This window comes from Staphylococcus casei, from assembly GCF_030294405.1.
GTDB classification, from domain to species: domain Bacteria; phylum Bacillota; class Bacilli; order Staphylococcales; family Staphylococcaceae; genus Staphylococcus; species Staphylococcus succinus.
Genome location: NZ_CP125718.1, coordinates 1,787,814 through 2,249,186, shown reverse-complemented (window position 1 = coordinate 2,249,186; position 461,373 = coordinate 1,787,814). Strand labels below are relative to the sequence as shown.

Below are 461,373 nucleotides of genomic sequence, written 5' to 3'. Positions count from 1 at the left end.
GTTGGTTTAGGTAATGTATTCTTTGTATCTTCAGCCGCCATTTTCATAGGAATGATATTAATATATTTCACAAAAGATCAAAAATTTACTGAAGAAAGTATGGTGTAGTCCAAATGGCAGCTATATTATGGTTATTAATTATAGTAGCTTTTATTTTAGCCTTTGTCGGTTTAATTAAACCGATTATTCCATCTGTACTCGTATTATGGGTTGGTTTTCTAATTTATCAATTCGGTTTTCATAATGGTCATTTATCATGGATTTTCTATGTTTCTATGATTTTGTTCACAATATTTATTTTAGTAGCAGATTTCTTAATGAATAAATATTTCGTGAATAAATTTGGTGGTTCTAAAATGAGTGAATATGCTGCACTTGTTGGTGTGATCATTGGTTGCTTTGTTTTTCCGCCATTTGGTATTATCATTATTCCTTTTGTAGCAGTACTAATTGTAGAAATGATTCAAGAGCCAAATTTGGCAAAAGCATTGAAAGCAAGTTTTGGCTCGGTTGTCGCTTTCTTAGCGAGTTCCGCTGCACAAGCATTTATCATGTTTATTATGGTTGTTTGGTTCTTCATAGATGCGTTATTGATCAATTAAAATTCAATTTATAGAGTTAGTTATAATCTTTCGAAATTTAGGTGCAATGAGACGTGACACTTATTCATTTCGTTAGATGATAGCTGACTCTTTTTTTGTTACAAAATGTATTTCAGTGTGTAAATAGATAGCAAATAATTTTAAAAAAGGCAAATTGATGAATGTCAAATGAAATGTAAGCGTATTTATGATATAAATTGATGAAAATTGAGCAACACCCTTGTTTTCACTTACTTAATTTTAGTATAATCACAACCATGTTTGAAAAAATCGGAAATTGGAGGGAGCCAAAATGAAATATCCAGTTGCTATATGGATGCTTGCGATTGGAGCGTTTGCGATAGGGATGTCGGAATTTGTTATTATGGGACTATTACCGAACATTGCGCGAGATTTTGACGTTTCAGTAAGCCAAGCGGGACAACTTATTACTGGCTATGCATTGGGTGTAGCTATTGGTGGTCCAATTTTAGTTATGTTAACAATTAAATGGAATCGTAAATATTTGTTACTTGCATTAATGGGGATTTTTATACTAGGAAACTTAGCAGTTTCATTTAGCCCCAGTTATGGATTAATGATGACAAGTCGTATTATTACTTCATTAGCGCATGGTTCATTCTTTGGTATTGGTTCAATTTTAGCAGCTAGTATGGTCAGACCTGAAAAACGTGCAAGTGCTATGGCTTTAATGTTTATGGGACTTAGTTTAAGTAATATTCTTGGCGTACCATTTGGAACATTAGTTGGCCAAAATTTTGGATGGCCTATGACATTTATAATTATCTCAATTATAGGCGCTTTAGCATTAATTGGTATTATTGTGTTTGTACCAATGCAACGTGACACTGTGAAGTCTTCAGTACTTAATGAATTGAAGATTTTAAAAGAAAAACGCTTGTGGTTGACTTTAGCAGTTACATTATTTGGATTTAGCAGTGTGTTTGCATATTTCACATATATTTCTTCAGTATTGACTGAAGTGTCACACGTGCAAGAACATTTAATTTCTTTCCTATTAATTATTTTTGGAGTCGGTGTGACTTTAGGCAATATTGTTGGAGGTAAACTTGCAGACAAAAATATAAATAAGGCATTGCAAGTTATATTTGTAGTCTTTATTCTTTATTTCATCTTATTATACTTTATACAAATGAACGGTTTCCTAATGGTTGCGGGGATTTTCTTCTTTGGTTTGATAGGATTTAGTATGAGTCCTTCATTACAATTTAAAAGTACGCTTATTTCAAAAGATGCTCCAACGCTTGCTAGTACATTGAATCAATCCGCTTTTAATTTAGGTAATGCTTTAGGTGCTTTTATAGGTGGCGTAGTTGTGACTAACTTACCTTTGGCATCATTAAGCCTTATTGCACCAATTTTGACAGCGATAGGTCTTGTATTTTTATCCATCAGTATTGTTGTAGAGAGAAAAGAAGGTATGGCACCATCATAGAGATAGTGTGATTTAGATTTAATCATGTATAATTTTACGCGTTATCAGTCATTTGAGTGATCAATGCTAATATTCAAAATTAAAAGCACCCATCTATTTTTTATAGATGGGTGCTTTTAAGCATATAAATGGAGACAAGTCTATTTTATATGCACTATGAATTGAAACATAACGCTTTAGCTTTCTAGTTATAGAGAAGTATTTGCATTTTTATTTACATAGTGATGATCCACATATAGTGCTATAGGCAATATAATTAAAGAGAAAATGATAAAGGTCCAATTGCTAATCATAAGATAAGGGCCAAAAGCTAAAATAGATTGTGGTATGAAAAACACATAGAATATTGCAGATAAAAGCAATAATATGACGATATAGGTTAAAACCCAAGTCCAATGTGATTTAGTGAAACATTGCATTTGAACGGTTCTAAACAGCATCCATATAAATAAAAATATAATTCCAATTCCCACTATAACCATGATTGGAAACGTGTATAAATATAGGCGATTCGCACCAATAAAGAAGCCGATAAATCCTTTTAAAAAACAAAAAATACCTATAAATAATATGAAATGTTGCATAATATATTTGAAAATGTTTACTAATGTCTCATTTGGAAGCTTTTTTAATTCTGACTTCGCATGTGCTTTAGGATTATGATCAAAGAAATCCATTGCGAGTTGACCTTCTTTTTCAGCTCTAAATAATTGATGTAAGATGCGATTTAACATCTTTTCTGAATCATGTGGATTTACGCTTAAATCTGCACGAACGAAAGTTATATATTTTTCAAAAATAGCTCTATCGGTGTTATTCAATCGCAAAGATTTTACATTATTTTCACGCGTTAATCTTTCAGTAGATTTCATTTGAATTTTGCAGTCCTTTTTATAAAATATAATAATAAGGACAATTATGACGAATATAACAGTATAAATCAACATTACTTTTCAAAGGAGTAAATATGAAGAAAGTTTCTTATCAACAAAAAGACGCTATATATGAAATTGCTAAAATACATGAACGAGAACTTGAACGTCAATATGAACATTATCATATGACGTCAATATCTATTGCACTACGTGAAGAAATGATTGAACGTGGTTTATACTATAAGCGTGATATCATATTAGCAGATTTCGAAAAGAACCAATTAAAAGGATTTATTTGGGCGCGATACGACAAAAATCTTGATAAAGTCGTGATTGAAATGCTTTATGTAGATGAACAATATCGTCAACAAGGACTTGCTTCACGATTTAAAGATGCAATCGAAGACTGGGCAATTTTACTAGGTGTACAACAAATTGAAAGTACCGTTGCTTATGACAATATACAGATGAAAAATATAAATCTGCAACGTGATTATCATATTAGTAAGGTAATTATGACAAAAAACTTAAAGACAATTAATGAAGATAACAAAAAATAATGATAAAATTAATATATTATAATGAAATATGAAGGAGTTCCTACATGAAAAAATGTTTAACACTCATATTGGCAGCAACGATTACATTGTCTGCATGTGGTAAAAGTGATGAAAAAGCTGCATTGGAAAAAGACGTGGATAAATTAGAAAAGCAAAATAAAGATTTGAAGAAACAACAAGAAAAATTGAAAAAAGAACACGATAAATTAAAAGAAAAGTCAAAAAGTCTAGAAAAAGATATTAGTGCGGATACATAGTACCATAATCCTACTTGTTATAACGTTACATTTACAATTAATGAACGATGACCATATTACTTTTTTACTTTATATGTATAATCTAACTCGATGATGTTCGATAGAATTATCAAATTGTAGTACAGTATGTCTTCGAAAATTATTGTACTATGGTTTTAGGAATTGCTATAATGGGTATCATTAATCATAATGTAGTTTAGTGTAAAACATATAAGAGTAAAAATATAAATAATAATAATCGCATAAAGGTTAATTATTATTCAAAAATATTACTTCATAGGGTTGCTTGTTTTATAGGATGAAGTAAATAATTATGCTACATAGGGAGAGAGGTAATCATTATGCATGAAAAAGATTTTAACTTATTAGAAGGTCGCACGATTACTTTACCAGAATTAGGTAGAGAAATTGAAAATATTACGGGTAGACAAATTAAAGACTCAACAGGCGAAATCAAACGTGTGATTGCACACTTACCAAATTTCGAGTCCGATACAGACACATTTGTTGCTACCTATAGATTAAATCATAAAAATGATTTTATTGATGCAACATTCACTGCGCCAAAAAGTGAACGTAATCGTTTAAAAGAAGTAGCAGTAAATGTTGAATTAATTAGTTATATTTCAAAAGCATAATCACTTTTGAAAATTTAGAGGGTGGCGCGGTATGACAAGTCTCATAACGCGTTACTTTTCTATAGAAATTTATTTTACCAGTTTAGAGGTGTAACGCTATGACAGTTTATATTGAAACTGAACGTTTAAGGTTACGAGACTGGCAAGAGGAAGATTTAATATTATTCCAACAAATGAATGCCAATCCACAAGTTAGGAGATACTTTCCAAGCTTATTAAGTTATCGACGTTCAGAACACGATATGAATAAAATGAATGAAAATATAAAAGCTCACGGTATTGGTTTGTTTGCTGTTGAATTGAAAGAAACCAATGGTTGGTTAGGCTTCATTGGTTTGAATTATGTGAGTAAAGAAAGTAAATATTCATTTGAAGAACTACCTTTTAATGAAATTGGCTGGCGTTTAATCCCTGAAGTTTGGGGCAATGGATTTGCTACAGAAGGGGCTGAAGCAGTCTTGAATTATGCTAGAGAAAAAGGTGTGAATGAAGTATATGCCTTTACATCAGAAAACAATGAACCTTCACGTAAAGTCATGGAAAAGATTGGCATGACTGTTTACGATTATTTTGATTATCCTGACCTTAATAAACAGCATCCCCTAAAAAAATGTGTAAGGTATTATAAAGATTTAACTAGAGTTATAAAATAGCAATAGGCTGTACTAGGATACAAAGATCCATAAAGTCATGGATCTTTGTATCCTAGTTTTTGTTTCAGCAGCTAACAAGAATTTAGAGATAATTGTGATTTTATAAGTTTACTTAGTGTATATAAAGCATGATCTATGTCCTCTATATTAATGTAAGCATATGAAAAACGGATATAGTTTGATGATTGTGTATCATATATCTCTCCGGGATTGATAAGTATATGATGTTTTATTGCTTCATCAAATAACGATTTCATATCAATGGCAACATTGAGTTTGCACCAAATATAGAATGAACCTTGTGGTATTTGCCATGTGCCGATTTGATTAAAGTAAGTCGTGAGCGATGTCAAAAAAGCATCTCGCTTAGTTATGAGCGCTTGCTTTAAGGTCTGAATATGATGATCGTGGTACTTTGGGTTGTTTAGCCACTCAGTAGCAACGAATTGCGATAGAGAACTTGCACCATAGTCATTTTGCATTTTTAAATCGGCTAAATGCGAGACAACCGAAGCTTTACCAATAATCCAACCTATTCTTAACCCAGGGCTTACGGTTTTGGATAGACTATTTAAATATAAAATATTATCGTTATCCTCTAAAGATTTCAGTGGTGTAGGGCGAAAACCTTCAAAATATAAATCACCATATACATCATCTTCTACAATTGGGATACCAGTTTGTTTACATTGAGCGATTAGCTTTTGCTTTTGCTCTAATGTGTATGTATGTTGAGTGGGGTTATGTAAATTAGGGATACAGTAAAAAATACTATTGTGATATTCGGATTGAGCTTTAAATATATTGTTAATGTTTTTCTTTATTTCAGTTATGGGCAGGTATTTGATATCTGCTCTATTGTTATGCCAAGTGTGTATAGAGTTAATATAAGATGGGGTTTCGACAATAATTTTAGATTGAGGGATTAATAACCCATCCGCAATTAATTTTAAGCCTTGTAATGCGCCAGAGGTAATACAAACGTTGTCTGTTGTGCATATAATGCCAAGTTTCTTAACATGATTAACTATCGCTGATCTAAGGTTTAAATTCCCTAATGGAGGTTCATAATTAGTGTTGAGCAAATTTGTAGCTTGGTTGGAAGAAAGGATATCCTGAAACTTGCCATTAGGTATTAGATTTGGCGCTAACTCCCCAGTACCTAGGCGGATTATATTTGGATTAAATTCTAATTCATTTATTCTTTGTATGAAATACTGATTATTTTTAGAGGTGCTATTACTCATATACTTATGCCAATTTATATTATTACTGATATATGTATTGAGTTTATTGTCAGAAAGAAACAAACCGCTTCGTGCTTTAGCCTCTAAAACACCATAGCTTTGAAGAATATCTAATGCCTGTATAACAGTTGAACGGTTAACGTTATAATGTTGTACCATTTGTCTTTGTGAAGGTAATTTCATACCTGGTTCCAACGTGCCCTCGTTTATTTGTTTCATGATATCATCGATAATTTGCTTGTATTTTGGTTTAAACATACATATTCTCCTATGCTATCTGGTTGGTATTTTTATTGTGTACTGGTTGGTCCATTTTCTGTGGATTTATTATAGCATAGTCATTGCAGATAATGTATTAAGCAGAGTTTTGAAGTATGACTATGAAATGAACTGGTACAGTTTTCTGTGAAATTGATTAGGAAGGGGAATAGGCGTATGCTACAGCCGTTAATTCATGGTTTCTTATTAGCATTGGGATTAATATTACCTTTAGGAGCGCAAAATGTTTTGGTATTTAATCAGGGTGCAAATTATAAAAGTATTTTCAAAGTATTACCTGTAATTATTACAGCAGGGGTATGTGATTCATTATTAATTATCTTAGCAATCTTAGGGGTTTCAGTGATTTTATTGTCATTTCCTATACTGCAGATAACGATTTATTGTATTGGATTAGTATTTTTATTATATATGGCATGGAGCATGTGGATGGCAAAGCCAGAAAAATTAGGCACTACGCGTCCCATGACCACAAAGCAACAAATCACGTTTGCTCTGTCTGTTTCGTTACTCAACCCTCATGCAATTATGGATACAATCGGGGTGATAGGCACAAATGGTGCGATTTATGAGGGTGTATCTAAAGGAATATTTATGATAGCAACACTGAGTGTCTCGTGGGTGTGGTTTTTTCTTTTAGCCATTTTAGGAAAAGCGATGGGCCATATGGATACATCAGGAAAATACATTATAATGATTAATAAAATATCTGTGGTTATTATTTTGGTAGTTTTCGGAATAATATTCAAACAATTAATGATGATTGTTTGTTAAAAGAAAAAGAAAGAGGTTGGACATGAATAATGTATGCTGAAAGCTGATATATAGCATCCAAGATATATTATTGCATCCGACCTCTTTTTAGTTTAAATGTTAATCATAAGTTCTTACACCTAGTGGTTTGTAGTTATGAATCGTTTCGAAAAGTTGTTCTTTAGTATCGCATAAAGGCGCTAGACGACTATACTTAGCGTCAATAAATCCTTCACTAATCATATGGTTAAGCAGTGTTTGCAAAGGTCCAAAGAAATTATTAATATTAAAAACAGCAATGGGTTTTTCATGAATTCCAATTTGAGCCCAACTATACATTTCAAAAAATTCTTCTAAAGAACCAGCACCACCCGGAGCCATTACAAAGGCGTCTGCAAGTTCGGCCATTTTATTTTTTCGTTCGTGCATAGAGTCCACAAGTATGAGTTCGCTTAATTTATTACTTGTGATTTCTCGTTCATTTAGCATATTAGGCATAACGCCAATTGCTTGGCCCCCATGATCTAATACACCATCTTGAATTGCGCCCATAATACCAACGGAGCCAGCACCAAATACTAATTCGTATTCTTGTTGGGCCATGTATTTTCCTAATTGGTATGCTTCATTCATGTATGATTCGTCTTTGCCTTTACTGGCACCACAATATACGGCAATTCTTTTCATAGTTATTCCTCCTTTTCAGATATTTGTGCTTTAATAATAGATGAAAATATAGATTCAAAAACTGAAACATCTTGTTCAGTAAATGCAGAAGGGCCTTTTGTGCGACCGCCACTTTTCCTAAATTGAGCACTTGCATGTCGCTGTTCAAGCAGCGTGTCAATATTTTGATGAGTAAAAGTGAATCCCTTGTGGTGCATAACTATTTTTACTTTATTTAATAGTAAGCTTGCTAACCCATAGTCTTGAGTTATTACAATATCATTGGGTTGTGCAAGCTTAACAATTCTGTAGTCTACAGCATCCGGACCGTCGTCTACATAAATGACTTTCACGTGGTTTGGTTGAACAACGGTGGAAAAATGACTAAAGCTACGTACAATTGTAACAAAAATGCCTGTCCCTAGAGTCAATTCAATTACTGAATTGGTTACAGGACAAGCATCTCCATCTATAATGACTTGGGTCATAAGTTTATTTACCTTTGTCTTCGTTGTTTTGTTTTACAACACTCTTGGCCACGTAGTCTTTATATTTTTTGAACTCAGATAAGCGATTTTTTTTGTTTTTCTCTTGAGCTTTGTCTTCTTCTTTATGACGTTTGTCGATATTTTTTTGCAATAATTTATCTAACTTTTTAATGTCTTTACGATTTTCTTTTTCTAACCTTTCGCCTTTTTTCTCAATATAAGCAGGGTCGTATGCTTTAGCAATACGTTTAAGTTCGCGTTTTTGATCTACATTGTGCTTTTTGTCTGCAACGTAGTCTTTTGCATGTGATGATTTTTCTACAACACTATCCTTGAATTGGACTGATTTATTCGCAACGGTTTTAGATGCACTAACTGTTGCATCAGTTGCTTTTTTCACATCAGGATGATCTTTAATACGTTTGCGCTCAACGATGAGCGGTACTAAGAACACAGGTAATACTGTGATGATTGTTTTAATTAATTGCTTTTTGTCCATACTCGTTGCCTCCATTTAATTTATACTATCTACTTATTACCCTATGATACAGGAAAATAAACTGTAATTACAGCTTATTACAACGTATTTGCTAAAAAATAATTGTGATAAAACTGCTAAATATAGTATCTGAATTTATATAGTTCAAGTTTGCCGATAAAGAAAAATCTCTACTTCTTAGTTAACAACTAAAAGTAGAGATGTGTCGGTTTATTCTCCTGAAATACCTTGACCAATACCGAAACCGAAATAAAGAATAGCTATGATGATGACTAATACAATTCTGTATATTGCAAAAGGTATTAATTTAACTTTACTAATGAGAAAGAGGAAGGTTTTAATTGCAATTAAACCTACAATAAATGCTGCTAAGAAACCTAAAATATAGAAACCAATGTGGTTTAAATGTATATATTCAAAGTTTTTAACTAATGATAGTGCACTTGCTGCTAACATTACAGGAACAGCCATGATGAAGGTGAAATCAGAAGCTGACTTATGATTCATCTTCATCAATACACCAGTAGAGATTGTAGACCCAGATCTACTAAAACCTGGCCACATGGCTACAGCTTGAGACAACCCAATAATAAAAGCTTGTAAGTAATTGATTTGATCAACTGTCTTTGGATTTGTAACTTTTTTACTATAAATATCTGCAATAATCATATATATTGCGCCAATGAATAGTCCTATCATTACTGTTGGTACACTAAATAGGTATTTTTCAATGACATCATCAAATAATACGCCCAGTATACCAGCTGGTATCATACCTACTAATATATGTAGTAGGTTTAAACGTTTTGGTTTTTGACCAATACCATCAATTGGTTCTGATCTATATTTACCGATATGTAACATTTCAAAATAGCGTTCACGGAATACCCAGGCACCAGCGAAAACAGAACCAAGTTGAATTACAATCTTAAAGGTAAATGCTGATTGAGATCCTAAAAATTCACTTGATTTTAACCACATGTCATCGATAAGGATCATATGACCTGTAGAAGACACAGGTGCAAACTCTGTTAAACCTTCGACGATACCTAGAATGATACCTTTTATCAATTCAAGTATTAACATATTTTACCTACTTTCATATCACTTATTAAATTTTATACATTTTCATTTTATCATGATAGCATAATAAAAATGTGATTTACCACATATAACTGAGATTTCAGTCTCAAGACTTAAAATAATTTTACAAAATAAATTGTTCTAATAAAGCCATTTAAAAAATAATAGTAAATATTATTAAATAGTGTAATTTGAATTTATGACAAAAATATGAATTAAGCATAAAAAAGTGCTTAAAATTATGAGCGAATTCATTTAATTTTTACGTAATGAGTCTATAATGTGAAGCAGGTGATATTTGTGAAAAGATTAACAAGTTTAGCAATTAAATATAAAATATATCCAGCGTGTATGTTTGTAATCAGTATATTATTAGCGATTACAGTGGTTGTTCAGAACATTTCAATAGCAGAAGTGTTAAATGCAGTATTGTTGGATACTAAAAAAGATTTATTGGGATTACTATTATTTATATTAGTTGTGTTATTAGCGAGAGCAACATTTAATACGCTTAATCAAATGATAGGTAATCGTATGTCGACAAAAGTTAAACAACATTTACGACGTCAGCTTATTTTAAAGCAGTCTAAAGAACCTATAGGTGTTCAAATGAATACCTTGACTGAAAATATGGATGGCATTGTACCTTTTTTTAATAGTTATCTTCCGCAAGTATTTAAATCTATGATGATTCCAATTTTTATTATTATAGCAATGTGTTTTATACACTTAAATACCGCTTTAATTATGATGGTGACTGCACCCTTTATTCCACTTTTTTATATTATTTTCGGACTGAAAACAAGAGATGAATCTAAAGACAAAATGACGTACTTAAACGAGTTTAGTCAACAATTTTTAAATAAAGTGAAAGGGCTTATAACGCTAAAACTTTTCAATCGAACAGAACAAACTGAAAAAGCACTATATGAAGAGAGTACAACGTTTAGAGATTTAACCATGCGTATCTTAAAAAGTGCTTTTTTATCAGGATTGATGTTGGAATTTATTAGCATGTTGGGAATTGGTCTTGTAGCCTTAGAAGCAGGATTAGGATTGATATTATTTGATAGTATTGATTTTAAAACAGCAGCAATTGCTATTATATTAGCGCCAGAGTTTTATAATGCAATAAAGGATCTAGGTCAGTCATTCCATACAGGAAAGCAAAGTGAAGGATCGAGTGATGTTGTCTTTGAGTTATTAGATAACCAAGAGGAAGTAGATAATAGAGTGCCTAATTTTAATGCACAACAAAATGCACTTATTAAAGTGGACAAGGTATCATATAAATATGATTCTGCGCCACATAATGCATTGAGTGAGATAAATTTGGATATTCATAAAGGCGAACAAATTGCGCTTATAGGAGAAAGTGGCGCTGGTAAATCTACATTGGCGCAATTGATTGTACAGCGATATATACCTAATTCAGGAACTATAACATACAATCAACCCAATTTAAGCATTGGATTTTTAAGTCAGTCTCCTTATATTTTTAATGCTTCAATACGCGATAACATTACGATGTTTCAATCTATTGAGGACGCTGAAGTTTTAAAAGTGTTAGAAGCGGTTGGCATGAAAGATAAAGTCCTATCTTTGAAGCATGGTTTGGATACGTGGATAGGAGAAGGTGGAGAAATGCTCTCAGGCGGGCAAATGAGGCGAATAGAGCTATCGCGCGTGTTAGTAGCACAACCAGACGTTTTAGTCTTTGATGAGCCTGCAACAGGCTTAGATGTGCAAACAGAAAATATTATACAAAATGTAATCTCACAACAATTTAATAGTACAACAATAATTATAATTGCACATAGAGCACATACAATCAAAAATGCGAATAGACGCGTATATTTAGAAAATGGGCAATTGAAATCATTAGATCAATTGGTAATCAATGAAAACATTAAAGGTGGTGAAGTAACATGAAGCCACATATTCATTTCAAAATAGATAAAGATTTACTACTTTCTATTCTTGTTGGTGTAGTTGGAAGTATAATCGCTTTGGGGATGTTCTTTCTAAGTGGTTACATGGTGACACAAAGCGCCTTGGGTGCGCCACTATTTGCACTAATGGTTTTAATCGTTACAGTGAAGATGTTTGGATTCTTAAGAGCAATTGCAAGATATATCGAAAGATTATTATCTCACAGGACTACTTTCACAATGCTTAGAAACGTGAGAGTTCAATTCTTTAAAAATTTAACTCCTGTGGTCCCAGATGTATATAGAAAATTCAATTCAAGTGAACTGATTGCACGAATGATAGGGAGGGTAGAATCTCTACAAAATATATACTTACGTGTTTATTATCCTCCGGTTGTCATCGGTATCACAGCACTTATTTCTACATTAGTTATGCTATATTTTTCTTATGTCCATGCATTAATCATATGCTTAAGTATGATAGTATCTTTAATTTTAATTCCCTTGTTAAGCGCTAAAAGAGCACGCGCTTTAAAAAAACAGGTAAATGAAGTTCAAGGACAATTTTTAAATCAATTTTATGATTATAAAGAAGGATATGAAGAATTAGAACGTTTTAACCAAACAGTATATTATCAAAATGAAGTACTAGGGCAGTTAGATGCTTATGAAAAAGCACAAGCGAAAGAACAACGATTTTTATCATTATATGAATACAGTTTGAATATCGTTTCGATGTTAGCGCTATTTGCTACTTTATATTTAGGTGTAGTACAAATCCAACACCATCAATTGGACGCAGTATACTTAACAAGTATCGTGTTAATGATGTTAACATTATTTGAACAAGCAATTCCTATGAGTAATGTAGCTTATTATAAAGCAGATACAGATGAAGCTTTAAGTGATATCAATGAGGTCATTGCACACCCTATGCATCAAGGAACTGAATCTATCCACGCGAATGTCAAAGAAACTTCTAATTTATTAGAGGTACGTGACATTAAATTTAAGTATTGGAATCAATCGAGTTATGTACTTGATGATATCCAGTTATCCATTGCTAAAGGAGAGCATATAGCAATCATTGGACCATCAGGATCAGGAAAAAGTTCATTATTACAATTAATGTTAGGTCTATATCAAAGTGATGAAGGAAAAATTCTGTTGAATCATCAGGATATGACTAGGATTTTAGATGAAGAAAAATATAGTCAATTTAATGCTTTGTTACAATCACAACAATTATTTGATGGATCAGTGAAAGAGAATTTATTTACCGAAGCATCGGATGAAGTGATTCGTGATGTATTGGATGGTTTAGGTTTACCACATATTGATTTAGATAGAGTGATTACAATATCCGGCAATACATTATCTGGTGGAGAAATACAAAGACTAGGTATTGCGAGATTACTTTTAAAAGATGCACCAATATGGATGCTCGATGAACCAACTACAGCATTAGATATATATCATACAGATAAAGTGATGAATATGATTCACAATAAAGCACAAACATTAATTGTAGCGACACACGATTTAAGGTTATTGCCAAGTTTTGATAAAATAGTAGTAATGAATGAAGGGAAAATTGTGGAGTGTGGAAGTTATGAAATGTTGCTCGCTCAACAAGGTTATTTATATCAAATGACAGAAATGAATACCATATAATTATACAAGTTGTTTTTTAGTTATTAATAAATCAAGAGCTCAAACACAATTGTGTTTGAGCTCTTAATATAAATAAAGTATATTTAATTAATGTATTTTGATATGTTTCTTACTGAGATTTTACAATAGGTATTTATTTAATTTTTTCTTCTGTAAATGAAGAAATTACTTTGCTAAGTAATCGGTTTAATTCTTTAGTCTCATCTGGGCTTAATGAAGAAGCTACTGCAACATCTTGACAAGCAGTATCTAATTCTGGGCGAATTGCTTCACTCTTATCAGTCAAATGAATAAATACTTCGCGTTGATCTACTTCAGAACGTTCGCGTTTGATTAAATCAACCTGTTCCATTCTTTTAAGTAGCGGGGATACAGTACCTGTATCAAGAGCAAGTTCGGTAACGACTTTTTTCACGTTGACAGGTGACTGTGACCATAAAATTGTTAAAACTAAAAACTGTGGGTAAGTCAATTTGTATTGCTTAAAGACATTATTAGAGTAGTAGCGATTTACTTGTCTCTGAGCATTGTACAAACTAAAACAAAGTTGATCCTTTAAATTAAGTTCTTCAGACATAAAGTTCTCCTCCAGACATTCTATCCGTTTTTTTATTCTTTGTGTATCGGACTGAATCCGTCTAATGTTGTGTGTGACACTTCCTTAGACATACTTTGGCACTTTGCCGTGCTAAAATAAATTGTGTTTAAATTTCAGAAGAAATCTAAAATTATCAAGTAAAGGGTTAATTATATGAATAATTTACCTTTAATGCAAACATTTTTTGAGAAATGAGTGATTAGTATGACAAATAAAGAAGACTCAAGAATATCTATAACAGTAATAACTGGATTTTTAGGTAGTGGTAAAACCACATTTTTAAGTAATTATGTAAAATATTTACTTAGTAACAACGAAAAACCTAGCATTATCGTAAATGAATACGGCAATTTAAATATAGACAGCAGTACATTAAGCGATGATGTAAAGGTTGCATCGATATTAAATGGCTGCGTATGTTGTGACTTGCAACTAGATTTAATAAAACAATTAAAACATTTTCTAAAGGAAAGTGCAATGCAACATATTATAATTGAAGCCACAGGTATCGCTCATCCAATTGAAATCATAGCTGCGTGCCAAGACCCAGAAATCGTAGAAAACGTTAATCCTCCAGTCATCATAGGTCTTGTGGATGCGCCAAGATTTTTAGCTAGAAACAATTATTCAAATAATACAAAACTTTTAATGGAAGAGCAATTATCTGTAAGTGATACAATCATTATAAATAAAATGGATTTAATTGATGCGTCGGAACGAGAAGCATTAAATAGCATTTCTGACATTAATGCATATGCGCCAAAAGTGTATACAACCTATGCAGAAGTAGATATGAATAAATTGTTGTCTGTAACGCCCAAAGCTTCTAAAGATATGAGTAATCATGTACATCATCATGGTATGAATAGTATGCAGTATCGTTTTACGGGACCTATAGATAGACAATTATTTTATCAATTTATTTTACGGTTGCCGGATAATGTTCTAAGATTAAAGGGGTATGTAAAGTTTCGAGATATGCCAAATGATATTTACGAATTTCAATATGCACATGGGTTGCCAGATTATCAAATTATCGAGGAAACACTGCCATTAAATATAGTGCTTATCGGGGAAGAAATGGACGTTAACCGATTGCGTAACGAGTTAGAGATGCTGCAATTTACTTGAAATTTCAAATAAAAGTATAAGGGGTGTTGGTAATTATGGATAAAGTAAAGATTAATCAATATGTTTCGTTCTCAAAAGTGATACAAGGATTTTGGAGAGCACAAGATTGGCAATGGACACCGCAACAATTAAATCGCTATTTAAATGAATTAGTGGAACGCGGCATTACAACAATGGATCATGCAGATATTTATGGTGATTATTCATGTGAAGGTGTATTTGGAGAGGCACTGAAATTATCTCCACAATTACGTGAAGAAATGGAAATAGTATCTAAATGTGGTATTGTCTTGCCCTCACACCGTATACAAGGTGCGGATGGACATCGTTATAATCACAGTAAGAAGCATATTCAACAGTCAGTAGAGCGCTCTTTAAAGGAATTACAAGTTGACCACCTTGATACGCTATTAATCCATAGACCTTCACCATTAATGGACCCACAAGAAGTTACAGAAGCGTTAAAAATATTGGTGACTGAAGGTAAAGTGAAATCATTTGGTGTCTCTAATTTCAATAAATCACAATATGATTTACTTAATCAATGTCTCGTTTGTGATAAGTTACATATCACTTTAAATCAACTTGAAGTTTCGCCATACACATTAGATATTATTGAAGATGGCACGATGAATCACATGTTAAAAGATGATGTGAAAATAATGTCTTGGAGCCCAATGGCAGGTGGGAAATTATTCGATTTAGAAGACGAGAAAGCAGCGCGTATTATGACAGTGATTTCACCTTTAACTCAGAAATACAATGTAACAGCAAATGGTATTGTTATGGCTTGGTTTAATAAACATCCAGCAGCTATCATGCCAGTGTTAGGAACACATCAAATTGACCGTATTGATGAAGCCATAGCAGGATTGAAAATTACAATTACGGATCAAGAATGGTTTGATATCTATACGGCCTCTTTAGGTCATGATATCCCATAAAGTGAAATTTTGGAGGAGAGTAAAAAATGAGTAATCAGAACGAAGCACAACGTAGAAGTCAACTTAAGTTTGAACGAAACTTTATAAGCTTTCCATTTTTAGTATTTGCACTAATCGTAGCAATACTCAATATAGCTTATCCAGATATTAATATAATGATGACATTATTTGGGCTGTTTTTCTTATATAATGGCGGCCTATTGTTTGTATCATTTATAAAACATTATAAACGTACGACGATTTTAGCGTTAATACTTACTGTGATGTCTCTTGTTTTATTTGGTTTATCACTTTATTTATACGCAAAGACAAATAATTTATTTTAATCATTAGAATACAATGGTCAATGTTATATGACTTTATACTTTAGGGGGATTAAATGGAAGTCTGGATTACACAATTTATGGAGAAGTTTGGCTACTGGGGGATAGCATTTTTAATCTTTTTAGAAAATGTTTTTCCGCCCATCCCATCTGAAATAATTTTAACTTTTGGAGGATTTATGACAACAAAATCTGAATTAGGTTTTGTTGGTGTAACAATTACTTCGACAATTGGTTCAGTGCTTGGAGCAATTGTCTTATATGGTATTGGCGCATGGATTGGTGAGCGTAATTTGTATCGACTCATTAACCGTTACGGTAAAATTTTACGAGTGAAGACAAAGGATTTAGATAAGACCATTGGATGGTTTGAAAAATATGGTTATTGGACAATCTTCTTCTGTCGTTTTGTACCATTACTGAGAAGTTTGATTTCAATCCCAGCTGGGTTAACACGCATGAACTTGCCTTTATTTATAGTATTTACAACGATTGGAACACTTATATGGAACGTGGTGCTAATTTATTTAGGCCAAGCTGTTGGTGGTAATTGGCATACTATTGTTAATTATATGGACGTTTATTCACGTATTATTTATATTGTTTTAGCAATTTTAATCATATTCTTGATATGGAAATGGCTAAAACGTCAAAAATAGAATAAGTAAATGTGATAGTGTTAGTTAATTAAATTGAATTGCACTTTCAAGCCATACATAACTCTTTATTAAAAACGAGATGTTATAATAAATATATTAAAGACGTTAGAGGGGATATTATGGCAAAGAAAAAAGTTTCAATCATAGGTGCTGGAAACACGGGAGCTACATTAGCATTTATAATTGCTCAACAAGAGTTGGCAGATGTCGTGCTTATTGATCGCCCACATAATGAGGGACAGGTTAAAGGAAAAGCCCTAGATATATTAGAAAGTAGTCCGGTATATGGATTTGATGTCAATGTAACTGGATCCATCGATTATCAGGATACAGCTCATTCTGATATTGTTGTTATAACTGCTGGTGTACCACGTAAACCGGGTATGAGTAGAGACGACTTAGTACAAGTTAATGAAGCAGTAATGTATGATGTTACACAAGAAATTGTTACGCACTCCCCAAACTGTAAAATTATTGTTTTAACGAATCCAGTAGATGCGATGACATATGCTGTAATCAATGCTTCTGGTTTCCCTAAAGAAAGAGTGATTGGTCAGTCTGGAATTTTAGATACAGCGAGATACCAAACCTTTATAGCAGAAGCATTAAATGTATCTGTTAAAGATATTAGAGGGTTAGTTTTGGGAGGTCACGGTGATACTATGGTGCCTTTGATTCACTCTACAAATGTTAACGGCGTACCTTTGAATAAAATGCTAGACACAGCGCAAATAGAACATATTGTAGAGCGCACGAGAAAAGGTGGTGCTGAAATTGTAGAACTACTTGGAAATGGTTCTGCTTATTATGCGCCAGCTTCTGCCATATATAGTATGTTAGAAGCAATCTTAAAGGACCAGAAACGTTTATTACCAAGTATTGCATTATTAGAAGGCGAATATGGTTTTTCTAATATTTGCTTAGGTGTACCTACAGTATTAGGGGAACAAGGCATTGAACGTATAGTTGAATTAGAATTATCGGAAGAAGAACAAGCACAATTAAAAATCTCTGCTGATTCTGTAGTAGAAGTAAAACAATCATTAAAACAATAATAATATTATCGATAATATTAAATAAGAGAGCTATCAGCTTTTAAACGCTGATAGCTCTCTTTGTGTATAATTACATCTTGAAAATACAGATGTATAGTGCAACATATTCGAAAAAGGTCAAAATATACATGTATTTTAATCTTAATTTTACTTTTATAGGCACATTCCATTTAGGAAATTGACGTTCGTAATAAAATAATTGGAGATAAAATAATCCAATGCCTAAGGGAAGGCACATCAATATGATGCTATGAGTGTAAGAAAATCCAATATCATGCAAAAGGTGTCCGATAATCAATTGGGATACGATAAGCACAATAAGCAATATTATGATATTTAATGTCATTTTGCACTTCGTACTCCTTTCGCAAAAGAAAATAATAATATTTGTAAAGCAACTAACAATAGTACAAAGCATAAAGCAGTCAAACTTAGACTTGACCATACTTCGTGAAAAATACGAAGCGGTTCATTAATTAAATAAACAGAATGTAATCGTAAAAAACGACCAATATAAATGCCTAGACCATTGAGAAACATCATAGCCCCAATAATACTTCTATTTAGCCATATATGATGCGTAAATTGTTCCATTTCTAAAAACATTAAAATCAACAGGTAAAGTGCAAGTAATACGGCTGCGACAAGAAAAGTAAAATATGCCCATTCTATTAATAGCAAGCCTCTATAAAAATTAAATGTAAATTGATTTAAATGAATCAAATCAGTAACCATATAAAGCGTGTTAGGCACCATAAATAAGAAAATAAGAGAGAAGATTATAAACAGTGGCCATTCAAATTTAAATTTCGGTTTAAACAAATGTAATAGTAAGCATAATTCAAATGGTACATATGCTAGAAATAAATTTAAAGTCATAAATTTATAATAACTATTAAAGAAAATTGAAATAATGATTAGAATAAGAAAGGCTGATCTAGCTATATAACGAGCATTCATAAGTACACCTACTTTCCTTCAAAAATAAAGCATTTAAAACTATATTGAAAATCACTAGCTAAAAGATAGTAATGAATTTGATAAATTAAAAGGTCAACAAAATTTTCCCTTATCCTATGGAAATCAAGGGAACATAAAACCGTAATTTTGCAATATGAGACTACATGATACAAGCTTCAGATATAAATTTCAATGATAAAAAATAAAATGTTGTAAAAAATAAAACTTGATGTAGCGTGATTACAGTCGTTAATATACGATTGACTTAATTAAAAAAGATGAAAAGAAAATGTTGAAATGAATGATTGATATTAATAAGTAGGGTTATTTTAAAATAATGAGATAGTTATAAATGTGAAAAATACAAAGACTGTGACCTTATATATTTATAAATGCATCAGTCTTTGTATGATAGATCAATTCATTTTGAGAGTAGTGAATACAGTTATAGGTCTAGTAGGTTAAGTCCTATAGTTTCATTATGTTTACGATTTATATCTAAGTTAGTCATATGGATAACGATTTCGGCCGTAGCAGATACGATTGCTTTTGTAAGATGTCCACTTACTGTTTCATATTGGTTTGTACCAAAAGTCGCATGAAGATGTGCAAAAGGTTTGTCGTCGATGTGCGAGATATTACCTAACAAGCTAATTAATTCTAAAGGTTCTTGTATTCTTTTTTTCTCATAGGTTTTGGACTCTATGTTATAGAAGTTAAGTTCAACATCATCACAAGCACCAATACCACTAACTGTGCCAAACTTACCGTTTTGTTCTTTTGCTAAGTCTGTAACCGCTTCTATGATGTCTTCGCCTTGTTCTAATACGAGTACAATTGTTTTTCCGTCTACTTGATATATCATAAATGAACCCCCATCCAAAATTTTAAATTACACCTTTATTATACAAGTAATTTTCTGGTGATTGTATAATTGTGTTTTAATAAGATTTTTTTATTGTGTTTTGTAAGAAAAATAGTATAAACTGTTCTAATATTGTGCTTTCGTCAGTTATACTAAAACCATATGAGTGAAGCATTTTATAAGTATTCTTACGAATGGAGGGAGAAACGTGAATAAGCAATTTGTAATTTTGTATTTTAATATTTTTCTAGTCTTTTTAGGTATAGGTTTAATCGTCCCAGTTCTTCCAGTTTATTTGAAAGATTTAGGATTGAATGGTAGCGATTTAGGTGTGCTTGTTGCAGCATTTGCCTTGGCGCAAATGATTATTTCACCATTTGGAGGTACACTTGCTGACAAGTTAGGCAAAAAATTAATTATTTGTATAGGTTTAGCACTTTTTGCAATTTCAGAATTTTTATTTGCGGTCAGCCATACTTTCTCGCTCCTAATTGTATCAAGAATTCTTGGTGGTTTTAGTGCAGGAATGGTCATGCCAGGTGTTACAGGTATGATTGCAGATCTTTCAAAAGGTAAAGACAAAGCGAAAAATTTTGGTTATATGTCAGCAATTATTAATTCCGGCTTTATTTTAGGTCCTGGTTTAGGTGGTTTCTTAGCTGAATTTTCTCATAGACTACCGTTCTTTGTAGCTGGTTTCAGTGGATGTTTAGCATTAGTACTTTCAGTCGTATTAATTAAAAATCCTAAAAACGAAACACAAGATGGTTTTACAAAATATCAACCAGAATTACTAACTAAAATGAATTGGAAGGTGTTTTTAACACCAATTATCTTAACGCTTGTATTGGCATTTGGTTTATCAGCATTTGAGACATTGTTCCCACTATATACAGCGGATAAGGCACATTATTCACCATTGGATATTTCGATTGCAATTACAGGTGGTGGTATATTCGGTGCAGTATTCCAAGTGTTTTTCTTTGATAAGTTTATGAAATATTTTAAAGAACTTACATTTATCACTTATGCGTTAATATATTCTGCATTAATTTTACTTGGATTAACCTTAGTACACAGTTATTGGTCTATTATGTTAATCAGCTTTGTTGTATTTATCGGTTTTGATATGATACGTCCAGCGATTACAAATTACTTTTCTAACATTGCTGGAGATCGACAAGGATTCGCTGGTGGATTAAATTCAACTTTTACGAGTATGGGAAACTTTATAGGGCCTTTAGTAGCAGGAACATTGTATGATGTTAACTTTGAATTTCCATTATACATGTCAGTCGTTGTTATGTTACTAGGCATACTTGTTATCTACGTAGAAAAAGCAATCAGAGCCAAGTGGCAAAAAACTTAATTAAAATCAAAAAGAAGCGTGTTTATTGATACGCTCCACCTGAAAGTAGACACTTAAAAGTGAGAACGTACAGGTGGAGCTTTTTTTGATAAGATAAGGAAATATTTTCTTTATCTTAATCAAATATGTCATAAACATTAAGAAAAAAGGTTTTGCGTAATATTTGTGTAACAGAGATTACATTTGTTTTAAATTGTAGCCTATATAACTTTTTTGTTAAAATAATGTGCTAATATATAAAGAAATGTTAACAGAAATGTGGGTAAGGAGAACGATTTGAAGAATTTAACTTTGGGAACTATGGCGCTCTTTCTTGCTTGTTGTTTAGCGTTTCTTTTATTTCTTGCTACGAATCAGCAGGCACTTGCTAAAGTGCATGAGTCAATTTCTAGTTTTTCAGATTCGCATAAAGTGGTGAAAGCTAAGGAACAAGCCAATCATAAAGCAAATCATTCAATCAGTGCAGCAATGAAAGATACTGAAAAGAATGAGGACAGAAAAGAGCCATATTATGCTGAAAATTATGTACCTATAGCCAAACTGACAACACACAATTTAAAAAATAATGAGGTTGGGAAATCTAACTTGCCACAATTTTCCGCTGCATTAAAAGAAGCACAAACCACGGTTAATCGTGATAATGATACTTCTAATACATATAATGATTATGGTATCGATAGCACCTGTCAAGGGACTTATTATTATATTTTCACCTTTAAAAATAATGATAAACCGCATATGTATTATAGAGTTACTGTAAATGAAGATAATCAGGCACATATATTTGATCGATCCTATCGTGTAACAGATCACCATGGACCCAATAAACCATGTTTATCACCACAGGAGTCTGAAGTCATTGCGCAAAAATATGCCGTGGATAAACTAGGCACTAATGCAACCTTGAAAAAAGTTAAAGAGTCTAAAGAAGGCATGTTTTATACGTTTTGGAATTCGGAAACGAAACAAGAATATAAAGTTATAGTAAATAAAGCTGGCGACGTTATACGTCAACCAGCGCTCAATTAATTATTATGAAGATGATTCCCCTTGATTGAATCATATGTTAAAACTAACAATATCTATAGTGTGAAAAATGAACTGTATTGTTATTCAAAATAAATTTTGAGAATTAAATAGGATTTAAAATATTAAAATCAATAAAAATGCTACCCCGGTAATATATAATGGGTAGCATTTTATTTTAAAGAATAAATTATTTTTTAATACAAAACGTGGTATGAATAAGTATTAAGAGTTATTTATCAATGTTATGATTATAACATCAATTAAATGTGTTACTTCTATATAGGAAATATTTCATTATTAATAGAAGTTGACAATGTAAATAGAAAGGGTGGGTACTTTGAAACAAATAAAAAAAGCAATCATACCTGCAGCTGGGTTAGGTACAAGGTTTTTACCGGCGACAAAGGCGATGCCTAAGGAAATGTTACCAATCTTAGATAAACCTACAATTCAATACATAGTTGAAGAAGCTGCTAACGCTGGTATCGAAGATATTATAATAGTAACAGGCAAACATAAACGAGCTATAGAAGATCATTTTGATAACCAAAAAGAATTAGAAATGATTCTTGAAACGAAAGGCAAAACAGATTTACTTGAAAGAGTAAAATTTTCTACAGAGTTAGCAAATATTTTTTACGTTAGACAAAAAGAACAAAAAGGATTAGGCCATGCAATTTATTCTGCACGTCAATTTATAGGAGATGAGCCTTTTGCAGTATTGCTTGGTGATGATATTGTTGAATCTGATACTCCTGCCATTAAACAATTGATTAATGCTTATGAAGATACAGGCAAATCCGTGATTGGAGTACAAGAAGTTGAAGCAGATCAAACCCATCGTTACGGTATTATTGATCCTTTAACTAAAGTTGACAGAAAATATGAAGTGCGACAATTTGTTGAAAAGCCTAAACCAGGCACAGCCCCGTCAAATTTAGCGATTATGGGTCGTTATGTACTGTCATCGGATATATTTGATTACTTAAAAACTCAAGGCACCGGCGCAGGAGGAGAAATTCAACTTACGGATGCTATTGAAAGACTGAATAAAGATGACCAAGTTTTTGCATATGACTTTGAAGGTGATCGATATGATGTTGGAGAAAAATTAGGTTTTGTAAAAACAACAATAGAATTCGCATTAAAAGATGATGCAATGCGCGAAGATTTGAAAGCATTTATCAAAACTTTAGATTTAGATAGTCACTAACAACGCGTAAAATGAATTGTCATGTACATGTATAACATCATTAACCAGCAGTGAATTGATATGAGGTGTTGAAAAAATGAAGCAAAAGAAAACAAACGCTATGCGTATATTAGATCGCCAACATATTCAATACGGAGTGAATCGTTACAAAGTTTCAGACGAGCATATGTCGGGTGAGGCTGTAGCTGCAAGCGTGGGTGTTGATATTGAATTAATTTATAAAACATTAGTGTTAGAAAATACTAATCATGATCACTTTGTATTTATTATTCCAGTGAATGATTCATTAGATATGAAATCCGCTGCACAAGTTATAAATGAAAAGAAACTTCATCTAATGCCTTTAGATGATTTAAAGAAAGTAACTGGATATGTTCGGGGCGGTTGTTCACCCATTGGAATGAAGCGGTTATTTCCAACAATCATTGATCAACAAGCAGTAAATTTAAATGAAATATATGTTAGTGGTGGAGAAAGAGGCATGCAAATTAACATAGCAGTAAAAGACTTAATTGAAGCTACACAAGCAAAAGTTGCACCTGTAGTACATGCTTAGGAAAATATATTTAAATTAATAACGCAAAGGCATAACTCGTTTATGTCTTTGCGTTTTTTTATGATTTATAAAGAATTTAAAGATAGAAAATTGACAGAAATTTGAATATTAAGGTTAAAAAAGTGATTGGTTTTGATTGTTTTTGGGAAAAAGTGATTGAAAAAAGAAAGCGGAAACATTATAATAACATGGAGATGAGGTGAAGTAATGATTACGGAAAAACGCCATGAAGTAATATTGACTGAACTGTCAGAAAAAGACTTTTTAACATTACAAGAGCTTATTGATCGAACTGGATGTAGTGCATCAACTATACGCCGTGATTTATCTAAGCTACAACAAATGGGAAAATTAAAAAGAGTGCATGGTGGTGCAACACTCAATCAATCATCTGTATTAGAACCTAATTTAGCAGATAAGAGAAGTACCAACCTCAGAGAAAAGCAAGAAATCGGACGACTAGCAGCGTGTCAAATTGAAGATAATGATTGTATTTACTTAGATGCTGGTTCAACAACTTTGGAAATTATTCCCTACATTAAAGCTAAAGATATCATTGTAGTGACCAATGGTCTTACCCACGTAGAAGAATTATTAAAACAAGGTATAAGAACACTTATACTTGGCGGAGAAGTTAAATCAACGACCTTTGCCACAGTAGGATCGAGTGCAATAAAAACATTAAATCGCTATCGTTTTGATAAAGTTTTTGTCGGGATGAATGGCATTGATTTAAAATATGGCTTAACAACACCAGATGAACATGAAGCAGTTATCAAAAATCAAGCCATGGAGTTAGGCGCACAGAATTTTGTAGTTGTTGATCATTCTAAATTTAACAAAGTATATTTTGCTCATGTTCTGTTAAACGAAGAAATTACTTTAATAACTTCAAAAAAGGCCATAGAAAGTACAACATTTAAATGCTTTGCTGAAAAATACAATTTTATTGGAGGAACATTATGATTTATACAGTAACTTTCAACCCTTCTATTGACTATATAATGTTTGCTAAAGATTTTGAACTTAGTGGACTAAATCGAGCGACTGAAACCTACAAATTTGCTGGAGGAAAAGGGATCAATGTATCCAGAGTTTTAAAAACATTAGGTATTCAATCTACAGCGTTAGGATTTGCTGGAGGATTTCCAGGTCAATTCATTGAAGACACATTACAAAAAGCAGATATTAATACGAATTTTGTAAAAACGACTGAAGACACACGTATTAATGTCAAATTAAAAACAGATAATGAAACGGAAATTAACGCTCCGGGTCCTACAATAACGACTGAACAATTCGAAACACTGTTAACACAAATCAAGCATACTTCAGCCCAAGATACAGTTATTGTTGCTGGAAGTATTCCAAAAAGTGTACCAAATGATGCATATGAACAAATTGCAAAAATTACTCAAGAAACTGGGGCAAGATTAGTTGTAGATGCTGAAAAAGATTTAGTTGAAACAGTTTTAAAATACAAGCCACTGTTTATCAAACCCAATAAAGACGAATTAGAAGTAATGTTTAATACATCGATTCAATCTGATAAAGAAGTTATGAACTATGCACGTGAAATATTAGGCATGGGCGCAACATCAGTGATTATTTCTCTTGGAGGTGATGGTGCAATCTATGTAGATGATAAACATAGTTATAAGGCTATTGTACCTAATGGACATGTAGTCAATACGGTTGGTTCAGGAGATAGTACTGTCGCGGGTATGGTTGCAGGACTTGAAACGGGACTTACAATCAAAGATGCATTTAAACAGGCAGTATCAGCGGGAACAGCGACAGCATTTAATGATGATTTAGCTACAGAACATGCTATTGAAGAAATTAAAGCACAAGTGAAGATTAAGACACTAGATGGGAGTGTATAACTATGAGAATTACCGAATTATTAACAAAAGATACAATTGCGATGGACCTTACTTCAAATGATAAAAACGGTGTCATTGACGAATTAGTCAATCAGTTAGACAAAGCTGGGAAACTTAATGATCTAACAAGTTTTAAAGAAGCTATTCATAATAGAGAATCTCAAAGTACTACAGGAATCGGAGAAGGTATTGCGATACCACATGCAAAAGTAGCAGCTGTAGAGACACCTGCCATTGCCTTTGGGAAATCAAAAGCAGGTGTTGACTACCAAAGTTTAGATATGCAACCTGCACATCTCTTCTTCATGATTGCAGCGCCAGAAGGTGGAGCGCAAACACATTTGGATGCTTTAGCGAAATTGTCCGGTGTTTTAATGGACGAAAATGTTCGTAAAGATTTACTTAATGCTGCTTCCCCCCAAGAAGTATTGCAAATTATTGATAAAGCTGATGATGAAGCAACTGAAGAGGAAGAAGCGGAAACAGAAGCTGTGACTACATCGGCAGCAACAGATGAAAATGAACCCTACGTATTAGCAGTTACAGCGTGTCCAACCGGTATTGCCCATACTTATATGGCCCGCGATGCATTGAAGAAACAAGCTGAAAAAATGAACGTTAAAATTAAGGTCGAAACGAATGGATCTGGAGGGGTTAAAAATCACCTTACTGAGGAGGATATTAATCGAGCTTCAGGCGTAATTGTAGCAGCCGATGTACATGTAGAAACGGATCGTTTTGACGGTAAAAATGTTGTAGAAGTACCTGTAGCAGACGGCATAAAACGACCGGAAGAACTTATTAATATGGCTCAAGATACGTCACGTAAACCTTTTGTGGCACGTGGTAATAAAAATCATAGTCAAGCAGAAAGTAATGAGAAACAAGGTGTAGGTAAAACGATTTATAAACACTTAATGAATGGTGTTTCAAATATGTTACCGCTTGTTATTGCCGGTGGTATTTTAATGGCGATTGTGTTCTTATTTGGTGCAAACTCATTTGATCCAAAAAGCTCTGAACATAATCCATTCGCTGAACAACTTTGGAATATTGGGAACAAGAGTGCCTTTGCATTAATTATTCCTATCCTTGCTGGTTATATAGCACGTAGTATTGCTGATAAACCAGGTTTTGCAGCTGGTTTAGTCGGAGGTATGTTGGCAGTTTCAGGTGATTCAGGATTTATTGGTGGTATTCTTGCTGGTTTCTTAGCAGGTTACCTCACACAAGGTATTAAGAAAGCCGTTAGTGGTTTACCACAAGCATTAGAAGGGTTAAAACCTACGTTAATTTTCCCTGTGTTCTCAGTAGCTATTACAGGTTTATTGATGATTTATGTGTTAAACCCACCAGCATCATGGTTAAATAATTTATTGCTTAATGGATTAGAAAGTCTTTCAGGAACAAATATCATGTTATTAGGGTTAGTTATCGGTGCTATGATGGCAATCGATATGGGTGGACCTTTTAATAAAGCAGCGTACGTATTTGCGACAGCAGCGTTAACAGAAGGTAATGCAGCACCAATCACTGCAGCAATGATTGGTGGTATGGTTCCACCGATTGCGATTGCAACAGCAATGTTAATTTTTAGAAAGAAATTTACAAAAGAACAAAGAGGTTCTGTCGTACCAAACTATGTGATGGGGCTATCCTTTATAACTGAAGGCGCGATTCCATATGCTGCAGCAGATCCATTAAGAGTAATTCCGTCAATGATGGTAGGGTCCGGTATTGCAGGTGCGATTGCATTAGGATTAGGCTCATCGATTCAAGCACCACATGGTGGTATTTTCGTAATTATCGGTACTGATTTTAGTCATGTCTTACAATCGTTAATCGCAATTATTGTAGGCGCAATTGTTTCAGCGATTATGTATGGCTTACTAAAACCGAAGTTAAGTGAAGATGAAATTCGTGCTTCACAAGCTATGAACGAATAATAAATAAGATTTTACAAGCACACGATAAAGACCAGAAGGAACTCATGGGTAAATGAGTGTTCTTCTGGTTTTTTGAGTCTTAAATCATTCAGGAGACACTTTTGAATATAATAAGCTAACGAAGTTTGGTAAAATAAGGTTAAAGTATGAAATCGACTGTATTGAAGTAAATCAATGTAAAGAAGGTATGGAAATGACTGAATATGTTATTGAAAATGGACGTATTTATACGGAATACGAAACGATAGAACGCGGTTATATCATTGTCAAAGATGGGAAAATCGCTGGTGTAGGTAAAGGTATATACGAAGGTAAATTGACTAAGTACGATGCTAAAGGGCAACATATTTTACCAGGATTTATAGACATTCATATTCATGGCGGGTATGGCGAAGATGCAATGGATGCCTCATTTGATGGTATAAATCATCTTGCTAAGTCTTTATTATCTGAAGGGACAACAAGCTTCTTGGCTACGACAATGACTCAGTCAGATGAGAATATTACTAAGGCCTTAGAAAATATCGTCAATTATCAGCAACAACAAGATAAATTAAATACAGCGGACATCGTCGGTATACATTTAGAAGGTCCATTTATTTCTGAACATAAAGTAGGGGCACAAAATCCTGAATATGTTCAGAGACCTACTATAGAAAAGATACGACAATTTCAGGCTACTGCTAATCATCAAATAAAAGTCATCACGTTTGCTCCAGAAGTTGAAGGTGCAGAAGAAATATTGAAGGCTTTACATGATAAGATTCGCTTTTCTATGGGACATACAGTAGCTACATTTGAAGAAGCAAATAAGGCCGTTAACAATGGTGCAAAGCATGTGACACATTTATATAATGCAGGTACGCCTTTTGAACATCGAAACCCAGGACTGTTTGGAGCAGCATGGACCAATGATGGATTAAGTACAGAACTTATCGTTGATGGCATACATGCACATCCAGCAGCCATTCAAATCGCTTATAAACAAAAAGGAAATAAACGATTTTTCTTAATTACTGATGCAATGAGAGCAAAAGGGATGCCCGATGGAGAATACGATTTGGGTGGTCAAAACGTGATTGTAAAAGGTTCAGAAGCACGGTTAGAAACGGGTGCTTTAGCCGGCAGTATTTTGAAAATGAACGAAGGTTTGAAGAATTTAATCCAATATACAGGAGATACATTAGAGCATCTTTGGCGTGTAACTAGTTTGAATCAAGCAATTGCTTTAGATATTAATCATCAAAAAGGTAGTTTGCAAGTCGGAAAAGATGCGGATATCGTTATTGTTGATGATGAAATCAATGTTCAAACAACAATTAAAGAGGGACAAATTCATAATTTTGAAAAATAATAAAACAGTGTGACAACAATCATTCAATTTACTTATTAAAAAATATTTAATTCAAAAAGTTGACTCAAATTAAAATTTACGTTTAAATGTCTAGTTGAACAAATGAAATTTTAATAAGTATAAAATAGATTGCAAGGTAACAGTGTGATAAGATAAAGGAAATGCGCATTTTTAGGGAGGTGTTACAATGGGAAGGATTTAGTATATAACATTATAGTGAAGAAGCACGAAAAATTTTATGAAACGTCACCTATTGTGACACAATATTTGGAGGTGAATCCCTAGAAATAGGGAACTAATTGGAAACAGTGACCATAATGAACTTAGTAATATTTTTTCTTTTAATAGCATTAACAACTGTATTCGTAGGATCGGAATTCGCATTAGTGAAAGTCAGAACTACAAGAATTGAGCAACTCGCTGCAGAAGGCAACGGTAGCGCACGTGTAGTCAAAAAAATGGTGAAAAATTTAGACTATTACTTATCCGCATGTCAATTAGGTATTACAGTGACATCTTTAGGATTAGGGTGGTTAGGTGAACCAACATTTAATAAATTACTTCATCCATTATTTGAAGCCATTCATTTACCCGCTGCATTAACAACAACGATTTCATTTATCGTTGCATTTATTATTGTAACGTATCTACATGTTGTACTTGGCGAGTTAGCTCCGAAAACGTTAGCAATTCAACATACTGAAAAATTAGCGTTACTTTATTCTAGGCCGTTGTATTACTTTGGTATCGTTATGAAACCATTAATATGGTTAATGAATGGTTCAGCGCGTATGATTATACGTATGTTTGGGGTAGATCCAGATGCTAATAATGATGCAATGTCAGAAGAAGAAATAAAAATTATAATCAACAATAGTTATAACGGTGGAGAAATTAATCAGACTGAATTAGCTTATATGCAAAATATCTTTTCATTTGATGAACGTCATGCCAAAGATATCATGGTTCCACGTACACAAATGATTACGTTAAATGAACCGTTTAATGTAGACGAACTTTTAGATACAATTAAAGAACATCAATTCACACGTTACCCTATTACAGAAGATGGGGATAAGGACCACGTGAAAGGCTTTTTAAATGTGAAAGAGTTTTTAACAGAATATGCTTCAGGTAAGCAAATTAAAGTAAGTAACTATATTCATGACTTACCTATGATTTCAGAAACTACACGTATTAGCGATGCTTTAATCCGTATGCAACGTGAACACGTGCACATCAGTCTTATTATCGATGAGTACGGTGGTACAGCTGGTATTTTAACTATGGAAGATATTTTAGAAGAAATCGTCGGTGAAATTCGCGATGAGTTTGATGATGATGAAGTTAATGATGTTGTCAAATTAAGTGACGATAAATATCAAATTAATGGTCGTGTGTTGCTTGATGATTTAAATGATCAGTTTGGTATTGAATTTGTTGATTCTGATGATATTGATACAATTGGTGGTTGGTTACAAGCACATAATACAAATTTACAACAAAATGATTTTGTAGATACAGAATATGATCGTTGGGTCATTTCAGAAATAGATAATCATCAAATCATCAATGTAATATTAAAATTTGAATATAATGATACGCGTCCAACACTTGAAGAAGACGAAGATGAAGAAGATAACGATAAATAATTAAATGATATTTACACCCTACGAACTGTTGATACTAATGGTTTGATAGGGTGTTTTGTTATGTATAAGGTACAAATGCTGCGCTCTAGAATATGAATTAATACCAATATTAGAGGAGAGGCGGAATGCGTTTATCGGTATAAGACGAAATATAATTGTGTGACTATGATTGATTCAATTTAATGTATAACAAGGCAGTATAGTATATTTTTCATGAAAAGCGTATTAGAATATTATATAATACCTTAGAAATAAAATTAAATGTGTTGAAAGGGGCATCACCATGATCAATGATACATATTATTTAAATAATAGTTACCCTATGCCAAAAGTTGGACTTGGAGTATATAAAATTTCAGAAGAAGAAATGGATATTGCTGTAGCAACTGCTTTGGAGGCAGGATATCGTGCATTCGATACTGCATATTTTTATAAAAACGAAATTGCTTTAGGAAATGCTTTGAAAAAGGCTGATATAGAACGTGAAGATTTATTTATAACATCTAAATTATGGAATGATTACCAAGGATATGATCAAACTATTGAATTTTTTACAAAATCATTAGAGAACTTAGGCACAGATTATTTAGATTTATTCCTAATTCATTGGCCATGTGAAGCTGATGGTTTATTTATTGAAAGCTATAAAGCAATGGAAAAATTATATGAAGATGGCAAGATTCGTGCCATTGGTGTATGTAATTTTAATAAACATCATTTAGAGAAATTAATGGAAGAAACGGATGTAGTGCCGGCCGTTAATCAAATTGAAGTACACCCATATTTTAACCAACAAGAACTGCAAGACTTTTGTGATAAACATGATATTGCTGTAACAGCATGGATGCCATTAATGAGAAACAAAGGACTGTTAGAGCATAATCTTATAACCGACATGGCTAGTCGATATGACAAAACACCTGCGCAAATTGTATTGCGTTGGCATTTAGCACATAATCGCCTCATTATCCCTAAATCTAAAACACCAGAACGTATTAGAGAAAATTATGATATTTTTGACTTTAATTTAGAATTAACGGATATCGCAGAAATTGATAGTTTAGATAGGGGCGACCGCCAAGGTAATGATCCAGAAAATGTAAGCATAGGTACTTTAAAATAACTTAATTTATATATAACAAGGGCTGTCTATTCATAAAATATGAAGTAGACAGTCTTTTTAGTTGCTGAAATAATGGTTTTTATTTTGAAATGACAGTGAAAATTGATAAGCTTAAGTTACATTTTATAATTTTATAGTGAATTAGTTATAATCCGTTATAAAATTTTGACAAAAGAGTTTATATACTATTAGATTTTGTAATACTAAAAAGAAAAGTTCCAGCATTTTAATACCAAATAGCATGCGTGAAATATTATGCTGTATTTTAAAAAGTTTATGTAGAGATTAAGTTTTATTCATGAATATTAAGGCAATATAAAGATTGAGTAAATATAATTGATTACAATAGCATAATAACGGTGAAAATTGGTAAAGTGAATTTGAAGTAACTGAAATGAAGGTGTTTAGGTATGCAAATAAGAGTAGTAGTGCCTTGCTATAATGAAGGTGAAGTAGTATTAAAGACTTATCAACGGTTAAAAGAAATATTGTCCAAAGATAGTCAAAAACATCAATATAATTATGACTTATTGTTTGTAGATGATGGTAGTAAAGATAAGACGATAAATTATATTCAAGATATAGCTACGAAGGATCAACATGTAAAATTTATTTCGTTTAGCCGTAATTTTGGTAAGGAATCAGCAATGATTGCAGGATATCAACATAGTAAAACGTGTGATGCTGTAATTATGATTGATGCCGATTTACAACATCCCCCTGAATTGATTCCTCAGATGATAGAGGGCTATATGGATGGCTATGATCAAGTGGTTGCAAAACGAGATAGAAAAGGCGAAAAACAATCTAGAAAATTATTGACTCGAATGTATTACAAAGCCATCAATCATTTTGTTGAGGATATAAAATTAGAAGACGGTATTGGTGATTTTAGATTATTAAGTCGCAGAGCCGTGAGTTCGTTAACTGAACTCAATGAATATAATCGTTTCTCAAAAGGTCTATTTGAATGGATAGGATATAATACAAAAGTATTTACTTATGAAAATGTAGAAAGAGAAGATGGAGAATCAAAATGGTCATTTGGCAAATTATTAAATTATGGTATAGATGGATTAATTTCTTTTAATAATAAACCATTACGTGCAATGATTTATCTTGGCTTGATTGTCTTTTTCATAAGTCTGCTCTATATAGGTTTTATATTTGCTAGCATAGTGATTAATGGTATTCAAACACCAGGCTATTTCTCTACAATTGCAGCAGTCTTATTGTTGGGCGGAATACAATTGATTTCAATTGGTATCGTTGGAGAGTATATAGGACGTATTTATTACGAAGTGAAACAACGACCGAAGTATATTGTACAGGCATCCAATTTAAATTGCCCAAGTAAAGTAGCAAAACAAGATATTAATAATGATATTGAGACTAGCATAGATGATGAGGTAGAACGTAATCATTATCGTTATGATGACACAGACACAGCGAAAGCACGTGAAAAGGAACTAGTAAATCATAGATAATTAAAAATTAGCAAAGTCTTTAACGGCTTTGTTGATTTTTTGTTTTAAAAGATAAAAAAGAGGATGACACTATCAAGGAGTCATCCTCTTTTCAAAGCCTTATTTTTTTTTGCGTAATTTACCTACAATAAAGGAAACTACTGCAACTAGTATAATCGTACCGATAAGTGCTGGGAATATAGCAATGCCACCTAGGTGCCAACCCCAATCACCAAGTAACCATGAACCAAGTGCTGAACCAACGATACCTGCAATAATATTCCCTAAAATACCACCAGGAATATCTTTTCCGACAATACCGCCGGCAATCCAACCGATTAAACCACCGATAATTAACATAAGTATAAAGCCCATATGATTTTGCCTCCTTTATAATTGTTTTAACTGTTAATATATACCACAAAATATATTATCTTAATCATTTAGATTAGAAAATATATTTTGCCATAATATGAACAAAATAAAAATTAAATTTATTAGTAGGAAGGCATACCAATAAGGTGTTAAAAGTGTCATAACGATACAGGAGATGACAATAAGTAAATGGCCTGTAAGAACTGGGCGTTTAATACGAGTTAATATTTTAATCTTTTCTTTTTCCTGCGGTTTGAAGGTACTATAGAATAGTATAATTGCACCAATCATAAAGATGGCTGGCGCCAAATATGGTATAGACATATAGTAAGAGTCATGACTCGTGTTATACGTAAGTATCAAAGAAGTACTTAATATAATAGTAAGAATCATAGCAATAAATTTTTGTTGTGTGATGACATGGGTTTGAATTTTATAGTTTATATATAATTGTAATATTGTCCAAAGAATGAATTGAAAACATGTATATAAGGCAATGTAATCAAATTTTCCTATTAGAAATAAATTGATAATGGCATTGATAGTCAATGCAATGAGTATAGAGCTAAACTTAAGTTGTTTGTAATTCTGACGATATAAATCAATTCCGAGAATGATTAATACCGCAGCTATATTTATGATTATATTAATTAGCATGTTGCTCTCCTAACCTAGATACTTCACTGCAATATTATAGCAATTAAGATAAAGTTATTCATTTGATAACATTTAATTATTTAAAGTTTTGTTAAATATTCAATCAAATTCTTTAATTTCAAATTATTTATATACATATTAAGTGTCGCAGCGATGTTAGTCCGAATGGCTGAATATAAAGGCTTTTACTATAAATGAATATTATATGTATAGTGCTAAATTCCACTAAATAAAAAAGTGACGCATTGTATGGACAAAGAGCATTATACAACGCATCACATGAAATACTCAATTTAAACACCTTTTTTATTACTCCATAAGAGGGTGTGTAATTGAGGTAAAACATAAACATTATTCATTTCACTGCTTTCCATCACGCGATCCACAAGCGATTCATATAAAGATAATAATTTTTCTGTGTGTGATTCCACGTGTTCACCATCTAAGTATGGGTTACCCACTTGTAAATAAAAAGGAATCGTAGGATAACGATGGTGTATCATTTTAGCAAAATGATAGTCTGCATCATCAAAAATAACAACTTTTAAGTTTAATGACTCGGGTATACATTGTGCAATTACTTCATCTAAAATAAGTAGATTAGGTTTCATCATTGAACTTGGCGGCTTAGGACTTATCGTCAGATCATCAATTTGTGTCATCCACGGTTGAAATTTGCTCCCTTGCGTTTCTAAGGCACTTTGAATGTGTTTTGAATCAAAGAGATCTACTAGGTCTTGTATACCTTTAATCAACGCAGGATTGCCTCCTGAGATGGTTACGTGATTAAATGAGTCTCCAGCAATTTCATAAAGGGAAGTATAGATTTCTTCTGCAGTCATCATCCGTATATCATCTTTGGCGCTGCCGTCCCACGTAAAACTTGAATCACACCAGCTACAACGATAATCACAACCTGCTGTCCGAACAAACATTGTCTTACGTCCAATAACACGGCCTTCCCCTTGTATAGTTGGACCAAATATTTCTAATACTGGTATCTTACTCATGTGATGACCCCTTTGGTCTATAAACAACATAGCTCGTTGGAGTCTCTCGAACATAGACTTGAAGGCATTTGGGTTGATTGTCTCGCTCATCTAATGATTTTTGGACCATTTCATAAATCGTTTGTGCGACGATTTCTGTTGAAGGACTTTTACCTTTGAATTGAGGTAAATCATTCAGTAAGTAATGATCAAATTGACCATGTATGAGTTTTTTTAAATCACTAAAATTCACTAAAAATCCATTATGATCTAATGTATCACCAGCTATCGTTAAGTTAACAAAGTACGTGTGACCATGTGTACGCATGCATTTTCCAGCGTCTTCATTTGGAATATAGTGCGCAGCTGAAAAGTTAAAATCTTTATTTAATTCAAAACAATAAGGATGTTGAACACTAGGATAATTTTGTTGGAACATACTATTCCGCTCCTTTTTCTTCTAAATAGGTATTTAAACCACGTGCTCTCAAATGACAGGCTGGACATTCTCCGCAACCTTCGCCAACAATTCCATTGTAGCAAGTTAAAGTATTATATCTAATATAATCTAGGACGCCAAGGTCATCACTTAATGACCATGTCGCTTTTTTATCTAACCACATTAGCGGTGTATGAATCACGAAATCTTTGTCCATCGATAGGGATAATGTAACATTCATTGATTTAATAAAACTATCACGACAATCTGGATATCCAGAAAAATCTGTTTCACACACACCAGTAATGATATGTTTTGCATTTGTTTGATACGCTAATGCGCCAGCAAAAGAAAGGAATAGGAGATTTCTGGCAGGTACGAATGTATTAGGCACACCGTCTTCATTCGTTTCAATTTCTAAATCGTGTTGTGTCAAAGCATTAGGTGTGAGTTGAGAAAGTAAGGACATGTCTAAAACATGGTGCTTAAGATTTTGCTCTTGAGCAATTTGTTTAGCAACTTCGATTTCGGTATTATGTCTTTGACCATACTCAAATGTAACTAATTCGGCTTCATCAAAATGTTTTTTTGCCCAAAATAGACATGTGGTACTGTCTTGTCCTCCACTGAAAACTACAATTGCCTTATTATTATTTAATGTGTGTTGCGTCATAAATACTTGCACTCCTTAATATTGTCTTACTAGCTTCTCTTTTCTATCCATCATGACGCCAAAAAAACGTCTATCTCCATAAAAAGATAGACGTTTTTCAAGTGTCTAGTTTTTTATAGAGGGTATCAGCTAGGAACCTCTTTATATTCAATTTATACCGTGACTAGAATAATATATTTACGTTGTAAAAGCAAGTTGATATTTGGGATAATGAGTATAATGGATTGATAAAAGTAACTCAAAGAGGTGATACGATGATCATAATGATTGATAATAAAGATTCATTTACCTATAACATTGTAGATTATATTGAGCAAGAATACAGCGGAGAAGTAAAAGTGATAGATGTTGAACGTCTATCAATTGAAAAGGTAAGGTTATGTTCACCGGAGGCGATTGTGATATCACCAGGTCCAGGTACACCAGATGATTATCCCATTTTAAATGAGCTATTGAAAATATTTTCACCATCTATACCGGTGTTAGGTGTGTGCTTAGGATTTCAACAGATTATTACTTACTATGATGGAGATATAATCAAGAGTGGTAAACCGATTCATGGTCATACTACGCGCATCCATCATAATGGCAAAGGTATGTTTAAAGGATTACCAGAGTCGTTTAATGTGATGCGATACCATTCTTTGTGTGCAAATGCGGAAACTTTTCCCGCTGTTCTAGAAATAACAGCATCGAATTGTGACGGTATCATTATGGCGTTTGCACATCAAACATTACCGATATATGGCTTACAATATCATCCGGAATCCATATTAAGTGAGTTCGGGATGGCTCAAATCGCATTATTCATAGAAATTGTGGAGGACTATCATGCAAATCCAATATAATTATCGATATTTATTAGATGAAGACAATTACGAACAACATCAGTATACTTTCACGCACTGTATCGGTCAAAAAATAGCGGAATCGTTGGATCAAGTAGGAGAAGTGATTCGCTATGCTGAAACTAAGCAAAAAGAAGGTTATTACGTAGCGCTATACTTGCCTTATGAAGCAGCACCGTTTTTTAATAGTCAAATGGAAACTGCGCCTATTGAAGGGGTTTATATTTATGGGGCAGCATATGTTTTTGCTGAACAATCAGGTACGTCAATAACACGTGAGAGGTCATACATAGCGAAATGTAATTTTCAATTCCGTTTAGGAAAGGAGACACTTATAGATCATATTAAGGCAGTGCAAGATGCAATCATAGAAGGTAACACATACCAAGTGAATTACACGACACGTTTGATAGATGATATTCACTATCCTATTTATATGTTGTATGAAGTATTACAACGTGAAAATAATGGCTTTTATTCAGCACTTATAGACACAGAAGAGATACAAGTCGCTTCATTATCCCCAGAATTATTCTTCCAACGTGGGCCTTTTGGAGAACAGGAAGATGTCTTATTGAGCAAACCTATGAAAGGGACTATAGCTAGAGGTGAAACAGCACTACAAGACCAAGAAAATCTACAAACATTAGCCCACTCTGCAAAGGATAGAGCGGAGAATGTGATGATTGTTGACTTATTACGTAATGATATTGGCCGTATTGCTAACACAGGGACGGTTAAAGTGTACAAGCCTTTTCATATCGAAGCGTATAATACCGTATTTCAAATGACGACAACGGTTACAGGGGTATTACGTCATGAAACACAACTCATGCAAGTGCTTGAATCACTATTTCCTTGTGGCTCTATAACAGGTGCACCTAAAATAAATACGATGAAATATATCAAATTATTAGAACAAGTGCCAAGACATATATATTGTGGAACAATCGGCTTACTGTTACCCAATGGTAAATCTATCTTTAATGTGCCGATACGTAGTATTCAATATTTGAATAATCAAGCAATCTATGGCGTTGGTGCAGGTATAACGATTGATTCTATACCTGAATTAGAGGTTCAAGAATTTAAAGATAAAACTAAAATATTGGAGAGGTTATAATGCAATTATTTGAAACTATGCGATTAGAAGCAGGTGTATTTCCGCGCCTATCTTATCATAAAAATAGAATGAAAGCGTCGTGTAAGCAACTCGACTTTGATTTTAATGAAATAAATTGGGATGCTTTGATTTACAAATTAGTTGAAACGTATTCTGTAGGCGCATTCCGTGTGAAAATTTTAGTGGATGCCAATGGAACATTTGATTATGTCGTAGCAGAACTCTCAACCAAAATGAACTTTACGGCCAAGCTCAGTCAAATGAGCAATAATATAAGCGAAAGTGTCATTGTAAATAAGACAACAGATAGAACACATTTAGATCATAATCATGAAACAGATATTATATTATTATATGATTTAAAGGGGAAGATATTAGAATTTGATATCGGTAATATTATGATTAAGGAAGAAAACCATTATTATACGCCCAAATATAATCATGATTTTTTGCGAGGGTGTATGAGACAATCGCTCATAGAAAAAGGCGTTTTACAGCAAAAAGACTATGATGTGGAAGAGTTTAAACAAAAATTACAATTAGAAAAGATTCAGGTTTTTCTAATAAATAGTTTGCGAGAGGTTGCCGAGGTAGAGATTTATCTATAGAATATAGAAAGCGTAAACAATGGTATAAGCTCTATGACAGAGATATAGCCAAAATGCGAAAAAGTTATATCAAAATGAATAGCTTAAACAATGAACCGCGTATAGATGATTGAATACAGTATCATTTTATAATCGTTACCAAGCACAACGACAATATATTTTAATAAAAATTTGAAATAGATATAAGATTAACTGACGAAGAAGTCAAATAATAACAGAGCATATTATAGACAGTGAGTGAGGCAAGAGAATGATATTGATATGGTTACTGACAATTATGATGTTAACTGTGCTTACGAAATGGATTACTAATCATTTGCTAAAAAAACAATGGGTTTTCATTGCACAAATTGTTGTCACAATTTTTTGTATCATTCAGTTTATTTTTGTCTATTTTTTAGTGAAAGCGCTGATGAATTATATAGTTCAGGGACTCAATGTATTTTATCATTAGTAACAATTTATGAGGTGAATCTATGAAGATATATAGCCAAGGTGACCAAGCTATAGTGGTTTCTATAGAAAAAGAGGTCTCTAAGGATTTAACAGAAGACTTGTTAGCTTTAAAAAATTATTTAGTTGAAAAAAACTATCCATTTATTACAGAAATTGTACCAACAGAATCAGATATGATGATTTGTTATGATGCCCGAGACATGATCAAGCATCACCATATTATCTCTCCCTTTTTATATATGAAAGCATTGATGCAATCGGTGCAATTAGAAATAAAACATGAGGATAAAAGTACAACAGTTGTGGAGATCCCTGTTATATATGGTGGAACATTTGGACCTGATTTAGATACCTTACTTGCTCATTATAAGATGGATATGGATAAATTTATAAAGTTACATACAAAATCGACTTATTTTGTCTCCATGATGGGTTATTCACCTGGCTTTCCGTATTTAACTGGAATGACAAAGCGTTTATTTGTAAATCATACTGGTGGTAAAAAAAGTTTTATACCTGCTGGATCAGTTATTATCGAAGGCAAAAAGACGGGGATTACTACAACTGATACATACGGAGATTGGTTAGTTATTGGATATACACCAGTTCGTTTGTTTAATCCTGATCAAACAGAATTTACTAAATTAAAATTAGGCGATAATGTCACATTTAATCCTACGACAAAAGAAGCGTTGGATTTAGGAGGCTTTAAACCATGTCAATTATAATAGAAGATGAAGGCTTATTTTCAAGCTTTCAGGACTTTGGTCGCCAAGGATATGAACATGATGGTGTGATTCCTGGTGGCGCATTGGACCCATTATCACATGAAATAGCTAATAGACTTGTGGCGAACGATAAACGAGAAGCAACGTTAGAAATGACAAATAGAATGGCACGTATACGTTTTACCGAACCTACATTAATTGCACTTAGTGGTGGTAATTTTAAAGCTAAAACAGAAAATCTGAAAATCATCCCTAACAAACTATATTTAATGGAAAAAGGTGATGTTCTCGTCTTTACTGAGACAAGTCGTACATCTAGAGTATATCTAGCTGTGGGCGGTGGTTTTGAATTAGATGAGTGGTTAGGATCTACTTCAACCGACTTCAAATCACAAATTGGTGGATTTCATGGGCGTCAGTTGCAAAAAGGTGACGAAGTTAATATGAAGCGTAATTATACAGAACGCCATCATAAACTCTTCGAAAACTTAGAAGATAAACATGAAACAGATTGGGGTATTGATGGCTATGCACTTTCTTTCAATTATATGTCCGATGTATTCCATGTAATCAAAAATAAAGGGACAGAAGATTTCAAAAAAGATGTACTGAATCGCTTTGTTCTTGATGAATATAAAGTGACTAGCAAAGCAAATAGAGCAGGTATGTTAGTTGAAGGTGCTCCCGTAAAAGCATTTTATGAAGATATGCCGGCACATCAATCTGTGCAAAGAGGTACGATACAAGTAAAAAGAGATGGAACGCCAATTATTTTATTAAATGATCATTATACATTAGGCAGTTATCCTCAAATAGGAACAATTGCAAGTTATCATTTAACTAAAATAGGACAAAAACCACAGGGTGCAAAATTGAAATTTCAATTTATCGATATTGAAAATGCTGAAAAGAATTTAATTAAATATACAAATTGGTTAAATCAACTTTTCCATGGTATTGAATATAGAATGCAATTAGAAATGTTGAAATAATAAGGATTTAGACAAAGGTAATGAGTTAAATATAAAAATACTAAGCTAAGAGACAATTGCTAGAGTAAAGCGTGTAGGTTTTATCGCTTACGCTAGCTTTTTCTATAAACTTACAATATACATAAGAACTAGTAGCGCGATGCTATGATTTAGAAAAAGGAAAACACTGTGTAATCTAGTTATAATCAATATGCTATTTTGTCTGCGACTATAGTCCGATTAATATCATTTCTAATCAGAGTATAATTAAAAAGCATATTATTTCTTAATAATGTATTAACAAGGCGTTAATAAGTCATTCATAAAGCCGAACAAATCGCTTTATTTCTCGTAAAAAGTGTGTTTTTACTTGATATTTGGCTACTATTGCTTTATATTAATTAATTGAACTGTATACGTTTTGTTACAGTAAGATTACAAAACGATAAAAAATGTAAAAAGAACATTAAAGGTTAATATATGATGTTTATATGCATGCGTTTTACTACTTTGAAATAAACAACAATAATCTTAAGAATACATGAAAATTAATATTATTAATAATGACAATTGAACTTTTAAAGCAGTGAAATTTTGATGTCTATATCATAATGTAAGATTTTATGAGAAGGCGTATGAATTTCCAACCTAAAGAATGTAACTTTCGCCAATAACGACCTGTCTCTAGTTATATTGGATACATAACTGAATAGGGCATCATTAACAGAAACTTTGCCAAGTATTTACTAGGCGCGGATATTTTTCCAGCCTATATTAATCTAAATCGGGGGAAACAAACATGAGTTTACACAAAAAGAAACTGACTCTTTTTGCGTTTTTTATTTTGATGGTGATAACAGTCACCTTGAAAACGTACTTTTCATATTATGTCGATTTTTCTTTAGGTGTTAAAGGATTAGTACAAAACTTAATCTTATTAATGAATCCATATAGTTTAATCGCTTTAGTATTAAGTATTTTCTTATTCTTCAAAGGGAAGAAAGCTTTTTGGTTCATCTTTATTGGTGGATTCTTATTAAGTTTTTTATTATATGCTAACGTTGTATACTTTAGATTTTTCTCTGACTTTTTAACATTTAGTACACTGAACCAAGTGGGAAATGTAGAGTCAATGGGTGGTGCAGTTACTGCCTCGTTTAAATGGTATGATTTTATATACTTTACGGATACAATCGTTTACCTGTTTATGTTGATATTCAAACAAAAATGGTTTGATAAACGCGTATTCAGTAAGAAATTTGTACCAGTGATTATGGCAGCTTCAGTAGCATTGTTCTTCTTGAACTTAGCTTTTGCTGAATCAGATCGTCCAGAGTTATTAACACGTACGTTTGACCATAAATATTTAGTGAAATATTTAGGTCCATATAACTTCACAGTTTATGATGGTGTTAAAACGATTGAAAATAATCAACAAAAAGCTTTAGCAAATGAAGATGATTTAACTAAAGTATTAAATTATACAAAACAAAAACAAACAGAGCCTAATCCAGAATATTATGGAGCGGCTAAGAAGAAAAATATCATCAAAATTCACCTAGAAAGTTTCCAAACTTTCTTGATTAATAAAAAAGTAAATGGCCAAGAAGTTACACCGTTCTTGAATAAACTTTCTACAGGTAAAGAAGGATATAGATATTATCCGAATTTCTTCCATCAAACAGGACAAGGTAAGACGTCAGATTCTGAGTTTACGATGGATAATAGTTTGTTCGGTTTGCCACAAGGTTCAGCATTTTCATTGAAAGGTGACAATACGTTCCAATCATTACCGGCAATTCTCGATCAAAAGCAAGGTTACACTTCTAGTGTTATGCACGGGGACTACAAAACATTCTGGAACCGTGATCAAGTATACAAACACTTTGGTGTAGATAAGTTTTATGATGCAACATATTATGATATGTCACAAGATAACCTTGAAAACTTAGGGTTAAAAGATAAAGAATTATTTAAAGAATCGACTGACTACTTAGCAAAAGAAAAACAACCATTCTATAGTCATTTAATTACATTAACTAATCACTATCCATTTACAGTGTCTCCAGAAGATGCATCAATTGAGAAACCCAATACAGGCGACTCAACAGTAGATGGTTATGTACAAACAGCAAGATATTTAGATGAATCATTAGAACAATTTGTAAGTGAATTGAAGAAAAAAGGTCTTTATGACGACTCAGTTATTATGATTTATGGTGACCACTATGGTATCTCTGAAAACCATAATAAAGCGATGGAAAAATTATTAGGTGAAGATATTACACCGGCGAAATTTACTGACTTAAATCGTACTGGTTTCTGGCTGAAAATTCCTGGTAAAGAAGGTACTGTAGATAAAACATATGCTGGTCAAGCAGATGTTATGCCTACAATATTACATTTAATGGGTATCGATACGAAGAATTACTTAATGATGGGCACAGACTTATTATCTAAAGATCATGATGATACAGTTCCTTTCAGAAATGGAGATTTCGTAACGAAAGATTATAAATATGTGAATGGTAGAATTTACGATAATAAGAATAATGAACCGGTAACAGAAAAACCTAAAGATTTTGAAAAACGTAAACAACAATCTGAAAAAGATCTAGAAATGAGCGATAATGTACTTAATGGTGACTTGTTCAGATTCTACGACAATCCAGATTTCAAAAAAATAAAACCATCAAATTATGAATATAAAGCTGGTCCTAAAGGACAAGAGAAAAAATAATAATATTTAAGAACTAATACACCTAGTGAAGGTGTGTTAGTTCTTTTTTTTAAAGAATATAATTGTTGAATGTGTTGGAGCATAAAAATACGATTAAAGCTTATAAGCTTTAATCGTATTTTTAATAAAGTAATAGATATTAATATATTTCCTCACCCAAGTGCAACATCGAGAATCATCATAATGGTGAAACCTAGCATTAAACTTAATGTTGCCAGGTCTGTATTATTACTTGCTTGTGAATCAGGGATGAGTTCTTCAACGACTACAAATATCATTGCGCCTGCAGCAAAAGCTAAAGCGTATGGTAACATAGGTGTAATAACTAATACAGCTGCTGCACCAATCGTAGCGAATATAGGTTCTACAATTGCAGATGCTTGACCATAGTTGAATGCTTTCCATCTCGTAGCACCTGCAGCACGAATAGGCATAGATAATGCGGCGCCTTCAGGAATATTTTGAATTCCTATACCTATAGCTAATCCTAATGCGCCTAAAAACGTAGCTTGACCATTCCCAGCAACAATACCACCGAAAGCAACGCCAATAGATAGTCCTTCTGGTATGTTGTGAAGCGTAATGGCTAAAACAAGTAACGTATTTTTATTGAGTTTTTTAGTACCTACACCCTCATGGAACTGATTTGTATCTTTGGTGTTGGGATGTATATGTGGAATAACTAAATCTAAAGCACGAATAAATAATCCACCCAACAAAAAACCGATTGCAGCTGGTAACCACGGAAGCGGTGCATCTTTACCATAATCAATGGCTGGCTGTAATAGAGACCAGAAACTCGCAGCAATCATGATGCCGGCAGCAAACCCTTGCATAGAATTTAGAATCTTATCATTCACGCGTTTAAAAACAAATACTGCCGCTGCTCCTAACGCAGTTAGTAGCCAAGTAATAATGCCAGCTATTAATGCTTGGATATAAGGAGGTAAGTCTTGGAAAAATTCCGACATAAGCTTGTCTCCTTTGTATCATTTGTAATCAAAAAGGTGTATAATATATGGAACTGAAATTAATTTTAACAGAATTAACTGTAATAATCGATATTAAAAAGGATGTTGGACGATGGAAGCTTACAAAATAGAACATTTACACAAATCATATGCCGACAAAGTAATTTTTGATGATTTACACCTATCGATTTCAGAAGGTGAAAAGATAGGTCTCGTTGGCATTAATGGCACAGGAAAAAGTACGCTGTTACAAGTTATCGCCGGACAAGATGAAGATTATGAAGCTGAAATTTCTCATCCCAACTCCTATCGCATACGTTATTCATCTCAAAAGCAAGACTTTGATAAAGGGATGTCCGTATTTGAAGCGGTATTAACCTCAGAGACAAAGACGTTAGAAATTATCAGAACTTATGAAGCTGCCATGAAACAATATAACGACACGCAGAGTGAGTCAGATTTCCAAAGGATGATGCAAGCACAAGAAGCAATGGATACGCATCAAGCTTGGGATTATAGTTCTGAAATTAAAACAATTCTTTCTAAATTAGGTATCAATGATACGACTAAGGAAGTAAGCGAACTATCTGGAGGTCAACAAAAAAGAGTGGGCTTAGCTAAGACTTTAATTGAGCAACCTGATTTATTATTATTAGATGAACCTACGAACCATCTAGACTTTGAATCTATCAATTGGCTCATTAATTATGTAAAACAGTACCCACATACTGTGCTATTTGTTACCCATGACCGTTACTTTTTAAATGAAGTATCTTCTCGGATTATTGAATTAGATAGAGGTAAGTTAGCTACATATGAGGGGAATTATGAAGCATATATTGAAAAGCGTGCTGAAAATGAAATAATAGAACAAAAGCAACAAGCTAAACAACAATCGTTATATAAACAAGAACTTGCATGGATGCGCGCAGGCGTTAAGGCACGTTCTACGAAACAACAAGCACGTAAAAATAGATTTAATGATTTAGAACAAGATGTAAAAAATCAACATCAACAAGATAAAGCTTCTTTAAATCTTGCCTATTCTAGGCTAGGAAAGCAAGTCTTTGAAATGGAAAACCTGAGTAAGCATATTAACAATGTCACACTTTTCGAAGATATTACTCAAATCATTCAAAGTGGGCAACAAATTGGTATCGTTGGACCTAATGGAGCAGGAAAAACGACGTTATTAAATATTTTAAGTGGCGAAGATCAAGATTTTGATGGAAATTTAAAAATTGGTCAAACCGTGAAAGTTGCCTATTTTAAACAAACTGAAGAACGTTTAGAACGGGATGTAAGAATGATTGATTATTTGAGAGAAGAAAGTGAAGTTGCTAAAGAAAAAGATGGCACGTCAGTTTCAATTACGCAACTACTTGAACGTTTTTTATTCCCAAGTGCGACGCACGGCAAAAAAATATATAAATTATCTGGTGGAGAACAAAAAAGGTTATACTTGTTAAAATTGTTAGTGCATCAACCGAATGTGCTCTTATTAGATGAACCAACTAATGACTTAGATACTGAAACATTAACGATACTTGAAGATTATATTAGTACGTTCGGTGGATCAGTAATTACAGTAAGTCATGACAGATACTTTTTAAATAAAGTAGCTCAAGAATATTGGTATATTCATGATGGTAAAATGGACCGTATCATTGGTACTTTTGAAGATTATGAAGCATATAAAAAAGACCAAGATAAGGTTCAAGATCAACAAAAACAGCAAAGTAAAGTTAAGCAACCTACCGAAAGAAAGAAGAAAAAAGGTCTATCTTATAAAGAGAAGCAAGAGTATGAAACAATTATTGAACGTATTGACACTACAGAACAGAGATTAGAAACAATAGACGAAGAAATGGCAAATGCAAGTTCAGACTACGCAAAAATCAAAGAATTAAGCGAAGAGCAGCAACGTCTTAATCAAACGTATGAAGAAGATATTGCAAGATGGAGTGAACTTGAAGAACTAAAAGAACAATGAGGGATCTTATAACATGGAATCAACTTTATCGCATTATTTTGGTTATGACACATTTCGTCCAGGCCAAAAGGAAATTATATCAAGAGTAATGGATCATCATAATGTGTTAGGTGTTTTACCTACTGGCGGGGGAAAATCAATTTGTTATCAAGTACCAGGATTAATGCTAGGCGGAACAACAATTGTAATCAGCCCATTAATCTCATTGATGAAAGACCAAGTTGATCAATTAAAGGCCATGGGTATACGAGCGGCATATTTGAATAGTAGCTTAACTCAAAAGCAACAGAAAGCGATTGAGACGCAATTGAGGAATGGCGAAATTCAGTTTTTATATGTAGCACCGGAACGCTTTGATAATGGTTATTTTATTAGTTTATTACAACAGTTAAAAATACATTTAGTTGCGTTTGATGAAGCCCACTGTATTTCAAAGTGGGGACATGATTTCAGACCGAGCTATCAAGATGTTATTCATAAGGTGTTTGCTTTACCTCAAGATTTTGCTATTGTGGCGCTCACAGCAACAGCAACGATTGAAGTTCAAAAAGATATCATGGAACGCCTTAACATTAGTAAAAATGATGAGGTTAAAACAAGTACCAAACGGCGTAATTTAGTCTTTCAGGTTAACCCTACTTATCAGAGACAAAAATTTGTGATGGAATATGTTACGTCTCATAAAAATGAAGCGGGGATTATTTATTGTTCCACACGTAAGCAGGTTGAAGAATTACAAGAAGCATTAGAAGATAAAGGCATTAATAGCACAAGCTACCATGCTGGCTTATCAAATAAAGAACGTGAAGCAGCACAAAATGATTTTGTGTATGATCGCGTGCGAGTAGTGGTTGCTACAAATGCGTTTGGTATGGGGATTGATAAATCCAATGTGCGTTTTGTTATTCATTATAATATGCCTGGCGATTTAGAGTCTTATTATCAAGAAGCTGGCCGTGCGGGGCGTGATGGATTGAATAGTAATTGTATTTTACTGTTTAGTGAACGCGACATCGGTTTACATCAATATTTTATATCATCATCACGTGCAGATGATGATTATAAAGATAAAATGGGTGAAAAGCTCACAAAAATGATTCTCTACACAAAAACCAAAAAGTGTTTAGAAGCGACACTTGTACATTATTTTGAACCAAATGAAAAATTGGAAGAATGTAAGCAATGTAGCAATTGTACAAGAGAAAATAAAACATATGATATGACAGATGAAGCAAAAATGATTGTTAGTTGTATCGCCCGTATGAAACAGAAAGAAAGTTATAGTGTTATTATCCAAGTGTTACGTGGTGAAGATTCCGATTATATTCGTTATTGTGATTATAATGAGTTATCTACACATGGTATTATGAAGCAGTATACAACATCAGATTTAAGTCATCTTATTGATGAATTAAGATTTAAGGGATTTTTAAATGAGCACGATGAAATCCTTACATGTGATAAATCTGTAAAAGCGTTGTTAAGTGGCGAAATTACTATATTTACTACACCATTTAAACGTAAGACTAGAGAGAAAGTTAATATCAATACGGTAGAAGGTGTTGATCGAGCGTTATTTGATGAATTGATTGCAGTGCGTAAACAATTAAGTGAGAATTTAGGCATCGCGCCAGTGAGTATATTTTCTGACTATACACTTGAGGAATTTGCCAAAAGAAAACCAGAATCAAAACAGGATATGATTTCCATTGATGGTGTGGGAAGTTATAAATTAAAGCATTATTGCCCTATGTTTTTAGAAACAATCCAATCCTATAAAGCTCAAATATAAGTTACCTTAATAATTGTAATTTGAACATATTTCAGTAACAAAATTTTAAAAGTAAATTAAATGTTTTCTTATTTTTTAATAAATCTACTTAAAATAGCAAAGTTAATTTCGATATTCATAATATATTAAGGCACGTTATGTGCTTCTTATATGTTTTGTATTTATTTAACTTTGCTATTTTTATTTATACAACAAATTGTGCGTAATATGCTTTTGAAGAGCATTTATTTCAAAAAATTCTTCTTAGAATACATAAAAAAATTGTAATTAGGGAATAAAGAATTCAAATGGGAATGAATGAACGCTAAAGAGTAAATTAAAGTGAAGGTGACAAAGTGATAGAATTTAAAAATGTAGTGAAAAAATATGGGACTAAAACAGCAGTAGATGATATAAGTTTTAACATTGAAGAAGGAGAATTCTTTGTATTAATCGGACCCTCAGGGTGTGGAAAGACAACAACATTAAAAATGATAAATCGTTTAATTACATTATCTAATGGTTACATATATTTTAAAAATAAACCTATCAGTGAATATCCCGTTTATGAAATGAGATGGGATATTGGCTATGTTTTACAACAAATTGCATTATTCCCACATATGACTATTAAAGAGAATATTGCACAAGTGCCTCAAATGAAGAAGTGGAAAGCACAAGATATCGATGATCGGATCGATGAATTATTGGACATGGTAGGCCTAGAACCAGAGTTATACAAAGCACGAAAGCCAGACGAATTATCTGGTGGACAACGTCAACGTGTGGGGGTCGTAAGAGCGCTAGCAGCTGATCCTCCAGTCATATTAATGGATGAACCTTTTAGTGCTTTGGATCCTATTAGTCGAGAAAAGTTGCAAGATGATTTAATAGAATTACAAAGAAAAATTAAAAAGACAATCGTTTTTGTAACTCATGATATTGAAGAAGCAATGAAGTTAGGTGATCGTATTTGTTTATTAAATGAAGGTCATGTTGAACAAATCGATACCCCTAAAGGATTTATTACTCAGCCTCATAATGATTTTGTAAAACAATTTATAGGTGATAAAGGTAAATTCTCGATTAATGATATAAAGTTATCGGAAGTTACTGGAAATCTAAGCATTGAGGAACAAGTAATAACCAAAGGGTATCCTATATTTAGTAGTAATCAGTTAGTTAAAGAAGTTTACGCTGATTTAGCAGAACATGAGGCGATTATTATTGAAGATAATACAACGTCAACACAACGTGTGCTTAAACGAGAAGATATGTTTAAGTTTTTGTCAGATTTTCGTAAAGGAGGTCAAAATTGATGAATGAATTCATTCGTACACTTTCTGAACGTAAAGGACAATTAATAACGACTATTTTTGAGCACATCCAAATTTCATTTCTCGCATTATTAATTGCTGCGTTCATCGGTGTACCGCTCGGTATATTATTAACGAAAACTAGGAAAGTATCAGAAATCGTTATGAATATAGCAGCTATATTGCAAACAATTCCATCATTAGCTTTACTTGGTCTAATGATTCCATTATTTGGTATTGGTAAAGTGCCTGCAGTTATTGCCTTAGTTGTTTATGCCTTATTGCCTATTTTGAGAAATACATATACAGGGATCAGTGAGGTGGATCCCTCTTTAGTTGAGGCGGCTAAAGGCATAGGAATGAAACCAGGACGCAGATTAGCAAAAGTAGAATTGCCAATTGCCATGCCTGTAATCATGGCAGGGTTGCGTACAGCAATGGTCTTAATTATTGGGACTGCTACGTTAGCAGCGTTAATCGGAGCAGGGGGATTGGGCGATCTCATATTACTTGGTATTGATAGAAATGATAGCGCCTTAATTCTTATTGGAGCAATACCAGCAGCGTTATTGGCTATAGTATTTGATTTAGTATTGCGTTACATGCAAAAGCTATCATATAAAAAATTAGTCATCTCTTTGGGCTGTATTATCCTTTTATTACTTCTTGTCATTATTGCGCCGATATTAGCTCAGAAAGGTGATAAAGTAACATTGGCAGGTAAATTAGGTTCAGAGCCATCGGTGATTACTAATATGTATAAGATTTTAATTGAAGAAGAAACAGACGACACGGTCGAAGTGAAAGATGGTATGGGTAAAACCTCATTTCTTTTTAATGCCCTAAAATCAGACGATATTGATGGCTATCTTGAGTTTACGGGGACTGTGCTAGGTGAATTAACGAAAGAAGATTTGAAGTCTAAGCAAGAAGACAAAGTATATCATCAAGCTAAATCTAGTTTAGAAGATAAAAAAGATATGACCATGTTGAAACCAATGAAGTATAATAACACTTATGCTTTAGCAGTGAAAAAAGATTTCGCTAAGAAGCATAAGCTTAAGACAATTGGGGATTTAAATAAAGTGAGTAGTGAGATTAAACCCGGTTTCACGATGGAATTTAATGACCGAGAAGATGGTTATCCAGCAGTGCAAAAAGCTTATCATCTGCATGTTGATAATATTAAAACGATGGAGCCTAAATTACGTTACCAAGCCGTTAAAAGTGGGGATATTAATTTAATAGATGCGTATTCAACAGATGCTGAATTAAAACAGTATAATATGGTTGTGTTAAGAGATGATAAACATGTATTCCCACCATATCAAGGTGCACCAATGTTTAAAACATCATATTTAAAAGCCCATCCTGAAATTAAAGCACCACTTAATAAATTAGCTGGTAAAATTTCAAATGAAGATATGCAACAAATGAATTATGATGTAACAGTTAAGAAAAAAGACCCTTATCAAGTTGCTCGAAATTATTTAGAAAAACATCATTTAATAAATTAAACGATTATCTTATTGAAAGCGTCCAATCATCAAACACATTTTTAAATATGTTTGATGATTGGACGCTTATTTTATTACTAACAAAGTAAAAATGGAGTCAGAGGGAGCATTGTTTTCAACACTATAAAGGTTTATAATGGTTAATAAGTTTTGAAATTTCTGTAAATTTAAGGAGGGCCGTAGCAACGATGAAAAAACAAATTGAGCAATTATCAGCATATCAACCAGGGTTATCACCTAGAGCGTTAAAAGAGGCATATGGAATTGAAGGTGAATTATATAAGTTAGCTTCTAATGAGAATTTATATGGTCCATCACCAAAGGTAAAAGAAGCAATTCAATCTCACTTAGATGAATTACATTTTTATCCGGAAACAGGTTCTCCATTAATCAAGGAAGCAATTAGTAAACATTTAGATGTCGATGCATCTCGTATTTTATTTGGTGCAGGTTTAGATGAAGTAATTTTAATGATTTCGCGTGCAGTGTTAACAGTAGGAGATAAGATTGTAACGAGTGAAATGACATTTGGTCAGTATTATCATAATGCGATTGTTGAGTCAGCGAATGTCACTCAAGTTCCATTAAATAAAGGTTATTTTGATTTGGAAGGTATATTGGCAGAGATAGATGATGATACAAAGCTTGTATGGTTGTGTAATCCAAATAATCCAACGGGCACTTATGTCCCACACGATGAATTAGAACAATTTTTACAACGCGTACCTAGCCACATTCCTGTCATTATAGATGAAGCATATGTAGAATTTGTCACTGCTGATGATTTTCCTAATACACTGGCATTACAACAACAATTTTCAAATGCCTTTTTATTACGTACATTTTCTAAAGCATATGGCTTAGCTGGCATGCGTATTGGCTATGTAGTGGCAGCAAAAGAAGCCATTGAAAAATGGAACATTATTCGTCCGCCATTTAACGTAGGACGTTTATCTGAATATGCCGCATTAGCAGCTTTAGAAGATCAAGCGTATTTGACATCTATCCGTGAACGTAATGCGCAAGAAAGAGCGAAATTCTTTGAACTTGAAAATAGTAATGCCTTTTATCCAAGCCAAACGAATTTTGTTTATATTAATACAAATAAACCTCATGAATTGTACGAAGCCTTTTTGAATGTAGGTTGTATTACTAGAGAATTTCCAAATGGTGTTCGTATTACGATAGGATTCCCAGAACATAATGATAAAATGATTGAAGTATTGAAACATTTTGATTTATAAATAAAGACATTTAGGCATTTACAAGCGTTCGCCAAACTAAATGATGTATTACAAAGTATTGTAATGAAGTGCGTGTTAGACTCATGCTTGAAACGGTTAAGAAAGCATATAACAAAAATGAATGATATGAAACAGTGCGTGTAATTTGGCTTTCTATGAGCATTCTTTGCTATAATGATATGCGGTAACATTAAGTTGAATTCGATCATTATGATGCTTTATTGTGACATTTAAGTATGTTGAATAAAGATATTTAAAAGGAAGTAGGAGTAGTAAATGACAAGAAAATCAATTGCTATCGATATGGATGAAGTTTTAGCTGATACAGTAGGTGCGCTTATTAACGATGTAAATAAACGTACAGATTTGGATATCTCTTATGATATGTTAGATGGGAAGAAATTAAGACATGCGATGCCTGAACATGACGGTTTATTAACAGAAATCTTACGTGAACCTGGCTTTTTCAAAAAACTTGAAATTATGGAAGATGCCCAAGATGTTGTTAAAAAATTAACTGCGCATTATGATGTTTATATTGCGACTGCAGCGATGGATGTGCCAACATCATTTCATGATAAATACGCTTGGTTGAGAGAGCATTTTTCATTTTTAGACCCACAGCAATTTGTTTTTTGCGGACGTAAAAATATTGTGAAGGCTGATTATTTAATTGATGATAATCCAAGACAGTTGAGTATATTTACTGGTACACCAATTATGTACACAGCTTCGCATAACATTCATGATGATAGGTTTGCACGAGTGAATAACTGGAAAGACGTAGAAAATTATTTCTTAGGGGATATTGAATATAATATTTAATATTTTTCTATTATTGTGATAAATGCACGTGGTTGATGTCTATTGCAGCATATTTTAATTTTAAAAAGGTGATACCCGTATAGCGGGTATCACCTTTTATTTCATGTGAAACAATAATATAAGGTTCAATTGTTTTATGTTGTTTGATTGTTTTGATCGTCATCAATTAATGTCAAAATTTGTACTGCCTCAGGGATGACTTCAATCTGAAGCGGCGTTTCTAAGGCGATTTCGCCATCGATATCTACTTTTGCCTGTGGCTCTGTTTCCACAGTGATTGCCTTGCCTAAGACATGCTGGATACCATCAGTCATATTGTTCCAATTCATACTATCACGTTGTTTAAATACGTCGTTTAATACACTAGAACCTTGTTCTTTAAATATAAACATATTGAGATAGCCATCACTCGGTGATAAATCAGTTAATGGAATACGACTACCACCTATGAAGGGACCATTGGCTACTACAAGCATAGATGTGTTTCCATCAATTGCCTTGCCATCAACAGTCACTTTATAATCAAAATGCTCTGGGTTAAGTAATGTTTTTACAGTAGAGCCTACATAACTCAATTTACCAAATACATCTTTGTTACCATTTTGAACGTTTTCGGCGTTTTGTACAATCAGCCCAAGACCAACAAAATTCAATGCGTATTGTCCATTTACTTTCATTACATCATAAGATTTCAATTCAGCTTCTATTAATTGTTGACTCGCAACCTTATGTCTTGGATTTAGGTTTAATGTTTTTACAAAGTCGTTAAATGTACCGCCTGGAATAATACCGATAGGAATCTCTAATTCACTTTGCATGACACCGTTGATAAGTTCATTAACGGTCACATCTCCGCCTAAAATGAAAATAATATCGACATCATCACTATAACTTCCATCTTTTATTTTTTGACAGTACTTGATAATGTCGCCTTCATTTTCACTTAATTGAATAGAGAGGTGTTTACAAAAAGTAGTTAGTGAAGATGCGACGTCCCCCAGACCTCTATAAATATCTTTGATACCGGAATGTTCATGATAAAATATTACACCGTGATTATATTTTGTATTACTCAATCGCTTCACCATATTTCTTTTAGTTTTTATTACTTCCTAATTTTACCCTATTTTCCTAAAAAATAAAAAAAACTACTAAAGATATATCTTTAGTAGTTAGAATATAAGCGTTATTTAATACCACGCATGCCTTTAATGATTTTAGGTACAAATGCAAGGATAATGAGACTGACAATAATAGCAATCGCACCTAAGAATAAGAAATAGTTCTTATTCTTAGGTGCGATTAATTTTACTAATGTTCCATTAATTGCTTGGGCACACGCATTGGTTAATAACCATAAACTCATCATTTGTGCATTGAATGCTTTTGGAGCAAGTTTGACTGCTGCGCTGTTACCCGTAGGTGATAAACATAATTCGCCAATCACACAAATAATATACGATAGAATCACCCAATTGACGCTCACAGTTGCATTGCCTGCTGAATGACCAATTAACGCAATCATGATATAGGAAGCACCAGCTAAAAGTGTCCCTAATACAAATTTAGTTGCTAAACTTGGTTGGCGTTTAGCCATTTTTGCCCAAATGATAGAAACTATTGGTGCGAGCAATACGATAAACAATGGGTTAATAGATTGGAATAATGCAGGACCGAAACCTGTTGTCCATCCAAAAATATTTAACGTCATATCGGAACTTTCAAAGGCATAAATATTGAGTACATTAGCACCTTGTTCTTGGATAGACCAGAAGAGTACACCTAAGATAAATAGTGGGATAAACGCGATTACTCGTGAACGCTCATCAGGTGTTACATCTTTACTACGTATCATAATTGTAAAGTAAATAATTGGTAAAAGTACGCCGATTACAAGCACTGTTGTACTGACTAAATTAAATGATAGCGTTCCAGTTAACCCTGTAACAAGTAAAACGACTACAATCAGTATAATTGCTGCTGTAAATAAAATTGTAAATTTCTTTTTTTCACTTTGATTTAATGGGTTGGAAGCTGTCATCCCAATGGAACCTAAATTTTTTCTGTTAAATATAATGTACCAAATTAAACCAAGTGCCATTCCGACTGCAGCTATTAAGAAACCTGCGTGAAAGTCACCAGAATCAACAAATTGATTTAATATTAAAGGTGACAGCAGACCCCCTAAGTTTACAGCCATATAGAAAATAACGAAACCAGCATCTAAACGTAAATCATTTTGAGGGTATAATCTTCCGACAATATTTGAAATATTTGGTTTCATTAAACCAGAACCAACAATAATAAAGAACATAGATACAAATAGTCCGACTGCTGCGAAAGGTAAACTTAAGCATATATGACCTATAATAATTAAGACACCACCTATTAAGGTAGCTGTACGTGTTCCTGTAATTCTATCTGCAATCCATCCTCCAAGTACCGAGGTCATATAAATAAGTGCGCCATAGACAGCCATAACAGATTGAGCAGTTGCTTTGTCCATACCTAGGCCGCCATCTTTTATAGCAAAATACATATAGAAAATAAGCAATGCGCGCATACCGTAATAGCTGAATCTTTCCCAAAATTCAACAAAGAATAAAACACCTAGTCCTTTAGGGTGTCCGAAGAAGCCTCTTTGAGGAATTGATTGGACAGCTTGATCCTGGGCTGTATCTTGATTTTGCATAAAACATTCCCGTCCTTTCTTGCTCCCTGTAAAAATATATAAAAAACATTTTACGCCTTATATAATTGAATTTCAATAATATTCTCAAAATAGCAATATTCTAAATATTCAGTTAATTTTTGTAATGAATTGCGTTAAATTTATTTGGGCGGTAGTATTCATTGTTTTACAAAAAATAAAACAGTAGGGTACGGTTAGGTACCACTACTGTTTTGGAAAAGTACATATTATATTTTTAATATACGCCTTTCATTGCGCGTTTTACTTTTGGTGAAATAATCAATAGTAATATACCAATGACTACTGCAACGAGTCCTGAGTACATAAAGTAGTCGCTTTGATTCATTTTTGTATACACGACGACAAGTTGTGCGTTAAGCCCTTGAGCTGTTGCATTACTAAGCATCCATAGACTCATCATACGAGCTGTAAATGTGATAGGTGCGAGTTTAGTTGTAGTAGATAGACCTACAGGCGATATGAATAGTTCTCCAATCGTTATTAACAAGAAACTTAAAACAAGCCACAATGGATTAATTAAGTCATTACCAGTAGCTAAAGGAATAATCATTACCAAGTAAGATAAACCAGCGATAATGGCACCGTATGCAAATTTATGTACAGTAGGTGGGTTACGTTTACCTAGTTTAATCCAAATCGTTGCAAAGATAGGTGCTAATAAAACGATGAAAATAGGGTTTAATGATTGTACCCATGAAGCGGGAATTGAAAAATCAATTAATCCACCTGTTAATTTAGACATTTCTAATTGCGTCTTTTTATCAGCAAAATTTGCTAGTATGGTTGAACCTTGCTCTTGAATCATCCAAAATGCTACGGATGTAATATATAAAGGTATGTAGCTATATATTCGTGAGCGTTCGTCCTTTGTTACGTCTTTACTTACAATCATGTTGATAAAGATATAAATAGGTAATACGATACCTAATATTGTAATTAATAAACTAAAGTTTTCTAGTGAAAGTGCATTGTTTAATTGTAGTATTAATAAATAGATTAAGAATAAAACAATTACACCGCCAGAGATAAATGTGAATTTCTTTAATTCTGGCTTAGTTAATGGATTTGGTACGTTACGGCCTGCCAAGCCTAAGTTTTTCTTACGCTTAAAAGCATAAACGACTAATCCAAAGAACATTCCGATTGCTGCTGCTAAAAAACCAGCATGGAAACTTACTCTAGTTTGTAAGAAGCCAGTAATGAGTGGTGCAAGTAAACTACCTAAGTTAATACCCATGTAAAATAGTGTGAACGCAGAGTCTCTTCTGACGTCATTACGATCATACAATTCCCCAACTGTAGTCGAAATATTTGGCTTCAATAGTCCAGTACCTGCAATAATTACTGCTAAAGCTACCATAACTAAGGTAAGGTTATTTGGTAATGATAGTAATATATGTCCAATCATGATGAGGAATCCACCGTAGAATACAGCGTTTTGTGTACCGGTTATTCGGTCAGCAATCCATCCACCAATAACACCTGACATATAAATCAATGTGCCATAAATTGCCACAATTTGCATGGCGACAGCTTCATCTAACCCGAAACCACCTTCAGCAACACTATAGTATAGATAATAAATCAAAATTGCTTTCATACCATAGTAGCTGAATCTCTCCCAGAATTCAGTGAAAAACAGTGTGCTTAGTCCTTTTGGATGTCCTAAGAAGCCTTTACGTGGTGTACTTTCCATAATCTCTTCGTGTGTGTAACTAACTTTTCTCATAATTTCCCTCCCCTTAAACGGTTGGATTTATTCTATACTGTTTTTGTAAAAATAACAAGTGTATGTTTAGTTTGTACAAAACGAAATAACAATACAATTTTTAAGGTAATTGAATTTAAATTTTAAAAATAAAAAGACATAATAAACATTTTTTGTTTATTATGTCTTCAGACTGTCGACAAAATTTCTAACTTTAATAGCTATTTTATGCAGTTTTGCTATATTCAAAATTTAGATTTAATAACTAACAGGCAAACCACTCACTATTTTGAATGCTAGGTTTGTCTAAGTTTTAATGTTAGGGTATTAACGATTATCTATTTTTTCTGGATAAAGATCATGATTCATTAAACGATGTTCAGCCATTTTTTCATATTTAGAATCAGGACGACCATAGTTTGTATAAGGGTCGATTGAAATGCCACCACGAGGTGTGAATTTGCCCCAAACTTCAATATAGTGTGGATCCATCAAATCAATAAGGTCATTCATAATAATATTCATGCAGTCTTCGTGAAAATCACCGTGATTTCTAAAGCTGAATAAATAGAGCTTTAAAGATTTCGATTCTACCATTTTAATATTAGGGATGTAAGAAATATAAATTGTAGCGAAATCAGGCTGACCAGTAATAGGACATAAAGAAGTAAATTCTGGACAGTTAAATTTCACGAAATAATCGCGACCTTGATGTTTATTATCGAATGATTCTAAAACATTAGGCGTATAATCAAATTCATATTTATTATTTTGATTACCTAATAAAGTAATATCTTCTAATTGCGTTTTATTGCGTCCTTCAGACATAATTTATCGCTCCTTTAGTGTTTTGGTTTATGTGTCTTTTTTTGAATGGTGAGTGGCTGGCGGCGTGCCTTCTCAAACATATAATAGCTTGCGCCTATAATAATAATATAGCCTAGAATTGCATATAAATCAGGTGATTCACCAAATAAGATCAATCCGAATAATGCTGTAAATATAATTGATGCATAAGTAAAGATGGATATGTCTTTAGCTGGTGCATAACTATAAGCAAGGGTAATACCTATTTGTCCTGCAGCAGCAGCGATACCTGCACCAATGAGATAGACGATTTGCATCATTGACATAGGTTCGAACGTAAATATAGTAAATGGTATTAATACTATAATAGAAAAGAATGAAAAATAAAAAACAATAGTATATGGTGCTTCACGAGTACTCAATGCCCTTACACATGTATAAGCACTAGCAGCAAAGATACCGGAGAATAATCCTCCAACTGCTGGAAGCATGGAAGAAGAGAACTCAGGCTTCACAACAAATAGCATACCCAAAATGGCTACAATCATAGCAATGAATTGGTAATTGCGCACTTTTTCATTTAAGAAGAGTAAACTTAATAAAATTGTCCAAAATGGGTTGAGTTTCATCAATGTATCAGCATCACTTAAAATCATATGGTCTATCGCATAAATATTTAACAACACACCGATTAAACCTAAAGTAGATCTAGTGATTAATAGAGGTTGGCTGCTCAATTTGCCAAACAATGGTTGTTTATATTTGAAAATAAAATATAACGGAATGAACATAGCTACTAAATTTCGAGCAAGAGACTTTTGAAAAACTGGTAAGTCCCCAGCTAATCTAAAGAATACAGACATAAAGCTAAATCCAACTGCCGAAATTAAGATAGCAATGATACCCTTAACTTTAGGATTCACATATATCGCCTCAATTTTTAATTTTTAACGTATTCATATTAGCATAAAAGAGATCAGCGTGTATATATGCTTGAAAATAGGGAATTTATATATTAAGATACATATACGAACAAATGTTCTATAAACATTTATAATAATAACAAAGTAAGTAGATTGAAAATATAAAATTTTTAATTTATTTAGAGCACTAGGAAGGTAGGTTTTGACCTAAATGACGGTGCATCAAGCCTTACATGCTTTTTGAAAAAAGCAAATAAAATAACCTTAATTTCAGCAAAAAAATTTTTTCAATAAGTAAAATATCTGTTTAGGGTTGAATTGGTGCCATTTCCGTTCATCATTCACCATTTTGTTGAAAATTAAAGCCTTTTAATCGGCTCCTGACTTATGTATAATGAAACACATAATATAGTATTTGTTACCAAGACGAAACACAATATATAGTGTTTTGGTACGTGTCCAATTTATTTATAATAAACCAAATTTTAAGTAAAATAACACTGTTTTGGGCTTTTAATCATGACAAAAATAGTATTAATACCTTAAAAATGACTTTTTACATGACTACATATAGATATTGCAATCACTATATATTGTGGTCATCTCAATAAGTTAATACTAACGCGTCATTTAAGACCCCAGTACCATAACTTTAAATATAAAAAGGTGAATTTTTCATATTTGTTAAATTATTAATAGAAAGAAGGTGGTCCGATGAAGGTGGTATACTTTTCTTTTTCAGGTAATGTGCGTAGATTTATAAAGCGTGCGGAAGTAAGTAATACTTTAGAAATTACGCAAAATAATTGCACTGAGCGAATAGATGAACCATTCATATTGGTCACTGGAACGATAGGGTTTGGTGAAGTACCACAACCTGTCCAATCATTTTTAGATATGAACTATGACTTAATAAGAGCCGTTGCAGCGAGCGGAAACCGTAACTGGGGACAAAATTTTGCAAAGGCTGGACGCTCCATTTCGGAACGTTACAACGTTCCTTTATTAATGAAGTTTGAAGTACAAGGCACATTGGACGATATTAGCGAATTTAAAGATAAGGTGGGACATTTCAATGAAGATAATAGACGAGAAGAAATACAATCATATTGAGTTAAACAATGAAGTTACCAAACGAAAAGAGAATGGTTTTTTCAATTTGGAAAAAGATCAAGAAGCATTAGAAGTATATTTACAGGAGATTCAAGATAAGACCATTTATTTTGATACTGAAATTGAACGTCTCCGTTATCTCGTTGATAATGACTTCTATTTCGATGTGTTTAAAAAATATTCAGAAGATGATTTAATAGAAATCACTGAATTTGCTAAAGATATCGAATTTAATTTTGCTAGTTATATGTCAGCAAGTAAATTTTTTAAAGACTATGCTTTAAAAACAAATGATAAAAGTCAATATTTAGAAGATTATAAACAACATGTTGTGATAGTTTCGTTATATTTAGCAAACGGTCATAAAGAGACTGCGAGACAGTTTGCTTCTGCGATGATTGAACAACGTTACCAACCTGCGACTCCGACATTTTTAAATGCTGGTCGTGCGCGTCGTGGGGAACTTGTTTCATGTTTCTTATTAGAAGTGGATGATAGTTTGAATTCCATCAACTTTATTGATGCGACTGCAAAACAATTAAGTAAAATTGGTGGCGGCGTAGCAATTAATTTATCAAAATTACGTGCACGTGGTGAAGCAATCAAAGGCATCAAAGGCGTAGCAAAAGGTGTGCTACCAGTTGCGAAATCATTAGAAGGCGGTTTTAGTTATGCTGACCAACTAGGTCAACGCCCAGGCGCAGGTGCAGTATATTTAAACATCTTCCATTATGATGTTGAAGAATTCTTAGATACGAAAAAAGTAAATGCCGACGAAGATTTACGTTTGTCTACAATTTCAACAGGTTTAATTGTACCGTCTAAATTCTTTGATTTAGCAAAAGAAGGTAAAGATTTCCATATGTTTGCACCGCATACAGTTTACAACGAATACGGTGTAACTTTAGATGATATTAATCTTGATGAATACTATGACGATTTAGTTGCAAATCCTAATGTAGACAAAAAGAAAAAAGATGCACGTGAAATGTTAAATATGATTGCACAAACACAATTACAATCGGGTTATCCTTATTTAATGTTCAAAGATAATGCGAATAAAGTACATGCCAACTCAGATATTGGTCAAATTAAAATGAGTAACTTATGTACTGAAATTTTCCAACTCCAAGAAACATCAATTATCAATGACTATGGTATTGAAGATGAAATTAAACGTGACATCTCTTGTAACCTTGGTTCATTAAATATCGTTAATGTTATGGAGTCTGGTAAGTTCAAAGACTCAGTACACACAGGTATGGATGCGTTGACTGTAGTAAGTGATGAAGCAGATATTCAAAATGCACCAGGTGTGAGAAAAGCGAATAGTGAGTTACATTCTGTAGGTTTGGGTGTAATGAACTTACATGGTTACTTGGCTAAAAACAAAATTGGTTATGAGTCAGAAGAAGCGAAAGACTTTGCTAATATCTTCTTTATGATGATGAACTATTACTCTATTGAACGTTCAATGGGTATTGCCAAAGAACGTCAAGAAGTATATAGCGGATTTGAACAATCTGATTATGCCAATGGTAAATATTTTGAATTTTATACATCACAAACATTTGCACCTAAATATGAAAAAGTACGTAAATTGTTTGATGGTTTAGAAATTCCAACTCCTGAAGATTGGAAAGCATTACAAAAAGAAGTGGAAAAACATGGTTTATTCCATGCGTATCGTTTAGCGATTGCACCAACACAAAGTATTTCTTATGTACAAAACGCAACAAGCTCTGTTATGCCGATTGTAGATCAAATTGAACGTCGTACTTACGGCAATGCTGAAACATTTTATCCTATGCCTTTCCTATCACCAGAAACAATGTGGTATTACAAGTCTGCATTTAACACAGACCAAATGAAACTTATTGACTTAATCTCAACGATTCAAACACATGTTGACCAAGGAATTTCTACAATTCTTTATGTTAATTCTGAAATATCTACGCGTGAGTTATCTAGATTATACGTTTATGCACACCATAAAGGGTTAAAATCTTTATACTACACTAGAAATAAATTATTAAGCGTTGAAGAATGTACAAGTTGCTCAATATAAGATCAAAATAAAAACAGTGGTATCTAGAAGCAGCCTAATTTTCATAAAAGATTAGGCTGTAAATCACTGTTCAATTAAATTTATAATGGATAGGAGATATTACCTAAATGAAAGCAGTCAATTGGAATACGCAAGAGGACATGACAAATATGTTTTGGCGCCAAAATATTTCACAAATGTGGGTAGAAACTGAATTTAAAGTATCAAAAGATATCGCAAGTTGGAAGACGTTATCTGATGCAGAGAAAGACGCCTTCAAAAAAGCTTTAGCAGGATTAACAGGGTTAGATACGCATCAAGCAGATGATGGTATGCCACTAATCATGTTACATACGACTGATTTACGTAAGAAAGCAGTCTATTCATTTATGGCTATGATGGAACAAATTCATGCAAAAAGTTATTCTCATATTTTCACGACTTTATTACCATCTAGTGAAACGAACTACTTATTAGATAAATGGATTATTGAAGAACCTCATTTGAAATACAAATCAGATAAAATCATCAATAATTATCATAAATTATGGGGTAAAGAAGCTTCTGTTTATGATCAATATATGGCTCGTGTATCAAGTGTGTTCTTGGAAACATTTTTATTCTATTCTGGTTTTTATTATCCGCTTTATCTTGCTGGGCAAGGTAAAATGACAACTTCTGGAGAAATCATCCGTAAAATATTACTAGATGAATCTATTCATGGTGTGTTTACAGGTATGGATGCGCAAAGCTTACGAAATGAATTATCAGAGAGTGAAAAGCAACAAGCAGATCAAGATATGTACAAATTGCTAGATGACTTGTATCAAAACGAAGTATCGTATACACATTCACTTTATGATGAAGTTGGTTTATCAGAAGATGTATTAAACTATGTAAGATATAATGGTAATAAAGCATTATCTAACTTAGGATTTGATCCATACTTTGAAGAAAGAGAATTTAATCCAATTATTGAAAATGCTTTGGATACAACTACGAAAAATCACGACTTTTTCTCTGTTAAAGGTGATGGTTATACATTAGCGTTAAACGTTGAAGCATTAACGGATGATGATTTCGTCTTTGAAGATTAATACGCATATGTATTGAATTTAAAAATGGATTGGTAAGGTTATATACAAAAATATCCCAACTTACAATGCAACAAGTTGAGGACCAAACATGCTACATTCTAAAGGCGTGCTATCAGATTACAATTATCTGATAGCACGCCTTTTTTATTAAAAATTTACAGTACGCATTCATTGGAGTCTCTCAAAAACGAATAACTATTCAAAACAATAAACTGAGATTCACGCTGTAAATTACATTTATTCATAAAATACATAGAATTTAGTAAGTTTTAGTACTATATTCATCTCAATATTTAACATTAAATATTTTATACCATCATTATTAGATATATATCCATATAATTTAACGATATTTTAACAAAATTTGTGATAACTATTGAATTTATAAAGGAAAATGGTAGAATTTTAGTATAGATATTGATAATGATTATCATAACCAGTATGATTGTTGATTCAATATTACATAGAAAGGATTAAGGTCTATATTATGAAATTTTTACTTAATGGTATTGTTTTATTTATTATTCTACTATTATTAACTATCCTTTCTTTATTTATAGGTGTAAGTAAAGTTTCTGTTACAGATATTTTTCATTTATCTAAAGAGCAGATGAATATTATTGTTTCTAGTAGAATCCCTAGAACAGTAAGTATATTAATATCTGGGAGCACCTTGGCACTTGCAGGATTAATCATGCAACAGATGATGCAAAATAAGTTTGTAAGTCCAACTACAGCAGGAACTATGGAATGGGCTAAGTTAGGTATATTAATCTCTCTTATATTCTTTCCAGAAGAAAACATCATGATTAAGTTAGCATTTGCAGTTACTTTGAGCATTGCTGGAACATTTTTATTTGTAAAACTGATTCAGCTTATTCGTTTCAAAGATGTCATTTTTGTACCGTTATTAGGCATCATGCTAGGTGGTATTATCTCTAGTTTTGCTACTTTTATGGCATTAAGAACAAATACAGTTCAAAGTGTTGGCAATTGGTTGAATGGGAACTTTGCAATTATCACGAGTGGAAGATATGAAATATTATATTTAAGTATTCCATTATTAGTACTTACATACATATTCGCAAATCATTTTACGATAGCAGGGATGGGAAAAGATTTTAGTAACAATTTAGGTGTGAATTATGAAAAAATAATAAACATCGGATTATTTATTACAGCTACGATTACTGCATTGGTAGTGGTGACAGTGGGGACATTACCATTTTTAGGATTAATTGTTCCTAATATTGTCTCTATTTTTAGAGGAGATCACTTGAAGAATGCATTGCCTCATACAGCGATGTTAGGAGCTATATTTGTTATGTTTTCAGATATTATAGGGAGAATTGTCGTTTATCCTTATGAAATTAATATCGGATTAACAATTGGCGTCTTTGGCACTATTATCTTCATAATCTTGCTGATGAAAGGACGACATCATTATGCAAATTAGTGCGAAACATAAGCTATTTATATTAATTGCTTTAACCATATTAGCTGGGGCGCTTTACCTTGTATTAGGTATTGATTTTGATATTTTTCAATATCAATTCTCAAGTCGTCTAAGAAAACTGATATTAATGTTGTTAGTTGGTGCTGCGATAGCTGCCTCAGTAGTCATTTTTCAAGCTATAACAACTAATAGATTGTTAACACCATCAATCATGGGTTTGGATTCAGTCTACATGTTTGTAAAAGTACTACTAGTCTTCGGCTTTGGCGTCCAATCCGTTTTCGTAACGAATCTATACCTTAACTTTATAATTACTTTAGTGGTTATGATTGTTTTTTCACTCATTTTATTCCAAGGTATATTTAGGATTGGCGATGTGTCAGTTTATTTTATACTACTTGTAGGGGTTATACTTGGAACATTTTTCAAAAGTATTACTGGCTTTTTAGAATTAATCATTAATCCTGAAGATTTCTTGGCAGTACAAAGTGCGATGTTTGCAAACTTTGACGCCTCGAACAGTAAGCTCGTTACGCTTTGTGGTATTATACTTATCATTTTAGTGATTATAACTGCGATTGCTGTTCCGTATTTAGATGTACTGTTATTAGGAAAAGATCAAGCTATCAACTTAGGCGTTTCGTATAAAACAGTGACGCGAGTAATGATGATATTAGTTGCGATGCTTGTTTCTATATCAACTGCACTTGTTGGCCCAATAACATTTTTAGGATTACTTACTGTTAACTTAGCACATGAATTGATGAAAACGTATGAGCATAAGTATATATTACCAGCAACGATTTGTATGAGTTGGTTAAGTTTATTTATAGCACAAGCGGTAGTGGAGAATTTATTTGAAGCAACGACGCAAGTAAGTATAATTATTGATTTGGTAGGTGGAAGTTACTTCATTTACTTGTTAATAAAAAGGAGAAATGCGAATTGATACGAGTACAAGGTCTTAACAAAACAATTCAGGATAAAGCCATTTTAAAAGATATAAACGTTGAGATAAAAAAGGGGCGTTTAACATCTATGATAGGACCAAACGGTGCTGGTAAAAGCACGCTATTATCAGCAATTACACGTTTAATAGATTTTGAAGATGGATCTATAGATATAGAAGGCAAATCTATTAATCAATATAAGAGTAACGATTTGGCTAAAAAACTATCGATTTTAAAGCAATCCAATCATACGGAGCTTAATATTACAGTTGAGCAATTAGTGAACTTTGGACGCTTTCCACATTCTAAAGGCCATTTAAAAGAAGATGACAAAGCACAGGTTGAATATGCTTTAGAACTGTTACAACTTAATGAAATTAGGCACCGTTATTTAAAAACCTTATCTGGTGGTCAGCGTCAACGTGCATATGTTGCTATGACCATTGCACAAGATACAGATTATATATTGTTAGATGAACCATTAAATAATTTAGATATGAAACATTCTGTGCAAATTATGCAAACTTTAAGACAACTTGCTCAAGACTTAAATAAAACGATTGTTGTAGTGATTCATGATATTAATTTTGCGTCATGTTATTCGGATGACATCGTCGCCTTAAAAGATGGCGCTGTGATTAAAGCAAGTGAGAAAAATGATGTCATTCAAACAGACACATTACGAACGCTTTATGATATGGAAGTGAGAATCGAAGAAATACGAGGTCAGCGTATTTGTGTGTACTTTGATGAAATGATGGCAGAACAACAGGATTTGGCACTTGTACATTCGTTATAAGCGTAGTTTGTAAGCTTTTTGAAAGGAGTGATGTAAACGTAACGTTATAAAGTTTTACAGGCACATAAAAGGTAGACAAACGATATAAAACACAGGAGGAATTTAACAACATGAAAAAATATGCTTTATTATTAGTTGTAGGTTTAATGTTTTTATTAGTAGCATGTAGTAATGGCGGAGCAGATGAGAAAAAATCATCAGACTCTAAATCAAGTAATGAAGAATCAAATAAGACAGTGAAAATCGAAAATAACTACCAAGCGAGTGGGGAAAAACGTGATGGTAGCGATGCTAAAGAGGTAAAAGAAACTGTTGAAGTGCCTAAGAATCCTGAAAAAGCAGTTGTATTTGATTATGGTACATTGGATACGATGAAAGAAATGGGACTTGAAGATAAAGTTAAAGCAGTTCCTAAAGGTGAAGATGGTAAATCATTACCAGATTTCTTAAGTGATTTTAAAGATGAAAAATATTTAAATACAGGTAGCCTTAAAGAAGTGAATTTCGATAAAGTAGCTGAAGCGAAACCAGACGTTATATACATATCTGGGCGTACAGCTAATCAAAAAAATCTAGACGAATTTAAGAAAGCAGCGCCAAAAGCAAAAGTAGTGTATGTTGGTGCAGATGAAAAAGATCAAGTCAATTCAATGAAGAAAAATGCTGAAAACATAGGTAAAATTTACGACAAAGAAGATAAAGCAAAATCAATAAACAAAAAATTAGATGATAAAATTGCCGGCATCAAAGATAAAACAAAAGATATGAAAGATAAAAAAGCACTATTCTTATTAGTTAATGAGGGAGAATTATCTACATTTGGAGCTGGAGAACGTTTTGGTTCAATGATTTTTGATACAATGGGCTTCACATCTGCAGATGAAAATATTAAAAATAGTACGCATGGACAAAATATAACAAACGAGTATATTGCAGAAAAAAATCCAAGTATTATTTTTGCTATGGACCGTGGACAAGCAATTGGTGGAAAATCTACTGCAAAACAAGCATTAGGTAATGATGTAATAAAAGATGTGGACGCTATTAAAGACAATAAAGTTTTAGAGTTAGATCCAAAACTTTGGTATTTTGCTAGCGGTTCTACAACTACAGCAATCAAACAAATTGATGAAGTAGAAAAATTATTAGATAAATAAAAAGCATGCCGTGTGGGCCATGTCATTAGCTAAATAGAGAAGCCATTCATTATAATGAGTGGCTTCTTTTTATATACTATTTAAAACTTTGAAGAATTGTTTATTATTTATATAATGCTATGATAAAGAGGTAATGAGCAATTCAGTCAAAAATTTTACTGAAAAATTGTATAATAATTTAAAATGATGAAAAAAGGGGAAGATACACGTGATATTAGATAATGTGAATCCAAATGATTTATATCCAACCGAGAAAAAAGGACCTGCCGTTTTAGGTACCATTGAATATTCTGTTCAAGGTTCTTCAGAATTTGAAGGTGCTTTTATTGCTACAAATGAACGCATTATTTTAAATGTCGATATGAATGGAGAATTTTATTATAGAAGTATTGCTTACAATGAAGTAGAAAGCATCGAATATGATAGTGGAAGCATTAATTTCAAATTCAACATTGGTCCAATGCCAATGAAAGATATTCAAAAAGGTGATGCAGAAGCCTTTGTGAAGTATGTGGAAAATCACATTAAATAAATGTTGCTTGGTCTTTTGATTCGAATTTGAGTAATATGAAAGTATGATAAGTAAACAAAAATAGCTGATAGTATAACTCGCATAGGGGATGGCCAAACGAGTTAAGCTAACAGCTATTTTTTAGTTGGTTTTTACGCTTAATTGGGTTGTGATAAAGGATGAAAGCAAACTTATATGGAAAAGTAATGATGATAATGATATTTACAACGATTGTTAAAGTGAGCATCACAATTAGGGCATGCTTCTATCATCATATATTCGTTTATTGTCATTTCATGTTTACATACACCACATAATATTGCTTTTTCATTAAATTCACTTGAATCCCATCGTTGTATAGTATGAGAAGCAGCTTCGTTATGACATTTATAACATGGGTAATATTTATTGCAACACTTGAATTTGATTGCAATTATATCTAATGGCGTTTGGTAATGGATGCAGCGACTTTCATTATCAACTGTTGGACCGTATATATTAACCATTGTATCAATCTCCTATTAATCTTGAGGATATTCTCCTATGATTCTTACTTCTGGATGTAATTCAACATCAAATTTTTCCTTTACTACTTTTTGAACGTAATGAATTAAGTTTTCATAGTCTGTAGCAGTACCTTTGTCTACATTTACCATAAATCCAGCATGTTTCAATGAAACTTCGACACCGCCGATTCGATGACCTTGTAAGTCAGAATCTTGAATAAGCTTACCTGCGAAATGGCCTGGTGGGCGTTGGAAGACGCTACCACATGAAGGATATTCTAAGGGCTGTTTAGATGATCTACGTTCTGTTAAATCGTCCATTTTTTCCTGGATCTCTTGTTTGTCTCCGGGTTCTAAAGTAAACGCGGCTTCTAGAACGACTAAATGTTCTTTTTGCACGATACTATTACGATAATCTAATTCTAAATCTTTATTCGTAAAGGTTTGTAACTCACCTTTGTCATTTACGCACAGGGCATAATCGATACAATCTTTAACTTCTCCACCATAAGCACCAGCGTTCATAAAGACAGCGCCACCTATTGAACCGGGAATACCGCATGCAAACTCTAGTCCAGTGAGGGCATGATCTCTAGCAGCACGTGATACATCGATAATAGCAGCACCACTTCCAGAAATAATTGCGTCATCTGATACTTCAATGTAATTTAGAGATAGTAAACTAAGGACAATACCTCTAATACCACCCTCACGAATAATGATATTTGAACCATTCCCTAGATATGTAACAGGAATATCATTTGAGTAGGCAAAGTGTACGATGGCCTGAACTTGTTCATTAGTAGTAGGTGATAAGTAATAATCGGCCTTCCCACCAGTTTCTGTATATGTATAACGTTTTAAAGGTTCGTCTATTTTAATAATGTCTTTGGGTACAATTGCTTCTAATTCTTTTAAGATGTTATCTTTATGCAAATTTAGAACATCCCTTCCTCTTGAATTCATTTGTTTATTATACCAAGGATTGTATGTATTTGCTAAAAAGTATGGCAAATTATCATAGAAATTTATATTTTGTTTACAATTTATAGTCATCTATATGAATGAATTGTTAAAAAGGCCCATAAACTATTTAAATGTTACATCATCATGTTTAAGGTCTTTGGCTAATTTTGAAAATAGTTTTTGCTTTTGGTTTTCATATGCACGAATCGTCGGTACGTTGTGCGCTAATTGTGCTTTGTTTTCGCCATATACTTTTGCAATATGATTATCTGTAGACAATGCACAATTCGTTTGTAAATATTCATTGTAGAGTAATGAATCTTTTTGAATAATGTGCAAACGAGCGATTTGTTTTAAATCAATCATGTTATTAAATTGTGCCATGACAACTTTCTTTTTATAAGTATGATGTAAACGATAGAATCCTGTGTAGTTTAAACGTTTTTCATCTAAAGATGTGATGTCATGTAAACTCTCAACGCCAACTAAGATATCCAATATAGGCTCAGTGGGATAGTTGAAATGTTGCGTACCGCCAATGTGGTGTGTTGATTGAATAGGCGTATCTAATAAATTGAAAAGTATGTTACGATACGTTTCATATAATTTAGTAAAATGATGGTTTGTATCTTCATTGATAAATGGTTGAATCTTTGTATACATATCTGTTGAGCACTCCTTTAAATCTAGTGATAGAACTGTTAAACTGTAAATTCTGAAATAATATATCACATATCATTTTCAAGTTAAATAAGTTTCTGTATAATACGGAATAATAAGGAGTGCAGAAATGAAAAAAATACTTTGTATTGTTTTAGTAATTTGTTTTTCTGTGTCACTGAGTGCATGCGGAAATAAAGCATCTTCAGAATTTAAAGATTTTGATACATCACTCAACGATGTTAAGAATAAAGGTAATGAAGTTGAAAAAGTAATAGATGATATCCATTTGAAGCGGTTAGATGATTTAAGTAAAACCGATATGACTGATGAAAATAAGAAAGAATTTAATAATTTGCAAAATCGATTGAATAGTCAATTAGTGCCTAAGATGGATGAATATGAAAAAGCAGCTAAACAATTGCCAGCCGAATCGAAGGAAACAAAAGAACTAAAATCATCCTATTTAGATGTTGTGAAGCAGAAAAAATCAGCAATCAATGAGTTAACATCATTTGTTGATTTATATAATCAATCTATTAAAGCGAATGAAGATATTTTAGATTATACGAAGTTATTCGAAAAAAACAGATCACAAGTAGAAAAGAATATGCAAAAGGCTAACAATGCTGGAGAAACAGCAGATGTAAATAACTTTAAGCATAAACTTGAACAGAACAATAAAGATTTAAGACAAACTGCAGAAAATGCATTAGAATCATCAGATTCTAATAAAGTAAAACATGCGATTAATGAAGAAATCATGCCATTGATTACTACAGAAATTAAAGATTTAAATAAAGCTGAGATTAAAGATGGTTACGTTAATGACGCACGTAAAAATGCGATTGAAATGTACTATAGTCTACAAAATTATTATGAAACAAGAGAAGAAACAATAGAAAATAGTGAGAAATTAAAACGTATAGACTACGATAAATTGCCACAAGAAGGTAAAGATATAGAGCAGTTTGACAAGACTTTCGACAAACGATACAGTGAACTTAAGCATAGCTATAACTAAAGTATGTAGTGAGTGAAGTTATTAGATTTATAATAAACGGTTAACAACAAAAAGGTAATTGTGTATAATTGGAAGCAATGATATGTATATATCGTGGGACTTTCACACTTGTAGAAACTTATTGTGTGTTAAATATTTTTAGAGGTGAATAGAATGGCTATGAAGCTGAGTTCGATTGACCAGTTTGAGCAAATTATTGAAGAAAATAATTATGCGTTTGTATTGAAACATAGCGAAACGTGTCCGATTTCAGCAAATGCATTTGACCAATTCAACAAATTTTTATATGAAAGAGATATGGATGGTTATTATTTGGTTGTACAACAAGAAAGAGAATTATCTAACTATATAGAAGAGAAAACGCATGTAAAGCATGAATCGCCACAAGCGTTTTACTTTGTAAAGGGACAGGCGATTTGGCATGCAAATTATGGCGATATTAATGTTACTTCATTAGCTAACGCTGAAGAGTAATCAACAAATGAATAGAAGTACTATCCAACGCTTGTTACACTTTTTTATTTAGAAAGAGTATAACAAGCGTTTCTTATAATGTGAAAAATTTACTAATGACATGTATAATGTAGAAATGTATGAGAATTAATGACTACTATATGATAGTCCACAAATCTATAGTGCTAAATTATGTAGTCTAAGAATTAAATGTTGATATAATAAACTGAGTATGATCAAACCGTAGCAATATACACATGGATGTAGTGATATCATAGCAGAATAATTCACGCAGTTGATTCGTGATTAATTGTGAAATCAAAAAGAACATGATCGGGATATCATGGATTCACAATCAGCATACAATAACAGTTATTAATATAAATATTTGAGGTGACAAGATGAAAGTTTTAGTGGCGATGGATGAGTTTAATGGTATTATTTCTAGTTATCAAGCCAATCGTTATGTTGAAGAAGCAGTTGCGAGCCAAATAGAAAGCGCAGATATTGTCCAAGTTCCTTTATTTAATGGGAGACATGAACTGATGGACTCAGTTTTTCTATGGCAGTCAGGAACGAAATATAAAGTATATGCTCATGATGCAGATATGAATGAAGTCGAAGCGGTTTATGGTATTACAGATAATCAAGTGACAGTCATTGAAGGTAATCTATTTTTAACAGGGAACAAACCTATTCATCAACGTACAAGCTATGGTTTAGGCGAGTTAATCGTAGATGCTCTAGATAATGATTCTGAGCATATTATCATATCACTGGGTGGTATTGGTAGCTTCGATGGCGGCGCAGGCATGCTACAAGCCTTAGGAGCTAAGTTCTATGACGATGAAGCTCAGGAAGTAGATTTAAGACAAGGTAGTAGTGTATTGAAATATATACGCAAAATAGATACTTCTGAGTTGCATCCAAGATTAAAAGATATTCGATTACAACTCATGACAGATTTTGATAGTAAGTTGTATGGGAAAAATAGTGAGATTATGCAAACATATGAATCACTTGGGCTTACACGCGAGAGTGCCGCAGAGATAGACAATTTAATTTGGTATTTAAGTGAAATTTTCAAAAGTGAGCTAAGACTTGCATTAGGACCGATTCAAAATGGTGGTGCAGGCGGAGGTATTGCCGCAGTATTAAATGGACTTTATGGTGCTGAAATTATGACAAGTCACGAGCTTGTAGATCAAATTACACATTTGGAAACACTTATTGAACAAGCAGATTTAATCATTTTTGGCGAAGGCGTCAATGAAGAAGATCAATTACTAGAGACAACAACTATACGTATTGCAGAATTAGCTACCAAATATAATAAACCGTCAATTGCAATATGTGCTACGGATGATAAGTTTGATTTGTTTGAATCGATGGGCGTCACTTCGATGTTTAATACTTTCATTGAAATGCCTGAAAGTTTTACTGATTTTAAAATGGGCATTCAAATTAGACATTATACAGTGCAAGCGATTAAGCTATTGAAAACAGAATTCGATGCTTATAAATAAGTTGCTACAATAGAATAAGATAGGATGTAATATCGAACTCAAAAAGTGTCCTAGCAGATGTTCAACATCTGCTAGGACACTTTTTAGTTTGGGCGCATTGGTGCCCATATTGCAGCGTAACTACTGCATAAGGTAAGATATTAACTATTTGTTATAAGTACGCACAACTTCTTGAGCGATGCCTATAACTACTTCTACAGCTTTAGACATTACATCGATAGAAGCATATTCAAATGGACCATGGAAATTGTCGCAACCTGTGAAAATATTTGGTGTTGGTAATCCCATATAAGAAAGTTGAGAACCATCAGTACCACCACGAATAGGTGCTGTATTCGCGGGTATATCTAAATCAGCAAATACACGCTTAGCGATATCTATGACAAGTGGATTAGGTTCAATTTTCTCTCTCATATTGTAATACTGATCATTAATTTCAATTTCTATAGGATCATCTTCATAATGAGTATTAATATCATTTTTAATTTCGATTAAATTTTTCTTGCGTAGTTCGAACTTATTTCTATCGTGATCTCGAATGATATATTGTAATGTAGATTTCTCAACATCACCATTAAATTTCATTAAATGATAGAAACCTTCGTATCCTTCAGTTCTTTCAGGTACTTCATTTTGTGGTAATAACGCGTTAAATTGTTGACCCAAAAGAATTGCATTAATCATGGCGTTTTTAGCAGAACCAGGGTGTACATTCACACCATGACAGGTTACGACTGCCTCAGCAGCATTGAAACTTTCAAATTGTAACTCACCATATTCACTGCCGTCCATCGTATAAGCAAAATCGGCATTAAATCGTTCAACATCGAAAGCATGAGGGCCTCTGCCTATTTCTTCATCTGGTGTGAAGGCGATACGAATACGGCCATGTTTAATTTCTGGATGTTCCGTTAAATATTTCATTGCTTCCATAATTTCAACGACGCCGGCTTTATCATCTGCACCCAACAGTGATGTACCATCTGTCACCATTAACGTGTGACCTTCAACATTCTTTAGAGCAGGAAATACATCTTGGTTTAGAACACGATTGGTTTTACCTAATTGAATAGGAGCGCCATCGTAGTCATCTATAATTTGTGGATTTACATGAGTTGCATTGAAATCCGGTGATGTATCTACATGCGCTAGAAATCCTACAGTCGGTAATGCAACGTCGACATTACTTTCTAAAGTTGCAAATAAATAACCATTATCATCCATGTCAGTGACCAATCCTAAATCTGTTAATTCTTGATGTAACAAATTGAGTAAATTCCATTGCTTCTCTGTAGATGGCGTAGTGTTAGATTCTGGGTCAGACTGTGTATCAATCATGACATATCTTGTTAAACGATCAATTATATTATTTTTCATAAAAACACCCCTTAAGCTCTGTTGTTCATATTATATGATTTTCTATATATCTTACCATTCATTTTACCAAAATATTGTTTAATACGCGTATAGATATAATAAATAATCTCTGCACATAAAATGCCGAATGCAATAGCACCAGAAATTAATGTAACTTCAAGAAAAGCATTTACAGCATGCGTGTAGGCGTTGCTGACTAAAAGGCGAGTAGCCTCATACGCTAACCCTCCTGGAACTAATGGTATGATGCCAGGGACTATAAAGATGATAACAGGTCTTTTATAACGACGACTCATCACATGGCTCATAAGCGCTAATATAAAACTACCGAGAAATGCAGCCATAACTTTACCGAAATCCAAATCCACGGAAAGTTTATAAATAATCCATCCCATCGCTCCGACAAAGCCACAGGCTAAAAGGAGACGTCTTGGAGCGTTAAAAATAATTGAAAAAAGCATTGTAGCTAAGTAACTCACTATAAACTGTAGTACATAATAACCTATAATCATGAAAACGCTCCTTTTTAAAATAGTAGTAAAACGATAGCAACACCGGCTCCAATAGCAAATGAAGTCAGTGCGGCTTCTACACCACGAGACATGCCAGCGATGAGTTCGCCAGCCATTAAATCACGAATAGCGTTTGTAATTAATATACCAGGTACTAAAGGCATTACACCCGCGATGGTTATAATATCTTGGTTATGAGTCAAACCTAATTGTGTAAATGTTGCAGCAACAGATATCACTACTGCAGCACTAATAAATTCTGAAAAGAATTTGATTTGAATAAAACGTTGAACAAAGTCAAACGTTAAAAATGCTGCAGCCCCTGCGATAATTGCGATAATAAAGTCTTGTTTTACGCCGCCAAACATAAATAAGAAAAATCCACATGCAATGGCTGCTGCGAAGAATTTCGTAATGGATGAAAATTGTAAGGAAGCGTGGTGCAAATGAATCAGTTCAGACTTTGCTTCATCTATATCGAGTTGTTTGCTTGAAATCTTACGTGATATACCATTAGTCAAAGCAATTTTTTCTAAATCGGTAGTTCTTTCACGAATGCGTATCAGCCTTGTATTCGTACGATTGTTGAGGGAAAATATAATTGCTGTAGATGTCACAAAGCTATATGTATCATCTAAACCGTAACTCGCAGCGATACGTGTCATCGTATCTTCTACACGGTAAGTTTCTGCGCCGCTTTCTAATAATATTCTTCCTGCAATTAGTACGACATCAATGACTTTATCTTCATCAATAATTGTAATTGATTCTGACATAGATGACTCACCTCCTAATATAGATAATAGAACACTTGAAAGTTTACAACCTACAATTATAACTTTCAATTACTTTTAGCACTCCGTCATCTTTTTTAATATTATATATATATTGTAGCAAACTCAATTATTTTTCAATGCCTTAATTTCTATACGAAAACTGACAACATACGCGAATGCATGTTGTCAGTAAACATAAATATTAAAATTTGCTTTATCACTGTAATTATAACTTAACGATAGGATTAAACATAACTTGATTTCGTCCTTCGTTTTTAGCCATGTGTAGCATATCGTCGGCAACCTTGAACACTTTACGCTGAGATTTATGATCATCTTGAGTGAGGTAGCCTACACCGATGGAGACAGAGAGTTTGATAACTTCTTTATTTGGTAGGTGGAATGTTGATTGTTCTACACCTAAACGAATACTTTCACCTAATTTAACACATTGATCTAGCGTATAATTATTTAATACAATAGAAAATTCTTCGCCGCCATTTCGGTAAATATTAAATTGCTGAGGTACGTAATTTTTTAATAACTGTGCAACTTGTCTTAAGACTGCATCACCAGATTTATGTGAATACATATCATTCACGTCTTTAAATCCATCGATATCGATGAGTAGTAAACCTAAGCTTTCATTATTTTCTTCAGCGAGAGCTGTGGTTTCATTTAAATGTCTATCAAACTCTTTAACGTTGCCTAGACCAGTAAGGTAGTCTAATTTATCTTCATTCTCATAGCGATTGACTAATGAGAAGAAATGCCAAATATCTACAAAAGTAACTGAAGATGTAATCGTTAGAATAAATGATAATGGGATTAAGAATAATACTTCAGTAAGCTCATAATAAGGACTAATTAGTGCTAAAATGAGATAAATAACTAAAGTGATGGCATTGAGTATTTGTAATGAAATATTATCACTTTGTTTTAAAAATGGGCCAATAGCTCCGACAATGACTGCGATTACAATCAGTATGACAGCAGCAATAATCGTATAGTCACCTATCAGTACATTAACGATAGATACTATGATTGCTGAGAGTACAGTATAAAAGACATTTGTGTATCTACCTAAAAATAATATGGGTACAAATGTTAAGTAGAGTGAGTATTCATGAAATAACGGCACAGGATAAACAGATAGTAAAAGTGCCACTATCGTCATTAATACAGTGACGTATTCTTTTGAAAATACCATATTTTTATTCTCTGAGTACTGTAAACGGTGGAATAAATATATCCCAGCCACAATAACAGACATATTATAGATAATAGCTTCAAACATTTTACTTTACGCTCCTTTGAATTAACACCTAGTTATTGTAAATGAAAACTTACCATTTGTCATCAATATGTAAATAGAAATATATAACATTCACCTAAATTTCATGTTAAAATATCCCTCTGAGTGATAATATAAAAAATAATTCACTTATTTTATAATAAATTTAACTATATTGATGTATGATTACTAATTATCTCATTACTATTTGTATATGTAAAAGCGAATCATGTATTATATACTTAAGTTATTGATATGACTAATAAATTTATATAGCTTATCATGAATTAAGAAAAATAAGAATTTAATGTCTTTGCTATTTAATGGAAACATTGAAAGAAGACTTTTAAACTTAAAATTTTAAAATCAAAATAATTAAGAATTATTTTATTGAAGGTGAACTGATGTATACGTTATTATTAATCATTTTTTCAATGATTGTCAGTTTAATACTAACACCAATTATCATAAAGGTTTCACATAAACTTGGTATCGTGGATAAACCTAACTTTAGAAAGGTGCACACGAAACCTGTTTCTGTACTTGGTGGAACGGTTATACTTTTATCTTTTTTAGTGGGCATATGGTTAGGCCATCCCATAGAGACAGAAGTTAAACCACTTGTTATTGGATCAGTATTAATCTATTTGGTAGGGCTCATAGATGATATCTATGAACTGAAGCCAATTGTAAAGTTATTAGGACAAATCATTGCTGCGTTAGTAGTTGTATACTATGGCGTTACAATTGATTTTATTTCATTGCCTATAGGACCAACATTACATTTTGGTGTGTTTGCCATCCCAATTACCGTAATATGGATTGTTGCAATTACGAATGCCATCAATTTAATCGATGGTCTAGATGGTTTGGCTTCGGGTGTGTCGATGATTGCGTTAATGACAATTGGATTTATAGCAATTTTACAAGCAAATATTTTTATCATCATGATATGTAGTGTGTTAATCGGTGCATTACTAGGATTCTTATGTTTCAATTTCCATCCAGCTAAAATTTTCTTAGGAGATAGTGGGGCATTGTTGATTGGTTTTATAGTAGGATTCCTATCTTTATTAGGGTTTAAGAATATTACATTTGTTTCACTATTCTTCCCAATCGTTATTCTAGCAGTACCATTTATTGATACTTTATTTGCAATGATACGTCGTGTGAAGAAAGGCCAGCATATTATGCAGGCCGATAAATCACATTTACATCATAAATTATTAGAACTTGGTTACTCTCATCGTCAAACAGTATTACTTATTTATTCTATTGCTTTATTATTTAGTCTCTCTAGCATTATATTATACTTGTCTCAACCATGGGGCGTGCTTATGATGTTGATACTTATTTTAATAACAATCGAATTAATTGTAGAATTTACCGGGCTTATCGATGATGACTATCGCCCGTTAATGAAATTAATAGAAAACAAAGAAAAGCATAATGACAATTAATCATAAGTGACGATGATTGATAATTAATTTGTTTGCTATTGGTAAAAGTACAGTTAACCAATTAAGAAAGAACTATGGGTATTAAGCAAAATAATACGGAAAGGCTCAGCAGATTTCAAAAATCTGCTGAGCCTTTTATTATATATTTCTACGTATGCTATTAAACGTGGAATATATCAATTTGGAGAGGTGATGCGCCATCACATACACGAGATTTTAATTTATAAGGATTATGTAGCTTTATTGAATGTAATAAGAAAGGTAGAGCTGGGATTGTCATTATCTTCAACATTTTTTAAGTAGTTGGTATGTCGAAAGGTAAACGAACAATATCATTTTCGATTAAATCATAGTTTCCAGCTGTTATACGATTTAGAAAATCAATAAATTGTGGATATTCCGTTTCGACCACGTCAATTTGATAACTGACTTTATCTGTGTATTGCGTATCACGTAATAAGAAAGTCGTTGTTTCCAGCTCGTATTCAAATTTTCCAGTTAAGTCATAAGCAATTGTAACCATCGTCGGTATAGCAGGGCGTAGTGATACACGACCGCTGTCATAAATTACATCTCTGACAGCGCCACTATACGCTCGAATTAAGCCACCGCCACCTAATTTGATACCGCCAAAATAACGTGTGACTACCACACAAACATTATGTACCTCTAGTTTTTTTAAAATATCAAGCATAGGCACTCCAGCAGTACCACTAGGTTCTCCATCATCATTGGCTTTCTGGATATTCATTTGATCGCCAACTGTATAGGCTGAACAGTTATGGGTAGCCTCACTATGTTCAGTTTTCACCTCGTTTATAAATGCTTTAGCTTCTGCTTCAGATGAAATGGGCTTTATATGTGCTATAAAACGCGATTTACTAATCACATTCTCTATCGTATGTTCTTGTTTTATCGTAATAACAGATGATTCCATTTTAACGACACCTCAGTTTTTAATTTATTATGAGTATTGTTATCGATGATAGCTTTAAAATACTTTAATTACATATATTATACACTGAATTGAATAATGTATTAAATACAAAAATAAATTTTCTTTTAACAGAAAATAAGGTATTATAGTTGTGAGTATCATTGAGGAGGATTATGATGAAAATCGCTGTTTTGACAGATTCAACGAGTTATCTATCTCAAACTTTAATCGATAAATATAACATTAAAATCGCACCGTTAAGTGTTACGTTCGATAACGGTGAAAATTATATTGAGAATGAAACAATATCAACGCCAGACTTTTATGAGAGAATGAAAACCTCAAAGACCATACCGACAACAAGCCAGCCTGCCATTGGTGAATTTATAGAGAATTATGAAAAATTACATGACGAAGGATACACTGATATTGTAGGTGTATTTCTATCATCTGGAATTAGTGGCTGTTATCAAACAGCTACCCAAGCAGGCGAAATGGTTAAAGGTATTCGAGTACACACCTTCGATTCTAAGTTAGCAGCTATGATTGAGGGCGGATACGTGTTACGTGCGGTTGAAATGATCGAAGAAGGATATAAACCTGAAGCGATTATCGAAGACTTAGAATCAATGCGTGAAGTGACAGGTGCTATTTTAATGGTAGATGATCTTAAAAACTTACAAAAGAGTGGGCGCATAACAGGTGCTCAAGCTTGGATTGGTACTATGCTTAAAATGAAGCCGGTCTTAAAATTTGAAGATGGATTGATTTTGCCTGAGGAAAAAGTACGTACTAAAAAACGCGCTTTAAAAGAGATTATCAATAAAGTGATAAATCATGTGAAAACATATGATGAAGTGACTTTATATATTGTTGCAGGCGATATAGAGGCAGATGCGCAGTGGATGTATAAAGAATTAATAGAAAATTATCCGCAATATAAAGTTTATAGTTCTCAATTAGGACCGGTCGTTGCAGCACACCTTGGTTCTGGAGGCATGGGCTTAGGTTATACAGGTAGAAATATACGCACAGATTAATCGGAATTTGATGAAGACATGGTATGCCAGTTGAGGCAAACATGTCTTTTTTTATGGAGGTCATCGTCAATCAAACATTATGGAAAGTTAATCACCGATCAAACAAAATTATCCGATGAAGTAATAAAGTTTCATTCAAAAGGAGTTATAAAAAAGGCAGGCAAGTGGCGATGCTGTCAATGCGACACTGTAGAGCCAAAGCATTTTTATGAATATTTTTCAAAAGTATTAGGTCAAACCATTGTCTACTGCAGAAATTGTATTACCCTAGGTAGAATGGATAATATCAGAGACATTTATGTTACTGAATCAAGACAACAAAGTTCTGGAGGAAGATATAACTTATCGTTTGAACTCTCTGAGCAACAATTATTCGCGTCCTCAAAGATTGTCAATGCATTCCAAGCGTACCGTTCATTAATATTATATGCAGTAACAGGTGCAGGTAAGACAGAGATGACATTTGAAGGTATAAAATTTGCGAGACAACGAGGGGATAATATTGCAATCGTATCACCTCGCGTAGACGTAGTATTAGAAGTGAGTTTACGCATGAAAGAGGCCTTTCAAGAAGAACATATAGATATACTTTATCAAGGGCAACGGCAAATGTATAATGGACATTTTGTAATTGCTACCATACATCAATTATATCGATTTAAGCATCACTTTGATGTCATCATAGTCGATGAAGTTGATGCTTTTCCGCTTTCAATGGATCCATCGTTAATGCATGCTATAACAGCAGCTTCAAAAAAACGTTATAGTCATATTTACATGACAGCAACACCACCCCGAAAACTATTACGACAAATGCGTGATGATACACTTGTCACGTTACCTGCGCGATTCCACAGACACGCTTTACCTCTTCCTAAATTTAAATATTATAAAATTCAGCCCTATAAAATACAATACATGCTGTTAAATATATTGATGCATCAAATTCAATCAAAACGATATACCCTCGTATTTTTCAATCATATTCAATTAATGAAACAAATGTACGCACATTATAAAAAGAAAATTGCTTCGCTAACATATGTGCATAGCGAAGATAGTTTGCGATTTGAAAAAATACGAAATTTGAGACGTGGAAAATATCATATTATTTTTACGACTACAATTCTAGAAAGAGGCTTTACCATGGCAAACTTGGATGTCATTGTCATGCATAGTCATACGTTTGACAGTAGTGCTTTAATTCAAATTGCCGGTAGGGTAGGAAGAAAGGCACAAGCACCAACTGGACTTGTGTTGTTTTTTCATGAAGGCATTACTTTGAATATGCTTAAAGCCAGACACAATATAAGAAAAATGAACACTTTAGCTCGACGCAAGGGGTGGATAGATGACTAAATGCCTACAATGTCACGAAAATATATTCGAATCCCTCAATGCCCAAAATTTTTATAAAAAACCAGCGCTATGGTGTGCGCATTGTATAGAACAATGGAAAGCAGTGGGCATGACTAGGTACCAACGTTGTCCAAGGTGTCTGAAGTTGTTAGATATCAACGAAGAAAAGTGTAGGGACTGTCTATTTTTATCTATGCATTATGTATTAATGGATCGACTGCATTGTCAATTTCAATATAAGGGGATTATGAAATCAACTATCCATAAATATAAGTTTATGAAGGATGTAGCTTTATGTAAAATACTAGCAGAACAAATAAAGCTACCTAAAGTAAACTATGATTATATTGTGCCAATACCCTCTCCAATAGAAAGAGATAAGGCACGTACGTTTAACCCCGTTACTACCGTATTAGATTATAAGCAAATTCAATATGAAACACTGCTATCCACTCAATTACGACCAAGACAGTCTGCAATGGGAAAACGAATGCGGTCACAGGTCGATCATCTATTTGAAATACCCAGTTCTATCGACTTAGAAAATAAATTTATTTTACTTGTAGATGATATATACACTACGGGCATAACGGTTCACAATGCAGCAAAAAGTCTTTTTGTGAGAAAAATCAGAAAATTCGATGTGTTTACGTTTGCACGATAGTAGAAAAGTGGTATTATAAAGATAAGCAATATTACCAATATAGAGGTTTTTAAAGGAGTCGATTACTATGATCAGATTTGAAATTCACGGGGAGAACCTCACTATTACTGATGCGATTCGCAACTATATTGAGGAGAAAATTGGTAAACTAGAACGTTACTTTAATGATGTGCCAAATGCAACTGCGCACGTTAAGGTCAAAACCTATCAAAATTCAGCTTCAAAAATTGAAGTAACTATTCCACTGAAAAATGTTACCTTAAGAGCTGAAGAACGCCATGATGATTTATACGCAGGCATTGATTTAATCAATGGTAAACTTGAAAGACAAGTAAGAAAATACAAAACGCGTGTCAATCGTAAGAAACGTAATCGTGGCGATCAAGAAGTATTCGCGTCATTACCAGAAGAAAATGAAGCAGCTGAACTTCAAAGTGATGATAGTGACAATGATATTGAAATCATTCGTGCCAAAAATTTCAGTTTAAAACCAATGGATTCAGAAGAAGCAGTGCTACAAATGGATTTGCTGGGACATGATTTCTTTATTTTCACAGATCGTGAAACAGATGGCACTAGTATTGTGTATAAAAGAAAAGATGGAAAATATGGTTTAATCGAAACAACTGAATAATTTATGTTAAATCATACTAAATAATAATTAGCCGTAGCGTCCATGATTGTGTTAAATCATGGACGCTCATTTTTTGCTATGTTAGTATGTAATAATTTGAAAGTTAACTAGCAATATGTGTATATTTTAAGTGTATAATATAAATATATAGAAATATGAAAATTTCTGATGAGTAATGATGGATGATTACAAGTTAAACAAGCGAAACGAGAGTTTAAAGAGTAAAGTGAATAAATGTAAATTTCAGCTTATAAATGATATCATAAGATGTTGTAAGCTAAGAGTTATTAAGCTAAAGGAGCGAACAGAATGGGTTTTTTATCAAAAATTGCAGATGGCAATAAAAAAGAAATAAAGCGCCTTGGTAAATTAGCCGACAAAGTCCTAGCGTTAGAAGAGGATATGTCGATATTAACTGATGAAGAGATTAGAGAAAAAACAAAAGCATTTCAAGCTAAATTACGTGAAGAAGAAGATGTGAAAAAGCAAAATAAAATGCTTGATGATATTTTACCAGAAGCGTTTGCTATAGTGAGAGAAGGTTCAAAACGTGTATTTAATATGATCCCTTATAAAGTACAAGTTATGGGTGGTATTGCAATCCATAATGGCGATATCTCTGAAATGAGAACGGGTGAAGGTAAAACATTGACTGCGACGATGCCAACTTATTTAAATGCATTAACAGGTCGTGGCGTTCATGTAATCACAGTAAATGAGTACTTAGCAAGTAGCCAAAGTGAAGAAATGGCAGAACTCTATGAATTCCTTGGGTTATCTGTGGGACTAAACTTAAACAGCAAGAGTACCAACGAAAAAAGAGAAGCTTATGCAAGCGATATTACGTATAGTACAAACAATGAGTTAGGTTTTGATTACTTGCGTGATAACATGGTTAACTATGCGGAAGAACGTGTAATGAGACCACTTCACTACGCTATTATTGATGAGGTCGATTCTATTTTAATCGATGAAGCCCGTACCCCATTAATCATTTCAGGTGAAGCAGAAAAATCAACGTCTCTATACACTCAAGCAAACGTTTTTGCTAAAATGTTAAAAAATGAAGACGACTATAATTTTGATGAAAAAACGAAAGCCGTACAATTAACAGAACAAGGTACGGACAAAGCAGAGCGCATGTTTAAAATTGACAATTTATATGATGTTAAAAATGTTGATATTATTAGTCATATTAATACCGCTTTGCGTGCACACGTAACACTTCAAAAAGATGTTGATTATATGGTGAATGCCGGCGAAGTGTTAATTGTAGACCAATTTACCGGACGTACTATGCCTGGTCGTCGTTTTTCTGAAGGTTTACACCAAGCTATTGAAGCTAAAGAAGGTGTGAAGATTCAAAATGAATCTAAAACAATGGCTTCAATTACATTCCAAAACTATTTCAGAATGTACAATAAATTATCAGGGATGACAGGAACAGCCAAGACGGAAGAGGAAGAGTTTAGAAATATATATAATATGACGGTAACTCAAATACCTACGAACAAACCTGTTCAACGTATTGATAAACCAGATTTGATATATATTAGCCAAAAAGGTAAGTTTGATGCGGTTGTAGCAGACGTCATTGAGAAACATAAGTTAGGTCAGCCAGTGTTATTAGGAACAGTGGCAGTTGAAACGAGTGAATATATTTCAAATTTATTGAAGAAAAATGGTGTTCGTCATGATGTGTTAAATGCTAAAAATCATGAGCGTGAAGCGGAAATAGTAGCCGGCGCGGGCCAACGTGGGGCAGTTACGATTGCTACGAACATGGCAGGTCGTGGTACTGATATTAAACTTGGCGAGGGCGTAGAAGAAATTGGTGGTCTAGCTGTTATTGGTACAGAGCGGCACGAGTCTCGTCGTATTGATGACCAATTACGTGGTCGTTCAGGTCGTCAAGGTGATAGAGGGGATAGTCGTTTCTATTTATCATTACAAGATGAATTGATGGTTCGTTTTGGTTCTGAACGCTTACAAAGTATGATGAACCGTTTAGGTATGGATGACTCTACACCAATAGAATCCAAAATGGTTTCCCGCGCCGTTGAATCTGCGCAAAAACGTGTTGAAGGTAATAACTTTGATGCACGTAAACGTGTTCTAGAATATGATGATGTATTACGTAAACAACGTGAAATTATATATACTGAACGTAATAGAATTATTGATAGTGATGCAAGTGGTGAATTGGTGAATGCAATGCTCCGTTCAACGCTTGAAAGAAGTGTACACTATCACGTGAATGATGAAGATGATGAGCCAGATTATGAACCATTTATTAATTATGTTGATGACGTGTTCTTAAACGAAGGCGATTTAAAAGAAGAAGAAATTAAAGGTAAAGACAAAGAAGATATCTTTGATGTGGTTTGGTCTAAAGTTGAAGTAGGCTTAAAAGATCAAAAAGAAAAAATCGGCAGCCAATTTGATGAGTTTGAGCGTATGATTTTACTGCGTTCAATAGATAATCATTGGACTGATCACATTGATACAATGGACCAGTTACGTCAAGGTATACACCTACGTTCATACGGTCAACAAAATCCACTGCGTGATTATCAAAATGAAGGACATCAACTTTTTGATACGATGATGGAGAATATCGAAGAAGATGTCAGTAAGTTTATCTTGAAATCTGTCGTTTCTGTGGAAGATGATTTAGAAAGAGATAAAACAACAAACTTTGGTAACGCAGAACATGTATCTGCAGATGGCGACGATTCTAAAGAGCATACAAAATCAGAGCCTTTTGTTAAAGATGAACATATAGGTAGAAATGATCCTTGTCCATGTGGTAGTGGGAAAAAATATAAAAATTGTCACGGTGCATAATGGATCAGTGATGCTTATTTAAAACTGGAAGACTTGATGGTAATGCTATCAACTTCCAGTTTTATTTGATTTGAAGTGAAATTAACTTATATGTAACTTCAAAACGTTGTGAGACGAATAAAGTTGGAATTAATATAAAACTTTTGTAGAATAGTTATATTGAATAAAATGATTTTGGAGTTTAATAAAATTTATCATTCGTACAATAACAGGAGAGATGTGTAATGGAATTATCAGAAATTAAACGTAATATAGATACCTATAAAGAAAAATTAGAACAGCTTAGGGGGTCTCTTTGACTTAGAAGAAAAAGAGACAAATATCCAAGAATATGAAGAAAAGATGACCGATCCTACTTTTTGGGATGATCAAAATGAGGCTCAAGCAGTCATCGATAAAAATAATGCATTAAAATCCATAGTAAATGCTTATCGTGGTTTAGAATCTGAAATTGATGATATGGACACGACAAGAGAGCTATTACTTGAAGAAGATGATGCGCGCATGAAGCATGATTTAGAGCAAAACGTCATGGATTTCAAAACAAGTATAGATCAATTTGAATTACAATTATTACTTGATGGTCCTTATGATGCAAATGGTGCAATTATGGAGCTTCACCCAGGCGCTGGTGGTACAGAGTCTCAAGATTGGACGAACATGTTGTTAAGAATGTACCAACGTTACTGTGAACAAAAAGGCTTCAAAGTAGAAATTGCCGATTATTTACCTGGAGATGAAGCAGGCGTTAAGAGTGTTACTTTAGTGATAAAGGGACATAATGCTTATGGTTACTTAAAAGCAGAAAAAGGCGTTCATCGCCTAGTACGTATATCACCATTTGATTCGTCTGGCAGAAGACATACATCATTTGCATCGTGTGATGTTATACCAGAATTTAATAATACGGAAATTGAAATTGACATCAACCCTGATGATATTACTGTTGATACGTTTAGAGCATCAGGTGCAGGTGGACAACATATTAACAAAACAGAATCCGCAATTCGAATTACTCACCATCCTTCTGGTATAGTAGTCAATAACCAAAATGAACGGTCTCAAATCAAAAATAGAGAAGCTGCTATGAAAACATTGAAATCCAAATTGTACCAATTGAAAATTGAGGAACAAGAGCAGGAAATGGCAGAAATTCGTGGTGAACAAAAAGAAATTGGTTGGGGAAGTCAGATTAGATCATATGTTTTTCACCCTTATGCTATGGTCAAAGATCACAGAACAAATGAAGAAACAGGTAAAGTTGATGCCGTTATGGATGGAGACATAGGGCCCTTTATAGAATCTTATTTGCGTAGCCAAATGGATCACTCTGAAAATTAAAGAAAACTAACAAACTGAGTATACATACAAACGTGTGGTGCTCAGTTTGTTTGTTGAATAAAGAGAAATTTAAATAAATGTAATTTTCAAATAATTTTATTACATACCTTAAACTGAGTAATGGTAAATAGTAAGGTTAAATATTGTCATATCAATGCTTATGCCGCTTTGTTAATGTTATAAAATAAAAAGTTTAACATATAAAATAACAGTTATATTACATCAAGGTAACATGAGAAAAAGGTATAATGTTTTGTGCTATATTAATGGTGGATGAAATTAATATAGCAAAGGATTGAGACATCATGAAGAAGGGAATAGCATTTTCTGTAACTTCGACAGCATTATTTTTGGGAATTAATGGTATCGCATCAGCGGATCAAGTACATATAGTAAAAGAAGATACTAATTTATCTGATATAGCACAAACTTTCGCGACAACGACAAGCGAAATTAAAGCATTAAATCAATTATCAGACAAATATGATGTGAGCGTAGGTGAGCAGTTAATCTTACCAGATAGTGATATAGTAGAAGTGAAACATGGGGATACAATACAAAGTATAGCGTTAAAGTACAATATCACCATGGATCAGTTGTATCAACTAAATCCGAACTTAGGAGAAATGATATATCCAGGGGAACTATTAGCAGTGTCAGAAAAAGGATCGGCACATTTAAATAATCAACAACAAACATATTTTAATGAAATACATCAAACATATACTCAAGATACAAGTGGTAGTAGCCGTGTGGATAATTTATCGCTTAATTCAAATACATCTGTGACTTCAAACCGCGCAATACCGGTAGCACAAAATGAATGGACGCATACCCCAGATTTAAAAGTAACGAAACAAAGCGTAACTTCACACGCAGATTATTTAACAGCAAAGCCAAATAATAACGAAGTATCAGTGGCTTCAAATGGACGTAATTATTATGATCGTGGACAATGTACGTTCTATGCGTTCGATCGTCGTCAACAACTAGGTAAATCAGTTGGGAATTTATGGGGCAACGCAAATAATTGGGCAGCTGCCGCAAGTCAAAATGGCTATCGTGTAAACCATACACCGGAAGTAGGGGCCATTATTCAAAGTAATGCAGGTCAATACGGCCATGTAGGTGTTGTAGAACGTAAAAATGCAGACGGCTCTATTTTAGTATCAGAAATGAATTGGCAAGGCCTAGGACAAAAGTCATATAGAACAATTCATAATACGTATCAATATAATTACATTCACTAATGATTGATTATAATCAATTGTAATGATTACAGTAACGTGGCAATACGAGGCGCTACAAGTCTTGCCATGATGTGTATTTATACATCAATAGACATTCAATAATACAACAACCACTCCAATAACATATAGGAGTGGTTGTTGTATTATTAGGAAACAAAAGTAATCGACACATTAAGTTATCTCTATCATAAAAATAATTATCTATCTTCAGTTATATTGATAAGACATTTTGATTGTTGAATGATATTATAAAAACAAGTATAATCAATCATTAAATAAACTAGGAGGCGATGTCATGGGAGTACATCAATATTTTAAACGCTTATCTGATTTAGAAAAATTAATTAGATTACCGGGACAATTTAAATACTTTGAACATAATGTCGCTGCGCATTCATTTAAAGTTGCCAAAATCGCACAATATTTGGGAACAGTAGAGGAATACCATGGCAATGAAGTTGATTGGAAGAGTTTGTATGAAAAAGCTTTGAACCATGATTTTGCAGAAATTTTTACTGGAGATATTAAAACGCCAGTGAAGTATGCAAGTGGTGAATTAAAAAAATTATTCTCGCAAGTTGAAGAAGAAATGGTAGATCACTTTATAAATGAAGAAATTCCAGAACCTTATCAAGATATTTATCGTAAAAGGCTTCAAGAAGGCAAAGACGATTCACTAGAAGGCCAGATACTATCGGTCGCTGATAAAATAGATTTATTATATGAAACATTTGGAGAAATACAAAAACGTAATCCAGAACCGTTATTTTTTGAAATATATGAAATGTCTTTAGAGACAATCATGCAATTTGATCATCTTAGTTCAGTACAAGATTTTATCGACAATATTATTCCAGAAATGTTAACAGAGAAATTTATACCAAGAAAAGAATTACGAGAAACGACGATGGCCATTCTAAACAATAGAAATGGGTGAAGTGAATGATTTGGTTTATGCTCGCAGCATTTTTTCCATGCATTCTCGTTGTATTATTCAGCGTATTAACTAGAAGCAAATGGGTAGGGTCAATTTTGGCATTTGTCATTGTTGGCGCCTCAATTGAAAAAGGATTTTTTCATAACGAATGGATCATTTTTATCGATGTTGTCTCATTATTAGCTGGTTACATTATCATTGACCAATTAAAATTACATAAAAAAGAAGATGACTGAACAATATATATTGAGCAACTCAATTGCTATAGTGAAGTGAAAATATTATAATAATATAGCTTAAATAATAAAAAAATAAAATTGACATAAGCAATTAAGGCAAACATGGTAACGTCACTATGTTTGTTTTTTCTTTATAGTAAGCTATGCTATGAATGCGAACAAATGTTTGCTTTTATAACTTAAAATCTGTTAAAATATATAACAAGATTAAGCATATGCAGATATTAAACATACAATTTTTCACATAGGGAATAGGCATATAAAGTATGTTCATAATAACTAGAAAATATATAGGAGGCGTGTGTCACTATGGAGCACTATCCATTTAAACTACAATCTGACTTTGAACCACAAGGTGATCAACCAGGAGCGATAAAAGAAATTGTTAAGGGTGTAAATGAAGGCAAGAGACACCAAACATTACTTGGGGCTACGGGTACAGGTAAAACATTTACAATGAGTAATGTCATTCAACAGGTAGGCAAACCTACGTTGATTATCGCACATAATAAAACATTAGCAGGACAATTATATAGTGAATTTAAAGAGTTTTTTCCGGAAAATAGAGTAGAATACTTTGTCAGTTATTATGATTATTATCAACCAGAAGCGTATGTACCATCTACAGATACATTTATAGAAAAAGATGCTTCAATTAATGATGAAATTGATCAATTACGCCACTCAGCTACAAGCGCACTTTTTGAACGGGATGATGTCATTATCATCGCAAGTGTTAGTTGCATCTATGGTTTAGGTAATCCGGAAGAATATCGCGATTTAGTTGTTAGTGTTCGAGTGGGTATGGAAATGGATAGAAGTGAGCTTTTAAGAAAACTTGTTGATGTTCAATACACAAGAAACGATATTGATTTTAGACGTGGGACGTTCCGCGTTAGAGGAGATGTAGTAGAAATCTTCCCAGCCTCTCGTGAAGAAATGTGTATTAGGGTAGAGTTTTTTGGTGATGAAATTGATCGCATACGAGAAGTCAATTATCTAACTGGAGAAGTATTAAGAGAACGTGACCACTTCGCTATCTTCCCAGCATCCCATTTCGTAACACGTGAAGAAAAAATGAAATCTGCCATTCAAAGAATTGAAACTGAATTAGAAGAGCGATTAACTGAATTACGCTCGGAGAATAAATTACTAGAAGCACAACGTTTAGAACAACGTACGAATTATGACTTGGAAATGATGAGAGAGATGGGTTTTTGTTCTGGTATTGAAAATTATTCAGTACATTTAACATTAAGACCTATGGGTTCTACACCGTATACACTCTTAGATTATTTTGGAGATGATTGGCTAGTGATGATTGATGAATCACATGTGACATTACCACAAATAAGGGGTATGTATAATGGTGACCGTGCACGTAAACAGGTGCTTGTCGATCATGGGTTCCGTCTACCAAGTGCTTTGGACAACAGACCCTTGCAATTTTCTGAGTTTGAAGATAAAACCAATCAACTTGTTTATGTATCTGCAACACCAGGACCGTATGAGTTAGAACATACAGATGAAATGGTTCAACAAATTATTCGCCCAACTGGATTATTAGATCCTAAGATTGATTTACGTCCAACTGAAAATCAAATTGATGATTTAATCAGTGAAATTTATGAACGCATAGAACGTAATGAACGTGTGTTAGTTACCACGTTGACTAAAAAAATGAGTGAAGATTTAACGACGTATTTAAAAGAAGCAGGAATTAAAGTAAACTACTTACACTCTGAAATTAAAACGTTAGAACGTATTGAAATCATTCGGGATTTGCGTATGGGTACATACGATGTCATCGTAGGGATTAATTTATTGCGAGAAGGTATTGATATTCCTGAAGTTTCGCTTGTAGTTATTCTCGACGCAGATAAAGAAGGTTTCTTACGTTCAGAACGGTCACTCGTGCAAACTATAGGACGCGCAGCACGTAATAGTGGTGGAGAAGTTATTATGTATGGAGATAAGGTTACTGACTCTATGCGCTTCGCTATGGACGAAACAGAACGACGCCGTTCGATTCAACAAGCATATAATGAAAAACATAACATTACGCCAACTACAATCAATAAAAAAATACACGATGTCATTAGTGCTACAGTTGATAATGATGAAACGAACGAACAACAACAAACTGAAGTACCTAAGAAAATGACGAAAAAAGAACGACAAAAAACAATTGCCAATATAGAAAAAGAAATGAAGCAAGCAGCTAAAGACTTAGATTTTGAAAAAGCTACAGAACTTAGAGATATGTTATTTGAATTAAAAGCAGAAGGGTGACAAATATGAAACAACCATCCATTGTAGTAAAAGGGGCACGTGCCCACAATTTAAAAGATGTAGATATAGAAATACCAAAAGATAAACTCATTGTTATGACAGGTCTATCGGGGTCGGGTAAATCCTCACTTGCCTTCGATACGATATATGCAGAGGGGCAACGCAGATACGTAGAATCTTTGAGTGCTTATGCACGACAGTTTTTAGGACAAATGGATAAACCTGATGTGGATACTATAGAAGGTTTATCTCCAGCAATATCTATTGATCAAAAGACGACGAGTAAGAATCCAAGATCAACCGTAGCGACAGTTACTGAAATATATGACTATATTCGTTTGCTTTATGCTCGTGTTGGAAAGCCATTCTGTCCCAATCATGGTATAGAAATAGAATCCCAAACCGTTCAGCAAATGGTAGATCGCGTCATGCAGCTTGAAGAACGTTCTAAGATTCAACTATTAGCGCCGGTGGTTTCACATAGAAAAGGATCACAAGAAAAACTTATAGATGATATTAGCAAAAAAGGTTATGTACGCGTACGTGTCGATGGTGAGATTACAGATGTAAATGAAGTGCCTGAATTAGATAAGAATAAAAATCATACAATTGAAGTTGTTATTGATAGACTTGTAGTCAAAGCAGGTATAGAAGCGCGTCTTGCTGATTCTATAGAGACTGGTTTGAATCTTTCAGAAGGCAGTTTAATTGTAGATATCATTGATGGCGATGAATTAAAGTTCTCTGAGAATCATGCATGTCCAATATGTGGATTTTCAATTGGAGAATTAGAGCCACGTATGTTCAGTTTTAACAGTCCATTTGGAGCATGTCCAACTTGTGATGGTTTAGGACAAAAATTAAAAGTAGACTTAGATTTAATTGTACCTGATAAAGACAAAACATTAAACGAAGGTGCTATTGTAGCATGGGAACCAACGAGTTCTGATTTTTATCCAACACTGTTAAATCGTGTATGTGAAGTATACAAAATTAACATGGATAAACCATTTAAAACATTAACAGATAGACAAAAAGACATTATCCTTAATGGTTCAAACGGCAAAGAAATTGAATTTGTCTTTAAACAGCGAAACGGTACAACACGTAAACGTACTATGGAGTTTGAAGGCGTTATCAACAACATTAATCGACGTTACCATGAATCTCCCTCAGAACTCGTGAGAGAAATGATGAGCAAGTACATGACGGAATTACCTTGTGAGACATGTCACGGTAAACGTTTGAGTCCTGAGGCATTATCTGTTTATGTCGCTGGAAAAAATATAGGTGAAATTGTTGAAAATTCAATCAAAACAGCGTTATATCACTATCAACATATTGAATTGTCAAACCAAGATCAAAAAATTGCCGATCAAATATTAAAAGAAATCATTTCACGTCTTGAATTTTTATATAATGTTGGATTAGAATACTTAACGCTCAATCGTGCGTCAGGTTCTTTATCTGGTGGAGAAGCGCAACGTATTCGTTTGGCTACTCAAATTGGATCAAGACTTTCAGGTGTACTCTATGTCTTAGATGAACCATCTATTGGGTTACATCAACGTGATAATGACCGACTTATCGATACTTTGAAAGAAATGCGTGATCTTGGAAATACACTTATAGTTGTTGAACATGATGATGATACTATGCGTGCGGCAGATTACTTAGTAGATGTCGGGCCAGGCGCAGGAGAGCATGGCGGAGAAATTGTTGCTAGTGGCACGCCAAAGCAGGTAATGAATAGTAAAAAATCCTTAACAGGTCAATATTTAAGTGGTAAAAAACGTATAGAAGTGCCTGAAGTACGTCGTGAAATTACGGATAGAAAGATAAGTGTTAAAGGCGCACGCAGTAATAATCTAAAAGCAATAGACGTTGATTTCCCGTTATCCACAATGACTGTTGTCACAGGTGTTTCAGGATCTGGTAAGAGTACGCTGGTAAATGAAGTGTTATATAAATCATTGGCAAAAGAGATTAATAAATCTAAAGTTAAACCCGGAGACTATGATGAGATACAAGGTATTGATCAATTGGAGCGTATTATAGATATTGATCAGTCACCAATCGGACGTACGCCAAGATCGAACCCAGCGACGTATACAGGTGTCTTTGATAACATCAGAGATATTTTTGCTCAAACTAATGAAGCTAAGGTGAGAGGCTATTCGAAAGGCCGTTTCAGTTTTAATGTTAAAGGCGGCCGATGTGAAGCGTGTAAAGGTGACGGCATTATTAAAATTGAAATGCATTTCTTACCTGATGTATATGTACCTTGTGAAGTTTGTGGTGGTTCAAGATATAATCGTGAGACACTTGAAGTCACTTATAAAGGAAAGAACATTTCTGATATATTAGCAATGACTGCTGAAGAAGCAACCTTCTTCTTTGAAAAAGTACCGAAGATTCATCGTAAATTACAAACACTTGTGGATGTTGGATTAGGCTATGTAACTTTAGGTCAACCTGCAACAACTTTATCTGGTGGTGAGGCGCAACGTGTGAAACTTGCTTCTGAATTACACAAACGTTCTACTGGGCGTTCCATTTATATTTTAGATGAGCCAACGACGGGGCTCCATGTTGATGATATTAGCCGCTTGCTAAAAGTACTTAATAAACTTGTGGAAAATGGAGAAACTGTGGTCATCATCGAGCATAACTTAGATGTTATCAAGATGGCAGATTATATTGTTGATCTAGGACCAGAAGGTGGAGACGGTGGCGGTACCGTTGTAGCTACAGGCACGCCAGAAGATATTGCTGAAGTAAAAGAAAGTTACACCGGTCAATATTTAAAAACTGTCTTAGAAAGAGATACGGTAAAACGATAATACTATAAACAACAGAGGGTGCTCATTTGAGCACCCTCTGTTTGTTGAAACTAAGTGAAATAACGTATTTTATTGTTATAATAAAGCTTAGTTAGAAAAAGAAGTGTTTTCCAATCGTGTATAACGTGTATCGTAGAATATTAATATACGGTATGATATTTATATTAAGGATTAAATTATTGCTCTGCTACACTTTTTAATATGGATTATCCTGTCTTTTTGATATGATAATAATATATCGCACATGTAGGAGAAATATTGATAGAGGTGAACCTATGTTAACTACAAAAAGCTTAGTAGAACGGTTTGAACTTGATTTAATTGCTGGAGAAACAGGTTTAAACAAACAAATTAAAAATACAGATATTTCAAGACCCGGATTAGAAATGGCAGGTTATTTTTCTCACTATGCTTCAGATCGCATTCAATTGCTAGGTACAACAGAATTATCTTTCTATAATTTATTACCAGATGAAGAGCGTAAAGGACGTATGAGAAAATTATGTAGACCTGAAACACCAGCTATTATTGTGACGAGAGATTTAGAGCCACCCGAAGAACTTATAGAGGCGGCTAAAGAGCTTGAAACCCCATTAATTACTTCTAAAATTGCTACTACGCAACTCATGGGACGTCTAACGACATTTTTAGAGCATGAGCTAGCTAGAACAACATCGCTACATGGTGTGCTTGTCGATGTATATGGTGTGGGTGTATTGATTACTGGTGATTCCGGTATAGGTAAAAGTGAGACAGCGCTTGAGTTAGTGAAACGTGGTCATAGGCTTGTAGCTGATGACAATGTCGAAATTAGAGAAATTAGTAAAGATGAATTAATTGGTAAAGCACCAAAACTTATCGAACATCTATTAGAAATAAGAGGTCTAGGCATTATAAATGTTATGACGTTATTCGGTGCAGGGTCTATATTAACGGAAAAACGCTTACGTCTAAATATACATTTAGAAAATTGGCATAAAGAAAAGTTATATGACCGTGTAGGTTTAAACGAAGAAAAATTAAAAATATTAGATAACGAAATTACGAAAAAAACAATTCCAGTTCGACCAGGTCGTAACGTTGCAGTCATTATAGAAGTTGCAGCAATGAACTATCGTCTGAATATTATGGGCATCAATACTGCTGAAGAATTCAATGATCGTCTAAATGCTGAAATAATGCGTAATGGCAATAACAATGAGGAGAACTAACAAATGATGACGTTAAATTACATCGATCCAATTGCTATACAATTGGGTCCCATTTCAGTACGTTGGTACGGGATTATTATTGCCACAGGTATACTTTTAGGCTATTTTATTGCCCAAGCGAGCGTAAAACGTATCGGCCATGATAAAGATACATTGGTCGATATCATTTTTTGGAGTGCTATATTTGGCTTTATTGTTGCAAGACTCTACTTTGTGATCTTTCAATGGCCGTATTATGCCCAAAATCCAATTGAAATACCTATGATTTGGCATGGCGGTATTGCAATACATGGTGGCTTGATTGGTGGATTTATTACGGGGATATTTGTATGTAAGAAGAAAAATCTCAATCCATTTCAAATCGGTGATGTTATTGCACCTAGTATGTTATTAGGTCAAGGGATTGGTAGATGGGGCAACTTTATGAACCACGAGGCTCATGGAGGTCCTGTGTCAAAATCTTTCTTAGAACACATACATATTCCAGATTTTATTATTAATAATATGTATGTTAATGGCAAATATTATCAACCTACATTTTTATATGAATCTGTATGGGATCTTGCTGGATTTGTCATACTATTAATCATAAGAAAGCACTTAAAAGTTGGAGATACACTTTGTTTGTATTTAATTTGGTATTCGATTGGCAGATTTTTCGTAGAAGGTTTGCGTACGGATAGTTTAATGTTGACGAGTCATATTCGCGTTGCACAACTCATGTCTATTATTTTAATTATTGTAGGTATTGCCATAATGATTATTAGAAGATTAAAATATAAAGCACCACGTTACAAAGATGTCGGGCCTTTAACTTGGCCGAATCAAAAAGTGAAGTGATAAGGCGAAAATGCGCAAATTAAACACTAAAAAAACACAAGATAAGAACCCACTTTGGTACATGTATCGTTACGTTAAGATATTTAAAATAGTTAAACAGACTATTATTATTGAAATTTGTAGGTATTTACCTCAAGTAAAAATCAAGCATTGGCTATATCGTAACGTTTTAAAAATGAATATAGGGGCACATACTGCATTCGCTTATAAAGTTGTGCCAGATTTACTCTATCCAGAATACATTTCGATAGGAGAAAACTGTGTAATTGGTTATAATACGACCATATTAACGCATGAGTTTCTAGTCGATGAATTTAGAACTGGCCAAGTAAATATTGGAAATCATACTTTAATTGGCGCTAATGTGACTATCTTACCAGGAGTGAGCATTGGAAATTACGTTAAAGTGGGTGCAGGTACTGTAGTCTCGAAAGATATACCCGATCATACATTAGCTTATGGTAATCCTATGCTAATGAAAAATAATTAAGTAACTAGGAGGTGATTATAGATGGCGCATAACGATAAAGTGATACAAATGAAACTAGATAGCCCGTTTTATAAAAGGCTTGGAGAGCAGAAGTTTCTTCAACATGATTATAAAAAGGCCGCAGATTATTTTGGAAAAGTGCTTGATATGTCACCTCAAGAATTTGATATTAAAGTAAAATATGCTGAAAGTCTTGTTCAACTTGGTTTAGGTAGCAAGGCTGAGCATATTTTTTATGAGAACATCGCTCGTTCTGAAGAAGTTCCAGATAGTTTTTATCAACTTAGTCAATTAAATATTACGTTAAATGACCCAAATAAATCCTTTTTATTTGGGATGAATTACGTTTTGGCTTCTAATGATGAAGACTATCAAGAAGAATTAGAAGAGATGTTCGAAGTGTCCTATCATTCCGCAGAGAAAATAGAAGTTGAAAGTCAATTATTTGCAATACAATTAATCTTTCAATATTTATTTTCGCAAGGGAGATTGTCTGAAGCAAGGACATATATATTAGATCAAGATGAGACTATTCAAGAACATCGCGTGGTACGTAATTTACTTGCGATGTGCTATTTATATTTAAACGAGTATGATATCGCTAGAGAAATGTTTGAGCGCTTACTCTCGGAAGATAATACGGATGTACACGCATTATGTCACTATACACTATTGCTTTATAATACAAAAGATAACGACAAGTATGAACGCTACTTAAAAATTTTAAACACAGTCATGCCAATGAATGATGATGAATCGTTTAAGTTAGGTATTGTATTATGCTATTTGAAACAATACCAAGCTTCTCAAAACATTCTGCAACCGTTATATAGGAAAGGGAAGTTTCTTTCTATTCAAATGTACAACGCCTTGAGTTATAATCACTACCACTTAGGTAATCTAGAAGAAAGTAAGTATTTTTGGTCTAAATTACAGGAAATTTCACAAGTTGATGTAGGTTATGCCCCATGGATTGTTGCAGATAGTAAGGTTTACTTTGATCATCATATATTACCATTATTATTGAATGACGATAGCCACCATAGACTTTATGGTGTATTCTTATTGAATCAATTAAGAGGTAAAGAAGTTTTTATGACTGAAGAAATCTGGGCCGTACTAGAGACGATGAATGATTACGAAAAATTATATCTAACGTATTTAATTCAAGATTTAAAATTAAATAAGTTAGATTTTATTCACAAGGGCATGTTAATGATGTACAATGTGGAATCATTGAAAAATAACGAAACATTGTTTATCGTATGGATTGATCAAGCGGAAGCTATTATTTCTGAAAATGTAGATCTCACGCCAGTTGATGACTACGTAGCAGCGTTTGTGTATATGTACTATCGCAATACGGAGACAAAAGTGACCAAACAACAAGTATTAGAATGGTTCCATATTTCTCAATATCGCTTAAATAAAATGATAGATTATTTATTGAGCATATAAGTTTATAAAATGCAAGAAATCATATATAATGCGCATAATGAATTAATAAATAGGAGGCAATATAAATGGCTGAACAAGTGGATTTTGATGTTGCAATTATTGGTGCTGGACCAGCAGGTATGACAGCTGCTGTTTATGCATCACGTGCAAACTTAAGTACTGTAATGATTGAACGTGGTATGCCAGGCGGTCAAATGGCAAATACAGAAGAAGTTGAAAACTTCCCTGGTTTTGAAATGGTCACAGGACCAGATTTATCAACAAAAATGTTTGAACACGCGAAAAAATTTGGTGCTCAATACCAATATGGCGATATTAAATCAATTGAAGATAAAGGTGACTACAAAGTCATCAACCTTGGAAATAAAGAAATAACAGCACGTGCAGTGATTATTTCAACAGGTGCTGAATATAAAAAAATTGGTGTACCAGGCGAACAAGACCTTGGTGGCCGTGGTGTAAGTTATTGTGCTGTATGTGATGGTGCATTTTTTAAAGGGAAAAAATTATTCGTTATCGGCGGCGGAGATTCTGCAGTTGAAGAAGGAACATTTTTAACAAAATTTGCTGATAGTGTAACTATTGTTCACCGTAGAGACGAATTACGTGCACAGAAAATCCTACAAGACCGTGCATTTAAAAATGATAAAATCGACTTTATTTGGAGCCACACATTAAAAACAATTAATGATAAAGATGGCAAAGTAGGATCAGTAACGTTAGAATCAACAAAAGATGGTTCTGAACAAACATTAGATGCAGATGGCGTGTTCATCTATATCGGTATGAAACCATTAACAACACCATTCTTAGACTTAGGTATTACAAACGACGTAGGTTATATCGAAACAAATGAAGATATGAGCACAAAAGTACCTGGTATCTATGCAGCTGGTGATGTGCGTGATAAAGGCTTACGTCAAATCGTAACAGCTACGGGTGATGGTAGTATTGCTGCACAAAGTGCTATTGCTTATATTGAACACTTAAACGATACAGTTGAAGTATAATGACATTGATGAATGCCGCTTGCGTATTGCTTGAAAAGTAGGCAGCCTGTGTATTGAAATAAAATTCAGTCATAACTAGAATGTTCGACTTTCATTTTATATGTGAGTCAGGGCATTCTAGTTTTTTTATGAACAAAGTCAGGTTAGGAGATACTCCATGTTGCGTGTGAATTGTCTTCGAATTTATGAGAAATAAGTGAAAATGATTCTATGTGGTTCAAACATGCTGTCGTATAGCATATAATATTTTGATTAATAATGATGGTAAATATAAGCAATGATACTACTACCTTAGTCGTTTTTAATGTAAAATATAATATGATAGCATAGCATTTAGCAGATGCGTTTTTGAAAGAAGGTTAATGGTATGTAAAGAAGTGCCATTTTCAATGAATGAGGCCGAATAGTGCTTATACACGTGTCACAGTGCTTGCAATGCGTTTTAAATACTAATGAAATTTTAAAACAACTTAGATATAAATTTTGCGTTATAAAATGAGCGATGGATGGTGTAAATAGATGCAGCGAGAAGAAAATGAACTAGTAAAAAGTGAATTGTTGGTTGTAACAGGTTTATCAGGTGCAGGGAAATCCGTAGTAATCCAAAGTTTAGAAGATATTGGTTACTTTTGCGTAGACAATTTACCTCCAATCCTCTTGCCTAAATTTGTAGAGTTGATGGAGCAAGGCAACCCGTCTTTACAAAAAGTAGCGATTGCAATTGATTTAAGAGGGAAAGAATTATTTAAATCATTAATTCAAGAAATTGATAAAATTAAAAGCAATGACAGTGTAATGGTTGATATGATATTCTTGGAAGCTTCAAACGAAAGACTTATTTCGCGTTATAAAGAAACGCGTCGTGCACATCCATTAAATGAAAATGGACAGCGCTCATTAATCGAATCTATTGATGAAGAACGAGAACTATTGAGTGAGATAAAGGGTATAGCTAACTATACGATTGATACATCACATATGAAGCCCAAAGCATTACGTAAGCGCATAGGCGATTACTTTAACCGTAGTGATTTCCCAACCTTTAATATCAATGTGACGAGTTTTGGATTTAAACATGGTATCCAAATGGATGCTGATTTAGTCTTTGATGTTAGGTTCTTACCTAATCCACACTATGTTGATGAATTAAGGCCTTTAACGGGTGAAGATGAAGTAGTTTATAACTACGTTATGAAATGGAAAGAAACAAATATGTTTTATGAAAAGTTAATTGATTTATTAACTTTTATGGTTCCTAGGTATCAAAAAGAAGGTAAATCTCAATTGGTGATTGCTATTGGTTGTACAGGTGGACAACATCGCTCTGTAGCACTAGCGAAACGTATTGGGACAGAATTAAAAGAAAAGTTTGACTATAATGTGTATGTGCATCATAGAGATGCATATGTCGAAAGTGGCGTGAAACAAAAAGATGAAGAGAATTAAGCTTGTACTCATAGGTGGAGGAACAGGTTTATCCGTTTTGGCGCGTGGTTTAAAAGATTACCCAATTGATATTACTACAATAGTTACTGTAGCCGATGACGGTGGGAGTACAGGTAAAATCAGAAGTGAAATGGATATACCTGCGCCTGGAGACATACGAAATGTAATTTCAGCATTAAGTGAGACAGAATCTACATTAGAACAATTATTTCAATATCGTTTTAAAGAAAATCAAGTTGAAGGACATTCACTTGGAAACTTACTGATTGCAGCATTAACGAATATCACTGATGATTTTGGACATGCAGTGAAGGAATTAAGTAAAATACTAAATATCAGAGGGCGCGTCATTCCATCAACAAACACAAGTGTGCGTTTGAATGCAGTAATGGAAGATGGGGAAATTGTATATGGCGAATCTAAAATTCCGAAAAAAAACAAAAAAATTCAACGTGTATTTTTAGAGCCAGAAGATGTAGAACCGATGCAAGAAGCAGTAGAAGCGCTAGAAGAAGCGGATTTAATCGTATTAGGACCAGGATCATTATATACAAGTGTGATATCTAACCTCTGTGTGAAGGGGATTTCAGACGCTTTATTAAGCGGTGATGCACCGAAATTATATGTTTCTAATGTTATGACACAACCTGGTGAAACAAATGGGTATTCTGTACTTGATCACGTTAATGCGATTCATGACCATATTGGACAAAGATGTATCAATTATGCAATTTGTGGAACTCAGACATATAATAAAGATGTTTTAGAGCGATATAGACAAGACAACGCAGAGCCTGTTCAATGTCATACTGATGTAATGGAAGCACAAGATATCGAAGTTTTTACGCATCCTGAATTAATAGAAATTTCTTCAGAAAATTATGTACGCCATAATACAGAAGTATTAGCTAAGATGATTTATGAAATCGCAATGAGAGAAACAGAAACAATTGAGTTTAACAGAAGTAAAGATAGCAATGAATAAAATTAAGCCGATGTCTTAGTTTAAGAAAGGACTGATTAAATAATGAGCTTTGCATCCGAAATGAAAAATGAACTAACAAGAATAGAAGTAGATGAATCAAATGCCAAAGCAGAGCTCAGTGCACTTATACGGATGAATGGTGCACTCAGTCTAGCTAATCAACAATTTGTAATTAACGTACAGACAGAAAATGCTACTACGGCAAGACGTATCTATTCGTTAATTAAAAAAGTTTTTAATGTTGAGATTGAGCTACTTGTAAGAAAGAAAATGAAGTTAAAAAAGAACAATATATATATATGCCGTATTAAAGCACGCTCGAGAGAAATATTAGACGAGTTAGGTATTTTAAAAAATGGCGTATTTACGCATGAAATTGACGAAGCGATGATACAAGACGATGAGATGAGACGGAGTTACTTGCGTGGTGCATTTCTAGCGGGTGGTTCTGTGAATAATCCAGAGACGTCATCATATCATCTTGAAGTCTTTTCATTATATGAAGATCATTCAGAAGGTCTAACACAGCTGATGAATAATTATGAGCTAAATGCCAAACACTTAGAAAGAAAAAAGGGGAGCATAGCTTATCTAAAAGAAGCAGAAAAAATCTCAGACTTTTTAAGTTTGATTGGTGGGTACCAAGCTTTATTAAAATTTGAAGATGTACGTATTGTTAGAGATATGAGAAATTCTGTGAATCGATTAGTAAATTGTGAAACTGCAAATTTAAATAAAACCGTTAGTGCAGCAATGAAGCAAGTGGAAAGTATTCAATTGATTGATCAAGAAATTGGATTAGATAACTTACCAGAACGACTACGGGAAATTGCCAGATTAAGAGTTGAACATCAAGAAGTGTCTCTAAAAGAGCTTGGAGAGATGATGTCTACGGGCAGTATATCTAAATCAGGTGTTAACCATCGCCTAAGAAAGTTAAACGAAATGGCTGATAAACTAAGAACCGGCGAGCCATTAGAATTATAAGGAAATACAAATAATATAAAACGAATGTATAAATTTCAAAAAAAGTAGCTTCCATAATTATGGAAACTATTTTTTTTGAGTTTATAATAAACAATTATTTAGATGGAAAACAGCTATGCTACAAAATATAGCAAATGAAATCATAATAAATGCCTTTCATTAATAAGTTTATTTAAATTAAGCATCGTCATCATCACAATATTTAATGTCGTCATAAGCATGCGTCCAATGATATGGTTGAAGTTCTTTTAGATGTTTGTATAATAATTGATTATTACGTACAGTAACGCCTACTTTTACTTTACCACCCCAATAAGCTAGTCTTTCTTGGCAAGTCCCGCAAGGTGTTAAAATTTTAAAATGACTTTGTGTATCATCTCTAACTACGCAAATAGAATGAGTAATAGCATCTTGATTTTTATGTGCTTCTAAAATGGCACCGGTTTCAATACAAAGCGCTGAGGAAGCATTAATAATTTCTGGTGCTACAGATATGTAGATGTTACCTTTCTTTGAATACATGGCTGCTGCGCCTCCCCAACCTTCAGGGTACCTAGATTTTATAAATTGTTGTGCTGTGTTAAAAAGTTTTTCTTCAATAGTCATATATGCACCTCAATAAAAAGAATTTTCAGTCAATTAAAGTAATGATACCATTATTTCTAAGCATTATTGTCTTGAATTGCTCCAAAATATATAATTTTTAAGGAGAGGTACTTTGGCTAATAACTTAAGAAGCGAAAAATTAGAAATAGAAAGAATCATTTTTATAGGACGCACATATAAAGAGTATTTGAACATGTTTGATTTATCATTAACTGAGTTAGAGAGAAAAAAGATTTTGGACTGTCCTGCTGGAGCTTGTTCATTTTCTGCAATAGGAAGACAAAAAGGATTAAATATAGAAGCGTGTGATATAGCATATTATTTTAATAGAGCTGATTTGTATGCGAAAGGTAAAGAAGACATTCAACATACGATAGAAAAAATGAAAAAATCCAAGAATAATTATAATTGGAATTACTTTAAAAATATAGCGGACTTGAAATATCAGCGTCAACAGGCATTAGAAGATTGCGTCGTAGATATGAAGCGTCACAATAATCGGTACACAGCTGTATCATTACCAGAATTACCGTACTGCGATGAAGCCTTTGATATCGTATTATCTGCGCATTTTTTATTTATGTATGCTGATAGATTAGACTATGCATTTCATATCAAATGTTTGGAAGAACTGTTAAGAGTGAGCAAAAAAGAGCTTAGAATCTTCCCATTGGTTGATTTAGAAGGTCATCGCTATGCATATTTAGATCATATCATTAAAAATTTAACTGAATTAGGGTATAGCATCAATGAATGCAAAGTAGATTATGAATTTCAAACACATGCTCATACGATGTTAAAAATAGTGAAGTGATTATTATCACTTTTGTTTATATAAAGATTTCAAATGGTTAATAGTGTTGATTAGACACCTATTATCACCTTTAACTACAAATATACGCTTGTACCTAAGATAAGCATTAAACTGTTATAAAAAAACATTATTCAGCATCTGCTTAATAATGTCCTTCACAAATAAATATGATATTATAATCCCCTCGAAGGGAGTCGAACCCCTATTCTAAGAACCGGAATCTTATGTGTTATCCATTACACTACGAGGGGGGAATTTAACAATACTTTAAGTGTACAAATCTTAATAGCAATGGTCAATAACAACTGAAGAAATTTCGTAAAAATTTCAAGCGTTATTTTTTGACCATGTTTGACTTTTGGGTTAAAATATATTTATCAGTTAGAAATAAGGAGGCAATATTAATGAATTTAATACCTACAGTAATTGAAACAACAAATCGTGGGGAACGTGCATATGACATTTACTCACGCTTATTAAAAGATCGTATTATCATGTTAGGTTCACAAATCGATGATAATGTAGCAAACTCTATTGTTTCTCAATTATTATTCTTACAAGCACAAGATGCTGAAAAAGATATCTACCTTTATATCAACTCGCCGGGTGGTAGTGTAACAGCTGGTTTTGCAATCTATGACACAATCCAACATATTAAACCAGATGTTCAAACAATTTGTATTGGTATGGCTGCGTCAATGGGTTCATTCTTACTTGCAGCTGGTGCAAAAGGTAAACGTTTTGCATTGCCAAATGCTGAAGTAATGATTCACCAACCATTAGGTGGTGCACAAGGTCAAGCAACAGAAATTGAAATTGCTGCGAACCACATTCTTAAAACACGTTCTAAATTAAATCAAATTTTAGCAGACCGTACAGGTCAATCTATTGAAAAAATCGAAAAAGATACAGATCGTGATAATTTCTTATCAGCTGAAGAAGCTAAAGCATATGGTCTGGTTGACCAAGTTATGGTTCCAGAATCATAAGTTGAAATTAAAGTTTTAATAAAAAAGACAAGTCGTTATAACGACTTGTCTTTTTTTGACATCAATTTCTGTTTGACTTTATTATTATAGAAAAGTTTTGCTGATACAACGGATAGCATTAATCCTACAATGATAAAAATAGAAGATACTATCGTCATAGCCAGCGACTTATCAAAAGCAAAACAGCCATTTAATAAAAGTAATAAACCAACAATGAGTAATAATATATGTGTTAGACCATCTGCTTTCATTTTATCCCTCGCATAAAAAGTTAATGAACTAAATCTTCCAAAGCAATTTTTAAATCTGGATATTTAAATTTAAAATCAATAGCCTGTAATTTATTTGGAATTACTTTTTGAGTATCGAGTACGACTGTTGACATTTGTCCTAATACTAATCTGAGCGCGAAAGAAGGTACCCAAGTATAGTGTGGACGATGTGTAACGCGAGCGAGTGTATAGCCAAATAAATTTTGATGTTCCACGATTGGGGCAGTGAAGTTAAACACGCCTTGAGCTTTTTCGGTATTAATTGTATGAAGAATAGCTCTTGTTAAATCATCTAGGTGAATCCATGAATACCATTGTCTTCCAGTACCAAGTTTACCACCAAGATAAAGTTCGTAAGGCAGTTTCATTAAAGGTAGAGCACCGCCTGATTGAGATAGCACCATTCCAAATCTACCAATTACGACGCGTGTACCTAATGATTCAAATTGACGAGCACGTCTTTCCCATTGATAAACGACTTCTGAAAGAAAATCGAAGGGTAAAGTTTTGTATAACTCTGTATAGGTTCTATTTAAATCTGGTTTATAGTAACCTATAGCACTTGCATTGAAGAATACAGAAGGTCTTTGTTCGCGATTTTTAAATAAATCAAATAATGCTTGGGTAGATTGTAAGCGACTTAACATAATGGATTGCTTGTGAGCTTTTGTCCATCGTTGATTTAAGCTAGCACCTGCAAGATTGATGACAATATCAATATGAGGAATTTTAGATTCCCAATCGGGTTCTGACCAATTCACATAAGTGATCTTCGGATGTGAACTTGATTTGTTTTGTCTTGTCAAAATAGTTATGTGTGCATCACTTTGGATGATGGCTTCCACAAGTTGTGTACCTATCATGCCAGTGCCGCCTGTAATTAAATAGTTTTTCATCTTATCACCTCTTAAATAATAGTGCCTAATGATGCAATGATTAAAGGTAGGATAATCTAATCGCATTTGAAGGACATAATTTTTTCAAAATTTGTTCATTAATATGTCATTAACTTCTTGCTAGAAGTATTTAAATTAAAATAGTATAGGTTATAATAAAGGTACCTTCGATATTAATTAATCATCTCTTAATTATTTCGAGTATACCCCATAATATACTAGCGAAGGTAAAATTTTGACTCCCTTTAGTAACGGCCTATGCGAGTATCGTATAGGCCTATATTTATATGTTAACGCAATTAATGACTAGGAACTATCTTTTTAACTTTTGATTACTTTAATAATAAAACTTATACTAGAAGTAGTATTATAAAATAAAAATGCCAACGATGCCAAAAGCAATGAGTATTAAAAAGATTACAAAAACAAAGAGCAGAAAACGTGTTTTTGAATATTTGCGCGCTTCATAGTTGTCGTTTTCAACCATCATTTGACGAAGCCCTTTGTTACTTTTTTCATGCTTAAGGTCAATTTGCTCGTAGTCGTGTAATGGATCATGTTTTTTCATATTGACGACACATCCTGTTATGATAGTAGTATAATTGTAATAAAGTAAGGTTAAAATTCAATGAATATATTGAAAGTAAGATAGCCTATAGATTAATGTAAAGTTGAAACGTGAAGAGAATAGTTAAAGTAGTGATACGTCTATTCTACTATAGATATGACACGACGATAACAGCTGTATTAAAAAATAGTTAATAAGTTTAATTCGTACATGAAATAGTGTAAAATATACTTTTACTATTGGATTATATATGAGAAAAACATAAATGTTATGATATAAATTGAAGTGAGGGGAGCATATGCCAAAGCATAAGCAGGATAATGATTTTGATAATCAAGATAACAAAAAAATGAGTCGTTTTGCAAAAATTGTAAGTGGGATCATTGTATTATTACTTGTAGGTGGATTGATATTTGCCATTTTCGCATTTGTAGATCATTCAAATAAAGCTAATGAACGCTTAAACAATCAAAGCCAAGAAAAGAAAGAGAATAAAAAAGATAAGACTAAAGAAGAGAAAAAGAAAAAAGAAAAATCTACTGAAGAGTCTCAACAAACGCAACAGCAGACACAACAACAAACTCAACAAACACAGCAAACGCAACAACAAACGCAACAACAAACACAGCAACAGACTCAACAACCTGCCACTGCTGAGCGTACTACTGAGGAAAAAACAACAGAAGAGCGTTCAACTGAAGAACCATCGACAGAAGAAAAAACAACAGAAGAACCTTCAACAGAAGAGAAAACGACAGAAGAGCCTTCCACAGAAGAAAAAACAACTGAAGAACCTTCCACAGAAGAGAAAACGACGGAAGAGCCTTCCACAGAAGAAAAAACAACCGAAGAACCTTCCACAGAGGAAAAAAAAACTGAAGAACCAACATCTGAGCCTGCAACAACACAAGAAAAACCAAGCGCTACTAGTGAACCGGCCACATCAGCAAAAAGTAGTCAAAGTAGCGGACAAGGACAATCTTCTCAAGATAGCAACGCTAACTCAAAAGCAACAGACAACGACTAATAATCGTAAATATTGCACTCAAAATATAGTAAAAGTTAAAAATAAAAGGCAGTACTCATGGAATATGATGAGTATTGCCTTTTTTTGTGTATCGTGTAATTGAAATTACATGAACTTTATTCTAAGTTATTTTCAAAAATGATTATGGAATCTCAATCAAGCAATTATATAATGTGATATGAAACATATAAGAAGAAACGGCTATGGTTAATTTGATAGTGCATTGCCTTGATACGTCGAGAAATCAAGGGGGCTTAATATCATAAGCAACTTTTACATAAAAATTCTAGTTAATGCTAGAATTTATTCATAGCTTAATCTCTTTTTGAAGCAATCTTGGCTTTAAAATAGAAGATTAATTAAATAAGTAAGGAAAAGCGATAATAGAATGAGCGTAAAGCAACCACTACCACATCCTAATGGTCCACATCCACAACCAGTATTTCGCGTATATTTGTAAGTTTTAAAATTACGATCGTTAGGTCGTGCATCGCCTTTCTTAAAATAGTCTGAGTCTTTATATCGTTCGTCATCAGGATCAATCACTTTTGGTTGGTCATTTTGAGCCATAGCACTTCCTCCTAATATATTGATATAAACTTAGTTTAATGGTATTTACATGGTTGTTCAATCATAGTCACTTACAAGCAAAAGGCTGCGATAGAACGAAATGAGTTCAATTGTAAAATAAAAAATAAATATGATTAAGTAATAGGTCTAAAGGGTAAAAAGTAAATGAAAAGGATGTTGTAAATGTGATTTTTTAGGCATGCTTTTTATTTAAATATTAGATTAGTATTTTTCTTGCAATTTAGAATATATAGTAGTAGTATTGCAGATATAAAAGGTTATATTTTTTTGTCCCACCAGGGACGCAAAAAGTCAACCTATGGTTAGAACTTGGCCCTTAATTTTGATAAGGAGGAGGATAGTAGTGAAAGACTTGATAAAAATTCAACAGAAGTTAGTTCCTGAAATTGTTGAAAAGATGTATCGTCGTTTTTCAATTCTCACTACTATTTCTAAGTATCAACCTGTAGGTAGGCGTAGCTTAAGTGAATATATGGATTTAACTGAACGCGTGTTGCGATCTGAAACGGATGCATTGAAGAAACAAGAACTTGTAAAGGTAAAGCCCACAGGTATGGAAATAACTGAAGAAGGTGAAGCAACGGTTCGCCAATTGAATAGTTATTTTAATAGTTATTCTGACGACCATCATCTTGCTCAAATTATAAAAGAGCAGTACAACATCAAAGACGTTTATGTTATTCCGGGCGATTCTGATTCTGATAAGACAGTTAAGATTGAATTAGCACGTCAGGCGGGTCAACTTGTTGAAGATGTACTATACGAAAAATCTATTGTTGCTGTGACAGGCGGTTCCACAATGGCATATGTCAGTGAAGCGATGCATCATCAGCCATACAATGTATTTTTTGTACCAGCACGCGGTGGTCTTGGAGAGAATGTTGTTTATCAAGCTAATACGATTGCAGCGAGTATGGCACAGCAAACGGGTGGCGATTATACAACATTGTATGTACCAGATAATGTGAGTGAGACAACATATAATACACTCATGTTAGAACCATCAGTGATTCACACACTTGAGAAAATAAAACAATCCAATATTACGATCCACGGCATTGGTGATGCGCTGAAGATGGCGCGAAGACGTCAATCACCTAGTGAAGTTATAGATAAACTTCAACATCACAATGCCTCAGGCGAAGCATTTGGATATTATTTCGATGATCAAGGTGAAATCGTTCATAAAGTGAAAACGATTGGACTTCAATTAGAAGACCTTGAATCGAAAAAGTTTATCTTTGCAGTAGCTGGGGGTAAATCAAAAGGGGAAGCAATTAAAGCTTACCTATCAATAGCGCCTAATAACACTGTTTTAATAACAGATGAAGGCGCGGCAAGAGTTGTCGCAAACAATAGTAATAAAAAGTGATTTCACTTTTTAAATATCATTATTAAAGGAGGCCATTTTAATGGCAGTAAAAGTAGCAATTAATGGTTTTGGTAGAATTGGTCGTTTAGCATTTAGAAGAATTCAAAACGTTGACGGTATTGACGTAGTAGCAGTAAATGACTTAACAGATGACGAAATGTTAGCTCACTTATTAAAATATGATACAATGCAAGGTCGCTTCACAGGAGAAGTTGAAGTTGAAAATGACGGATTCCGTGTTAACGGTTTAGAAGTTAAATCATTCTCTGAACCAGATCCAAGTAAATTACCTTGGAAAGACTTAGACATCGATGTTGTATTAGAATGTACTGGTTTCTTCGCTGACAAAGAAAAAGCAGAAGCTCACATCAATGCAGGTGCTAAAAAAGTATTAATTTCTGCTCCAGCAACTGGTGATCTTAAAACAATCGTTTACAATACGAACCACACTGAATTAGATGGTACAGAAACTGTAGTTTCAGGTGCTTCATGTACTACTAACTCATTAGCTCCAGTAGCTAAAGTATTAAACGATGACTTCGGTTTAGTTGAAGGTTTAATGACTACTATTCACGCATACACTGGTGATCAAAGTACTCAAGATGCTCCACATCCAAAAGGCGACAAACGTCGTGCACGTGCAGCTGCTGAAAACATTATCCCTAACTCAACTGGTGCTGCTAAAGCAATTGGCTTAGTTATCCCTGAAATCGCTGGCAAATTAGACGGTGGCGCTCAACGTGTTCCAGTTGCAACTGGTTCATTAACTGAAATCACTGTTGTATTAGAAAAAGACGTAAGTGTTGAAGACGTTAACAAAGCAATGAAAAATGCTTCTAACGAATCATTTGGTTACACTGAAGATGAAATCGTTTCTTCTGACGTAGTTGGAATGACTTATGGTTCATTATTCGATGCAACTCAAACTCGTGTAATGACTGTTGGCGATCGTCAATTAGTTAAAGTAGCTGCTTGGTACGATAACGAAATGTCTTACACTTCACAATTAGTTCGTACATTAGAACACTTAGCAACTCAAGCTAAATAATTTGAAGCATAAATTAATTTAGCAAGCCTAATGTGCTTTGTTAAATTTAACGATAAGCTTAGGAGTAAGCGGGGAGCACAAACGCTTCTCCGCTTATTTTACTTTATTGTTCCATTAAGAGGAGGAAGTTTAGATGGCTAAAAAAATTGTATCTGACATAGAATTAAAAGGTAAAACTGTACTTGTCCGTGCTGATTTCAACGTCCCAATGAAAGATGGAGAAATCACAAACGATAACCGTATCGTTCAAGCATTAACGACTATCAATTATATTATTGATGAAGGTGGTAAAGTCGTATTATTCTCTCACTTAGGTAAAGTTAAAGAAGAAAGTGATAAAGCAGAATTGACTTTAAAACCTGTTGCAGAAGCTTTATCAGAAAAATTAGGTAAAGATGTTAAATTCATACCTGAGACTCGTGGCGAACAACTTGAACAAGCCGTTAAAGACCTAAATGACGGAGATGTTCTTTTAGTCGAAAATACTCGTTTTGAAGATATTGACGGTAAAAAAGAATCTAAAAATGATCCTGAATTAGGTAAATACTGGGCTTCACTTGGTGACGTATTTGTAAATGATGCGTTTGGTACAGCTCACCGTGAACATGCTTCTAATGTAGGTATTGCATCTAACTTAGAAACTGTTGCAGGATTCTTAATGGAAAAAGAAATCAAATATATCGGTGGTGTAGTTGAGAACCCTGAGAAACCTGTAGTTGCAATTATTGGTGGAGCTAAAGTTTCAGATAAAATTGGTGTGATCACTAACTTATTGAATATTGCTGATAAAGTAATCATCGGTGGCGGAATGTCTTATACATTCTTTAAAGCACAAGGTAAAGAAATTGGTTTATCATTATTAGAAGAAGATAAAGTAGATTTCGCTAAAGAATTATTAGAACGTGCTGGTGACCAAATTGTATTACCAGTTGATTGTAAAGTTTCAAAAGAATTCTCAAATGATGCAGTAATTACTGAGGTTTCTATAGATGATATTCCAGCTGATCAAGAAGCAATGGACGTTGGACCAAAAACTGTAGAATTATTCAAAGAGCAATTACAAGGTGCGCATACAGTAATCTGGAATGGACCTATGGGTGTATTTGAATTAAGCAACTTTGCTAAAGGTACAATTGGAGTTTGTGAAGCAATTGCTGGCTTAAAAGATGCAAATACAATTATTGGTGGCGGCGATTCAGCTGCAGCGGCAATTTCATTAGGATATGCAGATGATTTCAGTCACATTTCAACAGGTGGCGGTGCATCATTAGAGTACCTAGAGGGTAAAGAATTACCAGGCGTTGTTGCAATCGCTAATAAATAAACGCACAACTAGTAAAATGATAGACATTGATGAAACGCTTTAAAACGTTTCATCATAATTAACTAATAGGAGTGTAATATAATGAGAAAACCAATTATCGCAGGTAACTGGAAAATGAACAAAACTGTTCAAGAAGCTAAAGATTTTGTTAACGCATTACCAGCTTTACCAGATACAAAAGAAGTAGAATCTGTTATTTGTGCACCAACAATTCAATTAGATGCTTTAGTTACATTAGTTAACGATGGTAAAGCACAAGGCTTACAAATCGGTGCGCAAAATGCATATTTCGAAGATAACGGTGCATTTACTGGTGAAACTTCTCCAGTTGCATTATCAGACTTAGGTGTTAATTTTGTTGTTATTGGACATTCAGAACGTCGTGAAATTTTCCACGAAACTGATGAAGAAATTAACAAGAAAGCACATGCTGTATTCAACCATGGCATGACACCAATCATCTGTGTAGGTGAAACAGATGAAGAACGTGAAAGTGGTAAAGCAAACGAAGTTGTTGGCAACCAAGTTAAAAAAGCTGTAGAAGGTTTATCTGAAGAACAATTGAAACAAGTTGTTATCGCATATGAACCAATCTGGGCTATTGGTACTGGTAAATCATCAACTGCTAAAGATGCAAACGAAATGTGTGCATTCGTAAGAGAAACAGTTGCAGAATTATCTAGCCAAACAGTTGCAGATGCAACTCGTATTCAATATGGTGGCAGTGTTAAACCTAACAACATCAAAGAATACATGGCTGAATCAGATATTGATGGTGCATTAGTAGGTGGCGCATCACTTAAAGTTGAAGATTTCGTCCAATTGTTGGAAGGTGCAAAGTAATATGGCTAAACAACCAACTGCATTAATTATTTTAGATGGTTTTGCAAACAGAGAGAGCGAACACGGTAATGCTGTGAAACTAGCTAACAAACCCAATTTTGATCGTTACTACAGTAACTACCCAACAACTCAAATCGAAGCAAGTGGTTTAGATGTAGGTCTTCCAGAAGGCCAAATGGGTAATTCAGAAGTTGGACATATGAATATTGGTGCCGGACGTGTTGTTTATCAAAGTTTGACTCGTATCAATAAATCAATTGAAGACGGGGATTTCTTTGACAATGACGTATTAAACAATGCAATTCAACACGTAAAAGATAATCATTCAGCGCTTCATCTTTTTGGTTTATTATCAGACGGTGGCGTGCATAGTCATTACAAACATTTATTTGCTTTATTAGAACTAGCTAAAAAGCAAGGTGTTGAAAATGTTTATGTACATGCATTCTTAGATGGACGTGATGTAGACCAAAAATCTGCATTAAAATATATCGAAGAAACTGAAGCTAAATTTAAAGATTTAGGCATTGGCCAATTCGCATCTATCTCAGGACGTTATTATGCAATGGATCGTGATAAACGCTGGGATAGAGAAGAAAAAGCTTATAATGCTATCCGTAATTTCGATGGAGAAACATTTGAGTCAGCAAAAGCTGGTGTCGAAGCAAATTATGCTAAAGATTTAACAGATGAATTTGTTGAACCGTTTATCGTTACTGATCAAAATAACGGTATTAATGATGGCGATTCAGTAATATTTTATAACTTCCGTCCGGATAGAGCAGGACAACTTTCTGAAGTATTTACTGACAAAGCATTTGAAGGCTTTAAAGTAGAGCGAATTAATGACTTATTCTATGCAACATTTACGAAATACAATGATAATGTTGATGCAGAAATTGTTTTTGAAAAAGTTGACTTAACTAACACAATTGGTGAAGTTGCTCAAGACAACGGTTTAAAACAATTGCGTATTGCCGAAACAGAAAAATTCCCACATGTAACTTATTTCATGAGTGGTGGACGTAATGATGAATTTGAAGGTGAACGTCGTCGTTTAATTGATTCACCTAAAGTTGCAACTTACGATTTAAAACCAGAAATGAGTGCATACGAAGTTAAAGATGCTTTAATAGAAGAATTAGACAAAGGTGATTTAGATTTAATCTTATTAAACTTTGCTAATCCGGATATGGTTGGTCATAGTGGTATGCTTGAACCAACTGTTAAAGCAATAGAAGCTGTAGACGAGTGTTTAGGTGAAGTCGTTGATAAAATTATCGATATGGGTGGTCATGCAATCATTACAGCCGATCATGGTAACTCAGACATGGTATTGACTGATGATGACCAACCAATGACGACACATACGACAAATCCAGTTCCTGTAATTGTTACTAAAGAAGGCGTAACATTACGTGAAACAGGTCGTTTAGGTGACTTAGCACCAACATTATTAGATTTACTTAATGTTAACCAACCAGAGGATATGACTGGTGAATCATTAATTAATCATTAATCATTTTTAAATTAAAGATGAGAAAGCAACAATGTTTTAAATACATGAATTTTTTTAAAATTAGTGTTGTTTTAAAGCATGGACAAACAAATTAAAAACAATTAAATTACTTTGTATTTATAGCTTTAGAGGCTATAATGAAGAGGAAATTTAATATTTCTAAACTACTTATTTATAAAGGAGATTATAAACATGCCAATTATTACAGATGTTTACGCTCGCGAAGTCTTAGACTCACGTGGTAACCCAACAGTTGAAGTAGAAGTATTAACTGAAAGTGGCGCTTTTGGTCGCGCATTAGTACCATCAGGTGCCTCTACTGGTGAACATGAAGCAGTAGAATTACGTGACGGTGATAAATCACGTTATTTAGGTAAAGGTGTTATTAAAGCAGTTGAAAATGTTAATGACATTATCGCACCAGAAATTATTGAAGGTGAATTTTCAGTTTTAGAACAAGTATCTATCGACAAAATGATGATTCAATTAGATGGTACTGAAAATAAAGGTAAATTAGGTGCTAATGCTATTCTTGGTGTTTCAATCGCCGTAGCTCGTGCAGCAGCTGATTTATTAGGCCAACCACTTTACAAATATTTAGGCGGATTCAATGGTAAACAATTACCAGTTCCAATGATGAATATTGTAAATGGTGGATCTCACTCAGATGCTCCAATTGCATTCCAAGAGTTCATGGTATTACCAGTTGGTGCAGAAACATTTAAAGAATCATTACGTTGGGGAGCAGAAATCTTCCACAACCTTAAATCAATCCTTAAAAAACGTGGTTTAGAAACAGCAGTAGGCGATGAAGGTGGCTTCGCTCCTAAATTCGAAGGTACTGAAGATGCTGTAGAAACAATTTTAGAAGCTATTAAAGCAGTTGGTTTAGAACCAGGTAAAGATGTATTCTTAGGTTTTGACTGTGCTTCTTCAGAATTCTTCGAAGACGGCGTTTATAACTACGCTAAATTCGAAGGAGAAAATGGTGCTAAACGTACAGCAGAACAACAAGTTGACTACTTAGAAGAATTAGTTAACAAATATCCAATCATCACAATTGAAGATGGCATGGACGAAAACGACTGGGACGGTTGGAAAGTATTAACTGACCGTATCGGCGATCGTGTTCAATTAGTTGGTGACGATTTATTCGTTACAAACACTGTTAAATTATCTGAAGGTATTGAAAAAGGTATTGGTAACTCTATCTTAATCAAAGTTAACCAAATTGGTACTTTAACTGAAACATTTGACGCTATTGAAATGGCTCAAAAAGCTGGTTACACAGCAGTTGTATCTCACCGTTCAGGTGAAACAGAAGATACTACAATTTCTGACATCGCTGTTGCAACAAATGCAGGACAAATCAAAACAGGTTCATTATCAAGAACTGACCGTATTGCAAAATACAACCAATTATTACGTATTGAAGATGAATTATACGAAACAGGTAAGTTTGACGGACTTAAATCTTTCTATAATTTAGCTAAATAATACACAGTTAAAAAAAGAGTTCACGCGCTAACACGCAAGTCATTGACTTGCGTGTTTTTTATAGCCCTGCTTTCTCAATGAAATTGAGAAAGTAGGACTAAGAAATTGAGATTAGTAGGACTATAAAATGAGGTTTGGCATTGCAGTATCTTAACGTTATATATACCAGATAGGAACATTTCAATACATTTATTTCTAATTACTTTCTATTTAAATAGTAGGAGTTGTTTAAATTGTTCATATTTCACTTTGAAACTGATATAATTAAAGATGTAAATTATAGAAGGAGCCCTAACTTATTATGGATTTAAAACCGAGTTCAAGAGAAACGAAAACGGCTCATCTGATTGCATATAGTTCATTAATCATCGCCATTCTTTATGCTATACATTTATTTGTTATTTTAGATGATAGTGTCGTTAAGCAAATGCTACTCAATAGTGGACAGAAACCGTCAGATAACGCTATTGGAACGATTAAAAATAGCTTTCAGTTTACCGGTGTGATGTACATACTTGCAAACTTAGCAGGTATCATTTCAATTTGGAATAGACACACGTATTTATGGTGGTTTATGTTTGCTGTATTCACTTCACAAATTTTATATAACCTCATTAATATTGGCGCTGTTTATGGGGCGATATTAGATAGTAAATCTATGATTAATGTTCTTCCGTTAACGATTGTAATGGTGATGTCATTCATATTAGCAATTTATATGTTTATCGTTTCAATTAAACGCAAAAGTACTTTCAACAGATAGAAGTTTGCTAAAAAAGACGAACGTGTGATATAATGCGATTCGTATATAATGAATGGAGGACAATTTTCATGCATACATTAATCACGATCCTTTTAATTTTAGATTGTATTGCATTAGTAACTGTTGTGTTACTCCAAGAAGGTAAAAGTAATGGACTATCAGGTGCGATAAGTGGTGGCGCCGAACAGTTATTTGGTAAACAAAAGCAACGTGGCATCGATTTATTCTTGCATAGATTAACAATTATATTGTCTATCATTTTCTTCTTATTAATGTTAGGCATAAGTTATTTTGGTTTATAAGGTCCGACAATGTTAAAGTCGGGCTTTTTTATTTATAATGGATATATAAGATATTGAAATTATAGTGAATGATAATATAAATGATATAAATAGATTATTAAAGTAGTTAAAAGCATAAGCGAAAGGGTTGGATCACGATGCAAATCAAACTTCCAGAACCATTCTTTTTTGAAGAAGGTAATCGTGCAGTACTATTGTTACATGGTTTTACTGGAAATTCATCAGATGTTAGACAATTAGGTCGATTTTTACAGAAAAAAGGGTATACATGTTATGCACCACAATATGAAGGACATGCAGCACCACCTGAAGAGATATTAGAATCAAGTCCTTACGTATGGTATAAAGATGCATTAGATGGCTATGACTTTTTAGTAGAAAAAGGTTATGATGAAATTGTAGTTGCTGGGCTATCCCTTGGTGGCTGTTATGCATTAAAATTAAGCTTAAACAGAGATGTTAAGGGTATTGTAACCATGTGTTCACCTATGTACATTAAGACTGAAGGAGCTATGTTTGAAGGCGTCCTATCATATGCTCGTAACTTCAAGAAGTATGAAGGTAAAGATGAAGCTACAATTGAAAAAGAAATGGACGCATTTAAACCTACTGAGACCTTGAAAGAACTTCAAGGCCAAATTCAAGATGTGAGAGATCATATAGATGAAGTGATGGACCCATTATTGGTCATTCAAGCAGAACAAGACCAAATGATTAACACGGATTCTGCAAACATTATATACAATGAAAGCGAATCTGATGATAAAGATATTAAATGGTATGCGAATTCAGGGCATGTCATTACAATAGACAAAGAAAAAGAAGCTGTATTTGAAGATTTATACCTCTTTTTAGAATCATTAGATTGGTCTGAATAGAAATTAGAATTATTTATTAATAGAAAGGAGGGGCATAATGAATTTAAAACAATCCATTGAAGCGATTATTAAACAACCAGATTATGAACCAATGTCAGTATCTGATTTTCAAGATGCCTTAGGCTTAAATAGTGCCGACTCATTTAGAGATTTAATTAAGGTGCTTGTAGAATTAGAACAAACTGGTTTAATTGAACGTACCAAAACAGATAGATACCAACGCAGGGAATCTAATAAAGGAAAACAATCCAAGTTGGTAAAAGGTAAATTAAGCCAAAATAAAAAAGGATTTGCATTCTTACGTCCAGAAGAAGGTGACACGGATGACATCTTCATTCCACCGAATAAGATCAATAGAGCGATGGATGGAGATACTGTCCTAGTTGAGGTGCAAAATTCTAAGGGAGACCATAAAGGAAAAACAGAAGGTGAAGTTAAATCTATAGAGACCCATTCAGTCACACAAGTGGTAGGGACATATAGTGAAGCGCGTCACTTTGGTTTTGTAATCCCTGATGATAAGCGTATTATGCAAGATATCTTTATACCAAAAGGTCAGAACCTGGGTGCTATTGATGGTCATAAAGTATTAGTTCAAATTACTAAATACGCAGATGGCACAGATAACCCAGAAGGCCATGTATCAGCTATTTTAGGTCATAAGAATGACCCAGGTGTAGACATCTTATCTATTATCTACCAACATGGCATAGAAATTGAGTTTCCAGATAATGTATTATCTGAAGCAGAAGCAGTGCCAGATCAAATTGAGCCTTCAGAAATTGAAGGACGTCATGATTTACGTGACGAATTAACAATTACTATTGATGGGGCAGATGCGAAGGATTTAGATGATGCAATCAGTGTTAAAAAATTAAGCAATGGCCATACGCAGTTAACTGTAAGTATTGCCGATGTAAGTTATTATGTGACAGAAGGTTCTGCTTTAAATGCAGAAGCATACGAACGTGCAACAAGTGTTTACTTAGTTGATCGAGTCATTCCTATGATCCCACACCGTTTAAGCAATGGTATTTGTTCATTGAACCCTAATGTAGACAGACTTACATTAAGTTGTCGCATGGAGTTGAACGAACGTGGCGAGGTAGTTAAACACGAAATATTTGATAGTGTAATTCATTCAAATTATCGTATGACATATGATGAAGTAAATGAAATTATTACTGATCAAAATGCAGAAACACGTGAAAAATATAGCGAAGTCACACCAATGCTTGATTTAGCACAAGATTTATCTGAACGTTTGATTCATATGAGAAAACGTCGTGGAGAAATTGACTTTGATATTAGTGAAGCAAAAGTACTCGTGAACAGTGAAGGTATTCCAACAGACGTAGAATTGAGAAAACGTGGTGAAGGTGAGCGTCTGATTGAATCATTTATGCTAGCTGCAAATGAAACGATAGCTGAACATTTTGATCGTTTAGAAGTTCCATTTATCTATCGTGTACATGAACAACCTAAGTCAGAGCGTTTACGTCAGTTCTTTGATTTTATTACTAATTTTGGCCTTATGATTAAAGGTACGGGGGAAGAAATTGATCCTTCTACACTTCAAAAGATCCAACAAGAAGTTGAAGGTCAACCTGAACAAATGGTTATTTCAACGATGATGTTACGTTCTATGCAACAAGCACGTTATGATGATGTGAATTTAGGACACTTTGGTCTTTCAGCAGAGTACTATACGCACTTCACATCACCTATTCGTAGATATCCGGATTTAATTGTTCATAGACTTATCCGTAAGTATATTGTAGAAAAATCTATGGATAAGAAAGCAATGAATAAATGGGAAGATGCTTTACCAGAAATTGCTGAACATACTTCTCAAAGAGAACGTAGAGCAATTGAAGCTGAACGTGATACGGATGAGCTTAAGAAATCTGAATATATGGTACAACATATAGGTGAAGAGTTCGAAGGTATTATTAGTTCAGTTGCAAACTTTGGTATGTTTATCGAATTGCCGAATACTATTGAAGGTATGGTGCACGTATCTAATCTAACAGATGACTATTATCATTTTGATGAACGTCAAATGGCTATGATTGGTGAACGCCAAGCTAAAGTATTCCGTATCGGAGATCCTGTAACAATTAAAGTGATTAACGTTGACGTCGATGAACGTATGATTGATTTCCAAATCGTTGGTATGCCTTTACCCAAAAATGATCGTGGCAGCCAAAGACCGGCACGCGGTAAGACGATTCAAGCTAAGACACGTGGTAAATCATTAGATAAGTCTAAAGATGATAAGCAAAGTCAAAACAAGCGCAAACCACGCAAAGGAAAAAATCAACGTAATAAAGCTGACAAAGGTAGCGGCAATACGAAACACAAACCATTTTATAAAGATAAAAATGTTAAAAACAAAGCACGTAAGAAGAAAAAATAACTCAACAAAGAGGTGAAACTCAATGCCAAAGAAAAAATCACCAGGTACGTTAGCTGAAAATCGTAAAGCGAGACATGATTATAATATTGAAGATACGATTGAAGCGGGCATTGTGTTACAAGGGACAGAAATTAAATCGATTCGTCGTGGTAGTGCCAACTTAAAAGATAGTTACGCACAAGTCAATCGGGGTGAAATGTATTTGAATAACATGCATATTGCTCCTTATGAAGAAGGCAATCGTTTTAATCATGATCCACGTCGTTCACGGAAGCTATTATTACACAAGAGAGAAATAGAGAAGCTTGGTGAGCGCACACGTGAAGTTGGCTATTCAATTGTTCCTTTGAAACTTTATCTTAAACATGGACATTGTAAAGTCTTGCTAGGCATTGCGCGTGGTAAGAAAAAATACGATAAACGACAAGCTTTAAAAGAAAAAGCAGTCAAACGTGATGTAGCTAGAGAGATGAAGGCCCGTTATTAAGCGAAAATATTGCCAAAGACCCTAATCTTTGGTAATATTGAATGTGCTTTCTAAAAGCTCTATAACAATGATAGAGTGAACAGAAAGTACATTTAATTATTATTCTGGGGGCGTTTTTGGATTCGACAGGGGTTCCATGAGCTAGTTAAGCGTGTCGGAGGGTTGTCTTCGTCACTAACACACTCAGTTATAATAACTGGCAAAGAAAACAATAATTTCGCAGTAGCTGCGTAATAGCACTCTGCATCGCCTAACAGCATCTCCTATGTGCTGTTAACCGCGATTCAACCTATAGTAGGATACGCTAGGCACTGCCGTTTGAAGTCTGCCTAGAAGAGATCAATCAAACTAGCGTAATGATGGATGTCTATCACCTCCCATTATGCGAAACCTAATGATAGACTACGCACGTAGAAGTGCTAGTATCAGAACCTCTGGACGCGGGTTCGAATCCCGCCGTCTCCATACATAAACCTTTATACACAAGGGTTTCAAGCTAGCAAGTGTCAAATATGTGTCAAGAGAATAATTCTCTGACACGTTGGCCTTGCTCTTTTTTATGTTCATCTAGAAGATGTGAATACGTGACGAGTGTAATCGATATACTAGAATGTCCTAAACGTTTACTAATATATTCGATAGGCAACCCTTTAGAAAGCAAATAAGAAGTGTGGGTGTGTCTTAAAGCATAAGGTGTTATAGAATCATCATTTAGCTCTATTTGTTTTTAGCAAAATTAAAAGATTTTTTTACAGCGTTATGACTTAATTTGAATAATTTTCCATCAACTCGTTGTGGAAGGTTAGCGAGTTTAGATTTAATCAATAAAACATCTTTTGTTGTAACTTCCACAAATCGATCAGCGTTACTTGTTTTTGTACCTCTCAAATGAATAATACCTTCTTTAGAATTCAAATCAATGCTTGTCATATTAATAGCATCACTATACCTTGCACCAGTTATACCTAATACATAAAGGAAAATATAACTTTGTTCTTCTCTGGATTTAAAATACTCAATTAATTTAAGATAGTTTTCTATAGTTATATACTTTGTAGCTTCTTCTTTTGCTTTTTTAGTGCCTTTGATATCAACTTGATATGTCGTGTCTTTTTTATATAACCGTCATACACCGCATCTCTGAGACAAGGGGATTATACAACCGTTTACTTTCCATACAGTTTCATCAGTACGTCCTTTACCAAACTCATTTAAAAATTTCTGATACTCTGAACGCTTAATATTTTTAATTAAGTAATTTTCCCCAAACCATTCATCGAATAACTTTAGAGAGCGTTCGTACCAATAATATTATTGCGATGCTACATGTTTTTTATTTTTAATTTCCATCCAATCTTTGTAGTAATCCTCGAAAATTTTATTATCATCTCCTAAATCTCTGATTAATTGTTGCGCTGCATAAGTAGCTTCTCCCTTAGTATTAAATCCAGACTTTCGCTTTTTACCAGATTTAAAAGTAGGGTCTTTCACATCGTATTGCCAAGAAGTTGATGTTTTATTTTTTCGTTTTGTCACTGTAAATGTTGCCATATTAACCATTCCTCCTAAAAAAGATAAAAATATATAGGGCAGTAGTGACTGCCCATGGAATTATAGATTTAATAATTCTTTTTTCTTAGTGTCGAATTCTTCTTGTGTCAAAGCTCCCATATCTAATAGCTCTTTTAACTGTTTCAATTCTTCGTACGGTATTTTGTTTTGCTGTATACTTTCTACGTTTTTTTCTGAAGGCTCTTCCTCATATTTGACATTATCATCATAAATACTTCCGTGTTCGTTTTCAAAAGCTATTCTCAAACGTTCAAATGTTTCTTGAAACTGATCAAAGAAAAGTTTTCTATCCCTTTCGTCGGTGAAATTAATTTTTATATCTATTTTTTCTTTCCAGCTATGGAGAATTACTCCTTTTTCTAAAAATTTATCGTGAAATTTAAAATCGTCTAATTCAGATATCTTAAATTCAAATATGCCTTTACGTGTGATAATCAAAACGGGAATCTAATGTTATTAATACTCCACCTGACATAAATACTTTGCTACCTACAGTAGGTACACAGTCAGATTCAAAATCTATTACTTCATTTGCATACTTTGATGCATTAAATTTATCCCAAAATTTTTGTTTCATTTGATTTTCTCCTTTGTTTATACGTTTTTTATATTAAAGGACACACGTTTGAAAAGATAAAAATATATAGGGCAGTAGTGACTGCCCTTATTTATTCATTCTATTAATTAACATTAGCGCTAAGTTACCAGTAGCTCTACAATCATCCAGTGCATTATGGGACAATCCACCATCTAAGCCAAAATGATTTTTTAGAGTTTCTAATTTGTGATTTGGAGTTTCATCTATCAATCTTCTTGCATAGGTTAAAGTATCGAATACTCTAAATTTTTTATGTTCTATATTGAAATCATAAAGATTTTTCAAAAGGAATTTTAAATCAAAAGGAGCATTATGAGCTACAATAGTTTTTCCTTCAAGTAAATTTTTCAGTTCTTCCATATAAGCTTCAGATAATTTAGGTTTATCTTCTAAAAATTCATTAGTTATGCCTGTTTTACGCATAACAGTTTTGCCAACTGGTTTATTTGGTTTGAAGTATTTTGAATGTTCATTAATTACTTTTCCTTCTTGATATTCAACGACACCATATTGGATAATTTCATTTTCTTGGTATTTCAAACCTGTAGTTTCAAAATCTAAAACTACAAAGTTTGGTGCTAATTTCTTAGCTTTTGTATAAGTTAAATCTAAAGGACCCGCATATTTTTCCTCACTTATATGTTCACTGTTTTCAATATGTTGAACATCATAGGGGTGATCGTTTGAATGACTTATATTTGTTTTTTTAGTTTCTATTTCCTTTATATATTTTTCTTTTAAGTCCAGTTTCATTTTCAACAATTCGTTTTGTCTTTTTAAATCTTTAGCTTCATTGTTGTCATCATTCTTAATGTCACTGTCTTCACTGCTCTTACTTTCGTTTTCGACGGAAATGCTTTCTGTCTGCGTTAGTGTATCTTCTTTATTTTTTCTATAATCACTTGTATTTTTTTGCTTATTTGCACTTTTGTTTTCCTTGTTATTTTGCCTACGTCGATTAATTTTCAATATTTTTGTTATGCTTAAAATAGTAAGGCACACAAAAGCAAACAACATTATAATGCTAACGATGTCTACTCCAGTTTCTGACATAACGCTGATACCTCCAATCACCATTAAGATTGAAAATATTAAAAGCAAGTAATATAACACCTTTTTCATTTTACGTTCTCCCTTAAAATTATTTGAACATTACATATTTCATTATATATAATATTGTGCGAAAAGTTTAGGAGTTTTTTAGTTTATCAAAACAAAGTTGTTATAAACATTTTATACAATAGGGAACATAAGTTCTGTTTAGGCTTAAAAAAATATAATTACACTTTTTCGATGTCTAATGGCATAAAATTTATTATATATCCATTGTATTCGACAAAAGGGCCGTACCTTACCTTATAATCTTCTATCACTTGTTTGAAATACGATCTGTCTATTCCCATTGACAGACACATATCATAGACGTTTCCCCATACGCCTTGTACATAACAATCTATTAATTTTTGTAAAGGTAAAGCCAAATCATAACCATATCTCCGCGCTTTTAATTCTTGTCTTAAATCATTTATGTGATTTTGGTTATCGGTAGTGTATGCACCCAAAATTTTACCGCCGTCTCCATACTTAAGCCTTTAACCATAGTGGTTAAGGGCTTTTTTGTTATCTTAGCGTTACTCTAATGTCATTCACTTTTAGATTTTAAAATAAAAGTCATCCTACTTGTATGACTTTTTTGTTCTGAAATTTATAGTTATGAAGAAAGATACAAATATTAACATTATAAAAAATAGTGAAAATTAAATATATCTAAACTCTGAGATTTGAAAAAGGTAGTGTAGCGACTGTGAATAAAAAACCGATTGGAGAAATTAGTTATATGGATAATCGACTAAAAAGATGAATTGAATCGTTTTAAAATTAATAGTATCAAGAAGCTAAATTTATTGAAGAAACTTACTAGTAGTTACACGCCTAAGGAACAAAAAGAAGTGATGAGATACTTCAAATCTAATGGCAGTAACAATACGTACAAGACCATTGATAAGTTACAGGAAGATTTATACAAGATACATCATCATAAGCGTATAGAATGCAATGAACAGCGTGAAAAAGAGAATGAAGTTATATATCAAAACTTTGTATTAGAATCGAAAGAAAGCTTAAATAATGAGTGTGAGGTGTTGGTTGTGTGAGGTATGATAAAGCAACTGTAAAAAAGTTCATATTGAATTATCACAAGATACAAGATAATAATGTTTCATATGATGAAGATGTCGGTATTGATGACTTCTTTAATGTGAATGATCAAGCAGAAACGCATAAGATAGATAATAGCAACGTTGAAGATGTGATATTCTTTAATGAATTAGAAGCTGTTATAGAAAGAGTAGCAACTGAAAAAGAACATAATTTATTCTTATTACTTAGTAATGGTGTTAGTTTTGAGAAGGCTGGGAGTATATTTGGTGTGCAGGCGTAAAGAGTTAGACAATAGTTTAGGAATTTTATTAAATTATATATATTAAGTATTGAGAGAACAATATAGTTGTGCTAATATTTAAAATGAAATAATTATGTAATCAATTTATTAAATTAATTAATTATACCTTAGGGGGCGCTTTGGCCCCTTTTTTATTTGTAAAAATACATAGTTGATTAAAGTTTTAGAGGGATAATAATAAGGAGAGGGAGAAATGGAATTAGGTCTTATTTTTGGTACGCTTTTATTACTTCTAATTGGGGTTGTTTTAACTATTGTATTTTGGGTAGTTATTATTAGAATTTTAGCATGGGCATTAGGAGAAACTGGTTGTATTATTGTTGTAGTCATAATAGGAGCGCCAATTGTTGGGTTCGCTGCTTATATATTATACAAATATTTAGGTTATTAGAGAGATATAATTAAGTACATATTACACTAAAGGGCAGGCACCATCATGTGCTTGCCCTATTTTTTTATAATTAGCTTATAACTTAATGTGAGAGTTGATTGAATGAATCTAGGCGATAAATTAAAACATCTGAGAAATAGAAAGAGAATGAGTTTACAAGAACTAACAGATGATTTAAACAAGCATTATACAAATGAAGATGGGAAAAACTTTTTTGCGAAAGGAAAATTAAGTAAATGGGAAACTGGTAACGTAGATCCAGCAACATCTGCATTAGTCAAAGTAGCTAAATATTATAATGTATCGTTAGACTACTTAACAGGCTTAGAAGATACAAACGACAGATACCCAGTTGTCGAAGTTCCAGTTTTTTCTAATGTGAACAAACAAAGCACTTTGGAGAGTGAAGAACATTTAAGATTTTATAATTACATAGCAGAAAGTGATAAATATTCAAAAGATGAACTTTTTTATTTGGAATTAAAAGATACACTATATCTCGTAAATAAAGATATTGAAATTAAAAATGGGGAACTCGGGTTATATTTTGTACCTGATAGTCATATTGCAAAATTGGGAAGAATATATCGCTATGGAAAACAAAGTGTTTTTGTATCAGAGAATGAACACCCACACATATATGGAAACGATGGCGTAAAAGAAATCGGAATTATAATCTCAAAAGTGGTATCTATTCTATGAAGAAATTATAGCGTTAGCAACCTTTATTGATTGGCTATTTTTTTATTTACATTTACGAACGTAAATTCTGTTATATATTCAATAGGTTATTATATGAAAGTTATAAATCCTAACGCACCAGATGAATATAAATATGAAACTGACTATCGTAAAATACCTAGTGAATACTTGAATCCACGCATACCGAAAGGCAGAGGAAAAGTTAAGTGGGCGCCCTTTGCCACGATTCCCGAACAACACGAGAGACTAAAACAATATATATGCACAAAGTTTACATTTAATTATCAATAAATTGGTTTAATTAAGAGAAAATTAAGTAAAATAACTGAAATAAAATAACCCACCTAAATTAATGGATGGGTTCCGAGGCTCAACGTCAATATAGCAATTAAATTTTATAGTTTTTTTCGTCATAGATTTGTATTCCATTTTTTATTAGTAAAGCTGAAAAGATACCTACTCCTTGCTTTTTATTTCCGTTAAATTGACCAGAGTAAATATTTTGAGAACTACAAGTTGGGCTATCAGATTTTAAAATTAAGATACTACAATTCATTTTTTGACAGATATCTAATGCTTTAATTGCTCCATTTATATATTCTTCTGTTACATCATTTCCTTGATTATCAATGATTTTAGCTTTATTCCCTAATACATCAAAACCATCGCCTCCTATGATTTCCACAGGGTTTCTTGGAGTTGTTAAACCTCCTAGAATTTCAGGACAAATTGGTTGCGCTAAACCTTGATCTACAAGACTTTTTAAGTTGTTATTGAGTTTATTCCCACCATCATATCGAACATTTTGACCAACTAAACATGCACTGATAAGAATCATATTTTATCCTCCTACTTTTGCTTTCTAGAAACGGGTGTCTTCTTGTCTATTTAAATAATTATATGAAAAATTATTTAAATAGACAACCATCCTAAATAGATAAAAATTTTTATGCGCATTTATGTTAGAATATTCTGTGAATTATAAATTGGTAAATTTAATGAAAATAGTGGGGGACTGTAATGAATGGAGCTATACATCATTTAGAAATATATGTAGAAGATATAAATAAAACAAGAAATTTTTATGAATGGTTATTACCTAAGCTAGGTTATAGGCTTTACCAAGATTGGAAAAATGGTTTTAGTTTCAAATTAGATAAAACTTATATTGTTCTTGTAGAAGTCGAAGAAGGGTATAAAAAATATGGTTACCATAGAAAAAGAATTGGATTAAATCACTTAGCTTTCAGTGTTTCAAATAGAAATAGAGTAGATTACATAAGTAATATTTTATTAGATAACGGCATAAATATTTTGTACGAAGATAAACACCCATATGCTGGTGGTGAAAATCATTATGCTGTTTACTTTGAAGATCCAAATAGAATAAAATTAGAAATTGTAAGCGAGGAGTGACTATCTCATGATTCAATCTATAAATCATCTTACTTATTCAGTATCGAATATTAAACAATCCATAACTTTCTATAAAGATATTCTGAAAGCTAATATTCTGGTAGAGAGTGATGAAACAGCATATTTCATATTAGGTGGTCTGTGGTTAGCTTTAAATGAAGAAAAGGATATACCTAGAAATGAAATTCAATACTCGTATACACATATGGCATTTACAATTGATGAAAGTGAATTTGAAGAATGGTATCAGTGGTTAAATGATAATGGTGTGAATATATTAGAGGGACGTAATAGAGACATAAGAGATAAAAAATCAATATATTTCACTGATCCAGACGGGCATAAATTAGAATTACATACAGGAACATTGCAGTCTAGGTTAGACTATTATAAAGAAGAAAAACCACATATGAAATTCTATATATAAGTAGGTTATATTATGACTATAGAAGTAAGGTTATTTGAAAAACACGATTTAAACAAAATAAATGAATTGTTAGTTTTATATGAAGATTTAGGCTATCCAACAATAGCAAAGGATTTATCAATTCGCTTGAACAATATATTTAATCATCAAGATTATTATTTGTTACTTTTAATTAAAGATGATGTGATAATTGGTTTGAGCGGGATGTGCAAAATGATGTTCTATGAAAAGAAAGGTGAATATATGCGTTTACTAGCATTTGTTATTAATTCTAATTACAGAGAAAAAGGCTATGGGACAATTTTATTAAAAGAATCAGAAATGTTAGCAATTCAATTAGGATGTAAAATAATCACTTTAAATAGTGGTGATAGAGTAGATAGGGATGGCGCACATATTTTTTATAAACGTAATGGATTTGTGAACAAGTCATCGGGTTTTTCGAAAAATCTATATTGGTAAAAGGTTATTTAGTTAATACCATATATAATGTGGAGCTTTTTTATGGGAAGGGTTATTAAAATATGAATAAAATAATAGTTATCGGATCATCGGGTTCTGGTAAATCAACATTATCAAGACAATTATCGAATATTTTAGATATTCCTGTTTATCATTTAGATGCACTATTTTGGAAACCTAATTGGGTAATGACCACAAAAGATGAACAAATTGATATTCAAAAATCACTACTAGAAAAAAGTAAATGGATTATTGATGGAAATTATACTGGGATATTGGAAGATAGGTTACAGTTAGCTGATACTATAATATTTTTGAATTTATCAAGAAGAATTTGTTATTACAGAGTTTTCAAAAGACTATTCAAAAACATGGGTAAGACTAGACCTGATATGGGAAAGGACTGTAAAGAAAGAATAACTTTCACTTTTTTAAAATATATTTGGAATTATCCTAAATATCGAAAACCATTTTTATTGGATAGATTTAAAGAGGTAGAAAAGCATAAAAATATATTTGTTTTAAATAGCATTAAAGAAATTAATGAGTTCAAAATAAAAATAAGACAGTAGAAAACAACAAACAACTATATGTTTATTCATTTCTCGATGCAACACAGAGTGAATGTCAGAGTGGAATTAATTTTGATTTTCGCAATAAGCTTTAAATTTTTTGCAATATTTTTCACTCTCTAAATAGTTTTTTTTGAATTTTTCTTTATTTGCATTTTCTTCTTCATGTTTATTATTATCATATTCTCCAGTATTACTTCCTAAAAAGTCTAGTCGAATATGTTCAACATTAGAATTGTTTTTATGATTGTTCCATATAACAGCTTCTAATTGATGCAAAGATACACATAGTTTTTTCAATAAAATAGATGCTTTTTTATTTGAGAAACTATTAGGTTGAGTATTTGAATAGTAGGTATTTGAAAATATATCTAAAAAATCAATATCTGTAACATTTATACATTGACTATTAGCTTTTATATTAAATAATATACGTTCAATTTTTTTAACATCATTTTGCATTTTATGATATGCTTTTTTATCACTTTTATTAAATGTAAAAAAGTAATTCCACCAAATTATAATGAGAAAAACGAAAATGACTACAAAAACAATTATACTTTTGATGGTCAAAGTCATAGATGTCTCGTTTATAATAAAAGTAATTAGCGCAATCAATATAGTTATTAATGATGTTTTCAATTTATCAATGAATTTTCTATTAGAATTCAATTATTCCACCTCGTATGTATTTATAAGCATATTATATCCTATTTTTATGTATTGATGGCAGATTATTTTAATGTAAAGTAATGATGAAGAAAATGGTAAGAAGACTAAGTTAGTAATCGCTTTGATTTTTTGGAACTAAATGACGAGATGAAATTCAAAATGTAGAAAAAAATAGTTCTGATTATATATGGTTTATTGAATAAAGAGAATTCATAAACTTTATGTTGTTTTGTAATTTTAATATTATATATCTAATGTATTTCACATTTGAAAAATATAGGTATCTCACGCATACGGGATTGAATACGTATATGTTGCCACAAATTTATGTTGTTTTTGCAATTTTAATATTTTACACTGAATGAGTAAGGTAACGTAAACATTGATATAGCAATACTTATAGCGATTTTTAAATGTATACATAATTGCTTTAATCAACTCCCGCAGTCTTCATACTTAAGCCTTTACCCCTAGTGGTTAAAGGTTTTTTATTTTGATTGATTCAGTTTAGCCTCAACTACATAAAAATTAAATTTAGCACATATGAGTATTTTGCAATTAAAAAAGATAAATGATATTGTTTCAATACTATTCTGTTTACAGTTCAGTCAATAAGTATTTTAAGTGAGGGATTACAAATGATTAAAGAACAATTTCAAGCTTCATATAATTTATTAAAAAAGCATATTAAGGATATTGATGAAGAGAAAGCTACACTTCAACCAGCTATCGCTAATAATAATATCAAATGGCAATTAGGTCATTTAATATTGCTAAATGATTTTCTAGTATTTGAAACGATTAATGGGCAAAAAGTCTTAGAGCAAAGTGCTGCAAAATATTTTCTATGGGGGACATCACCAATAAATTTTGATGGAAATGAACCCTCTTTTGATGAATTAAAAGTATTGTTAAATGAACAACTTGATAGAATCTTTAATAGTCTAGAAAAACAATTAGAGAAAGATAGAAATGAACCAATTGTGCTTAAAGATGTAGACATCGTTATGAACAATTTTAATGAATCTATCCATTTTGCTATTATTCATACTAATCGACACTTCGGTCAAATTGTATTATTAAAATCGATGATAAGTAAATTAGATTAAAATAATAATATTTTATTATTTCTTTTTGGATAGTAAGATAAATGGCCATAATGTGATATGACTTCTCCAATTGGTGTATGTTTTAATCATTAAGCAACAATGATTAGACTAGCATTTATGCGTGAAAATGGTTCATATTTAGGCAATGCGTCATTCAATGCTTTAAGAATATTATTCAACCTCCTATCAATAAGTCCTTTACTAAAAGTATTAACAAATGTTCTGAATAGTACATCATTATTCTGCTAAATATTATTTTCTTTATACCAATTCAAATATTTTTGTAAGTCATCTGTCACATGAGTAAGTATATATCATGTGTAGCGGCTTTCATTTTTCGGGCTATCACTACTATACTGTGATAGCCGTTTTTTATATGAGTACAATTTATGGTCAAAATTAATATCTTTCCATGTGAACATTTTAATTTTTCATTGTTTCCATTCATTTTATTGAAGAAATTTATCAGTAACTATACACCTAAGGAACAAAAGGAAGTGATGAGATATTAGATATTTCAAATCTAACGGGAGTAACAAGACTTATAAGACTATTGATAAGTTACAACAGGAAGACTTATACAAGATACTTCACAATAAGCGTATAGAACGCAATAAACAGCATGTAAAAGAGAAAGGAGGAAGTATATTGGATGTGAAATTACAAAGAGCAAGACAGATGTTGAATCATGTTATTAGATAAATTTCATAATGAACAAAATATAAGAACCGTCATTTCGTCATTTACTTGCCTATTTTTAATTTGCTATACATATATCTAAGTGGTAAAATTTGTATAAATTACTAATTAGAGAGGGTGATTTCGTGGAATATATGCACAAATATCACTATAAAGAACCAAAAACAGTTGAAGCAGAATACCAAAGAAGAATAGCCTCTGTAAACACTCAAATACTAGATTTAACAATCAAACCTCATAAGTCTAGTAAGCAATTTAATTTGTATTTTGTACCTACATTAACTATCTTGAGTTTAGTAAGTAAAATAGAAAGATATAATTCTTTACTAAAAGAGCTGAGTTTTCCACTTCCCGATGGAGCTAAAGAATCACTTCACGACGATATAATAGCAAATGAACTTTTTTCTACGAATCAAATTGAAGGCGTAAAAAGTACTAAAAAGGAAATAGTACAAAGTATGCGAGAAATCAAAGAAAAGCATACTAAAAAACCAAGATTCCATAGCATGCTTAAATCATATTTGAGAATATTATACGCAGATAACAAATTGCCACGTATTACGAAAGATGTAAGAGAAATTTATGATAATATAGCTGCAAGTGAAATTGAAGAAAATAATAAAATAGAAAGGCCGCTTTTTAGAAAAGAATCTGTTAGTGTTGTTTCTGCTACTGATAGAGTTATTCATGAGGGCGTAAATCCCCACTATCTAATTGAAGAAAAAATGCAAGAGTTAATAAATTTTTTAAACGAAAAGGACGAAATAGAAAAGGTAATTAAGATCGCGATATCACATTATTATTTTGGTTACATTCATCCTTTTTATGATGGTAATGGAAGAACCTCACGCTTTATAAATAGTTTATATTTAAATGAAGAATATGATAAATTGACAGCTATATCACTGTCTCGTTCTATAGATAACGATAAAAAAACCTACTATGATATTTTTGATAAAACAAATAGTGTGATAAATAGAGGGGAATTAAATTATTTTATAGAAAAATTTTTAGGATTTATTATAGAAGGTCAAAAAATGCTGATAGCCGAATTAAAAATTAAAAAGTCTCAATTAGATTACGTTGAAGAAAAATTAAATAATGATGATAAATTAAGCGTATTAAGTGATGCACATAAAGATATTTTATTTGAAATGGCACAAACATTTTATTTTTCTTCAGAAGAATTCATGACTGTACAAGATTTGAAAAAGCGCATAAAATTATCAGATAAAACTATTAGAAAGCTTTTGAATGAATTGTGTGAGATAGGATATATAGATAAAGCGGGGACACGACCAGCCTTTTATAAAATATCTGAGCACTTCATTATTTAACACTCACCAACTGGTGAGTGTTTTAAATGAACGCGATCAATGAAGTGTCTGATACAATTCAAAAATTGCTAGAATCAGACAAAACAGCTTATCAAATTGAAAAAGAAACTGGCGTTAGTAGGGCGAAGATAGGTAGATTACAAAACGGTAAAAATAATATAGATAATTTAAGTTTAGCAAGTTTATAAAGCGTGTTGAAAAAATCCTTCAATGAGTGGTTGTCCAAATAGTAATCGATATGGCTAAATGTATAGAAGCGTATGCAAAAGCCCACCTAAATAACTAGGTGGGCTTTTATTATTTTATTTCGATAATATTTAAACCTTCTGAAAATTTAGGAGGTTCAAAGAAACTAGAAACATACTCGAAAGTTTCTTCAGTATCGAATTGTTCTCTTGCTGGTTCTTCATTACGTCTTTTATTAATTCGTTTCAAACATTGATCATCGTTTATATTAAGAAAAATCAATTGATGATTTGCATTGATTTCTGAAGCTATGCGCAACAACCATTTTCTTTGAGTTGTAGTATTACCTGGAAAATCTAATACTACATTGCTACCGACTTTTAAAATACGCTGAATGTGTTCTTTCAATAATGGTTTTACCAGCTTTGAGTAATTTAAGTAATCATCAAAATTATTTATTTGGTTTGGATATAATTTTTCTAACCATTCATCTTCAGATAACAACACTGCATTTTCAGTTTGTTCTATCTCTTTAGATTTGGTTGATTTCCCTGATCCCATTTTCCCAGAGAAAAAGTATAAAGTTCCAATAGTACTCATTTTAAAGCCTCCATTTTAAAAATCAGGATACTAACATAATGATTATAACTAAATAGCCAACTTAAATAAATAGGGGGGATATTGATACTATTTTAAAATCTTACTTACAATAAGAAGAACAAAAAAATTTACAGTAATGTCTAACGATTATCAAGCAGCTTCACAACTTGATATGAGAATGATTGGTATCAGATAACGATATTTTATTTTGTAAATTTTTTAATGAAAATGCTAGTTTCAAAACAATAACTAATATTAAAGCCATTGCTATATAAGAAATTCTTATTCCCAATAATAGATTAGAAGTCGTTGAATGATATACAGATAGATGACTGATAAAATTGATAATTTTAGAAAATAAAGTTACGCCTAGTATTAGGCCGAATTGTCTAAAGGTATTGATTAATGCAGATCCTTGAAAAAGGTAAGCTGCATCTAAATTTATATATGCAATACTAGTTAGCGGTGTAATAGTACAGCCAATGCCGAACATGAATAGACAAAATACAATTATTGTTGTAAACATATATGAATGCATATCGATAAAAATAAATAATACTAAGGATATAGCAGTCGTTATTACTCCTATAATAATGATATTGCTGTTTTGGTTTTTATCAAATAACTTACTCGATATAAATGTAGCGATTATTAATATTAAAGTCCCTGGGGTCATAATAAAACCTGATTCAATAGGTGTATAATTTAAAATTGATTGAGTAAAAATTGGTAATATACTCTCAACAGAAAGCAACAACATCATCACTAGAAATAAGGCAATTGTAGGCAATTTTATTATTTTAGAATGCATCAAGTTAAAATTAATCAATGAGACTTTACTATGCTTATCTAAAAAAATAAAAATAGAAAAAACAAGTAAGCTAATAAAACCACTCAATAAGCTAAATATTATATTTAAATCCAAAAACAAAAGCATTAGAGATAGAAATACACAACCCATTGCATAAAGCGTAACAATCTTTTTATTTAATTTAGTTTTTTTATTTTCAAAAGTGTTACTTAAATAGATTATTGAGATAATTACAACTAAAATTTCGAACGGTAGTAATAGCCAATACATAATTTTCCAATTTAAAAACGCTAAAAATATGCCAGTAATCGGCGGAGCTATGGCTGGAGCAATATTTATTACGGAGTTAAGTAATCCTAAAACAAAAGATTGATGCTTATTAGGAGCAATTTTTAAAAGTACTGATTGAGAGATTGGCAGAATAATTGCGTAACCTGCGCCTTGTATGATCCTAGAAATTAACAACATATAAAAATTGAAACTCTGACATCCTAAAAAAGTACCAAGTATTAATAAAAATAAAGCAGCTATTATTAGGTGATTAGATTTAAACGTATCCGACAAATAATTTGTAAAAGGAATTAAAATCATTGTGGTAAATAGAAATAATGAAGTGAGTAATTGAATTTGACTATTATTTACGTTAAATTCTCTCATTATAGTAGGATAGGCATTAATTAATAAGAATTGTGTGAAAGCAAATAGGAATGTTGCAAATAAAATTATAAATATAGAAACTTTATTATATTTTTCCACTGAATACACTGCACCTTTCTATGTAAAAATAACTCATATATGTTATATTATTATCAAGTAAAATAGTTGCAAATGCAATAAAAATGAAAGGTGGAAGATAATGAAAGCTATATTAAGAGCTATAAGTATGAATTCTATAGCGATAGATGCTAGAAGTAATGCAACTGTTAAAGAAATTAGTATGGCAAAAGGTCTGTTCATATATTGAGGCAAAATGTGTGGAAACCCAGTTATTATACAAGAAATTTAGCGACACTAAAGTATTAAGCATAATAAAGCATATTGGAAAAACGATATGATGATCAAAAAAATTAAAAAATAAAATATTAAAGTAAGGTGGCAAAAGAATGATAAGAAAATGTGTCATGGAAGATTTAGAAGAATTACGAAATATAGCGTATCAAACATTTGATGAAACAATTAGAGCACAAAATAAAAAAGAAAATATTGATAATTATTTACTGCGCACTTTCACTAAAGAGAAAGTATTAAAAGAATTTCAAAATCCAAATTCATTTTTTTATTTTATATTCCATAAAGAATCATTGGCAGGATACTTGAAATTAAATATTCAAGATGCACAAACAGAATGTTATGAAGGAAATAATTTAGAAATTGAACGTATTTATATTTTAAATCAATTTCAAAAACTTGGCTTAGGTAAGCAACTATATGATAAATCAATAGAGGTAGCTAAAGCATTATCATGCGATCATATTTGGTTAGGTGTTTGGGAAAAGAACTATAATGCTATTGCATTTTATAAAAAATTAGGATTTGAAAAAATTGATGCGCATTCATTTTATATGGGGGACGAAAAACAAATTGACTATATTATGATGAAACATTTATAAGTTGTTCATATAGCTAGCAAAGCATAGGATACTTATTTGAACAAACAACAAGCAAATTAAGACAAATATTAAGTTTAAAATAAACGTAGATGAATGAGAGACTGCTTACAAGCTAATTTGAACTCGAAGCCAATGAAAAAAGAATATATAGCAATACAACGTAAATACATCAATGATTATCAAGCGTTACTAAAACTACATTTTCGCTTTGCAGTATCGAGGTGCTTTTAATTTGTAAAGGTGTAATTTGTAATATTTTTTAAAGAGAATTATAATAAAGAACGAGAGGTGCTTATTATGGCAATAAATTTAAAATCAAAAGTTTCTGTTTTTAATAAATCAACGCAAGAACTAGCTGATATTTTCTATATTCCTAATGATGATAAAATCACAGAAGTGATTGAAATTATGAGGACTCAAAACTTTGCAGATAGTGATTCAAGCTTTCTTAAAATTTATGATTTCTATTTTTGTAAATAACTTTCCACAAAACCATATCGAAAGCGTTATTCATTTCAGATGAAATATTTAATCATACAAATAAAGGAGTATTTATTATGATAACTAATATAAATGACATTAAGGTACCTGATAGTAAAATTATACAAAATGCTCAAGAAATTGTTAAAGAATATGGGAACGAATTAATTTGGAATCATTCAAATCGAGTTTATTTATTTGGAGAAATCAAAGGTCAACAAGATAAGTTGAATTATGATAAAGAACTACTTTATATAACTGCATTATTCCATGATTTAGGTTTAACAGAGCAGTATAGTAGTGATGATTTAAGATTTGAAGTAGATGGCGCCAATGCTGTAAGACAATTTTTGGAGACTTACAATTACAATAATCAAGATTTACAGTTAGCTTGGGATTCTATAGCATTGCATACGACATTAGGAGTAGCGGAGCATAAAGAAAGCAATGTAGCATTGCTATATCATGGCGTAGGAATGGACGTTATGGGGGATAATTGGGATCAATATGCTGATGACATCAGAAAAGCAATTATCACTAAATTCCCAAGAGGCAATTTTAAAAATGATATAATTCAATCTTTTTACGATGGATTTAAACATAAGCCTGAAACAACCTTTGGAAATATAAAATCCGACGTAATTAAATATTTCGAACCAGAGTACCCACAAAATAATTTTTGTTCATGTATTTTACGTTCAAAATGGGACAGTTAATCATTAGTATTTGAACATAATGGTATTAATAAGAGGCAAGATGGACTTAGAATTGAGCCCATTTTGCTTTTAGTATGTTTATTCAAACTCAATTTCGTACAGTGACTCATTGATTTGTTCATACATTTCATGTTTTTCTAAATAGTCTATCCATACGTGAGAGGGTTTCTTTTCTCTTTCTTCAACTAAAGATTTAACTTTTTCATATATACCTTTCATTAAATCTTTAGACATATTATTGGCTGCTCTTTCTATTTTTGCTTCTGACCAACGTTTCTTGGGTGGTCTTCTACTGTCTTTTTCTAATTGGAAGTTAATCGCTCTATCGTAAAAGCTATCTAAAGCTGGTAATTTATCTTCTATGTGTGCTTGAAATTCTGTTAAATTCATAAACATTCTCCTATTTTTAGAACGTACGTTCTTTTTTATTTTAAAAAAATAATAATCATTTTTTCTAGCTCATGGTGAGAAGGCTCCAAACTCCAATAAATGTTTTGAAATATATCTCCTAGAAAATGCTATTTTGTACATATGAGTTACTCCTTTTATAGTAAGGGTGTAGTTTAGTACTTAACACAACACGCTCTAATCGGATTTAAAACATATATCAACGGCTATATGTAAACAAAAGAAGCCCAAATGCGTAAGCATCACAATCAAGATAAACTTAGCATTTATCTTAGATAGACTTCACATTCGAGCGATAATTTAAGTGGGATATTTACTCCCTTATCATTACTAATACTATAGTATTAGTAGCAGCAATACAATGAAAATACACTTAAGTGTTTATAAAGCAAACGTGTGGCAACATAATGTATGGAAGTTGTTTTAATCATAGTGACAAGTGTGCTACTATATTACATCGCTAGTCGATATTTTTGGCGTGATTAGTAGTGATGGTCACTCCGATTAAAGTAACGATGCCGCCAATCATTGCTACCATGCTAGGCAATTCACCAACCATAATAAAAGAAAGTACTAGCGCACAGGCTGGTGTTAAGTATAGAGACATTGTTGCATCAGCAACACCTACTTTACAAAGAGAAAATTTTATTTAATCCTGGATTTATTTATGGCAGTGAAGAAAATACTATTAGATTGTCATATGCTTATGAGAGTACTGAAAATATGCGTTACGGCTTAAATGTATTACTAAAATATATAAAAAAAGAAATCAATGCGCTTGCGTGATTTTAGGGTGATCAACACAAGCAAAGCCTACAATCATTTTGATTGTAGGCTTTGATCATTGTTCATTAACTATGTAATGATGAGTGGAAACACTAAAAATGCAATCGCCAAGATGAATAATACAAGTGAAAATATAAGTATTTTTCTGGTTTGTGTTTTTATTCCATTCTTTTCATGTGATTCCAAAAACTTTGTGTATAACATTTTTCTCTCGTGTTTATATTCATATATGCTAAAGAGGCTCAGAGCAATTAATATTAAAGCAATAACAATACATATAATTAAAAATATGTTCAATATATATCACCTCGTTTAAATTTTTGAAAAGACATATAATCATGCGGCGTACAGGAAGGATGCTTCAATAATTAGAGGTAAAGATTTAAAAATATCTTTCCTTAGTGGTTTAAGCCAAATATATGAAATTTCTACATCATATCATATATGTTTAAGTACAGTATAGCGTGATTCATGTCCATCTTTGGCTTAATATTATAAGCTATTATAGCACATTTCTTGTAGTGTGCTATTTTTAATTTAAAAAATGTTTATGTATTAATATTAAGTGGTACTTTATTTAAAGGTCTTTAATTTAGGTCTTTAATTTTTGTAATATGGAGGTAATATAAATGGGATTCATAATAATGTTAATTGTAGGTGGCTTAATCGGTTGGTTAGCCGGTGCAATTTTAGGTAAAGACATTCCAGGTGGTATCATTGGTAATATCATTGCTGGATTAATTGGTTCACTCATTGGTAGTAAGTTGTTAGGTATGTGGGGCCCTGTATTAGGCGGCGTACCGGTTATACCAGCATTAATTGGTGCAATCGTGTTAATTCTGATTGTTTCAATTATTTTAAAAGCTGTTCGAAAAAAATAGCAGTAAACACTTACGTTATATGTGAGTATCAGAACGTCAAAAAGCCAAACGCTAAACATAGTGTTTGGCTTTTTTAATGATTAACTTTAAATTTTAAATAAATAGAGAGCTTTCACGATATGTTACCAGACAAATCATTAATTTTTAAGTCATATGACATCAATTGAGAGCAACGCGTCTGTGTAAATTTGACTAACCGAAGTCTAAGATCCACGACTGTATAAGAGAGAGTATGAATAAAAATTGCCAAAAGGTCTAACTACCATTTAAAAGTGAAATTCTTTTTGAATATCAAATATTTAATAATTAAATTTATAACAAATGTAATATACATTACAAATAAAATTTAAAAATTAAAATAAATTTCATATTAGTGTAATCAACTAGCAAAATCAGTATGATATATTATTGTCGTAATAAAAAATTCATTTACACTTAAAAATTCAGGCATCACAATATAAGCGTGACTTGTATATTTTATGTGAAATTCTGTTTCGAAAGGGAGAATTATGACACAATATATTGTTCGAATCTTTACATATTTGCTTATCGCTACCACTTGCTTATGGCTGAGTAGCCAGGTGAATACTGCTTCAGCCGCAATAAACGTAACGCATGAGGAATCAATGGACCATACTAAATCTCTTGAAGGTAAGGGTTGGGATTATGATAATGAATACGGTTGGCAGTGTTTTGATTTAGTGAATGAGCAATGGGACTACTTATATGGTCATGGTTTAAAAGGAGACTATGCCAAAGAAATACCCACTAAAAATAATTTTGATGGAGAAGCTACTGTTTATAAGAATTCAGCAACATTTGAAGCAAAAGCTGGTGACATTGTTGTTTTTAATGAGGAATTTGGTAACGGCGCAGGACATACAGCTATCGTAACAGATGGAAATTATGATGGGAATCATTACAAATTTGAATCATTAGATCAGAATTGGAACGGTGGCGGCGCAGAAAAGACAGAAGTAGCACATAGAGTAGTACATGATTATGAATCAGAAATGTGGTTTATACGACCAAATTATAATCAATAAATAAAAACAAGGCACATATAAATGTGTGCCTTGTTTTTTAATAGAATTCAATAAATTTTTTCCATTGATATGATACTGTCACAGCAATACTCATTACTAATAAAATGATAACAAGTTCTGAGGACATATATCCTTGTGCCAAATGAACTGTAAATAAAGCACCTAACATCGTAATAATAAAACCTAAAGCGATATAGTTAGAGAGAATACCTAGTATCATTAAAATGCCTCCAACGAATTCGAATAGCCCTAATACGACACCTAAAAAGGCGGGAAGACCTAAGCCTTGCATCATTTGTATTGGTGCTTCAAAGCCACCAAACACTTTTTGACTACCATGTATAAGAAATGTCAAACCTAACATTAATCTGATTAACAGCATGCCTTTTTTCAACTCGCTGAACCTCCTTAAAAATATATAATAAAACTTTTGCATAGATAGGTATTTATAACATAAACCACTAAAATCATATGCATAACCCACAAATCTAATAAATTATTTAGATGTAAGTATTTATATAATATACTATTTTTATTGTGATTAAATATCAGTTTCATGAATTTTGTATTAAAAAACGATCTATATTCAATATAGATCGCCACTTTCATGCATCGTCTTCATAAAATATAATGGGAAATGATGCCTTATGACCAACCAATGAGTTGTGCAATCACTAACGAAATGATAGAGATGATGGCCCATATGATAAACAATGGAAAGAAGAAACGTATCCATTTGGTATAAGAAACGCCACCGATAGCTAAAGCAGCCATAAAGTAACCACTCGTTGGATAGAAAATGTGAGTGAAGCCATCACCGAGTTGGAAGGCGAGTACAGCTGTTTGTCTTGTAACACCCAGCATATCTGCGAGAGGAGCCATGATAGGCATTGTTACCAATGCTTGACCACTGCCTGAAGATATAATGAAGTTAATGGCAACTTGGACTGCATACATACCTACTACAGCCACTGTCGGAGTTGTTCCATCTATGACTGATCCTAAACCATGTACAATTGTATCCATGATTTTTCCATTTTCTAACACGACTACTATAGAACGGGCGAGTCCTACAATAATTGCGCCCATCAGTACATCTTTAAAGCCATCATTAAAAGCTTCACATATCTCTTTTGTATTTAGTCCGGCAACAAGTCCAACAATAATGCCCATAAATATAAATAAACCAGACATTTCTACCATAAACCATCCTTGTGTTGTGACACCGTATACAAGGATAATGAAGAAGAGTAAGACTACCGCAATACCTATCTTTTGGCGTTTTGTTGCAATTATAGGATTTTGGTTTGTAATATTTTTATATAATTGCCTTTTTTCAGTATCTTCTTGATAGACTGAACTAAGTGTAGGATTACTTTGTACTTTTTTAGCGTAGCGCATAATAAAAATAATGGTTACAAATAATACAACAATAAAAATGATGATACGTAAGCCAATGCCAGAAAATACAGGAAGCCCGGATAGTTTTTGCGCTAAACCTGTATTAATAGGATTTAACACACCCACTGTAAACCCAACTACTGTACCACAAAGCGCTATCGCTGTAGCTGTAATGGAATCGTAACCTAAAGCAATAATGAGTGGTATAATTACTGGAATATATACGAGTGAAAGTTCGGCAGTACCTATGAGTGTCGCTATAATTGCAAATACTGCAGTTAATACAGGAATAATAAAAATGCTGTGATTTAGAAAACGGCGTGCAAGTTTATCTACACCAATTTCAATGATGCCAGTGCGTCTCAACACCATAAACATACCGCCAATAATTAAAGTGAAAAAGACAATTTCACCAGCTTCAATTAATCCTTTAGGTATGATTGAAATAAAGTCTACAATACCGACTGGCGTGGAAGTTATGTAATGAAATGAATCTGCATCTACCATTTCTCTACCTTCCGGCCCCTTGATACGTTTAAATTCTCCAGCAGGTATTAAATATGTAGATATTGTTGCAATAACCCCAAAAATAAATAAAATAACGTAAATATGCGGCATTTTACTAGTGTTTTTAGGTTGTTGTTTCCCTTTTTTACTATTAGATTTGCCCAAATGATTCATCCCCTTTGTATAATACTAAAATAAATTAATCTTAGCATATAAATGACAGGGAATTGTTGTAATAATCTGAAAAATTAAAATATTTATTTGTGAGATATTACAATGATTTTTTGAAATATATTTAGTATGAAGGGGTTAGGTCAAAGCGGGCAATACTAACTATAGAAATGAAGTAAGAACGCACACGCTTATAAAAGTAAATAAGCTGTGTACCTCAACATTGAGAAGGGATTACTGGTCAAGTAAGTGTTGCATTTCAATAGATTTCTGTTCATTTAACGTCCCTAGTGGATCTTGAGCTATTTCAAAAATCAAAAAATCGTCATTCGAATTAAAAGAACCTTTAATTTTTTCACAAATTGTACTTTGGTCTAAACTGCTATTTAAAATCCATAAACCTCTGTATATATACAATGCATTACCCAATGCGTTTAGTTGTGTGGGTAATTTTTCATAACCATAAGCTATTGAATTTAAATTGTAAGACAGTATATATTTTGTCATTTGAATCACACTCCTATATAAGCATAGCATTATATGTTAAGTAAAAGTTGGACGAAGATTGTCTTTACTAAAAAAATACAATTAGCATAGTTTTAAAGGAAAGGGTTATTTCTATATATACGTTTAAATGTCTTACTTTGATAGATGATAAATATAGTGATTTTTAAGCAGTGTATTAGAGCTCATTTTAGGGTAGTTATTTATTATAATAGATAGTTTTATTAACAATGAGATTTTAAAATATGATTATTATTTTGGGGTGGATGTAATGAATTATATTAAATATTTAACTTCTAAAGATGGAACAAGGTTATATACTAAGATAAATGAAGTTAAAGACGCAAAGGCGAATATCATTATTGTACATGGATTAGCTGAACATTTAGACCGTTATGATGAAATTACTGAATATTTAAATGCTAACCAGTTTAATGTTATACGATACGATCAACGAGGACATGGACGTTCTGATGGACAACAGACATACTTTAGTCATGTTGAAGAAATTGTTGAAGACTTATCAACAATCATTGATGAAGTAAAAGTAAATGATGGAGGTAAAGTATATCTCATTGGGCATAGTATGGGGGGATATACTGTGACGTTATATGGAACTCAACACCCGAATGTTATTGATGGGATAATCACTTCTGGCGCGTTAACACGATATAATTATGAATTATTTGGTGAATTAGATCGTAGTATGTCTTCGCAGGCGTATATCGATAACGCTCTAGGTGAGGGTGTCTGCTCTGATAAATCAGTAATCACTAAATATAAATTAGATGATTTGAATGCAAAACAAATATCAATGGGATTAATATACACGCTAATGGATGGTGTGCAATATTTAAAAGATCATGCAGATGCATTTAAAGCGCATATATTAATACTACATGGTAAAGATGACGGGTTAGTAAGTTATAAAGATTCAATACAGTTATATGAAGAAATTGCATCTAAGCATAAATCACTGCATATTTATGATGGGTTACAACATGAAATATTTAATGAGAGCTCCTATAATCAAAGTATATTTCGTGAAATTATCGATTGGTTAGAAAATGAAATATTGCAGAGTAACAAAGCGATTCAATAACAAGCAGCTGTTCCTTAAAAGTATGCTTTAGTAATCACTGTATATAGGATAAGGGGGTAAGACTGATATGAGAATTAAAACACTGCATATGAAATATGAAGAAGATTTTGAAGCTTTTGATGATCGGGTAAACAAATACTTACAACAATTGACTGACGCACAACATTATGAAATTATAAGTGTGACACCAGCAGTGACTAATAGTGTAGAAGGTGTAGATTATTTTATTACGATAGTTTATAAAAAATGATTATTTTGTTTAACTAAGAAAATATAATATGTACGTTTTCTGCATGCTTAGATTATCGACAGTGACTACAACTTTGACGATAGTCGTTTTGCTTGTATACGGTATTTATGAGATTAAATTAATGCTATTTTTACAGTAAAATAGTTACCTGAATCATTTTCTACAGTTTAATACTAATATAGAATTCATGTGAAGCAATATATTAGATCTATGAGGATAGAAAACACTTATAAGGGAATATAACTAATAGTTTATGCATTTAGGAATACTGAAGCTGTCATATTTTAAAATAAAGGATAGGGTGAAAAAAATTGAAAATTATTGCTATGAGTATTTTTGTTGATGATCAAGAAAAAGCTAAAACTTTTTATACTGAAAAATTAGGTTTTGACCTCGTACATGATAAAGCTATGGGGGGCGGATTTAAATGGTTAACGGTCAAAGAAGCACACTCTAACAATCCTGTGGAAATTGTTTTAGAACCGAATGAAAGTCCAATAGCTAAAAATTATCAAGAAAGTTTATACAAAGCAGGCATACCTATAACGATGTTTGGTGTTGAAAATTTAGATCATGTACATCGTGCATTAGTTGAAGCGAATGTGACTTTTCATACTGAACCCAAAGAAGTAGAAAATATTAAATTAGCAGTCATAGATGATACATGTGGTAATTTAATTCAGCTAATTGAACAATGACGTTGTTGAAATTAATTTGAGGATGGATAAAAAAGTGAGTATGATGCGTTATATAATCATTGTATAAACAATATTTTTATAGTGCTAACTTTATTCCTAATAGTCATATTTAGTTTGACGATAGGGTGAAGCGAGTACTATTTTTAAAATTAGGTGGGATAATATGGATTTAGTTGTTAAACATACAAAGGAACTCACTAATCAGGAATTGCTACATATTCTTCAATCGCGGGTGAAGGTCTTTGTGGTAGAACAGAATTGTGCTTATCAAGAAGTGGATGGAGCAGATTTTAATGCAATACATGTCATGCTTAAAGATGGGAATGACATTGTTGCATACACACGCATCATCGATCATCAATCATATGTAAGCTTCGGTAGAGTTTTAGTAACGCAAAATTACAGAAAAAAGCATTATGGTCGTGAAATTGTACAAAAGACGATTGATGTAATAAAGGCACAATACAATCAAACTACGATAAAAATATCTGGTCAAGCACACCTAAAATCTTTTTATAGTTCTTTTGGTTTTATTTGTGTTTCAGAGATTTATCTCGAAGACAATATTCCTCATATTGATATGACTTTAGAAGTGAAATGATTTTATGCTTTACTTAAAAAAACACCTCTGTAAGCGGTATACCGTTTACAGAGGTGTTTTTATATATAATTTTAAAAATACAATACATTCGCTGTTTCATCTGTTCGAAATAATTATTAAGACTTGTTTAACAGAAAAGATAGCAAACTATATTTGGAAGTAATGACTTGTCGAGGATACATTCATGTATAAGTACTAGGCAAGAAGTGATAGTATTATCTAGAAAGTATCAAGTTTAAATAAAAAAGTGAGTTTATATTTTCTTTTTGAAATATTAAGATTATATTGATACTGCCCCTTAACTGCTATACGATTATTGTTCTTAGAATATAAACTTAATATATCTTATCTCAAGCATAATTTACTTTTTCATTTTGTCTATATCCTGAGAAACTAACGTTAACAGTTCTTGTGTTTCTGTTTCTGTTAATTCATCGGAGCCTTTAATTCTAACAACAGAGCCTTTGTCAGTTTTGACATGGTAAACGGGCTCATCATCTTTATAAACTTTACGTAAGATTTCCATTCCATCATCCCTTTTTCTATAACACTTCTATGTGAATATATTTAATTAAACTAAAATAACAAAGAAATTCACTTTGAATATAACAGCGTTAATATTACTATTTAATAAGCGAAGTTATAAACACCTTATCTATAGGATAACTTTTTGTTTAGTTGTTTTCCAACAGTATGGTTGATTTTAATTAAATTTTTACAAAAGTAACTTGTAGAATTATAAGTTATAAGTAGTAATGAATGAAAATCAAAATTTATTATTGAAAGCGCTTAATTTTTTTGAGTATTTCAGTTTTTAATTATTTAAAAGGGGTATAGATAGAGTAAGCACAAGAAGTCCTCCAAACTCTAGTGTGAAATTATATTTTCTAGTAGGCACGCCACTTTATGATGTGGCGTGTTTTGATTTGATTGAAACATCTCATAGAAATATAAAGGGAATAGGGGGATGTTAAAGTCTTTGTAACGTATTATTCAATATTACTTTTTAATTTCTCATCCATATCATTAGATATATTGATGAGTGTTTGCTCAACTTCTTCGTTACTTAAATTCGCGTGTGTTTTAACTTTAATAATTAATCCTAAATTTGTTTTTATATGATAAATGAGCATTTCATCTTCATAAACTTTTCTTAAAATTTGCATCTTTATCACCTCATTAAACGGATTACGAGTGTGCAAAGGTTTAACCGTATGTCACTAGTAGTTAGAGAATGAATAATGTATAAGTGTAAAATTACATCTCGTTAACAGTTTATACCACTTTACATGAAAATAAAACTATTTGAATCGTAAAAATCGACAATAAAGGGATGAATAGTGTGAAATAATGAATTAAAAATAGCAACAGCACAATTTAACATGAATGTGCTGTTGCTATTAAAATGTTCGACAATGATTCAGTTCCAACCATAGGATGGATTAAAACTGTGTATTTGTTCTGTCTTCATCTACCATGTTATCAATCTCGGTACTATCATCTTCTGTAAGAAAACTAAAAATAGATTTTCCTAAATATAGTAATGTAGCAGCCCCTAATAAAAATAATGGAAGTTTCTTCAAAACATCAAGCCCCTTTGTTTTAAATTACTTAAATTAACCTACGCATAGAAAAATAACAGCATAATTAAGAAAAGTATTACTATTATTTTATATCATTATCGTATATTTTTCGAATGTAAACTTTTAAATGAAATATATAATATGGAGTCATATAATTTACATTTATAAAAATAGTTCACGTTATAAGCATGGATATTACTTTTATATTAGTATGAAATAGATAAGCACTATTTTATAAATTTAGGTATTAATTTGATGTAAACTAACTCACCGAATAATTCAGTAAGTGTTTGTGTCACGATGACTGTCGTAGCCACTGTGACCCATTGGTTTGGTAAGGAGAGCGCTAAGGGTAAAACAACGAGTGCATTTCTTGTACCGTTGCTGAAAGCTAAGGTGCGTAATGTAGGTACATCTAATCGAAAAAGCTTACCACATAATATACCTAAACAAGGTGCGCTCATCATGAAACATAAATAAATAGGGATAACGGTTAATACAATAGATAAGTCTTGAAGTATTGTATTGATTTGTGAGCCTACTACTATAAAAAGCACAAGGGCCATAAACAATTCTGGAAGCCAACTAACCATAACTTGTAATTGTTGCACAGGTTTAAATTTCTCACTAAATAGTTGCATGAGTATTGCAAATACTAGTGGAAGAACTATAAGCGTTACAAAGGCTTCTACAAATGGTTGTCTATCTATTTGTGTGAGTACATGACTATTTAAAAATAAAGCACAGTAAAAGGGTAACAATAGTATTTGTAGTATAAATAAAATAGGTGTTGAAATTAACATGTATTGAGCATTTCCTTTTCCTAAAGCTGTGAACACAATGACATAATCAATACAAGGGGTCAATAATACGAGATATAAACCTATTAAAATTGGGAAAGACGTTATATTGAATAAATGAATTAATCCATATACTAACATAGGAATAAGAATAAAGTTTGATAGGATCAATGCAATGATATATTTAACCGGTAAAAAATGGTTTTTAAGAGTTGAAAATGGTATTTGTGAGAACATGCTCAACATTAATATAGCTATAAAAAGCGTGACAAAATAATCTAAAATACTAGACAAAGTAACTGAAGCTATTCCAGCAATAGTACCTAAGATTAATGCTACAAAGTAGATATAAATTTGATGATGTTCTATGTGTGTTTTTAAGTTTGACATAATTACCTCGATTTAAAATGTATGCTTTACATTATTTAACTAGAATACGCTAGAAATAAAGTGGTTTAAGCCGATAAAATTAGAAAAAACACAATTAACAATTCCATAAGGAAATGTAATTGTGTTGTAACAAAACTATCATTTTTGTTTATCTTGTACACTTACTTTGTTCTCAATTTTTTCCTCATTTGAATTATCTACACTCAATAGCAATGCACGTATGACTAATACACCTGTTACAAGAAGAAGTATATTTTTGAATAATTTCATATTCATCACTCACCATTCATTAGTAGAATTATATTGAATATTATTTCAATATTTTTGATAAATGCAAGAATCTAGCGTGGTATATATTATGAGATATAAACGAATTTAGACTTTAATTAAAGATCTAAAATTTTAATTTGTGACTGCGCTTCATTGACTTCAACTTTAAGTGCTTTGCTATTGTTCTCGACTTTTGTAGCAGTGACTTCACCGTTATTGAGAGTGAAAAAGACTTGGCTCAATATTCCCATAGCATAGTCGTTTATAGGACTTACTAGAGACAGGGAATTTGAATCTTCCTGAATAACAAATTGTTTTTGACTCTGATTAATGACTTCCCATTGAGGTAAATAAGTTAATTTCAAAGTGATCCCTCCTAATTCATTTTTATAGGTTTATCTCGCGTTCATATGGTTACTTACATTATAAACCATAAATACAAAGAATTACTAATTTATAATAGTGTACTAAAATAATGTAAGTAACATAGTCATTAAATTTAGAACAATAGGGAATAAGGTCAGTGAAAATGAAGTGAAATTGAGGTGATGATATGAATATATTACTAGCTATTATTTTAGCACTAGTATTTGCCTTTTTAGCAACCATGCCCTTTTTATTTATCAATACTCGATTGCATGAAAATGTAAATCACTCACCTGAGAAAATTAAAGAAGAGAAGTATAGAGCATACAAACGATTTATATATTACTTTATTTTAATATTAATCATGTTAACGATTTACAGTTTTTTAACTGATTAAGATTTGAAGGGAAAACAACTAAAAAATAAAGTTCTGAAACACATTCAATAGCATAATGACGATAGCATTACATTTAACATGGTTTCAGAACTTTATAAAATTTAAAATTTAACTAAATATAAGGGAGAATAGTATCCCAACAACTCCAAAAAGCATTAATATTACAGTTAATCCAAGTAGAGATTCTTTAGCTTCATGTGAACCTTTGATCTTGTAGGCAATGAGAGATACGATGCCAGCAACTAGAAAAACAAATGATAACCAGAAGACAATCATGAAATGTAGACTCAAAACGCTACACCTCCTTCAATATATAAGAACTTTTAAATGATGAAAAAAATTGTTTGATCAATGCTGTGATGTACAAAGATGAAATTGCAATTTATTATTATAGCATTATTATCTTATCACTATTTAAGTACTAGCAATAGTAAAATGTGAAAATTAGATATGTTGTGCGCTAATATATCTATAAATATTTAGAAATTTAGAAATGTAGGTTTTAGAAAGTATAAATAAGGTAACATAAAGACTATATTATTTTAATAAATAACATTAGAAAAGGGGCCTATTAAAATGGGGGAAAATAATGTGAATTTAGATGAAATAAAGGGATTATTACAAGAGTTAAAAGAAAATGATGGGAATCAACTGAAATATGAGGAAGTTGAAGCGAAAATTGTTGAACAAAAAAATACGATACGTAGTTATTTAATGCCAGATAATCAACAAGAAGATGAAAGATTAAAGCAAATTGCCAGTAAGATTAAAGCACATATACAAACAGGATTTGAAGCATTTAATCAAGTTGAGGAAATTATTAATTATTTAGAACCTGTTTTTCAACGTGGAAAAATAGATAAAGTCTATGGCAGGGCAGTAGTGCTTATTGAAGAAAATACATTAATTGAGCAAGTAAAAAAACATTTTAATAATCCTGCAACAGATTATCAATTACTTGATTATGTTTTATCACGAGCAATTGAACTCAGTAATGAAATTATGCCAAACGAATATACAGAAATTTTGAAACTTGAAAAAGCATTTTTTGAAGAAGTGTATAATCAGTCATAAAAAATAAAGTGATAATTAATTTAAATAATATATAGGAAATGACTATAAAGCGCAGTGTTAAGGAGATGAAAGCATGAATGAAGTAAATAAAGTCATTTATATTGTCCTCGCAATTTTCTTAGGTGGATTCGGTATCCATAAATTTTATGCTAGAAAGACCGGAATGGGATTACTCTATTTAGTATTTTGTTGGACAGGTATTCCCCAAATATTAGCTGTGGTAGGAGCGGTTATTACGTTATTTAAACCTGCTGATCAGAATGGAAATGTGTTAGTATAAATACAAAAGCGGCGCCTTTCAAAATTATGGAAAGGCGTCGCTTTTGTACATTAACTAAAATGACATAAATTTTTTACATTTTTTACATATTTGAATTAAATATTGCTATGAAAAGAATGTGGGAACAATTTTGATATAAATTTAAATATACCGTGATAGACAAATTTTAAATATTTGATATGATTAAGCAAAGATATAAATACAACAAAACATGTAACGATTAAAATATATATAATCGAGGTAATGCTTATGACATTTTATGATTTTGTAATAGGTTTTGAAGCAGACGATACACCACTTGGTCAGTTAGCTCATAACATAAGAAGAGACAAGTTTTTCCCAAAACAAGCAACATGTTATAAAGAATTACACTCATATTTTTATAGTAATTATATGGATCATGAAGTTTTGGCTTCTGCTAATAGAGCGCTTAGTTTATACCGTACTAATTTAAATTTAGCTTAATAAGCAAAGTTTTATGTCTCATAATACCAATTTTGTTTTGCTAGTGCTTCTCTAATATCTTTGGTTTTAAAATTTAATTCGTTATTTCTAATAGAGAAGGGTTCAATTATATTTTGTGCCATCCAAGCATTGATTAGTTCTTTTGGCAATCCATCCAATTCCATGTCAGTTTTACTAAGAACAAAACATTCCCAATCTAGTGAAACTTTTGAAGGATTAATATAATTACATTCACTAAGCCGATTCATAAAAAACACTCCTTAATAATGTAAATTCTACGTTAACTTTTACCCGATAGGCATTAATTAAAACGATAATTAGTAAAAGATTTATGTTGAATCATATTTCCTAGTTATGTAATAACGTTGTGGTAGATTGTTATGTTTCTTATCTATACCCAAGTTACGAACTAAACTAATCAAAATATTTTTAAATATTTATTAATTGTTGTTCAAAGTAGCTATATTGATATTATGTATAAATATAAATGTATGGCATGAATCATATAAAAACCTGGAAGCACTCGATAATGTGCTTCCAGGTTTAATTTTATATTAAAATGATTTTGTAGTTATTACCAAGGTATGATACCAAGGATACAAGCGACTAATATCATAAATAAACTTGAGCCGACTGCCCACTTAATAACAATACGTTGATTTTGTCCATATTCAATATCTAGCATACCAACGAGTAAATAACCTGCAGCATATAAAGGACTCAATACATGTAATGGTTGTCCTAAAACGGATGCTCTTGCCATGTCTACTTTAGAGATGCCAAACTGTTGTGCCGATTCTGCAAGTATTGGTAATACTCCATAATAAAAAGGGTCATTAGCCATAAAGTATGTAAATGGACCACTAAGAATGGCAGTAATTAATGCAAAATGATTACCCATTGCATCAGGAATGATATGTACTAAAGCATTAGCCATTTCATTAACCATTTTCGTTCCGTTCATAACACCTGTGAAAATACCAGAAGCAAACACTAGACTGATTACAGCTAGCACATCACCGGCGTGTTTTTTTACTACGGAATTTTGAATACTCAGGTTAGGGTAGTTGATTAATAACGCTACACCAAACCAAAGCATAAACATAACTGGAATAGGCAATAAACCAATAACAAGACAGACAATTAAAGAAATTGTCAATATTGCATTGGGTATAATCATTTTTGGACGTTTTAATAAAGATTCTTCTTTTGTATTATTTACTTTAACATCGTTTAAATCAATATTTGTACTAGATGTGATATATTTTCGTGCACGCTGTCCTAAGATGTACGCGACACCAAATGCAAATACAATACCTGCAATCATAGCAGGAATGATAGGCACAAATACTTCTTCAGTAGTGACCTGTAACGATGAAATCGCTCGTGCTGTAGGTCCACCCCAAGGTAACATATTCATAACACCTATAGATAAAAGTGCTAATGTTGAAAGTGTGTATAAACTCATACCAATCTTTTTATAAAGTGGCATCATTGCTGTCACAGTTATAATGAAAGTAGTGGTACCATCGCCATCTAAGGCAACCATTGATGCCAAAATAACTGTACCAATTGCAATTTTAACTGGATCCCCTTTAACCACTTTAATAATTTGATTGATGACAGGCTCAAACAAACCCGCATCTATCATAACCCCAAAATATAAGATAGCGAATGTAAGCATGATACCAGTTGGTGCTACAGTCTCTATGCCTTCGAGCATGTATTTACCAAGGCCCGCATAGAAACCCCCTATTAATGCGAAAATTGTCGGAATGACAATCAAGGCAATTAATGCTGACATTTTTCGTGTCATAATTAATATCATAAAAATGACAATCATGACAAAACCTAATATAGCTAAATTCATATTTCTTATTCCCCCCTTATTTTTTCATTATAGCGCTTTCAGAATATTTGTAAAATTAAAATGTGAAAAATGCCAATAAATAATTTAAAGTAATAAATAGGAATAGAAAAAACGCTTTATACTAAATTCGAAGTTAGTATAAAGCGTATAGGATAAGACGAAACATGCAATAGTCATTCTATATTTGAAGTTTTAAGCTACAAAAGCTGTTAGATATGTATACCATAAAGGATAACTTAATAAGATAAATGAAAATATCGATACAGCCATTGCGAATATATTAGCGATGCGATCGCCACGTAAAAGAGCATATAAATTTAACAATAAAACACCTAAAATAAACAAACCTCCAGCCAATATAGGAAGGTTCCCATCTAATACTTTATTAATTGATAATAAAGGTGTGGCGAGTGTAATTAATGATAAAAATAATGATAATAACGTCGTAGCATATTTCAAAATGTTCAGTCCTCTCTAAATATGAAAGATGATTTCTAAAGTCACAAATAGAAACTGAATAGTTGTGACGAAGGATAACTTAATAAAATGATATTGGCTTATTAAAGTAATTGCAAGTTATTTTAATAAATTATACGTCGAATTAGAAGCGTCTATAGCTTAAACTGTGCAATGGCATAACAGATACACAGTTTTGTTTATTTTTTAATCAAATATCTCCAAGTCATTGCCGTTAAAGTAGTAAATCAACCAATGTTCATCGACATAATAATTGTCATATTTTCTAGCGTGATGTTCTAAACCAAGTGTTTCAAAGTTAAGGTTGCTGAAAAATACTTTGCCACTAATATTATTTGAAACAAGGGAAGTCATTAAAATTTCAATTTCTTTTTCATGACAAATTTGAAAGATATAGCGCATTAATAATTTAGCGATACGTTCTTTTGAACTATGATCATTTCCTTTAACACACATATTTTCCATAACTGCTTTGTGTGAGATGTCGTAAGTATTATCATGAATGAGTGTCACTGCACCAATTAATTCATTTTGTTCAAAAATCCCAATGACTGTGTAATTGTCATTGTGTTCTGACAGCAAGCCTTTTATATTAGCCTTGGTTAAGCATTTTTCATTTTGTAATTTCCAAGCATAAACTTCATGCTCTTTATGGATGCCTTGCAATAAAAATGTATAATAAATAGATAAATCATCAATTGTTAAATAACGAATATGAGTCATTGAAGGCCTCCTGAACTTTCCGAAGTATTTATTATAAAACTATAATATATGTTTTGTTAATTAATTCTAATACTAAAGGAAAAAAATTATTTGAGCAATACTATCTTTGGTTTTTAACAAAAAATATGTAAGCGCTTATAATTCAAAATATAAAAAAGTATTATTTTATAGAGTGTATAACTTTATTGATATTATTTTTAAGTAATGGTCTAGTATAGAATAAAAAGAGAATAAAATTGCTGGAATTAAGAAAGGTTTTTCATATAGGTATATAATAAGAAGATTTTCGTAATATATGATAAATAGATAAGTGCGCAATATCCATTTAAATATGGTTTGATAATCATAGAAAATGATAGGGAACTGAATATAGTGAAATTTTGGTGTATAAGAGTTAACTGATTTTTTTACGATATGCTAATACATAGGATAAGACAATGATTAAGCAAGTATATAATCTTAAATAATTGTGCAACTACAAAAAAGTACACCTTCACTAAAAATGAAGGTGTACTTTTATTTTAAACATGGGCCTTTGTGTCTCGAATGTTTTGTATGAAATATATTAGTCTACTACTTCTACATTTAAATCCACATCGATATTACCGCGTGTGGCTTTTGAATATGGACAAAAATCATGTGCATCTTGTAAGTATTTTTCTGCATCTTCTTGAGATAATACATTTTTTACTTTAGCGTCAATAGATACACCTAATTTAGGACTTTCTGCATCTGGATCATCCTCTAAACGTACAGTTAAAGTAACTTCTGGTTCTGCACCTCTTACTTTATTCTGTTTTAAAATTAAATCAAATGCACCGTTAAAGCATGAAGCATAGCCAGCTGCAAATAGTTGCTCAGGATTTGTACCCTTTTCTGCATCAGCTTGAGCTGGTGGGATAACTGCTACATCAATTGCTTTATCATCAGTTTGAACGTGGCCATTTCTGCCACCTGTATTTGTCGCTTTCGTTTCATAGTTTACTGCCATTCTATTACCTCCTAAAAGACTTAATAATAATCTTTACCCTTAGAAACAGTTTTAAATCATATAAATAAGTATTAATGTATAATAAATTCAATGAAGCGCATAGGCTATTTAATGATTGTGTTATTTTCGAAAATTGTTATACAATCATTTTAATCATTAAAATAAAGGACGTAATCATTATGACTAAAGTAGATATAGCAGTAACGATAGCACCAACAGAAGAACTCTCGCAGTCTACCATTGATGACTTAGTACAATATCAAGATGCAATACAAATTATTGAATTAAGAATAGATCAATGGCATAACTTTGATAAAACACATTTAGCAGGGGTATTAGATCATCTCTATCGATTACATTTAGGGAAAAAAGTTTTAGTTACCTATCGCACAGCGTCACAAGGTGGGGAAGGTAGTCTCTCATACGAACAGTATCTACACACGTTGAGTGAAATAGCTACTATGAAATATATCGATATGTTAGATATTGAATTTGATCAGATGAAAGACACACAACCATTGCAAGATTTGATTAATCAAGCGCACAATAATCAAATAGAAGTGGTATTGTCACATCACAATTTCAAAAAAACGCCGACTTTAGAAGGTTTAAAACATCTTTATTTTAAAATGCATCAGCTAGAGCCAGATTATTTAAAGGTTGCGGTCATGCCACACGATAAACAAGATGTCCTTAAGTTATTAGAAGCAATGGCAGAAACAGCTGACGCTGTACCTCAAAAAGTGGTAGGTATTGCAATGTCTAAGCTGGGGATTGTGTCTAGAACTGCACAAGGTTTATTTGGGGGTTCAATTTCATACGGTTGTTTGGATAGTCCTAAAGCACCTGGGCAAATACACGTGCGCAAGTTACAACAACAATTGGACATATATGAGTAATTTGAAAATAATCGTATCCTGATTTATAATTGAAAATAGTTATCATTAACGAAAGGACGATACTATTATGGAATTACAAGATGCGATAGCGCAACGGAGAAGTGTAAAAAACTTCAAACGAGATATGACCATAGATGACAATGCTTTATACAAAGCAATTGCACAAGCAACTGATGCACCCAATCATGGTCATAGAGAGCCATGGAGAGTAGTCCACATCGCTAAAGATAGACTAGGGGATATGAGCAAATTACTTACCAAAATAGCATTCGCAGAGCAACCGAAAAAGCAAGCAGACCATTATCAGGTCGTTACAAATCTTGGTGGCATGTTGGCTTTGATTTTAAAAGAAGATACTAAACAACTAGATAGTTTAGAAAACAATATGGCGTTTGGTGCTTTTACTCAAAATCTTATGTTGTTATTGCATGAAGTGAATATCGGTAGTTGTTGGAAAACACCACCATATATTTTTGATCCGAACATTGAGGCGTTATTTGATGTGAAAGAAGATGAACGTTTAGTAGGGTTTCTATATTTAACGGACTTAGAAGATGAAATGCCTTATAAAAAACGCCACACAGAAAATATCATTCAAAAATTTTGACAGTATATAATCAGCTAATATTAATCATATAACATATAAAAAAGGTAGGTGCTCAGTTAATGAGGCACCTACCTTTTTAAGGAAAAATAGTTATGACTTACTATTTAAATGTTTCTTCTAAAAATGACTCAACTTGTTCTGGAGATTTTGCATTAGCTGAATGTAAATGAGCAAGTTTTTCACCATTTTTAAATACTAATAAACTAGGGATACCCATAACGTCATTGTCAGCTGCTACATCTTCTAGTTCGTCTCTATCGACGGTAAACCATTGGTAATTATTATATTTTTCAGTAATTGGATCAATCCACATATCCATTGCTTTACAGTCTGGGCACCAGCCTGCTTCGAATTTAATGATGACTGGTTTATCGCTTTGTACGGTCTCTTTAAAATAATCAGTTGTATTAATTGATTGCATCGTAATAACTCCTTTATTTACTTATTATGAACTATATTATAGACGACTTTTAACTATTATAAAAAAAATCAGCTTGATATTTAGAGCGTTTTACTAATAAATTTGATATATTAGTGTTAACTAGACATAGGAGGTACAGAATCATGATAAAATTTTACCAGTATCCTAATTGTACAACTTGTAAAAAGGCCGCTAAATTTTTACAAGCATATGGTGTGAGCTTTGAACCAATTGATATTGTACAACATACACCTACTAAAAGTGAGTTTAAAGATATTATAGAAGCAACAGATATTGAAATTAATAAGCTTTTTAATACACATGGGGCGAAATACCGTGAACTAGGGTTGAAAGACAAACTTAAAGATTTAACAGATGATGAAAAATTAGATTTATTGTCGCAAAATGGTATGTTGATTAAACGACCATTAGCAGTTTCTGGAGAAAAAGTGACTGTTGGTTTTAAAGAAGATGAATACAAAGAAACTTGGTTGTAAAAGTCACGCTAAAGATGGTAAAAACTTGTCGAAGTAACTGAGTATTTAACCAACTTAAGAAAACGCTTTATCCTTTGGTATTAAATCCTTTGAAATTATCATTATATTCAAGGAAATAGTTGCTTGAAGGCTATTCATGTGGCATCATTAAACATGTAAAATCATTTAGGAGGGGATTCTCGTGGCAGTACCGAGTGAATTAAAATATTCTAAAGAGCATGAATGGGTTAAAATTGAAGGTAACACAGTAACAATTGGAATAACTGAATATGCGCAAGGTGAATTAGGCGATATCGTATTCGTTGAGTTACCAGAAGTTGACGATGAAATTAATGAAGGAGACACTTTTGGTAGTGTTGAATCCGTAAAAACAGTTTCAGAATTATATGCACCAGTATCTGGCAAAGTTATCGAAGCTAATGAAGGATTAGAAGATAGCCCAGAATTCGTAAATGAATCACCATTTGATAAAGCTTGGATGGTTAAAGTTGAATTAAGTGACCAAAGCCAATTAGATGAATTATTATCAGCTGAGCAATACTCTGAAATGATTGGCGAATAAAATATTTAAACTCCACGATATAACATATCTTGGAGTTTTTCTTTTATATAAGTAAATGATGTTAAGATACGCATGTCTAATATAAATAGTTTGTAAAGTAGACTTGTTAATATACGAATTCAAGGTGCTTTGAAAGCCTTTAGATGACAAAACGTTGTATCGATAATAAGATGAAATTAGGAATATGTAAATTATGTTTATAACCTTAAACGATCGTGAAAAACTAAATAGAAAGCATTAACTATCAACTTTTAGAGGGTGGATGTCATGACGTTACTAAACCAAGTGATTGTTGTCGAAGGAAAATCAGACAAAAAGCGGGTAAAGCAAGTGATTGATCAGCCAATAGATATCATATGTACAAACGGTACTATGGGCGTCGGAAAACTAGACGAAATGATAGAATCTTTGTATGATAAACAAGTATTTATTCTCGTTGATTCAGATCGCGAAGGCGAGAAAATACGTAAATGGTTCAAACGATATTTAAGTGAAAGTAGACATATAAGAATAGATAAACAATATTGCGAAGTTGCACGATGTCCAAAACCATATTTATCTAGAGTGTTAAGTAAACATGGTTTTGCTGTAAAAGATGAAGAAAAAGTAGCAAAAGCAAAATTGGATTATATAGCTGAAAGGGTAAGTTTATTGACATGAATGTAACAAGGGAAGAACATGTAGATATACATGAACACGATGAAAAAGAAAAACATCTTATATTTGGTTACACACCGACGTGTGGGACATGTAAGATATCCGAACGTATGTTAGGTATCGCCAATGAAATTTTGAAATTACCAGTAACAAAAATAGATTTGAATTTTCATCCAAATTTTAGCCAAATAAATGAAATACAATCTGTGCCAGTACTTATGGTCATGTCGAAAGGGAAAGAACAAAAAAGAATCTATGCCTTTCAATCAGTACCATATTTGTTAGAAAATTTGAAATAGTTATTGACGAAACATTAGTGCGATGGTAGGATTAAAAATAATTAAATAATGAAACTCTTATCACGAGAGGTGGAGGGATGTGCCCTTTGAAGCCCGGCAACCGTCTGTAACAGAAATGGTGCCAAGTCACATAAAGTTACTTTAACTTTAGAGATGAGAGAAGCGATTAATGCTTTCTCTATTCTTAAGTGAACAAAGGGAAAGCATTTTTTAATTGATAGAGCAATAATTTAGGAGGCAACTGTGATGATTGAGTTAAATCAAATAGTCAAAAGGTACAAGACGAAAAAACAGGACGTACTAGCAGTAGATCATGTTGATTTAAGTATTCAATCAGGCTCAATTTTTGGTGTAGTTGGATTTTCTGGAGCAGGAAAAAGTACGTTAATTAGACTTTTAAATAACCTAGAACAACCGACTTCAGGTGACGTTATCATTGATGGAGATACAATTGGTAAGTTATCTAAATCAGAGTTAAGACAAAAACGTCAAAAAGTGAGTATGATTTTTCAACATTTTAATTTACTATGGTCACGAACTGTATTAAATAATATTACTTTTCCTTTAGAGATAGCTGGTGTATCGCGTCGTGAAGCGAAACAAAGAGCGTTAGACTTAGTGGAACTCGTAGGATTAAAAGGTAGAGAACATGCGTATCCATCAGAACTATCAGGTGGTCAGAAACAACGTGTAGGTATTGCACGCGCATTAGCAAATGAACCAACTGTGTTACTTTGCGATGAAGCAACGAGTGCACTAGATCCTCAGACAACAGATGAAATATTAGAACTGTTATTGAAGATTAAAGAAGAAAGAAATTTAACAATTGTGATTATTACACATGAAATGCATGTCATCAGACGTATATGTGATGAGGTCGCAGTAATGGAAAATGGTCGTGTTATAGAGCAAGGTCAAGTTTCAAGCGTATTTGAGAATCCGCAACATGCTGTTACAAAACGTTTTGTTAAAGATGATTTGGATGATGAGTATGATGAATCTATTACAGATCTTGTACCATTAAATGCAAATGATTATATCGTGCGTTTGAATTTTACAGGTAAAAATACTACGGAGCCACTAGTATCCTACATCACAAAGACACATAACATTGACGTTAACATTTTGGAAGCGAATATCAAGCACACCAAAGATGGATCAATTGGGTTCTTGGCAGTACATATTCCGAATGTAAATTCAGAAAAGTTCGAAAAATTCATAAATGATTTAGAAGCGCAACATGTTTCAGTGGAGGTGTTAAAGCATGGGTAATTCATTTAGTGACATTCTCCAAGAGATGATTACAATGCCAAATGTGAGTTGGAGTGAAGTTTGGTTAGCCACTTATGAAACATTATATATGACTGTGATTGCGACTATATTTTCATGTATATTTGGTCTTATACTTGGTGTGCTACTTTTCTTATCAGCGAAAAGTAAATCATCGGTAGCAAGAGTATTTTATAGTATCATTTCATTTGTAGTCAATTTATTTAGAGCTATTCCATTTATTATTTTAATCCTTTTATTAATACCATTTACAAGTTTAATATTAGGCACAATAAGCGGTCCGACTGGTGCACTACCAGCATTAATTATTGGTGCAGCACCATTCTATGCGAGACTTGTAGAAATTGCATTTAAAGAAATTGATAAAGGTGTAATTGAGGCAGCTTGGTCAATGGGGGCGAATACCTGGACGATTGTGAAGAAAGTACTTTTACCAGAAGCTATGCCAGCATTAATCTCTGGAATCACTGTTACAGCAATTGCTTTAGTTGGTTCTACAGCAATTGCAGGTGTAATTGGTGCAGGGGGCTTAGGTAACCTGGCTTACTTAACTGGATTTACACGAAATCAAAATGACGTTATTTTAGTATCTACAATTTTAATATTAATCATTGTGTTCATCATTCAATTTATTGGTGACTGGGCTACAAATAAAGTTGATAAACGATAAACTTTAAAGGAGGACTTTAATATAATGAAAAAATTATTTAGTTTAGCTTCAGTATTAGTTTTAGCATTAGTTTTAGCAGCCTGTGGTAATGGCGGTGGTGGAAAAGATAAGACCATTACAGTTGGAGCTTCTCCTGCACCACATGCTGAAATATTAGAAAAGGCTAAACCATTATTGAAAGATAAAGGTTATGATTTGAAAATAAAAACCATTAACGATTATACAACGCCTAATAAGTTATTAAATAAAGGTGAACTTGACGCAAACTTCTTCCAACACACACCTTATTTGAAAACAGATAAAAAAGATAAAGGCTATAAAATTGAATCTGCAGGTAATGTTCATTTAGAACCAATGGCTGTTTATTCAAAAAAATATAAAAATCTAAAAGATTTACCAAAAGGTGCGACAGTTTATGTTTCAAACAATCCAGCTGAAGAAGGCCGTTTCTTAAAATTCTTTGAAGATGCAGGATTAATTAAACTTAAAAAAGGTGTAAAACCTGAAAATGCAACATTTAAAGATATTGCTGAAAACAAAAAAGATATTAAATTTAATAATAAGCAATCTGCAGAATACTTACCTAAGATTTATCAAAATGAAAAAGCAGATGCCGTAATTATTAACTCTAACTTTGCTATCGACCAAAAATTAAGTCCTAAGAAAGATTCAATTGTAGTGGAGAAAGCGAAAGATAATCCTTATGCAAACTTAATTGCAGTAAAAGATGGACAAAAAGATGACAAAAAAATTAAAGCATTAATGGATGTTCTACAATCTAAAGAGATTAAAGACTACATTAATGATAAATATGATGGTGCCGTTGTACCAGCAAAATAATAGCGAATGAATAACACACACCTCTTAACCATATCGGTTGAGAGGTGTTTTATTGTAAAAATGTTTAAAATGTATATTGAAAACGGCATAATAATAGATAACTCAATAATCACTTGTGATGTGTTGTATATGATAAATACAGCGTTACACTTACAAAGCTTGAAAGTACATGACTTTAATTATAGCTATAAATTTAACTTAAAAAGAGGTGGATTTTTATGATAGAAAAAATTGCCAGCATCAAAGAAGCGCCGTTCAGTCTTTTATTATTAGCAGATCCTTCAAAAGAATTCATTTTAGAGCATCTTAGAAACGGAGAATGTTTTGTATTTAAGGAAAATATGGAAGTGATAGGATGCTACATATTAAGAGAAGTGAGCACGGAATCTGTGGAAATCGTTAATATCGCAGTTGCTGAAAGTAAGCAAAACTTAGGCATTGGTAAGAAACTATTAGCCAATGCTTTTGATTATGCGAAAGAACAAGGTTATATAGACATCTGTGTAGGAACGGGAAATTCAAGTGTGCAACCACTTTTATTTTATCAAAAATCAGGTTTTAGAATTACTGGTATAGATTTTGGCTTCTTTGAAAGGAATTATGAAGATCCAATATATGAACATGGTATTTTATGTCGGGATATGATTTATTTATCAAAGCGGTTATAAGTAGTGCAGAGCATTGAATATTAGCAGAGGGGGAAATCTATTTACGATTCAAGTCGTATTTATCTTTTGCTAGCTTAATATAAATACTGGCAAGTATAGGGATAAATGAAGTATATATTTTAAAAATAGAAGATGAGGAGTGACTTTAAATTAAAATCAAACACGCTTCTAAGATTAAGTTATTTTAAATTAATGAAAAAAGCCACCTCAATTAAAAGGTGGGCATTTATGAATGCATTGTTGTTTAATTCAAGCGCTGATTAAAGGATATACTTTTGTGTTATTTGAATTTGTGGTGATGGTAGTAATTCATTTTAAAATGCTTCGAGAACTATAATATCGTCTTGCTGTATAAAACAACTATAAAGTATAAGACACACTATTAAGTTAGAAATGATTTTAAATATAATAGCTTGTGTATATCAATAGATTATTTTAGAAAATTAATTGAATGAATAGAAGAACATTTGAAATAAAGGTCTTGAATGTCACTGATTTTAAAGAAATCACATTCAGCAAAAATACCTAGTATTACTTTTTCAAAGTCTGAGGTGTCTAAATCACTTATGGATGATATGTGGTTATTTAAAGTATTAGAAAACACAACTTGGCTGTTAAAACGATCTATATTTGAACTGTTTTTTACAGCGTGGATATAAGTATCTTTATATAAGTCAATACGATTGTCATTAATAAAAGTTATTGTAGCTAATTTTACCATATGTCACACCACCTAAATGTTATTAATGATAATTATAACATTTAGGTGGTGTGATTTTGTAATTGAAGCTATCGGGATATATAATCAAGCTATTTAAGCGGTATTATGATGTGTCCTATGAAAATCTGATAGAGTTTATTTAAATATTTACAAGTGGATTTGGCCCTTGGCGTAATAATATCTGCGATTTTTAGGGTTTACAAAAATAGGAGCTAGCGTTAATAGGCCAATCTTCCCGCTCAGCATTACTATAATAATTATAATTTTAGTTAGATTACCGTATTCCGTTGTAAAGTCCATACTTAATCCAACCGTTCCAAATGCTGAAATAACTTCAAATAACACTTTTACAAATAGTGTGTCAGCATTTAAAAGACTCAAGATGAAAGTTGTAGTCAGTACATAAATAAATGATAATAAAAATATTGTTAATGCGTTACGTATTGTTTTTTCTGAAATAGTTCTATGGAATAGTGAAGGACGCTCGATATTTCGTAAGTTACTGAATAAAAATACAAGTATTACAGCGAAAGTAGTTACTTTTATACCACCAGCAGCACTTAATGGCGCGCCACCTATGAACATTAGCCCCATCATTAGAAGTGCTGTTGAGGTGTGAATATCACCCATATCAACACTATTGAATCCAGCAGTACGCGTAGTTACAGATTGGAAAAATGAAGTGCCTAATTGTTCAATCAATGTCATATCATTTAAAGTATTATATTGTTCTAGAATAAAGAAAAATAGAGTACCAATAGTGATTAAACCAAGCGTGGTTGCTAGGACTACTTTTGAATGTAAAGATAGCTTTCCTAATTTTTTAGAATGAATTAAATCAATTAATACAAAATTACCAATTCCTCCCATTATTATTAATAGGGGGAGCACTGTCACCGTAATAGGATCTTTTGTGAAGTCCATTAGATTGTTTTTGAAAAGTGCAAAACCAGCATTGTTAAATGCTGATACGGATGTGAACAGACTTACGAAAATACCTTTGCCAACACCGAATTTTGGTATATACGATAAACATAGTAATAAGGCTCCAATAAATTCGGTAGATAAACTATAAATTAATAAATGAATAATTAATTTTACTACTCCGCCAGGTTCATCAATATTCCAAGTCACCATGAGCAGGTGCCTATTTTTAATAGTTATTTTTTTATTTAAAAATATTAAGGTAAGTAAAGTAACGGTTACAATACCTAATCCACCGATTTGAATCAGTAAGAGGATGATAGATTCACCAAGCATATTAAATTGTGATGAAATGTCTATCGTAGACAAACCAGTTACTGTAAAAGCACTGGACGCAATAAATAAAGCATCTATAAAATCTAATGGTTTTTCCCCTGTATAGGGAAGATATAATAAAGCAGCACCAACTAATGTAGTTGATAAAAATAACAAAAGATAAAAATATATGGGTTTATTTATTTTATTCACGTATACAATCTCCTTATGGAACAATTATATTTTAGATTTTCATTACTTAATAACTAATAAACTGGATTATAGCGTATGCCTTCACTTTAATCTTTTAGAGATATGTTAATAGATAATTATAATACGCTTTATTAAAACTTTTTCAATCTTTTTATAGTAATAAAATCAATAAATTTAACTGTCATTTACATCAATGAGAACAATTGGAATTATATTATATCGTTTAGTCAAAATAATAATAAAGGATATACAAGATATTTTGTTTGCATCAGACTGGTAGCATAAAATAATTAAAGGCGATGATTATGTAGGTGATGCAATAGAAAAAGCTCATATCACTTATTACCTGTAAAAAGTATTTCTAAAAGCGAAATCAGTATAAAAATGAGGCAAGATATATGACGTTGTACTAAGCTCATTTAATGATAGACTAGTAAAAAATAGTTAAAGGGGAAGAGGAATGGAAAATATTGAATATGAATGGCTGAAACAAACACGCAATTTGTTATTAGAACAATGTAGTAATTTAGAGGAAGAAGAACTGTCAAAAGAGTTTGACTTTGGTCTTAAAAGTATAAAAAATACGCTTGTACATATGGCTGGATGTTATCACGCTTGGTTAGGTGCTTTTGTCCTTGGTAAAACGGACACACCTCTATTTGATCAAGTGGAAATTGACAATATGGGTATCAACGAAATAAAACAATATTTTTTACAAGCGGATTTATATGTAGAAGCGGTGTTAAATCAATCTAAAGATGAGCTTAATGCAATCATTGAAAATAAGCTGGTATGGAAGGTGAATCATGGGGTTGTAAAGAAAACAGCACACCAATTATTATTTCACTCTATCACACATGAGTTTCATCATAAGGGTCAAATTGGAACCATGTTCCGAAAGCTGGGGCATTCGCCTAATCAAACAGATATATTAGCTTTAGATATTTAAAGTTATCATTGCATGTTGTGGCATGAATTTTTTACAGTAGCTAAATTAAATTATAACCAAATGATACGCAATCATAAAAGAGACGATATGAAAATTGTAAAGCTATACTAGTCATGATAGATTGATCGATTCATATAAAAAAGTACACCTCCGTGTTTAAGTGGAAGTGTACTTTTTTGAATAAAGCTATGCATAGTTTTACGATTTTAAGGATGAATCAAGATGTCATTATATATCATTGCTTAGCGTTGATCATGTTCGTCTTTGATATCGCCGACAATGTTTTCGAGTATATTTTCCATAGTAATAATACCTAGGGGTTGTCTATTTTCATCTTCTATAAGTGCGATATGAATTTGGTTGCTCTTCATTTGCTCGAGTACTTGATGATATTTAGTATTGAGACGTATTTTAAGGATGTCATGGGTAATGCTTTCTATTGAAGTGACACTGTCGTTTAGCAAATCTTTGGCGTGGATATAACCAATGATGTTTGCGCTACTTTCCTTATATACAGGAAATCGAGTATAATGCGCATGACTGATATAAGATTTTGTCTCGCTAATTGTGTTGTCTATATTAATTAGTGAAGCATGCTCGATAGGTATATAGCCATCTTGGATAGTCATTTCATCAAAGGCAAACGCACGATTGATATGCGTCAATTCATTCTCAGAAATTTCGCCGCCTTCATGGCTTTCTTTAATTAGTAACTTTAGTTCTTCTTCGGAATGATAAAGTTCACTTTCCTTGGAAGGTTGCATGCCGAACAATTTTAAAATTAAGCGTGCTGAACCGTTGAGTATAAATATAAATGGATAAAATAATTTAGAAAACATAATAATAGGTTTAGCAATTAATAAAGTAAGTTGTTCAGCTTTTTGAATGGCAATCGTCTTAGGCGCCATTTCACCGATTACAACATGCAAGTAAGTGGCAATGATAAAGGCACTAATAAGTGTGAAAATATGAATCATAGTTTCAGATAAGCCTAAGCTACTGAAAAGAGGGTGCAATAGGAACTCAAAGGTTGATTCTCCAACCATACCTATACCTAAAGCAGTAATTGTAATACCTAATTGACAAGCAGCCAAATACTCATCTAAATGCGTGACAACTTTTTGAGCTGCAAGCGCATTTTTATTATTTCCATTGGCCAGTGTATTAATTCTCGATGTTCGTACTTTGACTATTGCGAATTCTGTGGCAACAAAGAAAGCGGTAAGTACTAATAAAATGATAAACGTAATTAGACTAATAAAGGTTCCCAAAAATTAATTAATTCCTCCGATATAATAAATCTTCAATCTTTTAGAGATTGAAGATTTATTATATAAAAATATATGAATGATTGCTACTGTAACGAATTACACTTTAACTCATTGAAAATGAAAATCGACAATAATATATGTTGAAAATAAAGATGAGGCAAGAGAAATTAACTGACATACATTGTAAAATACATTATTGATTTATATAAATATTAATGACCATTTTCGGTAATATGACCTAACTTATAACTAATGAAAAATCCGACAATTAATGTTATGACTGAAACAAACCACATGAATATAGAAGTAGGTAATCCAGGAAATACTGCATAGAGTGAGCCTACGACAAATCCAATAATCAAGGCATAGGTTAAGTATGTGTGATAGTTTAATAAATATTGTATTGCTTTACTAGATAATAAGAAGCCAGCGATAATACCAAGTCCAACGGTTAATAATATGGGCACGGCATTGAAATTGAATGATAATAATTCTGAAATTGCATACATAATTGTGCCATAAGCTCCAAATACTAGTAGCATAAAGGAACCTGAAATACCTGGTAATAACATTGCACTTGAGGCGCAAACGCCAGCGATAAAATATTTAATAAAAAGACTTGTAGAGAATGTTAGCGTTGCACCTGCATGTTTATTACCATTATTTAATAAAGTGATCACTACAATAATAGCAATACCCAATGCTACTAGCATATAATGTTTAGCTGTAAAAGTTTGTTTAAAGCGTGAAGTTTTTAATAAATAAGGAATAATACCTAAAATAAGTCCAACAAAAAAGAATAACGTTGGAACAGGGTGTGTAATTAATAAAAAGTTAATCAACTGACTTAATGAGCCAATAGCAATTAACATCCCAAGTACAATGGGAATTAAAAACTTTAAACTTTCTCAAAAACGTTTAGAGAAAATACCACTGATAGAACGTATGAAATCATCATATATGCCTAGCAAAAGGGCAATCGTACCACCACTTACACCAGGAACTAAATCTGAGGTCCCCATAGCGAATCCACGCCATAAATTAGACCATTTCATCTTCGACATATTTATCTCCTTTCTATATAAATTGTATAAATGATATTATCATAAAATTTAAGTATTACAATATTAAAGTGAGTTATTAAATATAATAGATGACTTTAACATACATTCTATTGTAACAATGACTATACATAGCGAATATTATTGAGAACATCATATCTTAAATTATCAGTTACGAAAATCTTAGTATTGTTATCGAAAATGATTATGTTTTAATAACTATTTTAATTTAGCGCTTGAAAAGGTTTATATTCAAATATAACTACGTTATAATTAGAGGATGTAATTTAGTTTTAGTCTTTTGACTGTAGATTAAAATTATTATAAACTAGTAAAGAAAAACATATCATATATTACGGAGGGAATATGTATGCCATCAACATTAGAAATTAAAGACCTACATGTGTCTATTGAAGATAAAGAGATTCTAAAAGGTGTTAATTTAACAGTTAACACTGATGAAATTCATGCAATAATGGGGCCAAACGGTACAGGTAAATCAACATTATCATCTGCGATTATGGGGCACCCTAGCTATGAAGTAACACAAGGTGAAGTATTATTAGACGGCGTTAACATTTTAGAATTAGAAGTTGACGAACGTGCAAAAGCTGGATTGTTCTTAGCAATGCAATACCCATCAGAAATTACAGGCGTTACAAATGCAGAATTCATGCGTTCAGCAATAAATGCGAAACGTGAAGAAGGCGAAGAAATAAATTTAATGCAATTCATCAAAAAATTAGATAAAGAGATGGGTTATTTAGATATAGATGAAAATATGGCGCAACGTTATTTAAATGAAGGTTTCTCAGGTGGAGAGAAAAAACGTAATGAAATCTTACAATTAATGATGTTAGAACCAAAATTTGCTATTTTAGATGAAATTGACTCTGGTCTAGATATCGATGCTTTAAAAGTAGTTTCTAAAGGTATCAATAAAATGCGTGGAGAAGCGTTTGGTGCATTAATCATTACGCACTATCAACGTTTATTAGACTATATTACACCAGATCACGTACATGTAATGTTCGGTGGTAAAGTAGTAACTTCAGGAGGACCTGAATTAGCTAAACGTCTTGAAGAAGAAGGTTATGAATGGGTTAAAGAAGAGTTCGGTGCTACAGAATAAGTCTCAACTCATATGTAAACATTAATTTAGATGAAGATTTAAGGTTTGATTTAGATACCATAAACGAATCATACAATCATCAAATGGGAGGAAAAAAGTATGACGACTGAAACTTTGAACATTTCTGAAGCGCAACTAGTTGAATATTCACAAGCCCATAATGAGCCTGCTTGGATGACAGAATTACGTAAAGAAGCGTTAAAATTAACTGAAACTTTAGAAATGCCAAAACCAGATAAAACAAAAATAAATAAATGGGATTTTGACTCATTTAAACAACATGAAACAACAGGAGAAGTGTTTCATGCATTAGATGAATTACCTGAAGCGGTAAAAGAAATCATTGACATTAAAAATTCTGAAAATTTAATTATACAACATAATAATACACTTGCATTCACTAAGGTTTCAGAATCAGCAAGCAATGATGGTGTTATTGTTGAAGGTTTATCAGAGGCACTAGTGAATCATCCAGATTTAGTAAAACAACATTTAATGAATGAAACAGTGACTGTAGATGAACATCGCTTAACAGCATTGCACACAGCACTTATCAATGGTGGTGTTTTTGTATATGTTCCTAAAAATGTAGTTGTAGAACATCCAATTCAATATGTTGTATTACACGACGATGCTGATGCTAGTTTTTATAATCATGTGATTATTACTACTGAAGAAAGTGCAGAAGTCACATATGTAGAGAACTACTTATCAAATGCTGCTAGTGAAGCTGGACAACTTAATATTATTTCAGAAGTGAGTGCGGGTGCAAACTCAAAAATCACTTACGGTTCAGTAGATTACTTAGATAAAGGATTTACTGGTCATATTATTCGCCGTGGTGTCACAGCAGAAGATGCAACGATTAATTGGGCTTTAGGTCTAATGAATGAAGGTAGTCAAATTATTGATAATACTACGAATTTAATTGGCGACCGCTCTGAGAGTGCATTGAAATCTGTAGTAGTTGGTACTGGAGATCAAAAAATTAATTTAACTTCTAAGATTGTACAATATGGTAAAGAAACTAATGGTTATATTTTAAAACATGGTGTAATGCGTGAACATGCATCTACTGTCTTTAATGGAATTGGCTATATTAAGCACGGTGGCACGAAATCTGTTGCTAACCAAGAGTCTCGCGTATTAATGCTTTCAGAGCACGCACGTGGAGATGCTAACCCAATATTATTAATTGATGAAGATGATGTAGAAGCAGGACATGCAGCATCAGTTGGTCGTGTAGATCCTGAACAATTATACTACCTTATGAGTCGTGGTATCTCTCAACAAGAGGCAGAGCGTTTAGTAATTCATGGTTTCTTAGATCCAGTAGTACGTGAATTACCAATTGAAGATGTAAAACGTCAATTAAGTGAAGTTATTGAACTTAAAGTTAATAAATAAGCAGTAATCAACCATAGAAGTTAAACTCAAGACAATAGTACTAAAATGCTAGGAACAGCCGAAGCGACGATTTATAGTGCTTATTATAGATGGTGCTACAGTATGTTCCTATCATATGCTAAGGTCTGATTATAGATTCTTAATTTAGAAAGGTCTGTGGATAATTTGACCGAATTATTAAATGTTAATGAAATTATAAAAGACTTTCCAATTCTTAATCAACAAGTTAATGGTAACAGACTGGCATATTTAGATTCTACAGCGACGAGTCAAACGCCAGTACAAGTGATTGATGCGATTGATGATTACTATAAACGTTATAATTCTAATGTTCATCGTGGTGTCCATACACTTGGCTCTTTAGCTACTGATGGTTACGAAAGCGCCCGTGAAACAGTTAGACGTTTTATTAATGCAAAATATTTTGAAGAAATTATATTTACGCGTGGTACAACGGCAAGTATTAATATTGTTGCGCATAGTTATGGTGATGCTCACATTTCTGAAGGCGATGAAATTGTCGTTACTGAAATGGAACATCATGCGAATATTGTGCCTTGGCAACAACTAGCCAAACGAAAAAATGCAGAATTGAAATTTATTCCTATGACTGAAGATGGAGAATTAAATATCGAGGATGTAAAAGCAACGATAAATGATAACACTAAAATTGTTGCAATCGCCCATGTATCTAATGTGCTTGGAACAATAAATGATATCAAGGCTATTACTGAAGTAGCACACGCACATGGTGCGATTATAAGTGTAGATGGTGCACAAGCTGCCCCTCATATGGACTTAGATATGCAAGACCTAGACGTGGATTTCTATAGTTTTAGTGGTCATAAAATGCTTGGTCCAACAGGTATTGGTGTGTTATATGGTAAACGTCGTTTGCTGAAAAACATGGAGCCTATAGAATTTGGCGGTGACATGATTGATTTTGTAGGTAAATATGATGCTTCTTGGGCTGACTTACCTACAAAATTTGAAGCCGGCACACCTTTAATCGCACAAGCAATCGGTTTAGCAGAAGCAATAAAATATCTTGAAAGTTTAGGCTTTGATGCCATTCATCAACATGAAACGATGTTGACACAATATGCTTATGATAAAATGTCGGAAATAGAAGGTATTGAAATATATGGACCTTCTAAAGAACGTCGTGCTGGCGTGATTACGTTTAACATGACAGATGTTCATGCGCACGACGTTGCGACTGCAGTGGACACAGAAGGTGTAGCCGTCAGAGCAGGTCATCATTGTGCACAGCCTCTTATGAAATGGTTAAATCAATCTTCAACAGCACGTGCGAGTTTCTATATATACAACACTAAAGAAGATATTGACCAAATGGTTGAAGCCTTGAAACAAACGAAGGAGTTTTTCTCATATGAATTTTAATAATTTAAATCAGTTGTATCGTTCAGTTATTATGGATCATTATAAGAGCCCGAGAAACAAAGGCACTTTAGATAATGGTTCCATGACTGTAGACATGAACAATCCAACATGTGGGGATCGTATTCATCTTACGTTTGATATAGAGGATGGTTTCATTAAAGATGCAAAATTTGATGGAGAAGGTTGCTCAATATCAATGTCTAGTGCTTCTATGATGACTGAAGCTGTTAAGGGTCACTCATTAGCTGAAGCTATGAAAATGAGCCAAGAGTTTACAAAAATGATGCTTGGTGAAGATTTCGAAATGACTGAAGAGATGGGCGACATAGAAGCACTTCAAGGTGTATCTCAATTCCCAGCGAGAATCAAGTGTGCCACTTTAGCTTGGAAGGCTTTGGAAAAGGGTACAGTTGAAAAAGAGGGTAATACAGAAGATTAAGTGGAACTGATGCATTGACATTGTGTAATATTCCATTCAAACTAGAAGATACAACATGGCACTAAATTTAAGAATAATTCAATATAAACAGACTTTCATTAACAGTCATTGAAGGTAAGAATACAGCAAATGATCTTGCACACAAGTCGTTTTTAATATATAAAAGGAGTGATTGAAATGGCTAAAAAAGCACCTGATGTTGGGGATTATCAATATGGTTTCCACGATGAAGATGTTTCCATTTTTAGATCAGAACGTGGTTTGACGGAGAATATTGTTCGTGAAATCTCAAACATGAAAGAAGAACCTGAATGGATGCTTAACTATAGATTGAAATCATTAAAACAGTTCTATAAAATGCCGATGCCACAATGGGGCGGAGACTTATCAGAATTAGACTTTGATGATATCACTTATTATGTTAAACCTTCAGAAAATACAGAGCGTTCATGGGATGAAGTGCCTGAAGAAATTAAACTTACGTTTGAAAAATTAGGTATACCGGAAGCGGAACAAAAGTATCTTGCTGGAGTTTCAGCGCAATATGAATCAGAAGTTGTTTACCATAACATGGAAAAAGAACTGGAAGATAAAGGTATTATTTTTAAAGATACAGACAGTGCGTTAAGAGAAAATGAAGAATTATTTAGAAAGTATTTCTCAACTGTAGTACCTGCTGCAGATAACAAATTCTCAGCATTAAACTCTGCTGTATGGTCTGGTGGTTCATTCATTTATATTCCTAAGAATATTAAATTAGACACACCATTACAAGCTTACTTCCGTATTAACTCTGAAAACATGGGTCAATTTGAGCGTACATTAATCATTGCTGACGAAGGTGCTTCAGTAAACTATGTAGAAGGTTGTACTGCACCAGTTTACACAACAAGCTCGTTACATTCAGCTGTTGTTGAAATTATCGTACACAAAGACGCACACGTGCGTTATACAACAATTCAAAACTGGGCGAACAACGTTTATAACTTAGTTACTAAACGTACACTAGTATATGAAAATGGTAATATGGAATGGGTTGATGGTAACCTTGGTTCTAAATTAACTATGAAATATCCTAACTGTGTACTTATGGGTGAAGGTGCTAAAGGTAGTACATTATCTATCGCGTTCGCTGGTAAAGGCCAAGTACAAGATGCCGGTGCGAAAATGATTCACAAAGCGCCAAACACATCATCAACAATTGTGTCGAAATCTATTTCTAAAGATGGCGGTAAAGTTGTTTACCGTGGTATCGTGCACTTTGGACGTAAAGCGAAAGGCGCACGTTCAAATATTGAATGTGATACGTTAATCTTAGATAACGAATCTACTTCAGATACGATTCCTTATAATGAGGTATTTAATGATAATATTTCATTAGAACATGAAGCGAAAGTATCTAAAGTTTCAGAAGAACAATTATTCTATCTAATGAGCCGTGGTATTTCTGAAGAAGAAGCTACTGAAATGATTGTAATGGGCTTCATTGAACCATTCACAAAAGAGCTTCCTATGGAATATGCTGTTGAAATGAACCGTTTGATTAAGTTCGAAATGGAAGGTTCAATCGGATAGGGTTAAGCCCCGTCCTTGTAGAGTTTTGATATAAAGGAAAGCACGATTGATACCAATTTGATACCATTTTTCTAAATGTTGTCGAATATGCGTATTGCATCGTGCTTTTTTTGTGTATATAAATGACTATAGGTGTTCATTGTTTCACTGATTTGAGAGTGTCTCATTAAAGATTGCAAAACAAATATATCTACACCATTGTTTGCAAGATATGAAGCAGGTATTGCTCATTACTATATCGATAGAAATACAGTTTGGCGTGCGATTGATACCTACAGTGTTGGTTGGCATGTAGCCAACGCATACGGTAACAACGGATTTATCGGTTATGAAGTTGAAGAGTCAATGAGTGCAATTAATAAGGACTTCATGGCAAATGAACAGGCTACATTTAAGAAAGCTGCAGCAGACTTACTTTATTATGGATTACCACTAGAAAGAGAAACAGTGAAATTACATTGTGAGTTCGTCCCTACAGCTTGTCCACATCGTAGTATGGCATTGCATACAGGTTTTGACCCAATCAAACAAGGGGCAGCACCAACTTCTATTGTAAATCAATTAAAAGATTACTTTATTCAAGAGATTAAAAAATATTATAATAACCCAGCATTGAAAGCAGGTGCACCAGCAAGTAATGATGTGCCAGATAGAAACACTATACCTACTGAACAAGATAAGAATGACTTTAATAAAGAAAGTGGAAATAAAGTAGGTAATGGATGGAGAAAGAATAAACATAATATTCTGTGGAAACCAGAAAAAGCAACGTTTACTTGTAAGGCGTTAGATTCGGAAGGAAACAGAAGCTTTATATATACGAGATATCATGGACCATGGACAGGTTGGGAAATTGCAGGTCAGTTACAATACGGTCAATCTGTTAATTATGATGAAGTGTACGACTATGACGGATATATTTGGATTGCATGGACAGTGAATAGTGGCGCACGCGTTTATATGCCAATTGGTAATTCAAATGGAAATGGCAGTAGAGTAGGCGATGCGTGGGGAGATTTTAGTTAACAAATGGTATAATTTAATTGTATTCATACTACAAGGGGAGGCACCGTCATGTGCTTGCCCTATTTTTATTTTATTTTATTTCATTTCATTGGAATAAGCGTTACAAAACTTGAATTATAATATATAATGTTTATATAAATATTTGGAGGGGATGTATTTTGAGTCTTATTGCAACCGTCATAATGTTAATATGTGCATTTTACATATATAAAAACGTAGCTTTTATTTTAGCACCTCATGTTGGCAATTTTTTTCATTCTAATAGTTTTTCTAGAGATGAAGGTATGAATGATTTTTTAGCAATGGTAACAACGATATTAGCTACTTTTGTAATTACGGTATTTATACTAGTTATTAGTTATCAAATATTTAAATGGTTTTGTATAGTTATACTGATTGGAATATGCCTTTATTTTAGATATGGTACAAATGCTGGATCGTCAGAATAGCTTTAAGTATTACTCCTTTTTAGGAGTTATTTTTTTGTTTACATATAAGAACATATGTTCTATTATATTCATAGAGGTGATGATATGAAAATTATAAATCCTAATGCACCAGATTAATATAAGTATGAAACTGACTATCGTAAAATACCTAGTGAATACTTGAATCCACGTATACCGAAAGGCAGAGGAAAAGTTAAGTGGGCGCCTTTTGCCACAATACCCGAACAACACGAGAGACTAAAACAATACACGGAAGACCAGAATAAGATAGATAAGCCACAGTTAAGTGACTGCCAATTGAGCGAGCTAAATGACAAGTTAGTTTTTAAAATGTTCCATGATCCACAAATTGAAGTGGGTTATTTTGAAAGTGGGTATATAAGAAAGATAAGTGGTTACATACACAAAGTAGATACTCATGAACAGTGTTTACATTTATATGAAGAAACTGGATTAATTAAATTAAAATAAAATTAAGCGAAATAACTGAAATAAAATAAATGTTGTTAAACCATAAAAAGTATATTAAAGTTAATTTAAAAAAGTAGGCTGAATTATGGTGAAACTAGTAGCAATTTGCGAAGTGTGTGACAAAGTTTTTCAATCATCTTTTGAATTAAAGGATTCATATAAAATTTTCATGAAGAATAACAAAGAAACATGTCCGTATTGTGGTGGTTTAGCTTTTATTCCTGATGGGGTTTATAATGTTAAAGATGAAATAATAAACATATTTTCAATCGATGATGGCAAAGATTTATACAAATTAGAAAAAGTATTAAATAGCGTTAAAAAAGGTGATTCGATAAAAAATGTTGAGAATAAAATCAATAGTGAAACACCACAGTATCATGGTATAATGGATGTAATAAGAAAATTTTGTGATAAAAATAAAAGTGTATTTGCAGCTGCAGGAGTTGTTTCACAAATACTTTTTTCATCTTACAGTATTTATGCAGAAAACCATGAAGATACATTACATAATGAAGTTCAACAAAAGAATGAAAACATAAAACAACAACAATATATTATAGATGAACAAAAAGAGATAATTAAATACAAATCGGAGTGATAAGCATGGATAATCTTGCATGGGTATTACCTATATTATCAGCAATATTCTTTGGATTAGCATTTTATGGACAATCAGTAAAGGTAGATCGTTTAGAAAAAGATTTGGAAAAACTTAAAGAATTAAGATATAACCATCCACATTAATAGCAGGGTGGTTTTTTATATATAAAATAACCCACCTATTCATTTAGGTGGGTTAGATTAACGCAAAGAATGGAATGATTAAATGTCAGAAGTGGTCAGTTGGGTTTTATCATCAAGTGTTATAGTTGCTTGTATTACTTATATCGCTAATACAAAAATAAAAAACAAAGAATTACTAGTTAAAATTAAATTAGAAGAACAAAACAAATGGATAAGGAATGTAGATGAAAGTTTAAAAAAATTTGTGGAGTTAGATTCAGAGTATCTTAAGGGTCTAATAGATTATTCGTTGAATAAAATTGATGAAGATGAAATTTCTAAACAAATTATGGAGTTAAATAAGGCGCAACACTCGCTAGTTTTTTATATACATCAACTCGAATATAACAAAAGTTCAGTAGAAGAAGTAATGGATATTATACAGAATATAGTAGAGAAAATAGACTCGCAAACAACTGCAGCTCAAGAATTTAGAAGTGTGAACTATTACCAAAGTGAAAAAGCTATTAAAAAAATTAGTAACATAACAAGTGAAAATGAAAAGGAAATAGGAGATAGCAACATAGAATTAGCTATGAAAATAGGAGAACTAGCAAAAGAAGAGAAAAAGGCTTTAGCTAATGAAGTAATTGAAAGTAAGTTCACAAAAGTATTAATAGGAATATTTAAATAAACCCACCTGAATTAATAGGTGGGTTTATTTGGTATCAGTGATACCACTTTTGATACCATTTTTCGATGAAACGTGTTTTTTGTATTTTTAAGTGGCATCTAAAATGTTGATTTAACAAGGTTTGTGAATACACGTTTTGTTATTTTTCTTTATAATCAATTGAAATGTAAGGCGGTATCGGTTAGTTTTATAGATTGAAATATAAAGCTTTCGAATAAATAAAAGCACATGCAATACGATTTTGATAACACTTATGATTGAATGTTATCGGAAACGGTATTGTATTGTGCTTTTTTTATGTTATTCAATTAACTTTTATTACGTTCATCCACTTTATTAGCTATGACTTTCAAACATTTTCTAACCTGTATAGATGAAGTGTCCTTAGGTAACTTGTGAGAAAAAATAATGCCATCTTCTGTTTTGACTGTGTAATTAATATTTCTAATGCCTACTTCGTAATCTAAAATTTGCATGTGTTTTATCGCTCCAACTTAATTTAATATTATGGTGAAAATTCAAGGTGTAAATACATATGACATTATCAATACCCTTGATATATTAAGGTAAACTTAATGGAATTTATTTTTAATACGATACAATCCAAAAAACTTTACATCATTGAGTATCATATAAGGCGTAGGTAACATAATTTTAAAATTAAATGTATAAGTATTTAGATATAGCCAATACTATTAGAACCACTATTATTTGATACACATTCGTGTGTGCAGTCTTTGTGTTTGAACCTGAAAAATATTGAAAGTAAGTTAAACATCATAAAAGTGATAATGTGTATAACTTTATATACTAAGGCGTTTATATAAATTAAAAGACGGGAATCATTTAGTAATCTATTATTTTTTAAATACAGATAATATTAAGGAGTTATGTATTTATGATTATTATAATAATCATACTTTTATTTGCTTCTTTTTTCTTTTCTGGTAGTGAAACTGCGCTAACGACCGTGAATAGAATAAAGATACAAACAGAAGCTGATCATGGAAATAAAAAGTCAGGGCAAGTTAATCAATTATTAACTAAATCGAGTACTGTGTTAACGACTATGCTGATTGGGAAGAATATATCAAAAATTATTCTAGCAGCGCTGGTAACGATTATAGCGGTAAGGTCGGGAGTAAAGGTCGGAATACTTGCTGCCCTCATCACAGTAGTCGTCATTGCGATATTAGAAGTAATTGCTAAATCATTTGCCGCGGCAAATCCCTATAAAACTTCACATTTAGTCTATGCGCCTGTTTCTTTTTTTGTTGTTGTTTTTATGCCTGTGACTAAAGTACTTAACGTTATTGCAGGCATAGTTAATAATATTATTATAGATGGTAGACAAGAGAATCAGGATTTTTCAAAAGATGCACTTAAACACATGCTTGCGATTGCAGGTAGAGAAGGTGCATTAAATGAAATGGAACGAGAGCGCATTCAAGGCGTTATGAATTTTGAAAAGCTAAAAATTAAAGATATTAGTACAACGCCAAGAATTAATGTAACTGCATTTTCCTCTAATATTTCATATGAAGAGGCATATGATGTGATTATCTCTAAACCTTATACGCGCTATCCTGTGTATGGAAACGATATGGATCATATTATTGGGGTTTTTCATTCGAAATATTTATTAGCATGGAGTAGAGAGACTTCGAACGATATTTTACAATACACGTCGGAGCCTTTGTTTGTGAATGAACATAACAAGGCAGAATGGGTGTTAAGGAAAATGACAGTAGCACGTAAGCATTTAGCTATCGTATTAGATGAGTATGGAGGCACAGATGCAATAGTGTCACACGAAGACTTAATAGAAGAAATGTTAGGTATGGAAATAGAAGATGAAATGGATGAAGAGGAAAAAGAAAAGCTTAAACATCAAATAGAAGCATACAATAATAAATGATGAATATATTATGTTGTGAATGAGCGATATGTTTTAAAAGGAGTGTATGACATGAAATTATCAACACGAATCACTGATTTGTTTGGCATTGAGTACCCAATAATACAAGCAGGGATGGCTGGTAGTACAACACCAGAATTAGTTGCAACAGTGAGTAACTCTGGCAGTTTAGGAACATTAGGTGCAGGCTACTTCAATCCTGAAAAACTTGAACAAGAAATCACACGTATTCAAGCGTTAACAGATTTACCGTTTGCAGTAAATTTATTTGTACCAAGTGAAAAATTATATATTCCTGAAAAAATTGAACACATGAACGTTTGGTTGAGACCGTATCGACGCGCTTTTAATTTAGAAGAACCTGTATTAAATATCAGTGAGGAACAGGTATTTAATAAGGCAATCGATATTGTGATTGACAAAGGTGTAAAGATTGTTTCTTTTACATTCGGAATTCCTAATCAAGCAGTTATAAAAAAATTGAAAGCGCACAATATGATTATAGTAGGCACTGCGACTTCAGTTGAAGAAGCGATTGCGAATGAAAATGCTGGTATGGATGTAGTCATTGCACAAGGCAGTGAGGCAGGTGGGCATCGAGGTTCATTTACCATAGCATCCAATAACCAAATGCCTTTAGTTGGTACGATGTCACTCGTTCCACAAATTGTCGATAATGTAAATATTCCGGTGATTGCTGCTGGTGGAATTATGGATGGACGGGGTTTAGTAGCAGGCTTAGTATTAGGTGCACAAGCCGTACAAATGGGCACTGGTTTCCTCACAACGGAAGAGAGTGCAGCTACTGAATTATATAAAAATGCTATCAAGCAAAGTGTAGAAACAGATACAGTCGTAACTAACGCCTTTAGTGGTAAACCAGCACGTGGTATTGATAATGAATTTATTCATAATATGGAAGGTTATAATGATGATATTCCAGATTATCCAATTCAAAATCAATTGACAAATGCTATTCGCAAAGCAGCATCTAAAGAAGGTAATGCACAGTGGACGCATTTATGGAGTGGACAAAGTCCAAGATTAGCACAACGCCTTTCGGCAGCATTATTGATTGAAAAAGTTGTAAAAGAAGCTGAAAGTATACTTCAGCAATAGCATATTTATAATGTCTTAAATGAAGCAAATTAAAACGAATAACGCTTTAAATATAAAAAATGGCTGCTAATACATGGTGTAATTAGCGCCATTTTTTATTAATATTCAATTATACATAATGAGAAATCAGTATTGATTTATAGAAAGTTATGAAAGCATAGGTCTATTTTTTAAGTTACAGTAAATTGAATTTAATCTAGTGAATCCGACAAAACATCTGTGGTATCATTAATTTGGTGATAATATGATAAATATTGGATTAACAGGTTGGGGAGATCACGATACATTATATGAAGATTTGCAACGTAAAACAGATAAGTTAATTACATATGCAAGTCATTTTCCTATAGTGGAATTAGATGCTACTTATTACGCAATTCAGCCTGAAAGAAATATAAAAAAATGGATAAGAGAAACACCCAAACGTTTTGAATTTATAGTTAAAATTCATCAAGCTTTAACATTACATGCAGACTATCATGATTATGCGGAAACACGCCAAGAATTATTTGATCAGTTTAAAGCTATGCTTCAACCGCTTCAAGAAGAAAGTAAACTCGCAATGGTATTAGTACAATTTCCACCTTGGTTTGATTGCTCAGTGCAAAATATTACATATATCCGTTACATCCGAGAACAATTAAAATCATTTCCTATCTGTGTAGAATTTAGACATCAATCATGGTTCAATGAAACCTATAAAGAGGAAACATTAGCATTTTTAACACAGCAACAAATTATACATGCTGTGTGTGATGAACCACAGGCGGGTCAAGGCTCAATACCGCTAGTTAATAGAATTACACACGATACTGCTTTTGTACGTTATCACGGGCGTAATGTGCACGGATGGACGAAGAAAGATATGACTGATGAGGCGTGGAGAGATGTTAGATATCTTTATGACTATAATCAGCAAGAATTGGAAGCTTTAGTAAACAAAGTAAAAGTGTTAGAGCATAAAGCAAAAAAGATTTACGTTATATTTAATAATAATTCTGGTGGTCATGCAGCACAAAATGCCAAAACATATCAAAAGATATTAGGAATTGATTATAAAGGACTAGCACCACAGCAATTAAAATTATTTTAGGAGCGATAAAATGTTAACTATAGTATTATTGATCATAATTGGTGGCTTATCAGCAATTATTGGGTCATTAGTAGGTATTGGTGGCGGAATCATCATCGTGCCTACCCTCGTTTATCTTGGTGTAGATAATGATTTACTTCAAGGTATTACACCACAAATAGCAATAGGAACGTCATCTGTGATATTAATTGTAACAGGTCTATCATCTACATTAGGCTATTTGAAAACAAAGCAAGTCGATGTGAAAAATGGATCTATATTTTTATTTGGTTTGTTACCAGGATCGCTCATTGGTTCAATGCTAAGTCGTTATTTAACATTAGAGTCATTTAATCTATATTTTGGTATATTTTTAATATTTGTAGCTATATTACTAATGATAAGAAACAAAATTAAACCATTGAAAGTTTTTGATAAACCAAAGTATCAACGTACATATGTCGATGGTAATGGGACGACCTATCACTATAGTGTGCCGCCTGGTATCGCATTTATAGCAACACTATTCATTGGTATTTTAACAGGATTGTTCGGAATTGGTGGGGGTGCATTAATGACCCCATTAATGCTCATCGTATTTAGATTTCCACCTCATGTTGCAGTTGGAACAAGTATGATGATGATATTCTTTTCAAGTGTGATGAGTTCAGTAGGGCATATAGCACTTGGACATGTGGCGTGGATTTATTCTATCGTCCTAATCATAGCTAGTTATTTTGGTGCTAAAATAGGTGTGAAAGTTAACCGTTCTATTCAATCATCTACAGTTGTAAATCTATTGCGTACAGTCATGTTATTAATGGGTATATATTTAATAATAAAAGCATTTTTATAAGTATTAGAGGAGGGAATTAGAGATGGAGTTAACGATTTATCATACTAATGATATACACAGTCATCTACATGAATACGCACGTATTTCAGCTTACTTAGCTGAGGCAAGACCGAAGTTGGATCATCCCTCTCTTTATTTAGATATCGGCGACCATGTTGATTTATCTGCACCAGTCACAGAGGCTACAATGGGTATTAAAAATGTAGCGTTGTTAAACCAAGCACAATGTAATCTTGCAACAATTGGTAACAATGAAGGCATGACGATTTCACATGATGCGCTCAATACGCTATACGATAAAGCAAATTTTCATGTAACATGTTCAAATGTTTTTGATGAACAGGGACGTTTACCCCATAACATGTCATCTTCTTACATTAAAGAAATTGAAGGTGTGCGAATTTTATTTATTGCTGCTACAGCTCCATTTACACCCTTTTACCGTGCTTTAGATTGGGTAGTAACCAATCCACTAGAAGCAATTAAGGATGAAGTGCGTGCCAATGAAGGCGCATATGATCTACTTATAGTCATGAGTCATGTTGGTGTATTCTTTGATGAAAAATTATGTCAAGAGATTCCAGAGATTGACTTGATTTTAGGGAGTCACACACATCATTATTTTGAGCAGGGTGAAATAAATAATGGCGTATTAATGGCTGCAGCGGGTAAATATGGTTACTTTTTAGGTGAAGTGACATTAGAAATTGAAAATAAAAGCGTTGTGAACAAAGTAGCTAAGCTGCATCCGGTTGAAACATTACCAGACTTTCAAACAAATTTTGAAGCTGAGGGCAAGGCACTTTTAAGTGAGGCAATTATCAATCGTCCCGTGAATTTACCTAGAAAGACGAATATCATTTCACAAACGACTTATATGTTAGCTGAAAGTATATTTGAGTTTACTAATGCGGATTGTACAATTATTAACGCTGGCCTTATTGTTAAAGATGTTATTGCAGATGAAGTGACAGAATATGACATTCATCAAATGTTACCACATCCTATTAATGTCGTACGTATTAAACTGAACGGGCAAGAATTAAAAAATGTAATATTAAAAAGCCAAAAACAAGAATATATTACTGAACATGCGCAAGGATTAGGATTTAGAGGTGACATTTTTGGAGGATATATTCTGTATAATTTAGGTTTTATTGAATCAGAATCAAAGTATTTTATAAATGGTGAAGAGATTGATGACGAAACTACATATGTATTGGGAACTATAGATATGTATACCTTTGGTCGTTACTTTCCAACACTTAAAGACCAACCGACAGATTATTTAATGCCCGAGTTTTTAAGAGATATATTTAAAGAGAAATTACTAGAATATTAAATTATAACCGATTTACGTTTTAATTTAGTGAAAATTTCGTTATAATGAGTAGAGATTTCAAATCAGGAGGATTGTGCGGTTATGGCTACTAAAAATGAAGAAATTTTACGTAAACCAGATTGGCTGAAAATAAAGCTGAACACAAACGAAAACTACACTGGTCTTAAGAAAATGATGCGTGAAAAGAATTTACACACAGTTTGCGAAGAAGCAAAATGTCCAAATATACATGAATGTTGGGGAGAACGACGTACTGCTACTTTTATGATTTTAGGTGCAGTGTGTACACGTGCTTGTCGCTTTTGTGCAGTAAAGACTGGCTTGCCGAACGAATTAGATTTAGACGAACCAGAACGTGTAGCTGAATCTGTTGAATTAATGAACTTGAAACACGTTGTAATTACAGCAGTAGCACGTGATGATTTAAGAGATGCTGGTTCTAACGTATATGCAGAAACAGTACGTAAAGTACGTGAACGTAATCCGTTTACTTCAATTGAAATTTTACCTTCTGATATGGGTGGAGATTTTGAAGCATTAGAAACGTTAATGGCTTCGAAACCAGATATACTTAACCACAATATCGAAACCGTACGCCGCTTAACGCCAAGAGTTCGTGCGCGAGCGACTTACGATCGTACATTAGAATTCTTAAGACGTTCAAAAGAATTACAACCAGATATTCCAACGAAATCTAGCTTGATGGTTGGATTAGGTGAGACACACGAAGAAATTTATGAAACGATGGATGACTTACGTGCAAATGATGTAGATATATTAACAATTGGACAATATTTGCAACCTTCACGCAAACATTTAAAAGTTGAAAAATACTACACACCACTAGAATTTGGTAAATTAAGAAAAATAGCAATGGACAAAGGTTTTAAACATTGCCAAGCTGGACCTCTTGTACGTAGTTCATATCATGCTGATGAGCAAGTTAATGAAGCGGCAAAAGAGAGACAACGTTTAGGTGAAGAACAGTTGAATCAAGAGACAAATTTATAATAATTTAAGATAGACATCAAAGACTTAGTTCAATGAAGAATGATGCTTCAATACAGCATATTCTTGTGAGCTAAGTCTTTATTAAAAATATAATTCATATATGTCGTGAAATGGAATAGCACTTCTTAATACTGCATTGATATGTGACATATTTAGATTAGGTGAATGAAATGATAAAAGTGAATGAACAATACTTTGAAATAATTGAAGATTATAGAGCATCATTTGACGAAGAAACATTTGCAAATCGTTATTCTGATATATTAGATAAATATGATTTTATAGTCGGCGATTTTGGGTATGATCAATTAAGATTAAAAGGGTTTTATAATGATACTAATAAAAAAGCAGAATTAAGTAAACGATTTTCCACAATACAAGATTATCTGTTAGAGTATTGTAACTTTGGTTGCCCTTATTTTATTTTAAGACGTGTTCCTGAAAAGGAAGCGAAGCGTCATATAGATGATACACGCATAGCTGATGCTGAATTCGAAGAGAATAAGCTCCATGATGTGAAGATTCAGCCAAGTATACAACGAACAGACAAATAAAGAACCAAGTGTCATACATAGACGCTTGGTTCTTTATTTATATATTTGATATAGATGATTATTGTTTTATTGAATGATTTCGTTAAGGTATTCAGTAATTTCATTGCCTTCTTCTTCATTTACGCCAAGTATATGGGCAATATAACCTTCTTCTTCTAAATCATCAGTCCCAATAATGCCAAACTTATTCGTTTGCATATTGAGGACAATGGATTTACCATAATGGCGGTTTGTTTGTACTAGCATTAAATCATAGCGACTGTGTTCACCAACAAAACCAACAAATTGGACTTGTGCAGATTCATCATCGTCATATAGATACATATCAATCATTTTAAAACGCTCCTAATAATAGATTGTGATTTATAAAAATAATTCTTCAAACATTGAATTTTACTAACCCAATAAAGTCTTAATATTTAGTATAACCATAAATGAATTCGACTGCAAAGGTATGGTATGATGAGATTAATAGGGGTGAAAATAATGTATTTCGTGAATAAGACTCAATTAAATACAAAGTTAAATTACTTACAACAATTAATAACAGATTATCCTCAAAATAAAGATAATCATTATGCATTTGAACGTATTTCACAGATGTTTATAGAATCAGCTGTCGACATTGGTAATATGATTATTGATGCTTTTATACTAAGAGATCCTGGAAATTATAAGGATGTTATTGATATTCTAGAGTTAGAAAATGTAATTTCTAAAGACACACAGATGAAGATCAATCAAACGGTCGAAGTTAGAAAGCACTTTGTCCATTATTATGATGAATTAGACGTAAACAAATTAGTGCCACTCTTCGATGAATCTTTGGCATATTATCAGCAATACATTGAAGAAGTAACACAATTTTTAAAAAATGAAGATGTACCGATTACAGCATTTGGTAAAAAGGGAGAGTAAACAAAAATGAAAAATTATAAAGCTTATCTTATAGATTTAGATGGCACATTATATAAAGGTAATGAAATTATCGATGGGGCAGCGCAATTTATAGAATATTTAAATCAACAACAAATACCACATTTATATGTGACGAACAATTCAAGTAAAGAACCTGAAGATGTAGCTTCCAAATTACATACAATGGGCATAGATGCAAAACCTAATGAAGTCGTTACCTCAGCGCTTGCTACTGCAGAATATATAGCTGAGGAAGCGCCAGGGGCTTCAGTTTATATGTTAGGCGGCAGTGGCTTAGAAACAGCCTTAAAAGCCTATGGTTTAGAAATTAAAGATGATGAATTTGTAGACTATGTAGTCATTGGTTTAGATGAAGCGGTAACTTATGAAAAATTAGCAACTGCGACACTTGGTGTACGTAATGGTGCTAAATTTATTTCAACGAATCAAGACTTATCTATTCCTAAAGAACGTGGATTTTTACCTGGTAATGGTGCGATAACAAGTGTTGTATCAGTGTCAACGGGTGTTCAACCTACATTTATAGGGAAACCACAGCCTATTATTATGAATAAGGCTCTAGAGACATTAGATATCGATCCATCTGAAGTAGCAATGGTTGGTGATTTGTATGATACTGACATTTTATCTGGTATTAATATTAATATAGATACAATTCATGTCCAAACTGGCGTGACTACGAAAGAAGAAATTGAAGTGAAAGATGTACCTCCGACATACACGTTTAAAGATTTAAATGAAGTTATCAACGAACTCAAAGGGTAGGAGTGATTGAATGGAAAAAGTCATCGTAACAAGAAAGATACCACAACCATTTATAGAACAACTAGAAGCATTTGCAGAAGTTGAAGTATGGAATGAGTCATACACACCAATGCCAAGAGACAAGTTTTTAGATTCATTAAAAGATGCTACAGCATGCTTTATTACGTTAAGTGAGAAAATTGATGAAACTGTTATAGAGTCGGCGCCACACCTCAAAGTAATTGCTAATATGGCAGTTGGATTTGATAATATTGATGTGCCATTAGTGCATAGTAAAGGTATTATCGCTACAAATACGCCTGAAGTACTTACAGAAACAACAGCTGAATTAGGTATCACATTATTGTTAAGTGTAGCGCGACGCATTGTTGAAGCAGAACAATATGTACAAAGAGGCGAATGGCAAAGCTGGGGACCTTATTTACTAGCTGGTAAAGATTTATACAATGCTAAAGTCGGGATATTCGGCATGGGCGACATAGGTAAAGCTTTTGCACGTCGACTTAAGGGTTTTAACACGAATATTATGTATCATAATAGAACGAGATATAAAGATGCTGAAGAAAAATTAGGTGCATTATATGTGTCATTTGATACATTATTAGAAAATAGTGATTTTATTGTTTGTACAGCACCGCTTACAGAAGATACACGTGATAAATTTAATGAAGCTGCATTTAAGAAAATGAAAAATGATGCCATTTTTATTAATATTGGTCGTGGCGCAGTTGTAGATGAACAAGCGCTAGTCAAAGCACTGCAAGAAGGAGAAATAGCAGCTTGTGGTCTTGATGTTTTGCGTCAAGAACCGATAGATATGTCTCATCCACTACTCTCTATGAGCAACGCAGTGATTGTGCCTCATATTGGCAGTGCATCAATGATTACTAGAAATCGCATGATTCAACTTTGTGTTGATAATATTCGCTTAGTTTTAAACGATAAACAACCCAAAACGCCTATAAAAGCGATTTAAACAATGTATGTCAAGTTATTAAAGTGAATAGATTATAGCATGATTTATAATAATAAAAGCTGATAGCGTTCCTTTTTAGGAGTTCTATCGGTTTTTATTTTTTTTATTTAAAAAATAACAAATATGCTTAAAATTTTGAAACGCATTCAATATAACATATTTGTTATATAGGAAATTGTTTATTAAATTGTAATATCGTTGAAAAGAATGTATAATAAATTGGGAAATTTGTAAAAAAGCCGTAATACGTATTTTTGATAGATAGATTTAAATACATACATTTAATAATTGTGAAAGAGGTGAATTATGAATAACGATAAAGGTAATACTAAATATCTCACAGTGAAACCATACTTACTAACGCTGTTATATCTTGTAATATTTATAGCACTATATTTAATTTATGGTAGCGGTGATACACATAATAACTTTATTTATAATGAATTCTAATGAAGGAGACAATCATGAAAGACATCATTCAATCATTAAGTGAAAGTGAAAAAAATTGCCCGCACCACATAGCTGTACAACATAATCATGAGCGATTAACGTATAAAGAATTAAATCAATATTCGAATATACTTGCTCGTATGATACAAGAGACGGATAGACCTATTATAGCGTATGGTCACATGTCACCGTTTATGATTGTAGCAATGATTGCTAGTATAAAAGCAGGGTGTGGCTATGTACCTTTGGATACATCTTTGCCTCAAGACCGTTTGCACACAATTATAAGAAAAATGAACCCTCAATATTTAATCAATACAACCGATGAAAACGTTGAGCAATTTGAACTCAATGTGATTGATATCAATACAATCAAAAACAATCATTGCGATATTACATTTGAGTCTAAAATTAAAGCAGATGATATTGCTTATACAATATTTACATCTGGTTCTACAGGGGAACCTAAAGGCGTACAAATTAGTTATAAAAGTCTAAATGACTTTACACAATGGATGGTCCATCTGAATCAATTAGGTGAACATCAACAATGGTTAAATCAGGCGCCATTTTCTTTTGATTTATCAGTGATGGCTATATATCCTTGTTTAGCAACGTCGGGGACTTTAAATTTAGTAGATAAGATGATGATTAATAAACCTAAACGACTCAGTGAGATGTTGGATGCAGCAAAAATTAATGTATGGGTTTCAACACCATCATTTATGGAAATGTGCTTGATGTTACCACAGTTAACAGAAATGAAATACGCTAGTTTAAAAGAGTTTTTCTTCTGTGGTGAAATATTTGCCCATAGAACTGCCCAAATGCTTTTACAACGTTTTCCTTCTGCATGGGTCTATAATACTTATGGCCCAACTGAAGCCACTGTGGCTGTTACGAGTCTTTTAATAACAGAAGACATATTACGTGAGTATAATCCTTTGCCAGTGGGGGCGCCAAGACCAGGAACTTCCTTGAGCTTAGCACATAATGATGAACTCATTATAACTGGCGATTGTGTCAGCATGGGTTATGTATACGACGAGATTAAAACGAATAAGGTAATTAAAAAAGACAATAACCAACGCGTTTATCACACCGGTGATAAAGCTGAACAACGAGACAATCAGTGGTTTATTAACGGTCGTATAGATTTCCAAATTAAATTGAACGGCTACCGTATGGAATTAGAAGAAATTGAATTTCAATTGAGACAGATAGACTGTGTTAAAGAAGCGGTCGTCGTACCTATGTACAAAGACAATAAAGTTACACAAATACATGCTGTGGTTGTATCCAATAGACCAAGTCATATTGATTTAACTGAACAAGAAATGACACATGAGATTAAAGTAGCATTAAAACAACATATTCCCGAGTATATGATTCCTAAAAAAATACACTTTACGGATAAATTGCCATTAACAGTCAACGGTAAATTAGATCGTAAAAAGATTGCTGAGGGTGTAAATTAATGATTCCTTATGGCACATTTACTTTCTTTTTAATTGCATTTGTAATATTAATACCAGTTATTATATTAGGCCTGCAAGGTAAAAGAAGTCGTATTTATAACGGGCTCAGCACACTCGTAATGATTGAACTCATATTCTCTTCGGATAAACATAATTTATTTGGACAAACATGGTTAAGCGTACAATTTATTAACTTTATACTTTATATACTGTGGCAAGTCGCAATTATATTATATTATTGGAAATCACGTGCAAAAAATAATACGTTTAGTAAATTTTTTATAGTGATTGTATTATCTATTTTACCGCTAGTCATTGTTAAAATAGCTCAAAGTTCCTTGATAGGCGCTTCGAGCATACATTTCCATGAAAGTAAGGTTATTGAATTGATTGGATTTTTAGGTATTTCTTATATTACCTTTAAAAGTGTCCAATTATTAATGGAAATACGTGATGGTTCAATTAAAGCGGTGAACTTCTGGAAAATCATCCAATTTATATCGTTCTTCCCTACAATATCATCAGGTCCTATAGATCGTTATAAAAGATTTGTTAAAGACGAGCAAAAAATACCAAATGGTGTGCAATATCACCAGATGTTATTGAAGGCTGTTCACTTTATTATGATTGGATTTTTATACAAATATATTATTGCATACTTAATTCAAGTCTATGCCATTAATCCATTGATGTTAGATTTTAATGGATTCACTGCAAAATGGCTTTATATGTATGCCTACAGTTTGTATTTATTCTTTGATTTTGCTGGTTACTCACTATTTGCAATTGCTTTTAGTTATCTATATGGCATACAAACACCACCAAACTTTAAACAACCATTTAAAGCTAAAAATATTAAAGATTTTTGGAATAGATGGCATATGACACTTTCATTTTGGTTTAGAGATTGTATTTATATGAGAACTTTATTTTTCTTATCTAAGAAAAAGTTATTAAAAAGCCAATTTGCAATGTCTAATATTGCCTTTTCACTCAATTTTATAATCATGGGGATATGGCATGGCATTGAAATTTACTATATTGCTTATGGCTTATATCATGCATTACTATTTATAGGTTATGGATATTATGAAAGATGGAGAAAAACTCATCCACCTAGATGGAAAAATCAAATAACTACAATAATAAGCATCATCATAACATTTCATTTTGTAGCTTTTGGTTTTCTAATCTTTTCAGGGAAATTGTTTTAAAAAATTGGAGGAAAAATTATTATGGAATTTAGAAATCAAGTATTAGATGTATTGGAAGACGTTAGTGAAAGTAGTGTGGTTAAAGAAAACCCAGACGTGGAGTTATTTGAAGAGGGCATTATAGATTCATTCCAAACGGTAGGGCTTTTGCTAGAAATTCAAAATAAATTAGATATTGAAGTATCTATTATGGATTTTGATAGAGATGAATGGGCGACACCTAATAAGATCGTAGCGGTATTAGAAGAATTACGATGAAATTGAAACCATTTATACCAATTATTGTAAGTCTATTATTGTTTGGAATTTTCTTAATTATGCCTGCCAGTTGGTTTACAGGTATCATTAATAGTAAAACATTAGAATCACAACGCATAGCTTTAACGGATCAAGTACTTAAAGGTACATTGATTCAAGATAAGATGTATCAATCTAATGATTATTATCCCATCTATGGTTCAAGTGAACTTGAAAAAGATGACCCATTTAATCCAGCTATAGTATTAAATGGAAAAAAAGAGATATCTCAAAAACCGTTTCTAATTGGTACGGGGGGTTCGACTGATTTAGTGAACGCTGTGGAACTAGCATCACAATGTGACAATTTAAAAGGTAAGAAAATGGCCTTTATCATTTCACCACAGTGGTTTACAAATCACGGTTTGACCAATTCCAACTTTAAAGCACGTATATCTCAAGCGCAGTTAAATCAGTTGTTCAACCAAGACAATTTAAGCCCAAAACTAAAGCAACGTTATGCGCGAAGATTATTGCAATTTAAAAAGGTCGAAAATAGAAGTTATCTAAAGCAAGTCGCTCGTCACCCTAATGCAGTAAAGGGAAATTATATTTCTAGTTTCAAAGATAATCAATTAAAAAAAATTGAAGCAATTAAGTCTATTTTTCCAGTACGTAGTTCACCACTTTCGCATGTAGAACCCATAGTAAATAAATCAGACTCATGGAAGACAATTCGAAATCGTGCTGAAGCATATGGTTCCAATCAAACGAAGTCAAATGAATTTGGTATTAGAGATAAATATTGGGATTTAATACAACAACACAAACGTAAAATTAAGCGAGATTATGAATTTAATATTAACTCCCCAGAATTTAAAGATCTAGCATTACTGGTAGACACATTACATGAAGCGGGTGCAGATGTAACATACATTAACTTACCATCTAATGGTAAATGGTACGATCACATTGGTATTGATAAAGATAGACGACAAAAGGTTTATAAAAAAATTAATCAAACGATAGAACAAAGGGACGGTCAGGTCTATGATATGACAGACAAAGATTATGAACCTTATGTTGTAAGTGATGCTGTACACATTGGTTGGAAAGGCTGGAGTTATATAGGTGAACACATTGAGAAACATATGAGTAACTTTTAAAGTGAACACCATTTTCTCTAGCTCAAGTCTGATATATAAATTATAAAAAGGTAGCCTTATTTTAAGGCTACCTTTTTATTTCATAACATACATAGATGCTTATCCAATCCAATCATGTTTGATATACCCTATGTAGCCTATAAACATTAATATGACGCTGATCACACTTACTATAAAAAAAGCCTATCCAAAAGTATGGATAGGCTAGAAATGTTCGATAGAAATTATATCTTAAGATGTTCTTTATTTATATATGATGATTGTATCAATTAGAATACTTGTTCTACTTCTATTACTCCTGGTACTTCTTCATGTAAAGCACGTTCGATACCGGCTTTTAAAGTGATTGTTGAACTAGGACATGTACCGCACGCCCCATGTAATTGTAATTTAACAATACCATCTTCTACATCGACGAGTGAACAGTCGCCACCATCACGTAGTAAGAAAGGACGTAATCTTTCAATAACTTCTGCTACTTGATCAAACATTGTTACGTTTTCAGTTGGCATGGATATGCCTCCTTTCAAGTAAATTATTTCATTTTCTACTTATCTTTTTATTATAATAGAAATGTACTGAAAAATCTATAAATCAAGACAAAAGGGGATAAGTCTAAATGAATAAAGTGAGCGTAGTTGTCTATGGTGCGGATGTTGTATGTGCAAGTTGTGTGAATGCACCAACTGCACGTAATACTTATGATTGGTTGCAGCCATTATTAAAAAGGAAATATCCGGAAACGCATTTTGAATTTACTTACATTGATATTGAAAAGGATACAGAAAATTTAACTGATCACGATGAACAATATATAGAACGTATACAAGAAGATGAATTGTTTTATCCTCTAATTACAATGAATGATGAGTATGTCACAGATGGCTATGTACAATTAAAAGATATTACTCAATTTATGGATAAACAATAAAGTGTTAGTTCATGATATTTAACAGATCATGTTGGAATATTATAAACTGAATGATAAGTACACATAAAAAAAGATGATTTCTATGTCATATGACATAGAAATCATCTTTTTAGTTATTAGTTATCTGTATGCATTAACTTACAGAATCACTATTTGTCTAACCATTATGGTATTTATATAACCAAAGTACGCCTGATTTCAGGATTGAAGCTAGGCGACCTGTTACGGTACGATCCATAATATAAGCGAATCCTTTTTTATCTCCAAGAGAACCTAAGAAACCTTGAATTTTAATTTCAGGCATTTGGTCAGGTAATTTTTTACCTTGCCACTGTAGTTTCATGACATCTGCGATTTGATCACCTTGGGCTTCAGCTAATTGGGCACTTGGTGCATGCGGTAATTCAGCACAATCTCCAACAACATATACATTTGTATATGTTGGTACTTGGTGATATTGATTTAAAATCACACGACCACCTTTACTGATATCAATCGGTAAATTTCTAACGACTTCTACGGGTTGAATACCTGCAGTCCAGACGATTAAGTCTACATCTTCTGGGACATCGTTATTATAAATACGACCAGGTTCAACACGGTTGATATCTGAATTTGGTACGACAGTAACGTTATTTTTACTGAACCACTTTTCGATATAAGTACTTAATTTTTCAGGGAAACGACTTAAAATTCGTTCACCTCTGTCATATAGGAAGATTTGTAAATCTTCACGGCTTTCACGTAATTCACTTGCTAACTCTATACCACTTAAACCAGCACCAACAATTCCTACTTTAGCACCATTGGGTAATTCACTAAGATGGTGGAATGTTTCACGAGATTTAGATAATGTTTGGATACTATGCGTATATTCTTCAGCGCCAGGCACATTATGATATTTATCTTCACAGCCTAAACCGATGACTAATTCGTCATAGTCTACTTTAGTATTACCAACCGATACAATTTGATCATCTAAATTAATATCGTTGATTTCTCCATAAACATTATTAATACGATCAGAGTCAGGGAAACTCATACGAATATCCTTATCGGATTTAGTACCAGCAGCCAATTCGTAAAACTCTGGTTTTAAACCATGATACGGCATACGGTCGATTAATGTAATAGAATAATTTTCTGGTAGAGCATTAGGTAAAATATGTGACATAATGCGCATATTACCATAGCCGCCACCTAACAGTACTAAATTTTTCATTTTGTAATACCCCTCTAGTAAATATTGTATTGAGCATTTATAGAAAACTCATAAAACACAATAACTTTAATCATATGAGATAGTAAATCTTCCTTAAATGCTACAATGTAAGTTATTAAATTTAATATGGTTTAATCATACCTTACCTTGCATCGATATACCAATTTTCTATAATCAGCTTACTTATACATATTATATGCTTTTTTATAAACTACTACAAATAAGTGACGATACTAAAATTTGTAATTGTAATCGTTTTAAATAAGAAAGTATCTTTTGTTTAAAACGGCCAATGGCACTAGATATAGGCTTTCGTAAGTTTAAACGATAGGTTGTCAATTTACACAAAAAAATTTTTGTAAGTAGCTTCGTAGTATTTTAAATTTTTTAAGAAGCAATGATTGTAAGCTAGAATGTAGTCATTATCATCTGATTTTTGTTATAATTGTATAACTGATAATTAATGAGAGGGTGTAATATGAATCCAATAGTTGAGTTCTGCATTTCGAATTTAGCGAAAGGTGGGGACTTTGTATATAATCAGCTTGAAAATGACCCAGGTGTCGACGTATTAGAATATGGTTGTTTACAAAATTGTGGACTATGTTCAAGTGGGTTGTATGCATTGGTTAATGGTGATATCGTTGAAGGTGAATCGCCAGACGACTTACTACAAAATATTTATGCACATATAGAAGAAACATGGATTTTCTAGGGAGGTATTTACGATGGCAGTAATAGAAGTAACAGAAGCAGCAGTGTATGAAGTAAAAGACATGTTACAACAAAATGATATGGCAGACGGCTATTTAAAAGTTAAAGTAAATGGTGGCGGTTGTACTGGACTCACTTATGGCATGTCAGCAGAAGCTGAACCAGGTGAAAATGATGAAGTTATTGAATTTCATGGTTTGAAAGTACTTATCGATAAAATTGACAAGCCAGTATTAGAAGGTACTACAATTGATTTCAAACAATCTCTCATGGGTGGAGGCTTCCAAATTGATAACCCAAACGCAATTGCATCATGTGGTTGTGGAAGCTCGTTTAGAACTGCAAAAGTTGCGGGTTCGCCAGAAGATTGTTAGTAGCATGATATAAAAATGAAGGCTATAGTACGCATTAAATAAAGTGTGAGCTATAGTCTTTTATAAGTTTATGTGAAAAAATAAACAATATGTGCGTTAGCGCTTGAAAATGAAGAATAAAAGCTATAAAATTGGTATTGGATAAAAAATGTCTTTTTTGTGACTTACATATGTATCATTTAGGGTATAGAAAAAGACTGACGCAACAAAAAAATTATGAAAGCTTAGGTGAATGAAATGGCTCAAGATCGTAAAAAAGTATTAGTTCTAGGTGCTGGTTACGCTGGATTACAAACTATTACAAAATTACAAAAGCAAATTTCAGCAGATGAAGCTGAAATTACGTTAATTAATAAAAATGATTACCACTATGAAGCTACTTGGTTACATGAAGCTTCAGCAGGTACACTTAGCTATGAAGATTTACTATATCCAGTTGAAAGTGTAGTAAATAAAGACAAAGTTAACTTTGTTAAAGCAGAAGTTACAAAAATTGATCGTAATGCTAAAAAAGTTGAAACTGATGCCGGTATTTTTGACTTTGATATCTTAGTAGTATCATTAGGTTTTGAAAGTGAAACATTTGGTATTAAAGGTATGAAAGAGCATGCTTTCCAAATTGAAAATGTATTAACTGCACGTAAATTATCTCGTCATATCGAAGATAAATTTGCTAACTATGCATCTTCAAAACAAAAAGATGATAAAGATTTAGCGATCTTAGTCGGTGGTGCTGGATTCACTGGTATCGAGTTTATCGGTGAATTAACAGATCGTATTCCTGAGTTATGTAATAAATATGGCGTAGAACAAGGTAAAGTAAAAGTGACTTGTGTTGAAGCTGCTCCAAAAATGTTACCACAATTCTCTGATGAATTAGTTAATCACGCTGTAAGTTACTTAGAAAGTAAAGGCGTAGAATTCAAGATTGCTACACCAATCGTTGCTGCTAACGAAAAAGGTTTCGTAGTTAAAGTTAATGATGTTGAACAACAATTAGAAGCAAATACAGTTGTATGGGCTGCTGGTGTTCGTGGTAGTAAATTAATGGAAGAATCATTTGAAGGCGTTAAACGTGGTCGTATCGTTACAAAACAAGATTTAACAATCGAAGGTTATGACGATATCTTTGTAATTGGTGACTGTTCTGCATTCATCCCTGCTGGGGAAGAACGTCCATTACCAACAACTGCACAAATCGCTATGCAAGAAGGTGAACACACTGCGAAAAATATTAAAAATATTTTAGAAGGTCAACCTACACAAGAATTCTCTTATGTTGACCGTGGTACTGTATGTTCATTAGGTTCTGGCGATGGTGTTGGTGTCGTATATGGTAAAGATATCCAAGGTAAAAAAGCTGCGTTTATGAAAAAAGTTATCGATACACGTGCTGTATTCAAACTTGGCGGTATCGGCTTAGCATTCAAAAAAGGTAAATTTTAATAAATAAATAGATTTCATACAGCAACACATACACGTGTACTGTACTGTAAAAAGACCTATCTTATTACTAGATAGGTCTTTTTATTAACACATGGTAATTTATTTCCAGAACGATAAGATTTATTGTTATAATTTGAAGAAAATAAATGTGAAAAAGAGGGATTCCATATGCAAGCAACAATAAAACCCAATGCAGAAATCAAGCATACTACTTTAATTGTTGGTGTACCTGAACATATAAACCAATTAAGCCAGATTGTAGTAGAAGACGAAGATATAAATGAATTATTAAAAACATTAAAACATAATCAAATCATAAGTAGTAATGTAGGACATGTATCGAGCACACAAGTTTTATTAAATGGTAACTATGCTAAGTTGATTGCAGTAGGTTTAGGTAACTTAAAAACATCTGACTCCAGTGATTTTTTAATTGTATTTGGCAAGTTATTCCAGCATTTAAAAAATGATAGAATTTTCAAAGGTGCATTACTATTTGATACTTTTGCATCTAAAATACTGAGTAAACTTGAGCTTGCTGAATTATTAGGAAGACAAAGTGAGCAATCTATTTATCAATTTGATAGTTATAAAACGGATAAAACTGCGCCATATCAAATTGATTTAGACATACATACAAATGACGAAGATGTTAAGCATGCGCTTGCAGATGGCGTAGCTTTGGCTTCTGCTATAAATCTTGCGAGAGATTATAGTAATATGCCCCCTAATATTTTGACACCTACTTATTATGCAGAACTAATATCTAAGCATTTTAAAAATACAGAAGTTACTGTAGATGTAAAAGATGGAGCTACTTTACAACGTGAAGGCTTTGGTTTGATACATGCAGTAGGTAAAGGTTCAAAAAATGATCCGAGATTAATTACTTTGACGTATAACGGGGGACAAGAAGGAGAACAACCTATAGCGCTTGTAGGAAAAGGAATTACATATGATTCAGGCGGTTATTCAATTAAATCAAAAGTCGGCATGCAAACTATGAAATATGATATGTGTGGTTCTGCCAATGTCGTTGCCATGATAGAATCAGCTCAACGCTTAAACCTTAAAATAAATATCGTCGGTGTAATCGTTGCAGCTGAAAATATGGTTAATGAAGTAGCAATGAAACCGGACGATGTGTTCACAGCATTAAGTGGAGAATCTGTAGAAGTACTTAATACTGATGCTGAAGGGCGCCTAGTGTTAGCAGATGCAGTTTTCTATGCAAATCAATTTCAACCTAAAGTAATATTAGACTTTGCTACGCTGACTGGCGCTGCTGTTGCAGCACTTGGTGAAGATAAGGCTGCAGTTTTTAATAAAAAGGCAAAAGTGCAGCTGGATGAGATATTGGTAGAAGCACAGAAAATGGATGAATTTGTATTTGAATTACCAATGACATCTACAGAACAAGCTTTAATTCGTAATAGTGATGTTGCAGATTTAGTAAACCATACAAATGGTCATGGTAAAGCACTCTTTGCTGCTACATTTATTAATCACTTTGCTGGTGAAACACCACATCTTCACTTTGATATTGCTGGTCCTGCTACAATAAATAAAAATACACACAAAGGACCTAAAGGACCAACGGGGTACTTAATTTCTACAATAGTTCAATGGTTGAGAAAACAATAGCATACGCCATGCTTAATTTATAATATAATTGAAAGGAAAAACTCGCTAATCGTTAAATGAGTTTTTCCTTTTTTTATAATAAACAAAGTACAAAAGGTCCATTGAAAACAAATTGTTTAAATATTTATGAACCTGAAAAGATAAGATTGACAATTTAATTGGTTATTGATAGTATAAATCTCGTGATACTTTAGTTCGATAACGTAATAAAGGAGTTATGCTTTGTGATAAATGCAGTTGTAATAGCAGTTGTATTGATGATTATCTTATGTTTATGTAGATTAAATGTAGTGATTAGTTTGTTCGTCAGTGCATTAGTTGGTGGATTAGTTGCAGGTATGAGTATACCTGAAATTGTTTCCGTATTTGGTAAAAATATAGTTGATGGCGCCGAGGTAGCATTAAGTTATGCACTATTAGGTGGTTTCGCAGCGCTTATTTCATATAGTGGAATTACTGATTATTTAGTAAATAAAATTATAAATGGCATTCACGCTGAAAACAGTAAAATGTCTCGGGTGAAGGTAAAGGTTATCATTATTGTGGCACTATTAATACTTAGTATTATGAGTCAAAATATCATACCTGTACATATTGCATTTATACCAATTGTAGTACCTCCATTAATAAGTTTATTTAACGAACTTAACGTAGATAGAAGACAAATCTCTATCATTATAGGTTTTGGATTATGCTGGCCATATATACTTTTACCGTTTGGTTTTGGTCAAATATTCCACCAAATTATACAAAATGGTTTTACCAAAGCACATCACCCAATTGAAATGGGGATGATTTGGAAAGCGATGATTATCCCATCATTAGGATATATTGTTGGATTGATTGCCGGTATTTTCTATTATCGAAAACCAAGAAAATATAAAGCATATAAAGATGTTAAAGATATAAGTCATGTAGAACTGAAGCCCTATGTACTAGTAGTAACAATTATTTCTATATTGGCGACATTTATTGTACAAACACTTACTGATTCCATGATTTTTGGTGCATTAGCTGGGGTGTTAATATTCTTTGTGTCTAGAGTTTATAAATGGACAGAATTAGATAAACAATTTGTAGATGGCATTCAAATCATGTCATTTATTGGGGTCGTGATATTATCTGCAAATGGTTTTGCAGGTGTAATGAATGAAACAGGTGACATTACTAAATTAGTGCATAGTTTAAGTGGCATTACTGGCGATAATAAACTCATTAGCATTATTGTAATGTACATCATTGGTCTAATTGTCACATTAGGTATAGGCTCATCATTTGCTACGATCCCGATTATCGCTACATTATTTGTTCCATTAGGTGAGTCTCTTGGCTTAAGTACGATGGCATTAATTGCGCTTATCGGTACAGCAAGTGCATTAGGTGACTCGGGTTCACCAGCAAGTGATTCTACGCTTGGACCAACTGCAGGATTAGATGTAGACGGACAACATGATCATATTAGAGATACATGTATACCTAACTTCATCTTTTACAATATTCCATTAATTATTTTTGGTACTATTGCGGCTATGATATTATAAAGTTAATAATGAATAGACGGGGTGTCAAAATGACTAATATGTTAGAAACATTAGGCATGAAATTAGAAAAAAAAGGACATGGATTAATTGTAATGTCGATGCCTGTGACAGATCGTGTAAAACAACCTTTTGGGTATTTACATGGTGGAGCAAGTTTAGCTCTTGGTGAAACGGCATGCTCATTAGGTGCGGCGAATATGATTGATACGAATCAGTATATTCCTTTAGGTTTAGAGATGAATGCTAACCATATAAGTAGTACTACTGAAGGTACAGTATATGCGACAGCAACGATTATCCATGAAGGAAAGACTACACAGGTATGGAATATAGAAATTAAAGATGACAATAATCGTTTAATTAGTATCATGCGTGGGACAATTGCGATTAAAGCGAGAAAATGAAATATGAATATTAACAAAGTGCTATAAAGTATTATACTGTGCACAAAGTGGAGAAAGCCGCTCACACTTTGTGCAAACAATCAGTATAGGGAACTTTATAGTGCTTTTTTTGTTATTGCTTCGTTTTCTATCTTATTGAAAGCTTGTGATATTCGCATAGCAGCTTCTCGGCCGCCCATAATATTTCTAGCAAAGGGTCCAAGTTCTAAGTCTGCTAAGCCACCTGAAACAAAAAGATGAGGTAACCACTCTAAATTATTACTGATAGACGGCAAGCCACAGTCAGCCACTGGGGCCTGGTACTTATTTATGAGTTGTTTGATAATAGGTTGTGCCATGATAGCGTCTTGAAAACCAGTTGCTAATAATATTTGATCATAGTATAAGCAATAGTGATGCGTACAGATATGATGATGTTGAACTTCAACAAGTTCATTCGTATGAATGACTAATCTTTTTTGCTCTACATACTTTTTAATCCTTAATTCAATTTCTTTAGGTATTGAGCCTTTATGACGTTCTTGCTTAATAATATTTAAACGTTCTTTAGATGAGTGAATTTTATGGAATTTATTCATATTTTTAGGACCTAACCAACCAGGATCAGCATCAAAATCATGCACCTCAAGTGGTTTATTAGTCCATAAATGAATGATCTTCTCAGGATTTGTTTTGAGCAATCTTAAAGTCAAGTGTGCAGCTGTAATGCCACTACCGACTATGTGAGAAGTATGCTCATAGTTCTTGTCGTCATCATCAAAAATATGGGATACATCTGCTTGATTCTTAAATAGCGCTGGCGTATATGTATTATGGTTACAACCAAATGCAATAATTAAATGCGTCGTTGAAATCCAAGATTGATCTGCTAATTGTATATGCCAAAGTTGGTTGAGTTGTTTAATATTGCATACAGAACTTTGAATATGACTATGGTTTAAATGGTACTGATGAATAAGTTGGTGTGTGTGATTCATAAACATCTCAAGATTTGGGCGTTGGTATGGCCCATATGATGCGTGGGTATATTGGCATTTTTTAGCAAATTGCTTTAAATGAAATGGGTTAGGATGCGTATGATGTACACCAGGTGATCGAAGATAAGGCATATCGATACGTTGGGTAAATTGATTGAATTGCTGACATAGATCAGGGTTAGGGTCTATGATACGCAATTGATGTGGACTTAAACCTTGTGATCTTAATTTGATAGCGATCGTTACTGCTTGAATACCGCCACCGATGATAGTCCATGTAGTCATGATGACATAACCTCCTATTAAATCGTAATAATTACGATTTAATATAACATTGATTGCAGTATATGACAAATATTTATTTCTGATAAATATGTAAATTAAAAAGCACCTATCTTTTTAAGATAGGTGCTTTTTAATTTACATATTAAGAGATTATAATTTTGTGTTTTTTAAATCATCTTTGATATCATCGAGCTTTGTTCTCTTAGAAGAAGGCGTGTCTAAATTATAAGCTGCTTTTATAATAAGATGGCTTGCTAAAGGACCAGTAATCAAGATGAATAAGATACCGACTAGCAATTGCATATTTACGTAACCTTCTTTGCCTATAAAGAACAAAAATACGCCACTAATTAACAACATTGAACCGAGTGTAGCTGCTTTTCCAGCTGCATGTGCTCTGGAATAGACATCGTCTAGGCGTAATAGGCCAATTGCTGCAAGCGCACTGATGATTGATCCAAGAATAACGAGTATAAGTGAGATGCTAATGACGATCTGAGTTATCATGTTCAATCACCTTACCTTTATCCATATATCTTGCGAAGACTGCAGTGCCTAAAAAAGCTAAAATGCCAATCATTAAGATGACAACAAGGATATATTTAGTGCCTAAGAAAATACTAAATAGAGCAACGATGGCCATTAACTGTATTCCCATTGCATCTAAGGCAACGACGCGGTCAGCAAGAGAAGGACCAATGATGACACGTATGAGCATACCTAACATAGATAACGCTACGACAACCAATGCAATGATTAAAATAATATTATAGTTCATTAATTTTCGCCAACCTCTCTAACCACTTTTTCAAGGGAGGATTTGATACTTTCAACTTCTTCTTCCTTGGTGCTAAAATCAATGGCGTGTATATAAATTTTAGTACGATCATCACTGACTCCTAATACAACAGTACCTGGTGTAAGCGTAATTAGATTAGATAATAAGACGATTTGCCAATCTGTTTTCAAATCAGTATGATAAGTAAAAAATGCTGGTGCATTATCGATAGTTGGTTTAATAATAATTCGTATGACATCGATATTGGCTTTGACTAATTCAACTAAAAATACGAAGAAGAGTTTTATTATCTTATAAATCGTTATAAGATAAAATCTTCCAGGTAAAATACCGTGCATGATATATACTAATAATAAACCAAATAAGTAACCTAATATAAAGTTATTAATAGTGTAGCTACCTGTTAAGAATAGCCAAAAAATAGTAAGTATTAAATTTACTAATATTTGAACTGCCATATTATTTTCCCCCCAATACGCTTTCAATATAGACACTAGGGTTATAGAAGGTCTCGGCCGCTTCTTTGATTATTGGTTGTAAATAGTCCGCAGATAATCCGAACATCACTGAAAGTATAACGGAAATAATCGCTACTGCAAGTAATCCTTTATAATGTAAATGATGATTCACATGATACCCTTTAGATTCACCAAAGAATCCTGTTAAGAAAATACGAATAACGGAATAAAGTACCACTAAGCTTGATAATAGTACAACGATACCACTGATATAGAACCCTTTCTCAAAAGTGGCTTGAACAATGTAGTATTTCCCATAAAAGCCGCTTAATGGAGGGATACCTGCTAAGCTGAGTGATGCGATAAAGAATGTCCAGCCTAGTACTGGATAATCTTTAATCAGACCACCATATTTGCGTAAGTCGTGTGTCTTCGTGATTTTATACATGATACCAATTAAGAAAAATAAAGCTGCTTTAATCAACATATCATGTAAAGTGTAGTAAATCGCGCCCATCATACCTGATTGATTCATCATAGCGACGCCCACTAAAATAACACCAACAGCAATCATAATGTTATAAATGATAATTTTTTTTGTATCATAGTAACTTATAGCTCCTACAGAACCAAAGATAATGGTCAATAGTGCTAAGAAAAGTATTGTGTAGAAGGAAAAACTTGTTGTATCTCTGAAAAAGAGACTTGCTGTTCTAGCAATAGCGTATACGCCTACTTTTGTGAGTAGGGCGCCAAAGAATGCAATGATTGCTACAGGTGGTGCGTAATATGCCCCAGGTAACCAAATATACATTGGGAACACGCCTGCTTTTGTTGCAAAGACGAAAATAAACATTATAAATATAATGCTCACAATCCCACTATCTTGAGAGGGCAGTTGACTCAGTTTTTGGCTGATATCCGCTAAGTTTAATGTACCGACTACTGAATATAACATCGCTACTGCGATTACAAAAAATGCAGATGAAGTTACATTAACAAGGACATATTTGATGGTTTCACTTAATTGTACCTTTGTACCTCCAATGACCAATAAGATATATGAAGCCATTAGGAATACTTCAAAGAATACGAATAAGTTGAAAATATCACCCGTGATAAATGAACCTATTACTCCAGTAACCATGAACATGATTGCAAAGTAATAATAATATGTTTCACGTTCAATACCAACAGATTGATAAGAATATAAAATGATGAGCATAGTTACGATTAGACTGGTTATTACCAGTAATGCACTGAATATATCAAGTACAAATACGATACTATATGGTGCAGACCAAGAACCAAGTTCTAATTTAATAGGACCATCTTTTAATACATTACTTAAATTTATAAATGCAAAAATCAATGTGATACCAGTACCAGTCAATGCAACATAACGCTTGATAATAGGGCGCTTACCAATAAATATTAATAGAATAATAGTTAACAGGGGTATGACAAGCAGTGAAATAATGAGATTATTCTCGATCATCATCAAGTACTCCTTTCATACTTTCGACGTTGTCTGTACCCAGCTCTTTATAACTTCTAAAAGCTAATACTAAGAAAAAAGCTGTGACAGAAAATGATATTACTATGGCTGTTAAAATTAATGCTTGGGGTATTGGATCGACATATGAAGTAATCCCTTTTTCATAAATCGGAACGTCACCCTTCTTTAATCCACCCATAGTCATTAAAAATAAATTTGATGCATGCGTTAGTATGGTAGTCCCAATAATGATACGTATCAAACTCTTAGAAAGAATGAGATAGACGCTCATTGCTGTGAGAATACCACAAACAAAAATCATAACTATTTCCATTACTCATTCTCTCCAATCGATAAGATTATAGTCATTATTGTTCCGATAACTGCGCACATTACACCTAAATCAAAGAATACTGCAGTATGCATTTCCATCGGTTTTAAGAAACCAAGTGGTATTTCAAAAGGTGTGTGCGTAAAGAAATTTTTAGTATAAAACCAGCTTGCCATAGGAGTTGCTACACAAAAGAGTAGCCCGATACCAATTAATATTTTAAAGTCCCAGGGGAATATTTTTCTCATCGTTTTAATATCAAAAGCTACCGTAATTATGACAAGCGCACTTGATAGCAAAAGGCCACCTACGAATCCGCCACCAGGTGTGTAATGTCCTGCTAAAAATAATGATAAACCAAACATAACTATTAGAAAGAAGATAATCACAGCTGAATATTGAAAAATTAAATTATTCTTCTGTCTGTTCAACGTTTTTACCTCCTTCTTCTGTAGCTTTATTTTTTGTACGTAGTTTTATCATAGTGTAGACACCTAGACCTGCAATACCTAATACTGAAGATTCAAATAAAGTATCGGTACCACGGAAATCTACTAAAATTACGTTAACCATATTTGTACCATGGGCTAAGTCATATACATGGGCTTTATAAAATGCGCCAATAGATTCAAAGTGCCTATTACCATAAGCAATTAAGCCAAGGACAATCACTACAGCACCAGCGCCTATAGAAATTAATACATTTACGAGTTTGAATGAACGAGATTCTTGATGACGATTTAAGTTTGGTAAATGATAGAAACATAGTAAAAACAAAGCTGTAGAAATAGATTCAACAACAAATTGTGTAAGTGCTAAATCGGGAGCCCCAAAGAAAATAAAGAATATTGCGACTGAATAACCCACAGCACTAGCCATGATAATACTGAACAACCTAGAGTTTGCCAATACAATCATAGATGTTGCAGTGATAATCAGTACTACGATAATCAACTCAAAAGGTCTTATCTCACTCACATTGTTAAGATCAATACTGAAAGGCGTTACTAACAATGTAACCAACGTGATAACGATTAAAGAAGTAAAGATAATAACTAAATTATTACGTGTAAAGCCTGTCACATAAGTATTAGTGAAAGTGCTTGAGTAATTTGGTGCATAATCCCCAAATTTATCGTACCAGTAATTGAGTGTAAGCTTACGTGGTTGTGCTTTGAGTAAACGCACCCAATAGCCAATACTTAAAATCAATAAAATCCCTATAATATATATGATTATTGTGGAAATAAAAGCTGGTGTAAAACCATGGAACATATGGAATTCTGCTGTATTACCAGTATGTAAACTAATTGAGTTAACAGCAGGTTCAATAATTGATTTTGTTAAAAGCGATGGGAAGAATCCAAACACAATGACTAATACCGATAAAATGATTGGTGATATTAATAATAAGAATGAAGCTTCATGCGCTTTTTTTGGTAAAGCATTTACATCACCTTGACCTAAAAAGATTTGAGTAATAAATCTTATAGAATATACAAAGGTAAATATACTACCAATAATAGCTATGATTGGTATCAATAAGCCAATGGTATTTAAGTTGTATATGTCTGCGTGGCTTACATCAATCATACTTTCTAAAAATTTCTCTTTTGATAAGAAACCATTAAAGGGAGGTATGCCCGCCATACTTAAAGCAGTAATGATGGTAATCGTAAATGAGATAGGCATAACTGTTAATAGCCCACCTAATTTTTTAACATCACGCGTGCCTGTCGAATGATCAATAGCTCCAGTAATCATAAATAGTGCGCCTTTAAAAGTCGCGTGATTGATTAAATGGAAAATAGCTGCAGTAAATGCTGCAACATAGAGTTGGCTTTGAGCACCTTCAAAATGATAACTCACTGCACCAATACCTAACATGGACATAATCATTCCTAGTTGTGAAACTGTAGAAAATGCCAAAATACCTTTTAAGTCTTGCTGTTTACTTGCATTTAACGATGCCCAGAGTAGCGTAATTAACCCTACGGCAGTTACTGTCCATATCCATCCTTGTGAGACTGCATAAATAGGTGTCATTCGCGCTACGAGATAGAGGCCAGCTTTTACCATTGTTGCAGAGTGTAAATAAGCACTAACTGGAGTTGGTGCTTCCATTGCATCTGGTAGCCAAACGTAAAATGGAAATTGAGCAGACTTTGTCATTGCACCAATTAATACAAATATCATTGATAAAATGAAGACTGGACTCATTTGTATTTCTGAAGCATTACCAATTAATTCTTGTAAACTTGTTGTACCACCTGCCATGGAGAGTAAGATAAGCCCACCTAATAGCGACAGGCCACCAAATACAGTGACGAGCATTGACTTTTGAGCACCATAAATGGAAGCTTGTTTGTCACGCCAAAAGGAAATGAGCAGAAAACTAGAAAAAGAAGTTAACTCCCAAAACAGGTATAAAATAATAATATTATCTGATAATACGACTCCTAACATTGCACCCATAAAGAGCAAAAGATAACAGTAAAAATTCCCCAACTGCTCTTGTCGACTTAAATAACTTATAGAATACAGTACGATTAAACTACCAATACCAGTAATGAGTAAACTAAAAAGTAACCCCAAGCCATCAACATACAAATTAAAATTCATGCCAAAATGGGGCATCCAATTTGCGTTTTGCATGACGGTTTGACCGGACATGGTTGTAGAAATGTATGATAGAAAATATATAAATAAGACGACAGGGATGGGTAACACAAACCATCCTATGTGTATTCGTTTTTGAAGACGATATACAAACGGAATAATGAGTGCAAATATTAACGGTAAGAGTGCCGCTATATGTAACAAACTCATTATTTTATCCTCCTTTGAAAATATAGTATAAAATGTATTATACATGATTTAGACTATTCTGAAAAACGTGATGACCCCTTGAAACAGTTGAGATACATGTTTAGTTAAATAAGAAGAAACGCGGTATTTTTATTCAAAATTTTGTTTATATTGGATTGCATAGTCTTTTTTTAATTGCTGTAAATTTTCTAAGGATTTTGCTGCGTGTAATGTAGCTTGCGCTTTTAATTTTTGTTCTAAATTTGTGATTGCTTGTTGTAAAGAATCTACATAGGACATTGCTTCTACATTAAAAGTTTTAAGGTGTGATTGTGTTGTATAACGTTTCTCGTATTGGCTGAGCGCTTTACGTTCATGAAAAAAAACATTTTCAATTTCATTAGGGTTATGTAAATCGCCTTGTTTGGGGTGTTTGATTACTTGTTCAACTTGTACTAATACTTGGTTTTCATCATTTTTTACTATTGAGACACCATAACTTCCAGTTTTATGTGCAAATCGATATAACATCGTTCATTCCTTCCCTTCATTTATGTTAGAATACATATATCATCTTAACATGAAATGGAGAATGAAAATGACGAACTATCCTCAGTTAAATTCAGAAATAAATGGTAATGAAATTAAATTAGTAATGCATACAAATAAAGGCGATATGACTTTTAAATTATTGCCTGATGTGGCACCTAAAACAGTAGAAAATTTTGTGACACATGCTAAAAATGGATACTATGATGGTATAACATTCCACCGCGTTATTAATGACTTTATGGTACAAGGTGGAGATCCTACAGCTACAGGTATGGGTGGCGAAAGTATTTATGGTGGACCATTTGAAGATGAGTTTTCACTTGAAGCATTTAATTTATATGGTGCTTTATCAATGGCGAACTCTGGTCCAAATACAAATGGATCACAATTCTTTATTGTTCAAATGAACAATGTGCCTGAATCAATGTTAGGTCAATTATCTGATGGTGGTTGGCCAGAACCAATCGTTAAAGCTTATGGTGAAAAAGGTGGCACACCATGGTTAGACCAAAAACATACAGTTTTTGGACAATTAATTGAAGGTGAAACAACTTTAGAAGATATTGCGAGTACCAAAGTTGGCCCTCAAGATAAACCATTACATGATATTACAATTGATTCTATTGATATCGAAGAAAAATAATAATAAAGGATGATGAAATGGCCAACCATTATATAAATTGTTGGCCGGTTGGAATCCTATGCAGTTTTCAGATGCCACAATGGGAAATATTGAAATCTATGATCTGATGGATACAGTACTTCAATTTGGGGAAGCTGAAAAATAGCCCAATCATTTCAAACAATTTAGGAATTTTCATTTCGATGAATTTCTAAATTATGAAGTGTGTCTTCAAATGGCAAATCAAGCATTGCAATTAGAGGCAGAATATAAATGATAGATAGAATGAAGCAGGTTTAAAGTATGCACATTGCAGTAGTAGAGGTGTGTATACATTTAAGCCTTTTTTTGTGCGATTTAACTTAGTAATGCTGTCATAACAGTCATATTTGCTCGTTTGAGTTTTTATTGTTAGAACTATAATCTAACAAATCGTGAAATTTTTCTATATTAATGTTAGTGACTTCCTATAATTTATGCTATTATAATAGTGTTAAGTATTACGAAATAAGGGGTTATCACGTTGAATAATCACTATAAGGTAGGTCAACATATTAAAGTTCGTGTGACTGGTATTCAACCGTATGGCGCTTTTGTAGAAACCCCTGACAATGCTGAAGGATTAATCCATATTTCTGAAATCATGGATGATTACGTCCATAACTTGAAGAAGTTTTTATCAGAAGGACAAATTGTAAGAGCGAAAGTAATTTCAATTGATGAAGAAGGAAAGTTGAACTTTTCCTTAAAAGATAATGACTATTTTAAAAATTATGAACGTAAGAAAGAAAAGCAATCAGTATTAGATGAAATTAAAGAAACCGAAAAATATGGGTTTCAAACAATTAAAGAACGCTTACCGGTTTGGATTAAACAGTCCAAAAACGCGATCAAAGAAGAAAAATAATCTTTCGAAAAAACCACTAACATTTTATGAGATGTTGAGTGGTTTTTCGTTTATAAAGAAGAATTTATATTTTAGTGATGGGTATATAGTCCATATAAGGTAATAGGAATGAAAATAAAAAATACATGCATGAGCATATTGTTTTATATTTTATAGCAAAGTAGTTAGAATTAATGAGCACTGAACGAGTATTAAAATTTAGGAGGCAATATCGAAATGAATAAAAAATTCCAACCGTTATTTGAAAAACTAACTTTACCTAATAATGTAGTGTTAGAAAATAGATTTGTATTAGCACCATTGACACATGTATCATCAAACGATGATGGTACCATCTCAGATGAAGAAGTTGTGTATATGGAGCAACGCTCAAAAGATGTAGGTTTAGCTATATCTGCAGCAAGTAATGTTACTGATATTGGTAAAGCTTTTCCAGGTCAACCTTCAGTAGCACACGATTCAGATTTAGAAGGTTTAAAACGATTAGCTAAAGCCATGAAGAAAAATGGTGCAAAAGCAGTGGTACAAATTCATCATGGTGGTGCACAAGCATTACCAAACTTAACGCCAAATGGGGATGTAGCAGCACCAAGTCCTATCTCAATGAAAAGTTTTGGTGAACAAGAAGAACATCATGCACGTGAAATCACAGTTGAAGAAATTGAAAATACAATTAAAGACTTTGGTGAAGCTACACGTCGAGTGATAGAAGCCGGATTTGACGGTGTAGAAATTCATGGTGCAAACCATTATTTAATCCATCAATTCGTATCACCTTATTATAATCGTAGAAATGACGAATGGGGCGAAGATCGTTTGAAATTTGCTTCTCTAGTTGTTGATGAAGTAACTGAAACAGTTAAAAAATATGGTAATAAAGATTTTATCGTAGGATATAGATTTTCACCAGAAGAAGCAGAGTCACCAGGAATAAGTATGGAAATAACTGAAACATTAATTAAACATCTGATTGAAAAACCGTTAGATTATTTACATGTGTCATTATTTGATATACATTCTAAAACACGTGAAGGTAAATATGAAGGTCAAGAGCGCATTGATTTATTACATCAGTGGATTGATGGTCGTATGCCACTTATAGGTATAGGTTCAATCTTCACAGCCGAACAAGCTTTAGATGCTATTGAATCAACAAATGCAGAACTAATTGCATTAGGTAGAGGCATTTTATTAGATCATAATTTTGTGAGCAAAATTAAAGAAGGTAACGAAGACCAAATTATTTCCGAATTTGATCCTGATGATGAAAACAAACATCATTTACCAGAAAAACTATGGACACAATTTAATCAAAGATTTTATCCACTTCCTAGAAAAGATGAAAAATAGAATTTAGTATATAACCATGGAGTATAGACGGCCTGATATCAGTGCAGCTATACTCCATTTGTTATTTAAGACTAAAGGTCGATGTATTTATGAATCAAACTTATTAACCTTAGTATATGAAAATTTATATATGAAGGTGGTTAAAAACGTGGCCAGACAATATTTAATTAATGAATTTAAGACATGGATTCATGTTCAAGTAAATAATATGATACATATAAATGCACTTTTGGCAGATTACCAGCAACTTATTTATGATTGGAAAGAAAGTTATTAAATTAAAATAGTTTTTTGTTTTTCTTTTTAAAGTAATGAATATTAATGAATATTGAAAGCTTATATAAGTGTTATAGCAAGGTTTGATATGACTAATCATACAATTTATTGTAATTTTAATTAAAAATAAATTAATTATATAAAATAATAAAATTGCCTTGTATAAGTGTGGGGATATATGTCATTATATATGTAAGGGCTTACATAAAAGAAATGAGGTTAAAGTGATATTTTTTTAATTGTATTTTGTGGTGCTTTTCGATTCATAACCCTTGAGAACTGGGCATTTTAAGAAAATAGTTTCAGTTGTCTTGCAAATACGTTATGCTATGAATGAGTATCATTTAAAGAGTTTAAAGGCTCTTAAATTTAAACTAAGGGGAGATATCATGTCAAGATCAGAAGAAATCATTGAATTAACAAATCATTATGGAGCGTCAAACTACGTACCGCTTCCGATTGTCATTTCGGATGCTGAAGGTGTTTGGGTGAAAGATCCAGAAGGTAACAAGTATATGGATATGTTATCAGCTTATTCAGCTGTAAACCAAGGCCATAGACATCCAAAGATTATTCAAGCATTAAAAGATCAAGCGGATAAAGTTACATTAGTTTCTCGTGCTTTCCATAGTGAAAATCTAGGGGAATGGTATGAAAAAATTTGTAAGCTCTCAGGTAAAGAAAAAGCTTTACCAATGAATACAGGTGCAGAAGCGGTTGAAACTGCTTTAAAAGCAGCACGTCGTTGGGCTTATGATGTTAAAAATATCGAGCCGGATAAAGCAGAAATTCTTGCGTTCAATGGTAACTTCCATGGTCGTACAATGGCGCCAGTATCATTATCATCAGAGGCTGAATATCAACGTGGATACGGTCCATTGTTAGAAGGATTCCGTAAAGTTGATTTTGGAGATATCGAAGCTGTTAAAGCGGGTATCAATGAAAATACTGCTGCAATTCTAATTGAACCTATCCAAGGTGAAGCTGGAATTAATGTACCGCCAGAAGGTTACTTAAAAGCAATTAGAGAATTATGTGATGAACATAATATTTTATTTATTGCCGATGAAATTCAAGCTGGATTAGGTCGTTCTGGTAAATTATTTGCAACAGACTGGGATGATGTTAAGCCAGATGTATATATCTTAGGTAAAGCTTTAGGTGGTGGGGTATTACCTATCTCTGTAGTATTAGCGGATGAAGAAGTATTAGGCGTATTTACACCAGGATCACATGGTTCTACATTTGGTGGTAACCCACTTGCTTGTGCAGTATCCAATGCAGCATTAGATGTGATTGTAGACGAAGATTTACCTGGACGATCATTAGAATTAGGTAACTACTTCAAATCAGAATTAGAAAAGATAGACCATCCTTCAATTAAAGAAGTGCGTGGCCGTGGATTGTTTATTGGTATTGAATTAAATGAGAATGCTAGACCGTATTGTGAAGCGCTAAAAGAGCAAGGGTTATTATGTAAAGAAACACATGATACCGTGATTAGATTTGCGCCACCACTCATTATTTCTAAAGAAGAATTAGACTTTGCATTAGACAAAGTAAGAAGCGTTTTTGCGTAAATATACAGTTCCATAACATAAGTTTTGAAAAGACTTTAAAAAGAAAAATCTTATGTTACAATTAGCATGAAAGCGAAATCATTAGTGACGAAAAAGAGGCGAAATGGATCATGACTGAGAATAATAATTTAGTTACTTCTACGCAACAAATTATTAAAGAAGCATTGCATAAACTGGGATTTGACGACGGTATGTACGATTTAGTGAAGGAACCTTTAAGATTTTTACAGGTTAGAATTCCTGTACGTATGGATGATGGTACTGTTAAAACATTTACTGGGTACCGTGCGCAGCATAATGATGCTGTTGGGCCAACTAAAGGTGGGGTAAGATTCCATCCTGACGTGGACGAAGAGGAAGTTAAAGCATTATCAATGTGGATGACATTGAAATGTGGCATTGTGGATTTACCATATGGCGGTGGTAAAGGTGGAATTATTTGTGACCCACGACAAATGAGTATACATGAAGTGGAACGTTTATCGCGTGGATATGTTCGCTCAATTTCTCAATTCGTTGGACCGACTAAAGATATTCCAGCACCAGACGTATTTACAAACTCTCAAATTATGGCATGGATGATGGATGAATATAGTTCATTAGACAAATTCAATTCACCAGGATTTATTACTGGTAAACCTATTGTCTTAGGGGGATCACAAGGTCGTGATCGTTCAACAGCACTAGGTGTAGTCATTGCAATTGAACAAGCTGCTAAAAGAAGAGGTCTTGAAATCAAAGGCGCACGCGTCGTAATTCAAGGTTTTGGTAATGCAGGTAGCTTCTTGGCTAAGTTCTTATATGACATGGGAGCAAAAATTGTAGGTATTTCAGATGCCTACGGTGCATTACACGATCCAGAAGGTTTAGATATCGATTATTTACTAGATAGAAGAGATAGCTTCGGCACTGTAACTAACTTATTTGAAGAAACGATTTCAAATAAAGAGTTATTTGAAATCGACTGTGATGTGTTAGTACCAGCAGCAATTTCAAATCAAATTACAGCTGAAAATGCTAATGATATTAAAGCTGATGTTGTGGTTGAAGCAGCAAATGGTCCAACTACGCCTGAAGGTACACGTATTTTAACTGAGCGTGGAATATTATTAGTACCGGATGTATTAGCGAGTGCTGGTGGCGTGACAGTTTCTTACTTTGAATGGGTGCAAAATAACCAAGGTTATTATTGGACTGAAGAAGAAGTAAATACAAAATTACGTGAAAAATTAATAACGGCATTTAATACGATCTATGAATTATCACAAAATCGTAAAATTGATATGCGCTTAGCAGCTTATATTGTAGGTATTAAACGTACAGCAGAAGCTGCACGCTACCGTGGTTGGGCATAAGTGAGCGTAGAACTTTAATCTATTACAGATGAAACAGTATCTGGGATATGAAATTCTCAGAATTTAAAAAGGTGATTTCTATTGAAATAAAAATAGAAATCACCTTTTTTATATTTATTTATAAGTCAGCATAAATGACTACAGGTTAATTATTAGATTTAGTGTTTTTGTATTGATTCAAAACGTTAACGCAGTCATGTGATAATATTTATATTTAATCGCTAAGCTCTATGAAGTGTGACATTGTAAGACATACTATATGAGAAAGGCTGCGAGATTTAATGAATTAGCGATTAGGCTGAATACTTATAAAATCATTCGATAATGATAGAAAAAGACCCGATTCGTTAAGTCATGAATCAGGTCTTTTAAATTTAAAGCGGGGTACGCATACTCTAAATGTATTCTAGATTAATGTATTTTAAAGTGTTTAGATGTTTATTTACTATCTTCTACAACTTGTTTATAAATGTCAGCGTAATTAGTGAATACGCCATCGACACCATAACTATTTAAACGTTCCATATCTGCTTTGGTATTAACAGTATAAGGGTGTACTAAGAAGCCGAGTTCTTTTAAATTTTTTACATTCTCTTTAGTTAAATCAGTATAATGTGGACCTACACCAATCGCAAACTTTTTGATATATTCTAAATCTTGTTCGGACAGATTAGGCAATTCACCCTTATTTAAGAGTCTTACTAAAGGAACATCTGGGTTTAAGTTGTTCATTTTTTCAATACTATCTTGTGAAAAAGATTGTACAATGACATGTCCGTTATTTAAAGCATCGTTGGTAAGTAAATTATGTTTATCTAAGGTATCAAGTAACTTTTCTTCCATGCCTGGGTAAACATCAGGTGATTTCGTTTCGATATAATAATTAGCATTTGCACCATATCGCTCAATAATTTCATCTAATGTAGGCACTTTCGCACCTTTATATGCTTCATCAGCATAGTCAGGATTTTGTTCATTAAATTTACTACCAGCATCTAGTTTTTTAAGTTCTTTTAATGTATATGAATCAACTCTACCTGTACCGTTAGTAGTTCTATCTACAGTTTCATCATGCATAGCTACGAGTTTGCCATCTTTAGTCATTTGTAAATCGATTTCAATGTATGACGCACCTATTTCATTGTGGCTCTTATCATAAGCAGGAAATGTATGCTCTGGTGCATAGCCACTTGCACCTCTATGAGCAATTGTTGCATATTTCTCTCCATTTAAGTTATGTATTTCCTTAGTATCTGCACGTTTATCGTCAGCCTCGTTAACTGTTTCTGCTGACGAAGTCGTATTTTCATTGTTTGTATGTTCAGTTTGTTGAGTTTGATTTTTAGTAGTATCTTGAGGTTGTGTTTGTGAAGCATTTGGTTCCAGTTCTTGAGTAGTATCATCTTGGGATACTGCAGATGATTGTTCATTCGTAGAAGCCTGTGATTGAGATGAGTCTTGTGCTTGTTCTTTTGTCTCTGTAGTCTTTTGAGTTTGTTCTTGAGTGTTGACTTGATTTTGCTTTTGGGTATCTTGCTGTTGTGCTACTGGTTTTGTTTGAACTTGAGATGCATCATTGTTTTCATCAGCCTTAGCCATAGAGGTAGAGGCTAGTAATGATAAAGATAAAACCGTCATACTTGATACCATAATTCTTTTCACATTTTTCATAGTGCTTCACTCCTTAATTTGAACTGTACATTCATATTACCTTTGAATATAATATTTCAAACACTATTTACGTATTCTTAATTAAAAGTATAAAAAATTAATTATAGTTTCATATATTAATTGAAAGTTAATTAGTTGTTTTTTTACTGTAAAATATTAAAGGTATGTAAAAGAAATGTGAAATGAAAAAGAAGTAAAGGACAAAAAAGGATTGGAACAACAATCTATGTTTGTTCCAATCCTTAATCATTTGGTTTAAAGTTATTTTTGTGCTTTGATTACTTTTAATTGTTGTTTAACTGCTTCTTGTCCGGTTGAACCATAACTGATTCTACGACTTACGCAATTTTCTGGTTTTAAATAATCATAAATGTCAGATTCGATACTTGTATGTGCATTCTGGTATTCTTCTAAAGGCACATCTAATAAATAAACATTGTTTTGAATAGACCAAAGTACAATTTTACCAACTATTTCGTGAGCGTTTCTAAATGGTACGCCTTTATTCACTAAATAGTCTGCCAGTTCTGTTGCGTTAGAGAAGTCATTGTAGACCGTTTGTTGTAAGTGATCTACGTTGACTGTCATTGTATCTATCATGCCGTCAAAGATACGTAACGAGCCTTTGAGCGTATGAATCGCATCAAATAATCCTTCTTTATCTTCTTGCATATCCTTATTGTATGCTAGCGGCAAGCCTTTTAATGTCATTAACATACTCATTAAATGACCAGTCGTTCTACCAACCTTACCTCTAATTAATTCCGCCATGTCTGGATTTTTCTTTTGCGGCATAATAGATGATCCTGTAGAAAATGCATCAGATAATGTAACAAAGTTTGCTTCGGCAGAAGACCAGAAAATAATTTCTTCAGCAAAACGAGATAGGTGAACCATGGTCAAAGATATATTGTGTAATGTTTCGACAATATAATCTCTATCACTCACTGCATCCATACTATTTTCATATATAGCACTAAAGTTTAATAGAGATTGCGTTTCATGACGGTCAATTGGATACGTTGTACCACTTAATGCAGCAGCACCAAGTGGTGATATATCAATACGTTTCATGCTATCTTGAAAACGAGATTTATCTCTTTCTAGCATCCAGTAATACGTTAATATATGGTGTGCAAACGATATTGGCTGTGCTCTTTGTAAATGCGTGTAACCAGGCATAATGGTATCAATATGCGCCTCAGCAACTTTAACAATTGTCTGTTGAAAAGAAGTGATGAGTTCAATCAAATGAGATACTTCCTCTTTTGTATATAAATGCATATCTGTAGCGACTTGATCATTACGGCTACGACCAGTATGCAATCTTCCACCAGCATCTCCAATACGTTTAATTAATTCATGCTCTATATTCAAATGAATATCTTCTAAAGAAACATCTAAAGATAAGTGACCTTGTTCATAATCAGTTAAAATAGCGTTTAAACCTTTAATGATTTGATCGCAGTCTGAATCAGAAATGATACCTTGTTTGGCCAACATGGTTGCATGCGCAATACTACCTTGGACATCATATTGAATTAATGTTTTATCAAAGTGTATAGAAGCATTAAATTCATCAACCCAATCCTCAGGCTGTTCGCTAAATCTGCCGCCCCAAGCTTTAGTGCTCATCGTGATAACCACCATGTAACATTGAATTCACTTGAGTAGGTAGGCCAAAGATATCTATGAAACCAACTGCTGATTCTTGATTAAATGCATCTTCTTTAGTATAAGTTGCTAATTTTTCATTATATAATGTATGAGGAGATTTTCTACCATTAACTATGGCATTTCCTTTATACAATTTAATACGTACATCCCCAGAAACATATTGTTGCGTACTATCTACAAATACTTTTAAGTTGTCAGTTAATGGTGAGAACCATAAACCATTATAAACTTGTTCTGAAAATTGTTTTTCAATGACAGGTTTGAAATGAGCGACATCTTTTGTAAGTGTAATCGTTTCGAGCGCTTTATGAGCTTTTACAATTACTTCCGCACCAGGTGTTTCATATACTTCTCTTGATTTAATACCAACTAATCTATTTTCAACATGGTCGATTCTACCAATACCATGTTTACCAGCAAGTTGATTGAGTTCTAAAATAAGTTCACTTAACTTGTAGGGTTGACCATTTAACTCAGTAGGAAGACCTTGTTCGAATGATAGAACGATTTCTTCTGCTTCATCTGGCGTATTTTCTAATGGTTGCGTTAAATCGTATGCATCTTCTGGTGGAGCTGCATAAGGATCTTCTAATATACCGCACTCATTACTTCTACCCCATAAGTTTTGGTCAATTGAGTAAGGTGAATCATGTTGAATTGGAACAGGAATGTTATGTTTGATTGCATAATCAATTTCTTCTTCACGGCTCCAAGCCCATTCTCTAACAGGTGCGAATACTTTTAAGTTTGGATCTAATGCTTTAATTGCTACTTCAAAACGCACTTGGTCGTTACCTTTACCTGTACAACCATGAGCAATACCTACAGCATCTGTTTTATCAGCAATTTCAACTAATTTTTTAGAAATTAAAGGTCTTGATAATGCAGAGACTAAAGGATATGTACCTTCATACATTAAGTTACCTTTGATAGCATAAGATACAAATTGTTCACTAAATTCTTCAGTAGCATCAATAATATGACACTCAATTGCCCCCATATCTAATGCTTTTTGATGTACTAAATCTAAATCTTTACCTTCCCCAACATCTAAGCAACAAGCTACAACATCGTAACCTTTATCTAATAACCATTTTACTGCAACACTTGTGTCTAATCCGCCTGAATATGCTAATACAATTTTCTCTTTCATAACTTCCACCTCTATTTATAATTTTAATAATTTGTTTTGTTAATTTGATATTGATTAGTATAGCAGATAATAAATGAAAATAAAACCATTTTTATACATAAATATACAAAAATGTTTCGATAGTGAATTTTGATTTATGATTACCAAGGAATGTGTATGTAAGTTTAAGGGCATTTAAAGGATGTATTATAAATGCATATAAATATGAATATGATGCAAGTCGTTTAAATAGTAAAATTTGACGAAATTGTCATAATTTACAATTATCTATAGGCTAGTTGTTTGAATAGTGAAAATAAAATTAGTAAAATGATTTTGAAATTAAAAACACTGGAGGCAAATCAAATGACTCATATTCAATTAGATTATGGTAAAACTTTAGAATTTTTTGGCGAACATGAACTACAACAACAAAAAGATATAGTGAAATCGATTCATAAAACGATTCATGAAGGTACAGGTGCTGGCAGTGATTTCTTAGGTTGGATAGACCTTCCTGTTGATTATGATAAAGAAGAATTCTCACGCATATTAGAAGCTTCTAAACGTGTGAAAGAGCATTCTGACGTATTTGTAGTAATCGGTATTGGTGGTTCATATTTAGGCGCGCGTGCGGCGATTGAAATGTTAACGTCTTCATTTAGAAATAGTGATGAATATCCAGAAATCGTTTTTGTAGGTAATCATTTATCTTCTTCTTATACACAAGAATTAATTGATTATTTAGATGGTAAAGATTATTCAGTTAACGTTATTTCTAAATCTGGTACGACAACAGAACCAGCAGTGGCATTTAGATTGTTCAAACAGTTATTAGAAAGTAAGTATGGCAAAGAAGAAGCGAAAAAACGTATCTTCGCTACTACAGACAAAGAAAAAGGGGCACTTAAACAATTAGCTACAAACGAAGGTTATGAAACATTTGTAGTACCTGATGATGTTGGTGGCCGCTACTCTGTATTAACTGCAGTAGGTTTATTACCAATCGCAGTAGCTGGTATAGACATTGAAGCAATGATGCAAGGTGCTGCTAAAGCCCGTGAAGAATTGTCATCAGAAAATTTAGAAGATAACATTGCATATCAATATGCAACAATTCGTAACGTATTATATGCAAAAGGTTATGACACTGAGATGTTAATTAACTATGAACCATCTATGCAGTATTTTAATGAGTGGTGGAAACAATTATTTGGTGAGTCAGAAGGTAAAGATTTCAAAGGTATCTATCCTTCAAGTGCAAACTATACAACTGATTTACACTCACTTGGACAATATGTTCAAGAAGGCCGCCGTTTCTTATTTGAAACAGTAGTCAAAGTGAATAATCCAAAACATAATATTACTATTGAAGAAGATAGTGATAATTTAGATGGCTTAAATTATTTAGCTGGAAAAACAATAGATGAAGTTAATACGAAAGCATTCGAAGGAACGCTTTTAGCACATACCGATGGTGGTGTACCTAACCTAGTTGTGAATATTCCTCGTTTAGATGAAGAAACATTTGGTTACGTGGTTTACTTCTTCGAACTTGCTTGTGCTATGAGTGGATATCAATTAGGTGTTAATCCATTTAATCAACCTGGTGTAGAAGCATATAAACAAAATATGTTCGCTTTATTAGGTAAATCAGGATTTGAAGACAAAAAACAAGAATTAGAAAAACGCTTATAATTTAAATCATATTTCATTGATGACTTCACAATAAAATATGTGCGTGTATATATGAAATTTAAATTGGTTCGTTTTCTATCTATTAAATTGAATGATTAAAAAGGTGGCTCATCCTAAATTCAGGTTTAGATGAGTCACTTTTTTTATTTATGTGTATGAATGATCATAGGCAATATTCTATGATCTAAATACATTATTCAGGTTAAAAATCTATGAGCCCATGACAAGCATGCTTATTCGTTCTTAAGACTGATTTATGAGCAAATTAACACTTTATAGTTTGAAAAGTTTGAGGTTACAATTATAATTACGAAGAATAGTAATATTATGAGGAATGATTTGATGACGGAAGAACAAGTTCAGCATTGGTTTGATTTATTTGGAAGTCTAGGCTATATTGTAGGTTTTTTATTGCCATTTATTGAAGCGTTTCTTCCTATTTTACCAATCATTGTATTTGTAATTGTGAACGTCAATGCCTATGGTTTGGTGATTGGTACGTTGTTAGCTTGGCTCGGAACAGTGATTGGTAGTTATATTGTGTTTCTTATTTTCAGGAGACTCACACATACAAAATATATGAAGAAATTGCAACAACGCACATCGGTTCAAAGATTAATACATTTTATTGATAGACGTGGCATTATACCTATATTTATTTTACTGTGCTTTCCATTTACGCCTAGTGCATTTGTAAATATTGTGGCTAGTTTATCTCATATTAGAGCACATGTATATTTAACAGTACTTTTTGCATCGAAGTTAGTTATGATTGGTCTTATTGGGTGGCTCGGTAATGATATAACGACATTATTTACAAATCCTATAAGATTTATTTTAATTATGATTGTGTTTGTTATTGTATGGTTTATTGGACGCAAAATCGAGAAGTACTTTATGCATTCTTCAGGAGAGTGACATTATGCGAAGCATATTAAAACATTTGATTTCCATCATGATTGCGATTATTATTGTACTATTGATTCAGGCTTTTATTGTCACTGGTACAGTCATAAAGAATGACGCTATGGAACCGAGTTTGAAACTAGGGGATAGAGTGATAATAAATAAAGTTAAAACAACTTTTAATTTACTAGATAATAATGACATTATAATGTATCGTGAAGGTAATGATATTAAAGTAAGTAGAATTATTGGAAAGCCGGGACAGTCTATTGCGTATAAAAATGGGGCACTATATAGAGATGATAGACAAGTAGATGAACCCTATGTTAATAATGAAAGTATAACCAATTTATCACTTAGGAATCTTAAACATTCTGAAGAAGATATTATCCCACCCAATGCCTATTTCGTTCTTAATGACCAACGGAAGCATGAGGATGATTCAAGGACATTTGGTTTTATACAAAGAAACGATATCATAGGCGATGTGAGTTTGAGATATTATCCTTTTAAAAAATTCACAATGAACTTTAATTAAATAGATGAGGTGTACAAATTGAAAAAAGAGATATTGGAATGGTTTGTGTCGATAGTTGTTGCAGTTGCATTAGTATTACTTATCGTAAACTTTGTGGCGCAGTCATATACAGTTAAAGGGGATTCTATGGACCCTACTTTAAAAGATGGCGAACGCGTAGTCGTAAATTTATTTGGTTATAAATTTGGAGACATTAAAAAAGGTAATGTGATTGTGTTCCATGCAACGAAAGACAGTGATTATGTTAAGCGTGTTATTGGTACGTCTGGTGATAATATAGAGTACAAGAAAGATAAACTATATGTAAATGGTAAAAAAGTAGATGAGCCATATTTAGATTATAATGAGAAACATAAACAGTATAATTACATTACTGGTAGTTTTGAAACCAAAGATATTAATCAGATAGATCAGAAAAATAAAATTCCAAAAGATAAATTACTAGTACTCGGCGACAATCGTGAGGTAAGTAAAGATAGTCGTTCATTTGGTTTGATTGATGAAGATCAAGTCGTCGGTAAAGTATCATTTAGTTTCTGGCCACTAAATGAAATGAAATTTGGGTTTGATCCTGATACAAAAGATGATAAATAATATTTATTTTAAAGTACTAACAAAGTCTAAACCTTTGTTAGTACTTTTTTTGTTATGTCGAATGCGTGTAAATCATATTAAGTATTAATAAATCGATTTTTATAATCTTTAAAACATTAAAAAAGTAATGGTAATAAGCGTTGATGATTAAAATATGAATATAGCTTAATGCGTATTTAGATTAACGATGCACAACCTTTTATATGTTAAAATATAAGTCAAAGGAGTGGAAGATGTCATGGAATTAAATGCTTATATTGGAAGAGCAGGTACGGGAAAATCACATGCAATGATAGAAGAAATAAAAAATAAAATGAAACAAGATCCGTTAGGCGACCCGATTGTCTTAATTGCTCCAACACAAAATACTTTTCAACTTGAGCAAGCATTCGTAAATGACTCTGAACTGAACGGTAGTCTGAGAACAGAAGTATTACACTTTGAACGACTAAGTTATCGTGTTTTTCAAGAAGTTGGCGGTTTGATGGAACAACAATTGTCGAAAGCAGGCACGGAAATGATGATTTATGACATCATTCAACAGCACCAATCAGATTTAAAGCTTTATCGTTCTCAAGTTAAATATTACGGTTTTAGTGAGAAACTCTATGAGCAGATACAAGATTTTAAGAAATATGCAGTATCCCCTGAACAGTTAACATCATACATAGAGACAAATACACTACAAACTAGAACCAAACATAAGCTTCAAGATATAGCACTTATTTACAAACATTTAGAAGATAGAATAAATGGAGAATATGTATCTGCTGAAGATAGTTTGCAACGTTTTATAACGGTGATGGACAAATCTGAATGGCTCAAACGTACTGAAATTTATATCGATGGATTTCATAACTTTTCAACATTAGAGTATCAAATCATTCAAAGCTTAGTGAAGTATGCTAAAAAGGTAACGATCCTATTAACAACAGATGGGGATAAAGATACGTTCAGTTTATTTAGAAAGCCATCGGAATCACTTACGCATATAGAAGATATAGCACAGCAGTTAAACTTACAATTAAATGTTAAACGTTTTAATCAAGCATATAGGTTTAAAAATAATGATTTATCTCAATTAGAGCAGAGCTTTAACGCGTTACAATTTGAGCCTATAGTAACACAAGGTAATATAGAAATCTTAGAGTCTTCTATAATGAGAGAAGAAATCAATGAAATTGCACGACGTATCTTAAGAGAAACACGTGAACAAGGACGTCGTTATCAAGATATAGCCATATTGTATAGAGACGAATCTTATGCGTATCTGATGGAGTCTATCCTGCCACAGTATGATATTCCGTATAACATTGATGTAAAAGAGTCTATGACACATCATCCAATCATGGAAATGTTGCGTTCACTTATTGAAGTAATTCAAACCAATTGGAAGTTTGACCCACTGATGCGTTTATTTAAAACAAATGTTCTAACTAAGAAATTTAAAGATAGTCATCTACTTATTGATATCTTAGAAAATTTTGTGTTGGAACGTGGCATTTATGGCAAACGTTGGATAGACGAAAAATATTTCCATGTAGAACAGTTCAGAAAAATGGGATTAAAACGTCAGCCACTGACAGATGATGAAAGAGAAACTTTTGAACGTGTAATTCAATTGAAAGCTGATGTCATTGACAAAGTGATGCACTTTGAAACAAAAATGAGTGAAGCGAATACAGCGGTTGAATTTGCAACTGCCTTTTATGAAGCATTGGAAGCTTTTGATTTACCAAGTTTATTGATGACGGAAAGGGATACGCTAGATGTAGAAGGTGAACATAAAAAAGCAGAGGAAATTGACCAAATATGGAACGGCTTGATTCAAACTTTAGACGATCTTGTTACAGTCTTCGGAGATAAAAGCATGTCCCAAACTAGATTTTTAGAGTTATTTGATATTGGTTTAGATCAATTGGAATTTGTCATGATTCCACAAACATTAGATCAAGTGAGTGTTGGTACAATGGACTTGGCTAAAGTTGATAATAAAGCACATGTATACATTGTAGGAGCCAATGATGGTGTTATTCCACAAACTGTTTCATCTTCAAGTTTGATCACGGATGATGAGAAGAAATATTTTCAAGAACAAGCAGCTATAGAATTAAGTCCTACTGCAGATATACTACAAATGGATGAAGCATTTGTCTGTTATATTGCAATGACGAGAAGTCGTGTGGCTGTGACGTTCTCTTATTCACTTATGGGAACAAATGGTGATGAAAAAGAGCCAAGTCCATTTTTAAATCAAATTCAACAGTTATTTACAAATCTAGAAGTCCAAAATATACATCATCAACATCAAGCTAATCCACTTACTTTAATGGAACATCCACACCAAACAAAAATTGTGTTATTTGAATCATTAAAGGCATGGTTAGATGATGAAATCGTTGCAGATACTTGGTTAGATACTTATCAAGTTATGAGAGATGATGAGCGTCTAAATAGAGGATTGAATTACTTGTTATCTGCACTCACATATGATAATAAAACGGTGCAATTAAGTGAATCACTATCTAAAGATTTATATGGAAGTACGATAAATGCCAGTGTTTCACGTTTTGAAGGATATCAAGCATGCCCATTTAAGCACTTTGCATCACATGGTTTGAGGCTGAATGAACGAACAAAATATAAACTAGAGCATTTTGATTTAGGTGATATCTTTCACCAAGTGTTAAAATTCATTTCAGAAAAAGTGAATGGCGATTTTAAAAACTTGAATACAAAGCAAATTCATAAATTGACGGTTGAAGCCTTATCGGAAATATTGCCCGAGGTGCAATTTAATTTATTGAATTCAACTGCATATTATCGTTATTTATCACAGCGAATTGGCGCAATAGTTGAAACAACATTGACGGCATTGAAATATCAAGGTAATTATACTAAATTTACACCACAACGCTTTGAAGCTGGCTTTAGAAGAAAACCACGAGATCATAATGAACTTTTTGCAGAGGCATTGCAAACAACGCAAGGTATTCCAATCAATATTCGCGGACAAATAGATCGTATTGATACTTACAATGAAGGTCAACAAAGCTTTGTGAATATTATCGATTATAAATCGTCTAAGTATAGTGGTACTTTAGATTTAACGAAAGTATATTATGGTATGCAAATGCAGATGATGACTTATATGGATATTGTTCTTCAAAATAAATCACGACTTGGTTTAACTGAAATGACTAAACCTGGGGGCTTACTCTATTTTCACGTTCATGAACCACGTATTAAACTAGCGTGGAATCAATTAAGTGAAGAAAAAAGAGACGAAGCATTTATTAATTCATTTAAATTGAGTGGATTATTGAATAGTGATGAATCTGTGTTAGATGCATTTGATACGAGAATTGAACCGAGTTATACATCTGATATTGTACCACTCGGATTGAAAAAAGATGGCGGTATTAAAAGCAATAGTAAAGTTGCAGATGAACAAACCATTTATAAACTCATTAAACACAATAAACAAAACTTTATTGAGACGGCATCAGATATTATGGATGGCCATACAGAAGTTGCTCCATTGAAATATAATCAAACTTTACCGTGTGATTTCTGTAATTATAAATCGGTGTGTCATGTAGACGGAATGATTGATAGTAAACGATATCGTACAGTAGATGAATCGATTGATCCATTAGAAGAAGTTCAAAAAGTGGCATTAGAAGAGGATGATCAAATATGAGCCAAATTCCAGTGAAACCCGCTGATGTTAGATGGACGGATAATCAGTGGAAAAGCATTTATGCAAAGGGGCAAGATGTACTTGTAGCAGCGGCTGCAGGTTCTGGGAAAACCGCTGTATTAGTTGAACGTATTATACAGCGCATTTTAAATGATAAAATTGATGTAGATCGATTACTTGTCGTGACATTTACGAATGCAAGTGCACGTGAAATGAAACAGCGTGTGGATCAACGAATACAAGAAGCTTCACAAGAGGCGCCTGACAATGAACATTTAAAAAACCAACGAATTAAAATACATCAAGCTCAAATTTCTACACTACATAGTTTCTGTTTGAAATTAATACAACAACACTATGATGTATTAGATATAGATCCAAATTTTAGAACAAGTGGTGAAGCGGAAAATATACTGTTATTAGAGCAAACGATTGATGAAGTTTTAGAGCAACATTATGATATCCTTGACCCTAGTTTTGTTGACTTAACCGAACAATTATCATCCGATCGAAACGATGACCAACTGCGTAATACAATTAAACAAATGTATTATTTTAGTATAGCAAATCCAGATCCTTATGGATGGCTTCGCAATTTGGCAAGTCCTTATTATGATGAAGCACAGCAAAATGAATTACTCCAATTATTGAATGAATTGGCTATGATTTTTATGGAGTCAGCGTTAGAAGCACTAGATAAAAGTTATAATTTATTTATGCTGTTGGAAGAAGTAGATAAGCAAGTAGCAGTGTTAGAAAAGGAAAGCGCATTTTTAAATCAAGCTATGGAAGATGGACAGTTAAATTCCGAAGTGATTGCACAACATCAATTTGAAGCTCGTTTTCCAGCAAAGAATAAAAAGATAAAGGAAGCAAATGAAATGATGATTGATGCTTATGATGATGGTAAAAAGCATTATGATCATTATAAAGCATTAGTATCGAAAGTGCAGGAAGATTATTTCTCCCGCGATGCGCAAGATTTGAAACAAGACATGCAGAAATTAGCCCCAAGGGTTTCTTATTTATCTAAAGTCACTGCGGATGTTATTGAACAGTTTGATCAAAAGAAACGGAGCAGAAATCTCTTGGATTTTTCTGATTATGAACACTTTGCTTTACGCATATTGATGAATGAAGATGGCTCACCTTCAGAAGTTGCGGATGTATATCGACAACAATTCGAGGAAATCTTGGTCGATGAATACCAAGATACAAACCGAGTCCAAGAAAAGATATTGTCATGTTTTAAGCGTGGAACTGAAGCTGATGGTAATTTATTTATGGTAGGTGATGTTAAGCAATCTATCTATAAATTTAGACAAGCTGATCCAAGTTTATTTATCGATAAATATAATCGATTTACATTAGATGGTTCTGACAATGGCATGCGTATTGATTTATCTCAAAACTTCCGCTCTCGAGAAGAAGTATTAACGACGACAAACTATTTATTTAAACATATGATGGATGAATCCGTAGGAGAAATTATATATGATGATGCAGCACAACTATACTATGGTGCCGCATTCGATGATAAACCACATGATGTACAAATGAATATGTTGGTGGAAGATCCTTCATCAGATTTAAATGGATCCGAACAAGAAGCAGAATATATAGTGCGACAAGTAGAGAAGATTATGGATGAGCACGAAATATATGATATGAAAACCAATCAATACCGTAAGCCGAGCTATAAAGATATTGTCATATTAGAAAGATCGTATGGCCAGGCTAGAAAGATTCAACAAGCTTTTAAAGATCATAATATTCCATTCCATGTTAAGAGTAAGGAAGGGTATTTTGAACAAACTGAAGTCCAATTAGTCTTATCATTTTTAAGAACAATAGATAATCCTTTACAAGATATCTATTTAGTAGGATTGATGCGTTCAGTCATTTATCAATTTACGGAGGATGAATTATCAAATATTCGTGTCCTCAGTCCGAACGATGATTATTTCTACCAATCTATCCAAAACTACATAGCTCATGAAGCAGCCAATAAAAATTTAGTGGAAAAATTACAAGCATTTTTACAAGATATAGCAATGTATCAAACATATAGTCAAAGTCATCCCGTTTATCAATTGATTGATAAATTTTATAATGACCATTATGTTATCCAATATTTCAGTGGTATTATAGGTGGCAAAGGGCGTCGTGCTAATTTATATGGCTTGTTTAATAAAGCTGTGGAATTTGAAAATTCAAGTTTCCGTGGCTTATATCAATTTATACGTTTTATAGATGAATTAATGGAACGAGGAAAAGATTTTGGCGAAGAAAATATTATCGGTCCCAATGATGATGTTGTGAGAATGATGACAGTGCATAGTAGTAAAGGGCTTGAATTTCCTTTTGTAATTTATTCAGGATTATCTCGTAAATTTAGAAGAGATGATTTGTATAAATCTGTAATTCTCAATCAAACCTATGGTCTTGGCATGAATTACTATGATGTAGAAAGTAATATTTCTTATCCGTCATTGTCTTCAGTAACTTATAAAGCTATTACAGAAAAAGAAATGATTTCAGAAGAAATGCGTTTAATTTATGTAGCATTAACGCGCGCAAAAGAGCAATTGTTTTTAATTGGTCGTGTCAAAGACGAGAAAGAGCTACAGCAATTAGAGCAAGCACCAGTGTCAGATACACATTTACCCGTTAGTTACCGTATAACTGCACAAAGGCCTATTGATATGATTTATCCAATATTGGCCAAATATCAATCTACATCGTTACCTAACGAATTACGCTTTGAAAATTCAATTCACGATTTAGAAGCATCTATGATACCTTATGTCCATCTAACCACAGACTTTTATCAAGATATTGCTTCAGAAACAGTATTTGAAGAAAGTGAGCAGCGGACAATCCAAGATATTCATGCATTAAATACTGGTAATGATGCCATAAAAAAACAAATACAAACGCAGTTAACACATGAATATGCATTTCAGGTGGCAATTGATAAGCCATCAAAACAGTCTGTATCTGAACTTAAGAGACAATTAGAGACCGAACAAACTGATACCAACTATGATCGTGTCCGTCAATATCGTATTGGTTCAACAGCCTACGATAGACCGGGGTTTTTAAGTCACAGTTCAAAACGTAAAGCGAATGAAATAGGCACATTGATGCATACTGTCATGCAGCATTTACCGTTCCGAAGTGGTGGTCTGAACCAATCAGAAATAGAACAATATATTGGACGACTCATTGAGCAACATATCATTCCTGAAGATGCGAAAACGGATATACGTTATGACGATATAACGTATTTTGTTCAAAGTGAATTATATGAAACCATCGCACAAAGTGACGCAATATACCGAGAGTTACCATTTGTTGTCAATCAGTCTAAAGTAGAATCGATGAGAGAAGTAGAAGAAGATGCTTCAATAATTCAAGGTATGATTGATTTGATTTTTGTAAAAGAAGGGCAATATTATTTCGTTGATTATAAAACAGACGCTTTTAACAGAAGGAGAAATATGACAGATGAAGAAATAGGTGAACAGTTAAGGTCACGGTATAAAGTACAAATGGATTATTACCGTAATACATTAGAAACACTATTAAATGCTGACGTTAAAGGTTATTTATATTTCTTTAAATTTGGTCAACTATCTATTGATTCATAGAAGCTAAAGGGGGAGGTTGTTTTGTGCCATCACAAAAGCGGTTATTCGAATTAGATGCATTACGGGGATTGAGTTTATTTGGTATCGTGCTTATGAATATTTTAGTTTTTAGTATGCCATATGAGGAAGCATACTTACCGGATATAGTACACGGCATCAACGAAGGACTTTTACGAACGGTTACGCTTGTCGTTATCAGTTCATTTTATCCAATCTTTTCATTTTTATTTGGGTATGGATTAGCAATTATGTATGAAAACATCCAATATAGAGGCCTTCATTATTATCCGATTATATATCGAAGGTTAGCGTGCTTAATGGTTATCGGTTTAATACATGGATGTTTTATATTTTCAGGGGATATTTTATTTGGGTATGCATTTACAGGGATGGTCGCAGTGTTGTTAATTAAAAAGAAAACGAAAACATTGATTAAAACAGCGACAATATTATTTGTATTAAAAATTATCCTCATTGTCATACCATTTTCAGTATTCGCATGGAATACAGGAAGACATGATAGAAATAACTTTTCAGGTATGTCTTTGGGACAACTCATAGACGTTAAGCAAAATGGTAATTATTTTGATTTGTTAAAAATAAATGTCAATGAAACAGCGATGAGTGTCTTAGATGTTATGACAACATCGGCATACTTAGAGTTTTTACCATATATTCTGTGCGGTGTAATAGCGCAAAAATTAAATTTAATCACTGTTCTACGTAACAATACCTATCAAAAACGCGCGACTTTCTGGGGAGTGCTATGTATAGTGATGGGGTATATGTTGAAAGTGCCATTCGCGATAGATTATAGTAATCATGCCTTTCAATATATAAGTGCTATGATTGGAGGTCCGATTGTAGCAGCAGGCTATATTTTAATATTTTTACGTTTATGCCAAGTGTCAAAAGTTAGAAAAGTTGTCCACCTGTTTGAATATCCTGGAAAGTTAAGTTTAACAGTGTATTTATCACAAAGTATTATTTTTACTTTGATTTATATGGGGCTAGGTTTATATAACAAGCTAGAGCTTTATCAGTCCTATCTCATTGTACTTATTGTATATAGTTTACAAGTTTGCGTTAGTTATTATTATTTAAAAAAATTCAAACAAGGTCCGGTTGAATGGGCGTGGAGAAAAATAACGTATTTAAAGTAATTGTACGATATATGTAAAATAATTGAATTTTTAGAAAATACCATGTATTTGTTTGTTATTTGGTAGTAAATATAGTTATAATATGTATTAAGATATAGATGAGGAGCTGATATTGAATGAAATTCCTATCATTCAGACATGAAGGACAGACATCTTATGGTGTAAAAGTAAAGCGTGAAGAAGCAGCGTGGGATTTGAAAAAAGTCTTTGCTGATTTTGCTGAAGGAGAGTTTCATCCTAAAACATTATTACACGGCCTTCAACAGAATCAAGTCGTCGATTTCCAAGAACAAGTGCGTAAAGCAGTTGTTGCTGCAGAAGATAGTGGCAAAGGTGAGGATTATAAAGTACAATTTGCTGACGTTGAATTTTTACCTCCAGTTACACCAACAAATAATGTAATTGCTTTTGGACGTAATTATCAAGAACATGCAAGTGAATTAAATCATGAAGTTCAACGTTTATATGTATTTACAAAAGCGGCATCGTCATTAACTGGTGATAATAGCACGATCCCAAATCACCAAGATATTACTGATCAATTAGATTATGAAGGTGAATTAGGTATCGTCATTGGAAAATCTGGTGAAAAAATACCTAAGGGCTTGGCGTTAGATTATGTATATGGTTACACTATTATTAATGACATTACTGATCGTAAAGCGCAAAAGGCACAAGACCAAGCATTCTTATCTAAAAGTTTAACTGGTGGATGTCCAGTCGGTCCATATATTGTAACTAAAGATGAACTGCCTACACCTGAAGATGTTAATATTGTAACAAAAGTTAACAATGAAATTCGTCAAGATGGTAATACAGGTCAAATGATTCTTAAAATAGATGAATTAATAGAAGAAATATCTAAATATGTTGCGTTACATCCAGGTGATATTATTGCGACAGGTACCCCAGCAGGTGTCGGTGCAGGTATGAATCCACCTAAATTCTTACAACCTGGTGATGAAGTTAAAGTAACGATTGATAACATCGGGACTTTAACGAACTTTATTGCTGAAAAATAAATATACTTAAACGGACTAACATTTGAGATTGTTGGTCCGTTTTTGAGTGATTTAACTATGGAAATTAGGGATTTTGTATAAATGATTAATCGTAAGAAAATAGATTTTGAATTTCTTTTTGAAAAATAGCATAGTATTGAGTATGATAAAGATAGAAGCATATTATTTTTGCAATTCAAAGACTACAAAAATTTCATTTATATATGATTTATTGTAGTTAACAGTTGTATGAAGTGATAAAAAATATGTGTGGGGGTTATTTAATGTTACATATTCATATTACATCATGGGTGCTTGCAATTATTTTGTTCTTTGCTGCGTATTTTAACTTTTCAGTAAAACAAGGCGCAACACCTCACTTTAAACCAATTCATATGGTATTAAGACTTTTTATGGTATTAGTTTTAATTTCAGGATTTTGGTTATGGATTCAAGCTTTTTCTTCTGATAATGCTGGAGGGCATATGTTACTAACATTGAAAATGTTAGGTGGCGTAGCAGCTGTTGCACTTATGGAAGTTACCATTGCGAAAAGGAAGAAAAGTCAACCAAGCCATGGATTAATGTGGACAACGATTATCATCATTATTATTACGATGTGTTTGGGTATTATCTTGCCACAAGGACCCATTACAAAAATGTTTGGTTTATAAAGAAAAAGCAGTCATTCATTATGTGATTGCTTCAAGCTGTCGACAGAGTTTTTGATGTTGTTGACAGCTTTTTTGTGTATATTTTTTATAGAAATGATTCAATATGTGGTGCTAATAAACGCCATAGTTCATTACTTAATTCATCGATTGAGCATGGTTTAGATTTTTCAATCCACCAAACAATAACGCCTACTGTTGCTGAACCTAAAAACTGTGTCATTATTTCATTGTCTTTTTGCTTAATAGATTTCATGAATTTCTCTGAAAGTGTCTGTTTTAATATATTTAAATCTGATTTTTGTATCAATTTCTTCAGGAGATCATATTGCTTATCGATGGCGACAAGTATGTCCCGTATCCCCTCTTTACCGTCTTCTATTTGATACTTATAATGCTCACATTTCTCAATTGCCTCTGCCATAATAAAATCTATGGCGTGATTGAGAATGTCATATTTATCGATAAAGTTTAAATAAATCGTTCCTCTATTAATATTGGCAAATTCAGCTATATCTTTCATAGATATTTTAGTAATGTCTTTTTCCTGCATAAGTTGTATAAAGCTTTCGATAATGAGTTGGCGCGATTTTTCTTGTCTTTTATCCATAATTACTCCTTATTTCTCGACAATTTTTGGTATTTGTACATTAAACATCAAAATGTACATTTTGTTTATTGAGTTTAACGTTTTATAATGATAACTTCAAGTTAATGAACAATTGTTTATTAAAAAGAAAGGAGTATGCCAATGAATATACTTATTTATGGTGCTGGTGTGCAAGGCCAATTTTTAGCACATGCGCTAAATAAACCTGGGAATAATATAACGATATTAGCAAGAGGACAGACCTACAACAATTTAAACGATAGGGGAGTCGTATTAAACCACTATTTCCAGAAGCGAAATACAAAAGAACATTTTAGCTATATCAGTGAATTAAATGAGACTGATCATTATGATGTTATATTTGTAACAATGAAATATTCAGACGTCTATTCAGTTGCGCCTATAATAGCGAGAAATATTACCCAAAATATCATTTTTGTTGGGAATAACACCCATCCCCACAAGCTTCGTGAAACTGTTCTTAAGCAATCCAAGACATCTAAAAATGTATCTTTTGGTTTTTTGATGACTGGAGGAAATAGAAGTAACAGCACCACAACGGTTATCCGATTTAATGCTGGAGAACTAAAAGTCAGTCACCTTGAGGAACAAATACCATTTCAAAATAAGCTTTATAAAATATTCAAAGATTTACCTATAAAATTAACTTATGAACCCAATTTTGAAGATTGGCTAATGTCACATGCAGCGATGATTATACCTTTAAATACAGGCATAGCAGTAAAAAATCAGTATAAAGGAAAACAGCAACAACTGATTAACAACATCATAAAATCATATAATGAACTACACTTATTAATAGAACGAAGTAATTATAAAATTATTCCTAAAATACAAGCTATATTCTTTAAGAAATTTAAAATCATTGCATATCCAATGTTAAAATGTTTATTAAACATTAAAGTGATGAATCAAATTCAAGGATCTAATAGGGAAGTTACATCATTATATCAAGATGTTAAATTACTAAATGAACAAACAGCAGTAACAACACATCATTTAGATAAGATGGTTAAAAAAGTAGAAGAAGTAAATTGATTTAGAATCAATACTTTTATAGATAAATTAATAAAATCTTTTTCGAATTTTAAAACACAATTTGTAGATTGAAATATAATAGATGGAGAAACCATATTTATAGATGTGACTAAATTTAGAAGCAAATGTTAATCATGATACATTTGAATAGGAGCAGTATGGAACGATGTAGTATAAATATATGCTGCGTTGAGATAAGTATGTAAAACTGAAATTGCACTGGAACGTAAGAGGCGAACAATGAATTTACGAATTAAAATCGCTGATTTCTACTCAGTTTCATACTTAATAGAAATCAGCGATTGTTTTGTTGTCTTAGACATTATTTTTTATTTATTTCGAGCTTTATAACCAATCATGTTAATAATATCTTTGGGTCTACTATATGGTGGTGCATAGGCAACTTCAAATTCAGTGAGTTCATCAATCGTTAATCGATGCATCATTGCCATTGATAATACATCGATACGTTTATCGGCGCCTTTTTTTCCAACTGCTGCTGCACGTATAATACGGCGGTTGCTTTTATCGAAATAGACACGTAAATGCAAGGGAGCGTTACCCGGATAATATCCAGCGTGTTCACCTTGTTTTGTTTCAACGACTTCATAATCAAAATGCATTAATTCTTGTGGGCTGACACCAACACTTGCAAACGTATAGTCGAAAAATTTAACAATGTTTGCACCTAAATAGCCTTTGAATTTTATGGTATGATCCCCAGCAAGTTGTTCAGCGATAATGCTTGCGCCACGATGTGCACCCCATGCTAGTGGTACATGTGCTTCAAGGTCAACGTGCCGATAGTGTGCATTTATAATATCACCTAAAGCATATATATTTGGGATGTTTGTTTCGAAGCAATCATTGACAGGTATATAACCACGTGTGTCTAGTTTGATGTTAGACGTTTTGATGAAATCAGAATTCGGTTTTACACCGATACCTTCAATAATAAGATCAAAATGTTCAACTGCACCTGATTTAAAATGCACCTCATTTCCAATGACTTTCACAACTTCTTCGTTGAGTCTAAATGGAATTTGACGCTTTTGCATCTCTTCTATAATAGGCTGATTCATATCGGAATCCATCAATTTGTTGATATGAGTTGAGCGATGAATTAATGTTGGAGTAATGCCTCTTTCATATAAATTATCAAGTATCTCTAACCCAATATAGCCAGCACCAATAATAAGTGCATTACTGACTTTATGATGCTCAATAAATGATTCTATGGCATCCGTATCTTCCATATTTCTTAACGTAAATGTGATATCGCTATCCAAATTTAACGAGTTTGCACTACAACCCGGACTTAGAATTAAGGTATCATAAGTTTCTTCAAATGATTCTTTACTTTGTCTATCATATACAGTAATAGATTTACGAGTATCATTAATTGCCGTGACTTCATGATAAGGTTTGACTGTGATTTGTTTTTTGTCATGGAACATTTCAGGTGTAGCTTCTAGGATTTTATCTCGAGAATCAACAACATTACCAAGATAATAGGGGAGTGCACAATTTGCAAAACTCATATCTCTGTCTTTTTCGAAGACAATGATTTCACTTTCTTGATCTAATCTTCGTATCTGACTAGCGACGGTCGCTCCACCAGCAACAGCGCCAACGACTATGATTTTATTCATAATAAATGACCTCCTAGTAAGTGATTATCTGACTATATCCGAGATGTAATAGATGCTTCATAAGGCATACCAAGTTGGAAATAATTGTTAAGATAACGACCAATGCCGTCATCATTATTTGAATATGTAGTTTCATTAGCTACGTGTTTTAACTCATCTAATCCATTATCCATTGCGATACCGTATTTAGCATATTTAATCATTTCTAAGTCATTATCTTCATCTCCAAATGCAATAATTTGGTTATGATCAATGCCGAGGTGTGATTTAACATAATCAATGCCTCTAGCCTTGCTAATACCTTCTTTTACAATTTCAATAACTGGAAATGGTGATCCCCATCTGCGGTGCTCAATATTTTCAGCATAAAAGTGCGTGAGCATTTTTTTAACTCTAGGAATCATCACTTCTTCAGCTTCTACTAAAATGGAAGTCGGTGAAGCTGTTAATGAAGTCAATAAATCACCAGTTTCTATTTTAGGCGTTCCCATTGAAAAGCCATCGAATAATTTTTGGTCAAAGTTATTAAGAAAGACGTGATCTTTGATTTCTGCAATAATATTTGAGACACCATAATCATTTAATGACTGAATAATTTCTTTAGATAATTCTAAATCTAAAACATCATGCTTTGTTTTAAAGCTATTATCTTTAGGATGGTGAACATAGGCACCATTAAAGTTAACTACAGGCGTGTCCATATGAAGTTCATGGTAATAGATTTGACTCGCTCTATAAGGGCGTCCGGTTGCTATCATGAGCTTATGACCTTGTGATTGTAAAGTTTTTAATACTTGTTTGGTATAAGTAGGAATTACTTTTTCATCGTTTAAAAGTGTACCATCTAAATCTAAGCAAATTAAATAAGGTTTCATGCAAATCTCCTTAATGTTTAATAATTGATGTATCAATATCATAGCATTTTATTGGCGTTTTGTAAGATATTTGATATATTGTTAATATGATTAATAACGAAGAGGTGAGACAAATGGACGAAGGATTAAAAGATAGTATTTTAAATGCGCTTGAAATGGTTATAGACCCTGAGTTAGGAATTGATATTGTTAACTTAGGTTTAGTATATAATGTAGACGTTGATGATGAAGGTATTTGTAAAGTAGATATGACTTTAACTTCTATGGGTTGTCCAATGGGGCCACAAATTATGAACCAAGTTAAAATGGTCTTGGCAGAAATACCTGAGATTTCAGATACAGAAATAAATATCGTTTGGAGCCCGCCATGGGACAAAGATATGATGTCTCGCTATGCTAAAATTGCGTTAGGTATCGGTTAAACGATAAATAGAAATGATTAAGAGAACTAGCCACATGAGGACCGTATCAAAATGCGGAACTCATGAGGTTAGTTCTTTTTTAATTTTAAAACTCAAGAACTTCCTTTAATAAATAATATAAGTCCGAACCATTAAAAAAGTAAAAATTTGTATCGTACAAATCATTAAAATAATTGCATTTATATTACAAAAGTATTACAATCGGCTAGTAAAATGAAAGTAGATTTACGCTGTAGATAAAGCGTTATTTTAAAATTTTTGGATGGAAGTATGATAAAAATGAGTAATGATTCAAGTAAGCGTTGCGATAAAACACGTGATACACGCTATATGCCTGGCTTGGATGGATTAAGAGCAATTGCTGTTATAGGCATCATTATCTATCATTTAAATAGGCAGTGGCTTACGGGTGGCTTCTTAGGTGTAGATACATTTTTTGTTATTTCAGGCTATTTAATTACCAGCTTATTATTAAAAGAGTATGAAGAAACAGGCATCATTAATTTGAAAAACTTTTGGTTACGGCGTGTTAAGCGACTCATACCTGCAGTTATCGTCTTAGTTTGTATGGTGGTGTTAGCTACGCTCATTTTAAAACCAGATCAAATTGTAGGTATCAAACATGATGCATTCGCTGCAGTGCTTTACGCATCTAATTGGTGGTATATTGCTTCAGATGTAAATTATTTTGAACAGTTTGCGTTTATGCCACTTAAACACTTATGGTCATTAGCAATTGAAGAACAGTTCTACATATGCTTTCCAATTGTATTAATCACATTATTACTAACTGTTCGGAAATATCGTAATGTGACATTAATTTTTTGGATCATTTCATTAGTATCTTTGTTTGTAATGATTATGATTTCGCAACCGCATACGGGTCATTCACGTGTTTATTTTGGAACCGATACAAGACTGCAAACAATGCTCTTAGGTGTAATGTTTGCATTCTTATGGCCTCCATTTAAATTAAAGAAAAACCCAAATATTGCTATAAGACATGTCGTTGATACGGTTGGGGTATTAAGTATTATTTGTCTATTAAGCCTATTTATTTTGGTCGATGATAATAGTGATTGGATATATAATGGCGGATTTTATTTGATTTCAGCAATGACACTGTTTGTAATTAGTAGTGCAGTACATCCAACAGGATACTTTGCTCGGATACTTGGTAATCCAGTATTCGTATATATTGGCAAACGGTCATATAGTTTATATTTATGGCATTTTCCGGTGATAAGTTTTTTACATAGTTACTTTGTAGACGGGCAAATCCCTATTTATGTGTATATTATTGATGTGGGAGTAACCATCATTTTTGCAGAATTATCTTATCGCTATATCGAAACGCCGTTTAGAAAATATAGTTTCCGTGTTTTCACATTAAACCGTTTTAGAAAAATCCCATTCTTACGAACAGTGGCTTTAATCATTATTCTAATTCCATCATTGCTTATTTTTGCGGGGGCATTTGATCATTTAGGTAAAGATACTACAGCTAATAAGAAAATGTCTTATCATACTACAGGCAATCATAAGTTCAAAGAAAAGTCTAAAACTGTTTCTCTCAAAGAAAAATCAAAAGAAAAGCAAGCCAAAGTACATAAAAATAGTAAAGTATATTCAGACTTGAAACCTTTACTTATTGGGGATTCTGTAATGGTAGATATTGGAGAAGCTTTTACTAAACATGTGCCTAATGCCATTATTGATGGTCAAGTTGGACGTAATTTGTATGAAGCTACGCCACTCGTTGAACAAAATTATAAAAAATATGCTAATAAAAATGAGCAAGTAGTTCTAGAGCTAGGGACAAATGGTGATTTTTCAAAAGAGCAATTGAACGAACTGATAAGTAAATTTGGAGATGCCAAAATTTATTTAGTAAACACGCGCGTTCCGAGAAATTATGAAACGCATGTAAATAGTTTGATGGCTGATGCTGCTAAAAACCACTCAAATGTAACGTTAGTAGATTGGCATAAACGTTCAGAAGGCCATTCTGAATATTTCGCGCCGGATGGTATTCATTTAGAATATTCAGGCGTTCAAGCTTTAACTGACGAAATATTAAAACAGATGGTTCCTAAGAAAAGTAAATAATAAATTTTATTTATCGTGCCTAAACGAAATGAAAAATAATATGATAGAAAGCCCATTTCAACATAACGTTGGAGTGGGCTTTTATTCATTTTTTACAATAATTAAAATATCGGAAATATGTAATGAAATATAAGTGTAAATTGATGGTTTAAACACGTTAATAAAGGGGCAAAACATTGATGTATACTGCTTGAAATTTTAGTGTTTTATTTGAAAAAAATACAAGCTTTTGTGTTGATTATCTAAATAAAAAGGACTATAATAAACTTAAGGTCAAAGAAAGTCAAAGTCAAACTTGCTTTCCATTGATCAAACACTAAATGGTGAGGTGAATCATTTTGGATATTAATCAAATGACCTATGCAGTTCAAGGCGCTATACAAAAAGCTGTTGAATTAGCAAAAGAAAATGAAAATCAAAACATTGAAATTGAAGCTGTACTTATGGCAGCACTTGAAGAAAATGATAGTTTATTTAAAAGTGTTCTAGAACGTGCCAATATTGAAACAGAAGCACTGATAAATGCATATAAAGAAAAATTAAAACAATACCCATCTGTGCAAGGCGATAACGTACAGTACGGACAGTATATTAGTCAAAAAACGAATGAACTGTTTAATAAAGCTGAAAGTTATATGAAATCTTATGAAGATGAATATGTTTCTATGGAGCATATTATTCTTGCTGCAATGGACATAGACGAAACGACACAACAATTTGTCGCCAATAAAAAAGAAGTGATAACTGAGATTATAAAAAAAATAAGAGGGGGAAATCACGTGACATCACAAAATCCAGAAGCAAATTACGAAGCATTAGAAAAATATGGACGTGACTTAGTTGAAGAAGTACGTCAAGGCAATATGGATCCGGTTATAGGACGAGACGAAGAAATACGTAATGCTATTAGAATTTTAAGTAGAAAAACGAAAAACAATCCTGTACTTATAGGTGAACCTGGTGTAGGTAAGACTGCTATCGTTGAAGGATTAGCGCAACGTATTGTACGTAAAGACGTACCAGACGCTCTATTAGATAAGACGATTTTTGAATTAGATTTAAGTGCTTTAGTTGCCGGAGCAAAATACCGTGGTGAATTTGAAGAACGCTTAAAAGCAGTGCTTAAAGAAGTTAAAGATTCAGAAGGTAGAATTCTTCTATTTATTGATGAGATTCACATGCTTGTAGGTGCAGGTAAAACAGAAGGTGCCATGGATGCAGGTAACATGTTGAAACCAATGCTTGCACGCGGTGAATTGCATTGTATTGGTGCTACAACATTAAATGAATATAGAGAATATATTGAAAAGGATTCAGCGTTAGAACGTCGTTTCCAAAAAGTAAACGTTGCTGAGCCAGATGTAGAAAATACAATTTCTATATTACGTGGATTAAAAGAACGTTATGAAGTTTATCATGGTGTACGTATTCAAGACAGAGCTATAGTAGCAGCCGCAGAATTATCAGATCGTTATATTACTGATCGCTTCTTACCAGATAAAGCAATCGATTTAGTCGATCAAGCTTGCGCAACGATACGTACAGAAATGGGATCTAACCCAACAGAACTAGACCAAGTTAATAGACGTGTCATGCAATTAGAAATTGAAGAATCTGCATTGAAAAATGAATCTGATAACGCAAGTAAACAACGATTGCAAGAACTACAAGAAGAATTATCTAATGAAAAAGAAAAACAAAATGCAATACAATCACGCGTAGAAGAAGAAAAAGGAAAAATTGCTAAATTACAAGAAAAACGTTCAGAATTAGATGAAAGTAGAAAAGCTTTAGAAGAAGCTGAAACGAATTATAATTTAGAAAGAGCAGCTGAGTTACAACATGGTAAAATTCCAGCATTGGAGAAAGAATTACGTGAATTGGAAGAAGCATTCCAAGATGAGCAAAGTGGAGACACTGACCGTATTATTCGAGAAATTGTAACTGATGAAGAAATTGGAGATATCGTAAGCTCATGGACAGGTATTCCAGTATCCAAATTAGTTGAAACGGAAAGAGAAAAACTATTAAATCTGGCAGATATTTTACACAAACGTGTTGTTGGCCAAGATAAGGCTGTTGATTTAGTCTCAGATGCGGTTGTAAGAGCGCGTGCAGGGATTAAAGATCCTAACAGACCAATTGGTAGCTTCTTATTCTTAGGACCTACAGGTGTCGGTAAGACAGAATTGGCTAAATCCTTAGCATCTACGTTATTTGATTCAGAAAAACACATGATTCGTATTGATATGAGTGAGTACATGGAAAAACACTCTGTCTCTCGTTTAATTGGCGCACCTCCAGGTTATGTAGGTCATGATGAAGGTGGACAATTAACAGAAGCAGTTCGTCGTAACCCATATTCAGTTATATTGTTAGATGAAATTGAAAAAGCACATTCAGATGTATTTAACGTACTCTTACAAATACTTGAAGAAGGTCGTCTCACAGATTCTAAAGGACGAGAAGTCGATTTTAAAAATACAATTATTATTATGACTAGTAATATTGGTTCACAAATTTTATTAGAAAATGTTAAAGATACAGGTGTTATCACAGAATCTACTGAAAAATCTGTAATGACAAGTTTGAATCAATATTTCAAACCAGAAATTATTAACCGTATGGACGATATTGTGCTCTTTAAACCATTAACAATCAACGATATGAGTTTAATCGTTGATAAAATATTGACACAATTAAATATTAGACTTATGGAACAGCGTATTTCTATAGAAGTTTCTGATGAGGCAAAAGCATGGCTAGGAAAAGAAGCATACGAACCTCAATTTGGTGCACGTCCTTTAAAACGTTTTGTACAGAGACAAATTGAAACACCATTAGCGCGTAAAATGATTAGAGAGAATTTACCAGAAGGTACATCCATTCATATAGATTTATCAGATGACGGCTTGACGTTTAAAGATATCAAACCCGAAACGTTATAAAGATAATTAATATATATAAATTACAAAGTAGAACAGCCCCCGTATCAGTAGTCATACTTTTTACGGGGGCTGTTTTATAATAATGTGTTAAATAAAAAACTGCCACAAAGTAATGAAACTTTGTCGACAGTTTAAAATATGTCTAATGTTGTTTAGAATCATTGGACGTTGGCTTAATAACCATATCAAATAACACTACAATAATTGTAAATATAACTGCTACAACAAGAGGTGTGATTAGGTTAAGTGGCCCGCCACCCTCTAAACTATTTAATACAAAATTAATCATTTCTAATAAGACAATAGACCAAAATAGAACTATGAGGTATTTCATTATGTAATGCCTCCAATATAATAAATATATCTCTATTATAAATAAGAAAACGCTATTTGTATAGTAAGAAAAGTATTAAAGCATATTTTTGCGTTATAGCTAAATATGCTTTAAATTATAATAAAATATGCAATTATACACACATATTAGAGGTAGTTCTTGTATTTGAAATGTGTATTATGTTAAATTAATACCTGGTAATAAAAATTAAATTAAGAAGGTGTTCGACCATGGACGTGGGTATTAAAGGTTTTGGTGCATATGCACCTGAAAATATAGTAGACAATGCCTATTTTGAAACATTTTTAGAAACAACAGATGAATGGATTTCTCAAATGACTGGTATTAAAGAAAGAAGATGGGCTAGTGAAGAGCAAGAAACATCTGATTTAGCATATGAAGCAAGCATAAGAGCAATAGCAGATGCTGGAATTGAAGCCTCTGATATTGATATGATATTAGTTGCGACTTCTACAGGTGATTTTCCTTTTCCAACAGTAGCTAATATCCTTCAAGATAGATTAGGCGTTGGTAAAGTTGCATCTTTAGATCAACTCGCTGCGTGTAGTGGTTTTATGTATTCGATGATTAATGCTAAACAATTTGTACAATCTGGTGATTATAAGAATGTACTTGTTGTAGGTGTAGATAAATTATCTAAAATTACTGATTTTACCGATCGTTCCACTGCAATTTTATTCGGTGATGGTGCAGGCGCTGCTGTTATCGGAGAAGTATCAGAAGGACGTGGTATTCTGAGCTATGAATTAGGTTCTGATGGCTCAGGTGGTAAACATTTATATTTAAATCCAGAAAATGGCAAAATATTTATGAACGGTCGTGAAGTATTTAAATTTGCAGTTAGGATTATGGGCGAAGCATCGAATAATGCAGTAGCTAAAGCAAATTTAAAACCAGAAGATGTTGATATGTTTGTGCCTCATCAAGCAAATATTAGAATTATGGAATCGGCGAGAGAACGCTTAGGTATACCGAGAGAAAAGATGAGTGTTTCAGTTGATAAATATGGTAATACCTCTGCTGCTTCAATTCCATTAAGTATTGCGCAAGAACTGGAAAATGGCAAAATTAAAGACGATGACGTTTTAGTGTTAGTAGGTTTTGGCGGCGGTCTGACTTGGGGCGCTGTTACATTGAGATGGGGAAAATAGGAGGATAAACTATGAGCAAAGAACAACGTGTTGTAATAACAGGCGTCGGCGCATTATCACCTCTAGGTAACGATGCAAAGACGACGTGGGATAATGCATTAAAGGGCGTAAATGGTATTGATGAAATTACTCGTTTAGATGTATCAGATTTCAATATTAATTTGGCTGGAGAGTTAAAAGATTTTAATATTGAAGATCATATCGAGAAAAAAGAAGCACGTCGTATGGATAGATTTACACAATACGCAGTTGTTGCGGCTAGAGAAGCAGTGAGTGATGCTAAATTAGATATTAATGAAAACACTGCAAATAGAATTGGCGTATGGATTGGTTCTGGAATTGGCGGTATGGAAACTTTTGAAATTGCACATTCACAATTATTAGAACGTGGACCTAGACGTGTAAGTCCATTTTTCGTACCAATGTTAATTCCAGATATGGCTACGGGACAAGTATCTATCGATTTAGGTGCGAAAGGCCCTAATGGATCTACAGTCACTGCTTGTGCTACTGGTACAAATTCTATAGGTGAAGCTTTTAAAATCATTCAACGTGGTGATGCAGATGCCATGATTACTGGTGGTACGGAAGCACCAATTACTCAAATGGCAATTGCAGGATTCAGTGCAAGTCGTGCATTATCTACAAATGATGACAAAGAAACTGCTTGTCGACCATTCCAAGAAGGCCGTGATGGCTTTGTTATGGGTGAAGGCGCAGGTATTGTTATACTTGAATCCCTTGAATCAGCGAAAGCAAGAGGCGCAGAAATTTATGCGGAAATCGTTGGTTACGGTACAACAGGAGATGCTTATCACATTACTGCACCTGCACCTCAAGGAGAAGGTGGCTCACGTGCTATGCAAGCTGCTTTAGATGATGCAAACATTGAGGCTAAAGAAATACAATACCTTAATGCTCACGGTACAAGTACACCAGTTGGAGACTTAACAGAAGTGCAAGCAATCAAAAATACATTTGGCGAAGCTGCTAAAACATTGAAAGTAAGTTCAACTAAATCAATGACAGGTCATTTACTTGGAGCGACAGGGGGCATTGAGGCGATATTCTCTGCACTTTCAATTAGAGATAGTCGTATTGCACCAACGATTCACGCTGTCACACCAGACCCTGAATGTGATATCGATATTGTGCCTAATAAAGCAGAAGATTTAGATATTACTTATGCAATGAGTAATAGTTTAGGTTTTGGTGGACACAATGCGGTAATTATATTGAAAAAATTTGCTGATTAAAAAATAATATTTAATCACTAATATAATAAATAAAAAGTGGATGTAATCAGTTGTTAGATGATTATATCCACTTTTTGTATACCAATTTTTATAAATTTAGGTCTATTTAAAAATTATTTTTTAGCAATTAGTTAATGTGAAAATAAACTTTTCATAATATCTACTTCATGTATAATTGAGCGTAAAGTTGTGAAGGAGGGATTATGTTGAAAAAGTTTTTTACATTATCCGCCACTTTGAAGTCAAGACTAATTGCAGATTTTATTTTGATTATTGCAAGCCAAGCTGTGCTCCCTTTTATGGCGCTCTATTTAACAAGTAAAATTAATGCTATATTTGCAGGTGTGTTTTTAATAATTAATATTATCGTTAACTTTGGCATGTCTTTTTTAGGCGGTTATTTAGGAGACAATTATAATAGGAAAACAGTAGTGAATTATGTTCATTTTTTATATGCTATTTGTCTTATTGTTTTAAGTATTACAGTAACGATGGATGGTATTGGTTTAATTATTTTTTGTGCAAGCATTTTTATTTTTCAAATGCTCTTTGCAGTAAGTTCACCTATATTTGAAGCTGCTATCATGGATGCAATTTATGACGACGTACGTGAGTACGTATACCGATTAAATTATTGGATGTTTAATGTTGGTACAGCAATAGCGATGGTACTTGGAGCTGTGCTTTATTTAGGTCATAAGCGCATGCTTTTTATATTGTTTTTCTGTGCAATGTTGATTAGTTGGTACTTATTTAAGAAGTATTATGATGTACAACAATTTTATAGTGAAAAAAATGAACTAACCTCACGTTTTAAACATTTTATAAATAGTTATCAAGTTGTTATTCAAGATAAATATTATATGCTATTTAATTTAGGCTATATGATGGTTATCATGGCTGAACTAAGTTTGAATTCATATGTAGTAGTGAGGTTGAAATCTAATTTTGAATCATTACATTTCTTAGGATTTTATATTGATGGTGTACGCATGTTTTCTGTGATTATGATTATCAATACGATAGTTGTTGCGACGCTTACCTTTGCAGTCAACCAACTCATATCTTATACTTCTAAAAAAGTATTCTTTTTGTATGGAGTTGTGTTGTATACAGGAGGTTATATCATTTTAACTTCAGCAAATTCCTTTTGGGTGTTGTGTTGTTTTGCTATCGTTGCTACATTGGGCGAACTGATATATTCTCCGATTCAAAATGAGCAACGCTTTAGAATGATTCCGAAAAATCAACGTAGTACCTATGCGACTTTTAATATGATTTCATTTTATGGTGCTAATGTATTATCACGATTGGGATTGATTATGGGTGTGGTGCTGTTACCATGGATGATGTCGGTATATGTAGGCGTTATCGTATTACTTGGATTTGTGCTACTATATTATGCTTTGTTTTATAATCCGCATTTAGATACAAAATAAAAGACTGTATGAAATATTGTTAAATAGATGACAATATTTCATACAGTCTTTTTTAATTTAAGTAACATTTAGAGCATAAAAGAAATCGAAATAGAGCATAATAAATATATAATATTACAAACAAATCCAGTGATGACCCAGGGGGTAATAGAATAATGCTCTTTTTTCACTTGTCCTGGTTTAAAAAACGCGTCTTTTTCTAAAGCATCTCTATGTTTTTGACTAGAGAGTTGATATTTTAATCTTCTAAAACCATAACTTGTAGGATCTAATACACCTTCTTGAACGATGATAATAATGAAAAATATAATCGTTAAGATGATAGATATGTAAAACAGTAAATTCATAAAATGAACTAAAGTATGGACGGTAAAGAGCCAAAAAGCTAAAGATAACAGAGGTGTGAAAAGTCCCCATATGAGTATATTGTGATTGCTTCTCATTTTTATGCCTCCTCTTTTCAATAAATTTATTGTAACTTAATATAACTAAAAAAAGAATAATAATATCTATAAATTCTTTTGTATCAATGTTTTTGTTAGTTAATAAATTATTTTGTTAAAATATTCTTTATTAATGTAAAGCAAAACAATATTGCTTAATAGATGAACTGAATATATAATTGTTATTAAATATTTCTGAATATTTCGAAAGGGAATGTTTATTTTGAAAATAAAGGGGGATAAATTATGCTTAAATATGTTTTGAAACGTTTAGGGTATATGATTTTATCATTATTCATTATCGTAACGATTACATTTTTCTTAATGAAATTAATGCCAGGATCACCATTTAATGATGAAAAGTTAAGTGAAGATCAAAAGCAAATTTTAAATGAAAAATATGGATTGAATGATCCTGTACCAGTACAATATGCAAGCTATTTGAAAAATGTAGCGACAGGTGACTTCGGTAATTCATTCCAGTACGATAATCAACCCGTGTGGGAATTAATACAGCCACGATTATTACCATCACTTGAAATGGGACTTATAGCAATGGTAATTGGGGTTATATTAGGATTAATTTTGGGGATTATAGCAGCGGTACGGCAAAACAGTTGGGTTGATTACACAGCCACAGTGATTTCAGTTATAGCAGTGTCTGTACCTTCATTTGTACTAGCGGTACTTTTACAATATGTATTTTCTGTAAGATTACATTGGTTTCCTGTCGCCGGATGGGAAGGTATATCAACAGCAGTTTTACCTTCATTAGCACTTTCAGCAGCAGTGCTAGCAACTGTGACTAGATACATAAGAGCAGAAATGATAGAGGTATTAAGTTCAGATTATATTTTATTAGCGCGTGCAAAAGGTAATTCTACGATGAGAGTGTTATTTGGACATGCATTGAGAAATGCTTTGATTCCAGTAATTACGATTATTGTACCGATGTTAGCTAGTATTTTAACTGGTACTTTGACAATTGAAAATATTTTCGGTGTGCCTGGTTTAGGGGACCAATTTGTTAGATCTATTACTACAAATGATTTTCCTGTGATTATGGCAACAACAATTTTATTCAGTACACTATTTATTGTTTCTATCTTCGTTGTAGATATTCTTTATGGTGTTATTGATCCACGTATTCGTGTACAAGGAGGTAAAAAATAATGGCTGATAAAAGAAATGAAAAATTAACAGATGACCATTCAAATGCAGTGATGTCACATACCTCTGAAGCAATTCCGGCAACTGATTTTATTAGAAGTAACAATGACATTTCAAAAGAACCAGAAATGCAAAGAGAAAGTAAAAACTTTTGGCAAGATGCATGGGCCCAATTGAAGCGTAACAAGTTAGCAGTCGTTGGTATGATTGGACTTATTATTATTGTATTACTTGCATTGATAGGGCCACTGGTAAGTGCACATGATTATGCTGATCAAGATGTTGACAGACGTAACTTGCCAGCAAAAATTCCAGTGTTAGATCAGATACCATTCTTACCCTTTGACGGTGAAGGCGCAAAAGGCGTTGATGCTTATAAGGAAGCAGGTGTTAAAGAGCATTTCTGGTTTGGGACTGACCAATTAGGTAGAGATTTATGGTCAAGAACATGGCAAGGCGCTCAAGTTTCTTTGTTTATTGGTGTTGTAGCTGCTTTATTAGATATATTTATTGGTGTTGTCTATGGTGCCATATCCGGGTTCTTTGGGGGACGGATAGATAACGTCATGCAACGTATCATTGAAGTCGTAGCATCTATTCCAACGCTTATCGTCGTTATATTGTTCGTGCTGATATTTGAACCCTCTATTTGGACAATTATATTAGCGATGGCTATTACAGGATGGATAGGTATGAGTCGTGTTGTGCGTGGAGAATTTTTAAAATTAAAATCACAAGAATTTGTGTTGGCATCTAAAACATTAGGTGCTTCAAAATTAAAATTGATTTTCAAACATATTTTACCTAATACATTAGGGGCAGTAGTAGTAACATCTATGTTCACGGTACCCAATGCGATATTCTTCGAAGCATTCTTGAGCTTTATCGGTATTGGTGTACCTGCGCCTAAAACATCATTAGGTTCACTTGTTAATGATGGTAGAGCGATGTTATTAATACATCCACATGAGTTGTTTATACCAGCAATTATATTAAGTTTATTAATCTTATTTTTCTACTTGTTTAGTGATGGATTACGAGATGCATTTGACCCTAAAATGCGTAGATAATAAAGGAGGCAACAGATATGTCAGAACGAATATTAGAAGTTAACAACTTGCATGTTTCCTTTGATATCGATGCAGGGGAAGTGCAAGCAGTCAGAGGCGTCGATTTCTTTCTAGATAAAGGAGAAACATTGGCGATTGTTGGTGAGTCAGGATCTGGGAAATCCGTGACGACTAAAGCAATCACGAAGTTATTCCAACGTGAATCAGGTCGAATTAAAAAAGGAGAAATCAATTTTTTAGGTGATGATTTATCAAAAAAATCAGAACAGGAATTGATTAAGTTACGAGGCAAAGACATTTCAATGATCTTCCAAGATCCTATGACTTCGTTGAATCCAACGATGAAAATTGGTAAACAAGTTATGGAACCTTTGATGAAACATAAAAATTATAACAAGATTGATGCGAAAAAAAGGGCGCTAGAGATTTTGAATATGGTTGGTTTACCAAATGCAGAGAAACGGTTTAATGCTTATCCCCATCAATTTTCAGGAGGGCAAAGACAGAGAATTGTTATTGCAACTGCATTAGCGTGCGAGCCTAAAGTATTAATCGCTGATGAGCCAACCACAGCACTTGATGTAACGATGCAAGCACAAATATTAGAATTAATGAAAGAATTACAAGATAAGATAAGCACGTCTATTATCTTTATTACACATGATCTAGGCGTTGTTGCTAACATTGCAGATCGTGTTGCGGTGATGTACGGTGGTCAAATGATAGAAACTGGAGAGGTAGATGAGATATTTTACGATCCAAAGCATCCTTATACATGGGGACTGTTATCATCTATGCCCGATTTAACGACAGGGTCAGAAACTGAGTTATTAGCTATACCGGGCACGCCACCAGATTTATTACATCCACCCTAAGGAGATGCATTTGCAGAACGAAGTCAATATGCATTAGATATTGACTTTAAGTCGCCACCACCTTGGTATCAAGTATCGCCAACACATTTTGTGAAATCATGGTTGTTAGATGAACGCGCACCTCATGTTGATCCACCAGAAATGGTACAAAAACGTTTACGTAACATGCCGAATAATTACGATAAACCTCAACAAGTAGAAAGGGTGTCGTTTGATGGACAATAATAAAGAAGTATTACTACAAGTGAAAGATTTAAAACAATATTTTAATAAAGGTAAACATAATGAAGTAAGAGCCATTGAAAACATTTCTTTTGATGTATTTAAAGGAGAAACATTTGGATTAGTAGGGGAATCGGGATGTGGTAAATCTACAACTGGTAAAGCAATTATTAAATTAAATGATATTACAGATGGTGAAATCTTGTATGAAGGTATAGATATACAAAAGATTAAAAATCGTAAAGACTCATTAAAATTTAATAAAAAAATACAAATGATTTTCCAAGATCCATACGCTTCTCTAAACCCAAGGTTGAAAGTTATGGATATTGTGGCAGAAGGCATTGATATTCATAAACTTGCTACTGGTGTGAAAGATCGTAAAAGACGTGTATATGATTTATTAGAAACAGTAGGGTTGAGTAAAGAGCATGCAAACCGCTACCCACATGAGTTTTCAGGGGGGCAAAGACAACGTATAGGTATTGCTAGAGCTTTAGCAGTGGAACCTGAATTTATTATTGCGGATGAACCTATCTCAGCATTAGATGTGTCAATTCAAGCGCAAGTTGTCAACTTGTTGTTAAAATTACAAAGAGAACGAGGAATTACATTCCTATTTATCGCCCATGACCTTTCTATGGTTAAATATATTTCTGACAGAATTGCAGTCATGCACTTTGGTAAAATCGTCGAATTAGGTAGTGCAGATGAAATTTATAATCACCCATTACATCCATATACACAATCACTTCTTTCTGCTGTACCACAGCCAGATCCAGAGAGTGAAAGAATACGTAAAAGAACGATTTTTAAAGAAGATACATCTAAAAATAACCAAAGAGTATTGCATGAAGTACGTCCAAGTCATTATGTATTTACAACAGATGAAGAAGCTGAAACGTTAAAATCACAAATACAAAAAGCATCTGTATAACAGGGGAAAGGGGGATTTCGATGAAAAAATTCAAAATATTTACCATACTTATAGCGTTATCTGTTGTGTTAGCAGGTTGTAGTAGTGCAGAAGGTGTATATTCAGATAAAGGCCAAGTATTTAGAAAAGTACTACCACAGGATATATCATCATTGGATACAGCACTTGTAACAGACACAGTATCATTTGATGTGTTTAACCAAATATATGAAGGTTTATATACATTAGATAAAAATGATAAAGCACAGCCAGGTGTAGCGAAAGAAATGCCTAAAAAGAGTAATGGCGGTAAGACGTTAACAATCAAGCTGCGTAAAGATGCCAAATGGTCAAACGGTGATCCAGTAACAGCACAAAACTTTGAATATGCTTGGAAACGTGTCGTCAATCCTAAAACAGCATCAGAGTATGCATATATAATGTATGATTTGAAAAATGCGGAAGCAATTAATACAGGTAAAAAAAATATAGATGAATTAGGCGTCAAAGCTGTGAACGACCATACACTAAAAGTAGAATTAAATAAACCCATTCCTTATATCAGTGAATTGTTAGCATTTGCGACATTTATGCCGCAAAATGAAAAAGTAGTGAACAAATACGGAGAACAATATGGGACAACCGCTGAAAAGTCAATCTATAATGGCCCATTCAAAGTAGAGGACTGGAAAGTTGAAGATAAAATTCAACTTGTGAAAAACAAAGACTATTGGGATAAGAAAAAAGTACATTTAGATCGAGTAAACTATAAAGTGTTGAAAGATCAACAAGCGGGTGCTTCATTATATGATACAGGATCAGTTGATGATACGCTTATTACTGCTGATCAAGTTGATAAGTATGAAGGCAATCCTGGTCTGAAAAAACGACTGTTAGCAAGTACATTTTATGTCAAATTAAACAGAGACAATGTTCCTGAATTTAAGAATAAAGACTTAAGACTTGCGATTTCTCAAGCCATTGATAAAGAAGGCTATGTGAATGCGGTTAAAAATAATGGTTCGTCAGCAACTGATGGTTTTACATCTAAGTACACTGCAAAATCGCCTGACGGTAAGGATTTTACAGAATCGATTCAATCGCCATTATCATATAATCCTAAAGCAGCGAAAAAGCATTATGACAAAGCGAAAAAAGAATTAGGTATTAACAACCTAACATTCACGATGAACACAGAAGATACAGCTGATGCAAAAATTTCGGCAGAGTATATCAAGGCCCAAGTTGAGAAAAATTTACCTGGCGTTACAATGAAGATTAAGCAACTACCATTTAAGCAAAGAATAAACCAAGAACACTCAGAAACATTTGAGGCTTCGCTTTCTGGATGGGGTCCAGATTATCCAGATCCATTAACATTCTTAAGTATTATGACGACAGGTAATGCGTCTAATAACACAGGATGGGGAAACAAAGAGTACGATAAACTCATCAAAGATGCGAATGGCAAATTATTACAAAAGCCAGATGAACGTCAAGCGGCAATGAAAAAAGCCGAAGAAATTATGTTACAAGAAGCACCGGTTGCGCCGATTTATCAAAAAGGGGAAGCACATTTAACCAATCCTCAAGTTAAAGGTTTATATTATCATCAAATCGGTGGCGATACTTCGTTGAAAGAGGTACGCATCAACAAAGATATTGATAGAGACACAGGTAGCAATAAAAAATAATATAACAAGCAATATTATGATAAAAAAAGGCCATCTCATTTATAGTTGAGGTGGCCTTTTATGTTTTATCAATATATATAAACACAGCCTAATCATATTAGACTGTGTTGGGAGTTTTATCATTTACGACCTAAGCCCATCGCTTTTTCCATTTTTTTCAAGGTTTTGAATGAAACCTTTTGAGCTTTATCTCTACCTTCATCTAAAATGGTATCCAATTCCGCTGAATTATAGTAATGATTGTACTTTTCTTGGAATTCAGTTAAGAATGTTTTTACTATGTCAGCTAAATCTGTTTTAAAGACACCATAATTTAAATCTTGGTATTTGAGTTCAAGTGCAGCTAATGATTCATCGGTAAGACTTGAATAAATAGATAATAAGTTAGAAATACCTGGTTTGTGTTCTCTATCAAATTTAATTATGCCATCCGAATCTGTAACTGCACTTTTAATTTTTTTGGCAGCAGCATTTGGATCGTCTAATAAAGAGATGAAGTTTTTTTGATTGTCATCACTTTTACTCATCTTTTTAGTTGGGTCTTGTAAACTCATGACACGCCCACCTACTTTTGGCATGCGAATTTCAGGTTTAACCAAAATATCATTGTAGCGACTATTAAATCGGTCTACTAAGTTTCGTGTTAATTCCATATGTTGTTTTTGATCATCGCCTACAGGTACGATATTAGTATTGTAGATGACAATATCCGCAGCCATTAATGGTGGATAAGTTAAGAGGCCAGCAGGTACACCTTCAGTTTGTTTTAAAGATTTATCTTTAAATTGTGTCATGCGCTCTAATTCACCAATAGAAGATATGGTTGTCAGCATCCAACTTGCTTGAATATGTGCTGGTACTTCTGATTGGATAAATAGTGTAGATTTTTCTGGATCAATACCAGAAGCTAAATAAATAGCAGCAAGTTGTCTCGTTTGTTTTCTTAATTTCAAACGATCTTGTGGAACCGTAATTGCATGTTGGTCCACGATGCAGAAGAAACAATTGTAATCATCTTGGACTTCTCCAAATTGTTTTAATGCACCAATATAATTACCGAGCGTGGGTATACCACTAGGCTGGATACCTGAAAATAATGTTTCCATTTTTTGGATGCCTACTTTCTAAAATTTAAATTTTTACATATTACCTACATTATAACAGTATTTCATTCATTTGTAAGTTATGTTAAACTAATAGGCATACCTAAGATTTCAGTCAATAATTATTGAGAAAATCTATTATTTTAAACATTTTGAAAAAAGTTAAGAAATTCTCATTTAATTTTAATGTTGAAAGGGTATACTATGATTGTAAGGTTAGGAAGCGGAATATTACTATAATATTTCTTAATCATATAAATAATGAAATCTAATGAATTATATTCATGAAAAATAGGAGAGTGAGATGTATGGTAACACTATTTACTTCACCAAGTTGCACATCTTGCCGTAAAGCGAAAGCATGGTTACAAGAACATGACATTCCGTATACGGAGCGTAACATTTTTTCAGAACACTTAACAATTGACGAAATCAAACAAATTTTAAAAATGACTGAAGACGGAACAGATGAGATCATCTCTACACGTTCTAAAACTTATCAAAAGTTAAATGTAGACATCGATGCATTACCACTTCAAGATTTATATTCAATTATTCAAGATAATCCTGGTTTGTTACGTCGTCCAATCATTTTAGACGACAAGCGTTTGCAAGTAGGCTACAATGAAGATGAAATTAGACGTTTCTTACCAAGAAAAGTGCGTACATTCCAATTACAAGAAGCGCAACGTATGGTTGATTAAAATAAATAATAAATACTAGCCATAAAGTGACATTTATTCATGTTGCTTTGTGGTTTTGTTATTTTAAACAAAGATGCAGCATCCTCCGCATATTTCAAAAAAGCGAGGGCTTAAATTATTCAAGTATACATTAGACTAGCTGCATTTGATGTGAACAAAAATGACAAAATCGCAACAGCACTCAAATATAAAGTGCTGTTTTTTTGGTTTATGCGAGGGGATATGTTAATATAAGAGACCGAATAGGAAATGGTAAAATTTAATCAAACAAATGAATTGTAATTTTTACTATATTCTAATACAATTATGATTACTATTCATCGACTGTAAGGAGTGAGATGATATGAGAATAGAGCGTGTTGACGATACTACTGTTAAATTATTTATAACATATAGTGATATTGAGGCTAGAGGATTTAAACGTGAAGATTTGTGGACAAATCGTAAACGTGGGGAAGAATTCTTTTGGAATATGATGGAAGAAATCAACGAAGAAGAAGATTTTGTTGTTGAAGGACCGCTTTGGATTCAAGTGCATGCATTTGAAAAAGGCGTGGAAGTAACGATATCTAAATCTAAGAATGAAGATCTTATTAATATGTCAGATGATGATAATGAGCAACTTGATTATCAAGTCAATGATTTGTTGTCACAAACTTTTGATCAAGAAGATAGCTTGGAAGATTTATTTGAACAACGCCAACAGCAAAAAGAGAATGCACAACAACAAGAGCATAACGAACGTAAGCAACAAAATACGCGCACAGTTATTGTTAAATTCAACGATTTAGAAGAAGTTATTGATTATGCACATCATAATAATCAAAAAACTGATGAGTTTGAAGATTTATTATATAGTCTTAATAATATTTATTATTACGCTATTCACTTTGATGAATCCGTAGATCAAGAAGCAATTAATGATAGCTATAGTCAATTACTTGAGTTCGCATATCCTACTGACAAATCAGAAGTATATTTAAACGACTATGCTAAAATTATTATGAGCCATAATGTAGCATCACAAGTACGTCGTTATTTTCCAAGTACCACAGAAGAATAATTAAATTGAGTCAATGATTGAAGATAAATATAAGTGATGAAGCGTTCGGGTTATAAAGCGATACTTTCATAGAGACCAATTAGATTTCAAAAATCTAATTGGTCTTTTTTGTATACAATCAATTAGCAAAAATTGTGGAAATATAATGAAATCATGAGTTGAAACCTATTTAAATTGAAACATATGCATATATAAAAGTAATCATGCGGGCTTAAACGTGTAATATTATGAGGTGATGTATCAATGTTACGTGCTAGAAGCGAAACCAACTCAATTGTTCTCGCTAACCAAGCGGTAAAAGGGGTGAACTATATGTGCCCTCATTGTAATAGAAGTGTTATCTTCAAAAATGGTGGTATGAAGAGAGCACATTTTGCACATAAAAATAAAAGTGATTATTACTGTCATAAAGGGGAAACCCTGGAACATTATCAACTTAAATATTTACTTGCACAATGGTTCGAGTATCATGCTATTGATGTCGCACTTGAACCTTATGTACCTCAAAGTTATCAATATCCAGATTTAATTATTAATCATACCACTGTAATAGAAATTCAATTTTCTCAAATACCGATTTTACAAATTCAAAAAAGAACTAAATCATTATTAGCTTTAGGTTATAGTGTAATTTGGATTATCAAAAACCCTAATTACAATGAAACAATGCAAACATTAAAGCTGAGTAATTATGAGCGAACATTTATTAATAATGATGAGCGTAGATTATTTGCCTGGGATGAGGAAACGCAGCAACTGTATCAATATAGCGCATTACAATTTTTAGGTGGTCAACTCTATTGTGCTAAAAGAAACAAAGTGTCGATAGGTGCTGTCATACGTAAACCAGCAGATGAAGATAATAAGCTATTATTCAAACTTAAAGCAGCAGCCATCCGCCGTTATATGAAACAGTGCCGACTTAAACGCACTGTATTGGAACCATCCTTAAGTGTTATGTATAATTTACGTATAACGGAAACATGGGTATGTAATCATTTGGGGCTGATTTTTCCTGAACAATTATATATCAAATCTCATCCTATCTATTGGCAATTACAATTGCTTTTCATGTTACACAACAAGGACTATAAAGAGTGTCTCTTTTTGGATTTAATTGAGTTTAATCCATTTTATATGAACAATATAGACAAAGTAAAAATCGTTCGAAAAGTTGTGAGACAATTTCAACAATTGTATATTGTTAATGAAGTGAATAGCGTGCAAAATTTACTGTGACGTGAGAAAATTATCTTAAGGAATTTATTAGGAGGTTTACTAATTATTATGAGTCAACAATTAACAAGAGAAGAACAAGAACGTAAATATCCAGAATATACATGGGATCTAACTACTATATTTGAAAATGATGAAGCTTTTGAAGCTGCTTTTAAAGAAGTAGAAAACGAATTAGGACAAGAGCAACAGTTTCAAGGTCATTTAGGTGATAATGCACAAACATTATATAATGCATTAGCTTTAGAAGATGAATTAGGTTCAAAATTAGAAAAAGTCTATGTGTATGCACACTTAAAACAAGATCAAGATACAGCTAATGATAAATATACGGGCTATGAATCACGTGCACATCAACTCATCATTAAATTTAGTTCAGGTTGGAGCTTTTTAGTACCAGAAATTTTACAAATTGAAGAAAGTACCATCCAACAATTTATTGAAACGAACGATGATTTGAAACGTTATGCCTTTGATTTAAAATTAATTAATGAGAAGCGTCCACATGTACTAAGTGCGGATAAAGAAAAATTATTAACTGAAGCACAAGATGCATTATCTACAGCAGATAATGTATATGGCATGTTTAGTAATGCAGACTTAGAATTCGAAGACGCGATAGATAAAGATGGCAACCATCATGCGCTGACACAAGGTACGTTTATTAAATGTTTAGAATCTGACGATCGTATTTTAAGAAAATCAGCTTTTGAAAATTTATATAAAGCTTATGGTGCGTATAATAATACATTAAGTGCTACTTTAGCAGGAGAAGTTAAAAAGAATGTATTTAATGCAAAATCCCATAATTATAATACTGCGAGAGAAGCTGCATTAAGTAGAAATCATATTCCAGAAGCAGTATATGATAATTTAGTGAAAACAGTTCATGACTATTTACCTTTATTACATCGTTATACTGAATTACGTAAAGAATTGTTAGGCTTAGATGATATGAAGATGTATGACTTGTATACACCTTTAGTTAAAGATGTGAAATTTGAAATGCCATATGAAGAAGCCAAAGATTGGATGGTCAAAGCACTACAACCAATGGGAGAAGAATACATGAAGGTTGTTGATGAAGGACTGAATAATCGCTGGGTTGATGTTTATGAAAATAAAGGTAAACGCTCTGGAGGATATTCTTCAGGTGCACATTTAACAAATCCATTTATATTATTGAACTGGTCGAATACAGTATCAGATTTATATACATTAGTACATGAATTTGGTCATTCAGCGCATAGCTATTTTAGTCGTCAAAACCAGCCGCCAAACTCAAGCGACTATACAATCTTTGTAGCAGAAGTAGCTTCTACGTGTAATGAAGCGTTATTAAGTGATTACATGGATAAACACTTGGACGATGATCGTAGATTATTATTACTTAACCAAGAGCTAGAACGTTTCCGTGCAACATTATTTAGACAAACAATGTTTGCAGAATTTGAACACAAGATTCATCAAATTGAGGAAGCAGGGGAGCCACTTACTGCCAACCGCATGAATGAAGAATATGCTGAATTAAATAGAAAGTATTTTGGTGATTCAGTAGAAACAGATGAAGATATTAGTAAAGAGTGGTCAAGAATCCCTCATTTCTATATGAATTATTATGTGTATCAATATGCAACTGGATATAGTGCGGCACAAAGTTTAAGTCAACAAATTTTAACAGAGGGACAACCTGCTGTGGAAAGATATATTAATGAATTCTTGAAAAAAGGTAGCTCAAATTATCCAATAGAAATACTTAAAAATGCGGGCGTGGATATGACGACACCCGAACCAATTGAACAAGCTTGTCAGGTATTCGAGCAAAAATTAGACGCTTTTGAAAAACTTATGAAAGCTTAGTGTTGATGTATTCGTTTACAATATGACAAGTTTGTGACAAAGCATATTTATTTGAACTTAAAGGTTGAAAGGGGCATATGAGCGTGTTATATTATAAACATGAAATTAATCACATAACAAACATACCCCTTTGTTTGAAGTGAAAAAATTTCTCCCATCCCCTTTGTTTAGCGCCGTGTAATCAGACACGGCGTTTTTTTTATGCCTTTTTTTAGTTGTATCACACCAATCACCAACAATGAATATCTATTCAGTTGACTTTAGGTAAAGAAAGTTGTAAACTCAACTTGTATCTAAAATAAATACAAGGAAGAGGTTATTTATTATGAAAATTGCAGTTGTAGCAGCGAATGGTAAAGCAGGAAGCTTAATCACTAAAGAAGCAGTAGAAAGAAATCTAGATGTAACAGCAATTGTGAGAGGTAAAAACAAAACTATTGCCTCACAAGTAGTTCAAAAAGATATATTCGATTTAACTAAAGCAGATTTAGCACCTTTCGATGTGATTGTGGATGCGTATGGACAAGCCGACGTAAATAAACTAGATGAGCATAGTAAGACATTGAAACACTTAAGTGATTTAGTCAGTGGAACGAATCAACGATTACTAATTATTGGTGGTGCTGGCAGTTTATTTGTAGATGATGCACACACAATAAAATTAGTAGATACACCAGATTTCCCTGAACAATTTAAACCTACGGCACAAGCTCAAACGAAAACACTTGAAGAAATAAAACAGCGTGATGATGTCAATTGGACATTTGTAAGTCCGGCTCCAGACTTCCAATTTGAAGGCGAGAAAACCGGTGATTATAAAGTGAGTGATGATAAAGTTATTGGAACTAGCGTAAGCTATGCAGACTTTGCAAAGGCTGTGGTAGATGAAGCGATTAATGGAACATATATTCAAAAACGTTTTGCTGTATTTGCAAAATAAGCAGTGATAAAAGTATTAAGAGCATCTATCATATAGTGAGAAATGATATAAGTCATTGATTCATAATGAAAAACAAAAAGCTGTTAAGAAATCATTAGTCCTAATGATTTCTTAACAGCTTTTGTTTAGTGAAATACCTACAATAGTAAATCTCCAAGTATTCAAATTTTAGATTTCCAAAATTTACCGTCTGGAGATTGAAGCTTTTCAATTTTTTGTTGTAATGCTAATTTTTTAAGTTCTTTATTCATAACTTTTTCAGGCCATTCATAAATAGTTAGCAACTCTTCTTTAGTAACAAGCTGTTGTTGTTGAATATAGCTCTCTAAACTAGGCGGTAATTCTTTTTCAATAGACGTGCCTATAAGTTCATTTATGATATACGTATATATATGGTATGGGTATAAGCCTTCAACTTTTAATCCTTCTTCATGAACATCTTCATTAAAGAATACAAGTGTGGGTGCTTCTTCAATATCCATCTCTCGCGCAATGTGCAAATCAACTTGTAAACTATCTTTCAAACAATTATTATGCAAGTCTTCTTTAAACACTTCATAATCTAGACCCGCATTACTGATACAATTATTAACCATAGATTCCGTAATAATGTCCCGTTTAGGTATAATTTCATTTTGCACAAGGTGGATAAAGCGCTCTGCACGTAAACGGCCTTGAAGTTCTGCTGCCTTATAGGATAAAGCAATATTATCTAAATCAGATGTACTTTGAGCTTGGCATTTCGTCAAGACTCGTAATGATGGGTTGAGTATATGCCTTATACTGATATATTGTTTGTATTCAATACGTAATTTAGAAAGAATTGCTGATAATTTAAAGCATTCTTTACTAAAAGGATCGAAAAATGAATAAATTTCAATCTTACTCACAGGTGAAAGATTTGCATCTTCACGACTATTAGTATTTATTAATTTTAGTTCTTCAGTCATGTTTATTTCACCTACAATTAATTTTCGGAATTAACCATGTGATTCGCTGTTAAACGTAATCTTTCGTATAAATAATCACCGACACCTAAAGGAAAATTTGCATGTTGAATTGCAATATACATATTTTCTAGCCATGCATCGCGTTCAAAACTTGTAATTATAAAACTTAAGTGACGTTTTTTTAACATTGGATGGCCATGCTCTTCTGAATAAAGATTTGGACCACCTAAAAATTGAGTCAAAAATTGCTTTTGTTTTCTACTTGTTTCTTGAAAATCTCCAGGAAACAAATGATTGATTCTATCATCGTTTTTAACTAATTCGTAAAAATGATCTATCATTTCATTTAAGGCATCTTGTCCAATGATTTCGTAAGGTGTTTGCGTCATAATATCACCATATTCTTGTTAATGTATTACTAATATAACATGAATATTTACATATGGAAGTAATTCGACTTCTCGTACTTGCGCGCAATTAGTTTTTATTTAAATTTGATTTACGTTTGAAAAATCTTTGTACTTTGTTGTCAGGAGTCACATGAGTAATATCAAATTTTTTTAAGATAGATTTAAAGTTGATTAGCCCTTCATTATAATCAGTAACTTCATATTCTAGTTCATAATCTTGATAATCTAAGTACTTGCTTTTGTCTAAGACAAGTAAATTACCTTGAACTTCTGTTTCTAATCGGTCGGTTGTTAAAGCCCCTAATATAACGAGGTTATTCATATCGATATCCATTTTAGAAAGTTCCGCGATGATGTCTGTAGGTAAATCTTGTTCTGAAATCGTTTTGTCTAACGCTGGTATGATGTGAGTTTCAAAATTGTATTCCATTAGACCAATTTTTGATGGAACTTTTAAGGTCATTTCATAACTTTCGTTTTTTACACGAATTCTCAAAGCAGACTTATGATTACGTAAATCAAACTGAGGTGTATCTATATAGTAGTTAGTTTGAGTGAAAGGATGGTTGCCTTGGAAATATGCACTATAAATTGCTTGATATTGTACTTCAGATAATAATTGTTTGAACTCTATTTCGTTGTTAGTTGCCAAAACAAACACTCCTTTGGAAATATATAATAGTTAATTTTAAAGCACTTTCTACATAATTCAAATTGAATTGCTTTTATTTTGAAAATTAATTGAAAATTAGAGTATTGATGACATTTCATTAGTCTTGTAACGTGTTATGTACGCTGGAATTATGTTAAAATAATGAGGAATAAGGAGGAACAAGCATGCGTATATATGTAAATGAAATTAAAATAACAGATGATAGTATAAAATGTTATACAGAAGAATCAACAGAAGGTTTACAAGAAGCAGGACAAATGCTTGTTGATAGTGATAATTATAGTTTTGCATATATCTTAGATAATGGACAATCATATTCATATTTAATATTTGTTCAAGAAACATGGTCTATGCTACATGAAAACAAAGGTAAAAAAATTATAATTAATGATAATTTAGAACTAGAACAATTCGAAAGTGAATTTAATTACATACTGGATAACATTCAGGGTAATTTAAACTATGGTAAAGAGTTCGTTTCCGTTGTAGAAGATACTTTCGAATTAGAGTGAAGCGGAGTGAGGCACAATGAATCAATGGGATCAGTTTTTATCTCCCTATAAGCAAGCTGTGGATGAGCTAAAAGTTAAGTTAAAGGGACTTAGAAAACAATATGAGGTAGACGATAATGCATCTCCAATAGAATTTGTTACTGGTAGGGTTAAACCTATGACTAGTATTATTGATAAGGCGAATAAACGCGAAATTTCTTTTGATAGACTCCACGAAGAAATGTATGATATTGCCGGATTGCGTTTAATGTGCCAGTTTGTTGATGATATTGATATTGTGGTTAACCTTCTCAGACAACGTCAGGATTTTAAAGTAGTAGAAGAACGAGATTATATTAGCAATACGAAACAGAGTGGTTATCGTTCATTTCACGTTATTATTGAATATCCAATAGAGACGCTTGATGGGGAAAAGAAAATATTAGCGGAAATTCAAATTAGAACGCTAGCGATGAATTTTTGGGCAACTATAGAACATACACTGCGTTATAAATATGATGGCGATTATCCACCAGAGATTCAACACCGTCTAGAAAGAGCGGCTGAAGCGGCATTTTTGCTAGATGAAGAAATGTCTGAAATAAAAGAAGAAATTCAAGAAGCACAAAAATATTATTCTAAAAAGCGTGCGAAGAAGCATGACAGCGACTAGGGAGGTGTCATCTTGCGATATACGATATTATCTAAAGGCGATTCAAAGTCAAATGCATTAAAGCATAAAATGATCAATCACATGAAAGATTTTCAAATGATTGAGGATGCAGATAATCCAGAAATAGTCATTTCAGTGGGTGGTGATGGTACATTATTACAAGCTTTCCATCAATATAGTCATATGTTATCGCGTTGTGCGTTTGTAGGGGTTCATACTGGCCATCTAGGCTTTTATGCAGACTGGTTGCCACATGAAGTCGAAAAGTTAATTATAGAAATTAATAATTCGGAGTTCCAGGTTATTGAATATCCATTGCTCGAAATCATTATTCGCTATAATGATAATGGTTATGAAACGCGTTATTTAGCTTTGAATGAGGCCACTATGAAAACTGAAAATGGATCTACGTTAGTGGTTGATGTCAATATTCGAGGCAATCAATTTGAGCGTTTCAGAGGTGATGGTTTATGTGTATCTACACCATCTGGATCTACGGCATATAATAAAGCGTTGGGCGGTGCATTAATACATCCTTCTTTAGAAGCTATGCAAATTGCAGAAATTGCATCTATTAATAATAGAGTCTTTAGAACAGTGGGTTCACCATTGGTGTTACCGAAACATCATACGTGTTTGATTACACCAGTTAATCACGATACGATTTTAACCACGATTGACCACGTCAGTATTAAGCATAAGAATGTAAACGCGATACAATTTAGAGTTGCTAATGAAAGAGTGAGATTTGCAAGATTCAGACCATTTCCTTTTTGGAAAAGGGTACACGACTCATTTATTTCTAGTGGAGACGATGAATAATGAAATTTAAGTACCATATTACTTCTCCTGAAATGCTAAGAACATTTTTACAAAAAAAAGATTATTCAAAGAAGACTATAAGCGCCATTAAAGATAATGGCGCTTTATTAGTTAATGGACAAGCCGTTACAGTGAGACGGCAGCTTGTAGTGAATGATGTATTAGAGGTACACCTTAGTCAAGAGGTTCCGAGTTCAAATTTAATTCCATTTATACAGCCATTAAATATATTATATGAGGATGAATATTTACTTGTTGTATCGAAAAGCGCTTTTCAAAATTGTGCACCATCTAAAGACCATAAACATGGTAGTTTAGTTGAACAAGTGTTAGGTTATTTTAATGATATGGACCTTCCAATAACACCACATGTGATTACACGTTTAGATCGTAATACATCAGGTATTGTAATTTTTGCTAAACATGGATTTATACATCATTTGATGTCTCAGACGACGCTAGCTAAATATTATTACTGTATTTGTTATGGTGCTGTAGAAGACGCAGCATTGATTGATGCTCCAATTGGAAGAGAGCCATCAAGTATTATTCAAAGACGTGTAGATAGTAATGGTAGACAAGCGCAAACCCAATACAAATGTCTTCAACGATTGCCAAACTATAGTTTGTGTAAAGTACAATTACTGACTGGTAGAACGCATCAAATCAGAGTACATTTTCAGCATATCGGTCATCCTTTAGTTGGGGATGATTTATATGGCGGTGCACATCCTATTTATAAACATCAATTATTGCGTTGCGTCCAAGTTTCTTTTGTACATCCTATAACACATAAAACAATTGAAATTCATGATAAATATGACGCGATAGAATCTATATTTAATATGATATAATTTAATCATTCATGGAGGTGGGAAAAGTGGCCAATGAAAAAGATTCAATCGGTTTAGAGGATGAACAAGTATATGATCAAGCGTTACTAGATCGTTTACTATTCCAAAGTAATATTGATGAATTTAGAGACGAATTTTTATCAATGCACACATACGAACAAAGTGAATACTTTGAAGATAGTAATGAGGAAGTGCGTCAAAGGATATATGAAGTGTTATCACCAGAAGAAGTCGCTGATTTCTTTGAACAATTAGAAATTGACGAAGAAGATTATGAGGCGCTTTTTGATACCATGGATGCTACATATGCAAGTAAAGTACTAGAAGAGATGTCTTATGATAATGCTGTAGATATCATGAATCAACTTTCTAAACAAAAAATTGTTAGCTTACTTACATTAATGAACAAAGAAGATGCTAAGGAAATTAAAGCATTATTACATTATGAAGAAGATACTGCCGGCGGTATTATGACGACGGAATATATTTCTTTAAAAGCAACGATGCCTGTGAAAGAAGCGCTCATGCACGTTAAAGAGCAGGCGCCAAATGCTGAAACGATATATGTCATATTTACGGTCAATGATCATAAGCAATTAGCTGGTGTACTTTCATTAAGAGATTTAATTGTGGCAGAAAATGATGCTTATATTGAAGATATCATGAGTGAACGTGTGATCAGTGCGAATGCAGCAGATGATCAAGAAGATGTTGCACAAAAAATGCGAGATTATGACTTTATTGCTATGCCAGTTGTAGATTATCAAGATCACTTACTTGGTATTATAACAATCGATGATATATTAGATGTCATGGATGAAGAAGCTAGTGAAGATTACTCACGCTTAGCGGGTGTGTCAGATGTTGATGCTACGAATGATTCAATATTAAAAACAGCAACAAAACGTTTACCCTGGTTAATCATCTTAACATTTTTAGGTATGATCACCGCGACAATATTAGGTTCTTTTGAGGATACATTATCTAAAGTAGCTCTATTGGCGGCATTTATTCCGATTATTAGTGGAATGTCTGGTAATTCAGGCACTCAATCACTTGCCGTATCCGTAAGAAATATATCCACCGGTGAGATAGATGAACAAAGTAAATTTAAAGTGGCTTTAAGAGAAACAGGAAGCGGATTTTTTAGTGGATTAGTTTGTTCTATTTTACTATTTATTATAATTATTATACTATACGGTCAACCTATCTTAGCAGTTATTGTAGGCGCTAGTTTAACTATTGCCATGACAGTTGGGACGTTAGTCGGTTCCATGATTCCATTAGTGATGAATAAACTGAAAATCGATCCTGCAGTTGCTAGCGGGCCATTTATTACAACGATTAATGATATTGTAAGTATGTTAATTTATTTTGGATTAGCAACATCATTTATGTCTTATTTAACATAAGGGGGGTTATATGGAATTTGTATCACTCGTTGTTGTCGTATTAGCGGCATTTTTAACACCAATACTAGTTAATCGGCTTAGAATCACATTTTTACCTGTTGTTGTAGCTGAAATACTGATGGGTATTGTGATTGGTCATTCATTCTTAAATTTAGTAGAGCGCGACTCTATGTTAAATATTTTATCAACTTTAGGATTTATCTTTTTAATGTTTTTAAGTGGTTTAGAGATTGATTTTAAAGCATTTAAGAAAAATAAAACGCCGCAAGATCAAGAAGACCAAAAGAAAGAACCGGGTCATTTGCAATTAGCTGTGGTTGTATTTATGTTTATCATGATTATTTCAATTATTTTCGCTTATATGTTTAAATGGTTCGGTTTGGTAGATGATGTATTACTTATGGTAATTATTATTTCTACGATTTCATTAGGTGTTGTTGTACCAACATTAAAAGAAATGAACATCATGCGTACTACAATAGGCCAATTTATCTTGCTCGTTGCAGTGTTGGCTGATTTAGTAACGATGATATTATTAACAGCCTATGGCGCGCTGCATGCTTCTGGAAATACATCACTATGGCTCATTGGCATATTAGTCGTATTTACGCTTGTTTTTTACTTTTTGGGTGGTATTTTCAAAAAAGCCCAATTTTTACAAAAGTTAATGGATGGGACGACACAAATAGGTATCAGAGCGGTATTTGCATTGATTTTATTATTAGTTGCTTTAGCAGAAGGCGTCGGTGCAGAAAATATACTAGGTGCCTTTTTAGCTGGAGTAGTAGTTTCTTTACTTAGTCCAGATGAAGACATGGTCGAGAAATTAGATTCATTTGGATATGGTTTTTTTATTCCAATATTTTTTATAATGGTGGGCGTAGATTTAAATATTCCTAGTTTGATTAAAGAACCTTCATTGTTGTTAATCATTCCTTTTTTAATACTAGCCTTTTTAGTTTCTAAACTCATTCCAGTATTTTATATAAGTAGATGGTTTGATAAGCAAACAACAATTTCATCCGCATTTTTACTGACGTCAACGCTGTCATTAGTGATAGCATCAGCAAAAATCGCAGAAGAACTCGGTACGATTTCACCTGAAATATCTGGTATTTTAATTTTAAGTGCAGTTATAACTTGTGTCTTTGTTCCTATTATATTTAAAAAAATGTTCCCTATGCCAGATGAAGTTACAAGACAAATTGAAGTGAGTCTAATTGGTAAGAACCAACTAACGATACCTATTGCTCAAAATTTATCTTCACAACTTTATCAAGTTTCATTGTATTATAGAAATGATTTAAGTGATAAACGTAAGTTATCTGACGCAATTTCTATGATTGAAATTGCAGATTATGAAGAAGACTTATTAGAGCGTTTAGGTTTGTTTTCTAGGAATATCGTAGTTTGTTCTACCAACGATGATGATATTAATAGAAAAGTCGCTGTGATGGCTAAAAATCATGGCGTTAAGCGTGTAATATGTAGGCTTGAATCTAGTTCTGAAGATGAAGATTTACAAAGACAAGGCATCGAAATCTTCAGTAGTTATATGAGTAATAAGATCTTATTGAAAGGTTTAATAGAGACGCCAAACATGCTTAATTTACTAAGTAACGTAGAAACGTCATTATATGAAATTGCGATGCTAAATCATCAATATGATCAAATTCAACTGCGTAATTTCCCATTTGATGGGGATATCATCTTTGTACGAATCATTAGAAATAATGAGTCAATTGTGCCACATGGTGACACGCAATTACGTTACAGAGACCGTTTGATTGTTACTGGATCTAAAGAGTATGTTGATGAGTTGAAACGTGAATTAGAACTTTATTATTAAATAAACAATACAACGATAGGTTAGAGTGAGATTGATCTTCTGTGGCTTTATATCGTTGTATTGTTTTATTTATGAAAATATAACGAGAAAAAAGTATTTAAATATGATAATGATAGCAAAATAAATTGTTTAAACAATCAAACCAATGTTAAAATAAAGGATATTGGAATTGGGATTGAGCAAAATGAAGCGACAGCACATCAGAATAACTCGCCCAGTTGAAATGAAAATTAATTAAAGGAGTTATTATTTCATGTTGAATTTAGAAAATAAAACATTTGTCATTATGGGTATTGCTAATAAACGTAGTATTGGTTTTGGAGTAGCTAAAGTATTAGACGAACTAGGTGCTAAATTAGTCTTTACATATCGAAAAGAACGTAGTAAAAATGAATTAGAAAAATTACTAGCGCAATTAAATCAGAAAGACCATCATGTCTTCCAAATTGATGTACAGAAAGACGAAGATGTTATTGATGGATTTGCTAAAATTGGTGATGAAGTTGGTACAATCGATGGTGTTTATCACTCAATCGCTTTTGCAAATATGGAAGATTTACGTGGCCGATTTATTGATACATCAAGAGACGGTTTCTTATTAGCTCAAGATATCAGTTCATATTCATTAACTATTGTAGCTCGTGAGGCTAAAAAACTTATGCCTAATGGTGGTAGTATTGTTGCTACAACATATTTAGGTGGGGAATTTGCTGTTCAAAACTATAATGTGATGGGTGTGGCGAAAGCCAGTTTAGAAGCAAACGTACGCTACTTGGCGCTTGACTTAGGTGAAGATAACATTCGTGTGAATGCAATTTCTGCTGGACCTATTCGTACATTGAGTGCCAAAGGTGTAGGCGGTTTTAATACAATCTTAAAAGAAATTGAAGAACGTTCACCATTAAAACGTAATGTAGATCAAGAAGAAGTGGGCAAAACTGCGGCTTATCTATTAAGTGATTTTTCAAGTGGTGTAACTGGTGAAAATATCCATGTAGATGGTGGTTACCATATCGTTAAATAATCCATTTATTTTGTTTAATCTATGATTGATTAATGAAATATGGGTAAATGAACGACATAGATAGTGCTAAGGTATGTTTAAATTGAATTGCTTTTCTTTAATATAAAACAGGTCACATCATTGAAATATGATGTGACCTGTTTTTTTGCATTTTATGCTTTATACACAAAGCATTGTATTATTCTTTAACATCGCTATTGGCTTTTTCCATAATTTGCTCTCTGTAGCTGAATACATTACCAATAATCGTCTTGATAACTGCATAAAGTGGTACAGCTATAAGAATTAGCCCAAAGCCACCAATATTACCAGCTGCTAATATCACTACAATAATTGTAAGTGGGTGAATATTTAATGATTTACCCATAACATTTGGTGTAATGACATTACCTTCAAGTTGCTGTGCAATTAAAGTAATGATACAGACCCAAATGAATATTGTTGGACTTTGTATGATTGCTATGATGGCAGCAGGTGCAAAAGCCATCCATGGCCCTAAGAATGGAATCATGTTAGCTACACAGGCAAACATCACAAGCAATAATGTATAGTTTAATCCAACGATGGAATAACCAATATATAAGATAACTCCGAGTATGATACTTACAGTTACTTGTCCTTGAATATATGATTTAACAGTGTGATCCAAGTCCTCTAATAATTCTACTACAAATACTTTTCTATCCCCTTTAAATAATTTTGCAATAAAAGGAATGAAGCGTTCATGATCTTTCAACATGTAAATTAAGAAGAACGGCACCATTATGAGTAAGAACAAAGTAGAGATAATTGAAGTAATATAACTAAACGAATTCGATAATATATCAGCAGTACTATCGCTCATTGACTGTACCATTTTGTTAATACGGTTTGTTACATCAGGTGGTAATCTTTCCATTTGATCTAATGAGTAATTGATAATGTGCTGTACTTCATGTTGTAGTGTAGGAATTTGATTAACTAAATTCTCGATTTGCTCTGCAATCAGCGGACCCACAAAGCCAACAATAATACCTACAATGATTATTAACCCAATAAAGATAATTGTAATACTACCCCAACGCGGTACTTTGTTTTTTTCAAGTATCTTTTGAAAAGGCAAACAAATATAGAATAAGAAGCCGCTGAGTAATAAAGGTATTAACACAGATTGTAGAATAATGATGAACGGTGTGAATACACTATGGACCTCCATTATTAATTTGATTAGTAAAAACAGGATGAGTAAGGCAACACCTGTTCTAAACCAAACTTTGTTTAGCATCGAATATTTCCTCCTAAAAAATTGTCATTTATTGAATTACTTTTCAGTATATATCATATATAGATAGAACAAAAGATAAATTTAAAGTTACATATAACGTGTGAAGCGCCTACCTGTAACGTCAGAAATTTATAAATTTTAGAAAAAATAAACTGAATATCATAAAACTATTTATCTATAAAAGTAAATATAGATTATCAATTTAGACCTTTAATATATAAAAGTTTAAAAATATAAATTATTAAATACGTTGCGCGGAATATTTTGAGTGTGTATAATGAATAAAAATATATCATTTTACATAATGGTACAACAAGGGGGATACATTATGTTAGAAAGTTTACTTACTTGGTTTTATGATATTGTTTGGAGCAAGCCTTTGGTCTATGGCTTATTAATTACGGGGATTATTTTTTCATTGATGATGCGTTTGTTCCAAGTTAGGCATTTTAAAGAGATGATTCGACTCATGTTTCAAGGCGAGAAATCACCTACAGGTATTTCGAGTTTTCAGGCCATTGCGTTATCGCTTGCTGGTCGTGTAGGAACAGGGAATATCGTCGGTGTATCAACTGCGATATTTATAGGGGGACCCGGCGCAGTATTTTGGATGTGGGCAACAGCGTTTTTAGGCGCAAGTAGTGCATTTATAGAATCTACACTGGGACAAATCTATAAAAGAGAAGAAAAAGGACAGTACCGAGGTGGACCAGCATTTTATATTGAATATGGTATAAAGGGGAAAATGGGCAAGATTTATGGGTTAATATTTGCCGTTGTCACAGTTATTTCAGTCGGTTTGTTATTGCCAGGTGTTCAATCTAATGCCATATCAAGTTCAATGAAAAATGCATTTAGTATTGAACCATGGATTATCGCACTATGTTTAGCTGTATTATTAGCTTTAATTATCTTCGGAGGTGTCAAATGGATTGCGACTGCTGCAACAGCAATTGTGCCATTTATGGCAATTGTTTATATATTAATGGCGGTTGTAATTATTTTCTTGAATATTGAACAAGTACCAGCACTTTTTGCTTTGATTTTTAAATCGGCATTTGGTATGCAAGCAGCGTTTGGTGGTATATTAGGTGCTATGATAGAAATCGGAGTTAAAAGAGGGCTTTATTCTAATGAAGCTGGACAAGGAACTGGGCCACATGCAGCATCTGCTGCAGAGGTATCTCATCCTGCAAAGCAAGGTTTAGTACAATCATTTTCAGTTTATGTAGATACATTATTTATTTGTACAGCAACAGCACTTATTATTTTATTATCAGGAACATATAATGTTACTGACGGAGGATCAGATTCAGGTGGTAAGCCTAGCATGATTAAAGATAATGGTATATTTGTAGAAATGTCCAACGGTGATAAAGATTACTCAGGGACAGCGATGTATGCACAAGCAGGTATAGATAAAGCATTTCAAGGTGGAAGTTACCATTTTGATCCAGCATTTTCAGGCATTGGGTCATATTTTATAGCTATTGCATTATTCTTCTTCGCATTTACGACGATATTAGCATATTACTATATTGCTGAAACCAATATTACCTATTTAACAAGAAAACGTAAAAATCGAACCACTACTTTATGGATTAATGTAACTCGACTTGTGTTGATTGCTGCTACAATATATGGTGCAGTAAAAACAGCGGAAATCGCATGGTTGATGGGTGATTTAGGTGTAGGTATGATGGCGTGGTTAAATATCATTGCCATATGGATTTTGCATAAACCAGCCATGCATGCTTTAAAGGATTACGAACAACAGAAGAAACGTTTGGGTTCAGGGAAATATGCTATCTATAAACCAGACCCTAAATCAGTACCGAATGCGGTCTTTTGGTTGAAAGATTATCCTCAACGTTTAAAAGATGAAAAGTATAACAAATAGTTAATTGTCACGATATTTATTGAAATATAGCACTGAATATTTTAAAATTATGCGTCTCTTGGTACAATGTCATTAAGACTACTAGGAGGCGCGTTATTTATGTGTGATTTTCATCCAGGTACCATTAATAAAATTAATTTTCCGAGTGAAATATTAGATAGAGATGTAACTTTATCTATTTACTTACCGAAAGACTTCACAAGATTATTTAAATATAAAGTTGTTTTCTGTTTTGATGGTTTAGATTTTTTTAGTTTTGGAAGAATTCATAGGACTTATGAGCGATTACGTGAAGAAAATAAGGTAGAAAGAGCAATCTTTGTAGGTTTTCATTATGAAGATGTAGATAAGCGGCGTGCAGAATTTCATCCACAAGGTGCAAGAACACATTTAACGGTTAAAGCGATGGCAAATGAGATTCTACCTTATATTGATCGTACGTTCCCAACATTTAAAGTAGGGAATGCACGTATTGTATTAGGTGATAGTCTCGCAGGCAGTGTAGCATTGATGACTGCCTTGTCTTATCCAAGGGTGTTCAGTCAAGTGGGCTTGTTAAGCCCGCAACATGATGAAGTTATACAGACCTTATTAGAAAGGTGTCAATTTAAAGAACAATTATCGATTTGGCATACTGTAGGTTTAGAGGAAGGTGACTTTGAATTACCAACAAATGGTAGGAGAGCAGATTTTCTCACGCCAAATCGAGAACTCAAAAAAATCATCGAAGCGCATGGTATTTCGCATTATTATTTTGAATTCGAGGGTAGTCATAGATGGAAGTCATGGAAAGAATTACTTGATGAGTTATTAATTTATTTTTTATCAGATAATATTTCTTTTTAATAATGTGAACTAAATTTAGTTTAAAGTAACGAATTTTTCGAAAATTTGATATAATGAAGTTATGTTAAACAAAGGAGGAATTTAAATGATTTTAGGATTAGCATTAATTCCGTCAAAAGCATTTCAAGATGAAGTAAATGCATATCGTAAGCGTTATGATGATCACTATGCGACAATTATGCCGCATATTACGATTAAGGGGCAATTTAAAATAAATGACAGTGAGTTGGAATCAGTCAAAGAGGATATTAAATCAAGAATTGAAGGTATCCCGACTGTTGAAGTGCATGCTACTAAAGCATCAAATTTCGCGCCAATCACAAATGTGATTTATTTTAAAGTTGAAAAAACAGAAGCATTAGAAAAACTATTTAACCAATTTAACAGCAATGATTTTTATGGTGTGGCTGATCATCCGTTCGTGCCTCATTTTACAATTGCTCAAGGACTAACAAGTCAAGAATTCGAAGATATATATGGCCAATTAAGACTGGCGGGAATTGATTATAAAGAAACGATTGAGCAACTTTCATTAGTGTATCTTGATGAAGAAGAAGAGAAATGGAAAGTGTTAGATACTTTTAATTTAGCTTAATTATTGCCCGATTTAAACAAATGTTTATCATTGTTTACGATAATCAAAAGGAATTAAAAAGAGGAGTCCCGCACCATTTAAGACAACTGTCTCAAATGGTGCGGGACTCCTTGTTTGGTTGTAAATCAAATTCATTTAGCGTTTACGAGTTTTGGTGCTTTTCCTTTTTCATAAAGTATACACCATAGAATATTGCTAAAAATAAGAATAGCAGTGCAGAGAAATAAAATGTATTGTTCACAGATTTAGTAAATTCTGTTATGAGGCCACCAACCAACGGCCCAATCATAGAGCCGAAGCCTTGAACACTATTAAATACACCCCATGTCTCTTCTTGCGCATCACTATGAATATGACCTGCCATAAATGTGTTCCAAGCAGGTAATAATAAGCCATACATAAGTCCAATGAAGACGGCCAATACCCAAACGATTGCTATATTAGAAATCAATGATAATGCGAAGATCATTAACGTATAAAGTATAAAACCACCGAAAATAACACTATACATAAAAGTTGTACCATTTTTATCAATGATTTTTGATAAAAATAACATTGATAGGGCGCAACCAATACCACCAAATACGATAGCCATTGTATATTCTACTGTAGAAACACCAACCACTTTTGTTGCATATGTAGGTAAAATTGGAACCAATGCTGTTATAGATGCCCCCTGTAATAAAATACCTGGGAATAGCACCATATGACGTTTAGTAACATCAACAATTTGGCCTAATTGTTGTTTAACTGGACGCGTATTGTAATTCGTCAGTCTTATTTTTACAAAATAATATAGTAGCCATGCAATTAGTACAACGAGTGACATCATAAATGCGAATTGCGTAGGGTGGAATTTAAAGATAATATTCATGCCAACCATACCAACAAGTAAGCCTAATAACCATGAAAAGTAAACATATCCCATTTGTTTGCCGCGGCTTCTCTCATCTACACTTGCAAGCATAATTACCCATATTGGACTGACCGCAATGCCTAATAGTACAGCGCTCGTAATTAATACTAGCGGAGAAGTTGGAAACCAAATCACTAAAAATAGACTTCCGAAAGCAAGAAGAAAGCCTAAAGTTAATACAAGTTTGGTACCCAGTCTCTTTAATAAGAAGCCAATGACAAAATTTGTGGCGGCATCAGCGATAAAATGAATGGAAATTGCGGTAGAAGTAATACCTACCGCAATTGAAGTTGCTGTTGGCAGCAATGATAAATAACTTAATACATACATACCACGAGCAAATTCCATTAAGAATAGGATGACTAACATGATTATGAAATTTTTACTTATACCTTGATTATTTAACGAAGAGCTTTGCATATAAAGGAACCTTTCCGTAAACATCCTCGTAATGAGTTGAATGATTTAATAAATCTAATAAGTCTTTACATAATTTATATGTTGAATAGGGAATGCGAGAAGCGTTCATTGATTGTGTCATTGCTGATAATGATTCTAATGAATTCGTTAAAGTCACCACTTGTTGTATCGCTGCTTCAGGCGTATGAGCAATGTAACCATAACCTTGTTCTTCAAAATAATTTGCATTTTCAAGCTCTTGACCTGGTGCAGGATCTAAGAAAATCATCGGTATTTGTCGCGTCAAAGCCTCTGATATTGTAATACCACCTGGTTTTGTGAGCATTAGTTGACTTGAAGCCATCCACTCGTTCATATGTTTGGTATAACCGAGTATAAGCACGTTATCATAATGTTTAAATTGTGCAGATAATGAACGTTTTAATTCTTTATTCTTGCCACATATCATTACGACTTGTGAGTGTGGACTATGAGTTAATATGGCTTTAATCATTTGATCAAAGCCTTTAGATACACCAAATGCCCCAGCCGACATTAAAATTGTGGGTTTATCTGGGTTAAGGTGATTTTGACGTAACCACGCAACTTTATCGATTTCTTCCTCGAATTTATCAGCGATAGGGATGCCAGTAACTTTTATTTTTTCTTTAGGTATACCGATACTAGCGAATTCTTCTTTTAAATCTTCTGTCGCTAAATAATATCTTTGAGAATGTGGTGTAATCCAATTTTTTTGTAATTTATAGTCTGTCATCACAGTAGCGATAGGTATATTCATATCAAATTGTTCTGTTAATACAGACATCACCGGTGTAGGAAATGTAAGTAAGATTAAATCTGGTTTTTCCTTTAACAATAAGTTTATTAATTTATTGAGTCCGTAATATTTATAGAAACATTTATCTAATTGGTCAGGGCGACTATAGTAAAATGCTTTGTACATATTTCTAAAGTATTTAAAACTATTAATGTACCATTTTTTACATATAGAAGTCAGAATCGGGTGTGCTTCTAAAAATAAATCATGTTCAATAACTGTTAAATTGTCTAGATTCATTTCGTTAAACTGGTTGACTACACTTTGAGTAACCTGTAGGTGACCATTACCAAAGGAACCAGTAATAATCAGTATTTTTTTATTTTGAGTAACCATTAAAGCCACCCTCCAATAGTATAATTTATCTCATGCTAAGTTTAACGCATTTTTATAGCTTGCGAAAGAAAAAACACAATTATTAAAGATTATATCATTTTACATAACGATATGAAATCATTCATACTGAACCAAAGATTTTAATCTGTTAAAATAATATTGTTTTATATCTTTACATTACCACGAAATTGCAATAATACTCCTATTTCAATAGAGTTTTGCAAATATATAAAGAAACTTAATAGTGCAATAACACTAAGTTAATATTTCTTATATATATAGAAATAAGTATAAAATTACAAGTGGTTTTAAACAGTCATAACAACCTATGTTTATAGGAAGACATAATAAAATACCAAATAATAGATTCTATAAAATTAATTGAAAATATGTATAAATGTGTATAATGGAAGTAATGGAAAAAAAGGAGCGATAAATGTTGGATGCAAATGTTTTGTTTGAGAAAATAAGAGTTAAACAAGTAATGGGAACGTTAGATAGAAAGATAAACGATATTACTACAGATTCTCGTACTGCTAAACAAGGAAGTGTATTTATAGCTTCAAAAGGTTATACAGTAGATAGCCACAAATTCTGTCAGGATGTCGTAGATAAAGGATGCCAAGTTGTCGTAGTTAGCGAGAAACAAGCATTAAATGGTGACGTAACGCAAGTTATTGTTCCAGATACGTTACGTGTGGCTAGCTTATTAGCCAATGTGTTATTTGACTATCCGAGCAAACAACTTGTTACTTATGGTGTAACTGGTACCAATGGAAAAACGTCTATCGCGACAATGATACATCATATCTATAGAAAGTTAGATAAATCTAGTGCATATTTAGGTACAAATGGTTTTCAAATCAATGAAAATAAATCCAAAGGTGCGAATACAACACCTGAAACAGTCTCATTGACTAAAAAAATAAATGAAGCAGTAGAAAACAAAGCTGAAGCTATGACATTGGAAGTTTCGAGTCATGGACTATCTTTAGGGCGCTTACGAGGTGTCGATTTTGATGTGGCTATTTTCTCAAATTTAACACAAGACCATTTAGATTTTCACGGTACCATGGAAGCTTATGGCCATGCTAAATCATTATTATTTAGCCAACTTGGCCAAGATGTTTCTAAGGAAAAATATGCAGTTTTAAATAATGATGATACTTTTTCAGAGTATTTGGCGACGGTGACACCGTTTGAAACATTTACTTACGGTATTCATCATAAAGCGCAATTTATGGCAGAACAAATTAATGAATCATTACAAGGTGTGCATTTCACATTCGTCACACCGTCAGGCAGATTTGAGGTTAAATCACCGTATGTGGGTATGTTTAATGTTTCAAATATTATGGCAGCAATGATAGCAGTTTGGAGTAAAGGCATTGCAATGGAAGATATTATTAAAGCTGTTGAAAATTTGGAACCAGTTGAAGGTAGATTAGAGGTATTAGATCCTTCGTTGCCTATTGATTTAATTATTGATTATGCACATACTGCTGATGGTATGGACAAATTAATTGATGCAGTCAAACCATTTGCCGAACAGAAATTGATATTCTTATGTGGCATGGCTGGTGAACGTGATATGGGTAAAACGCCTGAAATGGGGCGTGTAGCTTGTCGTGCGGATTATGTGATTTTTACGCCAGATAACCCAGCGAATGATGATCCTAAAAAACTTACTGCTGAATTAGCGAAAGGTGCAACACATCATAACTATATTGAATTTGAAGATCGAGCTGAAGGTATTCGTCATGCTATTGATGTTGCTGAGCCTGGAGATACAGTAGTGTTAGCTTCGAAGGGACGCGAACCATACCAAATTATGCCAGGCTATGTCAAAGTACCTCATCGAGATGATTTAATAGGTTTAGAGGCCGCTTATGAAAAATTTGGTGGTGGCCCGAATGAAAATTAGAAATATAGATTTTAATAATGTACGTTCACGTGTATATATTTATGAAAATAGTGAGGATGCACTTTATTTAATTGCCATTCCTGAATTAAATTGGTCACTAGAGGTAGATATAACATTAAATGAAGATGATTTAAAGGAAGAAATTGTGATACACTTATTTACGTTAATTGATGAATCTTCAGCGAACACTATCGCTGAAGATATTATCGGACGGATATTTGAGAATTAAAGGAGATTATCAATGAGTATAAAGGAAGAAGTAAAATCAAGAAAAACCTTTGCAATTATTTCTCATCCTGATGCTGGTAAGACTACATTAACTGAAAAATTATTGTTATTCGGTGGTGCAATCAGAGAAGCAGGTACAGTTAAAGGTAAAAAAAGTGGGAAATTTGCTACTAGTGACTGGATGAAAGTAGAACAAGAACGTGGTATTTCTGTTACAAGTTCAGTGATGCAGTTTGATTATGATCACTATAAAATAAATATTTTAGACACTCCAGGACATGAAGACTTTTCAGAAGATACGTATAGAACACTTATGGCAGTTGATAGCGCTGTGATGGTTATTGATTGTGCCAAAGGGATTGAACCTCAAACATTAAAACTCTTTAAGGTTTGTAAAATGCGAGGTATTCCAATTTTCACATTCATCAATAAGCTTGACCGTGTAGGTAAAGAGCCATTTGAATTATTAGATGAAATCGAATCCACATTAGATATTGAAACATATCCTATGAATTGGCCAGTAGGTATGGGACAAAGCTTCTTTGGTATTATAGATCGCGATTCACGTACCATTGAACCGTTTAGAGATGAAGAAAATATATTACATTTGAATGATGAATATGAATTAGAAGAAGAACATAAAATTACAAACGACAGTGCCTTTGAGCAAGCAATTGAAGAATTTATGTTAGTAGAAGAAGCTGGAGAAACATTTGATAATGACGCCTTATTAAATGGTGAGTTAACACCTGTATTCTTCGGTTCAGCTTTAGCAAACTTTGGTGTACAAAATTTCTTGAATGCATACGTAGATCATGCTCCAATGCCAAATGCACGCCAAACAAATGAAGATGTAGAAGTGAGTCCGTACGATACTGACTTTTCTGGATTTATTTTCAAGATTCAAGCTAATATGGATCCTAAACACCGTGACCGAATTGCGTTTATGCGTGTCGTAAGTGGTGCCTTTGAGCGTGGTATGGATGTCACATTACAACGTACAAATAAAAAACAAAAAATTACGCGATCCACCTCTTTTATGGCTGACGATAAAGAAACTGTAAATCATGCCGTGGCCGGTGACATTATTGGTTTATATGACACAGGAAATTATCAAATAGGTGATACTTTAGTTGGTGGTAACCAAAAATTTAGTTTCCAAGATTTACCACAATTTACGCCAGAATTATTTATGAAAGTTTCAGCTAAAAATGTAATGAAACAAAAACACTTCCATAAAGGTATTGAACAGTTGGTTCAAGAGGGCGCAATTCAATACTATAAAGCACTTCATACAAATCAAATCATTATCGGTGCTGTTGGCCAGCTACAATTTGAAGTCTTTGAACATCGTTTAAAAAATGAATATAACGTAGATGTTGTTATGGAACCCGTCGGTCAAAAAATTGCACGTTGGATTGAAAATGAAGATGATATTAAAGATAAGATGAGTACATCTCGTTCAATTTTAGTTAAAGATATTTATGATAATTCTGTATTTTTATTTGAAAACGAATTTGCAACTAGATGGTTTGAAGAGAAGTTCCCAGAAATCAAATTATATAGTTTGTTATAACTCTATAATTTGTGTATAATAACTTTATTAATAGAATACCTATGACTTTGTAGTCAGAGGGGAGTAACTCAACTATTATTAGATTGATATTTAAAGTGCTTAATGCTTAATTGATATTTTTTTAACGTAGTCATTTTATCGTCATTACGAAGTTTTATGCTTCCGGTGAAATGGGCAGATGCTATTGTCGAGTGAGACCTTTGCTAAAAGTGAAAATCGAGTAATATATTGTAATTTAGTTTGTTTAAAGCTAAAGCGACAATAAAAGACAAGAGATTACACTTACTTAGCTTAGGTCTCTATTTTTATGTAAAAAACTAAAGGAGTTGTCCTAAATGGATCCGAGTTTGATATTACCTTATTTATGGGTACTTATAGTACTTGTATTTTTAGAAGGGTTATTAGCTGCAGATAACGCAGTAGTTATGGCGGTTATGGTTAAACATTTACCACCGGAACAACGTAAAAAAGCTTTATTCTATGGTTTATTAGGTGCATTGATATTTCGTTTCATCTCTTTATTCTTAATTAGCATTATTGCGCATTTCTGGTGGATTCAAGCACTCGGCGCACTTTATTTACTGTATATGTCAATTAAGAACTTGATATCCTTCTTTAAATCAAAAGACCAACAAGAGCAAGAAGTTGGGGATACACATCATTTTGATGAATCAGGAGAAGAAATCAAAGCGAGCCCTAAAGCATTCTGGGGTACAGTGTTAAAAGTTGAGTTTGCTGATATTGCCTTTGCAATTGATTCAATGCTAGCAGCACTTGCAATCGCAGTGACTTTACCAGCAGTAGGTATTCATTTCGGAGGATTAGACTTAGGACAATTTGCCGTAATGTTCATAGGTGGTATGCTAGGTGTTGTTATTATGCGTTTTGCAGCAACATGGTTTGTAGGTCTACTAAATAAATATCCAGGTTTGGAAGGCGCTGCCTTTGCTATCGTAGGCTGGGTTGGTATTAAATTAGTGATTATGGTACTTTCACATCCTGATATTTTAATTTTACCAGAAGAATTCCCACACTCTACGTTATGGCAGTCTATTTTCTGGAGTGTGATGATATTATTAGTCATCATTGGTTGGTTATCATCAATGCGTAATAACAAAAAACATCAAAATAAATAACAATGTTTACTTCATGTGAGTTTTATATGAATGTATAATTCAAAGACCCAGAAAACATATTATGTTTTCTGGGTTTGTTGCATGATAAAAGTAGATGTATAGAATATTGCATGCATTATATGTCAATATTTGACTATGATAAACACGTTTTTTTATAATCATTAATTATAATTAGAAATTTAAGATAAAAGTGATTATAATCAAAATATATCTACTTTTATAAAACAAAATAACTAAGCAATCTTTATTATGATATGTCATAATAGATGTTGAAGTAACATGTAGTATTAGGGGGAATTATAGTGACTAATAATAAAAAACATGTAATCCCAAAAGCGAAATATGGAAGAAAACGACGAGAATATTTTCATAACGAAGAACGGGAACAACGTGTACAACTTGAGCAAAAAGCTGAGGAAGAACGAGCAGAAAAAGCTGAAAAGTTAGCAAAAAATAATGAAGAGCGTGTAAAAGATAATTTGAGGAAAGCACGTATTGAAAAGCTCACTCAAGAAGAAATTCAACAACAACAAGTTTTAGCGACTAATCGAAAACATAGTCCATCTGACAAAAACTTGGATTCTAGTCCATCAAACGAGACGTATAAACTTGACGATAACAAGGAAAGTCAAGATGCTCATAGTGAACAGCATAACTTAGATAAACAGGATGCAGAACAATCTACTATAGAGAAAAGTAATAAGGATAAAGACAACGAAGAGCCAAACAGAAAAGAGACGTCACATGTAAACAGTAATGAAATCATTGATGAAAACGAGCAAGATGATCACTTTTATTCAGAAGAAGCACAACAGTCTCGCGTCAAACAATATATTGATGAGGAAAGTGCTGACAACAGTAAAGAGAACGTTGAAAATACACACAAAAATAACCATATTCAAACGCATCATAAACAAAGCTATATTGATAAAATAAGACAGTTTTTCTTGGCACACTGGGCAAAAATACTTATCGTGATTGGCGTGATATTACTCCTAGTATTAATCAATGCAATATTTAATAACGTCGATCACAATGGTAGTAGTAGAGAAAGTGTATTTAAAGGTCATCAAGACAAAGCCTATACAACAACAATGAAAAGTGCAAACAGTGCTATACATTCAATCGTAACTGTTGATAATAATACAGGTAAGGAAAATTCATCTGCAGATAAAGAGACACAAGAAGCGGGGAAAGAAAATGAATTAGGTTCAGGTGTCGTCTACAAAAAAGTGGGCGACTCTATTTTTATTATGACGAATGCACATGTTGTCGGTGATAAAAAAGAACAAAAGATTACATATGGTAATGATGATTATTCAATAGGAAAAGTTATAGGTACAGATAAGTTCTCTGATATCGCTATCGTCAAAGCGAAGGTGAAATCTGATAGTGATGTTAAACCAATCAAAATGGGTGATTCAAGTACACTTGTACTAGGAGAACCTATTATAGTGATTGGTAATCCGTTGGGTGTTGATTTTAAAGGTAGCGTATCAGAGGGAATCATATCTGGTCTTAACCGTCATGTGCCGGTAGACATAGATAAAGATAATCAATATGATGTACTGATGAGTGCATTCCAGGTGGATGCACCAGTAAACCCTGGTAATTCAGGTGGTGGCGTCATTGATAGAGATGGTAAGTTAGTTGGTATTGCCTCATTAAAAATTGATATGGAAAATGTAGAAGGTATGGCATTTGCAATCCCTGTTAATGATGCTCAATCTATAGCAAAGCAACTTGAAGCCAAAGGACAAGTGAAATATCCTAATACAGGTGTTAAAATAACAAATGTTGCAGGGATAGATGATGCGACGCGTCAGGCAATTAGCTTACCGAATGATGTTAACAAAGGGATTTTGATTGGTGATGTTAAAGAAAATTCGCTAGGTGAAAAATCTGGGTTGCAAAAAAATGATGTCATAGTAGAATTAGATGGTAAAGAAATTGAAGATAATCTGAGATATAGACAAGTTATCTTTAGTCACAAAGATGATTTGCAGACATTACCAGCTAAAATATATAGAGATGGTAAACTTAAGGATATCAAGATTAAATTGAAGTAACGTTGAGGTGATAAGCGTTGTCCATTTTCAATCAATTGTTAAAGAAATCCAGCCCTCAACAAGGTATAGTAATGTATTATCTCGTTGCTATTGTAGTAGCATTCTTATTACTTAATTTACCATTTGTACATAAATCAGGTGTACATGTTGACCCAGTAGATACGCTATTTGTTGCTGTTTCTGGAGTTAGTGTAACTGGTTTATCGCCAGTAAATATTGCGGAAACCTATTCAACGTTTGGCCAAATCATTATTATGATTATTCTAAACATTGGTGGTATTGGTGTAATGGCGATTGGTACAATGCTATGGGTTGTTTTAGGTAAACATATCGGTATGCGTGAACGTCAATTAATCATGCTAGATAATAATAAAGACACAATGAGTGGCACAGTAAAACTTATTTTAGATATTGTACGTACAATTTTAATAATTGAATTTGTAGGTGCAGCGTTACTTGCGTTTTACTTTTATAGAGATACGCCAGATTTACAGTATGCTATCATGCAAGGCATTTTTGTTTCTGTCTCAGCTACGACAAATGGTGGTCTAGATATCACTGGACAATCATTAATTCCGTATGCAAATGATTATTTTGTACAGACAATTGTTATGTTTTTGATTATTTTAGGTTCTATTGGTTTTCCAGTTTTGATTGAGCTGAAAGCTTATATTAAAAATCGAATCCCTAATTTTAGATTTTCATTGTTTGCCAAGATTACTACTGTAACTTATTTAGTGTTATTTGTCTTAGGTGTAGTAATGATTTTATTATTAGAGCATAATCATGCGTTTCAAAATATGACTTGGCATAAGTCATTGTTTTATGCATTATTCCAATCAGCTACGACAAGAAGTGCAGGTCTGCAAACTATAGATGTTAGTCACTTTGGTGATGGGACGAATGTCATCATGAGTATATTAATGTTTATAGGGTCTTCCCCAAGTTCTGTTGGTGGCGGTATTAGAACGACCACGTTTGCAATATTAATATTATTTTTATTGAATTTTAATAATAATAATGAAAAAATTTCAATCAAAGCATTTAATCGTGAAATTCACGCTACAGATATTCAACGTTCGTTTGCCGTATTTACGATGGCTTCTATACTTACATTCGCAAGCATGATATGTATACTTGTTGCTGAAAATGGTAAGTTATCATTTTTACAAGTCTTCTTTGAAGTCATGTCAGCTTTCGGTACATGTGGTTTATCATTAGGGATTACTGGAGATCTTAATGATACAACTAAGGTTGTGTTGATGTTGCTGATGTTCATAGGACGCGTAGGTCTAATCAGTTTTATTATCATGATAGGTGGCCGTCGCGAGCCAGACAAGTTTCATTATCCAAAAGAACGCGTACAAATTGGCTAGTAGTAGGTTGAAAATAAAAGGCAAGGTGTTTCTTGACATGATATTACAAGAAACACCTTGCCTATTTTTATATAGTATTATACAGGTATGGAAGTTATTGAAGATGTATCGTATTCAAAATCATTTTTTAGTACCATCGATATTTATATACATGTTAAACTGTCATTAATGAGGAGAGAGGCGTATGAAACTAAGTGAAAAAGTTGCAATAGATGTTATCACAACTTCAGATATGCATAGTTATTTTCTAAATGGAGATAATGGTTCGAATATTTATAGAGCTGGCACATACGTAAAACAAAAAAGAGAAGAAAACGAGCATGTCATTTTGTTGGATAGTGGTGGGAGTTTAGCTGGATCATTGGCGGCATTTTATTATGCCATTATTGCGCCAAATAAACGACATCCAATGATTAAACTTATGAATGCCATGCAATACGATGCAAGCGGTATAAGCCCTAATGAATTTAAATTTGGATTATCCTTTTTTTCGAGATCCATTTCATTATCTAGATTTCCGTGGCTGTCAGCGAATATTGAATATAAACGTACCCGTGAACCCTATTTTTCTACTCCATATACAATTAAAGAAATTGAGGGTGTTAAAATTGCAATCGTTGGCTTAACATCAGATGGTTTGATGGAACGTGAGCATTTCGAAATGGAAAAAGATGTACGTATTGAGAAAACGTTATTATCTTCTAAAAGATGGATTCGGTTTATCCATGAAACAGAGATGCCTGATTTTCTTATAGTGATTTATCATGGAGGATTGAACCAATTGAATACATCTGCAAATGAGCGTGAGCAAAATGTAAATGAAGCAGAAAAAATCATGCAGACATTAGGTGTTATTGATTTACTGATTACTGGACATCAGCATCAAACGTTTATCGGTAGAGATGATCAAACGCTATATGTACAAGCCGGTCAAAATGCAGAACAATTAATTCATGTGAAGATTAATTTTAAGAAGAGAACAAATTCTTACGAGTTAGAAGATGTAGACTCACACATTGTAGATTTAAACGAATATAAAGAAGATGAAGCATTATTAAACCTAACGCATTATGATAGAAAGACGGTTGAACATTGGGGACAAGATGTGTTAACTCAATCTGATATCCAAGCACAAGTAAATGGACTCGCAGATGTGATTAAGCAACCACATCCATTTATTCAATTATTACATGATAGTATTCGCTTATCTTTTGATTATGATATTTCATGCGTACATTTGCCTACAAATGGTGAAGAAGGTTTGATAGGCACAGTGACGAATAAAGACTTGTATGAAGCTTATCCACATCCTGATGTGCCTGTAGACTTAACACTGAAAGGACAACATATTAAAGATATATTGGAGTATGGATATTCACATATAGAATTTAGCGAAGGCGAACTGAGTTTAACGATTATTGATGAAACATTATGTACATTCTGGCAAGGTGTAGATTATACGATTGATATGAATGCCGAACCATTCAATCGTGTGGTATTAAATAATATTAGATTGGATCACATGTATCGTGTGAGTATGACCGACTATTGTTATAGAAACTACCGACAATATTTAGACAATGCTGTAATACATGATACTGATGATATTACTATGGTTGAACTCATTTCTAGAAATTTAAAAAATAACACATATCAATTACGTCAAAAACAAACTTTTAACGTTATAACTTAAAGCAAGTAATAAGATAGGTCATTAACCCTTTGTGATGTTGGTGGATGTTTTGATAATTATAAAAAAGTGTAATAAAAAACTGGAAGATACCTTGTCTTAAGACGAGTATCTTCCAGTTTTTTTGATAATTGGAATGTTTCAAATATTCCTAAACAATAAATTAAATAAACTATACGTGGAAAATTAAAAGAATAACAACGGCAACAATTTGGGCTATTACGGTTGTTGCAATTCTGCGCGTATATAAATAACTTAGGGAAAGAACGATTTGTACAATAAAAATAAAGAAAACAATCCATAGATTGTCTAAATAGTAAAATAACGAAGCTGAGCAAAGTGCTGTAATCACAATGGCTAACCAACTAGGTATTTTTAATTTCAACAGTTCTTTTTGTAATACAGTTCTCATATAAAGTTCATGGCATGGAATAACGAAAACGAGCGTTACTAACATTTGCCATTTAAAATATACGCCAGTTCTTGTTAATTCTTTAATTAATTCAGAGTATTTTAAATCTGAAACAATAGCCGCGATGATAAGCTGAACTAGGATTAACACGATACCAACAATTATCCCTACACCAAGAGATGTTAACAATCGTTTAGATTCTATATCTCTTTGGTAAAAGGTGTAACTAATACCTGCTATCAACATAATACCAGTATATAGATACCAATATTCTTGTTTTTCACCCCACATCATATATAGGATTACGTGAAATACAAGAAAGCTTACTACAAACCATATTAAAGCCTTTGAAATTCTATCCATTTTAACTATCCTTCTTGGTCAACGATGGTATATCGTTTATGATTAATGACAGTTTTTTCAGGCAAGTCTAGTTCATTGAAGTTCTCCATAATTGTTAAGTCTACAATTACTGAATTATCATTAATTTTTTCTACACGGCCTTTTAAACCGTCATAAAATTCTACTATATTTCCAACTTCTGCAACAGTCATGCTTAGTCCTCCCTAGAAATGCTAACTAGATAGTATTATACAAAAAATTCATGCACAAATAAACAAATAACTATCAAATCGCATTAGATAAAACAATATTAAAAATATTGAGTGAAATTGAACTTAATAATTGGCATTTTTCGGCAAAATATAGCATAAATAAGATAAGGGCATATATATTAGGAAAAAGGAGTGTAGTTAATGAAATTTATTAGTAATAATGATATTACAGATCCAACCTTGAATTTAGCTATGGAAGAGTATGTTTTAAAAAACATGCCCAAAGATGATAGTTATTTTCTTTTTTATGTTAACAGACCATCTATAATAATTGGGAAGAACCAAAATACTGTAGAAGAAGTTAACCAGCCATACATTGATAAACATGGTATTGATGTAGTAAGACGTATTTCTGGTGGTGGAGCTGTGTATCATGATACAGGAAATCTGAATTTTAGTTTTATTACAGATGATGATGGCAATAGTTTCCATAACTTTAAAAAGTTTACTGAGCCTATTGTTGAAGCGTTAAAATCATTGGGTGTAAATGCTGAATTGAGCGGACGAAATGATATCCAAGTTGGGAATGCTAAAATATCTGGTAATGCAATGGTGAAAGTGAAAGATCGTATGTTTAGCCACGGCACATTGATATTAAATAGTGAATTGGATGAAGTTCAAAACGCTTTAAGGGTTAATCCAGCTAAAATTAAATCCAAAGGAATTAAATCTGTAAGAAGTAGAGTCGCGAACATTGTAGAATTCTTAGATGAGCCTATTGATATTGATACTTTTAAAGATATTATTTTAAAAACAATCTTTGGAGAGGCTAAACAAGTAGAAGAGTATAAACTTACGGATGAAGATTGGCAAAATATAGAACAATTAAGTAATGAAAAATATCGAACATGGGATTGGAATTATGGTAAAAATCCAAAATATAACTTTGAAAGAGAAGAAAAATTTGAAAAAGGCTTTGTTCAAATCAAATTAGATGTGAAAAAGGGTCAAATTGCGCATGCTAGAATTTTTGGCGACTTTTTTGGTGAGGGGGATATCACCGAACTTGAAAATGCACTCGTAGGGACATTGCATGAATTTGCTAGTATTGAAGAAGCTTTATCAAACTATGACATCCATCATTATTTTGGCGCTATAGATAGAAATGAATTAATCAGATTAATGTCATAATAGTTTTACTTAAGATTTATAAAATTCAAAAAGGTCTATTCTCTAACTTCGATAGTGTAAGTAGGGAATAGACCTTATTTTAAATAACATGCTATTAAATTAACCAACGAGGAATTCCTCCAAGTTTCTGTATTCTTCAGTAAATCGTTTGAAATCATTCTCGTTTTTATTCTTTAATGCATCGTCAATAAGATATTCTAATTGCTGCTTACGAACATTCCTAAGTGATTCATCAATAATTAATTCAATGCCCAAATCATTGATAGTAGATACAAAAGATTCCAATGTATTGTATTTAACATGAGTATTGTGTTTCATTTCCAGCACAGCCCTTCTATATATATTTATATTTAGTATACCGTCTTTTATTTTTGAAATCAACGAATATTCTGACTTTTCCGAAAAAATAAGTGTAAAATGCAACTTTCTCAAAAAACAAGAAATTACAAAAGGATTTTTACCGAATTTTAATTGCAGGAAATTTATGAAATATTTTATTGTATAAGTTGAATTTAATATGTTTTTGGTATATTATTTGAGTATCACCATAAATTGTAAGGGGGCAACAGCTATGATTCAACAATACATTATTAAAAAAGGTGATATGGCGCTTCAACCATGTAATTTGTCAATTGGACAGTATGAAGGTACATCTATCTACAAGTACAAAGAAGAAAGTAATGTCATAAAAGATCGAATACATAAAATTATCGACCGTTCATGCAAGTTCTACGGTAGTAGTTATGTATTTAAAAAAGAAGATACTATGAGAATCACTGGTATTTGCAGTAAACCACCTATTTTATTCACCCCGTTATTTCCTACTTATTTCTTTCCAACCCATTCAGACCGTAAAGAAGAAAACACTTGGATCAACATTCATTATGTTCAGAGTATTAGAACGTTAAAAGATAAAAAATCTAAAGTGACTTTCGTAGATAATCAGTCTATTATTGTTAATATTTCAGCACATAGTATGCAACATCAATACTTAAACGGTATATACTATTATTATATGATGGATAGAGCAGCTAGAGTTGCTACATTTGATCCCGAATCTCCTATTGATTATACGAAATCACAATTAAATATTTACGAAGCTTTGGCCAAATACTCTTTATTTGAAAGTAAGTAGCTAACTTTATTTATAAAAAAATGGAAAAAATTAATATATGTGGAACATCATATTAATATAGTGTAAATGTTCCACATATTTTTTTAACATTCCTCTTGAAAAATATTTTGTAGTTGCTATAATAGTATTTGTGCTTGATGAGAAGCACTGATTGATCCACAGTAGCTCAGTGGTAGAGCTATCGGCTGTTAACCGATCGGTCGTAGGTTCGAGTCCTACCTGTGGAGCCATTGGAAACGTACTCAAGTTGGCTGAAGAGGCGCCCCTGCTAAGGGTGTAGGTCGTGAAAGCGGCGCGAGGGTTCGAATCCCTCCGTTTCCGTAATATAGACGTTATGAAAAATACCGAAATCCTTACTATAGGGTTTCGGTATTTTTTGATACATGCATTTAACAAATTATGATGATGGTAAGTGATATTATATTGAATTTGTTGATTTAATCATTTGAAGTGGCATTAAAGTGTTTCGTTTCGCCATATTTAATGATTGATTGCTATTCTATTTATGGTTGATATAAATAGTGCGCTGTTGACATTTAAGAACGTATGTTCTATTATGTTGGCGAGGTGAATGAATGTGGAGCCAAATTTAGATTGGGCTAAAGACTTTCAAGAGTTTCAAGAGATATTAAATTCTGGAATTCATCCTGAGTGGTTATACAGTGCTAAAGCGAATATGATACTCAATCCAGCATATACTGGAGAAGGGAAACAATTTTTTTATACAAAAGATATTGTCACTGCTAGCAAGAGCATTCCGTTTTTTTGAATACAATGTAATTTAAAGTTAAACAATATAAACGTGGTTGTTGTATTTGTGATACGCAATGATATATAGGTGAACATTATGGTTCTCTTTTTTATTATTTGAAAGTTTAATGGTATAACTTGAAGTGTGTGCATTGATAATCTATTTATTCTAAAAAAGAGATTAGGACATCAGCTATTTATGCTTTTGTTCTAATCTCTTTTTGTAGTGAAACTATTTTTTCTTGCTTATTAAATTTTTAATTGCTTTCACTATATAGCCCACAACCAGTGATCTAAATATACGTTTTATAATATTTCCCATTGTAAAACCTCCTAAACTACAGTTCAAAATGACTCAATCTACTTTATTATAATTGTTTACCCATTTTAAGATGATTTATTGGGATATTTTAAAAATAGTTCAATAAAGGATGGCATATATTATTTTTCGAAACTAATCATGCCATTTTCATCAGCTTTTTTAAAGAAAATAGTAATTATGCCATTTATTATCGCAATGATGTAAGGGATACCTGTCCAGAAGAAGATTAAATGCACAATACCTTGTGCTAATTGATTTGAATAAAATTTATGGATGCCACTCCATCCAAGGAGAAAGGCAAGTAATACATAAATAACTTTGTTTATTTTCATTTGTTTATGTCCTTTCATTATATTAATACTTTAATTATCTCTTATAATAAGACATACAACAATTGAAAACAATTAAGTCGTGAGGAATTTAGCTGTTATTTCGAAAATATCTTGTGTTTCATATATAATAGAATCAATAAGTAATGATGAGTTGAGGAGAATTTAAATGATAAGAAAAGCTAAAAAGGAAGATAAACATGAAGTTGCGCAATTATGCTATATCATATGGCATGAGTTGGATATAGATATGGTTAAAAGTATTGAAAAGGAACGATTACTTAAAGTGATGGAACAGAGTATAGTAGATGTCAATTACAGAGGTCACTATAGTAATGTATGGGTATATGAAATGGATGGTAAAGTTGCGGGATGCTTAATTGCTTATCCTGGAGAACAAGAGGAAATGCTTGAAAAGGCGTGGTTAGACATGATACTTGAGGGAGATATTAAAGCTTTTGGTACACCTATGCCTATGAAAGAAGCAAACGATGATGAGTATTATATTGAAACAGTTGCAACTTTTCCTGAATACCGTGGTAAAGGAGTGGCAACACAGCTTATTAAGCATGTATTAACAACATACCCTGAAGAAAAATGGAGTTTAAATTGTGATGTAACAAATGCTGGCGCATTACACGTTTATAAAAAATTAGGATTCCAAGTAGCGAGTGAATTTGATTTATATGGTCATATGCATTATCACATGACGTATACAACAAAATCATTGGATTAATAATAAAAGCGACTTTCTTATTATAGAAAGTCGCTCCATGATATAGGTTTAATATTATATTAATGGGCTATATGAAGATTATAGTATCGATTAAATGCCACCCAGTAATGCACTAATATAAATTCCTAAGGCAAATAATACACCGAAGAATGTGTTTGTTTTTCCAGTTGCAGCCATCGCAGGCATCATTGTTTGAGGTGTATCATTTCTTTTGAATCTGCGTACAGCTTTAATAGCCATTGGCGCTGATAATAGAGCAAGTAAGTAGAAAATTGAACCACCTGGTTGGAAAAAGGCAATGTAAATGACTAAAAGATACGCTACGATATACATAAATCCTAAAAAGCGTACAGAGTTATTTTTACCTATTAAGATTGGCAATGTTTTACGACCGCTTTCTTTATCTTTTACTCGATCACGAATATTATTACCCATATTAATAAGTGCAATTGTGATAACGATTGGAAGACTTACCCAAAATGCTAAACTTTGTAAGTTATTTGTTTGGATAAAGAAGGCAATCATAATAATAAACATTCCCATGAATACACCGGAGAATAATTCGCCAAAAGGTGTCCAAGATATAGGGAAAGGTCCACCTGTGTATAAGTAACCGACAGCCATACATACAAGTCCAATAGGGAGTAACCAAAAGGAACTTTGGCTTGCTATAAAAATTCCAAGTATTGCTGCAATAATATAAAATGCAATTGCCAAATTCATGACAAGTTTAGGACTCATACCGTTGCGAACGATAGCACTGCCGATTCCTACAGAAGTGTGATCATCTAATCCTTTTTTGAAATCATAGTATTCATTAAACATGTTTGTTGCTGCTTGAATTAATAAGCATGCGATTAACATTGCTAAGAATAACGGGAGGTTAAGGTGATCTTCACTGCCTAATAGAAAAAGCTTTGAAGTCGCAGTACCTACAAGCACTGGAACTACTGCAGCAGTCAATGTATGTGGTCTCATTAAGTGCCAGTACTTTCTGACAGTAGAGTATTGTTGATATTGAGAAGCCATAATGTTTTACCTCTTATCTGTGTATAATTTTTTATCAAATCAATTTTAATGGAAGAAGTTGTAAAGGTCAAATAGCTTATAGATTGTATAAATGAATTAAGCTAGATTCCGTACACATATTGTGAAAAGTGGTACAATATTGTAATGAGTGTAATCTGATAAATGAAAGAAGTGAAATAGATGACTTTAGACGTCAAGGAAAGTGAAATTGTCGAAGCGGTATACGAAAGTAAACATACTTGGGTTTCTGTAGAAACAAAATTAAATTATGAATTAGATCCTTCTGTATTATTTCATATTACAGAAGATTTTGCAGGCGACCGTTTTTATTTCAAAAAAAATGACAACGAAACTTCATTCTTTGGCTATCATGCTATTAAAAGATTTAAAAATGATTTTGAAAATAAACAATCTATTTTCAGAGAATGGCAAAAATATAAAAGTGATATTGATTTAATTCATCCAAACTCAGAACGTCATCACTTAAAGGTATGTGGTGGTTTTCAATTTTCTACGCACAAATCTGGCGATGAGTGGCGCGAATTTGGTATTAATCACTTTATTTTACCAGAAGTATTAGTAACTATGGAGCATGGGAACACATATATTACTTATACTGTAAAATCAGACGAATTTGAAATCGAAGCATTTTTAGCGATTATAGATAAGTTAACCCAAGAAGGTGTCCAACCGGATATTCAAATGGGAGAGATAAAACGAATCGAAGATATTTATAAAGATGAATGGCGTGATTTAGTTAAAGATACAATTGAAATTTTAGATGAAAATAAAAAAATTGTACTTGCTAGAAAAAGAATGATTCAATTTGATAAAAACATCAATATTCCATATATCCTTAAACAAGCAACGCAAGGTGAACATAACAGTTATTTATTTGTATTAGAATCGCAAGATAGTGTGTTCTTTTCACAAACACCTGAACAGCTTATGGAAGTGAATAATGAAGTTTTATCTACGAAAGCAGTGGCTGGGACAATTAAACGAACGCATCAAGAAGATATTGATCGTGAAAACATCAATGCCTTTTTAAATGATGAAAAGAATTTAAATGAGCACCGTTTTGTTGTGGATAGTATTTTGAATGATATTGAACCCTATGTTGAAAATGTTACTTTCAATAAGGAACCTCAAATTTTAACAAACGATCATTTATACCATTTGTATACAAAAATCAAAGGCCAGTTAACTGATGAATATTATATTGGCTTATTAGATAATCTTCATCCAACGCCTGCACTAGGTGGCTATCCTAAAGAAGAAGCAATTGAGTATATTGAACAAAATGAGTTCGGAACACGCGGGCTTTACGGTGCACCTGTTGGATATATAGATATGTATGATAATTGTGAGTTTATCGTTGCAATCAGATCCATGCTTATTAAGAAAAATCAAGCAACATTATTTGCTGGTTGTGGTATTGTTAGCGATTCTGATGCAGATAGTGAAGTTGAAGAGACAGCAGTTAAATTTAGACCTATGATGAAGGCTTTAGGAGTCGAGAAATATGAGTAACCATATACATGCATTAACAAAACAAGTATTTACATTTGTTTCGGAATTATATGCTTATGGGGTAAGAGAAGTAGTAGTCAGTCCAGGATCACGCTCTACACCAATGGCCATAGCGATTGAAGCACATCCTAAAATGAAATCTTGGATCCATCCAGATGAACGAAGTGCCGCATTCTTTGCTATGGGTTTGATGAAGGGAAGTGAGCGCCCAGTTGCTATACTATGTACTTCGGGAAGCGCTGCTGCGAATTACACCCCAGCTATTTCTGAAAGTCAGTTAAGTCATCTGCCATTAGTGGTATTAACTAGTGATCGTCCTCACGAATTAAGAGGGATAGGTGCGCCGCAAGCAATCAATCAAAATAATATGTTTGCTAATTTTGTACAGTATCAATTTGATTTTCCGATTGCGGAAGGCAATGATGATGAAGATTATATGACGAGTACTGTGAAATTTCAATTACAAAAAGCAAGCCAATACTTATATGGGCCACATCGAGGACCGATACATTTTAATTTACCTTTTAGAGAACCATTAACACCCGATGTTGAAAAGGTTGAATGGCTAACTTCAGAAACAAAAATATTACCACATTATCAAAAGACGACAAGTTTAAATGAAATTAGTTCAATAGTTAATAAACGAAAAGGCATCATCATAGTTGGCGATATGCAACATCAAGATGTAGATCAAATCTTAACATTTGCAACCATACATGACATGCCTATCTTGGCTGACCCTTTAAGTCAATTGCGACGAGAACATCATCCAAATGTAATCACGACATATGATTTATTATATAGAGCTGGATTAGAAGTAGAAGTTGATTTTATTATTCGCGTTGGTAAACCGGTAATATCAAAGAAATTAAACCAATGGCTAAAAGCGACAGATGCATTTCAAATCTTAGTACAGAATAATGACTATCCTGATGCATTTCCAATACCACCTCATGTTTCATATGAGTTGTCAGCAAATGATTTCTTTAGACAACTTTCTGAGGCGACAACTGTGGAGCGTAAGCAATGGTTACAAAAATGGCAATCATTAGAAAAGCACGCGCAAGCAGAGGTTAAAGATTATTTAAGAACGGCTACAGATGAAGCAGTTTATGTGAGTAATGTGTTAGATAAATTAACTTCTCAAGATGCTTTGTTTGTAAGTAATAGTATGCCAATACGAGATGTAGATAATCTGTTTATGGACTGTGAAGCAGAGGTGTATGCAAACAGAGGCGCTAATGGTATAGATGGTGTAGTTTCTACTGCATTAGGCATGGCAGTACATAAAAATATTACTTTGCTTATTGGTGATTTAGCATTTTATCATGATATGAATGGTTTGTTGATGTCTAAATTGAATGATATTAATTTGAATATCGTTTTATTAAACAATGATGGTGGGGGTATTTTCTCATATTTACCTCAAAAAGAAGCAGCTGAATCATATTTTGAAAGATTGTTTGGTACACCAACTGGCTTGAATTTTGAACATACAGCTTTACTGTATGATTTTGCATTTGATCGTTTTGAATCTATTGAATCATTTAAGTATACTGAGTTATCAAAATTTGGCGCCCATATTTATGAAATTATGACACATCGCGAAGATAATAGAAAACAACATCTGAAACTATATAAAAAGTTGAGTGATATTATAAATGTTACATTATAGATTGCATCAAGCTAAGGTTGAAACCTCAAAATTATTAGTGATGCTCCACGGCTTTATTAGTGACCAACAAGCTTTTGATCATCATATTAATAACTTAAGCGAAGAAATGAATATTGTTACAATAGATTTACCTGGTCATGGCCAAGATATGTCAGATATGAATCAAACGTGGGACTTTACATTTATAAATAAACAATTAGATGAGACGTTAGAAGCTTTAACAACATATCAACTTTTTTTACATGGTTATTCTATGGGAGGCAGAGTTGCTTTAAATTACGCCATTCATGGTAACATTAAATTGAATGGTCTAATATTGGAAAGTACTTCACCCGGTATAGAAGAACAAGATGTAAAGATAGAGAGACAACAAATTGATTATGCACGTGCGAAAGTATTAGAAATAGCAGGGCTGGATATATTTGTAAATGACTGGGAGAAATTACCTTTGTTCTACACCCAATATGATTTGGATAAAGAAACAAGAAAAGGTATTCGTAATATGAGATTACGTCAAGACCCAGAGCGTTTAGCTAAAGCATTACGTGATTATGGTACAGGAAACATGCCTAACTTATGGCCAGAAATAGCAAACATAGATCTACCAACATGTATTATGGTAGGGGATTTGGATGCTAAATTTAGTAAAGTTGGGAAGCGACTCGTATCGTTAATGACAAAGGTAGAATTACATGAAATATCAAATAGTGGTCACACACTTCACGTGGAAGATGCTAAAGAATTTGATAGAATAGTAATAGGTTTTATTCATAAGGAGGAGCAAAATGACTAGACAGTGGGAAACAATTAGAGAATATGAAGAAATTAAATATGAATTTTTCGAAGGTATTGCGAAAGTGACGATTAATCGTCCAGAAGTACGTAATGCATTTACACCAAAAACAGTACAAGAAATGATAGATGCATTTTCAAGAGCACGTGATGATCAACGCGTATCAGTTATTGTATTAACTGGTGAAGGCGATAAAGCATTCTGTTCTGGTGGAGACCAAAAAGTACGTGGCCACGGTGGTTATGTGGGTGAGGACCAAATTCCTCGTTTAAACGTATTAGATTTACAACGACTAATCCGTGTTATTCCTAAACCAGTCATAGCTATGGTAAGAGGTTATGCAGTTGGAGGCGGAAACGTATTAAATGTAGTATGTGACTTAACTATTGCTGCAGATAATGCTATTTTCGGTCAAACTGGGCCAAAAGTAGGTTCATTTGATGCAGGTTACGGTTCAGGCTACTTAGCACGTATAGTAGGACATAAAAAAGCACGTGAAATTTGGTACTTATGTCGTCAATATAATGCTCAAGAAGCATTAGATATGGGCTTAGTGAATACTGTAGTACCATTAGATCAAATTGAAGATGAGACAGTGCAATGGTGTAAGGAAATGATGGAACATTCGCCTACAGCTTTAAGATTCTTAAAAGCTGCAATGAATGCTGATACAGATGGTTTAGCTGGCCTTCAACAAATGGCTGGAGACGCTACATTACTTTATTACACAACAGATGAGGCAAAAGAAGGACGAGATGCGTTTAAAGAAAAACGTGATCCTGATTTTGATCAATTCCCTAAATTCCCATAGTCTTAGAACAACAACAAACCAAGCGTACAAATAGCGTTTGGTTTGTTTTTTTTATTAAATTTTAAATCATAGTAGCTTTTAAGTTATTTCAAGTTGCTTTAGCAAATAAATTGTCGTTTATAATATTTATAGAAGTAATTTAGAATACTTTATGAAAAATATTAGCTAAAGCATAACGGATAAGGCATTTGCCGTGGTTTACTATGCGGTAATGGATGCCTCAAAGTCCTAGGGATGGTTGATAATTTAAAATGAATCCTTTAAAGGTTTCATTTTATTTTTTTGAAATAAAAAGTGTCTAAACAATCGAATGAAATATATAACTTACTTTTATATAATAATATAAATAGTATCTTTTGTAGTTTTACACCTCTTTTATCGTTTGTTATTGTATTTGACTTAATTTAAAACGTATATTAATATTATAATAAAAGGATCGAGGGGAAATAATGACATCAAATGTTTATGACCAAATGAGAAAAGAGCTAAGTTACTTGTTTTATATTACAAGCAAGGAAGTTGTAAATCGATTCAATAGATATTTGAAACAATATGATATAAGTTTTCCTAATTATATTGTTTTGTTATATATTGAAAATGAAAAACCAATATTTATAAAAAACTTATGCGAGGAGCTTTATTTAGATTCTGGTACAATCAGTCCTATCATAAAACGTTTAGAGAAAAAAGAGCTTATAAACCGTATTAGAGCAGAAGATGATGAACGTAGAGTTAAAGTCCAATTAACAGAAAAAGGATTAAATCTGAAAAAGAATTTTAGTCAAATTTCGGAAGATGTACTACAACAATTTGATATGGAGCAAGATGATTCTATAGCGTATTATCAAATTTTAAAGAAATTTGCAGATAAAAATATTTATAGTAAAGAACAGGGGATAAATGAGCAATAAAGTAAGCTATTCAGCCACTTTTCAACTCCTATGTGGGTATATGATGAGTTAATACGTTTAAGACTAAAGTAATATATAATAGCTATCTTTGTGCAATGAATACATATAGTATAAGTTAATGTTGAACTCATACATAAAGTAGTTTAATAAAAACACCGATTAAATGTTAAATTGTTATTTTAACGTGTTTAATCGGTGTTTTTGTATTATTTAATCGCTAATAGTGATTGTTTACAGATTGTAGTATTTGTTGATATAGTTTTCTAATCGACGCATGCCTTCTTTTAAAGCATCAAGTTCATAAGCGTAAGAAATACGGATATGCCCCTGGCCAATGTCGGTAAAGGATGAACCAGGAACCATAGCTACGTGCGCCTTTTCAAGTACATCTACACAGAAATCAAAATCATTGTCTGTAAATTTCTTGATACTAGGGAAAATATAAAATGCTCCTTCAGGTTTAGCGTCTAATTCAAAGCCCAATGCTTCTAATTTCTGAATTAAATAGTCACGACGTTCAATATAAGCTTCATTCATATATTGAGGTGCTTCTAATCCTTCATTTAAGGCAGCAATACAAGCGATTTGTGCCGGTACATTGGCGCAAATGCAATTATAAGCATGCATAAAAGTTAATTTCTCTATTAAATACTCAGCGCCAATTAAAAAGCCAATCCGTATACCGGTTGCTGAGTGTGATTTGCTAAGACCACCAACAAGTAAAAGTTGATCTCGTATACTATCAAACTGAGCAAAAGAAGTATGTTGTCCAGAAAAAGTATTTTCTGCATATATTTCATCACTTATGATGAATATTTCTTTGTTTTTCAACATCTCTGTAAGGTCATATACTTCATTGTAAGCTAATGTAACACCAGTAGGATTCGTTGGGTAGTTGAGTAGTATTGCTTTAGTTTTTGATGTTATATGAGCTTCTATAGCATCAGGTGTAACTTTATAATCGGTCACGGTAGTATCTATATATACAGGAATACCACCTAAGGTTTTAATCAGAGGAATATACCCAGCATAAACTGGTCCAGGAATTAATATTTCATCGCCTTGATTAATGATACTTCTTAAAGCAGTGTCTAATGCTTCACTAGCACCATTTGTAATAATAATTTCCTCAGATGAATATTTAAATCCATAGCGCTGTTCAAAATACTGACTCACAGCATTTCTTGTCTCGATTAATCCTTTATTGTGAGAATAACTCGTTTTATCTTCTTTAATTGCATTGATATATGCACGCTTTACCACATCTGGCATTGGAAAGTCTGGTTGACCAATAGTTAGATTGATGCAATCATCAATATTTTTCATACGGTTTGAAAATTGACGTATGCTTGGTGCACTTAAAAATTTCGAATTGTTGTTTAATGTAAGTTTCATTTAATTTTTCACCTCAAAAATAAAAATACCGAATTGCATTAAATATGTATGATGATGTAATACATCAAATTATATCTATCATACCATATTTAAAAAGAATACAATTCGGTAAAGGTTTAATTTACTCTTTGAATTTAGAAGGGGGTTGCAAATTTATAATGGGATTCGTCCATTTTGATATAAAGCGTGTGGATAAAACATAAACAATTAAACAAGATAAAGCAATAAGATAAATATAAGTGAATATTGTAATGTCATCTCTAAATGGATATATCTTAAAACCACGTAATATACCTATGAACAGGCCATGTAATAAATAAACATGCATGGTCCTTCTTCCTATATAAGTAAAGAATTTCTCTTTTTCAGGTATTAAATTCAAGAAAGAAAGTAATGTAACTAAAATAATAAAGTAAAGTAACAATCTCTTTAAAGGACTATAAAAACTTTGTTTCCCTTCTAGTGTCATATATGGAGAATCACCAAATAACCAGTCTGAATTAATCGGATGAATTGAATATATAACATAAAAGATAACTAAAACAATAATAGAAATTGGTATAAACTTTTTATTTTTCAACATTTTTATGTGGTGACTATTAAATAAGTAACCTATATAAAAAATAGGGAAGAACATAATCGTTCTTGAAAAACTTAAATAATTATCTATATTTGTAGAATAGCCAGCGAATAATGAAAAGATAATCGCGATAGGCAGTACAAAATATGGTTTATAGTCTTTGACGATTACTAATATTACATGGAAGAAGAATAATGTAAGTAAGAACCACAAGGCAAATACTGGATCAAATGGATCAAATTGAACACTATCCTCTTTGCCAGTAAAATAGTAATAAAATGAGAAAAAACCAAAAAATATTACGTATGGTATTAATAATTTTTTAGATACTTTTTCTAAATAACCAGCTTGGCCTGCCTTTTTAGCAAAATAGCCTGATATAAATAAAAAACCTGGCATATGGAAACTAAATATTGTTAAGTACAACGCAGCTAAATGTTTACTCGCGCCTGTATAAGGTTGCATGATATGACCTAAGACAACAAGAAAAATCAACAAGGCTTTAGCGTTGTCGAAAAAGTAATCTCTTTCCTTTAATTGTGTCATTATGTTTCTCCTTTTATGAAAACGGAATATAATTTATATTCACTAATACTAATTTATTATAAATCATAGGGGTAATGCAATGAAATAGGGTGAATTGTAGTTAATTATTGTATATTATCTTAGATAACATTATAATAATAATATATAAAATAATTTAATTTAATTATCGACAACAATGGAAAAGGTAGTGGAGATGAATCAACATGTATAAACAACTAGAACAATTAATTACGCTAACAGGTAACGATTTAAATTTAGTAAGTAGAAGATTTGGACAACGCGCTGATTTAACTTCAGAACAGTTAGAAATGTTGAGAATTTTATATAATTATGAAACTTTATCGCAATATGATTTAACCATGAAAATAAACAAAGAACAGTCGATTGTATCCCGATGGATTAAGAAATTAAGCCAAATGGGTTATATAACAAGTAAACAATCAAATAGAGATTTAAGATGTAATGACTTAATGGTTACTGAAAAGACAAAAGTACTTGTCCAACAAATTAATGAAGTTAGAGTAGCTTTAATAGAAGCGCGGTGTCAAAATTTAACTTCAGAGGACATTGAGCATTTAAACGAGTTGCTACATAAATTAAACGTACATCAACAATATTTTCAATAATCGTTTTTAAATGACATCAATCGTTTTTAAATGACATCGATTAATATTAGTATTGTGATATATTTAGTTGTAAACATAAAAAATTTTGAGCGTTAACTTCTCATAACATAGGAAAGGGTAGTTTCTATTAAATTATAATAGAAACTACCCTTTTTATTATAGAAATTTAGCTGTCATTTTATTTAAATGACATTATCTACGTAACGATTACATTTTATAAGTGTTGATATCAAAGTATTTACCTAGTTTACCCATTGAATCATAGAAATTTTTAATGCGTGTCGCATTATGACTTGCCCATGCTACGTCAGTTGCATATTGATGTACACCTGGATTTTCAGGATTCCAACGCATTTTATAAAGTGTATTTTGTCCTTTATTAATATATGAATCTGCGATAAACCCTGCACCACCTATGATTGCTTTTTTAACAGAGTCCCAACCGTTATTTTTAGCAGTAATGAAACCTTGTTTAATTGGATCACGATCAACTGCTCCGATACCAAACATATTATAGTATTTAGTTTGTTTATCTGTTACAACTTCATCGTTAATTACATCTCCGCCATTAGCTAAGGTAGAAGTACCGTTACCAGTTTCTAATAGAGCATGAGAGATTAAATATACTTCATTTATATTATTTGTTTTAGCAGCTTCACTAAAAGCTGCACCTTGTCCTTCTAATATGCCTTTACCAACTAAAAGTTTATTTAAATCATCAGCAGAAATATTTTGAGATTTATCTAAACGTAAGAATTGATATTTTTGTGTAGGGTCGTTGGCTAGTTTATTTGAATCCATTGCATTTTTAATTTCAGTAGCATTAGCATCTTCCCATTTTCCTGGTGTATGTTGAATTTGTGGTTTAGTTGGTAAGCCTTTTTGAAGTGCTGCCGCTTCATCTAATGTCAAACCAGATTCATAATATTTTACTAATTCTGCAATTAAATCGCTCTCTTTAATCCAAACTACTTCACCATTCTCTAATTTTCCATGATACCAAGTTACACCATTAATGACTTGTTTTTCATAGACAGAGAAAATACCTTCATAGAAATCTCTGAGTGAACCAGCCGCTTCAGATGAATTAGGATTAGTATAATAACTACCATCTGCATTATATATCACGTAATCAAATTTTTCTGGTGTAACAGAAGTATTTGTTGCATTAGCCGTTTGATTTGATTGAGTCCCATTGGCTTGCTGTAATGTATTTAAATCTTTGGCAGAAATCCATCCAGTTTTGTTATTTACAATACCATAGAGATATTCGTCTTTATCAACAAAAACAGACTTAGAAGCGTTAAATTGCTTGTTTTTCGTATTTTTTAATGAATCTAGCTGTTGTGCTTTAGTACCCCAAGGTACAGCATATAAACCGTTGTTAGTTGCTTTAATAGTGTATTGACCATTTTTAGCTGTTGTTTTACTTAAATTACGAGTATTGATATCTTTCGTATTTACCCAACCAATAGGGGTGTTTTTGTGTGTATTTTGAATAAGAACATAAGTGTTGTCGCCTTGTGTACGTTGTTTAGTTACAGTGTAAGTACGCCCGGATAATTTAGATGCATCTTTGCCTTTTTCATCATATACAGTAGTTTTAATGCCAGCGTTTGTATTAGATAATTGGCCAATCTTACTAACAGATACAGTTTTATTTGTTGGAGCTAACGTAGCAGTTTCTTTAACTTTAATATCGCCAGATTGCATCCAACCCAGGTTCGTATTGGTCTTATTATCTGTAATTAAGTAGAAAGCGTTAGTACCCAGGCTAGCCTTTTTACTTAGTTTATAAGTTTTACCATTTACATATGATTTTTGTACACCTTGTTTGTCATAAACAGATGTATATACACCATGGTTAGATTGAGCAACAGTGCCTTGTTGGTTTGTTAAATTCGTTACAGTTAATTTATCTGCTGCAGGTGCTTTAACTTTAATATCACCAGATTGCATCCAACCTAAGTTCGTATTGGTCTTATTATCTGTAATTAAGTAGAAAGCATTAGTACCTAAGCTAGCTTTTTTACTTAGTTTATAAGTTTTACCATTTACGTAAGATTTTTGTACACCTTGTTTGTCATAAACAGATGTATATACGCCGTGGTTAGATTGAGCAACAGTACCTTGTTGATTTGTTAAGTTGGTTACAGTTAATTTATCTGTATTTGTTGGTGGTGTAGTATTTGAACCTTCTAATTTACTCAAACTTACCCAACCAGATAGCTTATTAACAGTGCCGTAGACATAATTTGTTTTACCAATTTGTTGCTGTTTTGTTGCTTTAAAAGTTTGTGTTGATTTGCCAGAAACAGTACCAACTTTTTGAGCACTTGTGCCCCAAGGCACGCTGTAAAGGACTTCTCCAGATTTGATTTTATAAGTTTTGTCGATTTTGGCTACTGATTTAGCGGTATTATAAGCAACATCATCTTTGTGAACCCAACCGATTAAGTTTCCTTTATTGTAATCAGAGACCAAATAGAAATTTTCATTATTAAGTGAAGCTGATTTTGTAACCTTTAAAGTTTGGTTCGTTTTATCTGTCTTTTTACCGTTTTGATCATAAACGGTAGTGTATAAACCATCATTTTTACTATTGATACGTGCTACGCCATTATTAGATTTAACAGATACTGTTCCTGTTTTGGGGGGGGAGTCGTTGTACCTCCCCAAGCAGCTGCTTGACCTGTTTTAATTAAATATTTTTCATAAATAAGGTCATACAGCTCATCGTAACTATAGTTATGTGCTGCTAAATAACCATGTGGATCACTATGGTCTGAGCCACCTAAGTAATTGCTAACAGCTTGGTGCGTCCATACTGTTCCAGCGCCATCATATTCAGCACTATTAGGTGCAAGTCCATAATAGTTTAAATTGGTTGCTGCATAGTCTGCATAATTATTGATTGAACGAGCAAAGGAATCATAATCATGCGTATGCACTAATTCGACATGGATAAAGCGATCATTTGCAGCTGGTCCAGCTCCCCAAGCAAGATAATCTGTGTCAGCGGTTTCGATGATTCTATTACCATCGACGTATGCATGAACAAAAGCGCTATTATAATTATTCTTCATGTAATTAATTTCACCAGTAATAGTTGAGTTATCATTTGCAGTATCATGCAGCACAATCCCTTCGGGTGCGCCATAACGATAATTATATTTTGGCAAATAGCTAGCGATATCTTGTTCATAATTTGGTGCTTTAAAATTATTTTTACGGATGTAGTTATTAATAGATGAATTCACTTTAGGTGTATATTTTGCTAGGTTGTTAGTTGTTGTTGCTTCTTTAACTGCTGTAGAACGTTGCATTTTAGTATTATTAGCGCTGTACATAGCTGTTCTAAATTTAGGTGTACTTTGTGCACTATACGTATTTGATGCTAGAGTAGCAGTTTTAGATGTATTATCATCTGTACCATTTTGTTCTTTTGTAGTTACTGTTGTATCCTCTTTTTCCGAAGTAGACTGTTGATCTTGTTGTGAAACATCATCAGAATTAGCTTCTTTGGCATCATCATTAGTAGCGATGTCGTCTTGAACCTTTTCATCATCTTGAGTATCTTTAGCTACGTCTTGAGCATCAGTATTTTTTTGAGTTTGATCATTATCATCTTGAGTGTCAGCCGCATCAGAATTAGAAGCAGTGTCATTAACATCTTTAGACTGTTGATCTTGTTGTGAAACATCATCAGAATTAGCTTCTTTGGTATCATCATTAGTAGCGATGTCGTCTTGAGCCTTTTCATCATCTTGAGTATCTTTAGCTACGTCTTGAGCATCAGTATCTTTTTGAGTTTGATCACTATCATCTTGAGTGTCAGCCGCATCAGAATTAGAAGCAGTGTCATTAACATCTTCAGACTGTTGATCTTTTTGTGAAATATCATCAGAGTTAGCTTCTTTGGCATCATCATTAGTAGCGATGTCGCCTTGAGCCTTTTCATCATCTTGAGTATCTTTAGCTACGTCTTGAGCATCAGTATCTTTTTGAGTTTGATCACTATCATCTTGAGTGTCAGCCGCATCAGAATTAGAAGCAGTGTCATTAACATCTTCAGACTGTTGATCTTTTTGTGAAATATCATCACGCTTCGTTACTGTACTATCGTGAGTAGTAGAAGTATCTTTCTTGTCCTTATCTTCAACTTGAGATTGCTCAGTGTTTTGAGTGCTGTCGATATCTGAATCAGAAGTGTCGTCAACAGCTATGTCTTCAGAATCCTGTTGTTGTGAAGTCTCAGAATGATTCCCATCATCTTCAACTTGAGATTGCTCAGTGTCTTGAGTGCTGTCAGTATTTGAATCAGAAGTGTCGTCAACAGCTACGTCTTCAGAATCTTGTTGTTGTGAAGTCTCAGAATGATTCCCATTATCTTCAACTTGAGATTGCTCAGTGTTTTGAGTGCTGTCGGTATCTGAATCAGAAGTGTCGTCAACAGCTACGTCTTCAGAATCTTGTTGTTGTGAAGTCTCAGAATGATTCCCATTATCTTCAACTTGAGATTGCTCAGAACTTTGAGTAGTACCAGTATTTTCTTCAGTATTCTGATTTCCTTCATTATATGTATCATCATTTGAAGTTTGATCAGAAGTTTCACTATTCAATTCGTCTAAATGTGCATCATAATTTGAGTCACTTTCTTGATTTGATAGTTGAACTTGGGAAGGGTCTTTATAAGCTTGTGTACCCGAAATATTGGTAGTTGGTTTACTCACTTCGGATTTAATGTCTTGACTTTGTTTAAGCGTGTGCTCATCATCTAAAACATTTTTATTTTTAGACTGATCTTGTATATCGTCTGCTGCTTGCGCATGATGAGTTGTCAAAGCTGTACCTGCTAATGTCAGTGCTGCAATGGAAGGTACCTTGTAATTAAACTTTTTAGTAGTCATTAAACTGCCCCTTTACATATATTTATCCGTAATTATAATACGACTAAAGAAGGAGTGTAGTATTTTTTACCATTTTGTAATATAAAATTAATCTTATTAAATGTCTAATTTTTTATAAAAAGTGTGTTTAAAGCGTGATAACGCCTAATTGATACCAAGTTGATTATTTGATATTTCTTCAAATATTACAGTTAATAGATGTAATTTATCTATAAAATCACATTATATTCAATCAAGTTTTTTAGTCATTGCAATATGTTCAATATTTTCCTCAAGAAATATTTCTCCCATAGTATGATAGCCTAGCGATTCGTAAAAAGGGCGGGCATGGTACTGGGCGTTTAACATTAAGTTACGATAGTTCTTATTAATAGCAACTTCTTCTAAAAATGACATCAGTAATTTACCTAAACCAGCGTTGCGATGCGTTTTAATAATGGCAACTCTTTCAATTTTAACGCCATCTTTATAGGGACGGAATCGTCCAGTAGCAAAGGGTCTTTCTTTTTTATCATATCCAACAACGTGAGTAGCAATATGCTCATGTTCGTCTATTTCATTTTCTAAAGGTACGCCTTGTTCATGAACGAACACTTCCTTACGTATAGTGTATGCGTCTTCCATCATCTTTGGTGTCGTAGCTATTTTAAACATGATTCATTCCTCTTTTCATAGATTTTTAAGTGAAAAAAACCCTATCGAGATAATAACGATAGGGGGAAGATTTTTATTATTGAGCTTCTTTTCTAACAATAGCAGTATACTGCCAAAAAATTCGCATTTGTGCAATATTCCAATTATTCATACCCATTGTAAACCCTGAAGGCTTAAATAAATTTACATCAGTAACTTCAAGCGCTGCAGCGATAAGGTACTGAATTGGTACACTAATTTGTTTCATTGTTTCCGTAATTCCATTTTGGTCATAAACCCATGAAAATGGGAGTTCGGATTCAAAAACATCAATTTTATCAAAGATTTCTGGTAATGCAACAACATAGCAAGCACCATCAACTACAGGATTATTATCACTATCTTTATAATAAATGCGCAAGGCTTCATAGTTTTCACGATGCTCATGGTTGACATAGAAGAATTCATTTCTAAATAGTGCCATATCTTTGCTGTGTATCAATTGTTGTTCCAAAACATTAAACATCCCGTTAACATGTGCTAGTTTTTCATACGTTTTGCGTGACATATAGTGAGCTCCTCTCTACAGTTTAATATTGATTGGTTGGTACTTCACCAGTATTTTGTTGTTGATTTGGATCCATTTGTTGTTGGTTTTGTTCATTTTGTTGTTGATTTGGATCATTTTGCTGTGGCATGGTTTGTCCATTATTTTGTTGGTTTGGGTCATTTTGCTGGTCATAATTTTGATCAATATTTTGTTGTTGATCAGAATTTTGTTGTTGATCAGAATTTTGTTGTTGATCAGAATTTTGTTGTTGATCAGAATCATTTGTATTCATAGATGAATTATCCTGATTTTCATCAGTAGATTCATTTTCGTCATTATCTTCATCATCTGAACTATCATTTTGAGTCTTTCTAAGAAGACTACTGTCTAACTCAGTTTGTGGAACGAGTGTACCATAAAAATCAGTGACACGTTGATTTAGAAAATCATCTTTATCATTAATTGTAGGTAAGTCTAAATCTTTTCGCAAGAGATTTGAAGTATCCTGAATGCTATTAATATCAGGGTTGTAATAATAAACTCCATTTAAGTAATCATCTTCACCTTTAAGTTGCTTACTTTTAATTTTAACATCATTTTGTAAATATGATGTTGCAAGAGCTTTAACTTCTTTAGAATTGAAATTGTGTTTAGAATTTTTACCAACGATACTGATAACATCATCTAATTTATTAAATGAATCTAGTTTTTGAGCTTTAGCAAATAGTATTTTTATTAAATCCATTTGTCTTTGACCACGTTTTAAATCTGAATCATGGTGTCGAGTTCGAGCAACAGCTAAAGCTTCATCACCATTTAATTTTTGATAACCTTTTTTAACTTTAATTTGACCAGTATCATTTGTGTTCGGTTCGCTTATATTGTAAGGTACATCATATTTAATGCCACCTAATTCGTTAACGGCGTCTACAAATGCTTCCATATTGATTCTTACATAATAATCAACTGGAACATTTAATGTAGCTTCCACGGCGTCCATTGAAGCAGTAGGGCCACCAAAAGCGTGTGCGTGTGTGATTTTGTCGTAATATCCAACTTTAGGGATATAACTAACGGTATCACGTGGAATACTTAACATTCTGATTTGGTCTTTATTTGTGTTGAATGTAGATAAAATCATAGCGTCTGTTCTTGATTGTTCAGTACTTTGTCCATTTTTCTCTCTTCCACTATTATCATCTATACCCAAAAACAAAATAGAAACTGGATCTTTGGAAGGATCTACTTTTGAATCACGGATATTAGACTGTCTTGATGAATCACTATCGTTAAATGAGTGTTCAAATGCACCTTGAGAAGATTTGAGTAAAGTGATAGCAAATATTACTGGAACAACGACAAGAAGTAAAGAAAGAAATATTAAAAAATATTTAAAAAATTTATTCATGTTTGAAGCTCCCTATGGAAATGATTTTGTACATATTACTATGTTTTAAGGATAGTTATAGTTCTTTTTAACTTTGTTAAATTATTGTAAAGAAGAAAATGTACTATAACTTATAATTTTATTACTATCATTAAAAAATATCAACTAAGAATATGCTAATTACAATTTTAAAGTAAAAGTTAATATCTACAACTTAAATGAAATATGTTGCATTATCTTTCAAGGAACATTGATAATTAAATTGAGGGTATATGTTTAAAATGATTTATTTATAAACATAAGATATAATATATTTATATTATTGCTAGTGTGCTATCCCATAGCTGAAGATTAATTAACAGTATGCAAAGTGGGTAAATGATAAAGCGATGGATAGTTAAATGCGTTCGTTATTAGACATAAAGACGAATATATATAAGCATATTAAATGTAAAAGACTTTGTAAGTATATTTAAGGAGGAAGTGCAAAATGCAACAACCATGGTTAGATAAAATAGACGAAAGCTTAGTGAAATCTTTTTATGAAAAACAAAGTGAAACAGAAAAGCAAGAAGGCTTTAAAGGTACGTTGAAATTTGGTACTGCTGGTATCAGAAGTGTCTTTGGTTTGGGGCCAAGTAGGCTCAATGCATTTACTATACGTAAGGTAGCCTTAGGGTTATCACAGTATTTGAAAAATAAAATTGAAGTACCGACTGTAGTTATACATTTTGATACTAGATTTTTGTCTAAAGCATTTTCACAAGAAATGGCATCTGTACTCGCTTCAAATGGTGTAACGACCATTTTGTCAGATGATTATAAATCAACACCTGAATTATCTTTTGCAGTAAGACATTTACGTGCGGATGCAGGAGTTATGATTACTGCAAGTCATAACCCCAAGAATTATAATGGAATAAAAATATATGATGAAAAGGGCGGACAGTTACTTCCTGATGAATCTACCCAACTGAGTTCTTATATAGATAGTATAGAATCACCACTTCAAATTGAACGAGGCGATTTTGACACGCTGAAGCAAGACAAAAAAATTCTATATATCAATAGTGATTTAACAGAACAGTACAAATCAAAAGTAAAAAATTTAGTGGAACGCATAGATGGTAAAGACGTGAAAGCGGTATTAACAAGTTTACATGGTACAAGTTTACCAATTGTCTCTGACATACTCACAGATATGAATTATCATAACTTTGTGATTGAAGAAGAACAATCAACGCCTGATGGTAATTTCCCAACAGTAAATAGTGCGAACCCTGAAGATGAAGCAGCTTTTGAACGAGGTTTGAAATTGGCTGAAGAAACAGATGCACAACTTATCGTAGCCACAGACCCTGATGCAGATCGCTTTGGATTTATAGAACGCTATGGAAAAAATGATTATAGATATTTTAATGGTAATGAAATAGGGTTGTTATTTATGAAACTAAGGTTTCAGGATTTAGCAGACGATGGTAAGCCTTTATACATTATTAAATCAATTGTGACAAGTGAATTAGCTGAAAGATTAGCAAGTGCTTTAGACATTGAGGTAAATAATGTGCTTACTGGCTTTAAATATATTTCGAACTTATTAGAACAAAAAGAAAAAGATCAGAATAAACAATTGTTACTCGCATTTGAAGAAAGCCACGGTTATTTAGCCCAATCGATTTCAAGAGATAAAGATGCCATTCAAATGGTGCCGTTACTTATTAAATATAAGAATCTATTAGCTAAAAATGGTTTGACATTTAAAGAAGAATTGGAAGATATTTATAAAAATATCGGAAGATTTAATGATAAAACATTGGCGCCTTCATTCGAAGGTGAGGACGGGTTACACAAAATTGATAAAATTATGAGCCAATTTAGAAATCAAAAGGTTTTATCAATTTGTGGTATGGACGTGAAACGTATCGAGGATTATGAAGTAGGGACAGTGCAAAACATTAAAGAAGGAACGACAGAAACATTAAAACTCCCTCAAACTAATTTAATAAGATTTATTTTTGATTATGGATTTATAGCGTTAAGACCATCAGGTACAGAACCTAAAATAAAACTGTATTTTTCTTTGAATGTGGATGATATTGATGCAATTATAGAACAATTTGAAACACATTATATTCATCATATCGAGTAACTTATTTTGAGGCATCAAGATGACAGCAAAACAGTTTAAACAAGTTACACTAATTTTTGTTTTAATGACAATCATAATAGCAAGTGGATATAAGTATTATCAATATCATAATGAAACGGGATACTTTGGCAATAATAAAAAGACTCAGCAACATAAAATAGAACCTACATTAAAAACTGTTATAGATGATAAAAATTCTCGAATAACTGCGGTTAATCGATATTTAGAACAAACTGGATTTAATGGAACAATGGTAATATTTGAACGAGGGCAACTAAAGTTAAATAAAGGGTATGGCATAAAGGATTTTGCGAATAACGAACATAATCGTGCTGACTCAATGTATTTAATTGGTTCTGCCCAAAAATTTATTACAGGACTCATGTTAAAACAATTAGAGAATGAACATAAGATAGATATAAATGAACCAGTGATGAAATATTTGCCTTACTTTAAAACAAACCAAGTTATTACATTGAAGCAACTGATGCTACATCAGAGTGGGTTATATAAATTCAAAGCCAACCAACGTTTTAAGGATTTAGATGATGCAGTTCATGCAATTAAAGAAAAAGGCATCGAGACTAAGTTTTATAATAAATTTAGATATAACGATGCTAATTATTTGGTATTAGCACGTGTAATTGAAGAAGTAACTGGAAAATCATATGTTAAAAGTTTTGATGAGAGAATTTCGCGTCCATTTCAACTTAATTTCACTGCGTTTTATAATGATTTGAAATTGCATGATAAAATGACTGTGGGTTATAAAAAGGGGGCTGATGGCGAGTCACCAGTAGAACAAAGGCCACGCATACTACATCAATACTATGGCGCAGGTAATTTATTTATGACGCCTTATGACATGGGCTATCTGATATTAAACTTGCAACAAAATCATATATTTAACCATAAAATTACGGATCCATTCATACACGAAAGTTTTACAGAACAATATCCGCAACCCTATCGCTTCGGTTTTTATGTTTTTAAAGATAAAAATAGAATCAATGGAAAATTTTTTGGACAAGTATTTACTGCTTATTTTAACCAGGATTATATTATAGTAAGTGGTTCAAATTTTGAAAATAGTAATACGAACAATGAAAGAAAAATGGAGTATATCTATTATCAAATATTAGATCAAGGCGTTCCTTATAATATAATAGGTAAAGCATATTAGTATGTACTTAAACTATAAAGCAAACCACTTTCGCTATATTTAAAATAGCAAAAGTGGTTTTTATTTTATTTGCAATACTTTAAGGATTCTACAAAGATATCTTTGAATGCATCAGGTTCTATAGACAGGACGACGGTGCAATTAGGAAAAGGACTTTTAAAATCTGTTACAGTGGCGCCTTTTGTTAGATGGCCAGTAGTTTCAATTTGTACGTCTGCCGCTTGCACATGGAATTTTTCTGGGTGTAACAAATATAGAACAGTATAAGCATCGTAAACATTGATATCGTGTTCAAAATCATCACCTCTATAGTGTTTGAAGAGCTGATGTAGCATTTGACCAGTTTGGTTGAGCGATTGTAGATTATCTATAGTATTGTGACTTAAGGTAGAACTTCTAGCTACGTCAAGGCCGACCATTGTTAAGGGTAAACCAGAGTTAAATACGATATGCGCCGCTTCTGGATCACAATAGATATTGTATTCTGCTAATGGCGTAACATTACCCCGTCCAGCGCTACCACCCATCAATACGATTTCCTTAATGTGATCCTTCACTTCTGGATAAGTAGATAGTAAAAGCGCAATGTTTGTTAAAGGACCAATGGGGATAAGCGTAATTGGCTCACCGTGATTAAGTAATTCTGTACGCATTGCCTCAACAGCGTGTTTAGAGGCTAAGTCTTGTTGATTGACTTCTGGAAATGGATAACCTTCCATACCTGATTCACCATGAACGACACTAGCATCAATAATGTCTGTGAGTAATGGTTGAGATGAACCTCTATGTACAGGGACATCACTTGAAAAAAATTGCTTGAGTTTCAGTGCGTTTGCAGTAGTTTTTTCGATGCCTACATTGCCATTAACTGTAGTAATCATTCTTAAGTCAAGATTGGGGTGGTTTAGAGCAATACTAATGGCAGCAGCATCATCAATGCCTGGATCAGTGTCTATAATAATGGGTTGTTTCATAAAATGGTTATCCTCCTTCAAATAATAAAGATGTATCATACTTTATTTTACAATTTTTTGATGAAAGTGTTAAATCATTCATAAAAGGGGATTTAAACATAAAAAAAAGACTTCTCCGGAGAGAAGTCTTTTTTGGGATTATAAGTGACTAGAGTGTCCACCTTGCATTACCCAATACGTACCAATAACAGTAATTAAAGTAATGATAATCGCAAATATAACTTTGAAAGCTTGTACATTACCATTTTTACCTTCAGTTAAATGCATGAACATTAATAATTGAACAGCAGCTTGTATAAAAGCAAAACCGAAGATGATGGTGATTTTAGCATTGAGTGCCATAGATGTGTAAAGTGTTACAAAAATCGCTAAAATTGTCAGAACGATTGAGGCGATAAAACCTACAGTATGTTTTACGATTGTATTCATCCGCTATACACCATCCCTATCATATATACGGCAGTGAAGATGAAAATCCAAACAACATCTAAAAAGTGCCAGTATAAACTTACTATAAATAACTTAGGAGCATTGTCTTTATTTAAACCACGCATTGCAATTTGAATTAATAAACATGTAATCCAAACAATACCTAACGATACATGGGCTCCATGAGTTCCTAATAGAATAAAGAAACTAGACCAGTAAGAACCGATTTGTGGAGTAACACCTTCTGAAACATAATGTGCAAACTCATAAATCTCAAAGCCTACGAATACCATACCAAGTAATACAGTAAGGATCATCCATATCATCATTAACTTTTGTTTTTCTTGTCTCATATAATAAATTGCAATACCACATGTGTATGAACTAATTAATAATGCAAATGTCATTATTAAAACTAGTGGCAATTCAAATAATTCAGTAGTCATCTTACCAGCGTAATCTCCGCCGTGTTGAAGTGTTAATAATGCTGCGAATAACGTACCGAATAGTGAGAATTCAGCTGTAAGGAAAATCCAAAAGCCAAGTTTATTTAAATTACCTTCATGCGAACGTGTATCAATTGTGTTTGCATCATGACTCATGACTTACAGCCTCCCTTTCTTTTATACGTGCTTCACGTAAACGTTTTTCAGTTTCAGCTACTTCGGATGCATGGATATGATAACCATGATCTACTTCGAAACTACGGTAAACCATACAAGCAAAGATACCAATTAAACAAATAACTGCTGGAACGATAGTTTCAAAGATTAAGAAGAAGCCACCGATAGTGAATAAAATTCCCATCCAGAAACCAATAGGCGTATTGTTTGGCATGTGTATATCTGTGTAATTATGGTTGTCTAAGTAATGACGACCGTGTTCCTTCATATCGACAAATGTGTCATAGTCATTCCAATCTGGAGTAACAGCAAAGTTGTATTTAGGTGGCATTGCTGAAGCAGTTGACCACTCTAGAGTACGACCTAAGCCATCCCAGTTATCACCAGTTGCTTCACGTGGTGATTTGAAGAAGCTATATACAATACTTGCAACTAAGAACATAAAGCCTAATGCCATTAATAGGGCACCGATAGTAGAAATTACGTTTAGTAACCACCAACCATCTTCTGGCATGTAAGTGTATAAACGACGAGGCATACCATCTAATCCAAGAACGAATTGTGGTAAGAAACAAACGTTAAATCCGATCATGAATAACCAGAAACACCATTTATTTAAAGTCTCGTTTAACTTATGACCAGTCATCTTAGGATACCAGTAAATTAATGCGCCTAGACAGGCAAATACAACACCAGTTACTAACGTGTAGTGGAAATGTGCCACTAGGAAGTAAGTATTATGATATTGGTAGTCAGCTGCTGCCATTGCTAACATTACACCAGTTACACCGCCCAATAAGAAGTTAGGAATGAATGCTAATGCGAATAGCATTGGCGATTCAAAAGTAATTCGACCTTGATAAAGTGTGAATAACCAGTTGAATAATTTAACACCAGTCGGTATACCAATCAACATAGTTGTAATTGAGAAGAATGAGTTGATTAAAGCACCATTACCCATTGTGAAGAAATGGTGAACCCAAACTAAGAAACTTAAGAATGCAATACCAGCTGTCGCCCAAACCATACTTTGGTGACCAAAGAGTCGTTTACGAGCAAACGTCGGTATGATTTCAGAATATATACCAAATGCCGGCAAGATAACAATATACACTTCGGGGTGCCCCCATACCCAGAAGAAGTTTGCCCAAAGCATTGGCATACCACCGTTTGCAACTGTGAAGAACGCTGTATCAAATATTCTATCAGTTGTAAATAATGCTAATGTTACAGTTAAAACTGGGAAAGCCAAGATAACAATCAATGCTGTAATAAACGTTGTCATTGTAAACATTGGCATTTCCATAAATTTCATTGTAGGTGTTTTACATCTAAGTATAGTTACAAAGAAGTTAATACCAGTCATCAGTGTCCCGATACCGGAAATTTGTATTGCAATTAAGTAATAGTTAACCCCGGGTCCTGGACTGAATTCTCCTGCCAGCGGTGCATAGTTAGTCCAACCAGCTGCAGGGGAGCCTCCGACTATAAATGACAGGTTAAATAAAAGCATACCTGAGAAGAATAACCAGAAACTTACGTTATTTAATACAGGGAATGCAACGTCACGTGCACCAATTTGTAAAGGTACAACGACATTCCACAAACCAAAAATGAAAGGCATTGCCATAAAGATAATCATGATAACGCCGTGTGTACTAAAGATTTCGTTATAGTGGTTAGATTCCAAGAATTTATTATCTGGAATTGTTAACTGAGCACGAAGTAATAACGCGTCAATACCACCACGAGCAAACATTAATACAGCGCAGATTAAGTACATAGCACCGATTTTCTTATGGTCGATAGATGTGAACCATTCTCTGTATAGATATTTCCATAATTTAAAATAACTAATTACTGCGATCAGGCCTATGATAGCGAATGGCGCACCAATTTGTGCCATTGTAATCATCCAGTTACCATGAACGAGCAATTGATCCCATGGAAAATTCATTAATGTCCACCTCCATTTTCATGGTCTTTTTTCTCTATTTCAGATGCTTTTTTATCTTTAGCACCTTCAGAGATTTTTTCCATTTCGTCCATATTATGTGATTCTTTATCTTTGAATTCACTATTATATGGTTCTTTATTGCCTAGTATCATGGCTTTCATTCCATGACGTTCATAGTTAGCATTTGTAATTTGCGACTTACGTGCAGGTTGATCTGGTTTATCTAACACATCTTTAGTAATTTCTTCTTCTGAGTTAAAGTTAGGATCTTTTTGAACGTAATTGTAACGATCATAAGCATAGAAAATATACTCAGGATCTGCTGCAGGATCAACAAATGCCATATGCGTACCACTGAAAGTTAAATTCTTGTTTTCAGTAGTTGGTAAAAGTTGCTTATCAAATGTATCTTGATCCAATACTTTTTGACTTTGAGCATCTTTAACCCAATCCTTAAATTTGCTTTGGCTTACTGAATGAACATCAAAAGTTTGACGAGAGAATCCTTCACCATTGAAGTTAGAGTTACGTCCACGGAACGTTCCTTCTTCACTAGCAGTTAAAGTCCAGTCCATCGTCATACCTGTCATCGCATATTTCTGACCACCTAATTGCGGGATCCAGAAACTAGTCATCATATCCATAGATTGGAGTTTGAAAACAACTGGGCGATCTTTCGGAATAGTTAAATGATTAACTGTTTCGATTTTTTCATCAGGATAACTGAAGAACCACTTATAACCAGCGCTTGTCGCGTAAACAACAAGTGGATCATCTTCTTTTGCTGGTGGTTTCTCGTATTCATAAAGCGATTTAACCGTTGGAATGGCTAAAGCGATTACGATAATCACCGGAATGATAAACCAAATTAATTCTATTAAAGAATTGTGGTGCATCTTACCAGATTCTTTAGTATTTCCAATTCGATATTTCACAAGGAATACTGAGAATAAGATAAGTACAGCGGCAATAACAACAAGCATGAAGATGATTGAATAAATAATCAAAAACTTCGAGTCACTTGCTAATGGCCCTTTTGGGTTTAAAACTTCTACATTTGAACAGCCACTAAGTAAAATTAGCGAGCCAAAGAGTAGAAGCAAAGACTTAAATTTTGACACTTTTTTGACCTCCTAATACTACAATTGTAGGGCTTACCATCAATTTTAAGATATTACGCAATATTTACAAGTGTTTATAGTAAAAAAATTATTGTAAAATTAAAACAAACCCAACAGACTCAAGGTCTGACGGGCTTTTAAAGATTTGTTAAAATTATGTGTACATTTTGTGAAAAGTGACATATTTAAGTCAAAGTAGTTATTTTGGTCTAAAAATACTGATAATGCTTATCAATTAATGTTATTGAATATATGTATTTAGACGATAAATTATTTTACTTCTATATAACGTATAGATTTATCTATTGCACCATCTGAATCTTCTACTTTATATTCAACTTTATATTGACCGGCTTTATTTGTATCAATATTTCCAGCTATAGTAATTTTATCTGTTAAATCGCCATCTTCTTTATCAAAGGCACTCACGCCATTAAGTAAATTATAATCATCACCTTTTTCAATGACTGTATCCTTTATGCCTTTAAGTTCTGGAATGGAATTATCAGTTGCCTCTGCACTTAAGTTAGGTGTTACAAGTGTTGCAGATACACCTAAAGCTGATAATGATTGTAATAATTTGTTCATAACGTTAACCTCCGTATGAAAGTCATGATTTTATTTAATTTCACTATACTTTATCTACTATAGAAAAACATCATACTATAGTCTTAATATAACGTATTACTATGAATATAAATAAAACATTCAGTAAAAAATGGGTAAATTATGAGTTGAACTATAATTTAGAGGGATTAAAGTTTTTAAAATGTCTAACTAGTGGATAGGGCATACTATAGAAAGAAGTTTAAAAAAAGGGGCTTTTGTGCTTATATTGCTACGAAACGATTTATAACCATCATATTAATAATAGTAGTAAGAGGAAGCGCACATTGGTTAATTTAAAGTTACTTTGTGGTAGAAAAATGGCCCTCAATATTAAATATGATGTTGATTAATAGTAAAAAAGGTTAAAAAAAGAACTTGGTATATGAGCCAAGTTCTTTTTTTTGAATACTATTCTATTCGATGCCTCTGCGTAATTTTTCAGCAATTAGCGTGTTATTTAATACCATAGTAATTGTCATTGGGCCAACGCCACCTGGAACTGGTGTAATGGCACCTGCAACTTCTTTAACTTCATCGTATTCAATATCACCTTTTAACTTGCCGTTTTCATCAGGTGTATTACCTACATCAATGACAATGGCACCTTCTTTTACATCATTTTTTGTAACTAATCCTGGACGACCTACAGCACTTACGATAATATCAGCATTTTTTAAATGACTATGCATATCTTTAGATTTTGAGTGCAGAATTGTAACCGATGCATTTTTTTGTAGTAATAATTTAGACACTGGTTGACCAACGATATGGCTACGTCCAATAATTACAGCATCTTTTCCTTCTAATTCGATATCAGCGTGATTTAATAATTCCATAATGCCTAGTGGTGTACATGGCACAAAAGTTTGTTGATCAATATAAAGTTTACCAATGTTTTCAGGGTGGAAACCATCAACATCTTTAGCAGGATTAATAGCTTCTAATACTTTTTGTTCACTTACTTGTTGTGGTAAAGGTACTTGTACAAGAATACCACTTACACTTTCATCTTCATTTAAACGTTTAAGTTCGTTAAGAACTTCTTCTTCAGATGCTGTTTCATCTAAATGAACAATTTCAGAAATCATGCCAATTTTTTCTGCAGCTTTCTTCTTAGAATTTACATAACTTTGGCTTGCACCATTATTCCCAACAAGAATAACTGATAGTTTAGGTGTATACCCTTTTGATTGTAAAGCTTCAACTTGATCTTTAAGACCCTGTCTGTAATCTTTTGCAATTTGTTTTCCGTCTAAAATTTTTGCGACCATGAAAAATATCCTCCTAAAATGTATGAACTTTACTTAACTTTAACATAAATTACACGATAAATATCAACCAAAAGACGTAGATTGGAACTTTTTTTTACTGTATAGTTCGATTTTTGATTGAAAAAGCATGATTTAGTTGTTATGCTATATTTGTAATATACAACTAATAGTAGTAACATTTCAAATTTCTGAAAGGGTGTTCAATTTGAAAGTGGTAGTTATAATGGGGAGTTCCTCGGACTGGGATACGATGAAAGAAAGTTGCTTAATGTTAGAACAATTTGAAATTCCGTATGATAAAAAGGTTGTTTCAGCACATCGTACACCACAATTGATGTTTGAATTTTCAAATGAAGCAAGAGCGAATGGATATGACGTAATTATTGCTGGAGCAGGTGGCGCAGCGCACTTGCCAGGTATGGTTGCATCAATGACAACTTTACCTGTCATTGGCGTGCCTATAGAGTCCAAAAGTTTACAAGGTCTAGATTCGTTATTATCTATTGTACAAATGCCAGGGGGAATCCCTGTAGCGACGACAGCGATAGGAAAAGCTGGTGCTAAAAATGCAGGTATACTTGCTGCGAGAATATTAAGTATCGGTAATAAAGCAATCCAAAAGAATTTGGAAAATTATGAAAAATCGTTGGTTGAGAAAGTGAGTGAAATGCAACATGAGCTTCAGTAAATTAAAATTCGGCTCAACGATTGGCATTATCGGTGGAGGACAGTTAGGTAAAATGATGGCTCAATCTGCACAAAAAATGGGTTATAAAGTCATTGTGCTTGATCCTGATAATGCTTGTCCATGCCAGCACGTCGCACATGAATTTATTCATGCGAATTACGATGATCAAGAGGCTTTAAACCAACTTGGTGAAGCATCCGATGTCATCACTTATGAATTTGAAAATATCTCATCTAAACAATTACAGTCACTTGTTTCACAATATAATATCCCTCAAGGATATGAAGCAATTCAAATACTTCAAGATCGATTGATAGAAAAGCAAACATTGCAAAAAGCACAAACGCAAATTGCGAACTTTATTCAATTAACTGAGCCTAAAGATTTATCTATAGCAATAGAGCAAATCGGTTATCCATTTATCGTTAAAACTAGATTTGGAGGTTATGACGGTAAAGGGCAAATATTGGTTAAAGATCAATCTTATTTGGATGAAGCTGAAGTACTTATTTCGAAACAAGAATGTGTTGCCGAACAATTTTTAGACTTACACAAAGAAGTTTCGTTAACGGTTACAATTGGCAAAGATAACCAAATAACGTATTTTCCATTACAAGAAAATGAACATCAAAATCAAATACTTTTTAAAACAATAGTGCCAGCACGAACAGATAAAGACCAAGAAGCACGAAGTGAAGTCAAAAAAATTACAGAACACATTCATTTTGTAGGTACCTTTACGGTTGAATTCTTTATCGATACCCAAAACAATTTATATGTAAATGAAATTGCGCCAAGACCTCATAATTCAGGTCATTATTCTATTGAAGCTTGTGATTATTCACAATTTGATACACATATACTTGCAATTACTGGTCAAAAACTACCAGAGAAGATTCAACTATTGAAACCTTCTATAATGATGAATTTGCTAGGTAGGGATTTGGATATATTAGAAGACCAATTCAGTGATCATCCAGAATGGCATGTGCATATTTATGGTAAAAACGTACGAAAACCAGATAGAAAAATGGGTCATTTAACAGTTTTGACTGATGATATTAATGAGACAGAACAAGCGCTGTTAAACAAATTTGAAGGGAGACATAACTAATGTCCTTGTTATATGAAGGAAAAGCTAAAAGAATTTTCTCGACTGGAGAAACTGATGTATTACGCGTCGAATATAAAGATGAAGTAACAGCTGGCAATGGTGCAAAGAAAGATGTTATTGAAGGTAAAGGTCGTTTAAACAACCAAATTACATCAAGAATTTTTAACTTCATCAAATCTCGAGGTGTTGATAGTCACTTCATTGAACAAACATCGGAAACAGAACAGTTGGTGAAGTCAGTAGACATTATTCCTTTAGAAGTTGTGGTACGTAACATAGCAGCAGGCTCTATTACTAAAAGATTAGGTTTTGAAAAAGGACATGAATTTGAAGCACCACTTGTTGAATTTTTCTATAAAAATGATGACTTAAATGACCCTTTAATTACGGATGATCACATTAAGCTCTTACACCTAGCTAATGATGAAGATATTGCCACTTTAAAAGAATCCGCTAAAGAAATAAATACTATATTAGTTGAATTAATGGACAAAATGGAACTTAGATTAGTAGATTTTAAAATTGAATTTGGGCGTACAACAGATGGCCAAATTATACTAGCTGATGAAATATCACCTGATACGTGTCGTATATGGGATAAACACAGTGATACAAACTTTGACAAAGATGTGTATCGCGAAGACACAGGATCAATTATCGAAACTTATCAAACTTTCTTAAATAAACTGGAGGCACTATAAAAATGAAAACAATCGAATTACACATCACATTACAAACGCAAGTATTAGATACACAAGGTCAAGCTTTAAATCGCGCAGTACATGATTTGGGTTACACGCAAGTGAATGATATCCGTGTAGGTAAAGTCTTATATATGACTATAGATGAAGCGACTGACGAAGCTGTACACAATGTGATTACCACACTAAGTGAAAAATTATTTGCTAATACAGTAATTGAAGAATATAGTTATAAAGTTTTGGAAGAAGGAGAGAAAGCCTAATGAAATTTGCAGTGCTGAAATTTCCAGGATCAAACTGTGATCGCGATATGTATAATGCGGCAATAAAATCTGGTGTACAAGCTGAATATGTCGATTATCGAAATACGTCATTAGAAGGTTTTGATGGTGTATTAATACCGGGGGGCTTCTCGTTCGGAGATTATTTAAGATCTGGTGCTATGGCAAGTGTTGCGCCTATTATTAATGAAGTCAAACGTTTGGCAGATGAAGGTAAGCCAGTGTTAGGCGTATGTAATGGTTTCCAAATATTAACAGAAATCGGACTTTTACCTGGAGCGTTATTACACAATGATTCACATTTGTTTGTAAGTAGAAATGAAACATTAAAAGTAGTAAATAATACAACACCATATACAAATTTATATGCTGAGAACGAAGAAGTTGTATATCCAGTTGCACATGGTGAAGGTCATTATTATTGTACTCCAGAGATATATAAAGCTTTAGAAGCAAATAATCAAATTATATTAAAATATATCGATAATCCTAATGGTTCTTATAGTGATATTGCCGGAATTGTTAATGAAAAAGGCAATGTATGTGGTATGATGCCGCATCCAGAGCGTGCGATTGAATCTATATTAGGTACTGATAGTGGTGTGAAGTTATTTGAAGCAATGGTAAATAGTTGGAGGGAACAAAATGTCTAAGTTTATTGAACCAAGTGCAGAAGAAATCAAATTAGAACAATTATATAAAGATATGGGCTTAAGCGACAAAGAGTACGACAAAGTTTGTGAAATTTTAGGACGTGAACCTAATTTTACTGAAATAGGTATTTTTTCTGTAATGTGGAGTGAACATTGTTCTTATAAACACTCTAAACCGTTTTTAACACAATTTCCTACTTCAGGTGAACATGTATTAATGGGACCTGGTGAAGGTGCCGGTGTTGTTGATATTGGTGATAATCAAGCTGTTGTGTTCAAAGTAGAATCACATAATCACCCATCAGCAGTTGAACCGTATCAAGGTGCTGCTACAGGTGTAGGTGGCATTATTAGAGATATTGTTTCTATAGGTGCAAGACCAATTAATTTATTAAATAGTTTACGTTTTGGTGAATTAACTGAAAAACAAAACCGTCGTTTATTACGTGGCGTTGTTGCAGGTATTGGTGGATACGGTAACTGTATTGGTATTCCTACAACTGCAGGTGAAATCGAGTTTGATGATAGATATGAAGGGAATCCTCTAGTCAATGCAATGTGTGTAGGTATCATTGATCATGATATGGTTCAAAAAGGTACTGCTAAAGGTGTTGGAAACTCAGTGATTTATGTAGGGTTAAAAACTGGACGTGATGGTATTCACGGTGCGACATTTGCCTCAGAAGAATTAAGTGAAGATAGTGAAAGTAAACGTCCATCAGTACAAATTGGGGATCCATTTGTAGGTAAGAAATTGATGGAAGCAACGCTTGAAGCAATCACGTTTGATCACCTAGTAGGAATTCAAGATATGGGTGCTGCAGGTTTAACGTCATCATCTTCAGAGATGGCAGCTAAAGGTGGCAGTGGTTTACACCTTCAATTAGAAAAAGTCCCAACAAGAGAACAAGGGATTTCACCTTATGAAATGATGCTATCTGAAACACAAGAACGTATGTTACTAGTAGTTGAAAAAGGTAAAGAAGATAAATTCCTAGAATTATTCGAAAAACACGAATTAGATACTGCTGTTATTGGGGAAGTTACAGATACGGATAGATTTGTCCTAACTTATGAAAACGAAGTATTTGCAGATATTCCAGTCCAACCATTATCTGATGAGGCACCAGTATATGTATTAGAAGGTGAAGCCCCAGAATATCATAATAGTAAAAATGATTATAGTGATATAGATGTGGATAATGTATTTGAAGCATTATTACAACATCCTACAATTGCATCAAAACGCTATTTATATGAGCAATATGATCAGCAAGTTGGCGCTAACACTATTGTAAAACCAGGTTTACAATCTTCAGTTGTTCGTGTAGAAGGTACAAATAAAGCTATAGCGTCAACAATTGACGGTGAAGCGCGTTATGTGTTCAACAATCCTTATGAAGGTGGAAAAATGGTCGTTGCTGAAGCATACCGTAATTTGATTTCTGTCGGTGCAACACCATTAGCTATGACAGACTGCTTAAACTATGGATCACCTGAGAAAAAAGAAATTTATCAACAATTAGCCGATTCTACTAAAGGTATGTCAGAAGCTTGTGAAATCTTAAATACACCAGTTGTTTCAGGAAATGTATCACTTTATAACGAAACACGTGAAACTTCAATCTTCCCAACACCAGTAGTTGGTATGGTTGGTTTAATAGATGACATTCAATTTTTAAATGATTTTAATCTTAAAGTCAACGATACGTTATACATTGTTGGTGAAACGAACGATGATTTTGGTGGTAGTCAAATTGAGAAATTACTTTATAACGAAGTAAATCATGAGTTTGAAACAATTGACTTGTCTGATGAAGTACGTAAAGGTGAAGCAATCAAAAATGTCATTCGTGAAGGTCTTGCTTCTCATGTACAAACAGTTGGTAAAGGTGGATTGTTAATTACATTAGCACGTATGAGTGCACATTACGGATTAGGTATGGATGTAAAAGTAAATGTGAGTAATGCACAACTATTTAGTGAAACACAAGGCCGTTATATTGTAGCTGTCAAAGAAGGGCAATCATTATCATTAGATAATGCTGTAGAAATTGGAAAAATTACAGAAGATGGACAATTCTCTGTATCTAATAATAACGTACAAGTGAAACGCGAAGTTACAAATCTGAATGAATTATGGGAAGGGGCTATTCCTAAATGTATGACATCAGTGGATTAAATGAAGAATGTGGTGTATTCGGAATATGGAACCATCATGAAGCAGCACAGTTAACGTATATGGGTTTGCACAGTTTACAACACCGTGGCCAAGAAGGTGCTGGTATCGTTTGTTCAAATGGTGAAGCACTTGTTGGTGAGCGTGGTTTAGGACTATTAACTGAAGCAATTTCAGATATTCAACTTGAATCATTTAAGTCCTATCAACATGCTATTGGACATGTGCGTTATGCTACGTCAGGTAATAAAGGTATAGAAAATATCCAACCATTTTTATACCATTTTTATGATATGAGCGTTGCGGTATGTCACAACGGTAATCTTATCAATGCGCAAAGCTTGAGAAGATCATTAGAACACCAAGGGTCCATATTCCATTCTTCATCAGACACAGAAGTTATTATGCACTTAATTCGTAGAAGTAAAGCACCAACCTTTGAAGCTGCGCTACAAGAAAGCTTAAGAAAGATTAAAGGTGGTTTCACGTTTGCTTTACTAACGAAAGATGCACTGTATGGTGCAGTTGACCCAAATGCCATTAGACCATTAGTTGTAGGAAAAATGAAAACGGGGTCATATATTCTTGCAAGTGAGACATGTGCCATTGATGTGTTAGGTGCTGAATTTGTACGTGATGTTCATGCAGGTGAATATGTGGTTATTAATGATGATGGTATTAGAGTTGAATCTTATACGAGACATACAACAACTGCAATCTCAGCAATGGAATATATTTATTTTGCAAGACCAGACTCTACGATTGCTGGTAAAAATGTACATGCTGTACGAAAACAGTCTGGTAAACAATTAGCACAAGAAAGTCCAGCAGAAACGGCAGATATGGTCATTGGTGTGCCTAATTCATCTCTATCTGCAGCGTCTGGTTATGCTGAGGAAAGCGGCTTACCATATGAAATGGGGCTCGTTAAAAACCAATATGTCGCAAGGACATTTATTCAACCTACACAAGAACTAAGAGAACAAGGTGTTAGAGTTAAATTATCTGCTGTGAAAGATATTGTGCATAATAAGAACATTGTACTAGTAGACGACTCTATAGTTAGAGGTACCACAAGTAGAAGAATTGTACAAATGTTAAAAGACGCTGGAGCTAATGAAGTTCATGTTCGTATTGCTTCACCGGAATTTATGTTCCCTAGTTTTTATGGTATTGATGTATCTACGACAGCTGAATTAATTTCTGCTAATAAATCACCTGAAGAAATTAGAGACCATATTGGTGCTGATTCATTATCCTATTTATCAGTCAACGGACTTATTGATTCCATTGGGCTTGATGAAGACGTACCATATAGTGGTTTGTGTGTTGAAAGTTTTACAGGAGATTATCCTGCTGGCTTATATGATTATGAATCAGACTATATTGAGCATTTAAGCGAAAGACAAAAAGAATACTTAAATAATAATAAACAATACTTTGATAAAGAGGGTAATTTAAATGTCTAAAGCATACCAACAAGCAGGTGTCGATATTAATGCAGGTTACGAAGCGGTAGAACGTATGTCTAGTCACGTTAAACGAACAATGCGTAAAGAAGTTCTTGGCGGGCTAGGTGGTTTTGGGGCTACATTTGATTTATCACAATTAAATATGAAAGCACCCTTACTTGTTTCTGGTACTGATGGTGTGGGTACAAAGTTAAAATTAGCTATTGATTATAACAAACACGACACAATCGGTATAGATGCAGTTGCAATGTGTGTAAATGACATTTTAACAACAGGTGCAGAGCCACTTTATTTCTTAGATTACATCGCAACTCATAAAGTTGTGCCTGAAGTCATCGAACAAATTGTTAAAGGTGTAAGTGATGGTTGCGAAGAAACAAATACTGCGCTTATTGGTGGAGAGACTGCTGAGATGGGTGAAATGTATCACGAAGGGGAATATGATTTAGCTGGATTTGCAGTTGGTGCTGTCGAAAAAGAAGCATATATAGATGGCGCATCAGTCAAACCAGGTCAAATCATCATCGGACTTGAATCAAGTGGAGTACATTCCAATGGTTATAGTTTGGTTAGAAATTTAATCGAAAAATCTGGTATTAATTTAGATGATACTTTTGAAAGTAATCGCACATATTTAGACACATTCTTAGAACCTACACGTTTATATGTTAAACCTGTACTTGCTGTTAAAGAAGCGGTTCAAATACATGCTATGACACATATTACAGGTGGCGGATTCTATGAAAATATTCCTCGAGCATTACCTGAGGGTGTAACAGCAAAAATAGATGTCACACAGTTTCCGACTCCAAAGATATTTGATTGGTTACAAACACAAGGCAAAATTTCAACAAATGAAATGTACAACGTGTTTAACATGGGTATCGGATTTACTTTGGTCATTGATAAAGAAAACGAACAGCAAACATTAGATATATTACAAGAGCAACAGGTTAAAGCTTATAAAATTGGTGAAATTGCTAAAGGTGATGACCCAATTCAATTATCGGGGGTATAAAAGTGACCAAAATAGCTATTTTTGCGTCTGGTTCAGGTAGTAATTTTGAAAGTATAATGACACAAATAGAACAAGGTCAGTTACCTCATATTGAAGTGACTGCTTTATATACAGACCAAGTTAGTGCGTATTGTATAGAACGTGCGAGAAAATATAATTTGGATGTGCATATCAACGAATTGAAAAATTTTGATTCAAAAGCAGACTATGAACGAAAAATCATAGAATGGTTAACAGCGGAAAAGGTGGAATGGATAGTCTTAGCAGGCTACATGAAGCTCATAGGTGAAAATATATTAAGAGCATATGATAAACGTATTCTTAATATACATCCATCTTTATTGCCGAAATATAAAGGTAAAGATGCAGTTGGTCAAGCTTTTGAAAGTGGAGATACAATCACTGGTTCAACAGTGCATTATGTAGACAGTGGCATGGACACAGGTGAGATTATCGAACAACGTACATGTAACATATATCCAGATGATACTAAAGAACAACTTGAAGAAAGAATTAAAGCATTAGAACATACTTTATATCCAGAAGTCATTTCAAAAATCATTCAATAAGAGGTGCCAATACAAATGAAAAAAGCAATATTAAGTGTATCAAATAAAAGTGGAATTGTGGCTTTTGCCCAATCTTTAAATCAATTAGGGTATGAATTATTTTCAACAGGTGGAACAATGCGTACTTTGGTTGAAGCGGATGTTCCAGTTAAATCAATTTCAGAATTAACTCAATTTGAAGAAATTATGGATGGTCGAGTTAAGACATTACATCCATCAGTACATGGTGGTATTTTGGCTGATCGTGATAAGCCTGAACATTTAGAACAATTAAAAGAACAACATATTGATTTAATAGACATCGTTGTGGTTAATTTATATCCATTTAAAGAAACGGTTGCTAATCCAGAAGTAACACAAGATGACGCAATTGAGAACATTGATATTGGTGGTCCAACGATGCTTCGTGCTGCTGCTAAAAACTTTAAACATGTAACAACTGTCGTTCATCCTGCAGATTACAATGAAGTTATTGATAAATTAGAAAATGATACTTTAGACGAAGCTTATCGTAAATCACTTATGGTTAAAGTATTTGATCATACAAATCAATATGATGCAGCTATTGTAGAATTTTTCAAAGATAATAAAGAAAGTCTACGTTATGGTGAAAATCCACAGCAATCTGCACATTTTGTTCGTACTTCTAATGCTACACATACACTTGCTGGCGCTAAACAATTACATGGTAAACAATTAAGTTATAACAATATTAAGGATGCCGATGCAGCTTTATCACTTGTTAAACAATTTGAACAGCCTGCCGCAGTAGCTGTAAAACATATGAACCCTTGTGGTGTTGGAGTTGCAAACACAATTGAAGCAGCATACCAATATGCATTTGAAGCAGATAGCCAATCTATTTTTGGCGGTATAGTTGCTTTGAATCGTACTGTAGACACTGAATTAGCAGAATCATTACATGAAATTTTCTTAGAAGTAGTTATTGCACCTAAATTTACACAGGCAGCTTTAGATGTATTAAGTAAAAAGAAAAATATTAGATTATTGGAAATTGATATGACAATTGATAACAGTGAACAAGAAGTTGTTTCTGTATCAGGTGGGTATTTAGTTCAAGATAAAGATAATGTAGTATTAAAACGTGAAGATATGAATATAGTAACAGAAGTGGAACCAACTGAAGCGCAGTGGGATGCTATGTTACTTGGTTGGAAAGTGGTTGCATCTGTTAAAAGTAATGCAGTCATTTTAAGTAATGCGAAACAGACGGTTGGAATTGGTGCTGGTCAAATGAATCGTGTAGGTTCTGCGCAGATCGCAATTGACCGTGCATTAGAAATTAATGAAGATGTTGTAATGGTATCAGATGGATTTTTCCCAATGGGTGATACAGTTGAATTAGCGGCTAAATCTGGCATTAAAGCGATTATTCAACCAGGTGGTTCAATTAAAGACCAAGAGTCTATTGATATGGCTAACAAATATGGTGTGGCTATGGTAACTACTGGCGTTCGTCATTTTAAACATTAAGGAAATCGGAGGCAATTATTATATGAAGGTACTAGTAATTGGTGCAGGTGGTAGGGAACACGTCTTAGCACATAAGCTAAAGCAATCACCACTTGTTACAAAAATATTTGCAATTCCAGGTAATGATGCCATGACAGAAGTTGCACAAGTTCATACTCATATAGCAGAAACAGATCATGAGCAAATTGTGACCTTTGCAAAAGAAAATGACATTGAATGGGTAGTTATTGGTCCTGAACAACCATTAACAGAAGGTTTAGCAGATAAACTCCAAGAAGAAGATGTTAAGGTGTTTGGACCTAATAAGGCTGCTGCCCAAATTGAAGGTTCTAAATTATTTGCTAAGCAATTAATGGAAAAGTATGAAATTCCTACTGCAGAATATAAAGAAATTACAAATAAACAGCATGCATTGGCTTACATTGAATCATGTGAATATCCAGTTGTTTTAAAAAAAGATGGATTAGCAGCAGGCAAGGGCGTTATTATAGCGACAACATATGATGAAGCTGTTGCCGGTGTAGAAGAATTGTATCCTGAAGAGCAAGGAGTTGTAGTATTCGAACAATTTCTTGAAGGTGAAGAATTCTCATTGATGACCTTTGTAAATGGCGATTATGCAGTACCATTTGATTGTATTGCACAAGATCATAAGCGCGCATATGATAATGATTTAGGACCAAATACAGGTGGAATGGGTGCATATTGCCCAGTACCACATATAGATGAAACGATTTTACAACGTACTAATGATGAAATTGCACAACCAATAGCAAAAGCGATGCTTGCGGAAGGCTATTCATTCTTCGGAGTATTATATATTGGTGCTATTATAACTGCTGAAGGGCCGAAAGTGATTGAGTTTAATGCACGTTTTGGTGATCCAGAAGCACAAGTACTGTTAACTCGAATGGAAAGCGATTTAATGCAACATATTATCGATTTAGAAGCAAAACAACCTATCTCATTCCAATGGAAAGCGCAATCAGTAGTCGGTGTCATGTTAGCTTCAAAAGGATATCCTGCTCACTATGAAAAAGGGAAGGTTGTTTCAGGTTTTAATCTTGATGGTAACTATTTCGTAAGTGGCTTGAAAAAAGTAGAAGACACTTATGTAACATCAGGCGGACGTGTCATTTTAGCACTAGGTGAAGGATCAGATATTGCTAGTGCTAAAGCTAAAGCTTATGAAGCAGTAGAGCAAATTAAAAGTGATGCCTTGTTTTATCGTAAAGATATCAGCGATAAAGCGATTCGTTAAAGTATATAGATGCGTAAACTAAAAGCAGATGACATTGCCGTCATCTGCTTTTTTTATTGATATGATTTTTAATAAATACTTGTCAGGCGTACATCTTCAATACCTGTTATAGGTATGAAGTGTGCTAATAAATAAGTGAGAAGTATGATAGCACCGACAGCTACTATGAGTATAATATCTTTATATGAGAAAGAAGTATTATAATAGTAGGTTCTAGGTCCATCTTTGAATCCTTTTTTTTCCATAGCAACCGACAGTTGATGTGCTTTTCTAATATTTTGGCTTAGTAACGGAATAACGATATGTTTAATACGTTTAAAACCTGTATAGTTTGATTTATCAATCATTTGATAACGCATTTTTAATGAGCGTCTAAGTTGGACTAAGGATGTAAACATCAATGGAACCATTCTTATAGCCGCCATAAAAGCATAAGCTATCTTCGGTTTAACTTTCAAATGCTGCATGAGACTGTAAAAAATCATCACGATTTGAGAAGTAAAAGCAATTAAAATACCAAAAAATGATACAGTTGACGTACGCATAGCTAAATGTAAGCCTCGATATAAACTTTCCGTAGTGATCTTTATAAAGCCTAATTGGAAAATCATGTGTGTCCCGGAACCATAAAAAATCATGAATAATGCTGATATCAAACTAAATATAACAGTAAAAAACACAAAGGCTAAGGTTATTTTGAGTTTCAAACCATTAAAAAGTAATAAAAAGACGAGCATGAACAATGTTAAATAAATCATATAATCAAATTGATGAATAAAAATAACAAAGACAAATAATAGTACTGCAATTATAAGTTTCGTGATGATATTAACATCATCTATAAAAGAATAGTGCTTTTTCCACATTTCAAACATGAGTACCACCCTTTAATTCATATAATTGATGTTGATCCACATGTAGTCTATGGGTTGGATACCTAGAAATAAGCTCTGAGTCATGCGTTACCATAATAATAGTTTGTCCATGTTGGATGCATTTTTGAAATAACTTAATAAGGTTAAACGTATTATGACTGTCTAGCCCGAAAGTTGGTTCATCTAATAAAATAAACTTAGAAGATGAGCTCAATGCAATAGCCACACTTAACCTTCGTTTTTGTCCCATTGATAATTCATATGGATGTTGTGATTGTACATTTTCTAAATTTAACGTTTTGAGCATTTCTACAGTCTCTTGCATAGCATCGTTTTTAGAAATAGAATGTTTTTTATATTGAATGAAAATTTCTTCGAAAACAGAATGTGTTATAAATTGTAATTCTGGATTTTGATACACTAAATACATGTGTTTTGCTGCATCTTTGATTTTAGACAAAGTGTGATCATTAATATACATTTTTCCTTCATATTTAATTAGTTGCATCATCGATTCTAATAATGTAGTTTTACCGCTGCCGTTTGGTCCAGTAATAGTAATCCAATCACCAGTGTTGATGATGTGTTCTGAAATACGTAAAAGTTTACGTTTACCTCTTTTGACTGTAACTTGTTTGAATTTAAAGTTACTATTTGTTGGTAACATCGCCGTATTTGGACATGAAGAGGGTTTAGGGGCGTATTGCCAAGCATTTGGATGCCATACGCCATATTCTGTTAATAGGTGCTCATAGTCGCTTAGCATCTTTGTTGGAGATTCGTCCGCTATGATTTCCCCGTTGTAATTAAACAAAAGCACACGATCTATATGTTGCCATATATGTTCCACTTTATGTTCTACAATGAGTACAGTTTGATCTTCCCACAAGGCCTTGATTTTTTGCCATAAATCAGCAGTTGCTTCTACATCTAACATAGCTGTGGGTTCATCTAAAAATAAAGTGTCTGCTTGTTGCAAAAGCGTTTCTGCAATTGCAAGTTTTTGTTTCATACCACCACTTAATTGGTTAATGTATTGATCTTTATCTACATTAAGTCCTACTGCTGTAAGTGCTGCTTTAATTTTTTCGTCCATATTATCACGAGGGACATTTAAATTTTCTAATACAAAAGCTAATTCTTCATAAACTTTAGGCATACAAAATTGACTGTCCGGATCTTGAAAAATAACGCCGCAGTTATGGTTAATGTGTAATTCATCATATTTCATTGGCAAATCAATAAGATTAGGCACAATACCACTTAAGACATTCAATAACGTACTTTTTCCAGAACCAGAAGGTCCTAAAAGTAATACTTTTTCTTTATCATTTATATTGATACTTAAATTATCAAATATTTTATGCTGTGCATTTGGATATTTTAGACGTAAATTTTTTGTTACTATCAACGAAATTGCTCCTTATAAGTTGTCGTAATCGCTTTGACTTGCTGGTCTAAACAATTTAGTTACACCAGTTTGATCCAAGGCTTTTACGATATAATAAGATAAAAGTCCAGCAACAACGATGCCACTTATAAGTCTAAACCCGATGTATAATGCGAGGTTCCATCCAGCAATTTCTGAAAGATAACCATAAGCGAAGTCAATCGGTAATGTAGCTACTGCAGCTAAAAGTCCAGCTAACATGGCAACCATAACAGTACGAGATTTATATTTAAAAATTGCAAATATAATTTCACAGGCTAAACCTTGTAATAAGGCATAAATTATAGTAGCTATATCAAAACGGCCCATTATTATAGTTTCGCCAGCCCCTGCAGCAAATTCAGCTAAAATAGCAATACCAGCTTTAGGGATAATAAGATAAGCAACGACAGCTGCCATAAACCATGCGCCATACGTCAATTCTTCAAAATGTAGTCCGGTAATTTGTACAGCTTTATAGACGAAATTCCAAATGTTGTATATCACTGCGAAAACAACTGCAATTAATACAGTTACGAGTATTTCAGAAAGCTTTAAACCTTTTGTCATGATCGTTTCCTCCTATATAAAAAACGCACAACCTTCTAGAAAGTTGCGCGTTTAAATAGTGGCATAGGGATACCAATCAAAGAAAAAGGTATCGCAATACACTTTCCTACGCTAGTTTAATCTAGATCAGGTTCAAAGGGTTTGAGGGTATACCTCATCTCAGTCACTAAACACCCCTAGTGCGAATATTATATTTAAATTTAACTATAATGTATGATTTTTCGCCAGTTCTGTCAAGGTCTCAATTTAATAATGGGGAATAATAAGCTGGTTAATCAATAGAGGAAGCGAGTTTATAAAGAGCATATAGAAAGTAGCGAAGTATATTGCTAAACTAAGGTAGGGAAGCGTATTAAAAAAGTAAGCCGAAGTAGTTTGGCTTACTCAAAGTGAATCGTCTATTGTCTTAATCCAATGTGTCTTGGATATTTTTTTTAGTTTCTTCCTCACCATCATTTGATGATGATTGTTGATCTTTTAATTTATCTTCAGCCGCTTTAGCTTTTTCAGCTGCTTGTTTATTTAATTCTTCTTTACTCATAAGTACAACACTCCTTAATTTTTAAGTAGAATATATTGATTGTATACCACGGAATTGAATCATTAAACAAAAACAAAGAAATGAATAACTATAAATTGTATATAGCCCATGCGTTTTTATACTTTTTATGAAATAATTGTTTAATAGTATAAATTATGTGGAATTTTGACTATACAACTATTTTATATCATACTATAGACTTATTTATTAGATTATTAAAGACAAGAACAAAATGTTCATATATAATAACTTTGAGGTGAATGGTATGTCTTTTTTTAAGAAACACGCTGAGATACTGTATAGTTATATTATAGGCATCGTTTCGCTTTTCACAAGTCTCATCATTTTAATTAATTTACCTTTAATTCACAAGTTAAATGGTAAAGGTAAGATTGAATTACATATTCATAATGTGTGGGATTTTATAAACGCGTTTTTCAGTGAAATTATTAGGGTGATGAGTAATTATATAGGGAACTTTCCTGTAGTAAGCGCAATCTTGATTCTTTTGTTTGGTGTTGCGTTAATACTTATTGGCTTCACGCTATTTAGAACAACGAGATATGACTATGATATTTCAATTTTCTTTTTAGTTATTGGTATTCTGTTCTTCATTATAACGCTTATACTCATGACACAAGTTTATAGCTTTTTTGCTGTTATTTTTGTGATACCTTTTGCGGTGCATATAGGTTACATTGTTTATAAAGATGAATTAAATACGGACCATAGAAAATATCATTATTTATGGATTATTTTCACTTATGGCATAAGTTATTTATTAACACAAATTGTGTTATATGGAAGAATAGATAGTGATCAAATTGTACCAATTGATATTCTAAGTGTTAACACGTTTTTCATAATTATGTGGTTACTTGGACAAATGTCAATTTGGAACTTCTTATTCCTAAGAAGATCATTACCATTAACGAAACAAGAACTCGGCGAAGAAGAACCGGAATTATCTAGAACGAGTAAAGGTGCAGTAACTACTCAAACAAAAGAATATTGGAAAGATTTACAAGACAAAACAACAGAATTTACACGTAAAACACGTAGAAGTGTAGATATTCAAAAAGCTAGGGATAAAAAGGATAAATTCATTAAAAAATGGAAAGACATTATTGATATTCAAGAAGATGATGTACCAAATTGGATGAAGAAACCTAAATGGCTTAAATCTGCATATGTAGAATTATGCTGTGGAGCAATTCTCTTATTCTTTACATTGATTGAATTTAATAATAGAAACGCATTATTTGTTTCTGGTGATTGGGAAATTTCTCAAACACAATATGTTATTGAGTGGATTACTTTATTCTTGTTAATGATTATTATAATAATTTATATTTTAACGACATTAACAAACTATTTAAAAGGTAGATTTTATTATCTGCAATTATTTATGGTAAGTTTTTTATTCTTTAAATTAGTTACAGAATTTGTAAACATCATGGTTCATGGATTATTATTATCAACATTTATTACACCAATACTTTTTATGATGTTGATAGCAATTATAGTAGGATTCATCATAAAATTACGTGAACCAGCAGAATATTAATTGATTAAAATAGTGTAGTTTGACTTAACCTATCTTCCAAATTGGTTGGAAGATAGGTTTTATTTTTTGTTTTTTTATAAAGAGGCGTAATTAATATAAAGATGTAAAAGTATTCATGCTAAGCATCACATTTGAATTGCTGATTTTAGAAAATAAATTAAACATGTAAATTTAAAATTTTATATTATGTTAGGGTGGAAAATGTTTAAATAGTACAATAAGGAATATAATTTAATAAAGTAAGGTTATTTTAACAGCAAATCAAAAATTAAGATTTGACTTGTGTAAATATTAATGGTGTTACAAAGCAGCTGAGATGATAAGATGAGTAAGTGAAAAATAAAAATAATTAATAGAAGAAAGGCTGACATAATTTTATGAAAACTGCCACATTAAATAAAGGTAAAGAAACAAAGTATTTAAATCAATACCCTTTGATAGACGAAGAGGATATATATGCTCAAGATCATTTGAAAGAAGGAGACTTATTTAATCTCGTTAATGATCAAGGGAAATATATCGCATCTGCATACGTAGGGCGTCAACACAAAGGCATCGGCTGGGTGCTTAGTTATGATAAAGATGAAGTAATTAATACAACATTTTTTGAAAGATTATTCGAAACAGCAAAAAGCGAACGTGAATACTTCTATCATGTAGACGGTACAAATGCATTTAGAGTTTTCAATGGAGAAGGAGACGGCGTCGGTGGCCTAACAATCGATAATTATGATGGTCATTATTTAATTCAATGGTATTCAAAAGGCATTCATAAGTTCCGTTATAATGTGTTATCTGCATTGAAATCTGTTTTTGGTTATACTTCAGTTTTTGAGAAAATGCGATTTAAAGATTCTGAAATTGAAGGTGGGTTTGTAGACGGTGATGCGCCAGAATTTCCAATTGTTATCGAAGAAAACTTCACATTCTATAACGTTCACTTAAATGATGGACCTATGACGGGAATCTTTTTAGATCAAAGAGAAGTAAGAAAGAAATTAAAAGATCAATATGCACAGGATAAAAATTTATTGAATGTGTTTAGTTATACTGGTGCGTTCTCAGTTGTTGCGGCAGAAAATGCTAAAGTAACAACTAGTGTTGACTTAGCAAATCGTTCACGTGCGCTTACAGAAGAGAACTTTGGTGTTAATGCAATTGATCCTAAATCACAATATATATATGTTATGGATACATTTGATTTTTATGGTTATGCAAAACGTCATGATTTATTCTATGACACAATTGTTATTGATCCGCCAAGTTTTGCGAGAAACAAGAAAAAAACTTTCTCAGTATTGAAAGACTATGACAAATTGATCAATGGTGCGCTTGATATACTTGCTCCACAAGGTACATTATTATTGTGTACAAATAACAGTACGTTTTCTTTAAAAGCATTTAAAAATGTAGTTAATGAAACTTTGACAGCTGAAGGTGTAGATTTTGAAATCGTAGATGTGATGGGACTTCCTAAAGATTTTAAAACACATGCACACTATAAACCATCTAAATATTTAAAAGCTATTTTTGTTAAAGTACAATAAAATTGTTGAAAACGGGTATTATTTTAAAGTGGCTAATTTACTAAGGAGTGAATATAATGAGCTTTAAAAATAAAATCACAAACAACGTTACACAAAAATTGGGTAATAAAGTATTAGATATTGAAGATGTAAGAAATAAAAGTAATTTACCAACTACAAATACAGAAATTGAGGAACGTCGTGAACGTGCTCAGACTTTAGTGAAGAAAAAATCATTGTTATCATCAGGAATAAGTGTTGTGCCTATTCCTGGTTTAGACTTTGGTGTAGATATAAAAATTATGAGAGACATCATTGAAGATGTGAATAAAATTTACGGTCTTGATCATAAACAGGTGAATTCTATGAAAGAAGACATGAGAGAGCGTATATTTGCCGCTGCAGCGATTCAAGGAAGTCAGTTTATTGGCAAAAAAGTTTCTAATGCAATCCTTAAAGTAGTTATTCGAGATGTAGCAAAACGTGTTGCAGCAAAACAAACCAAATGGTTTCCATTTGTAGGACAAGCTATTTCTGCGTCTATCAGTTATTATTTCATGAAAAAAGTTGGAGACGAACATATCGAAAAGTGTGAAAAAGTCATTAAAGATTTAGTGTAAAAGTGCAGCGTTTTCATAAAATCTTCAATATTCACTGAATATTGTCATATCATGGGTGCAACGCATTGAATTTATATGTATAATTTGGTAATGTTATTATATAAAACTGTGTTAGGTTTTATAATAAACTAACAATTCTAACTATACGAAGGAGAAATCATATTATGGAACAAAAATCATATGTAATAATCGACGAAACAGGTATTCACGCTCGTCCAGCGACTATGCTTGTTCAAACTGCATCAAAATTTGATTCAGATATTCAATTAGAATATAACGGTAAAAAAGTTAACTTAAAATCAATCATGGGTGTTATGAGTTTAGGTGTAGGTAAAGATGCTGAAATCACTATCTATGCTGACGGTAGCGACGAAACTGAAGCAATTGAAGCAATTACTGATATCTTATCTAAAGAAGGCTTAACTAAGTAATATGTCTAATTATATAAATGGGATTGCTGCATCAGATGGTGTAGCAATTGCCAAAGCATATTTATTAGTTGAACCAGATCTTTCATATAATAGTGAAAAGGTCTCAGATGTCGACGCTGAAATTAAAAAGTTTAGAAACGCTATCGAAACGTCTAAAGTTGAATTAACTAAAATCAGAAATAATGCTGAAGAAAATCTTGGCGCTGACAAAGCAGCCATTTTTGATGCGCATTTATTAGTATTAGATGATCCAGAATTAATTCAACCGATTGAAGATAAAATTAATAATGAACAAGTTAACGCACCGACTGCTCTATCTGATGTAACTGGACAATTCATTACAATATTTGAATCTATGGACAATGAATATATGAAAGAACGTGCTGCTGATATTCGTGATGTTTCAAAACGTGTATTGGCGCATATATTAGGTGTTGAATTACCAAATCCTAGTATGATTGATGAAAGCGTTGTCATCATTGGGAATGATTTAACACCCTCTGATACTGCTCAATTAAATAAAGAATTTGTACAAGGGTTTGTGACTAACATCGGTGGTAGAACCTCTCACTCTGCTATAATGAGTAGATCATTAGAAATTGCAGCAGTTGTAGGAACAAAATCTATCACTCAAGAAGTTAAGCAGGGAGACATGGTTATTGTCGATGGTTTAACTGGTGAAGTCATTATCGAACCTACGGAAGACGAAGTTATTGCATATCAAAATAAACGTGAACGTTTCTTTGAAGATAAGCAAGCGCTTCAAAAATTACGCGATGAAGAAACAAAAACACTTGATGGGAAACATGCCGAGTTAGCTGCTAACATTGGTACACCAAATGATTTAAAAGGTGTCATTGAAAATGGTGCAGAAGGTATTGGTTTATATCGTACTGAATTTTTATACATGGGTAGAGATGAAATGCCATCAGAAGATGAGCAATTCGAAGCGTATAAAAAAGTGTTGGAGACAATGGAAGATAAGCGTGTAGTTGTGCGTACTTTAGATATTGGTGGCGATAAAGAGTTACCATATTTAAACTTACCTGAAGAAATGAATCCATTCTTAGGTTATCGTGCAATCCGTCTATGTTTAGATCAACCGGATATTTTCAGACCACAATTACGTGCATTATTGCGTGCTTCTGTATACGGTAAGTTAAATATCATGTTCCCAATGGTTGCAACAATTCAAGAGTTTAGAGATGCGAAAGCATTGCTACTTGAAGAAAAAGATAATTTAACGCAAGAAGGCGTGGAAGTATCTGATGATATTGAATTAGGGATAATGGTAGAAATACCATCAACTGCAGCTTTAGCAGATGTATTTGCTAAAGAAGTTGATTTCTTCAGTATCGGAACAAATGATTTGATACAATATACTATGGCGGCAGATCGTATGTCTGAACGCGTTTCATATTTGTATCAACCATATAATCCTTCAATTTTACGTTTAGTAAAACAAGTGATTGAAGCATCACATAATGAAGGAAAATGGACTGGTATGTGTGGTGAAATGGCTGGAGATGAAATTGCTATTCCATTATTACTTGGTTTAGGATTAGATGAATTTTCTATGAGTGCGACTTCAGTGCTTAAAGCACGTCGTCAAATTAAAGCGTTAAGTCAAAATGAAATGGAAGAACTCGCACAGAGAGCAATAAATTGTGCAACTTCTGAAGAAGTTCAAGACTTAGTGAACCAATACGCTAAATAAATCATGAGGTAAGCTATATAGAGTTAAACAAAAAAGGCTGGGCATTCTAAAATATTAGAATGCTCAGCCTTTTTTGTTTAAAAGATAAAGTAAAATTTGTGGAATGCAGATATTTTAAAAATGATGTTGGCATTACTAAAATATATCTTTCATTTTGTCCCAAAGAAAATTGGGTATAGAGTAATGTAGCTTATTTTATAATATTAAGAAATGCGAAAATATTGCTGATGATTACGATTCGATATTTAACACACGGTTTAATTTATCCATATCGATTTGGTACATTGGCTCGTCGTTTAACAATATAAAAGGAGTGGCGAATGCATCGTGGTCCATCATTTCATTTCTATATTGTGTGTTGGATATGTTTTTTTCACTGTAGGTCACACCTTTATCAGTTAAATAGCTTTTAATAAATGTACAAGGAGGGCAGTCATTTTGCGTATAAATTATCACTTCGTTCATGTCATTTCATCCTTTCAATAGTGCGTTTATTTAAATATAAGAAACTTTCATCGAATTATCAAGGGTTGAATTTTATATGTAACTGGTCATTAATTTGTCACTTTATTATAGTTTTAATATATTTTAAAAACATATAAAGAGGTATATAATAAATGGAAGTTGTGATTTTTGTCACAAATAAATAAAAAAGGTGATAATATGGATTCAGTTGAATTAGCACGTTTTCTAACTGCGATGACGCTCGCAGTTCATATCATATTTGCAACCATTGGTGCAGGGATGCCATTGATGTTTGCAGTTGCAGAGTTTTTAGGAATTAAAAATAATGATCTTAAATATATTACATTAGCTAAAAGATGGACTAAAGGATATACTATTACAGTGGCCGTAGGTGTAGTAACTGGTACGATTATAGGATTACAGTTATCACTATTATGGCCTACATTTATGCAAATGGGTGGCCATGTCATAGCATTACCGCTATTTATGGAAACATTTGCTTTCTTCTTTGAAGCTATCTTTTTAAGCATTTATTTATACACTTGGGATAGATTTAAAGGGAAGTGGACGCATTTCCTAATTAGTATTCCTGTTATTTTGGGTGGTTCATTCTCGGCTTTCTTTATTACTTCAGTAAATTCATTTATGAATACACCAGCTGGATTCGAAATGAAAAATGGTAAAATGATTAATGTTGAACCATGGGCGGCAATGTTTAATGATTCTTTTTTAGTTAGATCATTTCATGTTGTAGCTACTGCGCTTATGACCATGGCATTTATATTAGCTGCAATTGCAGCATTTAAATTATTGAAAAACAAATTTAAAAAAGATACTGAATATCATAAGAAAGCATTAAAATTAACTATGATTCTCGGTATTATATTTACATTAGGTTCTATGTTAGCGGGCGACATGTCAGCGAAGTTCTTACATCAAGAGCAGCCTGAGAAGCTTGCAGCATACGAATGGCATTTTGATACCGGATCTAAAGCAGACTTAGTCTTATTTGGTTCACTAGATGAAGAAACTCAAGAAGTTAAAGGTGCTGTTAAAATACCTGGCGTATTGAGTTTCTTGGCTGACAATAATATTAATACCACCGTCAAAGGGTTAAATGACTTTCCAAAAGAATTAAGACCTCCGATGATTGTACACTATTATTTTGATCTTATGGTATTTATGGGTGTGTTCTGTTTAGTTGTTTCAGGCGCATATGTCTTAACCTTAATCTTTAAAAAACTACGCAAATTTACCCACTCTAAGCCCTTATTATATGGTGTGTTATTAACTGGCCCTGCTGCAGTGCTTGCAATAGAATTTGGTTGGTTCTTAACGGAACAAGGTCGTCAGCCATGGTTGGTTCGAGGTTATCTTAAAGTTGCTCAAGCTGCAACTCAAGCTGGTGGACTGACGTTAGTTACAATACTCTTTGCGATATTATATATTATATTAGTATATACAACTGCATATGTACTTATTCGTATGTTTAGAGACAAACCAGCGCATAAAGACGTAGAAAAATTAGCCCAAGAAAGAGGTGAGGCATAATGGTCTTCGCTTATATTGGAATTTCAGTACTTTGGATTTTCTTATTTTGTTATATTATCGTTGCCTCAATAGATTTTGGAGCTGGTTTCTTTACACTTCATGCAAAAATTACTAAACAAGATAAAAAAATTAATCACCTTGTCGCACGTTATCTCAATCCTGTTTGGGAAGTTACCAATGTATTTTTTGTATTCTTTTTCGTAGGAATGGTTGGTTTTTTCCCAGATACTGCAAAATACTTTGGTTCGGTACTCTTGTTACCGGCTTCTATAGCAGTCATTTTAATTTCAATTAGAGGTAGCTTCTACGCTTTTGAAAATTATGGCCCAGATACGAAGTTGCCATGGTTGGCGTTATATGGTATTGCTGGTTTATTTATACCAGCTGCATTAGCGACGACATTGACAATTTCTGAAGGTGGTTACATTACTGGTTCAAGTAACAATTTAGATTTGGACTGGGTACAGCTTATTTTAAGTCCATATTCTTGGGCAGTAGTATTTTTATCAGTTGTGTCAGTGCTTTATATTTCTTCAGGTTTCTTGACATATTATGCGTCAAAAGCAAAAGACACGGAGGCGTACAAATTACTTAGATATTGGTTCTTGTTCTGGGGCCCTCCAATGATTGCTATCTCATTATTTGTATTCTTATCATTAAGATTACAAAATAGAGAACATTTCACTAATGCAGTTACAAATTATTGGTGGATGTTCTTACTCAGCTTCATATGTTTCATAGGAGCAATGGTGTTGACTTTGATTAAAAAAGGACATGGTTTAGCGTTTATTTTAGTTATCTTACAAATGGGCTTCGCGTTTTTCGGATATGGTGCGAGTAAGTTACCATATCTACTTTACCCATTTATTCGTATAGATGAAGGTGTAGTTAATAGTAGTATGGCAATTGCTCTTATTACAGCATTTATTTTTGCTTTACTTTTATTGATACCATCGTTAATATTATTATTAAGATTATTTGTTTTCGATAAAAAATATGTTGAAGGAAAGAAATAAGATAATATTTTAAATTGAGGTGTGGGTGATTCATAGTAACGCGTTTGATGTTGCGAACTGAATCATCTTGCCTCTATTTTTAAATTGGAGGACGCATATGGATAAAGAGTATGTGGTAATCGGATTAGGCCGATTCGGTGGAAGTATTGTAAGAGAACTTAATGCATTGGATATGGACGTCATGGCGATTGACATGGATGAGGCACGTGTAAATGAATATAGCGATATCGCTACACATGCTGTAGTAGCTGACACGACAGATGAAGCTGTTATGAAAAGTTTAGGTATTAGAAACTTTGATCATGTCATTGTAGCCATAGGTGAAAATATACAATCTAGTACATTAACAACACTGATATTGAAAGAACTTGGCGTGAAAAAAGTTACAGCAAAAGCACAGAATGATTATCACGCAAAGATTTTGAATAAAATTGGTGCAGACACGGTCGTTCATCCAGAAAGGGACATGGGTAGACGCATTGCGCATAATGTAGCAAGTGCAAGTGTATTAGATTATTTAGAACTTGCTGATGAACATTCAATTGTAGAAATAAAAGCCAGTGAAAAAATGGCGGGGCAAACCATTATACAATTAGATATCCGTGCACAATTTGGTATTAGTATTATTGCAATTAAAAGAGGAAGAGAAATTCTTGTCTCACCTGATCCGAATATGAGTATTGAAATAGGAGACATACTGATCATGATTGGTCATGATAATGATTTGAATCGCTTTGAGAAAAAAGTTGTAAGATAAAGAAGTTACAAGGCAGGTGCATGAGTGCACCTGCCTTTTTAATGCATTATACAATAAAAAACACGTAATACATTCAGTCTGTTAATAAGACTAAAGCATTACGTGCTTTGATTGACCTATGATTCAGATGATGTATGATTATTAGTTTCATCTTTTTTAGGTTTTGGAGATTGATTTACTTTTTTGTTATTATTTGTTTCTTTTTTAGCTTTATTTACTTGTGGTTTTGGTTGCGTTTTTGATTGAACTTTTTTAGGTTTATCATTTTTATGATTAACTTTGTTTGAAGATGGCTGGTTCGTATCTTCATTTACTTTCATAATAACGGGTAAAATCATTGGTTTACGAGCAGTTTTTTCAAATAAATAAGGCTGTAATGTTTCAATGATTGATGATTTAATTTGATGCCATTGGATATCTTTATTTTGGTTTAATTTAGAAATCACATCTGTTTTGATTCTTCGTTGTGCATCGTAAATTAATTGACCAGATTCACGCATATATACAAAGCCACGTGATATGATGTCAGGTCCAGATAGTAAAGTATTTGTTTTGAAATCAATACTGACTACAACAATGACAAGGCCTTCTTCTGATAATAGCTTACGATCACGTATAACAACATTACCGATATCTCCTATACCACTACCATCAACTAATACGTTTCCAGATGGGATTCTGCCGGCTTTTCTAGCAGAATCATGTGTTAATGCTAGTACGTCGCCAATGTCGAAGATAAATACGTTATCAGGATCAACGCCACATTCAATACCAGATTGACCATGAGCTTTTAACATACGATATTCACCATGAATAGGTAAGAAGTATTTCGGTCTGATAAGACGTAGCATCAATTGTTGATCACCTTGAGAGCCGTGACCCGATGTATGGATGTTGGAAACTTTGTTGTGAATGACTTCTGCGCCAGCACGATACAACGAATTAATAGTACGGTTAATACTTTTCGTATTACCTGGAATTGGTGAAGAACTGAATACAACAGTATCTTCAGGGATGATTTTGATTTGTTTATGTGTACCGTTGGCGATTCTTGATAATGCTGCCATTGGCTCACCTTGTGACCCTGTACAAAGAATTAATAATTCATGCTTTGGAACAGTGTTAATCTTATTAGGTTCAACGAATGTTTCAGGTGGGGCTTTGATATAACCAAGCTCCATACCGATTTTAATGTTGTTTTCCATCGAACGACCAAAAGTGACAATCTTACGATTATACTTAATTGCAGCCTCAACAGCTTGTTGAACACGGTAAATGTTGGAAGCAAAAGTAGCAAATATAATTCTTCCAGTACAATTACGGAAGATTTTTTCTACATTTTGGCCTACTTCGCGTTCGCTCAATGTGAAGTCTGGAACTAAAGCGTTCGTAGAGTCAGAAAGTAAACAAAGCACACCTTCTTCTCCTAATTTTGCCATTTTAGCAATGTTTGCAGGCTCGCCGACTGGAGTGAAATCAAATTTGAAATCACCAGTATGCACAATATTACCTTCAGGTGTTTTGACAATCACACCATAAGCTTCTGGAATACTATGTGTTGTTAAGTAGAAACCAACTTCAAAATGCTTGGATTTAATAACACTACTTTCGTCTATTTCTATAAGTTCTGCTGTTCTTAATAAATGATGTTCTTCTAGTTTATTTCTAATTAAACCTAAAGCTAATGGTCCACCATAGATAGGCACATTAATTTGCTTTAATAGGTAGGGCACACCACCTATATGGTCTTCATGTCCGTGAGTGATAAACAGACCAACAATTTTATCTTGGTTCTGCTCTAAATAAGTGAAATCAGGAATGACATAGTCAATTCCTAATAAGTTATCATCTGGGAATTTAATTCCTGCATCAATGATAACGATTTCATCTTGATACTCAACGGCATAAGTGTTTTTACCAATTTCACCTAAACCACCAAGCGCATAAACCGCAACTTCATTTTTATGAATTTGTTTCATTATTTAGCTTGCTCCACATTAAAGTGATCTGATTGCTTTTCGTATTCTAAATGTGCGCCCTCTAATTTAGTGATAAACTCAATGTTAAAGTTACGTTCTTTTAAATATCTTCTAACTTGTTCTTCTGTTTCTCCTTCAACATACATTGTTTGCGTATGTTCACGTACGATTACTTCTTCTTTAGTTTGTTGATAAAATACTTTAAATACTGCCATTTTATATATTTCCTCCTAAAATCATAATTGATTTTTAATATTTATGGTAAAACCCTGCGATTTAATTGACTGAGAATAGTCATTAGAATTATAAAAATGTCATTACCATAACAAAATATGATTAATTCTACAGTCTAATATAAATAGAACATACGAGCTTGTTGCAAGTATGTTTATAGGGTTATCTTCATTTCGTTCGATTAGAAAAATACAAATACTATGATTCATATGTTTTCAGTTATTTCTCATTTTACATGATGTAGTAGAATAAATAAAGCAGTTTTATCTTGTTGACTCCTTTTAATATAGGTAAATAACGACAATGTAATTCTAAGTTATTAATTATTCTAAGATTTTAATTAAAATGATTTTCAGAAAATTTGTAATAAACTTATATTTAACTTGAGTAGGCTTTCGTTTTTATTTATGATAGTAGTATGCGACATACTTATTTAATGAAGAAAGTAATAGGTGGAAATGAAGTAAGGTAAGGGTGATAGATATGGATCAAGTAAAAAGAATAATTGAAGATGTAAAAAAGGAAAAAGCGCGTACAGATAAAATATTTCAAGATATTACATTTGAAATACGTGCGGAACAAGTCTTGATGTTTTTTAACTATAAAGAAATTATTGATAACGTGAATGATAACCAATATTATGTGAAACATAACCATGATCCAGAATTTATTGATATACAAGCGTTAAATGCACTTAAAACAGAATTTAAAAAACTTGATATATCGTTTCATGAACGTAGAGACGATTTCATATAAAAAAACCGTTAGCTTTGAGCGTTGACTCAACTTGCTAACGGTTTTTTTAAAGTTATGCTTCTACAGCATCATCGTGTGGTTTAAGTGGATTACTTGGATCAATATAATCGTAAAACATAATACCGTTGATATGATCGATTTCATGTTGAAGAATGATTGCAGGATAGCCTTTCAAACGTAATTTGACCTCATTACCATCAATATCTGTTGCTTTAACCGTAATTCTATTCTTGCGGTGTACAAGCCCAGGAATATTTTCATCAACACTTAAACAACCTTCACCTGTTGGTAAATATGCTTCTTGAATGCTATGGCTGACAATTTTAGGATTTACAAGCATAAGATCATAGCTTCTACCTTCACCATCATCAGGTAAATAAACAGCAATCATTTTCTTTGAAATATTAATTTGTGGTGCGGCAAGACCTACACCTGAACGAAGCCCGTATTTTTGAGCGATTTCATCATCTTGACTATTAATTAAAAATTCACGCATAGCTAATAAAGTACTACGATCTTCTTCAGATAGTGGTAATTGTACATCCTTAGCTTTCTCACGCAATGTTGGGTGACCATCTCGAATAATATCTTTCATTGTTAACATTTGTTCATACACCTTCCTTAATATAAAATATACCAAATTTCAATGAATAAAAGACAGTGATACATTTGATTTATTATAAAATATTATATAATATAACACACAAATAAAGGAGGATTTCTCAAAAATGAAATTAAAATACGGCATCAGCGCATTACTTGCTTCTACAGTGTTAGTTGCAGGGTGCACAACAGATAAAGGTGAAATAAAAAATTATAATGAAAAAGTGCAAAAAGCATCTGATGAAGAGAAACCTGTTTCCTCAGTAGGCAAAAAGCTGAATAGTTTAGAACAAGAAAAGCAAAAATTAGTGGAAAATGTAAGTGGTCAAAATCAAGAAAAAGTGCAAGACACTTCTAAAAAGCTTGTGAAAAATGCCGCACAACGAGAAAAAGAATTTAAAAAAGAAGAAGAAGCTTACAGTAAATCACAAAAAGAATTTGAAAAGGCTCAGAAGCATGTAGCCAACATTAGTAATAAACAGAAGAAAAAGGAAGTTCAACAATTGAACGATGCATTAAAAGAAAAATACAAGACACATGACGATTATGTCAAAGCTTACAAGCGTATAATGAATAAAGAGAAGGATATGTTTGAATATACGTCGGGTAATCAAGTGAATCAAGAAGAAATAGATAAAAAATCAGAAGCTGTAAATAAAGCAGTTAAAAAAATGAATAAAGTATTTAAAAAATACTCGAAATCTATGAATGATGTGAACAAAGAAAAACAAGATGTCGATAGTCTAATGTAACAGGATAACCGTTATTCATTTGAAATTCAATGCGTAAAGCTATATTATATAACATGATTACGCTTACATTTTAGGGCTAATTCCGAGAAAAAACTCGGAATTTTGTAGTAGTACAGTGCGTCATAGTACATTGATACAGTTCTGAAACTGTACTTGTTTTAAGTACTACAGAACTTTTTCAAATTATTTAACAGTGTAACAGTTTTGTGATACAATACTAGAGGATAAAATGTATTTCTATTATACGGGAAAGGTATGGTGAATTGAATGGCTCCGAAGTTAAAAGCCCAATTCGATGCAGAGAAAGTATTGAATGATACTCAATCTCAATTTGAAATGATTCAAATATTGGATGAAGATGGTAATGTTGTTAATAAAAAATTATTACCAGATTTGTCAGACGAGCAATTAGTTGAATTAATGGAGAGAATGGTATGGACACGTATTCTAGACCAACGTTCTATTTCATTAAATAGACAAGGTAGATTAGGTTTCTATGCACCTACAGCAGGACAAGAAGCTTCACAATTAGCTTCACAATACGCTTTAGAGAAAGAAGATTTTATATTACCAGGTTATCGTGATGTGCCACAATTAATTTGGCATGGTTTACCTTTAACTGAAGCTTTCTTATTCTCAAGAGGGCACTTTAAAGGGAATAGAATGCCTGAAGGCGTAAATGCACTTAGCCCACAAATCATTATTGGTGCACAGTATGTTCAAACTGCTGGTGTAGCATTAGGAATGAAAAAACGTGGCAAACAAGCTGTAGCAATTACTTACACTGGTGACGGTGGTTCTTCACAAGGTGACTTCTATGAAGGTATTAACTTTGCTTCTGCTTATAAAGCACCAGCAATCTTCGTTATTCAAAATAATAACTATGCAATTTCTACACCTCGTAGTAAACAAACAGCGGCTACAACTTTAGCTCAAAAAGCTATTTCAGTTGGTATCCCAGGTTTACAAGTTGATGGTATGGATGCATTAGCAGTATACCAAGCAACAAAAGAAGCACGTGACCGTGCTATAAATGGTGAAGGTCCAACATTAATTGAAACAATCACATATCGTTATGGTCCACATACTATGGCTGGTGATGATCCAACGAAATACAGAACATCAGATGAAGATTCTGAATGGGAGAAAAAGGATCCATTAGTTCGTTATAGAAAATTCCTTGAGAATAAAGGTTTATGGACTGAAGACAAAGAAAATGAAGTCATTGAACGTGCTAAATCTGAAATCAAAACTGCTATTAAAGAAGCGGACAATACTGAAAAACAATCAGTTACTGATTTAATGGAACTTATGTACGATGAAATGCCTCAACATTTAGTGGAGCAATATGAAATCTATAAAGAGAAGGAGTCGAAGTAACCAATGGCACAAATGACAATGGTTCAAGCAATTAACAACGCGTTGAAAACTGAATTACAAAACGATGAAAATGTTTTACTTTTCGGTGAAGACGTGGGTGTTAACGGCGGTGTATTCCGTGTAACTGAAGGGTTACAAAAAGAATTCGGTGAAGATCGTGTATTCGATACGCCATTAGCTGAATCTGGGATTGGTGGTTTAGCTTTAGGTTTAACTACTGAAGGATACCGTCCAGTTATGGAAATCCAATTCTTAGGATTTGTATTTGAAGTATTCGACTCTGTTGCAGGTCAAATTGCACGTACACGTTTCCGTTCTGGTAACTCAAAACAAGCACCAGTGACAATTCGCGCGCCATTCGGTGGCGGTGTTCATACACCAGAATTACACGCGGATAACTTAGAAGGTATTTTAGCTCAATCACCTGGATTACATGTTGTAATTCCTTCTAATCCTTATGACGCAAAAGGCTTATTAATTTCAGCAATCAGAAGTAACGACCCAGTTGTTTACTTAGAGCACATGAAATTATATCGTTCTTTCCGTGATGAAGTACCAGAAGAAGAGTACACAATCGAAATCGGTAAAGCTAGCGTAAAACAAGAAGGTAATGATATAACTCTTATTGCTTATGGCGCAATGGTTCAAGAATCATTAAAAGCTGCAGAAGAGTTAGAAAAAGAAGGTTATTCAGTAGAAGTTATTGATTTACGTACTGTACAACCAATCGATATCGACACACTTGTGGCTTCAGTTGAAAAAACTGGCCGTGTAGTAGTTGTTCAAGAAGCGCAACGTCAAGCTGGCGTTGGTGCAACGGTTGCAGCAGAATTAGCTGAACGTTCAATTCTTTCATTAGAAGCACCAATCGCACGTGTTGCAGCAGCTGATACAATCTATCCGTTTACACAAGCTGAAAATGTTTGGTTACCAAACAAAAACGATATTATTGAAAAAGCGAAAGAAACATTAGAATTTTAATTATAACCTTGATGAAGTAGGAAATACGAAAATTCGTTTGACCTACTTCATTCGAGTTTATATATAGTATGAGGGCATGAGATATTCGTCCCATCCTCATTTTCTAATTTTTGACTTAATATGAATTTCTAGGAGGATAATAACGTGGCATTTGAATTTAAATTACCCGATATTGGTGAAGGTATCCACGAAGGTGAAATAGTAAAATGGTTTGTTAAAGCTGGAGATCAAATCGAAGAAGACGATGTTTTAGCAGAAGTACAGAATGACAAATCAGTTGTAGAAATTCCATCTCCTGTTGCTGGTACGATCGAAGAAGTATTAGTAGATGAAGGTACTGTAGCAGTTGTTGGTGATACAATTATTAAAATTGATGCACCAGATGCAGAAGATATGCAATTTAAAGGTAGTGAAAGTGACGAATCAGCTAGCGAAGAAGCGCCAGCAGAAGAAAGCACTGAAGCAGCAACACCTGCACAATCATCAACTGAAGAAGTAGATGAAAGTAAACGTGTTAAAGCTATGCCGTCTGTACGTAAATATGCTCGTGACAATGGCGTTAATATTAAAGCTGTTGTAGCTTCAGGTAAAAATGGACGTACAACAAAAGAAGATGTAGACGCTTACTTAAATGGTGGTGGACAAGCAGCTTCTAATGAAAGTACTTCTGAAGCAGTAAGTGAAGAAACTTCAAATACTGCACAATCAGCACCAGTTTCAACTGAAGGTGAGTTCCCAGAAACAACAGAAAAAATACCTGCAATGCGTAAAGCAATTGCTAAAGCTATGGTTAACTCTAAACACACTGCGCCTCACGTAACATTAATGGATGAAATTGATGTTCAAGAATTATGGGATCACCGTAAAAAATTCAAAGAAGTTGCAGCTGAGCAAGGTACTAAATTAACTTTCTTACCTTATGTAGTTAAAGCATTAGTTTCAGCATTGAAAAAATACCCAGCACTTAATACTTCATTCAATGAAGACGCTGGCGAAATTGTTCATAAACACTACTGGAATATTGGTATCGCAGCGGATACTGATAGAGGACTATTAGTACCTGTAGTTAAACACGCGGATCGTAAATCTATCTTTAGTATTTCTGATGAAATTAATGAACTTGCTGTAAAAGCACGTGATGGTAAATTAACTTCAGACGAAATGAAAGACGCTACATGTACAATTAGTAATATTGGTTCAGCTGGTGGACAATGGTTTACTCCAGTTATCAATCACCCAGAAGTTGCTATCTTAGGTATTGGCCGTATTGCACAAAAACCAATTGTTAAAGATGGAGAAATCGTAGCAGCTCCAGTATTATCATTGTCATTAAGTTTTGACCACAGACAAATTGATGGTGCTACTGGACAAAATGCTATGAACCATATCAAACGATTATTGAATAATCCAGAATTATTATTAATGGAGGGGTAAAACATGGTAGTTGGAGATTTCCCAATTGAAACAGACACTATTGTAATCGGAGCAGGACCAGGAGGCTATGTTGCAGCAATTCGTGCAGCACAGTTAGGTCAAAAAGTAACAATCGTTGAAAAAGGCGAATTAGGTGGCGTATGTTTAAACGTAGGCTGTATTCCTTCTAAAGCTTTATTACACGCTTCACACCGTTTTAATGAAACTAAAAACTCAGAAAACCTAGGTGTTATTGCTGAAAGTGTTTCACTTAAATTTGATAAAGTTCAAGAATTCAAACAATCAGTTGTTAGTAAATTAACTGGTGGGGTTGAAGGACTATTAAAAGGTAATAAAGTTGAAATCGTTAAAGGCGAAGCTTACTTTGTTGATAACAATAGCTTACGTGTTATGGATGAGAAAAGTGCTCAAACGTATAACTTCAAAAATGCAATTATTGCGACTGGTTCAAGACCAATCGAAATCCCTAACTTCAAGTTTGGTAGCCGTGTAATTGATTCTACAGGCGCTTTAAACTTACAAGAAGTTCCTGGTAAATTAGTAGTTGTTGGTGGCGGATATATCGGTTCTGAACTTGGAACTGCTTTTGCTAACTTTGGTTCTGAAGTTACTATTTTAGAAGGCGCTAAAGATATTTTAGGCGGTTTCGAAAAACAAATGACACAACCTGTTAAAAAAGGTATGAAAGAAAAAGGCGTTGAAATTGTTACTGAAGCAATGGCAAAATCTGCTGAAGAAACAGAAAATGGCGTTAAAGTAACTTATGAAGTAAAAGGTGAAGAGCAAACAATCGATGCTGATTACGTATTAGTTACTGTAGGTCGTCGTCCAAATACTGATGAATTAGGCTTAGAAGAATTAGGTCTTAAATTCGCAGATCGTGGATTGTTAGAAGTAGACAAACAAAGCCGTACTTCTGCTGAAAATATCTTTGCAATTGGTGATATTGTTCCAGGTTTACCACTTGCGCACAAAGCAAGCTATGAAGCTAAAGTTGCTGCTGAAGTAATTGCTGGTGAAGCATCAGAAGTTGATTACATCGGTATGCCAGCTGTATGTTTCACTGAACCAGAACTTGCACAAGTTGGTTACACTGAAGAGCAAGCTAAAGAAGAAGGATTAGCAGTTACTGCTTCTAAATTCCCTTATGCAGCTAATGGTCGTGCATTATCATTAGATGATACTAATGGTTTTGTTAAATTGTTAACACTTAAAGAAGATAATACATTAGTAGGAGCACAAGTAGTTGGTGCTGGCGCTTCTGATATTATTTCTGAATTAGGTTTAGCTATTGAAGCTGGTATGAATGCTGAAGATTTAGCATTAACTATCCACGCACACCCAACTTTAGGTGAAATGTCTATGGAAGCAGCTGAAAAAGCATTAGGATTACCAATCCACACTATGTAAGTATATTGTTGTAATACACATACAACACATAAGAAATAGCCACTAGTTTTTATACTGGTGGCTATTTTTTTAAATAATAGAGTAGCCTATTTGCGTTGGCTATTGTAATTTATGATTTAATTATGAAAAGGTGGCATGTTTGTTTATGGAATATCAATATCCTATTGATTTAGATTGGTCAAATGATGAAATGATGCAGGTTGTATCTTTTTTCAATGCAATAGAATCATTTTATGAGTCTAAAGTTGAAGGGGAAACATTATTAGAACGCTATAAACAATTTAAAGCGATTGTTCCCAGTAAAGCAGAAGAAAAGCAAATCTTTAAAGAATTTGAAAAAAGCAGCGGTTATAATAGTTACAAGGCAGTACAAGCAGTCAAAGGCTCATCAGATCAAAAATATTTTAGTTCAAATTAAAAATAACTATTGTCATATAAGCTATATTTTGATATTTTTATTAAGCATTAAACAAAATGTTTGATAAAAGTAAACTGAATATAGCTTTTTTATTTTGAGCTAAAGTAAAAATTTGTAACTAATTAAAAATAAACTTTGCTATGACCAAACGTTATGGAGTAAAGAGATATAGGTGACGAAATGGATATAGGTAAAAAAATTAAAAATTTAAGACGTATCAAAAATTTAACTCAAGAAGAACTTGCTGAACGTACAGATTTATCCAAAGGTTATATATCACAAATAGAAAGTACACACGCATCTCCGAGTATGGAGACTTTTTTAAATATACTAGAGGTTTTAGGAACGCATCCAAGTGATTTTTTTAAATCACAGATAGATGAAAAGGTATTATATAAGAAAGCGTCGCAAATTACTTATGATGAATACGACAAAGGTTATATATTGCAATGGCCAGTGACACAATCAAATGAATTAGAGATGGAGCCACTTTTACTAACGTTAAAAGCCAATGCGTCTTATAAAGATTTTAAACCTTCAGAATCTGATACGTTTATTTACTGTTTAAAAGGCAATGTATCTTTGATGCTAGGTGATAAGACTTATCGCGCAGAGACAGGTGATGCATTATATTTTAAAGCAAATCAAATACATAGATTATATAACCCGACTCAAGATGAAGTTAGAGTCATGATAGTTGCAACTGCATCATATTTATAGGAGGACAAATAAATGGAGCCAATCTTATCATTCAAATCAGTGAGTAAAAGTTATGATGATTTACAAATTTTGGACAAGATAGACATTGATATTGAATCAGGCCATTTTTATACTTTGCTTGGACCGTCTGGCTGTGGCAAAACAACGATATTAAAGCTCATTGCAGGATTTGAACAAATAGATAATGGTGACATTATTTATCAAAATAAATCTATAAAGCATATGCCTGCAAACAAACGAAAAGTTAATACAGTGTTCCAAGATTATGCACTATTTCCACATCTTAATGTATATGACAATATCGCATTTGGATTGAAATTAAAGAAAATGAGTAAAGTCAAAATTAAACAAAAAGTTCAAGAAGCATTAAAACTTGTGAAATTAAATGGTTATGAGTATAGAACAATTGAAGAAATGAGTGGTGGTCAAAAACAACGTGTAGCAATCGCACGTGCTATTGTTAATGAACCAGAAATACTATTACTAGATGAGTCGCTATCTGCATTGGATTTGAAACTACGAACAGAAATGCAGTATGAACTTAGAGATATTCAATCAAGATTAGGCATTACATTCATCTTTGTTACACATGATCAAGAAGAAGCCTTAGCACTAAGTGATTATATTTTTGTAATGAAAGATGGTAAAATTCAACAATTTGGTTCACCTACAGATATCTATGACGAACCTGTGAATCGATTTGTTGCTGACTTTATTGGTGAATCTAATATCGTAGAAGGACAAATGGTAAATGATTATTTAGTGAATATCTACGGTCAAGATTTTGAATGTGTGGATATGGGTATCCCAGAAAACCAACATGTCGAAGTTGTAATCAGACCAGAAGATATTACATTAACCGATGCGCGCGAAGGCTTATTTGAAGTGACTGTAGATGCGATGCTGTTTCGAGGCGTACATTATGAAATCAATTGTATAGACAGAAAAGGATATGAGTGGATGATACACTCAACTAAAAAAGCTGAAGTAGGCAGTAAAGTCGGTTTATATTTTGAACCAGAAGCGATTCATATCATGGTGCCTGGAGAAACAGAAAAAGAATTTGATAAACGCATTGAAAGTTATGAGGAAATAGATCATGCGTAAAATTAATAATTTTTTATTCATTCCTTATTTGTTATGGATGATTTTATTTATCATCATACCAGTGATTCTACTCATTTATTTTTCAATGTTTGATTTGCATGGCCATTTAAGTCTTGAAAATTATAAGAAAATTATTTCATTTAAGTATTTCCAAATGTTTTGGGACTCTATCATGTTTGCTGCTGCAATAACAATCATTACATTATTAATAAGTTATCCAGCTGCTTATTTCATTAAGTCATCTAAGTATCAAAACCTATGGTTACTTATATTAATAATTCCTACGTGGATTAATTTACTACTCAAGACCTATGCATTTATAGGTTTGTTAAGTCATGATGGTATTATTAATCAAATCTTAAGCATGCTTCATTTGCCTAAAACTGATTTATTATTTACTGCACCAGCATTTTTATTAGTTGCTAGCTATATTTATATACCATTTATGATTTTACCCATTTTCAATAGTATGAAAGCTATTCCTAATAATATAATACAAGCATCGAATGATTTAGGGGCGAATCCATTTACAACTTTTAGAAAAGTGATATTACCACTTACTAAGCAAGGTGTGTTAACAGGTATACAAGTTACATTTATTCCTGCTTTGTCACTCTTTATGATTACAAGATTGATTGCTGGTAATAAAGTGATTAATATAGGTACAGCTATCGAAGAGCAATTTCTAGTTATTCAAAATTATGGTATGGGTTCAACGATTGCACTATGCTTAATCGTCTTTATGGCACTTGTTCTAATCATCACTAATACTAAATCTTCGAATGGAAAAGGGTGAATCTAATGAAATGGTATGGCAAGCTATATATCTTCAGTTTAACTGCAATATTGTATATTCCAATATTATTTTTAATGGTATATTCATTTAATTCTGCTGGTAATATGATTCATTTTGAGGGATTCACTTTAGAACATTATCAATCGTTATTTAGTAATGATCGTTTGATGTCTGTTATTTTTAATACGATTGCAGTGGCTTTGTTAGCTGCAGCGTTTGCCACAGTCATCGGAACAATGGGGGCCATAGGTTTATATCATTTAAAAGATAAAAAGTTAAAAGTTTCGCTTTTAACGTTAAATAATGTTTTGATGGTATCCTCAGATGTCGTGATTGGTGCTTCATTTTTAATTATGTTCACAGCAATAGGACATTTTACTGGATTAGGCCTTGGGTTTATGACAGTACTTATTTCTCACATCGCTTTTTGTATTCCTATTGTAGTCATTATTGTCTTGCCCAAACTTTATGAAATGAATGGGCATACACTAGATGCAGCTCGTGATTTAGGAGCTACAGAGATGCAATTATTGAATAAAGTCATGTTACCACAATTAATGCCCGCAATTTTAGGTGGCTTTTTTATGGCATTAACTTATTCGTTAGATGATTTTACTGTTAGTTTCTTTGTTACTGGAAATGGCTTTAGTGTATTATCTGTTGAAGTATATGCTATGGCTAGAAAAGGGATTAGTATGGAAATTAACGCCATATCAACCATATTATTCGTAGCCATTATGATTGGGGTATGCGGTTATTATGTAATTCAAAATACGATGAAGCATAAACGACTCCTGAAGCGAGGTATACAACGATGAAGCGCTTTTTACAATTAATTATAGTTTCAATTGCTGTAGGATTGATATGTTTATTTATAAGCCAAAAATTTACTGCGAAAAATCACTCTTCAAGTGGTGAAAAAATCTATGTATATAACTGGGGAGAATATATAGACCCTGATTTAATTAAAAAATTCCAAAAAGAAACTGGTATAGAAGTTGTTTATGAAACATTTGATTCTAACGAAGCAATGGAAGCCAAAATCCGTAATGGTGGTACACATTATGATGTGGCTTTTCCAAGTGAGTATACAGTAGAAAAAATGAAACATGAAAAGTTATTATTACCTATTAACCATGAAAAAATTCCTAATATGAAAAATCTGGATTCTGATTATATGAATATGCCATTTGATAAAGGAAATCGATATTCAGTGCCCTATTTTTTTGGTACTGTAGGGATTGTATATAATAAAAATATATATCCAAACGATACTTTTAACTCATGGCAAAGCCTTTACAATAAAAAATATAATGATGATGTCTTATTAGTAGATGGTGCTAGAGAAATAATAGGATTATCACTTAACAAATTAGGTTATAGTTTAAATGATACCGATAAACAACATTTAGAAAAAGCAGAGAAAAATTTAACACGCTTAAGTCCAAATGTTAAAGGTGTAGTAGGTGATGAAATTACAATGATGTTAGAGCAACATGAAGCAAACATCGCAGTTGTTTGGAGTGGGGTAGCGGCACCTATTGTTCAAGAGAGTGATGAATTTGATTATGTGGTTCCTAAAGAAGGTTCTAACCTATGGTTTGATAACATGGTCATACCAAAAACAGCACAAAACAAAGAAGGCGCATATAAGTTTATGAATTTTCTATTAGATGCAAAAATTAATAAGCAAAATACAGAGTGGGTAGGCTATGCAACACCTAATAAAGTCGCAAGAGCGCAATTGCCGGAAAATGTTAAAAATGATGAACGTTTCTATCCATCTCAAGAAACACAATCTAAATTAGAAGTTTATAAAGACTTAGGTAAAGAAACATTAAGCGAATATAACGAAAGATTTTTAAATTTTAAAATGTCATTAAAATAAATCGTAGTTAGTAGTTATTTTACTGTTAATTCGATATAATAGTTTGACAAGCAATATAAGGAGTTGTAAATACATGTCAGGAGAGCAATATACTCAAGTTAGGCGTCCGGTGAGTCGACTAGCAGAAAAAGTATTAGGTTGGTTGAGTTGGATATTCTTACTTTTACTTACCATTATTACGATGTTTATTGCACTAGTATCTTTTAGTAGTGACACATCAATACAAAATTTAGAAACTTCATTGAATGGAAATGATTTTGTACAGCAAATTTTAGCTAATAATAGTCTAAATACAACTCAGTTTGTAATATGGTTACAAAATGGTGTATGGGCAGTTATAGTATATCTGATCATTTGTCTATTAATTTCATTTTTAGCATTAATTTCAATGAATATAAGAGTTTTATCTGGATTCTTATTCTTAGTAGCTACTTTAGTTACTTTGCCGTTAGTGTTACTGTTTGTAACATTGATTATCCCTATTCTATTTTTAATAATTGCAATCATGATGTTTGCGCGTAAAGAAAAAGTAGAAACCGTACCTGCATATTATGCAGAAGGGAATCAAGGACATTATACAGATTATGAGCAACATCAAGGATTTACAAAACCTCAAGGTATTGTGGAGCCTCAAAATGATGACAGACAACAAACTTCTGACGTAGAACAACAAACAAACAAAGATAATCAACTCAGAAGAGGTGGTTATAGTTCTGAAATTGCCGAAAAAGTAAATACAGAAAAAGATGCATCAGATGAAGAACCGAAAATACTTTCAAGACAGGCTAAATACAACTATAAAAACAAAAAGCACCATGAAAATCAAGATGGACAGCAAAGTCCTGATGATGAGTTTGGTCAGGTAAGTAGTATTTATGATGAAAAAGGTAAACCTGTAGAAGATGAAATGCAGCATCAACAAAATGATGCAATGAATGAACAAGCAGAACGTGAAAGAGCAGAAACTGAAAGATACAACCAACAACTTGCAGAAGAAGAGGCACAACGTAAACAAGCAGAATATGAAGCACAACAACGCCTCAAACAAGAACAAGCAGAAGAAGCTGCAAGATTGAAACAAGAGAAAGCAGAAGAAAAAGCACGTATTAAGCAAGAGAAAAAAGAACGTAGACAACGCGAGAAAGAAAAACGCAAACAACGACCTAGTGCTGTAAATCAACGTAGAATGAATTTTGAAGAACGTAAAAAAGTAACTTCACATGATGATGAAGATCAAGAGGCCAATGAAAAGTCCTCGACATCAGAAAATCACACAAAAGATAAATCTTAAATAAAAAATGCCGATGATATGATGTCATCGGCATTTTTATATTGTTATAAGTCTTGAAAGGTTTGAATAATTAAATAGATATTTAAAATACTTAAAATAATAATTAAAATCCACGAAATGGTATTAATCCAATTTTTATTTTTAAACGAGCCCATTAAACGATAATCATTAGTTGCTAGTTGTAATGGAATTAATGAAAAGGGTAATGCTAAACTTAAAAATACTTGAGAGAATACTAATAGTTGTTCCATTTTAGCTTCATTACCATGAAATATAATTAAGCATAAAATAATAGGTAATATAGCAATGACTCTTGTTATTAGTCTACGTAACCAATTGGGTATTTTAAGATTTATAAACCCTTCCATGACTATTTGTCCTGCCATTGTACCAGTTATTGTTGAATTTTGTCCGGAGGCAAGCAATGCTATTGCAAATAATGTACTCATCACTGCACCCATAGAAGCGCCTATAACAGGTTGATGCAACAACGCATTGTATAAATCATAAAAACCACCGAGTTGTTCCGTATTTACGCCGTAAAATAACGCGGCACCTAACACAAGCAACAAACAGTTGATAACAAATGCGATAGATAGTTGAATATTCGAATCGAGAGTGGCAAATTTAATAGCTTGTGCTTTTGATTTTATACTATTTCTATCATACATTCTAGATTGTACGATAGAAGAGTGTAAATATAGGTTATGTGGCATAATTGTCGCACCAATAATACCTAATGCTATAAATAGGGCACTATTATCTGTAATAATTGTCTGGTGTGGTATAAAGCCATTCATTATATCATTTACTTCTGGTGAAGCTATAAATACTTCGAATATAAAAATAACGAGTACGGTAAAAATTAATGTTCCGACAATAGCTTCAATTTTTCTAAATCCAAAACGCATAATAAATAATAATAAGAAAACATCGAGTACTGTAATCAATGCACCTATTAATAATGGAATATCAAATAGTAAATCTAAGGCAATAGCGCTTCCGATAACTTCAGCAATGTCTGTAGCGATAATTGCAAGCTCTGCTATAATCCAAAATATAAACGCAAGCGGTTTATTCAAATAGTGTTTGGTTGCTTGCGCTAAGTCCATACCTGTTGCTATGCCTAATCTTACTGTCATACTTTGTAATAGCATTGCAGATAAACTAGATAGTAAAATTACGAATAGCAAAATATAACCAAATTGTGCGCCACCTTGCATGGAAGTAATCCAATTACCTGGGTCCATATATCCTACTGCTACTAATAGCCCAGGGCCTAAAAAGGAAAGTGATTTTTGGCTGAATTTACCGTTAGCATTCACAGAAACCGTATTATTGATTTCATCCATACTTTTATGTTTATTGTTTGTTTGTTGTGTCAAAAAATCACCGCCTAAATGTATCTTCAATATTCCCTAGATTACTCCAAATAATTTGTTAGGTCAACCTAAAACTAAGATTGTGAAAGCATGTATTATCACATTTAAGTAAACAAAGTAGGCTTGATTTAATAGATGACGTATCTAAATAGCACAAGATAATTTTTAAACTTTAATAATTTTGCTATGATAGTATTAAAATATAAAAGAGGAGGATGACGATGAAGAGAAAAGCAGAACGCATTATTGCATGGATTGCAAATGGACTAAGTTTAATATATTTATTATTTTTAGTAATAGGCTTATTTTTAATAAACAACCCGCAATTTGTAGAAATGTATAATGAAATGAATCAACAAAATGGCGTAGAGATATCCTCAGAAGCATTTAAAGCTACTGCAATGTTCCAAGGTGGCATCTTACTTATTTCTACAATATTAGGTATTATAGCAACAATTTTAATAAATAAACACAAGGTATTATCTGCATGCTTATTCATTGTAGCTGGTTTAATAGGTATATTTACTGCTAATATCATTGCACTTGTCTTATGGTTGATAGTTGCTATCATGCTGTTTAGTAGAAAAAATGACAAAAAGCATAATGATCTAAAGCCGAATCAACAAAATGAGTTTAGTCAGAAACAACAACACGCGGAAGTAAACCCTGATACAGAAATGAAAAAGAAAAAAGACAACGATCCTTATATATATTAATTTGATGATCAACTTATCTAGTTGAGTAATCAAAAAAGGACAAATTTAAAGCACGGAGCTAAAGTTAAATTTTGGCTCCGTGCTTTTACACCATATTGATAGAAAGTTATCTATAAAATTTTAATAATTGTTCAAATGTTTCTTCTAAGAAATGTAAGAATGATTTATCGCTTTTTAACTGTTCGCTATGAGGCGTTAATGTGCGCGCAACAAAAAACTCACCTTTTTTAACTTGTTTTACACGTGTTATAGCCTTATTTAAATCTTCATCAGACATTTCATGTATGTAAGTTTTTTCTTGACTCATATGGTCTAAACTTACACTATAATCTTTTGGTAAGTTTTTTAATGTTTCAAATTGGTCAGTAAATACATCGACACGTTGAGCCTTATCTTTAGCTTCATGCATTACACCATACATTACAAATAATTGATCTTCAAATAACCCTATTTGGAAGTGGGGAAGCATTTTGTAACCACGATTATTAGTAGCAAATGCAACCCATGTGTCTTTGGGTGGGTTTACACTTCGACGAGCATGTTTAGCAACATGTGCATAAAATGTTTCGCCGGTTGTTGTTTCTAAAAATTGAGTGAAATACGCGCCTAATGCATTTAATTGTGGTCGAACGTGTTCATTCAATGCTTCCATGCGTGCGTCAAGACCATCTACTGTAAAAGCTTTAAAATCATTAGGTTTAAATGTGTACTTAGTCATATGGACCTCCTATATTCAATATATTTGTTTGTATTGTAGCATAATATGTTCTTACGCTCATCGACTTTGACTGAGCATATGATTAGCGTGTGAAGGTAAGTATAATAGGGTATACAAAGATATATTAATGAATTAAACAATTTAATTTAAATTCTATACATATTAAAAATGGATATTAGGTAAGTTATTCAACACCTTTTAGAACAATAAATAATGTATAATATAAAGAGACTAAGGAGCTGATACAATGACTGTTTATGAATTTGCTAAAGGTCTGATATTAGAAGCGGGAAATAATGTTAAAAAAATAATGAAACAAGACATAGAAATAGAAACAAAATCAAATCCTAATGATTTAGTAACTAATGTAGATAAAGCTACTGAAAAATATATATTTGATAATATAATGAAGACATATCCGAATCATTTAGTTATTGGTGAAGAAGGACATGGACATGACCTAGTAGATGAACAAGGTGTAGTTTGGGTAGTAGACCCTATCGATGGCACATTGAACTTTGTACATCAAAAAGAAAACTTTGCAATATCCATTGGTATATATAATGAAGGAAAACCATATGCAGGATTTGTGTATGATGTGATGAATGATGTTCTATACCATGCTAAAGCAGGTGAAGGTGCATATGAAAATGAACATCCAATACCAGATATTCCTTCGACCCCTTTAAAAACAAGTATTATAGGTATAAATCCCAATTGGTTAACCAAACCAAGGTTAGGAGAAATATTTAAACCCATTGTTGATGAAGCGAGGAGTGCACGCGCTTATGGTTCTGCAGCATTGGAAATTGTTTATGTAGCAACAGGTAAGTTGGCAGGATATATCACACCAAGGTTACAACCTTGGGATTTTGCAGGTGGACTGATTATCCTGAATGAAGTTGGTGGTAAAGGGACTAATTTAATGGGGGATACATTATCAATTTATGAACCTAGTTCCATTGTTATGGCAAATAAGCAACTTCACTCGGAATTAATAAGTAATCATTTTGAAAAAAATATTGAAATCATAGAATTGTTACAACAAAGATTAAAGCATAGGGATTAGCGATTTTCAAATAGGCTAAAAAAAGCGTCTTACTCGTGTTTATAGAGTAAGACGCTTTTAAAAATTATTTATGAAAAAAGTACTGATTTAAAGCCAATCATTTTCACGATATTTCTTTTTTAATGTGAAACCGCAACCAAATGTTGCAATGAACAATATAAGTGTTAAAATCATCATTGGAACGTTAGTTGCAGCTAGACTAAAACTAAATAATAGTAAAAATAAAATGGCTATTATAGCGAGTACCCAAAATATTGACTTTGATTTTTTTTGTTGCATCCCGACCACACCTTTATAGTTTTCTTTAACCAATTATATGATATAATAAAAAAGTTGCAAAGAGAAGTGGGAATTTACTCGAGAAAGGAAATTGTATAAAATGACTAAAATTAGAGAAGATGTTCGTAATATAGCAATCATCGCTCACGTTGACCATGGTAAAACGACACTTGTAGATGAATTATTAAAACAATCAGGAATTTTCCGTGAGAACGAGCACGTAGATGAAAGAGCAATGGATTCAAATGATATAGAGAGAGAACGTGGTATCACAATCCTTGCTAAAAACACAGCAGTTAATTATAAAGATAATCGCATTAATATTTTAGATACACCAGGACACGCTGACTTTGGCGGAGAAGTAGAACGTATCATGAAAATGGTTGACGGTGTTGTCTTAGTAGTTGATGCATATGAAGGTACAATGCCTCAAACACGTTTTGTATTGAAAAAAGCATTAGAGCAAAATTTAAAACCAGTAGTCGTAGTTAATAAAATTGATAAACCAGAAGCTAGACCAGAAGGCGTAGTTGACGAAGTATTAGACTTATTTATCGAATTAGAAGCGAACGATGAGCAATTAGATTTCCCAGTAGTTTATGCTTCAGCTGTTAATGGTACAGCAAGTTTAGACGCGGAAAAACAAGACGAAAACATGCAGGCATTATATGAAACAATTATTGATTATGTTCCTGCTCCTGTTGATAATAGAGATGAACCATTACAATTCCAAATCGCGTTACTAGATTATAGTGATTATTTAGGACGTATTGGTGTAGGACGTGTGTTCAGAGGAACAATGCGTGTAGGAGACAGTGTATCATTGATTAAATTAGACGGAACAGTTAAAAACTTCCGTGTAACAAAAATCTTTGGTTTCTTCGGTTTAAAACGTGAAGAAGTTAATGAAGCGTATGCTGGTGATTTAATTGCTGTATCTGGAATGGAAGATATCAACGTTGGTGAAACAGTAACACCTACTGATAATCAAGAGGCTTTACCAGTATTAAGAATAGATGAACCAACATTAGAAATGACTTTCAGAGTAAACAATTCTCCTTTTGCTGGACGTGAAGGTGATTATGTAACTTCTCGTCAAATTCAAGAACGTTTAGATCAACAATTAGAGACTGATGTGTCATTAAAAGTTACACAAACTGAATCACCAGATAAATGGATTGTTGCAGGTCGTGGCGAATTACACTTATCAATCTTAATTGAAAACATGAGACGTGAAGGTTTTGAATTACAAGTTTCTAAACCTCAAGTTATTTTAAGAGAAATTGATGGCGTTAAATGTGAACCATTTGAACGTGTACAATGTGAAGTACCTCAAGAATATACAGGTGCGGTTATCGAATCATTAGGCCAACGTAAAGGTGAAATGGTTGATATGGTAACTACTGATAATGGCTTAACACGTATTATCTTTATGGTACCAGCACGTGGCTTAATCGGTTATACTACTGAATTCATGTCACAAACGCGTGGTTATGGTATTATCAACCATACATTTGAAGAGTTTAGACCTCGTGTTAAAGGACGTATTGGTGGTAGAAGAAATGGTGCTTTAGTATCATTAGATCAAGGTAAAGCAAGTTCATATGCTATCATGGGCTTAGAAGATCGTGGAATAAACTTCATGGAACCTGGTACAGAAGTATATGAAGGTATGGTTGTTGGTGAACATAATCGTGAAAATGACTTAACAGTTAACGTCACAAAAGAAAAGAACCAAACAAACGTACGTTCTGCAAATAAAGACCAAACGGTAACTATGAAACGTCCTAGAGTATTAACTTTAGAAGAAGCGTTACAATTTATAAATGACGACGAACTTGTAGAAGCTACACCAGAAAATATTCGTATTAGAAAAACAATTTTAGAAAAATCAGCACGTGAGAAAGAATCAAAACGTGTTAAACAAATGATGCAAGAAGACGAATAATACAATTGGTATGATTTGAATAAAAAGCAATTTTATGGTGTTAAATCGTAAAATTTATTTCAAACTGTCGATGAAGTTTTAGACTTTGTCGACAGTTTCTTTGTACTTGCCATACTTGTCGCATTCAGTATTTTTCATTTCTTGATTTACGATAGAAGTAATCCTAAATCACTATTCATGAAGTATTGTGTTCATTTAAAAGGTGCCGACGAGTAATCAAAGTTTAGATTTTAAAAACAAAAGACAAACCCAATGCTAAACAATAACGTTGGGTTTGTCTTTTGTTTTTTGAAACCGACTAACAGTATATCCATCTCTCAGACTAGATTTGGAATTATTATTGAGTCTACTTTAACGATGATTATATGTCGATGTTTGATTGCGATGTTTAGGTGTATCGAGTCTACTTTTACACTCATCGCACATAAAAGTATGCATTGGATCGTTTTTTAATCTTTTAGCTTCTAATGTATTTTCATCAATAAATACTTCGGTATCACAGATAATACATTGCACTTTTCGCATCTTAAATCACCTCGATATGGGTAACATACTTAAATTGATATGAATAACCTTCATCAGGAATATAGACAAAGCTATCAACCGCATTGTCATCATATAATCTCTTGCCATCTTTAGCAAATTGGAAAAACAAATATGGTAATAAATCAATAGGTACCTCAATTGATGCTTCATGATTAAATAAACGAATTGCAGATGCTGTATCTTGTAATTCAGCATTTTTGAAAAAGGGAGTCATATTAATGACAAAAGAATTTTCCAATACTGCACGTTTCTTATACTTAATTTCAGAATTTAGTGTTGGTGGATTTGTTTGACCTTCTAAAATAGCACGATTCCATTCGCGATTATCATCAAAAGCAATTGGTTTTGTGCCATCAAAAACACCATTCTCTAAGTCTTCAATTTGTACTTTGCGATCGTCGAAAATCCAAGTTGTACTATCTAAAGTAATTGGAAATTTAACAGCGCCCTTAATTTGAATCATAATCCCACTCCTATTTAAATATCTACAGATATTTATAGTACTTTATTATAAAAATTATCTCAGAAAAATAATGTTAAGCCAAATCATGAATTTTTTGTGTCTATTATAATTAAAAAGGTGATTTACTTTAAAGTCATGTCTAATTAGTTAAAAATGACCTTGTATAAAAAAGCTTTCTTATCAAGGTTGAGAAGTTTTTGAAATAAAGTAATAAATACTGTTGAGATAAAATTTGTTTAAATACAATTTTATCACATATGACAGTATTTAGTATATTTCTGAATTCTCTTGCTTTTTAGTATTCAGTGAGATACACTTTTATTTATAAAGTTACAATTGATAGGGGGAGTATGTCATGGTAAAGAATCAAAAGTTAAACAGTGCGGCATATGACCAGTTGAATAAAGATGCTGATAGGATTCTCCAACTTATTAAAGTGCAAATGGATAATCTTACATTACCTCAATGCCCATTATATGAAGAAGTACTCGATACTCAAATGTTTGGATTGCAGAAAGAAGTTGATTTTGCAGTTGAACTTGGTTTAGTAGACAGTGAAACGGGCAAAGGTTTAATGCTTCGTTTAGAAAAAGAACTTTCTAAATTGCATGATGCATTTACAAATGTTTAATTGGGTTAATAGTGCGTATGTGACTAGATCCGTTAATAGTCCAAATTTAAAAATATACAAAAGCTATTGTAGTATTTAAAACTACATAAACATATGAGAAGTGACTGGGATATCAATATTTTATTGATTGGACCGCAGTCACTTTTCTTGTTTTAAATATACTTTTAAGTGGTGAGTAATTAAAATATTAAACTTTGTGTTATATTTGCTCGAGATAATATTGTAATGTTGATATAATGGAAAAAGCGCAATTTATTATTTTTTAATACAGACTTAATGTCAAATGAATAATTTAAACATTACTAAATATGTAGGTTTAAGCGTCAAGATCTAGCAAATAGTAAAGATATTAATAATTAGAATTGGATGATATGTCAAATGAATAACATAAAGCAATTTTTTCGATACATTGGTAGAAATGCTAAATTTATCGACTATCCGTTAGTAATTACATATTTATTATTATGTCTCATTGGTTTGGTAATGGTTTATAGTGCAAGTATGGTTGCAGCCACAAAGGGTACATTGACAGGTGGTGTAGCTGTATCTGGAACTTATTTTTATACCAGACAGTTGATGTATGTAATTATGAGTTTATCTCTCGTCTTTTTTATGGCATTTTTCATGAATGTGAAATTTTTAGCATCAACACAATTTCAAAAGTGGATGATGACTGGAATAATTGTGTTACTAGGAGCTACATTAATTGTAGGTAGTAACATTAATGGTTCAAAAAGTTGGATTAATTTAGGATTCATGAATTTACAAGCATCTGAATTATTGAAAATCGCAATATTGTTGTATATTCCATATATGATAGAAAAGAAACGACCTAAGGTGTTTAAAGAACCGAAATTGTTAATGTCTCCAATTATTTTAGCTTCATTTTGTATAGGGCTTGTATTTTTACAAAGAGATATTGGACAAACGTTGCTAATATTAATCATTTTCTTTTCAATTCTATTTTATGCGGGGATAGGTGTACAAAAATCACTTAGATATGGTTTGATGATTATTATAGGTGCAGCACTTATTGGAGGACTATTCTTACTATTAGGACTGGTTCCAGACTATTTAACAGCGCGTTTTAGTACATTAACGAACCCATTTAGTCAAGAATCAGGCACAGGTTATCATATTTCTAATTCACTCATTGCAATTGGAAATGGCGGTCTGTTTGGTCGAGGATTAGGTAATAGCATTATGAAATTAGGTTATTTACCAGAACCGCATACAGATTTCATTTTTTCAATTATTTGTGAGGAATTAGGCTTATTAGGTGGTCTTTTTGTTATTTGTTTATTATTTTTCATCGTTTACAGAGCTTTCGAACTTGCGAATAAAACGAATTCTTACTTCTATAAATTAGTGTGTGTAGGTATAGCAAGTTATATAGGTAGCCAGACATTTGTAAACTTAGGTGGAATTTCCGGTACTATCCCATTAACAGGGGTACCTTTACCATTCATTAGTTTCGGTGGCTCTTCAATGATAAGTTTAAGTATTGCAATGGGCTTGTTGCTTATCACAGCTAAACAAATTAAAATAGAAGAATTAAGAAAGAAAAAAACACGTAAAAATCAAAGCCGTGTGGATATAGCTAAAAAGTATTAAATACATTAGTGTCTATGAATGATATTTTAAAATAGAATATTAACTATATATTAAAAGCAAACGTTACAACAGATTATTGTTGAAAACGTTTGCTTATTTTTATTTTATTGTGCCAGAATTTTGAAATACTTAGTATTTTTCGGAAAAGTAATAATAAAAACTTATCATAAACAATAACTTTTTATTATGATGCGATTGTGATACAATTACTTTGAACATGCTAATAGTAAGGAATTAAGACTTTAATTTGATGTACTGTAGCTATGTATGCTTCATTAATAAATAAACTGTTTCTACATTGCATAGCGACTTTGTCTTATATTTTTTACTGTATACATTGTTCGTATTTTGATATAATGATTTTCATAACTAACTTTTTAGAAAATTCAAAAATTTAAGGGGGACCATGGTGTGAATAAAATAAACAAACTTTTAGTAGCCAATCGTGGAGAAATAGCAATAAGGATTTTTAGGGCTGCAACTGAGTTGAATATTAATACAGTTGCGATATATTCAAATGAAGATAAGGGGTCTTTACATAGATATAAAGCTGATGAATCATACTTAGTAGGAAAAGACTTAGGGCCGGCAGAGTCCTATTTAAATATAGAACGTATTCTAGATGTAGCAAAACGTGCAGGCGTAGATGCGATACATCCTGGTTATGGATTTTTAAGTGAAAATGAAACATTTGCACGTAGATGTAGTGAAGAAGGCATTAAATTTATTGGTCCACGTGTTGAACATTTAGATATGTTTGGAGATAAAGTTAAGGCAAGAGCAACAGCAATTAAAGCAGACTTGACTGTTATTCCAGGCACGGATGGTCCAATTGATAGTCAAGAAGCGGCAATTGCATTTGCCAATGAAGCAGGATATCCACTGATGATTAAAGCTACAAGTGGTGGTGGCGGTAAAGGTATGCGTATTGTCCACTCAGAAGGTGAATTAGAAGAGGCATTCCATCGTGCTAAGTCTGAAGCTGAGAAATCCTTTGGTAATAGTGAAGTATACATTGAAAAATATATCGATAATCCAAAGCATATAGAAGTTCAGGTGATTGGAGACGAGCATGGAAATATTGTTCATTTATATGAAAGAGACTGTTCTGTACAACGTCGTCATCAAAAAGTAGTTGAAGTTGCACCATCAGTGGCACTTACTGATGATTTAAGAGAAAGCATATGTGATTCAGCAATTCAGCTAATGGAAAAGATTGAGTATGTAAATGCTGGTACTGTTGAATTTTTAGTATCTGGAGATGACTATTATTTCATTGAAGTCAATCCACGTGTTCAAGTAGAACATACCATTACTGAAATGATAACTGGCGTAGATATTGTTAAAACACAAATTCTTGTAGCGGATGGAGAAAATCTATTTGATAAAGAAATTTCAATGCCTCAACAACAAGATATTCAAACTTTAGGTTACGCAATTCAGTGCCGTATTACGACTGAAGATCCTACAAATGATTTCATGCCAGATTCTGGAAGAATTATAGCATACCGTTCAAGTGGTGGTTTTGGTGTGAGATTAGATGCTGGAGATGGTTTCCAAGGCGCCGAGATTTCACCATATTATGATTCGTTACTTGTCAAACTTTCCACACATGGCATGTCATTTAAACAAGCAGAAGAAAAAATGGATCGTTCATTACAAGAGATGAGAATTCGTGGTGTGAAAACCAATGTGCCATTCTTAATTAATGTGATAAGACATCCTCAATTTAAAACTGGGGATTATACAACGAAATTTATCGAGAAGACACCAGAACTATTTGATATTCAACCCACTTTAGACCGTGGTACTAAAACGTTAGAATATATTGGTAACGTTTCAATTAACGGTTTTCCAAACGTTGAGAAGCGTCCAAAACCAATATATGAGACTTCGCCGATACCAGTAGTATCAAAAAAAGAGATAGCTAATCTTCAAGGAACGAAACAATTATTAGATGAAAAAGGACCTCAAGCAGTTGCAGCATGGTTAAAACAACAGGAAGATGTACTAATCACGGATACAACATTTAGAGATGCACATCAATCTTTACTGGCTACACGTGTACGTACAAAAGATATGATGAATATTGCTTCTAAAACAGCTGAAGTGATGCAGGATAACTTTTCTTTAGAATTATGGGGTGGAGCTACATTTGACGTTGCTTACAATTTCTTGAAAGAAAACCCTTGGGAAAGATTAGAAAGACTTAGAAAAGAAATTCCAAATGTTTTATTCCAAATGTTATTACGTGCTTCTAATGCAGTAGGTTATAAGAACTATCCTGATAATGTCATTAAAAAGTTTGTGCAAGAAAGTGCTGATGCAGGTATCGATGTTTTCCGTATTTTCGACTCATTAAACTGGATAGATCAAATGAAAGTTGCGAATGAGGCAGTACAAGAAGCAGGGAAGATTTCAGAAGGTACAATTTGCTACACAGGTGATATCTTAAATCCTAAACGTTCAGATATTTATACATTAGAATATTATGTAAATATGGCCAAAACGCTTGAAAAAGAAGGATTCCATATTTTAGCGATTAAAGATATGGCAGGTTTATTAAAACCTAAAGCAGCCTATGAATTAATTGGAGAATTAAAAGCAGCTGTAGATTTACCAATCCATTTGCACACGCATGATACAAGTGGAAATGGATTAATGATATATAAAGAGGCGATAGATGCAGGTGTCGATGTCATTGATACTGCAGTAGCCTCAATGAGTGGATTAACAAGCCAACCTAGTGGTAATGCATTATATTATGCATTAAATGGGTTTGATAGAAATATGCGCGCTGATATTGATGGCATGGAAGAATTATCTCATTATTGGGGAATTGTACGTCAATATTATAGTGATTTTGAAAGTGATATTAAGTCACCTAATACGGAAATATATAAACATGAAATGCCTGGTGGTCAATATTCAAACTTAAGACAACAAGCTAAAAGCTTAGGATTGGGTAATCGCTTTAATGAAGTGAAAGATATGTATAGACGTGTGAATTTCTTGTTTGGTGATTTAGTCAAAGTTACGCCATCATCTAAAATAGTAGGAGACATGGCACTGTACATGGTTCAAAATGAACTAGATGAACAAGCGGTTATTGATGATGGACATAAATTAGATTTCCCAGAATCAGTGGTTTCCTTCTTTAAAGGCGACATTGGTCAACCTGTCAGTGGTTTTAATAAAGATCTACAAAAAGTTATTTTAAAAGGCCAGACTGCACTGACAGACAGACCTGGTGAATATTTAGAGCCGGTAGATTTTGAGGCAGTTAGAAAAGAGTTAGAAGAAAAGCAACAACGTGAAGTGACTGAACAAGATGTTATTAGTTACGTACTTTATCCAAAGGTTTATGAACAGTTCATTGCAACACAAGAACAATTTGGTAATGTTTCACTCTTAGATACACCAACATTCTTCTTTGGGATGCGTTCAAATGAAACAGTTGAAATTGAAATAGATACAGGAAAACGACTGATTATTACGTTAAAAACAATTACAGAACCAGATGAAAAAGGTATGCGTACCATTTTCTATGATATGAATGGTCAGGCAAGACGTATCTATATTCAAGATGAAAATGTTAAAGCCAATGCAAGTGTTAAACCGAAAGCAGATAAATTAAACCCGAATCATATAGGGGCACAAATGCCAGGTTCTGTTACAGAAGTGAAAATTTCTGAGGGAGAATCTGTCACAAGTGGTCAGGCTTTATTAATAACTGAAGCAATGAAAATGGAGACAACAATCCAAGCGCCGTTTGATGGAACAGTAACTAAACTGACAGTTAAAAGCGGTGATGCGATTGAAACAGGTGATTTATTGATAGAAATAGAAAAAGAACCTGTTGATTAATTAGCGATTATCTATGCCATAAGGTAAAACGAGCATTTGTATTTGAATTCATCAATAAGAGATAGCCACTACTCATAAAAGTGGCTATCTCTTATTTTTATAGGTGATCTAATGAATGACTGTATAGATAAAGATTTGATAAATATTTTGCTTTGTAAGCAAAAAAAGTATCATAGGGCTTTTAATCTAATTGTTCTTATATTTACACTATGTTGCAATTTAAATTAATCGTATGATTGAGAGATTAAAGGTTCATATGTCTCTAATAAAAGATGACGTTAAATATTATAAAGTTTTAATCAAAAAAGTACACCTCTGTTAAAAAATAGAGGTGTACTTTTTGACTACAATTAGTTAGACTTTAGTCGTTTTTGATAAATATTGGATAGCTATTTAATGCGTTTATCCACCGCTCCTTATCGTTCGTGACATCAAGACAATAAAGTAAGCGATTAAGCCAAATAATAATGTGATGAACAAAGCATGTAATAGTGCGATCACTAAATTCACTTCAGTAATAATAGATAAAGCGCCAGTTGTTACTTGTAATATGACTAGTATAAACGCAGCGGTGTAACCGTATCGAATCGTACGATTATGTTGATAATGATTAACTGCATGAATAAATGTAAGTAATATCCAAATGAACGCTATAAATGCCATACATCTATGTGTGAAATTGATCCAATCTGCAACATTATGTGGTATTAAATCATTGAATGGTAACGGCCATTGACCATAGGCTAAACTGGCTTCTTTATGTCGAACTAAAGCGCCTGTATAAATAGTTAAATAAACTATGATTGCCATAATCCAAGTATAAATTCTTAACGGCTTTCTAATAAATAACTCATCTGCTTCGTATTTACGATCAACTTCAAAAATAATTAATGTGAGTACAAAGACTGAAGAGAATGAGACAAGAGATATACCGAAATGTAATGCTAAAACGTAAGCATTTTGTTGCCACATTACAGCGGCAGCACCTATGAGTGCTTGAAGAAGTAAGAAACCTACACTAATGATACATAAAGGTTTTACTTCTTTAATATAGCTAATATGTTTCCATGCGACAATAACCAACCATAAGACAATAATCAGCGATAAGCCAGATACTGCACGGTGACTTAATTCGATAATTGTTTGAATGGGAAGGTTTTGAGGTAAAAGTGCGCCATGACAGAGCGGCCAGTCAGAACCACATCCGTCTGCTGAACCCGTCTTTGTAACTAAAGCGCCGCCTAATTGAACCCAAGTCATAATTAATGCTGCTGTCACCGATAACCATTTTAGGTTTCCTTTGTTAAACAATAATTCACACCCCACTTATAAATAAAACTATTGGGACTTTAAATAATACTCCAGTTGTAGCGAGTTAAGCCTTCATATTTGTAATGTTTAATTCCCAAAAGACATACTTGTTTAACATTAAATAAATCTTAACTATAATTATAACAATAAATAATGATTTATTTGTGTCATAAAAATGACGATTTATCGATGTCGTTAAAGTGTCACAAATTAGTTTATATAAATGTAGTAAATATCACAAATTTCATATATCATTGTGTTATATGGAAAAAATAGGAGGGGAATTATGAACAAAGAACAAACTTTGTCGCATAATACAAGTCAAGTAACTTTTAAAGAGTTACAGCAAATTATCAAAATGGGACTTGTGCAAGGGAATTTAATTCCCGCATTTGCTGGTTCTTGGCTTGCAGTTGTGTTGGCTAATCATTCCTTTCTCTCGTCAATACCGCAAATCTTAATGATGTTGGTGGGCTCTACGTTAATTATGGGGGGCGCATGTGCTTTAAATAATTACTACGATCAAGATATTGACAGTATCATGCCAAGTAAACAACAGAGACCAACAGTTAATGAAAGAATTTCAAACAGAAATCTTTTAATTTTAAGTTTTGGAATGATGCTAATAGGAGAAGGTTTACTATTTGCATTAAACATACCATCTGGTGTTATTGGTTTAATAGGTATTGTAGGTTATGTATCGTTTTATTCTATCTGGTCTAAACGTCATACAGTATGGAATACAGTGATTGGTAGTTTTCCTGGAGCAGTGCCACCGTTAATTGGTTGGACTGCAATTGAAGGGAATGTTAGCTTGGTTGCAGTAGCACTATTTTTAGTAGTCTTTTGTTGGCAACCGATTCATTTCTACGCATTAGCAATTAAGCGTGAAGATGAATACTCGTTGGCTAATATACCAATGTTACCATCGGTTAAAGGCTTTAACCGTACGAGAGTGAGTATGTTTATATGGCTTGTGTTATTGTTACCACTACCATTTTTACTTAGTGACTTAGGTATCACATTTATTGTGTTAGCTTCATTATTAAATTTAGGTTGGATATACATGGGCTTAACAAGCTTTAAAAAAGAGTCAGATCAAATTAAATGGGCAACAAAAATGTTTATATATTCACTAAATTATTTAGTTGTATTTTTCGTGCTCGTTGTTGTCGTATCTCTAATCCAAATGTTCTAATAATTAATAATAAGGATGGAATTTATGAATTTACCAATTTTACCTACTATCAGTACAAGCTTTATTGTTATTAGTGCAATCCTTGTTGCAATAGGTTGGCGCAAAATTTGGAAACGTGAAATTGAAAGTCATAAAAAAGTAATGTTATGGGCAGCTGGTTTTGCACTTTCATTCTTTATCATTTATGCTTCAAGAACCGTTTTTGTTGGTAATACTGCTTTTGGTGGTCCGGATTCAATCAAGCTTTATTATACGATATTCTTAGTGTTCCACATTAATTTAGCAACAATCGGTGGAATTTTAGGGCTAGTACAAATTATTACAGCCTTTAAAGATAAGTTTAAAGTGCATAGATTCGTTGGACCTATAGCATCTATTATTTGGTTCTTTACTGCGATTACGGGTTTAGCTGTATATTTATTATTATATGTGTTTTACCCAGGTGGAGAAACAACGTCTTTAATTAAAGCGACATTAGGATTATAAATAATATTAAACAAAGCGTAAGTTTTTTACGAAATAATAGGCATATAAGAATGATATTTAAAAAGGTAAGCAATCATTAGGATTGCTTACCTTTTTAAATTGCTAAAAGAAAATTAAAAATGAGTTCATTGTATGTGGTATAGGGTCATTTCTATTATTATGATAGATAATTGTTTAAATGCTTAGCAGTTACAGATTCTTGAATTTCTATTAGCCCTTGAGGATAACCTTGATAAAGCAGTTTACCGCCTTGTTCTCCAGCATAAGGGCCTATATCTATAATCCAATCTGCATATGTCATCATTGTTAAATTATGTTCTATAATAATGACAGTATTCTGTTCTTTTATAAGTCTATCAAAACATTCTAGTAAAATTGGAATATCATCCTCGTGTAGACCTGTAGTCGGCTCATCAAACACAAACGTGTGATGCTGAACGGTGTTTGTAAGGTATTTACTTAATTTAACGCGTTGAATTTCTCCTCCTGATAATGTATCAAGTGATTGTCCCAAAGTCATATAATTCAACCCTGTTGATGTCAGTGCATTTAAAGGTTCAGAAATCGTGGGTGTTGATTGGAAAATGTCTATAGCTTCATCTACTGTAAGTGCAAGGATATCTGCAATGGAATAACCATTCACAGTAGCATTTAATACTTCGGGTTTATACCGTTTACCATGACAAACGTCACAGGTTTGAGTAAAGTCAGGCATAAAAGCTAATTCGGTTTTTAAAATACCCTTACCATGACATTCTGGACAAGCACCTTCGGAGTTGTAACTAAACATCGATTTTTTTAAACCTGTTTTCTTGCTAAAATAAGATCTCATCTCATCAAATATATCTAGATAAGTTAATAAATTCGAACGATTTGAAGCGTGTACTGGTTTTTGGTCAATAAAGACTGTGGTTGTTTGATGTTCTAATCCAGCGCGTATAAGAGAACTCTTGCCAGATCCTGCTACACCAGTCACGACTGTAATAGCTTGTTGAGGTATGTTGACTGACACATTTTTTAAATTATTACGAGATATTTGTGTTAATTGGATAAATTTTTCTGCTTGCCGTGGATGTGCCTTAAGGCTATGTAAACGCCTTAAAGCTATGCCTGTACTGGTATCCGATTGAATTAATGATTGATAACTACCTGTAAATGTAATTTCGCCGCCATGTTTACCAGCCAGTGGTCCTAAATCTATAATATAATCGGCAATGCGTATGACATCTGGGTCATGTTCAACGACGAGAACAGTATTCCCTTTGTTTTTTAAAGATAAAATCATCTCATTAATCCGTTGAATATCATCTGGATGTAATCCAATACTCGGTTCATCTATGATATATACTAAATCCGTAAGCGGACTATTTAAGTGGCGTATGAGTTTAATCCGTTGTGATTCACCACCAGAAAGAGAAGTAGTCTCTCTAGATAAAGTTAAATAATTGAGTCCTATGTAACTCAGGGATTCTAATTGTTGTTGTAGTGGCTCGATGATAACTTTCGCTTTATCAGAAGTAATATTTTTAATAAATGTAATTGCATCATCAATTGATAATTCTGTGAAATCTGCTATGTCATAGTTGTTGATTTTACACTTTAAAACATTAGGATGTAATCTTTTGCCTTTACAATTTGGGCATTGACTTGAAGTTACAATGCGATCAATAGCGTCTTTAAATTTATTTTTTTCAAAGTTATCGTTGAGTAAAAAAGACCGCCTAAAACGGTGTATGAGCCCTTCAAATTTCGCAGTTTTCGGCCAATTATCAGGTGGATTTTTTAACTTTGTTGGTTCTGTATAAAGTAATGTATCAAGTTCTGTTTTGCTATAATCTTTGAGTTTTTTGTCATTATCAAATAAGCCTGAGTATAAATAACGTTTACCTCGCCAACTATCAGGTCTAAACGAGGGAAAACGAATGGCATCTTCATTTAATGATTTGTCAAAGTCTAGTAATTCATTTAGATCAATATCTTCGACATACCCCAGACCAGAACAAGTTTCGCACATTCCTTTAGGATTGTTGAAAGAAAAAATATCTGAATAGCCTACAAAGGGCTCCCCAATGCGAGACCATAACAGTCTTACTGAAGCATAGATATCAGATATCGTACCCACTGTGGAACGAGAATTACCACCTAATCTTTTTTGATTAATGATCATTGCAACAGGTAAATTTTCAATTAAATCTACTGTTGGCTTTGAATACTGAGTCAGCTGATGTTGAATATACGTGGAATATGTTTCATTTAAAAGCCGCTCGGATTCCGCAGCTATAGTACTAAAGACCAATGAAGATTTACCTGACCCAGAGCGACCAGTAAAGACAGTTATTTGATGTTTGGGTATATCAACAGAAATATTTTTTAAATTATTTTGTTTTGCTCCGTGGATGCGGATAGTTTCCATAAAAATTCACCTCTTAATTTTATGTATACCCGAAAGGTAGTATGAATCACGTCTACTTTGTAATATCTAAATTGATATAGTGATTTATAGCTTAATAAAGAATTTACAATGACATGCCTTGCTTGTAACATAATGAAACATGTACAATAAACAAAAGAGAAATATAGGTGGGTGAGTGATGAAAAAGCTAATAATTAAAGTTATTGGTGTATTATTATTGATTTGTTTTTTGATTTATCTATTTTACTCGCCACGTTTAAAATTTGATGTCTTGGAAAATCCTAATAAAGATTCAACTAAATCTACACAAAATAAAGATTTTAAAGAACAAGAATCGAATGTTGAAAATCCTATGCCCAAAGAAGGTGTCGGTACGTGGGTAGGTAAAAGTTTAAATAGATTAACTGATAAATATGGACAAGCAGATCGGGTGTATCCATATAAAAATAATTTTAAAACCTATGTCTTTAAACAAAAAGATGAATATTATTTGGTGACAACAAAACGTGGCATTATCAAATCTGTTTATGCAACAGGGAAAAATGCTAAAGTGAATCCATTACATATTTCTGATAGTGCATCCCATGTTTTTGAAGAATTTAGTATTAATCCAGAACCTACAATCAATGCTAATGGAAAAAAATATGAATTAGAATTGTCTGATTCAGATATGAAAACACAAACATTAGTTAAGTTCAAAAATATATATGCTCAAATATATATAGATCAACAAACTAATAAAATTGTAGCGGTAAGATATCTAGATAGTGAAGCATTAGCGGCATTTAAACCATATCAAATGTTAACTTCTAAAGAAGATAAGGAAGTTAAAAGTAAGCATGGCGATTTACCTTATGAACAGAGTTCAAACCAATTGATGACGCTTTATGAAATAACAAATGAAATGAGAAAACTCAAAGATGCCAAACCATTAAAAATTAACAACACACTTGCACACATAGCCTCATTTAACTTGTATGAAGCAACAGGAGCAGATAGTGTCGAATTCACAGAAGATGCCTTAAAACAGCAGCTTAATGAACAAGACGTGTCATTTGTATCAAGTAGTCAAAACGTAGGTTATGATTTTAATGATGTACCTACATTGATACACAGTTGGCTAAACTCAGATATACACAGGTCAAGAATGTTGAATTCTAAATATAATGAAATGGGTGGAGAAGTCATGAATGGCTACTATACCAATATATTTGTGGAAGAAAAATAGAAAGGAGATTTGTAATTATGATTACCGAAGAAACATTAACTGTACTGGATGATATAGAGGCACTTAGCGATAAAATAGTAGCATCCCGTGTTTATAATGAATATAAATTAGCGGAACAAGCATTAGCAACAAATGATGAAGCACATCTCCTATACCAAGCTTTTTTGAAATCGAAGGACAAATACGATGAAATTATGCGTTTTGGTAAATATCATCCGGATTATCAAAGTGTGATGCTTGATACACGAAAAAGAAAGCGCGCATATGAAATGTTACCTGTGGTAATGGACTATAAACAAAAAGAAGTAGCGCTACAAAATTTGATAGATGAAGTGATTGTAAAAATTGCATATGCTGTTTCTGAAAATGTGAAAATTGAAACGGGCAATCCATTTTTCCAAAAGGATTCAAGTGGTTGTGCTACTGGCGGCTCTTGTAGTTGTTCGTTGTAACGTTTGTAAATGTTTTAATACAGATATAGTAAGCCGGAAGTCATCACGAATAAAATAAAAGCTTGGATATCTTAATGTGATATCCAAGCTTTTATTTTTTAGTGATATGTTAATTTAAAGCGTTCGGCTAAATCTGGACGATCAGTGATCAGCGTATGGGCACCATGGAATAGTAAATCATTCATAAGGTCAAGGTTATTGACCCCATAATAACTTGGTACAATATTTCGTTCATTTAGCCAATGAATAAATCTTGGTGAATTTAATTTAATACCTTTAACGGATATTGGCATGTGGAAAGTATGTGCATTTGTTTGAAACATATGTCCTAAGCCTAAATTAAATTTAGAAAAACCTTCAGCAATCTCACAAGGTCTAGCGCCAATCGCGATAAAACCATTGCTTAATTTGGAAATTTGATCAATGTGTTTTTGATAAGCACTAGATACCAAGACACGTTCTTGAGCACCATGTGTTACGATTATCTTATATAATAATTCAGGTACGAGTTGACCATGTGAATGATTGGGATTATCACTTAAAGTAATACTTATCACTTGGTTGGGGTATAAATCTAATAGTTCATCCAATGATAAAATACGTGCATCTGGATGTGCTTCATAGGGTTTAAAGTTATTAATATCAGTATAATGGTAACCAGCATCTAAATTTTGTAATTCATCAAATGTGTGCTCTGAGATTTTTCCTGAACCATTAGTTGTTCGATCGACATCTGTATCATTAAAAACGATTAATTGATTATCTTTCGTTATTCTAATACTTATATCGAAACCATCTATATTATGAGCTACCGCATTATCAAAAGCGAGTTTAGTATTTTCTGGTCGAACTGCCATACCACCACGATGTGCTAAGATATATGGGGCAGGTTTTGAAAAGAAAGCGGGTATGCTTTGAGGCTTAGGTTTGGTTTTATATCTATTTATAAAAAACAAGCTACTGACTATACCAACCGTACTTAAAAAAGCACCCTTAAATAATTTGTTGAAATTTGCCATGAACAATCCTCCTCTTTTATGTATATAGAGTAATATAGCAAAACTTAGAGTTACATCAAAATAATTGTTATTTATAAAATGAAAAAGACATGATATTATATAAGGGCTAATAATTGGAGTGATAATAAAATGCAAACTGTACCTAGAACAAGTTTAATCATATATTTGAAACATATGAAACACGAAAGACAAGTACGAAAGTTTGGGCACATTGTCAGTACAAATAGACAACAGCGCTATGTTGTTATGTATATCAATGAACAAGAAGCGGATCAAATTGTCGGGAAACTTATTAAACTCAAATATGTGAAGCACATTGAAGGCTCACCATATAAATATTTAGAAAAAGTATATGAAAAAGAACAGCATGAAATTTCATAACTCAAATCATTTAAGTTGAATGTTTAAGTAAAGATAGTATTTATCTATTTGAAATTGAAATTAAATAAAGCCACAATAGCACAATGGATTGTCTACGGTGGCTTTATTTTGTTGATTTTTATTGTAAAGGCGGTATCCATCTTTGTAACCTTAATACGCTGATTAAGTAATTGTAGTATAAATCAAGGTCATGAAATGCTTCAGGAGGCTGGACATCAATGCCTTTAATGTCAATGTCAAAGCGATCTGCTTGTGCATTAATGAGCTCGAATTTTTTGTTAGGCGTTGGGTATGGATATTTTAAAGCGTTAACCATCATGTACATTGCTTGAAAATGCTGACCACTCGTTGGTTTCATAATGATTGCCACAGAGGAAAGTTTTTTCTCCGAAGTAGGGGTATGAAAATAGATGATGTGGTCTATACGTTGAAAGTTATATTCAATCAAGGTATTAAATTCAAATAAGTCTGTTAAGCCTTCACCAAGCTGAATAAATGCTTGTTTCATTATTAATGTCCTCCTTATCATGCAATATGAATTATATAAAATTTGTTATAGGAATGGAAGTGTAAATAATATGAGAGTGATTTCAGGAATACATAAGAGTAAAGCACTAGAAAGTATAGAAGGACGTAATACGAGACCGACTATGGATAAAGTGAAAGAAGGTATTTTTAATAGTCTTCATGAAGTATCTGGCATAGGATTAGACTTATTTGCTGGTAGTGGGGCTTTAGGAATTGAGGCTTTATCTCGAGGTATGGATAAAATGATTTTTGTTGATCAAAATTTTAAAGCTGTTAAAGTCATTAAAGCTAACTTAAAACATTTGAATATTGAAGCGCAGGCTGAAGTCTACAAAAATAATGCTGATCGTGCACTGAAAGCACTTTCTAAAAGAGAAATTCAATTTGATGTGATATTTTTAGATCCACCTTATGACAAAGGATTGATTGACGAAGCTTTGGAAGGTATCGCAAAGTTTAATTTATTAAAAGAAAATGGTATTATCGTGTGTGAGTTCAATCATCATGAAAAAATAAACACTCAGCCATTCCAAGTGATTAAGCGTTATCATTATGGTTTGACAGATACTTTGTTATTAGAAAAAGGAGATAAAAATGTCGACAACTAAAGCAGTCATTCCTGGTAGTTTTGATCCAATAACATATGGACACATTGATATAATAGATAGAAGTGCGGATCGCTTTGATGAACTTCATATTTGTGTTTTGAAGAATAGTAGTAAATCAGGTACATTTTCAATTGAAGAACGTATCGCGTTAATAAAAGAGTCAGTCAAGCATTTAAATAATGTTACAGTACATCATTTCGATGGATTATTAGTAGATTTCTGTGACCAAATCGGTGCTCAGACAATTATCAGAGGCTTGAGAGCGGTCAGTGACTTTGAATATGAATTGCGATTGACATCGATGAATAAGAAACTAAATAGTAATGTTGAAACGATGTATATGATGACGAGTACGAATTATTCTTTTATTAGTTCGAGCGTTGTAAAAGAAGTTGCTGCTTATAAAGCAAATGTCTCTGATTTTGTGCCAGTTCACGTTGAAAAAGCATTGAACGAGAAGTTCAAAAAATAAGGATACTTTTAAAGGGAAAATCATAGGCGTTAGCGTCGTAAGGAAAAGGATGGTTGCTGTATTAAAGTATAGCAATCATCCTTTTCCTTACCCTGTTAACTTAATATATTAGGAAAATAAGCTTGAATCTGAGTGATTCACGTTTCATACACGAATGACTGGTGTATTAAAATCAGTTGCAGTATCTTGAGATAATAAGTTGTAAATTTTTGTAGCATGAATTTCATCTGAGAAGAAATGTGCATTTTTTTTATTTACTTGCGTTATAAAGTGACGTTCCGGATAATTCTTTTTCAATGCTTTCAAATATTGTTGCCCTTTTTGGTTCATGCCTAGTACGCGCACAGCATTGATATTCGTAGGAGCATGGTTTTGTTTGAAATTTAGTAAGATATTCATGAGTACACGTTGGAGATGTGTGTAAGTGTATCTTTTTGTCTTAAGTAAGGTCATTAAATGTTCGAAAGAAGTTGCTTGAGTAATGACTTGCTTCAAACGATGTTCTAAACCTTCACTCATCGTATATATTTGATTAAGACTGTTTAAATCATTGCTTAATATTGCATACTTTATAAAATGAAAGGTATCTTCAAGTTCTACTGCTGGCTGATCATATAAGTCATGTAGATGCTGTGGAACTACTTGTTTCCATAGTTCTTCGCCATCTTTGATCGATTTGCGAATTGAAGTGCCACTTGCAAAATTAAGCCCTGTAATAACGGCATCGTGATGTGAACTTTGTTCACGTTTTAAAGTCCATGGTTGAATTGTTGGAGCCCATTTTCGGATTGCTCTTACATAAGAAATACCTAAAGTGTTATTAGGCGATGAGAGTAAGGTGTTATCTGATACTAGCTCACTTAAAATTCGAGGGTAGCTTTTACCTTCTTTGGATTTTGTGATAAATTGTTGGGAATTTTCGACACTTTCAATATCGTTTGCAAGTGATGTAAAGGCATCAATATTACCAGCTTCACTTCCAAATGATAAATGATCAATCGATAAATAGTCAGCCACTTTGACTGCAGCTTCTGCAAAATAGGGGCCGGCAGATAACGTAGCATATGCAGGTAATTCTATAACTAAGTCTACCGCGCTTAAAGCCATCTGTGTGCGAATAAATTTATTGTAAATTGCTGGTTGGCCTCTCATGACAAAGTGTCCGCTCATTATTGCGACAGAAATGTCAGCGCCAGTGATTGACTTTGACTTCTGGGCATGGTATAAGTGACCATTGTGGAAAGGATTATATTCTGTGATTAGTGCAACGCTTTTCATTTGCAATTCTTCCTTTCAGAATTCATTATAGATATTGTAACAGATGTGAATGTGTTAAGAAAAAATCTTGACAACTTATATCTATAAAGTTAAAATAAATTTTGTGCTTGTTAGAGGTGAAGCCATATGAAATGGTCAATAACACAATTAAGAAAATTCCAAGATAAACCATTTGAATTCCATCAAACGGTTAATTTTGATCATTTAGTAAAATCATTAGATTTAATAGATCTATCTGATATTGATATTGCTGGTGAATTAACCGTAAGGTCAAATGAAGTCATTGCAGATATGCATATCACGGGAACATATACAATGGCGTGTGCACGTACTTTGGTTCCGGTAGAAGCTCCATTAGATATCAAATCTCAAGAGATTTTTGATTTGGAAGGTTATGAACGTTATAGCAATGACGCAGAAGATGATGAACATTATCATGATGCAACAGACGGTATGATAAATCTAAAGAATATTGCTGAAGAACTTGTTATTATTGAAAAGCCAATGCGTGTTTTTTCAAATGAAAGCGATCAGATGTTACGAGAAGGTAATGGTTGGGAAGTTATTGACGAAGAACAAGCGATTGATGATGCTAAAGAACAAGAGCAATCTGATTCTAAGCAAATTGATCCTAGGCTTCAAAAATTACAACAACTATATGACGAAGAGCAATAGCAGATTTGTGTAATCTATAGTATAATAGATTATTGAATCTGAAAATATCTATTTAGTGTTTGAATATAAGGAGGATATATCATGGCAGTACCAAAAAGAAGAACGTCAAAAACGAGAAAAAATAAACGTCGTACGCATTTTAAAATTTCAGTACCTGGTATGACAGAATGCCCAAGCTGTGGCGAATACAAATTATCTCACCGCGTATGTAAGAACTGTGGTTCATACAATGGTGAAGACGTTGTATCAAAATAAATTTTTATTAATTTAATGACCTAATATAGGTCGACGATTATCGTTCATTAATTATTCACTTGATAATTTTTGAGCGATTTTTTATTTTATACATGAATAAAAAAGATATCAAGTGATGGGTTGTGTGAAGATATGGAGACAATTAACGCGCAAATAATTATGAATAGAATAGAAAATAATGATGTCAATTGGATATATCATCATTTTAGTGATGATTTTCAAGATGTATCGTCGTTTGAAGAATTAACAAAGTTATTAGAAGAGTACAATCGTATTCGGGCAACGAACGCACAATATAAACATATACATATAAATCATCAAGATGAATATATTTGGTTTGATAGTAAGATGACCTCTGGGGTGAGTGTAACTTTAAATAAATATCAAGAAATTATTAGTTTGGTATTAATCCCGCTTAAGCATATACATGTAAGTAAAAATACAAGGCAAACTTATACGTTACCTATTGTACAAGATTGGCTTGTATGGTCTGGTGGGGATAATGTATTGTTAAATACGCATTATCATTATAAACATCAAAGACATGCGCTCGATTTAATTCGTGTGGAACAAGGCATGACGTATAAAGGTAATCCACAATTATGCGAGAATTACTACGCTTATAATAAACCAATTTTAGCTCCAGCTAATGGAACGGTAGTAGAAATTGTGGATGGTATTGCAGATGGTGTACCTGGTGAAATAAATACCAATCATCCAGAAGGAAATTATATTATTATTCAACACAGCAGACATGAGTATAGTATGATTGCTCATATAAAACCTAACTCTTTTAAAATAGAAAAGGGCGATGAATTACTACGCGGTCAACACATTGCAAATGTTGGAAATTCAGGCAATTCATCTGAACCACACGTACATTTTCAAGTAATGGATAGTAATGATTTACAAATGGCGCAGACATTAAAAATAAAATTACATAATTACGCATCACCTGAAAAAGGTGATATAGTAACCTATACAGGAGATAATATTTTAGTAAATAAAGACAATTATTTTTCGGCATTTATTAAAAGTATCAGCACAAACATCACACAAAGATTCAGAAGTTAAAAATTTAAAATAAAGAGGCTATGCTATGGAAATGATTACTTCGGCTCAAAATAGTAAAGTTAAAAATGCAAATAAATTAAAAAAGAAACGTGATAGAGATAAAACTGGTCAAGCACTTATTGAAGGTTATCATCTGATTGAAGAAGCGTATCAAAGCACAGTCAAAATTAAACAACTGTTTGTAGTTGACGTAGAAAGATTAGATGAGAGATTAATGACTTACGCTGAAGAAGTGTTTGAAATTAATCTTAAAGTAGCAGAAAGTTTATCTGGAACAGTAACGCCGCAAGGTTTTTTTGCAGTAATTGAAAAACCAGTACCTGAAACGACACAGGCTAAACAAGTATTGCTTGTAGATTGTATTCAAGATCCAGGTAATTTAGGGACTTTAATACGTACGGCTGATGCTGCTGGGTTAGACCTTATCGTACTTGAAAAAGGGACGGCTGACCCATATCAAGACAAAGTGTTACGTGCAAGCCAAGGAAGTGTATTTCACATTCCTATTATTACTCAGGAGTTAAGTGAGTTTATCGATCAATTTGAAGGTAATGTTTATGGAACAGCATTAGAAAATGCGCTTCCTTATCAACAAATACCAAGTCAGGATCACTTTGCGCTTCTTTTAGGTAATGAAGGCGAAGGTGTAAATGCTGATTTGTTAAACAAAACGACTCAAAATTTGACAATACCTATTTATGGGAAAGCAGAGAGTTTAAATGTAGCTATTGCAGGTAGTATAGTGATGTACCATTTGAAAGGTTGACCCTGTAATCAAAAATCGTATATAATATAATTAATGTTATGACAAAGACAATAACAACCGATAAAAAGACGTAAACTAATTTATACAGTAGTAGAAGGGAGAATATCCAGAGACTGAGAGATGTTCCGCTGTTTTTAGTTTTTTTCACCTTTTTGGTTACTTAAAGAGATTTAAGTCGGATTTCATTTCCGTTATCAATGACAACAAGTGTATGCGTAGGCATAAATTTGGGTGGTACCACGGAAGGCTTTCGTCCCAGTTTCAAGGGATGAAAGTCTTTTTTTGTATTTTGAAAGTATATTTTTAAAATTATTGAGTGTATTTTAACTAGGAGGCAAAGTATGGCACAAACAGAAGCTATGGCTGATATTAAACAGCAAGCAATCGTTGATATCAATGAGGCACATAATGAAAAAGCGCTACAAGATGTTAAGGTAAAATATTTAGGTAAAAAAGGGTCAGTAACTGGTTTAATGAAATATATGAAAGATTTACCAAATGAAGAAAAGCCAGCATATGGTCAACAAGTTAACGAAGTGAGACAAACCATTGAAGGTGAAATCGAATCACGTCGTAAATTATTAGCCCACGAGCAATTAGAACAACAATTGCAAGAGGAAAAAATTGATGTAACGCTCCCAAGTAGAAAAATATCTATTGGTGCTAAGCATCCCTTAACACGTACTGTAGAGGAAATAGAGGATTTATTCTTAGGGCTAGGTTATGAAATTGTAGATGGTTTTGAGGTAGAACAAGATTATTATAACTTTGAAGCATTAAACTTACCTAAATCACACCCAGCTCGAGATATGCAAGATAGTTTTTATATTACTGAAGAAACACTTATGAGAACACATACGTCTCCAGTCCAAGCAAGAACAATGGAACAGCGCAAAGGCGAAGGGCCTGTAAAAATTCTTTGCCCGGGTAAAGTGTATCGTCGTGATTCTGATGATGCGACACATAGCCATCAATTCACACAAATTGAAGGTTTAGTAGTGGATGAAAATATAAAAATGAGCGATTTAAAAGGGACTTTAGAGTTATTAGCTAAACAACTCTTTGGTGAAGATAGAGAAATTCGTTTACGTCCAAGTTATTTTCCATTTACTGAACCATCTGTGGAAGTAGACGTTTCATGTTTCAAATGTGGCGGTGCTGGTTGTAATGTCTGTAAGCAAACAGGCTGGATTGAGATTTTAGGTGCCGGCATGGTACATCCGAATGTTTTAGAAATGGCAGGTTTTGATCCTAATAAATATAGTGGATTCGCGTTTGGTATGGGGCCAGACCGTATAGCAATGTTGAAATATGGTATAGAAGATATTCGTCATTTCTATACAAATGATGTACGTTTCTTAAATCAATTTAAAGCTGTAGAAGATAGAGGTGAAATTTAATGTTTATTTCAAAAGAATGGTTAGAAAGCTATGTAGATATTGACCAACCAGTTAATGTATTAGCGGAGAGAATTACACGTACGGGTATCGAAGTGGATGATATTGTCGATTATACAAAAGACATTAAAAAATTAGTTGTTGGTTATGTACAATCTAAGACGCCTCATCCAGATGCTGATAAATTAAATATTTGCCAAGTTGATATTGGTGAAGCAGAACCAGTACAAATAGTGTGTGGCGCACCTAATGTGGATGCAGGTCAAACAGTGATCGTTGCTACAGTAGGTGGAAGATTACCAGGCGGAGTGAAAATTAAACGCGCTAAATTGCGCGGAGAACGCTCAGAAGGTATGATTTGTTCACTTCAAGAAGTAGGCGTCCCAAATAACTTAGTACCTAAACAATTTGAAAATGGTATCTATGTATTTTCATCTGCAGTTAAACCTGGAACTGATGCACTAACGGCATTGTACTTAAATGACCAAGTAATGGAATTTGATTTAACACCAAATAGAGCAGATGCATTAAGCATGATAGGTACTGCTTATGAAACAGCAGCACTGTATAACGTACCAATGACAAAGCCAGAAACACAAAGCGATGAAGTTTCATTACAGACTTCCGATGAAATCAACGTCAGCGTTAAAAATAAAGATAAAGTACCATATTACAGTACTAGAGTTGTTAATAACGTGACAATTGCACCTTCTCCAGAATGGATGCAAATGCGTTTGATTAAAGCGGGTATTAGACCAATCAATAACGTCGTTGATATATCTAACTATGTACTATTAGAATATGGTCAACCTTTACACATCTTTGATAAAGATCACATTGGCTCTACTCAAATTGAAGTACGTCAAGCGAAGGCAAATGAAACAATGACAACACTAGATGACCAAGAAAGAACTTTACAAGATACTGATATCGTTATAACGAATGGTACAACACCGATTGCCATTGCTGGTATTATGGGTGGGGATTTCTCAGAAGTGACTGAAGAAACAACCAATGTAGTTATTGAAGGCGCGATATTTGATCCAGTGTCAATCCGTCACACTTCTCGAAAATTAAATTTAAGAAGTGAAGCATCTAGCCGTTTTGAAAAAGGTATTGCTACAGAGTTTGTTGATGAAGCTGTAGATAGAGCGTGTTATTTATTACAAAGCTACGCTGGTGGAACAGTTTCACAGGGACGTGTTGCAGAAGGCGACTTAGGTCAATTTGTGACACCTATAGAAATATCAGTGGACAAAGTGAATAAAACAATAGGTTTTGAACTTTCAGCAACTGATATTGAATCGATATTTGTGCAATTAGGTTTTGAAACAACAAACCATTCAGATGTACTGACAGTCATGGTACCATCAAGACGTAAAGATATTACAATTAAAGAGGATTTAATAGAAGAAATTGCACGTATATATGGATATGATGAAATCCCTTCTACATTACCTGTTTTTGAAGATGTAACCAATGGTGCTTTAACAGATAGACAGTCTAAATCACGTATTGTAAAAGCAACCCTAGAAGGTGCAGGTTTAAGTCAAGCGATTAACTATTCACTAGTAGATAAAGAAAGAGCTAAAGACTTTGCTCTACAAGATCGTTCAACAATAGAACTATTAATGCCTATGAGTGAGGCACATTCAACATTACGTCAAAGTCTTATTCCGCATTTAATTGATGCAGCAGCTTATAACGTTGCACGTAAAAACAACGATGTACGCTTATATGAATTAGGACGTGTGTTCTTTGGTAATGGTGAGGGTGAACTACCTGATGAAGTAGAATACTTAAGTGGAATCTTAACTGGCGACTACACAGTCAACGCGTGGCAAGGTAAAAAAGAAGAAATAGATTTCTTTGTCGCTAAAGGATTTGTAGATCGTATTGCTGAAAAATTAGATATAAACTTTGAGTATGAAGCTGGAGAAATCAATGGTCTGCATCCTGGTAGAACTGCTGTAGTGAAATTGAATGGTGAAATTGTTGGTTTCGTAGGTGAATTACATCCGCAAACTGAAAAAGATAATGATTTAAAACGTACATACGTTTTTGAACTCAATTATGATAAATTAATGGCAGTATCTGTTGGATATATTAACTATCAACCAATACCAAGGTTCCCTGGGGTTTCAAGAGATATTGCATTAGTGGTTAACCGCAATATGCCATCTGCAAAATTAGTTCAAGTCATTCACGAGCATGGTGGAGATATTTTACAAAATGCAGAAGTATTTGATGTCTATGAGGGAGAACATGTTGCAGAAGATGAAAAATCAATCGCAATCCGTTTGGCATATCTAGATACACAACAAACATTAACAGATGACAAAGTAAATGCAGTACATGAAGATATCTTGGATGCATTACAAGCACAAGGTGCTACAATTAGATAACTAAACTAAAAACCTTGGAAGCCCGTATAGTGAGCTTCCAAGGTTTTTGTTTATTAAATTATTTAGTTGTTATGTTTCTTTTGGACAAGGTTCAGCGCCTTTGTTCGATTAGCAAAGTGTTTTTTAGTAATTGAATCTAAGTAATCAATCCCTTTACGCTCAATAATACGCGCAGCGGCAAGATCAACTTTGTTACTGGCGCCTTTGGGAATTTCAGTGCGCGTAGATTGCGAGATACTGTCCATATTTTTCACAAAGGCATAGCGTGAAATAATGCTGGCTGCAGCAATGGCGATGGATTTAGATTCACCTTTTGTTTCAAATTTAGTTTTATTACTCAAAGGCAAGTCGGTGAGGGCATACCTTTTATAAACGCCAGCTTCTGCAAATTGATCAATGACTATATAATCGAGTTCATCGGTGTTAATTTTCTGTGTTACATTTTTAATTGCTTCATTGTGCAAGACAGCTTTCATTTTTACTTGTGACCAACCAGCTTTTTGTTTTTCATTATACTTTTCATTGTGCATGGTCAGTAGTGAATGAGGTATAAAGGTAACGAGTTGTTCTGCGAGCTCGATAATTTTAGGGTCTGTTAGTTTTTTTGAATCGTCCACGCCCAGTGTTTTTAATACTTGTACATTTTGTTTAGATACATAGGCGGCACAAACAGTAAGGGGACCAAAATAATCGCCGCTACCAGCCTCATCACTGCCTATACACTGATATTTATTATATTGTATCGTTTGTTTGGAACTTGTTGGTTTCGATGGAGATTTTTGTTGTTGGGCAATATGAGGTAATAATTGTGCTGCTATCACTTCAGCATCGTTACCTTGAAACATAACTTTATTCGAATTATAAATGGAAATAGAAGTGTTTTTATATTTTGTTTTGGCTTTCATTCCTTGAGGAAGTTGATTTGTATTAAATTGAATTTTTGACATTAGCAGTTGAATATCTTGATGGGTTAATTTATGTACAACATTTGTCATGTTTTGGCCTCACTTTATTAAAATACTTAAATATTTGTTCAGATAACGTTTATCATATCATATCTGTAAATGAGTGAGCTACCGTTGTTCAATAACAATAATCATGCATATGAAAAACACTATTTAACTTTAGCTAAATGGAATAAAATTAAAATATTTCAAATATAACAAATCACACCTCTTACAAAATAATATTCAGTCGTGTATAATCGTTCGTGATAAATATTCTAATTTAACAACTATAAATCTAAGCGATTCAACCAAAATACATTCAGAAATACACATTAAAGTCAGGAGTTATAATATGGGTGAGTTTAAAAATCGGATTAACGTAACTATCAATGATCAACATTATACAATTGTCGGTGAAGACAATCCTGAGCATATCCGTTATGTCGCACATTTAGTTGATGAAAGACTTAAAGAGTTATCTAGTAAAAGTGCTGGCCTAGATACAACGAGAAAGGCCATACTAACGGCGGTAAATATTATGCACGAAAAAGTACAGTTAGAAGAAGAGAATTACCGTTTGCAACAAGAAATTGCACAATTGCGAAATAGTGAAGAAGAATGATTATTGATTTAATTGTTGTGTTAATCTTTATCTATATTGGAATGATAGGCTTTAGAAGAGGTGCGTGGTTAAGTTGCCTACACCTATGTTCGACACTATTTTCATTATGGGTAGCACATCGATTATATATGATTATTTCACAACGGTTAGAATTATTCGTACCATTCCCTAAAACCCGTGCATATGATTTGAATTATACATTTCAGTTTGATAATCTACAGCAACGTTTTGATCATATTATTGCTTTCTTAATTATAGCAACCGTCACTAAAATGATATGCTATGGTATTATCGTCATATTTGATAATATACTTAAATATCAATCATTACATTTAATGAGTCGTATAATCGGTGTAGTGATGAGTGTAATATCATCAATAATAATAACTTCAACATTAATATATGGTGTAGCACTGTATCCACTAGAAATCATACAACAACAATTAGCTAAGTCAATTGTTGCAACCTACATGGTAATACATATGCCGTATGTATCGACATTTGTAATGGATATATAGCGTTTTTAAAATATAGGAGGTCAGGACATAATCGATTTACTGATGAACGTGTAACAGTATTTTGTCTTGATCTTTTTTTATGGAGTGAAGATAATGACAAAAAAAGATATTATTCAATTATTAGAAAAAATAGCTACTTATATGGAATTAAAAGGTGAAAATACATTTAAAGTTTCGGCATACAGAAAAGCGGCACAAAGCCTGGAAATAGATGAGCGACCGCTTGACCAAATTGAAGATGTTACGGAATTAAAAGGTATAGGCAAAGGTGTTGGAGAGGTTATAGATGAATATCGTCAGAAAGAGAAATCATCTACGCTTGAAGCATTACAGCAAGAAGTGCCAGAAGGATTAATTCCGTTATTGAAAATACAAGGTTTAGGTAGTAAGAAAATAGCTAAGCTATATAAAGCATTAGGCATTGATGGCAAAGAATCATTACAACAAGCCTGTGAAGCGGGTAAAGTAAGTGAACTAAGTGGTTTTGCCAAAAAAACAGAGCAAAATATATTAGAAGCAGTAAAAGCATTGGGCGCAAAAAAAGATCAGTATCCAATAGATCAAATGCGTGGATTAAATTATGAGATTAAGGCTTATCTAGAAACTGTAGACGATATTGATCAATTTGAAGTTGCTGGTAGTTTTAGACGCTTTAAAGAAATGAGCAAGGATCTAGATTATATCATTAGTACCAAGCAGCCGTTAAAAGTACAGCAAGCATTACTTGATATACCAAACAAAGTAAAAGAAGTGGCTGTTGGCGAAACTAAAGTATCTTTAGAGTTATCTTATGATGACGAGACAATAGGCGTCGATTTCCGATTGATAGAGCCAGCAGCGTTTTATCATACTTTACAACATTTTACTGGATCCAAAGATCACAACATCCGCATTCGTCAATTAGCAAAAGCGAATGATGAAAAAGTAAGCGAATATGGTATAGAAAAAGCGAATGGAGAATTGTTACAATATCAAAGTGAGCGAGAAATCTATGAACATTTTGGTGTGAATTGGATTGATCCTTCAATTAGAGAAGATGGTAGCGAATTTGATAAAGATTTATCAGATATCATTAAATTAGAGGACATTAATGGAGATATACACATGCATACCACGTATAGTGATGGTGCATTTGATATAGAAGAAATGGTCCAAGCTAATATTGCCAAAGGACGACAGTTTATGGTTATAACAGACCATTCTCAAAGCCTAAAAGTAGCTAATGGTTTGTCAGTAGAGCAGCTATTACGTCAAAATAAAGAAATAAAAGCACTTAACGCTAAATATGATGAAATTGATATATATTCTGGTATTGAGATGGATATACTTCCAGATGGTCGATTAGACTATGATGATGAAGTATTGGCACAATTGGACTATGTAATCGCAGCTATACATCAAAGCTTTAATCAATCTCAAGAAGAAATTATGAAACGATTAGAAAACGCATGTCGGAATCCATATGTGAGACACATTGCACATCCTACAGGACGTATTATTGGCAGACGACCAGGTTATGAACCTGATATTGATCGTTTATGTGAAATTGCTGAAGAGACCAATACGATATTAGAAATCAATGCTAACCCCAAACGCTTAGATTTAAATGCAGAGGCGGTGAAAAAGCATCCTAATGTGAAGTTAACGATTAATACAGATGCCCATCATATTGATCATTTAGAATTTATGGCATATGGTGTAGCCACTGCACAAAAAGGTTTAGTTAAAAAGGACAGAGTGATAAATACAATGTCTCGTGAGGCATTTAAATCGCTAATTACAAATAATATTAAAATGAAGAAATAGAGGGATCGTATGAGACAGAAATCATTAAATGTCTTAGAATTCGATAAAATAAAAGCACTCGTTGAAAAAGAAACGATGAGTGATATAGGTATAGAAAAAGTTAAAGAGATGACACCAGCGACTGATTTTCATACTGTTGAATTTCAAATGAATGAAACAGATGAAATCTCGCAAATTTATAACAAACATCGCATGCCTAGTCTAAGTGGTTTGGCCAAAATATCCCCACTTATTCATAGAGCAACAATTGGTGGCGTTTTAAATGTAAGTGAATTGAATTTAATTAAAAGATTAATACAAATACAAAATCAGTATAAAACTTTTTATAATAGTTTATTAGAAGAAGAAGATTTAAATTATCCAATTCTCAATGACAGAATGGAACAATTGCCAATTTTATCTGATTTATATCAAAATATTCATCAAAAATGTGATGCCTATGATTTGTTTGATAATGCGAGTTATGAATTGCAAGGTATACGCAGCAAGATTTCTAGTGCTACACAAAGAATAAAGCAAAATTTAGATAAAATAGTAAAAAGTCAGGCCAATCAAAAAAAACTATCTGATGCTATCATCACTGTACGTAACGAGCGCAATGTTATACCAGTTAAAGCTGAATATCGCCAAGACTTTAATGGTATAGTGCATGATCAATCTGCTTCTGGACAAACACTGTACATTGAGCCATCATCTATCGTAGAAATGAGTAACCAAATTAGTCGCTTACGTAACGATGAAGCAGTAGAACGTGAGCGCATACTTACTGAACTTACAGGCCAAGTCGCTGAAGAAGCTGATGCATGCTTAGTGTCAGAGTCTATTATGGGACAAATTGATTTTCTAACTGCAAAAGCGCGTTACGCACGGTCCATCAAAGGAACGAAGCCAGAATTTACGACGGAAAGAACAGTATACTTACCCAAAGCGTTTCATCCTTTATTAGACAGAAACACAGTAGTAGCGAATACGATTGAGTTTGCTGATGGTATAGAAACAGTCATTATTACTGGACCTAACACTGGTGGTAAAACAGTTACATTAAAAACGTTAGGTTTAATTATTATGATGGCCCAATCAGGTATGCTTATTCCAACATTAGATGGAAGTAAATTAAGTATCTTTGAAAATGTATATTGTGATATCGGAGATGAACAGTCTATTGAGCAATCACTTTCTACTTTCTCATCACATATGAAGAATATTGTAGAGATTTTGAAACATGCAACACGTGATAGCTTGATTCTCTTTGATGAGCTCGGTGCAGGGACAGACCCTAGTGAAGGTGCAGCTTTAGCTATGAGTATATTAGATTATGTACATGATATAGGTTCTCTTGTCATGGCTACGACACACTATCCTGAATTAAAAGCTTATAGTTATAATAGAGATGGTGTAATGAATGCGAGTGTAGAATTTGATGTGAAAACATTAAGTCCTACTTATAAATTATTAATGGGTGTACCAGGTCGGTCAAATGCATTTGATATTTCAAAAAAATTAGGTTTAAATATGAAGGTTATTCAAAAAGCTAAATCAATGATTGGTCAAGATGAGCAAGAGATTAATGAAATGATTGCTTCTCTCGAACATAATTCTAAACGTGTGGATGAACAGCGCATAGAATTAGATCATTTATTGAGGGAAGCACAAGATACCCATGCGTCATTAGCTAAACAATATGAAAAATATCAAAATCAAGAAAAGCAACTGCTAGAAGAAGCTAAAGAAAAAGCTAATCAGCGCGTGAAATCAGCTACAAAAGAAGCGGATGAAATATTAAAAGAATTACGTGAACTCAGAGATAAAAAAGGTGCAGACGTAAAAGAACATGAATTAATCGATAAGAAGAAACAACTTGATGACCAATATGAAGCTAAATCTATTAAACAAAATATACAAAAGAAAAAATGGGATGAAATCAAAGCTGGTGATGAAGTGAAAGTACTCACATATGGACAAAAAGGTGAAGTGCTAGAAATGATAGGTAATGATGAAGCTGTAGTACAAATGGGCATCATTAAAATGAAATTACCTATAGAAGATTTGGAGAAAACTAAAAAAACAAAAGAACAACCAACTAAAATGATTAAACGTGAAAATAGACAAAGTATTAAAATGGAACTGGATTTACGTGGTTATCGTTATGATGAAGCTATGGTTGCTGTAGACCAATATCTAGACCAAGCGGTGCTAAGTAATTATGAGCAAGTTTACATTATTCATGGGAAAGGTACGGGCGCTTTACAAAAAGGCGTACAAAATCATTTAAAACGTCACAAAAGTGTGTCATCATATAGAAGCGGAATGCCAAGCGAAGGTGGATTTGGTGTTACCGTAGCAGAATTAAAATAATCGTGAGCAAGAGGTATGCAGAATAATATAAAGTCTGTTATAATTTCTTCATCATTTGAAATTTAAGGAGGATTGGCATTTATGGCAATCGTAAAAGTAACAGATTCAAACTTTGATGAAAATATTCAATCAGGTGTTAATTTAGTAGATTTTTGGGCAACATGGTGTGGCCCTTGTAAGATGATAGCTCCAGTATTAGAAGAATTAGCAGGAGACTATGATGGTAAAGCTAACATTTTAAAATTAGATGTAGATGAAAACCCATCAACAGCTGCTAAATTTGAAGTTATGAGTATTCCAACTTTAATCGTATTTAAAGATGGAGAACCAGTAGATAAAGTAGTAGGTTTCCAACCTAAAGAAAACTTAGCAGAAGTATTAGATAAACACTTATAAGCATCTACCATAAGACTGGGACATTAATTCATTTAATGTCCCAGTTTTCAATTTGTAGCGTTTTAATACATTGTTAATTATGATTGAGTACATATATAATGTAGATGAAGTGATATCTATAGTTTTTAGTAGTAGATGAAGTGTTGAATTGAAAAATAATTGGAAGGAGGGATTTGGAGTGGAAACTTACCAAGAACAAATCAAACAGAAATTGACAGTAGTACCAATGGAACCTGGTTGTTACTTAATGAGAGATCGCAATGACCAAGTGATATATGTAGGTAAAGCGAAGCGATTAAGAAATAGGTTGAGATCATACTTTACTGGTGCACATGATGCAAAGACGACACGTTTGGTTGGGGAAATTCGTGATTTTGAATTTATTGTAACTTCAAGTGAAACAGAATCCTTACTTCTAGAATTAAATTTAATTAAACAATACCAACCACGCTATAATATCTTACTCAAAGATGATAAAAGTTATCCATTTATTAAAATAACAAAAGAAAAATATCCAAGATTAATAGTGACACGTACAGTGAAAAAGGGGAGTGGCAAATACTTTGGTCCATACCCTAATGCCTATTCTGCACAAGAAACCAAAAAGTTATTAGACCGTATATATCCATTTAGAAAATGTGATAAAATGCCGGATAAATTATGTCTATACTATCATATTGGTCAATGTTTAGGACCTTGTGTTTACCCAGTAGAGTTAAATCAATACGCAGAAATGACAAAAGAAATTACTGATTTTCTGAATGGTGAAGATAAAACGATACTAAAAAATTTAGAACAGAAGATGCTAGAAGCAAGTGAAACATTAGATTTTGAAAGAGCAAAAGAATATAGAGATTTAATTCAACATATTCACAATTTAACTAAGAAACAAAAAATCACGACTTCGGATAATACAATTAGAGATGTTTTTGGTTATAGTGTTTCCAAAGGTTGGATGTGTATTCAAGTATTTTTTATTAGGCAAGGCAATATGATTAAAAGAGACGCTACGATGATTCCGATTCAACAGACTGCAGAAGAAGAATTCTATACCTTTATTGGACAGTTCTATGAATTGAATCAACATTTAATGCCCAAAGAAGTACATGTACCTAACCATTTAGATCGTGATATTATTCAATCTGTAGTTGATACAAAAATCGTACAACCGATTAAAGGTAAAAAGAAAGAAATGATAGATTTAGCAAATCATAATGCAGAAGTTACTTTAGAAAATAAATTTGAGTTAATTTCTAAAGATGAGTCACGCACTGTAAAAGCAATAGAAGAATTAGGCGACTATATGGGAATTCAAACACCAATAAGAATTGAAGCTTTTGATAATTCTAATATTCAAGGGGTCGATCCTGTTTCGGCCATGGTCTCATTTATAGATGGTAAGCCTAATAAAAAAGGCTATCGCAAATATAAAATTAAAACCGTTGAAGGTCCAGATGATTATAAATCAATGAGAGAAGTCGTGCGCAGACGTTATACTCGAGTACTAAACGAAGGGACGCCTCTACCAGACTTAATTATAGTCGATGGTGGTAAAGGACATATGAATGGTGTTATCGATGTTTTAGAAAACGAACTCGGCTTAGATATACCGGTAGCAGGGTTGCGTAAAAATGATAAGCACCAAACTTCTGAAATATTATATGGTGAAAGTGCCGAAATTGTCCCATTAAAGAAAAATAGCCAAGCCTTTTATTTATTACAGAGAATTCAAGACGAAGTGCATAGATTTGCGATTACTTTTCATAGACAAACACGTCAAAAGACAGGCCTCCAGTCAGTTTTGGATACTGTGGAGGGGATTGGTTCCAAACGTAAGACCAAATTACTACGCACTTTTGGTTCAATAAAAAAAATGAAGGCCGCTAGTATTGAGGACCTCAAAGTAGCAGGTCTACCTCAGAATGTCGCTCAAAATTTACATCAAGCTTTGAGCGACAAACAGTGACAAAAGTTTTGGGTGTGAGAATCATTCTCATGCCCAAAACTTTATAATTTAGTGTTACAATAACAAATAACAGGAAATCTTTTTTTACTTGTGATTGGAAGCGTTTTCTAATTGAGAGATATTATCATTAATGATTAGTATTATAGAAAATATGTAATTTTAAATCAGAGATATACTTTTCTGCTAAATATAATTGAGCAAATTATTTTATTGCAGTAAACATATTATGGTGGAATAACTTGTTATCTTAATGCTTTTTAATGATAAATAGAATAGCTTAATTCACTTGAAAGAAAAGGAAATCCAAAAAAATCAATTGTTTCACAGGGGGGCCTCCTTTTGGCATATTCGAAAAATCAATTCTATTTAAGACGCTTACATTCATTATTAGGCGTGATACCAATAGGTGGATTCTTATTAATTCATTTACTTGTTAATCATCAAGCGACTAAAGGTGCTGATGCATTTAACAAGGCAGCCGGATTTATGGAATCTTTACCTTTTTTAATTGTATTGGAATTTGTGGTCATTTATATTCCGATTTTCTATCACGCAGTTTATGGTGTACATATTGCCTTCACGGCAAAAGAAAACGTAGGACATTATTCTAAATTTAGAAACTGGATGTTCTTACTGCAACGTTTCACTGGTATTTTAACGTTTGTATTTGTTGCAATTCATTTATGGCAAACACGTATCCAACGTGCATTAGGCCATGAAGTAAATTACGACATGGTACACGATATTGTATCCAATCCATTATGGTTGATTTTTTATATTGTATGTATGTTATCAGTCACATTCCACTTTGCGAATGGTTTATGGTCATTCTTAGTAACATGGGGTGTACTACAATCTAAAAGATCACAACAAATTTTCACTTGGGTTTCACTTATCGTATTTTTAGTCGTATCGTACATTGGTTTAAGTGCTATTCTTGCATTTTTATAATTTAGAAAAGTCTTTGATATATATTTAGGGGAGTGACAATTTATGGCAGAGAAGAAAGTTATTGTTGTCGGAGGCGGACTTGCTGGTCTTATGTCAACAATTAAAGCAGCTGAACAAGGTGCACATGTAGATTTATTCTCGCTTGTTCCTGTTAAACGTTCACACTCTGTGTGCGCACAAGGTGGCATCAACGGAGCGGTCAATACCAAAGGTGAAGGAGATTCTCCAACAGTTCACTTTGATGATACTGTATACGGTGGAGATTTCTTAGCGAATCAACCACCTGTTAAAGCGATGACAGAAGCAGCACCACAGATTATTCATTTACTTGATCGCATGGGTGTTATGTTCAATAGAACAAATGAAGGATTATTAGATTTTAGACGTTTTGGTGGTACTTTACATCATAGAACAGCATACGCTGGCGCTACAACAGGACAACAATTACTTTATGCTTTAGACGAACAAGTTCGTAGTTTTGAAGTAGATGGTCTCGTAACAAAATATGAGGGATGGGAATTCCTAGGTATCGTTAAAGATGATGACAATATGGCAAGAGGTATTGTTGCGCAAAATATGACAACAGCAAAAATTGAATCCTTTGGTTCAGATGCAGTTATTATGGCAACGGGTGGTCCAGGTATCATATTTGGTAAGACAACTAACTCAATGATTAATACTGGATCAGCAGCCTCAATCGTTTATCAACAAGGTGCTAAGTACGCGAATGGCGAGTTTATTCAAATTCATCCAACGGCTATACCCGGTGATGATAAATTAAGATTAATGAGTGAGTCTGCACGTGGTGAAGGTGGTCGTATTTGGACTTATAAAGATGGCAAGCCATGGTACTTCTTAGAAGAAAAATATCCAGACTATGGTAACTTGGTGCCTCGTGATATCGCGACACGTGAAATCTTCGACGTATGTGTTAACCAAAAACTAGGTATCAATGGTGAGAACATGGTTTATCTAGATTTGTCACATAAAGATCCACATGAGTTAGATGTTAAACTAGGCGGTATTATTGAAATTTATGAAAAATTCACTGGCGATGACCCTCGCAAAGTCCCAATGAAGATATTCCCAGCAGTACACTACTCAATGGGTGGTTTGTATGTTGATTTTGACCAAATGACAAATATCAAAGGTTTATTTGCAGCAGGCGAATGTGATTACTCACAACATGGTGGTAATCGTTTAGGTGCTAATTCTTTACTATCAGCTATTTATGGTGGCACTGTTGCTGGTCCAAATGCGATTGACTATATCTCAAATATTGAGAAGTCATATACTGAATTAGATGAAAGTCTTTTTGAAAAGCATGTTCAAGATGCACAAGAGCAATTTGATTATTTACTGAACATGAAAGGTACTGAAAATGCTTATAAACTTCATCGAGAACTTGGTGAAATTATGACTGCGAATGTTACTGTGGTTCGTGAGAATAAGAGTTTATTAGAAACAGACAAAAAAATTGTTGAATTGATGGAACGTTATCAAAATATCGATATTGAAGATACTCAAACTTGGAGTAACCAAGCTGTATTCTTCACACGTCAATTATGGAATATGCTCGTATTAGCCCGCGTTATTACAATCGGTGCATATAACCGAAACGAGTCTCGTGGTGCACATTACAAACCAGAATTTCCTGAAAGAAACGATGAAGAATGGTTAAAAACTACTTTAGCATCTTATCAAGGAAAAACTGAAGCACCTAAATTTACATACGAACCCGTCGATGTAAGTTTAATTCCACCTCGTAAACGCGACTATTCTACGAAGTCTAAAGGAGGTAAGTAATCATGGCAGAAACTAAAGAAGTAAATGATACTCCGACACAAGATGTTCAAGGTGGGCAACAACAAAACAATAAGAACTCAATTAAACTAATAATTAAGCGTCAAGATGATGATAAGTCAAAACCCTATGAAGAAGAATTTGAAATTCCTTATAGAGAAAATTTAAATATTATCGCATGTTTAATGGAAATCAGACGTAATCCAGTTAATAGTAAAGGTGAAAAAACAACACCTGTGATTTGGGATATGAACTGTTTAGAAGAAGTATGTGGTGCGTGTTCAATGGTTATTAACGGTAAAGCAAGACAATCATGTTCTGCAATCGTTGATCAATTAGAACAACCTATTAAACTTGAACCGATGAATACATTCCCAGTGATTCGTGATTTACAGGTGGATCGTACAAGAATGTTCGATAACTTAAAACGAATGAAAGCTTGGGTCCCAATTGATGGTACTTATGATTTAGGTCCAGGGCCACGTATGCCAGAGAAAAAACGCCAAACTGCGTATGAATTATCGAAATGTATGACTTGTGGTGTTTGTTTAGAAGTTTGTCCAAACGTTACAAGTAATAATGATTTCGTTGGAGCACAAGCGATTTCTCAAGTAAGATTATTTAATTTACATCCAACAGGCTCAATGACTAAAGACGAACGCCTAGATGCATTAATGGGTGGCGGCGGATTACAAGAGTGTGGAAATTCTCAAAACTGTGTCAATGCATGTCCTAAAGGGATTCCTTTGACAACATCTATTGCAGCATTAAATAGAGAAACGTCTTTCCATATGTTCAAATCTTTCTTTGGTTCAGATCACCAAGTTAATTAATGGACGATCATTTTAAATTAGGGCTTAACATTTGTGGTGAACAGATGTTAAGCCCATTTTTTATACATCATATCATAAGGATTACAATATGATTGAAGGCAGTAGATATTATATATATAATAAAAGTCTTTATTTCAATCGTGATAAATGATTTTGAAATCACTACTGTGCTAAAATAAATTACAAGTAAATAAGTAAGGATGAAATTGACTATGGACAAACCAATTGGTGTAATCGACTCAGGAGTAGGCGGATTAACGGTTGCTAAAGAAATTATGCGTCAACTTCCAAATGAAACAATTTATTATTTAGGGGATATTAAGCGATGTCCTTATGGTCCAAGAGATGGATCTGAAGTAAGGCAATTTACAACAGAACTGGCTGAAAAACTCATGACATTTGATATTAAAATGTTAGTGATTGCTTGTAATACAGCTACAGCTGTTGCGTTGAATCATTTACAAAATTTGTTAGCGATCCCGGTTATCGGTGTAATAGAACCTGGTGCTAGAACCGCAATTATGACGACTAAAAATAAAAATGTTTTAATTTTAGGTACAGAAGGTACAATAAAATCTGAAGCATATAGACATCATATTAAAAATATAAATCCTAATGTTGAAGTCTCAGGTGTTGCATGTCCAGGATTCGTACCTTTAGTTGAACAAATGCGCTATAAAGATCCAACTATTACCAGTATTATTATGCATCAAACGCTTAAACAGTGGAGAAATAGTGATGCGGATACAGTTATTTTAGGATGTACCCATTATCCATTGCTATATCAATATATTAATGATTATTTTGGTGGAGAAAAGGTTGTCATTTCGTCTGGTTTAGAAACAGCACGGGAAGTGAGTGCATTATTAACATTCAGTAATGAACATGCTGGCTATAAAAGAAAACCAGCCCATAAGTTTTTTGCTACAGGCGATACGGAACATATCGAAAGTATTATTGAAGAATGGCTTCACATGAAAGTGAAAGTAGAAAAAATAGAAATCTAAGTAAGGAGATATAATGATGGAAGATATTGTAATTGCGACGAATAACAAAGGCAAAATTAATGATTTCAAAGTTATTTTTCCAGAATATAATGTAATAGGTATTAGCGAAATTATTGAAGGTTTTGATGTAGAAGAAACGGGAGAGACATTTGAAGATAATGCTAAACTAAAATCTGAAGCTGCAGCCAAAGCGTTAAATAAACGTGTGATTGCCGATGACAGTGGTTTAGAAGTATTCGCTTTAAATGGAGAGCCAGGTGTCTACTCTGCACGCTATGCGGGTGTGGACAAAGATGATGAAGCAAATATAGACAAAGTACTTAAAAACTTAGGTGACACTGTAAATCGCAATGCACAGTTTGTGTGTGTCATAAGTATGAGTGCTCCAGGAGAAGAAACTGTCCAATTTAAAGGTACTGTCCAAGGTGAAATAACTTTAAGTAAGATAGGGGATAATGGCTTTGGTTACGATCCAATATTCTATATAGCTGAAAAAAATAAAACGATGGCTCAACTAACTGTAGAAGAAAAAAGTGAACTTAGTCATAGGGGTAAAGCAATAGAACAGTTACGCCATTATTTAAAGGATGAACAATAATGACAAAATGGATTATAGTGAGTGACAACCATACTGAACAAGGTGTTCTATTTAACATTATTAACCAACACGAAGATTTAGACGTGGCAATCCATTTAGGAGATTCTGAATTCGCTTATGATGATAGTGAGTTGAGTCATTTCTATAGAGTAAAAGGAAATACAGATTTCTATCCAGAATTTCCAATTGAAGAAACTGTTAAAATCAATAATATTAAGGCATATTATACGCATGGTCACTTATATAATGTAAATCGCACAAGAATGAGACTTGCTGAGCAAGCTAAAGCTTTAGAATGTAGCTTTGCTTTTTATGGGCATACTCATGTAGCAAAGCACGAAGTTATTGGTGGTATACATATCATTAATCCAGGTAGTATTTCACAATCACGGAGTGATATTGAAGAAACATATGCAGAAATATTAGTTGATGAAGCACAGCAAAGTGCAATCTTAAACTTTCGCAATCGAAATCATGAAGTGATAGAAAGTGAATCGTTCACGATTTAAGACTTTAAAAGCATATTCATGATACTGTGAATATGCTTTTTTTAAATAAAAGGCTTTTTATACCTCGTTCATGACATTTCCAAGCAGTATTTAAAAAGATTTTAAACATAATACTAAAAATGTGATAAAAAGACTATTATAGTGAAAAATCATATTTATTTTTAACACATAGAGTATTGCTTTATAGTACTAAGTTAGATATAATTATATTTGTGTTGAAAAACGTTAAGTCCTGGTAGCTCAGCTGGATAGAGCAATGGCCTTCTAAGCCATCGGTCGGGGGTTCGAATCCCTCCCAGGACACTATACCCGTTGATACATCAACGATTTGAGAGAGCAAGTGTCAAATACGTGTCAAGAGAATAATTCTCTGACACATTGACCTTGCTCTTTTTTATGTTCATCAAGTAAATGTGTATAAACATCAAGAGTTATAGAAATATTCGCGTGTCCTAATCTTTTACTAATATACTCAATTGAGATCCCTTTACTAATAAGGTAACTAGCGTGTGTATGTCTTAATGAATAAGGTGTGATTGCATCTTCGATATTAAATTTTATTTTTGCTTTTTTAAACACTTTAGATATAGCAGTTTGAGATAAGCCAAATAATTCACTGTTAATTTTCTGTGGGTGTTTTGCTATTGCTTTTTTAATGTAACTTAAATCACTATCAGATACCTCTATTTCTCTATCTGCATTTTCTGTTTTAGTACCAGGCAAATGAATTAAACCAGGTTTGTAATATAAGTCTTTATAAGTCATTCTATTCACTTCTGAAAACCTTGCGCCAGTTATTAAAAGAATATATAACACAAGCGTACTTTTATCATCTTTTCGTTTGAAGTATTTTCTTAGCTGTTCATATTCTAATATAGTAAGAAACTTCACATTTTCCTTTTTAGGTAATTTAGTACCTTTATAACTCACTTTATAAGTTGGGTCCTTCTTTAAATAGCCATCATATATAGAATCTTTGATACAACTGGATATATATAAATGTACTTTTCTAACTGTTTCTGATGTTCTACCATTTGAATAATTAGAAATGAATTTTTGGTATTCATTCCTTGTAATATTCTTAATTAATATATCTTCGCCAAAGTGAGCCAGAAATAAATCAAGTGCATGATCATACCAGTATTGTTGTTTATCAGAAAGTTTATTTTTCCCGTTTGCTATTAACCAGTCTTTATAATATTCCTCGAATTTTTTGTTTTCTTCAACATTGTTTCCATCTTCCAAATCTCTAATTAATTGTTGTGCTGCATAAGTAGCTTCTGCTTTAGTCTTAAATCCAGACTTACGCTTTTTACCAGACTTAAAACTTGAGTCTTTAACATCATATTGCCAAGAAGTTGATGTTTTATTTTTTCGTTTTGTCACTGTAAATGTTGCCATATTAACCATTCCTCCTAAAAAAACAAAAAAATATAAAGGGCAGTAGGGACTGCCCTTAAAATTATTAATTGATTGGTTCTACTTCTTCTAAAATTTCATCTTGTCTTTTTTCCATTGCTTCCATCTCTTTATCACTATATTCTTCATCACCGTACATTTTATCGGAAAGTCCGAAATATTCTTCTTGTAGTTTTTCTTCTTTAGCTTCTTGAGCAGCTGAATTTGCTTCTTCTTCCTCCTTCATTTGTTTATAGGCAGCATCAGAATCTAATAAACCGGCATCGCCGTTAGGTATACCCGTATACCCGTGTTCTTTAGCTACTTTTGCATTAGCTTCCATTTTTTCTTGGTCAGTAGGTTCTTGTTGCACAGGTTGTTGCTGTTGTTCTACAGGTTGAACTTCTTGTTGTGATTGAACAGGTTCTTGCGTTGATTGTGTTTGCTGTTCAGTGTTTGCTTGTTGTGTATCTTCTTGTTGATTGTTATCAGTGTTAGAAGTTTCTTTTTTATCATTATCTTCTTTATCTGACTTTTCTTTTTTATCGTCATTAGACTTCTTGTTTTCATCTTTCTTGTTATCATCTTTTGACGATGACTTCGTTTCTTTCTTATCTTCTGACTTACTTTCTTCTGAATTCCCACATGCTGCTAACGCTAAAAAACTCGCTAATACTAAAAATAATGCCTTTTTCATTTAACATTTCTCCCTTAATATTATTTGAACATACATATTCATTATATATAATATTGGGTGGAAAGTTTAGGAGTTTTTTAGTTTATCAAAATAATGTTGTTATAAACATTTTATGCAATAAGGTGGGTATATAAGAAATATAAATAGTTACATACACAAAGTAGATACTCATGAACAATGTTTACACTGATATGAAGAAACTGGATTAATTAAGATAAGATTAAGTGCGATAACTGAAATAAAATAACCCACCTATTAATTTGGGTGATTTCCAATCCTAAACGTCAATAAAGCAATTGAATAAAGTAATAAGGTTTAGCAATCTAATAGAAAGGAGGGGTTTTTACGGGTAATTTAATTAAGGTAGAAAATGCATTTGTTTTTATTACTGCTGTTATAATTTATTTTATGTTTGGTTTTTCTTTATGGATTTTTTTAATATTTTTATTAGTTCCTGATATTTCTATGTTGGGGTATTTGTTTAATAATAAAATTGGTAGTTATGTATACAATATTGGTCATTCTTATATCATTCCATTATTGATAACTTTGTTTTATTTAGTAATTGGGGAAAGTTTGTTATTGCAGATTGCATTAATTTGGTTGGTTCATATTAGCATGGATAGAGCTATTGGATATGGTTTAAAATACACTATTGGTTTTAATAAGACTACAATCCAAAAACTTTAAAAATAAAGTGATTACAATTGTTAAATTAAATCATAAAAAATAACTTATAATAATCTGTCACCGTCTTTTTAACGGGCTCAATGGGGCGATACACTTATGTGTGTTGCCCTTTTTCTGTCTGTAAATCAACATAACACAAAAATATTATCAATTATTTAAGTCGGCATAGTCATGTCGGCTTTTTATTATGAGGAGGAAAAATTATGAATGCAAAAGTAACAGCAATCGCGAGAGTTTTAGCACTTATTATTGTATTAATAAATCAATGGTTATCAAATATAGGAGTTAGTCCAATACCAGTTGATGAGTCAACACTAATGACTATTGCAGTCGCATTAGTCACGATGTGGAAAGATAACCCAGTTACAGATGCAGCTCATGATATCGCATTGGGTGTTGAAGCTTGTTACTTCTCTAATCGTTCACGTAAGCTTAAATCACTAGATCATACATGTCGTATCATGACTGAATTATGTAATTCATGAGAAGATTAACCCACGTAATGAAATGCCTGTATATCAACAAATACAATACGATAAACAAGATTCAGGAAAATTATTAGTAGCAGCTAGTTATGCTAGAAATAATATTGCTGTATTAGATAACATAGTAATGAAACACATGAAAGGGCCCTACTCAGAAAATTGCAGCAAATGTTAATACAGCAACAATAGGAAGGCCGTCACATATCGTTTTAGCATGGCATGGTGCTTTTACAGTAATTAAAAGTTAAAAGAATAAGATGGCACTTCATCCTTTTTTAGCCACTCTATCTTGAAGACTGGAACTTTTTGTTTTAAAAATATAGTTAAGGGTAATTAAATAGAGCACTAATTATAGTTACTTTATTGTTACTAAATTAGCTCTAATATATTTAAGGTAGACGTGTGGGGATTCGTCTACCTTTTTAATGTTCTTTTTAAATTATACTCATACTATAAGGACAGGCGCAGTAATGCATTTGCCTGATTTGATTTAGACGTGCAAGCGTACATTTTACTACGATCCTAAGATAGCATGGAAGATCAGCACAATATAAAAAATACAGTTAAGTAATAATCAATGGGCGAGTTAAACGATAAATTAGTTTGTGAATGTTCCATGTCCATAAATTGAAGTGAGTTATATTAAAGAAATGGAGCCATAGAGAAGGTAGATAGTTATGAACAATGTTCAAATTCAAATATGAAGAAATTGGTTTAATTAAGGTGAAATCTACGGAACGAATCCTTTAAGAAATGACTTGTGTTAATATTGGAAGTAATTAATTGGGGGAATGAAAATGGAATATTTAAATTTCAAGCAAGTAGATGTTTTTCCAAACGAGTATTTTAAAGGTAACCCTGTTGCTGTAGTCTTTGATTCAGATAATTTATCTACGAATCAAATGCAGAATATTGCAAATTGGACCGGTTTATCTGAAACTACATTTGTTTGTAAACCAAAAAATAAAAATGCTGATTATAAATTGAGGATTTTTACATCAAATAGAGAACTACCTTTTGCTGGTCATCCTACACTTGGTTCAGCACACGCTGTACTAGATAATGGTTTAATTGCTAAAAATAAAAACGTTTTGATTCAAGAGTGTGGTGCAGGTTTAATAAAAATTGATATTAATAAAGATAAAATGTATTTTAGTTTGCCTGAACCTAAAATAAATGATATCCCTTTTGCTAATTTAAGTGGTTTAGCTAATAGTTTAAACATAACTACAGAAGATATTATATATAGTAAGAATATTAATATTGGGGCAGAGTGGTTAACTCTTAATTTAAAAAATGCAGATATTGTTAAAAAGATTGAGCCGGATTTTATTGAAATGAAAAAATATCTCTATGATCATACTACCGGAGTAACAATTTTTGGTGAACATACAGATTTAAGTGAAGCAAAATTTGAAGTTCGTTCTTTTTGTCCGCAAGATAGTGTGCAAGAAGACCCAGTTTGCGGGAGTGGTAATGGATGTGTAGCAGTAATGGCTGACTTATATCATTTAGCCAACGAAAAGAATTATATCAATACTCAAGGATCGTGTATAAATCGGAACGGTAAAATATATATAGATAATGGAGAAAAATTAAAATTAGGGGGTCAGTCCAAAGTAATTATCGATGGGAAAATTATTGTTCCAAAAGAGTTAGGAAAACAACACTTTTAATATTATTTTAAACCACCATCTCAATGAAGAGGTGGTTTTTATTTTGTTTAGTTTTAAAACACTTCATTATAAAATATAATTTTGATGTTTTTGTCAAAAAGTTGTAAAAAATATATTGTTTTTTCGATGTGATTTCGTGTTATTATATAAAAAAATAAAGAGGTGATTTTAAATGAAAAAACATAAGAAAGTCATTATGACTTCTCTAGTAGCAAGTAGTATCGCTTTAACAGCTTTCGTTAATCCTCAGGTGAATGCATCTTCTAATGATAATCATTCATTAAAAATAGGTGGAGAAAAAGATTATCAAGAGGCAGCAGGCCCACATTTAATGGTAAATATAACTGGATTAGATAAAAAAGGGAATGAAATTTTGCATCCGCATTATGTAGAATTCCCGATAAAACCAGGTACTTTCTTAACAAAAAAAGAAGTTATAAAATATGTTGAATGGACGTTAGATGCTTCAGATTATAATAAGTATAAAGTTTTAGAATTAGCACCAAATTCTAAAATTGAAGTGTCTTATTATAGTAAAAAAGATAACAAGGTAGTTACACAAAGTTTTCCAATAACAGATAAAGGTTTTGTTATCCCAGATTTATCTGAACATATACAAAATCCAAGTTATAATTTAGTAACAAATGTAGTTATAGAAGAAAAAAATTCTAAGTAAAAAAAAGAAAAGAAACAGAAATAGACACATCTTTCAAGGTAAAAGGAAATTTGAAAAATTTAATTTTCGAAAAGGATGTAGTGTTCTATGAATATGTAACCCCCGCCTAAATCAATAGGTGGGGGTTTGAGGATTGATATCAATAAAGTAATTTGAATAAAGATATTATTTCATTCAAATATATTGAGTTTAGAGAAAATGTTTTTAAGACTGATTTGGTCCCATGGTAGATATTCTGCAACTGTAAAGCCTACAACATCATTGTTGTTGAATAAGCCGCTTAAAATATCGTTTAATTGTTTCAAAGACATTTGCCCAGATGCTGATGGAAATTCAGTAACGTTTGGTTCTGCAAAATAAGTAGATTTAAATTCTTTAGGATTTAGTACATCTATATCAAAGTGAATAGCAATTTTTGAAAAATTATTTTTATTAATCCAATTTTGTATTTTGGGATAATTATAAATACTTTGATTTTGGATTTCGTAATCAATATTAAATTCTTTAAGATGATGAACTTCAAAATCTAATAAATCTTGTAATCCAACATATAACAATTGATCTTTATTTAAAGGGTTTGAAACTAATTTAGAAAGTTCGTTATCCCCTTGACCTAATAAGTTAGCGACAACCATAGCATGTTCACTTGGTACATTTTCTGGGCTTGAGATATCTGGATGTGTATCAATCCAAATAACGCCTAAATCATCTTTATATTTTGATTTAAGATAATCGAAGGGGGCTTGAGATACCATGCAATTACCACCTAAAGTTATGATTTTGCTAGGTTTTTCTTTATCTAGAATATTTTTAGCTTCTGCTACATTATTTATAATTTGAGATTGTCCGTAGACACCATTTTCTTTATAGATTTCATTGTTTTGAGGTGATTCAACATTAATTTTGATTTCTTTTTGGTTTTTATTTTTGGGAATAAGACTTTTTAATAAATCAGCACCAAAATAATATTCTGCTTTATTGCCTGATTGCCAATCTGGGTATATCAATCGTAATGTATTTGTCATTTTTATCACTCATTTCTAGATTTATAATTTAATTATACATTATACTGAAAAACTTATTGATTCTTCTGTTTTGAAAAAAACGTCGATAAATGAGTTTATTCTTCTCTGAATACTCATTTTATATGAAAGACTGTTTTAAAGTAACTATACGTTAATGAATCGAGGTATCACATAGTTTATATAATACCTCTAAGAGGACCAAATGGCCTGATATATCAAAGATTAAAGAAAGCAGAGCAAGTCTGTGTTAACAGATCAATCCTATGACATGTTAATCACATTCTTTTTTGTTCATCAAGTAAATGTGTATAAATATCAATATGGAATCAAACAATATTTGAAGAACTAATCACATTAACTTTGGTGAAAGATAGCAGTAAATATGTTGTGGGTCGGATGGTGGATAATTTCAGTTTGTGATATTTCAAGATACTGGAAATGTGGTATTTTACTATTGTTAATTACTAGTTGAGCTAAGATAAATAATTTGTTATATTTTAATTGTGCACTGTTATGTGGTGTACATCTCGTTATTTATACTTTTATATTTTACAACTTTCTTAAAGAGCGAGCCCTTCTCACGCTTGCTCTATTTTTATGTTGTAAGTTCTGTTTTATGAATCATATGTATGATATATACGATTATAATTTTGAGGAGAAAAATTTATGTATATTAATTATTGGAAAAACTCATTCAATTATAAAGGAACTTCAAGCCTAATAGACTTAGTTTTGTGTATTATGATAAATATAGCAGTATTAGTTTTAATCATGGTTTCTGGATTATTTGTTCCTATAACTTGGGAAAACACAGTAGTTGATATTTATTATTTAGTTTTATTAATAATGATTATACCTACAATTTCTATGATTGTGAGAGTGGTACATAGTTTTATTAAAAAATAATTTTCTTGTATTGTGTGAACAAAAGTAATATGAGTTTTCATATTAAAGGGCAAAGCAATTACTATCAACTGCTTTTTTCAACGGCATTATAAACAATTGAAATCACCCATATTTAAAATGGGTGATTATGTTTTAGTGATATTTTCTTCGGTTGTATTGAAAAATTCCGCTAAGTCTTGCTGGTTTTCTTTTGTACATGACGTCTTCTTATTTTCAATATCTTGTAATTTGCCATGAGTTAAATCTGTTTTCGTATATATAGACTTTAGTCTTTTAGATAACTCATAACTGTTTAAGCCAGTTTTAACTCTATATTTTTTTAACCCCATAAATCAACACTCCTATTATATGTCAAATATAATTAAAATATTAATGCGCTTTATAAAAAAATTATGAAAATGCAATATAATAATCTAATTCAATTCTAATTTCATCCAATTTAAAGATATAATGCTCATAAGGGTCTCTATCATTTTTATGCCATTTCACCCCTGATTTATCCATAGCTTGGTGAATAGTTATACAATAGTTTTTAAATGCATGAGTGCCTAAATTTTCGTAGTCTAAGTTGTCTACGTATCTAATTCGGTTCTGTAGTTCTTTTTTTACTATTATAGCCTTTATATAGTCTTTTTCTTCCATTGCTATTTCTGTCATTTCTAATAAATGATATACATCTTCTAAAAGTTCTCTTTTTGATAAGTTTTCAATATTAAACATATAATCATCCTTTATTGTAAATATGTATGACTTCAAATGATGATTAATGTTGTTAAATAGGTAACTTAAGTATCCTTTAATCATAAGTGTAAAATTGCACAAAAGCAAGAAATCGGTTTATCACTATATAAATATGCGACAATCCCCTTAATTAAATAGCGATATCCTTTAATATTGCTATTACAATACACTTAGTAGTTTGAATTTTACTCTTTTAGGATATATTTAACGTGTTAATGAAAGAGAAGGCGGGCGTCATGGTAAAACTAGATCAAGTGATGATCTACGTAGATGACCAAGCGAAAGCAGTTAAATTCTGGAAAGACGTTTTAGGTTTTGTGGTTGTATCAGAAGAAGAAATGGCGGATGGATTTAAGGCTGTAGAAATTGCACCTACGAATCAACTAGAAACTTCTCTTTTGATTATTGAAAAAGCATTCATGAGAAAGTATAGCCCCGAAGTAAATCTTGCTACACCCTCGTTAATGTTTAAAGAAAAATTTTGATGAGTTATATAAAAAATAAAAGCAAAAGGATTAACTGGCCATGATATTATTGAAATGTCAGGTACACGCGGTTTTAATTTTCAAGATGGACAAGATAATTACGTTGCAGTCAGTGATTAAATCATGGGGTTAATTAAATATATAGAAGTTCGCCTAAATGAATAGGTGCTTTTTTTACTATATTCAGAAGAATAAAGCGTTGTATATATTAAAAGATAGAATCATTATATAATTACCAATTATAGTTATCATATTTTGATTCTCTTTGAGTAACATCTCTCTAATAAAGGGATGTTTTTTTATGGGTTAAATGAAGAGAAAGGACCTTGATAGATTTATCAATTAAAGTGATAAAAAGAGAGATATACAAGCGAAACAGTTATAACGAATTAGGCTAAATTTTGTCACAATGTTGTTTATAATTTTTGAAAAATAGAGTTGTTATAATAAATTGCGTTTGATATTATTATTTAAAAATAATTATAGAAACCTATATTCATGGTTTGAGAAGATGATTCATAATATTAAAATTTTAAAAATAGATAGAGAGGGAATACGAATGCGTATAAAAGAAAAATTATCATTTGTGCAAATTATTTATGCTACTATCGTTGGTGGATTACTATCAGGTATTGTCAAATTTGGTTGGGAAGTGATGTTACCACCAAGAACACCAGAGCGAAATATGACCAATCCACCTCAAGAACTATTACAAAAATTGGGTTTTAGTCCTGAATTGACACACTTGACGTATCAATTTTCAGATCAATCCATGCCATGGATCAGTTTTATTGTTCATTTTGGCTTTTCAATTGCATTCGCTTTTATTTATATTATATTGGTTAAACATTTTTCTAAGCTTTCGATGGGGTATGGTTCTATATTTGGTATAGCTGTGTGGATAGTCTTCCATTTAGTTGTGATGCCAATCATGCATGTGGTACCAAATGCATTTGAACAACCAGTGCAGGAACATGTTTCGGAACTATTTGGACATATCGTATGGATGATGGTCATAGAATTCGTTCGCAGATACTTTGTTTATAAAAGTAAAATTTAATATAGCTTTGACTTAAACATAACAGACCCATTTATTAATGAACGGGTCTGTTATGTTATATATAACTTAATAACTAGATTCAAATACATTAAGGAGAACGATACCTATTATAATTCAACTTTTTTTGAACTGTATTATTTATATTTTGCGTTTAACCGTTACTTTGTTTAATATTTAAGTTTATAGGGTATCAATCTGATACTACTCAATTAAGGGAGGTTATCCTTTGATAACTAAAATTAAGAACTTGCTTAATAAATATGTTGAAAATGGAAAGCTTGAAAAAGGTTTGCATAAAGTAAATGATAAAATTAGTCAAAAAAAAGGAAAAGATTATTCTAAGTATATTGATAAAATTATGAGTAAATTAAAGAAAAAATAGTTCGTAAATCGATTTGCATTGATATTAAAGTAATACACTCGTTTCAATTTTAACTGCAACATAATAGTTTCTAGTTTTTATTATAATTAATAGGGAATACGATAGTTACTAACAATTGTTAGTTTTTAGAATTAATTTGCGGCCACCCATACATGTCACTGGGTGGTTTATTTTTGTTTTATAAAGTACTAACACTATAGATAATAATTATTTAATATCGAAGTCTGTTTATTTTTATCCATAAAATTTTCCATAGCTTCATTTGAGTTAATATTCATTTTTACTGAGATTACAGCTAACCACCAAACAATCTATCCAGTTTATACTCCCAATTCTATTTATCTTGTGATTTATCGAGTTATATCCTCGTTTGATCTATTAATAATCTACGACTTAAACCTACATCAGTAGATAATGCTAAGCCATCTTCCAATACTGTCCACTTTCTACCATAATACTTTTCTTCTAAGTTGTGATAAACATTTCTAATTTTCATGCTTTTAGTAGATACTTGATTTAAATCCATAATGTGACTACCAATCATGAAATTTAAAGTACTTAAATATCTCTAATATTTCAAAAGGTAAAAATACGGAAGCATAACAATGTAAACGAGTTAAAATAAGTAATATTTTGTTACATATGTTATATTTGCTATCAATAAGAAAAATAAGTTTACGCCACTACAATATTCCTATAGTTAACAACTTAACGTTGGGCAATTTCAATTTATTATAAAAATGTTATGAACAATTACAAGAAAACTAAGTATTATGACAAAGTTTGGAAATTTTATTTTCATTTATATATCGAAAAACATGATTTTATCCTATTTAATATAATATAATGTATTACATATTGATGAAAAAAGGGGAATTGTGAATTGGAAAAATTTCTATCTATTATAGTACCTGTGTATAATAAAGAATTATTTCTAGATGCATGCATTGAATCGATAAATAAGTTGGAAATAAATAAAGCAAAAATTGAAGCTATATTTGTCGATGATTGTTCTAGTGATAATTCGTTGAAAATTCTTGATGCATATGTGGATAAATATGATTTTATTAAAATGATTAAATTGGAAGAGAATACAGGCAGTCCTTCAGAGCCTAGAAATATGGGTATTAGAGAAGCTAAAGGACGATATATTACTTTTCTAGATGCTGATGATTGGTTAGACCCAATTGGATTACCGACATTATTAAATCAAGCAATTGAAAATAATTCAGATGTAGCATTTGGACATAGTATCAAGCATGCAGATAATTCGATTAGTAAATTAGGGAGATTTACATCGTATAAAGTGGCGAATAACCTGGTTCCATATGAAATTAACAAAATTTTTAGAGCTGTAGGGCCCCCAGGTAAAATAATAAAAAGAGATATTATTGTAAATAATAATATCGAATTTAAACAATTGAAATTTGGCGAAGATAAGTTATTCTTTATCAATGCTATTTCTAAATGTAAAAGTGCTTCGATGAATTCAATACCTGTTTATCATGTAAATAGATATACTGAAAATCAATCGCTTGTTGGTGAAACAAGTATTATTGAGAAAACAAATTACAATTTAATTGTACTAAAAGAAGTTCTAAAATTAGATTTGCCAGAACGAGCTGAATTTCAAGCTATTAGCAGAATCGTTGAGGTAGATTTCATATCTCGTTTATTCAATGGTCATAGGTTCTTGAAAAATAATAATAAAGAAGATTTTTATCATTTATTTGATGATATGGTAGCTACATTGAAGCAACACAATAAGAATGTAGAAGATTACATTGTAGAAGATAAGTACAAGAATATTTATCAATTATTAATCAATAAAGATTATGAAAAACTTTTTGAATATATCTCCATGCTGCTTAAAGGTGGTAAAGGGGATAGATATGTTAAGGACAATCAAGTGCATTTTGCTATGCCGGACAGTTTAAAAGCATGCATACCAATTAAGGAAGCTATATTTGCTGTTTATGAAGGCACACAAGTTATTAATGATCAATTAACAGAGGTTATTAGAGTATATAAAGATGATAACGTAAAAATAGATAAAGTAAGGCTCACTGAAATATATAACGAACCTAATGAAATAGAGGTGGATTTTTATGAAAATGCAAACTATATATATATAAATACAGATGAATTAAATAAATGTGATTATAATTTTAATATCAATCTCATTCATGATGAGTATAAACCATACAAAGTAAATATGAATTTGCCGAATGGTAATAGTCATTTGAATTTAAAGAGACAAAATTTCAAAGCTGAATTTATAATGAAACAACAGAAAAAAGAAAAAAAGCAGAGACAAAACAATATTTTATGTATAATCCTGTAACGGTTTCAGTACGCAAAAAAATATATCTCTATAAAGACGTTGAATTTACTGAACGCGTTGAGCAAAATGTTGAAATTGGTGAGGTACTAGAGATCAGTGAGATTAGGTTTACAAAGAAAGGTACGCCAAGACTCATAACAATAGAAGGTCATGTTATTACAGCGAATAGAGATTTTGTTACGCGTGTGAATAAAAGTAAGTCCAATCAATATATATTTCAGAACCCACATAGCGTCATTGCTATAAAAAATTGTAAAGTTTATGAAAATAGAAATTTTAAGAGTGATCCAGTAAATGAAATTAAAGCAAAACAAAGCGTAGATATTCAAAAAATAGTACTTTCCTCTAAAGGTACACCAAGACTTAAAACAATCAATGGCACGTATATCACTGCCAACCGAAATATTGTTAAAGAAGTATAAAATATTAAGTTTAGATGATGGATTATATTACTTAAAAAGAGAATAATAAAAATAATTTTCTGGTTTTTAAACTTTAGATAGAATTATATATAACAATCATAACTTTCTTTATGATAATTTATAAAATATATAAATGAAATATAAAAAATATGTTTCGAAACATATTTAAAAAGGTATGAGTATATTAGCTATAAGAAAATAATAAGTATTATTGATTAATTTGCGGAAATACGCTGCTTAAATTTAAGTAGCGTATTTATTTTTTTATAAATAAATACGCTACGTAATATTATACATAATATATAAATGAAAAGTAGGATGGTGTATAAAAGTTAAAATAATTTCACATTAAAGAAACATGACTTTAATGTGAAATTAATTGTATTGCGTGTTATTAAATTGTTGTAAATACAGTTAAGCATTCAAAACTGTTTCGAACAATGTATAAAATGACGAAAACTGCTCGTTTATAGCTAAGTAAGAAAAATTCCACAATTATATCAAGTATTATTCTATATTAAAAGTAACAAAACGATGACTTACAAAATGGTTAAACAAAGTTATCGTCTTCAACATAATTTCAGTCACAAACATTTTAACTTTTAAAAGGAGTGTTTATAATGGAAGGTTTATTTGAAGCAATTAAGAACACAGTGCAAGCAGGGATTGCTGGAGATAGCGCTAAGTTAGGGACAAGTATCGTAGATATTGTATCAAATGGCGTAAGCATAGTAGCAAAATTATTCGGATTCTAGGCATTATACCATAACCAATGAAATATATAAGAAAAGGAGATAATAACTATGGAAGGTTTATTTGAAGCAATTAAAAACACAGTGCAAGCAGGGATTGCTGGAGACAGCGCTAAATTAGGCACAAGCATTGTAGATATCGTATCAAGCGGCGTAGGTATATTGGCAAAATTATTTGGATTCTAAATATGAACAGTGACGATGGCTAGGGTGATAACCTTAGCCATTTTTTTATGTATAAAAAAAGTGTATACTCAAAATAATATATGATTTAAGTACAAATAACTTATAACGATTTATTATTAAAGCTTAAAAGGAGAATGTATAATATGAAAGCTAGAGATATACTTGTAGACTTTGATGATACACTTGTTGATTTTCATGATGCTGAAGCATATGCTTTTTTTAAAATGACGCAAAAGTATAATTTAAACAGTACTCATAGTGATTTAGAATTATTCATGAAAGTTAACCAATCACATTGGGAAGCGTTTCAACAAGAGAAAATAACAAAAGATGAAGTGCTAAGTAAAAGGTTTGAAGCTTATTTTGCGCTACATCAAATTGAAGTAGATGGCAGTGAGGCAGATTATATATTCAGAGATGAATTAGCAAATGCACCAATTAAATATTTTGATCATACACTTGAAACATTAAAACGGTTAAAAGATAATCATAATTTATATATTGTTACTAATGGTGTGTTAGAAACGCAAGAGAGACGTATCGAGAAAACACCTTTTGGAGGTTGGTTTAAAGGTGTTTTTGTTTCGGAGCAAACTGGATATCAAAAGCCGATGCCTGAGTTTTTTGATTATGTATTTGATAAGATAGGGGAAGATAGAAGAAAGCATGCCATAATTGTTGGAGATTCTATAACTTCTGATATTTTAGGTGGGAAAAACGCCAAAATTAATACATGTTGGTTTAACCCACGCAATAATAGTAATGAAACAGATATTAGTCCTGATTATACGATTCGTTCACTAAAAGAATTGGAATTATACATATAAAAAGGATTGAACTAGATAATTAGCTAGTTCAATCCTTTTTATTTATTCTGGTGCCCATATGAGCACATCATGACCATCTTTGTTTGTTTCGCCTAAATCTTTAAATCCTTGTTTAATAAAAAAATCTTTGGATTGATTGCGGGCAATCACTTTAATAGGTAAACCTTGTGCTTTAGCGTGATTTAATAAAGCTGTACCATAACCACGATCTTGGAAGTCGCGTAATACTTCTAATTTCCATATGATGTTATAATCATCGTATTCAGGGAAATGGACTTCTTCTACTTCTCCTTTACGGTACAAGGCCATACGCGCGCCCAATCTATCACCGACATATACGCCGTAAAAAGGTGAATCTGAGCTAGCATCAATCATTTCTCCACGTAATTCATCGACTAAATATAAGTCTTCATTTCCAAAGTTCCTAAAATCTTCAAACAGTTCATCCGTTTTATAATTTATATCAAGATGTTTTACATTACTCATAAACCGTTCCCCCTTTGTTTTCTTAATTATTATTATACCTTATTTATAATGATATTTCACAAAAATGACGGTTGTAAACACATTAGCTAAAAATCACTTTAAATAAAACTATTGTTTAACACAATTGACTTTAATTAAGGGAAAATAGGAGGATGCAACAATTTATAGAATCTTATATAAGTGCATAACATAAAAAAATTTAATATTATAAGCCGTTAAATTGTCAACAAAGTACATAAACTTTATACTGATTAGGAATAGAGTAACATAAGGAGAATTATGAATGGATTGTATGACTAAGAAACTTAATGAGCAAGATCAATTTATTTCTAAAATTAAACAAAGCGATTCAATGTTAGCTCAGTTTTATCACATGGATGCGATGGATTCTAAAAGCTATCAGCAAAGGTTATTGAACGAAAGTAACGGAAGAGAAACAGAATTAGCTCATGTGATAGAACAGTATATGAGTGACTTAGAGTTAACTGAAGCACAAAATAAGCATATTAAATTATTAAGTGAAGGCGCAAAAGTAGTTGTAGGCGGACAACAAGCAGGTTTATTTGGGGGACCTTTATACACTTTTCACAAAATTTTTTCTATCATTACATTAAGTCAAAGTCTATCTAAAGATTATGACACTGATGTAGTACCTGTCTTTTGGATTGCTGGAGAGGATCATGATTTTGATGAAGTGAATCATACCTATGTATATAATAACCATGATGCTAATTTACATAAAATCAAATATCATACAATGGTTCCTCCGGAAACAAGTGTATCCCGTTATCAGCCAGATAAAACACAATTAAAAGAAACGTTAGCTCAATTTTTCAAACAAATGAATGAAACCCCACATTCTAAACCGTTGCTAGAAATCTGTCGTAATATTATAGATCGCTACGATAGTTGGACGGATATGTTTAAAGCGTTATTGCATGAAGTGTTTAAGACTTATGGGCTTTTAATGATAGATGCTAACGACCCTGCATTACGTAAATTAGAGCAACCATTTATAAAGCAAATCATTGAACAACATCAAGAAGTTGATGATGCTTTTCGAGCAACACAAGCGCAAACCGTTCAAGCTGGTTTAGATCAAATGATACAAACGGATACAAATGTACATTTGTTTTTACATGAAGATAATATGAGACAATTACTTTCTTTTAAAGAGGGTTACTTCCATTTAAATAAATCCAATAAGACAATATCAAAAGAAGCTTTATTGGATATTCTCGAATCGGAACCTGAAAGGTTTTCTAATAATGTTGTTACGAGACCTGTAATGGAAGAGTGGTTATTTAATACAGTTGCATTTGTTGGAGGTCCTAGTGAAATAAAATATTGGACTGAGCTGAGTGAAGTGTTTAATGTTTTAGGGGTTTCTATGCCTGTAGTCTTACCGAGATTACGTATAAGCTATATTAATGAAAGAACTGAAAAATTATTATCACAATATCAATTAGATATAACACAAATCATCGCAAACGGTATTCAAGATGATAAACAGAAGTTTGTTCGAGCACAAGCTTCACAAAATTTTATTGATAAAATCGATGCTATAAAAGCGAAACAGGAACAATTATATCAAGATTTGAAAATAGAAGTACAAGGTAACAATGATAATGAAGTATTAGTAGAAAAAAACAACGCGATTCATCAAAAACAGTATGACTATCTTGTAAATAGATACTTGTTAAATATCGAAAGAGAAAATGAAATTAGTATGAAACATTTTAAAGAGTTGAGTGAAGCGCTTCACCCTATGGCAGGATTGCAAGAAAGAATATGGAATCCGCTACAAATTATGAATGATTTTGGGATTGATGTGTTTAGTCCCACCACCTATCCACCACTTCCTTATACTTTTGATCATATTATATTGAAACCTTAGAGGCTGTAAGGAATACCCCGATTCATCTATAAGATGAATCGGGGGTTTTTTTATGTGAAATGATAAATTTGGGCGAAAATTATATAATTAGTGGAGGATAGTGGTGAGATGTGGTAAATTATATATATGAGAAGGTGAGGTGATTATAAATGTTCATGGGGGAATACGAACACCAGCTGGATACGAAGGGACGTATGATTGTTCCTTCTAAGTTTCGTTATGACTTAAATGAACGTTTTGTAATCACCCGAGGCCTTGATAAATGTTTGTTTGGCTATACTTTGGAAGAATGGCAAGTTATTGAAGAGAAAATGAAGACATTACCAATGACTAAAAAAGACGCACGTAAATTCATGCGTATGTTTTTCTCGGGAGCGATTGAAGTAGAGTTAGATAAACAAGGGCGTATTAACATTCCGCAAAATTTGCGACAATATGCTAATTTAAGCAAAGAGTGCACAGTAATCGGCGTCTCAAATCGAATTGAAATTTGGGATAGAGAAACTTGGAACAGCTTCTATGAAGAATCTGAAGATAGCTTTGAAGATATTGCTGAAGACTTAATTGATTTTGACTTTTAAATGGAGGCGTTAAATTGTTTCATCATGTCAGCGTAATGCTTAAGGAGACCATTGATTATTTGAATATTAAAGCAGATGGCGTGTATGTCGACTGTACATTAGGTGGAGCTGGACATGCCCTCTATTTACTAGAACAACTCGATGACAATGGTCGCCTTATAGCAATAGATCAAGATACAACTGCAATTGAAAATGCAAAAGAAGTATTAAAAGAACATCTACATAAAGTCACCTTTGTCCATAGCAACTTTAGAAAATTAACTGAAATTTTAGATGATTTGAATATTGAAAAAGTTGATGGGATATATTATGACTTAGGCGTTTCAAGTCCACAATTGGACGTGCCTGAGAGAGGTTTTAGTTATCACCATGATGCGAAGTTAGATATGCGAATGGATCAGACACAATCATTATCAGCTTATGAAGTGGTAAATGATTGGAAATTTGAAAGTTTAGTAAGAATCTTCCATAGATATGGGGAAGAGAAGTTTTCAAAACAAGTCGCTAGGCGTATCGAACAAAATAGAGAGCAAAAGCCAATCGAAACTACACTAGAGCTTGTAGATATCATAAAAGAAGGTATACCAGCCAAAGCGAGACGTAAAGGCGGGCACCCAGCCAAAAGGATTTTCCAAGCAATTAGAATTGCAGTAAATGATGAATTATCAGCTTTTGAAGATTCATTAGAACAGGCAATTGATGCGGTGAAAGTAGACGGTAGAATTTCAGTGATAACATTCCATTCATTAGAAGATCGTTTATGTAAACAAATGTTTCAAGAATATGAAAAGGGACCAGACGTCCCAAGAGGATTGCCAGTCATACCTGAAGCATACACGCCTAAATTGAAACGCGTTAATCGCAAGCCTATAACAGCTGCTGATGACGATTTAGAAACAAATAACCGAGCACGTAGTGCTAAGTTACGTGTTGCAGAAATATTAAAATAAGGAGTGAATGTTGAGTGGTAGCAGAGAAGATATATCAACCTTATAATGATGTCGAACAACCGATTCCTGAGTCGAAACCATCGACCCAGACCAAAACCGTAAAACGTAAGGTTGTCGTACAACTTACTAAATTCGAAAAAATGTTATACATAGGTCTTATAACAATAATTGCTTTGATTAGTATTTATATGCTATCTTTGAAAATGGATGCGTATGATACTCGAGGAAAAATTGCAGATTTAGATACTAAAATCGAAAAACAATCAAGTGAAAACAGCGCAATAGAATCTGAAATTAAAAAGAACTCATCATATGAACGCATTTACAATAAGGCTAAAGACCAAGGAATGAGCCTTAAGAACGACAATGTAAAGGTAGTGCGTAATAATGACGAAGCGAAGAATTAGATTTAAAAAGCCAAACTTACCAATTAAACAAAATAAAATAGGGGCAGTCCTACTGATTCTCGGATTCGGACTGCTCTTTTTTACGTTGGTTTTAAGATTTTCATATATTATGTTGACTGGACATTCTTCGGGCCAAGATTTAATCATGAAAGCGAACGAAAAATATTTAGTTAACAGCCAAGAGCAACCTGAACGAGGAAAAATATATGATCGAAATGGTAAAGTTCTTGCAGAAGATGTGGAACGTTATAAACTGGTTGCTATCGTAGATAAAAAAGCAAGTGCAGGTAGTGATAAACCCAAGCACGTTGTCGATAAAAAGAAAACTGCTAAAAAATTAGCTACTGTAGTAGATATGTCTGCAAAAGAGATTGAAACGAAGTTAGAAAATAAAAAAGCGTTCCAAGTCGAATTTGGACAAAAAGGTACAGACATAACCTATCAACAAAAAGAAAAGATAGAGAAAATGAACCTTCCAGGAATCACACTTTACCCTGAAACTGAGCGTTTTTATCCAAATGGTAATTTTGCATCTCATTTAATAGGAATCGCACAAAAAGATCCTGAAAGTGGAGATTTAAAAGGCGCAATGGGTGTCGAAAAGATCTTTGATAGCTATTTAACTGGACGAAAAGGAACATTATCATATATTCATGATATTTGGGGTTATATTGCACCAAATACTAAGAAAGAAAAAACTCCTCAACGTGGTGATGATGTACATTTAACTATAGATTCCAATATACAAGTATTTGTGGAGGAAGCATTAGATAGTATGGTTGACCGGTATAAACCAAAAGATTTATTTGCAGTTGTAATGGATGCACATACTGGCGAAATTCTTGCCTCAAGTCAAAGACCGACATTTAATCCTGAAACAGGTAAAGGTTTTGGTGAAAAATGGGCAAATGACTTGTATCAAAATACGTATGAACCCGGTTCAACATTTAAATCGTTTGGACTAGCTGCGGCCATTCAAGAAGGTAAATTCCAACCAAATAAAAAATATACAGCAAGACCAAGAGATGTGATGGGCTCAAAAATTTCTGACTGGAACAAAGTGGGTTGGGGAGATATCCCAATGACATTAGGGTTCACGTATTCATCTAATACATTAATGATGCATTTACAAGATTTAGTTGGCACAGATAAAATGAAATCATGGTATGAAAAATTTGGTTTCGGTAAGTCGACTCATGGCATGTTTGACGGTGAAGCTACAGGTGGTATTGCCTGGGATAATGAAGCGCAACAAAAAACTTCTGCTTTCGGTCAATCTACAACAGTTACACCGGTACAAATGCTAAAAGCACAATCATCATTCTTCAATGATGGTAATATGTTGAAGCCGTGGTATGTTGACAATATCACTAACCCCGTTAGTAAGGATACTTACTATAAAGGTAAGAAAGAATATGCTGGTAAACCAATCACTAAAGACACTGCTAAGAAAGTAAGAACTGAGTTAGATAAAGTTGTGAATAGTGAAGACAGTCATGCGGCAAACTATAGAGTGGATGGTTATGATGTAGCTGGTAAGACTGGTACTGCCCAAGTGGCAGATCCAGATAACGGAGGATATGTAGAAGGAGAGAATCCTTATTTCGTAAGCTTTATCGGTGATGCGCCTAAAGATGACCCTGAAGTGATTGTGTATGCAGGTATGAGCTTAGCCCAACAAAACGACCAAGAAGCATACGAAATGGGTGTAAGTAAAGCCTTTAAACCAATTATGGAAAACACACTGAAATATCTGAATGTTGGAGATAAAAACTCTAAAGATACAGCAGATGTTAAATATAGTAAAGTACCTAATGTTGAAGGCTTAGAAACTCAAAAAGCAGAAGATAAAATCAATGGTAAGTCACTAGAACCTATTGTTATCGGCGATGGAGAGAAAGTCACGAAACAGTCTATAACTGCGGACAGAGAACTCTTGCCGAATAGTAAAGTGCTACTGCTTACTGATGGTGACATCACGATGCCTGATATGACTGGGTGGACGAAAGAAGAAGTGATTGCATTTGAAAACTTAACGAATACTAAGGTAACTACGAAAGGTAGTGGTTTTGTTTCTAATCAATCGGTAACTAAAGGACAGCAAGTCAGTAAAAATGACAAGATTGAAGTGACCTTATCTTCAGAAGAAGTCGATGGGGAGTCTAGTTCTAGTAGTACGAAAAGTACAAGCAAATCAAAAGATAAATAATTGAACCTAACAAAACAATGTTTTATGATTTAATATCGAAGTCATATAAGCACGTTTATTCTTAAGCATTGGGGGTCTTAAAAAGTAGTAGATAAGAAATCAATAATCAAATAATGAGAAGTTGATTTCTCGATTTACTACTCACCCTATACATATTGTAATAACTTAGCATTACGACTTAATCCAATTTAAATATATGAAGGAGCATAATATGGTTTATTTACTCGCAATCATCGCACTGTTAATCACGTTTATATTAGTCCCAGTATTAATTCCGACTTTAAAGAAAATGAAATTTGGTCAAAGTATTAGAGAAGAAGGTCCTCAAAGCCACATGAAAAAAACAGGTACGCCAACTATGGGGGGGCTTACATTTTTAATAAGTATTATTGTTACATCGATTTTAGCTATTATTTTAACGGATAGTTCAAATCCAATTATTTTATTACTATTTGTAACACTTGGATTTGGTTTGATCGGTTTTATAGACGATTATATTATTGTAGTTAAAAAAAATAACCAAGGCTTAACAAGTAAACAAAAGTTTCTTGCACAAATTGGAATTGCAGTTATTTTCTTCATTTTAAGCCAAGTATTTAATTTAACTGACTTTTCTACAGGTATCCATATTCCGTTTGTAGGCATCGAGGTTCCACTTTCTATTGCATATGTGGTATTCATTGTTTTTTGGCAAGTAGGCTTTTCAAATGCTGTGAATTTAACAGACGGTTTAGATGGATTGGCAACAGGGTTATCTATTATAGGATTTGTAATGTATGCCATCATGGCCTATTTTCAAGGTGCAACGTCTATCGGATTATTCTGTGTCATCATGATTTTTGCTTTGCTTGGTTTCTTACCATTTAATTTAAATCCGGCAAAAGTATTTATGGGAGATACAGGTAGTTTAGCATTAGGTGGTATATTCGCTACAATTTCCATCATGCTTAACCAAGAATTGTCACTTATTTTTATAGGTTTCGTATTTGTTGCTGAAACGCTATCAGTAATGATTCAAGTAACATCTTTCAAATTAACAGGAAAAAGAATATTCAAGATGTCTCCGCTACATCATCATTTCGAGTTAGTTGGTTGGAATGAGAAAAAAGTGGTTACAGTATTTTGGACAGTTGGCTTGATTTCAGGACTTATTGGTCTGTGGATTGGAGTGAATTAAATTGCTAAGTTATACAGGTTTAAAAGATAGAAATGTGTTAGTCATTGGATTAGCGAAAAGTGGTTATGAAGCAGCTAAGTTGTTACATAAACTAGGTGCAAATGTGATAGTGAATGATGGTAAAGATTTAAGTCAAGATTCACATGCTAAAGATTTAGAACATATGGGTATAACAGTTATTGGTGGTGAACACCCATTATCTTTATTGGATAATAATCCGATTATTGTCAAAAACCCAGGCATTCCTTATACAGTACCATTAATTGAAAAAGCACTAGAAAAAGATTTGAAAATTTTAACAGAAGTTGAGTTAAGCTATCTCATTTCAGAAGCACCAATTATCGGTGTTACAGGCACTAACGGTAAAACGACTGTCACATCATTAATTGGTGACATGTTTCAAAAGAGTAGAGTTACTGGCAAAGTTTCAGGTAACATCGGTTATGTGGCATCGAAAGTAGCGCAAGAAGTATCAAAAGATGATTATCTAATCACTGAATTATCATCTTTCCAACTTTTAGGGATAGATCAATACAAGCCGCACATAGCAATTATTACTAATATCTACTCAGCGCATCTCGACTATCATGAAACGTTAGATAATTATCAAAATGCCAAAAAAAGAGTTTATGAAAACCAAACTGAAAATGATTATTTAATTTGTAATTATCATCAAAGACAATTAATTGAATCAGAGTCTGTAAAAGCAAAAACATATTATTTCTCTACTGAACAAGAAGTAGATGGTATTTATGTTAAAGATGGCTATATCGTTTTTAAAGGATTTAGAATAATCCATAAAAATGAACTAGTATTACCTGGAGACCATAACTTAGAAAATATTTTGGCAGCAGTATTGGCAGCATTACTCGCAGGTGTATCAGTAAGGGCGATTATTGAAAGCTTGACGACATTCTCAGGGATTGAACATAGATTGCAGTATATTGGCGCGAATAAGACCAATAAATATTATAACGACTCAAAAGCTACGAACACATTAGCAACACAATTTGCTTTGAATTCATTTGAACAACCGATTATATGGTTATGCGGTGGTTTAGATCGTGGTAATGATTTCGATGAACTTATTCCTTATATGAACAATGTGAGAGTGATGGTTACTTTTGGGGAAACGCAAAGTAAATTTGTGAAGTTAGGCGAAAGCCAAGGTAAATACGTGGTTCAAGCAACTGATGTGGAAGATGCAGTTGATAAGATACAAGATATTATTGAAGCAAATGACGTAGTCTTATTGTCACCGGCATGTGCAAGTTGGGATCAATATAATACATTTGAAGAGCGTGGAGATAAATTTATTAATAGCTTCAAAACGCACTTACCGTCTTTTTAAAGGATGTGAAAAATAATGGCTGATAAAGTAAGTGAATTTGACTCTGAATATTTAAAACAAAAACGAGAACTGCGAAAGAAAAGGCAGAAGCAAATTCAATATTCAGTATTTGGGGTACTGTTATTTATCATTGTGCTAATTCTTATATATATGTTCACACCTTTAAGTAAGATAAGTAGTGTGGAAATTAAAGGAAATCATAACGTTTCGAAAAGTGAGATTAATAAAACAATAGATGTTAAAGATGATGCTAGAATGTATACGTATAGTACTTCAAAAGCTGAAGACCAATTGAAAAAAAATACTTTAGTAAAAGATGTAAAGATTACTAAACACTTTCCTAACAAAATGACAGTAGATGTAACTGAAGACCAAATTGTCGCATTGATAAAGAAAGATGATAAATATATACCTATTACAGAAGATGGTACAGAGCTAGATAATTATGATGGGAATTCAGTTGATGACGGTCCAATTTTAGAAGGTTTCAAGAGGGACAATAAAGAGCAAATGATTCACCAACTCGCTGAAATACCATCTAAGGTGAGAAGTACGATTGCTGAAGTGCAATATGATCCTCAAGCAAATGCACAAAATCAAATTAAACTTTTCACTACCGATGACATACAAATTGTTGGGAACTTGAATACAATTGGCAATAAAATGAAGTATTACCCACAAATGTCTCAGTCGCTTGAACGTGACGAATCAGGTAACTTGAAACAAGCTGGTTATATTGATTTATCAGTAGGAGCATCCTTTATCCCATATAGTGGTGATAGCGATACTAAGGCCGCTAGTGACAAAAACGTAGAAAAAGGATCAACACAAGAAGACAAAGCAAAAAATGAATTACAAAGTGCATTAAACAAGATAAATAAGAAGTCAGACAAAAATAATTAAAAAATTTCGACAAATACATGTGTTTATAGTTCACAACCGTTAAATCGTATTGTAAACTGTTAATAGTGTGAACTTGAATAAGTTATTTGTCAGGAGGTGCCTATCTATGGAAGAGCATTATTATGTAAGTATAGATATCGGTTCATCAAGTATTAAAACAATAGTAGGCGAAAAATTTCACAATGGCATTAATGTGATAGGTACAGGACAAACCTACACAAGTGGAATAAAAAATGGACAGATTGATGATTTTGATATCGCGAAACAAGCGATTAAAGATACAATTAAAAAAGCTTCTATTGCTTCAGGAGTAGATATTAAGGAAGTATTTTTAAAACTTCCTATTATTGGGACTGAAGTGTTTGATGAATCCAATGAAATTGAATTTTATGAAGATACTGAATTAGACGGTACACATATTGAAAGTGTACTTGAAGGTATCCGTGAAAAAAATGAAGTACCAGATACAGAGATAATTAACGCATTCCCAATTAAATTTGTAGTTGATGGGGATAATGAAGTTTCAGATCCTAAAGAATTAATTGCTAGACATGGCTTGAAAGTAGAAGCTGGTGTTATCGCAATTCAAAAGTCAATTTTAATCAATATGATTAAATGTGTTGAATCTGCTGGTGTAGATGTATTAGATGTATATTCTGATGCATACAACTTTGGTTCAGTTCTATCAGCTACTGAAAAAGAATTAGGTGCGTGTGTCATTGATATTGGTGAAGACCTTACACAAATTGCATTTTATGAACGAGGTGAACTTGTTGATGGTGATGCAATCGAAATGGCTGGCCGTGATATTACTGAAGATATCGCAGAAGGTTTAAATACATCTTATGAAACAGCTGAAAAAGTTAAACATCAATATGGTCACGCTTTCTTTGAATCTGCTTCCGATCAAGATATTTTCACTGTTGATCAAACAGATAGTGATGAAGAAGCACAATTTACACAAAAAGATTTAGCAGACATTATTGAAGCACGTTTGGAAGATATATTCTTTGAAATTTTTGATGTGTTACAAGAATTAGGACTTACTAAAGTTAATGGTGGCTTCGTGATTACAGGAGGGTCAGCTAACTTATTAGGTGTCAAAGAATTACTACAAGATATGGTGAGTGAAAAAGTGAGAATACATACACCATCACAAATGGGTATTAGAAAACCTGAGTTCTCATCAGCAATTTCTACAATTTCTAGTAGCATTACTTTCGATGAAATGCTAGATTATGTTACAATAAGTAATCATGACAGTGAAGAATTCGAAGAAGAAGTCATTGAATCTGATGATAGAGAAAACAATACAAAATCAAGCGGATTTGATTGGTTCAAGAAAAAATCGAATAAGCAAGAAGAATCGCAATCACCAACATCTGATTCGGAACAACAACATGTAAAAGAGGATTACGAGGAAAAAGTAAACGTCGATGAAGACGCTGAAGGTAAACCTCAACATAAAGATGATAAAGAAGAAGGTAAATTTAAAAAACTGATGAAATCTCTATTCGATTGATTGGCCATTAAAACTAGGAGGAAATATAAATGTTAGAATTTGAACAAGGATTTAATCATTTAGCGACGTTAAAAGTCATCGGTGTAGGGGGCGGCGGAAATAACGCTGTAAACCGTATGATTGACCATGGTATGAACAATGTTGAATTTATTTCTATCAATACGGATGGACAAGCTTTAAACTTATCTAAAGCAGAATCTAAAATCCAAATTGGTGAAAAGTTAACTCGTGGTTTAGGTGCAGGTGCGAATCCAGAAATTGGTAAAAAAGCCGCTGAAGAATCACGCGAACAAATTGAAGATGCTATCCAAGGTGCCGATATGGTGTTCGTAACTGCTGGTATGGGTGGCGGCACGGGTACTGGTGCAGCTCCAGTTGTAGCGAAAATCGCTAAAGAAATGGGTGCATTAACAGTTGGTGTCGTTACACGTCCGTTTGGTTTCGAAGGCCGTAAACGTCAAACACAAGCAGCAGCTGGTGTAGAAGCTATGAAAGCAGCTGTAGATACATTAATCGTCATTCCAAATGATCGTTTATTAGATATTGTTGATAAATCAACACCAATGATGGAAGCGTTCAAAGAAGCAGATAATGTTTTACGCCAAGGTGTTCAAGGTATTTCTGACTTAATCGCTGTATCAGGTGAAGTAAACCTTGACTTTGCAGATGTTAAGACAATTATGTCTAACCAAGGTTCAGCTTTAATGGGAATTGGTGTTTCTTCTGGTGAGAATCGTGCAGTAGAAGCAGCTAAAAAAGCAATTTCTTCACCATTATTAGAAACTTCTATTGTAGGCGCTCAAGGTGTGCTTATGAACATCACTGGTGGCGAATCACTTTCACTTTTCGAAGCACAAGAAGCTGCAGATATCGTTCAAGATGCTGCAGACGAAGATGTGAATATGATTTTTGGTACTGTAATTAATCCAGAATTACAAGATGAAATCGTGGTAACAGTGATTGCAACTGGTTTTGAAGATAAACCATCAGCGCAAGGGCGTAAAGCTTCTAACACTACATTTGGTAGCAGTGCAACAAGCAGTACACCAAAAGAAGAAGCATTTGCTTCAAGCCAAGCAAGTGTATCTCAACAACCAACTGAAAGTGCTAGTGAAGGCAGAAGTCATACTACAAATGAAGATGACATTCCAAGCTTTATTAGAAATAGAGAAGAACGACGTTCAAGAAGAACTAGACGTTAAATTTATTGTTTAAGTTAATCTAACAGGACGTAATTCATATAAATTAAAAGCTATAGTAAGTAACGATAAATGTTAAAATGATGTCATCAGGTCCAAAGATCTGATGACTTTTTTGGATTAATTTGAAAGTGTTAATCCAAAATAACTATTCATCTTACAAGTTTAAGAGAAATTTGAGTAAATATATAAAACCAAAGTAAGTGGTTATATTAATGTTATAAGAAAGTTTTACAATAACATTTATTGGAGGTAAGTAGTATGCAAGAGAGATTCAAGAAGGATAGCCACATATTGAGGTATGAGACAAGCCAATTAGAAAATGTAATATTGGGTATAACTACTAGAGAAGATGGTTTGAGTCCTTATCCCAAAGAAGCATTTAACTTAGCTAGGTATATTGATGATGATCCTATAAATATTACACAGCATCAAGAGCAACTTGCAGCTACAATCCATTATCCAAGAGAGCAATGGGTGTTTCCAATACAAACCCACGAAAATAAAGTGGTTGAAGTAACAGATGAAGACAAAGGGACGAATATCGATGCATTGTCAGATGGTCTATATGGTGTAGATGGTATGTATACTTATCAATCTAATATATTGCTAACGATGTGTTATGCAGATTGTGTGCCTATTTACTTTTATAGTGAACCACACCATTTTGTAGGATTAGCGCATGCGGGTTGGAGAGGAACAGTTGGTCAAATTGTTAATGAGATGGTAAGTAAAGTTGATTTTGATATTAAGGATTTACAAGTTGTTATCGGTCCTGCGACATCATCTACGTATGAAATTAATGATGATATTAAATCAAAATTTGAACAACTACCTATTGATACTAATCAGTTTATTGATACAAGAGCTGAGGATAGACATGGTATCGATTTAAAACAAGCCAATGCTTTGCTACTCGAATATGCAGGGGTTCCTAAAGATAATATTTACATTACAAATTATGCTACGTCAGAGGATTTATCTTTATTTTTCTCATATAGAGTTGAAAAAGGAAACACAGGACGCATGTTAGCATTTATTGGTCAATAATGGAGAGGTGTAAAGAATTGAACGTACAACAAAATTTAGAACAGATTAATGAAGAATTAAAAGTACACTGTAAAAAAGCGCACGTTTCAACATTGCCAAACGTGATTGCAGTAACAAAGTATGTTACAATAGACCGAGCTAATGATGCATATTATGCGGGAATTAGGCATTTTGGTGAGAACCGTATAGAAGGTTGTCTTCAGAAAAAACAAGCGTTACCAGATGATATCGTAATGCACTTTATCGGTTCGTTACAAACAAGAAAAGTTAAAGAAGTGATTAATGACATTGATTACTTTCATGCATTAGATCGTTTGAAATTAGCAAAAGAAATTAATAAAAGAGCTGAACATAAAATTAAATGTTTTGTTCAAGTAAATGTTTCAGGAGAATCGTCTAAACAAGGTGTTTCTCTAGAAGACGTCAACACTTTTATTGAGGATTTAGAACAATTCGAAAAGATAGAAGTAGTTGGTCTTATGACTATGGCTCCACTAACTGAAGATGAGCCATATATTAAGAGCTTGTTTCAACCATTAAGATTAAAAAGAGATGAAATTAAAGCGCTCAATTTAAATTATGCACCGTGTAAGGAGCTATCTATGGGAATGAGCAATGATTTTCATATAGCTGCTGAAGAAGGGGCATCATTTGTGAGAATTGGGACTAAACTTGTAGGAAAAGAGGAGTGAGCCCCGTGGCTTTAAAAGATTTATTTAGTGGATTTTTCGTGGTTGAAGAAGAAGATGACGAATTAGAAGCGCCACCAGAAGAAGAAAAAGATAAACAACAAAATAAACAACAAGCGCAGTCTCAAACCAATTTTAGAGAACAACCAAATAATGAAAATATAGAACGTCAAAAATCGATACAATCCGTGCCCAAAAAACAATCATCGAGGTTACAACAATCATCCGGTGAAAGGAAGTATCAAATGAATAACAATACACCCAAAAATAATACTAGGAACGTTGTGAATATGAATAATCAAGAACAAGACAATTTTGATTTTGCACAAGAAAGTTCTAAAATGTGTTTATTTGAACCACGTGTATTTTCTGATACACAAGACATTGCAGATGAATTAAAAAACCGTCGTGCGACTTTGGTTAATCTACAACGCATAGATAAGGTTTCTGCCAAACGTATTATAGACTTTCTAAGTGGTACTGTATATGCTATCGGCGGTGACATTCAGCGTGTAGGCTCAGATATATTCTTGTGTACACCTGATAATGTTGAAGTAGCAGGTAATATTACAGACCAAATTGAAAATATGGAATACCAAGGTGAATAGAGGTAGAAATAAATGGATATAAGTTTATTAGCGAGTATATTTAAATTTATTTTATTCTTGGTTCAAATTTATTACTATGGCATGATTGTATACTTCTTTATGTCATGGATACCTAATGCAAGAGAAAATAAATTTGGTCGATTTTTACAAAAGATATATGAACCCTTTTTAGAGCCATTTCGTAAAATTGTTCCACCCATCGGTATGATAGATATCTCATCGATTGTTGCAATAATTGTACTTGTATTGTTCCAAAGAGGATTAATGAGTATTTTTAATATGATTTTGAATTATATGGCTTAAACTTGTATATCTTATAGATAAAGTTTAAAGTATACTTATGACTAACGTATAAAATAAATGAGAAGCACCTAACGTTGTATAACGCGAGGTGCTTTGTATTGTATTTGGAGTGATTTACATCGATATATATCAACATTTTAGAAAAGAAGAACATGCATTAATAGATGAACTTATAGACAAGTGTCATCGTGCGAATGATCAATATGCGCCTGTATTAACTACATTCCTTGACCCTCGTGGGCAATACATTATGAGCGTTATTGTCGGTAGCTTTGACGATTTAAATGTAACTTTTTATGGTGGGCCACATGCAGAAAGGAAAAGAGCGATTATTGCACCGACATATTATGAACCTGAAGTAGAGGCATTTGAAATCACCTTAATAGAAGTAGATTATCCTAAAAAATTTGTAACGTTACAACACCAACACGTGCTAGGTACAATAATGTCCTTAGGTATTGAAAGAGACCAATTGGGTGATATTTTAGTAGATGAAAATGTACAATTTACTTTGACAAAACAATTAGAATCTTATATTATATTGGAATTAAATAGAATTAAAGGTGCAACGGTTAAACTTAATTCTATTCCAATAAAAGATATGATACAATCAAAAGAGCAATGGCAAACCTTTGATACGACAGTGAGTGGTTTACGCTTGGATGTTGTGTTGAAAGAAATTATCCGTAAATCTCGGACAGTTGCCAAACAATTAATTGATAAGAAAAGAGTTAAGGTAAACCATACAATGATTGATTCAGCAGATTTCCAGCTAGATAGTGGTGATTTATTATCTATACAAGGTTTTGGGCGTGCAATGGTTACCGAAATTGGCGGCAAAACTAAAAAAGATAAAATACGCATTTCTTATAAAACTTTGTTCAAATGATGTTATACTGAAGGAGTAAAGTTTACACTGTCAATGATAATGCAAGTCATGAAATTGCAAATCAATACGCTGCATTAAAAAGTATTATTTATAAACAAATAAAGCTATTTCATATGTTTAATGAAATATCAAAATAGTGTATTATAGAGGGAGGATAACGCATGCCTTTTACACCAAATGAAATAAAAAGCAAAGAATTTACACAAGTGAAAACTGGCTATGAACCATCTGAAGTTAAAAATTATTTAGAACAATTAAGTAATGAAATTGTTCGTCTAAAAGAAGATAAAAATCAATTAGAAAAAGTAATTGAAGATAAAGAGACAAATATTCAATCTTATAAAGATGTGCATCAGTCAGTAAGTGATGCATTAATACATGCTAAACAAGCTGGGGAAGAGACAAAAGCCGCTGCTAACAAAGAAGCAGAAGCGACGATTGCTAAAGCTCAGTCAGAGGCAGATAAAATCGTAAATGACGCTGTTGAAAAAGCGCGTCGACTTTCATTCCAAACTGAAGATATGAAGCGACAATCTAAAATATTTAGATCACGTTTCCGTATGTTAGTTGAGGCACAACTCGATTTACTTAAAAATGAAGATTGGGATTATTTATTAAATTATGACCTTGATTCAGAACAAGTAACACAAGAAAATATTAACCACTTAAATGATAATGAGTTAACTGAGGAAGAAAAGGCGATGAAGGCTAAAGCAGAATCAGAACACAATTCATAATTATTTCAGATAGTAATAACAACAATGAATAACAGACACGTAAGTAGCACAATGCATATCACAGCGAGTTAGGGACAGTGTGAGCCTTTCATATGTCAGCTGCTTATATCACTGTTATAAACAATAGTATATGATATCAATGAGAGAACTCTAAGTTGAGTTAATCAGGGTGGTAACGCGGTTTATGTCGTCCCTGTTAATTGAACTTAGGGTTCTTTTTATTGACTGAACCACAAGAATTAAGACTGAAAATTGTAATAAGGAGTGTACAAAAATGGATTATAAAGAAACATTATTAATGCCAAAAACAGATTTTCCAATGCGCGGGGGGCTTCCGAATAAAGAGCCTAAGATCCAAGAAGAATGGGAAGAAAAAAATATCTATCAAAAAGTATTAGATAAAAATGCTGGTAATCCATCGTATATTTTACATGATGGACCACCATATGCTAATGGAAACTTGCACATGGGGCATGCATTGAATAAAATTTTAAAAGATATCATCACGAGATATAAATCGATGCGTGGATTTTATGCACCTTATGTACCAGGTTGGGACACACATGGTCTACCAATTGAGCAAGCATTAACTAAAAAAGGTATTAAGCGTAAAGAGCTATCAGTGGCCGAGTTCAGAGAAAAATGTAAAGCGTTCGCATTGAAACAAATTGAAGGTCAGAAAAAAGATTTTAAACGTTTAGGCATTAAAGGTGATTTTGATAATCCATATATCACATTAAACCCAGAATATGAAGCTGCGCAAATTCGTTTGTTTGGTGAAATGGCAGATAAAGGCCTTATTTATAAAGGTAAAAAACCTGTATATTGGTCTCCATCAAGTGAATCTTCATTAGCAGAAGCTGAAATTGAATATCAAGATAAGCGTTCAGCCTCAATTTATGTGGCTTTTGATGTAAAAGACGGTAAAGACCTTGTAGATGATGATGCTAAATTTATCATTTGGACAACAACACCGTGGACCTTGCCTTCAAATGTAGCGATTACAGTGCACCCTGATTTAACTTATGGACAATATAAGGTGAATGGTGAAAAATATATTATTGGTAAGGATTTAGTCAATGATGTAGTAGCAGCTTTAGATTGGGATGAAGATGCTGTTGAATTAGAAAAAGAATTTAAAGGTAAAGAATTAGAATATATTGAAGCGCAGCATCCATTTGTAGATCGTATTTCATTAGTTATTAATGGTTTGCATGTAACAACAGATGCTGGTACAGGATGTGTACACACAGCACCAGGACATGGTGAAGATGACTATGTTGTTGGACAAAAATATAAATTACCTGTCATTAGTCCTGTTGACGATAAAGGCGTATTTACTGAAGAAGCAGGCCAATTTGAAGGTATGTTCTATGATAAAGCGAATAAAGCAATTACCGATGTTCTTAACGAAAGTGGGGCATTATTAAAATTAGAATTTATCACACATAGTTATCCACATGACTGGCGTACTAAAAAACCCGTTATTTTTAGAGCTACACCACAATGGTTTGCTTCAATCGATAAAGTGCGTCAAGAAATCTTAGATGCTATCACGGATACAAACTTTAAAGTTGATTGGGGTAAAACACGTATCTTCAATATGATTCGTGATCGTGGTGAATGGGTAATATCACGTCAACGTGTATGGGGTGTACCTTTACCAGTATTTTATGCTGAAAATGGTGATATCATCATGACGAATGAAACGGTAAACCATGTTGCAGACTTATTCGAAGAATTTGGCTCAAATATTTGGTTTGAACGTGAAGCGAAAGATTTATTACCAGAGGGCTTTACACACGTGGGTAGCCCAAATGGTGTATTTACTAAAGAAACAGACATTATGGATGTTTGGTTTGATTCTGGTTCATCTCATCGCGCTGTTTTAGAAGGTCGTCCTGAATTATCTTACCCAGCAGATTTGTATTTAGAGGGTAGTGACCAATATCGTGGTTGGTTCAATTCATCTATCACAACTTCAGTTGCGACTAAAGGACAGTCACCGTATAACATGTTATTATCACATGGTTTTGTTATGGACGGTGAAGGTAAGAAAATGAGTAAATCATTAGGTAATACGATAGTGCCTGATACAATCGTTAAACAAAAAGGTGCAGACATTGCGCGTTTATGGGTAAGTAGTGTGGATTACCTTTCAGATGTTCGTATTTCAGATGAAATTTTAAAACAAACTTCTGATGTATATCGTAAAATTAGAAATACATTAAGATTTATGTTGGGTAATGTGAGTGATTATAATCCTGCTGTGAATGCTGTAGCTGAAGCAGATTTATTAGAAGTTGATAAATATTTATTAAGTAGATTACGTGAATTTACAGCAAATACATTAGACAATTATGATAACTATGACTATTTAGATATCTATCAAGAAGTTCAAAACTTTATTAATGTAGAATTAAGTAATTTCTATTTAGACTATGGTAAGGATATCCTGTATATTGAAGAACGTGATTCACATAAACGTCGCAGTATGCAAACTGTTTTATACCAAATTGTTGTAGATATGACGAAATTATTAGCGCCAATTTTAGCGCATACGGCAGAAGAAGTATGGTCACACATCCCACATGTGGAAGAAGAAAGTGTTCACTTAACGCTTATGCCAGAGCGTGTGGAAATTGATCGTGAATTCGTAGATAGATGGAATACATTTATGAAATTACGTGACGATGTCAACCGTGCCCTAGAGGTTGCGCGTAGTGAAAAAGTTATTGGTAAATCGCTAGAAGCTAAAGTTGTAATCGGTAGTAATGAAAACTTCGACGCAACTTCATTTTTACAACAATTTAGTGACTTACACCAACTTTTTATTACTTCACAAGCAGAAGTTGTTGATAACGTTGAAAGTGGCGTAGCATACCAACATGGTGATATTCACATTGAACATGCACACGGTGAAAAATGTGAGCGTTGTTGGAACTATAGTGAATCATTAGGTTCAGTAGGTGAATTAGATCACCTATGTCCACGTTGCCAAGAGGTCGTAAAGACACTTGTCTAGGTAAATGATTATAAAACATTGAGAGACATGTAAATACTTAAAGACCTATTTGTAATTTGCTAAAAGCAATTACAAATAGGTCTTTCTACTTTGTGAGATAGCGTAGAGCAGTCGCTTGATCATTACTAAAAATTACATTGGTTCATTTAAAGTTAGTGTGGGGCTTGTTGCTACTTTCGAAGATTTGATGGCGATGTATTAAAACGTAGTTACAGTAAAATATACTGCAATAGATCATTATAATTGTATTATGTTAACGATAAATGTTGAACAGATGGAATGATTTTTTATAATGATTTATAAAGCGTATAATAGGATAAATAGAAAGTAAGAAAGGTGTTATTTATGTTTCATAATAAAAACGACCATTTTGTAAATGGAATTACTTTGAACGTTAAAGATATAGAAGAAATGAAACATTTTTATAGTAATATATTAGGGTTAAATATTGTAACAGAATCCGCTTCAAACATACTATATCGGATTGGTGCACAAAATCACTTTATCTCTTTAAATCAAATAGAGGGAGGTAGAGAGCCATTAAGCGCAGAAGCGGGGTTATTTCATTTAGCCATTCAGTTAACATCACAATCAGCGTTAGCAGATATACTTGTTCAATTAAGTGACTTTAGTTTACCTGTGGATGGCGGAGAGAATCATTTAACAACCTCTTTATACCTTAATGATCCTGAGGGTAATGGATTGGAGTTTTATGTTGAAGCATATAATGAAGATTGGGGTAATCTTGAAGAACAAGTTGCTTTAGATACACTACCGATTAATGTCCCAAAGTTATTGACGCATGTTTCAACTCATCAATGGCAAGGTATACCGAATGAAAGTCAAATTGGCTATTTAAATTTAAAAACAATTGCATGGCATAAAGTGAAACCATATTACAAAGATTTCTTTCATCTTGAAGTTGCATCTTTAGATACAGATGAAGCACTCTACATGTCATCTAAAGGTGATTACCAGCATCTAGTTGTGAATAATTGGCAGTCATATATTAAAAGAATTGAAAATGATGTTACGTATGGTTTAGCTTGCGTTGATTGTTATTATCCGGATACTGCACATAAACGATTAACGGGCCCTGATGGAATACAGTTTCGTTTTAACTATTACGAGGTAGAGTGATGCTATGAAGAAAAGGTTAACAATCATGTTAGTGAGTAGTATGGTACTCACTGGAATGGCGACATTTGAAGGCATAACAAATAGAGATATGACTGAACCTGATAATCATTTTTGGTCATTTAATCCTATGAAATATAACCCCTATACTAAAGGACAATGTACAAATTATGTTTTTGACAAAATGCGTGCCCATGGCAAACAAATCGGAGTGAGTTGGAATGATGCCAAGTATTGGTCCTCCCATGCTCAAAAGGATGGATATCGCGTAAATTCAATACCTAAAGTAGGAAGTATCATGCAATCTACCAAAGGAAAATATGGCCACGTTGCATATATAGAGAAAAAGTATAAAGATGGTTCCATAGAAGTCAGCGAGATGAATTATCGTAAACCATATGAAGTTACAAAAAGAACCATTTTTCGAAATGAAATCAAGGATTATCAATATATTCATCCTAAAAATAATGCACACGTATAAAAGTGAAATGAGCTGATATTGCGCGTATGGTTAAAAAATGTCATATCTAACAGTTATATTATCTTTGAAAATATAAAATGCGTTTTAGTGTGCCCGTATGTTTGAAGTGAATCAATAAAAGATTCTACTTCTTGCATATGCTTAAAACGTACTTTAAACATAAAACAACTATCACCCGAAACTCTATAACAACAGGCTACATTGTTTTGCTGAGCGATAAAGGTTTTAAAATCTTGGTATAAGTTATTTTTTATAATTATTTCAATAATGACGTCTATATTATATCCCAAAATAGTATAGTCTATGTCAATCGTATAGCGTTTGATAACGCCAATATCTTTCAATTTATTTATTCTATCTCTAACAGAAGGTGTAGAAAGATTTACATTTTTACCAATACTTTCTAATGATATTTTACTATTTTCTTTTAATTGTTGGATAATTTTTCTGTTTGTTAAGTCCATAGATGAAAACTCCTTTATTTTAGTAAATATAATATTAAAACACCTCATATAACGCATTCAACTTTCCTTATGTATACAATAAAATGATTATAGATAAGGAGAGTGAATTATGACTATTATACAGCCATCTTTACACGGAGAAACGTCATTTCAAAGATTATTAGGTTATAATGAAGAGGTAATGAAAAACTGGCGTGATTTGAGCGACATATTAGAATGTGATGGTGCACTATCAAGCGAGTTAAAAGAAGAGATAAGACGTATGTTAGCACAACAAAATGGATGCTTGTATTGTAAGGCTAAAGGGAAACCTAAAGTCATCTTAAAGATAATAAATCAGCAGTTTGCATAGGCTTTACAGATGTATTTTTAAAATTAAAAACAGATATTCCAAATTATATCATAAAGGTATTACAAGATAATTTAACTGATAATGAAATAAGTGAACTGCTTGCCTTTATTACATTTACCACTAGTCAACAATATTTCGGTGCATTGATGAAGCTGTCACCAAATGACGATAAAATATAAACATAGCTATTAAAAATGTTTTATTATGATCTCAATATTTGAATCTGGCAATCACGAAATGAAAGATTTACACTTTATCATCGAGTAAATATCATGATAAAGTGTAAAGTATTAATGGATTTTGATAAGAACAGGTTTATTTTAGCCATAATTTTACTGTTATTGAAACTGTAACTTTTTTTATAAGTTTGATTAGGATATAATGAAAGTTGTTGTAAAACGACTGAGAGTATAATAGGAGGTACAGACATGAAACGTCAGTACTACATTGGTATTTCTTTATTCATAACAATCGTTATATTAATATTAGATCAAATTACAAAATTTATTGTTGCTAGTTCAATGAAAGTTGGAGACTCCTACGAAGTTATACCCAACTTTTTAAATATTACATCTCACAGAAATAATGGTGCAGCTTGGGGTATTTTAAGTGGTAAAATGGGCTTCTTCTATATTATTACTATCATTATACTTGTGGTACTTATTGTTTTTTATATTAAAGAGGCAAAACAACATTTACTAATGCAAATTGCTATTAGTTTGTTATTTGCAGGTGCTTTAGGAAACTTTATTGATCGTGTATTACATGGTGAAGTTGTAGATTTTGTGGATACATATATATTTGGATACAATTTCCCAATATTCAATGTAGCAGACGCCAGTTTGACGATAGGTGTTTTGTTGATTATTATCGCTTTGTTAACAGATATGAAGAAAGTAGAATAGGAGAGATTTTGCATGGAAACACATGAGTTTAAAATAGAAAATCCAGAAGAAACAGGGCAGCGCATCGACAAATTACTACCAGAATACAATTCAGATTGGTCGCGTACGCAAATTCAAGACTTAATCAAAGAGTCACTTGTGAAAGTGAATGATAAATTGGTTAAATCAAATTATAAAACTAAGCTTAATGACCATATTGTTGTAACGGAAAAAGAAATTGTTGAAGCTGATATTAACCCTGAGAATTTAAATTTAGATATATACTATGAAGATGATGATGTTGCAATTGTGTATAAGCCTAAAGGTATGGTAGTTCATCCTTCTGCAGGACATTATACTGGCACGCTTGTTAATGGTTTAATGTATCAAATGAAGGATCTATCGGGTATTAATGGCGAGATTCGTCCGGGCATCGTACACAGAATTGATAAAGATACATCTGGCTTGTTAATGGTTGCTAAAAATGATATCGCGCATCGCAGTTTAGTTGACCAATTGGTGAATAAAACAGTGACACGTAAATATGTGGCACTTGTTCACGGTAATATCCCACATGATTATGGCACAGTTGATGCGCCAATTGGAAGAAATAAAATTGATAGACAATCGATGGATGTTGTCGATGACGGTAAAGATGCGATCACACACTTTAATGTCCTAGAACATTTTAATAAATATACACTGATAGAATGTCAATTAGAGACTGGCCGTACACACCAAATACGTGTCCATATGAAATATATTGGTTATCCCTTAGTAGGTGATCCAAAGTATGGTCCGAAAAAAACATTGGATATAGGTGGTCAAGCGTTACATGCAGAAGTGATTGGTTTCGAACATCCAGTAACGCATGAATATATTGAGAAATCAGCAGCATTACCTGATGATTTTGAACAGTTATTGTCAGATATACGTAAAAGTGATAGTTAAAAGTTAGCAATACAAAGCACAAGTATTCATGCTAGATGTTATGCTTCGTAAGATAATTTGGCTTGGGTATTAATAGCTTATATAATTTGAAAGTGACGGTGTCTACTATACTTCAGTAGATACCGTCATTTTCTTTTGTATATATTAGACGATATTTAATATGACGTCTTGAATCATTGAATGTGTACGCATGATAAAGATGAAGACAAATGTATATACATAAATAATATTTTAAGAATGTTATATAAATATAGCTTGAGTTATGGAAGCAGCAGTTGTTACCTAAATACACTTGCAAGTTTAGTCTATTCGTGATAATATTATGACAGTTTAATAAAGCGAACGTACGTCTTTAAATGAAAGTCCAGAGAGGCTTCAAAGACATGACTTTAATTAAGGTATACAAACATATGATTTGTGAAAACAAATTAATACTATTGTAGCTATAATAGTTAGCACAGTGGGAGACATAAATATAAACATATTTATGTAAGAGAAATCATCTAAGTAAAGCAAGATATGTCTCTTAATTGTTTGTGATATCCTTATAGATAAACCTCATGTCTGAATAAAGGCATGGGGTTTTCTTTATATCCTAAACATTATCGCATTAATATTTTATTGATTAAACAAATTAAGGTAGGTGCCTAAAATGTCAGAACGCGTTATTATGGATGAAGCGGCTATACAGAGAACGGTGACACGTATTGCACACGAAATTTTAGAATATAATAAAGGTACTGATAATTTAATATTGTTAGGCATTAAGACGCGTGGAGCTTTTTTAGCAAGACGTCTCCAGCAAAAGATTGAAAGTATCGAAGAAAAAGTAGTGCCTACGGGGACAATCGATATTACCCAATTTAGAGATGATTTAGAACAAACATCCAATCATAGCAACGAAAAAACATATGAGATAGATGTAAATATCACAAATCAAGTCGTCATAATTATTGATGATGTTTTATATACAGGAAGAACGGTCAGAGCATCATTAGACGCGGTACTCCAATATGCTAGACCTAAAAAAATAGGCTTAGCAACATTAGTTGATCGAGGCCACAGAGAATTACCAATACGTGCAGACTTTGTAGGAAAGAATATTCCGACTGCAAGGGAAGAAGCTGTTTCGGTATTTCTTGATGAAATCGATTCAAGAAATGCAGTAGTAATTGAATAGCGCCTTTTAATTCAGTACGAGAGACTGAGAAAGGGAAGAGGTTTGGAATGATGTAACTTATGACTACGCACATACCTAGATAGCTTTATAGTCAATGATCATTGATGGTATAACAGTTATAATAAACCTCTTCATATTATCTTAATTTATTGAACCATGGTTGAATCATGTTGTGGATGAATCAATCTAAAGTTTAAAAATAAGATAGTGTATACTTTTTGAGTCTCTTTACATGAATACAATGTAAAGAGATTTTTTTATGAAGGGAAGCGTAAAACATGGAAAATGAAACAATGTTCGAACGGACAGTCAAACCAGTATTAGATGTGCAAGATAGACCTAAATTTGGCCAATGGGCATTTTTAAGTACGCAACACTTATTTGCGATGTTTGGGTCTACAGTACTGGTACCATTTTTAACAGGATTGCCGATATCATCTGCATTACTAGCATCAGGTATAGGAACATTGTTATATATATTAATTACAAAAGCTAAAATACCAGCTTACTTAGGTTCGAGTTTCGCGTTTATTACACCCATTATTACTGGCTTAAATTCTCACAGTTTGGGTGACATGCTAATGGCACTTTTCATGAGTGGTGTAATGTATGTACTCATTGGGCTAGCTATAAGAATCAGTGGAACAAACTGGTTGATGCAGCTGTTACCTCCTGTAGTTGTTGGTCCAGTAATTATGGTTATTGGTTTGAGTTTAGCACCAACAGCTATAAACATGGCAATGTTTGAAAATGCTTCAGATATGAAAGGCTATAATTTGAGTTATCTAGCCGTAGCTATGATTACTTTACTTGTCACAATAGTTGTACAAGGATTCTTTAAAGGGTTCTTATCTTTAATACCAGTATTAATCGGTATTGTAACGGGCTATGTCCTTTCAATGTTTATGGGCTTGGTCAACTTTGCACCGATTATAAAAGCAAAATGGTTACAATTGCCGGAAGTGTATATTCCTTTTAAAGACTATACACCCTCGTTTCACTTAGGATTGATTCTTGTATTGATACCTATTGTATTTGTTACTGTGAGTGAGCATATTGGCCACCAAATGGTCATAAATAAAATTGTAGGAAGAAATTTTTTCAAGGATCCTGGATTAGATAAATCTATTATAGGTGATGGTGTGTCTACTATGTTTGCAAGTATTATTGGTGGGCCACCAAGTACAACATATGGTGAAAACATCGGTGTCTTAGCAATCACAAAAATTTATAGTGTTTATGTTATCGGTGGTGCTGCCGTGATTGCAATTATCTTAGGATTTGTAGGGAAATTCACAGCACTTGTATCATCAATACCTACACCTGTAATGGGCGGTGTATCTATATTACTTTTTGGTATCATTGCGACAAGTGGCTTAAGAATGCTTGTTGAGAGCGAAGTAGATTTTGCTAGTAATCGTAACTTAGTTATTGCATCAGTCATACTTGTAATTGGTATTGGAAACTTGGTTTTCAACTTAAATGGTGTAGGTGTCAAACTCGAAATAGAAGGTATGGCACTTGCGGCGTTAGCAGGAATTATATTAAATCTGATATTACCGAAAGAAGCAGTAGCGACTAAATAAGTGAAGATTGTATTATGAGGAGGCTGAACATGGATAATTTACTTTCAATGGAACATCTATCTACAAACGAAATTCATGAGTTAATTCAACGCGCAAGCGCTATAAAAAAAGGTGATCTAAAGCCTCAACGTTATGAAGATAAATTCGTAGCAAATTTATTTTTTGAAAATTCTACTCGCACTAAAAGTAGTTTCTTAGTAGCCGAACAAAAATTAGGATTAAAATTAATTGATTTTGAGACTAATACATCTTCAGTTCAAAAGGGTGAGTCATTATATGACACTTGCAAGACTTTAGAGCAGGTTGGCGCAGATGTTCTTGTGATTAGACATTCACAAACTACATATTACGATGAATTAAAATCACTTAATATCCCAATTATTAACGGGGGAGATGGCAGCGGCCAACATCCTACCCAAAGTTTATTAGACATTATGACGATATATGAAGAATATCAGTCATTTGAAGGCCTCAATATCTTGATTTGTGGAGATATTAAAAATTCTCGCGTCGCTAGAAGTAACTTTCAGAGTTTATCTGCACTTGGGGCAAACGTCATGTTTTCTAGTCCTGAAGCGTGGAAGGATTATTCACTTGATGCACCTTATGTTGACATTGATACAGTTATAGATCATGTAGATATTGTTATGTTATTGAGGGTGCAACATGAAAGACATGATAATGGAGAGACTACAAGCTTTGAAGCAAATAACTATCATGAACAATTTGGGTTAACACAAGCAAGGTATAATAAATTACACAATCAAGCAATCGTAATGCATCCAGCTCCAGTCAATAGAGGTGTAGAGATTGATCACTCACTTGTAGAAGCATCAAAATCTCGCATTTTCAAGCAAATGGAAAATGGCATGTACTTACGAATGGCTGTTATAGATTATATATTACAAACAAAAGGGGCAGAAACTAATGAAGTTATTAAATAATGCTAAGATCTTACAAAATGGAGAATTTAAAGACGTTTCAATTTTAATCGAAGGGCAACATATAAAAAAAATCGCGCCACAAATTGAAATTGACCCATCGATAGAAGTTATAGATGTTAAAGGTCAATTTGTAGCGCCAGGTTTAGTCGATGTGCACGTACATTTACGTGAACCGGGTGGGGAACACAAAGAAACGATAGAAACAGGTACTAAAGCAGCGGCTAGAGGTGGGTTTACGACGGTATGTCCAATGCCTAATACACGTCCAGTACCTGATTCAGAAGAGAATTTAAAACACTTAAATCAATTAATAGAAGAAAATGCACAAGTAAGAGTTTTACCGTATGCTGCCATCACAGTAAGACAAGCCGGTCAAACACATGTAGATTTCGAAGCACTTGCACAAAATGGTGCATTTGCCTTTACTGATGATGGTGTAGGAGTTCAACAAGCTAATATGATGTATGAAGCAATGCAAGCGGCAGCAAAAGTTAATAAAGCTGTTGTAGCGCACTGTGAAGACAATAGCTTAATTTATGGTGGCGCTATGCATGAAGGCCAACGCAGTCAAGCATTGGGCATACCTGGTATTCCTAATATTTGTGAAGCAGTTCAAATCGCGCGTGATGTGCTTTTAGCTGAAGCGGCAGGTGCACATTATCATGTGTGCCACGTATCTACGAAAGAAAGTGTCAGAGCGATTCGTGATGCTAAGAAAGCGGGTATTAAAGTTACTGCAGAAGTAACCCCACACCATCTGTTATTAACAGAAGATGATGTACCAGGTGATGATGCAATATACAAAATGAATCCCCCATTAAGAAGTAAAGAAGATAGAGATGCATTATTAGAAGGTTTATTAGATGGCACAATTGATTGTATCGCAACGGATCATGCACCGCATGCTGCTGAAGAAAAAGCACAACCTATGACGAAGGCACCATTTGGCATTGTTGGTAGTGAAACAGCATTCCCATTATTATATACACACTTCGTTAAAAATGGAGATTGGTCATTACAACAACTTGTTGATTATTTAACAATTAAACCAGCGCAAACGTTTGATTTACCTTATGGTAGGTTAGAAGAAGGTGGTTTAGCAGATTTAACAGTTATCAATCTAGATGAAGAAAGTGAAATCAAGGCAGAAGACTTTGCATCTAAAGGTAGTAATACACCATTTATTGGATACAAAGTTTATGGAACTCCAGTATTAACATTAGTTGAAGGTGAAGTTAAATTTAAGGAGGAAAAATAATGTTGCAGAAACGCTATCTAGTTTTAGAAGACGGAACATATTATGAAGGTTACCCATTGGGTTCAGATAAATTAACAGTGGGAGAAATTGTATTCAATACAGCAATGACAGGTTATCAAGAGACGATATCTGATCCATCATACACTGGTCAAATTATCACATTTACTTATCCATTAATTGGGAATTATGGTATTAATAGAGACGATTTTGAGTCACTTGTACCTACATTGAACGGTGTAGTTGTAAAAGAAGCGAGTGCACATCCTAGTAATTTCAGACAACAAAAAACATTGCATGAAGTATTAGTAGAGTATGATGTTCCGGGTATTTCTGGCGTTGATACACGCAGTATCACGCGTAAAATCAGAAATTTTGGCGTTTTAAAAGCAGCATTTACAGATGATAAAGCAAGTATTACTCAAATCGTTGAGCAATTAAAATCTACAGAATTACCACGTAATGAGGTGTCAACGGTATCGACGAAATCACCATATGTATCTTCAGGTTATGATTTGAGTGTTGTGTTAGTGGATTTTGGTAAAAAACAAAATATTGTTAGAGAGTTGAATACGCGTGGTTGTAATGTGACTGTTGTACCATATGATACTTCTGCAGAAGCTATTATAAGAATGTCCCCAGATGGTGTCATGTTGTCAAATGGCCCTGGAGATCCTGAAGAAGTTCAAGTTGCTGTTGAAATGATTAAAGGCATCTTAGGACACATTCCATTCTTTGGTATTTGCTTAGGTCATCAATTATTCGCATTATCGCAAGGTGCTACATCATTTAAAATGAAATTTGGACATAGAGGGGCCAACCACCCAGTTAAAGATTTAAAAACTGGAAAAATAGCACTTACTAGTCAGAATCATGGTTACGCAATAGATAAAGATTCATTAATTGATACAGAACTAGAAGTGACACATATAGCTATTAATGATGGTACGGTCGAAGGTTTAAGACACAAAACATTACCAGCATTTTCAGTTCAATATCACCCTGAAGCATGTCCAGGACCATCAGATTCAAATTATTTATTTGATGAATTTATTCAAATGATGAATGACCATAAAGCAAAGGAGCGTATCACAAATGCCTAAACGTAATGATATCAAAACAATTCTAGTTATTGGATCAGGACCTATTATTATTGGTCAAGCAGCAGAATTTGACTATGCAGGTACACAAGCTTGTCTCGCCTTAAAAGAAGAAGGCTATCGCGTTATATTAGTGAACTCAAATCCAGCTACAATTATGACGGATACTGAAATTGCAGATAAAGTATACATTGAACCTTTAACACATGATTTTATTGCTCGAATTATACGTAAAGAGCAGCCCGATGCACTGTTACCAACATTAGGTGGTCAAACAGGTTTGAATATGGCGATTCAATTACATGATAGTGGTGTACTTGAAGCAAATAATGTGCAACTTTTAGGTACGAAGTTAGAATCTATTCAGCAAGCTGAAGATAGAGAGTTATTCAGAACACTCATGAATGATTTAGAAGTAGCTGTACCAGAGAGTGATATTGTTAATACTGTTGAACAAGCATTTAATTTTAAAGAGCAAGTGGGATACCCACTTATCGTTAGACCCGCATTTACAATGGGAGGTACTGGCGGAGGTATCTGTCATAACGATAAAGAGTTAAAAGAGATTGTTTCTAATGGGTTACATTATAGTCCAGCGACACAATGTTTAATTGAGAAATCAATTGCAGGTTTTAAAGAAATAGAATATGAAGTAATGAGAGATAAAAATGATAATGCAATTGTAGTATGTAATATGGAAAACATTGATCCTGTAGGTATCCATACAGGTGATTCAATTGTTGTAGCACCTAGCCAGACATTATCAGATGTGGAATACCAAATGTTACGTGATGTATCATTAAAAGTCATTCGTGCATTGGGCATAGAAGGCGGTTGTAACGTTCAATTAGCATTAGATCCACATTCTATGGATTATTACATTATTGAAGTAAATCCTCGTGTTTCTCGCTCATCAGCATTGGCGTCTAAAGCGACAGGATATCCAATTGCTAAATTAGCAGCTAAAATTGCAGTAGGTTTAACGCTAGATGAAATGTTAAATCCAATCACAGGAACTTCTTATGCAGCATTTGAACCTGCGTTAGATTATGTCATCTCTAAAATCCCACGTTTTCCATTTGATAAATTTGGCAAAGGCGAACGTGTTTTAGGGACTCAAATGAAAGCTACTGGAGAAGTTATGGCAATAGGTAGAACATATGAAGAATCATTGCTAAAAGCAATACGTTCATTAGAGTATGGTGTACACCACCTTGGATTGCCTAACGGAGAAACATTCGATTTAGACTACATTAAAGCGCGTATTAGTGATCAAGATGATGAACGTTTATTTTTTATAGGTGAAGCAATTCGTCGAGGTACAACCCTAGAAGAAATTCATGAAATGACAAAAATTGATTACTTCTTCTTAAATAAATTCCAACATATCATCAATATTGAACATAATTTAAAAGCGAATAAAGGAGATATAGATTATCTTAAATTTGCAAAAGATTACGGCTTTAGTGATCGTGTTATTGCACATCGCTTTGATATGTCAGAAGAAGCAGTGTATGCATTAAGACAAGAACATGGGATTACACCAGTGTATAAAATGGTAGATACTTGTGCGGCAGAATTTGAATCTGCAACACCTTACTATTATGGGACATATGAACAAGAAAATGAATCTATCGTTACAGATAAAGAGAAGATATTAGTGCTTGGTTCTGGACCAATCCGTATCGGACAGGGCGTAGAGTTTGACTATGCAACTGTTCATGCAGTGTGGGCGATTCAACAAGCGGGTTATGAAGCAATCATTGTGAATAACAATCCTGAAACAGTATCAACTGATTTCTCAATTTCGGATAAGCTGTATTTTGAACCGCTTACTGAAGAAGATGTTATGAATATCATTGATTTAGAGCAACCTAAAGGTGTAGTTGTACAGTTTGGTGGACAAACTGCAATTAATTTAGCAGATAAACTTGAAAAACATGATGTTAAAATTTTAGGTACTTCATTAGAAGACTTAAATCGTGCTGAGGACCGTAAAGAGTTTGAGGCATTACTACACACGATTGATGTGCCACAACCTAATGGGAAAACAGCAACATCACCTGAAGAAGCCCTTGAAAATGCCAGAAATATTGGGTATCCAGTAGTTGTAAGACCTTCATACGTTTTAGGCGGTCGTGCAATGGAAATCGTTAATAGTGATTCAGAATTAGAAAACTATATGAACGAAGCAGTAAAAGCAAGTCCGGATCATCCAGTACTGATAGATAGATATTTAACTGGAAAAGAAATTGAAGTAGATGCAATCTCTGATGGTGAAACAGTCATCATTCCTGGCATCATGGAGCACATTGAAAGAGCCGGCGTGCATTCAGGTGACTCTATTGCAGTATATCCACCCCAAACATTAACGCAAGCAGAGATGGATACACTCGAAGATTTTACGATTCGATTAGCAAAAGGATTAAACATCATAGGATTAATCAATATTCAATTTGTAATTGCGCATGACGGCGTCTATGTACTTGAAGTGAATCCACGCTCAAGTCGTACCGTACCGTTTTTAAGCAAAATAACAAATATTCAAATGGCTCAACTAGCAATGCGAGCTATTATAGGTGAAAAACTACTTGATTTAGGATATAAAGCTGGTATTCAACCATATACTGAAGGCGTCTTTGTTAAAGCTCCAGTCTTTAGCTTTAATAAATTAAAAAATGTTGATATTACGCTTGGACCTGAAATGAAATCTACAGGTGAAGTGATGGGTAAAGATTTAACTTTAGAAAAAGCATTATTCAAAGGGCTTACTGCAAGTGGTATGGAAGTTAAAGACCACGGTACAGTATTAATGACAGTAAGTGATAAAGATAAAGATGAAGTGGTTAATATTGCGAGCCGTTTAAATGAAGTAGGTTACAAAATACTTGCAACTGAAGGCACAGCAAATAAATTAGCAGAACAGAATATTCCAGCTGAAGTCGTTGGTAAAATCGGTTACGAAGATGATTTGCTTACACGTATACAAAATGGAGAAGTACAAATCGTAATTAATACAATGACTAAAGGTAAAGAATTTGAACGTGATGGTTTCCAAATCAGACGTTCCTCAGTTGAAAATGGCGTACCTTGTCTGACATCTTTAGATACAGCTAATGCGTTGACAAATGTCATTGAAAGTATGACATTTACAATGAAAAATATGTAAAAATCAAATAATTAAGGCAAAGTGATAGTGTTCGATCAACTATTATTTTGTCTTAATTCAACTATTGAAAGTTATTAAATATGAGGTGTAGCATAAATTATGAATACTTTACCCATTATTGCCTTAGACTTTGATTCTTCTGAAGCAGTACATACGTTTTTAGATCAATTCGATGAACCACTGTTTGTAAAAATAGGAATGGAGCTCTTTTACCAAACTGGACCTGATTTAATTGCCTCTATTAAGGCGCGTGGTCACGATATATTCTTGGATTTGAAATTACACGATATTCCTAATACCGTTGGAAAAGCGATGGAAGGATTAAGCAAATTAAATGTTGATTTAGTAAATGTTCATGCAGCAGGTGGAACAGATATGATGAAACGTGCAGTTGAAGGCATTCGTAAATATAATGACAACATTCAAATTATTGCGGTTACGCAGCTCACTTCGACTACTGAAGAAGTGTTACACAACGAACAAAATATTCAAAGTTCAATTGAAGCAGCTGTGTTAAATTATGCACAATTAGCTAAGCAATCCGGATTAGATGGCGTCGTTTGTTCACCTTTAGAAACATCATTACTCACGAATGCATTAGGTTCTGAATTTTTAAAAGTTACTCCAGGTATCAGACCAGAAGGTACGAGTGCTGATGATCAAAAAAGAATAACAACGCCACAACAAGCAAAAGCATTAGGGTCAACGCATATCGTTGTTGGGCGTCCTATCACTAAGAGCGACAATCCAGTAGAAAGTTATCATAAAATTAAAGAAAGTTGGTTAAGTTAATATGGCAAAAAATATAGCAAAAGCATTATTAGACATTGAAGCAGTGTCTCTTTCACCTAATGAGCCGTTCACATGGAGTTCTGGTATTAAATCACCGATATATTGTGATAATCGAATTACATTAGGGTATCCATCCATTCGTCGTGAAATTAGAGACGGTCTTGCAGAATTAATTAAGACTAATTTTGCGGATGTTGAAGTATTATCAGGTACTGCAACAGCGGGTATTCCACACGCTGCATATGTTTCTGAATCATTAGATTTACCGATGAATTACGTGCGTTCTTCAAGTAAAAGCCATGGCAAACAAAATCAAATTGAAGGTGCACAGAGCAAAGGTAAAAAAGTAGTTGTAATTGAAGATTTAATTTCGACAGGTGGTTCTTCTATCACTGCTGTAGATGCCTTGAAAGAAGCTGGCGCAGAAGTATTAGGCGTTGTAGCTATTTTTACGTATGGCCTTAAAAAAGCGGATGAGCAATTCACAGCAGCGCAGCTTCCTTTCTACACTTTGAGTAATTATAATGAACTGATTGCTGTTGCAAAAGAAAATGGAGAAATTTCTGATAACGATATGACTACATTAGTTGATTGGAGAGATAACTTGTCATAATATAGAGTTGGAGGGGATATTATGACAAAGAACCCGAATGAAGCATATGACCATTTTGCGCATTTAAATAAATTTTTAAAAAAAGAAGACGACTATAGAGCACAACACACATATGATGAATGTAATGAATTATTATCAAAATCAGCGGATAAAAATATATATAAGAAATCAAAGTCTAGTATTAAGCAAAAGGGCCATATTTGATTTTAAACCGCTAGTTATCACTGGTGAATGAAAATAAAAAGGATGGTGAAAATGTATCAAGACATTTTCACTATCCTTTTTGTATATGCATCAGAAAAGTTGCGTAATGACCACTTCGTGTACACATTAATGATATATACTACAATTCAAGTTGAATGATAGATCAACGAATCATAATTTTTATAATAATATAACCAATGAGTAAGACGAGTGCAGCAATAAGTAATGGAATAATATAAAAAGACATAATTAATTAACCTCCCGATGGATTTATATATATTTTAACTGTAAATGTAATAAAGTGAAAGAAATTAAGAATAAACATAATAATCATAGCTGGCAAGATAGAAAGAAGTGAAGTAGCACTTGTGAAATGCAATAGCAATCAAACAGACAGAAATATGATAGATTCATAGTATTTAAAATCGTCCATCCGGAGTCCTTAATTTATTTTGTAATATTGTTTTAAGAAACAACTTAAAACAATGTAGTTGTTCATTTTTATCTAAATCGTATATAAAGATAGACTTATTTATACATAGGATTTATGACATATTTAGTTTATAATTTTAGAAATAATATGTAATTACTTTTCAAAGGCATAGGGGGCATAGATGAAATTGATACAACAATTATTTCGTAATCATACAAAAAATATTATTGTTTGTTTAATTGGGGCATTCATTAGTGCGATTGCAGTTAACTGCTTTATCCTTGGATCTAATCTCGGTGATGGGGGCACAGTAGGTATATCTCTAGCTTTAAAATATGCCTTTGGTTTTTCACCTGCGTTAACATCATTAATTATTAATACTATTGTAATCCTTGTAGGTTGGAAATTTTTAAGCAGAAGAACAGCGATTTATACATTTATATCTAATACTGCAATATCTATATTTTTGGATTTAACAGAAGGATGGCATACCGGTGTAGATAACTTTGTTGTTAATGCTACTTTTGGGGGCATATTAGTAGGTATAGGTATTGGCTTAGTCATCGCATCGGGTGGGGTTATTGGGGGAACATCCGTAGTTGCGAAGATGTTAAATAAGTATTTCGATATTAAAACCTCTCAAGGTATATTTGTATTGGATGGGCTGGTTGTACTCTCGTTTATTTTCGTACTTCCATTAACCAATGTATTATTTACAATCATCATGTTGTTTATCACAGAACGAGCAACTTCATTTATTATTGAAGGTTTTAATCCTAAAAAAGCAGTCACCATTATTTCTAGTCATAATGAAACGATAAGCGATAAAATCAATAGTTTTACTGGAAGAGGATCAACGCTCCTGAATGGTAAAGGGGGCTATGGTAAAAATGAAACCAGTATGCTTTATGTTGTAGTACCACAATCACAAGTTACAAGAGTGAAAAAATTAGTGAATGAAGAGGATGAAAATGCATTTTTAGTCATACATGATGTACGTGATGTGCTAGGTAACGGATTTATGAATTTATCATAAATAGGAGTTTGTCACGTTATTATAGTGTGAAATATAGGATAAGCACGTATAAGGTATACAGAGTTATTCGATTTTTAAGCAATGATGATTTATCCTAGTAAGTAAGACCAAGAAGGAGGATTTATTAATGGCAATACCCAAAATTACTACATTCTTGATGTTCAACGGAGAAGCGGAAGAAGCGATTCATTTATATGTCAATGTGTTTGAAGATGCAGAAATTTTAACATTGGTAAAATATAGTGAAAGTGATGATGCACCTACAGGCGCTGTCCAACATGCAATATTTAGGCTGAAAGACCAAATATTTATGGCCATAGATAACGTAAATGGTGTGGATATTGATATGAACCCTGCAATGTCTTTATATGTAACAGTTGATAGCCCGTTAGAAATGGAACGCTTATTTAGTAAACTGAAAAGTGGTGGTGCAATATTAATGCCGAAAACAGAAATGCCACCGTTTAGAGAATTCGCATGGATTCAAGATAAGTTCGGAGTGAATTTCCAATTAGCGCTACCTAATCAATAATGTTAATTTAAAATAAAAAAAGCTAGGATATATAGCGTTTTGTTGATAGTACTTAAACGCTATAGTCCTAGCTTTTTTATTATGAATGCATTAAGAAGTTATTTAACTTTTAATTTTTGAATATGGTCGTAATCTGGTGTAGCAAAAAGTGTTTTTTGATTATCGTAAGTTACAAAACCAGGTTTTGAGCCTGAAGGTTTATGAACGTGTTTGATTTCAGTATAATCTACAGGGATTTGACCTGAATTGCCAGCCTTGGAAAAGTAGCCAGATAACATTGCAGCCTCTTTAATGGTTGTTTCGCTCGGATCATCATTTAGTATTACAACGTGTGACCCTGGAATATCTTTGGTATGGAACCAAAGATGATTTTTTGAGGCTTTCTTATTTGTTAAATAATCATTTTGTTTGTTGTTTTTACCTACGAGTATTGTGTCACCGTCTGTTGATACATACTCTTGTAGTTGTATAGTTTGTTTCTTTTTCTTTTTACTTTGTTTGCGTTGTTTCATATAGCCTTGTTCTGCCAATTCATCGCGAATATCATCTATATCGTCTACAGAAATATGTGCGAGTTGTTGGTCGATACTTTCAAAATAAGCAATATTTTCCTTAGTCAAATCAATTTGATGATGTAGTTCATGGGCTCTCGTTTTTAACTTATTATATTGCTTATAGTAGAGTTGCGCATTAACTGCAGGAGATTTCGTCGTTTTCAGAGGAATAGTTACTTCTTCACCAGTATAATAGTTAAGTGCAGTTACTTCTTTGTCGCCCTGTTTAATGCGATAGATATTGGCAGTGATTAATTCTCCATATAACTGCTGTAGTTCTTTATCTTTAGTGCCTTCTTGCTCATCCAGCAGCTTGCTTAGTTTATTTTGATACTTATGCAGTTGTTGTTGTACAAATTTCACTAAATCATTGGCGCGTTGTTTGACACGTTCTCTTTCACCACGTGCATCATAATAGCGATCAAGTAAATCATGAAGAGAGTCATATAGTACAACGTCGTCATAAAATTGATTTAATTTCATGAAATAAAAGTCTTCTTTACCTGTTTCGTGGTTTTTATGAAAGATTGGTGTAGGTGCTTCATTGGTTTCAGCCATCACTGTATCAAAAGCTTCTGGTAGCGTTTGAGCTGTCATAAATTGTTTGCGACTTACAATTTCATTTGTAATTAATGGACTGAAACCTTCGAATTGATCGAGTAATTGTCGCGCTATTTTTCCACTGTTAAAATCAATATATTTTAAAGCCTCATCACCAGTAATTTCATAGGGATTTACTTTGTTTTGTAATGGGGGTGTCTCATATTCAAACCCCGGCATAACCGTACGATATTGATTCGTATTAGGTGTTAAATGTTTAAATCCTTCAATAATTTTACGATTTTCATCAACGAGTACCAAATTACTATGTTTACCCATAATTTCTAAAATCATAGTACGATGTATTGTATCGCCAATTTCATCTTTGCTTTCAACATCTATCTCTACACGTCTATCATTACCAATTTGTCTAATTGCTTTTACAATACCACCCTCAAGATGCTTACGGAATACGCGAGCAAACATAGGGGGATCAAATGGGTTGTCATATTTTTTATTAGTGAGATGCATTCTAGTAAAACTAGGATGGATAGAAAGTAGAAGTTGATGATTTTTACGATTTTGACGAATAACGACAATCAGCGTGTCGTTTTCTGGTTGATTTATTT

The 461,373-nt window shown here is 32.9% G+C and carries 455 protein-coding genes, 4 tRNA genes, 1 other RNA gene, 7 pseudogenes and 2 riboswitches (2 of these 469 running past the window's edge); of the genes and pseudogenes, 325 read left to right on the top strand and 142 right to left on the bottom strand.

Features of this window, described 5'->3' with window-relative positions; genetic code table 11:
- From QMO72_RS10955 to QMO72_RS10945, 3 genes are all read left to right on the top strand, one after another.
- A protein-coding gene (locus QMO72_RS10955; protein WP_103268108.1) for a sugar efflux transporter crosses the window boundary here: on the top strand, window positions 1–108 show its 3' portion. The gene continues 1,104 nt to the left of window position 1, outside the view; only the last 108 of its 1,212 coding nucleotides appear in the window; its start codon lies beyond the left edge, outside the window; its stop codon occupies window positions 106–108.
- Between the two features lie 5 nt (window positions 109–113).
- Window positions 114–602 carry a DUF456 domain-containing protein gene (locus QMO72_RS10950; protein WP_103268107.1) on the top strand — a complete coding sequence of 163 codons (489 nt, stop codon included), beginning with the start codon at window positions 114–116 and terminating at the stop codon, window positions 600–602.
- 292 nt (window positions 603–894) lie between these two features.
- Window positions 895–2,058 carry an MFS transporter gene (locus QMO72_RS10945; RefSeq protein ID WP_069823534.1) on the top strand — a complete coding sequence of 388 codons (1,164 nt, stop codon included), beginning with the start codon at window positions 895–897 and terminating at the stop codon, window positions 2,056–2,058.
- A gap of 188 nt (window positions 2,059–2,246) precedes the next feature.
- Here QMO72_RS10945 and QMO72_RS10940 read toward each other — a convergent pair whose 3' ends face one another.
- On the bottom strand, window positions 2,247–2,930 hold the full coding sequence (locus QMO72_RS10940) for a DUF1129 family protein (RefSeq protein ID WP_103268106.1): 684 nt from the start codon (window positions 2,928–2,930) through the stop codon (window positions 2,247–2,249).
- 95 nt (window positions 2,931–3,025) lie between these two features.
- Between QMO72_RS10940 and QMO72_RS10935 the strand changes: the two genes are divergently transcribed.
- The 4 genes from QMO72_RS10935 (at window position 3,026) to QMO72_RS10920 (ending at window position 5,041) form a co-directional block, all read left to right on the top strand.
- Window positions 3,026–3,493 carry a GNAT family N-acetyltransferase gene (locus tag QMO72_RS10935; protein WP_103268105.1) on the top strand — a complete coding sequence of 156 codons (468 nt, stop codon included), beginning with the start codon at window positions 3,026–3,028 and terminating at the stop codon, window positions 3,491–3,493.
- A 44-nt stretch (window positions 3,494–3,537) separates the two neighbouring features.
- Window positions 3,538–3,750 carry an SA0632 family lipoprotein gene (locus QMO72_RS10930; protein ID WP_046837131.1) on the top strand — a complete coding sequence of 71 codons (213 nt, stop codon included), beginning with the start codon at window positions 3,538–3,540 and terminating at the stop codon, window positions 3,748–3,750.
- Between the two features lie 341 nt (window positions 3,751–4,091).
- Window positions 4,092–4,388: a hypothetical protein gene (locus QMO72_RS10925; protein ID WP_046837132.1), complete on the top strand. Its 297-nt coding sequence runs from the start codon at window positions 4,092–4,094 to the stop codon at window positions 4,386–4,388.
- Between the two features lie 98 nt (window positions 4,389–4,486).
- Window positions 4,487–5,041 carry a GNAT family N-acetyltransferase gene (locus tag QMO72_RS10920; protein WP_103268104.1) on the top strand — a complete coding sequence of 185 codons (555 nt, stop codon included), beginning with the start codon at window positions 4,487–4,489 and terminating at the stop codon, window positions 5,039–5,041.
- 71 nt (window positions 5,042–5,112) lie between these two features.
- Here the strand turns inward: QMO72_RS10920 and QMO72_RS10915 are convergent, their stop codons facing one another.
- Complete coding sequence (locus tag QMO72_RS10915; RefSeq protein ID WP_103268103.1) at window positions 5,113–6,546, bottom strand: aminotransferase-like domain-containing protein; 1,434 nt, start codon at window positions 6,544–6,546, stop codon at window positions 5,113–5,115.
- A 177-nt stretch (window positions 6,547–6,723) separates the two neighbouring features.
- Between QMO72_RS10915 and QMO72_RS10910 the strand changes: the two genes are divergently transcribed.
- A complete protein-coding gene (locus tag QMO72_RS10910; RefSeq protein WP_103268102.1) occupies window positions 6,724–7,341 on the top strand; it encodes a LysE/ArgO family amino acid transporter in 618 nt (205 codons plus the stop codon).
- Between the two features lie 99 nt (window positions 7,342–7,440).
- On the opposite strand, the gene QMO72_RS10905 is transcribed toward QMO72_RS10910, so the two are convergent.
- The 4 genes from QMO72_RS10905 to QMO72_RS10890 form a co-directional block, all read right to left on the bottom strand.
- Entirely contained in the window at window positions 7,441–8,007 is a 567-nt protein-coding gene (locus tag QMO72_RS10905; protein ID WP_103268101.1) for an LOG family protein, read from the bottom strand.
- Window positions 8,008–8,009: 2 nt separating this feature from the next.
- On the bottom strand, window positions 8,010–8,474 hold the full coding sequence (locus tag QMO72_RS10900; protein ID WP_103268100.1) for a YaiI/YqxD family protein: 465 nt from the start codon (window positions 8,472–8,474) through the stop codon (window positions 8,010–8,012).
- A gap of 4 nt (window positions 8,475–8,478) precedes the next feature.
- Window positions 8,479–8,973, bottom strand: a complete 495-nt coding sequence (locus tag QMO72_RS10895; protein WP_103268099.1) for a hypothetical protein — start codon at window positions 8,971–8,973, stop codon at window positions 8,479–8,481.
- A 210-nt stretch (window positions 8,974–9,183) separates the two neighbouring features.
- Window positions 9,184–10,059: an undecaprenyl-diphosphate phosphatase gene (locus QMO72_RS10890; RefSeq protein WP_063410205.1), complete on the bottom strand. Its 876-nt coding sequence runs from the start codon at window positions 10,057–10,059 to the stop codon at window positions 9,184–9,186.
- A gap of 297 nt (window positions 10,060–10,356) precedes the next feature.
- Between QMO72_RS10890 and QMO72_RS10885 the strand changes: the two genes are divergently transcribed.
- Together QMO72_RS10885 and cydC are read left to right on the top strand one after the other, a co-directional pair.
- The gene (locus QMO72_RS10885; RefSeq protein WP_103268098.1) at window positions 10,357–11,988 is read left to right on the top strand and encodes an ABC transporter ATP-binding protein/permease; all 1,632 of its coding nucleotides are present in this window, start codon (window positions 10,357–10,359) and stop codon (window positions 11,986–11,988) included.
- Entirely contained in the window at window positions 11,985–13,661 is a 1,677-nt protein-coding gene (cydC, locus tag QMO72_RS10880) for a thiol reductant ABC exporter subunit CydC (RefSeq protein WP_103268097.1), read from the top strand. The genes QMO72_RS10885 and cydC overlap by 4 nt, the downstream gene beginning before the upstream one ends.
- Window positions 13,662–13,794: 133 nt before the next feature.
- On the opposite strand, the gene mgrA is transcribed toward cydC, so the two are convergent.
- A complete protein-coding gene (gene mgrA / locus QMO72_RS10875) occupies window positions 13,795–14,238 on the bottom strand; it encodes a global transcriptional regulator MgrA (RefSeq protein WP_069823546.1) in 444 nt (147 codons plus the stop codon).
- A gap of 225 nt (window positions 14,239–14,463) precedes the next feature.
- On the opposite strand from mgrA, the gene QMO72_RS10870 reads away from it, so the two are divergent.
- The 5 genes from QMO72_RS10870 (at window position 14,464) to mdh (ending at window position 18,371) form a co-directional block, all read left to right on the top strand.
- A complete protein-coding gene (locus QMO72_RS10870) occupies window positions 14,464–15,390 on the top strand; it encodes a CobW family GTP-binding protein (protein ID WP_103268096.1) in 927 nt (308 codons plus the stop codon).
- A gap of 35 nt (window positions 15,391–15,425) precedes the next feature.
- The gene (locus tag QMO72_RS10865) at window positions 15,426–16,334 is read left to right on the top strand and encodes an aldo/keto reductase (protein WP_103268095.1); all 909 of its coding nucleotides are present in this window, start codon (window positions 15,426–15,428) and stop codon (window positions 16,332–16,334) included.
- 26 nt (window positions 16,335–16,360) lie between these two features.
- On the top strand, window positions 16,361–16,660 hold the full coding sequence (locus QMO72_RS10860; protein ID WP_103268094.1) for a hypothetical protein: 300 nt from the start codon (window positions 16,361–16,363) through the stop codon (window positions 16,658–16,660).
- Window positions 16,661–16,713: 53 nt separating this feature from the next.
- Entirely contained in the window at window positions 16,714–17,316 is a 603-nt protein-coding gene (locus QMO72_RS10855) for a DedA family protein (RefSeq protein WP_069823550.1), read from the top strand.
- A 119-nt stretch (window positions 17,317–17,435) separates the two neighbouring features.
- Window positions 17,436–18,371, top strand: coding sequence for a malate dehydrogenase (gene mdh / locus QMO72_RS10850; protein WP_103268093.1), 936 nt, complete (start codon window positions 17,436–17,438; stop codon window positions 18,369–18,371).
- A gap of 70 nt (window positions 18,372–18,441) precedes the next feature.
- Here the strand turns inward: mdh and QMO72_RS10845 are convergent, their stop codons facing one another.
- From QMO72_RS10845 to QMO72_RS10835, 3 genes are all read right to left on the bottom strand, one after another.
- Entirely contained in the window at window positions 18,442–18,717 is a 276-nt protein-coding gene (locus QMO72_RS10845) for a hypothetical protein (protein WP_063410204.1), read from the bottom strand.
- Window positions 18,714–19,331 carry a DUF1361 domain-containing protein gene (locus QMO72_RS10840; protein ID WP_071331409.1) on the bottom strand — a complete coding sequence of 206 codons (618 nt, stop codon included), beginning with the start codon at window positions 19,329–19,331 and terminating at the stop codon, window positions 18,714–18,716. Before QMO72_RS10840 ends, QMO72_RS10845 begins: the two co-directional genes overlap by 4 nt.
- Window positions 19,332–19,776: 445 nt before the next feature.
- The gene (locus QMO72_RS10835; RefSeq protein ID WP_069823553.1) at window positions 19,777–20,196 is read right to left on the bottom strand and encodes a PPC domain-containing DNA-binding protein; all 420 of its coding nucleotides are present in this window, start codon (window positions 20,194–20,196) and stop codon (window positions 19,777–19,779) included.
- Window positions 20,197–20,404: 208 nt separating this feature from the next.
- On the opposite strand from QMO72_RS10835, the gene norA reads away from it, so the two are divergent.
- From norA to QMO72_RS10780, 11 genes are all read left to right on the top strand, one after another.
- A complete protein-coding gene (norA, locus tag QMO72_RS10830) occupies window positions 20,405–21,565 on the top strand; it encodes a multidrug efflux MFS transporter NorA (RefSeq protein ID WP_069823554.1) in 1,161 nt (386 codons plus the stop codon).
- Window positions 21,566–21,841: 276 nt separating this feature from the next.
- Window positions 21,842–22,594, top strand: coding sequence for a hypothetical protein (locus QMO72_RS10825; protein WP_103268092.1), 753 nt, complete (start codon window positions 21,842–21,844; stop codon window positions 22,592–22,594).
- A gap of 337 nt (window positions 22,595–22,931) precedes the next feature.
- Window positions 22,932–23,807: a UTP--glucose-1-phosphate uridylyltransferase GalU gene (gene galU / locus QMO72_RS10820; protein ID WP_103266746.1), complete on the top strand. Its 876-nt coding sequence runs from the start codon at window positions 22,932–22,934 to the stop codon at window positions 23,805–23,807.
- 76 nt (window positions 23,808–23,883) lie between these two features.
- Entirely contained in the window at window positions 23,884–24,363 is a 480-nt protein-coding gene (gene ybaK, locus QMO72_RS10815; protein WP_103266748.1) for a Cys-tRNA(Pro) deacylase, read from the top strand.
- Window positions 24,364–24,570: 207 nt separating this feature from the next.
- Window positions 24,571–25,329 carry a DeoR/GlpR family DNA-binding transcription regulator gene (locus QMO72_RS10810; RefSeq protein ID WP_046837154.1) on the top strand — a complete coding sequence of 253 codons (759 nt, stop codon included), beginning with the start codon at window positions 24,571–24,573 and terminating at the stop codon, window positions 25,327–25,329.
- On the top strand, window positions 25,326–26,249 hold the full coding sequence (gene pfkB, locus QMO72_RS10805; protein WP_069823558.1) for a 1-phosphofructokinase: 924 nt from the start codon (window positions 25,326–25,328) through the stop codon (window positions 26,247–26,249). Before QMO72_RS10810 ends, pfkB begins: the two co-directional genes overlap by 4 nt.
- Window positions 26,250–26,251: 2 nt before the next feature.
- Complete coding sequence (locus QMO72_RS10800; RefSeq protein ID WP_103266749.1) at window positions 26,252–28,195, top strand: PTS fructose transporter subunit IIABC; 1,944 nt, start codon at window positions 26,252–26,254, stop codon at window positions 28,193–28,195.
- A 193-nt stretch (window positions 28,196–28,388) separates the two neighbouring features.
- Window positions 28,389–29,549 (top strand): N-acetylglucosamine-6-phosphate deacetylase, encoded by a 1,161-nt coding sequence (gene nagA, locus QMO72_RS10795; RefSeq protein WP_103266750.1) that lies wholly within the window; start codon window positions 28,389–28,391, stop codon window positions 29,547–29,549.
- A 299-nt stretch (window positions 29,550–29,848) separates the two neighbouring features.
- A complete protein-coding gene (locus tag QMO72_RS10790; RefSeq protein WP_103266751.1) occupies window positions 29,849–31,201 on the top strand; it encodes a hemolysin family protein in 1,353 nt (450 codons plus the stop codon).
- A 283-nt stretch (window positions 31,202–31,484) separates the two neighbouring features.
- On the top strand, window positions 31,485–32,324 hold the full coding sequence (locus QMO72_RS10785; RefSeq protein ID WP_103266753.1) for an aldo/keto reductase: 840 nt from the start codon (window positions 31,485–31,487) through the stop codon (window positions 32,322–32,324).
- 410 nt (window positions 32,325–32,734) lie between these two features.
- Entirely contained in the window at window positions 32,735–33,811 is a 1,077-nt protein-coding gene (locus tag QMO72_RS10780) for a glycosyltransferase family 2 protein (protein ID WP_103266754.1), read from the top strand.
- Window positions 33,812–33,910: 99 nt separating this feature from the next.
- Here QMO72_RS10780 and QMO72_RS10775 read toward each other — a convergent pair whose 3' ends face one another.
- The 5 genes from QMO72_RS10775 to queC form a co-directional block, all read right to left on the bottom strand.
- A complete protein-coding gene (locus QMO72_RS10775) occupies window positions 33,911–34,165 on the bottom strand; it encodes a GlsB/YeaQ/YmgE family stress response membrane protein (protein WP_069823563.1) in 255 nt (84 codons plus the stop codon).
- A 60-nt stretch (window positions 34,166–34,225) separates the two neighbouring features.
- A complete protein-coding gene (locus QMO72_RS10770; RefSeq protein ID WP_103266756.1) occupies window positions 34,226–34,822 on the bottom strand; it encodes a hypothetical protein in 597 nt (198 codons plus the stop codon).
- Between the two features lie 293 nt (window positions 34,823–35,115).
- On the bottom strand, window positions 35,116–35,832 hold the full coding sequence (gene queE / locus QMO72_RS10765; RefSeq protein ID WP_103266757.1) for a 7-carboxy-7-deazaguanine synthase QueE: 717 nt from the start codon (window positions 35,830–35,832) through the stop codon (window positions 35,116–35,118).
- Window positions 35,825–36,250: a 6-carboxytetrahydropterin synthase QueD gene (queD, locus tag QMO72_RS10760; RefSeq protein WP_103266759.1), complete on the bottom strand. Its 426-nt coding sequence runs from the start codon at window positions 36,248–36,250 to the stop codon at window positions 35,825–35,827. The genes queE and queD overlap by 8 nt, the downstream gene beginning before the upstream one ends.
- Before the next feature lies 1 nt (window position 36,251).
- The gene (gene queC, locus QMO72_RS10755) at window positions 36,252–36,923 is read right to left on the bottom strand and encodes a 7-cyano-7-deazaguanine synthase QueC (RefSeq protein WP_103266760.1); all 672 of its coding nucleotides are present in this window, start codon (window positions 36,921–36,923) and stop codon (window positions 36,252–36,254) included.
- A 254-nt stretch (window positions 36,924–37,177) separates the two neighbouring features.
- Here queC and QMO72_RS10750 point away from each other — a divergent pair, with 254 nt between their 5' ends.
- From QMO72_RS10750 to ltaS, 6 genes are all read left to right on the top strand, one after another.
- Entirely contained in the window at window positions 37,178–37,771 is a 594-nt protein-coding gene (locus tag QMO72_RS10750; RefSeq protein WP_103266761.1) for an anthranilate synthase component II, read from the top strand.
- Window positions 37,755–38,894: a chorismate-binding protein gene (locus QMO72_RS10745; RefSeq protein WP_103266763.1), complete on the top strand. Its 1,140-nt coding sequence runs from the start codon at window positions 37,755–37,757 to the stop codon at window positions 38,892–38,894. The genes QMO72_RS10750 and QMO72_RS10745 overlap by 17 nt, the downstream gene beginning before the upstream one ends.
- The gene (locus QMO72_RS10740; protein ID WP_103266764.1) at window positions 38,894–39,502 is read left to right on the top strand and encodes an aminotransferase class IV; all 609 of its coding nucleotides are present in this window, start codon (window positions 38,894–38,896) and stop codon (window positions 39,500–39,502) included. The genes QMO72_RS10745 and QMO72_RS10740 overlap by 1 nt, the downstream gene beginning before the upstream one ends.
- A 476-nt stretch (window positions 39,503–39,978) precedes the next feature.
- Complete coding sequence (pxpB, locus tag QMO72_RS10735; RefSeq protein WP_103266767.1) at window positions 39,979–40,686, top strand: 5-oxoprolinase subunit PxpB; 708 nt, start codon at window positions 39,979–39,981, stop codon at window positions 40,684–40,686.
- Window positions 40,674–41,678 carry a 5-oxoprolinase subunit C family protein gene (locus QMO72_RS10730; RefSeq protein WP_103266769.1) on the top strand — a complete coding sequence of 335 codons (1,005 nt, stop codon included), beginning with the start codon at window positions 40,674–40,676 and terminating at the stop codon, window positions 41,676–41,678. Before pxpB ends, QMO72_RS10730 begins: the two co-directional genes overlap by 13 nt.
- Before the next feature lie 778 nt (window positions 41,679–42,456).
- Entirely contained in the window at window positions 42,457–44,397 is a 1,941-nt protein-coding gene (ltaS, locus tag QMO72_RS10725) for a polyglycerol-phosphate lipoteichoic acid synthase LtaS (protein WP_103266770.1), read from the top strand.
- Window positions 44,398–44,549: 152 nt separating this feature from the next.
- On the opposite strand, the gene QMO72_RS10720 is transcribed toward ltaS, so the two are convergent.
- Window positions 44,550–45,368: a ZIP family metal transporter gene (locus tag QMO72_RS10720; RefSeq protein ID WP_103266771.1), complete on the bottom strand. Its 819-nt coding sequence runs from the start codon at window positions 45,366–45,368 to the stop codon at window positions 44,550–44,552.
- 112 nt (window positions 45,369–45,480) lie between these two features.
- On the opposite strand from QMO72_RS10720, the gene QMO72_RS10715 reads away from it, so the two are divergent.
- The 6 genes from QMO72_RS10715 to QMO72_RS10690 all read left to right on the top strand — a co-directional run bounded on the left by QMO72_RS10715 (window position 45,481) and on the right by QMO72_RS10690 (window position 54,034).
- Window positions 45,481–47,361, top strand: coding sequence for an ABC-F family ATP-binding cassette domain-containing protein (locus QMO72_RS10715; protein ID WP_103266773.1), 1,881 nt, complete (start codon window positions 45,481–45,483; stop codon window positions 47,359–47,361).
- 13 nt (window positions 47,362–47,374) lie between these two features.
- Complete coding sequence (gene recQ / locus QMO72_RS10710) at window positions 47,375–49,153, top strand: DNA helicase RecQ (RefSeq protein WP_103266774.1); 1,779 nt, start codon at window positions 47,375–47,377, stop codon at window positions 49,151–49,153.
- Window positions 49,154–49,488: 335 nt separating this feature from the next.
- A complete protein-coding gene (locus tag QMO72_RS10705) occupies window positions 49,489–50,451 on the top strand; it encodes an ABC transporter ATP-binding protein (protein ID WP_103266776.1) in 963 nt (320 codons plus the stop codon).
- The gene (locus QMO72_RS10700) at window positions 50,451–51,965 is read left to right on the top strand and encodes an ABC transporter permease/substrate-binding protein (protein ID WP_103266777.1); all 1,515 of its coding nucleotides are present in this window, start codon (window positions 50,451–50,453) and stop codon (window positions 51,963–51,965) included. The genes QMO72_RS10705 and QMO72_RS10700 overlap by 1 nt, the downstream gene beginning before the upstream one ends.
- A gap of 188 nt (window positions 51,966–52,153) precedes the next feature.
- Complete coding sequence (hisC, locus tag QMO72_RS10695) at window positions 52,154–53,209, top strand: histidinol-phosphate transaminase (RefSeq protein WP_069823580.1); 1,056 nt, start codon at window positions 52,154–52,156, stop codon at window positions 53,207–53,209.
- Between the two features lie 276 nt (window positions 53,210–53,485).
- Entirely contained in the window at window positions 53,486–54,034 is a 549-nt protein-coding gene (locus QMO72_RS10690) for a 5' nucleotidase, NT5C type (protein WP_046837179.1), read from the top strand.
- A 134-nt stretch (window positions 54,035–54,168) separates the two neighbouring features.
- Here QMO72_RS10690 and QMO72_RS10685 read toward each other — a convergent pair whose 3' ends face one another.
- The 5 genes from QMO72_RS10685 to QMO72_RS10665 form a co-directional block, all read right to left on the bottom strand.
- Entirely contained in the window at window positions 54,169–55,110 is a 942-nt protein-coding gene (locus QMO72_RS10685) for a diacylglycerol/lipid kinase family protein (RefSeq protein ID WP_103266779.1), read from the bottom strand.
- Between the two features lie 110 nt (window positions 55,111–55,220).
- Window positions 55,221–56,726 carry a peptide MFS transporter gene (locus QMO72_RS10680; RefSeq protein ID WP_103266780.1) on the bottom strand — a complete coding sequence of 502 codons (1,506 nt, stop codon included), beginning with the start codon at window positions 56,724–56,726 and terminating at the stop codon, window positions 55,221–55,223.
- 235 nt (window positions 56,727–56,961) lie between these two features.
- Window positions 56,962–58,476 carry a peptide MFS transporter gene (locus QMO72_RS10675; protein WP_103266781.1) on the bottom strand — a complete coding sequence of 505 codons (1,515 nt, stop codon included), beginning with the start codon at window positions 58,474–58,476 and terminating at the stop codon, window positions 56,962–56,964.
- 306 nt (window positions 58,477–58,782) lie between these two features.
- A complete protein-coding gene (gene queF / locus QMO72_RS10670; RefSeq protein ID WP_046837183.1) occupies window positions 58,783–59,283 on the bottom strand; it encodes a preQ(1) synthase in 501 nt (166 codons plus the stop codon).
- A gap of 14 nt (window positions 59,284–59,297) precedes the next feature.
- Window positions 59,298–60,185 carry a DMT family transporter gene (locus QMO72_RS10665; protein WP_103266783.1) on the bottom strand — a complete coding sequence of 296 codons (888 nt, stop codon included), beginning with the start codon at window positions 60,183–60,185 and terminating at the stop codon, window positions 59,298–59,300.
- A gap of 714 nt (window positions 60,186–60,899) precedes the next feature.
- Here QMO72_RS10665 and nrdI point away from each other — a divergent pair.
- The 8 genes from nrdI to QMO72_RS10625 all read left to right on the top strand — a co-directional run bounded on the left by nrdI (window position 60,900) and on the right by QMO72_RS10625 (window position 69,336).
- Window positions 60,900–61,298: a class Ib ribonucleoside-diphosphate reductase assembly flavoprotein NrdI gene (gene nrdI, locus QMO72_RS10660; protein ID WP_069823586.1), complete on the top strand. Its 399-nt coding sequence runs from the start codon at window positions 60,900–60,902 to the stop codon at window positions 61,296–61,298.
- Window positions 61,261–63,366, top strand: coding sequence for a class 1b ribonucleoside-diphosphate reductase subunit alpha (nrdE, locus tag QMO72_RS10655; RefSeq protein WP_069823587.1), 2,106 nt, complete (start codon window positions 61,261–61,263; stop codon window positions 63,364–63,366). Before nrdI ends, nrdE begins: the two co-directional genes overlap by 38 nt.
- A 107-nt stretch (window positions 63,367–63,473) precedes the next feature.
- Window positions 63,474–64,442 (top strand): class 1b ribonucleoside-diphosphate reductase subunit beta, encoded by a 969-nt coding sequence (nrdF, locus tag QMO72_RS10650; protein WP_103266784.1) that lies wholly within the window; start codon window positions 63,474–63,476, stop codon window positions 64,440–64,442.
- Between the two features lie 487 nt (window positions 64,443–64,929).
- Window positions 64,930–65,898 (top strand): ABC transporter permease, encoded by a 969-nt coding sequence (locus QMO72_RS10645; RefSeq protein ID WP_069823589.1) that lies wholly within the window; start codon window positions 64,930–64,932, stop codon window positions 65,896–65,898.
- The gene (locus tag QMO72_RS10640) at window positions 65,888–66,847 is read left to right on the top strand and encodes an iron chelate uptake ABC transporter family permease subunit (RefSeq protein ID WP_103267694.1); all 960 of its coding nucleotides are present in this window, start codon (window positions 65,888–65,890) and stop codon (window positions 66,845–66,847) included. The genes QMO72_RS10645 and QMO72_RS10640 overlap by 11 nt, the downstream gene beginning before the upstream one ends.
- Window positions 66,844–67,647, top strand: coding sequence for an iron ABC transporter ATP-binding protein (locus QMO72_RS10635; protein WP_069823591.1), 804 nt, complete (start codon window positions 66,844–66,846; stop codon window positions 67,645–67,647). The genes QMO72_RS10640 and QMO72_RS10635 overlap by 4 nt, the downstream gene beginning before the upstream one ends.
- Window positions 67,648–67,757: 110 nt before the next feature.
- The gene (locus QMO72_RS10630; RefSeq protein ID WP_103267693.1) at window positions 67,758–68,804 is read left to right on the top strand and encodes a ferrated catecholamine ABC transporter substrate-binding lipoprotein SstD; all 1,047 of its coding nucleotides are present in this window, start codon (window positions 67,758–67,760) and stop codon (window positions 68,802–68,804) included.
- 208 nt (window positions 68,805–69,012) lie between these two features.
- Complete coding sequence (locus QMO72_RS10625; RefSeq protein WP_103266719.1) at window positions 69,013–69,336, top strand: PH domain-containing protein; 324 nt, start codon at window positions 69,013–69,015, stop codon at window positions 69,334–69,336.
- Window positions 69,337–69,506: 170 nt separating this feature from the next.
- On the opposite strand, the gene QMO72_RS10620 is transcribed toward QMO72_RS10625, so the two are convergent.
- The 3 genes from QMO72_RS10620 to QMO72_RS10610 all read right to left on the bottom strand — a co-directional run bounded on the left by QMO72_RS10620 (window position 69,507) and on the right by QMO72_RS10610 (window position 71,450).
- Entirely contained in the window at window positions 69,507–69,821 is a 315-nt protein-coding gene (locus QMO72_RS10620) for a CHY zinc finger protein (protein WP_103266720.1), read from the bottom strand.
- 15 nt (window positions 69,822–69,836) lie between these two features.
- Window positions 69,837–70,787, bottom strand: coding sequence for a UDP-N-acetylmuramate dehydrogenase (gene murB / locus QMO72_RS10615; protein ID WP_103266722.1), 951 nt, complete (start codon window positions 70,785–70,787; stop codon window positions 69,837–69,839).
- A 123-nt stretch (window positions 70,788–70,910) separates the two neighbouring features.
- On the bottom strand, window positions 70,911–71,450 hold the full coding sequence (locus tag QMO72_RS10610; RefSeq protein ID WP_103266724.1) for a GrpB family protein: 540 nt from the start codon (window positions 71,448–71,450) through the stop codon (window positions 70,911–70,913).
- Window positions 71,451–71,577: 127 nt separating this feature from the next.
- Between QMO72_RS10610 and QMO72_RS10605 the strand changes: the two genes are divergently transcribed.
- From QMO72_RS10605 to QMO72_RS10595, 3 genes are all read left to right on the top strand, one after another.
- Window positions 71,578–72,471: an EMYY motif lipoprotein gene (locus tag QMO72_RS10605; protein ID WP_103266725.1), complete on the top strand. Its 894-nt coding sequence runs from the start codon at window positions 71,578–71,580 to the stop codon at window positions 72,469–72,471.
- A gap of 153 nt (window positions 72,472–72,624) precedes the next feature.
- Window positions 72,625–72,945 (top strand): bacillithiol system redox-active protein YtxJ, encoded by a 321-nt coding sequence (gene ytxJ / locus QMO72_RS10600; RefSeq protein WP_103266727.1) that lies wholly within the window; start codon window positions 72,625–72,627, stop codon window positions 72,943–72,945.
- Window positions 72,946–73,325: 380 nt separating this feature from the next.
- The gene (locus tag QMO72_RS10595) at window positions 73,326–74,450 is read left to right on the top strand and encodes a glycerate kinase (protein WP_103266728.1); all 1,125 of its coding nucleotides are present in this window, start codon (window positions 73,326–73,328) and stop codon (window positions 74,448–74,450) included.
- 144 nt (window positions 74,451–74,594) lie between these two features.
- Here the strand turns inward: QMO72_RS10595 and pepT are convergent, their stop codons facing one another.
- The 4 genes from pepT to gdpS all read right to left on the bottom strand — a co-directional run bounded on the left by pepT (window position 74,595) and on the right by gdpS (window position 78,412).
- Window positions 74,595–75,827: a peptidase T gene (gene pepT, locus QMO72_RS10590; protein ID WP_103266729.1), complete on the bottom strand. Its 1,233-nt coding sequence runs from the start codon at window positions 75,825–75,827 to the stop codon at window positions 74,595–74,597.
- An 11-nt stretch (window positions 75,828–75,838) separates the two neighbouring features.
- A complete protein-coding gene (locus QMO72_RS10585) occupies window positions 75,839–76,339 on the bottom strand; it encodes a threonine/serine exporter family protein (protein WP_420918100.1) in 501 nt (166 codons plus the stop codon).
- A gap of 14 nt (window positions 76,340–76,353) precedes the next feature.
- The gene (locus QMO72_RS10580) at window positions 76,354–77,115 is read right to left on the bottom strand and encodes a threonine/serine exporter family protein (protein WP_069823599.1); all 762 of its coding nucleotides are present in this window, start codon (window positions 77,113–77,115) and stop codon (window positions 76,354–76,356) included.
- Window positions 77,116–77,341: 226 nt separating this feature from the next.
- On the bottom strand, window positions 77,342–78,412 hold the full coding sequence (gene gdpS / locus QMO72_RS10575) for a GGDEF domain-containing protein GdpS (protein WP_103266731.1): 1,071 nt from the start codon (window positions 78,410–78,412) through the stop codon (window positions 77,342–77,344).
- A gap of 401 nt (window positions 78,413–78,813) precedes the next feature.
- Here gdpS and QMO72_RS10570 point away from each other — a divergent pair, with 401 nt between their 5' ends.
- On the top strand, window positions 78,814–79,869 hold the full coding sequence (locus QMO72_RS10570) for a glycosyltransferase family 4 protein (RefSeq protein ID WP_103267300.1): 1,056 nt from the start codon (window positions 78,814–78,816) through the stop codon (window positions 79,867–79,869).
- Between the two features lie 295 nt (window positions 79,870–80,164).
- On the opposite strand, the gene QMO72_RS10565 is transcribed toward QMO72_RS10570, so the two are convergent.
- Window positions 80,165–80,806, bottom strand: coding sequence for a YigZ family protein (locus tag QMO72_RS10565; RefSeq protein WP_103267301.1), 642 nt, complete (start codon window positions 80,804–80,806; stop codon window positions 80,165–80,167).
- 176 nt (window positions 80,807–80,982) lie between these two features.
- On the opposite strand from QMO72_RS10565, the gene fakB1 reads away from it, so the two are divergent.
- From fakB1 to whiA, 19 genes are all read left to right on the top strand, one after another.
- The gene (fakB1, locus tag QMO72_RS10560; RefSeq protein WP_103267302.1) at window positions 80,983–81,846 is read left to right on the top strand and encodes a fatty acid kinase binding subunit FakB1; all 864 of its coding nucleotides are present in this window, start codon (window positions 80,983–80,985) and stop codon (window positions 81,844–81,846) included.
- Window positions 81,847–81,864: 18 nt separating this feature from the next.
- Window positions 81,865–83,205, top strand: coding sequence for a DEAD/DEAH box helicase family protein (locus QMO72_RS10555; RefSeq protein WP_103267303.1), 1,341 nt, complete (start codon window positions 81,865–81,867; stop codon window positions 83,203–83,205).
- Window positions 83,206–83,452: 247 nt separating this feature from the next.
- On the top strand, window positions 83,453–83,869 hold the full coding sequence (locus QMO72_RS14110; protein WP_350049548.1) for a ComF family protein: 417 nt from the start codon (window positions 83,453–83,455) through the stop codon (window positions 83,867–83,869).
- Between the two features lie 67 nt (window positions 83,870–83,936).
- Window positions 83,937–84,503, top strand: coding sequence for a ribosome hibernation-promoting factor, HPF/YfiA family (gene hpf, locus QMO72_RS10545; RefSeq protein ID WP_046837206.1), 567 nt, complete (start codon window positions 83,937–83,939; stop codon window positions 84,501–84,503).
- Window positions 84,504–84,812: 309 nt separating this feature from the next.
- The gene (secA, locus tag QMO72_RS10540; protein ID WP_069823606.1) at window positions 84,813–87,350 is read left to right on the top strand and encodes a preprotein translocase subunit SecA; all 2,538 of its coding nucleotides are present in this window, start codon (window positions 84,813–84,815) and stop codon (window positions 87,348–87,350) included.
- Between the two features lie 224 nt (window positions 87,351–87,574).
- A protein-coding gene (gene prfB / locus QMO72_RS10535) for a peptide chain release factor 2 (protein ID WP_103267305.1) occupies window positions 87,575–88,691 on the top strand; the annotation gives its coding sequence in 2 pieces (ribosomal slippage) (window positions 87,575–87,646 and window positions 87,648–88,691; 1,116 coding nt in all).
- Between the two features lie 305 nt (window positions 88,692–88,996).
- A complete protein-coding gene (locus QMO72_RS10530; protein WP_103267306.1) occupies window positions 88,997–89,941 on the top strand; it encodes a CHAP domain-containing protein in 945 nt (314 codons plus the stop codon).
- A 295-nt stretch (window positions 89,942–90,236) separates the two neighbouring features.
- Window positions 90,237–90,878 (top strand): YfbR-like 5'-deoxynucleotidase, encoded by a 642-nt coding sequence (locus QMO72_RS10525; RefSeq protein WP_046837210.1) that lies wholly within the window; start codon window positions 90,237–90,239, stop codon window positions 90,876–90,878.
- A 5-nt stretch (window positions 90,879–90,883) separates the two neighbouring features.
- A complete protein-coding gene (locus QMO72_RS10520) occupies window positions 90,884–91,114 on the top strand; it encodes a CsbA family protein (protein ID WP_046837211.1) in 231 nt (76 codons plus the stop codon).
- 312 nt (window positions 91,115–91,426) lie between these two features.
- Window positions 91,427–93,409 (top strand): excinuclease ABC subunit UvrB, encoded by a 1,983-nt coding sequence (gene uvrB, locus QMO72_RS10515; RefSeq protein ID WP_046837212.1) that lies wholly within the window; start codon window positions 91,427–91,429, stop codon window positions 93,407–93,409.
- A gap of 5 nt (window positions 93,410–93,414) precedes the next feature.
- On the top strand, window positions 93,415–96,252 hold the full coding sequence (uvrA, locus tag QMO72_RS10510; protein ID WP_103267307.1) for an excinuclease ABC subunit UvrA: 2,838 nt from the start codon (window positions 93,415–93,417) through the stop codon (window positions 96,250–96,252).
- Window positions 96,253–96,527: 275 nt separating this feature from the next.
- Window positions 96,528–97,463, top strand: a complete 936-nt coding sequence (gene hprK / locus QMO72_RS10505; RefSeq protein WP_046837214.1) for an HPr(Ser) kinase/phosphatase — start codon at window positions 96,528–96,530, stop codon at window positions 97,461–97,463.
- A gap of 3 nt (window positions 97,464–97,466) precedes the next feature.
- Entirely contained in the window at window positions 97,467–98,303 is an 837-nt protein-coding gene (lgt, locus tag QMO72_RS10500; RefSeq protein WP_103267308.1) for a prolipoprotein diacylglyceryl transferase, read from the top strand.
- Between the two features lie 10 nt (window positions 98,304–98,313).
- Entirely contained in the window at window positions 98,314–98,793 is a 480-nt protein-coding gene (locus tag QMO72_RS10495) for an acyltransferase (RefSeq protein ID WP_103267309.1), read from the top strand.
- A 21-nt stretch (window positions 98,794–98,814) separates the two neighbouring features.
- The gene (locus QMO72_RS10490; protein WP_103267310.1) at window positions 98,815–100,251 is read left to right on the top strand and encodes a tetratricopeptide repeat protein; all 1,437 of its coding nucleotides are present in this window, start codon (window positions 98,815–98,817) and stop codon (window positions 100,249–100,251) included.
- 65 nt (window positions 100,252–100,316) lie between these two features.
- A complete protein-coding gene (trxB, locus tag QMO72_RS10485) occupies window positions 100,317–101,261 on the top strand; it encodes a thioredoxin-disulfide reductase (RefSeq protein ID WP_103267311.1) in 945 nt (314 codons plus the stop codon).
- A 519-nt stretch (window positions 101,262–101,780) separates the two neighbouring features.
- Complete coding sequence (rapZ, locus tag QMO72_RS10480) at window positions 101,781–102,707, top strand: RNase adapter RapZ (protein ID WP_103267312.1); 927 nt, start codon at window positions 101,781–101,783, stop codon at window positions 102,705–102,707.
- Window positions 102,694–103,692 carry a gluconeogenesis factor YvcK family protein gene (locus tag QMO72_RS10475; RefSeq protein ID WP_103267313.1) on the top strand — a complete coding sequence of 333 codons (999 nt, stop codon included), beginning with the start codon at window positions 102,694–102,696 and terminating at the stop codon, window positions 103,690–103,692. Before rapZ ends, QMO72_RS10475 begins: the two co-directional genes overlap by 14 nt.
- Before the next feature lie 42 nt (window positions 103,693–103,734).
- Window positions 103,735–104,679, top strand: coding sequence for a DNA-binding protein WhiA (gene whiA / locus QMO72_RS10470; RefSeq protein ID WP_069823616.1), 945 nt, complete (start codon window positions 103,735–103,737; stop codon window positions 104,677–104,679).
- A gap of 177 nt (window positions 104,680–104,856) precedes the next feature.
- On the opposite strand, the gene QMO72_RS10465 is transcribed toward whiA, so the two are convergent.
- Entirely contained in the window at window positions 104,857–105,285 is a 429-nt protein-coding gene (locus QMO72_RS10465) for a cytidine deaminase (protein ID WP_103267804.1), read from the bottom strand.
- Window positions 105,286–105,397: 112 nt separating this feature from the next.
- Here QMO72_RS10465 and QMO72_RS10460 point away from each other — a divergent pair, with 112 nt between their 5' ends.
- Window positions 105,398–106,099 (top strand): class I SAM-dependent methyltransferase, encoded by a 702-nt coding sequence (locus QMO72_RS10460; RefSeq protein WP_103267805.1) that lies wholly within the window; start codon window positions 105,398–105,400, stop codon window positions 106,097–106,099.
- A 179-nt stretch (window positions 106,100–106,278) separates the two neighbouring features.
- On the opposite strand, the gene QMO72_RS10455 is transcribed toward QMO72_RS10460, so the two are convergent.
- Window positions 106,279–106,350 (bottom strand) — tRNA-Arg (locus QMO72_RS10455).
- A gap of 153 nt (window positions 106,351–106,503) precedes the next feature.
- Here QMO72_RS10455 and clpP point away from each other — a divergent pair.
- Window positions 106,504–107,088, top strand: coding sequence for an ATP-dependent Clp endopeptidase proteolytic subunit ClpP (gene clpP / locus QMO72_RS10450; RefSeq protein WP_069823243.1), 585 nt, complete (start codon window positions 106,504–106,506; stop codon window positions 107,086–107,088).
- 35 nt (window positions 107,089–107,123) lie between these two features.
- Here the strand turns inward: clpP and QMO72_RS10445 are convergent, their stop codons facing one another.
- The 3 genes from QMO72_RS10445 to QMO72_RS10435 all read right to left on the bottom strand — a co-directional run bounded on the left by QMO72_RS10445 (window position 107,124) and on the right by QMO72_RS10435 (window position 108,824).
- Window positions 107,124–107,339: a hypothetical protein gene (locus QMO72_RS10445; RefSeq protein ID WP_103267806.1), complete on the bottom strand. Its 216-nt coding sequence runs from the start codon at window positions 107,337–107,339 to the stop codon at window positions 107,124–107,126.
- A gap of 20 nt (window positions 107,340–107,359) precedes the next feature.
- The gene (locus QMO72_RS10440) at window positions 107,360–108,256 is read right to left on the bottom strand and encodes a TIGR01777 family oxidoreductase (protein ID WP_069823245.1); all 897 of its coding nucleotides are present in this window, start codon (window positions 108,254–108,256) and stop codon (window positions 107,360–107,362) included.
- 367 nt (window positions 108,257–108,623) lie between these two features.
- The gene (locus QMO72_RS10435) at window positions 108,624–108,824 is read right to left on the bottom strand and encodes a hypothetical protein (protein ID WP_103267807.1); all 201 of its coding nucleotides are present in this window, start codon (window positions 108,822–108,824) and stop codon (window positions 108,624–108,626) included.
- 298 nt (window positions 108,825–109,122) lie between these two features.
- Between QMO72_RS10435 and QMO72_RS10430 the strand changes: the two genes are divergently transcribed.
- Window positions 109,123–109,851, top strand: a complete 729-nt coding sequence (locus tag QMO72_RS10430) for a DUF4887 domain-containing protein (RefSeq protein WP_103267808.1) — start codon at window positions 109,123–109,125, stop codon at window positions 109,849–109,851.
- 342 nt (window positions 109,852–110,193) lie between these two features.
- Here QMO72_RS10430 and QMO72_RS10425 read toward each other — a convergent pair whose 3' ends face one another.
- Window positions 110,194–110,421: a hypothetical protein gene (locus QMO72_RS10425; RefSeq protein ID WP_046837228.1), complete on the bottom strand. Its 228-nt coding sequence runs from the start codon at window positions 110,419–110,421 to the stop codon at window positions 110,194–110,196.
- A gap of 364 nt (window positions 110,422–110,785) precedes the next feature.
- Between QMO72_RS10425 and QMO72_RS10420 the strand changes: the two genes are divergently transcribed.
- The 12 genes from QMO72_RS10420 (at window position 110,786) to ssrA (ending at window position 123,362) form a co-directional block, all read left to right on the top strand.
- Window positions 110,786–111,814 (top strand): sugar-binding transcriptional regulator, encoded by a 1,029-nt coding sequence (locus QMO72_RS10420; protein WP_103267809.1) that lies wholly within the window; start codon window positions 110,786–110,788, stop codon window positions 111,812–111,814.
- Window positions 111,815–111,854: 40 nt separating this feature from the next.
- Complete coding sequence (gene gap / locus QMO72_RS10415; protein ID WP_103267810.1) at window positions 111,855–112,862, top strand: type I glyceraldehyde-3-phosphate dehydrogenase; 1,008 nt, start codon at window positions 111,855–111,857, stop codon at window positions 112,860–112,862.
- A gap of 133 nt (window positions 112,863–112,995) precedes the next feature.
- A complete protein-coding gene (locus QMO72_RS10410; RefSeq protein ID WP_103267811.1) occupies window positions 112,996–114,186 on the top strand; it encodes a phosphoglycerate kinase in 1,191 nt (396 codons plus the stop codon).
- Window positions 114,187–114,267: 81 nt separating this feature from the next.
- Window positions 114,268–115,029: a triose-phosphate isomerase gene (gene tpiA / locus QMO72_RS10405; protein ID WP_103267812.1), complete on the top strand. Its 762-nt coding sequence runs from the start codon at window positions 114,268–114,270 to the stop codon at window positions 115,027–115,029.
- Between the two features lies 1 nt (window position 115,030).
- Window positions 115,031–116,548: a 2,3-bisphosphoglycerate-independent phosphoglycerate mutase gene (gpmI, locus tag QMO72_RS10400; protein WP_103267813.1), complete on the top strand. Its 1,518-nt coding sequence runs from the start codon at window positions 115,031–115,033 to the stop codon at window positions 116,546–116,548.
- A 192-nt stretch (window positions 116,549–116,740) separates the two neighbouring features.
- Window positions 116,741–118,045: a surface-displayed alpha-enolase gene (eno, locus tag QMO72_RS10395; protein WP_103267814.1), complete on the top strand. Its 1,305-nt coding sequence runs from the start codon at window positions 116,741–116,743 to the stop codon at window positions 118,043–118,045.
- Window positions 118,046–118,346: 301 nt separating this feature from the next.
- Complete coding sequence (locus QMO72_RS10390; RefSeq protein WP_069823253.1) at window positions 118,347–118,808, top strand: hypothetical protein; 462 nt, start codon at window positions 118,347–118,349, stop codon at window positions 118,806–118,808.
- A 68-nt stretch (window positions 118,809–118,876) separates the two neighbouring features.
- Window positions 118,877–119,110 carry a preprotein translocase subunit SecG gene (gene secG / locus QMO72_RS10385; protein ID WP_103267815.1) on the top strand — a complete coding sequence of 78 codons (234 nt, stop codon included), beginning with the start codon at window positions 118,877–118,879 and terminating at the stop codon, window positions 119,108–119,110.
- A 137-nt stretch (window positions 119,111–119,247) separates the two neighbouring features.
- Complete coding sequence (locus QMO72_RS10380) at window positions 119,248–119,988, top strand: alpha/beta hydrolase (RefSeq protein ID WP_103267816.1); 741 nt, start codon at window positions 119,248–119,250, stop codon at window positions 119,986–119,988.
- 37 nt (window positions 119,989–120,025) lie between these two features.
- Window positions 120,026–122,407, top strand: a complete 2,382-nt coding sequence (gene rnr / locus QMO72_RS10375) for a ribonuclease R (protein WP_103267817.1) — start codon at window positions 120,026–120,028, stop codon at window positions 122,405–122,407.
- A 22-nt stretch (window positions 122,408–122,429) separates the two neighbouring features.
- On the top strand, window positions 122,430–122,894 hold the full coding sequence (gene smpB / locus QMO72_RS10370; protein WP_046837239.1) for an SsrA-binding protein SmpB: 465 nt from the start codon (window positions 122,430–122,432) through the stop codon (window positions 122,892–122,894).
- A 106-nt stretch (window positions 122,895–123,000) separates the two neighbouring features.
- Window positions 123,001–123,362: a transfer-messenger RNA gene (gene ssrA, locus QMO72_RS10365) on the top strand.
- A gap of 49 nt (window positions 123,363–123,411) precedes the next feature.
- Here the strand turns inward: ssrA and QMO72_RS10360 are convergent.
- The 5 genes and pseudogenes from QMO72_RS10360 to QMO72_RS10340 form a co-directional block, all read right to left on the bottom strand.
- Window positions 123,412–124,445 (bottom strand): annotated as a pseudogene (locus tag QMO72_RS10360) (tyrosine-type recombinase/integrase).
- A 60-nt stretch (window positions 124,446–124,505) separates the two neighbouring features.
- Window positions 124,506–124,904, bottom strand: coding sequence for an SHOCT domain-containing protein (locus QMO72_RS10355; RefSeq protein ID WP_286093189.1), 399 nt, complete (start codon window positions 124,902–124,904; stop codon window positions 124,506–124,508).
- The gene (locus QMO72_RS10350) at window positions 124,888–125,043 is read right to left on the bottom strand and encodes a hypothetical protein (protein ID WP_286093188.1); all 156 of its coding nucleotides are present in this window, start codon (window positions 125,041–125,043) and stop codon (window positions 124,888–124,890) included. The genes QMO72_RS10355 and QMO72_RS10350 overlap by 17 nt, the downstream gene beginning before the upstream one ends.
- 87 nt (window positions 125,044–125,130) lie before the next feature.
- A complete protein-coding gene (locus tag QMO72_RS10345; RefSeq protein ID WP_286093187.1) occupies window positions 125,131–126,117 on the bottom strand; it encodes a 3'-5' exonuclease in 987 nt (328 codons plus the stop codon).
- A 227-nt stretch (window positions 126,118–126,344) separates the two neighbouring features.
- Complete coding sequence (locus QMO72_RS10340; RefSeq protein ID WP_103267819.1) at window positions 126,345–126,626, bottom strand: hypothetical protein; 282 nt, start codon at window positions 126,624–126,626, stop codon at window positions 126,345–126,347.
- A gap of 300 nt (window positions 126,627–126,926) precedes the next feature.
- Between QMO72_RS10340 and QMO72_RS10335 the strand changes: the two genes are divergently transcribed.
- The 5 genes and pseudogenes from QMO72_RS10335 to QMO72_RS10315 form a co-directional block, all read left to right on the top strand.
- Window positions 126,927–127,217, top strand: coding sequence for a hypothetical protein (locus tag QMO72_RS10335; RefSeq protein ID WP_491016609.1), 291 nt, complete (start codon window positions 126,927–126,929; stop codon window positions 127,215–127,217).
- A complete protein-coding gene (locus tag QMO72_RS10330; RefSeq protein ID WP_069823260.1) occupies window positions 127,214–127,504 on the top strand; it encodes a hypothetical protein in 291 nt (96 codons plus the stop codon). The genes QMO72_RS10335 and QMO72_RS10330 overlap by 4 nt, the downstream gene beginning before the upstream one ends.
- Window positions 127,505–127,718: 214 nt before the next feature.
- Window positions 127,719–127,916, top strand: coding sequence for a hypothetical protein (locus QMO72_RS10325; RefSeq protein WP_069823261.1), 198 nt, complete (start codon window positions 127,719–127,721; stop codon window positions 127,914–127,916).
- A gap of 102 nt (window positions 127,917–128,018) precedes the next feature.
- Window positions 128,019–128,618, top strand: a complete 600-nt coding sequence (locus QMO72_RS10320) for a helix-turn-helix domain-containing protein (RefSeq protein ID WP_069823262.1) — start codon at window positions 128,019–128,021, stop codon at window positions 128,616–128,618.
- Window positions 128,619–128,711: 93 nt separating this feature from the next.
- Window positions 128,712–128,879: pseudogene (locus QMO72_RS10315) on the top strand (YolD-like family protein); the annotation flags it as partial.
- 127 nt (window positions 128,880–129,006) lie between these two features.
- On the opposite strand, the gene QMO72_RS10310 reads toward QMO72_RS10315, so the two are convergent.
- Window positions 129,007–129,456 carry a 2-thiouracil desulfurase family protein gene (locus tag QMO72_RS10310; RefSeq protein WP_069823264.1) on the bottom strand — a complete coding sequence of 150 codons (450 nt, stop codon included), beginning with the start codon at window positions 129,454–129,456 and terminating at the stop codon, window positions 129,007–129,009.
- Window positions 129,457–129,638: 182 nt separating this feature from the next.
- Between QMO72_RS10310 and QMO72_RS10305 the strand changes: the two genes are divergently transcribed.
- The 4 genes from QMO72_RS10305 (at window position 129,639) to QMO72_RS10290 (ending at window position 131,495) form a co-directional block, all read left to right on the top strand.
- Window positions 129,639–130,034, top strand: coding sequence for a VOC family protein (locus QMO72_RS10305; RefSeq protein ID WP_103267820.1), 396 nt, complete (start codon window positions 129,639–129,641; stop codon window positions 130,032–130,034).
- Window positions 130,035–130,041: 7 nt separating this feature from the next.
- A complete protein-coding gene (fosB, locus tag QMO72_RS10300) occupies window positions 130,042–130,461 on the top strand; it encodes a FosB/FosD family fosfomycin resistance bacillithiol transferase (protein WP_103267821.1) in 420 nt (139 codons plus the stop codon).
- Window positions 130,462–130,473: 12 nt separating this feature from the next.
- A complete protein-coding gene (locus QMO72_RS10295) occupies window positions 130,474–130,923 on the top strand; it encodes a GNAT family N-acetyltransferase (RefSeq protein WP_286093185.1) in 450 nt (149 codons plus the stop codon).
- 62 nt (window positions 130,924–130,985) lie between these two features.
- Window positions 130,986–131,495, top strand: a complete 510-nt coding sequence (locus QMO72_RS10290) for a DNA topology modulation protein (protein ID WP_103267872.1) — start codon at window positions 130,986–130,988, stop codon at window positions 131,493–131,495.
- Window positions 131,496–131,561: 66 nt separating this feature from the next.
- Here the strand turns inward: QMO72_RS10290 and QMO72_RS10285 are convergent, their stop codons facing one another.
- A complete protein-coding gene (locus QMO72_RS10285) occupies window positions 131,562–132,167 on the bottom strand; it encodes a hypothetical protein (RefSeq protein WP_286093184.1) in 606 nt (201 codons plus the stop codon).
- Between the two features lie 638 nt (window positions 132,168–132,805).
- Here QMO72_RS10285 and QMO72_RS10280 point away from each other — a divergent pair.
- From QMO72_RS10280 to QMO72_RS10270, 3 genes are all read left to right on the top strand, one after another.
- On the top strand, window positions 132,806–133,276 hold the full coding sequence (locus QMO72_RS10280; RefSeq protein WP_103267794.1) for a DinB family protein: 471 nt from the start codon (window positions 132,806–132,808) through the stop codon (window positions 133,274–133,276).
- Window positions 133,277–134,109: 833 nt separating this feature from the next.
- Complete coding sequence (locus QMO72_RS10275; RefSeq protein WP_286093277.1) at window positions 134,110–135,312, top strand: Fic family protein; 1,203 nt, start codon at window positions 134,110–134,112, stop codon at window positions 135,310–135,312.
- A gap of 26 nt (window positions 135,313–135,338) precedes the next feature.
- Window positions 135,339–135,500, top strand: a complete 162-nt coding sequence (locus tag QMO72_RS10270) for a Trp family transcriptional regulator (protein ID WP_286093183.1) — start codon at window positions 135,339–135,341, stop codon at window positions 135,498–135,500.
- Window positions 135,501–135,609: 109 nt separating this feature from the next.
- Here the strand turns inward: QMO72_RS10270 and QMO72_RS10265 are convergent, their stop codons facing one another.
- Both QMO72_RS10265 and QMO72_RS10260 read right to left on the bottom strand, forming a co-directional pair.
- Window positions 135,610–136,098, bottom strand: a complete 489-nt coding sequence (locus QMO72_RS10265; RefSeq protein ID WP_103267793.1) for a P-loop nucleotide/nucleoside kinase family protein — start codon at window positions 136,096–136,098, stop codon at window positions 135,610–135,612.
- Between the two features lie 160 nt (window positions 136,099–136,258).
- Window positions 136,259–137,665 carry an MFS transporter gene (locus QMO72_RS10260; protein ID WP_286093182.1) on the bottom strand — a complete coding sequence of 469 codons (1,407 nt, stop codon included), beginning with the start codon at window positions 137,663–137,665 and terminating at the stop codon, window positions 136,259–136,261.
- A 347-nt stretch (window positions 137,666–138,012) separates the two neighbouring features.
- Between QMO72_RS10260 and QMO72_RS10255 the strand changes: the two genes are divergently transcribed.
- The 3 genes from QMO72_RS10255 (at window position 138,013) to QMO72_RS10245 (ending at window position 139,715) form a co-directional block, all read left to right on the top strand.
- Complete coding sequence (locus QMO72_RS10255) at window positions 138,013–138,519, top strand: GNAT family N-acetyltransferase (protein WP_103267171.1); 507 nt, start codon at window positions 138,013–138,015, stop codon at window positions 138,517–138,519.
- 297 nt (window positions 138,520–138,816) lie between these two features.
- Window positions 138,817–138,999, top strand: a complete 183-nt coding sequence (locus QMO72_RS10250; protein WP_103267172.1) for a hypothetical protein — start codon at window positions 138,817–138,819, stop codon at window positions 138,997–138,999.
- Between the two features lie 77 nt (window positions 139,000–139,076).
- The gene (locus QMO72_RS10245; RefSeq protein ID WP_103267173.1) at window positions 139,077–139,715 is read left to right on the top strand and encodes an HD domain-containing protein; all 639 of its coding nucleotides are present in this window, start codon (window positions 139,077–139,079) and stop codon (window positions 139,713–139,715) included.
- 78 nt (window positions 139,716–139,793) lie between these two features.
- On the opposite strand, the gene QMO72_RS10240 is transcribed toward QMO72_RS10245, so the two are convergent.
- Together QMO72_RS10240 and QMO72_RS10235 are read right to left on the bottom strand one after the other, a co-directional pair.
- Window positions 139,794–140,105 carry a hypothetical protein gene (locus tag QMO72_RS10240; RefSeq protein ID WP_103267174.1) on the bottom strand — a complete coding sequence of 104 codons (312 nt, stop codon included), beginning with the start codon at window positions 140,103–140,105 and terminating at the stop codon, window positions 139,794–139,796.
- A 478-nt stretch (window positions 140,106–140,583) separates the two neighbouring features.
- Window positions 140,584–140,730, bottom strand: coding sequence for a hypothetical protein (locus QMO72_RS10235; RefSeq protein WP_176721581.1), 147 nt, complete (start codon window positions 140,728–140,730; stop codon window positions 140,584–140,586).
- Between the two features lie 808 nt (window positions 140,731–141,538).
- On the opposite strand from QMO72_RS10235, the gene QMO72_RS10230 reads away from it, so the two are divergent.
- Window positions 141,539–141,790: a GlsB/YeaQ/YmgE family stress response membrane protein gene (locus QMO72_RS10230; RefSeq protein WP_046837247.1), complete on the top strand. Its 252-nt coding sequence runs from the start codon at window positions 141,539–141,541 to the stop codon at window positions 141,788–141,790.
- Window positions 141,791–142,299: 509 nt separating this feature from the next.
- On the top strand, window positions 142,300–142,836 hold the full coding sequence (locus tag QMO72_RS10225) for a CHAP domain-containing protein (protein WP_103267175.1): 537 nt from the start codon (window positions 142,300–142,302) through the stop codon (window positions 142,834–142,836).
- Between the two features lie 37 nt (window positions 142,837–142,873).
- Here the strand turns inward: QMO72_RS10225 and QMO72_RS10220 are convergent, their stop codons facing one another.
- The 3 genes from QMO72_RS10220 to QMO72_RS10210 all read right to left on the bottom strand — a co-directional run bounded on the left by QMO72_RS10220 (window position 142,874) and on the right by QMO72_RS10210 (window position 145,422).
- Window positions 142,874–143,230 (bottom strand): DoxX family protein, encoded by a 357-nt coding sequence (locus tag QMO72_RS10220; protein WP_103267176.1) that lies wholly within the window; start codon window positions 143,228–143,230, stop codon window positions 142,874–142,876.
- A gap of 251 nt (window positions 143,231–143,481) precedes the next feature.
- Complete coding sequence (locus tag QMO72_RS10215) at window positions 143,482–144,918, bottom strand: YfcC family protein (RefSeq protein WP_103267177.1); 1,437 nt, start codon at window positions 144,916–144,918, stop codon at window positions 143,482–143,484.
- Window positions 144,919–145,149: 231 nt separating this feature from the next.
- Complete coding sequence (locus tag QMO72_RS10210) at window positions 145,150–145,422, bottom strand: hypothetical protein (RefSeq protein WP_069823280.1); 273 nt, start codon at window positions 145,420–145,422, stop codon at window positions 145,150–145,152.
- 268 nt (window positions 145,423–145,690) lie between these two features.
- Between QMO72_RS10210 and QMO72_RS10205 the strand changes: the two genes are divergently transcribed.
- The 4 genes from QMO72_RS10205 to QMO72_RS10190 all read left to right on the top strand — a co-directional run bounded on the left by QMO72_RS10205 (window position 145,691) and on the right by QMO72_RS10190 (window position 148,070).
- Window positions 145,691–146,521 (top strand): alpha/beta hydrolase, encoded by an 831-nt coding sequence (locus QMO72_RS10205; RefSeq protein WP_103267178.1) that lies wholly within the window; start codon window positions 145,691–145,693, stop codon window positions 146,519–146,521.
- 67 nt (window positions 146,522–146,588) lie between these two features.
- Window positions 146,589–146,771, top strand: a complete 183-nt coding sequence (locus tag QMO72_RS10200) for a hypothetical protein (RefSeq protein ID WP_103267179.1) — start codon at window positions 146,589–146,591, stop codon at window positions 146,769–146,771.
- 311 nt (window positions 146,772–147,082) lie between these two features.
- On the top strand, window positions 147,083–147,469 hold the full coding sequence (locus QMO72_RS10195) for a VOC family protein (protein ID WP_103267180.1): 387 nt from the start codon (window positions 147,083–147,085) through the stop codon (window positions 147,467–147,469).
- Window positions 147,470–147,713: 244 nt separating this feature from the next.
- On the top strand, window positions 147,714–148,070 hold the full coding sequence (locus QMO72_RS10190) for a GNAT family N-acetyltransferase (RefSeq protein WP_241966316.1): 357 nt from the start codon (window positions 147,714–147,716) through the stop codon (window positions 148,068–148,070).
- Window positions 148,071–148,431: 361 nt separating this feature from the next.
- Here QMO72_RS10190 and vraX read toward each other — a convergent pair whose 3' ends face one another.
- The 6 genes from vraX to QMO72_RS10160 all read right to left on the bottom strand — a co-directional run bounded on the left by vraX (window position 148,432) and on the right by QMO72_RS10160 (window position 151,478).
- Window positions 148,432–148,596 (bottom strand): C1q-binding complement inhibitor VraX, encoded by a 165-nt coding sequence (vraX, locus tag QMO72_RS10185; RefSeq protein ID WP_157821428.1) that lies wholly within the window; start codon window positions 148,594–148,596, stop codon window positions 148,432–148,434.
- A gap of 463 nt (window positions 148,597–149,059) precedes the next feature.
- A complete protein-coding gene (locus tag QMO72_RS10180) occupies window positions 149,060–149,236 on the bottom strand; it encodes a hypothetical protein (RefSeq protein ID WP_199196689.1) in 177 nt (58 codons plus the stop codon).
- 276 nt (window positions 149,237–149,512) lie between these two features.
- Window positions 149,513–149,653 carry a hypothetical protein gene (locus QMO72_RS10175; protein ID WP_286093181.1) on the bottom strand — a complete coding sequence of 47 codons (141 nt, stop codon included), beginning with the start codon at window positions 149,651–149,653 and terminating at the stop codon, window positions 149,513–149,515.
- Window positions 149,654–149,880: 227 nt separating this feature from the next.
- Window positions 149,881–150,843: an arsenic resistance protein gene (locus QMO72_RS10170; RefSeq protein ID WP_103267182.1), complete on the bottom strand. Its 963-nt coding sequence runs from the start codon at window positions 150,841–150,843 to the stop codon at window positions 149,881–149,883.
- 138 nt (window positions 150,844–150,981) lie between these two features.
- Entirely contained in the window at window positions 150,982–151,113 is a 132-nt protein-coding gene (locus QMO72_RS10165; protein ID WP_259338283.1) for a hypothetical protein, read from the bottom strand.
- 116 nt (window positions 151,114–151,229) lie between these two features.
- On the bottom strand, window positions 151,230–151,478 hold the full coding sequence (locus QMO72_RS10160; protein ID WP_103267183.1) for a hypothetical protein: 249 nt from the start codon (window positions 151,476–151,478) through the stop codon (window positions 151,230–151,232).
- Between the two features lie 188 nt (window positions 151,479–151,666).
- Here QMO72_RS10160 and QMO72_RS10155 point away from each other — a divergent pair, with 188 nt between their 5' ends.
- The gene (locus tag QMO72_RS10155; protein WP_286093180.1) at window positions 151,667–151,876 is read left to right on the top strand and encodes a hypothetical protein; all 210 of its coding nucleotides are present in this window, start codon (window positions 151,667–151,669) and stop codon (window positions 151,874–151,876) included.
- Window positions 151,877–151,984: 108 nt separating this feature from the next.
- Here QMO72_RS10155 and tsaT read toward each other — a convergent pair whose 3' ends face one another.
- Entirely contained in the window at window positions 151,985–152,167 is a 183-nt protein-coding gene (tsaT, locus tag QMO72_RS10150) for a type II toxin-antitoxin system toxin TsaT (protein ID WP_069823288.1), read from the bottom strand.
- Between the two features lie 285 nt (window positions 152,168–152,452).
- Between tsaT and QMO72_RS10145 the strand changes: the two genes are divergently transcribed.
- The 3 genes from QMO72_RS10145 to QMO72_RS10135 all read left to right on the top strand — a co-directional run bounded on the left by QMO72_RS10145 (window position 152,453) and on the right by QMO72_RS10135 (window position 153,695).
- Window positions 152,453–152,950 (top strand): hypothetical protein, encoded by a 498-nt coding sequence (locus QMO72_RS10145; RefSeq protein WP_103266805.1) that lies wholly within the window; start codon window positions 152,453–152,455, stop codon window positions 152,948–152,950.
- A 73-nt stretch (window positions 152,951–153,023) separates the two neighbouring features.
- Window positions 153,024–153,230: a TM2 domain-containing protein gene (locus QMO72_RS10140; protein ID WP_103266806.1), complete on the top strand. Its 207-nt coding sequence runs from the start codon at window positions 153,024–153,026 to the stop codon at window positions 153,228–153,230.
- 249 nt (window positions 153,231–153,479) lie between these two features.
- Window positions 153,480–153,695 (top strand): YozE family protein, encoded by a 216-nt coding sequence (locus tag QMO72_RS10135; protein ID WP_046837262.1) that lies wholly within the window; start codon window positions 153,480–153,482, stop codon window positions 153,693–153,695.
- Between the two features lie 11 nt (window positions 153,696–153,706).
- Here QMO72_RS10135 and QMO72_RS10130 read toward each other — a convergent pair whose 3' ends face one another.
- From QMO72_RS10130 to QMO72_RS10110, 5 genes are all read right to left on the bottom strand, one after another.
- Window positions 153,707–153,943: a hypothetical protein gene (locus tag QMO72_RS10130; RefSeq protein ID WP_069823291.1), complete on the bottom strand. Its 237-nt coding sequence runs from the start codon at window positions 153,941–153,943 to the stop codon at window positions 153,707–153,709.
- 326 nt (window positions 153,944–154,269) lie between these two features.
- The gene (locus QMO72_RS10125) at window positions 154,270–155,565 is read right to left on the bottom strand and encodes a CitMHS family transporter (RefSeq protein ID WP_046837264.1); all 1,296 of its coding nucleotides are present in this window, start codon (window positions 155,563–155,565) and stop codon (window positions 154,270–154,272) included.
- 192 nt (window positions 155,566–155,757) lie between these two features.
- Window positions 155,758–156,024 carry a hypothetical protein gene (locus QMO72_RS10120; RefSeq protein ID WP_103266808.1) on the bottom strand — a complete coding sequence of 89 codons (267 nt, stop codon included), beginning with the start codon at window positions 156,022–156,024 and terminating at the stop codon, window positions 155,758–155,760.
- A gap of 204 nt (window positions 156,025–156,228) precedes the next feature.
- Window positions 156,229–156,765 carry a GNAT family N-acetyltransferase gene (locus QMO72_RS10115; RefSeq protein ID WP_069823293.1) on the bottom strand — a complete coding sequence of 179 codons (537 nt, stop codon included), beginning with the start codon at window positions 156,763–156,765 and terminating at the stop codon, window positions 156,229–156,231.
- 565 nt (window positions 156,766–157,330) lie between these two features.
- Window positions 157,331–157,756: an organic hydroperoxide resistance protein gene (locus tag QMO72_RS10110; protein ID WP_103266809.1), complete on the bottom strand. Its 426-nt coding sequence runs from the start codon at window positions 157,754–157,756 to the stop codon at window positions 157,331–157,333.
- A 179-nt stretch (window positions 157,757–157,935) separates the two neighbouring features.
- Here QMO72_RS10110 and aroD point away from each other — a divergent pair, with 179 nt between their 5' ends.
- Window positions 157,936–158,655, top strand: coding sequence for a type I 3-dehydroquinate dehydratase (gene aroD / locus QMO72_RS10105; RefSeq protein WP_103266811.1), 720 nt, complete (start codon window positions 157,936–157,938; stop codon window positions 158,653–158,655).
- Between the two features lie 67 nt (window positions 158,656–158,722).
- Entirely contained in the window at window positions 158,723–159,262 is a 540-nt protein-coding gene (locus QMO72_RS10100; protein ID WP_103266812.1) for a nitroreductase family protein, read from the top strand.
- A 100-nt stretch (window positions 159,263–159,362) separates the two neighbouring features.
- On the opposite strand, the gene QMO72_RS10095 is transcribed toward QMO72_RS10100, so the two are convergent.
- On the bottom strand, window positions 159,363–159,683 hold the full coding sequence (locus tag QMO72_RS10095) for a thioredoxin family protein (protein WP_103266813.1): 321 nt from the start codon (window positions 159,681–159,683) through the stop codon (window positions 159,363–159,365).
- Window positions 159,684–159,826: 143 nt separating this feature from the next.
- On the opposite strand from QMO72_RS10095, the gene QMO72_RS10090 reads away from it, so the two are divergent.
- From QMO72_RS10090 to QMO72_RS10055, 8 genes are all read left to right on the top strand, one after another.
- Window positions 159,827–160,180, top strand: coding sequence for an arsenate reductase family protein (locus tag QMO72_RS10090; RefSeq protein ID WP_046837271.1), 354 nt, complete (start codon window positions 159,827–159,829; stop codon window positions 160,178–160,180).
- Between the two features lie 181 nt (window positions 160,181–160,361).
- The gene (gene gcvH / locus QMO72_RS10085; RefSeq protein ID WP_103266815.1) at window positions 160,362–160,742 is read left to right on the top strand and encodes a glycine cleavage system protein GcvH; all 381 of its coding nucleotides are present in this window, start codon (window positions 160,362–160,364) and stop codon (window positions 160,740–160,742) included.
- Window positions 160,743–161,009: 267 nt separating this feature from the next.
- Window positions 161,010–161,402: a toprim domain-containing protein gene (locus tag QMO72_RS10080; protein WP_046837273.1), complete on the top strand. Its 393-nt coding sequence runs from the start codon at window positions 161,010–161,012 to the stop codon at window positions 161,400–161,402.
- Window positions 161,399–161,698 (top strand): thioredoxin family protein, encoded by a 300-nt coding sequence (locus tag QMO72_RS10075; protein WP_103266816.1) that lies wholly within the window; start codon window positions 161,399–161,401, stop codon window positions 161,696–161,698. Before QMO72_RS10080 ends, QMO72_RS10075 begins: the two co-directional genes overlap by 4 nt.
- Window positions 161,699–161,752: 54 nt before the next feature.
- Window positions 161,753–161,858, top strand: a riboswitch (SAM riboswitch).
- 86 nt (window positions 161,859–161,944) lie between these two features.
- Window positions 161,945–162,970: a methionine ABC transporter ATP-binding protein gene (locus tag QMO72_RS10070; protein WP_069823300.1), complete on the top strand. Its 1,026-nt coding sequence runs from the start codon at window positions 161,945–161,947 to the stop codon at window positions 162,968–162,970.
- On the top strand, window positions 162,963–163,658 hold the full coding sequence (locus QMO72_RS10065) for a methionine ABC transporter permease (protein WP_103266818.1): 696 nt from the start codon (window positions 162,963–162,965) through the stop codon (window positions 163,656–163,658). Before QMO72_RS10070 ends, QMO72_RS10065 begins: the two co-directional genes overlap by 8 nt.
- Before the next feature lie 24 nt (window positions 163,659–163,682).
- On the top strand, window positions 163,683–164,498 hold the full coding sequence (locus QMO72_RS10060; protein ID WP_103266820.1) for a MetQ/NlpA family ABC transporter substrate-binding protein: 816 nt from the start codon (window positions 163,683–163,685) through the stop codon (window positions 164,496–164,498).
- A 218-nt stretch (window positions 164,499–164,716) separates the two neighbouring features.
- A complete protein-coding gene (locus QMO72_RS10055) occupies window positions 164,717–165,166 on the top strand; it encodes a GNAT family N-acetyltransferase (RefSeq protein WP_103266821.1) in 450 nt (149 codons plus the stop codon).
- Between the two features lie 430 nt (window positions 165,167–165,596).
- Here QMO72_RS10055 and QMO72_RS10050 read toward each other — a convergent pair whose 3' ends face one another.
- Both QMO72_RS10050 and QMO72_RS10045 read right to left on the bottom strand, forming a co-directional pair.
- Window positions 165,597–165,887 carry a hypothetical protein gene (locus QMO72_RS10050; protein WP_103266823.1) on the bottom strand — a complete coding sequence of 97 codons (291 nt, stop codon included), beginning with the start codon at window positions 165,885–165,887 and terminating at the stop codon, window positions 165,597–165,599.
- A 147-nt stretch (window positions 165,888–166,034) separates the two neighbouring features.
- The gene (locus tag QMO72_RS10045) at window positions 166,035–167,339 is read right to left on the bottom strand and encodes a TrkH family potassium uptake protein (protein WP_103266825.1); all 1,305 of its coding nucleotides are present in this window, start codon (window positions 167,337–167,339) and stop codon (window positions 166,035–166,037) included.
- Between the two features lie 460 nt (window positions 167,340–167,799).
- On the opposite strand from QMO72_RS10045, the gene QMO72_RS10040 reads away from it, so the two are divergent.
- Window positions 167,800–168,288, top strand: coding sequence for a DinB family protein (locus tag QMO72_RS10040; RefSeq protein WP_103266826.1), 489 nt, complete (start codon window positions 167,800–167,802; stop codon window positions 168,286–168,288).
- A gap of 242 nt (window positions 168,289–168,530) precedes the next feature.
- Here QMO72_RS10040 and QMO72_RS10035 read toward each other — a convergent pair whose 3' ends face one another.
- Window positions 168,531–169,559 carry a hemolysin family protein gene (locus QMO72_RS10035; protein ID WP_103266828.1) on the bottom strand — a complete coding sequence of 343 codons (1,029 nt, stop codon included), beginning with the start codon at window positions 169,557–169,559 and terminating at the stop codon, window positions 168,531–168,533.
- Between the two features lie 212 nt (window positions 169,560–169,771).
- Window positions 169,772–170,623: pseudogene (popT, locus tag QMO72_RS10030) on the bottom strand (polyprenyl-phosphate transporter PopT).
- A 367-nt stretch (window positions 170,624–170,990) separates the two neighbouring features.
- On the opposite strand from popT, the gene sufC reads away from it, so the two are divergent.
- The 5 genes from sufC (at window position 170,991) to sufB (ending at window position 176,577) form a co-directional block, all read left to right on the top strand.
- Window positions 170,991–171,752, top strand: a complete 762-nt coding sequence (gene sufC / locus QMO72_RS10025) for a Fe-S cluster assembly ATPase SufC (RefSeq protein ID WP_103266830.1) — start codon at window positions 170,991–170,993, stop codon at window positions 171,750–171,752.
- A 99-nt stretch (window positions 171,753–171,851) separates the two neighbouring features.
- Window positions 171,852–173,159, top strand: a complete 1,308-nt coding sequence (gene sufD / locus QMO72_RS10020) for a Fe-S cluster assembly protein SufD (protein ID WP_103266831.1) — start codon at window positions 171,852–171,854, stop codon at window positions 173,157–173,159.
- 165 nt (window positions 173,160–173,324) lie between these two features.
- On the top strand, window positions 173,325–174,563 hold the full coding sequence (locus tag QMO72_RS10015; protein ID WP_103266833.1) for a cysteine desulfurase: 1,239 nt from the start codon (window positions 173,325–173,327) through the stop codon (window positions 174,561–174,563).
- Complete coding sequence (gene sufU, locus QMO72_RS10010) at window positions 174,553–175,002, top strand: Fe-S cluster assembly sulfur transfer protein SufU (protein WP_103266834.1); 450 nt, start codon at window positions 174,553–174,555, stop codon at window positions 175,000–175,002. Before QMO72_RS10015 ends, sufU begins: the two co-directional genes overlap by 11 nt.
- Window positions 175,003–175,179: 177 nt before the next feature.
- Entirely contained in the window at window positions 175,180–176,577 is a 1,398-nt protein-coding gene (gene sufB, locus QMO72_RS10005; RefSeq protein ID WP_069823309.1) for a Fe-S cluster assembly protein SufB, read from the top strand.
- Between the two features lie 71 nt (window positions 176,578–176,648).
- Here the strand turns inward: sufB and QMO72_RS10000 are convergent.
- Window positions 176,649–176,795 (bottom strand): annotated as a pseudogene (locus tag QMO72_RS10000) (site-specific integrase); the annotation flags it as partial.
- Between QMO72_RS10000 and QMO72_RS09995 the strand changes: the two are divergent.
- The 6 genes from QMO72_RS09995 (at window position 176,776) to QMO72_RS09970 (ending at window position 179,943) form a co-directional block, all read left to right on the top strand.
- The gene (locus tag QMO72_RS09995) at window positions 176,776–177,603 is read left to right on the top strand and encodes an SH3 domain-containing protein (RefSeq protein WP_286093179.1); all 828 of its coding nucleotides are present in this window, start codon (window positions 176,776–176,778) and stop codon (window positions 177,601–177,603) included. The pseudogene QMO72_RS10000 and the gene QMO72_RS09995 sit on opposite strands and share 20 nt — an antisense overlap.
- Before the next feature lie 158 nt (window positions 177,604–177,761).
- The gene (locus QMO72_RS09990) at window positions 177,762–178,052 is read left to right on the top strand and encodes a hypothetical protein (RefSeq protein ID WP_103266837.1); all 291 of its coding nucleotides are present in this window, start codon (window positions 177,762–177,764) and stop codon (window positions 178,050–178,052) included.
- Between the two features lie 159 nt (window positions 178,053–178,211).
- On the top strand, window positions 178,212–178,523 hold the full coding sequence (locus QMO72_RS09985; RefSeq protein WP_286093178.1) for a YolD-like family protein: 312 nt from the start codon (window positions 178,212–178,214) through the stop codon (window positions 178,521–178,523).
- Window positions 178,524–178,608: 85 nt separating this feature from the next.
- Complete coding sequence (locus tag QMO72_RS09980) at window positions 178,609–179,124, top strand: hypothetical protein (protein ID WP_103266838.1); 516 nt, start codon at window positions 178,609–178,611, stop codon at window positions 179,122–179,124.
- A gap of 5 nt (window positions 179,125–179,129) precedes the next feature.
- Window positions 179,130–179,270 carry a hypothetical protein gene (locus tag QMO72_RS09975; protein WP_286093177.1) on the top strand — a complete coding sequence of 47 codons (141 nt, stop codon included), beginning with the start codon at window positions 179,130–179,132 and terminating at the stop codon, window positions 179,268–179,270.
- Window positions 179,271–179,352: 82 nt separating this feature from the next.
- Entirely contained in the window at window positions 179,353–179,943 is a 591-nt protein-coding gene (locus QMO72_RS09970; protein ID WP_103266840.1) for a DNA topoisomerase VI subunit B family protein, read from the top strand.
- Window positions 179,944–180,251: 308 nt separating this feature from the next.
- On the opposite strand, the gene QMO72_RS09965 is transcribed toward QMO72_RS09970, so the two are convergent.
- Window positions 180,252–180,419, bottom strand: a complete 168-nt coding sequence (locus QMO72_RS09965; protein ID WP_176721583.1) for a hypothetical protein — start codon at window positions 180,417–180,419, stop codon at window positions 180,252–180,254.
- A gap of 422 nt (window positions 180,420–180,841) precedes the next feature.
- Between QMO72_RS09965 and QMO72_RS09960 the strand changes: the two genes are divergently transcribed.
- The 7 genes from QMO72_RS09960 (at window position 180,842) to QMO72_RS09930 (ending at window position 187,815) form a co-directional block, all read left to right on the top strand.
- A complete protein-coding gene (locus QMO72_RS09960) occupies window positions 180,842–181,861 on the top strand; it encodes a hemolysin family protein (RefSeq protein ID WP_103266841.1) in 1,020 nt (339 codons plus the stop codon).
- A gap of 51 nt (window positions 181,862–181,912) precedes the next feature.
- Window positions 181,913–182,980 carry an NAD(P)H-dependent flavin oxidoreductase gene (locus QMO72_RS09955; RefSeq protein ID WP_103266843.1) on the top strand — a complete coding sequence of 356 codons (1,068 nt, stop codon included), beginning with the start codon at window positions 181,913–181,915 and terminating at the stop codon, window positions 182,978–182,980.
- A gap of 244 nt (window positions 182,981–183,224) precedes the next feature.
- Entirely contained in the window at window positions 183,225–184,073 is an 849-nt protein-coding gene (locus QMO72_RS09950; protein WP_103266844.1) for a DUF72 domain-containing protein, read from the top strand.
- 10 nt (window positions 184,074–184,083) lie between these two features.
- Window positions 184,084–184,908 (top strand): sulfite exporter TauE/SafE family protein, encoded by an 825-nt coding sequence (locus QMO72_RS09945; protein WP_103266846.1) that lies wholly within the window; start codon window positions 184,084–184,086, stop codon window positions 184,906–184,908.
- Between the two features lie 22 nt (window positions 184,909–184,930).
- A complete protein-coding gene (locus QMO72_RS09940) occupies window positions 184,931–186,250 on the top strand; it encodes a bifunctional metallophosphatase/5'-nucleotidase (protein WP_103266848.1) in 1,320 nt (439 codons plus the stop codon).
- An 81-nt stretch (window positions 186,251–186,331) separates the two neighbouring features.
- On the top strand, window positions 186,332–187,261 hold the full coding sequence (lipA, locus tag QMO72_RS09935; protein ID WP_046837299.1) for a lipoyl synthase: 930 nt from the start codon (window positions 186,332–186,334) through the stop codon (window positions 187,259–187,261).
- Between the two features lie 170 nt (window positions 187,262–187,431).
- Window positions 187,432–187,815: a YutD family protein gene (locus QMO72_RS09930; protein ID WP_103266850.1), complete on the top strand. Its 384-nt coding sequence runs from the start codon at window positions 187,432–187,434 to the stop codon at window positions 187,813–187,815.
- Between the two features lie 66 nt (window positions 187,816–187,881).
- Here QMO72_RS09930 and QMO72_RS09925 read toward each other — a convergent pair whose 3' ends face one another.
- Complete coding sequence (locus QMO72_RS09925) at window positions 187,882–188,148, bottom strand: DUF3055 domain-containing protein (RefSeq protein WP_103266851.1); 267 nt, start codon at window positions 188,146–188,148, stop codon at window positions 187,882–187,884.
- Between the two features lie 153 nt (window positions 188,149–188,301).
- On the opposite strand from QMO72_RS09925, the gene QMO72_RS09920 reads away from it, so the two are divergent.
- The 8 genes from QMO72_RS09920 to dltD all read left to right on the top strand — a co-directional run bounded on the left by QMO72_RS09920 (window position 188,302) and on the right by dltD (window position 195,040).
- On the top strand, window positions 188,302–188,733 hold the full coding sequence (locus QMO72_RS09920) for a DUF86 domain-containing protein (RefSeq protein ID WP_103266853.1): 432 nt from the start codon (window positions 188,302–188,304) through the stop codon (window positions 188,731–188,733).
- Between the two features lie 6 nt (window positions 188,734–188,739).
- Window positions 188,740–189,519, top strand: coding sequence for a TIGR01457 family HAD-type hydrolase (locus QMO72_RS09915; protein WP_103266855.1), 780 nt, complete (start codon window positions 188,740–188,742; stop codon window positions 189,517–189,519).
- A 10-nt stretch (window positions 189,520–189,529) separates the two neighbouring features.
- Window positions 189,530–190,495 (top strand): 2-hydroxyacid dehydrogenase, encoded by a 966-nt coding sequence (locus tag QMO72_RS09910; RefSeq protein WP_103266856.1) that lies wholly within the window; start codon window positions 189,530–189,532, stop codon window positions 190,493–190,495.
- A 306-nt stretch (window positions 190,496–190,801) separates the two neighbouring features.
- Window positions 190,802–190,945 (top strand): teichoic acid D-Ala incorporation-associated protein DltX, encoded by a 144-nt coding sequence (locus QMO72_RS09905; RefSeq protein WP_046837305.1) that lies wholly within the window; start codon window positions 190,802–190,804, stop codon window positions 190,943–190,945.
- Between the two features lie 14 nt (window positions 190,946–190,959).
- Window positions 190,960–192,423, top strand: a complete 1,464-nt coding sequence (gene dltA / locus QMO72_RS09900; RefSeq protein ID WP_103266858.1) for a D-alanine--poly(phosphoribitol) ligase subunit DltA — start codon at window positions 190,960–190,962, stop codon at window positions 192,421–192,423.
- A complete protein-coding gene (dltB, locus tag QMO72_RS09895; RefSeq protein WP_103266859.1) occupies window positions 192,423–193,637 on the top strand; it encodes a D-alanyl-lipoteichoic acid biosynthesis protein DltB in 1,215 nt (404 codons plus the stop codon). Before dltA ends, dltB begins: the two co-directional genes overlap by 1 nt.
- Before the next feature lie 21 nt (window positions 193,638–193,658).
- Window positions 193,659–193,895 carry a D-alanine--poly(phosphoribitol) ligase subunit 2 gene (gene dltC, locus QMO72_RS09890; RefSeq protein ID WP_103266861.1) on the top strand — a complete coding sequence of 79 codons (237 nt, stop codon included), beginning with the start codon at window positions 193,659–193,661 and terminating at the stop codon, window positions 193,893–193,895.
- Entirely contained in the window at window positions 193,892–195,040 is a 1,149-nt protein-coding gene (gene dltD / locus QMO72_RS09885; protein ID WP_103266862.1) for a D-alanyl-lipoteichoic acid biosynthesis protein DltD, read from the top strand. The genes dltC and dltD overlap by 4 nt, the downstream gene beginning before the upstream one ends.
- A 269-nt stretch (window positions 195,041–195,309) precedes the next feature.
- On the opposite strand, the gene QMO72_RS09880 is transcribed toward dltD, so the two are convergent.
- Window positions 195,310–195,552 (bottom strand): NifU family protein, encoded by a 243-nt coding sequence (locus QMO72_RS09880; RefSeq protein ID WP_069823328.1) that lies wholly within the window; start codon window positions 195,550–195,552, stop codon window positions 195,310–195,312.
- A 107-nt stretch (window positions 195,553–195,659) separates the two neighbouring features.
- On the opposite strand from QMO72_RS09880, the gene QMO72_RS09875 reads away from it, so the two are divergent.
- Entirely contained in the window at window positions 195,660–195,971 is a 312-nt protein-coding gene (locus QMO72_RS09875) for a YuzD family protein (protein ID WP_103266864.1), read from the top strand.
- 157 nt (window positions 195,972–196,128) lie between these two features.
- Here the strand turns inward: QMO72_RS09875 and QMO72_RS09870 are convergent, their stop codons facing one another.
- Window positions 196,129–197,193: an NAD(P)/FAD-dependent oxidoreductase gene (locus QMO72_RS09870; RefSeq protein ID WP_103266866.1), complete on the bottom strand. Its 1,065-nt coding sequence runs from the start codon at window positions 197,191–197,193 to the stop codon at window positions 196,129–196,131.
- A 478-nt stretch (window positions 197,194–197,671) separates the two neighbouring features.
- On the opposite strand from QMO72_RS09870, the gene QMO72_RS09865 reads away from it, so the two are divergent.
- From QMO72_RS09865 to QMO72_RS09840, 6 genes are all read left to right on the top strand, one after another.
- Window positions 197,672–197,908: a YuzB family protein gene (locus tag QMO72_RS09865; RefSeq protein WP_046837316.1), complete on the top strand. Its 237-nt coding sequence runs from the start codon at window positions 197,672–197,674 to the stop codon at window positions 197,906–197,908.
- 13 nt (window positions 197,909–197,921) lie between these two features.
- On the top strand, window positions 197,922–198,281 hold the full coding sequence (locus QMO72_RS09860; RefSeq protein ID WP_103266867.1) for a HesB/IscA family protein: 360 nt from the start codon (window positions 197,922–197,924) through the stop codon (window positions 198,279–198,281).
- A 237-nt stretch (window positions 198,282–198,518) separates the two neighbouring features.
- Window positions 198,519–199,727, top strand: coding sequence for an NAD(P)/FAD-dependent oxidoreductase (locus tag QMO72_RS09855; protein WP_069823330.1), 1,209 nt, complete (start codon window positions 198,519–198,521; stop codon window positions 199,725–199,727).
- Window positions 199,728–199,895: 168 nt separating this feature from the next.
- A complete protein-coding gene (locus QMO72_RS09850) occupies window positions 199,896–201,371 on the top strand; it encodes a M17 family metallopeptidase (protein WP_103266869.1) in 1,476 nt (491 codons plus the stop codon).
- 224 nt (window positions 201,372–201,595) lie between these two features.
- Complete coding sequence (locus QMO72_RS09845; protein ID WP_103266870.1) at window positions 201,596–202,912, top strand: Na+/H+ antiporter family protein; 1,317 nt, start codon at window positions 201,596–201,598, stop codon at window positions 202,910–202,912.
- A gap of 29 nt (window positions 202,913–202,941) precedes the next feature.
- Entirely contained in the window at window positions 202,942–203,316 is a 375-nt protein-coding gene (locus QMO72_RS09840) for a PaaI family thioesterase (protein WP_103266872.1), read from the top strand.
- A 95-nt stretch (window positions 203,317–203,411) separates the two neighbouring features.
- Here the strand turns inward: QMO72_RS09840 and QMO72_RS09835 are convergent, their stop codons facing one another.
- The 9 genes from QMO72_RS09835 to kapB all read right to left on the bottom strand — a co-directional run bounded on the left by QMO72_RS09835 (window position 203,412) and on the right by kapB (window position 211,003).
- Window positions 203,412–204,578, bottom strand: coding sequence for an NAD(P)/FAD-dependent oxidoreductase (locus tag QMO72_RS09835; protein ID WP_103266874.1), 1,167 nt, complete (start codon window positions 204,576–204,578; stop codon window positions 203,412–203,414).
- A 150-nt stretch (window positions 204,579–204,728) separates the two neighbouring features.
- Window positions 204,729–205,085: a Na+/H+ antiporter subunit G1 gene (locus QMO72_RS09830; RefSeq protein WP_046837323.1), complete on the bottom strand. Its 357-nt coding sequence runs from the start codon at window positions 205,083–205,085 to the stop codon at window positions 204,729–204,731.
- The gene (locus tag QMO72_RS09825; RefSeq protein WP_103266876.1) at window positions 205,063–205,356 is read right to left on the bottom strand and encodes a Na(+)/H(+) antiporter subunit F1; all 294 of its coding nucleotides are present in this window, start codon (window positions 205,354–205,356) and stop codon (window positions 205,063–205,065) included. The genes QMO72_RS09830 and QMO72_RS09825 overlap by 23 nt, the downstream gene beginning before the upstream one ends.
- A complete protein-coding gene (mnhE1, locus tag QMO72_RS09820) occupies window positions 205,356–205,835 on the bottom strand; it encodes a Na+/H+ antiporter Mnh1 subunit E (RefSeq protein WP_103266877.1) in 480 nt (159 codons plus the stop codon). The genes QMO72_RS09825 and mnhE1 overlap by 1 nt, the downstream gene beginning before the upstream one ends.
- Before the next feature lies 1 nt (window position 205,836).
- Window positions 205,837–207,333: a Na+/H+ antiporter subunit D gene (locus QMO72_RS09815; protein WP_103266879.1), complete on the bottom strand. Its 1,497-nt coding sequence runs from the start codon at window positions 207,331–207,333 to the stop codon at window positions 205,837–205,839.
- On the bottom strand, window positions 207,320–207,667 hold the full coding sequence (gene mnhC1, locus QMO72_RS09810) for a Na+/H+ antiporter Mnh1 subunit C (RefSeq protein WP_046837327.1): 348 nt from the start codon (window positions 207,665–207,667) through the stop codon (window positions 207,320–207,322). Before mnhC1 ends, QMO72_RS09815 begins: the two co-directional genes overlap by 14 nt.
- Window positions 207,667–208,095 carry a Na+/H+ antiporter Mnh1 subunit B gene (gene mnhB1, locus QMO72_RS09805; RefSeq protein ID WP_046837328.1) on the bottom strand — a complete coding sequence of 143 codons (429 nt, stop codon included), beginning with the start codon at window positions 208,093–208,095 and terminating at the stop codon, window positions 207,667–207,669. Before mnhB1 ends, mnhC1 begins: the two co-directional genes overlap by 1 nt.
- The gene (locus QMO72_RS09800; protein WP_103266881.1) at window positions 208,076–210,493 is read right to left on the bottom strand and encodes a Na+/H+ antiporter subunit A; all 2,418 of its coding nucleotides are present in this window, start codon (window positions 210,491–210,493) and stop codon (window positions 208,076–208,078) included. Before QMO72_RS09800 ends, mnhB1 begins: the two co-directional genes overlap by 20 nt.
- A gap of 129 nt (window positions 210,494–210,622) precedes the next feature.
- Entirely contained in the window at window positions 210,623–211,003 is a 381-nt protein-coding gene (gene kapB, locus QMO72_RS09795; protein WP_103266882.1) for a sporulation phosphorelay system protein KapB, read from the bottom strand.
- A 67-nt stretch (window positions 211,004–211,070) separates the two neighbouring features.
- On the opposite strand from kapB, the gene QMO72_RS09790 reads away from it, so the two are divergent.
- From QMO72_RS09790 to QMO72_RS09765, 6 genes are all read left to right on the top strand, one after another.
- The gene (locus QMO72_RS09790) at window positions 211,071–211,667 is read left to right on the top strand and encodes a peptidylprolyl isomerase (RefSeq protein ID WP_069823340.1); all 597 of its coding nucleotides are present in this window, start codon (window positions 211,071–211,073) and stop codon (window positions 211,665–211,667) included.
- 502 nt (window positions 211,668–212,169) lie between these two features.
- Window positions 212,170–212,553 (top strand): S1 domain-containing post-transcriptional regulator Ygs, encoded by a 384-nt coding sequence (gene ygs, locus QMO72_RS09785; protein WP_069823341.1) that lies wholly within the window; start codon window positions 212,170–212,172, stop codon window positions 212,551–212,553.
- Window positions 212,554–212,769: 216 nt separating this feature from the next.
- The gene (locus QMO72_RS09780; protein ID WP_069823342.1) at window positions 212,770–213,903 is read left to right on the top strand and encodes an NADH-dependent flavin oxidoreductase; all 1,134 of its coding nucleotides are present in this window, start codon (window positions 212,770–212,772) and stop codon (window positions 213,901–213,903) included.
- 148 nt (window positions 213,904–214,051) lie between these two features.
- On the top strand, window positions 214,052–214,180 hold the full coding sequence (locus QMO72_RS09775; RefSeq protein ID WP_286093176.1) for a hypothetical protein: 129 nt from the start codon (window positions 214,052–214,054) through the stop codon (window positions 214,178–214,180).
- Window positions 214,181–214,568: 388 nt separating this feature from the next.
- A complete protein-coding gene (locus QMO72_RS09770; RefSeq protein ID WP_046837334.1) occupies window positions 214,569–215,759 on the top strand; it encodes an ornithine--oxo-acid transaminase in 1,191 nt (396 codons plus the stop codon).
- 110 nt (window positions 215,760–215,869) lie between these two features.
- On the top strand, window positions 215,870–217,114 hold the full coding sequence (locus QMO72_RS09765; protein ID WP_103266488.1) for a Glu/Leu/Phe/Val family dehydrogenase: 1,245 nt from the start codon (window positions 215,870–215,872) through the stop codon (window positions 217,112–217,114).
- A gap of 438 nt (window positions 217,115–217,552) precedes the next feature.
- Here the strand turns inward: QMO72_RS09765 and QMO72_RS09760 are convergent, their stop codons facing one another.
- The 3 genes from QMO72_RS09760 to QMO72_RS09750 form a co-directional block, all read right to left on the bottom strand.
- Entirely contained in the window at window positions 217,553–218,500 is a 948-nt protein-coding gene (locus QMO72_RS09760; RefSeq protein WP_286093275.1) for a glycerophosphodiester phosphodiesterase, read from the bottom strand.
- Window positions 218,501–219,046: 546 nt separating this feature from the next.
- Complete coding sequence (gene argH, locus QMO72_RS09755; protein WP_103266490.1) at window positions 219,047–220,420, bottom strand: argininosuccinate lyase; 1,374 nt, start codon at window positions 220,418–220,420, stop codon at window positions 219,047–219,049.
- Window positions 220,410–221,615: an argininosuccinate synthase gene (locus QMO72_RS09750; RefSeq protein ID WP_103266491.1), complete on the bottom strand. Its 1,206-nt coding sequence runs from the start codon at window positions 221,613–221,615 to the stop codon at window positions 220,410–220,412. Before QMO72_RS09750 ends, argH begins: the two co-directional genes overlap by 11 nt.
- A gap of 345 nt (window positions 221,616–221,960) precedes the next feature.
- On the opposite strand from QMO72_RS09750, the gene QMO72_RS09745 reads away from it, so the two are divergent.
- From QMO72_RS09745 to QMO72_RS09705, 9 genes are all read left to right on the top strand, one after another.
- Entirely contained in the window at window positions 221,961–223,292 is a 1,332-nt protein-coding gene (locus QMO72_RS09745; protein ID WP_046837338.1) for a glucose-6-phosphate isomerase, read from the top strand.
- Between the two features lie 342 nt (window positions 223,293–223,634).
- Window positions 223,635–224,210 (top strand): TVP38/TMEM64 family protein, encoded by a 576-nt coding sequence (locus QMO72_RS09740; protein ID WP_103266493.1) that lies wholly within the window; start codon window positions 223,635–223,637, stop codon window positions 224,208–224,210.
- Window positions 224,211–224,214: 4 nt separating this feature from the next.
- Window positions 224,215–224,736, top strand: a complete 522-nt coding sequence (gene lepB / locus QMO72_RS09735; RefSeq protein WP_103266495.1) for a signal peptidase I — start codon at window positions 224,215–224,217, stop codon at window positions 224,734–224,736.
- A gap of 18 nt (window positions 224,737–224,754) precedes the next feature.
- Window positions 224,755–225,330: a signal peptidase I gene (gene lepB / locus QMO72_RS09730; RefSeq protein WP_103266497.1), complete on the top strand. Its 576-nt coding sequence runs from the start codon at window positions 224,755–224,757 to the stop codon at window positions 225,328–225,330.
- A 238-nt stretch (window positions 225,331–225,568) separates the two neighbouring features.
- On the top strand, window positions 225,569–229,033 hold the full coding sequence (gene addB, locus QMO72_RS09725) for a helicase-exonuclease AddAB subunit AddB (RefSeq protein ID WP_103266498.1): 3,465 nt from the start codon (window positions 225,569–225,571) through the stop codon (window positions 229,031–229,033).
- Window positions 229,030–232,686: a helicase-exonuclease AddAB subunit AddA gene (gene addA / locus QMO72_RS09720; RefSeq protein WP_103266500.1), complete on the top strand. Its 3,657-nt coding sequence runs from the start codon at window positions 229,030–229,032 to the stop codon at window positions 232,684–232,686. The genes addB and addA overlap by 4 nt, the downstream gene beginning before the upstream one ends.
- 23 nt (window positions 232,687–232,709) lie before the next feature.
- Window positions 232,710–233,849: a DUF418 domain-containing protein gene (locus QMO72_RS09715; RefSeq protein ID WP_103266502.1), complete on the top strand. Its 1,140-nt coding sequence runs from the start codon at window positions 232,710–232,712 to the stop codon at window positions 233,847–233,849.
- A 116-nt stretch (window positions 233,850–233,965) separates the two neighbouring features.
- The gene (locus QMO72_RS09710) at window positions 233,966–234,871 is read left to right on the top strand and encodes a fumarylacetoacetate hydrolase family protein (RefSeq protein WP_103266503.1); all 906 of its coding nucleotides are present in this window, start codon (window positions 233,966–233,968) and stop codon (window positions 234,869–234,871) included.
- 263 nt (window positions 234,872–235,134) lie between these two features.
- Window positions 235,135–235,524 (top strand): YisL family protein, encoded by a 390-nt coding sequence (locus tag QMO72_RS09705; protein ID WP_103266504.1) that lies wholly within the window; start codon window positions 235,135–235,137, stop codon window positions 235,522–235,524.
- Window positions 235,525–235,609: 85 nt separating this feature from the next.
- Here the strand turns inward: QMO72_RS09705 and QMO72_RS09700 are convergent, their stop codons facing one another.
- Entirely contained in the window at window positions 235,610–236,131 is a 522-nt protein-coding gene (locus QMO72_RS09700; RefSeq protein WP_103266505.1) for a TetR/AcrR family transcriptional regulator, read from the bottom strand.
- Between the two features lie 141 nt (window positions 236,132–236,272).
- Here QMO72_RS09700 and QMO72_RS09695 point away from each other — a divergent pair, with 141 nt between their 5' ends.
- Window positions 236,273–237,190: a ketopantoate reductase family protein gene (locus QMO72_RS09695; protein WP_103266506.1), complete on the top strand. Its 918-nt coding sequence runs from the start codon at window positions 236,273–236,275 to the stop codon at window positions 237,188–237,190.
- 329 nt (window positions 237,191–237,519) lie between these two features.
- On the opposite strand, the gene QMO72_RS09690 is transcribed toward QMO72_RS09695, so the two are convergent.
- Together QMO72_RS09690 and QMO72_RS09685 are read right to left on the bottom strand one after the other, a co-directional pair.
- Window positions 237,520–238,842 (bottom strand): CoA-disulfide reductase, encoded by a 1,323-nt coding sequence (locus QMO72_RS09690; protein WP_103266508.1) that lies wholly within the window; start codon window positions 238,840–238,842, stop codon window positions 237,520–237,522.
- A 32-nt stretch (window positions 238,843–238,874) separates the two neighbouring features.
- Window positions 238,875–239,717 carry a Cof-type HAD-IIB family hydrolase gene (locus tag QMO72_RS09685; protein WP_103266509.1) on the bottom strand — a complete coding sequence of 281 codons (843 nt, stop codon included), beginning with the start codon at window positions 239,715–239,717 and terminating at the stop codon, window positions 238,875–238,877.
- A 113-nt stretch (window positions 239,718–239,830) separates the two neighbouring features.
- Between QMO72_RS09685 and QMO72_RS09680 the strand changes: the two genes are divergently transcribed.
- From QMO72_RS09680 to clpB, 3 genes are all read left to right on the top strand, one after another.
- On the top strand, window positions 239,831–240,139 hold the full coding sequence (locus tag QMO72_RS09680) for a metal-sulfur cluster assembly factor (protein ID WP_046837351.1): 309 nt from the start codon (window positions 239,831–239,833) through the stop codon (window positions 240,137–240,139).
- A gap of 279 nt (window positions 240,140–240,418) precedes the next feature.
- A complete protein-coding gene (locus QMO72_RS09675; RefSeq protein ID WP_286093274.1) occupies window positions 240,419–242,248 on the top strand; it encodes an acyltransferase family protein in 1,830 nt (609 codons plus the stop codon).
- A 338-nt stretch (window positions 242,249–242,586) separates the two neighbouring features.
- A complete protein-coding gene (gene clpB / locus QMO72_RS09670) occupies window positions 242,587–245,196 on the top strand; it encodes an ATP-dependent chaperone ClpB (RefSeq protein WP_103266510.1) in 2,610 nt (869 codons plus the stop codon).
- 142 nt (window positions 245,197–245,338) lie between these two features.
- Here the strand turns inward: clpB and QMO72_RS09665 are convergent, their stop codons facing one another.
- Window positions 245,339–245,530: a YjzD family protein gene (locus QMO72_RS09665; protein WP_103266511.1), complete on the bottom strand. Its 192-nt coding sequence runs from the start codon at window positions 245,528–245,530 to the stop codon at window positions 245,339–245,341.
- Window positions 245,531–245,760: 230 nt separating this feature from the next.
- Here QMO72_RS09665 and QMO72_RS09660 point away from each other — a divergent pair, with 230 nt between their 5' ends.
- The 3 genes from QMO72_RS09660 (at window position 245,761) to QMO72_RS09650 (ending at window position 249,397) form a co-directional block, all read left to right on the top strand.
- A complete protein-coding gene (locus tag QMO72_RS09660) occupies window positions 245,761–246,702 on the top strand; it encodes a beta-ketoacyl-ACP synthase III (protein WP_069823360.1) in 942 nt (313 codons plus the stop codon).
- An 11-nt stretch (window positions 246,703–246,713) separates the two neighbouring features.
- Complete coding sequence (fabF, locus tag QMO72_RS09655) at window positions 246,714–247,958, top strand: beta-ketoacyl-ACP synthase II (protein WP_069823361.1); 1,245 nt, start codon at window positions 246,714–246,716, stop codon at window positions 247,956–247,958.
- A 203-nt stretch (window positions 247,959–248,161) separates the two neighbouring features.
- Entirely contained in the window at window positions 248,162–249,397 is a 1,236-nt protein-coding gene (locus tag QMO72_RS09650; protein ID WP_286093175.1) for an MFS transporter, read from the top strand.
- A gap of 68 nt (window positions 249,398–249,465) precedes the next feature.
- Here QMO72_RS09650 and QMO72_RS09645 read toward each other — a convergent pair whose 3' ends face one another.
- Entirely contained in the window at window positions 249,466–249,840 is a 375-nt protein-coding gene (locus QMO72_RS09645; RefSeq protein WP_103266512.1) for a DUF3899 domain-containing protein, read from the bottom strand.
- A gap of 246 nt (window positions 249,841–250,086) precedes the next feature.
- Here QMO72_RS09645 and opp3b point away from each other — a divergent pair, with 246 nt between their 5' ends.
- The 5 genes and pseudogenes from opp3b to QMO72_RS09620 all read left to right on the top strand — a co-directional run bounded on the left by opp3b (window position 250,087) and on the right by QMO72_RS09620 (window position 255,787).
- Window positions 250,087–251,013, top strand: a complete 927-nt coding sequence (gene opp3b / locus QMO72_RS09640) for an oligopeptide ABC transporter permease (RefSeq protein ID WP_069823363.1) — start codon at window positions 250,087–250,089, stop codon at window positions 251,011–251,013.
- Window positions 251,013–252,080: an oligopeptide ABC transporter permease gene (gene opp3C / locus QMO72_RS09635; protein ID WP_103266118.1), complete on the top strand. Its 1,068-nt coding sequence runs from the start codon at window positions 251,013–251,015 to the stop codon at window positions 252,078–252,080. Before opp3b ends, opp3C begins: the two co-directional genes overlap by 1 nt.
- 17 nt (window positions 252,081–252,097) lie before the next feature.
- Window positions 252,098–253,180 (top strand): annotated as a pseudogene (locus QMO72_RS09630) (ABC transporter ATP-binding protein).
- Window positions 253,170–254,114, top strand: a complete 945-nt coding sequence (locus tag QMO72_RS09625; protein WP_103266117.1) for an ABC transporter ATP-binding protein — start codon at window positions 253,170–253,172, stop codon at window positions 254,112–254,114. The pseudogene QMO72_RS09630 and the gene QMO72_RS09625 overlap by 11 nt, the downstream one beginning before the upstream one ends.
- A gap of 20 nt (window positions 254,115–254,134) precedes the next feature.
- Window positions 254,135–255,787, top strand: a complete 1,653-nt coding sequence (locus QMO72_RS09620) for a peptide ABC transporter substrate-binding protein (RefSeq protein WP_103266116.1) — start codon at window positions 254,135–254,137, stop codon at window positions 255,785–255,787.
- Window positions 255,788–255,906: 119 nt separating this feature from the next.
- Here QMO72_RS09620 and trpS read toward each other — a convergent pair whose 3' ends face one another.
- Window positions 255,907–256,893: a tryptophan--tRNA ligase gene (trpS, locus tag QMO72_RS09615; RefSeq protein ID WP_103266115.1), complete on the bottom strand. Its 987-nt coding sequence runs from the start codon at window positions 256,891–256,893 to the stop codon at window positions 255,907–255,909.
- 305 nt (window positions 256,894–257,198) lie between these two features.
- Here trpS and spxA point away from each other — a divergent pair, with 305 nt between their 5' ends.
- From spxA to QMO72_RS09590, 5 genes are all read left to right on the top strand, one after another.
- The gene (spxA, locus tag QMO72_RS09610; protein ID WP_040030144.1) at window positions 257,199–257,594 is read left to right on the top strand and encodes a transcriptional regulator SpxA; all 396 of its coding nucleotides are present in this window, start codon (window positions 257,199–257,201) and stop codon (window positions 257,592–257,594) included.
- Window positions 257,595–257,937: 343 nt separating this feature from the next.
- Window positions 257,938–258,657 carry an adaptor protein MecA gene (gene mecA / locus QMO72_RS09605; protein WP_103266217.1) on the top strand — a complete coding sequence of 240 codons (720 nt, stop codon included), beginning with the start codon at window positions 257,938–257,940 and terminating at the stop codon, window positions 258,655–258,657.
- Between the two features lie 243 nt (window positions 258,658–258,900).
- Window positions 258,901–259,896 (top strand): competence protein CoiA, encoded by a 996-nt coding sequence (locus tag QMO72_RS09600; protein ID WP_103266216.1) that lies wholly within the window; start codon window positions 258,901–258,903, stop codon window positions 259,894–259,896.
- Between the two features lie 48 nt (window positions 259,897–259,944).
- Window positions 259,945–261,753, top strand: coding sequence for an oligoendopeptidase F (pepF, locus tag QMO72_RS09595; protein WP_069823370.1), 1,809 nt, complete (start codon window positions 259,945–259,947; stop codon window positions 261,751–261,753).
- A gap of 325 nt (window positions 261,754–262,078) precedes the next feature.
- Window positions 262,079–262,693 (top strand): NAD(P)-dependent oxidoreductase, encoded by a 615-nt coding sequence (locus QMO72_RS09590; protein ID WP_103266215.1) that lies wholly within the window; start codon window positions 262,079–262,081, stop codon window positions 262,691–262,693.
- 161 nt (window positions 262,694–262,854) lie between these two features.
- On the opposite strand, the gene yjbH is transcribed toward QMO72_RS09590, so the two are convergent.
- The 3 genes from yjbH to QMO72_RS09575 form a co-directional block, all read right to left on the bottom strand.
- A complete protein-coding gene (gene yjbH, locus QMO72_RS09585) occupies window positions 262,855–263,643 on the bottom strand; it encodes a protease adaptor protein YjbH (RefSeq protein WP_046837366.1) in 789 nt (262 codons plus the stop codon).
- A gap of 17 nt (window positions 263,644–263,660) precedes the next feature.
- Window positions 263,661–264,032, bottom strand: a complete 372-nt coding sequence (locus tag QMO72_RS09580; protein ID WP_069823372.1) for a truncated hemoglobin YjbI — start codon at window positions 264,030–264,032, stop codon at window positions 263,661–263,663.
- Window positions 264,033–264,120: 88 nt separating this feature from the next.
- Window positions 264,121–264,705, bottom strand: coding sequence for a CYTH domain-containing protein (locus QMO72_RS09575; protein WP_103266214.1), 585 nt, complete (start codon window positions 264,703–264,705; stop codon window positions 264,121–264,123).
- Between the two features lie 185 nt (window positions 264,706–264,890).
- Here QMO72_RS09575 and QMO72_RS09570 point away from each other — a divergent pair, with 185 nt between their 5' ends.
- From QMO72_RS09570 to fabI, 7 genes are all read left to right on the top strand, one after another.
- Window positions 264,891–265,238 carry a UPF0738 family protein gene (locus QMO72_RS09570; RefSeq protein WP_046837369.1) on the top strand — a complete coding sequence of 116 codons (348 nt, stop codon included), beginning with the start codon at window positions 264,891–264,893 and terminating at the stop codon, window positions 265,236–265,238.
- Between the two features lie 16 nt (window positions 265,239–265,254).
- A complete protein-coding gene (gene yjbM / locus QMO72_RS09565) occupies window positions 265,255–265,890 on the top strand; it encodes a GTP diphosphokinase (RefSeq protein WP_046837370.1) in 636 nt (211 codons plus the stop codon).
- Window positions 265,891–265,902: 12 nt separating this feature from the next.
- The gene (locus tag QMO72_RS09560) at window positions 265,903–266,712 is read left to right on the top strand and encodes an NAD kinase (RefSeq protein WP_046837371.1); all 810 of its coding nucleotides are present in this window, start codon (window positions 265,903–265,905) and stop codon (window positions 266,710–266,712) included.
- Window positions 266,712–267,566: an RluA family pseudouridine synthase gene (locus tag QMO72_RS09555; protein ID WP_103266213.1), complete on the top strand. Its 855-nt coding sequence runs from the start codon at window positions 266,712–266,714 to the stop codon at window positions 267,564–267,566. The genes QMO72_RS09560 and QMO72_RS09555 overlap by 1 nt, the downstream gene beginning before the upstream one ends.
- A gap of 26 nt (window positions 267,567–267,592) precedes the next feature.
- Complete coding sequence (gene mgtE, locus QMO72_RS09550) at window positions 267,593–268,978, top strand: magnesium transporter (RefSeq protein WP_241966312.1); 1,386 nt, start codon at window positions 267,593–267,595, stop codon at window positions 268,976–268,978.
- 10 nt (window positions 268,979–268,988) lie between these two features.
- Window positions 268,989–270,827, top strand: coding sequence for a monovalent cation:proton antiporter family protein (locus tag QMO72_RS09545; protein ID WP_103266211.1), 1,839 nt, complete (start codon window positions 268,989–268,991; stop codon window positions 270,825–270,827).
- A 253-nt stretch (window positions 270,828–271,080) separates the two neighbouring features.
- Window positions 271,081–271,851, top strand: coding sequence for an enoyl-ACP reductase FabI (fabI, locus tag QMO72_RS09540; protein WP_103266210.1), 771 nt, complete (start codon window positions 271,081–271,083; stop codon window positions 271,849–271,851).
- Window positions 271,852–272,029: 178 nt separating this feature from the next.
- Here fabI and cozEa read toward each other — a convergent pair whose 3' ends face one another.
- Entirely contained in the window at window positions 272,030–273,115 is a 1,086-nt protein-coding gene (cozEa, locus tag QMO72_RS09535; protein ID WP_103266209.1) for a lipoteichoic acid biosynthesis protein CozEa, read from the bottom strand.
- Window positions 273,116–273,443: 328 nt separating this feature from the next.
- On the opposite strand from cozEa, the gene QMO72_RS09530 reads away from it, so the two are divergent.
- From QMO72_RS09530 to QMO72_RS09520, 3 genes are all read left to right on the top strand, one after another.
- Window positions 273,444–275,015: an alanine/glycine:cation symporter family protein gene (locus tag QMO72_RS09530; RefSeq protein ID WP_103266203.1), complete on the top strand. Its 1,572-nt coding sequence runs from the start codon at window positions 273,444–273,446 to the stop codon at window positions 275,013–275,015.
- Window positions 275,016–275,114: 99 nt separating this feature from the next.
- Complete coding sequence (locus tag QMO72_RS09525) at window positions 275,115–275,861, top strand: esterase family protein (RefSeq protein WP_103266204.1); 747 nt, start codon at window positions 275,115–275,117, stop codon at window positions 275,859–275,861.
- An 85-nt stretch (window positions 275,862–275,946) separates the two neighbouring features.
- Window positions 275,947–276,456, top strand: a complete 510-nt coding sequence (locus QMO72_RS09520; protein ID WP_103266205.1) for a YjcG family protein — start codon at window positions 275,947–275,949, stop codon at window positions 276,454–276,456.
- 142 nt (window positions 276,457–276,598) lie between these two features.
- Here the strand turns inward: QMO72_RS09520 and ltaA are convergent, their stop codons facing one another.
- Both ltaA and QMO72_RS09510 read right to left on the bottom strand, forming a co-directional pair.
- The gene (ltaA, locus tag QMO72_RS09515) at window positions 276,599–277,792 is read right to left on the bottom strand and encodes a lipoteichoic acid biosynthesis MFS flippase LtaA (RefSeq protein ID WP_103266206.1); all 1,194 of its coding nucleotides are present in this window, start codon (window positions 277,790–277,792) and stop codon (window positions 276,599–276,601) included.
- Window positions 277,770–278,945: a diglucosyl diacylglycerol synthase gene (locus QMO72_RS09510; protein ID WP_069823383.1), complete on the bottom strand. Its 1,176-nt coding sequence runs from the start codon at window positions 278,943–278,945 to the stop codon at window positions 277,770–277,772. The genes ltaA and QMO72_RS09510 overlap by 23 nt, the downstream gene beginning before the upstream one ends.
- 439 nt (window positions 278,946–279,384) lie before the next feature.
- On the opposite strand from QMO72_RS09510, the gene QMO72_RS09505 reads away from it, so the two are divergent.
- The 7 genes from QMO72_RS09505 to QMO72_RS09475 all read left to right on the top strand — a co-directional run bounded on the left by QMO72_RS09505 (window position 279,385) and on the right by QMO72_RS09475 (window position 288,947).
- Window positions 279,385–280,869, top strand: coding sequence for a UDP-N-acetylmuramoyl-L-alanyl-D-glutamate--L-lysine ligase (locus QMO72_RS09505; RefSeq protein ID WP_103266208.1), 1,485 nt, complete (start codon window positions 279,385–279,387; stop codon window positions 280,867–280,869).
- Entirely contained in the window at window positions 280,859–281,098 is a 240-nt protein-coding gene (locus QMO72_RS09500) for a YueH family protein (protein WP_103266207.1), read from the top strand. The genes QMO72_RS09505 and QMO72_RS09500 overlap by 11 nt, the downstream gene beginning before the upstream one ends.
- A 12-nt stretch (window positions 281,099–281,110) precedes the next feature.
- A complete protein-coding gene (locus tag QMO72_RS09495) occupies window positions 281,111–282,673 on the top strand; it encodes a peptide chain release factor 3 (RefSeq protein ID WP_046838101.1) in 1,563 nt (520 codons plus the stop codon).
- A 335-nt stretch (window positions 282,674–283,008) separates the two neighbouring features.
- Window positions 283,009–283,809: a TerC family protein gene (locus tag QMO72_RS09490; RefSeq protein ID WP_069823386.1), complete on the top strand. Its 801-nt coding sequence runs from the start codon at window positions 283,009–283,011 to the stop codon at window positions 283,807–283,809.
- Window positions 283,810–284,111: 302 nt separating this feature from the next.
- Complete coding sequence (locus QMO72_RS09485) at window positions 284,112–285,878, top strand: S1C family serine protease (protein ID WP_103266733.1); 1,767 nt, start codon at window positions 284,112–284,114, stop codon at window positions 285,876–285,878.
- Window positions 285,879–285,895: 17 nt separating this feature from the next.
- Window positions 285,896–287,254, top strand: a complete 1,359-nt coding sequence (locus tag QMO72_RS09480) for a TrkH family potassium uptake protein (RefSeq protein ID WP_069823388.1) — start codon at window positions 285,896–285,898, stop codon at window positions 287,252–287,254.
- Between the two features lie 184 nt (window positions 287,255–287,438).
- A complete protein-coding gene (locus tag QMO72_RS09475) occupies window positions 287,439–288,947 on the top strand; it encodes a bifunctional metallophosphatase/5'-nucleotidase (RefSeq protein WP_103266734.1) in 1,509 nt (502 codons plus the stop codon).
- A 169-nt stretch (window positions 288,948–289,116) separates the two neighbouring features.
- On the opposite strand, the gene QMO72_RS09470 is transcribed toward QMO72_RS09475, so the two are convergent.
- On the bottom strand, window positions 289,117–289,719 hold the full coding sequence (locus QMO72_RS09470; protein WP_103266736.1) for a CPBP family glutamic-type intramembrane protease: 603 nt from the start codon (window positions 289,717–289,719) through the stop codon (window positions 289,117–289,119).
- Window positions 289,720–289,724: 5 nt separating this feature from the next.
- On the bottom strand, window positions 289,725–289,910 hold the full coding sequence (locus tag QMO72_RS09465; protein WP_046838107.1) for a YkvS family protein: 186 nt from the start codon (window positions 289,908–289,910) through the stop codon (window positions 289,725–289,727).
- A gap of 201 nt (window positions 289,911–290,111) precedes the next feature.
- Between QMO72_RS09465 and lplA the strand changes: the two genes are divergently transcribed.
- Complete coding sequence (lplA, locus tag QMO72_RS09460; protein ID WP_103266737.1) at window positions 290,112–291,101, top strand: lipoate--protein ligase; 990 nt, start codon at window positions 290,112–290,114, stop codon at window positions 291,099–291,101.
- A gap of 99 nt (window positions 291,102–291,200) precedes the next feature.
- Here lplA and QMO72_RS09455 read toward each other — a convergent pair whose 3' ends face one another.
- Window positions 291,201–291,419 carry an IDEAL domain-containing protein gene (locus tag QMO72_RS09455; protein WP_046838109.1) on the bottom strand — a complete coding sequence of 73 codons (219 nt, stop codon included), beginning with the start codon at window positions 291,417–291,419 and terminating at the stop codon, window positions 291,201–291,203.
- Window positions 291,420–291,672: 253 nt separating this feature from the next.
- On the opposite strand from QMO72_RS09455, the gene QMO72_RS09450 reads away from it, so the two are divergent.
- The 4 genes from QMO72_RS09450 to QMO72_RS09435 all read left to right on the top strand — a co-directional run bounded on the left by QMO72_RS09450 (window position 291,673) and on the right by QMO72_RS09435 (window position 293,005).
- Window positions 291,673–292,236, top strand: coding sequence for a competence protein ComK (locus QMO72_RS09450; protein WP_103266739.1), 564 nt, complete (start codon window positions 291,673–291,675; stop codon window positions 292,234–292,236).
- A 155-nt stretch (window positions 292,237–292,391) separates the two neighbouring features.
- Window positions 292,392–292,466: transfer RNA gene (locus tag QMO72_RS09445), tRNA-Asn, on the top strand.
- Between the two features lie 2 nt (window positions 292,467–292,468).
- Window positions 292,469–292,557: transfer RNA gene (locus QMO72_RS09440), tRNA-Ser, on the top strand.
- A gap of 256 nt (window positions 292,558–292,813) precedes the next feature.
- On the top strand, window positions 292,814–293,005 hold the full coding sequence (locus QMO72_RS09435) for a hypothetical protein (protein WP_046838111.1): 192 nt from the start codon (window positions 292,814–292,816) through the stop codon (window positions 293,003–293,005).
- 422 nt (window positions 293,006–293,427) lie between these two features.
- Here QMO72_RS09435 and QMO72_RS09430 read toward each other — a convergent pair whose 3' ends face one another.
- Entirely contained in the window at window positions 293,428–293,640 is a 213-nt protein-coding gene (locus QMO72_RS09430; RefSeq protein ID WP_046838117.1) for a TM2 domain-containing protein, read from the bottom strand.
- Between the two features lie 166 nt (window positions 293,641–293,806).
- On the opposite strand from QMO72_RS09430, the gene QMO72_RS09425 reads away from it, so the two are divergent.
- Window positions 293,807–294,373, top strand: a complete 567-nt coding sequence (locus QMO72_RS09425) for a GNAT family N-acetyltransferase (protein WP_103266742.1) — start codon at window positions 293,807–293,809, stop codon at window positions 294,371–294,373.
- A 90-nt stretch (window positions 294,374–294,463) separates the two neighbouring features.
- Here QMO72_RS09425 and QMO72_RS09420 read toward each other — a convergent pair whose 3' ends face one another.
- Window positions 294,464–295,402 carry a 1,4-dihydroxy-2-naphthoate polyprenyltransferase gene (locus tag QMO72_RS09420; protein ID WP_103266743.1) on the bottom strand — a complete coding sequence of 313 codons (939 nt, stop codon included), beginning with the start codon at window positions 295,400–295,402 and terminating at the stop codon, window positions 294,464–294,466.
- Between the two features lie 180 nt (window positions 295,403–295,582).
- Between QMO72_RS09420 and QMO72_RS09415 the strand changes: the two genes are divergently transcribed.
- The 5 genes from QMO72_RS09415 (at window position 295,583) to QMO72_RS09395 (ending at window position 301,125) form a co-directional block, all read left to right on the top strand.
- Window positions 295,583–296,935 carry an isochorismate synthase gene (locus QMO72_RS09415; protein WP_103266744.1) on the top strand — a complete coding sequence of 451 codons (1,353 nt, stop codon included), beginning with the start codon at window positions 295,583–295,585 and terminating at the stop codon, window positions 296,933–296,935.
- Window positions 296,928–298,610, top strand: a complete 1,683-nt coding sequence (gene menD, locus QMO72_RS09410) for a 2-succinyl-5-enolpyruvyl-6-hydroxy-3-cyclohexene-1-carboxylic-acid synthase (RefSeq protein ID WP_069823397.1) — start codon at window positions 296,928–296,930, stop codon at window positions 298,608–298,610. The genes QMO72_RS09415 and menD overlap by 8 nt, the downstream gene beginning before the upstream one ends.
- Window positions 298,597–299,403: a 2-succinyl-6-hydroxy-2,4-cyclohexadiene-1-carboxylate synthase gene (gene menH / locus QMO72_RS09405; protein ID WP_103266745.1), complete on the top strand. Its 807-nt coding sequence runs from the start codon at window positions 298,597–298,599 to the stop codon at window positions 299,401–299,403. The genes menD and menH overlap by 14 nt, the downstream gene beginning before the upstream one ends.
- Window positions 299,396–300,214 (top strand): 1,4-dihydroxy-2-naphthoyl-CoA synthase, encoded by an 819-nt coding sequence (gene menB, locus QMO72_RS09400; protein ID WP_069823399.1) that lies wholly within the window; start codon window positions 299,396–299,398, stop codon window positions 300,212–300,214. The genes menH and menB overlap by 8 nt, the downstream gene beginning before the upstream one ends.
- A gap of 449 nt (window positions 300,215–300,663) precedes the next feature.
- Complete coding sequence (locus tag QMO72_RS09395; RefSeq protein WP_103266715.1) at window positions 300,664–301,125, top strand: MarR family winged helix-turn-helix transcriptional regulator; 462 nt, start codon at window positions 300,664–300,666, stop codon at window positions 301,123–301,125.
- Window positions 301,126–301,356: 231 nt separating this feature from the next.
- On the opposite strand, the gene QMO72_RS09390 is transcribed toward QMO72_RS09395, so the two are convergent.
- Complete coding sequence (locus tag QMO72_RS09390; RefSeq protein WP_069823401.1) at window positions 301,357–302,520, bottom strand: aminotransferase class I/II-fold pyridoxal phosphate-dependent enzyme; 1,164 nt, start codon at window positions 302,518–302,520, stop codon at window positions 301,357–301,359.
- A 121-nt stretch (window positions 302,521–302,641) separates the two neighbouring features.
- Window positions 302,642–303,646, bottom strand: coding sequence for an acyltransferase family protein (locus tag QMO72_RS09385; RefSeq protein ID WP_103266716.1), 1,005 nt, complete (start codon window positions 303,644–303,646; stop codon window positions 302,642–302,644).
- 203 nt (window positions 303,647–303,849) lie between these two features.
- On the opposite strand from QMO72_RS09385, the gene QMO72_RS09380 reads away from it, so the two are divergent.
- Window positions 303,850–304,272: a MarR family transcriptional regulator gene (locus tag QMO72_RS09380; RefSeq protein ID WP_069823403.1), complete on the top strand. Its 423-nt coding sequence runs from the start codon at window positions 303,850–303,852 to the stop codon at window positions 304,270–304,272.
- 207 nt (window positions 304,273–304,479) lie between these two features.
- On the opposite strand, the gene QMO72_RS09375 is transcribed toward QMO72_RS09380, so the two are convergent.
- From QMO72_RS09375 to QMO72_RS09355, 5 genes are all read right to left on the bottom strand, one after another.
- Window positions 304,480–306,951 (bottom strand): N-acetylglucosaminidase, encoded by a 2,472-nt coding sequence (locus tag QMO72_RS09375; protein WP_103266717.1) that lies wholly within the window; start codon window positions 306,949–306,951, stop codon window positions 304,480–304,482.
- Window positions 306,885–309,182, bottom strand: coding sequence for a hypothetical protein (locus QMO72_RS09370; RefSeq protein WP_286093174.1), 2,298 nt, complete (start codon window positions 309,180–309,182; stop codon window positions 306,885–306,887). The genes QMO72_RS09375 and QMO72_RS09370 overlap by 67 nt, the downstream gene beginning before the upstream one ends.
- A gap of 228 nt (window positions 309,183–309,410) precedes the next feature.
- On the bottom strand, window positions 309,411–309,836 hold the full coding sequence (locus tag QMO72_RS09365) for a GNAT family N-acetyltransferase (protein WP_103267148.1): 426 nt from the start codon (window positions 309,834–309,836) through the stop codon (window positions 309,411–309,413).
- A 76-nt stretch (window positions 309,837–309,912) separates the two neighbouring features.
- Entirely contained in the window at window positions 309,913–310,383 is a 471-nt protein-coding gene (locus QMO72_RS09360) for a DUF2538 family protein (RefSeq protein ID WP_046836066.1), read from the bottom strand.
- Window positions 310,384–310,405: 22 nt separating this feature from the next.
- Window positions 310,406–311,773 (bottom strand): LCP family protein, encoded by a 1,368-nt coding sequence (locus QMO72_RS09355; protein WP_103267149.1) that lies wholly within the window; start codon window positions 311,771–311,773, stop codon window positions 310,406–310,408.
- A gap of 469 nt (window positions 311,774–312,242) precedes the next feature.
- Here QMO72_RS09355 and QMO72_RS09350 point away from each other — a divergent pair, with 469 nt between their 5' ends.
- Together QMO72_RS09350 and QMO72_RS09345 are read left to right on the top strand one after the other, a co-directional pair.
- Window positions 312,243–313,901: a phospho-sugar mutase gene (locus tag QMO72_RS09350; RefSeq protein ID WP_103267150.1), complete on the top strand. Its 1,659-nt coding sequence runs from the start codon at window positions 312,243–312,245 to the stop codon at window positions 313,899–313,901.
- A gap of 19 nt (window positions 313,902–313,920) precedes the next feature.
- Window positions 313,921–315,084, top strand: coding sequence for a serine hydrolase domain-containing protein (locus QMO72_RS09345; protein ID WP_103267151.1), 1,164 nt, complete (start codon window positions 313,921–313,923; stop codon window positions 315,082–315,084).
- A 65-nt stretch (window positions 315,085–315,149) separates the two neighbouring features.
- Here the strand turns inward: QMO72_RS09345 and rihC are convergent, their stop codons facing one another.
- The 7 genes from rihC to folD form a co-directional block, all read right to left on the bottom strand.
- Window positions 315,150–316,058: a ribonucleoside hydrolase RihC gene (gene rihC / locus QMO72_RS09340; protein WP_103267152.1), complete on the bottom strand. Its 909-nt coding sequence runs from the start codon at window positions 316,056–316,058 to the stop codon at window positions 315,150–315,152.
- Window positions 316,059–316,196: 138 nt separating this feature from the next.
- Window positions 316,197–316,487, bottom strand: coding sequence for a cytochrome aa3 quinol oxidase subunit IV (gene qoxD / locus QMO72_RS09335; RefSeq protein ID WP_046836071.1), 291 nt, complete (start codon window positions 316,485–316,487; stop codon window positions 316,197–316,199).
- Window positions 316,484–317,089 (bottom strand): cytochrome aa3 quinol oxidase subunit III, encoded by a 606-nt coding sequence (gene qoxC, locus QMO72_RS09330; protein ID WP_046836072.1) that lies wholly within the window; start codon window positions 317,087–317,089, stop codon window positions 316,484–316,486. Before qoxC ends, qoxD begins: the two co-directional genes overlap by 4 nt.
- The gene (qoxB, locus tag QMO72_RS09325; protein ID WP_046836073.1) at window positions 317,079–319,067 is read right to left on the bottom strand and encodes a cytochrome aa3 quinol oxidase subunit I; all 1,989 of its coding nucleotides are present in this window, start codon (window positions 319,065–319,067) and stop codon (window positions 317,079–317,081) included. The genes qoxC and qoxB overlap by 11 nt, the downstream gene beginning before the upstream one ends.
- Entirely contained in the window at window positions 319,067–320,188 is a 1,122-nt protein-coding gene (gene qoxA / locus QMO72_RS09320; protein WP_103267153.1) for a cytochrome aa3 quinol oxidase subunit II, read from the bottom strand. The genes qoxB and qoxA overlap by 1 nt, the downstream gene beginning before the upstream one ends.
- A gap of 270 nt (window positions 320,189–320,458) precedes the next feature.
- Complete coding sequence (locus QMO72_RS09315; protein WP_069824392.1) at window positions 320,459–320,776, bottom strand: DUF5011 domain-containing protein; 318 nt, start codon at window positions 320,774–320,776, stop codon at window positions 320,459–320,461.
- 434 nt (window positions 320,777–321,210) lie between these two features.
- Window positions 321,211–322,068 (bottom strand): bifunctional methylenetetrahydrofolate dehydrogenase/methenyltetrahydrofolate cyclohydrolase FolD, encoded by an 858-nt coding sequence (gene folD, locus QMO72_RS09310; protein WP_103267154.1) that lies wholly within the window; start codon window positions 322,066–322,068, stop codon window positions 321,211–321,213.
- A 205-nt stretch (window positions 322,069–322,273) separates the two neighbouring features.
- Here folD and purE point away from each other — a divergent pair, with 205 nt between their 5' ends.
- Genes purE through purD form a run of 11 tightly spaced genes read left to right on the top strand, consistent with a single transcriptional unit; the run spans window position 322,274 to window position 333,498 of the window.
- Complete coding sequence (purE, locus tag QMO72_RS09305) at window positions 322,274–322,756, top strand: 5-(carboxyamino)imidazole ribonucleotide mutase (RefSeq protein WP_103267155.1); 483 nt, start codon at window positions 322,274–322,276, stop codon at window positions 322,754–322,756.
- Window positions 322,743–323,870, top strand: coding sequence for a 5-(carboxyamino)imidazole ribonucleotide synthase (purK, locus tag QMO72_RS09300; protein WP_103267156.1), 1,128 nt, complete (start codon window positions 322,743–322,745; stop codon window positions 323,868–323,870). The genes purE and purK overlap by 14 nt, the downstream gene beginning before the upstream one ends.
- A complete protein-coding gene (gene purC, locus QMO72_RS09295; protein WP_103267157.1) occupies window positions 323,870–324,571 on the top strand; it encodes a phosphoribosylaminoimidazolesuccinocarboxamide synthase in 702 nt (233 codons plus the stop codon). The genes purK and purC overlap by 1 nt, the downstream gene beginning before the upstream one ends.
- A gap of 2 nt (window positions 324,572–324,573) precedes the next feature.
- A complete protein-coding gene (gene purS / locus QMO72_RS09290; protein ID WP_046836080.1) occupies window positions 324,574–324,834 on the top strand; it encodes a phosphoribosylformylglycinamidine synthase subunit PurS in 261 nt (86 codons plus the stop codon).
- Window positions 324,834–325,505: a phosphoribosylformylglycinamidine synthase I gene (gene purQ, locus QMO72_RS09285; RefSeq protein WP_103267158.1), complete on the top strand. Its 672-nt coding sequence runs from the start codon at window positions 324,834–324,836 to the stop codon at window positions 325,503–325,505. The genes purS and purQ overlap by 1 nt, the downstream gene beginning before the upstream one ends.
- Window positions 325,498–327,687, top strand: coding sequence for a phosphoribosylformylglycinamidine synthase subunit PurL (purL, locus tag QMO72_RS09280; RefSeq protein ID WP_103267159.1), 2,190 nt, complete (start codon window positions 325,498–325,500; stop codon window positions 327,685–327,687). The genes purQ and purL overlap by 8 nt, the downstream gene beginning before the upstream one ends.
- A complete protein-coding gene (gene purF, locus QMO72_RS09275; protein ID WP_069824386.1) occupies window positions 327,666–329,153 on the top strand; it encodes an amidophosphoribosyltransferase in 1,488 nt (495 codons plus the stop codon). The genes purL and purF overlap by 22 nt, the downstream gene beginning before the upstream one ends.
- Entirely contained in the window at window positions 329,146–330,174 is a 1,029-nt protein-coding gene (purM, locus tag QMO72_RS09270; RefSeq protein ID WP_103267160.1) for a phosphoribosylformylglycinamidine cyclo-ligase, read from the top strand. The genes purF and purM overlap by 8 nt, the downstream gene beginning before the upstream one ends.
- A gap of 2 nt (window positions 330,175–330,176) precedes the next feature.
- On the top strand, window positions 330,177–330,743 hold the full coding sequence (gene purN, locus QMO72_RS09265; protein WP_046836085.1) for a phosphoribosylglycinamide formyltransferase: 567 nt from the start codon (window positions 330,177–330,179) through the stop codon (window positions 330,741–330,743).
- Between the two features lie 15 nt (window positions 330,744–330,758).
- Window positions 330,759–332,237 (top strand): bifunctional phosphoribosylaminoimidazolecarboxamide formyltransferase/IMP cyclohydrolase, encoded by a 1,479-nt coding sequence (purH, locus tag QMO72_RS09260; protein WP_069824383.1) that lies wholly within the window; start codon window positions 330,759–330,761, stop codon window positions 332,235–332,237.
- Between the two features lie 22 nt (window positions 332,238–332,259).
- Window positions 332,260–333,498, top strand: coding sequence for a phosphoribosylamine--glycine ligase (gene purD / locus QMO72_RS09255; RefSeq protein ID WP_103267161.1), 1,239 nt, complete (start codon window positions 332,260–332,262; stop codon window positions 333,496–333,498).
- Between the two features lie 68 nt (window positions 333,499–333,566).
- Here the strand turns inward: purD and QMO72_RS09250 are convergent, their stop codons facing one another.
- The 4 genes from QMO72_RS09250 to graF form a co-directional block, all read right to left on the bottom strand.
- Complete coding sequence (locus QMO72_RS09250; protein WP_103267162.1) at window positions 333,567–334,373, bottom strand: energy-coupling factor transporter transmembrane component T family protein; 807 nt, start codon at window positions 334,371–334,373, stop codon at window positions 333,567–333,569.
- The gene (locus tag QMO72_RS09245; protein ID WP_103267163.1) at window positions 334,366–335,784 is read right to left on the bottom strand and encodes an ABC transporter ATP-binding protein; all 1,419 of its coding nucleotides are present in this window, start codon (window positions 335,782–335,784) and stop codon (window positions 334,366–334,368) included. Before QMO72_RS09245 ends, QMO72_RS09250 begins: the two co-directional genes overlap by 8 nt.
- A gap of 12 nt (window positions 335,785–335,796) precedes the next feature.
- Window positions 335,797–336,372, bottom strand: coding sequence for an ECF transporter S component (locus QMO72_RS09240; RefSeq protein WP_103267164.1), 576 nt, complete (start codon window positions 336,370–336,372; stop codon window positions 335,797–335,799).
- Between the two features lie 86 nt (window positions 336,373–336,458).
- Window positions 336,459–336,560, bottom strand: a riboswitch (TPP riboswitch).
- A 218-nt stretch (window positions 336,561–336,778) separates the two neighbouring features.
- A complete protein-coding gene (gene graF / locus QMO72_RS09235; RefSeq protein ID WP_199196688.1) occupies window positions 336,779–336,913 on the bottom strand; it encodes a glycopeptide resistance-associated protein GraF in 135 nt (44 codons plus the stop codon).
- A 265-nt stretch (window positions 336,914–337,178) separates the two neighbouring features.
- Between graF and auxA the strand changes: the two genes are divergently transcribed.
- From auxA to ptsP, 5 genes are all read left to right on the top strand, one after another.
- Window positions 337,179–338,480 carry a lipoteichoic acid stability factor AuxA gene (gene auxA, locus QMO72_RS09230; RefSeq protein WP_103267165.1) on the top strand — a complete coding sequence of 434 codons (1,302 nt, stop codon included), beginning with the start codon at window positions 337,179–337,181 and terminating at the stop codon, window positions 338,478–338,480.
- A gap of 377 nt (window positions 338,481–338,857) precedes the next feature.
- Window positions 338,858–340,027 (top strand): class I SAM-dependent rRNA methyltransferase, encoded by a 1,170-nt coding sequence (locus QMO72_RS09225; protein WP_069824377.1) that lies wholly within the window; start codon window positions 338,858–338,860, stop codon window positions 340,025–340,027.
- Window positions 340,028–340,083: 56 nt separating this feature from the next.
- A complete protein-coding gene (locus QMO72_RS09220; protein WP_103267166.1) occupies window positions 340,084–340,626 on the top strand; it encodes a DUF697 domain-containing protein in 543 nt (180 codons plus the stop codon).
- A 164-nt stretch (window positions 340,627–340,790) separates the two neighbouring features.
- Entirely contained in the window at window positions 340,791–341,057 is a 267-nt protein-coding gene (locus tag QMO72_RS09215) for a phosphocarrier protein HPr (RefSeq protein WP_046836094.1), read from the top strand.
- 1 nt (window position 341,058) lies between these two features.
- The gene (ptsP, locus tag QMO72_RS09210; protein ID WP_103267167.1) at window positions 341,059–342,774 is read left to right on the top strand and encodes a phosphoenolpyruvate--protein phosphotransferase; all 1,716 of its coding nucleotides are present in this window, start codon (window positions 341,059–341,061) and stop codon (window positions 342,772–342,774) included.
- 231 nt (window positions 342,775–343,005) lie between these two features.
- Here the strand turns inward: ptsP and QMO72_RS09205 are convergent, their stop codons facing one another.
- Entirely contained in the window at window positions 343,006–343,239 is a 234-nt protein-coding gene (locus QMO72_RS09205; protein WP_069824375.1) for a glutaredoxin family protein, read from the bottom strand.
- 198 nt (window positions 343,240–343,437) lie between these two features.
- Between QMO72_RS09205 and QMO72_RS09200 the strand changes: the two genes are divergently transcribed.
- The 3 genes from QMO72_RS09200 to QMO72_RS09190 all read left to right on the top strand — a co-directional run bounded on the left by QMO72_RS09200 (window position 343,438) and on the right by QMO72_RS09190 (window position 346,563).
- Entirely contained in the window at window positions 343,438–344,790 is a 1,353-nt protein-coding gene (locus QMO72_RS09200; RefSeq protein WP_103267170.1) for a cytochrome ubiquinol oxidase subunit I, read from the top strand.
- Window positions 344,790–345,806 (top strand): cytochrome d ubiquinol oxidase subunit II, encoded by a 1,017-nt coding sequence (locus QMO72_RS09195; protein WP_069824374.1) that lies wholly within the window; start codon window positions 344,790–344,792, stop codon window positions 345,804–345,806. The genes QMO72_RS09200 and QMO72_RS09195 overlap by 1 nt, the downstream gene beginning before the upstream one ends.
- A gap of 97 nt (window positions 345,807–345,903) precedes the next feature.
- Window positions 345,904–346,563, top strand: coding sequence for a potassium channel family protein (locus QMO72_RS09190; RefSeq protein ID WP_046836098.1), 660 nt, complete (start codon window positions 345,904–345,906; stop codon window positions 346,561–346,563).
- A gap of 116 nt (window positions 346,564–346,679) precedes the next feature.
- On the opposite strand, the gene rnjA is transcribed toward QMO72_RS09190, so the two are convergent.
- Window positions 346,680–348,542 carry a ribonuclease J1 gene (gene rnjA / locus QMO72_RS09185; protein ID WP_069824372.1) on the bottom strand — a complete coding sequence of 621 codons (1,863 nt, stop codon included), beginning with the start codon at window positions 348,540–348,542 and terminating at the stop codon, window positions 346,680–346,682.
- Entirely contained in the window at window positions 348,542–348,757 is a 216-nt protein-coding gene (locus tag QMO72_RS09180) for a DNA-dependent RNA polymerase subunit epsilon (protein WP_046836100.1), read from the bottom strand. Before QMO72_RS09180 ends, rnjA begins: the two co-directional genes overlap by 1 nt.
- A gap of 502 nt (window positions 348,758–349,259) precedes the next feature.
- Here QMO72_RS09180 and QMO72_RS09175 point away from each other — a divergent pair.
- A complete protein-coding gene (locus QMO72_RS09175) occupies window positions 349,260–349,532 on the top strand; it encodes a hypothetical protein (protein WP_103267168.1) in 273 nt (90 codons plus the stop codon).
- A 52-nt stretch (window positions 349,533–349,584) separates the two neighbouring features.
- On the opposite strand, the gene def is transcribed toward QMO72_RS09175, so the two are convergent.
- Window positions 349,585–350,136: a peptide deformylase gene (gene def / locus QMO72_RS09170; RefSeq protein ID WP_103267169.1), complete on the bottom strand. Its 552-nt coding sequence runs from the start codon at window positions 350,134–350,136 to the stop codon at window positions 349,585–349,587.
- Window positions 350,137–350,260: 124 nt separating this feature from the next.
- Here def and QMO72_RS09165 point away from each other — a divergent pair, with 124 nt between their 5' ends.
- From QMO72_RS09165 to auxB, 12 genes are all read left to right on the top strand, one after another.
- Window positions 350,261–350,887: a YkyA family protein gene (locus tag QMO72_RS09165; protein ID WP_103267934.1), complete on the top strand. Its 627-nt coding sequence runs from the start codon at window positions 350,261–350,263 to the stop codon at window positions 350,885–350,887.
- A 267-nt stretch (window positions 350,888–351,154) separates the two neighbouring features.
- Window positions 351,155–352,267 (top strand): pyruvate dehydrogenase (acetyl-transferring) E1 component subunit alpha, encoded by a 1,113-nt coding sequence (pdhA, locus tag QMO72_RS09160; RefSeq protein ID WP_103267933.1) that lies wholly within the window; start codon window positions 351,155–351,157, stop codon window positions 352,265–352,267.
- 3 nt (window positions 352,268–352,270) lie between these two features.
- Window positions 352,271–353,248 carry an alpha-ketoacid dehydrogenase subunit beta gene (locus QMO72_RS09155; RefSeq protein WP_069824367.1) on the top strand — a complete coding sequence of 326 codons (978 nt, stop codon included), beginning with the start codon at window positions 352,271–352,273 and terminating at the stop codon, window positions 353,246–353,248.
- A 144-nt stretch (window positions 353,249–353,392) separates the two neighbouring features.
- Complete coding sequence (locus tag QMO72_RS09150) at window positions 353,393–354,682, top strand: dihydrolipoamide acetyltransferase family protein (protein WP_103267932.1); 1,290 nt, start codon at window positions 353,393–353,395, stop codon at window positions 354,680–354,682.
- A 3-nt stretch (window positions 354,683–354,685) separates the two neighbouring features.
- The gene (gene lpdA / locus QMO72_RS09145; RefSeq protein WP_063410194.1) at window positions 354,686–356,092 is read left to right on the top strand and encodes a dihydrolipoyl dehydrogenase; all 1,407 of its coding nucleotides are present in this window, start codon (window positions 354,686–354,688) and stop codon (window positions 356,090–356,092) included.
- Window positions 356,093–356,237: 145 nt separating this feature from the next.
- Window positions 356,238–356,510: a UPF0223 family protein gene (locus QMO72_RS09140; protein WP_286093173.1), complete on the top strand. Its 273-nt coding sequence runs from the start codon at window positions 356,238–356,240 to the stop codon at window positions 356,508–356,510.
- Between the two features lie 180 nt (window positions 356,511–356,690).
- On the top strand, window positions 356,691–357,230 hold the full coding sequence (locus QMO72_RS09135; protein ID WP_103267930.1) for a helix-turn-helix domain-containing protein: 540 nt from the start codon (window positions 356,691–356,693) through the stop codon (window positions 357,228–357,230).
- A gap of 12 nt (window positions 357,231–357,242) precedes the next feature.
- Window positions 357,243–358,337 (top strand): ABC transporter ATP-binding protein, encoded by a 1,095-nt coding sequence (locus QMO72_RS09130; protein ID WP_103267929.1) that lies wholly within the window; start codon window positions 357,243–357,245, stop codon window positions 358,335–358,337.
- The gene (locus QMO72_RS09125; protein WP_103267928.1) at window positions 358,330–359,133 is read left to right on the top strand and encodes an ABC transporter permease; all 804 of its coding nucleotides are present in this window, start codon (window positions 358,330–358,332) and stop codon (window positions 359,131–359,133) included. Before QMO72_RS09130 ends, QMO72_RS09125 begins: the two co-directional genes overlap by 8 nt.
- A gap of 5 nt (window positions 359,134–359,138) precedes the next feature.
- Window positions 359,139–359,951: an ABC transporter permease gene (locus tag QMO72_RS09120; protein ID WP_103267927.1), complete on the top strand. Its 813-nt coding sequence runs from the start codon at window positions 359,139–359,141 to the stop codon at window positions 359,949–359,951.
- Window positions 359,948–361,021, top strand: a complete 1,074-nt coding sequence (locus tag QMO72_RS09115) for an ABC transporter substrate-binding protein (RefSeq protein ID WP_103267926.1) — start codon at window positions 359,948–359,950, stop codon at window positions 361,019–361,021. Before QMO72_RS09120 ends, QMO72_RS09115 begins: the two co-directional genes overlap by 4 nt.
- A 73-nt stretch (window positions 361,022–361,094) precedes the next feature.
- Window positions 361,095–362,312 carry a lipoteichoic acid stability factor AuxB gene (gene auxB / locus QMO72_RS09110; protein WP_103267925.1) on the top strand — a complete coding sequence of 406 codons (1,218 nt, stop codon included), beginning with the start codon at window positions 361,095–361,097 and terminating at the stop codon, window positions 362,310–362,312.
- A 44-nt stretch (window positions 362,313–362,356) separates the two neighbouring features.
- Here auxB and QMO72_RS09105 read toward each other — a convergent pair whose 3' ends face one another.
- Window positions 362,357–363,697: an Nramp family divalent metal transporter gene (locus QMO72_RS09105; protein WP_103267924.1), complete on the bottom strand. Its 1,341-nt coding sequence runs from the start codon at window positions 363,695–363,697 to the stop codon at window positions 362,357–362,359.
- 218 nt (window positions 363,698–363,915) lie between these two features.
- Here QMO72_RS09105 and QMO72_RS09100 point away from each other — a divergent pair, with 218 nt between their 5' ends.
- Window positions 363,916–364,410 carry a DUF4064 domain-containing protein gene (locus QMO72_RS09100; protein WP_103267923.1) on the top strand — a complete coding sequence of 165 codons (495 nt, stop codon included), beginning with the start codon at window positions 363,916–363,918 and terminating at the stop codon, window positions 364,408–364,410.
- Between the two features lie 106 nt (window positions 364,411–364,516).
- On the opposite strand, the gene QMO72_RS09095 is transcribed toward QMO72_RS09100, so the two are convergent.
- Window positions 364,517–365,128, bottom strand: a complete 612-nt coding sequence (locus QMO72_RS09095; RefSeq protein WP_103267922.1) for a YktB family protein — start codon at window positions 365,126–365,128, stop codon at window positions 364,517–364,519.
- Window positions 365,129–365,375: 247 nt separating this feature from the next.
- Between QMO72_RS09095 and QMO72_RS09090 the strand changes: the two genes are divergently transcribed.
- Window positions 365,376–366,197 carry an inositol monophosphatase family protein gene (locus QMO72_RS09090; RefSeq protein WP_103267921.1) on the top strand — a complete coding sequence of 274 codons (822 nt, stop codon included), beginning with the start codon at window positions 365,376–365,378 and terminating at the stop codon, window positions 366,195–366,197.
- Between the two features lie 87 nt (window positions 366,198–366,284).
- On the opposite strand, the gene QMO72_RS09085 is transcribed toward QMO72_RS09090, so the two are convergent.
- Window positions 366,285–366,476: a DUF5325 family protein gene (locus QMO72_RS09085; protein WP_046836118.1), complete on the bottom strand. Its 192-nt coding sequence runs from the start codon at window positions 366,474–366,476 to the stop codon at window positions 366,285–366,287.
- A 100-nt stretch (window positions 366,477–366,576) separates the two neighbouring features.
- Between QMO72_RS09085 and typA the strand changes: the two genes are divergently transcribed.
- Window positions 366,577–368,424, top strand: coding sequence for a translational GTPase TypA (gene typA / locus QMO72_RS09080; protein WP_103267920.1), 1,848 nt, complete (start codon window positions 366,577–366,579; stop codon window positions 368,422–368,424).
- A gap of 351 nt (window positions 368,425–368,775) precedes the next feature.
- Here the strand turns inward: typA and QMO72_RS09075 are convergent, their stop codons facing one another.
- Both QMO72_RS09075 and QMO72_RS09070 read right to left on the bottom strand, forming a co-directional pair.
- A complete protein-coding gene (locus QMO72_RS09075) occupies window positions 368,776–368,949 on the bottom strand; it encodes a DUF2197 domain-containing protein (RefSeq protein ID WP_073504691.1) in 174 nt (57 codons plus the stop codon).
- A 1-nt stretch (window position 368,950) separates the two neighbouring features.
- Window positions 368,951–369,433 (bottom strand): hypothetical protein, encoded by a 483-nt coding sequence (locus tag QMO72_RS09070; protein ID WP_046836120.1) that lies wholly within the window; start codon window positions 369,431–369,433, stop codon window positions 368,951–368,953.
- A 355-nt stretch (window positions 369,434–369,788) separates the two neighbouring features.
- On the opposite strand from QMO72_RS09070, the gene QMO72_RS09065 reads away from it, so the two are divergent.
- From QMO72_RS09065 to QMO72_RS09055, 3 genes are all read left to right on the top strand, one after another.
- Window positions 369,789–370,064, top strand: a complete 276-nt coding sequence (locus QMO72_RS09065) for an Fpa/YlaN family protein (RefSeq protein WP_046836121.1) — start codon at window positions 369,789–369,791, stop codon at window positions 370,062–370,064.
- A gap of 378 nt (window positions 370,065–370,442) precedes the next feature.
- Window positions 370,443–371,678 carry a cell division peptidoglycan polymerase FtsW gene (gene ftsW / locus QMO72_RS09060; protein WP_107553442.1) on the top strand — a complete coding sequence of 412 codons (1,236 nt, stop codon included), beginning with the start codon at window positions 370,443–370,445 and terminating at the stop codon, window positions 371,676–371,678.
- Window positions 371,679–372,089: 411 nt separating this feature from the next.
- A complete protein-coding gene (locus tag QMO72_RS09055) occupies window positions 372,090–375,545 on the top strand; it encodes a pyruvate carboxylase (protein WP_103267919.1) in 3,456 nt (1,151 codons plus the stop codon).
- A 402-nt stretch (window positions 375,546–375,947) separates the two neighbouring features.
- Here QMO72_RS09055 and QMO72_RS09050 read toward each other — a convergent pair whose 3' ends face one another.
- Window positions 375,948–376,856, bottom strand: a complete 909-nt coding sequence (locus tag QMO72_RS09050; protein ID WP_103267918.1) for a COX15/CtaA family protein — start codon at window positions 376,854–376,856, stop codon at window positions 375,948–375,950.
- A gap of 286 nt (window positions 376,857–377,142) precedes the next feature.
- Between QMO72_RS09050 and cyoE the strand changes: the two genes are divergently transcribed.
- Complete coding sequence (cyoE, locus tag QMO72_RS09045; RefSeq protein WP_103267917.1) at window positions 377,143–378,054, top strand: heme o synthase; 912 nt, start codon at window positions 377,143–377,145, stop codon at window positions 378,052–378,054.
- Between the two features lie 24 nt (window positions 378,055–378,078).
- A complete protein-coding gene (locus QMO72_RS09040; protein ID WP_046836126.1) occupies window positions 378,079–378,540 on the top strand; it encodes a DUF420 domain-containing protein in 462 nt (153 codons plus the stop codon).
- Window positions 378,541–378,697: 157 nt separating this feature from the next.
- Here the strand turns inward: QMO72_RS09040 and QMO72_RS09035 are convergent, their stop codons facing one another.
- The gene (locus QMO72_RS09035; RefSeq protein ID WP_103267916.1) at window positions 378,698–380,953 is read right to left on the bottom strand and encodes an ATP-binding cassette domain-containing protein; all 2,256 of its coding nucleotides are present in this window, start codon (window positions 380,951–380,953) and stop codon (window positions 378,698–378,700) included.
- A 178-nt stretch (window positions 380,954–381,131) separates the two neighbouring features.
- Between QMO72_RS09035 and QMO72_RS09030 the strand changes: the two genes are divergently transcribed.
- Together QMO72_RS09030 and QMO72_RS09025 are read left to right on the top strand one after the other, a co-directional pair.
- Window positions 381,132–382,181, top strand: coding sequence for a CAP-associated domain-containing protein (locus QMO72_RS09030; protein ID WP_069824348.1), 1,050 nt, complete (start codon window positions 381,132–381,134; stop codon window positions 382,179–382,181).
- A gap of 17 nt (window positions 382,182–382,198) precedes the next feature.
- Window positions 382,199–382,633 (top strand): YlbF/YmcA family competence regulator, encoded by a 435-nt coding sequence (locus QMO72_RS09025; RefSeq protein ID WP_069824347.1) that lies wholly within the window; start codon window positions 382,199–382,201, stop codon window positions 382,631–382,633.
- Between the two features lie 98 nt (window positions 382,634–382,731).
- Here QMO72_RS09025 and QMO72_RS09020 read toward each other — a convergent pair whose 3' ends face one another.
- Window positions 382,732–383,652 (bottom strand): lysophosphatidylglycerol phospholipase D, encoded by a 921-nt coding sequence (locus QMO72_RS09020; protein ID WP_103267915.1) that lies wholly within the window; start codon window positions 383,650–383,652, stop codon window positions 382,732–382,734.
- Window positions 383,653–383,781: 129 nt separating this feature from the next.
- Between QMO72_RS09020 and QMO72_RS09015 the strand changes: the two genes are divergently transcribed.
- Entirely contained in the window at window positions 383,782–384,033 is a 252-nt protein-coding gene (locus QMO72_RS09015) for a YlbG family protein (RefSeq protein ID WP_046836131.1), read from the top strand.
- Between the two features lie 118 nt (window positions 384,034–384,151).
- On the opposite strand, the gene QMO72_RS09010 is transcribed toward QMO72_RS09015, so the two are convergent.
- Window positions 384,152–384,541 (bottom strand): DUF7147 family protein, encoded by a 390-nt coding sequence (locus tag QMO72_RS09010; protein WP_103267914.1) that lies wholly within the window; start codon window positions 384,539–384,541, stop codon window positions 384,152–384,154.
- Window positions 384,542–384,611: 70 nt separating this feature from the next.
- Here QMO72_RS09010 and rsmD point away from each other — a divergent pair, with 70 nt between their 5' ends.
- Both rsmD and coaD read left to right on the top strand, forming a co-directional pair.
- Window positions 384,612–385,169: a 16S rRNA (guanine(966)-N(2))-methyltransferase RsmD gene (gene rsmD / locus QMO72_RS09005; RefSeq protein ID WP_103267913.1), complete on the top strand. Its 558-nt coding sequence runs from the start codon at window positions 384,612–384,614 to the stop codon at window positions 385,167–385,169.
- Complete coding sequence (gene coaD, locus QMO72_RS09000; RefSeq protein WP_103267912.1) at window positions 385,156–385,641, top strand: pantetheine-phosphate adenylyltransferase; 486 nt, start codon at window positions 385,156–385,158, stop codon at window positions 385,639–385,641. The genes rsmD and coaD overlap by 14 nt, the downstream gene beginning before the upstream one ends.
- Before the next feature lie 144 nt (window positions 385,642–385,785).
- Here the strand turns inward: coaD and QMO72_RS08995 are convergent, their stop codons facing one another.
- Window positions 385,786–386,919: a nucleotidyltransferase gene (locus tag QMO72_RS08995; protein ID WP_103267911.1), complete on the bottom strand. Its 1,134-nt coding sequence runs from the start codon at window positions 386,917–386,919 to the stop codon at window positions 385,786–385,788.
- A 126-nt stretch (window positions 386,920–387,045) separates the two neighbouring features.
- Between QMO72_RS08995 and QMO72_RS08990 the strand changes: the two genes are divergently transcribed.
- The 6 genes from QMO72_RS08990 (at window position 387,046) to pheT (ending at window position 393,491) form a co-directional block, all read left to right on the top strand.
- Complete coding sequence (locus QMO72_RS08990; RefSeq protein ID WP_103267910.1) at window positions 387,046–387,594, top strand: YceD family protein; 549 nt, start codon at window positions 387,046–387,048, stop codon at window positions 387,592–387,594.
- 81 nt (window positions 387,595–387,675) lie between these two features.
- Entirely contained in the window at window positions 387,676–387,849 is a 174-nt protein-coding gene (gene rpmF, locus QMO72_RS08985) for a 50S ribosomal protein L32 (protein ID WP_002507971.1), read from the top strand.
- Between the two features lie 132 nt (window positions 387,850–387,981).
- Window positions 387,982–388,923, top strand: coding sequence for a M23 family metallopeptidase (locus QMO72_RS08980; RefSeq protein WP_103267909.1), 942 nt, complete (start codon window positions 387,982–387,984; stop codon window positions 388,921–388,923).
- Between the two features lie 25 nt (window positions 388,924–388,948).
- Entirely contained in the window at window positions 388,949–389,689 is a 741-nt protein-coding gene (locus tag QMO72_RS08975) for a TrmH family RNA methyltransferase (protein ID WP_103267908.1), read from the top strand.
- A gap of 341 nt (window positions 389,690–390,030) precedes the next feature.
- Window positions 390,031–391,089, top strand: a complete 1,059-nt coding sequence (gene pheS / locus QMO72_RS08970) for a phenylalanine--tRNA ligase subunit alpha (protein WP_069824339.1) — start codon at window positions 390,031–390,033, stop codon at window positions 391,087–391,089.
- A complete protein-coding gene (gene pheT / locus QMO72_RS08965) occupies window positions 391,089–393,491 on the top strand; it encodes a phenylalanine--tRNA ligase subunit beta (RefSeq protein ID WP_103267907.1) in 2,403 nt (800 codons plus the stop codon). The genes pheS and pheT overlap by 1 nt, the downstream gene beginning before the upstream one ends.
- Window positions 393,492–393,553: 62 nt before the next feature.
- Here pheT and rnhC read toward each other — a convergent pair whose 3' ends face one another.
- Entirely contained in the window at window positions 393,554–394,486 is a 933-nt protein-coding gene (rnhC, locus tag QMO72_RS08960; RefSeq protein WP_103267906.1) for a ribonuclease HIII, read from the bottom strand.
- Window positions 394,487–394,790: 304 nt separating this feature from the next.
- On the opposite strand from rnhC, the gene zapA reads away from it, so the two are divergent.
- From zapA to QMO72_RS08895, 13 genes are all read left to right on the top strand, one after another.
- The gene (zapA, locus tag QMO72_RS08955; RefSeq protein ID WP_046836142.1) at window positions 394,791–395,060 is read left to right on the top strand and encodes a cell division protein ZapA; all 270 of its coding nucleotides are present in this window, start codon (window positions 394,791–394,793) and stop codon (window positions 395,058–395,060) included.
- Window positions 395,057–395,578 carry a CvpA family protein gene (locus QMO72_RS08950; protein ID WP_103267905.1) on the top strand — a complete coding sequence of 174 codons (522 nt, stop codon included), beginning with the start codon at window positions 395,057–395,059 and terminating at the stop codon, window positions 395,576–395,578. The genes zapA and QMO72_RS08950 overlap by 4 nt, the downstream gene beginning before the upstream one ends.
- 93 nt (window positions 395,579–395,671) lie before the next feature.
- On the top strand, window positions 395,672–397,384 hold the full coding sequence (gene polX, locus QMO72_RS08945; RefSeq protein ID WP_103267904.1) for a DNA polymerase/3'-5' exonuclease PolX: 1,713 nt from the start codon (window positions 395,672–395,674) through the stop codon (window positions 397,382–397,384).
- 9 nt (window positions 397,385–397,393) lie between these two features.
- Complete coding sequence (locus QMO72_RS08940) at window positions 397,394–399,739, top strand: endonuclease MutS2 (protein WP_103267903.1); 2,346 nt, start codon at window positions 397,394–397,396, stop codon at window positions 399,737–399,739.
- A gap of 81 nt (window positions 399,740–399,820) precedes the next feature.
- Window positions 399,821–400,135, top strand: a complete 315-nt coding sequence (trxA, locus tag QMO72_RS08935; protein ID WP_069824333.1) for a thioredoxin — start codon at window positions 399,821–399,823, stop codon at window positions 400,133–400,135.
- A 178-nt stretch (window positions 400,136–400,313) separates the two neighbouring features.
- A complete protein-coding gene (gene uvrC, locus QMO72_RS08930; protein WP_103267902.1) occupies window positions 400,314–402,101 on the top strand; it encodes an excinuclease ABC subunit UvrC in 1,788 nt (595 codons plus the stop codon).
- A 339-nt stretch (window positions 402,102–402,440) separates the two neighbouring features.
- Window positions 402,441–403,052: a succinate dehydrogenase cytochrome b558 subunit gene (locus QMO72_RS08925; protein ID WP_103267901.1), complete on the top strand. Its 612-nt coding sequence runs from the start codon at window positions 402,441–402,443 to the stop codon at window positions 403,050–403,052.
- Between the two features lie 42 nt (window positions 403,053–403,094).
- Entirely contained in the window at window positions 403,095–404,858 is a 1,764-nt protein-coding gene (gene sdhA / locus QMO72_RS08920; protein ID WP_103267900.1) for a succinate dehydrogenase flavoprotein subunit, read from the top strand.
- Between the two features lie 2 nt (window positions 404,859–404,860).
- Window positions 404,861–405,688 (top strand): succinate dehydrogenase iron-sulfur subunit, encoded by an 828-nt coding sequence (gene sdhB, locus QMO72_RS08915; RefSeq protein ID WP_103267899.1) that lies wholly within the window; start codon window positions 404,861–404,863, stop codon window positions 405,686–405,688.
- A gap of 212 nt (window positions 405,689–405,900) precedes the next feature.
- Window positions 405,901–406,695, top strand: coding sequence for a glutamate racemase (gene racE / locus QMO72_RS08910; protein WP_069824328.1), 795 nt, complete (start codon window positions 405,901–405,903; stop codon window positions 406,693–406,695).
- 16 nt (window positions 406,696–406,711) lie between these two features.
- Complete coding sequence (locus tag QMO72_RS08905) at window positions 406,712–407,293, top strand: XTP/dITP diphosphatase (protein ID WP_103267898.1); 582 nt, start codon at window positions 406,712–406,714, stop codon at window positions 407,291–407,293.
- Window positions 407,293–407,802, top strand: coding sequence for a YfcE family phosphodiesterase (locus QMO72_RS08900; RefSeq protein ID WP_103267897.1), 510 nt, complete (start codon window positions 407,293–407,295; stop codon window positions 407,800–407,802). The genes QMO72_RS08905 and QMO72_RS08900 overlap by 1 nt, the downstream gene beginning before the upstream one ends.
- A 229-nt stretch (window positions 407,803–408,031) precedes the next feature.
- Window positions 408,032–408,105, top strand: a tRNA-Arg gene (locus tag QMO72_RS08895).
- Between the two features lie 51 nt (window positions 408,106–408,156).
- On the opposite strand, the gene QMO72_RS08890 is transcribed toward QMO72_RS08895, so the two are convergent.
- Both QMO72_RS08890 and QMO72_RS08885 read right to left on the bottom strand, forming a co-directional pair.
- Window positions 408,157–409,203, bottom strand: a complete 1,047-nt coding sequence (locus QMO72_RS08890; RefSeq protein WP_103267896.1) for a tyrosine-type recombinase/integrase — start codon at window positions 409,201–409,203, stop codon at window positions 408,157–408,159.
- Window positions 409,204–409,267: 64 nt separating this feature from the next.
- Window positions 409,268–409,897: a hypothetical protein gene (locus QMO72_RS08885; protein WP_103267895.1), complete on the bottom strand. Its 630-nt coding sequence runs from the start codon at window positions 409,895–409,897 to the stop codon at window positions 409,268–409,270.
- Between the two features lie 357 nt (window positions 409,898–410,254).
- On the opposite strand from QMO72_RS08885, the gene QMO72_RS08880 reads away from it, so the two are divergent.
- The 4 genes from QMO72_RS08880 (at window position 410,255) to QMO72_RS08865 (ending at window position 413,424) form a co-directional block, all read left to right on the top strand.
- A complete protein-coding gene (locus tag QMO72_RS08880) occupies window positions 410,255–410,587 on the top strand; it encodes a DUF4260 domain-containing protein (protein ID WP_103267894.1) in 333 nt (110 codons plus the stop codon).
- A gap of 203 nt (window positions 410,588–410,790) precedes the next feature.
- The gene (locus QMO72_RS08875) at window positions 410,791–411,072 is read left to right on the top strand and encodes a phage holin (protein ID WP_103267893.1); all 282 of its coding nucleotides are present in this window, start codon (window positions 410,791–410,793) and stop codon (window positions 411,070–411,072) included.
- A 797-nt stretch (window positions 411,073–411,869) separates the two neighbouring features.
- Window positions 411,870–412,748 (top strand): PhzF family phenazine biosynthesis protein, encoded by an 879-nt coding sequence (locus QMO72_RS08870; protein ID WP_107553944.1) that lies wholly within the window; start codon window positions 411,870–411,872, stop codon window positions 412,746–412,748.
- Window positions 412,749–412,944: 196 nt separating this feature from the next.
- Window positions 412,945–413,424 (top strand): staphylokinase domain-containing protein, encoded by a 480-nt coding sequence (locus QMO72_RS08865; protein WP_433963176.1) that lies wholly within the window; start codon window positions 412,945–412,947, stop codon window positions 413,422–413,424.
- Between the two features lie 170 nt (window positions 413,425–413,594).
- Here the strand turns inward: QMO72_RS08865 and QMO72_RS08860 are convergent, their stop codons facing one another.
- From QMO72_RS08860 to QMO72_RS08850, 3 genes are all read right to left on the bottom strand, one after another.
- Complete coding sequence (locus QMO72_RS08860) at window positions 413,595–414,449, bottom strand: arginase family protein (protein WP_103267316.1); 855 nt, start codon at window positions 414,447–414,449, stop codon at window positions 413,595–413,597.
- 1,031 nt (window positions 414,450–415,480) lie between these two features.
- The gene (locus QMO72_RS08855; protein ID WP_069824322.1) at window positions 415,481–415,684 is read right to left on the bottom strand and encodes a helix-turn-helix domain-containing protein; all 204 of its coding nucleotides are present in this window, start codon (window positions 415,682–415,684) and stop codon (window positions 415,481–415,483) included.
- 61 nt (window positions 415,685–415,745) lie between these two features.
- On the bottom strand, window positions 415,746–416,075 hold the full coding sequence (locus QMO72_RS08850; RefSeq protein WP_103267318.1) for a hypothetical protein: 330 nt from the start codon (window positions 416,073–416,075) through the stop codon (window positions 415,746–415,748).
- A 257-nt stretch (window positions 416,076–416,332) separates the two neighbouring features.
- On the opposite strand from QMO72_RS08850, the pseudogene QMO72_RS08845 reads away from it, so the two are divergent.
- From QMO72_RS08845 to QMO72_RS08835, 3 genes and pseudogenes are all read left to right on the top strand, one after another.
- Window positions 416,333–416,701: pseudogene (locus QMO72_RS08845) on the top strand (VOC family protein).
- A gap of 439 nt (window positions 416,702–417,140) precedes the next feature.
- Complete coding sequence (locus tag QMO72_RS08840; protein WP_103267319.1) at window positions 417,141–417,641, top strand: YagU family protein; 501 nt, start codon at window positions 417,141–417,143, stop codon at window positions 417,639–417,641.
- A gap of 226 nt (window positions 417,642–417,867) precedes the next feature.
- Window positions 417,868–418,023 (top strand): hypothetical protein, encoded by a 156-nt coding sequence (locus QMO72_RS08835; protein WP_167693330.1) that lies wholly within the window; start codon window positions 417,868–417,870, stop codon window positions 418,021–418,023.
- 358 nt (window positions 418,024–418,381) lie between these two features.
- Here the strand turns inward: QMO72_RS08835 and QMO72_RS08830 are convergent, their stop codons facing one another.
- Window positions 418,382–418,549, bottom strand: a complete 168-nt coding sequence (locus QMO72_RS08830) for a nucleoside triphosphate pyrophosphohydrolase family protein (RefSeq protein ID WP_158264633.1) — start codon at window positions 418,547–418,549, stop codon at window positions 418,382–418,384.
- A 357-nt stretch (window positions 418,550–418,906) separates the two neighbouring features.
- On the opposite strand from QMO72_RS08830, the gene QMO72_RS08825 reads away from it, so the two are divergent.
- From QMO72_RS08825 to QMO72_RS08805, 5 genes are all read left to right on the top strand, one after another.
- Window positions 418,907–420,367, top strand: a complete 1,461-nt coding sequence (locus QMO72_RS08825; RefSeq protein ID WP_286093172.1) for a glycosyltransferase family 2 protein — start codon at window positions 418,907–418,909, stop codon at window positions 420,365–420,367.
- On the top strand, window positions 420,352–420,789 hold the full coding sequence (locus QMO72_RS08820) for a DUF5776 domain-containing protein (protein WP_286093171.1): 438 nt from the start codon (window positions 420,352–420,354) through the stop codon (window positions 420,787–420,789). The genes QMO72_RS08825 and QMO72_RS08820 overlap by 16 nt, the downstream gene beginning before the upstream one ends.
- Before the next feature lie 620 nt (window positions 420,790–421,409).
- Entirely contained in the window at window positions 421,410–421,544 is a 135-nt protein-coding gene (locus tag QMO72_RS08815) for a beta-class phenol-soluble modulin (protein WP_103267409.1), read from the top strand.
- Between the two features lie 48 nt (window positions 421,545–421,592).
- The gene (locus QMO72_RS08810) at window positions 421,593–421,727 is read left to right on the top strand and encodes a beta-class phenol-soluble modulin (RefSeq protein ID WP_069824316.1); all 135 of its coding nucleotides are present in this window, start codon (window positions 421,593–421,595) and stop codon (window positions 421,725–421,727) included.
- Between the two features lie 143 nt (window positions 421,728–421,870).
- Entirely contained in the window at window positions 421,871–422,554 is a 684-nt protein-coding gene (locus QMO72_RS08805) for a YjjG family noncanonical pyrimidine nucleotidase (RefSeq protein WP_103267408.1), read from the top strand.
- A gap of 42 nt (window positions 422,555–422,596) precedes the next feature.
- On the opposite strand, the gene QMO72_RS08800 is transcribed toward QMO72_RS08805, so the two are convergent.
- Window positions 422,597–423,040 carry an N-acetyltransferase gene (locus QMO72_RS08800; RefSeq protein WP_103267407.1) on the bottom strand — a complete coding sequence of 148 codons (444 nt, stop codon included), beginning with the start codon at window positions 423,038–423,040 and terminating at the stop codon, window positions 422,597–422,599.
- Between the two features lie 283 nt (window positions 423,041–423,323).
- On the opposite strand from QMO72_RS08800, the gene bshC reads away from it, so the two are divergent.
- The 19 genes from bshC (at window position 423,324) to QMO72_RS08705 (ending at window position 444,155) form a co-directional block, all read left to right on the top strand.
- Complete coding sequence (gene bshC, locus QMO72_RS08795) at window positions 423,324–424,937, top strand: bacillithiol biosynthesis cysteine-adding enzyme BshC (RefSeq protein WP_103267406.1); 1,614 nt, start codon at window positions 423,324–423,326, stop codon at window positions 424,935–424,937.
- A 149-nt stretch (window positions 424,938–425,086) separates the two neighbouring features.
- Window positions 425,087–425,518: a division/cell wall cluster transcriptional repressor MraZ gene (mraZ, locus tag QMO72_RS08790; RefSeq protein WP_046836163.1), complete on the top strand. Its 432-nt coding sequence runs from the start codon at window positions 425,087–425,089 to the stop codon at window positions 425,516–425,518.
- Between the two features lie 14 nt (window positions 425,519–425,532).
- The gene (gene rsmH / locus QMO72_RS08785; protein WP_103267405.1) at window positions 425,533–426,468 is read left to right on the top strand and encodes a 16S rRNA (cytosine(1402)-N(4))-methyltransferase RsmH; all 936 of its coding nucleotides are present in this window, start codon (window positions 425,533–425,535) and stop codon (window positions 426,466–426,468) included.
- A gap of 14 nt (window positions 426,469–426,482) precedes the next feature.
- The gene (ftsL, locus tag QMO72_RS08780; RefSeq protein WP_046836165.1) at window positions 426,483–426,875 is read left to right on the top strand and encodes a cell division protein FtsL; all 393 of its coding nucleotides are present in this window, start codon (window positions 426,483–426,485) and stop codon (window positions 426,873–426,875) included.
- Window positions 426,856–429,084 (top strand): penicillin-binding protein, encoded by a 2,229-nt coding sequence (locus QMO72_RS08775; protein WP_103267404.1) that lies wholly within the window; start codon window positions 426,856–426,858, stop codon window positions 429,082–429,084. The genes ftsL and QMO72_RS08775 overlap by 20 nt, the downstream gene beginning before the upstream one ends.
- A 211-nt stretch (window positions 429,085–429,295) precedes the next feature.
- On the top strand, window positions 429,296–430,261 hold the full coding sequence (gene mraY, locus QMO72_RS08770; protein ID WP_103267403.1) for a phospho-N-acetylmuramoyl-pentapeptide-transferase: 966 nt from the start codon (window positions 429,296–429,298) through the stop codon (window positions 430,259–430,261).
- Between the two features lies 1 nt (window position 430,262).
- Window positions 430,263–431,612 (top strand): UDP-N-acetylmuramoyl-L-alanine--D-glutamate ligase, encoded by a 1,350-nt coding sequence (gene murD / locus QMO72_RS08765; protein ID WP_103267402.1) that lies wholly within the window; start codon window positions 430,263–430,265, stop codon window positions 431,610–431,612.
- A gap of 15 nt (window positions 431,613–431,627) precedes the next feature.
- On the top strand, window positions 431,628–432,515 hold the full coding sequence (locus QMO72_RS08760) for a cell division protein FtsQ/DivIB (protein ID WP_103267401.1): 888 nt from the start codon (window positions 431,628–431,630) through the stop codon (window positions 432,513–432,515).
- Window positions 432,516–432,621: 106 nt separating this feature from the next.
- Window positions 432,622–434,037 carry a cell division protein FtsA gene (gene ftsA, locus QMO72_RS08755; protein WP_103267400.1) on the top strand — a complete coding sequence of 472 codons (1,416 nt, stop codon included), beginning with the start codon at window positions 432,622–432,624 and terminating at the stop codon, window positions 434,035–434,037.
- Window positions 434,038–434,066: 29 nt separating this feature from the next.
- Window positions 434,067–435,239, top strand: a complete 1,173-nt coding sequence (ftsZ, locus tag QMO72_RS08750; protein ID WP_103267399.1) for a cell division protein FtsZ — start codon at window positions 434,067–434,069, stop codon at window positions 435,237–435,239.
- A gap of 258 nt (window positions 435,240–435,497) precedes the next feature.
- Complete coding sequence (pgeF, locus tag QMO72_RS08745; protein WP_103267398.1) at window positions 435,498–436,286, top strand: peptidoglycan editing factor PgeF; 789 nt, start codon at window positions 435,498–435,500, stop codon at window positions 436,284–436,286.
- A gap of 17 nt (window positions 436,287–436,303) precedes the next feature.
- Window positions 436,304–436,978 (top strand): YggS family pyridoxal phosphate-dependent enzyme, encoded by a 675-nt coding sequence (locus tag QMO72_RS08740; RefSeq protein WP_103267397.1) that lies wholly within the window; start codon window positions 436,304–436,306, stop codon window positions 436,976–436,978.
- 5 nt (window positions 436,979–436,983) lie between these two features.
- On the top strand, window positions 436,984–437,583 hold the full coding sequence (locus QMO72_RS08735) for a cell division protein SepF (RefSeq protein ID WP_046836173.1): 600 nt from the start codon (window positions 436,984–436,986) through the stop codon (window positions 437,581–437,583).
- Window positions 437,584–437,595: 12 nt separating this feature from the next.
- The gene (locus QMO72_RS08730; RefSeq protein ID WP_046836174.1) at window positions 437,596–437,886 is read left to right on the top strand and encodes a YggT family protein; all 291 of its coding nucleotides are present in this window, start codon (window positions 437,596–437,598) and stop codon (window positions 437,884–437,886) included.
- Between the two features lie 109 nt (window positions 437,887–437,995).
- Window positions 437,996–438,775 (top strand): YlmH family RNA-binding protein, encoded by a 780-nt coding sequence (locus QMO72_RS08725; protein ID WP_103267396.1) that lies wholly within the window; start codon window positions 437,996–437,998, stop codon window positions 438,773–438,775.
- A 161-nt stretch (window positions 438,776–438,936) separates the two neighbouring features.
- Window positions 438,937–439,512: a DivIVA domain-containing protein gene (locus QMO72_RS08720; RefSeq protein ID WP_103267395.1), complete on the top strand. Its 576-nt coding sequence runs from the start codon at window positions 438,937–438,939 to the stop codon at window positions 439,510–439,512.
- A gap of 274 nt (window positions 439,513–439,786) precedes the next feature.
- The gene (ileS, locus tag QMO72_RS08715; RefSeq protein ID WP_103267394.1) at window positions 439,787–442,537 is read left to right on the top strand and encodes an isoleucine--tRNA ligase; all 2,751 of its coding nucleotides are present in this window, start codon (window positions 439,787–439,789) and stop codon (window positions 442,535–442,537) included.
- A 345-nt stretch (window positions 442,538–442,882) separates the two neighbouring features.
- Window positions 442,883–443,677, top strand: coding sequence for a VOC family protein (locus tag QMO72_RS08710; protein WP_103267393.1), 795 nt, complete (start codon window positions 442,883–442,885; stop codon window positions 443,675–443,677).
- 4 nt (window positions 443,678–443,681) lie between these two features.
- Window positions 443,682–444,155, top strand: coding sequence for a CHAP domain-containing protein (locus tag QMO72_RS08705; protein WP_103267392.1), 474 nt, complete (start codon window positions 443,682–443,684; stop codon window positions 444,153–444,155).
- Window positions 444,156–444,208: 53 nt separating this feature from the next.
- On the opposite strand, the gene QMO72_RS08700 is transcribed toward QMO72_RS08705, so the two are convergent.
- Entirely contained in the window at window positions 444,209–444,619 is a 411-nt protein-coding gene (locus QMO72_RS08700) for an Lrp/AsnC family transcriptional regulator (RefSeq protein WP_103267391.1), read from the bottom strand.
- A gap of 109 nt (window positions 444,620–444,728) precedes the next feature.
- Between QMO72_RS08700 and QMO72_RS08695 the strand changes: the two are divergent.
- The 14 genes and pseudogenes from QMO72_RS08695 to QMO72_RS08630 all read left to right on the top strand — a co-directional run bounded on the left by QMO72_RS08695 (window position 444,729) and on the right by QMO72_RS08630 (window position 459,650).
- Window positions 444,729–445,150: pseudogene (locus QMO72_RS08695) on the top strand (carboxymuconolactone decarboxylase family protein).
- Window positions 445,151–445,399: 249 nt separating this feature from the next.
- Window positions 445,400–445,876, top strand: a complete 477-nt coding sequence (gene lspA, locus QMO72_RS08690; RefSeq protein WP_046836181.1) for a signal peptidase II — start codon at window positions 445,400–445,402, stop codon at window positions 445,874–445,876.
- Between the two features lie 12 nt (window positions 445,877–445,888).
- The gene (locus QMO72_RS08685; RefSeq protein WP_103267390.1) at window positions 445,889–446,806 is read left to right on the top strand and encodes an RluA family pseudouridine synthase; all 918 of its coding nucleotides are present in this window, start codon (window positions 445,889–445,891) and stop codon (window positions 446,804–446,806) included.
- Between the two features lie 652 nt (window positions 446,807–447,458).
- A complete protein-coding gene (gene pyrR / locus QMO72_RS08680; protein ID WP_046836183.1) occupies window positions 447,459–447,986 on the top strand; it encodes a bifunctional pyr operon transcriptional regulator/uracil phosphoribosyltransferase PyrR in 528 nt (175 codons plus the stop codon).
- A gap of 278 nt (window positions 447,987–448,264) precedes the next feature.
- Entirely contained in the window at window positions 448,265–449,572 is a 1,308-nt protein-coding gene (locus QMO72_RS08675; protein ID WP_103267389.1) for a uracil-xanthine permease family protein, read from the top strand.
- A 29-nt stretch (window positions 449,573–449,601) separates the two neighbouring features.
- The gene (locus tag QMO72_RS08670) at window positions 449,602–450,516 is read left to right on the top strand and encodes an aspartate carbamoyltransferase catalytic subunit (RefSeq protein ID WP_069824295.1); all 915 of its coding nucleotides are present in this window, start codon (window positions 449,602–449,604) and stop codon (window positions 450,514–450,516) included.
- The gene (gene pyrC, locus QMO72_RS08665) at window positions 450,500–451,774 is read left to right on the top strand and encodes a dihydroorotase (RefSeq protein WP_069824294.1); all 1,275 of its coding nucleotides are present in this window, start codon (window positions 450,500–450,502) and stop codon (window positions 451,772–451,774) included. Before QMO72_RS08670 ends, pyrC begins: the two co-directional genes overlap by 17 nt.
- Window positions 451,774–452,874, top strand: coding sequence for a carbamoyl phosphate synthase small subunit (locus tag QMO72_RS08660; protein WP_103267388.1), 1,101 nt, complete (start codon window positions 451,774–451,776; stop codon window positions 452,872–452,874). The genes pyrC and QMO72_RS08660 overlap by 1 nt, the downstream gene beginning before the upstream one ends.
- Window positions 452,867–456,040: a carbamoyl-phosphate synthase large subunit gene (gene carB, locus QMO72_RS08655; protein WP_103267387.1), complete on the top strand. Its 3,174-nt coding sequence runs from the start codon at window positions 452,867–452,869 to the stop codon at window positions 456,038–456,040. The genes QMO72_RS08660 and carB overlap by 8 nt, the downstream gene beginning before the upstream one ends.
- Before the next feature lie 99 nt (window positions 456,041–456,139).
- Entirely contained in the window at window positions 456,140–456,832 is a 693-nt protein-coding gene (gene pyrF, locus QMO72_RS08650) for an orotidine-5'-phosphate decarboxylase (protein ID WP_073504642.1), read from the top strand.
- A gap of 1 nt (window position 456,833) precedes the next feature.
- Window positions 456,834–457,445 carry an orotate phosphoribosyltransferase gene (pyrE, locus tag QMO72_RS08645; RefSeq protein WP_069824290.1) on the top strand — a complete coding sequence of 204 codons (612 nt, stop codon included), beginning with the start codon at window positions 456,834–456,836 and terminating at the stop codon, window positions 457,443–457,445.
- Between the two features lie 21 nt (window positions 457,446–457,466).
- Window positions 457,467–457,649: a hypothetical protein gene (locus tag QMO72_RS08640; protein ID WP_103267386.1), complete on the top strand. Its 183-nt coding sequence runs from the start codon at window positions 457,467–457,469 to the stop codon at window positions 457,647–457,649.
- A 614-nt stretch (window positions 457,650–458,263) separates the two neighbouring features.
- Window positions 458,264–459,118: a YitT family protein gene (locus QMO72_RS08635; protein WP_103267385.1), complete on the top strand. Its 855-nt coding sequence runs from the start codon at window positions 458,264–458,266 to the stop codon at window positions 459,116–459,118.
- A 127-nt stretch (window positions 459,119–459,245) separates the two neighbouring features.
- The gene (locus QMO72_RS08630; RefSeq protein ID WP_103267384.1) at window positions 459,246–459,650 is read left to right on the top strand and encodes a VOC family protein; all 405 of its coding nucleotides are present in this window, start codon (window positions 459,246–459,248) and stop codon (window positions 459,648–459,650) included.
- Window positions 459,651–459,748: 98 nt separating this feature from the next.
- Here the strand turns inward: QMO72_RS08630 and QMO72_RS08625 are convergent, their stop codons facing one another.
- Window positions 459,749–461,373: the 3' portion of an Rqc2 family fibronectin-binding protein gene (locus QMO72_RS08625; RefSeq protein ID WP_069824286.1), read on the bottom strand. 73 nt of this gene lie beyond the right edge of the window; only the last 1,625 of its 1,698 coding nucleotides appear in the window; the start codon falls outside the window, past its right edge; its stop codon occupies window positions 459,749–459,751.

Coding starts and splice junctions, on each gene's coding strand:
- QMO72_RS10950 (WP_103268107.1), top strand. CDS start 114: ATGGCAGCTATATTATGGTTATTAATTATAGTAGCTTTTATTTTAGCC.
- QMO72_RS10945 (WP_069823534.1), top strand. CDS start 895: ATGAAATATCCAGTTGCTATATGGATGCTTGCGATTGGAGCGTTTGCG.
- QMO72_RS10940 (WP_103268106.1), bottom strand. CDS start 2,930: ATGAAATCTACTGAAAGATTAACGCGTGAAAATAATGTAAAATCTTTG.
- QMO72_RS10935 (WP_103268105.1), top strand. CDS start 3,026: ATGAAGAAAGTTTCTTATCAACAAAAAGACGCTATATATGAAATTGCT.
- QMO72_RS10930 (WP_046837131.1), top strand. CDS start 3,538: ATGAAAAAATGTTTAACACTCATATTGGCAGCAACGATTACATTGTCT.
- QMO72_RS10925 (WP_046837132.1), top strand. CDS start 4,092: ATGCATGAAAAAGATTTTAACTTATTAGAAGGTCGCACGATTACTTTA.
- QMO72_RS10920 (WP_103268104.1), top strand. CDS start 4,487: ATGACAGTTTATATTGAAACTGAACGTTTAAGGTTACGAGACTGGCAA.
- QMO72_RS10915 (WP_103268103.1), bottom strand. CDS start 6,546: ATGTTTAAACCAAAATACAAGCAAATTATCGATGATATCATGAAACAA.
- QMO72_RS10910 (WP_103268102.1), top strand. CDS start 6,724: ATGCTACAGCCGTTAATTCATGGTTTCTTATTAGCATTGGGATTAATA.
- QMO72_RS10905 (WP_103268101.1), bottom strand. CDS start 8,007: ATGAAAAGAATTGCCGTATATTGTGGTGCCAGTAAAGGCAAAGACGAA.
- QMO72_RS10900 (WP_103268100.1), bottom strand. CDS start 8,474: ATGACCCAAGTCATTATAGATGGAGATGCTTGTCCTGTAACCAATTCA.
- QMO72_RS10895 (WP_103268099.1), bottom strand. CDS start 8,973: ATGGACAAAAAGCAATTAATTAAAACAATCATCACAGTATTACCTGTG.
- QMO72_RS10890 (WP_063410205.1), bottom strand. CDS start 10,059: ATGTTAATACTTGAATTGATAAAAGGTATCATTCTAGGTATCGTCGAA.
- cydC (WP_103268097.1), top strand. CDS start 11,985: ATGAAGCCACATATTCATTTCAAAATAGATAAAGATTTACTACTTTCT.
- mgrA (WP_069823546.1), bottom strand. CDS start 14,238: ATGTCTGAAGAACTTAATTTAAAGGATCAACTTTGTTTTAGTTTGTAC.
- QMO72_RS10870 (WP_103268096.1), top strand. CDS start 14,464: ATGACAAATAAAGAAGACTCAAGAATATCTATAACAGTAATAACTGGA.
- QMO72_RS10865 (WP_103268095.1), top strand. CDS start 15,426: ATGGATAAAGTAAAGATTAATCAATATGTTTCGTTCTCAAAAGTGATA.
- QMO72_RS10860 (WP_103268094.1), top strand. CDS start 16,361: ATGAGTAATCAGAACGAAGCACAACGTAGAAGTCAACTTAAGTTTGAA.
- QMO72_RS10855 (WP_069823550.1), top strand. CDS start 16,714: ATGGAAGTCTGGATTACACAATTTATGGAGAAGTTTGGCTACTGGGGG.
- mdh (WP_103268093.1), top strand. CDS start 17,436: ATGGCAAAGAAAAAAGTTTCAATCATAGGTGCTGGAAACACGGGAGCT.
- QMO72_RS10845 (WP_063410204.1), bottom strand. CDS start 18,717: ATGACATTAAATATCATAATATTGCTTATTGTGCTTATCGTATCCCAA.
- QMO72_RS10840 (WP_071331409.1), bottom strand. CDS start 19,331: ATGAATGCTCGTTATATAGCTAGATCAGCCTTTCTTATTCTAATCATT.
- QMO72_RS10835 (WP_069823553.1), bottom strand. CDS start 20,196: ATGATATATCAAGTAGACGGAAAAACAATTGTACTCGTATTAGAACAA.
- ybaK (WP_103266748.1), top strand. CDS start 23,884: ATGAAGCAAAAGAAAACAAACGCTATGCGTATATTAGATCGCCAACAT.
- QMO72_RS10810 (WP_046837154.1), top strand. CDS start 24,571: ATGATTACGGAAAAACGCCATGAAGTAATATTGACTGAACTGTCAGAA.
- pfkB (WP_069823558.1), top strand. CDS start 25,326: ATGATTTATACAGTAACTTTCAACCCTTCTATTGACTATATAATGTTT.
- QMO72_RS10800 (WP_103266749.1), top strand. CDS start 26,252: ATGAGAATTACCGAATTATTAACAAAAGATACAATTGCGATGGACCTT.
- nagA (WP_103266750.1), top strand. CDS start 28,389: ATGACTGAATATGTTATTGAAAATGGACGTATTTATACGGAATACGAA.
- QMO72_RS10785 (WP_103266753.1), top strand. CDS start 31,485: ATGATCAATGATACATATTATTTAAATAATAGTTACCCTATGCCAAAA.
- QMO72_RS10780 (WP_103266754.1), top strand. CDS start 32,735: ATGCAAATAAGAGTAGTAGTGCCTTGCTATAATGAAGGTGAAGTAGTA.
- QMO72_RS10775 (WP_069823563.1), bottom strand. CDS start 34,165: ATGGGCTTTATACTTATGTTAATTATCGGTGGTTTAATCGGTTGGATT.
- QMO72_RS10770 (WP_103266756.1), bottom strand. CDS start 34,822: ATGCTAATTAATATAATCATAAATATAGCTGCGGTATTAATCATTCTC.
- queE (WP_103266757.1), bottom strand. CDS start 35,832: ATGAGTAAGATACCAGTATTAGAAATATTTGGTCCAACTATACAAGGG.
- queD (WP_103266759.1), bottom strand. CDS start 36,250: ATGTTCCAACAAAATTATCCTAGTGTTCAACATCCTTATTGTTTTGAA.
- queC (WP_103266760.1), bottom strand. CDS start 36,923: ATGACGCAACACACATTAAATAATAATAAGGCAATTGTAGTTTTCAGT.
- QMO72_RS10750 (WP_103266761.1), top strand. CDS start 37,178: ATGATCATAATGATTGATAATAAAGATTCATTTACCTATAACATTGTA.
- QMO72_RS10745 (WP_103266763.1), top strand. CDS start 37,755: ATGCAAATCCAATATAATTATCGATATTTATTAGATGAAGACAATTAC.
- QMO72_RS10740 (WP_103266764.1), top strand. CDS start 38,894: ATGCAATTATTTGAAACTATGCGATTAGAAGCAGGTGTATTTCCGCGC.
- pxpB (WP_103266767.1), top strand. CDS start 39,979: ATGAAGATATATAGCCAAGGTGACCAAGCTATAGTGGTTTCTATAGAA.
- QMO72_RS10730 (WP_103266769.1), top strand. CDS start 40,674: ATGTCAATTATAATAGAAGATGAAGGCTTATTTTCAAGCTTTCAGGAC.
- ltaS (WP_103266770.1), top strand. CDS start 42,457: ATGAGTTTACACAAAAAGAAACTGACTCTTTTTGCGTTTTTTATTTTG.
- QMO72_RS10720 (WP_103266771.1), bottom strand. CDS start 45,368: ATGTCGGAATTTTTCCAAGACTTACCTCCTTATATCCAAGCATTAATA.
- QMO72_RS10715 (WP_103266773.1), top strand. CDS start 45,481: ATGGAAGCTTACAAAATAGAACATTTACACAAATCATATGCCGACAAA.
- recQ (WP_103266774.1), top strand. CDS start 47,375: ATGGAATCAACTTTATCGCATTATTTTGGTTATGACACATTTCGTCCA.
- QMO72_RS10700 (WP_103266777.1), top strand. CDS start 50,451: ATGAATGAATTCATTCGTACACTTTCTGAACGTAAAGGACAATTAATA.
- hisC (WP_069823580.1), top strand. CDS start 52,154: ATGAAAAAACAAATTGAGCAATTATCAGCATATCAACCAGGGTTATCA.
- QMO72_RS10690 (WP_046837179.1), top strand. CDS start 53,486: ATGACAAGAAAATCAATTGCTATCGATATGGATGAAGTTTTAGCTGAT.
- QMO72_RS10680 (WP_103266780.1), bottom strand. CDS start 56,726: ATGCAAAATCAAGATACAGCCCAGGATCAAGCTGTCCAATCAATTCCT.
- QMO72_RS10675 (WP_103266781.1), bottom strand. CDS start 58,476: ATGAGAAAAGTTAGTTACACACACGAAGAGATTATGGAAAGTACACCA.
- queF (WP_046837183.1), bottom strand. CDS start 59,283: ATGTCTGAAGGACGCAATAAAACGCAATTAGAAGATATTACTTTATTA.
- nrdI (WP_069823586.1), top strand. CDS start 60,900: ATGAAGGTGGTATACTTTTCTTTTTCAGGTAATGTGCGTAGATTTATA.
- nrdE (WP_069823587.1), top strand. CDS start 61,261: ATGAAGATAATAGACGAGAAGAAATACAATCATATTGAGTTAAACAAT.
- nrdF (WP_103266784.1), top strand. CDS start 63,474: ATGAAAGCAGTCAATTGGAATACGCAAGAGGACATGACAAATATGTTT.
- QMO72_RS10645 (WP_069823589.1), top strand. CDS start 64,930: ATGAAATTTTTACTTAATGGTATTGTTTTATTTATTATTCTACTATTA.
- QMO72_RS10640 (WP_103267694.1), top strand. CDS start 65,888: ATGCAAATTAGTGCGAAACATAAGCTATTTATATTAATTGCTTTAACC.
- QMO72_RS10630 (WP_103267693.1), top strand. CDS start 67,758: ATGAAAAAATATGCTTTATTATTAGTTGTAGGTTTAATGTTTTTATTA.
- QMO72_RS10620 (WP_103266720.1), bottom strand. CDS start 69,821: ATGGTTAATATATACGGTCCAACAGTTGATAATGAAAGTCGCTGCATC.
- murB (WP_103266722.1), bottom strand. CDS start 70,787: ATGAATTCAAGAGGAAGGGATGTTCTAAATTTGCATAAAGATAACATC.
- QMO72_RS10610 (WP_103266724.1), bottom strand. CDS start 71,450: ATGTATACAAAGATTCAACCATTTATCAATGAAGATACAAACCATCAT.
- QMO72_RS10605 (WP_103266725.1), top strand. CDS start 71,578: ATGAAAAAAATACTTTGTATTGTTTTAGTAATTTGTTTTTCTGTGTCA.
- ytxJ (WP_103266727.1), top strand. CDS start 72,625: ATGGCTATGAAGCTGAGTTCGATTGACCAGTTTGAGCAAATTATTGAA.
- QMO72_RS10595 (WP_103266728.1), top strand. CDS start 73,326: ATGAAAGTTTTAGTGGCGATGGATGAGTTTAATGGTATTATTTCTAGT.
- pepT (WP_103266729.1), bottom strand. CDS start 75,827: ATGAAAAATAATATAATTGATCGTTTAACAAGATATGTCATGATTGAT.
- QMO72_RS10585 (WP_420918100.1), bottom strand. CDS start 76,339: ATGATTATAGGTTATTATGTACTACAGTTTATAGTGAGTTACTTAGCT.
- QMO72_RS10580 (WP_069823599.1), bottom strand. CDS start 77,115: ATGTCAGAATCAATTACAATTATTGATGAAGATAAAGTCATTGATGTC.
- gdpS (WP_103266731.1), bottom strand. CDS start 78,412: ATGTTTGAAGCTATTATCTATAATATGTCTGTTATTGTGGCTGGGATA.
- QMO72_RS10570 (WP_103267300.1), top strand. CDS start 78,814: ATGTATACGTTATTATTAATCATTTTTTCAATGATTGTCAGTTTAATA.
- QMO72_RS10565 (WP_103267301.1), bottom strand. CDS start 80,806: ATGGAATCATCTGTTATTACGATAAAACAAGAACATACGATAGAGAAT.
- fakB1 (WP_103267302.1), top strand. CDS start 80,983: ATGAAAATCGCTGTTTTGACAGATTCAACGAGTTATCTATCTCAAACT.
- QMO72_RS10555 (WP_103267303.1), top strand. CDS start 81,865: ATGGTATGCCAGTTGAGGCAAACATGTCTTTTTTTATGGAGGTCATCG.
- QMO72_RS14110 (WP_350049548.1), top strand. CDS start 83,453: ATGAAATCAACTATCCATAAATATAAGTTTATGAAGGATGTAGCTTTA.
- hpf (WP_046837206.1), top strand. CDS start 83,937: ATGATCAGATTTGAAATTCACGGGGAGAACCTCACTATTACTGATGCG.
- secA (WP_069823606.1), top strand. CDS start 84,813: ATGGGTTTTTTATCAAAAATTGCAGATGGCAATAAAAAAGAAATAAAG.
- QMO72_RS10530 (WP_103267306.1), top strand. CDS start 88,997: ATGAAGAAGGGAATAGCATTTTCTGTAACTTCGACAGCATTATTTTTG.
- QMO72_RS10525 (WP_046837210.1), top strand. CDS start 90,237: ATGGGAGTACATCAATATTTTAAACGCTTATCTGATTTAGAAAAATTA.
- QMO72_RS10520 (WP_046837211.1), top strand. CDS start 90,884: ATGATTTGGTTTATGCTCGCAGCATTTTTTCCATGCATTCTCGTTGTA.
- uvrB (WP_046837212.1), top strand. CDS start 91,427: ATGGAGCACTATCCATTTAAACTACAATCTGACTTTGAACCACAAGGT.
- uvrA (WP_103267307.1), top strand. CDS start 93,415: ATGAAACAACCATCCATTGTAGTAAAAGGGGCACGTGCCCACAATTTA.
- hprK (WP_046837214.1), top strand. CDS start 96,528: ATGTTAACTACAAAAAGCTTAGTAGAACGGTTTGAACTTGATTTAATT.
- lgt (WP_103267308.1), top strand. CDS start 97,467: ATGATGACGTTAAATTACATCGATCCAATTGCTATACAATTGGGTCCC.
- QMO72_RS10495 (WP_103267309.1), top strand. CDS start 98,314: ATGCGCAAATTAAACACTAAAAAAACACAAGATAAGAACCCACTTTGG.
- QMO72_RS10490 (WP_103267310.1), top strand. CDS start 98,815: ATGGCGCATAACGATAAAGTGATACAAATGAAACTAGATAGCCCGTTT.
- trxB (WP_103267311.1), top strand. CDS start 100,317: ATGGCTGAACAAGTGGATTTTGATGTTGCAATTATTGGTGCTGGACCA.
- rapZ (WP_103267312.1), top strand. CDS start 101,781: ATGCAGCGAGAAGAAAATGAACTAGTAAAAAGTGAATTGTTGGTTGTA.
- QMO72_RS10475 (WP_103267313.1), top strand. CDS start 102,694: ATGAAGAGAATTAAGCTTGTACTCATAGGTGGAGGAACAGGTTTATCC.
- whiA (WP_069823616.1), top strand. CDS start 103,735: ATGAGCTTTGCATCCGAAATGAAAAATGAACTAACAAGAATAGAAGTA.
- QMO72_RS10465 (WP_103267804.1), bottom strand. CDS start 105,285: ATGACTATTGAAGAAAAACTTTTTAACACAGCACAACAATTTATAAAA.
- clpP (WP_069823243.1), top strand. CDS start 106,504: ATGAATTTAATACCTACAGTAATTGAAACAACAAATCGTGGGGAACGT.
- QMO72_RS10445 (WP_103267806.1), bottom strand. CDS start 107,339: ATGAAAGCAGATGGTCTAACACATATATTATTACTCATTGTTGGTTTA.
- QMO72_RS10440 (WP_069823245.1), bottom strand. CDS start 108,256: ATGAAAAACTATTTAATTACAGGCGGCACTGGCATGATAGGTACACAA.
- QMO72_RS10435 (WP_103267807.1), bottom strand. CDS start 108,824: ATGAAAAAACATGATCCATTACACGACTACGAGCAAATTGACCTTAAG.
- QMO72_RS10430 (WP_103267808.1), top strand. CDS start 109,123: ATGCCAAAGCATAAGCAGGATAATGATTTTGATAATCAAGATAACAAA.
- QMO72_RS10425 (WP_046837228.1), bottom strand. CDS start 110,421: ATGGCTCAAAATGACCAACCAAAAGTGATTGATCCTGATGACGAACGA.
- gap (WP_103267810.1), top strand. CDS start 111,855: ATGGCAGTAAAAGTAGCAATTAATGGTTTTGGTAGAATTGGTCGTTTA.
- QMO72_RS10410 (WP_103267811.1), top strand. CDS start 112,996: ATGGCTAAAAAAATTGTATCTGACATAGAATTAAAAGGTAAAACTGTA.
- tpiA (WP_103267812.1), top strand. CDS start 114,268: ATGAGAAAACCAATTATCGCAGGTAACTGGAAAATGAACAAAACTGTT.
- gpmI (WP_103267813.1), top strand. CDS start 115,031: ATGGCTAAACAACCAACTGCATTAATTATTTTAGATGGTTTTGCAAAC.
- eno (WP_103267814.1), top strand. CDS start 116,741: ATGCCAATTATTACAGATGTTTACGCTCGCGAAGTCTTAGACTCACGT.
- QMO72_RS10390 (WP_069823253.1), top strand. CDS start 118,347: ATGGATTTAAAACCGAGTTCAAGAGAAACGAAAACGGCTCATCTGATT.
- secG (WP_103267815.1), top strand. CDS start 118,877: ATGCATACATTAATCACGATCCTTTTAATTTTAGATTGTATTGCATTA.
- QMO72_RS10380 (WP_103267816.1), top strand. CDS start 119,248: ATGCAAATCAAACTTCCAGAACCATTCTTTTTTGAAGAAGGTAATCGT.
- rnr (WP_103267817.1), top strand. CDS start 120,026: ATGAATTTAAAACAATCCATTGAAGCGATTATTAAACAACCAGATTAT.
- smpB (WP_046837239.1), top strand. CDS start 122,430: ATGCCAAAGAAAAAATCACCAGGTACGTTAGCTGAAAATCGTAAAGCG.
- QMO72_RS10350 (WP_286093188.1), bottom strand. CDS start 125,043: ATGAAACAAAAATTTTGGGATAAATTTAATGCATCAAAGTATGCAAAT.
- QMO72_RS10345 (WP_286093187.1), bottom strand. CDS start 126,117: ATGTCAGAAACTGGAGTAGACATCGTTAGCATTATAATGTTGTTTGCT.
- QMO72_RS10325 (WP_069823261.1), top strand. CDS start 127,719: ATGGAATTAGGTCTTATTTTTGGTACGCTTTTATTACTTCTAATTGGG.
- QMO72_RS10320 (WP_069823262.1), top strand. CDS start 128,019: ATGAATCTAGGCGATAAATTAAAACATCTGAGAAATAGAAAGAGAATG.
- QMO72_RS10310 (WP_069823264.1), bottom strand. CDS start 129,456: ATGATTCTTATCAGTGCATGTTTAGTTGGTCAAAATGTTCGATATGAT.
- QMO72_RS10305 (WP_103267820.1), top strand. CDS start 129,639: ATGAATGGAGCTATACATCATTTAGAAATATATGTAGAAGATATAAAT.
- fosB (WP_103267821.1), top strand. CDS start 130,042: ATGATTCAATCTATAAATCATCTTACTTATTCAGTATCGAATATTAAA.
- QMO72_RS10295 (WP_286093185.1), top strand. CDS start 130,474: ATGACTATAGAAGTAAGGTTATTTGAAAAACACGATTTAAACAAAATA.
- QMO72_RS10290 (WP_103267872.1), top strand. CDS start 130,986: ATGAATAAAATAATAGTTATCGGATCATCGGGTTCTGGTAAATCAACA.
- QMO72_RS10280 (WP_103267794.1), top strand. CDS start 132,806: ATGATTAAAGAACAATTTCAAGCTTCATATAATTTATTAAAAAAGCAT.
- QMO72_RS10275 (WP_286093277.1), top strand. CDS start 134,110: ATGCACAAATATCACTATAAAGAACCAAAAACAGTTGAAGCAGAATAC.
- QMO72_RS10270 (WP_286093183.1), top strand. CDS start 135,339: ATGAACGCGATCAATGAAGTGTCTGATACAATTCAAAAATTGCTAGAA.
- QMO72_RS10265 (WP_103267793.1), bottom strand. CDS start 136,098: ATGAGTACTATTGGAACTTTATACTTTTTCTCTGGGAAAATGGGATCA.
- QMO72_RS10255 (WP_103267171.1), top strand. CDS start 138,013: ATGATAAGAAAATGTGTCATGGAAGATTTAGAAGAATTACGAAATATA.
- QMO72_RS10250 (WP_103267172.1), top strand. CDS start 138,817: ATGGCAATAAATTTAAAATCAAAAGTTTCTGTTTTTAATAAATCAACG.
- QMO72_RS10245 (WP_103267173.1), top strand. CDS start 139,077: ATGATAACTAATATAAATGACATTAAGGTACCTGATAGTAAAATTATA.
- QMO72_RS10240 (WP_103267174.1), bottom strand. CDS start 140,105: ATGAATTTAACAGAATTTCAAGCACACATAGAAGATAAATTACCAGCT.
- QMO72_RS10235 (WP_176721581.1), bottom strand. CDS start 140,730: ATGTCTCTATACTTAACACCAGCCTGTGCGCTAGTACTTTCTTTTATT.
- QMO72_RS10230 (WP_046837247.1), top strand. CDS start 141,539: ATGGGATTCATAATAATGTTAATTGTAGGTGGCTTAATCGGTTGGTTA.
- QMO72_RS10225 (WP_103267175.1), top strand. CDS start 142,300: ATGACACAATATATTGTTCGAATCTTTACATATTTGCTTATCGCTACC.
- QMO72_RS10215 (WP_103267177.1), bottom strand. CDS start 144,918: ATGAATCATTTGGGCAAATCTAATAGTAAAAAAGGGAAACAACAACCT.
- QMO72_RS10210 (WP_069823280.1), bottom strand. CDS start 145,422: ATGACAAAATATATACTGTCTTACAATTTAAATTCAATAGCTTATGGT.
- QMO72_RS10205 (WP_103267178.1), top strand. CDS start 145,691: ATGAATTATATTAAATATTTAACTTCTAAAGATGGAACAAGGTTATAT.
- QMO72_RS10200 (WP_103267179.1), top strand. CDS start 146,589: ATGAGAATTAAAACACTGCATATGAAATATGAAGAAGATTTTGAAGCT.
- vraX (WP_157821428.1), bottom strand. CDS start 148,596: ATGGAAATCTTACGTAAAGTTTATAAAGATGATGAGCCCGTTTACCAT.
- QMO72_RS10180 (WP_199196689.1), bottom strand. CDS start 149,236: ATGCAAATTTTAAGAAAAGTTTATGAAGATGAAATGCTCATTTATCAT.
- QMO72_RS10170 (WP_103267182.1), bottom strand. CDS start 150,843: ATGTCAAACTTAAAAACACACATAGAACATCATCAAATTTATATCTAC.
- QMO72_RS10165 (WP_259338283.1), bottom strand. CDS start 151,113: ATGAAATTATTCAAAAATATACTTCTTCTTGTAACAGGTGTATTAGTC.
- QMO72_RS10155 (WP_286093180.1), top strand. CDS start 151,667: ATGAATATATTACTAGCTATTATTTTAGCACTAGTATTTGCCTTTTTA.
- QMO72_RS10145 (WP_103266805.1), top strand. CDS start 152,453: ATGGGGGAAAATAATGTGAATTTAGATGAAATAAAGGGATTATTACAA.
- QMO72_RS10140 (WP_103266806.1), top strand. CDS start 153,024: ATGAATGAAGTAAATAAAGTCATTTATATTGTCCTCGCAATTTTCTTA.
- QMO72_RS10135 (WP_046837262.1), top strand. CDS start 153,480: ATGACATTTTATGATTTTGTAATAGGTTTTGAAGCAGACGATACACCA.
- QMO72_RS10130 (WP_069823291.1), bottom strand. CDS start 153,943: ATGAATCGGCTTAGTGAATGTAATTATATTAATCCTTCAAAAGTTTCA.
- QMO72_RS10125 (WP_046837264.1), bottom strand. CDS start 155,565: ATGAATTTAGCTATATTAGGTTTTGTCATGATTGTCATTTTTATGATA.
- QMO72_RS10115 (WP_069823293.1), bottom strand. CDS start 156,765: ATGACTCATATTCGTTATTTAACAATTGATGATTTATCTATTTATTAT.
- QMO72_RS10110 (WP_103266809.1), bottom strand. CDS start 157,756: ATGGCAGTAAACTATGAAACGAAAGCGACAAATACAGGTGGCAGAAAT.
- aroD (WP_103266811.1), top strand. CDS start 157,936: ATGACTAAAGTAGATATAGCAGTAACGATAGCACCAACAGAAGAACTC.
- QMO72_RS10100 (WP_103266812.1), top strand. CDS start 158,723: ATGGAATTACAAGATGCGATAGCGCAACGGAGAAGTGTAAAAAACTTC.
- QMO72_RS10095 (WP_103266813.1), bottom strand. CDS start 159,683: ATGCAATCAATTAATACAACTGATTATTTTAAAGAGACCGTACAAAGC.
- QMO72_RS10090 (WP_046837271.1), top strand. CDS start 159,827: ATGATAAAATTTTACCAGTATCCTAATTGTACAACTTGTAAAAAGGCC.
- QMO72_RS10080 (WP_046837273.1), top strand. CDS start 161,010: ATGACGTTACTAAACCAAGTGATTGTTGTCGAAGGAAAATCAGACAAA.
- QMO72_RS10075 (WP_103266816.1), top strand. CDS start 161,399: ATGAATGTAACAAGGGAAGAACATGTAGATATACATGAACACGATGAA.
- QMO72_RS10070 (WP_069823300.1), top strand. CDS start 161,945: ATGATTGAGTTAAATCAAATAGTCAAAAGGTACAAGACGAAAAAACAG.
- QMO72_RS10065 (WP_103266818.1), top strand. CDS start 162,963: ATGGGTAATTCATTTAGTGACATTCTCCAAGAGATGATTACAATGCCA.
- QMO72_RS10060 (WP_103266820.1), top strand. CDS start 163,683: ATGAAAAAATTATTTAGTTTAGCTTCAGTATTAGTTTTAGCATTAGTT.
- QMO72_RS10055 (WP_103266821.1), top strand. CDS start 164,717: ATGATAGAAAAAATTGCCAGCATCAAAGAAGCGCCGTTCAGTCTTTTA.
- QMO72_RS10050 (WP_103266823.1), bottom strand. CDS start 165,887: ATGGTAAAATTAGCTACAATAACTTTTATTAATGACAATCGTATTGAC.
- QMO72_RS10040 (WP_103266826.1), top strand. CDS start 167,800: ATGGAAAATATTGAATATGAATGGCTGAAACAAACACGCAATTTGTTA.
- sufC (WP_103266830.1), top strand. CDS start 170,991: ATGCCATCAACATTAGAAATTAAAGACCTACATGTGTCTATTGAAGAT.
- sufD (WP_103266831.1), top strand. CDS start 171,852: ATGACGACTGAAACTTTGAACATTTCTGAAGCGCAACTAGTTGAATAT.
- sufU (WP_103266834.1), top strand. CDS start 174,553: ATGAATTTTAATAATTTAAATCAGTTGTATCGTTCAGTTATTATGGAT.
- sufB (WP_069823309.1), top strand. CDS start 175,180: ATGGCTAAAAAAGCACCTGATGTTGGGGATTATCAATATGGTTTCCAC.
- QMO72_RS09980 (WP_103266838.1), top strand. CDS start 178,609: ATGGTGAAACTAGTAGCAATTTGCGAAGTGTGTGACAAAGTTTTTCAA.
- QMO72_RS09975 (WP_286093177.1), top strand. CDS start 179,130: ATGGATAATCTTGCATGGGTATTACCTATATTATCAGCAATATTCTTT.
- QMO72_RS09970 (WP_103266840.1), top strand. CDS start 179,353: ATGTCAGAAGTGGTCAGTTGGGTTTTATCATCAAGTGTTATAGTTGCT.
- QMO72_RS09965 (WP_176721583.1), bottom strand. CDS start 180,419: ATGCAAATTTTAGATTACGAAGTAGGCATTAGAAATATTAATTACACA.
- QMO72_RS09960 (WP_103266841.1), top strand. CDS start 180,842: ATGATTATTATAATAATCATACTTTTATTTGCTTCTTTTTTCTTTTCT.
- QMO72_RS09955 (WP_103266843.1), top strand. CDS start 181,913: ATGAAATTATCAACACGAATCACTGATTTGTTTGGCATTGAGTACCCA.
- QMO72_RS09950 (WP_103266844.1), top strand. CDS start 183,225: ATGATAAATATTGGATTAACAGGTTGGGGAGATCACGATACATTATAT.
- QMO72_RS09945 (WP_103266846.1), top strand. CDS start 184,084: ATGTTAACTATAGTATTATTGATCATAATTGGTGGCTTATCAGCAATT.
- QMO72_RS09940 (WP_103266848.1), top strand. CDS start 184,931: ATGGAGTTAACGATTTATCATACTAATGATATACACAGTCATCTACAT.
- lipA (WP_046837299.1), top strand. CDS start 186,332: ATGGCTACTAAAAATGAAGAAATTTTACGTAAACCAGATTGGCTGAAA.
- QMO72_RS09930 (WP_103266850.1), top strand. CDS start 187,432: ATGATAAAAGTGAATGAACAATACTTTGAAATAATTGAAGATTATAGA.
- QMO72_RS09925 (WP_103266851.1), bottom strand. CDS start 188,148: ATGATTGATATGTATCTATATGACGATGATGAATCTGCACAAGTCCAA.
- QMO72_RS09920 (WP_103266853.1), top strand. CDS start 188,302: ATGTATTTCGTGAATAAGACTCAATTAAATACAAAGTTAAATTACTTA.
- QMO72_RS09915 (WP_103266855.1), top strand. CDS start 188,740: ATGAAAAATTATAAAGCTTATCTTATAGATTTAGATGGCACATTATAT.
- QMO72_RS09910 (WP_103266856.1), top strand. CDS start 189,530: ATGGAAAAAGTCATCGTAACAAGAAAGATACCACAACCATTTATAGAA.
- QMO72_RS09905 (WP_046837305.1), top strand. CDS start 190,802: ATGAATAACGATAAAGGTAATACTAAATATCTCACAGTGAAACCATAC.
- dltA (WP_103266858.1), top strand. CDS start 190,960: ATGAAAGACATCATTCAATCATTAAGTGAAAGTGAAAAAAATTGCCCG.
- dltB (WP_103266859.1), top strand. CDS start 192,423: ATGATTCCTTATGGCACATTTACTTTCTTTTTAATTGCATTTGTAATA.
- dltC (WP_103266861.1), top strand. CDS start 193,659: ATGGAATTTAGAAATCAAGTATTAGATGTATTGGAAGACGTTAGTGAA.
- dltD (WP_103266862.1), top strand. CDS start 193,892: ATGAAATTGAAACCATTTATACCAATTATTGTAAGTCTATTATTGTTT.
- QMO72_RS09880 (WP_069823328.1), bottom strand. CDS start 195,552: ATGCCAACTGAAAACGTAACAATGTTTGATCAAGTAGCAGAAGTTATT.
- QMO72_RS09875 (WP_103266864.1), top strand. CDS start 195,660: ATGAATAAAGTGAGCGTAGTTGTCTATGGTGCGGATGTTGTATGTGCA.
- QMO72_RS09870 (WP_103266866.1), bottom strand. CDS start 197,193: ATGAAAAATTTAGTACTGTTAGGTGGCGGCTATGGTAATATGCGCATT.
- QMO72_RS09865 (WP_046837316.1), top strand. CDS start 197,672: ATGAATCCAATAGTTGAGTTCTGCATTTCGAATTTAGCGAAAGGTGGG.
- QMO72_RS09860 (WP_103266867.1), top strand. CDS start 197,922: ATGGCAGTAATAGAAGTAACAGAAGCAGCAGTGTATGAAGTAAAAGAC.
- QMO72_RS09855 (WP_069823330.1), top strand. CDS start 198,519: ATGGCTCAAGATCGTAAAAAAGTATTAGTTCTAGGTGCTGGTTACGCT.
- QMO72_RS09850 (WP_103266869.1), top strand. CDS start 199,896: ATGCAAGCAACAATAAAACCCAATGCAGAAATCAAGCATACTACTTTA.
- QMO72_RS09840 (WP_103266872.1), top strand. CDS start 202,942: ATGACTAATATGTTAGAAACATTAGGCATGAAATTAGAAAAAAAAGGA.
- QMO72_RS09835 (WP_103266874.1), bottom strand. CDS start 204,578: ATGACTACATGGACTATCATCGGTGGCGGTATTCAAGCAGTAACGATC.
- QMO72_RS09830 (WP_046837323.1), bottom strand. CDS start 205,085: ATGATAACTCAGATCGTCATTAGCATCTCACTTATACTCGTTATTCTT.
- QMO72_RS09825 (WP_103266876.1), bottom strand. CDS start 205,356: ATGAACTATAATATTATTTTAATCATTGCATTGGTTGTCGTAGCGTTA.
- mnhE1 (WP_103266877.1), bottom strand. CDS start 205,835: ATGGCAGTTCAAATATTAGTAAATTTAATACTTACTATTTTTTGGCTA.
- QMO72_RS09815 (WP_103266879.1), bottom strand. CDS start 207,333: ATGATCGAGAATAATCTCATTATTTCACTGCTTGTCATACCCCTGTTA.
- mnhC1 (WP_046837327.1), bottom strand. CDS start 207,667: ATGGAAATAGTTATGATTTTTGTTTGTGGTATTCTCACAGCAATGAGC.
- QMO72_RS09800 (WP_103266881.1), bottom strand. CDS start 210,493: ATGAGTTTGTTACATATAGCGGCACTCTTACCGTTAATATTTGCACTC.
- kapB (WP_103266882.1), bottom strand. CDS start 211,003: ATGTTATATCGATTTGCACATAAAACTGGAAGTTATGGTGTCTCAATA.
- QMO72_RS09790 (WP_069823340.1), top strand. CDS start 211,071: ATGACGAACTATCCTCAGTTAAATTCAGAAATAAATGGTAATGAAATT.
- QMO72_RS09780 (WP_069823342.1), top strand. CDS start 212,770: ATGAATAAAAAATTCCAACCGTTATTTGAAAAACTAACTTTACCTAAT.
- QMO72_RS09770 (WP_046837334.1), top strand. CDS start 214,569: ATGTCAAGATCAGAAGAAATCATTGAATTAACAAATCATTATGGAGCG.
- QMO72_RS09765 (WP_103266488.1), top strand. CDS start 215,870: ATGACTGAGAATAATAATTTAGTTACTTCTACGCAACAAATTATTAAA.
- argH (WP_103266490.1), bottom strand. CDS start 220,420: ATGAGCACTAAAGCTTGGGGCGGCAGATTTAGCGAACAGCCTGAGGAT.
- QMO72_RS09750 (WP_103266491.1), bottom strand. CDS start 221,615: ATGAAAGAGAAAATTGTATTAGCATATTCAGGCGGATTAGACACAAGT.
- QMO72_RS09745 (WP_046837338.1), top strand. CDS start 221,961: ATGACTCATATTCAATTAGATTATGGTAAAACTTTAGAATTTTTTGGC.
- QMO72_RS09740 (WP_103266493.1), top strand. CDS start 223,635: ATGACGGAAGAACAAGTTCAGCATTGGTTTGATTTATTTGGAAGTCTA.
- lepB (WP_103266495.1), top strand. CDS start 224,215: ATGCGAAGCATATTAAAACATTTGATTTCCATCATGATTGCGATTATT.
- addB (WP_103266498.1), top strand. CDS start 225,569: ATGGAATTAAATGCTTATATTGGAAGAGCAGGTACGGGAAAATCACAT.
- addA (WP_103266500.1), top strand. CDS start 229,030: ATGAGCCAAATTCCAGTGAAACCCGCTGATGTTAGATGGACGGATAAT.
- QMO72_RS09710 (WP_103266503.1), top strand. CDS start 233,966: ATGAAATTCCTATCATTCAGACATGAAGGACAGACATCTTATGGTGTA.
- QMO72_RS09705 (WP_103266504.1), top strand. CDS start 235,135: ATGTTACATATTCATATTACATCATGGGTGCTTGCAATTATTTTGTTC.
- QMO72_RS09700 (WP_103266505.1), bottom strand. CDS start 236,131: ATGGATAAAAGACAAGAAAAATCGCGCCAACTCATTATCGAAAGCTTT.
- QMO72_RS09695 (WP_103266506.1), top strand. CDS start 236,273: ATGAATATACTTATTTATGGTGCTGGTGTGCAAGGCCAATTTTTAGCA.
- QMO72_RS09690 (WP_103266508.1), bottom strand. CDS start 238,842: ATGAATAAAATCATAGTCGTTGGCGCTGTTGCTGGTGGAGCGACCGTC.
- QMO72_RS09685 (WP_103266509.1), bottom strand. CDS start 239,717: ATGAAACCTTATTTAATTTGCTTAGATTTAGATGGTACACTTTTAAAC.
- QMO72_RS09680 (WP_046837351.1), top strand. CDS start 239,831: ATGGACGAAGGATTAAAAGATAGTATTTTAAATGCGCTTGAAATGGTT.
- QMO72_RS09675 (WP_286093274.1), top strand. CDS start 240,419: ATGAGTAATGATTCAAGTAAGCGTTGCGATAAAACACGTGATACACGC.
- QMO72_RS09665 (WP_103266511.1), bottom strand. CDS start 245,530: ATGAAATACCTCATAGTTCTATTTTGGTCTATTGTCTTATTAGAAATG.
- QMO72_RS09660 (WP_069823360.1), top strand. CDS start 245,761: ATGGACGTGGGTATTAAAGGTTTTGGTGCATATGCACCTGAAAATATA.
- fabF (WP_069823361.1), top strand. CDS start 246,714: ATGAGCAAAGAACAACGTGTTGTAATAACAGGCGTCGGCGCATTATCA.
- QMO72_RS09650 (WP_286093175.1), top strand. CDS start 248,162: ATGTTGAAAAAGTTTTTTACATTATCCGCCACTTTGAAGTCAAGACTA.
- QMO72_RS09645 (WP_103266512.1), bottom strand. CDS start 249,840: ATGAGAAGCAATCACAATATACTCATATGGGGACTTTTCACACCTCTG.
- opp3b (WP_069823363.1), top strand. CDS start 250,087: ATGCTTAAATATGTTTTGAAACGTTTAGGGTATATGATTTTATCATTA.
- opp3C (WP_103266118.1), top strand. CDS start 251,013: ATGGCTGATAAAAGAAATGAAAAATTAACAGATGACCATTCAAATGCA.
- QMO72_RS09625 (WP_103266117.1), top strand. CDS start 253,170: ATGGACAATAATAAAGAAGTATTACTACAAGTGAAAGATTTAAAACAA.
- QMO72_RS09620 (WP_103266116.1), top strand. CDS start 254,135: ATGAAAAAATTCAAAATATTTACCATACTTATAGCGTTATCTGTTGTG.
- trpS (WP_103266115.1), bottom strand. CDS start 256,893: ATGGAAACATTATTTTCAGGTATCCAGCCTAGTGGTATACCCACGCTC.
- spxA (WP_040030144.1), top strand. CDS start 257,199: ATGGTAACACTATTTACTTCACCAAGTTGCACATCTTGCCGTAAAGCG.
- mecA (WP_103266217.1), top strand. CDS start 257,938: ATGAGAATAGAGCGTGTTGACGATACTACTGTTAAATTATTTATAACA.
- QMO72_RS09600 (WP_103266216.1), top strand. CDS start 258,901: ATGTTACGTGCTAGAAGCGAAACCAACTCAATTGTTCTCGCTAACCAA.
- pepF (WP_069823370.1), top strand. CDS start 259,945: ATGAGTCAACAATTAACAAGAGAAGAACAAGAACGTAAATATCCAGAA.
- QMO72_RS09590 (WP_103266215.1), top strand. CDS start 262,079: ATGAAAATTGCAGTTGTAGCAGCGAATGGTAAAGCAGGAAGCTTAATC.
- yjbH (WP_046837366.1), bottom strand. CDS start 263,643: ATGACTGAAGAACTAAAATTAATAAATACTAATAGTCGTGAAGATGCA.
- QMO72_RS09580 (WP_069823372.1), bottom strand. CDS start 264,032: ATGACGCAAACACCTTACGAAATCATTGGACAAGATGCCTTAAATGAA.
- QMO72_RS09570 (WP_046837369.1), top strand. CDS start 264,891: ATGCGTATATATGTAAATGAAATTAAAATAACAGATGATAGTATAAAA.
- yjbM (WP_046837370.1), top strand. CDS start 265,255: ATGAATCAATGGGATCAGTTTTTATCTCCCTATAAGCAAGCTGTGGAT.
- QMO72_RS09555 (WP_103266213.1), top strand. CDS start 266,712: ATGAAATTTAAGTACCATATTACTTCTCCTGAAATGCTAAGAACATTT.
- QMO72_RS09545 (WP_103266211.1), top strand. CDS start 268,989: ATGGAATTTGTATCACTCGTTGTTGTCGTATTAGCGGCATTTTTAACA.
- fabI (WP_103266210.1), top strand. CDS start 271,081: ATGTTGAATTTAGAAAATAAAACATTTGTCATTATGGGTATTGCTAAT.
- cozEa (WP_103266209.1), bottom strand. CDS start 273,115: ATGCTAAACAAAGTTTGGTTTAGAACAGGTGTTGCCTTACTCATCCTG.
- QMO72_RS09530 (WP_103266203.1), top strand. CDS start 273,444: ATGTTAGAAAGTTTACTTACTTGGTTTTATGATATTGTTTGGAGCAAG.
- QMO72_RS09525 (WP_103266204.1), top strand. CDS start 275,115: ATGTGTGATTTTCATCCAGGTACCATTAATAAAATTAATTTTCCGAGT.
- QMO72_RS09520 (WP_103266205.1), top strand. CDS start 275,947: ATGATTTTAGGATTAGCATTAATTCCGTCAAAAGCATTTCAAGATGAA.
- ltaA (WP_103266206.1), bottom strand. CDS start 277,792: ATGCAAAGCTCTTCGTTAAATAATCAAGGTATAAGTAAAAATTTCATA.
- QMO72_RS09510 (WP_069823383.1), bottom strand. CDS start 278,945: ATGGTTACTCAAAATAAAAAAATACTGATTATTACTGGTTCCTTTGGT.
- QMO72_RS09500 (WP_103266207.1), top strand. CDS start 280,859: ATGAAAATTAGAAATATAGATTTTAATAATGTACGTTCACGTGTATAT.
- QMO72_RS09495 (WP_046838101.1), top strand. CDS start 281,111: ATGAGTATAAAGGAAGAAGTAAAATCAAGAAAAACCTTTGCAATTATT.
- QMO72_RS09490 (WP_069823386.1), top strand. CDS start 283,009: ATGGATCCGAGTTTGATATTACCTTATTTATGGGTACTTATAGTACTT.
- QMO72_RS09475 (WP_103266734.1), top strand. CDS start 287,439: ATGAAACTAAGTGAAAAAGTTGCAATAGATGTTATCACAACTTCAGAT.
- QMO72_RS09470 (WP_103266736.1), bottom strand. CDS start 289,719: ATGGATAGAATTTCAAAGGCTTTAATATGGTTTGTAGTAAGCTTTCTT.
- QMO72_RS09465 (WP_046838107.1), bottom strand. CDS start 289,910: ATGACTGTTGCAGAAGTTGGAAATATAGTAGAATTTTATGACGGTTTA.
- lplA (WP_103266737.1), top strand. CDS start 290,112: ATGAAATTTATTAGTAATAATGATATTACAGATCCAACCTTGAATTTA.
- QMO72_RS09455 (WP_046838109.1), bottom strand. CDS start 291,419: ATGAAACACAATACTCATGTTAAATACAATACATTGGAATCTTTTGTA.
- QMO72_RS09450 (WP_103266739.1), top strand. CDS start 291,673: ATGATTCAACAATACATTATTAAAAAAGGTGATATGGCGCTTCAACCA.
- QMO72_RS09430 (WP_046838117.1), bottom strand. CDS start 293,640: ATGAAAATAAACAAAGTTATTTATGTATTACTTGCCTTTCTCCTTGGA.
- QMO72_RS09425 (WP_103266742.1), top strand. CDS start 293,807: ATGATAAGAAAAGCTAAAAAGGAAGATAAACATGAAGTTGCGCAATTA.
- QMO72_RS09420 (WP_103266743.1), bottom strand. CDS start 295,402: ATGGCTTCTCAATATCAACAATACTCTACTGTCAGAAAGTACTGGCAC.
- QMO72_RS09415 (WP_103266744.1), top strand. CDS start 295,583: ATGACTTTAGACGTCAAGGAAAGTGAAATTGTCGAAGCGGTATACGAA.
- menD (WP_069823397.1), top strand. CDS start 296,928: ATGAGTAACCATATACATGCATTAACAAAACAAGTATTTACATTTGTT.
- menH (WP_103266745.1), top strand. CDS start 298,597: ATGTTACATTATAGATTGCATCAAGCTAAGGTTGAAACCTCAAAATTA.
- menB (WP_069823399.1), top strand. CDS start 299,396: ATGACTAGACAGTGGGAAACAATTAGAGAATATGAAGAAATTAAATAT.
- QMO72_RS09395 (WP_103266715.1), top strand. CDS start 300,664: ATGACATCAAATGTTTATGACCAAATGAGAAAAGAGCTAAGTTACTTG.
- QMO72_RS09390 (WP_069823401.1), bottom strand. CDS start 302,520: ATGAAACTTACATTAAACAACAATTCGAAATTTTTAAGTGCACCAAGC.
- QMO72_RS09385 (WP_103266716.1), bottom strand. CDS start 303,646: ATGACACAATTAAAGGAAAGAGATTACTTTTTCGACAACGCTAAAGCC.
- QMO72_RS09380 (WP_069823403.1), top strand. CDS start 303,850: ATGTATAAACAACTAGAACAATTAATTACGCTAACAGGTAACGATTTA.
- QMO72_RS09370 (WP_286093174.1), bottom strand. CDS start 309,182: ATGACTACTAAAAAGTTTAATTACAAGGTACCTTCCATTGCAGCACTG.
- QMO72_RS09365 (WP_103267148.1), bottom strand. CDS start 309,836: ATGTTTAAAATAGCTACGACACCAAAGATGATGGAAGACGCATACACT.
- QMO72_RS09360 (WP_046836066.1), bottom strand. CDS start 310,383: ATGTCACGCAAAACGTATGAAAAACTAGCACATGTTAACGGGATGTTT.
- QMO72_RS09355 (WP_103267149.1), bottom strand. CDS start 311,773: ATGAATAAATTTTTTAAATATTTTTTAATATTTCTTTCTTTACTTCTT.
- QMO72_RS09350 (WP_103267150.1), top strand. CDS start 312,243: ATGCAACAACCATGGTTAGATAAAATAGACGAAAGCTTAGTGAAATCT.
- QMO72_RS09345 (WP_103267151.1), top strand. CDS start 313,921: ATGACAGCAAAACAGTTTAAACAAGTTACACTAATTTTTGTTTTAATG.
- rihC (WP_103267152.1), bottom strand. CDS start 316,058: ATGAAACAACCCATTATTATAGACACTGATCCAGGCATTGATGATGCT.
- qoxD (WP_046836071.1), bottom strand. CDS start 316,487: ATGAATACAATCGTAAAACATACTGTAGGTTTTATCGCCTCAATCGTT.
- qoxC (WP_046836072.1), bottom strand. CDS start 317,089: ATGAGTCATGATGCAAACACAATTGATACACGTTCGCATGAAGGTAAT.
- qoxB (WP_046836073.1), bottom strand. CDS start 319,067: ATGAATTTTCCATGGGATCAATTGCTCGTTCATGGTAACTGGATGATT.
- QMO72_RS09315 (WP_069824392.1), bottom strand. CDS start 320,776: ATGAACAAATTATTACAATCATTATCAGCTTTAGGTGTATCTGCAACA.
- folD (WP_103267154.1), bottom strand. CDS start 322,068: ATGGTCGCAAAAATTTTAGACGGAAAACAAATTGCAAAAGATTACAGA.
- purK (WP_103267156.1), top strand. CDS start 322,743: ATGAGCTTCAGTAAATTAAAATTCGGCTCAACGATTGGCATTATCGGT.
- purC (WP_103267157.1), top strand. CDS start 323,870: ATGTCCTTGTTATATGAAGGAAAAGCTAAAAGAATTTTCTCGACTGGA.
- purS (WP_046836080.1), top strand. CDS start 324,574: ATGAAAACAATCGAATTACACATCACATTACAAACGCAAGTATTAGAT.
- purQ (WP_103267158.1), top strand. CDS start 324,834: ATGAAATTTGCAGTGCTGAAATTTCCAGGATCAAACTGTGATCGCGAT.
- purL (WP_103267159.1), top strand. CDS start 325,498: ATGTCTAAGTTTATTGAACCAAGTGCAGAAGAAATCAAATTAGAACAA.
- purF (WP_069824386.1), top strand. CDS start 327,666: ATGTATGACATCAGTGGATTAAATGAAGAATGTGGTGTATTCGGAATA.
- purM (WP_103267160.1), top strand. CDS start 329,146: ATGTCTAAAGCATACCAACAAGCAGGTGTCGATATTAATGCAGGTTAC.
- purH (WP_069824383.1), top strand. CDS start 330,759: ATGAAAAAAGCAATATTAAGTGTATCAAATAAAAGTGGAATTGTGGCT.
- purD (WP_103267161.1), top strand. CDS start 332,260: ATGAAGGTACTAGTAATTGGTGCAGGTGGTAGGGAACACGTCTTAGCA.
- QMO72_RS09250 (WP_103267162.1), bottom strand. CDS start 334,373: ATGTTTGAAATGTGGAAAAAGCACTATTCTTTTATAGATGATGTTAAT.
- QMO72_RS09240 (WP_103267164.1), bottom strand. CDS start 336,372: ATGACAAAAGGTTTAAAGCTTTCTGAAATACTCGTAACTGTATTAATT.
- graF (WP_199196688.1), bottom strand. CDS start 336,913: ATGAGTAAAGAAGAATTAAATAAACAAGCAGCTGAAAAAGCTAAAGCG.
- auxA (WP_103267165.1), top strand. CDS start 337,179: ATGTCTTTTTTTAAGAAACACGCTGAGATACTGTATAGTTATATTATA.
- QMO72_RS09225 (WP_069824377.1), top strand. CDS start 338,858: ATGAAAACTGCCACATTAAATAAAGGTAAAGAAACAAAGTATTTAAAT.
- QMO72_RS09220 (WP_103267166.1), top strand. CDS start 340,084: ATGAGCTTTAAAAATAAAATCACAAACAACGTTACACAAAAATTGGGT.
- QMO72_RS09215 (WP_046836094.1), top strand. CDS start 340,791: ATGGAACAAAAATCATATGTAATAATCGACGAAACAGGTATTCACGCT.
- ptsP (WP_103267167.1), top strand. CDS start 341,059: ATGTCTAATTATATAAATGGGATTGCTGCATCAGATGGTGTAGCAATT.
- QMO72_RS09205 (WP_069824375.1), bottom strand. CDS start 343,239: ATGAACGAAGTGATAATTTATACGCAAAATGACTGCCCTCCTTGTACA.
- QMO72_RS09200 (WP_103267170.1), top strand. CDS start 343,438: ATGGATTCAGTTGAATTAGCACGTTTTCTAACTGCGATGACGCTCGCA.
- QMO72_RS09195 (WP_069824374.1), top strand. CDS start 344,790: ATGGTCTTCGCTTATATTGGAATTTCAGTACTTTGGATTTTCTTATTT.
- QMO72_RS09190 (WP_046836098.1), top strand. CDS start 345,904: ATGGATAAAGAGTATGTGGTAATCGGATTAGGCCGATTCGGTGGAAGT.
- rnjA (WP_069824372.1), bottom strand. CDS start 348,542: ATGAAACAAATTCATAAAAATGAAGTTGCGGTTTATGCGCTTGGTGGT.
- QMO72_RS09180 (WP_046836100.1), bottom strand. CDS start 348,757: ATGGCAGTATTTAAAGTATTTTATCAACAAACTAAAGAAGAAGTAATC.
- QMO72_RS09175 (WP_103267168.1), top strand. CDS start 349,260: ATGGATCAAGTAAAAAGAATAATTGAAGATGTAAAAAAGGAAAAAGCG.
- def (WP_103267169.1), bottom strand. CDS start 350,136: ATGTTAACAATGAAAGATATTATTCGAGATGGTCACCCAACATTGCGT.
- QMO72_RS09165 (WP_103267934.1), top strand. CDS start 350,261: ATGAAATTAAAATACGGCATCAGCGCATTACTTGCTTCTACAGTGTTA.
- pdhA (WP_103267933.1), top strand. CDS start 351,155: ATGGCTCCGAAGTTAAAAGCCCAATTCGATGCAGAGAAAGTATTGAAT.
- QMO72_RS09155 (WP_069824367.1), top strand. CDS start 352,271: ATGGCACAAATGACAATGGTTCAAGCAATTAACAACGCGTTGAAAACT.
- lpdA (WP_063410194.1), top strand. CDS start 354,686: ATGGTAGTTGGAGATTTCCCAATTGAAACAGACACTATTGTAATCGGA.
- QMO72_RS09140 (WP_286093173.1), top strand. CDS start 356,238: ATGGAATATCAATATCCTATTGATTTAGATTGGTCAAATGATGAAATG.
- QMO72_RS09135 (WP_103267930.1), top strand. CDS start 356,691: ATGGATATAGGTAAAAAAATTAAAAATTTAAGACGTATCAAAAATTTA.
- QMO72_RS09130 (WP_103267929.1), top strand. CDS start 357,243: ATGGAGCCAATCTTATCATTCAAATCAGTGAGTAAAAGTTATGATGAT.
- QMO72_RS09125 (WP_103267928.1), top strand. CDS start 358,330: ATGCGTAAAATTAATAATTTTTTATTCATTCCTTATTTGTTATGGATG.
- QMO72_RS09120 (WP_103267927.1), top strand. CDS start 359,139: ATGAAATGGTATGGCAAGCTATATATCTTCAGTTTAACTGCAATATTG.
- QMO72_RS09115 (WP_103267926.1), top strand. CDS start 359,948: ATGAAGCGCTTTTTACAATTAATTATAGTTTCAATTGCTGTAGGATTG.
- auxB (WP_103267925.1), top strand. CDS start 361,095: ATGTCAGGAGAGCAATATACTCAAGTTAGGCGTCCGGTGAGTCGACTA.
- QMO72_RS09100 (WP_103267923.1), top strand. CDS start 363,916: ATGAAGAGAAAAGCAGAACGCATTATTGCATGGATTGCAAATGGACTA.
- QMO72_RS09095 (WP_103267922.1), bottom strand. CDS start 365,128: ATGACTAAGTACACATTTAAACCTAATGATTTTAAAGCTTTTACAGTA.
- QMO72_RS09090 (WP_103267921.1), top strand. CDS start 365,376: ATGACTGTTTATGAATTTGCTAAAGGTCTGATATTAGAAGCGGGAAAT.
- QMO72_RS09085 (WP_046836118.1), bottom strand. CDS start 366,476: ATGCAACAAAAAAAATCAAAGTCAATATTTTGGGTACTCGCTATAATA.
- typA (WP_103267920.1), top strand. CDS start 366,577: ATGACTAAAATTAGAGAAGATGTTCGTAATATAGCAATCATCGCTCAC.
- QMO72_RS09075 (WP_073504691.1), bottom strand. CDS start 368,949: ATGCGAAAAGTGCAATGTATTATCTGTGATACCGAAGTATTTATTGAT.
- QMO72_RS09070 (WP_046836120.1), bottom strand. CDS start 369,433: ATGATTCAAATTAAGGGCGCTGTTAAATTTCCAATTACTTTAGATAGT.
- QMO72_RS09065 (WP_046836121.1), top strand. CDS start 369,789: ATGGTAAAGAATCAAAAGTTAAACAGTGCGGCATATGACCAGTTGAAT.
- ftsW (WP_107553442.1), top strand. CDS start 370,443: ATGAATAACATAAAGCAATTTTTTCGATACATTGGTAGAAATGCTAAA.
- cyoE (WP_103267917.1), top strand. CDS start 377,143: ATGAACAAAGAACAAACTTTGTCGCATAATACAAGTCAAGTAACTTTT.
- QMO72_RS09040 (WP_046836126.1), top strand. CDS start 378,079: ATGAATTTACCAATTTTACCTACTATCAGTACAAGCTTTATTGTTATT.
- QMO72_RS09035 (WP_103267916.1), bottom strand. CDS start 380,953: ATGGAAACTATCCGCATCCACGGAGCAAAACAAAATAATTTAAAAAAT.
- QMO72_RS09030 (WP_069824348.1), top strand. CDS start 381,132: ATGAAAAAGCTAATAATTAAAGTTATTGGTGTATTATTATTGATTTGT.
- QMO72_RS09025 (WP_069824347.1), top strand. CDS start 382,199: ATGATTACCGAAGAAACATTAACTGTACTGGATGATATAGAGGCACTT.
- QMO72_RS09020 (WP_103267915.1), bottom strand. CDS start 383,652: ATGGCAAATTTCAACAAATTATTTAAGGGTGCTTTTTTAAGTACGGTT.
- QMO72_RS09015 (WP_046836131.1), top strand. CDS start 383,782: ATGCAAACTGTACCTAGAACAAGTTTAATCATATATTTGAAACATATG.
- QMO72_RS09010 (WP_103267914.1), bottom strand. CDS start 384,541: ATGAAACAAGCATTTATTCAGCTTGGTGAAGGCTTAACAGACTTATTT.
- rsmD (WP_103267913.1), top strand. CDS start 384,612: ATGAGAGTGATTTCAGGAATACATAAGAGTAAAGCACTAGAAAGTATA.
- coaD (WP_103267912.1), top strand. CDS start 385,156: ATGTCGACAACTAAAGCAGTCATTCCTGGTAGTTTTGATCCAATAACA.
- QMO72_RS08995 (WP_103267911.1), bottom strand. CDS start 386,919: ATGAAAAGCGTTGCACTAATCACAGAATATAATCCTTTCCACAATGGT.
- QMO72_RS08990 (WP_103267910.1), top strand. CDS start 387,046: ATGAAATGGTCAATAACACAATTAAGAAAATTCCAAGATAAACCATTT.
- rpmF (WP_002507971.1), top strand. CDS start 387,676: ATGGCAGTACCAAAAAGAAGAACGTCAAAAACGAGAAAAAATAAACGT.
- QMO72_RS08980 (WP_103267909.1), top strand. CDS start 387,982: ATGGAGACAATTAACGCGCAAATAATTATGAATAGAATAGAAAATAAT.
- QMO72_RS08975 (WP_103267908.1), top strand. CDS start 388,949: ATGGAAATGATTACTTCGGCTCAAAATAGTAAAGTTAAAAATGCAAAT.
- pheS (WP_069824339.1), top strand. CDS start 390,031: ATGGCACAAACAGAAGCTATGGCTGATATTAAACAGCAAGCAATCGTT.
- pheT (WP_103267907.1), top strand. CDS start 391,089: ATGTTTATTTCAAAAGAATGGTTAGAAAGCTATGTAGATATTGACCAA.
- rnhC (WP_103267906.1), bottom strand. CDS start 394,486: ATGACAAATGTTGTACATAAATTAACCCATCAAGATATTCAACTGCTA.
- zapA (WP_046836142.1), top strand. CDS start 394,791: ATGGGTGAGTTTAAAAATCGGATTAACGTAACTATCAATGATCAACAT.
- QMO72_RS08950 (WP_103267905.1), top strand. CDS start 395,057: ATGATTATTGATTTAATTGTTGTGTTAATCTTTATCTATATTGGAATG.
- polX (WP_103267904.1), top strand. CDS start 395,672: ATGACAAAAAAAGATATTATTCAATTATTAGAAAAAATAGCTACTTAT.
- QMO72_RS08940 (WP_103267903.1), top strand. CDS start 397,394: ATGAGACAGAAATCATTAAATGTCTTAGAATTCGATAAAATAAAAGCA.
- trxA (WP_069824333.1), top strand. CDS start 399,821: ATGGCAATCGTAAAAGTAACAGATTCAAACTTTGATGAAAATATTCAA.
- sdhA (WP_103267900.1), top strand. CDS start 403,095: ATGGCAGAGAAGAAAGTTATTGTTGTCGGAGGCGGACTTGCTGGTCTT.
- sdhB (WP_103267899.1), top strand. CDS start 404,861: ATGGCAGAAACTAAAGAAGTAAATGATACTCCGACACAAGATGTTCAA.
- racE (WP_069824328.1), top strand. CDS start 405,901: ATGGACAAACCAATTGGTGTAATCGACTCAGGAGTAGGCGGATTAACG.
- QMO72_RS08905 (WP_103267898.1), top strand. CDS start 406,712: ATGGAAGATATTGTAATTGCGACGAATAACAAAGGCAAAATTAATGAT.
- QMO72_RS08900 (WP_103267897.1), top strand. CDS start 407,293: ATGACAAAATGGATTATAGTGAGTGACAACCATACTGAACAAGGTGTT.
- QMO72_RS08890 (WP_103267896.1), bottom strand. CDS start 409,203: ATGGCAACATTTACAGTGACAAAACGAAAAAATAAAACATCAACTTCT.
- QMO72_RS08885 (WP_103267895.1), bottom strand. CDS start 409,897: ATGAAAAAGGCATTATTTTTAGTATTAGCGAGTTTTTTAGCGTTAGCA.
- QMO72_RS08875 (WP_103267893.1), top strand. CDS start 410,791: ATGAATGCAAAAGTAACAGCAATCGCGAGAGTTTTAGCACTTATTATT.
- QMO72_RS08870 (WP_107553944.1), top strand. CDS start 411,870: ATGGAATATTTAAATTTCAAGCAAGTAGATGTTTTTCCAAACGAGTAT.
- QMO72_RS08865 (WP_433963176.1), top strand. CDS start 412,945: ATGACTTCTCTAGTAGCAAGTAGTATCGCTTTAACAGCTTTCGTTAAT.
- QMO72_RS08860 (WP_103267316.1), bottom strand. CDS start 414,449: ATGACAAATACATTACGATTGATATACCCAGATTGGCAATCAGGCAAT.
- QMO72_RS08855 (WP_069824322.1), bottom strand. CDS start 415,684: ATGGGGTTAAAAAAATATAGAGTTAAAACTGGCTTAAACAGTTATGAG.
- QMO72_RS08850 (WP_103267318.1), bottom strand. CDS start 416,075: ATGTTTAATATTGAAAACTTATCAAAAAGAGAACTTTTAGAAGATGTA.
- QMO72_RS08840 (WP_103267319.1), top strand. CDS start 417,141: ATGCGTATAAAAGAAAAATTATCATTTGTGCAAATTATTTATGCTACT.
- QMO72_RS08830 (WP_158264633.1), bottom strand. CDS start 418,549: ATGGATTTAAATCAAGTATCTACTAAAAGCATGAAAATTAGAAATGTT.
- QMO72_RS08820 (WP_286093171.1), top strand. CDS start 420,352: ATGTATAATCCTGTAACGGTTTCAGTACGCAAAAAAATATATCTCTAT.
- QMO72_RS08815 (WP_103267409.1), top strand. CDS start 421,410: ATGGAAGGTTTATTTGAAGCAATTAAGAACACAGTGCAAGCAGGGATT.
- QMO72_RS08810 (WP_069824316.1), top strand. CDS start 421,593: ATGGAAGGTTTATTTGAAGCAATTAAAAACACAGTGCAAGCAGGGATT.
- QMO72_RS08805 (WP_103267408.1), top strand. CDS start 421,871: ATGAAAGCTAGAGATATACTTGTAGACTTTGATGATACACTTGTTGAT.
- QMO72_RS08800 (WP_103267407.1), bottom strand. CDS start 423,040: ATGAGTAATGTAAAACATCTTGATATAAATTATAAAACGGATGAACTG.
- bshC (WP_103267406.1), top strand. CDS start 423,324: ATGGATTGTATGACTAAGAAACTTAATGAGCAAGATCAATTTATTTCT.
- mraZ (WP_046836163.1), top strand. CDS start 425,087: ATGTTCATGGGGGAATACGAACACCAGCTGGATACGAAGGGACGTATG.
- QMO72_RS08775 (WP_103267404.1), top strand. CDS start 426,856: ATGACGAAGCGAAGAATTAGATTTAAAAAGCCAAACTTACCAATTAAA.
- mraY (WP_103267403.1), top strand. CDS start 429,296: ATGGTTTATTTACTCGCAATCATCGCACTGTTAATCACGTTTATATTA.
- QMO72_RS08760 (WP_103267401.1), top strand. CDS start 431,628: ATGGCTGATAAAGTAAGTGAATTTGACTCTGAATATTTAAAACAAAAA.
- ftsA (WP_103267400.1), top strand. CDS start 432,622: ATGGAAGAGCATTATTATGTAAGTATAGATATCGGTTCATCAAGTATT.
- ftsZ (WP_103267399.1), top strand. CDS start 434,067: ATGTTAGAATTTGAACAAGGATTTAATCATTTAGCGACGTTAAAAGTC.
- pgeF (WP_103267398.1), top strand. CDS start 435,498: ATGCAAGAGAGATTCAAGAAGGATAGCCACATATTGAGGTATGAGACA.
- QMO72_RS08730 (WP_046836174.1), top strand. CDS start 437,596: ATGGATATAAGTTTATTAGCGAGTATATTTAAATTTATTTTATTCTTG.
- QMO72_RS08720 (WP_103267395.1), top strand. CDS start 438,937: ATGCCTTTTACACCAAATGAAATAAAAAGCAAAGAATTTACACAAGTG.
- ileS (WP_103267394.1), top strand. CDS start 439,787: ATGGATTATAAAGAAACATTATTAATGCCAAAAACAGATTTTCCAATG.
- QMO72_RS08710 (WP_103267393.1), top strand. CDS start 442,883: ATGTTTCATAATAAAAACGACCATTTTGTAAATGGAATTACTTTGAAC.
- QMO72_RS08705 (WP_103267392.1), top strand. CDS start 443,682: ATGAAGAAAAGGTTAACAATCATGTTAGTGAGTAGTATGGTACTCACT.
- QMO72_RS08700 (WP_103267391.1), bottom strand. CDS start 444,619: ATGGACTTAACAAACAGAAAAATTATCCAACAATTAAAAGAAAATAGT.
- lspA (WP_046836181.1), top strand. CDS start 445,400: ATGAAACGTCAGTACTACATTGGTATTTCTTTATTCATAACAATCGTT.
- QMO72_RS08685 (WP_103267390.1), top strand. CDS start 445,889: ATGGAAACACATGAGTTTAAAATAGAAAATCCAGAAGAAACAGGGCAG.
- pyrR (WP_046836183.1), top strand. CDS start 447,459: ATGTCAGAACGCGTTATTATGGATGAAGCGGCTATACAGAGAACGGTG.
- QMO72_RS08675 (WP_103267389.1), top strand. CDS start 448,265: ATGGAAAATGAAACAATGTTCGAACGGACAGTCAAACCAGTATTAGAT.
- QMO72_RS08670 (WP_069824295.1), top strand. CDS start 449,602: ATGGATAATTTACTTTCAATGGAACATCTATCTACAAACGAAATTCAT.
- pyrC (WP_069824294.1), top strand. CDS start 450,500: ATGAAGTTATTAAATAATGCTAAGATCTTACAAAATGGAGAATTTAAA.
- QMO72_RS08660 (WP_103267388.1), top strand. CDS start 451,774: ATGTTGCAGAAACGCTATCTAGTTTTAGAAGACGGAACATATTATGAA.
- carB (WP_103267387.1), top strand. CDS start 452,867: ATGCCTAAACGTAATGATATCAAAACAATTCTAGTTATTGGATCAGGA.
- pyrF (WP_073504642.1), top strand. CDS start 456,140: ATGAATACTTTACCCATTATTGCCTTAGACTTTGATTCTTCTGAAGCA.
- pyrE (WP_069824290.1), top strand. CDS start 456,834: ATGGCAAAAAATATAGCAAAAGCATTATTAGACATTGAAGCAGTGTCT.
- QMO72_RS08640 (WP_103267386.1), top strand. CDS start 457,467: ATGACAAAGAACCCGAATGAAGCATATGACCATTTTGCGCATTTAAAT.
- QMO72_RS08635 (WP_103267385.1), top strand. CDS start 458,264: ATGAAATTGATACAACAATTATTTCGTAATCATACAAAAAATATTATT.
- QMO72_RS08630 (WP_103267384.1), top strand. CDS start 459,246: ATGGCAATACCCAAAATTACTACATTCTTGATGTTCAACGGAGAAGCG.